Source organism: Bradyrhizobium erythrophlei (assembly GCF_900129425.1).
Classification (GTDB): Bacteria; Pseudomonadota; Alphaproteobacteria; order Rhizobiales; family Xanthobacteraceae; genus Bradyrhizobium; species Bradyrhizobium erythrophlei_C.
In genome coordinates, this window is record NZ_LT670817.1 from 5,589,201 (window position 1) to 6,050,573 (window position 461,373).

Genomic DNA, 461,373 nt, shown 5'->3' on the forward strand with positions numbered 1-461,373 from the left:
GCAGGAAGTCCGCGTCAATTTCGAAATGCGCGAACTGATCGTCGCTGGCATCGTGCGGCCGGAGGACATCCAGAGCGACAACACCATCGATTCCAGCAAGATCGCGCAGGCCCGCATCGCCTATGGCGGGCACGGCCAGATCACCGACGTGCAGCAGCCGCGTTATGGCCAGCAGGTGATGGACGTGCTGCTGCCGTTCTAGTCTTCTAAAGAGCTCCCACATCGCGTCGCGAACCTAGGCGCGACGCGATGTAATACGCGGCCTTCGCCAGCTCCCCTGGCGGAGGCCGCGACTGTTTATGCGAAGCTCAACAACTAGAGCAAGATGGTTTTAAGTTGAATCGGTGCCCTTCACCTCTCCCCAGCGGGGAGAGGTCGATTTGCGCAGCAAATCGGGTGAGGGGTGCTGCACCGACGATAGACCGTAACCCCTCACCCGGCGCTACGCGCCGACCTCTCCCTACGGGAGAGGTAAGGTTTCCAGGTCCGTGTCAGTTTGTTCAGACCCGGACTGAACTGGCGCGCAACGCCCGTATCAGTCTGCGTAGCACCATTTGATATCGCACGTTTGGGTCACGTTGGGCGGAGGCTTGCCGTAGCTGTCAAGCTCGAGCTTTTGTGGGGCCGCAATATAGGGTCGATCCCACCGACGATGGCCTTGACCAATGCGCATGCGATGCTCTGACGCAATCGCCATTTGAACCGCGGATCCCGCAATCAGCAACGCGGCGAAAATGGTGAAGGTTGCTTTTCGCACTTTAGGCTCCATCCGTGGAAGCTCTGTCGGGGCAACCTCATCTCGCTTTGTGCGTCTGGTAAAATAATGCCGGAGAATGCTGGCCACGCCGTCTTTCACTCACGACACACCAGGCCCTCGGTCGTGGCACGCACAAACCTATTCCGGAATAAAAACCTGGCTGGTGCTGCGCCTGCCGGATGGGGTCATTTGCGTCCCCTCAGCGCCCACATTGAAAGGGCCCCTATTAGCGCAATTATTGCGCCGCCAACGGCGGCAGTGGCATAGATCTCTTGCATTGGAACGTCCACTCTCCATTTCGAAAGGTGCCGCGTACCGGCACAATCCTCATGTAGATTGGCAGCTCGCCAATTCCATTAAATTCGTTTTCAGTGGTGCCTGTGAGGATGCGCGGTAGTCACCGCAGATCGCATCATTTCGTCCTTTTGGGTGACGCGTCTATCGACGCTACCTCTCCGAACAGAAGTACGTTCTCGGAATGACCCGCCAGGCGGTGTATCGATAATACGGCCGATAGGCGTAGCCGAGATAGACCGCGGGCGGCTCGCGATAATAGGCGCCGTGATAAAAGTTGTAGACCGGCGCGTCGGTGCAACGGTACGGGACCCAGCCGGCGCGGCCGACCGGGAATACGCCGATCTCGGGAGGGACATCGGGCCAACGCTCGTGAGCCCGGGCGATTTCAGGTAAAGGGAGAATCGCCGCCAAAGCGGCCGCGGTCACCAAAGCCCAGGCACTTCTCATATGCACACCTTGCAATGATTGGTTTTGCACGGCGATTGTCGACATCAAAAGCCGTCGTGTCGAGCCTCAAATGGTTCATGGTTCAAACCGCAGACACTCTGGATGCGGTAATGACGGTGGCGCGATATTGAGCTCGGCCTGATCGAGCGCCGCACCCGTGATCGCCAAAACAAACCGGCTCCCGGCCTTCCTTACACCAGGCTTACAAGCGCCTCCCCTCTGGGAGATCGGCTCTTGTTTGCCAACTTGACTCGGTTCATGGCTAGTTCTGATCTCTCGTTGAATTGATGGGGCGCCGCGCATGCGGTTGTTGATCGTTGAGGACAATCAGGAACTCGCCGAGCTTCTGGCCAAGGGCTTGCAAACGGCGGGCTACGAGGCTGACATATTGTCCACGGTTGAGGAGGCAACAAACGTCCTTCACACAACGTTCTACGCCGCTCTCATCCTCGACCTGGGATTGCCGGACGGCGATGGCCTCGCGCTGTTGCGCGAGATACGGCATCGAAACAATCCGATTCCCGTTCTGGTTCTTACCGCACGCGGCGGCCTTCATGATCGCGTCCATGGCCTGCGCAGCGGGGCGGACGACTATCTGGTGAAGCCGTTCGCGCTGGAGGAGCTGGTCGCGCGACTGGAAGCTCAATTGCGACGGCCCGGCCACCTGCTCGGGAGTTCTCTTCGCATCGCGAATCTCGAATTCGATACCGGAAACCGGCAGGCCTCCATCGACGATCAGCCCCAGCTCCTGTCGGCCCGCGAAACCGCGGTGCTGGAGCTGTTGATGCGCAGCAAAGGCCGTGTGGTTTCCAAGAAGCAGGTCGAGGATCACATCTTTGGACACTCGGGGGACGTCGCGTCCAATGCCGTCGAGGTCTACGTTCATCGTTTGCGCAAGCAGCTTTCGGAGCGAGGCGCCAAGGTCCAGGTTCATACCATTCGCGGAGTCGGATACCTCATCGCAGAGGAAAAATAGCGTGATCAGGTTCAAGTCGATCATTTCCCGCATCGTGATCCTGCATGTCGTCGCCGTTATTATTACCTCCATCTTCATGTCGCTGGCGCTGTCGTGGCTGTTGAACTATGCAACAGACAACATTCACAACAAGGCGATGGAAGAACAGGCCGTTTCAGTTGGCGAACATCTAAGCGCGAAGGCGGACGGCAGCCTCGAACTGGACCTTCCGCTCGACTTGCTCGGGCTCTATTCGCAGGCGTACGGGCGTTATTCCTATGCGGTGATCGACAATCAGGGCCGGGTGCTGTTTTCTTCCCTCAAGGATCAGACCGCCCTGTTTCCCGCGGACACAGAATCCAGCGATGTCGAGTTTTTGCAGCATAAGCGCGGCGACGCCACCGTGTCCGGCGCCAGCGTCAAAAAGACTGTCGGCGACCGCACCGTCTGGATCCAGACCGGTGAGGATCTGGCCAACCGCGACGTGCTGATCGACGATATCGTCGCCGATTTCTATAAAAATGTCGGATGGATCACGCTGCCCATCCTGCTGGTGCTGCTGATCGCGGACATTGCCATCTTCCGCCGTGCCCTGCGGCCGCTGTGGCAGGCCTCGGAGATCGCCCGCAACATCGGACCGACGCGCACCGGCCTGCGCTTGCCGACCGAAGAGATCCCACGCGAGGTGCGTCCTCTGGTGTCTGCCGTCAACCAGGCCCTGGACCGGCTTGAAGAGGGTCTCCGGATTCAGCGCGATTTCACCGCGGACGCCGCGCACGAACTGCGCACCCCCCTGAGTATCCTGAGAACGCGGCTGGATATTCTGAAAGACGAGCAAACGGGCCAGGCGCTGCGGCAGGACGTGGACGGAATGGCGCATATCATCAGTCAGCTGCTCGACATCGCGGAGCTGGATGCGTTCGTCGTCGATCCCTCCGAAAAAGCCGATCTTCGATCGGTGGCCGCCGAGGTCGCGGAGTTTGTCGCGCCGCTGGCGCTGGCGCAAGGAAAGGACGTCGCCTTGCTGGGCGCAAAAGAACCGGTCTGGGTCAAAGGCAATCCGGAGATGCTGAGCCGTGCGATCCGAAACCTTGCGGAAAATGCCATCAACCACACCGCCCCGGGAACGACCGTTGAATTCGTCGTCGAAGAGAAGGGAATGGTGAGCGTTCTCGACCACGGACCAGGCGTCGCTGAAGGCGAGCGCAAACTCATCTTTCAACGCTTCTGGCGGCGCGATCGCAGGAAGGCAGGAAGCACCGGTCTTGGGCTTTCCATCGTTCAGCGCATCGCCGAGCTGCATTCCGCGACCATCACCCTGAAAACCCGCCACCCCACCGGCGCCTGTTTCTCGCTCGAGTTCATCCCGTTGAACTCCTGAGGACCGTATCGGTGCGGATGCCGGCGGGCGGGCTTCACGACGAAGAAATCGGCCGTCGCCGCGTCCGGTGATTTGCCCGACAGGCTCACTCCGCGATATCGTGTCCAGCCCCTTTTGAAAAAATATTCTGATTTTCCGAAGACCCAAATCAGTCTATATCTTTCGCCGTCCCGTCCCACAGAGGGGCGCTTCGCGGTCGTCACGAACGCGGGGCGGGATGCGGTGGACGCTGATAGCGCTTGTGACGAAGGCGTTTGTCGGCGGACGGCGAAGACGTGTGGTCCTGATGCCTCGACGCCGGCATCAAGTTTGCAAATCTTTTGCAAGCGACGGTGACAAGAAAGCCGATCACCGGGGAGAGCACGGTATAAGCCGTAAACCATTGCGTGCGGGAATGTCGGGTGATTTCCGGTGGCTCGCTGTGAATACTCGTGTGCATACTTACTACCAATAGCGCACACGAGGCTGCGGGTGCATCGGGCGCCCGGCATTCCCCACGCCCTCTGTTTTCAGGGCGGAGATTAATTGCAAACCTCGGGCGCATCGCGCCGCGAGATCGCGAAGGTGTGTCTGAGATTGGCTGTTTGAAAATTAAATCTGCGCACGCGCGTACGCGCGTTACCTCTCCCCTTGTGGGAGAGGTCGGATCGCATCGTCAGATGCGATCCGGGTGAGGGGTTACGCTCTGACGATAGACCTGAACCCCTCACCCCAACCCTCTCCCACAAGGGGAGAGGGAGCTCACCGCCGTTGCCGGAACACTGGTGTTTCAGTCATGGATTGCTTCGCGGACACTGTCACCTGCGCGCATTCGCGCGACCCGTTGGATCGCAATGACGGCGGGAGCGATGCCGGCACAACTCACGAAAACGTCGCGCTTACATTGCCCAATCCCGCCAGTTCCATCAGCACCGTGTCCCCCGCGGTGAGCCAGATCGTCTTGACGAGACTCCCGGTCAGCACGATCTCCCCTGCCCGCAGGCTTTTGCCACGGGCGGCGAGATGATTGGCGAGCCAGGCGAGCGCGTGGTGGGGATGGCCGAGCACATCGGCGCCGGTGCCTCGGCCGACTTCGACGCCGTTGATGACGGCGCGGCCGGCGACCTCGAGCAGATCGGGCGCGGCCGATCGCGCCACGGGTTTGCCGAGCACGCAGGCGGCGGCAAAGAAATCGTCCGCGACCAATGTCGGCGCGCCGATGCTCTGCCAGTCCATGTAGCGGTCATCGACGATCTCGATTGCCGGCAGATAGGATTCGATCGCGTGGGCGACCGCATCGGCGGTGAACGGCGCCTGCGAGGGCGCGAGATCGCGGCCAAGACGCACGGCGATTTCGCATTCGACGCCGACCCGGACGAAATCGGAATGGCGCAGCGACACGCCGCTGTCGTGAACGCCCTTTGTGAAGACGCTGCCGCCGCAGGGATGCGGGATGTCGAGATAGTGCTGCATCACTGCACTGGTGCAGCCGATCTTGTAACCCACCGGCGCGCCGAAATCGGCCGCCAGCAGATCGCGCAGCGCTTCCTGAATCCGGTAGCCGTCAGCTTCGGTCCGCGGCGCGAGTTCGGCGGCCAGCGGCTTGAGCGGCGTGCGGCTGCGGCGGGCAGCGGCGATGGCTTGCGCGGCCGCGAGGGTGTCGTTCATCGGCGGCTTCCGGCGTGCGTGCAATATGGACTAAACAAAAAAATAACCGCACGCGGCGGCCAGGACCTACTCGTCGCGATAGACCTTCTCGCGTTTTTCGTGGCGCTCCTGAGCCTCCACCGACAGCGTCGCGATCGGGCGGGCTTCCAGCCGCTTCAGCGAGATCGGCTCGCCGGTCTCCTCGCAATAGCCGTAGGTGTTGTCGTCGATGCGCTGCAGCGCCGCGTCGATCTTGGAGATCAGCTTGCGCTGGCGATCGCGGGCGCGCAGTTCGATCGCGCGGTCGGTCTCGGACGATGCGCGATCGGCGAGATCGGGATGATTGACGTTCTCTTCCTGGAGCGTCTGCAGGGTGATCCGCGATTCCCGCAGGATCTCGTCCTTCCAGGCCAGCAGCTTGGCGCGGAAATAATCGCGCTGGCGATCGTTCATGAAAGGCTCTTTTTCGGAGGGTCGATAATTTTTCAACTTTTCCAAGGCCAGCCCACTTGCAGTACAAGGCGGTCGGAAAATGGTCCGTCCGCGCGCGCCTTATATAGCGGTGTCTTGTGACAGACAATATCGCCCGCCGGCGGGAAACCGGGCAGGACCGGGTTTCCCCTATGGAACCCGTGCGCCGGGTCAGCCCCGGGGGCTGCCGGGCCTAGAATTGACCGGCTTTGGCGAGCTCGACTTCGACCCGCAGCTCGATCTCGGACAATACCGCGTCCAGGCCGGGATCGCCGGAGGTGGATTTGAGGTTGGCGGCTGCGTCGCGCAGCCGACTTACCGTGGAAGCGTTCAGATTGCCGGACAACAGCCCGATCTTGAGGTCGTCGAGCACGTCGAGCGCGCCCTTGCCGCGCTGCACCGAACGCTTGCGGCGCTCGACCGGATCCTCGATGCCTTGCATGGCCAGCAGCGCATCGATATTGGCCGCCGCCTTGGGCGCCACGGCGGGGCGGACTTCGGCGCTCGGGGTCGCGTCCGGCAGCGCAAAGCCGCTCGAATTGGTTCGCCTGGTGTTAGCCGTGGGCGATCCCAGCGTGGTTCCGTTCGGTCCGTTGATGCGCATGGTCTGGTCTCGCGGTGGCTCAGGCGAAGCTTCGCCCTTCTTTGGTTAACGGGGCGTAAACAGCCCGGCAAAATCTGCCGCCGAGCGGCAGTTTCGCCGTTGCGGCAACCCGGTTCCGCGGCAGCTCTATCTCATTTTATTGAACAATATCAATTAATTAGTCCGAAAAACAGGTGTGGCACAGGGCTCGCATAGTTAATGCCGGATCGCCGTCATGGGAGTGATGCGCAGGTCCGAAGTTCAGACCTCAGCGGGGAGCAGAGGATGCCAAGCGTCTATTCGGCAAACGTGTTTCGGGTGGCCTGCGCCGCGCTGCTGGCGCTCGCGCTGCCGCTATCCGTTATGCCTGCCGGCGCGACCTCGCGAATCAAGGATCTCGCCAATATCGAAGGCGTGCGGCAGAACCAGCTGATCGGCTATGGCCTCGTCGTCGGCCTCAACGGCAGCGGCGACACGCTGAACAACATTCCCTTCACCAAGCAATCGCTGCAGGCGATGCTGGAGCGGATGGGCGTCAACATCCGCGGCGCCACCATCCGCACCGGCAACGTCGCCGCCGTGATGGTCACCGGCAATCTGCCCCCGTTCGGCACCCAGGGCACCCGGATGGACGTCACGGTGTCCTCGCTCGGCGATGCCAAAAACCTGATGGGCGGCACCCTGCTCGTCACCCCCCTGCTCGGCGCCGACGGCAACGTCTACGCGGTGGCGCAGGGCTCGATCGCGATCTCGGGTTTCCAGGCCGAAGGCGACGCCGCCAAGATCGTCCGCGGCGTGCCGACGGTCGGCCGCATCGCTAACGGCGCCATCATCGAACGCGAGATCGAGTTCGCGCTCAACCGCCTGCCCAATGTGCGGCTCGCGCTGCGCAATGCCGATTTCACCACCGCCAAGCGCATCGCCTCCGCGGTCAACGATTATCTCGGCGCCAAGTCCGCCGAGCCGATCGATCCCTCGACCGTGCAGCTTACCATCCCCCCCGAATTCAAGGGCAACGTGGTCGCCTTCCTGACCGAGATCGAACAGCTGCAGGTCGACCCGGATCTCGCAGCCAAGATCATCATCGACGAGCGCTCCGGGATCATCGTGATGGGCCGCGACGTCCGCGTCGCCACCGTCGCCGTGGCGCAGGGCAATCTCACCGTGACGATTTCCGAAAGCCCGCAGGTCAGCCAGCCCAATCCGCTGTCGCGCGGCCGGAGCGTGGTGACCCCGCGCAGCACCGTCTCGGTTAGCGAGGACGGCAAGAAACTGGCGGTCATGAAAGACGGCGTGTCGCTGCAGCAGCTGGTCGACGGCCTCAACGGGCTCGGCATCGGCCCGCGCGACCTGATCGGCATTCTGCAGGCGATCAAGGCCGCGGGCGCGATCGAAGCCGACATCGAGGTGATGTGATGCAGATCAACCTCAGCAACAGCCTGCCCCGCGGCGCGGCCGCCACAGCCAAGATTCCTTCCATCAACGGCCGGCCGGACTATCAGCTCGCCGATGCCCTGACCAAGGTCTCGCCGCAGGCGCAGGCCAAGGCCAAGGCGACGGCGACCGATTTCGAGGGGATGTTTCTCAATCAGATGTTTGCGCAGATGACCAACGGCCTCAAGGGCGACGGCCCGTTCGGCGATACCCAGGGCACCGGGGTGTGGCGCTCGATGCTGACCGAACAATATTCGAAATCCTTCGCCAAGGCCGGCGGCGTCGGAATTTCCCACGAGGTCTATCGCACGCTGATTCTGCACCAAGCCAGCCAGGCCCAGCAAGCCAACCGTTCCAATTAGATCCAGGGGAGCCCGACATGAATCAGCAACCACAGCGGCAGCAGGCCCCCACGCCGATCCCGATGGCCGCGACGCCGGCCGAAGCCCGCAAGCTCGCCGAGAACCTGATGGATGTCATGAGCGCGCTGCTCGGCGTCATCGAACGCGAAACCGAACTGGTTCGCGCCGGCAAGCTGCGCGAGGCGATGGCGTTCGAGCCGAGAAAGACGGAGCTGTCGCGCCGCTACGTCAGCGCGATCGCGCATCTGAAGGCCAGCCAGAAATATCTGTACCAGACGGCGCCGGAGCTGTTGAACACGCTGCATCGCCATCACGACGTGTTTCGCGCCATGCTGCAGATCAACCTCACGGTGCTGGCGACGGCGCACGCGGTCTCCGAAGGCATCGTGCGCGGCGTCAACGCCGAGGTTCAGCGCCGCAATATTCCCAACACCTATACCGCGGCCGGACGACGCGCGGCACCGGGACCGCGGCACCTCACGCCGCTGGCGGTCAGCCGCTCGCTCTGAGCGCGAACGCTGCGCGCCCGAAAAATAGCAACAGTTTTCATCAACTTTTCGCACCGGCTTCAACGCGGCATTCAGCGCATTCGCTAACCGAACGTTGAGAGGTGCAGGTCATAGTTGCATAGGGAAAGGGGTTGGGATTTGACTCGACGGAAGCCAGGAGGCGGCCATGAGCACGGATTTCAGCATCAGGCCGGTGGGCGCACCGGCGGCTACGCCTGTTGTGCAGCCTGTCAGCCAGGCGGCTAACAACGCAGTCGAGACCCAACTGCCCGCGAGCCAAAGCGTCACGGTTGCGGACCCGAGCGCAGGCGCCGGCAGCTATTCGCCGGTAGCAAGCGATTCCGTATCGCATCAGGCGTTTATCGATCAGGCCGCAGCCTCGATCGTCTATCAGGTCATCGATACCAAAACGGACACGGTGGTACAGCAGTATCCCGACGAGGCGATGCTGCGCCGCCGCGCCTATTTCCACACGCTCGACCTGACCAAAGGCGATCCTGCACGCTCGATCGCCACCGACCGCACGGCCTGAGGTCAGGCGCTGTTGGTGGTGCCGGCGGTCCGGATCGCGTTATGCTGTGCGGCGCGACCACATTGCGGCTGTTGGGGTGCGAGTTCCGGGCCGTTACGGCCTTCCTGACAGACCCGCAGCGATATTGGAATTGATGTCGATCAGTGACTGCAGTTTTTCGGGCTTCGGATCGGTTTGCATTTCAATGGTTCGCTGCATCACAAAAACTGCGATGTTCATGATGTTTTGGCGAACCTCAACCGGCTGGGGATTATCATTGCTTTCCGCCGCGCTCATGAAAATGGTCCAGAGCCGGCGGTTGAACAGAAGTGCTGCGTGCATCCGTTTGTCGGCGCCAGCCCAGTTGGTCTGAACTTCGACCAGTTTTCTTGCCGCCATCAGCAGCGTCTGCGCTTCGATTTCGCGAGGAGAAGAAGATTCTCGGGCGGTGCGAGCGTAGGCGTTAGCAGCATGGGACATTCATAACCTCGACGGCGGTTTTATGCGGGACGTGGGTTTCCGAATTGCCCAAGGTTTACTTCGATGCCTATAAAGTATTGGTTAGCATCGGCTCTAAAAACGGCGAGGTTTTCCTCGCCGGTTCGATCTTGTTTCTCGCGGTCGAGATCAGCGCAGCAGCTGCAACACGCTCTGCTGCGACTGGTTGGCGAGCGCCAGCGCCGAGACCGCGATCGACTGGCGGGTCGACAGCGCCTGGCTGTTGGCCGCTTCCTGGTTGGGGTCGGCGACTGTCAGGTTCGATGCGCCGGTCTGCAGCACGTTGATCAGGTTCTTGTTGAAGTCCTGACGGATTTCCACGATCGACAGGTTCGAACCAAGGCTCGATGCCTCCGTGCGCAGCGTGGTGCTGGCGCTGCTCAGCGCGGTCAACGCTTTGTTGGCCGAGTTGTTGTCGAGGAAGTCGGTGCCTGCGGTAAGCGTCGAGAGATTGAGGCCGGCGGTGTTGAAGGTGACGCCGGTAATCGCCAGCTTCGAAGCGCCGGTCTCGTCGAACGTCAGATTGAGGGTATCGCCGTTCAGCAGGTTGACGCCGTTGAAGGACGAGTCCTGCGCGGTGGTGTTGATCTGCTGCAGCACGTTGTTGTACTGGGCGACCAGGCTGGCGCGTGTGGCCAGCGAGTTCGGATCACCGACCGGAGCTGGACCCGCACCGGCCGTGAACACCGTAGCCGACCCGCCAATCGTGCCGATCGTCGACGAAGCTGCGTTGTTGGTGGTCTCGATGTTGATCTGTCCGGTCGTGCTGATGCTGGCCTGCAGGTTGTTCGCCGCCAGCGCGGTATTGAGCGCATTGAGCGTCGAGATTTGCCCGGCGCCGGTTCCGAAAGTGATGTTGGTCGCCGTGCCGCCGCCGGTAGCGGCGATCGTGAGCGTCTCGCCGGAGAGCGTGGGGTTCGTGCCGCTGGTGTTCCCCACAGCGACGCCGGTCGTGCCGGTGGCCGCGCCAGTCACGACCTCGGCGGTGGTTGTGACGTTGGAGCTCGCACCCGTTGTGCCCGAAGTGAACACCAATTTGCCGCCCGAAACCGAAGCGACGGTGGACCCGAACTGGTAGTTGGTGAGGTTGGCGACATCAGATGCGCTCAGGCTGTTAGCGTTGAGCGAAGTACCATTTGCCGTGTTGTACGCCGTAACATTTGCGGAGCTGAGCGTGATGGTCTTGGCCGTACCACCATCGACCGCGACAGAGAAGGCTATGGAGCCCGTACCCAAATTGACGGTCGTGAAGGCACCGGCGGTGACCGAACCAGCAGTGCCCGGGCCGAGCAGGTTGTTCGCCGTGGCGCCAGTGATGGCGGTCGAGGTCACATTGGACTTGGTCGTATAGCCGACCGGGCTCTGCAGCACCTGATTGGCGATCGACTGGGCGCTGGCGACCAGGCTCTGCAGCGAGGTGATGCCGGTGTTGGCGGCCTGAAGCACCTGCACGCCGTTGCCGATGCTGTCCAGCAGGTTATTGATATCGCTGGCGCGGTTGTTGAGGCCCTGCGCCGTGAAATATTCGGTGGGATTGTCGAGCGCCGTATTGACCTTGTTGCCCGTGGCGAGATCGTTTTGAGTGGTCGCGAGCAGGGCGGCGGTCGACTGCAGCGAGAGCAGGTTCTGGCGAACCGATGCCGAAAGAACAATACCGGACATGTGTCAAACCCTTCCTAGTTCATGTCCGTAGTTCTACCGAGACTCCTTTAAATTAACGTTAATGCCGGCTTAAGGGGTTTGATTAACGCTTTCCAAAGCGAAAAACGGCGGGGTTTCCCCCGCCGCTTCAATGTCGTTTTTGCCGGAGCGATCAGCGCAGGAGCTGAAGCACGCTCTGCTGCGACTGGTTGGCGAGCGCCAGCGCCGAGACCGCGATCGACTGGCGGGTCGACAGCGCCTGGCTGTTGGCCGCTTCCTGGTTGGGGTCGGCCAGCGTCAGGTTGGACGAGCCGGTCTGCAGCACGTTGATCAGGTTCTTGTTGAAGTCCTGGCGGATCTGCACGATCGACAGGTTCGAACCCAACGCGGATGCTTCCGAGCGCAGCGTGGTACTGGCGTTGCCCAACGCGGTCAACGCTTTGTTGGCCGAGTTGTTGTCGAGGAAGTCGGTGCCCGCGGTAAGCGTCGAGAGACTGAGGCCGCTGGTGTTGAAGGTAACGCCGGAAATCGCCAGCTTCGAAGCGCCGGTCTCGTCGAACGTCAGATTGAGGGTATCGCCGTTCAGCAGGTTGACGCCGTTGAAGGACGAGTCCTGCGCCGTGGTGTTGATCTGCTGCAGCACGTTGTTGTACTGGGCGACCAGGCTGGCGCGTGTGGCCTGCGAGTTCGGATCAGCGACCGCAGCTGGACCCGCACCGGCCGTGAACACCGTAGCCGACCCGCCAATCGTGCCGATCGTCGACGAAGCTGCGTTGTTGGTGGTCTCGATGTTGATCTGTCCGGTCGTGCTGATGCTGGCCTGCAGGTTGTTCGCCGCCAGCGCGGTATTGAGCGCATTGAGCGTCGAGATTTGCCCGGCGCCGGTTCCGAAAGTGATGTTGGTCGCCGTGCCGCCGCCGGTAGCGGCGATCGTGAGCGTCTCGCCGGAGAGCGTGGGGTTCGTGCCGCTGGTGTTCCCCACAGCGACGCCGGTCGTGCCGGTGGCCGCGCCAGTCACGACCTCGGCGGTGGTTGTGACGTTGGAGCTCGCACCCGTTGTGCCCGAAGTGAACACCAATTTGCCGCCTGAAACCGAAGCAATGGTGGACCCGAACTGGTAGTTGGTGAGGTTGGCGACATCAGATGCGCTCAGGCTGTTAGCGTTGAGCGAAGTACCATTTGCCGTGTTGTACGCCGTAACATTTGCGGAGCTGAGCGTGATGGTCTTGGCCGTACCACCATCGACCGCGACAGAGAAGGCTATGGAGCCCGTACCCAAATTGACGGTCGTGAAGGCACCGGCGGTGACCGAACCAGCAGTGCCCGGGCCGAGCAGGTTGTTCGCCGTGGCGCCAGTGATGGCGGTCGAGGTCACATTGGACTTGGTCGTATAGCCGACCGGGCTCTGCAGCACCTGGTTGGCGATCGACTGGGCGCTGGCGACCAGACCTTGCAGCGAGGTGATGCCGGTATTGGCGGCCTGCAGCACCTGCACGCCGTTGCCGATGCTGTCGAGCAGGTTATTGATGTCGCTGGCGCGGTTGTTGAGGCCCTGCGCGGTGAAGAAGTTGGTGGGATTGTCGAGGGCCGAGTTGACCTTGTTGCCGGTGGCGAGGTCATTCTGGGTGGTGGCAAGCAGCGAAGCAGTCGACTGCAGCGAGAGCAGGTTCTGGCGAACCGACGCAGAGAGAACAATACCGGACATTTTTCATACCTTTCTGGTGTGAAACTGGAGTGAGCCTAGTCCCAATCTTTTTTGATCGGGCGACTGGCCGACGTTGGAACCAAGTTTCTAACAAAGCATGAATCGATACCGTCCTGCCGCTTTCCTGGTCACGCCGGCGAAGCGCCAAACGGCGATTTCGTGATCGCACGGCTTGAAGACAGCGCTGATATCATTGCACATTCTCGCGGCTCCCTGTGCTGTTTACGCGGCGTTAACCGCGATAGGAAAGGATTGCGCATCGGCGATAAGGCATCAGCACGTATCGTGTGCAAACCATAGCCGGCACTCATCCGAATTCGCTGTAGCGACGGCTTGCGTGAGAAGCGGCAACGGAGAACAGCCATGGCCCTGAAAGTCGAGCTCAAGCCAAACGAACGGATCATCATCGGCGCCTGCGTGATCACCAATACGGATCAGCGCGCCCGGCTATTGATCGAAGGCGACAAGGTTCCGATTCTGCGCGAAAAGGACATCCTGACCCCGGAAACCGCCAATACGCCGGCCAAGCTGGTCTATCTGGCGGTGCAGTTGATGTATATTTCGCCGGATCCCCAGGTCAATCACGGCACCTACTTCAATCTCGTGCGCGATATCGTCACCGCCGCGCCGAGCGCGTGGCCTATCATCGAGGGCATCAACAACAATATCCTGAGTGGCGATCTCTATCGGGCCCTGAAGGAAGCCAGGAAACTCGTTGCCTACGAAAAGACCCTGCTGGATCACAACAAAGCCCGGAACAACCGCGAAGCCGGCATGGAAGAGCAGCGTTCCGCCTGAGCCCAAGCGGATCGCTTACATCGCGAGCGGCGGGGACCGCTCGACATCCAGCACGAGGCCGTCGTCGGAAGACGATCGTTGTGCGCCGAACGCCAGCACCGCGGAGATCAGGGCGTCGATATCGCAGGTGTCGGTGCGGTGATTGACGATCGCCGCGCGTATCGCGAGCTGGCCGTCGAGAACAGTCGTCGACGGCGCCGCGATCCCGGACTCCTGAATGTCGACGACAATATTGCGGTTTACCTCGTCGGCATCGGCGGAGCGATAGCGGAAGCAGACGATATTGAGCTGCACCGGCGCCAATAGCTCAAGCCGCGGCTCGGCCAGAATTCGGGCTTCCAGATATCCGGCGAGCGCACAGCTGCGCGTGATGACCGCCCCCAGCTTTTCGGTTCCGTAGGTCTTCAAGGTGAACCATGTCTTGAGCGCCCGGAAGCCGCGCGACAGATCGGGCCCGAGATCGCAAGGCCACGCCGAGCCCGCGGCAAGCCCTCTTGTCTCGCGGCGCAGATACGCCGCCGGCGCGGCAAACGTCTGGCGATGGCGGTCGCCGTCGCGAACGATCAGGAAGCCGGCGTCATAGGGGACCTGCCCCCATTTGTGAAAATCGAAGGCAATCGAATCCGCGTTTTCCAGTCCGGCGAGCCGCGGCGCGAGTACCGGCGAGAGAATCCCGAGCGCACCATAGGCACCGTCGACGTGAAACCAGAGCCCCTCTTCCCGGCACAGCGAACTCAGCTCCAGGAGATCATCGATGGCACCGATATCGACCGTGCCGGCCGACCCGACGACGAGGAAAGGCCTCAGGCCGGCGCTGCGGTCCGATGCAATCCGCTCGCGCAACGCCGCCACGTCGATGCGGTGGGATCGATCCGCCTCGATGCAGCGCAACGCATCGCTGCCGAACCCGGCGAGATCCATAGCCTGGGCGATGCAGCCATGCGCCGCCGTCGAGGTATAGGCCCGCAGTGAGGCGCCTTCGTCGCCGACGCCGGACTGCCGGACCGACGCTCCCAGCAGCGTCGTTCGCGCCACCAGCACCGCCATCAAATTCGCCATCGACGTGCCGGTGACGAAAATCCCGCTCGCCCCGCTCGGAAAACCGAACATCGAGCGCGTCCATTCGACGATCTGACGTTCAACCTCGATCGGCATGTGATCACGGCCGCCGAGATTGGCGTTCAGTCCGGCCGCCAGCATCTCCGCCAGCATGCCGACGGCGGTGCCGCCGCCATGCACCCATCCCATGAAGCCCGGATGGACGTTGCCGGTCGCATAGGGAGCGATGAAGTCGGTGAATTCCCGATAGACATCGCCGAGATCGGATGGCTGGCTTGGTAACTCAGCACGAAACCGGGCGCGGGCGTCATCCGGTATCGGTGTCCAGACCGGGCGATCCCTGATGTTGGCGACGTAGTCGAACATGTCATCGAGCATGCGATGACCCTGGGCACGAATGTCGTCCCAGTTTTTCGGATCGAGCGTCTCGCTGGATTCGGATTGCAGCGGTGCTTCGCGCAGTACGCTGGTCACGCCGCGCGCTCCCGGCCCAGTCGGGCGCGGATGTCGAGCATGTCGGCGAACGCATCGAATATCTTGCGCATCTGCGGCGGCTTGTACGGAAAGACGTCTGGCGGGTCCATGTTGTGAACAATGGCGGTATTGTCCGCCTCAAAGATCAGCAGCGATCCGCTCTTTGTTTCCGCACAGTCCACGATAAAATAATCAAGGCCGACGCGATCGGCCAGGCCGGTCAGCGCGGTCTGGTGGCGGCGCGCGAAGCCGATGTCGAACGTCCGCATGAAGGTCTCTTCTTCGAGACGCTTGGCCGCACTGTCCGACATTCCCGCGTTGAGATACCAGATGTCCCAGCGTTCGGCGATCGCCATGTGGCAGGCGTAGGGCCGACCATCGACGAACACGACACGGTACTTGCGAAACAGGCCGTCAGCGCCGGAGTAATCGACAAACCGCGAGATGAAGAATTCCTGTTCCTGCCGTTGCTCAAGATAGCGCGCCAGCGCGGCGCGGTCGTCGAGCTTGGCGAGACCTGCCCCGGCATGCGATCCGCGCGGCCTGACGATAACAGGAAAGGCAAGTTCGGCTGCGATCTCTGCGAGGGCGAGGACCGAACTCGACACGTCGGCCATCTGCTCACGTGCGATAGCGATCGTCGCCGGAATCTCGAGACCGTCGATTCCATCCAACAGGCGATGCAGCTTGTCGCGATCCATATTGCCAATGAGCTCCGGCGGATTCAGAAGCGGCCGCGGCCAGCGCGACACCGCACCGTCGATCTTGCGCAGCGCATCCCGGCAATCCTCCGAATCGGAGGCGATCACGATAGCGATGTCATGCTCGGGCAGCGGCACGGGCAATTCGACTTCCGGGATGACATACAGCGTCATCAGTTCGATCCCGGAATCCTCCAGCAAAAACTCGATCGGCGTATTGCTGCCCATGTCGGTCGCAGCCGCCAGCGCAAGAACGCGCAGCCGGGGACGCCTCACCGGACAGGGCGAACGGAACAGTTGATGGGACGCAAGCACCTCATGCTGGATCGCAAGACCCGCCTGCTTGTCACCCAATAGTTGCGCGATCAGCGACAGATCGAGCCCCTCGCCTGCCTCGGCGGTACCGTCGAGCAGTTTGGCTATCAGGTTTCGCCACATCGGGCGAAGATCCTTGCCGTCGAACGCCATTTTCGCAAGTCTGGCCATGCCGATCCGATCAGCGCAGAGTGGTTCGGTAACTGCGATCCGATCGAAATCAGGCTGCATGTAAGGGCTCCGAAGGCGAGTATTCAGGCAGCGTCCGCCGCGCTGACGGGTACGGCAAATTGCGACGAGACATCGCCGTGAAAAACCGACGGGCCGACATGATCGAGGCGGCTCTCGATATCAGCCCAGATTTCGCCGCCGATATCGGTCCAGCGTTTGCAGAAGGCAAAATCCTCGCTGAGATAAGTCCCGGTTTTTGGATCGATCATGCACTCGAACAATGCAAACCGGTTGAGACTTCCCGCGAGGGCATCGAGAGAATGTTCGCGCAAGAACTGCAGCGATGCATAGGCCGGATGCGCGCACATCTTTTCGAGAACGTGACGCCTGATCATCAGGAAACCGGTTCCGGCATAGCGCACGCGGGTAAATCCATTGACGACGACGACATGATCCGGATCCTCGATCTCCAGCACGTAATCGAGCGCGGCCGACGCCACTTGCGGCCGGTCCGACATCAGCACCCGCTTCGCCTTGTCCCAGTTGACGCGCTTGATCGGATAGACACCGGCAACCATGTCCGCGCCGCATTCGATCAGCCGGAATACCTGCTCGGGCGTAAAGCCTATATCCGCGTCCACAAAAAGGAAATGTGTCGCGGTGGGATCGTCGAGGAATATCGTCACCAGGTTGGCGCGCGCACGGGTGATCAGCGCATCGCCATCCCGCATCAGAACCTTGAGATCGATGTTGGATTTCGATTGGATGGTCCGCTGCAATTGAAAAATCGAGCTGGCGTAGATGCTGGAGACCTGACCGCCGAAGCAGGGCGTGGCCACCACAAGGTGAATTTGGTCGGTCATGAACGGCTCCGAAGCGGCGGACGCCGCCTGCACTTCTCACCAAACAGTAAATAGACGTGGTTAACGAAATCCTAACGCCGGCAGGTTCGCCACGCCTGGCGACGGCGGGCTGGTCAATTGCCGCAGTCGCTCGCCGACACGCGTAATAACGCTTTCCCAGTCGCCAAAGGCCGGTTGCCGGAACAACTCCGCCGTCGGGTACCACGGGCTGTCCCCGCGATTCCTCATCCAGCGAAAATCCGCCGCGTAGGGAAGCAGGATCAGGACTGGCTTGCCCAGCGCTGCCGCCAGATGCGCGACGGCGGTATCGACCGACACCACGACATCGAACAACGAGATGACGGCGGCGGTATCGGCGAAATCACGCAATCCGTCGCCAAGGTGGACAAGGTTCGGCAGGCCACGCAGGACTTCGCCGTCCGCGCTGCGCAGATCGCTCTGCAGGCTGAAACACTGGACCGGCGGATTCTCAAACAACGCGGCGAGACGCGCCAATGCTATCGACCGGTTACTGTCGTTTTTGTGCGACGGCTGACCGGACCAGACAAATCCGGCGCGCGGGCTTCCCGCCGGCAAACGATCTCGCCAATAGGCGACACGCTCCGCGGGCGCAGCCAGATATGGAATGGCCGCCGGGATCGTCTCTAACCGGGTTCCCGATGCGAGGGGAAGGCTGAGCAGAGGACAGTGCAAGTCGAACGCCGGAAGCGGTGCACCGGAAGCAACGACGGTAATGCCCTCGAGCTGCGACAACAGCGGCTGCAACTCCGGCTGAACCTCACAGATGACTTTCGCATCCCGGCCGGCAAGCAGCGAGGCATAGCGAATGAACTGGATCGTATCGCCAAACCCCTGCTCGGCGTGGAGCAGAATGGTTTTCCCGGAGATGGGCTGGTCTCCCAGCCACAACGGCGCCTGAAACTGGCGACGGTGTCGGACAAATGCGCCCGTCTTCCAGCGCCATTCATATTCCTTCCAGCCGGCCTCGAAATCGCCCATGGTCAGCCGCGTCATGGCGGCCTCGAAATGGGCTTCAGCAAACTCCGGCGCGGTCGCGAGCGCAGCCTCGAAGTGAGCGAGCGCTTCGACGGGCCTGTCAAGCCGGCGAAGCGCGTGACCCCGATTGGTCAGGATCTGCGGATGACCCGGCATCGCCGCAAGCGCCTTGTCGTAGCTCGCCATCGCTTCAACGGGCTGGTTCTGTCGCAGCAGCGCATTGCCCCTGTTTACGAGAGCCCCGACGTGGCCCGGCTTGCGCGTAAGCACGTCATCGAAATTCGAAAGCGCCTCGGCGACGTGGCCAAGTGCGAGACAGGCATTGCCGAGATTGTAGAGAATTTCCGGATGATCCGGCGCAAGGTGCAATGCGTTGCGGAAACTTGCAATGGCCTCGTCGTAGCGTCCGGTGGTGTGAAGCGCCAGCCCGAGATTCGACATCGCATCCGCGGAGCTGGAATTAATCCTGAGTGCTTCCGAGAGGAAGTGGAGCGCCTCGACCATGCGATGGCGCTGGAAGTTGAGCATTCCAAGCAAGTGCAATGCATCGAAGTCCCGGGGCCGGTGTTCCAGAATTCCCGTGCACAGCCGTTCCGTCTTGTCGAGATCGCCTTGCTGAAAGGAGCTGAAAGCCTGCCGCTGCAAGCGGGACAGGTTCGGCATATGCCCGGATGAATTTTTCCGCTTCGCCGACAAAGGGCAGTCTTTCCCGGGGATACACCATCTCGAAAGCAGCCGAAGCCTCGACCAGACTGGGAGAGCTGCCAGATCGATTTCGAATCAGCCAATGCCTTCCAAGTTAGCATTTTCTCCGGGCGTTCCGCTCCCGGAAGCAGACTATCCGTTAGCCGACCGGTAGATATTTGGTCAGAGTGAGCTGCGAGAGCATCGAGGTGGTCTGGTAGGACGCCTGCAGGCTGTTCTGAAGCGCCAGGATCTCACTGGCCACCTGATCGGTAGAAACGGTTTCGGTCGTGTTGACGATGTTTTGCAGCATCGATTGGGACTGGGCCTGGCGGGCTCCGGCATCCTGTATCGTCGTCTGCGCGGTTGCCATGTCCGTCTGAATATCCTGGATGGTTTGCTGCCCCGGCTGCGGCGTCAGATTTTGTGTTATCCGACTGCTCAGTGCCGAGATTTGCGCGGCCGAATTCGTTCCTGTCGGCGAGGCCGTGAACGCGGCATAAACGGCCAGCGCTTGAACCTGCGAACGAATCGCCGGTTCGTCAGCCTGTATCCCGTATTGCACGGTCACCGACTGATCGACCAGGGCGGTCGACGATGCGCGCGCCGAACTGGTCGGTCCCGGATTGCCGGTGTACCAGGACACCGTGTTCGCCGGCGTGCCGCTGACCAGCGACGTCGCAGACCCCAGCGGGGAGCCGCTGACCCGCAGCGGCGGCAGGGTCGCCGTCGCGGTGCCGCCGCTGAAACCGAGCGCCGCGAACGCGGCGGAGTTCGAACTGCTGACCGTCAGGGGCGCGCCGTCGTTGGACTGCAGCGTGACCACGCCGCCGCTGATGGTCGACGGGGTCGTGGTGCCGCTGATGGAGTCGATTTTTGTCAACAACGTCTGGACGCTGTCGGTGACGTTGAGCTCGTTGCCGGTCGCGCCGGAGGCGACGAAAGTGATGGGCGTGCCGTTGACGGTGATGGTGTCGCCAGCCGCAAAACTGCTGGCCAGCGAGTTCGTGCCCGAGACGCCGGACAACGCCGTCGCGCCGGTGACCGGAGCGGGCGGAGTAGCGTGGTTGTTGACCACGGCTCCCGTGGCTGCGCCGTCTGAACCGAAGAAATCATTTCCGGCCTCAACCGCCGACGCGGCCACCAGCGACGTATTGGCCACCGTTCCGATCGCGGTGGTCAGCGCCGCGTTCAGGTTGGCGGCGGTTGCCGTCGAGTTGGCGCCGATGGCGAAGCTTCCGGCCGGCGGCGGATTTGCGCTTGAGGCCGTCAATTGAATCGATTGGGTGGTGCCGTCGGGCAGATTGAACGTGAAGCTGACCTGATCACCCGGGTTCGGATTGGTGGCGCCAAGGTCGACCGAAATGGCCGCTGGCGAGCCGGCGGGGCCACTGACGGTCGCGCCCGTCAATGTCGACGACACCGAATTGAGCTTCAGACCGAACGGCGAGCCTGCGACGTCTTCGGCGACGTTCACCGCGGTCGGCGTCGACGGTGGCGTCGAAATAACCAATCGCCCGGTCGGCGGCGTTCCGGTACCGAGATCGGCCTGCAGGCGTTCGGCGGTCACCTGCTTCAATCCGGCCTGCGAGCTGGTTCCATTGAGGATGGTGTCGAGCGAGGCCACCGACGGCGTATTGATGGCGCTGCCCGAAAACAGATAGCGGTCGCCCGATTGGGTATTGAGAATGCCCAGCATCGAAGACAGCTGGGACATGGCGGTTTGCTGACCGATGGTCTGACCGTTGCTGCCGAGAGTTTGCGATGCGCTGTTCGCGCTCGTTTGAACCGTGGTTCCAATGTTGACCAGGGCCTGCAGCGCGGTGTTGGCAACGCCGATGTTGGTCGTGATGTTGGTCATCGTGTCGGTGAATGCGGAAATGCTGGCCAGTTGCGACCGCGCCGCGATGGCGAATCCCTCGTTGACGCCCATGCCGGCATAGGTGGTCGACTTCTCTCCGGTGGCGAGCTGCGTCGACAGGTTGGTGAGCTGGTTGTTGATGTTCAGCACCGCCTGTCCGAGGGCAGAGCTGGCATAACTTACGCTATTGATGGCCATCGGGATCGCCTTACAATTGAGCCTGCAGCAGGGTATTCATCATGCTTTGAACGACCGACATCACGTGAGCATTGGCGGCGTAGGCGTTCTGGAGCGCGATCAGGTTCGACATTTCGGTGTCGATACTGACGCCGGCAGTGGAATTGAATTTCTGCTGCAACGTGTTGACAACAACGTCCTGGCCCTGCTGCAATTGCGTCGCCGACGTGGCCGCATTGGCTTGCAGGCTGATAAATTGCTGCATGTAGCCGGTGAGCGTCCCCGTGAACGGCGCCGCGCTCGAACCGAGTCCCGTTTGCGGGGAATAGGTGGACGTCCCCGAGGTCAGCTGCGTATAGAGAAAGTTCGAACGCGTGGCGTCGCCGGGCTGTGTCGCCGGCGAGGTGCTGTACACCGTCATGTTCGATGGATTGCTGAGCAGCGCCGGATTGACCTGGATGCGCCCTGCAAGCCCGGTCATTTGCGAGCCGCTGCCGGTGATCGCGCCGGTGTACAGCGAACTGCCGTCGGTAAACAATGGCAGCTGAGCGCTGCCGCCCGCAAGCGATGAAACTGTTGCCGTGACTGAGGCCGAGTTGACGGTCGCCGTATTGGTGCCGTTGTCGACCACGCGCAGCGTCGAGCCGGAGGGATTGGAGAATTGCAGATTGGAACTGCTGCCGAGCGCCGCGGTCACTTGCGCGACGACGGATGCCATTCCGCCGGAGAAATTGACGCCGATCACCGGATTGTTGGGATTGCCCCCGGTATTCGACAACGGAAGCGCGGACGGATCATTGACCTCCACGATCGTGACATTGTGCTGGGTGCCGGTAGCAGTGTCGGTATAGGTGAAATTGAGCGTATTGCCGGGCTGCATGTTCGACAGATTGAGATCGAATCCGGCCTTCGGCGCCAGCGTGGCGGGGGCGGCAGTACCCGCGGTGGTCTGGTCCGACAGCGCGCTCGACATCGACGCCGCAAGCTGATCGACCTGCGTCTGCGCCTGGACCAGAGTCTGGTCGCGCAGTGTCAGATCGGCGGCGATCTGCCCCGAAGTGATCGTATTGTTCGCGACCATGTCAAAGGAAGCGCCATTCGGAAGTTGGATCGTGAGCGAACCAACGCCGGATTTGCTCGGATCGGTATTGTACAGCGAGTTGGCGGTCAGCGCGCCCGGCGAGCTGAACGCCATCTGGGAGGCCTGCCCGGCGGCTACCAGCTGAATCCCGGAATTCGTGAACACGCTGGTCTGGTTGGAAGCGTCGGTAACGACCCGCACATCCATCAATGTCGACAGCTGATTGATCGCGGTATCTCGTTGATCCATCAGCGTCGCGGCGGCGGGATCGGTTGGACTCAATCCCTGCAGCTGGGTATTGATCGTCGCGATCTGGGTCAGATCCGTGTTGGCCTGGCCCACAGCGGTACCGATATCCTGGTTCACGTTCGAGCGCAGCGACTGGATGCCTTGCGACGTTGTATTCAGTTGCTGCGCCAGTGATTGCGCCGCCGACAACGCCGAGACCTGAGCGGATTGGGTGCCCGAATTCGCCGACAGCCCCTGCAGCGCCGTCGTGAAATTGCTCAGCGCCGTTTCGAGGGTATTGCTGCTTCCAGGCGTCCCGTAGACGCTTTGCAGCTGGCCCAGAATATTCGACATCTGGTCGGCATAGGCGCCGCCGGAGGTTTCGGTGCGCAATTGGCTCTGGACGTACAGATCGAGCTGGCGGCTGACGCCGGTGACCTGGACGCCCGAGCCCGCGCCGCCGCTGGCCGTTTCGATCTGGTTGACGGTTTGGGTGACGTAGCCGGGCGTCTGCGCGTTCGCGACATTGCCCGACACAACCGAAAGCGCGGCCTGGTTGGCGCGCAGACCGGACATCGCAGTGGCGAGGGCTGAACTCAAACCCATCTTTATGGCCCGCCTTGAATTACGTCATACCGATTACTGCCGGCACCGATCAGCGCAGCACGGCCAGCAAACTCTGAACCATGTCGTTGGCCGTGGTGATTACCTTGGTGTTTGCCGAGTAGGCCTGCTGAGTGACGATCAGCTTGGTGAACTGGTCGGCGATGTCGGTGTTCGATCCTTCGAGCGACGAACCGCTGATGGTTCCGGAGGCGCCGGCGATGGCCGCTCCCGACTGTTCGGTCGGAGCATAGGCTTCGCCGTTGAGCGCCTGCAGGTAATTCGTACCGTTGAAGTGCGACAGCGTCACCGAGGCAAGATCGAGGTTTTGACCGTTGGAAAACGTGCCGACCACGAGGCCGTTATTGTTGATGGCAACCGACTGAAGCTGGCCGGCGGCATAACCGTTTTGCTGGATGGTGTTGATGGTCGCGGTGCCGCCGGTGCTGGCAAATTGCGTCAAACCGTTGGAGCCGAGGTTGAACGAAACGTTTCCGAGGGATTGACCGCTCACGGTCACTCCCGGGATGGTGATGGCGGTACCCGACGGACTCGACAGAGATCCATTGGAGTTGAACGTAAAGTTTTGACCAACGTTGACCCAGCCGACCTGCGTGCCGGTTGCGGTAGGATCGGTCTGATAGAAAAGATTCCAGGTGTCCTGATGCGGGCTGCCGAGCGCGGCGCTGTCGCTCTTGACCCAGCGCAGCTGCACGTTGACCGGCGTTCCCGCCGCGTTGTAGCCCGTCACCGCGCCGCCGCTGATGGATTCATTGTTAAAAGCCGTGAGGTCGTTTCCAATTACGAAGCCGGTGCCGATGCCGCCGCCGCCGGTGCGTGCTGCCGTCATGGTGGTCGGGAAGCCCAGCGCGCCGAACGCCGACGCGTTGTTACTGGCGACGCTAAGATTGGCCGCCGTGCCGGTATGCAGCGTAATCGCGCCGGTGCTTGCGTTGATGGTCGGTGCAACGCCGGTGATCGCGGCGATCTTCCCGAGGAGTGTCCCGACGGTGTCAGAGATGTCGATGTTGATAGGAGTAACGCCGACGGCAGTGGTGCCGGCCGTGGAGCCGGTGTTCACGAAGTTGATAACCTGGCCGTCCACCGTGATGGTATTGCCGGCCACAAAGCTGGACGTCAGCGAGTTGCTTGGGGCCGTCCCGGACAGCAGCGTTGCGGCTGTGATCGGGCCCGGCGTTGCAGCCTGGTTCAGGGCAGCGGAGCCGGTGACTGCGTTGTCGCCAAAAGGCGTCGCCGGCGTGCCCAACACCAGGGGATTCTGGGTGAAGTCGGCGGTGTTCAACCCTCCGTACCCGGTGATGGTGCCCGCGGCCGCGGTCGTGCTTGCCGTGGTCGCCGGCACCGTCGGAAGGTTCGCGGCATATTGAATGGAGCTGGTGGCCTGCGCGGGAACGAAGTTATTCTGGAATTGAAGCACCTGCGGAACGTTGCCGGTTGGGTTTCCGGTCTTGGAATCGACCGTGACACCCATCAGATAATATCCCGCGCCGTTGACGAGATTGCCGTTGGCATTGACCTGAAAATCGCCGGCGCGGGTATAGTCGGTGATGCCGCTGAAGACCGGCTGATTGTCCACCGTGCCGGTGGAGGCCTGCACCGAGAAGAAGCCGTCACCGTTGATCGCCATGTTGGTGGCGACGGTCGATGCGGAGACGGTGCCTGACGTCGAGATCGTCGCTTGCGCGTAGGCGGTGACGCCACCTGACACCTGCCGGCTGGGCGTGGTTGCGTCCGGAATGAGATCCTCGAAACTGGTATTGATGCCCTTGTAGCCGACGGTCGAGGCATTCGCGATGTTGCCGGAAATATTCTGCAGCGAGAAGGATTGAGCCTGCAGGCCGCCAACCGCGGTAGTCAGTGCATCGAAGATACCCATAACATTGTCTCCATTCGAGCCGGGCGGCCAGCCGGCATTGCCGTGCCATGGCCGTCATCGAAGGAGACATCGCAAGCGCTATGCCAAAATAGAAAACGCATGATATCAAACACTTGAATAGAAATGCCCCGGTCCGAAGACCGGGGCACAATTGCCGGGCGGGCAACAATTGCCGGGCCTATATAGCGTTTTTCGCGCGAAGTGGATTCCGGTTCGCGTAAAGAAAACGCGTCAAAGCAAAGCTAAACGCGCTCAGGTCGCCGACGGCGCGGCCGGATGAAACACCAGTGCGAAGCCGTCCATGCAGTAGCGGAGCCCGGTCGGCTTCGGCCCATCGTCGAAGACGTGACCGAGATGACCGCCGCAACGGCGGCAGTGGATTTCGGTCCGCACCATCCCAAAGGTGCGGTCTTCGGTCTTGCCGACGGCGTTCTCGAGCGGCTGATAAAAACTCGGCCAGCCGGTGCCGCTTTCATATTTCGTCTCCGAGGAGAACAGCGGCAGGTCACAGCCGGCGCAGGCGAAGATGCCCTTGCGATGCTCCTTGAGCAGCGGGCTCGATCCCGGGCGCTCGGTGCCTTCCTTGCGCAGGATTTCATATTGCTCCGGCGTCAGCTGTGCGCGCCACTCCGCGTCGGTCTTTTCGACCTCGAATTTCTCCGCGGCCTGGGCCGGGGAGGCTCGCAGCCACCGGAAGGCGGCCAGGCCAAGCAGGCTGGCAACGGATGCGAGCAGGATGCGACGGTCAATCATGGTGGTCTCCGTGCGAAGCGAAATCCGAATGGTTCGCTCTCAAATACGGGGCGCAAGAGGGTAAGTTACACCGAATGCGGTGGAAATTTCTCACTTTCTTGCGAGACGCCCCCACCATCGCCATCGCCCTGCTCTGTCGCAGCAGGCGGAGGGGGGCGCTGAGGACGCGGGCGGCCCGGTGGCAAAGGTCGACCCGGCGGCGGCCGCCGCGGCGGCCTGGTTCCAGCCTGGCGGTTGGCCTCGGCCAGACGCGCTTCGCGAACCCGCTCGCGGATCCGCGCTCTTTCCCGGTAACGGGCCAGCGCACCGGCGGCGGCGGAACTTCCGCGCGCCCACATCCCGATGACATACCCCGCGGCGCGGCCGGTCGGGCCCCCGGCCCAGACCAGCTCGAACGGAGAAAACAGCCGCCAGCGCTCGTCGCCCCACAGGATGCTGCGTGCAATCAGCTGCCCGGCCATCGCCGACGTGTTCAAACCCTGACGGCCAAAGCCGCTCGCGACCCACAGCCCGCGACGCAACTGGCCGATCTGCGGCATGCCGTGCACGGTCTGTCCGACGACGCCACCCCAAACCTCGGCAATCTCAGGCCTTCCCAACTGGGGAAAAATCGTGCGGATTCGGCGCGCAATGGCGGGCGCAAAACGCTCCGGCCGCGCCGCCCAGGTGGTTTCCGGACTTGCCCACATCAGGCGGTCGCCATCCACAATCCGGAAATGGTCGATGCCATCGGTGTCGGTCACCGATCCCCGAAAGGCGACGGCATCGGCCAGGCGCTCGCCGAGCGGCGCGGTCACGGCGGCGTAACGCCAAACCGGCAGCAGCGTTTCCGACAGCCGCCGCAACGGCGCGCCGAGATGGATATTGCCGGCGAGCACGATGTGCGAGGCACGCAAACGCGCCGTCGGCGTGACGATGCGCTTGCGAATGCCGGAAGCATCGATGCTGACCACCGGGGTGTCCTCGAAGATCCGTGCGCCGGCCCGTCGCGCCAGCGCCGCAAGGCCGTGGACGTATTTGCGGCCGTCGATCTGAAACGCCTTGGGATAGTAAACGCCGTGGAAGTAACGCTCGGTCTTGAGCTCGGCGCGCACGCGGTCGACCTGCCACCCCTCCACTTCGGTCCCGAAATCCTCGCCGAGCATTTGCAGCCGGCTGATGAGCTGATCGCCGACATCGACGTTGGAGACTTCCAGCGCCCCCTCGCTCAGCGCAATGCCGGGAATCAATTGTTCCGACGCGGTGGCCCGGACAAAATCGGCGCCTTGCTTCGACAGCGACCAGAGTTCGCGGGTGTCTTCGAAGCCGATGCGCGCGATCAGGTCGCCAATCGGAAGACCGTAGCCCGGCATGACCGTGCCGAGCTGATGGCCGGACGCGTTCCAGCCGACATGCCGGCCTTCGAGAACGGCGACGCTGGCTCCGAGCCGCGCCGCCTCCAGCGCCACCGTGAGGCCGGCGAGCCCGGCGCCGACGACACAGATATCCACATCCAGATCGAACGAAAGCCGCGAGCGCTCCGGTATCGCCGGGGCGTCGGGTCCGATGGCTGCGCTTGTAGAAATCTCGCTCATAGCGTTTTCTTACGGACCGATCCGGCCCTTGTCACCTTGTCTGGCAGGGCGCCTTGTACATTAATCTGCAGGCTTGAAACCAATCGAGATTGCGCCCATGCGCCGTTTGATGCTGCTGCGTCACGCCAAGACCGAGAGCCACGCGCCGTCAGGCCGCGATCAGGACCGCCGACTCGACGACCGCGGCCGAAGCGACGCCGCCGAGATCGGCGGCTGGATCGGCCGCCACCCGCCTTTTCCCGATTCCGTGCTGGTTTCGCACGCGATCCGGGCGCGCCAGACCTGGGAAATCGCTTGGGAGGCGATGAAAGACCGGGTCCCGCGGCCACAGGTCGAGCTTCTGCCGGAACTCTATGGCGCCGACCCTTCCCATCTGCTGCAAACCATACGCGAGGCATCTGCCGCCGATCCGCGGCGGCTGATGCTGGTCGGGCATAATCCCGGAATGCACGAACTGGCGCTCGCGCTTGCCGGCAGCGGCGACGCCGCCGGACGCAAGAGGCTCGCCGACAATTTGCCGACATCGGGTCTTGCCGTATTCGACTTTGAGATCGGCGACTGGGCCGACGTGGCATTCCGTCGCGGGCGGCTGGTGCTGTTTGTCAGCCCCAAGCTGTTGAAGCAAACGTCAGGCGACTGAGGCAGACCTCGATCTATGCTAAGGTGATCACGGAACCGGAGGCGCAGATGTTCAAATCCATTCTCGTCCCGCTCGATCTCTCCGATACCGATCTGGCGAAACCGGCGATTGCGACCGCGGCGACGCTGTCGCAGACCTGGGGCGGCACGGTGCGCCTTCTCAACGTGTTGCAGATGACGCCGGTGATGCTGGCGGAATATGTGCCGGCCGATTTCGACACCCAGCAGCGCCAGAGTTCCGAGGAGGCGCTCGCCATCGTGGCGCAGGAATCCGGCATCGAGGCGTCGCGTATTTCCAGCGTGGTGCGGCAGGGCGGCATCTATCACGAGATTCTCGAAGAAGCTGCGGCGATCAAGGCCGACCTGATCGTCATGACATCGCACCGGCCGGCGATGCGGACCTATTTTCTCGGCTCGAACGCCGGCCATGTGGTGCGCTACGCCAAATGCTCGGTGCTGGTGGTGCGGCATTGACGGATTGAACGGAGCTGATCCCGTGAAGAACTGGTGGCGGAAGTGGAGCTACGAAATCCCATTGGCCTTCGGTGACGCGCTTTGGGAAGTGTTGGTCGTGCAGTTCGCTGACTTTCTCGGCCGCTTGACGCTCCGCCGCGTCGTGGAATTTGTGGCGATCGCGATGCTGGCGATGGCGTTTGCGCAGACTTTTCCGATCGATCTGGCGATCCTGTTTGCCGGCGACGCGCTGATGTATCTCGAGATCGTGGTCATCATCCGGCTCGCGGCCGGAAGGGAAGTATTCCAGCAAATGCTGCGCATCGCGGCGCGGCTTGCCCGGTTTGTGCTGCGCGTAGCGACAGCCGCCATCAGTCAGCCGGTGTCGCGGATCAACCGGCTGCGTGAGCGGCGCAGCCCTGTGCGAAGAGCAAAACCCCGCATTTCCGATCGATCCGACGATGGCCTGGACGCCGGGGTCGCATGGGGCGTGCTCGCGGCCGCGTGAATGTGCCCCGGTAAACCGCAACTTAGCCGCACAACCCAGGACCGAGGATCAAGGCAGCAACGCCTCCGGCAAATGATCGAACGTGTAGGTCCGCGGCCTGTTGCGCCCGACGAAGCCGCCGATCTGCCACCCGAATAAAGCGGCAAATCCCACGAGGAACAACCCGCCCGCCCATTCTCCGGTGGCGAGCGCGCGAACCAAAAGACCGGATATCGCGACCGCGACCAGCGTCAGGAAGGCGATCGCGGCGGCATAGACCCGCGGCCCCAGGCCGCCGACCAGTGCCGCGTTGCTTCCGGCTTGTTGCATGCGCGCATGCAATTGCATGATGAAGGCGCGATAGTCCTGGTCCTGCGGCGCCATCAGGGCCGCGGTCTGCCAGCTCGTGGAAAGAACGGCGAGACGCCCGCCATCGGCATTTTCGATGTCGGCACGAAACCGGCGCGACTGCATCGACACCGGGCGATACGACAGACGGATCGCCGCGATATCCGCGTAGGGCCAAGCCCCGGATTTGCCGCCGATGCGCCACGAGAGGCCTCCGTCGGTCAATTCGAACTGATGCGCAGAGCCGATCAGCGACGCCTTGTAGGCGTAACGGACGCCCGGGCCAGCGGCATTCGGCAAATCGATCGTCACAGGCAATGGAGTGATCTCACTGGACCAAACTTGGGGGTTCGGCAATCCGCAGCCGCCCTATCGCGGCATACATGCCCACAAAAAAGCAACGGTTGCGAGCGCGCCCAAGGCGGTGCGCACGCCGTGGAGTGCGCCCCATTTGACGACGAGCGCGCGCGTTCGGGGCCCTGCTCTGTCGGGCTCTGTCGCCAGCAGCGCATCGTTGGTCGGTTTGATACCGATCAGCGTCCACGGCCACGGCGCGATCATCGCAACGGCACCGATCAGAAATCCGGGATGTGAGGTCCGCCACCACGCGATCAATCCAACGAGGCAGCCCAGCAGCGCGAGCGGTGCTTGCATCGCGGCCCCGCGCTTGTAGGAAGGCTTCCATTCGGTAAGCAGCGCGCGATCGTCCAGCAACAGCCGCGCGGGTTGCTCTGCGACATTGACGTAAAGCGCCGCGCCGGTGAAGATCGCCGCGGCGATCAATGCAAGATGTCCGAAAGCCATGGCCCGGGCCTCTTTTGAAAAACGTCGATTGAATTCGCCGTGTCGGCTTGCGCGCGCCGCCGGCTTCATCTTACAACCGGGCCATGGCCGAAACGACCTATTTTCCGCGCCGCCTGATCCTCGCCGGCGCGATGATTTCTGGAGTGCTGCTGGCACTCGCCGTGCACATGCTCGGCGTAAGCTTCGGGCTCGACCTCGGCGGCCTGTGGCGATCCGATAGCCGCGACTTCATGCCCGCGGGCGCGGCCGTGGCGTGGTGGCTGATCGCGATGGTGGGCTTCTCCGGCGGCTACTTCACCGCGACGCTGATGCATAGCGCGGTCTCGGGACAGATTCCGCAGCGGATGCGCCAGTTCCTGATCGCGGTCGGCGTGCTCGTGCTGGTCGGCGCGGGGCAAGCGGCGTCGGCGCCGAGCCCGATCCCGACGATATCGGGCGTGCTCGCGGGTCTCGCGGCGCTGGGCCTCGGCGCCGTGATGGCGTTCTGCGGCGCGCACTTTGCGCTGCGCAGGGCTTGAGCCCGCCCCGCTAGGGCCGGGCGGTGCCGCCCTCTGGCGTTGAAGCGCCGCGCCAGATCGCCGCGCCGGCGGCGAGCAGCAGGCAGGCGGAGATCACCAGCGACGCATGCGCGCCGGCCATGAAGGCGCCGGGCTGGCCGGCCAGTGAGCCGAACAGCGCGACACCCAGCACGCTGCCGGTCTGGCGGGTCGCGTTGAGCACACCGGCGGCGATGCCGGAGCGCGCCTTCTCGACGCTTCCCAGCAGCGTTGAGGTGAGCGGCGGCACCAAGAGGCCGAGACCGCCACCGATGATCGCGAGCTGCGCCCCGATGGCCCAGTAGCTGGTGCCGGGCTCGATTCCGAGCAGCGCCAGACACCCGAACGCTGACAGTGCCGCGCCGAGCGCGATCGTCGCCGGCGCGCCGATTCGTTCGGCCACACGCGCGGCGACGAGGTTGACCGGCAGTACCGCGCCCATCATCGGGAGAAACGCAAGGCCGGTCGCGAACGGCGACAGGCCGTTGATGTGCTGGAAATACAGGCTGAAGACGAAGATCAATCCGTAGAAGGCAACATTGACGAGAAGACCGACCAGCGACGTCAGGGCGAACAACCGATGCCCGAACAGCGACAACGGCAGCATCGGCTGCGGAGCGCGCCGCTCCCGCAACACGAACAGCATCGCCAGCACCGCGGAGGCAGCAAAGGCCGCAATTACGAACGGATGGCGCCAGCCGAGCGTGCCGCCTTCGATGATCGCACCGGCGAGACAGCCGAGAGCCGCGATCGCCGCGACCTGGCCCGGCAAGTCGATTTCCCGCTGCGGTGACCGCGTGGTCTCGCTGGCATAGCGCCAGCTCAGCCACAGGCCGGCGAGACCGATCGGCAGGTTGACGAGAAAGATCGAGCGCCAGCCGACCAGCGCGATGAGGGCGCCGCCAAGCAGCGGCCCGGAGATCAGCGCGAAGCTGGCGCCCGCCGCCCAGATTCCCACCGCGCGGCCACGCTGCTTCTCGTCGGGATAAGCGTGGCTGAGCAAGGCCAGCGAGTTGGGAACCAGGATCGCCGCGCCAAGCCCCTGCATGCTTCTTGCCGCGATCAGGATGGCCGCATTGGATGCCAGCGCACAGGCGACCGATGCCGCGGTGAAAATGGCGAAACCGGCCATGAAAACCTGCTTCGCACCGATGCGATCGCCCAGCGCGCCCGCCGTGAGAATGAAAGCGGCAAACGCGATCGTATAGGCGCTGACAACCCATTGCAGCTCCGCGACCCCGCCACCCAGCGAGGTGCCGATGGCATTGAGAGCGGTATTGACGATGGTGACGTCGAGCTGCACCACGCCGTAGCCGAGGCTCATGGCTGCAAGCGTCAGCGACGTCGGGAGATTCGAACCGGCCGACTTCTCTGGATGAAAATTCGGCCCGGCCGCCGGAACAGTTTGGAACTTCAGGGAAGTATTGCGCATGGGTCACCTCAATTCGAGGAACCAACGCCGGAAAAAATGTTTCTGTTCAGGCTGAACGCTTCGGCCGCGGTCGAACTATCGTTGTCAGCCTTCGCCGCGAAGGGCGCAGGCCCGCCCGGCGTCAGGCGCCCGGCGGAATGGCGCGTTTCGGCAACTGAACATTCCATGCGAGGCCGAGCAGAACCAGCAACCGCAGCAACAGATAGGTCAGATCGATTTCCCACCGGTGCCGCTGGTTCGAGGCGGAGTTCGGATCGGCGTGGTGGTTGTTGTGCCACCCTTCTCCACTGGTAATGATCGCCACCCATGCGTTGTTGCGGCTGTTGTCGTTGGTCTCGTAATTGCGGTAGCCGAACAGATGCGGAAAGGAATTTCCGCACCAGGTGACATGCCAGACCAGGACGGTTCTGATAATGACGCCCCAGAGCCATACGCTGGCGCCGAACTGCAGCGCCTCGCTGATGGTCCCTCCCAGCGATATCCTGATCAAAACGCCGGCGGCAAAATAGACCAGCGATTGAGCAAGGGTGATCCACACCACCGCGCGCTCGATCCAGCGATAGAATTTGTCGCGAACGATATCGCGCGCATAGCGGTCATACGCCACCGCGCGGTTATTAACGTCGGAATTCTCGATAAACAGCCAGCCGATATACGACCAGAACAAACTGACCAGCGGGCTGTGCGGGTCGGCCCGGTCGTCGGCGTGGTGATGGTGCAGGCGATGGGTGGCCACCCACCGGGCAGGCGTATCCTGGACACAGCAGACCGCGATCATTGCGAAGGTGTGCTCGAGCCAAAGCGGACAGCTGAAACTGCGGTGGCTGAGCAGCCGGTGATAACACAGGTTGATGCCGGCAGCGCCGAACACATAGACCCCGGTGATCGCCAGCGCGACGCCGGTCCAGCTAAAGAACCAGCGTTGAAACGCCAATAATGCGAGCACGTGATAGCTTCCGACCGCGAACGCGTAGCGCCAATTGATCCGTCTGTGACTTGCAGCGATCGGACGAGCGAGGGATTGCGTTTGATAGGTTACCACATCCGCGTCGCCGCGGCCAACTTCCTCCATCAACCTTCCCAACACTCAATGAGTGAGCCTTGTACACGGTGTTCGTCCTATCCCACATTAATTTTGCGTATGACGGGCGAAGACAACATTAATTGTTGGGATGTGCGACGCGGCGGTCGCCGACGCAAAACGTCGCGCGGGCTCGCCGCGCGACGTTTTGCCTCAATCCTGCTTCGCAAACAGAATCAGCTTGCGGCGCGAAGGTTGATCTTGCTCTCCGCCAGCGCGTTCAGCTTCTTGTCGGTTGCTTTTTCCTCGTCGAGGGTTTTCTGCAGCAGGGCGGCACAATCGTTGCGGCCAAGCTGCTTGGCCCACGCGATCAGGCTGCCATAGCGCACGATCTCGTAATGTTCGGCGGCCTGGGCGGCGTTGATCAAAGCCGCATCCAGCACCGATTTGTCCGCGACCTCACCGGCGGTCTGGTTGGCTTCCTTGATGATGCCGTCGATTGCCGGGCAATCGACCGCTTTCACTTCGGCGCCATGCATCTGGAACACCTGCTCAAGGCGCTGCACGTGGGTTTTGGTTTCATCGAGGTGGGTCAGAAAGCCTTGTTTGAGCTGCTTGTCGGTCGCCTTTTCGGCCATTTTCGGAAGTGCCTTCACGAGCTGCTGCTCGGCATAATAAATGTCCTGCAGCTGGTGCACGAACAGGTCGTCCATGGTTTTAATGTCTTTGGTAAATAGTCCCATCGCTTCGTCCTTTTGTTTTGGGGAACACAGCTGCGCGGCCCGCTCGTCGCGGCACGCCGATAATGTTCGATTGCTGGTACACCCGGCTAACGGGGAGAGTCCGTGGTTGTTCCTGTCGGCGCGAAACGTCATGATGGAACAGTGGAACATCACGCGCAGGAACGCCTGCGCCAGCGGAAATCAAGACTCGAATCTCCCCGATTCCGGCCTATGTACAATGCATGGCAGCCACCTCCCGAACGCCGAGGCTGGCGTTGTCAAGGACTGCACAGCGAGACGTTTTTGCCTTAAGGGTCTTCGCATATGGAGCGATTAGCCGCCGCCCGCCGAGCATCGGCTCGAAAAGGCCTTCAACTTGTTGCCGCCCCGCCGGGAGGACGAATGTATCGACTGCTGACCACGCTGGGGCGTGGCTTCAAGGAACGGATCGGCTGGAAAAGGCTCGGGATCGCCGCGAGCATCCTCATCATCGCCTTCGCGATCACGACGCTGGTCCGCACCCTCAAGGGCGTCGATACCGGCGTGATCCTGACTGCGCTGACGGACTTGCCGCCTGGCCACATCGCGCTCGCCGCGCTGTGCGTGGTCGGGGCATTCTGCACGCTGACCTTCTATGATTTTTTCGCGCTGCGGACGCTTGGCAAGAAACAGGTGCCCTACCGCATCGCGGCGCTGTCGAGTTTCACCAGCTACACCATCGGACACAATATCGGCGCCACCGTGTTCACCGGCGGCGCGATCCGCTTCCGGATCTATTCGGACTACGGACTGACCGCCATCGACGTCGCCAAGATCTGCTTTCTCTCCGGACTCACCTTCTGGCTCGGCAATCTGGTCGTGCTCGGGTTCGCCATGGCCTGGCACCCCTGGGCCGCGTCCGCGATGGACCTTTTGCCGCCGGCGATGAACCGGCTGATCGCGGTCGGCTGCCTCGCCGGCATCGCGGCCTATTTCAGCTGGCTCGCGATGGGCAAGGATCGCCGCGAGCTCGGGCAGAACGGCTGGAAAGTGGTGCTGCCCTCGGCGCGGCTGACGCTGCTGCAGGTCCTGATCGGCGTGGTCGATCTCGGCTTTTGCGCGATGGCGATGTATCTGCTGATGCCGGCGCAGCCGGGCATCGACTTTATTTCGCTGGCGGTGGTGTTCATCCTGGCGACACTGCTCGGCTTCGCCAGTCATGCCCCGGGCAGCCTCGGTGTGTTCGACGCCGCCATGCTGGTCGCGCTGCCCGAATTCGGCAGGGAGCAATTACTGGCCACGCTGGTGGTGTTTCGGATCCTGTATTTCATGATCCCCTTTGGCATCGCGGTTTCTATCATGGGCGGCCGCGAGCTCTGGCTCAGCGTCATGCGGCCATGGCAGGAACGCCGCAGGCTGAACGAGGCCCCGGCCCCGCCTCCTGCTCCCGCCGCGGTCCCGCAGCCGGTGAAGCGCCGGGCGCGCGGGTGAGAGCCGCGTCCGCCGGACTGCTTCTGGTTTTCGGACCGGCTCTCTTATTTCCGCCCCACCAGTAACGTCAAACGCGCCATGGTCCGAATCCACCTCCGATTGATCATCGTATCTGCCCTGCTGGCGGCGCTGCCGGGACAATGGGCGGCGGCGCAAAACGCTCCCCTGGCGACACAGGGCGTGCCGGCGGCAGCGCAGGACACGCCTGCGACGCAAAGCGCGCCTGACGCCCCGATGCAGATTTCATGGGAAGTCCGCAACCGCTTCCGGCTGTTTCGCGAAGAACGCGATTTCCTGCTCCATACCGAGAGCGCGCGAGGCCGCAGCATTCTGGAGTCAGAGCAGGCGCTGGAGCTGCAGAGCGATGGCCGCGGCTGGGCCCGCAATGCGGTGAACCGGCTCTGCATCGATCTGTCGGGTCGCATCAGCGAGCCCTGCACCCGCGACAACGTCAAGGAGAGCTACCTGACGCCGGTGGATCATCCGATCACCGTTCGCCTGACCGGCCAGGTTCCCGTCGGCGCCACCTGTGCCTGGTCGTTCGACGACGGCGATGGTCCGCAGCAATCCACCTTCGATTGCGCCGAGCCGATCAACTTGCGGGCCCGCTACGGCCGCCCCACCGTCGCCACCGTGGACGTCTCCTCCGGACCCGAGGCGCCACAGCGTGTCTCTACCGAGATCATGGTGCGTGATATTTTCATCGCCGGTCTCGGCGACAGCATCGCTTCCGGCGAAGGCAATCCGGACCGGGCGGTCGCGCTGGCGGACGAGGGGTTTTGCTTCCGCTCCTATCTAGGGACAGCGGGTGCGCAATACTACCGTCCGAGCCGCGCAGGTTATAAGGGCGGACGGGCCTGCGAGGCTCCCGACTCGCTGCAGGTATGGCAGCGCCAGAGCGCGCTTTGGTTCAATTCCCCCTGTCACCGCTCGCTGTACAGCTACCAGACCCGCACCGCGCTGGCGCTCGCCGTGCAATATCCGCACATCGCGGTGACCTATCTGCCGCTCGCATGCACCGGCGCCACCATCCCCGACGGGCTGTTCGGCACGCAGCGCGCACGGGAATGCCCGCCGACGAAATCCGCCACCTGTCAGGGTACGGTCAACGCGCAATTGGCCGAATTGCGGCTGGCGGTCGCCGCCGCGAAGAAACGTCAACCCGACCGTAATCTCGATCTGATCCTGCTGTCGATCGGCGCCAATGACATCAACTTTTCCGGGCTGGTCGCGGATGTGATCGTCGACACGCCGACCGAGCGTGTGCTGTTCAAGCGTACCGGCGTGATGGGATCGGTGGACGATTCGCGCGCCGCGCTGGCGCACGACCTGCCGCAAAGTTTTGCCAAGTTGAGAGAGGCGCTGAAGCCGCTGGTCGGCGGCGATCTGTCGCGCGTGGTGTACGTGTCCTATGCCAACCCGACCCTGGCCGCCGGCGCCCCCTGCCCCGGCGGGCGCGCAGGCTTCGATATACATCCCTCGTTCAACGCGCAGCCGCAGCGGCTCGCCGCCGTTTCCGATTATGTGCAGAGCGAATTCCTGCCGGCGCTGAAGGCCCTCGCGCTGTGCCAATCGGGCGTGCTGTGCCGCGATCCCGCCGCCGATCGCATGACCTTCGTCGACGCCCATCAGGCTGTTTTCGCCGATCACGGATTCTGCGCGCGCGCCGCGACCGATCCGGAATTCGACCGGGAGTGTTTTTCAGCCAAGGGCGAAAGCTTCAATCCCGACATCGTCACCGCGGCCAGCCAGCCGATGCTCTGTGGCCGCAGCGCCGGAGAATATCGCGCCTATCTTCCGCGCGCGCGCTGGATCCGCGACGCCAACGACAGTTACTTTGCAGCGATGACCTATCCGCAGGCGTTGCCGGCTTCCAGTCAGCCCACCGATATCCACGACGCCACCTGGGGGGTGCTTTCGGCCGTGTATGGCGGCGCGGTGCACCCCACCGCCGAAGGCCACGCCGCGATGGCGGACGCCGCATTGCCGGCCGTGGCTTCGGTGCTTCAGCTCGACGTCGCCGTACCTGAGGTAACGGCCGAGCCCGTGGCGCCGGCGGGAACGCCGCAGCAATAGCTCCGCAATAGGTCCGCTCGCCTTCCGGCGCGCATGAGCTGCTTTCCAAGCGGCGTCAACCGGGCATAGACTTCCCGGCGCGCGGTCCCATGGCCGCAGTGCAACAACAAAAAGCAAAATCGCAAAGGGAGAAACAAATGACAAAACGACTTCCGCTTTCGGGGCGGGTCGGCCGCGCCTTGCTTGCCACCGCCGCCATCTGTCTTGGCGCGCCCGCTTCTGCGCAATCGGGCGACCCCATCAAGATCGGCGTGATCGCCGAGGTGCAGTCGATCGCCGGCGCCGCGACCCCCGGCGGCGCGCAGATCGCCGCCGATGAGATCAACGCCAAGGGCGGCGTGCTCGGCCGCAAGATCGAGATCGTCACCTACGACAACAAGAGTTCGTCGGCGGATTCGGTACGCGCTTTCCAGCGCGCCGTCAGCGACGACAAGGTCAGCGCTGTCATCGCCAGCTACATCAGCGAAGTCGTGCTGGCGCTGGAGCCGTGGGCGGCGCGGCTGAAGATGCCGCTGATCACGCCCGGCGCGGCCTCCAACGAGATCACCAAGGCGATCCATAACGACTACGACAAGAACAAATACACCTTTCACGGCTATCTGACGTCGGCCGCACAGGCGCAGCTGGTTTGCGACGCCGCGAAAGACCTTCTGGTCAACGCCCTCAAATTCAAGACGGTCGCGATCATGAGCGAGGACGCGGCCTGGACCCAGCCGCTGGACGTCGGCTTCGAGGACTGCTTCCCGAAGGCCGGGCTCAAGGTCGTCGAGCACATCCGCTTTTCGCCCGACACCACCGATTTCACGCCGATCTTCAACAACATCGAGGCCAAGAAGCCGGATGCGATCGTGACCGGCATTTCGCATGTCGGCGTGCAGCCGACGGTGCAATGGAAGAACCAGCAGGTGCCGATCCCGATGTTCGGCATCAGCGCGCAGGCGCTGAGCCCGACGTTCTGGAACGACACCAACGGCGCGGCCGACGGCATCCCCTCGCTCGCGGTGGCGACGCCTGACGTAGCCGTGACACCAAAGACAAAACCGTTCGCGCAGGCCTTCAAGGCGAAATTCGGAACGCCGCCGGCCTACACCGGCTACACCGCCTATGACGAGGTCTACATCATCGCCGAGGCGATCCAGCGCGCGGGCGGCACCGACCCCGACAAGATGGTCACTGAGCTCGAGAAGACCAACTTCGAAGGCACGATCGGCCACATCCAGTTCTATGGCAGGAACGATGAATTCACCCACGGCATCAAGTCCGGCCCCGGCGCGGTGACGGGCCTCGTGTTCCAGTGGCAGAACGGCAAGCAGGTCGTGGTCTGGCCACCCGCGATCGCCGAGGGCAAATTGAAATTTCCGGATTTCGTGAAACTGTCGCAGTAGGCTCGTCGCAGACAGTGGGGAAAACCGTCATCGGACCGCGCCAAGCGCGGCCCGATGACGAAGCAGCGCCGCAAGCTGTGGTCAACTGTCCAGGAGTTCCACGGGCCGCATCTTGACCGGACCACTGGTCTCTAAGGTGCATCGTGCCATACTCGATTTGCGGCGCGTATGTGATCTCGCGTCGCTCTCCCGAACTGCACCCCGTCGAGGGCCGACGGGGCTTTTTTCGTGTGTCCGGGTAGGCCAACGTCCGCTTTGCTTCGCATAACGGACTCAGGCCGAACATCGCGCCACGTCCGAAAACCTGCACAGCAACCGAAGTCGCCGCTTCATTCGATTACCTCGTCGGCGCGGCCGAGCAGCGAGAGTGGGACGGTGAGACCGAGCGCCTTTGCGGTCTTGAGGTTTATAATCAGCTCGACCTTCGTAGATTGCACGACAGGCAGGTCGGCCGGCTTCTCGCCCTCGAGAACCTTCCCGGCGTAGATGCCGACCAGACGATAATATTCCGTTTCATCGCTTCCGTAGCCGATTACACCGCCGGCCGCGACAAACGGGCGATACTGGTAGATTGCCGGCACCGCATGGTGAAGCGATAGCATGGCAAGCCGCTCGATCCGGGTGTTGAAGAATGTATCAGGGCTGATCACGAGCGCGTCTGCTCGCAGTTGGTTCATGGTTGCAAAGACTGGATCGAAATCGCGATCGGTGCTGGCATTTAGGACATGGAGCTGCAGTCCTAGGGCGCGCGCCGCCGGCTGCAAGGCTCGCAAAAAGCCCTCAGCAATACTAGGACTGGTGGGATTGACCAGCAGAGCAATGATGGTCGCTGTGGGTATCAATTCGCGCAGCAGCTCCAACCGCTTCGGCCCCACCTTTACGTTCAAGTTCGTTATGCCGGTCAGGTTACCGCCGGGCCGGTTGAGGCTGGCGACAAGCCCAGTCTTGACCGGGTCGACCGATACCGCGAAGACGATCGGAATAGTCGCAGTCGCCGCCTTTGCCGCCAGTGCCGCAGGAGTACCGCCGCCCGCCGCAAGCACAGCCACCCCGCGGTGAACCAGTTCGGCCGCCAATGCCGGCAATCGATCATACTGGCCTTCCGCCCAGCGATATTCGATCGCCACGTTCTGGCCCTCGACATATCCTGTATCCTTCAGTCCCTGGCGGAACGCGTGCAGACGGATCGCATATCCGTCAGGCGATGCGCTGCTAAGAAACCCGATCACCGGCATCGGCGGTTGTTGCGCGTGGGCTGCGAGCGGCCACGCCAGAGCCACACCACCGAGCAACGTGATGCATTCCCGCCGTCTCATGGGCCGTTCCCCCGGGGCGAGAACGACACCCTACCACATCATTACATTGAGAGTAGCCGTGTTGTGCATCACAGCAAGAAGTCGTCACTGTACCACGGGGTTGGCCCCGGTCGCGAATGACCAATGGCGACGCCGGCTGAACATTTTGATAAGTGACCTCGTCCGGTTGAATGTGAACCAGAACAACAAATACTGACACACATTTCAGGATACCAAGGCTCGCTCAAGGAGATTGCATGAGCCCCACGGATTGGAGATTTTGGAGCGCGCTTTTTGCCGCCATGATATTCCTGAGTTATTCAGCCGCCGCTGACTGTGATACGCCGCAAGACCCCGGGGCTGCGATCATTGACTGTACCCAGAGCATCAATTCGGGGAAATGGAAAGGACGCTATCTGGCGGCTTACTACAGCAATCGAGCTGCCGCTTATCACGAACAGGGCGACCTGGACCACGCCATCGCCGACTTAAATGAGGCGATCCAGCCCGACCCCAAATTGGCCATGGCCTTCAACAATCGAGGTGCCGCTTATAACGAACAAGGCGACAACGACCGCGCTATCGCCGACTACAATGAGGCGATCCGCATCGATCCAAAATTCGCCATGGCCTTCAGCAATCGAGGTAACGCCTACAGCGACAAGGGCGACAATGACCGCGCCATCGCCGACTACAATCAGACGATCCGCCTCGATCCCAAATCCGCTATGGCCTTCGACAATCGAGGGAGCGCCTACCACGACAAGGGCGATAACGACCGCGCCATCGCCGATTACAATGAGGCGATCCGCCTCGATCCCAAATCCGCCATGGCCTTCGACAATCGAGGGAGCGCCTGCCACGACAAGGGCGACAACGACCGCGCCATCGCCGATTACAACGAGGCGATCCGGCTCGATCCCAAACACGCCATGGCCTTCCTCGGTCGAGGTATCGCCTTCAGCTACAAGGGCGACAACGACCGTGCCATCGCCGACTTCAATGAGGCGATCCGGCTCGATCCCAAATCCGCCATGGCCTTCGACAATCGAGGTAGCGCCTACCACGACAAGGGCGATAACGACCGCGCCATCGCCGATTACAATGAGGCGATCCGGCTCGATCCCGAACGCGCCAAGGCCTTCAACCATCGAGGTTACGCCTACAGCGACAAAGGCGACAACGACCGCGCCATCGCCGACTACAATGAGGCGATCCGGCTCAATCCGAATTCCTCCCTGGTCTACTTTGCTCGCGGGCGTTCCTATCTCTTTGCCGGCTCGGTCGAAAAGGCGCTGGCCGATGTCAACCAGGCAAGTGCGCATGCACCGGAAAATGCCTATCTGGCGCTGTGGGTCGATATCGTCAGTCGGCGGAACAATCTCCCGGGCCGTCTGGCGCAAACCAGTTCCCGGATCGACATGACCGTCTGGCCGGCGCCTGTCATCAGATTGTTCATGGACCAGATGACGCCTGCTGCTGTCCTTGCTGCCGCAGACGATCCGGACGCCACCAAGAAGAAGGGCCAGGTTTGCGAGGCGAATTTTTACAGTGGGGAGCTTTCGTTGACGAAGGGGTTGAAAGATGAAGCAACTCGCCTTTTCCGTCTGGCGGCAAGCGATTGCCCGCACAGTTTCAACGAGTGGGATGCCGCCAATGCTGAACTGAAGGCGCTCGGCGTCGTCCCATGAGCAAGTTTCGCTCGGCCTCCAAACTCGCGCCAACGTCCAGTTTTTTTGTTCGTCACGGATAACTCTCGACGTCTGACTTCCGAAAATGGCCCATAGCGTCGTTTTCGCCGCGTTGCGGAATTTGGTCCGCTATACCAAGCGCGCTGTCACCGTCGTAGCTACCGGCATCGTTGGTGCAATGCGGCGTAACAATCGAGGCGCGCTATGGAACAAGTGATCCGGATAACAGTTGCCCAGCGAGGAATCCGGAGTTGACCTATGGATTTAGACGCCCCGGAAGTTCGAGTTTCCCGGTGGTGTAATTTGAACCGTAGTTTTTCCCGAAATCATTGAGAGCCCCACAGATCAGGGAAGAATACGCCATGCGTGTCTTGATCCTCGCATTGTCAGTCCTGGGCATTCTCGGCATTCTCGTCAGTGCGGATGCTGCCAAAGCGGGTCCGAGCACGACCATCCGCAACCTGTCGGCATCCGTCGATCCGGAGGCCTTTACCGACGAAGCAACTCGCCAAACCGAAGATCAGATCGGACTCGACAAGGGGAAGCGTCGCGACGTGCAGCGGCGGCTGACCGCTCTCGGGTTCGACACCAAGGCCAATGGAAAGTTCAACGAGTCGACCCGCGCCGCCATCACGCGCTGGCAGGGGGCGCGCGGCTATCCCAGGACTGGCTTCCTCAACACGCTTCAGCATAACGCGCTGCTGACAGAAAGCGTCTCAACGGCGTACGCCAGTTCCAGCAGCAGCGACCAATTCGATGACGACCATGTGGCTCGTCGTCGCGGCGGGGGTGGTGCTCACCATCATCGCAGTGGTGGGGTTCGCGGTCCAGGTGGCCTGATCGGCGGCATGATGGGCGGACTGTTCGGACGCAGGTAACCCGACAAATTGTACGGGGCGTCCAATTACGGAATTGCAGTGATAGTGCATTAATTTTGCGCGCTCGCCATGCAGTTCAATTCGTGCTTCTTCTATAGCGAGTTGAGCCCGCGCGGCCCAACTGATTTGGGCGAGCCAATTACGGTGACAGTGCACTTAATTACCCTCGGCGCGGCCCAACTGATTTGCCCGTCAGGCTGTTTTCAATTACGGTGACAGTGCACTTAATTACCCTCGCAATGCGCTTTCCGGCGCTGCCGGCTTCGGCCCTCGCTTGGCGGGTTTGAGCGCGCGCCCGGTCGCGCGCTCGATGCCGGCGAGAAAGCGATCGTTGCCGAGCGGCCGTCCGATGCTCTCGGCGGCGCGCAGGCGCTCGAACAGATCCGCTTCCGGCTCACTGGCCAAGAGATCGGCGAAGCGGGGGAAGCGATCCCGGACCGGCCGCAGCGCGGTGACGCCGTCGGCCTTGCCGCGCAAATGGGCTGATGTGCTCGACCAGCGCCAATCCTGCGCCCGCGCCACCAGCCGCGCCCGCACCGGATTGAGCGAGACGTAGCGCAGCGCCGCGGCGAGATGCTCCTCGTCCATGGCGACGGCGCCGAACCGGCCCTGCCAGAAATGACCGCTGCGTTTGCGGCGCGCCTGGATCACGCCCGCATAGCGGCGATGCACCCGCGCCAGCGCGGAGCGCAGCCCGTCGGGATCGGACGGCACCAGGATCAGGTGCACGTGGTTCGGCATCAGGCACCAGGCCCACACCTCGACCCCGGCGGCGCGGCAGTTTTCGGCCAGCAGATCGCGATAAAGCGCATAGTCGTCCTCGCCGAAGAAGGTCCGCGCGCGGCCATTGCCACGCTGGGTGACATGGTGCGGATGACCGCGGATGACGACACGGGCGAGGCGACCCATACCGCATCATGCCCACGAAGGCGCGGCGGGTCAATTAAGTGCACTGTCACCGTAATTTATCCGTAATTTATCTTGGATGGCTATTCGTTAGGCCCTCACCTTCATACGATTAAACGAACCCAGAATCGTTTATTTATCCGAGCGATCTGACCGACGACGAATGGAGACTGGTCGAACCGCTGATCCCGCCGGGCAAGACTGGCGGTGGCAAGCGCACGGTGATCATGCGGGAGGTGGTGAACGGCCTCATGTACATTCTCTCGACCGGCTGTCAGTGGCGCGCGATCCCGAAGGACCTGCCGCCGAAAAGCTCGGTCCACGACTACTTCGACCTGTGGACCTATGACGGCACATTGGAACGAATCCACGATGCGCTCTATCAGCAGTGTCGAGAACAAGCCCAGCGGAAAGCCAGTCCGACTGCCGCCATCATCGATAGCCAGAGCGTGAAAAGCGCGGAAAAAGGGGGGCGTTCATTGATCCGCACGGCTACGATGCGGGCAAGAAGATCAAGGGCAAGAAGCGGCACATTCTTGTCGACACAGTAGGTTTCCTGCTCCACGCCGTCGTTCATCCGGCCGACATCCAGGATCGCGATGGCGGCGCTCTCGTCATGACGACATTGTTCGGGATGTTTCCGTTTTTGAAGAAGCTGTTCGTCGATAGCGGATATAAAGGACCGAAATTTGCCAATGCGCTTGCGAAACTTCGACCGCATATCGAGATCGAAATCGTCAAACGTTCCGATCAGGTCAGCAGCTTCGTGGTGTTGCCCAAACGCTGGATCGTCGAGCGCACCATTGCGTGGCTCAACCGCTGCCGCCGCCTGGCCAAGGATTGGGAGTGCCTCAACCGAAAGGCGTTGGCGTTCTTGCGACTCGCCTCAATCCGCTTCATGCTCAGAAAACTCTGCAATCCGGCCTGAAGTCTCCGGACAGACACTCAGCAGTTCGATGCGAGCAAGCTCATTCGCGTCGTCGTGAAGCATGCATTACCGACCAACCCGCAAGCTGTTGTCGAGCAGGTGGAGATTCTTCGCCGACCCGGCCAACAGATCGCCATCGAGCTGCATCTGTCACCGGCAACGGTCAGCCGCATCCTGCGGCGGCTCGGAATTACGGTGGGAATTACGGTGACAGTGCACTTAATCTGAGAACTCGCGCGTCAAGTTGGAGCCAATTAAGTGCACTGTCACCGTAATTGGGGTGGTGCTCACCATCACCGCAGTGGTGGGGTTCGCGGTCCAGGTGGCCTGATCGGCGGCATGATGGGCGGACTGTTCGGACGGCGGTAACCCGACAAATTGTACGGGGCGTCCAATTACGGAATTGCAGTGACGGTGCATTTGATTTTGCCCGCTCGCCATCCAGTTCAATCCGTGCTTCTTCGATAGCGAGCCCCACGCACGTCTCGACTGATTTGCCCGTCAGGCTGTTTTGCAACCGTGGTGTCAATCCGTGCCTGAAAAAATATTCTGTTTTTCCGAAATCCCAAATCACCCTATATTGACCCCGTCCTGCTCCGAGAGAGGGGCGTTGGCCATCGTCACGAACGTTGGGGCGGGATGCGGTGGACGCGGCAGCGTTAGGCATGCACGTGATGGCAGGGCGGGTGCATTTATGCATCTGTGAGCAATCAACGGCGTGCTGACGAACGGCGCTGATGCGGACAGTGAAGTCGTGTGGTCCTGACGCCTCGACGCCGGCGTCAAGTCTTGCGGAGGTGTGTTGAGCCCGACCGGGCGCACGCGCCATCTTCCGCAGGGCGACGGTGACAAGAAAGCCGATCACCGGGGAGAGCGCGAAATAAGCTGTTAAAACCATTGCGTGCGGGAATGCCGGGTGATTCCGGTGGCTCGCTGTGAATACTCGTGTGCATACTTGCTACCAATATGCGCACACGAGGCTGCGGGTGCATCGGGCATCCGGCATTCCCCACGCCCTCGAATCCGGGGGCGGCTATTCCTGCAAAAGCTCGGGCGCATTGGCGCCGCGGCATGGCAAAGCTGTGCCGGCAGGAAACGCAGCTATATGAGTTAAAGCCAATGCGCGCGCGAAACGCTCTCGGCGCATCACCTCAAAGGTTGCACCGGCACGTTCTTCTTTGCGGCCGCCGCCGGCTTGACCACCCCGACCGCCGGCTTGAGCGCCGCGGCCTGTGCCGGCAGATATTTCGCCACTACACCGGGATCGAGCGAGGCCACCGCCGTATCCGGCAGCCGGGACCAGATCTCGTCCTTTCCGAACAGGGAAATTCCGATGTAGCCGCGCATCGTGAGCGACTGGCCGTCAGGGCTCAGCGTCATCTTGGCATGGTAGATCTTGCCGTCACGGGGATCGAGAACGTTGCCGTCCTCATATTTCAGCCCCTCGCGCCTCATGTCCCGGATAAAGGAAATTCCGAGCACCGGCGCGTTCTTGCGGTCGTCGGTGCATTTCGAACAGATATCGATCACATTGGGATCTTCGCCGGGCAGCAGAAACGTCTTGGCGATGACGCCTTCGTAGATGCCGTCGTGATCGACCACGAGAACCCACACCACCGGTCTGCCGTCCTCGGTCTTCTGCCACAGGCCCGCGGCCGAGAGATCAGCTGCCTGTCCCGGAAGCACGGAGGCGACCGACATGACGAGGCCGGTCATGATCGGCAGAACCAGTCGAAGAGCAATCTGCATCGTCGTCACCTGACCAATCCGTCATCGCAATGGGCCGCAGAGTAACGCGTATTTCACAGAAGTGGATATCCATTTTGCGACCGGAATGCGCGCAAAGTTTGAACGTAAAGCGTTTTCTTGCGACAAAGCAGACTCCGCCTTGCCGGGAAAAATGCCCGGCCTGGCTGATCGTTCCAGCGCCGCCTCACGACATCGACTGCTTTCGGAGGCGGTCGGTCAGGTCAATTGACCCCGAGCTTCTTCTGCAGGCTCGAGGACGACGTCGTGTACTGGAACACCAGCCGCTTGTCCGGATAGACATAACGATGCGCCTTCTGCGCCATCAAGGCGCCTTCGTGGAAGCCGCACAGGATGAGCTTCAGCTTGCCGGGATAGGTGTTGATATCGCCGATGGCGAAAATGCCGGGCACGCTGGTTTCGAACGCCGAGGTCTCGACCGGCACCAGGTTGTTCTCCAGCGCAATGCCCCAGTTCGCGACCGGTCCCAGTTTCATGGTCAGGCCGAAGAACGGCAGCATGGTGTCGCACGCGACCTTCGAGATGGCATTGTCATTGCCTTTGACCGTGGCGCCGGAGAGCATGCCGCCCTCGCCTTCAAGTCCCGTGACCTGACCGATCTTCAGATCCAGCTTCCCGGAAGCCACCAGCCCGCGCATCTGTTCGACGCTGTGAGGTGCCGCGCGGAAATCGTCGCGCCGGTGCAGCAAGGTCACGCGCCTGGCGATCGGGTGCAGGTTGAGCGTCCAGTCCAGCGCCGAGTCGCCGCCTCCGACGATCAGCAGATCCTTGTCGCGGAACTGCTCCATCTTGCGCACGGAGTAAAATACCGAGGAGCCTTCATAGGCCTCGATACCGGGCACCGGCGGACGTTTCGGCTGGAACGAGCCGCCGCCGGCGGAAATCACGACCACCTTGCACTCGAATACCTGGCCGGCATCGGTCGTGACCCGAAAGCCGGGATCTCCGATCTTCTCGATCGATTCCACCATTTCGTTGAGATGGAAGGTCGGATTGAACGGCTTGATCTGCTCCATCAGCGCCTCGGTGAGGCCGTGGCCGGTGACGAACGGGATGCCTGGAATGTCGTAGATCGGCTTTTCCGGATAGAGCTCGGCGCACTGGCCGCCGATCTTGTCGAGAATATCGACAAGATGCGCCTTCATATCGAGCAGACCCAGTTCGAAAACGGCAAACAGTCCGCAGGGACCCGCGCCAATAATCAGCACATCGGTTTTGATCGCTTCGCTCATGTCAGTTGTTTTCCATTGAACCCGGCCGGCACTTTTGGCTGCGTCTGTCTAGCCAACACAGCCGGATGAGGAAAGCCATAAATATGGCGTCGGGCTCCCCGGCAACCCCTTGCCGGAGTTGGATAACTGGGCTGTAACGGCATGAAAATCCGGAGATCAGACTGTGAACGCCCCTGTACGCCCCGCGGCCACGCCGCGCCTGGAAGATTTTCCCTACCGGCTGACCGACAATGTGCGCTTTGCCGATCTCGACCCCAATCAGCACGTCAACAACGCGGTTTATGCGACCTATTTCGAAACCGGCCGCGTCACGCTGATGAAGGACCGCAGCTACGGACTGATGCCTCCGGGCCTGGCCTGGATCATGGTGCGGCTCGACATCCATTTCCGCGCCGAACTGCGCTGGCCGGGCACGATCGAGATGGGGCTCGGCGTATCCAAGTTCGGCCGAACCTCCGTCACCTTCGATCAGGTGGTGTTTTCGGAAGGAAAGTGCGTCGCGTCGGCGCAATCGGTGACGGTGCTGATCGACGAGACCATGCGCAAACCGACACCACTGACCGAGGAGATCATCGCGAATTTTCAGCGCTGGTTGCGGCGCGGGGCGGACGGCGCGTAACGGACGGGGTGCCCGAAGGTCATGCCCGACGAGAAAAGGCGTCTGATTCAGCGAAGCCGGATAAGGCTCTAAGCCTGCCGCTCCGGCGTCGCCACCACCAGTCCGTCAAGCTCGTCGCTCACCTTGATCTGGCACGACAGCCGCGAATTCGGCCGCACGTCAAATCCGAAATCCAGCATGTCCTCTTCCATCGGGGTGGGAGCGCCGACCTTCTCGCGCCAGGCCTCATCGACATAGACGTGGCAGGTCGCACAGGCACATGCGCCGCCGCATTCGGCTTCGATGCCCGGAATGGCGTTGCGGATCGCCGCTTCCATCACGGTCGCGCCGTTTTCGACGTCAATAGTGCGGGTTTCGCCGCTATGGTCGACAAAGTGTATTTTGGCCATGATTGCTCGTACTTGGAAAAGAGAGGTCCGGGCAGTCCTATAACGGGTCGATCCGCTTGGCGCCAGCGGTCGGGACGAAAACCTGCGGCCCTGTCTTGCGGGACGGGATTTATGGTCGGGGATCAGGACCGGCGCAGCATCGCATCGATGGCCGCGCGGGCCTGTGCAACGGCGTCATTGAGTTCGATCAGCGCCTGGCCCGGATCGTCGCCGTTCCGGATCGCGGCTTCCAGACAGTCGGCGGCATCGGCAACGCGAAATGCGCCGATCGCGCGCGCCGAACCTTTCAGCGTATGCGCCAGCGCGCCGGTGTCGGCGGACAAGGTGGCGAGGGCTCCGATCAGGCTGACCGACTGGGCCGAAAACATCGCCAGCACCTCGCGCTCGAGGCCGGCATCGCCCAGCGTCATGCGCTGGAGATGGTCGATATCGATCGGCCCGTCATCGGGAGCGAGCGGCGGCGATGGCATCCAGTCAATCCGTTCCAGGTAGGGTGGCACGACGGTAACCCTTCGGATCTCCCCGCCGCCGGTCCGGCAGCCGAGTTTTCGACAGCCAATCACGGAAATGGTTAACGGAACGTTTCGCGTACTCGCCGCAAGTTCGCCTTGTTTTAGGCGAAGAGTAGCCCCAATCCTCGCGCCCGGACGAGAATTTCGAGGGCCTGTAAGGCGTTACGGCGCCCTGCTGTTAACGATGATTAAGATTGTATTAATCGCAGCCATTTCATTCGTATCGCCTAGCCAATAGGATGTTTGCGGATGTAGCGGACAAGCGTCGCGCTTTCGCACCGCGCAGGGCATGACACCGGGTTCGAGCTTGCAGGGGCGTTCAGGCAAGATTCTCCGGGACGCGAAAAAAGTAAACGAGGGGTCAGACTGAACATGGCGAACACTCCCAAGAAGGTCAAAGACCCCACTGAAGTCGCGCTTTCTGCCATTCAGGAAGCCTTGAACATCAGCGACGACGTGCCGGTGGCTGACGACCCGCGCGATTCATTGCGCAGCGATGTGACACCGCCGAACTCGTCATCGACATCGCCCTACGACGACGCCCCATTCGATACCCGGCCGAGTGTCGATCGGCCGATCTTCGAACCGATCGACGAGCCGCGCACGATCCGCCGCGCCGCCAATGACGACCGTGAAACCATCGGGCAGATTCTGCAGGCCATTCAGAAGGGCCGGCCCGCCCGCAACGTTTATACGCTTGCCACGCTGTTCGCCGGAGTCTGGATTCTCGGCGCTGCGCTATTGACCGTCAGCTTTCTGCCTTCATTGCAGGCGGCCATTGGTCAGGGCAGCGGCGGCACCCTGGTGCTCGGCGGCCTGGCGGCTTTGTTCTTTGCCCCGGTGCTGCTGTTTTATTTTCTGGCGAGCCTTTCCTGGCGCGGCCAGGAATTGCGGATGATCGCGCAGTCGATGGCGCAGGTTGCGATCCGCTTTTCGGAACCCGAGGGCGCGGCCAGCGATTCGATGGTGACGGTCGGTCAGGCGATCCGGCGCGAAGTCGCGGCCATGGGCGACGGTGTCGAGCGCGCCATCGCGCGCGCCGGCGAACTTGAAACCCTGGTTGCCAACGAGGTCTCGGCGCTCGAACGCGCCTACAGCGACAACGAGGTGCGAATCCGCGCCTTGCTGCAGGATATTGCCCATCAGCGCGACAACCTGGTCGGACAGGCCGAGCAGGTTCGCAGCGCCATCTCCGGCGTGCAAATCGACCTTCGCCACGATATCGCGCTGATCTCGGACGCGATTGCATCGCGTGTCGACGAGGTCGCCAAGAGCATCACCGGCGCGCTGGAAGAACGCGGCGCCCACATCACCAGTGCGCTCAGCAACGCCGGCGACAATATGATCCTCGCCCTCGGCGAGCGCGGCGGCGATCTGCTCGACCGTCTCGAGGAAGCCAGCGCGGAGACCACGCGCGCGGTGCTCGACGCCAGCGAGCGCCTCACCACCAGCCTCAATTTCAAGACCGGTCACGTCCATGACGAGTTCGTCGATCTGGCCGATCGCGTCCACGAGATGCTGAACGAGCGGATCGACCGCATCACCAGCGAATTCGAGCAACGCTCCTCCACCATCGTCGACGGCATCTCCGACCGCACCGAACAGGTCCACGACTCGCTGAAGAATTCCAGCGACAGCCTGCTGCTGGAGCTCGAGCTGCGCAGCGGCGATCTGGTCAGCAAGATCGACGACGCCGGCAATCGCCTGGCGACCCAGATCCTCTCCAGCGGTGACAAGGCCAGCGATGCGCTTGATGTAACTGTGAACTCGCTGGTGGCGAAGGTCGTCAGCCAGACCGAAACCGCGCACGACTCGCTAAGCCTGCAAATGAGCGCCTTCGACGAACTGGTGAAGAACCAGGGAGGCGAGCTTGCGGAAAAATTCGCGCGCGACAGCGGCACGCTGGGTGCGCTTATTACCCGTCACATCTCGGAATTCGATCGCACCGTCAAAACCTTCGGCGGCGAGATCGTCGATCGCATGGGCCAGCGCACGCAGGACATTGCGGAAACCCTGAAGACCTACGTCGACACCTTCGATACCCGCCTGACCTCGAACGGCGGCGAGATCACCGCCTCGCTCGACCAGCGTCTGATGCAGTTCGAAACCACGCTTGGAAGCCGCGTGGCCGACCTCGATACCTCGCTCGACGGCAGGATCAAATCCTTCGACGAGTCGATCGACGGCCGCCTCAAATCGCTCGAACAGACCTTCGACACGCGGGCCGAATCGGTGAACGAATCCATCGACGGCCGCCTGAAATCGCTCGAACAGATTTTCGATACGCGGGCGCAGTCGGTCACCGAAACCATCGATAGTCGTCTCGGCACACTGTCGACGTCGCTGACCGATGGCGCCGCGCAGGCGATCCACTCGATCGACTCGCGCCTGACCCAACTTACCTCGTCGCTGACCGACGGAACCGCCCAGGCGATCCAGTCGATCGACTCGCGGCTCACCCATCTCACCATGTCACTGGCATCAGGCTCGGCCCAGGCGGTCGACGCGATCGACCGGCGCATCACCGATGTGAGCGAAACCATCGACGGCCGCAGCGCGCACCTGGCCGATACCATCACGGCCCGGTTCCAGGAAATCCATCAGGGCATCGAGGCCCGGGTCGGGGCGGTTGCCACCGATATCGACACACGTGTCGCACAGTTCGAAGACCTGCTGGGTTCGCGCGTCGAAGCCGTGGCCGGCCGCATCGAGAGCAGCGGGCGCCAGGCCAGCGACGGTCTGATGGCACGTGCCGAGGAATTGTCCCTTGGGATCAAGTCCCATGTCGAGGACGCGGAACGCTCGTTGACCAACCTTGTGGTCAACACCAGCGAGACCATCCAGACCGGCACGCGCGCCGCGCAACAGTCGCTGCTTTCGGTTTCTGCCGATGTCGGCGCGCAGCTGAAGCTTACCTCGGCGGAAGTCGAGCGCGCCCTCACCGCCGTCGGCACCGGCGCTGCGTGCTCTATCCTGACCAGCGCGCGCGATGCGCAATCGACCCTGGTATCGGCCTCCAGCGATGCCGCGACCCAGATCAAGTCGCTGTCCGCCGACGTCGAGCGCACGCTCTCGGCTGCGGGTGCGGCAACCGCGGCCTCGATTCTCTCCGGCGCGCGCGAAGTCCAAACCACACTGGTCACCGCCTCCTCGGACGCCGCCAGCCACGTCAAGTCGCTGACCGCCGATGTCGAACGGTCGTTGTCGATCGCCGGGACCTCCACCGCCGATTCGATCGTTGCCAGCGCCCGCGAGGCCCAAAACACACTGCTCACCGCATCCACGGATGCCTCCGGCCAGGTCAAGTTGCTGGCAGCCGATGTCGAACGAACGCTCTCGGCCGCCGGCAATGCCACCGCGGCGTCGATTCTGACCGGCGCGCGAGAGGCGCAGAGCATGCTGGTCACCGCATCGTCGGATGCCGCCAACCATGTCAAGTCGCTGGCCATCGACGTCGAGCGCTCGTTGTCGATCGCCGGCACTTCCACCGCCGAATCGATTACAGCGGGCGCGCGCGAGGCTCAAAGCACGCTGGTGGCCGCGTCGTCGGAGGCCGCCAACCACGTCAAGTCGCTGGCGATCGACGTCGAACGCACGCTGACAGCGGTCGGGGCGGACACCGCCGCTTCCATTCTGGGCAGCGCACGCGAAGCACAAAGCTCGCTGCACGCAACCTCCGCCGAAGCCGCCAGCCAGATCAGGGCGATCTCCACCGATATCGAGCGTTCGCTCAGTACGGTCACCGCCAACACCACGGAGAATATTGCGACCAGCGCCCAAACCGCGCAAAGCGCGTTGGTGGCCGCCTCCAACGAAGTCAGTTCCAAGGTCAAGTCGACCTCGGCCGAGGTCGAGCGCTCGGTGCTCGCCGCCAGCGGCGCTTTCGGCTCCGCCATGAGCGGCAAGACCGACGAAATCGTCACCTACGTGCAGCAGCAAACCGATCGCCTCGCACAGATGATCGACAGCAAGCGCGGATCGCTGGTCGAGGCCATCGGCGCCAAGACCAACCAGCTCACCGTAGATATCGACCGCGTTACATCCGATGCCCTGAAATCGATCGAAACCCGCGGCCAGACCTTCTCGCAATCGGTCCTGAGCAACGGCTCCGACGTCGCGCGGACGATCACTTCGGCCGGCGATCTGGCCACGGGCGCGGTGAACAAGTCGCTGAAGGACCTGGAGGCGTCCTCGCGGGCGGCCATCGACCAGTCGCGTCAGGTCTCGATCGCGGCGGTCACCGAAATGCAGGAAACCAGCAAGATTCTGCGCACCGACACGGTCGCCCTGTTCGAGCGGCTGCGCGAAGGCAATATTCTGCTGCAGGAAGTGCTGACCGGCGCGCACGATAACCTCAATTCGCTGGAGCGGGCGCTGGTTACGCGGGTCGCGGACTTCGTGTCGGCCATGAACGACGTCACCTCGCGCAACGGCATGGCGACGCAAACGCTGGAAGACCAGCTGTCCGTCTTCAATACCAAGACGTCCAGGGCGCTGGAGGATCTCGGCTCGCTGTCGAGCCAGTTCGAACATCACGGTCAGGCCCTGGTCGAGGCCGCCGCCGTGGTCGAGCAAAGCAACCGCAGCACCACCGCATCTGTCGCCGAACGCAAATCGGCACTCGAATCGCTGGTCACCACGATCGATCTGCGCACCACCGACCTCGATCAGCGGCTGTCGCGCTTCACCGGCCTGCTGGACGAATCGCTCGCGGCCGCGGAAGAGCGCGCCCGCGATATCGCACGCGTGGTGGCGGAAACCGCCGGTGCCGGTTCGGCCGCGATCAGCCGGCAGTTCGAGGCGGTTCGCGCTACGGCTCAGGAGGAACGCCGGCTGACGGCGGAATCCATGAACGAACTCTATCACCAGAGCACGCAGGAAACCGAAGCGATGTTCAAGCAGTCCGCCGACAAGTTCTCCGGCATGGTCTCCAGCATGAAGCAGATGGCCGCGGAAATGCAGCAGGAACTCGAGGCAACGCGCAACGAACTTCGCCGCGGCGTGCTGGAAATGCCGCAGGAAGCGGCCGAGAGTACCGCGCAGATGCGCAAGGTCATCGTCGATCAGATCGAGGCTTTGGCCGAACTGAACCGGATCGTCGCACGTCACGGCCGCGGGCTCGACGTGGTAACCTCCGGCCGATCGAACTCGCAGCGCGAGGAAGAGCCGATGCTGGCAACCGCCGGCGGCCGCAGCACTGAAGCCCAATCACGTTCCGCCGCCCCGCGCATGCGCGACGCCGGCAGTGCATCGACCTTGCCGCCGCCTGACCTCGGCGGGCCGGCTTCGCGCCGCACCGAAGCGCCGCCGGTTTCCCCTGCCGTCGATCAGGGCCGCGACGGATGGCTTTCCGACCTGCTGAACCGCGCCGACACCGGCACCGGCAATCGCGAGGTCCCGCGCGCCCGCCCCACCCAGCAGCCCGCCGGTGACAACCCGCTGGCTTCGTTGTCGCTCGACATCGGACGCCTGATGGATCGCAATCTCGCCATCGAGATGTGGGATCGCTATCAGCGCGGCGAGAGCAAGGCCTTCAGCAAGCGGCTCTATACGCCGGCCGGCCAGAAGGCCTTCGACGAAGTCGCCCGCAAATATCGCGCCGACCGCAACTTCAAGCAGACTGTCGACCGCTACATCACCGAATTCGAGCGATTGCTCGACGAGGTCGCGCGCGAAGAACGGGGCCCGGCGGTGCTGCGCAGCCACCTCACCTCGGAGACCGGGCTGGTCTATACCCTGCTCGCCCACGCGGCGGGACGGCTCGGCTAGTCTAAGGCTCAAGCTGATCGCACAATAATAAAAACGGAGGCAGCGATGCCTCCATTTTTATTTTGGGTGCGGCCTGAAACCGGACGCTACGGCCTCTTCCTCTCGGTCGCCGCCGTGGGCGTGGGCGCTGGCGGCGGCGCACTGCTGTTGCCCGCGCCGAACAACAGCCGCGTCGGGTTGCGGTCGAGATTGTTTACCGCGCGGCTGATATCGCCGAGCGTGCGGCGGCCATCGGTCATCAGGGCACCAGATCGCTTGTCGAAATCCTCGGCCAGTTCGCGGATCGATTTTACCGTCTGGAAGAGTTCACCGCCCTCCTTGCCGCCGGCCAGCGCATTGAGGCCGAGCATGAGGTTGTCGGCCTTGCCCATCACGCCGTCGACCTTGAGCATGACGTTGTCGATCTTCTCGGAATTGCGCGCCAGCGACGCGGTGAAGGTTTCCAGGTTATGCAGCGAGTTCTTCACCGCCTCCTGATTGTCGGAGACCACCTTGTTGATGTTCTGCAGCGTGCCCCGGATTGCCTCGGTGACGTCCTGCAGCGCGTTCGGATCGGCGGTCAGCACCGGGATGCCATCCTCGTCGAGGGGAACGCTCGGCGCGGACTCCTCGCCGCCCTTCAGAGAGATCGCCGCGACCCCGGTCAGTCCCTGAAATTCCAGCCCGACCAGCGTGTCCTTGCGGATCGGGGCATTGTTCTCGATCATGGCCAGTGCGACAACTCGACGCGGGTTATCCAGCTTAACCGAGACCACCTCTCCCACCCGAATGCCGTTGAAGTTCACGCTACCGCCGTTACGCAGGCCGGATGCCGGACCTTCGAACACGATCCGGAGCGGGCTGCGCGCCTTGGTGGTGTGCAGGCTCTGGAACCAGAGAACGAACCCGAACGCCGCGGCTATCACCGCCAGCGTGAATGATCCGATCAGGACGAAGTTCGCCCGCGTTTCCATCAACCCAACTCCGATACCAGGCCCCGATTCAGCTTCGCTGGATCAGGATCATGCTCTAGCCCATAACTGCGCGGGCACGCTTGCCGTGGAAATAGGCCCTCAACCAGGGATGCTGCGAGGCCTGCATGTCGGCCATCGATCCCGCGGCAATGATCTTACCGTTCCCTAAAACTGCAATGCGGTCGCAAGCAGTGTAAAGACTGTCCAAATCGTGGGTTACCATGAAAACGGTCAGCCCCAAAGTGCGCTGCAAGGTGCGAACCAGTTCGTCAAAGTCGCCGGCACCGATCGGATCGAGGCCCGAGGTCGGCTCGTCGAGGAACACCAGTTCGGGATCGAGCGCCAGCGCGCGTGCCAGCGCCACGCGTTTGATCATGCCGCCGGACAGTTCCGAGGGAAAACGGTCGGCGACTTCGGGACGCAATCCCACCATGCCGAGCTTGGCGATGGTGATTTCGTCCAGCAACCGCTGCGAGACGTTGAGATATTCGCGCACCGGAAACTGGATGTTTTGCCGCACGCTGAGCGAGGAAAACAGCGCGCCCTGCTGGAACAGGATTCCCCAGCGCCGCTCGACACCGCGCCGTGCCCTGGCGTCGGCCGCGTCGAGATCGATGCCGAACACCTCGATATGCCCCGAGACCTTCGGCACGAGGCCGATGATAGTACGTGTCAGCACCGATTTGCCGGCGCCGGAAGGACCCACGAAACCCAGGATTTCGCCGCGCTTGACGTCGAGATTGAGCCCGTCGAGGACCTTGGTCGCGCCGAACTGCACCGAGATATCGCGAACCCGGATAATGGCGTCGGACGTTTCTGGCGCCATCGTCACATTCCGATCGACGCGAAAAAGATCGCGAATACGCCATCCATGACGATGACGAAGAAGATCCCCTGCACCACCGAGGACGTGGTGTGCTGTCCGAGCGATTCGGCGCTGCCCTCGACCGCCAGCCCCTCGACGCAGGCGACGATCCCGATCACTGCCGCCATCACCGGCGCCTTGATGATGCCGACGATGAAGTGATCGATCGAGATCGCGTCGCGCAGCCGAAGCAGGAATGCCTCGGGATCGACGCCGCCGTAAAGCCACGCCACCAGCCCGCCGCCCCACAGCGCCATCATGGCGCCGAGAAAGGCCAGGATCGGCAGCGCGATGATCAGCGCCAGCATCCGCGGCAATACCAGAACCTCGATCGGGTCGAATCCCATGGTACGCAGCGCGTCGATCTCCTCGCGCATTTTCATCGAACCGAGTTCGGCGGTATAGGCGCTGCCCGAGCGGCCCGCCACCATGATCGCGACCAGCAGCACGCCGATTTCGCGCAGCACCAGCACGCCGAGCATGTCGACCACGAAGATATCCGCGCCGAATCTGCGGAAATGAAAGATGCCCTGCTGGGAGATGATGCAGCCAATCAGGAACGTAATGAGCGCGACGATCGGCACCGCGCGAAAGCATACCTGTTCGAGGTGGTGCACGGTCGAGGTCAGGCGAAAGCCCGAGGGGTGAATCACCACTCTTCCGGCCGCGGCCAGCACGGCGCCGAGCATGTCGATCAGGCCGACCACCGTGGTGCCGTAGCCGGCGACGCTGCGGCCGAGCTGATCCAGTATCCCCGTCAGCGTCACCGATGTGGTGTCGAGCGCAGGGGTCGCCTTCACCCGGCGCACCTCGTCGACCAGGCTGGAATAGTTGGCCGACAGCCCAGCGATCTTGGCCTCGACGCCACCCTGGGTCAGGCTGCGGCGCAGCCGCTCGATCAGCCAGGCCCCGAATGTGTCGAGCTTGGAGACCTGCGACACATCGATGAAGATATTGGGGCGGCTTCCGGTCAGCTTTTCGGCATCGGCGACCATCCGCTCGAGATCAGGCGCATAGCGGGCGGTCCATGTACCCGCAGCGCACAGCGCAAGTCCGTTGCCCTGTGCAATCCGTTCCAATGTCGGGTCGCCGTTCACGTAGCGGCCTCCTGTGCCGATTCTCCGCGATTCGTGGAAAAGGAAGGATTCAACACGCCGCCTTTGCCTTGTAGAACATGTCCCTAACCAGCCATACTTGGTTGCGCCGGGCAAGCTTACGGTTCAGAAATTGTCAGATTTTGAAATGACTTCCAGCCAATCACAAAGGTTTGCAGCCAGAATCGAACGCTGGCCGATCGCCGGCAGCTTCACCATCAGCCGCGGCGCCAAGGTCGAAGCGGTGACCGTGGTGGCCGAAGTCAGCCGGGGCGGCCTGACCGGGCGCGGCGAATGCGTGCCCTATCCGCGCTATGGCGAGACGCCGGAAGCTACCCTGGCCGCCCTGCTGGCGATGCAAGACCCGGTGTCGCGCGGGCTCGACCGGAAAGGCCTGCAAGCGTTGATGCCTCCGGGCGCCGCCCGCAACGCGCTGGATTGCGCCCTGCTGGACCTGGAGGCCAAAACCAGCGGTCAGCGGGTCTGGAACCTGCTCGGACGTCCCGCGCCGGCGCCCTGCATCACCGCCTATACTATCTCGCTTGCGTCACCGGAGGCGATGGCGGCAGCGACCGCCAAGGCCGCGCACCGGCCGTTGCTCAAGATCAAGCTGGGCGGCGACGGCGACGGCAAACGGATCGCTGCGGTGCGCAAATCGGCGCCCGAATCCGAACTGATCGTCGATGCCAACGAGGCATGGACATCGGACAATCTTGAGCAAAACCTCGCCGCATGCGCCGAAGCCGGCGTCACCCTGGTCGAGCAGCCGCTTCCCGCCGGCCAGGATGGGGCACTGGCGCGCATCCGCCGGCCGCTTGCGGTCTGCGCCGACGAAAGCGTGCACGATCGGGCCTCGCTGGAGGGACTGCGCGAACGCTACGATGCCGTCAATATCAAGCTCGACAAGACGGGCGGACTAACCGAGGCGCTGGCGATGGCCGAGGCGGCCCATGCGCTCGGATTCGAAATCATGATCGGCTGCATGGTCGCAACTTCGTTGGCGATGGCGCCAGCGATGCTGCTGGCGCAAGCGGCGCGCTACGTCGATCTCGATGGCCCCCTGCTGCTGGCGCGCGACCGCGACGGCGGGTTGCGCTACGACGGCAGCGTGGTCTATCCGCCGGAAGCCGCGTTGTGGGGATGATCCGCGAGCCGGTGCCGCGCCAGCCACATCACCGTGCCGCCCGTCAACGCCATCGCCGCCATGACGTAATAGACGCCCTGCCCGTAACCGGCATAGATCGCGCCCGACACGATCGATGCGCTTGAGGTGACGATGCCGCTGCAGGCCGCGAGATAGCCTTGCCCGCTCGCCATCACGTGGCCGGGCACATGACGCACCAGCAATCCCATGGTGCCGAGCAAGGTCAGCCCATAGCTCAGCCCGTGCGCCAACTGGACCACCGACAGCACCGCGACCGAGGGCTCCTGTGCCGTGATCAGCCAGCGCACAACCGCACTGAGCGCGCCGATCACCACCAGCACCGCCGGGGACAGCGTAAATCGCGACGACAGCGCGAAGACCGCGATCTCGGCGAGCACCCCCAGTACCCATAGCCCGGCAATCGTCAGCCCGCTGAAGCCCGACGCCTGCCAGGTGATGGAGGCAAAGGTGTAGTAGGCGGCATGGCTGCCTTGAATAAGCGCCGACGCCACGATGATGGCGAGGAACCCGGGATCGCGCAGCAAGGCGCGCGCGCCGTGAGGCGCCGCGTGAGAGGACTTCGGATGGTCCAGCGGCTGCAGCCCGAGGCTGACGACGCTGCCGAGCCCGGCCACCGCGACAATGACCCAGATCAGATGCCGCGCCGCAATGACGTCGACCAGTAGCCCGCACACCAGCGCCCCCACGACGAACGCGGCCGAGCCCCATAGCCGCAGCGGGCCGTAACTGAGGCTATATCGCGCCACGCCCCGCAGCGCGTAGGCGTCCGTCAGCGGCACCATCGGCGTCCATATGCAGGCGGTGACGGCGTAGACCAGGAATACCAGGAGCGGCCGGTGTTGGGTGCCGACGGCCGCAAGCCCGAGCACGGTCACGAACGCCGTGACGATCAACGCCGCGCGCAGCGACTGACGCCTCTCGGCAAGCCCGGTCACCAGGGGCAGGATGGTGAACCGCGTCACGGATGGCACGGCCGTAATGATGCCGATCCACGAGGCGTCGATCCCGACCGCCTTCAGCCACACCGGGAAAAACGGCAGATGGGTGCCGCTCAATCCGAACAGCGTGCCGTAAAACAGCGCCAGCCGCGTCGCGAATCGCCGGCCGGTCCGTTGAGATGCGACGGGGATTTTTGATTCGCTTTGCATCAATTCAATTGCGATTCGCCTGATATCGTGGTGATCGTTAGCGTAAGGCGCGATGATTTGCGCGATGAGTTTGCCATGGCCGACGAAGCATTTGCTCTATCACCGATTGCCGCTCGCGCAACGCAGCCGCGCGAGGAAGACTATGATGCGATCCGCGAAGCCTTCATGGAGACTTCGCGGGGCCGCTGGTTTCTCGGCGAATATGCCAAGCGCAACCGGAATGCCGACACCCGCATGGTGCTCGACGCGGTGGCACGGATCGAGGAAACCATCGCCGCCCAGAAACCACCGCCGCCCGAACCGGGGCTCGCGGAAGCCCTGGCCGCGATCGGCAGCGCGCTCGATGAGGCCAGAGCCACCGCTGCGGCGGCGCTCGACAGCCTCGCACTGGAGGAAAGCCTGGCGCCGGTACGCAAAGGCGCCCGGGTCATCAAGGAAATCGCCTGGCGGTGGCGGGAAATCGGCGCCGATGGCCGGATCTGCGATCTGCTCGATTCACAGGTCGGCGCGATCGAGGGGGCTTGCAGAAAAATCTCATCGAGCAGTCCCAGGGATGCATTGAGCGCTGCGTTCGATCTGCTCGAACAACGGATCGCGGCGTTCGGCGACGGCGAAGGAGTTCCGCCGCGGGCTACCGAAGAAGCCGTTCGTTCACCCGCCTCCCCGATGCCATCGGTTGAAATGCTTGCCGCCGTTGTGGAGGAGGTTCGAACCGCGGCCGACGCAGACGACGCCGAAGCCGCAACCAGCAACCCGGTGATGCCGACCGAGGCTGTCGCTGCAACGACAACGACGGAGGCTGTCGACATGACCGCCGACGGCGCCGGCATCACGACTGATGCCGCCGATGCGACAGCTGAAGTGGTAAACGTGATGTCTGAGGCAGGCGACGTGACGTCTGAAGCCGTGGAGGTGGTGGCTGACTCAATGGGCGTGACGGTCGAGACAGGGGAACTGACGGCGCAAGCCGCCGATGCCGATCAGGATGCCGTGCTGGAGATGGTCGCGCTTGAAATGGCCGCGCCGGACCCCGGCGATAACGATGATATTTCCGAAATCGAAACCACCGAAATTCACGCGCGGGTATCCCCGCCTGCCAATCCCGAAATCGCAGCCCTCCCCGCTGAGCCCGTGGCCGCGCCGGCGCGGCCGCCGACGATCGAGTCATCCCTGCAACCTTCACCTCAACCGTCGGTCGAACCTTCGCTTGAACCTTCGCTTGAGCCTTCTCTCGGCTCGTCGCTTATCGCCAGCGGGATCGTGCGAAGGCCGCATGCATCGGCATCCGATCCGCTGGCGCCGATCCGGCGCCTGAGCCAGGCCGAGAAGATCGCCTTCTTCTCGTGACCTTGGGCGGGTCTAGATAGACTTCATTTCCAAAATTGATTTGATCGGCGCGAGGCCGACCAAGTCGCCCTGCTCGACCGATCTTCGCAATTTACGCGAGCGTTCGTCGGCACGCTCAGCTGCGATCTGCAACGGGACTAAAACTCTATTTAGTGGTGTTGGCGGATTGCGAACCTACATCAGTAATATTCGGTGTTCCAGTGAGAGCCCTATTATGGATTGTGATCATCCCAAAGTTAACGGTTCTGTGTTCGGCATGCATGATTGGCCTGACTCCCTGCGGGGCCAGGCGACCATGTATCGGAGACTTGCGGACGAGGCCGATGATCCCTTCGTGAAGAACGAGCTGCTTGAGCTGGCGTCGGTCTGCGAGGAGGTCGCCGATAACATCGAAAACCATCTGACAGGCGAATCCGCAGAGCCGAACATTTTCGGATCAAGTTCCAACTGAACGCGTCGAGCGGTTGCGGTCTCCCGGGCTACCCGAAACTGACTCAATTTTTCGTCAGCGCCCGACTTCGTCCCTGCGGATGACGCTCGAGCGGAATGATCACGCGATCAATTGAGCGAACAAATCCGCGTCGACATTGCCGCCCGACAGGACGATGACGACGTTCTTGCCGCGTGCATCGATGCGGCCGGCCAGAAGCGCGGCGAGACCCACCGCGCCGCCCGGTTCGACCACCAGCTTCAGCTCCCGAAACGCAAACCCGACCGCGGTCCCGACTTCCGCGTCGGACGCCGTGATGCCCTGGGCAAGCAGCCGGCTGTTGATGGCGAAAGTGATTTCACCGGGGATCGAGGCCATCAGCGCATCGCAGATGGTCCGCCCCTGAGCGTGATGCGGCTCGCGTTTTCCGGCGCGCAGCGAGCGCGCATGATCGTCGAATGCTTCCGGCTCGCCGGACATCAGAATCGCCTGCGGATAGCGCGCCTTGACCGCCGTTGCGACACCCGCGATCAGGCCGCCGCCGGAAGCCGGCGCCACCACGATATCGGGCGTCAGGCCGAGCGCTGCCATGTCCTCGGCAATCTCGCGGCCCACCGTGCCCTGGCCGGCGATCACAAACGGATCGTCATAGGGCCGCACCAGCGTGGCGCCGCGTTTGCCGGCGATGTCGCGGGCGATCGCCTCACGATCCTCGCGGTCGCGATCGTACAGCACGACTTCCGCGCCATAGGCCCTGGTGCGTTCGCGTTTGGAGAGCGGCGCATCGGCGGGCATCACGATGGTCGCCTGCATGTCGAGAATTTGCGCCGCCGCCGCCACGCCCTGGGCGTGGTTGCCGGAGGAGAACGCGACCACGCCGCCGCCGCGCGCCGCCATCGGGATCGACGACAGCTTGTTGAAGGCGCCGCGAAACTTGAACGATCCGGTCCGCTGCAGCATTTCCGGCTTGAGGAAAACCCTGGTTCCGACGCGTTCGTTGAGCACGGGCGGGGACAGCAACGGCGTTCGCACCGCGAACGGCGCCAGCACGCGCGCGGCCGCATCGATATCGGTGGAACTGACCGGCAGGGTTGCGAAGGGTTCCGTCATCCCTGACTTGTATCGCGTCACGCAATGGGCGGGCAAGGTGCTTGCGGCGGATCACGCGACGAAGCGCGGACACTCCGGCGTGAATGGCGCCAGCTCGCTCGTCGAATCGACCGCGGGAACCCCGGCTATGTTGTCGATGAAGGCGCGGGCCGAGGCCTCCCAGGTATGCCCAGCGGCAAACTCGAGGCAGGCCTGCGGCGAAATTGTCAGCGCGGACAGGCATGCCGCCCGCAGATCGTCGTTCAGCGCCCCGACCGGCGCGTTGCCGATCACATCGCGGGGACCGGTCACCGGAAAGGCGGCCACCGGCAAGCCGCTTGCCAGCGCTTCCAGCAGAACCAGGCCAAAGGTGTCGGTCTTGCTCGGAAACACGAAGACGTCGGCCGCGGCATAGGCCTCCGCCAGGGCTTCGTCCTGCCGCGCGCCGAGAAACACGGCTTGCGGATATTTCCGGGCCAAAGCCGTGCGCGCCGGTCCGTCGCCGACGATGACCTTGCTGCCGGGCAAATCGAGATCGAGAAACGCCTCGAGATTCTTTTCGACCGCCACCCGGCCGACGCACAGGAATACCGGGCGCGGCAGGCCAAGGTCGACGGCGCGGGGATGAAATTGGCCGGTGTCAACGCCGCGCGGCCATAACACAACGTTGCGAAAGCCCCGTGCGCGCAGTTCGCTTGCCAGCGCCGGCGTCGCCGCCATCACCGCCTGGCTGGCGCCGTGGAAGGCGCGCAGTGCCCGCCAGATCCATGATTCGGGAACCGGCAGGCGCGCCGAGATATATTCCGGAAAACGGGTATGAAAGCTCGTGGTGAACTGCATTCCGTGTCGGCGGCAACACCGCCGCACCGATATTCCGATCGGCCCTTCTGTTGCGATGTGAATGCTGTCCGGCCGTGCGTCCGCGATCAGCCTCGCAATTTTGGTCTGATACGGCAACGCCACGCGCAGATCGCGATAGCTCGGCATGGCGAAGGTGCGGAACGACTGCGGGGTCAGAAAGCTGACATCGACACCGAACGTCTTGGCCGCTTCCGCCATCATGGTCAGCGTCCGCACCACGCCGTTGACTTGCGGGTGCCACGCATCGGTCGCGACCAGAATACGCATCAGGCGGCACGCGCCGCGACAGGAGTAACGGGAACCGCCCGTCGCAGCGGATCGGTCCAGGTGATGATTTCAAACCGGCCGTCTTCGTGTTCGGCAAGCGCCGTGCAGCTTTCCACCCAGTCGCCGCAATTCATGTAACGGATGCCATGTTCGTCGCGGATCGTGGCGTAATGGATATGGCCACAGATCACTCCGTCGGCACCGTGACGCCTCGCCTCCGCCGCCAACGTGTGTTCGAAGGCGCCGATATAATTCACGGCGTTCTTGACCTTCAGTTTCGCCCATTGCGACAGCGACCAATAGGGCACGCCGAAGGCGCGCCGAAAGAAGTTGACGAGGCGATTCATCTGGATCGCGAAATCGTAGGCCTTGTCGCCGAGATGGGCGAGCCAGCGCGCGTTCTGCACCACGAGGTCGAAAATATCGCCGTGAATCACCAGGTAACGCCGGCCATCGACGCCGACATGAACGGTATTTTCCACGACGTCGATGCCGCCAAAATGCGTGCCGTAATAGTTCCTCAGGAACTCGTCGTGATTGCCGGGCACGTAAACGATCTTGGCGCCCTTGCGCGCCTTGCGCAGCATTTTCTGCACGAAGTCGTTGTGCGATTGCGGCCAGTACCAGTTCGACCGCAACGCCCAGCCATCGACGATATCGCCGACGAGGTAGATCGTATCGGCATCATGGCTGCGGAGAAAGTCCAGCAATCGGTCGGCTTGCGAGCCCCGGGCACCGAGGTGGACGTCGGAGATAAACAAAGTGCGAAAGCGTCGTTCGGGACACTCTTCACTCATAGCGTCAGTTCCCATGCGCGAGCAGCTAACCGATTCCCGTGACGACGTGATGACGATTCGCGCCGCCGATGGGACCACGCGAATCACGTGACCTGCTTTCGGGGGAGCGAATAGCAGCGGCCTGCGACAATCAGGCGACAGCCGGCCCAGCGGCCGGGACGGCTCGCCATCCCCAGAGCGTGACCGAAAAAGCAGCCCGGCAGTGGCGGCGAGAAAGATGCAAATTTCAGCAGTTGGGTCATTAGAAAGCACAGTTTCGCGATCTCGCGGCCTGATACGCCCGAGGTTTGCCATCAACTTCCGCCCTCTTGATCAGAGGGCGTGGGGAATGCCGGGCGCCCGATGCACCCGCAGCCTCGTGTGCGCTATTGGTAGTAAGTATGCACACGAGTATTCACAGCGAGCCATCGGAAAACACCCGACATTCCCGCACGCAATGGTTTACGGCTTATACCGTGCTCTCCCCGGTGATCGGCTTTCTTGCCACCGTCGTTACGCGGATCGCTCCGCCAACTTGACGCCAGCGTCGGGGCGTCAGGACCACACGTCTTCGCCGTCCGCTGCAAGCAACGCCCGTCAAGCGCGCCGCCGCGTCCACCGCATCCCGCCCCGCGTCCGTGACGTCGCGAGCCGCCCCTCTGAGTGAGACGGGACGCAGGAAATATACAACTGATTTGGGTCTTCTGAAAATCAGAAATATTTTTGCAAAAGGGGCTGGACACGCTGTTTGAAAAATTGCCTGTCGGGCAAATCAGTGAACAACAGCGATGCGCCATAAATTGATGGGTCACACTTCAGCGACAACCTCTCAACATGTCGTCCCGGCGAACGCCGGGACCCATACGCCGTGCCGTTGCGGTTGAAAGACGATGCTGAGACGTCTCGCTACTAAACCACCGACGGTGGTTATGGGTCCCGGCGTTCGCCGGGACGACGACGGTGCTTAGTCCTGCATCTTCGAAAAATCCGCTCCCCCCGCGCGCGTCTCGATGGATGGCTGCGAATATGTTGCGTCCATCCTTCGAGACGCTTGCTTCGCAAGCTCCTCAGGATGAGGGTTTGGCGTGCCCCGGACGCTGCGCAGCGCGAAGCGGTGCGCTGCTGATCCGGGTCTATTATGGACCCGTACCCATGGGTCCCGGCTCTGCGGAGCAGCGTGAAGAACGCTGCGCCGCGTCCGGGACACGAGACACGTTGCTTCACGCCCTCTCAGGATGAGGGTTTGGCGTGCCCCGGACGCTGCGCAGCGCGAAGCGGTGCGCTGCTGATCCGGGGTCCATGATGGACCCGTACCCGTGGGTCCCGGCTCTGCGGAGCAGCGTGAAGAACGCTGCGCCGCGTCCGGGACACGAGACACATTGCTTCACGCCCTCTCAGGATGAGGGTTTGGCGTGCCCCGGACGCAGCGCGAAGCGGTGCGCTGCTGATCCGGGGTCTATTATGGACCCGTACCCGTGTGTCCCGGACGCGGTGCAGCGTGAAGAACGCTGCACCGCGTCCGGGACACGAGGCACATTGCTTCACGCCCTCTCAGGATGAGGTCCGTACTCACTCTCCCGCAGCATCTTCCCAAGTTGCAGACATTTGTCGGCATGTCCGTGACGGCTCGCATTGAGGGTCACTTAATTTTCAAGAACCCTGACGTGCTTGGCGCCAGCGGCATGAGAGTCGCTTTGCCTGCCCTTTAATTCAACGTCAGCCTTTCGCGTTCCCCTTCGGAAATTCGAACACAAGGCACGTCGTCGTCGCATGCGCAAGCAGCCGATCCTTTGCATCGGTGATGCGCGCCTCGGCGGTAGCGACGCGGCGGCCGGCGTTGAGCACGCGGCCCTCGGTGCGGATCACGCCGCTCGTCTCGTTCATGCCGCGCACGAACGAGATCTTGAATTCCAGCGTGGAGTAGCCAGTGCCCGCGGGCAGCGTGCTCTGCACCGCGAGCCCCATCGCGGAATCCAAGAGGATCGCGGCATAGCCTCCATGCACCGAGCCGATCGGATTGTAATGGCGCAGACCCGGCACGCTGTGAATCACGACGGCCCCGGGTTCGACCGTGCAGTCGAACGGCTCGACCGTCTGCATGATCGGCGGCTCCGGCAATCGTCTCGCGAAGATCGCGCGGACAAAATCGAGCCCCGACATCGATGCCATCACGTCGACGGGTACGATGCCGTATTCGATAGCCTGCTTTCCGGATTTATCGTTCATGATCTCTCAACACACCGCGTCGTCATGCCGGACCTGATCCGGGCATTTATGATTGTTCAGAGAGGATTGCCGGGTCAAGCGCAGCATCTGGCAGCCGTTCAACAATGTCCGCTACCAAGCTCGAGACCTTAAGCCCAGAAGCCAATCCCGTCACCTGACAAAACCCATCTTGGCGGTCTTGAGTGGGGTTAACAATCGCGTGCTCAACTACCGTGAATTTTCCTTTGGGCCGAATTGCGCGTTTCGGTTCAACTTCCAGCGTGTGGCCCAACGCGGGCAAGCCTCGTACGTCGTCGCCGTCATGGCACCTTCCGATTTTGCGCAGCTATAGTAGCAAATCTTGGTTAGTCCCGAGATTTTCTCTCCAGATTTATTGCACAGCAATGGCAGCCGGTAAGGCTCTCCCGTTAGCGGCGATTGTTCCGCAAATGCTGATGACGACGCTGCAAGAACGGCTAATGCCAAAACTATCCTCATCTTGCCCCTTCGTTGTGTCGCTCGCACCGCGCGCGCGGATTGGCGGACGTACAGTTGACGCCCGCCGCCGGACCGGGAGCGGAATCAGCAATCTCGCATCTAGTGAGGCCTAATAAGTTGATCGCTGTTACCGGCTAAAAATTCCCTTTTCCCTGAATATTTTCGTCGCGAAGTTTTCCAAGGAAAAGCCGATCACATACTGTTGTTGGACTAAGACCGCGACAAAATCGATCTCTGAAGAGAGAGACAGCAACGAGGGTCTTTGCCATTGGCACTGCTCCCACGTTCGCCCCTAGGCAAGGTGCAGGAAATGGGAGCGATCCATGTCAAGAAAAACGATCTTTGGCGCTGCATTGGTTGTGTCGTCGTTGTTGCTGGCAAACGTCGGATATGCAGAGCAAGTTCCGCCAGTTCACAAAGGACCATGGCCCATACGCAACGGTCGCAACTACCAACCGACCGAGAATGAGCTGAGATCCTCGCATCTCCAGGATGTTACGCCGGATCAGGCGCGCGAGATCGACCGGTTATACAGTGAGCTCCTAGCGGCACATCCTGCAACCAAAAATGATCGAGCGGCGGAAAAGGAGATCAGCCAATGAGATCCATCTGGCAACCATCGAGGATGATCGCAATTGCAGTCGTCATCGTGTCAGGCACCGGTGCTATAGCTTTGGCTCGACCGCACCCGATCTCCGAACCCGTCTTGGGAACGGAGTGGCAATGCAGCCGCGCTGCGTTCGTCGTCACCTGCAATCACCGCTGAGACGGAGCCCCTGATCCCGATGCGGGGGTTGAACCCACTCCGCCATCGATGACGAAGCGGTGTTGGTCCATCGCGCGGGGCTTTGGCGAACTGCGCCTTATCCGGATTCTTTGTCCTCGCTTCATCGTGCAACAGGGCGGAATTGCCAATCCCGCTTGCCTCAACCCGAATGTCTCTTGTGGGTCAATCGCTCCGTATTGGCTCTTTGCCAGCCACATCCGGTCAGCCCCTATCAACGGACATCGTCAGACCGCCTCGTCATGTCGGAAAAGTGCCATGAACGGACATTGAAACCGCCTGAACGGTGCTTGGGCTAGCTGCTCGCAAACTGCGAGGTAAAGAATGTCGACGCGCGCTGCGTTCGCCTATCCAATTGAGGCTTCCCAAGAAGCCGGGCCTAAAAAGTGAAGTTGTGGCCAACAAAGCCAAATCATTGGCTTACAATCACAAGCACTGATCTTGATCCTTCGCTATACGGTCCTGTCGCTCGCGCCGGCGAACTCTGATGATCGCGAGCCGCCCCGGTCGCTTTATTAATTTGGATCAAAGATTTCAGACGATGTCCTCTGACAGCCGGATCGCATTATTTATCGATGGGGCCAATCTCTACGCTACGGCCAAGGCGCTCGGTTTCGATATCGACTACAGGCGCCTGCTCAAGGAATTTCAGAGCCGCGGAGTACTGCTGCGGGCGTCCTACTACACCGCAGTTATCGAAGATCAGGAGTCCACTGCGCCAATCACTCCTGGTCTGCCCCGACAACCGGACAAGGTGCGAGCCGGTTCGGATTTCGCATTCGGGCCAAAACCGGAAGTGAAGTCGCCCGACCAACTGTACAGAGGTACCCTAATTGGGTAGGTTTGGCACGGATACTTAGTTTTTATCCCCTCATGCCGTCCCAACTTTCCCGCATAGCTCCTCGTTGGTCGGCTGGCTCACGAATGAGGCAAGCCATGGCGCATCGGGACCCTTCATCGCCAACACCCATGCCGACGATTCTCCGGTACGGCATTGCAGTTCTGTCCGTAGCAATCGCAATCGGGTTGGGTTCCTTCCTGCAGCGACATGTCGAGATCAAGTTGACGCCGTTCCTGTTCGCAGTCGCCGCGACCGTTTGGTACGCAGGAACCGGGCCAGGTGTGCTCGCAATTGTCCTTTCAGTCCTCAGCCTTAATTACTTCTTCCTACGTCCCTTTTTTTTCTTCAGCCCAATTAGCGATGCTGATCTCGTTTATTTAACCTTTTGCACAATTTGCGCCTTGGCTGTCGGCTGGGTCAGCGACGTGCGACGACGGGCAGAGCAAGAGCTTCGTCAGGCCCGCGAGGAGCTCGAGGCCAAAGTGGTGGAACGAACCGCCAGCTTACAGCGGAGCGAGGGCTATTTGGCCGAAGCGCAGAGTCTGAGCCACACGGGCAGTTGGGTGTTGAACATTGCCGCCAGAGAGACCATCCACTGGTCGCAGGAGACCTATCGGCTGTACGGCTTCGATCCCGAAGAGGGTATACCGCCATTTGAAGCACTTCTGCAGCGCATTCATCCGGAGGATCGAGGCAGGTTCGTCGACGACTTGGAAACAGCAATCCGTGAAAGGGCGAATCACGAGATGATTTTCCGAGCCGTTCTTCCGGACGGCACCCTCAAGTACATTCTCGGAATAGGTCATCCTGTTTTCAACGCATCCGGCGATGTCGTTGAATTCGTCGCTGCCGCTATGGACATCACCGAGCGCAAGCGGGCCGAGGTGGTCGGACAACGGCTGGCGGCCATCGTAGATTCCTCTGAGGACGCCATCATCAGCAAGGACCTCAATGGCACCATCGAGAGTTGGAACGGCGCGGCCGAACGGCTCTTTGGCTATCAGGCGAGCGAAGTCATCGGCAAGTCCATCCTGATCATCGTCCCGCCGGACCGCCACGACGAAGAGCTGGGAATTCTGAAGCGCATCGGGCGCGGCGAGCTCATCAAGCACTATGAGACGGTGCGGATGCGCGAGGATGGCAGCCTGCTCGATCTCTCACTGACCGTGTCGCCGCTCAGGGACGCGGCCGGCCGGATCATCGGCGCCTCCAAGATCGCCCGCGACATCACCGAGCGCAAGCGGGCGGAAGCGGCGCTGCGGGACATGCAGATGGAGCTGGCGCACGCCAACCGCGTCGCCACCATCGGTCAGCTCTCGGCCTCGATCACCCATGAAGTGAAACAGCCTATCGCAACGGCAGTCACATACGCCCGGGCCGCTCTGCGCTTTCTGGCTCGTCGACCACCCGAACTGGAGGAGGTGCGCGAGGCGCTCGAGGCGATCGTTGAGGCGGGCCATCGAACAGGCGAAGTCGTCGACCGGATCCGCGGGCTCATCAAGAAGGCGCCGCCCCGGCAGGAGTGCTTGGACATCAACGCGGGTATCCGCGAGGTGATTGAGTTCACCCGCGGCGAATTGGTGAAGAACGGCATCTCAATTCAGGCAGACCTCGCGGACGGCTTGCCGCTCATTGAGGGCGACCGGGTACAGCTGCAACAAGTGATCCTCAATTTGATCGTGAATGCCATCGAGGCTATGAGCGGCGCCAGCGACGGGACGCGAGAGTTGCTCGTCAGCAGCCGGAAGGCTGAGCCGGGCCGCGTGCTCGTAGGGGTGCGAGATTCGGGTCCGGGACTGGCGCCGGAGACTCTCGATCACGTTTTCGACGCCTTCTACACGACGAAGCCTGGCGGTTTGGGGATGGGCCTGTCGATCTGTCGTTCGATCATCGAAGCGCATAGCGGACGATTGTGGGCGAGCGCGAACCTGCCCCGCGGCGCCAGCTTTCAATTCGCCCTACCGGCGATCGCAAACACTGCGTCGTTATGCTGCACTCGTGAGCCGTCCTAAAGAACAGGCAACCCGACCGCGAGTTCTGCTGTGGGTCAAACTGAGAAGAACTCAGCCTGAGCAAATGTCTTCCGGGTTACCCCTGAAAGCGGACATTGCTCGATGCACTCGTCATGTCTCAAAGGTGCCAAAAGCAGCCACCCACGCCGTTCCACTGAATAAGAAAGAGAGACCGCCTTGCAGCGGTCTCTCTTTATTCCAGTGGAAAATCGATTAGCAGTTGCGGCTAACTCTTCTGAACGTCGGCCGCGGCTTTGTCCGTTTCGTGCCAATACGTAGACCCGGAATGGCCGGTATCCCTCAAATGCATGTTGGCTAGCGGCGGCTCGAAGGGAGCCGCCCGCTGCCGATGCCTGGCGTCACTACCAGCCGTAACCGTAGTACTGCGGATATACATAATACGGTGAATAGGCCCAATAGGCGGGATATCCGTAGTAGTAGTAATAGGTGGGATAGCCCGAGTACGAAGAGTAGGGATAATCCCGATACGCCCGATAGCGCACGTCGGTCGTCACAGCCGGTGCCGCCGCCTTGAACGACACGCCATTGATCGGTGCAGCAGACGAATTGGCCGTGGCGGCCACTGCGAGAGGACCAGCAATTGCGAGTGCAATCGCGAGCCTGCGGACTTGGATCTTCATGGAAACTCCTATTCGTGTTAGAGGTGATTTTCTCCAGACGACGCTGGCGCGTCGCCATGCGTGCAGCCTAGGACGATCGCGATCAGCGGCTCAATTGAACGTAGGTAATCGTCGGGCATCCAAAGGGGCCCCGGAACGATACAAAGGCTTACGGCGCGCGCCCTTAAAACCGACCACTTCCGCAATGGGTCAATCGCGTCGTTTTGGCCGTCGGCAGACCACTATCGCGGTAGGGACGCGAGTTACCTCGCGCCCCCCGCACAGATCCGTACGGGCCCAATTCGGGCATACGGCTCCCACCTCGGGTGTCTAACGGCGAAGCGCCTCTCTGGCCACGGATGAAGGATTCGCGGTTTCGGGAGCCAGTCGTCGGCCAACCGCTTGGTGCGCTCCCAGGTCGTCCAGTCTTTCTGGCTCCGCTGCCGTAGCGTGCGCCGCCAGAGATTGGTGACGTGGAAGAGGAACGCGGTCAGTGTCGGACCGTTTGTCGGCACCGCGTGGTAATTGAAGTAGCCGGTGACGACCTGCTGCAACCATCTTCCCTGCTGGGGAATCGGCTGATGCATGCTCCGTCGCAGTTCCTGTTTGATGGCTTGCAGCTTTGCCCGCATGCGGTCGCGCCGGGACTTCCGTTTGATTTGGAATTTGCCCCGGCGAGTTTTACTGCAGATAAAGGTGAAGCCCAGGAAGGAGAAGGTCTCCGGTTTACCGAGCCCGCGCCGCTTGCGGTTTGCCGCCGCGAAGCGTCCAAACTTGATCAGCCGAGTCTTCTCCGAATGAAGCGACAGCGCAAACTCCTGTAACCGCTCACGCATCTCGTTCCAGAAGCGCCGGGCGTCGGTCTCGTGCTCGAAGCCGGCAATGAAGTCGTCGGCGTAGCGCACGATGATCATGTCGCCCGTAGCCTCGCGCCGTCGCCAGCGCTCAGCCCAAAGGTCGAGGACGTAGTGCAAGTAGAGGTTGGCCAGAAGCGGTGAGATTACCGATCCCTGCCCGGTCCCCTTGTCACTGACCGTCACGATCCCGTCTTCCAGGACGCCTGCCTTGAGCCATTTCTGGATCAGGCGGATGATGCGTCGGTCGCCGACGCGATGTTCCACAAACTTGATGAGCCACTCCTGGCTCACCGTGTCGAAGAACGAGCGGATGTCGGCGTCCAGTATCCAGTTCACCTTTGTGCTGGTGATCCCGACCAAGAGCGCATCCATCGCATCGTGCGTGCCGCGTCCGCGCCGGAACCCATATGAGAACCCGAGGAAATCTTCCTCGTAGATCGCGCTCAGCACCGCAGCCGTGGCCCTCTGCACAATCTTGTCCTCAAGGGCGGCGACCGCGATCGGGCGCCGCCGACCATCCGGCTTGGGTATGTAAACGCGCCGCGACGGCAGTGCCCGATACGCTCCCCGATGGACGCGGGCATGCAGGTCCTCGAGATTGCGCTCAAGGTGCTGCTCGTAGTCCCGACATGTCAGCCCATCCACCCCGCGTGCAGCATTCTCCTTGAGTTCAAAGAATGCCTCCTCGAGGTGATCGACACTGACGTGGTGGAAGAGCGCGGTGAACTTCTCCTTCTTCCTTTGCCTTGCAGTTTGCCGTATGCGTTCCAGCGCCTGGGACACGCTCACCCGGTTCTGCGCCCGGCGCGTGCTTTGCTGGCCCGCATTTCCCTTGGCCTCCGCCCTGGGCTCCGCCGGCTCCGCAGCGGATCGCTCCGCCTTGTTCGTCGGCTTCCCAGCTACTATGGCGGAGTCTGACTCCCCGCGTCCGTTCATCATCGGCTACGGCTCCTCGCCTTCCCGATGCGGACCAGTCCGGCGAATGGCCGGTGGTCAGACGTGGGGTCTCCCGGTTCCCGCGCAAGGAGCGTCCGCACATGCCAGTGTCTAAGACCACGCCGGGCCGTCTGGGCACTCGCGATATCGCGCCCATCCGTATTGCCTTCCGTCACCGGAACGACGTCGGCACCCGGGAAGAGGGTACTTTCGCGGCTCAATGGCTGGCCTGTGCATTCCCCTGTCAACGCTTCGCTGATGCCCTCACGGGCAGCCGCGCATGACTCGGGGCCGATGCGGTTCGCTACTTCTTCATCGTGATGGACTTGCACCATCTACTCCTTGCCGGTCTCCCGGCGCACTCCGGTCTTCCCCCGGGGACGGACATCGTCAGGCCGACCCGGCACGTCCGAAAAGTGCCTGCCACAAGGAGACTCATGCGCTGCAACAAACAGCATCTCTATTCGATCACGTCGCAAAAGCTCAAGGGTCAACTGATGATGGGCTCGTGCAACTTCATCGCGGATTTACATCGGGAGTTTTGGCCAGACGAGTACGCACAAGATCAATATGACTTCGCAGCGTATACAAATTGCTTGCATAGACAGTTGGCAACTGCAGATGGTTCGCGCGCTGATCAATCTGATCCAGTTTCGCATTCAAAGCGTTAGCGTCGAACTGTGGTCCTTGAGCCTCCATATCGCTATCGATCGACCTGATTTCGTCATATAGACGCCTGATCCTCAGTTGCATCGTCCAGTCGTACATCTGCGGCAGCAACTTGAACACTGGGTATAGCAACGCGGCCAACGGGATCAGTACGACAAGAGTCTTTTCGACCAATGTTGCGATCCAGAACGGAAGGTATCCTTGCAGAAATGGTTGTCCGGATTTGTAGAAACGCTGTGCTTCTCCACTCAGCGGAAGATCGATTGATTCGGCAGCAGGGAATTGTCCTGCCTTCTGGAAAATTCCAGGCTGCGAATGAATCTGGACGGCTGCATCGAGCAAAAGGTACTGCAAGGCTGAATGCAGGTCCGCGCGCACGGCAAGACTGGCCTTCGGCGCCAACAGCACGACATCCGCTGGCGGGCGGTTGGTCGACAAATCGACGACCCCGGCAGGCAGGACCAATTTATGCAGAAAAGGATAGATAGCGATTAAAGCGTCCGCGTGCAGGTAGCTATCAGCCTCGATGCCTTTGGCATTGAGGAGAGACTGGATTACGGGAGACTCCCAGCCGGTCACAATGAACGCCGCGTCGATTTCGCCGGCGATCAGTTTCTCAGCCGCAACTTGCGGTGCAAATCCCGATACTTCGCCTATAATACTATCGAGCTTGGTCCTTGATATTATTTGCAGCGCCAACGCTCGCCCGCCGCTTCCCTCGGAGCCAATCGAAAGTCGTCGGCCTCGCAACCCCTGCGCGCCCTCGCCAATCTCAGCGCGGCGGAAAAGCCATATTGGCTCGTAGAATATGGTGCCAAGCGATTCTAGTTCCGGCGATTCCTTCTTAGTTGTGGTGCCACCCTGTGTGAAACCTACGCTTACCCCCGACTTAGAATCGCGTAGCCGTCTCAGATTTTCGAGACCGCCGGTTGTCGGCTGCAGCTCGACACCTTCTCTGGCCAAGATTTCACGGTAGCGGGTACCCAATTCGTAGTTGGCGCCACCCTCGGCGCCAGTAGCCATTACTATCGTGCGTGGCGGTAACGACTCAAAGACGAAGACCCCTGCGCCGAGCAAAATCGCCACTGTCGCGGCAAACAAAAGGTAGCGCCAGAATTTCTGGACGTAATTTCCAATATTCATCGAGCGCCAATCCTCGATTGCTGTAGTGACTTCGTACCCAATCGTAAGACGCCGACAGCATAACGGAAGGCAAAACGTCAACCAGCCGCAAATCACTCCCTAATAACTTACGGCAGAAACAGCTTGATGTGGATCAACGCAAAACACAACAGTAGCCGCGCCCGGGCCCGGCCTGCATTATCGAACTGAACTGTTGGGCACTAGTCGCCGATGTCTGAAATGGGTCTTGGTTGCGTGATAACGCGCTGACGCGGGCCGGGAACGTCCACGATCCGGTCGGCGTAGTCCGACACGGCCGATCTGAGCAATTTTTTCCTGTTGGGCGATCAGGGGCCGCCTCCGAGTCGTGGCGGGGAATGCTGGGCATGGTCTGGCTCGGTATCGGCACGCAGTGGGGTCTCCACACTCACGCTCTGATCGCTGCCAGCAACGCCCTTGTACCGACGATATTCATGACCCGCGTCAGATTGTAGGCGAGTACGCTGAGCGCCATCTCGCTCGCGACCTTCGGCAGCGTCTTCATCAAGAAGTGCGTCGCGCCCATTCTCATCTTGAGCGTGCCGAAGGGATGCTCAACCGTCTCGCGCCGGCGGCGCATGGCCTGGGGATCTTGATCCAGCCGCTGCTGCACGATTTCGAGAACGTGCTCATGCTCCCATCGCGTGATGCGGCGTTCTTTGCCTGTGGTGCACTGATCCTTGATTGCGCAGGTCTTGCAGGCGTTCGTCCAGTACCGGCGCATCTTCTGCCCGTGTTCCTCATTGGCATAGTGGAATTTGAGCTTCTCGCCGGCGGGGCAACGATAGACATCCTCCTCCGGCACATAGACGAAGTCCTGCTTGCCGAAGCGGCCTTCCGACTTCGCGCCCGACGTCATCGGTTTGGGCAACGTCACGCAAATGCCTGCCTGCTCGCAGGCCAGGATCTCTTCGCCATTGAAGTAGCCGCGGTCGGCGACGGCTTCGAGTTTATCGACTTGCAGAACGGCCTTGGCTTCCCGCGCCACGTTCGCCAGTTGTGAGCGATCCGAGCCGATATTCGTCACATCGTGCGTCACGATCAGATGGTTCACGGTGTCGACCGCGACCTGCACATTGTAGCCGACGACGCCCGAGCCACGCCCACTTGTTGCCATCGAGCGGCTATCGGGATCAGTGAGCGAGATTTGGTGATCCGGCGAGGCCAACATTTGCTTCTCGTAGGCTGCGAGTTTGCCCATTTCCTCTTTCAGCTTGTCGAGCTTCTCCTTGAGCCGCGTCGTCTTGAGCACCAGCACTTCGGACGGTTCCTGCCTATCCGCCGTATCGAGCTGGGAGAGATACCGCGCCACACTCTCCTCGAGTTGCGCGCGCCGGCGATCGATCTTCCCCCGGGTAAAATTGCGATCTCGATTATTGACCGCTTTGAACTTGCTGCCGTCGATCGCGACGCTCGCCTTCGCCAACAGACCCATCTGGCGACAGAGATTGACGAAGCTCGCGCATGCCCTGCGGATCGCCGGGCCATTGTCCTTGCGGAAATCGGCAATCACCTTGTCATCGGGAACGAGCCGACCGAGTAGCCATATGACTTCCAGGTTTCGGCCGGCTTCGCGCTCAAGCCGGCGGCTCGACTGCACTCGGTTGAGATAGCCGTAGATGTAAAGCTTCAGAAGAACCGAGGGGTGGTAGGCAGGCCGGCCTGTCGCTGCAGGCTCGACGCCTTCGAAACCGAGATCGGCCAGATCGAGCCCGTCGACAAAGCAATCCACCACACGAACGCAATTGCTCTCCTCGACCCACTCATCGAGGCATTCCGGCAACAACGTCGATTGTCCGCGATCGGCACCCTCAACGAAGCGTTTCATGATTGCCCCCGGCAAATCGCCAAGCGAATCATAGCAGACAGTTCGTTTTCACGCAGCCAGGGTCAATCTCGACCAAATTGGACCGTCCGCACGATGTCCGTTCTACCCCTGATAGCGACCGAATTGCGGACATCGTTGGAGGTCCGGTTCGTGCCAAAAGCGCCGTTTTGACCGGCTGGCAATCACTTCCGCTCCACCCTCAGCAACCGACCTTCGAGAAATGCGCGAGCGAGTCCGTTCGGTGCCGGCAGGCGACATTCCATTTTGGACGCCTCGCCCCACAGCGCCGCGGGGTTAATTTTCTGCAATCTCTCGTTAGCGGCGTCCCACCGCAACATCAGCCTACGATTCTTAACCTTGCCGTTGCTGCGCCCGCTCACCATCTTTGGTGCCAATTCTTTATCGCAGGCAGGTGGTGACCATGCCGGGCACGAGCAGTTGGCAGCTCCGCGATGGCGAACAAATCATTGCTTGCAATACAAGCCTATTGGGTCATAGGCACTTTTTGATCGGAATCACCCGCGTTCGCAACGAAGCGCTTATTCTGCGAGACACACTGGACTACGTTGGTAAGCACGTCGATGCGATAGTCGCCTATGATGACGCGAGTACGGATCGAACGCTGGAGATTCTTGGCGGACACCCAAAGGTCGCTCTGGTTGTAACAAATCGGTCGTGGGAAGCGGACATCGGGGCACGCCGGATTGCCGAGGGTCGACATCGCGGACTTTTGCTGCAGACGGCGCGCGAACAGTTGCAGTTCGACTGGATATTTTGCTTCGATGCGGATGAGCGCGTTACTGGAGATCTACGCGGATTCACAGAAGGAACGCATTCTAGCGATTACGACGGCGTGCGGGTTCAACTGTTCGACGCTTATATGACCCCTGGCGATCATGCGCCCTATCAAGCCGATCGCGAACTATTGGGCTTTCGTCGTTTCTTCGGCCCGGAACGGCGAGACATTCTGATGTTGTGGCGAAACCGGTTGGAGGTCATTTTCGCGAAGCACCATGCGCGAGAGCCGGGCGGCGTAGAACGCGTGGGGACCGGTCTCTATTGCCAACACTATGGTAAGTCGCTGTCGGTCGACCATTGGGAAGAGACCTGCGAATACTACATGCGACACTTTCCGTTCGATGCCTACGGACGAAAATGGCGCGATCGCAAAGGTCGAGCAATCCACACCCAATCTGACTTCATGCGGCCCTTGTACGAGTGGGGTGACACGCTCTTCGCGAATGCGGTCAAGATGTGACTTGTCCGAAAGTCGAACTTGCCTTTCCGGCCCGTGCCAATGTGACCGCTTGGCTGAGGGGCTCACGCCGAGCATTTCGCTTCTCGTTTCTCCCGACAGCGGACATTAAGGGGACATGCCGGGAAGTCCGAGAAGGGTCAAATTCGGAAGTCCAGGCGCGCAACTGGGTCGTCCGCTTTACCTTCAAGAACAGACATCGTCAGCGTGACCACCCATGTCCGAAAACCTTAAACTCGGTCCTCGGACCGCAACATTCGTGCGACGTCCGCTTTCCCCTGCGAAAGCGAAGGTATAGCCGACGCCCCGGATTGGCAGCTTCGTGCCAATTACGCTGCGCGGACGCTATCCAGGAACTTCTCGACCTCGTCCTTAAGGTGACTGCTCACATCTGAGAGTTCCTGGGCCGATGTAAGCATCAAACCCGATGTCGTTCCGGTTTCGCGGGCATTTTTCGCGACGCGCTCGATGTTGTCAGCGACATCGAGGGTGCCGCTGGCGGCGGCCTGGACGCCCTCCGCGATGCTTTGGGTCGCAGTGCCCTGCTGCTCGACCGCGGAGGAAATCGAAGTGGTGATCCCGCTGATACGCTCGATCGTCAGCGCGATGGCCTTGATCGCACTGACGGATTCTCCTGTGGCCTGCTGCATGTTGACAATATGCGCGCTGATCTCGTCGGTCGCCTTTGCAGTCTGGCCCGCCAGGTTCTTTACCTCTTGCGCGACCACGGCAAATCCGCGACCTGCCTCGCCGGCGCGTGCGGCCTCGATGGTCGCGTTGAGCGCGAGGAGATTGGTTTGTCCCGCAATCGAGGTGATCAGCTTCACCACGTTACCGATCCGATCGCCCGCCGCCGACAACTCCCTCATTCGCTCATCAGTGGCGTCGGCTTGCTTGACCGCATCGGCGGTAACACTGTTCGACTCTTGAACCCGGCGGCTGATTTCCACGATCGACTGCGACAGCTCGTTTGAGGCGGCCGCAGCACTTCGGACATGCTCAGAGGCGCGTCTCGAGGCGTCGGCGGATTGACCCGACATCTCCGCCGTCGATTGCGCGGTCACGGAGAGCTGCTGTGCATCCTTTTCGAATTGCCCCGAAGAATTCAGCACCCGCTCGATGATTCCGCCTATCTTGGTGCGGAAATCTTCGACAAATTGATTGAGTTCCGCTTTGCGCCGATCCATCGCAAGCTTCTCGGTATTGATGCGTTCGGCCTCAAGTTGGCCGCGCTCGATGCGGTTGTTTTTGAAAACGCCGACGGTGCGGGCAATCGCGCCGATTTCGTCATGGCGATCGGCGTGCTTAAGTTCGACGTCCACCCTTCCCTCGGCGAGAACGGTCAGCGTTTCCGTCACGGACCTCAATGGCTTGGTGACGCGGCGGACAATCAGCATCGTTATCCCGAGCACCAGCAGCGCGGCGATGGCCGCGGCAATGGTCATTGCCCAGAGAGCCTGCCACAGCATGCCGTCGAGTTCGGCGGTGGGAATACCGACATAGACGATGCCGATCACCTTGCCGGCGGCTCCGAAGACCGGCTGATAGGCCGTGTAGAAACGACGCCCGAACAATATCGCCGGGCCCTTGTAGGCCTCGCCGCGGCGAAGTACGGCCTGTGCCGGATGATCAGCCGCGAGTTGCGTGTCAACCGCCCGGTCGCCATTTTCTTTCTTCAGATTCGTCGTCCGGCGAACAAACTGCTGTGACGCATCGTCGTAGACGAATAGCGTGGCGGTGCCACCGACATACGAGGTTACCCGATCCACAATCTTGTGATCGCTGAATTCCGGCATCTGCGGGATTTCTATACGCTCAACGACGCCATCTCGAATTGCGATCTTCGCGCCAGGGAAAGTCTCGCCGAATGCAAGACTGAGAGTGCGGAGATTGGCGTCGATGTCGCGCCTCGCGCGGGTGTCGAAGTCGCGCGTCAACGACCAATAGCCCGCACCCACCACGAGCGCAGTGTTCACGGCTATCAGGAGAGCTGCGCTCAGGACTGCCTTTGGCCCCAGGTTAAGTCGCAAAAAAGCGAAGCTGCTTCCCTCAACTCCGAACGCCATGGGGGTTCTCCAGAAAATCGGCTTTTATGAATGAAGACTTACTTTTGGCTTTTATTTGTAAAGACTTATCTTTAATGATTTCCTTTACCATCAGGTTAATAAGCGGTTGGTGTGTATAATCCGGAACGCCTTCGCGGCCTTGAAATTGAGTTCAAATTTTGTGGTTGCTATCGGTACGTCAACGGATTTGGCACCAAGTGCGGCAAACGCCGGTTCGTTAGAAGAAGCCGACGCTCATATCCAAGCCGGAAGTTGCCAGGCACGCGAACACGACCACGCCAAGACCGCAAATTATAGCGATCACATTCAAAGCGTAGACGTTGACGTTGGTTTGCGTTTCGGAAACGGCCGGCGTGGAAACTTCTGAGATCGCTTTCATGTCACCCTCCAAAATTAAACCCCACGAAGGGGTTTGCCGGTGCAGACTAACTTCAAAGAGTTTATGGAAAATTGCCGTGCATCGTTAATTCTTCATGCATCGTTAATTCTTTGAGAAACTGGGGCACAAGGCCGGGCATGACGGAGGACAGAGTGCGCTCGCGCGGAATATCTCACGCGAGATATTCCACGTCGGCAAAGCGAACAGGCAATAGTCGTTAAGGCGGGCGGATTTGCTACTTCTCGACTCCTGGTGCTTCAGGCTTCAGGTAGACGATCAGGCAACAGCAACACATTCCAAGTCCCACCCGTGGATATTTCAGAGCGACAATCGCGGCCGCCGCAAAAATGCATAGAGTTGCGATCGACCGAAAGCGCATAATTCTGCGCTCCTTCGGCGGGACGTCCATGACTGGATCTCGCTCAAAAAGCTCCCAAATCAAAGCCATGTACGTCGCGTTTACGAGGAAGAAGACCGCGGCATAAAAGGCAACGGGCTGCGGCGCCAGCTCACTCACGGCCATCCAGGCGGTGGAAAATGGAAGCAGCGACACAGAAAACAGATGCGCGAAATTAAACCACAGGAGACGAGGAGTGGCCTCCGTGGCGTAACGCATGAGATGATGGTGATTGGACCAGACGATGGCGATGAAGAGATAACTGACCGCATAGCTGAGCCATGTAGGCCAGAGGGAGAGCAGCGCCCTAAAGGTGGGTAGTTCAGGCGGGCGCAGATCCAAAACCAGCACCGTTATCAGGACGGCGAACACGCCGTCGGAGAATGCGCTCAGACGTTCCGGGGTCCTTCTCACATGTGGCACGGCGGTCACCCCTTTCCCACGTCGAGAACGATTCGATGTGCGGCCGAACTCAGAGGGTTCGGCTCCTCTACCATCAGGCCGACTTCACCTCGCGACGCACCGTGCCGGTCATCCACCGTGCCGGCGGCGATACGACGAACACTATAACGTCCGCTATCTCCTCCGCATCATCGAAACGGCCAATGCCGGACTGCTGGAGGAACTGCTGCTTCGCTTCTTCAAATCCAACCTTCCTGGAGGTCGCGCCCCTCGGTGAATTTGAGCGAGGGCGCGGCGCCGTTGCGAGCTGATCACTTCAGAAAATCGCGAATGCTTTCAGCGATCTCGCGGGCATGCGTTTCCAGGGCGAAGTGGCCGGCGTCGAGAAAGCGGACAATTGCACGAGGATTGTCCCGCTTGAACGCTTCGGCACCCGCCGGCACAAAGAACGGGTCGTTCTTGCCCCACACCGCCAAAAGCGGCGGCTTGTGAGTGCGGAAGTATTGCTGGAAGGACGGATACAGCACGACGTTGCTCTTGTAATCGCCGAAGAGGTCGAGCTGCACTTCGTCCGCGCCGGGACGGGCCAAATAAAAGTTGTCGAGGTTTTGACCATCCGGCGACACCAACGTTGGGTCGGGTGCGCCGTGCGTGTACTGCCAGCGGGTTGTCTCCGGCGTCAGGAAGGCACGAAGCGCCTTCCGGTTTGCCTGCGACGGGTCTTCCCAGTAGGCCTTGATCGGAGTCCAGCCTTCGCTGAGGCCTTCCTCATAGGCGTTGCCGTTCTGCGAGACGATGGCAGTGATCCGCTCGGGGTGGCGGACGGCGAGCCGGAAACCTGTCGGCGCGCCGTAGTCGAAGGCGTACACTGCGAACCGATCGAGGCCGATGACCTCGGTAAAGCGGTCGATCACGCGGGCGACGTTTTCGAACGTGTAATCGAATTTTTCTCGCGGCGGCATATCGGACTGGCCGAACCCGGGAAGATCAGGCGCAACGATATGAAATCGGTCGGCGAGGAGCGGGATCAGGTCGCGGAACATATGGCCCGCGCTCGGGAAGCCGTGCAACAGCAGCAGCTTCGGCGCATCGGCTGGCCCCGCCTCGCGATAGAAAACCTTGAAACCATCGACATCGGCCGTGCGGTACCTGACAGGCGCCATCAAACCCTCCTCTGCTTGTAACCTCACCTGAAAATCAAAACGGTTATCGTGTGAGGGAGCGACAGCCGCCGGTTGCAGCCCTGCACGGGCCTGCTTCAATTGCCGGTGATGGAGCGGATCGCGTCGCGGATCATATCGACGACCGCTCCCGGGGCGGTGACGCTGGGCGTGTGATCGACCGCATGCGCCGTGATCTTCGCCTTCATCCGCTCCGCCATGTAGCGCTGCGTTTCGGGCACGATCATGCGGTCGTCTTCGGCAACCAGAAACCAGCTTGGAACATCCTTCCAGAGCGGGCGTCCGACCGGGACAGTAATGCAGTCCAGCGAAATCGGCCGCTGGACGGCAGCGAGCACGGCTCGATCTCCTGCGGATGCGTGTGGCGCGAACGCCGTCGCGAAGGCTGCTTCGGGTAGCCAAATCAAGCCGTTGCTGTCGGGTGCCAGCTTTGGCGCCTGGGGATGGGGTTCGAGGCGATAGAACACGTCTGCGACCTTCTCGCCCTCGTCGGGAGCAAGCGCCGTCACATAAACCAGAGCCTTGACGCGTTCGGGCCGCGCCAGCGCTATCACCGCACCGGCATAGGCGTGTCCCGCCAATATGATCGGCCCTTCCGTCCGGTCCAGGCTGCGGTTGAGCGCGGCGACGTCCCCGGCGAGAGAGGTCAGCGGAAGCGGCGCCGCCGACACGTTCACAGCCTCCGCCTTCAGCGCCGTTATGACGCGGGCCCAGCTTGATCCATCCGCCCACGCGCCGTGGGCCAGTACCACGCTCACATCCTTGATCGCCATGCTGCTGCTCCTGAGATCGGGGGCGGCCTGTAACCTGCTAAACAGCTATTGACAGGTTATGGATAGCGAGCCATAACTTGTCAACGGCTGTTTAACAGGTTATGCGGTTGGAACCTGCATCGAAGGGGGCCAATCGTGCAGCACAGACTGCCTGCCATTTTTATTGCCGACTCGCTCGGCCTCGATTTCCTGAACTCCATCGCGACGCCGGTCGATACACCCATTGACTGGCTGGACAGCGGCGATGGTCTCTTGAGGTGGCTGGCTCAAGCCAAGCTTGTTCCAGCGGATATTTTGGACGAACTGAAGGCGCGAGCGATGCCAGGTGAACTGGATGAGGTTGCAGATCAGGCTCGTGCGCTGCGCGAGTGGTTCAGAGGCTTCGTTCGCAAACATATGGGCCGGCCGCTTGCGCCCAGGGCGCTTCACGAACTGGATCCTTTGAACAGGCTGCTGGCACGTGACGAAGCGTTCAGCCGGATATCCCGGAATCGTCATGGCGAAGGCAATCGCCTGGAACTGCTGGCGATGCGGCGCTGGCGATCGCCTGAGTCCCTGCTGCTGCCGATCGGCGAAGCGTTGGCGAAGTTCGCGTGTGAAGAAGATTTCGCCAATGTGAAGGCGTGCAGCGGACATGCCTGCACCCTGGTGTTCGCCGACCGTACCCGGAGGCGGGCAAGGAGATGGTGCAGCATGGCCATCTGCGGCAATCGCGCCAAACAGGCCGCGCACCGCAGCCGGCTCAAGAACAAGCACTGACGGGCTGACGAACTCCAAACAAGGCCCAACAAACAGGAGTCTCAACCATGGCCGCCCTTCCCCTGATCGTCTTCGATGTCAACGAGACGCTGCTCGATCTCCAAACGATGGAGCCGACCTTCGAGCGCATCTTCGGCGAAAAGAGCGCCATGCGGCTATGGTTCGCCGACCTCATCCTGTATTCCGCGGCCCTGACTGTGGCCGGCTGCTACGTTCCGTTTACCGATATCGGTTCGGCCGTCATGAAAATGCTGGCGGATACGCGCGGCGTCAGGATTGACGACAGCGACAAGCAAGAGCTCACGGAAAAGTTTTCCACGATGCCGCCCTACCCCGAGGTTCCAGCGGCACTGCGCAAGCTGCGCGATGCGGGTTTTCGGCTCTTCACGCTCACCGACAATCTGCTTGAAGTTCAAACCCGCCAGCTTGAACATGGCGGCATTGTCGATTTGTTTGAGCGAAGATTCAGTGCTGATGGCGTCAAGCACCATAAGCCGTCACGCGAGGCTTACGCTCATGTCGAGAAAGAGCTTGGAGTTGCGCCCTCCCAGCTCTGTCTCATCGCCTGCCACACATGGGACACCCTCGGCGCCGTCGCAGCGGGCTGGGAGGCCGCGCTGATCAAGCGCGTCGGCAACGATGTTTTGGGAGTCGGTCCTCAGCCGCAGTTCGTCGGCGATGACCTGAACGACATTGCCGATCAACTCATCGCTCGACACAAGGGACGGAGCTAGTCAGCCGGTCATGGCGCGCTGAAGGTTTCGAAGCAGATGTTGATCACGGGGCAAGTCAACGTCCGCTTGGGTCATCGCACCGGTTTGACCGCGCACCAGTCACCTCCGGTCTACCTCGACGAACAGACATTCTCGGAGTCATGAGAAATCTTTAACCAGGCGGACGATATCGGAGCAATACGCCCTGCCCCTATTTCCTTGCGGCTTCGGCACGGATATCGATAATCGTAGCAACAAATATTCGTCGTGCAGCGTCGGACCTCAGGGCCCACTGCGTCGCTTCCGCCTTATTGCAGTGAACTCAACATCGGCAGCTCGATCGCTTGCGTCCGGAGATTGCTAAAGGCTGACGTCAATAATCCCGTTCAACAACCGGCACATGAGCCGCGCTGAACCGGCCAGTGTTCTGGCCCTCGCAGCTCGTACGTCCTATTTCTTGCTTGGATCGTCCGCCGGATCGACGTAGGTAATCGCAAAAGGTCCTTCGCCGTGAACCTGAACGACAGCCTCGCTCGTTGTCCAAGCGTAATGATTCATCTTGGCGGGCGCTTCAGCAAAACCGCCTGCCCCTAGTAGTTCGCCTTTTTGCGGGTCGAGTTTATTACCCATCCCGATGTGAAAATCGCCAGAGAGAACGGTTACATATTCGGAAGTCGGGTGATTGTGAGCGGGAATCTTGTAGTCCGCAGGGAGCTTCAATCGAACGGCATACAGGCCAGTTTTGGAAGGATCCCCTGAAACGACCGCCATCTGGGCGCCCGCCGGAAAGACGTTGGGGGCCGGCCCCCACTTGATGTCAGTCGCATTGACCGGCTTCGCCATGTCCTGGGCAAAGCCCATTCCGCCGCTCACCAGAAACGTCACGAGGATTAACATCAGCTTGCGCATTGCCACCTCCTCAATTGGAAAGACTTAAGATTAGCAGATTGAGATGAAACTGTCTGCCGCCCCGTTCATTTCAATGCTGACCGGGACCCCAGGAGATTTCTATTTTTTAATTCATAAGCCGGCCGCGCTCGAGCTGGCCAGAGGAACTTCAATTCACTCCAGCAGGGCCTTAGCTTCCTCAAGATCTGGAGTATCGAGGCCCTCGGTGAACCAAGCATAATGGGGCGCAAGCAGGCTGTGGGCCTCATCAGGGCGGCCCTCAGCGCGCAGAAGTCTGCTGACGCTCATGGCGGTTCTTAGCTCAAGGAGCCGAGCACCCTGCTCTCGGGCCGTTTCAAGAGCTTGGCCCAGACACTTTTTCGCCTCGCCTCGACGGCCCGCCTTGAGAAGCAGTTCTGCTTTCAATCGATGTACCTCAGGCCTGAACCAGCAGTCGTCCGTCTGGTCGGCCGCTTCGCCTATCAGCCGTAATCCACCCTCAATCTCTCCTGCGATCAGATGGGCTTCCGCTGCTCGGGCGAGACGGTACGGTACGTGGAATTTCGACCCTGTTGCGCGCCACGCGGCCAGACCCTCGCGCATAATTGCCAGACCCTCCTCAATGTGCGCTTGCACGACGTTTGCCCATCCGCGCAACATCGTTGCGTTGGCGACTCCAACGGCGGATCCATGCTTTGTGACCATCGGGAGGACGGCGCTTACAAAGTCCTGTACTCTCTGTGGCTCGCGACGAATCTGATGCAGTTCGGCTGCAAACCACAGCGCCTGGGCAAGCGTGGGCGGGATGATCAAGATCGCGCGCAAGCCCAAGACCCTTTTGCATTTGCCGAACGGCCTCGTCGGGATAACCCATCGCCGCCGCAACGATGGCATCACTCGCGTACCCGCAGACAGCCGGGTCATGGCCCCCGAATTGGAGGGCTTGATCCCCATGTTTGTCCCGTCGGTAAATAGCAAGCCCGGACGCGATATGATTGCGTGCCGTGGCAAGGGCGCCAGTTGTTGTGAAGATCGGCCACGCTGCGTGGTGAGCCTGCAGCACAAGCGCAGAATCGCCGCTCGTCTTTGCCATGCTGAACAGCTCGTCCAACAAGCGGCTGGAAGTCAAAATATCACCGCTCGTGTAGGCGATTAGCCATGCTCCCCAGACGGTTGGAAACAGATCCGCGACCCGCTGGGCGTGACCCGCCAACTCGCGAGCCCTGGCGTATACGCGCCCAATCTCCGGGGCCGCCGAGGACGTCGTCGTCATCAACGCCGGTCCCAAAGCAATCAGCAGCTGCAATTCCTGCTCGGCGTGTGCCGCCTTGTCCGGCAGTGCTTCAAGCAGTTCCAACGCGTTCCGAAAATGCGCGACCGCCTCCTTGTTGGCCGACCGCCTTGCAGCCCTGTTCCCTGCCCGCTGCCAATAACGAATGGCCTGCGAACCCAATCCTGCCTGAGTGTAATGTCGAGCAAGAACCTCAGGTTGGGCCTCGCAAACATCCAGGAACTGCTGCTCAAGGGCGCTTGCGATGCGTTCGTGTAACTCGCATCGCTTTGCGCGGAGCAACGTCCCGTAGGCGACGTCCTGTACCAGGGCGTGCTTGAACAGGTAATTCGCATGCGGCGGCCTGCCTTGCCGAAACAGCAAACCGGCCTGAATGAGGCGGTCTAGCGCCGGCTCGAGTTCCGCCTCTGTCTCGCGCGCAACCGAAGCCAGCAAAGCGTGCGAAAACTCCCTCCCTATCGCTGCTCCGATTTGCGCCAGCTTCTTGGCCGGCCCGAGCCGGTCGAGCCGCGCCATCAACGACGCGTGCAGGCTGGCGGGGACCGCGAGAGCCATCGACGGAACAGAAGCGGTGGTTCGCCGGGCCGCGTCCTCGCTCTCCGCTTCCAACACCGCCTTCGTCATCTCCTCCACGAACAAGGGAATACCGTCGGTGCGCTCCACTATCTCCGCCGTCACATCCGCCGATAGCTGCTTGTTCTCGACAAGCCGCGCGATGATCGCGGCCGCCTCACGCTGCCCAAGCCGGTTGAGTGTTAGGGTTGTCACATGCGGCTGCCCTACCCACGGCGCTACGAACTCAGGGCGAAAAGTTACGATAAGCAGTATCTTGAGGGTCGCTATCCGATCTACCGTCCGACCGAGCACTTCCAGGCTGGTCGGATCAATCCAATGCGCATCCTCGAAAATCATCAGCACTGGATTGTGGTGCGCCAGCCCGACGACTTGCGAGATCAGCGCTTCCAGCGTTCTTTGCCTGCGTTGTTCCGGGGCAAGCTCGAGCCCGGGATATCGTCCATCGTTTCGGAGCGAAAGCATTTCCGCAAGCAAGGCAGCATCCCGGGAAGAGGTTGGCGCTTGAGCGAGCACGGAATCGAGCTTGTCGAGCTTCATTTCCGGCGTATCGTCGTGCGACAGGCCGGCAGCCCGTTCCATCTGCCCAATGATCGGATAGAGCGCACTGTCTGCATGGTGGGGGGAGCAGTAATATCGCAAGCGCGTATGGGGTTCAGCGGCCAGATGTTCCAGAACCGCGGCCGTGAGCCGCGATTTCCCGATACCTGCTTCGCCCGAGAGCAGGACGACCTGTCCCTCACCTTCCCTTGCCCTGGACCAGCGGCGAAGAAGCAATTCGGATTCTTCCTCCCGCCCGACGAGTGGAGTCAGCCCGGACGTATGCAGGGCGTCGAAGCGGCTCGCGACAGAACTCCTCCGCAGAGCGGTCCAGGCTCTCGCAGGTCCGGCAATGCCCTTGAGGTTCAGGGTCCCGAGATTCCGGAGTTCGAAGATATTGCCGAGAAGCCTTCGGGTGCTCTCCGCAATAACCACGGCATCCGACTCAGCAATAGCCTGCAAGCGGGCGGCAAGATTTGGCGTCTCGCCCACGACGGCCTGCTCCTGGGCTGCACCCGCGCCAATAAGATCTCCGACGACCACGACCCCGGTCGCGATCCCTATACGTACGTGTAAAGGCGAGCCAGCCGGCGTACGCAGCATGGGGACTGCCTGGCCCAGGGCGAGCCCGGCGCGCACCGCACGCTCGGCATCGTGCTCGTGGGCCTGCGGATACCCGAAATAGGCAAGCACCCCATCACCCATGTACTTGGCAACGAATCCTCCATTGCGTTCGACTGCGGTCGCACAACAATGGTGGTAGGCACCGATGATAGCGCGCAAGTCCTCGGGATCGAACCGGGCTGAGAGGTCTGTCGAGCCGACCAGATCACAGAACATCACCGTGAGCTGACGACGTTCGGCGGCGTCTTTGGGTTGCGCTACAGAAACCGCGGAAGGATGCGGTGTGGCTGAGGTTTCACAGCCAAGCTCACGGATGGCGCGGAGCATCTTGCGGCGATCGCCCAGCAAAACGCCCAGCTTTTCCAGATCCTGATCTGTCAGATCGGGAAGAACCGCGAGATCGATATGGTCCTCTGCGAAACGCTCCGCATACTCGGACATGCCGAGATTCTTGAGCCAGTCGGCAATCTGCTGCATGGCCTTCACCGGCAGTTTTGGAGAACTGACGGAGCGAGAGTTTATCCCGACATTCGCTGGATAGCACGCATTGATACAGAAAAACGTTCGTTTCGGCACCCGATTCAATGAGCCATGGGCAGCATCAAACGGCGCGCCTTTCTTTGCTGGTGGCCTAACACAATTGAGCAAGACATCCGATGAGAGAGAACCTGTTACCGCTACATTCTAGGAGTCCGGCGGCGCGTCTCAAAAGTGCCAACATCGGTCACTCCGGCAAGCCCGCTACTCAGTCTGCACTTAACTTTCCGGGCGGGCCGCCCGTCGGTTTAGCTCAGCGTGTCTCGCCCTCACCAACGAGATGGTCGCGAAAGAATCCAACGACGCTCGCGTCGAAGTCACAGTGAAAGGCCGTTCTGTCGAAGCCGGGCGGATCGGTGCAAAAGCGCGGCAAATTCGCTGCGAACTGCGGCGAGCACGGCGGCAGGAAAGCAAAGTGGCCGGCAGGCACGACATGAATGTCTGGCTTGCCGGGCAGGCTGTTGGCGGTGAGCGCGGAGTTTTTCGGATCCACGCCTCCGCCTCCCAATTCAGATCGCCAGATCAGCAGGGGGATTTCAACCGCCGCCAAGGCTTCCGGCGTGAACATGTAGTTCAATGCAGTGTCGGCAAGCACAGCCGCCCGGATTCGGGGCTCGTGCGGCGGGTTGGATGGAATGTCGCCGCTGCGAAACTGCTCGCAACCTAGCGATTTATTCGACTCCGTGCAGTAGGGTGCGATCCTGCGAAAATCCGGATTGCCTCCCGCCAACACCAGGCCGGTATAGGCACCGGCGGAGAAGCCGAAGAAGCCGATTTTAGCGTGATCGATAGCCGCTCGGTCTTTCCAGTCGTTCAGCATGAAATCGAGCAAGCCGATCATATCCGCCGGACGTGACGCAAGGACGGACAGGCTGTCGCGTTTCGATGAGTCGCTGCCGTTGTCGCCGGGATGGTTGATGGCGGCGACGACAAAGCCGGCCTCGGCCAGTGCTTCCACAACGTCATCGTGGCCCCCGAACCAGCCGCCGCGGCCGTGCGAGACAATGACCAGCGGCAGCTTTGTCCCCGTGACAGGACAGTCCTTTACGCCCTGAAGCGAATCGACAAATTGCACCGCAAGACTGCCGAGCGGCACTCTCCGCGGCTCTGCTGCGCATGGATACCAAATGGCGCCTGCCAGATTTGGATCGGAATCGAGAAGCTGAATGCCGGCAGCCTGCGCGCAAGAGTCCGGACAACACAGGATGATGGCATAAGCCCGATACTTCCCAAGCACCGAAGCAGCCCCCCATCCGGCAAACGCACTGGCCGTCAGTCGGTGAAACAGGACTCGCCGATTACCTTTGGCTCGTCCGCGGCAATACGATCTTGAACTCGGTGAAAAGTCCGGGCTCCGTCTCGACATCGATGCTGCCGCCATGCTGTTTGACGATGATGTCGTGGCTCATCGACAGGCCAAGTCCGGTCCCTTCGCCAGACGGCTTGGTCGTGAAGAACGGGTTGAATATCTTCTCTTTTACCTCTTCCGGGATGCCGGTCCCGTTGTCGCGAATACGGATTTCGATCCTGTCTCCGAGGTTCCTCGTCGCAGCAGAAAGCATTGGCTCGAAGCCGTCACCGACCTCCGCCTTGCGCTTTGTCGTGGCGTAGAACCCGTTCGATATGAGATTGAGTAGAACTCGCGTGATCTCTTGCGGATAGACGTCAGCCATGCCGACGGACGGATCGAGATCGCGTTGAAGGGCGATACTGAGCCCTGTTCTTTCCGCCCGGGCACCGTGATAGGCGAGGTTCATGCTCTCGTCGACGATCGCGTTGATGTCCGCCGGACGATGCTCGCCGGAACCTTCACGGGAGTGCTGCAGCATGTTTTTCACGATCGAGTCGGCGCGCTTGCCGTGCTGAACGACCTTTTCGAGGTTGCTCTTCAGCGTTTGCGCCAATTCGTCCAGTTCGCCGCGTATCTTGGTGTCGAGCGTGGCGCCCGCAAGCAGGTCGTTCATCTCTTCAACCAGTTCCGACGACAGCGCCGAGAAATTGTTGACGAAGTTGAGCGGGTTCTTGATCTCGTGGGCGATACCGGCGGTAAGCTGGCCGAGCGAGGCGAGCTTCTCCGTCTGCACCAGTCGGTCTTGCGCGGCGCGCAGTTCCTCAAGAGAGGCGGCGAGTTCTTTGGTGCGTGCCTTGGTTTCCTCAAACAACCGCACGTTCTCTACCGCGATCACCGCCTGGTCGGCAAAGGTTTGCACCAGATCGATCTGGCTTTTGGTGAAGGTGCCGGGTTCAGGCCGTGTCAGCACCAGCACGCCTTCGACTCTGTCGTCCCTGAGCATTGGAACGCCCAGCGTCGCGCGAATTCTGCTCAGGGAACCCGTGGGCATTTCCATTTCCGGGTCATCAAGAACATCGGGAATGATTTCGACCTTTCCCGATGCGATGACGCGCGAGGTGGCCGAACCGCGGCCGGCCTTTGGCGGATTCGCTGCCCAATATTGCAGGAATTCGGCTGTCGTACTGGACGCCGCCTTCAAAGGAAAGACGTCGCCTTCGCGAAGGAAGATCGACCCCCTGTTGGCATCACTCAACTTGACTGCGGACGTTATCAGGGTCTCGAGAACAGTTTGCAGATCGAAAGCCGAGCGGCTGATGACCTTGAGGACTTCTGCGGTCGCGGTCTGCTGTTCCAGCGCCTCGGAGAGATCGGCGGTCTTCGCCTTGACCTCGTCGAACAGGCGTACATTCTCGATGGCAATCACGGCCTGATCAGCAAAGGTTTCGAGAAGCTGGATGTAATGGGCGGCAAAAGAACCAGGCTCCTTGCGCGTGACGCTGATTGCACCGATAACTTTACCCTTGCTCATCAGCGGCACGATTAATTGGCTGCGAAAGCCTCGCAATCGCGCCAGTTCCCGCAGATCGGGTATTTTGGCCCATTCGATTTCAACGTCGGGAATGTGGACGATCTCGCCATTGCGGAGTTGTTCTCTCCGCGGAAGCGCGGACAACGGTCTGGGGAACGACGCTTGCAGAGCCCTATCGGCCTCGGGGTCGGTTCGCGTGAAGGCCATCAGGTGCAACGTGTCCTCGACGAGGCTGTACACCGCGGTCGACAGGGCTTCCACCAGCCGGTTCGATCTCTCCGCTATGGCGTCGAATACCGGCTGAACGTCCGACGGCGAACTGGCGATCACCTTCAGGACGTCAGCTGTTGCGGTCTGTCGCTCAAGCGCCTCTTTGGTTTCGTTGAACAATCTCGTGTTTTCGATCGCGATCAGGGCCTGGTCGCGGAACGACTCGGCCAGCGCGATTTCGTTGTCACCAAATCTACCGGCATGCGTTCCGGCGATCCCCAGCAGGCCGATGCATTCCCCCTCGCGCAGGAGTGGCAGGTAAAGCGCCGAGTTGAAGCCGAAAGTTTCGCGGATGTGGCGCTCATATTCGGGCAGTTCGACCGCCGACCAGTCCGGCAAATGCAGGTTCTTCCTGGTGACGATGGCGCGCGACGGGAAATTGGCGTCTGTGTCGATCGCAACGGGCGCAAGATCGGGGACAGGAAGAGGTCCTTCCGGCCCCGCCATTGCTACAAGCCAGTAGGTGGTGGCGTCGCAACGCAGGATGAACGCCTTGTCGCGTCGGATCAGCCGCGCCGCGGTGAGCACGATGGAGTCAAATACCGGCTGCACGTCGGTCGGCGATCGACTGATGACGCGCAGAATATCGGAAGTCGCGGTTTGCCTGGCCAACGCCTCCTTGGTCTCGCTAACGAGCCGGGCGTTCTCCCGCGCGATTCCGTCGCGCTCGGCAAGACTTGACTTGAGTTCCTGCTCAAGCTCGGCAACCCCTCGCTTGGGATCAGACTCGAGGGCATCGCGTTGCGTCGTCATTCGGCGAGGGCTTTTCTGGCTGTCTGCAGCCCGCCCTGCGCGCGTTTTTCCTCGCGGTCTATCAAACGGCTATCGCCTGCGGCATCCGCCGCCGGTCGCCGTTTCCTGCGTTTGCCGGTCAAAAAAGCCCCCCAATTTTATGAACTCAGCCCGGGCCATAGAAGCATACCCAACAGTCGCTCGGCTAGGGGTGAGAACTCGCCATAGCGCAATGGAAAGGCTAATAAAACCCATGAAAATGATGGACCGGCCCATGGCCGCGCCCAACACCGAGGCGGTCCGCTGCCGCGATCGCGGCGCTGAGCCAGGCCTTGGCGGCGCGAACCGCGGTTTCCATGTCCTCACCCTTGGCAAGCCCGGCAGCGATCGCCGAGGACAGCGAGCAACCGGTGCCGTGGGTATTTTTGGTCGCGATACGCGGCGCCGACAGCGCGACGGTACCGCTGCCACGGATGAGATAGTCGATGCTCTCACTGCCCTGCCCGTGCCCGCCCTTGATCAGCACCGCCGGACAACCCATCGCCAGCAGCCGCTTGCCCTGGCTCTCGATCGCAGCCTCGCCCACCGCGACCGGCTCGTCCAGCAAGGCGGCGGCCTCCGGCAGGTTCGGCGTGATCAGCGACGCCAGTGGAATGAGCTGGGTTCGCAAGCCTGCAACGGCGTCCGCCGCCAGCAGACGATCCCCTGACGTCGCCACCATCACCGGATCGAGCACGATATGTTGTGGCGACCAGCGCTTGAGCGCCGCGACGACGGCGTCAATGGTCGGAAGCTGCGCCAGCATGCCGATCTTGACGGCCTTGACGTCGAGATCGCCAAACACCGCATCGATTTGCGCGGTCACGAAATCGGCGGGCACATCGTGAATGCCGCTGACGCCGCTCGTGTTCTGGGCGGTCAGGGCCGTGATGACGGAAGCGCCGTAGACGCCGAGCGCGGCAAATGTCTTCAGGTCGGCCTGGATGCCGGCGCCGCCTGACGAATCCGAGCCGGCGATGGTGAGCGCTATGGGCATCGCCGTCATTCGGCCCACAGCGATTTCAGCTGTCGTGAGGAGCTCATGTCCTGTCCTAGCGCGCTGTGTTATTGCCAGCAAGTTCCCGAGCGCTATATTGAGCCCAACCTTTCGGAGACAGCAGCGATGGTTCCCTTTTTCGTCCAGTTCAAATGCAAGCTCGGGCAGTCCTATGCCGTCGCCAACGCGCTTGCCGAGGCCGAGATCGCCTCCGAAATTTATTCCACCGCGGGCGATTACGATCTGCTGGTGAAATTCTACGTCGACAACGACACCGATATCGGGCATTTCGTCAACGAAAAGGTGCAGGTCATTCCCGGCATTCAGGACACCCACACCATCATCACCTTCAAGGCGTTCGGCCCGGGTTAGGGGCGTGGACTCCCATACTTGGAAACCCTGCCACCGGGCGCGCTGGTCGTAGCGCCGCGCCGCCATCGAACCTGGAGTGCCGATCCTGCAACCCGAATTGACAGTCACCTTTGGCCGGCTGAAATCATTCATTCATGAAGCGCTGACGAAGCTCGGCTTGCCGGATTCGGACGCCCAAACGGTCGCCGCGCTGATGGCGCAAGCGGACCTGCAGGGATCGGACGGACACGGCGTGACCCGCCTGCCGCAATATGCCCGTCGCATCAAGGCGGGCGGCTTCAACGTTCGGCCGAACATCCAGGTGGTGCGCGAGCAAGCCGGCACGGCGCTCTTGAATGGCGACAACGGCATGGGCCACCTCGTCATGAAGCGCGCCGCCGAGATCGCGATCGAAAAAGCGCGCAACACCGGCATTGCATGGGTCAGCTCGCAATTCAGCAACCATGCCGGGCCGGCGTCGCTTTACGCCAGCATGCCGCTCGCCCACGACATGATCGGACTTTATTTCGCTGTCGGGAACGCCAACCATCTTCCGCCCTGGGGTGGCCTCGACATGCTGCTATCGACCAACCCGATCGCCGCCGCGATTCCGGCCGGCGACGAGAAGCCGATCGTGCTCGATATGGCGACGACGGTCGCGGCCTATGGAAAAGTGAAGACAAAGGCGCTGCGCGGCGAGACCATGCCGGAGGGCTGGATGATCGACCGGCAGGGCAAGCCCCTGACCGATCCGAAACGCGCCGACGAAGGCATGCTGCTGCCGCTGGGCGGCATGGAGGCCGGCTACAAGGGCTACGGGCTTGCGATGATCATCGGCCTGCTCGCGGGCACGCTCGGAGGTGCTGCGATGGGCAAAGAGGTGATCGATTTCAATCACGATGACAGCAGCGTCACCAACACCGGCCAGGCGATCGCGGCCATCAACATCGCCGCATTCGGCGATGTCGGCGTGTTCAAGGCGAGCGTCGATACCCTCGTGCGCGATTTTCGCAACAGCAGCCGGATGCCGGGCGTCGACCGGATTTTCGTTCCCGGCGAGCATAGCCATGCCACGCGGGCGGCGCGGACCCGCGATGGAATTCCGATCGCCGCCGCGCTGATGCGTGGGCTGGACCAGGTCGCCGACGAACTCGGAATTGCAAGACTCGCCTAGGGCGTGAACCCATAAATTCAGAGTGATTGGACGGCCGCTTCGGTGCGCATTCCGCAGTCAAGCCGGACATCGCGTGAGGCCCGAAAAACCTCAACAAGAGACCCATGCGGCAGCCAACAGCATCCTGATTCGATCCCCGCCCGGAGGTTGTTTCTACCCCATCCGAATTCCGGGGAGACGGCCGGCATCTCCCGTGAGGACTTTTCGGGATCAGCCGGCATATGCCTTGTCGAGGTCGGCGATGACGATCTTTTGCATCTTCAACATGGCCTGCATGGCGCGATCGGCCTTTTTGCGATCGGGATCGCTCAGGTAACGGCCGAGGGCCGTGGGCACAACCTGCCAGGACAGACCGAACTTGTCCTTGAGCCATCCGCATTTCGATTCCTTGCCGCCGTCGGCGATCAGTCTGTTCCAGAAGTAGTCCACCTCTTCCTGGCTCTCGACGCTGACGAAGAAGGAGATCGCCTCGTTGAACTTGTATTTTGGGCCGCCATTGAGGGCGTTGAACTTCTGCCCCGCGAGTTCGAAGGTCGCCATGAAGTCATTGACGGTTTCGACCCTGGCATCGGGAAACACCGATTCGTAGAAGGCGACAGCCTCGGGGACGTTGTTGTCGAACCAGAGGAACGGCGTGATCGAAGTCATGACGGATGTCCTTGTTGATTGGGTTCAGACGGGCGGGTATCCGTCGGCTTTGTCTCGAAGGCGGTGGCGCGGGCGAGATGGGGCGACGGATATCAGGGAAAATCGTTGGCCATCATGAACTCCGTTTGCGTGGGCTCGCTCGAAGGACGAACGGGGGGACGGGAGTCCGACAGGGTGTCTGATTTTTTTGCCGGTCGATTGGCCTGATATGGAAGAGGCCGTTTATTGGGGCGGCCCTAATCATCCCGGACGCGCTCGCCACGCCGAAATTCAGACGGTCAGACGATTCGGTCGCGAATTGGCGCACGCGCATCACGAACGGGCAAGGTTACCTGCCCGCCAGACTTGGAAGTAGCGGTCCTGGCGATGGCGCTTATTCTTAGCGGCAAAGACCCTATCTGCTTTAGCCGTATCTGTACCACGCGCGCAACTCGATCGAACGGTTATCTGACAAGATCAAGCAACATCGGCGTGTCGCGACCCGACAACAGCTTGCGGCCAACCATCTGGCCTTCATCAAGTTCGCATCAATCCGCATTTGGTCGCGTGCCAATCAGTCCGCGCCTCAGGTGGAATGCACCCCCTCGCTCCCCGGCGAAGGAATTTTGTTTCAAAATATTTCTGACATCGCCCTCGTAACACAGCGCAACGCGCCGGGGTGGCCACGAGAATATCTCGTTAAGATCATTAACCTTACGCTTGGCTCGCAAGAGCCTTGCGGCGCGCCGGCTCCTCCTGTTGGCGCTGACCGACATCGGGGCTGACCGTGGATCGCGATGTTCGATACCATCATTCTGCTTTCGGGTGCCGCCGAGCATTCCACGTTTCCGGCCGTGTTTCGCGGACACAATCCGCTGCTGTCGGTGATACCCGTCGGCACATCAGCCGAGCTTGAGGCCTTGAACCCGGATCTGCTTCGCCGGGCCCGGCTGATCGGGTTCGTTACGCCGGTCATCGTCCCCGAGACCATCCTCACCCGGCTCGGCTACGGCGCCGTCAATTTTCATCCAGGTCCGCCCGGCTACCCCGGATGGGCGCCGGCACACTTCGCGCTTTACAATCGGGAAACGGAATTCGGCGCGACGGCGCATGTCATGACCGAACAGGTGGATGCAGGTCCGATCATCGACGTCGCGCTGTTTCCTGTTCCAGCCGGGACCTCCGTGCTTGCGCTGGAGGGGATGGCTTATGCCCGTCTCGCGCAATTATTCTGGCGCATGGCCAAATCGCTCGCCACGGATCCGGAGCCGCCGCGAACGCTCTCGCTCCAATGGAGCAGCAGGAAATATTCCCGCCGCGCCTATCGGACGATGTGCGATATTCCTCTCGACATCCCGAAGGATGAACTGCAGCGCCGAATCGAGGTGTTCGGCGGCAACCATTTCGGAATGTCGCCGACGATCAATCTGCACGGCGTCGAGTTTCGCGCGGTGATGCCGCCTGGCGGGCAAACCGCCGCCTAGTCACCAGCGCCGTCCCCAGCCGCCCCTGTAACCCCAGCCTCCGTAGTACCCTCCGTAATAGGGTCCGTAGCCGTAATAGACCGGCGGTCCAACGACGTAGGCGGGTCCGGGGCCATAGCCCGGGGGCGGCCCGTACTCGTCCACTTCTTCGTCGGCGACCATCGGCCCGCGCGGTGCGCGCCGCGCCGTCGCCATCCCGAGATTCTGGGCGATGGCATAACCATCCTGGCCGTTCAGCGAGGTCTGGCACCAACCGTTGGTGCACTTGCCGACCTCGACCGTCGTTCCCTTCGGAATCAGCGTGAGAACCGGGCTGTCGGTGCCGGGTGATTTACGCAGATTGGTATCCGCCGTTATGGTAATCGGCTTGGCGCTTGCGCAAACCGCCGACAGGAACGTGAAGATTACGGCCGATGCCGCGACCCGTCCGAAACTCATGGTGTCCTCTTTTTTCCCTTCTGTAGCCTCGCCGCCCGCCGCAATCTAAGCTCAGCAGCGGCCTCGCATTCAAGACCTCGCGTCGAAAAACATCCATCGGCCGAAACACATTCACGTGCCTCGGCAACGGTCATGACGCTAGTGGTGAAAACCTGACGCTTGGTACCCTGGCGCGGCCGAGCTGGAAACGTATGAATGTGGAAATCGAACTGCCTCTACCAGGCGAGCGGCTCTGCTGATATGACATTGGGAATGTTGAAGCTCTCCTGCCTCTGCGGCCAAGTCCGCATCGAAATCCCAAAGCGACCGGACTTCATCAACGAGTGCAACTGCACGCTTTGTAGCAAGTCGGGCGCCCGCTGGGCCTATTTCCATCCGTCGGAAGTCAGCGTCGTGGGGACGACGAATGGATATAGCCGGGAAGACAAGGAAGACCCGGCTGCAGAAATCCGTTTCTGTGCAAATTGTGGTTCAACGACACATTTTATTTTGACCGCAAGCGCCGTATCAAAGTTCGGGAACAGTCAGATAGGCGTCAATGTGCGCCTTGCGGATGAGAAGGACCTCGCCGGAATAGAATTGCGCTATCCTGACGGACGAGCTTGGTCGGGCAAGGGCGCCTTCGGCTATGTGCAGGAGGCTCGGATTATTGGCTGATGAGCGGGTTCGGAATGAGCGCTTTGCGATGAGTGTCGGTCGGTCTTGAACGACCGCAATTGAGCGCGAGCGAACCTCTCGCTCTTGGGTATCAAGTGTCAGATTTTGACCACTAGCTCTCCTTCTTGCGTGGTGGCCGCGGCGGCCCTTCCACCGGCGGCAGCGATTTCACGTATTCCGCGATGGCAGCGCGGTCCTCGGGCGACAATTGCGAGATGTTTCTGAGCACGCGCGCCATCGAGCCACCGACGGTGTCGCCATCGGGCATCTGCCCGGTTTCGAGGAAATAAGCGATGTCCTTCGCGCTCCAGTCGTCGAGCCCTTTTTGCGTGATGTTCGGCACCCAGCCCTCGCCTTCCGGATTCGGTCCACCGGCGAAGCGCTGCGAACTGATGATGCCGCCAAGGAAATTTCGGGGACTGTGACACTCCGCGCAATGGCCGAGGCTGTTGACCAGATAGGCGCCGCGATTCCACGACGCGGAGCGCGCAGCGTCGGGCACGAAAGGCTTGCCGTCCATGAACAGCCATTTCCAGATCCCGATGTTGCGCCTGATATTGAACGGAAACCGCACATCATGATCGCGCCCCTTGCCGGACACCGCGGGAAGCGTTTTCAGGTAGGCGAAGAGATCGCGGACGTCTTCGATTTTGGCATGCTGGTAAGAGGTGTAGGGAAAGGCCGGGAAATAATGAAATCCGGCCGGAGAGATTCCTTGCGTCACCGCGCGGACGAATTCCGCCTCGGTCCATCGCCCGATGCCGTCGACCGGATCGGGCGAGATATTGGGCGCATAAAACGTCCCGAACGGCGACGGGATGGCAAGCCCGCCGCCGAGTCGAAAGCGATCGGGCTGGCCGGGCACGGCATGGCAGGAGGAACATCCTCCGGCGTTGAAGGTTGTCAGTCCGTTCGTGCGGTTTGGCGTATAGGCCGGCTCGGTCACCGCCGGGATAAACGAGGTCGCCGTCAGCCACCAGTACACCCCAAAGGCAGCGACGGCGGCCAGAACGGCAACAAGGAAAATTCGTCGCGGCATTCATCGATCCGTCACTGTCCAGCTCAATCTATTGGCTAGTATGGCCGCTATTTCAGCCATAAGCTGCCGCAAAATTCGAGGCGTTTGAGTCCATTCCGGGAATAAAACCGGAATCCTATTGTTTTGAAACTGGCCTTCACTTGACGCCAACAGGGAGAAAACCATGTCGAAAACCAGAACTACGCTTGCTACGCTTGCTTTGGGTGCAACCATTGCCTTCGCCGGACCCGCCTTTGCCGAGAAGATGAAAGCAACGCTGGACGGAAAAGCCGAAGTGCCTCCGAACGCCAGCGCCGCCAAGGGCAACGCCGATATCGACTATGATGCCGCCACCAAGAAGCTGAGCTGGAAGCTGACCTATTCGGGACTTTCCGGCCCCGCGACCGCTGCCCATTTCCACGGGCCGGCTGAACCCGGCAAGAACGCCGGCGTCGCCGTCGCCATTCCCAATGCCACTTCAAGTCCCGTCGAAGGCAGCGCCACCCTGACGGACGCCCAGGCCGCCGACCTGGCGGCCGGCAAGTACTATGTCAATGTCCACACCGCAGCCAATCCGGGCGGCGAAATTCGCGGTCAGGTGACGAAGTAAGCTCCGCACCCGACCAATATAAAAAGCGGGCGGACGCATCAGGCGTCCGCCCGCTTTGTTGGTCAGATTGACGTCAGCTGTTCTTGACGCGGTAGGTCTCGTGGCAGCCACCGCATTGCTTGCCGATGACGGGTAACGTCGCCTTCAGCGTATCCAGATCCTTGATCTTGCCCTTGGCGTCCGCCACGACCTTGGAGAAGCTTGCGATGTGCTCCTGGAAGCCGGGCCTGTCCTCCCAGACTTTCGGCGACGCGTAGTAATCGCCTTCCGGCTTCTTACCCTTGATACTGTCGGGAAACAGGGTTGGGAACTTCTTGACGGTGTCCTCGAACTGGGCCATCGCGGCGTCGACCGTGGCCTGATCGTAAGGCTTTTCGCCCTTGACCATCGCCGCCAGCGCGCCCGCGTTCTTTCCGTTGCCCTTCATCATGGTCTGGGTCTGCTTGACCTGATCCTGCTGCGCAGCCACCGCACCGACGCAGAGCAACAACGTCCCCACAATTACCACAGTTCGCTTCATTCGTCTGTTCCCTCGTTTTTTCATCGCTCAATCAACTCGCATCCGCGAGCTGCGTTATGGTCGTTCCAACCCCGCTGACAGCGTTTCATTCCCCCGCGGCAGGTGTCACAGCGTATGCTGGCGCTGGTGCTCGCGGATCGCGATCCAGACCCGCTCCGGGGTCGCCGGCATATCGATATGATCGATCTTGTACTCGCGCCAGAGCCCCTCGATGATCGCGTTGACTATCGCCGGACAGGAGCCGATTGCCCCCGCCTCCCCAGCGCCCTTGACGCCCAGTGGATTGGTCTTGCAGGGCACGTTATGGGTCTCGAACACGAATGGCGGACCGTCGGCCGCGCGCGGCAGCGCATAGTCCATGAACGTCGCGGTGACGAGCTGGCCGTCCCCGGGATTGTAGACCGCCTGCTCCATCAACGCCTGGCCGATCCCCTGCATCGCGCCGCCGTGAACCTGGCCGGCCAGCAGCAGCGGATTCAGCGTCACACCGAAATCGTCGACGATCACGTAATTGACGATTTTGATGATGCCGGTGGCGGGATCGATTTCGACCTCGGCAAGATGGGTGCCGTTCGGGTAGGTGCCGTCGGCGCTGGTGAAGGTCGCGCTGGCATTCAGCTTCGAGGGATCGACGCCCGGCCGCCTGGCAAGGTCGGCAAAACTGACCGAGCGATCGGTGCCGGCGATTCGCACCGTGCCGTCGCTGATCTCGAGGTCGCCGCTGCTGGTTTCCAGCGCCTCGGCGGCGATCTCCCGCAGATTCTTGCCGAGCTCGCGGGTCGCGCGCTCGACGCTGACGCCGCCCGTCGGAATCGACGCCGAGCCGCCCGTGCCGAGGCCCGTGGCGACCTGATCGGTATCGCCCTGGATGATGTGGACGCGGTCGGGCGCAAGCCCGAACTGCTCGGCGACGAGTTGCGCGTAAGCGGTCTGATGGCCCTGCCCGGTCGACTGGGTGCCGATCAGGATGGTGACGTCGCCGCTGGGATCGAGCCGGACGTTGGCGGTCTCCTCGCCCATGGTGCCGCAGATTTCGACATAGGTCGCAAGTCCGATTCCGCGCACCAGACCCTGCTTCTTCGCGGCCTTGGCGCGCCTGGGAAATTCCTTCCAGTTGGCAATTTCCATCGCCCGCTTCATATGCGCGGTGAAGTCGCCGGAATCGTAGACCTTCCCGGTCGCCGTCTTGTAAGGCATCGCCCGCGGCGTGATAAAATTCTTGCGCCGGATCGCGTCCGGCGCCATTCCGAGCTTACGCGCCGCCGCGTCGACCAGCCGCTCGACCACATAGGCAGCTTCCGGGCGTCCGGCGCCGCGATAGGCATCGACCGGCACGGTGTTGGTGAAGACGGTGCGCACGCGGCAGTGAAAGGCCTGGAAATCGTAGAGGCCGGGCAGCATGCCGGCGCCGCCGTGGGGTATGTAGGGCCCGAATGTCGACAGATACGCGCCCATGTCACTGATCAAATCGACGTCCATCGCGAGGAACTTGCCGTCCTCGGCGAGCGCCATCCGCGCCGTCGTGACATTGTCGCGCCCCTGCGCGTCGCCGATGAAATGATCGGCGCGGTCGGCGGTCCACTTGACCGTCTTGCGCAGCTTGCGCGAGGCGACCGCGATCAGAGCGTATTCGCGATAGGGAAACAGCTTGGTGCCGAAGCCGCCGCCGACATCGGGGCAGATCACCCGCATCTTTTCCAGCGGAATCTTCAGGACCATCTGGCACAGGATTTCGCGCAGGCGATGGCTGCCCTGGCTGCCGATCGTCAGGGTCAGATGATCCCGCCCAGCGTCGTATTCGCAGACCGCGGCGCGCGTTTCCATGAAGTTGGTGACGACCCGCGGGTTGACGATCGAGACTTCGGCCACCGCATGCGCTTTGGCGAACGCCGCCTCGGTGGCTTTCTTGTCGCCGATCGGCACGTCGAACAGCACGTTGCCGGGATGGTCAGGCCAGACCTGCGGCGCATCCTTCTTCACCGCATTGGCGACGCCGACCACGGCCGGCAGCGGCGTCCAGTTGACCTCGATCGCCTCGATCGCATCGCGGGCCTGATCGATCGTTTCCGCGACCACGAACGCAACGGCATCGCCGACATGACGCACCACGCCATGCGCCAGAATCGCATAGGGCGGCCCGGTGAACGGATCGACTTCCAGATTGAACAGGCACGGCAGACCGCCGAGATCCCTGACGTCCTCTCCGGTCAGGATGGCGCCGACCCCCGGCAGGCCGCGGGCGCGGGCGGCATTGATGGTGAATTGGGCGTGCGCATGCGGCGAGCGCAGCACCAGCGCATGCATCGCAGGCTGCGGTGCGTGGTCATCGGTATAGCGGCCCTTGCCGCGAATGAGCGCGTCGTCTTCCTTGCGAACGACGCTTTGACCGACGCCGAACTTGATGGGAGCCATCATATCTCCGTTTGCCCTGTTGATAGCAGCCATATTGCAGCGGATCGCCGGGCAGCGCAAACGCCTTTAGCTGCGCACCAGCGACCGCAGCCAACCCCAGCCGAACAGCAGCCATATCGATCCGACATAGACGACCGCGCCGATCGCAATCAGCACAACCAGCGTCGTCACATCGCGCAGCGTCGTGAGATGCGCGAGTTGCGCCGCAGCAAGGCGTGCGGCAAGCCACAGCGCCGCGGCCAATACGAGACCGGCCACTAAAAATCTGGCCAGGGACAGCACGAACGCGCGCTCGAATTCCAGATAACCGGCCCGCACCGCAAACCCGAGCACCAGCAAAAGATTGATCCAGGCGCCGACCGCGGTCGCCAGCGCGAGACCGACCTGTGCCAGCGGTCCCATCAGCACAACCTTCAGGAGGACGTTGGCCGAGAGCCCGGTGAGCGAAGCCTTGACGGGTGTCGCCGTGTCCTTGCGGGCGTAGAAGGTCGCGACCGCACTGCGGATCGTCACGAACGGGATGAGGCCGATCGCATAGGCCGCGAGCGTGGCGCCGGCCGCCGCGGCATCGGCTGCCGTGAATGCGCCGCGCGCGAACGTTGCGCGCATGATGACATCGGGCACGGCGAGAAAAGCTGCGACGAACGGTACCGAAAACAACAGCGTAAATTCGAAAGCGCGCCGCTGCGATGCCATCGCGCCGGCGTGATCGCCCGACGTCAGCCGGCGCGACATTTCCGGCAGCAGTACCGTGCCGATGGCGATACCGATCACACCGATCGGCAACTGATTGAGCCGGTCTGCGTAATACAGCGCCGACAGCGCGCCTGCCGGCAAAAAGGTGGCAATGATGGTATCGGCGAACACGGCCACCTGGGTGCCCATCGAGCCCAGCGTGGCGGGGCCAACCGCACGAAAGAAGGCGCGGACATCCTCATCGAGCTTGAGCGGCGCGAAGCGCGGCAACCCGCCGTGGCGGGCGAGATCACCGGCGAGCAGAAAATATTGCAGGAAGCCGGAGATCAGCACACCCCAGGCCGCGGCGTGGCCGGCGGTCGGAAAGAAGGCCGCCAGCGCCAGCGTCGCCATCATCGAGATGTTGAGAAAGATGGATGCCGCTGCTGCACTGGCAAAACGGTGCATCACGTTGAGCATGCCGCCGTAGAGCGTCACCATCGTGATCAGCAGCAGATAGGGGAAAGTGATCCGCGTGAGTTCGATCGCGAGGCGACGCTGTTCGGGATCCTGGCTGAAACCCGGGGCAAGAATGCTCATGGCCTGCGGCATGAACAGCCACGCAACGACCAGCAGGACCACTTGCGAGAGAAACAGCAGGGTAAAGATGCGATCGGCGAACAATCGCGCCGAGGTCTCGCCACCCTTGCCATGAACGTGGGCATAGGCCGGAATGAAGGCGGTGTTGAAAGCACCCTCGGCGAAAATCGCCCGAAAATTGTTCGGCAGCCGCAGCGCCACGAAAAACGCGTCCGCCACCGGCCCGGCGCCGAGAATAGCCGCCAGCATGATGTCGCGCGCAAAGCCGGTCAGCCGCGAAAGGAGCGTATAGCCGCCGACGGTGAAAATACGACCGAGCATGCGCCGCTTCTACAGCATGCGGCGGTGCTTCAAAACGACGAAATCAAGTTGAAAACGCGCCGCGCACAGCCTTGATGATGCGCTCCTGCGCCGACTCCTCGAGATAGGCATGCATCGGCAGGCTGATGACGTCGCGGGACAAGCGTTCGCTTGCCGGCAGGCCGCCGTCGGCCACCGGGAAATCCCGATAGGCGGTCTGTTGATGCATCGACTTCGGATAATAGATCGCGGTCGGAATGCCCTGCGCCTTCAGCGCCGCCGCAAAGCTGTCGCGATCACAGCCGAGAGGCAGCCGGATGGTATATTGCGCCCAGACCGAGGTGGCGCCGCCGGCGACCTGCGGCACGGTCACGACATTGCCGAGCCCTTGCGCGTAGCGCTCAGCGACCTTGTTGCGCTCAGCGATCTCGTCCTCGAAGATTTTCAGCTTCTCGATCAGGATCGCCGCCTGCATGGTGTCGAGCCGCCCGGTGAGCCCGAGCCGGACATTGTCGTATTTGTCCGAGCCCTGGCCGTGGACGCGGACGCTGCGCAGCGTCGCCGCGAGTTCGGCGTCGTCGGTGAAGATGGCTCCGCCGTCGCCAAAGCAGCCGAGCGGCTTTGCCGGAAAAAAGCTGGTCGCGGTGGCGAGGCCGAAAGCGCCGAGTCGGCGGCCCTTGTAGCTTGCGCCGAATGCCTGTGCGGCGTCATCGAGCACGAACATGCCCTCGGCCTCGGCGACCGCACCGATGGCGTCATGGTCGGCGCTTTGCCCGAACAGGTCGACCGGAATCACCGCCCGCGGCTTGAGGCCGAGCCCCTTCGCGGTGGCGATGCCGCGCTTCAGCGAAGCCGCGTCGATGTTGAACGTGGCTTCATCGACGTCGACGAACACCGGCGTCGCGCCGGTCAGCGCCACCGCCTCGCCGGTCGCACAAAATGTAAAGGACGGACAGAGCACCGCATCGCCGCGGCCGACATCTTTCGCCATCAGCACCATCAGCAGCGCGTCGGTGCCGCTCGCGCAGCTCACCACATGCTTTGCGCCGCTGAAGTCGGTGAGCGCAGCCTCGAGCTGTGCCACTTCCGGACCGTTGATGAACTGGCAATGGGCGAGCACACGGGAGACCGCCTCATCGATGGATTTGCCGAGCCTGCGGCGCTGCGCGCCGATATCGATAAAGGGCACGGGTTCTGCGGGCATGTGCTTGTTCATGGAGCCTTCTGGGATTGAGGACGACAGGGTTTAGCCGGCGACGCGGCGCGGTCCCTTGCGGGCGGCGGAGGCCGCGGCGGGCCTGGCGGGGGTTTCCAGGCAACGGATCGCAATTTCAAGGCTGGCGACACCCTCGTCGCCGGTCACCGCCGCAACCCCGCCGGTGCGCACGGCATCGAGGAACGCAATCAATTCGGCGCGCAGCGGCTCGTCATGGCCGACCGGCAGATGGCGCATCGAGTAGCTGCCGTCCGGCTGGAAGCCGAAGCACTCGGTGACCTGACGGGTGAGCAGATCGCCCATGACGTATTTGCCGCGGGTCGCGACGGTGACGTTGCGCGCCTTGAACGGCGTCAGCCAGTTGGTGTTGATGTGCGCAAGCACGCCAGAGGCGGTTCGGAACTGCAGCAGCGCGATATCCTCGCGCTCGGCGACCGCGCTGGAGAGCTGCGGCTGCACTTCCACGATGTCGGATTCCGTGAACCAGCGGATCAGATCGATGTCGTGCACGGCGAGATCGATGACCACGCCGACGTTCGACATTCGCGGCGGGAACGGTCCCACCCGCGTGATGGCGATCGAAAGGATATCTTCGCCCGATATCGCCTGCTTGATGGCGGCGACGGCCGGATTGAACCGTTCGACATGCCCCACCATCAGCGTTACGCCGGCCCGGCGGGCAGCGGCGACGATGTCCTGACCCTCCTCGACCGACGGCGCGATCGGCTTTTCAACGAGGATGTGAATGTCACGGGCGATGCAGGCCAGCGCGATCTCGTGATGAAGGTGCGTCGGCGCAGCGATGGTGACGGCATCGACGCCTTCCGCGATCAATTCGTCGAGATTCGCGAACGCGCGGCAGCCCGCCAGCTCTGTGGCGCGACTGCGATGTTCCGGCAACGGATCAACGATTCCGACCATCGTCGTGTTCGGCAACCCGCCGAACACACGGGCATGGTTGGTGCCCATGACACCAGCGCCGACGACACCGACGCGAAGCGAACGCTTGACCTCGGCTTTCACGCCCTGTGCGGATGCTTTGGAACTCATATCATCGACCTCGGTGAGCCTCGGGCCCAAATCGTCCCGGCGCTTCTCCTAGCATGCCGCCACACATGTGGCGAATGCCGAGGGGCGATCCCGGACACGTTTTGAGTCAGAAAATTACACGCTCGCGAGCCCTTCGGCTGACCGCCCCTGGAACGGCCCGCTCAGTTCAATGAATCGAAATTTCGCGCTTACGGGAAACAATACGGGGAATTCGACAAATTTTCGGCCGGGAAACCGGAGATTCGTTCTCTGCCCGCCTGGGGTCTTTTGGTTGGAAGGAAGGTCGTCGGCGAGCATGACAGCGTTTCAAGCCCCAACGCCGCTCATCGGCTAACTGCATCTCCAAACCCGCCGCCCACGATTGTCGCAGCGAGAATCCGCAAATCGCCCATAAAATTTTGACTCTGGATATACTGGCTATCCGCCTGAGCGAGCTTTTCGGGCGTCGACATGTCTATCGAAGCAAGCTGGGCAGTGCCGGTGATTCCGGGGCGGATGCTGAATACGTTGCGGGCGCGGCGCGCCGTGATCACATCGATCTGAACGGGAAGACAGGGCCGCGGGCCCACGAGACTCATGTCTCCCCGCAGCACGTTGAAAAGTTGGGGCAGTTCATCAAGCTTTGCCGATCTCAAACATCGGCCCATCGGCGTGATCCAACTTCCGGCAACCTCATGCGAGCCGGCGACAGGCGCACCGTAGGTCATGGTGCGAAACTTATAACATCGGAACGGCTTTTCGGATTTGCCGATGCGGGCCTGCACGAATAGAACGCCGCCCCGGGATGATATTAATACCAGAAGGGCAATCAACATCATGACGGGCATGAGGAAGATCAGCCCCAGAGCTGAAACAAGAACATCGAACGTTCTTTTCATTGCTAGCCGGTCGGTGATGAACCAAATCTCGGTCATCCATACAGCTGTCCGCTGACGAGATGTTTGTACCGAGCCGCCTATGCCGATCTAGCTGCCTGGTCAAGAACGGAGTGAGGTCTTCGAAACGCAAGTGCGGTTTGCCGCAAACCTTCCTTAACATCTTGACGCGGTGCCCAACCCAGGAGTTCGCGGGTCTTGGTGACGTCAACCTGCAGCGAATCGGTCAACCGGCTTGCTATTGCGCGTTGCCCGATTGCCGCGGCGGCGATGGAAAGGAATGATGCCGGAAACGGCACTACCCGCGACGGCCGCCCGAGAGCTTCGGCCATCCTCCTGAACAGATCCGTCGTCGAAATATCTTCCCCGTCGCTAACAAGGAAAACCTGTCCCGCCGCATTGGGGTGGGTGGCGGCCAGGATGATCAGGTCAACCAGATTATCGACGAAAACAAACGAGCGCTTGTTGTGAACCGAGCCAAACGGCAACGGAATTCCGCGATCGACCCAATCCATCATCGTAGCGAAATTGGCTTTCACGCCAGGCCCATAAACCAGCGGCGGACGGATGACGGTCACTTCAAGCTCGGATGCAGCGGATAGGGCGAACAGGCCTCGTTCGGCTTCGAGCTTGGATTTCGAATAGGGGTTTTGGGGGTTGGGTTTGTCTTCAGCCTTGAACCGGCGACCTGGCTCGGTCGCTTCGCCGTTCACCTTGATTGAACTGATGAACACGAACCGTTTGACGCCGGCCCGGATGGCCTGCCTTGCCAGGTTCAATGTCGCGTCGCCATCGGCGGCCGGGACGTGGGCGATCTGGTCGGCAATCGTCTCGTTCATCACGTGCGCGCGCGATGCGAGATGAAGGATCACGTCGACCCCATCAAGCGCCGCTGCCCAGTCGGTCCGGGCATCGATGTTTCCGATTCCGAAATAGCCCACGCGCCGCGCACGCGTGACCGCGCGACAGCAAATCCCTCTTTTAGCCAGTTCGGAAACTACTGCCGTCCCGATAAAGCCGCCCGCGCCCGTTACTAGGATCATTTTCCCCCGTTGCGGGAAATAGTTATCCCGCCAACATCCCGCCGATCAAACGCTGCTCTATAAAACGTTACCACCGATCATGCCCCAGAAGAGTGACCTAGCCGGTACCGGCTGGATATCTACCATGATGCAGACAACAATATTAATAAAATACTGCGCCAAATCATAGTTTCAACCCCGCGTGGCCTGGAATAAAACTACATGCACGTAATCAGAGCAAGGGGGAGTTGGCGCATCGACGACATGACCTCCGATCATGCCGCAAGGGCTGGCTGATAGCCTTCTTGCGTCACCTGCCACGCTTGGAACATCAAGACACGCCCAAAGGTTTCGCCGCCCTGTCAGATGTTCCTGCCACGCGAGCCGAATCGGCGCGGGATCGAAGAAATCATCGGCTTTCAGCTGCCTTTCGCTCAACATATCCTCTGCCCAGTCGCGCAGAGTTCCACGAAGCCAGCTGTCAATTGGGCACGCCAAAACCCATCTTCGGGCGCTCAACGAGCTCCCTCGGAACATATCGCAGGATCATCAAGGTACTGCCCCCGGCCCTCCCGATCGCTCACGAGCGCTGGTAATCGTCCTCGATGCGAATGATATCATCTTCGCCGAGGTAGCTGCCGGTCTGGACCTCGATCAGCTCCAGCAGAATCTTGCCGGGATTTTCCAGCCGGTGGACGGCGCCGATCGGGATGTAGATCGATTCGTTTTCGTGCACGATCTTGACGAGTTGGTCGACGGTGACGCGCGCGGCGCCGCGCACCACGATCCAGTGTTCGGATCGATGGTGATGTTTCTGCAGTGAGAGCCGGCTCCCCGGCTTCACCACGATCCGCTTGACCTGGTGACGCTCGCCATTGTCGACCGATTGATACGAACCCCAGGGCCGGTGCACCTTGATATGGTCTTCAGTAACCTCCGGCGCGATCGTCTTCAACTTCGCGACCAGCCGCTTCAGGCCGTTGGCATCCTTCTGACGCGACACCAGCACGGCGTCCTGGGTCGCCACCACAACGAGGTCATCGACCCCTTCCAGCGCGACCAGCGCCTTGTCGGTCGAAACATTGCAGTTGCGGGAATCCTCGAATACGGCGGCGCCCTGCGCGGCGTTGCCCAATTGGTCCTTGTCCAACAGTTCCCACACCGCGTGCCAGGAGCCGACGTCGGACCAGCCGCACGAAACAGGAATCACGGCGGCGCGCGAAGTCTTTTCCATAACCGCGTAGTCGATCGAGATGGCCTTGGCCGATCCGAATGCGCTCGCGTCCAGCGTCACAAATCCGAGATCGCGTCCAGCTTTGGTCACGGAATCGGTGACCGCCTGCACGCTCTCGGCATCGACCTTGCGGTATTCATCGAGCAAGACGGAGCCGCGAAACATGAAGTTGCCGCTGTTCCAGAGATAGCCGGCCTTAATATATTCAGCAGCCGTGCTCGGATCCGGTTTCTCGACGAACTTCGCCACGCCGCGGACCTCGCCGGAAACCACTTCGCCCGGGCAGATATAGCCGTACTCGGTGGCCGCACGCTCGGGCTTTACGCCGAAGGTCACGATGCGGCCTGCATCGGCCGCGACCAGACCCTGACGACAGGCGGCGACAAAGGCGCCGGTATCGCCGACGACGTGATCGGCGGCAAGCGCCAGAACGATCGCCCCGTCGTCGCGGATCTGCGCAAAGGCTGCGCCCGCCGCGATCGCTGGGCCGGAATCCCGCCGCATCGGCTCCAGCAGCACATCGGCCTCAAGCCCGAGTTCGGCAAGCTGTTCCAGCACCATAAAGCGATACGCCGTGTTGGTGATGACGATCGGACGCTCGAACAGTGTCGCATCCGAAACCCGCAACAGAGTATCCTGAAATGTCGAGCGCGGCCCGAACAGCGGCAAAAACTGCTTCGGACGGACCTCGCGCGAAGCCGGCCATAGCCGCGTTCCGGCGCCGCCACACATGATCAGGGGAATGATTTGCTCGCCCATTGGCTCCTCGAACTTATGGCTATCGGCTGCTCCAGGACCACTTTACCCGTCGGGTCGAGGGTGCCGCAATACCCGGTTGTCCCGCTATTGCCAGATCGGCGCCAAAACCATACCAAGGCGTGCTCCATCCAAAGTCCAAAGCGCGGTCGCGGAACCGCGTGTTTTGGCAACCTTCTCAATCTAACGCGCGGGCGAGATGCGCCGGATACTGCTTTCGACGGTAAAAATACTGATCTCCGCGGCGCTGCTTTATCTCACGCTCCGCAAGGTCAATCTCACCGAGCTTGCCTCACGCATCAACAATGTTGCGAGCCTGGGCTGGATCGTCATGGCGATTGCGGTGACGTTCCTGCAGATCTATGTCGGCGTGCTGCGATGGCGGGAGATCAGCACGGAGTGTGGCGCGCCTCTCGGGACCACGCAAGCGATGCGCTTCAATATGATTGGAGCGTTTTTCAACCAGACGCTTCCATCCTCTATCGGAGGCGACGCCGTGCGGCTTTGGCTGGTCGCGCGCGGCGGCGCCGGATGGCGCGCGGCGACCTATTCCATCTTCGTCGACCGCGCCATCGGCTTGATCGCGCTGGCCATCATCATCGTTGCGAGCCTGCCCTGGAGTTACAGCCTTATCCGCGATCCCGCCGGCCGGTCGGCGCTGCTGATCGTCGATTTCGCCGCACTCGCCGGCGGACTGGGCTTTCTCGTTCTCGGCAGGTTGCCGTGGCCCTGGTTGAAGCGCTGGTGGGGAACGCACCATCTTCACGCCTGTTCGGTGATCGCGAACCGGGTGATTTTCAGCAGGAAGCATGGGCCAGCGATTGCGGTGCTGTCGATACTTGTTCATGTTCTCGCCGTCGTCATCGCCTGGTGTGTGGTGCAGTCGATTGCAGCACCGGTGGGTTTTGGCGAGATTTTTCAGCTAGTTCCGCCGGTCATGCTGATCACGATGCTGCCGATCTCGATTGCCGGCTGGGGCGTGCGCGAAGCCACCATGGGACTGGCATTCGGTTATGCCGGGCTGATGACGAACGAGGGCGTCAACGTTTCCCTGCTGTTTGGCGCAGTCACCTTCGTGGTCGGCGCACTCGGCGGCCTGGTGTGGATTTTCAGCGCCGAAAAGGCGGCGCAGGGATCCGCACCGATCGAGGTGCGAGAATAACAGGCACTATTGCGGCGCTTTCCTGTAACTTGACGAATGTGCGGCCGCGCCGGTGATATCCCCGGCAAGGACGCTCTTTGACAGGCTGATTCGGCCTCGGTAACGTGCATCAGTCGCGAGATGCCAATGAAAATCAGCGTCATAACAGCCAGCTACAATTCCGAGGCGACGATCGGCTTCACCGTTGAATCATTCCTTCGGCAAAGCCATCCCGACAAGGAAATGCTGGTGGTTGACGGGGCATCCAGCGATTCAACGCTAAAGCTTGTCGAGTCATTCGGTTCTGAAGCGATACGGGTTTTTTCGGAGAAGGATAAAGGCGTCTACGATGCCATGAACAAGGGCTTTCACTTGTTTCAGGGCGACGCCGTGGGGTTTCTGAACTCCGACGATACGTTCCACGATTCCAGGGCGCTCGCGGACATTGCCGCCGCAATGCAGAACTCCGATATCGTGTACGGCGATCTCAATATGGTGACCGATCACCGCACCAAGCGTCTCGTCCGTTCGTGGCGAGGCGGCGCATTCAAACGCTATTCGTTTCAGCTTGGCTGGGTGCCTCCCCATCCCACATTCTACATGCGAAAGGAAGTGGCCCAAAAGGTCGGCGACTACGACTTGAGCTACATCACCACGGCGGACTACGACTATATGCTTCGAGCCCTTGCGTTGAATAATTTTCGAGTGCGCTACATTCCTCGGGTCCTCGCAGACTTTCAGATTGGCGGTATCAGCACCAGGGGCTGGCGCGTCACCGCCCGGGCAAACCTGGAGTGCTTGCGGTCACGGCGCGCGCATTTGAACGCGCCCATCATCGACGCCGCATTTTTCCTGCGTTTCCTCAGGCGGATTTTTCAAATCCGGAAATTCAGGACTGTAAGAGCGGGCCGGATGGCGTAGCCTGCTCTAATGGCATGGCTGAGCCGAATTCGGGCACCGCATCCTTCAGGACGGCCTTGATGGTGGCGCGGTCGTCTCTGGCGATGGCGTGCTCAAGCGCCGCAATCCACTTCCGCAGCGCCAGCATGGGCGGCTCGTTGGGCTTGGCCGCCATCACGCCGGCAACCCCAATCTCGATGGTCGGCTCCTCGGTCGCAAACAGGATTTCGTTCAGCCGTTCGCCCGGCCGCATTCCGGTAAAGACCACATCGATATCATGCCCCGGCTGCAAACCGGACAGCCTGATCATGCGCTCGGCCAGGTCGACGATCTTGACGGGTTGCCCCATGTTGAGCACGTAGACCGAAACGTCCGGTCGCGCCGGCGCCAGCGCGTGCGCGGCTGCCGTGATCACCAGATCGCAGGCTTCCCGGATCGTCATGAAATACCGGACCATCTCCGGGTGGGTAACCGTCACCGGTCCGCCCGCCTCGATTTGGGCCTTGAACTTGGGCACCACCGATCCGTTCGACGCCAGCACATTGCCGAATCGCACGGAGATCAGACGCATCCGCGGCTTGCCGCCGAACTGCGATGCCAGATCGTGATCGAGCGCCTGGCAATACATCTCGGCAAACCGCTTGGTCAGACCCAGCATCGAGACCGGCTCGATCGCCTTGTCGGTCGAGATCATCACCATCGCCTCGGCGCCCGCCGCCAGCGCCGCATCAGCGACATTCACCGATCCGAAAATGTTGGTCTTGACCCCTTCGCTCCAGTCGCGCTCCAGGATCGGCACATGCTTGAGGGCGGCGGCATGAAACACGATATCCGGCTTGAATTCATTCATCAGCCGCAGGATGCGCTCGCGATCGCGAATATCCGCAATCCGGCCCTCGATGAGCGCACTGGTCTCGTGCGCCGCGAGGGCTTCGGTGACGGCATAAAGCGCCGGCTCCGAATTCTCGATCACCAGCAATCGCGCGGCGCCGAATGTCGCGACACGGCTGCAAATCTCCGAACCGATCGAACCGCCACCCCCGGTGACGATTACAGCCTTGTTCTTCACCAGGCCTTCAAGACGCGCGTAGTCGATGTTTTCGCTGGGACGCAGCAGCAGGTCCTCGACGGCAACCGTCGTCAGCCGCGGCGTTTCCCCGCTCTCCAGCGACGGCAGCCGGCTGACGATCATCCCAAGCCGGCGCGCCCGCATCAGGACGGCTTCGGGGCGCGCCTCGGGGTCGAACGCCGAAGGCGTCATGACCACCCGCGCGATCGGCTTGTTGCGCCTGGCGAAATCGCCAATCACGTCCTCGATATCGTCGATTCCGCCGAGCACAGGAACATTGCGGATCAGCTGACCTTGATCCGCCGCCGACGGCGACAACAGGCCGACCGGCCAGATCCGCTTGACGGCGCCGCTTTCGATTCCACGCAAGAGGATTTCAGCATCGGCGGCGCGGCCGATGAGCAGCGTCGGTGACGCATCCTCCACCTTCGCATGATGACGAACGCGCGTGTAGCGAAAATAACGATAGGCGAAGCGCAAGGCGCTGAGAAAAAACACCTCGAGAAACCAGTAGAGGATGATGGTGATTTTGCCGAGAAAGAACGCGCCTTGAACATTCGGCGCCACCGGCGTGCCGTGAACGTTGGGCGCGACGAAAACATAATCCATTACCAGGAGCGCGACGGTCAGCACGGTGGCCACGCGCAGAATGTTCAACGCATCCGGCAACGAAATGAAACGCCATTTCGTGGTGGTCAGATGGAAAAGGTAGCAAACGACGACACTGAACGCGACGAAATAGGGCAGGATATTCAGCAGCAGCGGGACACGATCGACGAACGATTCACCTTCGAAGCGCAGATAGAAACTCGCAATCAGCGCGAGCGCCGTCGCGAGCGCGTCGTGCGCGGCGATCAGGAAGTTCCGCAATGTAAATCGTGGGAAACGCGTCATTTCGCTGACCGGTAACAAGAAATATCCAGGTGATGCCGCCGTTGCGAGGCTGCTGATAGCTCATCCCGCGCGGGCACGCCAGCCGTCATGACTTATCGGAATTTCGCGGTACCAGTCCTGCTTCACGCGAGCCTGTCTTTAACACCATTCCACCGGCGACGCCCACGCCCACGACATACATCCATCCCTCGTGGAAATCGAATATGTGAGAATTGAACAGCGAGGTGAAAATATTTTGCACGACAACGAGCAATCCGATCCAGGTCGCCAGGCCTTCGCCGCGAAACAGCTGCAAATGCAGCAGCCACATCGCGTATAGCACGACAATTCCGATCACGCCCCACTGGACCGCGATGTTCAGCGTCTGGTTGTGCGGATTACCGATAACCTCGGCGCCGGCGCCGACGTGGCCGACGGCGGCCTGCTCAAACAGCCCGCGTGTCGATCCGGTGCCGTGCCCGAAGACCGGAGCCTCAGAAAAAAACCGCAGCGATTTCTCCCAAAATTCCAGCCGAAGGCCGATCGACGTCGGGATGTTTCGCTCCTTGTACAATCGGTAATCCCTGAGGAAGGTCGTGGTCGTCCATTGCAAGTGCGGCGATGCCGTCCAGGCCAGCGCTGCCAGCACGACTACCGCGCAAAATATGACGACGTTGGTTCGCCATTTCAGATGGAGCAGCGCAAATACCGCCAGCATGATCGGCATGGTGACCAGCGCCGTTCGCGAAACAATCACGAACGCCATGTTGACGACGAAGCCGAGCGCGGTGGCGCTCAGCAACAACGCCGGAACAATTCTTCCCGCCCGCAGAAGCGTGATGATGGGATAGGCGAGCGCCACGGCACACAGCGCGAATTCCTGGCTTTGATCGATATAGTTTTTGACCGGAACGCCGTATTCGGCCCCTGACTTGAGCGCGAGGCTTGGAGCGAACGCCACGACCCAGGACATCGCCAGCAACAGAACGGAGGACACCAGGAAGGCGATGAACACCTGCATGCCGCGCGTCGAGCGCTCGAAATGATAGAATAGCGCCGGCAGCATGAGTAGTTTCACGGTCGGGCCGACGGCGTAGAGCCGTGCCCCCCATGGCGCGTCCGACCAGAGCGTTCCCGCGACCGCCAGCGCGAACAGCGCGATCGGCAGCGCACAAATCGGACGTTTCAGCGATTGCAGGAAGGCCGCGAAGTCGAGGAAAGGCAGCATCGTGACCAGCAGTGCAACCGCGAAGATCGCGACCAGCGACGTCGACCAGGGCAGCGTAAGCGCGATTAGGACAACGAAAATATCGGCCGTCGTCGCCCAGGCGGCCGGATCCCGCCACAGCCTGCCCAACAACGCTCCCACGGTCTCTCGTGCCACCGCGCTCACGCCGTGCCTCCACGTGCGCGATTAACAAGCGACGTCGTACTGAAGCCCGGCAGTACGTCGACCAGCAGCACTTTACCGCCACAGGCTTCGACGATCTCGTGGCCGACGACCTGGTCGCGGGTATAGTCCCCGCCCTTCACCAGCACGCTCGGCCTGATCTGCCCGATCAACCTGATCGGCGTGTCGTCTTCGAAGATCACGACGAGATCGACCGCCTCCAGCGCCGCCAGCACCTCCGCGCGTGCGAGTTCGTCCTGCACCGGACGGCCCTCGCCCTTTAGCCGCTTCACCGATGCGTCGCTGTTCAGGCCGACGATCAGCCGGTCGCAAGCCCCGCGCGCCGCGGTCAGGACCTTGACATGACCGGGATGCAGAATATCGAAACAGCCGTTGGTGAATCCGATCCTCAGGCCCTGCTTCCGCCAGTCCAGAAGGTGCGCGTCGAGGTCGCTGCTTGTCGCGACGATCTTCTCTTCAGCCGCGAGGAATGCATGCGGCAGAATTTTCCGCCGCAGCTCCGCCGGTGTCACAACCGCGGTGCCTTTCTTGCCGACCGCGACCGCGGCCGCCGCATTCGCCATCCGCACGGCAGTCTCCCAGTTAGCCCCCGCCGCAAGCGTCGCCGCAAGCACCGCGGCGACGGTGTCGCCGGCGCCCGAGACGTCGCGCACCCTGACCGGATGCGCCGGGACGTGGATGGCCTCCCCCTTGCGCGGCGCCAGCGTCATGCCGTGCTCGCTTTGCGTCACCAAAATAGCTTCGCAGTCGGCAAGCTGCATGGCGTCTTGTGCGGCATCGACGATACTCTCCTGGGTGTCGGCCCGGCTGCGGGTCGCCTCCGCAAACTCCTTCCGATTGGGGGTCAGCAGGGTCGCACCGCGATAGATCGCAAAATTGGCGCTCTTGGGATCGACGATGACGGGCTTGCCGAGCTTGCGCGCGGCGTCGATGACGTTGCGTATCACGCGCGCCGTCAGCACACCCTTGGCGTAGTCGGACAACAACACGATATCGGCGCGCGGCAACAGCGGCAGGATGGCGTCGATCAGCCTCTGCTCGATATCAGCGGCTGCCGGCGCGGCCAATTCCCAATCCGCGCGCAGCATATGCGTCGAGAAATGTTCGGACACGAAGCGCACCTTGCGCGTCGTCGGCCGCTCGGAATCGCAAACCAGCACGCTTTCGATCAGGCTTTCCCCTGCCAATGCGGCCTGCAGTTTCGCGCCCGCATCGTCCTCGCCGATCAGACCGACGAAGATGCAGCGCGCGCCGATCGAAGCGACGTTGCGCGCGACGTTGCCGGCGCCGCCGATATTGGTCTCGCTGCGCTGGACGGCGATCACCGGCGCCGGCGCTTCCGGCGAAATCCGGGACACCTCGCCATAGACGAATTCGTCGAGCATGAGGTCGCCGACGCAGAGCACCGTTCGGCGGGCAATCGCGTGCGACAGGGCGTCAAAATCGAACATCTGTTCTCGTCATCTGTTGCGCGGTCAGCGGAAACGGTCGGCGGAATCGAGAAATCCCCGGACGTACGTGTCGACTGCATCTTCCAGCGCCGTAAAGCCCCCGTTATATCCGGCGCGCTGCAGCCGATCGACGTCGCTCTGGGTGAAGTACTGGTAGCTGCCGCGGATCTGTTCGGGCATATCGACATACTCGATATTCGCAACCGTGCCGAGCGCCGCATAGGCCGAGAGCATCACATCCTTGAAACTGCGGGCCTTGCCGGTCCCGACGTTGAAGAGGCCGCTGACATCAGGCGTCGCCAGCAACCACATCATCACCCGCACTGCGTCGTCGACATAGATGAAATCGCGGCGCTGATCGCCGTCGGCGATCCCTTCGCGATGGGATTTGAACAGCTGCACGGCGCGGCCCGCTTTGATATCGTCGAAGCGCCGCGCCAGCACGCTCATCATCGCGCCCTTGTGATATTCATTGGGGCCGAACACATTGAAGAATTTCAGGCCGGCCCATTGCGGCGGCAGCTTTTCGCCTCGGGCGACACGCTCGGCAACCGCCATGTCGAACAGATGCTTGCTCCAGCCGTACAAGTTCATCGGCCGTAGCGCCTTCAGCGCCGATATCGAGGGGTCGTCGCGAAAGCCCTGCGCGCCATCGCCATAGGTCGAAGCCGAGGAGGCGTAAATAAACGGCGTCGCATTGGCCGTGCACCAGTCGAGCAGCCGCATCGACAGCCGGAAATTGGTCTCGATCACGAGATCGCCGTCGGTTGCGGTGGTCTCCGAAATGGCGCCGAGATGGATGACGGCATCGAGCTGCCGGCCTTTCAGCCAGTGGGACAGCTCCGCCGGCGGGACGATATCCGCGAGTTGGCGCTTGGCGAGATTGCGCCATTTGCCGTCATGACCGAGCACATCGCAAACGGCGACATCGGCGCGGCCGGCCTCGTTGAGCGCGGCCACGACGTTCGATCCGATAAAACCGGCACCCCCGGTCACCAGCAACATTGCCTATTCCTGCCCTTGATGTGGGATGCCAGCTTTGCCCCAGTCCTGCCCGGCAGGCAACTTTGGTTACCCGGCGTGGTGAAGGCGGGGAGGCCCTGTCTGGCGGCTTTACCCGGCTGCAGGGAGCGGTTACCGACAGGAAGAGCATGGACCGGCGCTAATCTCATCATATGAACACAGATTCAACACATCAAGCGGAGACCGGGGATGCGGCCGATGCACGGCCGATCCTGATCGTCCCCTATATGTGGATCGGCGACTTCGTGCGCGGCCATTCGGTCGTGCGGGTGCTCAGGCAGCGCTGGCCGAATCGGCCTGTCGACGTGCTGGTGAGCCCGCTGTGCGCGCCGCTGGTCGATTACATGCCCGGCGTCCGCTCCGGGATCGTCTGGGACCTGCCGCGAAGCCGGCTTGCGGTCGCCAGGCAATGGGGATTGGCTGCGCAACTGCGCTCCCGCGATTATGGCACCGCGCTGGTCCTGCCCCGCACCTGGAAGTCGGCGATTGCCCCTGCGCTGGCCGGTATCCCCGAACGGGTCGGCTTCGTCGGCGAGGCCAGGTTCGGGCTGATCAACCGATGGCGCTGGGGCGAGCAGGCCCTCCCCCGGTTCATTGACAAGAATGCCGCGCTGGCGTTGCCGGACGGGGCTCCGCTGCCACCGGAATGGCCGGTGCCGCAGCTTGTTGTCCCCGCCGGGGAAACCGACCGCTGGCGGCAAGCACACGGTCTGGGCGCTAATCGTGCGGTGGCGCTGGCTCCCGGCTCGGTCGGCGCCTCCAAGCGCTGGACCTATTATCCGGAAGCCGCGCGGCTTCTGGCCGAACGCGGGCTCGATGTCTGGGTGGTCGGCGGCCCCGGCGAAAAGGCTTTGGCGGCGCAAATCGTCGCCACAGGCGGGCCTCGCGTCCGCGACCTGACGGGAACCGATCTGCGCAACGGTATCCTGGCGATGGCGGCGGCCAATGTCGCAATATCCAACGATTCCGGGCTGATGCACATCGCGGCGGCGCTGGGGACGCCGACCATGGGTATTTTTGGCCCCACCAGCCCCTATCACTGGGCGCCGCTTAATGGCCTCGCGGCGACGGTTCAGACCAAAACCGTGGTGCCGTGCCAGCCCTGCCACCGCCCAGTCTGCACCATGAACGACCACCGCTGCATGCGGGACATTCCGGCATCTGACGTGGTTGATATCACGATGCGCGTGCTGGCCGAGGCCAAAGCCCGCGTCGCGGATTGACCTCGCGCGCTTGCGCAGCCGCTACGCGGTCATTACCAAAGAAGCCAACTGCAACCCTGACGGTGTGTCTTGAGCCAAGATCTTATCGCAGCCCATCTAACGCAATCGCTCGCCGCCCTCGAGCGGACGACGCAAGATGACGCGTTGCTCGCCACCGCGCGAAAGATCGCGGCCGTGATCCTCGCGGCGCTGCGCTCGGGCAACAAGCTCCTGATCGCCGGCAATGGCGGCAGCGCCGCCGACGCCCAGCATATCGCCGCGGAGATCGTCGGCCGCTACAAACAGGACCGGCCCGCCTGGACCGCGATTGCGCTGACCACCGACACCTCGGCCTTGACTTCGATCGGCAACGATTACGGTTTTGAACAGGTGTTCGCGCGCCAGGTCGAAGGACTCGGCCGGCGCGGCGACGTGCTGCTGGCGCTTTCCACCTCGGGGCGTTCGCCGAACATTCTGGCGGCGCTGCGCAGCGCCCGGGAACGCGGGCTCATCACCGTCGGCTTCACCGGCCGCAAGGGCGAAACACTCGGTGCCTTCTGCGACCATCTGTTCGTCTCGCCCAGCGACGACACGCCGATCGTCCAGCAGATTCATCTCGCCGTTGCGCACGGGATCTGCGACGAGGTCGAGCAGGCCATAATGCGCGAGACCGCGAAAAAATGAGCGGCATCGATTCCGCCCGCGGCGCGGCCCGGCCCGCCGCGTTCCTCGATCGCGACGGCGTCATCAACCACGACGACGGCTTCATGGGGACGCAGGACCGGATTCGCTGGATGCCGAATGCGGCGAAGGCGATCCGCCGCCTCAACGAGGCCGGGTATTTTGTCTTCCTCTTCACCAATCAATCCGGCGTCGCGCGCGGCTATTTCTCCGAAGACGATCTGCGGGTTCTGCATGACTGGATGCGCGCCGAACTCGCCGCTCAAGACGCCCGGGTCGACGACATCAGATATTGCCCGCATCATCCCGATGGGTCGGTCGCCGGCTATCTCGAAGACCACCATTGGCGGAAGCCGAGCCCCGGGATGATTCTCGATCTGATGTCGCACTGGCCGGTGCGGCGCGAAGGCAGTTTTGTCATTGGCGACCGGCATAGCGATATCGAGGCGGCGCAAGCCGCTGACTTGCCTGGCTTCCTGTTCGCCGGCGGCGACCTCGACGCGTTTGTGGCTGATGTCATTGCTCAAACGAGCGCGCGATAAACTTCGGCGATCGCGTTTGCTTCGGAATCGAGGCTGAATTTCGCCAACACCCGCGCCCGCGCCCGCTCACCGATTGCCGCCGCTGACGCCGGATCGCGCATCAGCGGCTCCAGGGCTGCGACAAGCGCATCGACATCGCCCGGCGGCGTCAGCGCGCCTGTCACGCCATCCTCGACCACCAGCTCGGCGGCCCCCGCGCGCGACGCCACCAATGCTGCGCCTACCGCCATAGCCTCAATCAGCGTCAATCCAAAACCTTCGTTGCGGGAAGTGAACGCGTAGATCGTCAGCCGCTGGTACCACCGCTGCACCTCCTCGATCGGAAGTTCACCTGTGATGACGATGCGCGACCCAAGACCCGCGGCCTCGATCCGCTTTTTCAGATCGTTCGCGAAGACCGACTGCTCGGGCGTGATCGCGCCGACCAACACGGCGGTGAAATCGGGATAGCGCGGCAGCAGCCGGCACATCGCATCCACGAAAACATCGCTGCCTTTTTGCGCGCGCACCCGGCCGAAGCAGCCGATCGCATGGCGGCCCGGCAATCCAGCTTCCGCGAACGCCGCCGCGCGGTCGGCCGGCGGTGCATACAGATCGGTGTCGACGCCGTGCGGAATCACCGTCGCCTCGCGCTTGAGAAACGACGCCGAAATGTCGCTGGTGGCGATGATCGCATCCATCCGGCTGATCAGCCAGCGGGTGATCCAGGTATGGTGCCGCTGCGCCGCCGAGGTGAATACCAGCTTCAGGGGCCAGCCGAGCGATTGCAACAGGACGCCGACGATCATCTCGTTGTTGCGCCGCGCGTGCCAGATCAGAGGTGAGCGGCGACGCCATAATTTCAGGAGGTCCGCGATACCGATCCGCGCGATGCCCTCGGGCGCATCGGGACCAAGCCAGGCCGCACGAAATAGCTGAGCCAGTTTCGGCGCCACCATCCGGTTGGTCGCAGTGACGCCGGAATAACGCCTGTGCAGATTGGGCACGATCAACTGCAGATGATCAGCGGAATTGTTCTCGATCGGCACATCACGCTCCGGTTTCGCGCTTTTCCTATACGCAACATTAAGCATAGTGACCAGTTCGCCTGCGCCGAAACCCACTCTTCACCGCGCCCCGGATAGCATCCGCCGGCAATTGGGAGATGGGTGAGTTCATGACCGTGCTTGTCACCGGCGGCGCCGGTTATATCGGAAGTCACATGGTTCACGCGCTGGCGGAAGCCGGCGAAAGCGTTGTGGTGATCGACAACCTGTCCACCGGCTTCTCCACGTTCCTGCCGGAAGGCGTGCCGCTGTTCATCGGCGACGCCGCGGATGAGAATCTCGTCGAAGGCGTGATATCGGCGCATGGTGTCGAGAGCATCATTCATTTTGCGGGTTCGGTGGTGGTGCCGGATTCGATGCGCGATCCGCTCGCCTATTACCGCAACAACACCATGACCACGCGCAGCCTTTTGAACGCGGCGGTGAAGTGCGGCGTCAGCCGCTTCATCTTTTCATCGACCGCGGCGGTGTACGGCAATCCGGATCAGGTACCAGTCCCCGAGAATGCGCCGACGCGGCCGCTGTCGCCTTACGGCTCCTCGAAGCTGATGACCGAAATCATGCTGCATGACGTCGCTTCCGCCCACGGCATGACCTACGTCGTGCTGCGCTACTTCAACGTCGCGGGCGCCGATCCGCTGGCGCGCATCGGACTGGCGACCGTCGGCGCGACCCATCTGCTGAAAATCGCGGTCGAGGCGGCAACCGGACAGCGCGCCAAGATCGATGTGTTCGGAACCGACTACCCGACCCCGGATGGAAGCTGCATCCGGGATTTCATTCACGTCAGCGATCTGGCGCAGGCGCATCGCGCGGCGCTGTCCTATCTGCGCAGCGGCGGGGCGTCGGTGACGCTGAATTGCGGCTACGGCCGCGGCTATTCCGTGCTGGAAACCATCGAGGCGGTGCGGCGCGTGTCCGGGCGCAATTTTGCGGTTCAATATGCCCCGCGCCGATCGGGCGATATCATGACCATGATCGCGGACACCAGCCGGATCCGCGCGACGCTGAACTGGACGCCGCAATACGATGATCTCGAAACCATCGCCGCCCACGCGCTGGCGTGGGAAGAGAAACTGTTCCGCGAGCGCCATGGCGAACTGCAGCACGCGGTATCAGCCTAAAACCTCATTCGGCGCAAGCCCTGATTTGGCTTGAAAAACCGTGATATAGCGGGCAAGGAGACGGACGTTTCGCAAGCCAACCCTGACACGCGGGCGGATGCCTGCCGAGCGCTGTCAATGGAACGCGGATGACCGAACTTCCAAGGAAAATCACTGACGATCCCTATGGCGCCGCGATCCTGATTCGCCGCCTGATCACGGAACAGGGAGCCGCCTACTGGCGCCGCTACCTGCTGGCATTCGTGCTGATGGGGGTGTCGGCCGGTGCGACCGCCGCCTCGGCCTATGTCCTCGGCCAAGTTATCAACAAGGCCTATGTCGACAAGGACGTGCGCGGCATCGCCATCCTTTCGGGGGTTACCGTCCTGATCTTCATCCTCAAGGGGGCTGCGACCTACGGTCACCAGGTGATCCTGTCGAAAATCAGCAACGCCATCCTCGCCAACAACCAGCGCAGGCTGTTCGCCAAGCTGATGAACGAAAGCGTCGCCTTTTTCTCGGAGCGCCATTCATCGGAATTTCTGGCACGCCTGACGTCAGGCGCATATTCGGTCACGCAAGTGCTGAGCCTGCTGATCAATGCGCTCGGACGCGACCTGTTGCTGCTGATCGGGCTCGTCGCCGTCATGCTGATGCAGGATCCGTACATGGCGCTGCTCGGATTCGCAGTGGCGCCGCCGGCGATGCTGGTGCTGCGCAAGCTGGTGAAGCGGATCAAGGGCCTGGCGCACAACCAGTTCACCGGCACCGCCGACATTCTCGAAACCATGCAGGAATCGCTGCAGGGTATTCGCACCGTCAAGGCGTTCACGCTCGAACAGACCATGCGGGAGCGGATCGACGCCAGTATCAGCGCGGTCGAGTATAACGCCAACAAGATGGCGCGGGTTTCCAATCGTTCGAGCCCGCTGATGGAAACGCTGGGCGGTTTCGCGGTCGCGGGCGGCCTGATGTATGGCGGCTACAGCGTGGTCGCGATGGGCGCGACGCCGGGCCAGTTCTTTTCGTTCCTGACCGCGTTCCTGATGGCCTACGAGCCGGCCAAGCGGCTGGCCCGCCTTAATATCGAATTGAACAGCAATCTGATCGGCGCGCGCAAATTGCTGGAGATCGTCGACAGCCCTTCCAGCGAACCCATCGACGACGACAAGCCGGCATTGCAGCTGACCGAGGCGCGGGTCGAATTGCGTGACGTGACCTTTGCCTACCGTCCGAACGAGCCGGTGATCAGCCGCATGAGCTTCGTCGCTGAACCCGGAAAGGTCACCGCCCTGGTCGGTCCCTCCGGCGGCGGCAAGTCGACGTTGCTGGCGCTGCTGCTGCGATTCTACGACGTCACCGACGGCGACATCCAGATCGATGGACAGTCGATTTCCACCGTGTCGCGACGGTCGCTCCGCCAGCAGACCGCCTATGTCGGCCAGGACGTCTATCTGTTCCGCGCCACCATCCGCGAGAACATCGCGTTCGGCAAGGTCGGCGCGACGGAGGCCGAGATCGTGGCCGCCGCAAAGGCGGCTTGCGCGCATGACTTCATCATGGGCTTTCCGCTCGGCTACGATACGCCGGTGGGCGAGCACGGCACGCAATTGTCCGGCGGCCAGCGTCAGCGCATCGCCGTCGCCCGGGCGCTGGTAAAGAACGCGCCGGTGATCCTGCTCGACGAAGCCACCGCGGCGCTGGATTCGGAATCCGAACAGCAGGTGCAGGAAGCGATCGAACACCTCTGCCAGAACCGCACCACCATCGTCATCGCCCATCGGCTGCACACCATCATGCATGCCGACGCGATCCTGGTGGTCGAGGGCGGCGAGATCGTCGAGCGCGGGCGGCACGACGACCTGCTGCGCCGTGGCGGCCGCTATGCCTCGTTCTTCCGGATCCAGCACCGCGACGCCGGCCCTCTCACTCTGGCGCCGATCAGCGCAACCGCGTAAAGCTGTCGCCGAGTTTTCCGCCCCTCACCCGTCGAGAGCCCGTTCATGAGCGCCACATCCTTCGTCATTCCTGCCCCTCCGCAAGCCGCGATCGCCGTCGCTGGCGACACCAAATCCTTTCCGGTTCGCCGCATCTGGTGCGTCGGGCGCAATTATCTCGAGCACATCCGCGAGATGGGCAATGACGAGCGGGCGCCGCCGTTTTTCTTCGCCAAGCACCCCGACATGCTGGAGCCGGACGGCGCCACCGTCCCCTACCCGCCGCTGACCAAGGATCTGCACCACGAGGTCGAACTGATCGTGGCGATGAAGAGCGGCGGCCTCAACATCGCGGCCGACAAGGCGCTCGACCACGTCTACGGCTACGGCGTCGGCATCGACCTCACAAGGCGCGACCTGCAGCTGGCCGCGCGCAAGAAGGAGCGGCCGTGGGAAGTCGGCAAATCGTTCGACCATTCGGCGCCCTGTGGTGCGCTGCAGCCGGCCTCGAAAATCGGCCATCCAACAAAGGGCAGGATCTGGCTGTCGGTCAACGGCACCGAACGGCAGAAGGGTGACCTCACCGAACTGATCTGGAGCGTGCCCGAGATCATCGCCAAGCTGTCGGAGCAGGTCTCGCTCGCCGCCGGCGACATCATCATGACGGGCACGCCGGCCGGCGTCGCGGCGCTCTCGCCCGGCGACAAGATCGAATGCGGGGTCGACGGCGTCGGCACCCTGAAGGTGACGATCGGCAAGCCGGAATAGCTGCCTCTCCGCTCCAGGCGGGAAAACAAAGGCTCCGGATCGCATCCGGGGCCTTTTTTTCGTCTGAACTTGCGTGGCTTCCGTGGAACTACGGACAAATTCGCAGTCCGTTAACCATGCCCACATTAAATGAGCTGGACCGCCACGACGCTTGCGCTGGAGCCGCCGATAACCACCGACTGGAACGCCATCCGCCTCGATTTACTGGGGATCGACCAGCCGATGCGAGCGACGTTGCGCGAGATACGGCCGTTTTTTGCCAAATCGCTGCCCGGCATTCTGGCGCGGTTCTACGACAAGATCCGGCAATACGATCCCGCCTCGGGGATCTTCAAGGAGGGCGCGACGCAGGAAGCCGTCCGCCTGCAGCTGCAGCATTGGGACCTGATCGGCAGCGGCGAGTTCGGGCTTGCCTATGTCAATTCGGTGGCGCGGATATGTCAGTTCAATCAGAGCGCCGGCGTCGCGCCGCAATGGTATATCGGCTGCCGCCTGATGTTCGTCGCCGAACAACTGATGAAGGCCGCCGAGTCCGAGATACAGATTCCGCGCTTCGGCAGCGCCGCGCAGGCCGCGCGCGACAAGAAGGCCGCGATGCTGAACGCGATCGCCAAGGCCAACATGCTGGACACCGAACACGTCGTCGGATTCTACTTCGGCTCCAACCGTCAGCTTCGCAAGGATGCCATTGCGGAAGCGAGCGACCGCTTCCGCGCCATCATTACCTCGCTGTCGTCGGCATCGAGCCAACTGGAAAGCACCGCACGCGCGCTGAGCGACAATGCGGGCAACACCACCCTGCTTGCCACCGTGGTCGCCAATGCCTCGGAGGACGCCTCCAACAATGTGCAGTCGGTGGCGTCGGCGACCGAAGAACTCGCCGGTTCGGTGCGCGAAATTTCCGTACAGGTCCAGGAATCCAACCGCATCGCCGCCAGCGCCGTGAAGCAGGCCGATGAAACCGACTCGCGCATCAACGCGCTGTCGCAGGCCGCCAACCGGATCGGCGACGTCATCAAGCTGATTACCTCGGTCGCGGAGCAGACCAATTTGCTGGCTCTCAATGCGACCATCGAAGCCGCCCGCGCCGGCGAAACCGGCCGCGGCTTCGCCGTGGTCGCGCAGGAGGTCAAGGCGCTCGCCGCCCAGACCGCCAAGGCCACCGACGAAATCGGCATCCAGATCGCGGGCATGCAGACCGCGACCCAGGAAGCGGTCGGCTCGATCAAGATGATCAGTTCGACCATCGGCAAGATTTCCGAGATCACCAGCGCGATATCAGCGGCGATCGGGGAACAGGGCGCCGCCACCGAGGAAATCTCGGGCAATATCCAGCGAACCGCCGACGGCACCTCGCAAGTCGCCGGCACCATCGCCGAGGTCAGTCATGGCGCCAACCAGACCGGCGCGGCCTCGAGCCAGCTATTGTCCTCGGCCAAGCAATTGTCGGATTCAACCACCAGCCTGCAGGCCGAAATCGACGGCTTTCTCAAATCGATCGCTGCGGCGGCGTAGCGCGCCGGCCGATGCGGCTGCTTCGTCGTCTGGCGAAGAACGGGCCGTTGCCAAACGCGCTTTTGCACACGCGATCTCTGTATTTCGCCGGACAGGCGGTTTCGGCCTCCAGCCTGTTCAGCGCCGCGCGTGAAGCAGCGTCCTTCCTCACCCCCGGGCCATCGCCTGCAGGCCCTTGAAGGTCAGGCGCTTGGGGTCCTTCACGCCGGCCAGATAAAACCTGCGGATGAAGGCAGCGACCGTGTCGCGGTCGCAATCCGTCAGTGCGACCACGGCATCGACGGCAATTCTCTGGGCGTCCATGGTTTCCTCGTGCTGTCAGCGGCGTCAGCCGCTTAAAGCTTAGGACTCGCCGATTAATACGGCGTTAACCGTTTCGCAAAAATGAACGATTCGCCAGATCGCGCGTATACGTGAAACAACTGATACCAGCGTTGGGGCGCAGGCCGAAGCGACCGCTCCCGGGGCCCCGGCCGTCAAGAATACCGCATCACCCCGTCATCGACCTTGCCGAAGCGCAGGCTGACGATGTCGAGCGCGTAATTCTGATAGAGCCGCCACGGCCGCTTCGAGCCCTGCTTCGGCATCTTGGCGACCGAGCGCTGCACATAGCCTGACGAGAAATTCAGCGACGGCAGTTCGGTAATGTCAGGATCGACATTATGCGGCATGCATTGCTTGTAGCCGCGCCGATCCATGTAGTTGATCAGGCGGCAGACGTATTCGCAGGTCAGGTCGCATTTCAGCGTCCACGACGCATTGGTATAGCCGAACGCGGACGCCAGGTTGGGCACGTCCGAATACATCATGCCCTTGTAGTTCAGCGTCCTCGCGAAATCGACGACTCGGCCGTCGACGCTGACCTCCATGCCGCCGAGCACCTGCAGATTGAGACCGGTGGCGGTGACGATGATATCGGCTTCGAGTTCGCTGCCGTCCTTCAGCCGGATGCCGTTCTTCGTAAATGTGTCGATCTCAGAGGTCACGACGGAAGCGCGCTTGTCCTTGATCGCCTTGAACAGATCGCCATCGGGCACAAGGCAAAGCCGCTGGTCCCAGGGATTGTAGCGCGGCGTGAAATGGGTGGCGATGTCGTAGTCCGGACCGAGCGCCATCCTGACGCCGCCGAGGATCAACTGCTTGACCCGCGCCGGCTTGCGCCTTGAGAGCTGGAAGAAATACATGCCCCACAGCACGTTGCGCCAGCGGATCAGATGATAGGCGAGTTTTGCGGGCAGCCGTGCCCGCAACTTGTTAGCGACAGGGTCCTGCGCCGGGCGCGACACCACGTAGGTCGGTGAGCGCTGCAGCATGGTGACATGACCGGCCGCCTTCGCCATCTCCGGCACCAGCGTTACGGCTGTCGCGCCCGAGCCGATCACCACCACCCGCTTGCCGGCGTAGTCGATATCGTCGGTCCATTTCTGCGGATGGATGATGCGGCCGGTAAAATCTTTCGAGCCGGAAAACTCTGGCGTGTAGCCTTCCTCGTATTTGTAATAGCCCGAGCACATGAACAGGAAATTGCAGGTGAAGCGCACGATCTCCGTGCCGCCCTCGCCCAGGTTGCGTTCGGCCTCCACGGTCCAGCGCGCATCCTGAGTCGACCACGACGCCCGCCTGACCCGGTGATGAAAGCGAATCTTCTTGTCGATGCCATTATCGGCCGCGGTCTCCCGCACATAGTTCAGAATCCGCGGGCCATCGGCGATTGCCTTCGGCTCTGTCCACGGCTTGAACGAATAGCCCAGCGTGAACATGTCGCTGTCGGAGCGGATGCCGGGATAGCGGAACAGGTCCCAGGTGCCGCCGATGCAGTCGCGGCCTTCGAGGATGGCGTAGCGCTTCCCCGGACACTTTTGCTGCAGGTGATATCCCGCGCCGATGCCGGACAACCCGGCGCCGACGATCAGCACGTCGAGATGTTCGCTTGCGGTCATCTCCATGGGCCACCCAGGTTTGCCACCGTCATGGCCGGGCCAGGTCCCGGCCATCCACGTCTTTGCTTTACATCGACTGTAAAGACGTGGATGCCCGGCACAAGGCCGGGCACGACGAAAAAAGCGCTCTGGTCCTACGTGGGCTTGACCCGCGTATCCATCTCCGATGGATTGCCGGTCGAGCCCGGCGATGATGAATGTTGGCCCTCAATACCGGTAATGGTCCGCCTTGAACGGGCCTTCCGGCTTGACGCCGATGTACTCGGCCTGATCGGGCCGCAGCGTTGTCAACTTCACGCCGATTTTGGAAAGATGCAGGCGCGCCACCTTTTCGTCGAGCGACTTCGGCAGCACGTAGACCTTCTTTTCGTACTTGCCGTCCTTGTTGTTGGCGAACAGTTCGATCTGCGCCAGCGTCTGGTTGGTGAACGAGGCCGACATCACGAAGGACGGATGGCCCATGGCGTTGCCGAGGTTCACGAGGCGACCTTCCGACAGCAGGATGATGCGGTGCTTGTCGGCGAACTCGATCTCGTCGACCTGCGGCTTGATGTTGGTCCATTTCAGGTTGCGCAGATGCGCGATCTGGATCTCGTTGTCGAAATGGCCGATGTTGCAGACGATGGCGCGGTCCTTCATCGCACGCATGTGCTCGATGGTGATGATGTCCTTGTTGCCGGTGGCGGTGACGAAGATGTCGGCGCGGGGCGCTGCCTCTTCCATGGTGACGACTTCATAGCCTTCCATTGCCGCCTGCAGCGCGCAGATCGGATCGACCTCGGACACCATGACGCGGCAGCCGGCCTGGCGCAGCGAGGCGGCCGAGCCCTTGCCGACGTCGCCGAAGCCCGCGACCATCGCGACCTTGCCGGACATCATCACGTCGGTGCCGCGGCGGATGCCGTCGACCAGCGATTCGCGGCAGCCATAGAGATTGTCGAACTTCGACTTGGTGACGCTGTCGTTGACGTTGATCGCCGGGAACAGCAGCTTGCCTTCCTTCTCCATGTTGTAGAGGCGGTGCACGCCCGTGGTCGTCTCTTCCGAGACGCCCTTGATGTTCTTCGCGATCTCGGCGAACCAGCCCTTGGGCTTTTCCTTCAGCAGCTTCTTGATCAGCGCGAAGAAGACTTCCTCTTCTTCCGATTCCGGCTTGTCGAGAAACTTGACGTCGCCGTTCTCGGCACGCAGGCCATGGTGCACCAGCATGGTGGCGTCGCCGCCGTCGTCGAGGATCAAGTTGGGCGTGCCGCCGCCATGCCAGTCGAACAGCTTTGCGGTGTAGTCCCAGTATTCGCTGAGGCTCTCGCCCTTCACCGCGAACACGGGAATGCCGGCCGCGGCGATCGCGGCGGCGGCGTGATCCTGGGTCGAATAGATGTTGCAGGAGACCCAGCGGATGTCGGCCCCCAGCGCCGCCAGCGTTTCGATCAGGACCGCGGTCTGGATCGTCATGTGCAGGGAGCCGGCGATGCGCGCGCCCTTCAGGGGCTGCGTCGGGCCGTATTCCTCGCGTGTCGCCATCAGGCCGGGCATCTCGGTCTCGGCCAGCGAGATTTCCTTGCGGCCGAATTCGGCAAGCGAGATGTCCTTGACGATATAGTCGGTGAAGGCAGGCTTCTTGGCGGTGGCGGTCATATGATGGGTTCCTGAACGGATGAATTCGGACTTATCGGTACGAAACGAAACTGGACGCTTTGTGGCGCGCTCTACTCCCTCGCCCCGCCCTTGCGGGGAGAGGGTTGGGGTCAGGGCTTTCTCAACAGGCGGACTCGCGGAGAGTCCTCCTCACCCGGCGCAAAGCGCCGACCTCTCCCCGCAAGCGGGGCGAGGTAAGCAAAAATCACACCGCGCGCTTGAGCGCGTCGGCAAGGTCGGTTTTTTCCCAAGAGAAGCCGCCGTCCTTGTCGGGCGCGCGGCCGAAATGACCGTAGGCTGCCGTACGACGATAGATTGGCCGGTTCAGCTTCAGCGAGCGGCGGATGTTGGTCGGCGTCAGCCGGAAAATCTCCGGCAGCATCTTCTCGAGCTTTTTCTCGTCGACCTTGCCGGTGCCGTGGGTATCCACCAATACCGACATCGGATCGGCGACGCCGATCGCGTAGGCGACCTGGATGGTGCAACGCTCGGCAAAGCCGGCCGCCACCACGTTCTTGGCGAGATAGCGCGCGGCATACGCCGCCGAGCGATCGACCTTGGTCGGATCCTTGCCCGAAAAGGCGCCGCCGCCATGCGGCGCGTAACCGCCATAGGTATCGACGATGATCTTGCGGCCGGTGAGGCCGCAATCGCCGTCCGGTCCGCCGACCACGAAGTTGCCGGTTGGGTTGACCAGGAAGTCGGAGGCCTTTTGCGGCATCCAGCCCTTCGGCAGCGCCGACTCGACCGCGTTCGAGATCATCTCCTTGATCAGGCCGGGTGAATATTTCTTGCCGTTGCGGCTCTTCTCGTTGTGCTGCGTCGAGACCACGACCTTGGTGCAGCCGGTCGGCTTGCCGTCGACGTATTTCACGGTCACCTGGCTCTTGGCATCGGGCTGCAGGTCGAAAAGCTGGCCGTTGCGGCGCTTGTCGGACAGCACCTTCAGAATCTTGTGGGCGAAGAAAATCGGCGCGGGCATGTAGGAGCCCTTTTCGTACACTTCGCTCTCGGTGCAGGCGTAGCCGAACATCATGCCCTGGTCGCCGGCACCTTCTTCCTCGCCGCTCTTCTTTTTCTTGGCATCGACGCCCATGGCGATGTCGGGCGACTGGCCGTGCAGCAGCACCTCGATGTCGGCGCCGTGATAGGAGAAGCCGTTCTGGTCGTAGCCGATATCCTTGACCACGCCGCGGGCGATCTCGCTGATCAATTCGCGGTCGACGACCGAAACGCCATGGATCATGCGAAACAGCTGGCCGCGGCCTTCGCCCGCGATCACGATCTTGTTGGTCGTGCACAGCGTTTCGCAGCCAAGCCTTGTATTGACCAGACTATCGTCGGCGATGCCGAGTTCGACGTCCTTCTCGATGAAGGCGTCGAGGATCGCATCGGAGATCTGGTCCGAGACCTTGTCCGGATGGCCTTCGGAAACCGACTCGCTGGTGAACAGAGAAGACGCGCGCATCAACCGACCCCTTTTTCCGCCAGACCTCGGCGGTCCCTTCGTTATGTTGTCCTGGAATGTCAGTCTCGACGACGCGAGATGACGTAGGATTCGTCGTAGAACCAGAGTCCGTTATGCTTGCGCAGAACCTCTCTGGCGGCATCGAGGGTACGGCCGTTTTGAGTCATTTCCGTCAACCGGTCGTCCTCGATCTGGGCGACATACACCGCCGCGTTCCAAGCTGCAAAGGCCGTCGAGGTTCCGATCGACCCGGTAACCTCGTTCGGCAGCGCTTCCATATCATAACGGAAGATCGAGCGGTTATCGGCATAGGCGTTAAAGTTGAGGTCGCGGGCCGCCGATCCCAGCTCGTATTTCACCGCGCGCAATAGCTCATGACGGCTCACCGCGAAAGGATTTTCTCCGGGCCAGACCGCCTGGATAATCTCAATCCCGGGGTCCTGGCCGTGGGAGTGGATTCCGATCAAACGGCCCCCCGCCCGCAATGCCCGCGCCAGGGGCGCGATGATGCGTTTGGCGCGGAAATTGACCGAGGATTTGGCCCGGTAGGGCTGGGAAGCGATAATCAGGTCGAAATTGGCCTCGGAACGGCCGGCGCGGGGGATGATCTGGTCCAGCAAAAAGCGGTGGTCTTCCCGGTACAGCACGATCGCCACCGGGCGCTCATAGACCGGCATGCCGGAGCGCGGGCTGACATTGGCGCGCCAGTTCTGCTCCAGAAACGGCCCAAGTTCGGCGATCTGGGACTCGAATTCGCCCGAAGAAGCCCCGCGCAGGGCGACTTCATGCCAGATCATGCCCGCGGCCGCAGCCGGCGAGGCCGGCGTCAGCCAGGGCGCCTCGGCGTAATACATGTTTGTCAGCACAAAAACCGTCGCCGGATGCTCGAACAGCCGGTCCGGTACCTTGTCCAGCGTCAGCCGGACATCCTCAAGGCTGAGCTCCTTGCCGGCGATATAGAGCGGCATATGGGGAAAGCGGCCATGCATCGACCGCATGACCCGGGCCAGCACGGTTCCGTCGCCGACGCCGGCGTCGAATACCCGCAGCGCGGGGGGACGGGGATGGATGCTGCCCAGTTCCAGCGCCACCCGCTCGGCGATCACCCGCTTTTCACTGCAGGTATGCACGAACAGCAGGTATTTCTGCCGATTCTCGAAAAACCGGAAATTGCCGCGGGGATCGCGCTTCTCGTGCGGGACCTCGAGGCCGCGCGGCGGCGGCACCCCGCCCGGCATGGAGGCAGCGATATAGGCCTGGATGCGGTCGAGGGTGTCGATGGTGATGCGCTTGCCCTCGCGCAGCCTGTGCACCAGCTTGCCGTCGTTGACGGCACGGCGGCCGAAAGTCGATTCCGCCATGTCGGCCTGGCGGCAGAATTCGGTGATCTGGCTCAGGATCTGGTCGTTTTTCATCGGGCCGGGATTTGGGACCAACGGGTGGGCAGCGGGGGATCGCCCGGCTGTCCTACCACCATCTGCCCACCGGAGGTAACCCCTCATGCTGAGCATTGCGCCCTCGCGCGCGCCTCGAACCATGAGCCCACCCCCTCGCCCAATCATGTGCGCAACTCCCGTTGCACCAGCGGCGACACTGCCGCCGACGCGGAGATCGACGCCTGCAACAAAATCATCGCGCAGAAAGCTTTCTCCGGCGAGCAACTTGCGACCATCCATTTCTGGCGCGCGGCCGGCTGCGACAAAAAGGGCCACTACGGCGTGGCCATATGCAGGTTTGTTTAGGCCCGCAGACATAGCAGTATGTCCATCCATTTCGCGCCTAAATTTGTTCGCAATTAAGTTTCGAAGTGTTTTGGGGTTGCTTCACCGCTTGGATTGGCCGGCGCTCACCAACATCCGCATCAGTTCGGAAATTGCGGCGGCGGCGACACTACGGACTGGGTGCACGACGACCTAAGCGAATCCAGCTCCCGATCATGCAGGGTCCGCCACCACTGGGTAAGGTCGGCGCACCAGCCATATGTCGGAAACCGTTCTTTTGAGATTGCGAAAGAGCCGGTCATGGACGAGTTTACGCTTAAACTCATCTTGCGATATTGGAGGCTGTTCGCAGTCATTGCGCTTGCCCTGTTTATCCTTGCAAGCCTGACGATCTTCACGCTTCCGCAGAACTACACCGTACGCTCCATCGTCGAGGTCGGCACACTCGTGGAACCTAAAGGCGCGAGCGGAGTGGACCGGCCAGAACCTATTGAACCGCCGGATCTAACCGCCAAACGAATTCAGGAGGTTTTTTTGCCAGATGAGATCGCGGCGCTAACCGACAGCGGCTCGCCGTCTGCCGGCGCGGCGAATTTGCAGAATATGAAAGCTGAGGTGGTTGGCCGCACAATCGTTTTTCAGGGCTCCACCAAGGCGAGCGACCAGACTGCGTACAAGAAACTGCAGCAACGGATCATCGATCGCGTGATGAGCGATCACGCAGCCATCACGCGCGCCATCCGCGAAGGGCTTAATCACAAGATCAAGTTACAACGCCAAAACCTTGATGACTTGGCCCAAGGCATCAAGGGCATCGAGGACGAAAGCAATCGACTGCAAAAGAGCGACGAAGAAGCTCGGGCAAGATTAACCGCACTGCGCGAGGAACTTACCCTAAGACAGAAGCAAACGCCCACTCCGCAAGCCGCCGGAGAAAGCACAGCCGACCAGACAGCGGACAGATTGCTTTACCTGCAGATCAACGAAAGCAGCGAACACAGAGGTAATCTCAACGCCGCCCGGACCCGCGTGCTGCTTGATGGCCTAACGACGAAATCCCTGTACGACGGGCTGGCAGAAACCCTGGCAAACAACGAACGCACCCTTAAGATGGTGAAGGACACGCATGTGATCCTTCCGCCGACAGCGATGTCCACTCCGGTGGGGCCAAGAAGGTTTTACCTGCTGACCGTTTCATTGATCGGTTCCATTCTGCTTTCCGCTGGAACAGTCTTGCTGTTCCACAGGGTTGCGCCTCTGCATAAATACTAGGTATCGGATCGCAATCCGCCTCGAGGCTCTGATTTCCGGCGAGGCAGCAACCGCTCGAGAAGCTCAGGCAGACCAGAGCCGCGAGAACAAGGCGTCAATTTTCTCCACGACCCGGTTGAACCATGACCAGCTTTTCCGACCGCACCGAGGTGGGCGCCATCGTCGCCGCCCCGCACCCAGGACCGGGACCAGCTTTCCTGATCTATTTCCACATCGCGCTCTGCTGCGTTTCGCTGGTTTACGTCTCGCATTTTTATGGGGAATTTCATATCGCGTTCGACGAAAATCATGTTTATCAGGCAGCCGCGGCTGTCGCGCTGTGTGCGTTGATCTCGCCCTTCTTTACCCTCGCGCGCTTCAGCTTCGGCTACTATGTCGGCTTCTACCTTTACACCGCTGTCGTTGGCTTCATTTGGCTCAGCTTCTTCACGCCATTCAACTACGATCAGGAAACAGCGCGTCTTTCAGCTGTTCTATCGATCGTCGCGCTGCTCGTGCCCGCCCTGATGATCAGGTCGCCGATCCGGCAAATCTACGTGATTTCCGAGCGACAGTTCGAGCGCCTTCCCATCGTGATACTTTTTCTGACTGCGGCAATAATTGCAGTGGGCGCGGGCTATAACTTTAGATTGGTCGGAATTTCCGACATCTATTCGTTCCGCAGCGATATCCACCAGCCAAAGACGGTCGAATATCTGATCGGGATTTTTTCAAGCGCGCTGCTGCCGTTCGCATTTGCCTGCTTCGTTGAGCGCCGCAACATCTGGCTCGCAAGCGTCGCGCTTGCGTTTGCCCTGCTTTTTTATCCGATAACCCTGAACAAGCTTGCCTTGTTCTTGCCAATCTGGCTTGTCGCCATCGTTCTGCTATCGAGATTTTTCGAGGCTAGAACGGCTGTTGTGCTTTCCATTTTTATACCGATGCTCATCGGGCTCATTCTGATCGACGCGGTGGGCCTCGATGCCATCATGTATTTTGGCACGGTCAATTTTCGAGCGTTCGCGATACCGGCGAGCGCGCTCGATCATTACCACCACTTTTTCTCGACCCATCCGCTGACGTATTTTTGCCAGGTGTCGTTCATGAAAGAAGTCGTCCGCTGTCCCTATAGCGACGATTTGTCAGTGGTACTGGAACGCGCCTATCGATTGGGGAACTTCAACGCTTCCCTTCTTGCCACAGAGGGCATCGCATCGCTGGGATCGCAACTGGCTCCCATATCCATACTGATATGCGGATTGATACTTGGCTTGGCAAACAGGCTTTCAGCAGGACTGCCGGATCGTTTCATTCTGTTATCCGGAGCTGCCTTTCCGCAGATCCTCCTCAATGTACCGCTCACGACAACACTGCTGTCACACGGCGCTGCTTTCCTGTTCCTGCTTTGGTACGTGATGCCACGCCAAAAGGCGGTTCCAGCGGACGTCTCGTCATGATCGAGCGCCTGATGGATCGTCGCCCGGTAACAGGCCTACCCCTCGCGACCGGATTTATTTCCCCCACACCTCCTTCGCGACATCCACCGCGAGCTTCAGTTTCGCCCACTGCTCTTCCTCGGTGAGGATGTTGCCCTCTTCGGTCGAGGCGAAGCCGCATTGCGGGGACACGGCGAGCTGATCCAGCGGCACGAATTTGGATGCTTCCTCGATCCGACGCTTGATGCCGTCCTTGCTCTCGAGTTGGCCGCTTTTCGAGGTGATGACGCCGACCACCACGATCTTGTTGCCCTTCGGCAGGTAGCGCAGCGGCTCGAAGCCGCCGGCGCGCTCGGAATCGTATTCGAGGAAATAGCCGTCGTAATTGGTGCCGGCCAGCATGGTCTCCGCCACTGGCTCGTAGCCGCCCGATGAGATCCAGGTGGAACGGAAATTGCCGCGGCAGACATGCGTGGTGATGGTCATGTCGGCCGGCCGCCCGGCGATCGCATAATTGATGATGCGGGCGTAAATTTCCTGCAGATTATCGGCGCCCTCTCCCCGCGCGCGCACCTTGGCGAGTTCGTCCTGGGAGCAGAGATAGGCCCACACCGTGTCGTCGAGCTGCAGATAGCGGCAGCCGGCGTCGTAGAACGCCTTCACCGCCTTGCGGTAGGTTTTCGCCAGATCCTCGAAGAACACCTCGATGTCGGGATAGATCTCCTTCGAGATCGACTTGCGGCCGCCGCGGAAATGCAGCACCGCCGGCGAGGGGATCGTCATCTTCGGCATCACATGCGCGATCTCGCACTGCTTTTTCAGGAACTTGAAATGCGCCAGCATCGGGTGATCGTCGGGGAAATCGAGCTTGCCGATCACGCGCACCGCGTCGTGCCGGGTCTGGATGCCCGCGAACTGGATACCCTCGTCGGGGTGAAACAGTTCGCAGCCGGTCAACCTGGCGAGAAAGTCGAAATGCCACCACGAGCGGCGGAATTCGCCGTCGGTCGCGAGCTTCAGGCCGATTGACGCCTGCTTGTGCACGACCTTTTCGATCTCCATGTCCTCGACCTTGCGCAGATCGTCGGCCGTTATCTCGCCCTTCTCGAGCCTGGCCCGCGCCTCCTTGATCTTGGGCGGCCGCAACAGGCTGCCGACCTCGTCGGCGCGGAAGGGGGCTTTTGTTCTCTGCATGGTCTTCACTCCCGAGAATTCTAATGTGCCGCGGCACCGGAGACGCCGAGAAAGCGTTCGAGTACCGCGGGATCGGCCTTCAGGGCGGCACTCGCCGCGTCGTGGACGATCGCGCCGCGCTCCAATATCACAACGCGGTCGGCCAGCCCCAGAATCTTTTGTGCATTCTGCTCGACGATGATCGAGCAGGTGCCGCCGGCGCGGGTGATGGTGCCGAGCGCCTTCAACAGTTCCTCCACGATGATCGGGGCCAGCCCCTCGGTCGGCTCATCCAGCAAGAGCACCCTTGGATTGAGCGTCAGCGCGCGGCCGATCGCCAGCATCTGCTGCTCGCCGCCGGAAAGCTGGTTGCCGAAATTGTTGCGGCGTTCCTTCAGCCGCGGAAACATCTCGTAAACCTTCGCCACGGTCCACGGACCCGGCTGCGCCACCGCGGTCATGTTTTCTTCCACCGTCAGCGAACGGAAGATGTTGCGCTCCTGCGGCACCCAGCCGATCCCCGCCCGCGCCCTTTGATCGGGGCGCATCGGCGTGATGTCCAGCCCGCCGAGGCTGATGGTCCCGCCGAAGCGGCGGGTGATTCCGACGATCGAATTGATCAGCGTGGTCTTGCCGGTGCCGTTGCGGCCGAGCAACGCCAGCACCTGGCTTTCTGCGAGCCGCAGCGACATGCCGGGCAATACCACGGCTTCGCCGTAGCCGGCGCGAAGCCCCTCGATGCGCAACAATTCAGGCATCGGCGGCCTCGCCGAGATAGACCGCCTTGACGCGGGGATCCCGCGCTACCTCGCCGGGCGGTCCTTCGACCAGGAGCGCGCCGTTGACCAGCACCGAAATGCGGTCGGCGAACGAGAACACCAGATCCATGTCGTGCTCGATCAGGAGCACGGTGACGTCGCGCGGCAGGGCTGCCACGGCCGCCAGAATGTCGTGGCGCTCGCTTTCGGGAACCCCGGCGGCCGGCTCGTCGAGCAGCAGCACGCGCGGCTTGGCGGCAATGGCGACCGCGATCTCCAGCAGGCGCTGCTTGCCGTAGGGCAACGTCGCCGTCAGTTCGTTCATGACGTCGAGCAGATGGAAGCGCGCCAGATTTTCCGCGATCTCGGCGTTGACGTCGTCGCGCGCGCCCATCCGCCGCCACCAGTCGCCGCCGCGGCCGAGACGTTCGGATACCGCCAGACCAATGGTCTCCAGCGGCGTCAGGTCGGCATAGAGCTGGTTGATCTGGAAGGTGCGCGACAGCCCGCGCAGCACGCGCGTGTGCACCGGCAAGTCCGTGATGTCGTTTCCCTCGAGCAGAATGCGCCCGGCATTGGGCTTGAGCACGCCGGTCAGGAGGTTAATGACGGTGGTCTTGCCGGCGCCGTTCGGCCCGATCAGGGCGTGGCGGGCGCCCCGCTCGACCCTGAGCGAGAGGTCGCGGGTGACCCTCAGCCCGCCGAATTGCTTTTCCAGCGCTTTTGTTTCCAGGGCGAGCGTCATGGCGCGTCGCCCTCGGGAACGGCGATGATGGTCTTTCGCCCGCCGAGTTGCCGGATGATCAGATTCGGCACCCACAGCGCCCAGCGATGCAGGCGCGCCCGGCCGACCAGCACGATCACGACCAGCACGAGGCCGATCCAGAACTGCCAGTATTGCGGCGTGAGACTGGAAAACAATTCCTGCAGCATCCGAAACACCACGGCGCCGATCAATCCGCCGTAGAGATAGCCGGTGCCGCCGATCACCAGCACCAGCATCAGGTCGGCCGAACGCTCGAACGAGAACACGTCGAGCGAGGCCAGCGCCGTGGTCTGGGTGAACAGCGCGCCTGCGATCCCTGCATAAAACGCGGCCAGCGTGTAAACCGCGACCAGGCGGCGGTTGACGGGGACGCCGATCGCCGCCGCGCGCAGCGGATTGTTGCGGATGGCGCGCAGCGACAGCCCGAACGGCGAATGCACGATCCGCCGCGCCACGAGGAACAACGCGAACAGCACCCCAAGGGAGTAGAAGAAGCCGACCTTGCCGAACATGTCGAAAGCGAACAGCCCGAGGATCGGCTGCATCTCGATGCCCTGCAGCCCGTCGGTGCCGCCGGTGATGTCCGAGAAACGCTCGGCCAGCGCTTCCAGCAATAACGCGATCCCCAGCGTCACCATCAGCCGGGTCAGGTCGGCGCCCCTGATCACCAGGAAACTGGTGAGAAAGCCGAGCACCATGGCGATCAGGCCGGCAACGACCAGCGCCACCACGGGCTCGGTGATCATGCCGTGCAAAGCGAGCAGCCCGGCGGAATAGGCGCCGACGCCGAAGAACGCCGCATGGCCGAGCGAGACGATTCCGGCGTAGCCCAGGATCAGATCGAGCGACAGCGCAAATAACGCCAGTCGCAGGACTTCCGTCATGATCAGATAACGGGAGGGGAACAGGAACCCGCAGCCAAGCACGAGAATCCAGAACGCGATCTCGCTCCAGTGCCAGCGTGCGTGCTGCCTGGCGTGGTATCCGACGTCGGCTTGCGCGGTCATGGCTGCGCTCAACGGGCAGCAGTGCGGCCGAACAGGCCGTTCGGACGCCAGATCAGGATCACGATCATGATGGTGTAGATCACGAACGGTCCCATTTTCGGCACGTAATATTTTCCGGCGACGTCGCCGATGCCGAGCAGCAGCGACGCCAAAAACGGCCCGGTGATGCTGGAGGAGCCGCCGACGGTCACGACGATCAGGAAGTAGATCATGAATTTCAGCGGAAAATACGGATCGAGCCCGAGAACCTCCGCGCTCAGGGCGCCGCCGAGACCGGCCAGACCGCAGCCGAAGGCAAAGGTGAATGCGAATACCTGCGGCACGTTGATCCCGAGCCCGCTCGCGGCGCGTGGATCGTCCACCGACGCGCGCAGCCGGCTGCCAAACCGCGTGCGCGCCAATACCAGCTGCAGCGCCGCGGTCAGCAGGCCACAGATCACGATGATCATCAGCCGGTAACGGCCGATGCCGACGCCGACGAAATCGATTTGCCCTTCGAGCACCGCCGGAAGCTTGATGAAAACCCGCGACGATCCCATGATGTAATCGACCGCCGCCACCGACATGAAGACGAGGCCGACGCTGAACAGCACCTGATCGAGGTGGCTGCGGTTGTAGAGATGCCGATAGAGCGCGCGTTCGAACACCGCGCCGATCAGGGCGCTGGCGATAAACGCCATCGGCAATGCTGCGAAGAACGGCCAGCCGGATTGATTGACCAGAACCGCGCAGACATAGCCGCCCGCCATGGCAAACGCGCCGTGGGCAAGGTTGACGAAGTTCATCAGTCCGAGCGTGACCGCGAGGCCACAGGCGAGCACGAACAGCAGCATGCCGTAGGCGACGCCGTCGAACAGGATGGTGAACAGCGAGGTCATGGTGCCGGAGAACCTGTGATGCACTCGTCATTCCGGGGCAGCGCGCAGCGCTGAACCCGGAATCTTTCGCGATAAACGTCGAGATTCCGGGTTCGCGAGCTCAGCTCGCGCCCCGGAGTGACCGGCGTCACTTCTTCGTCTTGCCGGGGTCCTTGACGGCCTCGAAGGTCGCAAATTCGACGTTGTAGAGTTCGCCGTCGACCTTCTCGACCTTGCGGATGTAGATGTTTTGGACGATGTCGCGGGTTTCCGGATCGATCGAGATCGGGCCGCGCGGGCTTTCCCACTTCATCCCCTTCATGGCTTCGACAAGCGCATCGCCACCGGTCTTGCCACCGGTCTTTTTCAGCGCCTCGTAGATGAGACGGATGCCGTCATAGCCGCTCACCGCCATGAACCCCGGGCGGCTGCCGAAGGCTTTCTTGTAGGCGGCGACAAAGTCGTGGTTCTCCGGGGACGGATGCGCGGCGGAATAGAGATGCGCGGTGACGGTGCCCAGCGCCGCGTCGCCCATGCCGTTCAGGAGATCGTCGTCCATGACGTCGCCGGGGCCGATCACCTTGATGCCCGACTTGTCGAGCCCACGCTCGGCATATTGCTTCATGAAGTTGCCGCCCTGCCCTGCGGGCACGAACACGAACATGGCGTCGGGTTTGGCATCTTTCATCCGCTGCAGGAACGGCGCGAAATCAGGGTTGGCCAGCGGTACCTTGACCTCTTCGACGATCTGGCCGCCGCCGGCAACGAAATGCTCCTTGAAGAAATTGAGCGCGTCGTTGCCGGGCGCATAGTCGGAGGTCAGCGTCGCGACCTTCTTGATACCGTTTTTGACGGCCCAGTCGCCGATGATGGTGGAGGACTGCGCCAGCGTGAAGCTGGTGCGCACGATATAGAGGGAACGCTCGGTGATGATCGAGGTGCCCGCCGCCATCACGATTTCCGGTATCTTCGCTTGCGTCGCCAGCGGTGCTGCCGCCAGCGCGGCGGGCGTAACGCCGAAGCCGGCGATGAAGCTGACTTTGTCGTTGACGATCAGTTCCTGCGCGAGACGCTTGGTGTTGTCGGGGAGTGCTGCGTCGTCCTTGAGGATGACTTCGATCTTCTTGCCGGCGACGGTGTCGCCGTTCTGCTGCATGTACAGCTTGACCGCATTGTCGATCTGCTTGCCGGTCGACGCCTGGCCGCCGGTCATCGGCAGAATCAGGCCGATCTTCACGGTCTCCTGCGCCTGGGCGGGCGCCAGCGCAACCGCGCCCGCAAGCGCAAAGCCGGCTGCGGCCTGCGACAACGTCTTAGTGCCAATGAACATGAACGCTCTCCCCTGATCGGTTTCGTGCCTCGAACCGAGTCCCCGGCCCTTACTCACCATAACCCGGATTTTTCGGTCGTGTCTTGGGGCGGGATGGCGACTCAGCGGCGGAGCATTGTCAATCGCGACGATGGGCGTGAATCGGCCGGAGTGGTGGGCTGTAAATTCATCGCCGGTCTGCTTGGCCGGCGGGCAGGTTCTTCACCCTGTAAGCTGCTTGGTATTCAGATACCCCAAATCTCCTGAATAAACCAAGTTTGCACTTTTAGGGGTAAGCTTGCTAATTCGGCGGCAAGGCGTCGCAAATACGAAAATTCGGCCGGCAAAGAGATTGCGGCATCCGGTCCAATTGGCACACAAGCAAGGTTGCGACGTTCTGAAAATGACTATCAGCACCCGCCATCTTGTCATCGCCACTGCCTTCGCGGTCCTGGCGTGTGGCCTCGGCGGCTGCGGAACCATCAACGAAAAGCTCGCAGACGGATTAGCAGATTACGTCCCCCTGTGGGCCGGTGGTTTGCCTGCCGACGCTCCGCCCCGCCCCGGCACCGCGAAATACGATGAGTTCATGCGAGAGCGGGAAAAAAAGCGCCTGGAACCTGCAGCGGCGAAGGATGAGGCGGCCAGGTCAGACTCGTCATCATTGGAACCAGTGCACTAGCGTGTGCTGACCCTTCTCAATCAACAACAATGGACCGCGAAGATCTGCTTGGCAATTGTGTGGATTGTCAGCGATGCTCTATCGTGGGGAAGCGCTTCGATGGAGCGATTCAAATTTGCACGGGAGGCAAGGGGCAGGTGGACGCAAAAACCCAGACCGAGCAAGGGAAAAGTCTGGTCATAGGTGGCACCGGCCTGGTCGGCGGCTATATCGTCGAGCACCTCCTGCGTGTCAACCAGCGGCCGTTCGTCTTGTCGAGGTCGCCGCAGGGCGGGCCGGGGGTTGATTGGTTCCGTGGAGATCTGGAGAAGCCAGAGACGCTGAATTTCCCACCGTTTGCCACCCTGTATTGTACCGCTGACGCCGTTCTCCTGGCGAACGCGCTTCCGCGGCTCTTAAATCTGTCATTGAAGCGAGTTGTCGCATTCAGCTCGACCAGCGTCATGACAAAACAGGACACGGAAGTTGCCAGCGAGCGGGCCACGATCAAGCGACTCGCCGACGCAGAGCAAAGGATCGCGGCGGAATGTGAGCAGCAGAACGTTAGCTGGACGATACTGCGCCCCACCCTGATCTACGCTGAGGGTCGCGATACCAATATCACGCCGTTGTCGCGGCTTATCCGCCGATTCGGTTTCATGCCGCTTGTCGGGCAAGCATCCGGCTTGCGGCAGCCGGTGCACGCGGAAGATCTGGCAATCGGAGCCCTCGCCGCCGCATCGAGCCGCGCCGCCGTCAACAAGATCTATTCGCTGCCGGGCGGGGAAACGCTCTCGTACCGGGAAATGATCGGCCGAATTTTTGACGCACTGCGATTGCCCAGGCGCACTATCTCCGTGCCCTCTTTTCTTTGGAGAGCCGGCTTTGTTCTGGCGAAGCCGCTTTTTCCGAGCGCAAATGTAGCGATGGGCACCCGCATGATGAAAGACATGGCATTCGATCCAGGACCTGCAATTCGGGACTTCGGCTGGAGCCCGCGGAATTTCAAACCCGTATTCGACTAGCAGCAGTTCCCGCGAACAGGTTGCCCCCGGGCTCCTCAATCCACGAACACCACGGTCTTGCGCCGTTGAGGATCACGCGGTCCTCCAGGTGATAGCGTATCGCACGCGCCAGCACGCGGCGTTCGATGTCGCGTCCCTTGCGGACGAGATCGTCGGGCGTGTCGCGATGGCTGATGCGCTCGACGTCCTGGTCGATGATCGGGCCCTCATCGAGGTCGCTGGTGACGTAATGCGCGGTGGCACCGATCAGTTTGACGCCGCGCTCGTGCGCCTGATGGTAGGGCCGCGCGCCCTTGAAGCCCGGCAGGAACGAGTGATGGATGTTGATGCAGCGCCCCGAAAGCTTCGCCGACATCTCGTCCGAGAGGATTTGCATGTAGCGCGCAAGCACGACGAGATCGGTTTTTGTCTGCCCGGCCAAATCCCAGATCGCGGTCTCCTGCTCGCGCCTGGTCTCCTTCGTCACCGGCAAATAGTGAAACGGGATGTCGCCGAAATCGAGATTGCTGTAGGTCTCGCGCGGGTGATTGGAGACGATGGCGGTCGGAATCATCTCGAGTTCGCCGGTGCGCCAGCGATACAGGAGATCGGCGAGGCAGTGATCGGATTTGGAGACCAGCAGCATCACCCGGCGGCGGGTGGCGCGGTCGCGCATCTGCCAGTCCATGCCGAAGCGCTCCGCGATCGCCGTGAACCCGGTCTGCAGCGTTGCCAGATTGACCGCCAGATCGGCGGCGTTGAAGACGACCCGCATGAAGAAGTGACCGGTCTCGACATCGTTGAACTGCTGGGCGTCGAGAATGTTCTGCCCATTATGGGCCAGGAAAGTTGAAACAGCCGAGACGATCCGGACAGGACAGCGTCAACACGTATCGATGGTCGGGCATGGAGCAGCTTGTCTATCATTCGAAAATGGCATCGCTGACCTCGAGCGAATTCAAATTGCTACTGAAGCTTCACGAAGCCGACGATCTCGACCGAGCAACGGCTGAGCGGCTGATCATACAAATCTTCGGTTCATTAATGAAATATCCCGGATTGGGTTAGCTGCCGGCCTGGCCCCCGCGGGCGGGGCCGGGTTCTGCCAGAACCAGAATCTGCCTCGCGGCCATCTCGGGCGAGAACATGCTGCGGCCGAGTTGCTTTCCCCGTTCGGCCATCGATTTGCGCAGGGCATCGTCGTCCGCCAGTTCCTCGGCCAGCCGCTTCAACTCGTTGACGAAGTAACCAACATAGACCCTCCCCACGCCGTTGTCTTCGATCAGGCGCTGGACGTCCGTCCCGGCGTTGACGCGCGCCAGCACCGGCAGACCGTACTGCATGTAGGAGACGAATTTCCCGGGAACGTTATGGGTCTTGTGATCCGGATGCAGCGCGACCAGCCCAACCTCGCATTGTGCGAGCAGGCCGGGGATTTCGGAGGGGTCGATCTCATCGAAAAACAGCACGTTGTTCAGATCCCGTGACACTCTTTCCGTCTCGAGTTTCGAGAATTCGGAGCCGCGACCCACGAGGAGGAACCCGATATCGCCGCGATGGCGCAGGCTTTGGATCAGCTCCACAAAAATTTCAATGCCTTGGGCTACGCCCATGTTGCCGATATAGACGAATATCTTGCGACCGGCCAACGAGGTGCGGGCAATCTGGATGCTGCACCCGACGTTTGGCGTCGTCGCCAGCCAGTTGTGCAGCACTTCGATCCGCCGGTGAGCGGATTTCGTCCAGCTCGGCAAGTAGGCTAGGTTCGATTCGGTTTGCACTCCGATCGTATCAGCGACCGCATACTGGAACGCGGCGACCGCCTTAAACAGGAAGTAGACCGGCCCCTTCTTGATAATGCCCAGGTCGACCGCCCATTCGGGAAAGATGTCGCGCAGGATGAGATAGGTCCGCGCCTCGGATGCCCGGCGTAACGCCCAGATCAGCGGCCCGAAGAAGATCGGCGGCGAATACCACACGATAAGGTCCCACTTCGTTGAACGAAACGGACTCCTGTGCACATTGCGCAGCATCGCGAATGGCAGCCACATTTCCGCAATCGCCCGCCGGAAGTGAGTAGCGGCACGCGTCGGCGGGGCCGCGATACGCAACACGTTAACGCCGTCGAGCTGTTCGACCTTCCAGGGTTCATCTGATGTCAGCGAAGGCACAATCACTACAGGCTGATGACCGAGCGCCGTGAATTGCTGTGCCAGATCCCGCAATTGAACCGCCGCCGAAGTCCGCAGCGGCGGATAGTCCGTCGAGATTAGGGCAATCTGCAAGCTGCGGCTCATGTCGGTGACTTCGAAGGAACGAACAACACGCGGGGCGGTTGCCCGCGACGCGAGAGGCGAACGTCAAAAGAAATTGGTGATCTGGGTCCGGATCGCGTTCACAACCACTGCCGAAGGCGAATAATCCTCTTCGAATTCGTACCTGGCGCCCCACGGCAAGCTGACCGCCAGCGTCACTGCCTCGACGATATTTTCCGCTTCCATCCCCGAAACGATCGTGGCTCCGCTCTCGAGCGTTTCCATGCGTTCGGTCGCCATGCGCAGACTCACATTGGGGACTTTGTAGAACAGACCCTCTTCGGCCGCGGTACCGGAGTCGGAGAGCACGCAGAACGCTTGCTTGAGCAGCTGGTTGAAGTCGTAAAATCCGAGGGGCGCCATGATTCGAATGTTGGGCGGCACCGCGATTCCGCTCAGCTTGCTGGTGGTGCGAGGATGCATCGGGAAGATAATTTCGCGCTTGAGCCGCTGGTTTAGTATGCCGAGCGCCTTGAAAATATTGCCGAGGTTCTCGGGATTGTCGACGTTCTCGCTGCGATGCGCCGTGACGAGAATGTAGTTCTTCGGCTCCAGCTTCAGCCGCTTCAGGATGTCGCTTTTCTCTATCTCGGGCGCGAAGGCACGCATGGCCTCAAACGTCGTGTTGCCGGTCACAATGATCTTGGACGGATGAATGCCCTCGCGCAGCAGGTTTTCACGGTGATAGCGGTTGTACGGCAGCAGGATATTGCTGATGTGATCAATCAAGATGCGATTGCGTTGCTCCGGCATGCGGCGATCCCACGCTCGAAGGCCGGCTTCCATGTGGAAAATCTTGATACCGCGATGCGCCGCTGGCAACACGCTGAGGCCGCTATAGGTGTCGCCGAGGATCAATAACGCATCCGGCTTCACCTTTTCCATCAAGGCGTCCGACTTGATAATCACGTCCGCCACCTCTGGTCCATAACCGGAAGTGTCAATATCGAGCTCATAGTCTGGCTTTCGCAGCTTCAAATCCTTGAAGAAAAAGTCACGAAGCTCGGGGGTGAAATTCTGCCCGGTATGAACCATCACGTGGTCGAAGTTCAACTCGTCGAGCTTCTTCAGCGTCGCCCACATCTTGATCATTTCCGGGCGCGTCCCGAAAATCGACATAACCTTCATTTGCGTGTTCCGTGCGTCGGTTGAATCGCGGCGTCAGGCCGGTTTATCGTTACGGTGCGGGGGGCGGAAAAATCGAGACCTTGGGCAGCGGAAGAATCATCCGCCCGCCCCTGGCCAGATAGCTTGCATTCTTTTTACGGATTTCATCAAAGAAACTCCAAGCGAAAATCAGCAGATAGTCCGGTGGATCATCACGTCCGAGGACCGAGCTTGTAAATATCTCGAAATGCGATCTCGGCGTGTAGAACGAAGCTTTCGCCGGCGCGTCGTCGATCATGTAATCCAGATGATCATGGTTGATGCCGCAATACTGGATCATGGTGTTGGCACGGCCCGAGGCGCCGTAACCGGATATTCGCTTGCCCTGCCCCCGCAGATCTCTGAGCAGTCCAATCAGTTCGTCGCGGTGTGCGGCGACAGTATCAGAGAACGCCAGGAAGGTCTCGTACCGGTCAAATCCCCGCGCTCGCTCCTCTGCCTCGAGTGCGACGACCGCGGGCGATACCGAAGCGCTGTGCTTGCTGCCTTTCTTGCACGCATAAAACCTGATCGAACCGGCATGGATCGGTATCGGCTTTATGTCGAACACCATCATGTCATACCGGGCGAGATGATTGACCGCGGACAGCAGCGAATAATAGTAAAGGTGCTCGTGATAGATCATGTCGTATTGCAGTTCGTCGATCACCTTGCCGAGGTAATGAACCTCAAAGGCAAACACGCCCTCTGGATGCAGCGCTTCGGCGACTGCCCGGGTCGTCCCCTGAATGTCCGGGATGTGCGCGTAGACGTTGTTGGCCATAATCAGGTCGACCTTGCCATGTTCGGCGACAACGGCGCGCGCGACCTCTTCCGTGAAATAATTATTGATCACCTTGACCCGGGAATCATCGATGGTGGCGACCACGTTTGAGGCAGGATCGACACCAATAACGGTCCGGATGCCCTCGTCCGCCAACGGACGCAGCAGCACGCCATCATTGCAGCCGAATTCGAGCACGGTGGCTCCGGCCGGGTCGAGAAAACGCCGCGTTACCTCGGCGGCGTATTCCCTAAAGTGGTCGCGCAGAGTGCCGATCGACGACGAGAAATAGAAGTAGTCCCGAAACATCACGTCGGCCGGAACCTTGTCGGTGACCTGCACGGCGTAACAATCCTTGCAGAAGTGCAGCCGCATCGGAAAGGTGCGCTCGGTCGCGAACTGCTCGGGCTTCAGGAACGCGCCGGCGAGGCCGACCTTGCCGAAATCCATCACCAACCCAAGCCGTTTGCTGTCGCAGAAGGCACAGACAGGCTGATTGGAACCGCTCAGGTCCATAGTATAGATTTCCTATCTCTTGCCGCTAACCGGCGGCATCCGTCGCGGATGTCCTCGTGAGGCGACTACCACAATCGCTCCGCCAGGTCGATTGTCGAAAAAGACCCTATATTTCGGCGATAGCCGCGTCCTGTCCCCGCAGGTGCCGCTGAATGAAATCAAGCTTGAGCAGCAGTTCCTTCACCCCGGCCACGCTCAAACGCTCGGTGTTATGCGACGTGTAGTCGTCGAGCGTTGATATCTGCTTTTCGCCGTCGGTAAAATACATAGCGTAATTGAGGTCCCTGTTATCAGCCGGGATACGGTAATATTGTTTCATATCCTCGACCCTCGCCATCTCCTCACGCGACACCAGGGATTCGTACAGCTTCTCACCGTGGCGGGTTCCGACGATCTGGATCGGATTGTCGGCGTTGAAAATCTCCTTGAGCGCCTGCACTAGATCGCCGATCGTCGCAGCGGGAGCCTTCTGGACGAAGATGTCGCCCTGCTTCCCGTGACCATAGGCATGCAGCACCAAGTCCACGGAGTCGTCGAGCGACATCAGGAAGCGGGTCATGTTGGGGTCGGTGATCGTGAGCGGCTTGCCGGCTTTGATCTGCGACACGAACAGCGGTATTACCGACCCTCGCGAAACCATGACGTTGCCGTAGCGCGTCGCACACAGCAGCGTTTCGGTCGATGATAGGCTGCGCGACTTCGCCACCATGACCTTTTCCATCAGCGCCTTGGTCTGCCCCATGGCGTTGATCGGATAGACCGCCTTGTCGGTGCTGAGCACGACGACCCTCTCGACACCATTGGATATCGCCGCGCTCATGACGTTCTCGGTGCCCAGAATATTGGTCCGAACCGCCTCGAGCGGGTAGAACTCGCACGACGGCACCTGCTTCAGCGCGGCGGCGTGAAATACGTAATGCGCGCCCTTCAGCGCCTGGTGGATGCTGTCATAGGCGCGGACGTCGCCAATGTAGAACTTGAGCTTGGTATTGTTGAATGCCGAGCGCATCTCCTCCTGCTTCTTCTCGTCGCGGCTGAAGATACGTATCTCGGCAACGTCGGTTGCCAGAAAACCTCTCAGGATGTGCTGCCCGAAAGATCCTGTTCCGCCCGTGATCGCTATAACTTTGTCCGTAAACATCATGTCCTCGTCGAACCAAAACGGTCGCAATACATCAAGTCGACCAGCGTCGGCCAGTCGGGCGCGACGTAGCCGGTTGCCTTCTCGAACCGGGCAGCGACGAGCGTGCGATCGGGATTTGCGCGGTCGTCCGGGATCAGTTCGATTTTCTTGCTGTAGCGGTTCGCCACCAGTCGCAGCAGATCGAACTTCGAAATCGGCGGGGTTGCCACGTGATAGACGCCGTGCAGACCAGGGCGCGGGATCACGACATCCCTGATGAGGTCAGCAAGCACAATCGTCGGAAATCCTGAGAAAATCGCCCGTGTGTAGCAGTTACATCGTCCCTGCTGCGACAAAAACCACTCTAGCAGTCCACTCTTAGATTGCAATTCGTGCCCGATAATCGAACTCCGCAACGTGATCGCATGCGGCTCGGTGACTTCGCCCAATAGCTTCGATATTCCGTAGACATCGTTCGCATCCGGAGGATCGTCCTCGGTGTAGGCGCCACGAGCCCCTGAAAAGACGCCGTCCGAACTGATCTGGATCAGGCGGGAACCGAACAGCCGACAGAAATGCGCGAGATGCCGCGGCAGCACCGAATAAACCGCGATTGATCGCATTGGATCGCCGGGGGCCGGCCGCCCGACGGCAATGCAATTCACGACCGCGTCTGGACGGACCGTAGCGAATAAACTGGCCAGAGCATCCGGTTTCTCGATATCCGCGACTACGGCAAGTTGCGCTGCCTGCTCGGGCGCGAACAGCTCGCGGGAAGATTCCCGGCGTATTGTTCCGACGACCTGAGCAGCCGGTGCTTTCGACATCGATCGAAACACCGCATTGCCAAGCAGTCCCGTTGCGCCGAGAACGAGAATCTTCACCACATTATTCGCCAAAAACGCCACTGATGGATGGAGCGGATCGTACTCCGCGCGTTCAACACTTTAGGCCGTTCCCACTGCGGACTGCGGGTTCATACTCGTCATTACCGTTGCGGTACTAAATATTGCCGGTTGCCTGATCAAGCAGGCTGCAAACGAAATTGCAAGCTTCGACAACCGTGATATTAGCGCGGCAGCGACTGATGGAAGTCACCGCACTCAGACGGTTGCCACGGGGTTGATATATTGGCCAAAATCTACACGAAACCGCCGCTTCTGGATGGCTTTGATCGGCCTGATCTTGGCAAACCTGGGGCTTGGCTGTTTTTTCGAGTTCACACCTGACTTTTCGCAGGTCATCGCCAAAAATGACATCGACCAGAGATAGGCGGGGCCTACCAGGCCCCCGTGAATTTTGGCCCAAAGACGGGATATCGCCTGCCGACCGATTCGGGCCAAGGGCCTTCATCCTCGAAGTTGATGGTGTTCGAGGACGGTCGTGCTCTTGGACCCCCGCACCACCCTGCATAAGGACATCCGAGAACAAGGTGGCGGACGATTTTCCCATTGGGGCGACACCATCATTTTTTCGACGCCCGACGGAACCGACCCCCGCACTAACGGCCGGGTCCACTCAATCAGGGCATCAACGGAGGTGAAACCGCAGCTGCAGCTTCTGCTGGCTGCCATTCTGACGCTCGCGGATATTGCGTTTCTGGTCCTGTTCCGAAAGTACGTCCTTTTTCTCTTGCGGACGCGGCGCGCACTCCTCCTTGCAGGACTGGCTGTTTCGCTCGTCCTGCTGGCGGCGCTGTCGGCGTTTGGCCTATTCGGCGCGATCGTCGTCGCGAAGAACGGCCCGCCGAAGGATGGAGCACTCGCCCTTCAAACCCTGCAGCATGCGCTGCTTGGCTGCCTGACATCGATCGGCATCTGGGCGTCGGGCGCGGGCATTACCCGGCTGATCCTGCGCGACCCGCGCAGCAGCCCGGCACAGGTCCTGATCCCAGCCTTTCCTGCCGGCGTCGTGTTGCTTGCCATGCTGCTCGTCGTCGCACTGGTCGTTCCCTGGGGCCGGTCTGTTGCATTGGCCCTGTGGTTGGCGTGCCTCATTCCCCTCCGGGGCTGGCGCCCACCCGGTCGACAGGTCGCTGCAGCCCTGACGGCGGCGCTCGGCATCGTCCCTTTCGCCATCGCTTTCGGAATATGGCTGGGTCTGCTGTGGCATGGGCCAACAGACACTCTCGCAGGATCGCCGTCGGGGGACTGACTTTCTACGCCGGAAGCAGTTCGTCGCTCGCCAGCCAACCCTATCCCAGCTTTGACCCGGGCTACGCAAATGCTGCAAGCCGCGGCTACTTCAACCTACTCTACCCCGCACTTGGAGCTGCCCTGCTCTATCTTCCGAACTTCGATCCGTTTCTATTCATCCTGGCGCGCGGCGGGACCTCCTAATTTGGAGTTGAGGCAGGATCGACACAAACTTAACGAAGTGCTGACGATGAACAGCACGGTGCTGGATGGAAGCCGCTCCCCACGTAGCGTGCCGACGAAGCGCACCTACGGTTCATTTTACGCCGTAGTAACGGCGACCAAGGTTGTCCCGCCGAACTGGCGGCTGGTCTTTCAAAATCGCCAATACGCGCTGTATGAGGTTCTGGCTAAATAAACTGAAGCAGCGAGAGCAACGCGACGATTCGGCTGTTTGCGGCCGCACTCGTCTCTATGGCATCGCCAGAGCGCACCTGTTTTGGGTTGTTCGCGGACAAATTGGGGGGTAGCCTCCGGCACCGTTTTTGGAGTTACGCAATGGTTCAGGATTTGGCGGGTGAGGCTCATTGGGACAAGCGCGACGGAACTGCGAGGCCGCGCTTGCCGTCGAAACTGAATGCTACCGTTGGAGATATGCTCGCCTTGCTTGATCCATTGTTAGTTCCGGGTAGTCGCGTTCTTGAGGTCGGATGCGCTCCCGGCAAGTTCCTGTTGTGGTTTGCTCTGGCCAGAGAGGCCAAGGCCTGTGGCGTCGAATACGCAGAGAACAGCCACAAAAAGACGGTTCAGCTCTTTGCCGACGCGAATGCTACGGCTGACATTCGCAAGGAAGATTTCATGCAGACGACCTTCGAACCTCGTTCCTTCGATCTGGTTTACAGCTTCGGCGTCATCGAGCACTTCGACGATCCCCGCCCCATGGTGAAAAAGCATTTTGAAATGCTCAAACCCGGCGGCACAGCGATCATAACAGTTCCTCACTTTGGAGCTGATTCTGGCTATGGCTGGCTTTGCCAACGGATGGACCGGGAGGCCTATGATATCCATAACGCGAACATCATGAGCGAAAACGGGATGCTCGCCCTCGCGCCGGAAGGTTCGCGGTCGCGGTCATATCGGTATGGTCGCCTCTCGCCGTGGCCGCTGCCTTGGGGCAAAATCCCTCGCCCGATCGGATTGGTGGCCTGTTACGTATTGAACGCTGTCGCTCTATTGCAGCCGTTCGAGATTAAGGCGCTGTGCCCATGGTTGGTTTTAGAAATCAAACGCCCCATTGATTAATCACCCAGCGTTTTGGCACCAACTCAAATCACCCAACGTCGCGCCGTGCAGCTGGCGCGACTAAATTCCCACTTCTGGATAGCCGCAGCGACCGCGTACCCGCGACCCCTGCAGGCGGCCATAGCAGGTGGAACCGCGCCGCAATTTGCTCGGCCAAGCGGTTTCGGATAGTGCTTTCCGATGGACTGGTGGACACCCTCAAAGACGATCAAGCCAGCGCTCATTGCCTTTGCGCTCTATTTTGCCGTGGCGGGGTATCTGAAATATACCTATGTTCCGCAGCCGGACCCATTCCCGCGCGTTTACATATCCGGGCCGTTTTATAAGCTGGGCGGCTCTTCCTATGCCGCAACGTTTCCGCCCCGGGAAAATACCGGGGCCGCCGATTCCGCTGACAACCCGACGCGATCGACATTCCAACTCTACGAAGACGAGAAGCCGATCGGCCCGGCGCACAGCCTCAATGCCGACATCGCAAATTTAGGAGGCGGCCGATATTCCCACTGGCAGACGGATAAAGGCCCAGCGCTGAACTTCTCGGCGACCGACAACAGCGATCCAAACAGTAGCGGCAAGCGCTACTCGTATCCAAAGCCACGGAGGGCCGATTGATGCAACCAAGATGGCACGCGCTTGTATTTGGCGCATTGATCTCCCTTGAGCCCGCTGCTACTCTCTAGCGCGCTCGATCTATGCGAGCTGCGTTACGGGAGTTGCACCTCGTTCCGATCGGTTTTGACGCAAGCAGATCGTTGGATTTCTATCGACCGAAAGGCTAGGTGGATAGCCCCACCACAAAGGATTGTAGAACGAAAGCGCATCGAGGCTTGAGATGGTTTGGAGTGCTTTTATTACCGCCTCACTGGCGGCCTTCGTCTTTTTCTTTTTCACGAAACGCCGATTTGATCTCCTCACCGTCGCCTATATCGGCGCAGTGTTTTATTTCTCCCCCCTCGTTTGGGGAAAGGTGCTGCAATCGTCAGACGCTTTCGACTCCACAATCCCGCCGCCAGTCTATCTGATCGCGATTGTCTATATTGTTGCACTGGCTGCGGCGGCGTTGTTGCCGCAGCGCGAAACTAAACTGCGGCCGGGGCGCGGCCTGTCGGAGTGGTATCTGATCCTCGCCGTTGCGGGGCTAGCCGGGTCTCTTGCATCATCAAGGGGCGCAATCATCGATGCCGACAAGGTGAAGGCGCTGGCGCAAATCGGCTATCTCTTCACCTGTTTTGAGATCGCGGCCAGCCTCGCCTGTGTATCTGCTGCGATCGAGCGACGCTGGTGGATATTAGCTGGCGGCGTATTGCTGCTGGCGATCGATCTTCTCATTGGCTTCCGGGTCTACGCGGTACTGACTGCGCTCAGCGTGGCGCTGGTGTTGCTGATGCAGAGTGGGCGTATCAGGCTATTCACAAAAATACCGACCTATGGCGCCGCGGCGGCGGTCCTCATTGTCGGCATGCTGTTCGTTCATACAGCTCGCTTCGCTATCTTCGATCAAATCGCGATAATTGAGAACGCGCCAAGGGTGGTTCGCACTCAGGACATGCGCAGCGATACCCTGCAATTTGAAAGAGCGGCAGAGGCAGCCATTGCGCCCATCGGCCCCGGTGAAACGCCGAAGCAGAATGAATCGACAATCTCGAAATGGCTTCAGATGCCGTTCAACATGCTGCAGCGCTCTGAACCAGTCATAATTCAGGCCACGCTAGCGGCAACTGTTCAGAGTGGCCTTTCGTGCAGCCCGTCGAACATTCTTAAGTCGCTTTATCTCCTAATCCCACCGGTCATGATAAAGCTTGTTCCAAACCCCTTCCCGCCAACCTTCTACGAGGAATATCAGCCGATCTTGTATCCTGGCATTACCTACGGCACTGGCGGCAACATCTGGGCCGAAATGCTGTGCCGATTTGGTTATGTCGGAGTCGCGATATTCGGCGCGTTGATGATCTTAGCCTTGATCGGCGCTTCAAAGCTTCTGGCCAAAGCTTCCACAACAACAATTCCACCGATCGCTTTCGGCGGCTGCATCGTAGCGTTCTACATCAACCGCAATGACCTTCAGGTCACGCTCGTGATGCTGCGGCAAGTGGCTGGCGTATTTATAATCGCGTGGTTTCTGGCGTGGCTGTCTAGACTCCCCATACGTTCACGGTCGGCGCTGCTGAATAGGTAATCCTGATAATGTCTTTCGGAGCCAACTGGAAAACGCCCGACGTGGCGCCGGAAGGGAAAAAACCGCCCACTGGTGTTTGAATATCGATTGCGCTGACCGTACCCCCGCTTACGGAGACCTGCATATTGTCTCCATTCGTGTTTTGGAAAGAAAATGGCGATCCGGAAACAGTTGGACCGAAGCGAGGGCGAGAGTAATAGGCCGCGTTCCCAGCATCGAAACAGCCCTTGGTGCGGTTATATGTCCCGGAGTCAGTCAGGTTGCCGGCGCCCGTGATATTGAATGTCGTTTCAGCGACGTTATAGGCTGTCGTCGCTGTAAACACGATGCTGTTGCATTGACCACCAATGATGCGATTGCGCGATGCGGCAGATGGTCCATTGGTTCCGAACGTAAACACCTTCCCGCAAGCAATGCCGACGAAGTTGTTATCGCTGCCGATGCAGTGGACATCCTGGCCCCGATTAGCCTCGAAATCTGTACCAACGACTATTATTTTGCTTGATCCACCGTCGATAGTGAGACCCGTGGTGCCGCATCCTTCGACGGTCCCTTCTCGAATTTGCATTCCAAGGCACCGATCTAACCAGATGCCATACGGGACGTCTTCGATAACAGGACGCAGCGTACAATAACTATTCTGAGTAAGAATAGGATTGCCGCCACCGTCGAGCACTGGCGATCCTAATTTAGTCGCGTAGAGACCATACTGCGGGGCAACGCCACCTGACCAGCACGGATGACCGCTCGAATCGAGTGTGTTAGATGAACACGAATACCGAATGCGCGAGACAACGCCAAACTCGAGACGCAGGCCCGCATAGCTGGCGGAACCGCCGCCGCATGTCAAATCCAGATCCGCGTCATGCAGAGATCGAACGACAATGACATTCTGTGCCGCACTATTGCTTTGAACGGTCAGATTTCCGATCATCTTAAACTGCCTGATGCCAAACTCCGGCAGAGCTGCCAAGCCGTCGAGCACCAACGCGTTACCCGCCCCGCGATGGGCAAGATCGGCGGTGCGATCGGCATCAAAGATCACGTCGAGGTTGACGAGACGTGGATTGGATCGGCGGGGCAGCAACCCGTGGTGAGAGCAAGGGCGTTCACCCGGATCAATCGCTCGTTATTGCTGCCGTTGAGGTTCGGACGCGCCCAGCTAAGAAGGGCGACAAGCCGATGCGGCGCGCCGGTCGTTATGCCGGCCGATTGCGAATGGAAGTGGTGCCGGATCGGACCGCTAAGTCTTTGGTCGGTTTCGTTGAGGCGGCTGTTGCGCCCAGCGCGATGATCGTGACAGACGCGGCCCGAGTTACGCGACCCTCTCCAAGCGCGGATTTGAACATCTGCCCGTGGTCGAAGCGGGCAACCCGGAAGTGGCGGAAGAATACCTGCCCATCATTCACCTTATCTTTTCTAACCTGAAAAGCTGGCTGGCGGCATGCCATCACGGCGTCAGCCCGCAGCATCTTCAAGCCTATCTGAATGAATTCACGTTCCGTTTTAACCGCCGGTTCTACCCCTTCAACGCATTCCGCTCGCTGCTCGGCATCGGCAATGAAAGCCCGACCTATGACGAGCTTTACTCCGGCTAGTGGGAACATCCTAGAATTAGCGATCAGGCATTGTATGTTCTACCACACCATCATGGTGGACCCAATTGTATTGCCGGCGATCGCGATTGGATTGGCGTAGTCCGTCGGGATCGAGCCATCACGAAAAACAGCCGGCGCCTAGATCCATGCTTGGGATCCGCGTCGAATTCAGGCGGCAACACCCTCGAAGCTGCCGCTGGGCGCTGCGGACCGGTCCAACTGCCTGCTAGGCCCGCTTGAGAAATACGAGCTCGTGGCAACCGGACCCCAACAGCCCAACAGAATCCGGGATGCGGAATGACCGCAACTCGGTAAATCCGAGCGCGGATATTCTGGAATTAAGCTCGTCGGCCGTTGCGGTTTCGTAAGGGTAGCCTCCGAGCCAGTCGTGCACATCGTGAGAGATATTCATACCGCGTGTAAGCGGGTCACGAAATACCCTCATGGGATTCCTGCCCCGCACGATCTTTGCCGCCATCATCGCGGCAACGAATAGCTGCCGCAGCACCCACTGCACGGCGGCCGGTGAATATGCGTAGATGCGCTTTTCAACTTTCCACGCAAAATCGAGGGGCGTTTTTGCGTATATCGCAATCGCCAATTGCCCGCCGGGCTTCACGAATGTCGTGGCCTTTTCGATAGCGTTCCACATATCTCCGGTGTGATGCAGCACACCCCACGAGTACACGGCGTCGAAGGTGCCCAGGTCACCGGGAGACGCGTCGAACACGGAGGCAATCCTCGTTTCCCATTTCCCACTGGGGGCATACTTCTCCAAAAGGTCATGCGTCGCGCTAACGGAATTTTCGTCAATGTCGGTTGCCAGCACCGTCGCCGCGTCGAGCGAAAGTGCGGCCAAAGAGTGCACTCCGGAGCCGCAGCCGATATCCAGAAAGGTCTTTCCCGCAAGACCCTCAGGGAACAGCTTCCTCAGTCCGGCGACCGCTGAATCAATCCGGGTCTTGTCGACCGTCTTGGCGTAGTCTTGCCAATTCGCTCCGAATTCAAAGTGAGTTCCACGTTCCTTAAGGTTCATAGTTTTGACCTACCACACCCTGAAGCGGCAATCCAAGGCCCTTCACATCCGAGGAATTGCTCCGACGCTTGTTTCGGGGATGTTGCGTCAAGCGCACAGGCGAGCCTGGGAAAGCGCACACCGATGAAAGTCGATCATTTGCTGTAAGCGCGACGCCACAGCTCGAAGACCGTCAACCCAAACAACCGTTCGGCGTTGTTCCGGCGCCCACCATGGCCATTGATCAGATCGCTCACGGCGCGCCTGTCGAAGAGACAGCCCGGATCAAGCAATACGTCTGAGAAAAAGTTCCGCCACGGGCCCGCTTTGAGCCAGGCGGGCAATGGAAGCGAAAAGCCCTGTTTGCGATCCGCATTGAATTCAGGCGGCAGCACCTTCTTGCACAAGCGCTTGAGCAGTATCTTGCGCTCGGTCGAGTTGGCCTTCAGCCTGCTCGGTACCTTTCCGAAGGCGAACTCGGCAATTCGAAAGTCCAGAAACGGAGCCCTCATTTCAAGTGACGCCAGCATGCTGGCGCGGTCGACTTTCACCAGAATGTCTCCCGGCAGATAGTTCTCGAAATCCATTCGCGTGCCACGCTGCAGCAGGTCCTGCGCTGGCGGAACACGCGCCTTCAGAATGCCTTCAGCCGGCGTCTGCCAATTCGAGCCCATAAGCGCGCGGCGCTCGCTTGCGACAAAATGGCTGGCAACCAGCGGAAGCTCGGTGTCGAAATCCACGCCGAGCGCTCTGATCCAGTTGCGTCCGCGAAAGCCAGTGGGCAGAACGAAATCGCCAGTTGCGGCCGCGAGCTTGCGGACCGGCAGCGGAACCCGCTCGAACTGCGATTCCAGCAGAAGCAGCCGTCTGTGCTGTTCATAGCCACCGAACATCTCGTCGGCGGCATCCCCGCCCAGGGCGACCGTGCAGTGTTGCCGGACCAGCCGACTGACCAGAAAGGTCGGAACCATTGACGAGTCAAATATCGGCTCGTCGTATTGCCGGGCAAGAAGGTTCAAAATGTCAGGACTGGCATCGCCAGCCTGTAGTTCGATGTGTTCGGTTCCAAAATGGTTCGCGACAAGCCGCGCAAACGCGGCCTCATCATATTTCTCATGGCCCTGAAGCCCAACCGTAAATGTCTTGACGCGCGATGAGGACCGCGCCGCCATCGCCGTCACAAGACTGGAATCGACGCCTCCGCTGAGCAAGACACCGACAGGCACGTCCGCAATCAGTTGGCGACGTACCGAGTCTGCCAGAAGCGCTTCCAGTTCCTCGACCAACGCCTCGTCGTCGTGGCTATCAACACCGGCCGGTTCAGGCATGCTCCAATAGCGCCAGGTTCTCGTCTCCCCGTTTTCGACATCGAACGTAAGCGCGTGCGCGGGCGGCAGCTTCCGGGCGCCTTGGAGTATGCAAGCTCCGCCTGGGATATAGCCCATCATCAGGAAGCAATCGAGCGCTGTCGGATCCATCGTGCGACTAAAGCCGGGATCGGCCATAAGCCCTTTCAATTCGGAGGCGAAGCGTATCTCGTCACCCGTCACCGAATAGAACAGCGGCTTTTCGCCCGCCCTGTCACGGGCGAGGAATAGAAGCTTCTTTTCGTGGTTGTAGAGCGCGATGGCAAACATGCCGTTGAGATGCGCCAGGCATTCAGTGCCCCATTCCGAGTAGGCCGCGAGAATAACCTCCGTGTCGGATTGGGTGACGAACTTATGCCCCCTTGCTTTCAGCAGATCGCGAAGGTCCAGATAGTTATAAATCTCGCCATTGAACACGATGCTGAGGCGGTTGGCTTCGTGATGCATGGGCTGATGCCCACCCGGCGACAGATCGATGATGGCGAGCCGGCGCTGGGCCAGGCCGACATTTCCATTCGCCGACCACCAGGAACCGCTGTCGTCGGGACCGCGATGCGCCATCGCCGTGCAGCCGTCGTCGAGCCACTTGCGATTTGTGAGTGGATGCCGCGAAGCAACGCCGATGATTCCGCACATCAGTTATTTCTTCCGTTCATTATCACTTCCTGGTAGACGGCATCGTAAGCATCCGCCATCGCGGCGACCGTCATCGATCTAACTCGCTCGGATGCCCGTTTTGCCCGCTGTCGGGCAGCTTCCCGGTCGCCAACGAGTTGCGCGATCGCGTTCGACAGGGCACCCACATCATCGACCGGCACCAAGAGCGCGGATGAAGCATCTGCTATCTCACGATGCGCCGGCGTATCACTGACGATTACCGGGCAGCCACCCGCCATTGCTTCCAGGGCAACGTTGGGGTTTCCTTCAAATCTTCCCATACTGATTAGGCCATCGGCAACCCCGAGCCACCTCCACCAATCTGGTTGATAGCCCAGGAGCGTGACTCGTTCAGATAACGAGGCTGCCTCAATGGCCCTCTCGAGCGCCGGCCGTTCGCTTCCCGTACCGATTATCAGGACGTGAACGCTTTGGTCGACAGGAAGATTGGCCACGGCCTGAAGAATTACGTCCACGGCCTTCTCGCGGTCGAGCCGACCGACAACCAAGATCAATGGAGTGGCGTAAGGGTCTTGCACCCCCCGGCGGACGGTTTCGCCAATTAGCTCGAAGTCGAGCGCATTATGGATCGTCGCCAGCTTGAGGGACCGGCGTCCATCCTCTTGCCAGTATCTTGCGCCGGCCCGGGAGTTGGCGACAACGGCCGCTGCATATTTTGCAAGCCAAAGCCGCAACCGGGCGAAGGAGGGCATCTCGCTACGATAGTAGCCGCCTGAGGTTCGCTCTGAAACGATCCAGGGGATATGGCCTGCGAGAGCGCCCACTCCACCGAGAATGTCCATCTGAGGCAGCCAGGTTTGTACGATGCCGGGCTTAACCGCCGTTATGACCCGCTTTATCGCAACGAACAGCCTTGGATCGACGCTGCGCACGTTGCCTAATTCATGCAGTTGCACGCCTCGCATCACCTGCAGGTGCACGCCGGTCCGTCGAACGGCCACGTGAACATCATAGCCGCGGCGCGCCTGCTCCGTGGCCAGCATAGCCAGTTGCCGCTCCGCCCCGCCGCCCTCGAGGGTCGGTATGACATGAAGAACAGTCAAGCATTGTGGTTTGACCACGGTGAGGGAGTGCACGATCATTTGCCTAGATAGACTCTCGCTCGACGGGCTGGACATAGCGGCAAAAGAATCTTGCGACCCTCAATGGCAACCGAGGCCGTGCGTCAATCGCGGGTATGGGTATCCATTTTCGGTCTAAGCACGACGATGTGACAAGCGCTTCCCAAAATACTTGATAGCCGTTCGCGCCGTTTCATCGACATTAAAGAATCAGCGAATAAATATCCGGTATAGAACAGTCCGACACCCTCGACGCGCTCGACCGTCCATCCCAATGCCCCGAACCTTCTGCGCCAAGATCGTGCCCGGAAGTGCCACCATTCGGTAAACCGACTGCCTCTTTCGCCGTGTCTGGCGGGACAAATCAAATCGAAGACCCTTGCCTTCATATTTCGCGGCGGTGAAGCTGGAAGACTATCGCCATGTGACGACGATGGTTCCGAACTTCTGCGCAAGAAGGCAAGGACCACTGTCGGCAGCATTAAATAAGAAACCGCAGTCGTCCAAAGTCGCCAGGCACAACTCGGTACGATATGGATCGCAACAGCCCCAGGTTTCATGACCCTCATCAATTCGGCGTGGAGCGCAGGCTCATCCACGACGTGCTCCATGGTATTCGAGGAGTAAATAACGTCGAATGATTGGTCGGCGAAGGGAAGGTTTACCCCATCGTAATAGGTAAAATTGTTGCAGCTGGGGTGATAATCTGACGAGCGAAGATCGACTCCAACGGAGCTGGCCGCGACTTTTGACAGTTCGCGTAACTGGGCGCCCGTTCCCGTTCCAATCTCTAAAATGTCAGCGCCGGACAACAGGCTCTCGTACCTTCGCATCAACAGGCGCAACTCGGCGACCCTGATCGCGTCAAGCTGGTCGATCGTATGGGAAAGCATCGGTCTAGCCTCGCGCAATTAGAGTTAAAGCAGGCGCTGGCTCTTGCCGCACGGCCCGCGATGGTTGTATGTTGCGCCCGGGACTGGGGCTGTTGTCAATGAAGATTATCTTTCCGGAACGCTCGCTCGGGCTGGGCGGTTGACGCACTCGCGCGCGACCCAGGCACCCATTTGATCGTTCACGCGCCTGCCGGCCAGGAACACCTGCGGATGATACCCCTCGCGTTCCGCACGATGCGTCAAATAATATGGGTCGACGCCAATGCAGTGCCCTCCCACGAGGCCCGGGGTGAACTTGAGAAAATTCCATTTGGTGCCTGCGGCGGCGAGGACATCAGATGTATCGATATCAAGCGGGCGGAAGACCAGCGCCAGTTCGTTAATGAGCGCTATATTCAGGTCGCGCTGGGTATTCTCAATGACCTTCGCGGCCTCGGCGACCCTGATCGATGGCGCCTTGTGAATTCCCGCGGTGACCACCTCGCCATACACGTCCGCTACAATTTCGAGCGTCCTTGCATCCTGGCCTGAGACAACCTTGTTGATGCTTTCCAGGCGATGCTCGAGGTCACCAGGGTTGATGCGCTCCGGACTATAGCCAACATAAATATCGACGCCGCACTTCAGACCGGATTCGCGTTCGAGGATCGGAACACAGTCTTCCTCCGTGGCGCCGGGATAGACTGTCGACTCGTAGACGACAATGTCGCCCTTTTTGAGGGCTTTTCCCACTGTGCGCGACGCCGCGAAAACGGTCGACATATCCGGTTGGTTTGCAGCATCGATCGGCGTCGGCACGGTCACGATAAAAAAATCCGCGGCGCGCAAGTCGTCGGCGTTAGCGCTGACGTTCATGTCAAGTGAGCGCAACTCGGCTTCGGTTGCCTCCAGCGTACGATCAAAATAAAGAGGGAGTTCCTCGACCCTGCTAACATCGATATCGAAGCCGACCGCGAGAGCGCCTAATTTGCCAAACGCGAGCGCCACCGGTGGGCCAACGTAGCCGAGACCTACGACCCCCACTTTTCGGCTTAAACGCCGCAATTTGGCTCCTATTGCCCGCAAATTCTAAGTCTTTTGTACTAGCGTTGAGGGTCCCGTGCGTCAATTTTAATCGGAACAAGGAAGATAGAGCTTTCGAAGTCTGTCCCACCGGTTGCCCGTAAATAATCTTTACAATCGGAGCTACCGCAGAATAAAAGCACCCACAGTAGAATTGGGCAGTAGTCGATGGTGGGCAAATCACATGGTCCCGTTAAAGACAAATACCGCCCGACGCGCCATTTGTCTTGCGATTGACGCATCCAATATACGTGTCGGAGGGGGCGTCACGCATCTCATCGAATTTTTGAGAGAGGCCGACCCGACTTCTCGCGGCTTCGAGCGAATCGTTGTCTGGGGCTGCGCCTCCACGCTCGCTCGCCTCGAGGACAGGCCCTGGCTTGAAAAACGAACCGACGCCGCGCTTGAGGCGCACCTTCTGAAGCGCATCATTTGGCAGCGCCGGGTGTTGCCGAGACATCTGCGGGAAACGAAAGCGGACCTGCTGTTGGTACCAGGCGGATCAATTGTGCCCCGGTTCCATCCGGTGGCGACGATGAGCCGCAACATGCTGCCCTTTCAGTGGCCCGAACTGAAGCGATTTGGCTTTTCCGTAACCACCCTGAAGCTGGTGCTGTTGCGGTTCAACCAGAGCTTTTCGTTCAAACGCGCGGATGGGACCATTTTTCTCACGCGATATGCCTACGACGCGGTCACGAAAACAACCGGACCGCTGGAGGGGAAAACGTCGATCATTCCCCACGGCGTCGACACGCGATTTCGCATGCCCCCTCGCCCGCAGCGAACGGCTGCCGAATTGACGATATCGGATCCATTGCGCGTTGTGTATGTTTCCACTGTCGACGAATTCAAGCATCAGTGGCATGTCGTGGAGGGAATCGGTCGCCTGCACAACGAGGGCATCCCGATCCGCCTGGATCTCTACGGCGGCGCAAGGCCCAGCACCCTGCCCCGCTTGTCGGAGGCTCTGAGCAGGGTAGACGCCCAAGGGGAGTTCATCCGCTACTGGGGCGCGGTGGACTACAAGGAAATCCACAAGTGCTATGAGGCGGCTGACATCTGCGTATTCGCGTCCAGCTGCGAGAACATGCCCAACATTTTGATCGAGAGCATGGCCGCGGGCCTGCCAATCGCCTGCTCCGATCGTGGCCCTATGCCGGAGATGCTCGGTGACGCCGGCGTATATTTCGACCCCGAGAATTCGGTAAGCATTGCCGATGCAGTGAGGCAGCTTGCTAGGAGCCCTGAATTGCGCGCTGAAAAAGCCTTGGCCGCATCAATGGCTGCCTCGAAATTCTCCTGGTCCCGTTGTGCAGGAGAGACTTTTGACTTCCTGGAAGCCATAGTGCGGGAACACCAGAAGCGTCGCGCTGAGTAAAGTTCTGCTGTCGTCAGCACACCTACCAAAGGGATTGATCACGAAATGCGGATTTTGGTGACAGGCAATGCAGGTTTCATCGGATTTCACGTTGCGGCTCACCTGCTTCAACGAGGCGACTCGGTCGTCGGAGCCGACGTAGTAAACGACTATTATTCACCCGCGATCAAAGAGTCGCGACTGACCCTGCTTGAACAGTGCGCCTTGCAGAGCTCAGGGGAATATCGCTTTCATCGAGTAAATCTCGCCGATCCCGCAGGCGTGAAAGCCTGCTTTTCGGATTGCCCCTTCGACCGCGTCATTCACCTCGCGGCGCAGGCAGGCGTGCGTTACAGCCTGGAAAATCCGGCGGCGTATGTTGAAAGCAACCTCATTGCCTTCACCAATATCCTCGAGGCCTGCCGACATTCGAACGTGAAGCATCTGACCTACGCCAGCACGAGCAGCGTCTATGGCGCCAACACCAGCATGCCGTTCAGCGAAAGTCAGGGGGTCGATCACCCCTTGCAGTTTTATGCGGCGACCAAGCGCGCCAACGAATTGATGGCGCACAGCTACAGCCATCTGTTCAGGTTGCCGACGAGCGGATTGCGCTTCTTTACGGTGTACGGACCATGGGGCCGGCCGGATATGGCTCTGTCCCTGTTTACCAAGAATATTCTCGCGGGCAAGCCAATCAAACTGTTCAACAATGGTGAACACGTGCGGGACTTCACGTATGTCGACGACATCGTTGAGGGCGTCGTCCGGGTAAGCGATGATATCGCCGGTCCCGATCCCGACTGGACCAGTGACTACCCGAACCCGGCAACCAGCAATGCGCCGTTCCGTCTGCTCAACATAGGCAACAGCTCACCGGTTCATCTCACCGAATATGTCGAGGCGATCGAGGAGGCGCTCGGCAAGAAGGCAATTAGGGAATTGCTTCCGCTGCAACCCGGAGACGTGCCGAACACCTACGCGGACGTGAGTTCCCTGATGAAAGCAGTCGCATATCGTCCGAACACCCCTGTCCGAGTGGGAGTTGCTCGCTTCGTGGAGTGGTATCGCCAATACTTTCAGGTATAGGCCGACGAATTCGGCTATCATCCCCCTCACGGCCGACGTGATATGTCAGCCAGATCAGACAAGACGCGCGTCCGACGTGAGCTGAAGTGGGTCCGGTGCTAAGAACATTGTTTCGTCATTCATTTTGGAACGCGGTGGCAACATTCAGCCACCAAGGCTCGACTTTTATCAGCAACTTTCTTGTGATTAAGCTGCTCGATCATGCGACCTATGGAAAGTACTCACTGATCAATCTGACCGCGTTCTACGCGGCAACCATCTTGCAGTTTGCCGTCGGCTCGACAGTTCCGAAATTTGTGGCTCGTTATGCAGACGATCCTGTCCGAATACGCTCGGTGGTCTGGATTGGCGGAGCATTCACGTTCGCAAGCGGACTACTGGGGTTCGGCATCCTTGCCTTGTCTTCCGGTGTCCTGGCCCGCAGTGCTTTTGTCGAGCCCTCGCTGACAAGGCCACTGATGATCGTGTCTCTCGCCGTGCCGAGCCTGATCGGCATGGTGTACCTCGGAGGATTGCTGCAGGGACTTCACGACTTTCGATCACTCGCCGCATCCTCAATTGTATCCGGCGTACTATTCATCGCAATCGTGACGGCCGGCGCCTGGACCGGTGACCTGACCAGAGCAATTTGGGCTCTGGTTGCGGGTTCAACACTGCGCAGTGTGATCCTCGGCTGCGCAACGCTAGCCGCCTTGAAAGGAAGGGCGATTGGGCGAGGTTTCTCCTGGTGCAAAGTGCCAAATGAGATAACGCGCGAAATCTTCAAATTTCAAATCCCGGCTGGTTTGGCGGGATTCGTCACGCTCCCGACGCTCTGGTTGATCCCCACGATTTTGACGCGAAACACGCAGAATTTTTCCGACGTTGCCCTGTACAGCGTCATAATCATGATCAAGACGTTGATCGTAATTCCTGCATCCGTCGTCTCTCTTGCCTTGCAACCTTCGGCGGAGCGAGCGCACGCATCGGGCCAGTTCGATCTGGCGATGCGCGTGTTCCGAACCAGTACGCTTGGGGTGTTTACCATCGCCGCGGCAGCAGCAATCTTCTTTGCAGTCTTCGCGAAGGAAGTTATGGCCGTCTTCGGACGAAGTTTTACGGTCGCGAGCTTTGAACTGCAATTGATGATGGTCGCAGCGATCGCAGAGGCGGTTGCTGTCAGTCTCTACATGAGGATTCAGGCGGCCAGCCGCATGTGGGGCTCGATCTTCGCGACACTCTTGCCTCGTGATTTGGCAATGTTGGCTATCGTCGCGGCATTTACAACCAAATACGGTCTACTGGCGGCAGTGACCGCTCATGTCGTGGGAGCGATCATAAATCTGATAGGGGTCTATTGGCTCAGCATGAAATCGATGGGCCAAGGAACAGCGTACCTGGACACCCAGCTCTCCAGCCGTCGCGAGTAGAAGCCGCTAAATACTGAGACTACCCCCAGCAGATCTCAGCAATGCTCTTCCTCAGTCCATGAACACCACGGTCTTGCGGCCGTTGAGGATGACGCGATCGTCGAGATGGTAGCGCATCGCGCGCGCCAGCACGCGACGCTCGATGCACCGGCGATCCCGTGGCGCCCGGCGACGTTGGCGAGATCGTCGTCACTTCACTCGATCCGCATCATCCCTGGATCCGGCTTGCGCTCGGCGACCTCACGGCGGCCTTGTCGGGTGCGAGCCCCTGCAAGCGTACCAACATGCGCATCAAGGGGCTGGATGGGCCGCGCCGACCGACCACCAAGGTCAAAGGCATGTTCGCGCGCCCCGAGCAGATCGCCGAGATCGGCAGGCGCCATCCCGAACTCGGACGGCTGCGTCTTGTCGTGACTCGCGCGGGCGAGAGCGACGTGAAGACGCTGAAGGCGGAAACGGCCTCGCCGACCGGGCCGCTTCACGACGAACTGGCCGCAAACCTGCGCGCGGTGACAAAACTCAGCGGCAATGTCGAGCTGGTAGGTGCCGGGACGCTGCCGAACGATGGCAAGGTGATTGCAGACGAGCGCTAGCCCTGCTTAGAATTTGCGAACGAGATCGATCACCTCGTCCGGCTGCTTCGCGGTGATCTCCGCGAACATCTGCAGCGACAGGATCCGGCTCTGATCGCGATGGGCTTTCGGAAACTGCTCGGGACGATGTCAGCCGGTCGCTTTACCGAAGTCTTGGTCAGTACAGGCGCGTCGGTGATCTCGTTCGATCTCTCCTCGGCGCTGGTGCAGCGCCTGTTCAACGAGCACAGTTTCACGCGCGTCGCGCACCTGGCAGCCGAATCGCACGTCGACCGGTCTATCCCGGATCCCGACGCCTTCTTGCAAACCAACGCCCTCGGCATGTTCATCTTGCATCTTGCAGCCATAAAGATTGCACGGCTCGACAATCTTGACCCGCGCGCCGAACTCGACGTCACGAACGCCGGCCTGATGCACCTCCGGTCGGTTCACGATGCGACACCCAGCCGGCTCAGGTCCGGCGTGAAGCGCAGCGCCACCTCCTCGCCGGTTTCGATCGATTCATAGAGCGCGGAGATCAATTCCAGGCTCTTGCGCCCTTCCAGCCCGTCCACCAGCGGATGCAACTGCAGATCGGCAAAAGGCACGGGTATCGATCGTAATCCTGTTATTTGTCCGCCAGCAGCCGGCGCGCCGGATTGCCGGCATAGGTACCAGGTTATCACCGATCCCGCCCCGATGACGACATCATCGACGATCCTGACTGGCATGATCGTGGCGTTGGAGCCGATCGAAACCCGATCGCTGCGTCGCCGATGTCGCCCTTCACGAACTGGATGCGGCGATCGGTGATCAGGGGCTCGAGGGCTGCGTTATGTTGGCCGCATACCGGCCGAGCGGCGCGCCACGCGTGTACCAGGTTCTGGCCGATAAATCCCGCGCCGCCGGTGATCAGAACACTATGCATTTGGATGTCGTTAGCTTCAGACGCCTATATGGGATAGAGCGCTACCACTTTGCCGAAAATCAGACAATAATGAACACCTGCAGCGGATGGCCCGGATACAGGCCGCGCCATGCCATCATGCGACCGATCAAGGCCTTTTCTCGATCAACGTCTGCTCGAATATCGTTCGCGGCGTAATGTACCAAAGCAGAAGGAGAAGAGCTCCGCCGTGTGTGATCAACACAGTCGATAGGGGCACATTTAGCAATACCTGGGGAAGAATGGCACCCGATATCAGAACGAAGTGAGGTGGCAACCCGGCTGACAATCGGTTGCTGAAAGCAACGACAAGCCCGCATGCGAATGCAGCAACCGGCGCGAACAGCGTGCCGATCGACGCAATTCCTTCCGTTGCGAATAGCGAGGCGTTGAAATTTCCCAGATCATACTCTCGTTTCATAATCACAGATAGCTGATCTTGATAGGGACAGTGCATGATTAGCTTCAGAACCGAGATCTGACAGAAATACGTAAGATCATGCCGGGAGAAAAAGTGATTGTAGACGTCCATCGCAATCGATGGAATCGCGATCATTCGAAAATTGATCGTATAGAAGAAGAATCCCAGCTTCCCTTTGAAAAGAAGGAGAAAAACAAGCCCTGCCGCCATCGGCCCAAATAGTGAAAGTATTACTGCGGTGCGGGCCTCGAATATCCTGGAAAGCAGCAGCGTGGCGATGAGCCATGCTGGAGTGAGGAGGGCCAACTTGCTTAGCGTGATGGGGTAGAAGATTGCGAGGAGGAGGAGAGTGGCGGCAGCCCACCAGGGCGCCTTTCGCGCGATAAAGCCGGCAAACGCGAACGGCAACAATCCGCTCGAAACAATCGTCACGAGGTAGTTTACGCCAGTCGGAGAACGCATTCTTTCTCGGAAATAATACATATCGTCCAGCGAAACGATTCGAAAATTGTAGAACGAGCCAACAGCGATCGTTGCGACAGCAAGTAAGAGAATGAGCTTCAGTGCCTGGTCAAATGTTCGTTCTGACAGAGTGTATTTTTGAACAATGGGCGATGATACAAAGAGAGCGGGAAGCAGGAATGCAATTGCCGAAGCCGCCGCCGATATCCCGGCGAGCCGGTGATCATAATTCAAGTCGGTGAAAGAGTTCAACCAGAGGTAATCGAGGATCATCGTGTAGAAATAGAATCCTACGAAATAACCAAAACTGAAGGGAGCGAACACAAAAACAGATGAAACGAAGGCGAACGCCACAACTGTTGCAATGGCGATATTCAGTCGGGCCGGATCGTAAAAGATGTGAAACTTCGGCGGAGCGAAGCCAAACAAACTACCATATCTCGTGACGAGAATGAGTGAGGCGCAGCAGACGATGATGTGGAGACAGATCAAAAGCGCTGACTTGTAGTGCGCTCGTAGTTGTAAGCCGTCAGCCATTTGGATCATCATGAGTTCTTAAATAGCCGTGAGGCGACAACTCGCAAGTCGAATGCAACAGGTACGGTCCCGTGACGTCGTGCGGCGGCCGAAGGCCCGAGACAGCACCGTAACACCGCCACATCGCATTGGGATGAGAACTGAAGGCCGTCTGCCTGAACCGCGTCACATTCGCCAGAACCGGACATTCGGCGGCGCGTGTGCACGATCTAGGAGTGCCTTGATATCCATCACAAGGCCGCCGCCGGGCTTCAGCCGTCCAGTTATGAGCGGCCATCCGCCCTGCCTGTATTCGTCGTGTCTTACCGCGAGAATGACGGCGTCGGCTGGCGGCAGATCGGTAAGGGGCGTGGGCGTGACGCCATATTCATGTTGGCACTCCGCCGGGTTGGCGAGAGGATCGGTAACGTGAACGTCCACGCCGAACGAGCGCAGCTCCGTCACAATGTCGATCACTTTGGAGTTCCGGATATCCGGCACATTTTCCTTGAACGTTAATCCAAGGATCACCACCGTCTTGCCGCTGCCACCGCTTAGCAGATTCTTGACGCACTCGCGTGCTATCCAGGCGCCCATTTGATCGTTTACGCGTCTGCCGGCAAGAATCACCTGCGGATGATACCCGGCGCGCTCCGCGCGATGGGTCAGGTAATATGGATCCACGCCAATACAATGTCCTCCAACAAGACCGGGTGTAAATTTAAGAAAATTCCACTTGGTGCCCGCTGCGGCCAGAACGTCGGACGTATCGATACCGAGCAAATTGAAAATCAGCGCCAGTTCGTTGATCAGCGCTATATTCAAGTCGCGCTGGGTATTCTCAATGACCTTTGCGGCTTCGGCCACCTTGATCGACGGCGCCCTGTGAATTCCGGCAGCAACGACAGCACCGTAAACCTGAGCCACAATTTCGAGAGTCTCTGCATCCTGCCCTGAGACAACTTTCGTAATGGTTTCAAAGCGGCGTTGTGCGTCCCCCGGATTGATACGTTCCGGGCTGTAGCCAACACGAAAATCTATTCCGTTTTTCAGTCCCGACTCGCGCTCGAGCAGCGGAACGCAGTCTTCCTCTGTTGCGCCGGGATAAACTGTCGATTCATAAACGACAATGTCACCCTTCTTCAGAGCCTTCCCAACCGTCCGCGATGCGGCAAGAACAATCGACATATCCGGTCGGTTGGTATCATCGATCGGGGTAGGAACGGTAACAATGAAGAAATCAGCCTCCCGCAAATCTGCGGGATCCGAACTCAACCGAATGTTTGCCTTGCGCAACTCATCTTCGGTGGTCTCTCGCGTGCGGTCGTGAAAGCGCTGCAATTCATCGATTCGGCCGCGATCAATATCGAAGCCGACGGCCAAGAGGCCCGCCTTCCCAAAGGCAAGTGCTACTGGCAGCCCAACATAACCAAGGCCAACAACACCGACCTTGCGACCAATCCCATTTAAATCTGCGATAATATCCAGCCAACCTTCCGGAGTTCGGTTAAGCCAAATATCGTTTCGATTTTTGAAAGTCAATCTTCAGAAGCGTCTCGGTTTGATCTTGGACAGAGATGAAACTTCCGACAGCGTCGCTGGTTCGTTGTCGCGGGATGAGGCCGCGAAGCCTAAGAAAGCTGATCCGGACCGGGACTGTGCTTCCCCCCAAGCAAATATCCTAAGCTACAAGCGACAGGGAAAGCGAAACCCGTCGTACTGCAACAGGTGCCGGCTGCCATCGGGCCGTCTCCGGGAGATCAGATGCCCTTCGATTCGTCGCTAGTCGATTGAGGTATTCTATTACTACAACCGTTAGGTATTTCGCCCGCATCGAAGAAAGTCGACTCAGAGCAGGCTGGCGGTTTGCCCACCGACGAGCCGCCGCGGCCCCGGCACCGCGAAATACCGAGTTATATGAAGGAGCGGGAAAGGAAGCGGCCCGGAACTTCCAAGCAAAGGATGACACCGGCACTCCAAACGCCTCACTGTCGGAAACTGTACATTCACCGCGCTGCACCGCTATCGGCACCCCCCTCCTACATGATGAATCCAAGATCTGCTTACCAGTTGTGCAGGTCCCGGTGCGATCGTATATATCAATGCCTGATGGAGCGATTAGAGATTTGCTACCGGGCGCGGGTGGGCGAAGTGGATGCTATAATCGGGAACGCGCAATCGAAAAGCCTGGTCATAGGTGGCACCGGACTTGTCGGCGGCTACATCGTCGAGCACCTCGTACGCCGTGGCGAGCGTCCTTCTGCGTTGTCCAGATCGGAGCAGGGCAGGCCAAGCATCGATTGGTTTCGTGGCGATCTTGAGAAGCCTGACACGTTGAATTTCCCGCCGTTTGCGACGCTCTATTGCACCGCTGACGCCATTCTCCTAGCAAACGCCCTTCCCCGGCTCCTCAACCCATCATTGCAGCGCCTCGTCGCCTTCAGTTCGACCAGCGTGATCACGAAACGGGATTCGGAAGTCCCGGCCGAATGGGAGACGATCAGAAAACTCGCCGGCGCCGAGCGAACGATCGCTGCGGCATGCGAACAGCACAATGTAGGCTGGACGATATTGCGCCCCACGCTCATCTACACCGAGGGTCGCGACACCAATATCACACCGTTGTCGCGGCTGATCCGCCGCTTCGGTTTCATGCCGCTTGTCGGGGGAGGACCGGGTTTGCGGCAACCGGTGCATGCGGAGGATCTGGCCATCGGAGCCGTCGCCGCGGCATCGAGTCCCGCCGCCGTTAACAAGATTTATTCGCTACCGGGTGGGGAAACGCTCACCTACCGCGAGATGGTTGGCCGAATATTCGACGGACTGCGGCTGCCACGGCGCACCATTTCGGCGCCCCCTTTTCTATGGAGAACCGGCTTTGTTCTAGCAAAGCCGCTTTTTCCCAGTGCGAATGTGGCGATGGGTATTCGTATGATGAAGGACATGACATTCGATTCCGCGCCTGCAGTTCGGGACTTCGGCTGGAAGCCACGGAAATTCAATCCCGTGTTCGAGTAGCCTCCCGAACCCGAACTTCGGCACCGGCCTGCCTGGCCTGTCAATCCATAAACACCACGGTCTTGCGGCCGTTGAGGATCACGCGGTCCTCCAGGTGATAGCGTATCGCACGCGCCAGCACGCGGCGTTCGATGTCGCGTCCCTTGCGGACGAGATCGTCGGGCGTGTCGCGATGGCTGATGCGCTCGACGTCCTGGTCGATGATCGGGCCCTCATCGAGGTCGCTGGTGACGTAATGCGCGGTGGCACCGATCAGTTTGACGCCGCGCTCGTGCGCCTGATGGTAGGGCCGCGCGCCCTTGAAGCCCGGCAGGAACGAGTGATGGATGTTGATGCAGCGCCCCGAAAGCTTCGCCGACATCTCGTCCGAGAGGATTTGCATGTAGCGCGCAAGCACGACGAGATCGGTTTTTGTCTGCCCGGCCAAATCCCAGATCGCGGTCTCCTGCTCGCGCCTGGTCTCCTTCGTCACCGGCAAATAGTGAAACGGGATGTCGCCGAAATCGAGATTGCTGTAGGTCTCGCGCGGGTGATTGGAGACGATGGCGGTCGGAATCATCTCGAGTTCGCCGGTGCGCCAGCGATACAGGAGATCGGCGAGGCAGTGATCGGATTTGGAGACCAGCAGCATCACCCGGCGGCGGGTGGCGCGGTCGCGCATCTGCCAGTCCATGCCGAAGCGCTCCGCGATCGCCGTGAACCCGGTCTGCAGCGTTGCCAGATTGACCGCCAGATCGGCGGCGTTGAAGACGACCCGCATGAAGAAGTGACCGGTCTCGACATCGTTGAACTGCTGGGCGTCGAGAATGTTCTGCCCATTATGGGCCAGGAACGTCGAAACAGCCGAGACGATGCCGGGGCGATCCGGACAGGACAGTGTCAACACGTATTGATGGTCGGGCATGGAGGCGCTTGTCTATCATTCGAAAAACGGATGGAACCGGGATTTTGCGGCCCTGCTCTATCACCCGTCACGCCCTTGCGCCAATCCCCGCCCCGGCGCCAGGATGAACAAACAAAAGGCGATCGGCGTTAGAGCAAGATCATGGCTGACAGACTGAACGGCTATCGGATTCTCATCCTGGAAACGCGCGAGGAAGCGCTGTTTTCCCGCCTGCTCACCGAGCAGGGCGCGGATGTGCTGCAATGCCCGATGTTCACTATCCGCGATGCCCCTGATTCCGCGCCGATCGAGGCCTGGATCCAGCGTTTCATCGAAAAGCCGTGCGACGATCTGGTGCTGATGACCGGGGAAGGCCTGCGACGCCTGATGAAGGTCGCGCGGAGGATCAATCTGGAACAGGAGTTCATCGCCGCGGTCGGCAGAGCGCGAAAGTTTGCCCGCGGGCCGAAGCCCGGCCGGGCGCTGCGCGAGATCGGACTGGAGCCGCAGGTGACGACGGAGAAGCCGACCTCCGAAGGCATCGCCGAGATGCTCGCGCGGGTCGATCTGAAAGGCCGTCGCGTCGGCCTGCAGCTTTATCCCGACAAGGATCACGGCGTCCTGATCGGCGCCATATCGTCGCAAGGCGCCGGGGTCGATACCGTGCTTCCTTACGTCTACGACGCGCAGGCGGCCGAGACCAACATCATCACCGCGATCGACGAGATGGCGCAGGGCCGCATCGACGCCATTGCGCTGACCAGTTCGGGGCAGGTCCGACGCCTGATCGAGGTGGCGCAGGCGCATCGATGTGAAGACAGGTTGCGCGAGGGGCTTAAGCGCACGCCGATCGCGTCGGTCGGGCCGGTGGTCTCGGACGAACTGAAATCACAGGGCCTGCGCGCCGACATCTATCCCGCCAGCGACGCTTTTTTCATGAAGCCGCTGATATCGGCGATGGCGGCCGCGCTCGGGAAAAACCCGCCCCGGGGCGCTGCACAGTCTTCATGACTTTGATTCGTTCAAGTACGCCTGATAGGCGAGCCTGAGCCCGTCCTCGAGCGAGGTGCGGGCGCGCCAGCCCAGTTTGGCAAGACGGCTGACGTCGAGCAATTTACGCGGCGTGCCGTCGGGCCGCGAAGTATCGAAGCTGATGTCGCCGGTATATCCGATGGTCGCGGCCACCACGCGCGCGAATTCGGCAATCGTTATGTCCTCGCCGGTACCGATGTTGATCAGCTCCGGACTAGAATAATTCTTCATCAGATGGATGCAGGCGTCCGCCATATCGTCGACATAGAGGAATTCCCGCCGCGGCATGCCGGTGCCCCAGACCGTGACGTTCGAAGCCCCGGAAAGCTTCGCTTCATGAAACCGGCGGATCAGCGCGGCGACGACGTGGCTGTATTCGGGGTGATAATTGTCGCCCGGCCCGTAGAGATTGGTCGGCATCACATTGACGAAGTCGGAGCCATACTGGCTGCGATAGGCTTCGACCATTTTAATGCCGGCGATCTTGGCGATGGCATAGGGCTCGTTGGTCGGCTCCAGCGGTCCGGTCAACATGGAGTCCTCGCGCAACGGCTGCGGCGCGAGCTTCGGGTAGATGCAGGATGAGCCGAGAAACATCAGCTTCTCGGCGCCATTGACATGCGCGGCGTGGATCGCATTGGTTGCGATGATCAAATTGTCGTAGATGAATTCGGCGCGCAGGGTGTTGTTGGCGACGATGCCGCCGACCTTTGCCGCCGCCAGAAACACGACCTGCGGGCGCATTTTCGCAAACCAGGCGAACATCGCGGCCTGATCGCGCAAATCGACCTCGCTGCGTCCCGCCGTCAGCAGCTCGACATTTTCCCGGGCGAGTCTGCGCACCAGCGCAGCCCCGACCATCCCGCGATGTCCGGCAACGAAGACCGTTTTGCCTTTCAGCTCAAACGGGGTTCTTGCCATTGGCGACCTCCCGCCGGGCAATCGCAAGGTCGCCCGCCACCATTTCCTTGACCAGTTGCGCAAAACTCGTCTTCGGCTTCCAGCCGAGCTTCTGGCGCGCCTTGCTGGCGTCGCCGACCAGCTCATCGACTTCGGTGGGGCGGAAATACACGGGATCGATGCGAACCAGCGTCTTGCCGGACTTCCTGTCGACGCCGGTTTCCTCGATGCCCTTGCCGCGCCACTCGATGCTGCGGCCGACCTCGGCGAGTGCAAGTTCGACGAATTCGCGCACCGAACGGGTCTCGCCGGTCGCCAGTACGAAATCGTCGGGCTCGTCGGCCTGCAAGATCATGTGCATGCCTTCGACATAGTCCCTGGCGTGACCCCAGTCGCGTTTCGCGCTGAGGTTTCCGAGATAAAGCGTGTCTTCGAGACCGGTCTCGATGCGGGCGATGCTGCGCGTGATCTTGCGCGTCACGAAGGTTTCGCCGCGGATCGGACTTTCATGATTGAACAGGATGCCGTTCGAGGCATACATGCCGTAGGCCTCGCGGTAGTTGACCGTGATCCAGTAGCCGTAAAGCTTGGCGACGCCATAGGGCGAGCGCGGATAGAACGGCGTGGTCTCCTTTTGCGGGACCTCCTGAACCAGACCGTAGAGTTCCGAGGTGGAGGCCTGATAGAACCGGGTCTCCTTTTCCATGCCGAGGATCCGGATCGCCTCCAATAGCCGCAGCACGCCGATCGCGTCGGCATTGGCGGTATATTCCGGGCTTTCGAAGCTGACGCCGACATGGCTCTGGGCCGCGAGGTTGTAGATCTCGGTCGGCCTGATCTGCTGCATCAGCCGGATCAGGTTGGTCGAATCCGTCATGTCGCCGTAATGCAGCAGGAACGGCACATTGCCGGCGTGGGGGTCCTCGTAGAGGTGATCGACGCGCGCGGTGTTGAATGAGGATGACCGCCGCTTGACGCCATGGACGGTGTAGCCAAGGCCGAGCAGATATTCGGCGAGATAGGCGCCGTCTTGCCCGGTAACGCCGGTGAGGAGCGCAACGCGCCGTTTCGAATCCTGAACCGCCATTTTCACTCCAAGCAGGCGTCGGCACCGCCCAAGCGCAGCTCAACGCCGACGAACCACAGACCTTGCGCGCTGGACCGGCCCGCGCCCGCTGCCGCAGACCGGGCGTGCCAACCCCTAGCATGTCCCCATTTGACCGGCCAAATCGACCGCGGACCGGCCTTCAGATCGCGGCGCAGGCCATAGCATTCGACCCCGGTGAAGTCTAATACCAAAGTCGATCGGCCCGGGGCAGTCCGGTACCTGCGACAAGTGCAGCCGTTGACGCGGTGGGGCGGGTGAAACAGGTTGACCAGCTGCGATGAACCGGGTTGATCTCGTCAATCGCCGGACAAAGAGCGCGTCAAGCGCCCCGGAACGACTGCGCCTATTCTGATCGCAAAACCGGATTCGGCCTGATCAGGCTTGCAGAATGCGCCCTGAGGGAGGGAATGCGTGGAACACGCTTTGGAGGTGCGCGGGGTGTCACTGCGCTTTGGCGGCGTGCGCGCGCTCACCGAGGTCAGTTTCGGCGTCAACCACGGCGAACTGTTCTCGATCATCGGCCCCAACGGCGCCGGCAAGACCTCGATCGTCAACTGCATCTCGGGCCGCTACCGGCCGACCGAAGGCCAGTTGTTCTATCGCGGGCAAGACATCACCTCGCTCAATCCGAACGCGCGGCCCCGGCTCGGCATCGGGCGCACCTTCCAGAACCTCGCGCTGTTTCACCATATGAGCGTGCTCGACAACATCATGGTCGGGCGGCATCACCTGCTGAAGAATAATTTCATCACGGGATCGCTGTACTGGCTGACCGGCGCGCGGCGCGAAGAACTCGAGCATCGCCGCAAGGTCGAGGAGATCATCGATTTCCTCGATCTGCAGTCGGTGCGCAAGGCCACCGCGGGCACCCTTCCCTACGGCCTGCGCAAGCGGGTCGAACTCGCCCGCGCCATGGCGCTGGAGCCGCAACTGATCCTGCTCGACGAGCCGATGGCCGGCATGAACTTCGAGGAAAAGGAGGACATGGCGCGCTACATCGTCGACCTCAACGAGGAGTTCGGCATGACGGTCATGATGATCGAGCACGACATGGGCGTGGTGATGGATATTTCCCACCGTGTCATGGTGCTGGATTTCGGCCGCAAGATCGCCGAAGGCGATCCGGCCGCGGTGCTGGCCGATCCCCATGTGAAGCGCGCCTATCTCGGTGAGGAAGACGAGGTTCTGGTCGATCCCGACGATGCGTCGGCGCCCGCGGAGAGCGCGGCATGATGGATTATGCCGGCCGGGTCGCGCAGGCCGATACCTATCCAAAACTGTTGCGCCTCAACGCCAAAGAACATGGCGGCGAGATCGCGCTGCGCGAAAAGGATCTCGGGCTCTGGCGGGGGTTCACCTGGAACGACTATCAAGCCCGGGTGCACGACTTCGCGCTCGGCATGGTCGAACTCGGCCTTGGGAGCGGCGACGTCATCGGCATCATCGGCGACAACCGGCCGGACTGGGTCTCGGCCGAAATCGCGACGCATGCGATCGGCGCCATGTCGCTCGGCCTCTATCGTGATGTGCTGGATGAAGAAGCCGCCTATCTGCTCAGCTATGGCGAAGCCAAACTGGTATTCGCCGAGGACGAAGAGCAGGTCGATAAGCTGCTGGCGCTCGCGGGTCGCGTGCCGAACCTCAGACACATCATCTATTCCGACCCGCGCGGCATGCGGAAATACGACGACCCCCGCCTGATGGAAGCCGACAAGCTCGCCGCATTAGGACGCGACCGCGCCGCCCGCGAGCCCGGTCTGTACGACAGGCTGGTCGACCTGACCTAGGGTGAAGACGTCGCGATCCTCTGCACCACCTCCGGCACCACAGCCAATCCAAAGCTGGCGATGCTCGCGGCAGGACGGGTGCTGCGGCATTGCGCGACCTACCTCGCGTTCGATCCGAAGGGACCGGACGACGAATACGTGTCGGTGCTGCCGCTGCCCTGGATCATGGAACAGGTTTATGCGCTCGGCAAAGGCTTGCTGTGCCGGATGAAGATCAACTTCGTCGAACAGCCCGATACCATGATGAACGATCTTCGCGAAATCGCGCCGACCTTCGTGCTGTTCGCACCGAGGGTCTGGGAATCGATCGCCGCCGACGTGCGCGCCGGCGTGATGGACTCCTCCCCGCTCAAACAAAGGCTCTACGAGCTCGGCATGAAGGCGGGACTGGCGGCGCTGGCGCAGGGCAAACACTCGATGATCGCGGATGCGCTGCTGTTTCGCGCCCTTCGCGACCGCCTCGGCTTTACCCGGCTGCGCTCGGCGGCGACCGGAGGCGCCGCGCTCGGTCCCGATACCTTCAAATTCTTTCAGGCGATGGGCGTGCCGTTGCGCACGCTCTACGGCCAGACCGAATTGCTCGGGGCCTATACCCTGCATCCCCTCGGGGAGGTCGATCCGGATACCACCGGCGTGCCGATGGCCGGCAACATCGAAATCCGGGTCGAAAATCCGGATATCCACGGCGTCGGCGAGATCGTGGTCCGCCACCCCAACATGTTCCTCGGCTACTACAAGAGTCCGGAAGCCTCGGCCGCCGACATGAAGGATGGCTGGATGCACTCGGGCGACGCCGGCTATTTCAACGACAACCGGCAGCTCGTGGTGATCGACCGCATCAAGGACCTTGCCGAAACCTCGCGCGGCGAACGGTTCTCGCCGCAATACATCGAGAACAAGCTGAAATTCTCGCCCTACATCGCCGAAACCGTGGTGCTGGGCGCCGGCCGCGACGCGCTCGCGGCGATGATCTGCATCCGCTTCTCGATCATCTCGAAATGGGCGGAGAAACACCGGATCTCGTTCACCACCTACACCGATCTCGCCTCGCGGCCGGAAGTCTACGCGCTGCTGCGCAAGGAGGTCGAAACCGTCAATGCCACGCTGCCGCCGGCGCAGCGCATTTCCAGGTTTCTGCTGCTGTACAAGGAGCTCGACGCCGATGACGGCGAACTGACCCGCACCCGAAAAGTCCGCCGCAGCGTCATCAACGAGAAATACGCTGACATCATCGACGCAATCTATGGCGGCAAGCGCGACATTCCCATCGATACCGTGATCCGCTTCCAGGACGGCACCACCCAGCGCATCCGCACCACGCTCGCGGTGGTGGATATCGCGCGCGATGGAGCGGTGGCGGAGGCCGCGGAATGAACCAAAATCGGCGTTTCCCACCACCGTCATGGCCGGGCTTGTCCCGGCCATCCACATCTTTTTTAGAGTCATCAAGCAAGACGTGGATGCCCGGGACTAGCCCGGGCATGACGAATGAGAGTCCGGCATCTCCGGTCGTCATGCGCGGGCTTGACCCGCGCATCCATCCTCTTCCGAAAAAGAGTTCCTTTGAAAGATGGATTGCCGGGTCAAGCCCACGGCTGTCCGGTTTAGATTTAGCATAGCTGGAGGCTCATCTGACGTTGATCTTGGCTGGTCGAGGGCGATGGATGGAGCAGGTTGTCGATGGGTCGGCGGTGCATGAGGTTGGCGCGGATCAGTCTGGTGAAGACGATCGGACTGGGAATATTCTTGTGGGCGGCTTGGGCCAGGCGCAGCAGCAAGAAGGCGATGAGCGCAACGGCGATCTGGATGCGTACGGCATTCTCGGAGGTGCCTACGAAGCGAGTGATCTTGAGGGTCTGCTTGATCCAGCGGAAGAACAGTTCGATGGCCCAGCGCCTGCGGTAGAGATCGGCGATCTCCTGGGCGCTGGCATCGAGGTCGTTCGACAAGATGCGGAGCTCGGTTCCGCTCTCGGTCACGACCCTCACCTCGCGCACCGCATCCTTGATGGGATTGCGACGGCTTCTGGCTTGGCGGGCGGGGAGATAACCGATGCGGTCGGAGAGGATGTTGCTGCCAGCCGTGACCGCCAGCTCTTCGACCAGATCGAGCGGAGTATTGGACTTGAAACGGGTGACGATCCGGCAGCCGACGGCGTCGAGTTCAGCCCACCAGGCATAATCGTAATAGCCAAGGTCGAAGACATAGGTGGCTCCCGGCTCGATCGGCATTTGCTTGGCCGCGGTGATATCGTTGACCTTGGCCGTGGTGACTGCGGCATAGATCGGGCGATCGGCGTCGGCATCGTAAATCACGTGTACTTTGGCCCCGCAGACCCCGGCCGAGAACCGAGCCCAGCCGGCGCTGCGCTCGTTCAAGCGTGCGCTCGTGGCATCGATCAAATAGGTGGTCTCGGCGAGCTTGCGCCGCAGGCTGCGATGGGCCTGCTTCATCATGATCGCCAACAGCTCGGTGAACACGGCGGCAGGCCGCTGTGCATTCGCATCCGAGAAGGTCGACCGCCGAACCGGGCCGGCGCCCACATGGTAGAGCCGCACGGCGTGGCTCGAAAGCCCCGTCACGATCTCCCGCAAGCTCGCTGCACCCGAAAACTGGCCGTAGAGCAACGCCACCAACTGGCTCTTGGTCGAAAGTCGCCGCACCCGCGCATCGGCATCATGGTCTTCCACAAGCCTGTCGAACTGATGCCACGGAACGTGCTTCAGAAGTCCATGAAATACGCTATTCTCATGCCGCATGGTGTTGATCTCCATTCGTGTTCCGGATCGCTTGCAGACGTCCAGGACCGAATAGAATCAATGCCATGCGCTTCGTCCACAAAAATTGAACCGGACAGCCGTGGGTCAAGCCCGGCAATGACGATGTGTAAAATAGGCGAACTGCCATGAACCTGCAGTTCCTGATCCAGCTCCTCGTCAACGGCCTCGTGGTCGGCACGCTCTATGGCGTGGTGGCGATGTCGTTCGTGCTGATCTACAAGGCCACGCAGGTGGTGAACTTTGCGCAAGGCGAATTGCTGTTGGTCGGCGCATGGGTCTGCTGGGCGTTGCTGACCAAATATCAGGTACCGTTCTGGGTCGGCATGCCGCTGACGCTGGTGTTCATGTTCGCCTTCGGGATCGCGATCCAGGTTGTGATCCTGCGGCCGATGATCGGCGAGCCGATCATATCGGTGATCATGGTCACCATCGGACTGTCGACGGTGTTTCAGGCTTCGCTGAAATGGATCTTCGGCGTCAACCCGCAGCCGTTCCCGCAGGTGTTCACCAGCCAGTCCGTGAATCTGCTCGGCCTGCAGATCCAGACCGTCTATGTGATGAGCCTCGTCGTGTCGGTGGCGATGATGGTGGGCATGGCCTGGTTCTTCCGGGCGTCGAAATACGGCCTCGCCATGCGCGCCACCGCCTTCAACCAGCAGGTGGCGCAGTCGCTCGGCATTTCCGTGAAAAGCGTGTTTGCGATGGCCTGGGCGATCTCGGCCACCGTCTCGGCGGTAGCGGGCGTCGTGGTCGCCGTGGTCAACGGCGTATCGTCGGGCCTGTCGGCCTATGGCATCAAGGTGTTTCCGGCGGCGATCCTCGGCGGACTCGACTCCATCGGCGGCGCGGTGCTCGGCGGCATCATCATCGGGCTATTGGAAAACATCGCGCAATACATCGACAGCGAATATCTGCACTGGGGCAATCTCTACGAAGTCGCGCCATTCTACGTGCTGATCATCATCCTGATGATCAAGCCCTACGGGCTGTTCGGCACCCAAGACATCGAGCGGGTGTAGGCAAAATGGCAGGCCCCTCTCTCATTCCTTCCGGCGACTTCCGCACAACTTACGCGGCCGACACCACGATCTTTCCGACCACCACCAGCCGCAACGCGGCGATCGCCGGTATCGTGCTGATTTGCTTTGCGCCGCTGGTGCTCAGCGCCTACTGGCTAAGCATCCTGATCCAGATCGGCATTTTTGCCATCGCAGCCCTCGGCCTGAACATTCTGGTCGGCTTTACCGGGCAGATTTCGATTGGACATGCCGCATTCTTTTTGTTGGGCGCCTTCACCTCGGCCTATATCTCGAACACGCTGCCGATCCCGGTATTCTTCGCCATTCCGCTGGCGGGCGTGGTCACCGCGCTGGTCGGCCTGATCTTCGGCGTACCGGCAGCAAGGCTGAAGGGGCTCTACCTCGTCATCGCGACGCTGGCGGCACAATACATCCTGCTCGATTTCTTCTCGCGCGCCGACTGGTTTTCTGGCGGCTCGGTGCCGGCCAGCGCCAATCCGTTCTCGATCTTCGGCTACACCTTTCGCGGCGACCGGCAATATTTCTACGTGGTGCTCGCCTATCTCGTGGTCAGCTACCTCCTGGTGACCAATTTGATGCGCACCCGCGACGGCCGCGCGCTGGTCGCGATCCGCGACCACTATCTTTCCGCGGAGATCATGGGCATCAACCTGACAAAATACCGCACGCTGTCGTTCGGGCTGGCGGCATTCTTCGCCGGCATCGCGGGCGCGCTCTATGCGCACTATCAACTGGTGGTGTCGAACGAGGGCTTCGGCATCGAACGCTCGATCATCTTCCTGGCGATGGTCATCATCGGCGGCACCGGCTCGATCATGGGCACGCTGATGGGCACCGCTTTCGTGGTGCTGCTGCCGGAATCGATGGAGTGGATCAGCGCGGGCCTCAAGGGCAGCGCCATCGACAAGGCGCTGTCGCTCAACAACAACATCACCTTCCTGCGCGAGATCGCGATCGGGTTGATCATCATCGCGTTCTTGATGTTCGAGCCGGACGGGCTCGCGCATCGCTGGCGGCAGATCAAGACTTACTGGAAGCTTTACCCGTTTTCGCATTGAGGTTGGAACGGGACCGACTACAATAGACCCCAACAAAGAAACCGGAGGAGATTGCCCATGACCATGAAATCCCTACTCGGCACCGTTTCGCTCGCGCTGCTGCTCGGCGGCGGCTCAGCGACGGCGCAGGCCCAGATCGCGATCGGCCATCTCGCGGATTATTCCGGCGGCACCTCGGACGTCGGCACGCCCTATGGGCAGGGCGTCGCGGACACTTTCGCCTGGGTCAACAAGAACGGCGGCATCGGCGGCAAGCAGCTCAATGTCGATACCAACGATTACGGCTACCAGGTGCCGCGCGCGATCGCGCTCTACAAGAAATGGTCCGGCGGCGACAAGGTCGCGGCGATCATGGGCTGGGGCACCGCGGATACCGAGGCGCTGACCGGCTTCCTGGCGCAGGACAAGATCCCGGATATTTCCGGCTCCTATGCCGCGGCGCTGACCGATCCGGAAGGCAGCAGCGGCAAGGCAAAACCCGCGCCGTACAATTTTTTCTACGGCCCGAGCTATTCGGACGCGTTGCGCGCCGAACTGACCTGGGCGGCCGAGGATTGGAAAGCCAAGGGCAAGCCGGGCAAGCCGAAATTCGTCCACATGGGCGCCAACCATCCCTATCCCAATGCGCCAAAGGCGGCCGGCGAAGCGCTCGCCACCGAACTCGGCTTCGAGGTGCTGCCGCCGCTGGTGTTCGCACTGGCGCCCGGCGACTACAGCGCGCAGTGCCTGAGCCTGAAGAGCGCCGGGGCCAACTACGCCTATCTCGGCAACACTGCGGCCTCCAACATCTCGGTCATGAAGGCCTGCAAGACCGCCGGCGTCGACGTCCAGTTCCTCAGCAACGTCTGGGGCATGGACGAGAACGCCGCCAAGGCGGCCGGAGACGCCGCCGATGGCGTGATCTTCCCGCTGCGCACGGCGGTCGGCTGGGCCGGCAACGCGCCCGGCATGAAGACGGTGATGGAAATCTCGGGGATGTCGGACCCGACCGGCAAGGTCTATCGGCCCGTGCACTATATCGCCGCTGTCTGCACCGCGCTGTACATGAAGGAAGCCCTCGACTGGGCCGCCAAGAACGGCGGCGCGACCGGCGAGAACGTCGCCAAGGGGTTCTACCAGAAGGCCAACTGGGTGCCGGCAGGCATGGAGGGCGTCTGCAATCCCTCGACCTGGACCGAGAAAGATCACCGGCCGACCATGAAGGTCGATCTCTATCGCTCGAAAATCTCGGGTCCGACCGACGGCGATCTCAATGATCTCATGGCCAAGGGCACCATCAAGCTTGAGAAGGTCAAGACGGTGGAACTGCCGCGCAAGCCGGAATGGTTTGGGTGGTGAGATGAACTACAAAGGCGTCATGGCCGGGCTTGTCCCGGCCATCCACGTCTTACTTTCCGCCAGCGAAGACGTGGATGCCCGGGACAAGCCCGGGCATGACGAACTTGACAAGTGACGAAGCCCAAATGACCGAAGCCGCCGATTTAGCCCGCGCTTCAAGCGCCGTCACCATGCCCGCCCCGCTACTGAGCGTGCGCAACATCGAAGTGGTTTATGACGACGTCATCCTGGTGCTGCGGGGCCTGAGCCTCGAGGTGCCGCAGGGTGCGATCGTGGCGCTGCTCGGTGCCAACGGCGCGGGCAAATCGACAACGCTGAAGGCGATCTCGGGACTGCTCAAGACCGAAGACGGCGAAGTCACCCGCGGCGAAATCGTCTTCAACGGCGAACGTATCAACGGAATCGATCCCGACAAGATCGTTCGGCGCGGCATCTTCCAGGTAATGGAGGGCCGCCGCATCATCTCCGACATGACGTCGCTGGAAAACCTGAAGCTCGGCGCCTTCACCCGCAGCGACAACGAGATCGGCGCTGACATCGACATGGTCTTCAACTACTTCCCGCGGCTGAAGGAGCGCACCGGCCTGGCCGGCTATCTCTCCGGCGGCGAGCAGCAGATGCTGGCGATCGGCCGCGCGCTCATGGCGCGCCCGAAGATGATCCTGATGGACGAGCCGTCGATGGGCCTGTCGCCGCTGCTGGTCAAGGAAGTGTTCGCGATCATCAGCAAGATCAACCGCGACCTCGGCGTCACCATCCTGCTGGTGGAGCAGAACGCGCGCGCCGCCCTTTCGGTCGCGAGCCACGGCTACATCATGGAGCAGGGCAAGGTGGTGCTCGACGGCAGCGCCGACGAATTGCGCGACAACGAGGACGTCAAGGAATTCTACCTCGGCGGCGCCGGCGACCAGCGCAAGAGTTTCAAGAATTTGAAGAGCTTCAAGCGACGGAAGCGATGGCTGTGAGCGCCTCTTCTCCCTCGCCCCGCTCTTGCGGGGAGAGGGTCGGGGTGAGGGGCTCTCTCAGCAGGCGGACTCGCGGAGAGTCCCCCTCACCCGAAATTCGCTCTGCGAATTTCGACCTCTCCCCGCAAGCGGGGCGAGGTAACCGAGATAAGCGAGACTGCATATGACCGACCACTACGACGCCCTTGAAACCCGCCCGCCCGCGGAACGCGAGGCGGAGCTGTTTTCGCGCTGCCGGACGTACTGCGGAAGGCGATGGCGGCGCCGGCCTATGCCGAGCGCCTCAAAGGCATCGATCCCGCCGATATCACCAGCCGGGCCGCACTGGCTGGGCTGCGGGTGCTGCGCAAGTCCGATCTCCCGGCCCTGCACAAGGCCGCCCCGCCGTTCGGTGGCCTCGTCCCGGGCCTCCCTGGTTCGTTTGGGCGGCTATTTACCTCGCCGGGCCCGATCTTCGAGCCCGAACCCGCGCATGCCGATCCCTGGCGCGGCGCGCGGGCGCTGTTCGCGGCAGGCTTCCGGCCGGGCGACGTGGTGCTGAACACCTTCAGCTATCACCTGACGCCCGGCGGCTTCATCTTCGATGCCTCCGCGCGCGCGCTCGGCTGTGCGGTCATCCCGGCCGGACCCGGCAACACCGAAGCCCAGTTCGAGCTGATCGAGGCGTATCGCCCGGCCGGCTACAGCGGCACGCCTGATTTCCTCAAAATCCTGCTCGACGCGGCCTTGAGCGCAGGACGCGACATCTCGTCGATCAAGCGCGCACTGGTATCGGGTGCCGCATTCCCGAAGTCGCTGCAGGAGGAAATAAAATCCCGCGGGGTGGAAGCCTACCAGGCGTTCGGGACCGCCGATCTCGGCCTGATCGCCTTCGAAACCCCGGCCCGCGAAGGCATGGTCGTCAACGAGGACCTGATCCTGGAAATCGTGCAGCCCGGCACCGGCGATCCCGTGGCCGAGGGCGATGTCGGCGACATCGTGGTCACCTCGCTCGACCCGCATCACCCCTGGATTCGCCTCGCGCTCGGCGACCTGACCGCCGCCCTGCCCGGCCACAGCCCCTGCGGACGCACCAACATGCGCATCAGGGGCTGGATGGGCCGCGCCGACCAGACCACCAAGGTCAAGGGCATGTTCGTGCGTCCCGAGCAGATCGCGGAGATCGGCAGGCGTCATCCCGAACTCGGGCGGCTGCGTCTCGTCGTCAGTCGCGAGGGCGAGACCGATGTAATGACGCTCAGGGCTGAATGCGCGTCCCCGGCCGGAGGCCTTGGCGGTGAAATCGCCGCGACGCTGCGCACCGTGACAAAGCTTCAAGGCGCCGTCGATCTCGTGGCGCCGGGACAACTGCCCAACGACGGCAAGGTGATATCAGACGAGCGCAAGCCGGTCTGATCTCGTGACCAAATCGCCTGCCTAAAACTGGCGAACGAGATCAATCACCTCGTCCTGCTGCTCGCGCGTGATCTCCGCGAACATCGGCAGCGACAAAATGCTGCCCTGGTCGCGATACGCATTCGGAAACTGCTCGGGAACGTGCCCAAGGCGGCTGTAGGCGGCGAGAAACGGCAGCGCGGTCGGATAGTTGATGGCGGTCTGCACGCCGTTGGCGTTCAAGTGCGCCGCGAGCGCATCGCGACGCGGGTGTTTGATCGTGTAGAGATGATAGACGTGCGTGCGATCCGCCCCGACCTGGGGAATCACGACACCTTCGATCTGATTGAGGCCGGCATCGTAAATCTTCGCGGCATCCTGGCGCGCTTTGGTCCAGTCTGGCAAATGCGGCAATTTGGCCGACAGGATCGCCGCCTGCATGCCGTCGAGCCGGCTGTTGATGCCCTCGATGCGATGCTGATGTTTTACCACGCCACCGTGTCGGGCGAGCATGGTCATGTGCTCGGCTAGTTCGCTGTCGTTGGTGACGACCGCGCCGGCATCGCCCATCGCCCCCAGATTCTTGCCCGGATAGAACGAATAGGTTGCGGCGGCGCCGAACGTGCCGATCTGCCGCCCCTTGTAGCGCGCCAGATGCGCCTGCGCGCAATCTTCAATCACCCAGAGATTGTGCCTAGCCGCGATCGCCATGATCGCGGCCATATCCGCCGGCTGCCCGTACAGATGCACCGGAATGATACCGACCGTCCGCGGCGTGATCGCCGCCTCAATCGCCGTCGGATCGATCGTAAAGGTGGCGCCGTCGGCGTCGCAGAACACGACCGTAGCGCCGGCATGCGTGATCATTGCGGACGTGCTGATCCACGAATGCGCCGTGGTGATGACTTCGTCGCCCGGCTCAACCTTCAGCGCGGCCATGGCCAGATAGAGCGCATCGGTGCCATTGGCGCATGAGACGCAATGCCCGGCATCCACCGCGCCGGCGAACTCCTGCTCGAAAGCATCGACGTAGGGTCCGCGAATGAACGCATTGTCGCGGATGACAGCGGCAATTGCGGCGTCGATCTCGCCCTTGATCTTTTGATACTGAAGCTGCAGATCCGCAAACGGTACCGACATTGATCGTCTTTCTTATTTACGCGGCGGAAGCCGGCGCGCGGGGTTTCCCGCATAGGTGCCGGCGGCGGTTATGTCAGCGGTCACAACCGCCCCTGCCCCGATCACGACATCGTCGGCGATGCGCACCGGCATGATCGTGGCATTGGAGCCGATCGAGACCCGATTGCCTATCACGGTTTCGCGCCACAGTTCCTTACGTCCGCCGGATGGGCCGCCGCTCGAGAAGGTGTCATTGATGAACATGACGCCATGGCCGACAAAGCAGTCATCGCCGACCGTCACCAGTTCGCAGATAAAGGCATGCGACTGCACGCGGGTACGCGCACCGATGCTGACGCCCTTCTGGATCTCGGTGAAAGGGCCGACAAAACAGTCATCGCCGATCCTGCAGCCGTAGAGGTTGCACGGTTCCACGATCCTGACCCGGGCGCCGAATTCGACGTCGCGCACGCCGATCTGATGCACGTCCGGCTGGTTCACGACGCCACACCGAGCCGGCTCAGCCGCGGCGTGAAGCGCAGCGCGACTTCCTGGCCGGTCTCGATCGACTCATAAAGCGCGGAGATCAGCTCGAGACTCTTGCGCCCCTCAAGACCGTCCACCAGCGCCGCGCGTTGATTGATCAGGCAGTCGATCACATGCTGATAATAGGCCTGATGGCCGAAGCCGTAGACGTTCGGCGGATTGACGGAAAATTTCTCGACCACGTCCTTGTCTGACGCAAGTTCGTTCACAAACCGCCAGTGCCTGATCTGGTTGACGGCGAAGCCCGCGATTTCAACCGTCCCCCCTGCGCCCAGGATCGAGAGCGAGCCTTCGAGGTCCGTCGGCCGCGCCGCAGTGGTCGCCTCGATAATTCCCAGCGCGCCGTTGCGGAATTTCAGCGTCGCGACCGCGGTGTCCTCGGTTTCGATTTTTGCAAGCGCGGTGATCGCGCGTGCATGAACGCTCACGACATCGCCGAAAAACCACTCCAGCATGTCGACGTGGTGGCTGGCCTGGTTGGTAAGCACGCCGCCATCATAGGCCCACGTGCCGCGCCACTCGTCCTGATCGTAATAGGCCTGGTCCCGGCACCAGCGCACGCGCACGGTACCCAGAATCAGGCGCCCGAACCGTCCGGCTTGCAGGGCTTCGCGCGCCTTGACGACTGGGACGTTGAAGCGATTCTGCTTGACGATAAACAGCTTGACGCCGGCTTCGTCACAGGCGCGGATCATGTCATCGGCGTCCTGAAGCCGCAACGCCATTGGTTTTTCGACGACGACGTGTTTTCCTGCCCTGGCACAGGCGATGACATGTTCAGGGTGCATTCCGCTCGGCGTCAGAACCGCTACCGCGTCAATGTCGTTCCGCGCCAGAAAGTCATCGATATCGTAAAGCGCGGGAACGCCGAACTTCGATGCGACGGCGTCGGCGCGCGCGCGAATCGGATCGCAGACGGCGACGAGACTGGCCCGGTCGATATGACCGCCGCCCAACAACTCGGAATGACGCTTCGCAATGCGTCCACATCCGAGCAGGCCGAATCTAATCATTGCAACTTCCTTTGCGGCGGTCGCCGGTTCGCAAGAAAATCGAAAAGGCGGTGGACGCAGGTGCAGTATAGACCCCCGTTCTATATTAATAAAAGCCACTGTAAATCAAGGCGTTTAGGGGCGCTATTCGAACTGTCCGCGATCGTTGTCCGGCCCGACAAAATTCGGCATTGCGTCTGAGCATCCCAGCTGCGCTCGCGAGGCCACGCGACGGCCTTTGACCGGCTAATTGCGGGTTGTGCGCCTTTGGCGATTAAGCTATCTCGCTGCGAGAAACGCCCGCCGCAAACGATGGCAAACGACGAATGGCCGATCATCATCCGCACGATCGAGAGCGCCTCCGACTTGGCCTGCTGATTTGTATCCACATCGTCATTTCCTGCGTATCTCTGATTTATCTTGCGGATAACAGGTTCCCGATCGCCTTCGAACCCACCACGTTTCACATCTTCTATGATCCCTCGCGATGGTACGTCGCGGTTGCCGTGGTGGCGGCCTTTGCGCTTGTCTCGCCTCTTTTCGTACTCGCAAGCTTCAGCTTCGGCTACTTTGTCGGGTTCTATTTTTACATGATGGTTCTCAGCTATCTTTGGCTGAGCTGTTTCACAAATTTGCACTACGACCATCGTTTGGCGGGGGTTTCCGCCGCAGCATCGGCTATTGCGTTTCTCTTGCCCGCCCTCTTTATCTCATCACCGATCCGGCAGGCATATGCGCTGTCGGAATCGGCGTTTGACCGGCTTTTGACGTTTATCATGTTGCTGGGTGCCGCTACGGTCGCCATTGGCGCAGCCTACAGTTTCCAATTTGCTTCTATCGACGACATGTCCGCCCTTCGGAATAAAATCGTATCCCCGACGATACTGAATTATTTGATCGGAACAACTTACAGCGCATTATTGCCGTTTGCCTTTGCGGGCTTTGCGGCACGCAAGGCCTACTGGCGAGCCGGCGCTGTCCTGCTTCTTCTGTGTTTCTTCTATCCGATTACGCTCACCAAGATCGCCCTTTTTACTCCGTTCTGGCTCATTGCAGTATTTTTGCTTTCAAAGCTCGCCGACGCCAGAAGCGCCGTCGTGCTGTCGTTGCTTGTTCCGATTGCTTCGGTGCTTTTCCTGGTCATCCTGTTTGGGGCACCCACGTCATTGCTTTTTTCCATCGTCAGTCTTCGGCTTGGGGCAATTCCATCGATTGCGATGGACGTCTACAACGACTTCTTTTCCAGGCATGAGCTCACCTACTTCTGTCAGATATCGTTCCTGAAACCAATCATGCATTGCCCTTATCAGGAACAATTGGGAATCGTGATGCTGAAGGCTTACCAGCTCGGCAATTTCAACGGTTCGCTGTTCGCTACCGAAGGCATCGCATCGGTAGGGGTGTGGTTCGCGCCTGTTACCGTGTTCATGTGCGGGCTGGTCATCGCGCTCGGCAATCGCTTGTCCGCCGGACTCCCGGCCGGCTTTGTCCTGATCTCCGGAGCGATTATTCCCCAGGCTCTGCTCAATGTGCCCCTCACTACGGTTCTGCTCACGCACGGTGCGGGACTTCTGTTCCTTTTATGGTACGTGACGCCCCGCACAATTTTCGAGCCAGGAACCGGCACGCAGAGCGCTGCCCACCAGCTCGACCCGCCAGAAACGCAGTGGAGGTGCGCAATCCGGTTTGATCCATCACATCACCGCCGCGACGATTGAACCGCACTCCGTACGACCTGTACAAAATCCGCGGCAAAGGCCGCCACCCGCTCATTGAGACTCGGCAGCAGATCGCGGGCCACTGACGGTTGCGCGGTTTGCGACACCTTCGAGAGGTGATCAGCCAGCATCCCGGGATCGTCGATGCCGAAATAGCGCGCCGTGCCGCCGGTCTGTTCGCGGTGAACATCGATGTCGGAAAGGATCAAGGGCACGCCGAACGATTTGGCCTCCTCGACGGTCGTGCTCCAGCCCTCGAAGCGAGACGGGTTGATGAGCGCCATCGAACTCCGCAACAGGGCGTACACGTGGTCCAACGGAATCATTCCGAGGTAGCGAAAATTCGTTTCGAGATCGCGATCCTTGACCTGCCTCATCAGGCCGCCGAAATAGTCTGCTTCACGGGGATCATCCGGGCTGCCTGAGGCCGCGACGACGACATCCGGCCCGCGCTTCTTCAGAAGGGTCAGCGCGTCGACCACGACCTGATGGTTCTTGTGCCGCCAGAACTGATTCGGCAGATAAAAATATTTTGGCGGCAAGCCATATTGCGCCAGGATTTCGGACGGCTTGGCGGTCAGCAGGGCAAGCGCGGGCTGCGTCGCGAACCGGACCACCGAGATGCCGTTCGTCAAACCCGGATAAAATTTCCGGCAGTCGCGCAGCGCGCTTTCGCTGCTCAGCATAATGCGCCGGCCGGACGCCACCTGGGCGCGAAAGCCAAGATCGCGACGCCACCGTGCTGCCGGCGAAAACAGCTGCGGCAGCCGGCGATGCTGAAAATCCGGAAACCACGCGATCGCCGGAAAAGGCAGACGCCAGCCGAAAAAACGGGCGTTTTCGAACACAAGATCGATGCGTTTGGCCTGAAATTCGGCCGCAGCCGAGCTGTCGACCCCAAACGCGAGCGCACGCGCAAGACCTGAATGACGACGGTCAAAGACAGCCGATCGCACGACTTCGACCGCGGGGATCTGTGAGAGAGCCGCTAGTTCGGCGGCATCGTCATCCATCCCGGCGAACACAATGGGGCTGATTTCACCGGGGCGATAGCGGCTCAGGGCATCAAAAAGGTTGAGCTGGTAGTTGTAACCGCCGGCCCAAAGGCGGCGGGGGATATTCGTGAAGGCGACCCGAAGCGGTGCACAGCCGCTCAACGGACCTGACCCTTGAACCAGTTCACATAGTCCGCAAGGCCGCGGTCGATCGGGATGCGCCAGTCGAATGGCAGGCGGCGCAAGCCGGCATCGTCGGCCAGCAGGCTGAAAGGATCTCCTGCCCTGACAACGCCGGAATAGCGCACGGCGATGGGTGAGCCCCAATTCCTGACCAGCATGCTCGCGATGCCGGCGACGCTGGTGCCACGCCCCGATCCGCCATTGATAACCCGAAACGGTTCCTGCTGCGGCAGTTCGCCGATCCTGGTCAGCAGCCGGACGACGTCACGCACGTCGGTCCAGTCGCGTATTTCGTCGCCGGTTCCGCCCAGAACCAGCGTTCGTTCGCCCTGCGCAAGCCGGGAACAGATGTCCCACAGCAATTGCTTGCGAAGATGCGGTCCGTAAACCGAGAACAATCGCGTCACGGTGCTGCGAACGCCGAAGCTCATGGCGTAGCTTCTGCACAATTGCTCCATCATTAGCTTGTGCTGACCATACGGCGACATCGGAGTCAGCACCGCATCCTCGGAGATCGGGCCGCCGTGGTCCGCGCCGTAGACCGCCGCACTTGACGCGACGATCACCGGACATTCCGGTGCAGAGCCGCGAAGCCACTCCAGCAATCGCGCCGTGCTTGCGACGGTGCGGGAGAAATCCTCGAAAGGCTGCGCGATCGACAATCCGACCGACGATCCGCCCGCAAGATGAAAAACCGTTGACGGCAATCCGTGTCCGGCCGCGAGCGCATTCAGATTGGCCGCGTCGATCTCGCCATTCAGCCAGCTCTGCAGGCCGAGACGTTGTTTTTCGAGGTCTTCAAGCGCGCCATGGCCGATGCCATGGACGGCGTAGCCGGCGTCCGCCAATTCGCGGGCCAGGTAACGACCGATGAAACCATTGGCCCCGGTGATCCAGACGGTCATGGCGCCGCCTTGTGGCCGACAAACGAGTAAAGCCTTCCCGGCCGGTTGTCGAAGCGCTCGGCGATCGAAAGCAGCGCTCGAAAAATCCGATTGGAACCAAGTGCCGCACGCCACAGCGGCCTTGCCGGTATCTTTTGCGAAACCTTGTCTATGACGGCATCGCGCAGGCTGTCGATCGTGTAGGGGAACAGATTGATCGGACTCTTGAGCGGAGACAGCACCTGCAGGGGGCCAAAACCCGCAGCTTTCAACGCGCCTATATAGCGGTCGAGAAGAAACGCATGCTCGCCGCCGTAGAGGTGATGCAGGGGATGTCCATCGAGGAATTGACCGAGGTCGGTCTCTTTGCTGATCACATGCTCACGCGCGGCGATCAGGATTCCACCCGGACGCAGCACGCGATACATCTCGGAACACGCAAGCTCGAGATCGCGGGTGTGGTGGAGGACAGCCCGGGCAAAAACAACACCGAACGCACCATCGGCAAACGGCAGACGTTCGGAAAATTCCTCGACTACGCTGATCGGCAGCGCGGCTTCCGCCGCCAGCGCACGGATCGCGCCGGCGCCGACGATGGCGCTGGGATCCGGCTCGAGCGACGTGACCTGGAATCCGTCCCGCGCGAGCGCGTAGCTCGCGATCCCGCGCCCGGCGCCGACGTCGAGCGCTTTGCCTCCCCGGCCGCGCAGCAGTTGGGAAACCGCCTGCCATTCGCCGCTGCCCCGATAGCGCTCGGCAGCCGCGACCAGCGGGTCGTCGTAAAACGCGTCAACAACGAGTTGCCGCCGCGCCGGCTGGTTGCGAAGCCAGACCACCGCGTCTTCCCAGGACAGTATTTTTGGATCCATCTCCATCCCAAGGCCTTGACCGCAATTTGCAGGCTCGCACAGGAAAGCTTGCGTCGGGTACTATTCGCTAAGCAATGAGACGCAAACAAGCAATGGCTCTCGACGACGCCGCGCGATCATTGCCCCTGCCCTGTCCACTGTGTACGTCAAAAACGACGGCGTCCTTGACACCCTCCGCGTCCGACCGTTGCCAGCCGTCCTGCGAATAGCGAAAATATTCGATTTCACAGGAGGCCGGCCCGAATGCGTCTACCAGTTGCCTCACCATCGCGTCATCAAATACCTGATACCAACCGAGGTTTCGCCGCGAACCGAAGGGAAAAGAGACGTAACATGTCCCCCCAGGCCTCAGAATCCGCCGGAATTCCCGGGCGGCGGCGAGAAAACCCGTATCATCGCGCTCGGCCCGTTGCTGATCCGAGGTGTAGAGCAGTGTATTATCGAGTCCGACATGCTCGATCGTTGAAATGCAAATCACGATATCAAATGTCTGATCGTTGAAAAACGTCTCCCTCAAGTCTCCATATACATAAGAGACGCCGTCATACCATTGGCAGTATTTCTCCGGCGCCAGGGTCATAATGGTGAGATCGCTCCCCTTCAACGGCGCTCTGTTCAGAATGAAATCGTGATTGAGGATCGATCCGGCGTCGAGTATCCGCGGCCTTGTTTTTCCTGCCTCGGACAGATGACCAAAAAGCCAAGGGTATTCGACAACCCGTTCATCTATCGCGACCCCGAATCCAGCCGGAAGGCCCGCTCCGGGCTTCACGGCGCGCTGATCGATCGCCGCCTCAATCGCCTGCCGTTTGCTTGTGTAGTAACCTGCACTCCAGGGCGGGCGTCCCCGCAGCCAATATAGCGGCAAGGCCGCTGCGTCGATAGCGGATTTGATTTTGAATGCGATTGCGCCGGTATGCATGTCGCTCTTTCCAAATCAGCGAAACGATTTCAACTCCTAAATCAGAGAAACGATTTCAACGAAACGCTGCCACTGCAACGTCTTGTTATAGAAACCGCCAACCATTTTCCTTCCTCGCGCGGCGACAAGATTTCCATCTGCTCGGTTCGATAAAATCTGACCAGCCAGATCGACTGCTTCATCCGGACTTTTGTAGGTGAACATCGTCTCGCCATTCTTCATTCCGTCAGGATAAATCCCGTCGTCGGAGAGCAGCAACGCGCCACATCCCATGGCCTCGAAACATCGCATATTGCCACGGTCATGGCCCGCCATGTCGATCGCCCCATTGAGCACAATCTTCGCGTTGCCGATCAACTGATACAGATCTCGACCAAAAACCGGCGCCCTGGCGATGTCCTTGATGGCTTTCGGACGCCGGAGATTTCGAAGCTGCGGAAGGAGCCGCCCAGGAAGGCTTTCCGCAAGCCGCGTCATCCGGGAGGCATCCAGACAATATACCACGTTCCGATCCGGGCTTAGAGCGGCGATAGATTGCAGCACTTTGACGCGGGTCGAGTGGTGCCGCGAGTAGCCGCCCACGAATAGAATATCTATCGCTCTTTCGGCGTGTCCGTAACCGTCCATCTCGGGGTCCACGGCTGGACAGAAATATCCAACCTTGCAGCCTTTGAGACGCCAGTCCTCAAGAATCGAGGGAAAGTTACAAACAACCATGCCGTAAGCCGAGAGGTCTACGCCGCCGGACGGAGCTGCACGCCAACAGATCGTCTTTTTGACACAGCCCGGAAGCCGCCGGACGAATGAACTGTCATATCGCATCGGATCGGTGTTGTAGAAAACTTCCGTGCGATGGTCTTCGATCTGCGCAAGCAGAATTTCGGCGAGGTCACTTTGGCGCATGTCGTGCTCTCGCGCCCACGCATGCTGCAATATCCTGTCATCACCGTTCGTGAAGAACGTTTCACTATCGCCATCCAATACGGGTTTTAGAAAGTGCAGGGCTCCAAATCGATCATTTAGGAGCTGTCGTCGCCTTGCCCCGAAGCTGTTGTCCTTTGCCGACAACTCGTTCAACCGGCGCAGGTACGAACTGTGAATCCCGCTGTTTTGGAACATACGCATTTGCGAACCGTCTTCTTAGAACCGCACCGTTTTGATGATCATTCGGTGCCGCCCGCGAAAATCGTGAACAGGTCAATTGAACCAAGCGCTCGTTGGCGGGATCACGATTGCCACCGGGTGGATTTACCAGACCAAGGCAACGCGATACTTGATACAAGCAAAACAGCGGCTGGCAAGCGGTAATCGTCTTATTAATGTCGCTCCCGCACTATCAGCGTAACGATGAGTACGAAAACCGCGCGACAGGCCGTTTTTTTGAATGCCCGCACCTGTAGATCAACTTGTTAGGTCAGCATCTGGCGAAGCGCGCAACGACCGCACGACCCTGGCCGGATTGCCCACCGCCAGCGAATACGGTGGTATATCACGCGTGACAACAGAGCACGCACCGATAACCGCTCCTTCGCCGATCGTAACGCCCTTTAAGATGCTTACGTTAAATCCCACCCAGGCTTTGTTGCCGACGACAACCGGCGCATGCGGGACGTGTTCCCAATCTTTTTGACCTTTATCCCAGTCACGAACGTCATGCTTGCGCTTTGCCCATTCGAGGCTGTGAGAATCGTGGTCCACGATAGTGATTCCCCACGACATAATGACATCGTCGCCGATAACGAGACTTCGGTGGCAGACGAAATCGCTACGCCCCACAAAAGTACGGCTACCGATTTGGATTATTCCGCCCCTTTCCTCAAAACTTATATCGGCATGGATGATTGAATCTTCCCCGACCAATAGCAGGTTTCCCGAGACGCGCTTCAGTCTTCGCCATGCGATGGTCGTCCCACGGCCGATCTTGGCGGAGCCCGAACGCCGGGCCTTCCATCCCAACATGGAGTCGATCAGCGTTACCAGGAAGCGCCTCAACATGTCAGAGCCTTGCCATCATCCATTTAGCATTCAGATAGGGCCAAATCCGCCCAACCGACTCCCAGTCCCATTTCTTCGCTGCGGTCAGGCGGTCGACCGTCTTACGCAGCCTCACCTCATCGACGAGTTCGGAGAAGGCCGGGACGTTCCGGTCGAGGAGAGCGGCCGCCCAACCCGAAAGCGGTCCATTCAACCATTCCGGCATCGGTGAATTGAGGCCTACCTTGCGACGTCCCATGCGGATTGACTCGGGCATCCGGCCTTCCATCGCCCGTCGCGCGAGCATCTTGGTATAGCCGTCGGATGACTTGCTCGCTTCCGGAAGCGCCATCGTATAGGTTACGAGACGCCAGTCCATAAATGGCATCCGCACTTCGACGCCGTGAGCCATCGAGACGCGATCGAAGTTGCGCAGGATGGTCGGCAGCACCGTGCTGTGAAACATTCGATAGAGGCGCCGGTTCAACGCACCCCATTCGCTCGGGAGCGCATCGCCATCGCCGACAAGGGGCAATTCCGCCGGAATGCCGCGCAGCCCGCCGCGCAAAAAATAATGCCCTTCGGCTCTGACCGTTATGGCGCGCAGTATGTCGATGCATCGCCTCGCCAACGGCGAATTGGAAGCCGCTCCCGCGAGGATATTTCTGAGACGAAATGCTCCCGATTGCCCTTCCTGAAGATAGGCTCCCATCAACTCGTCGGCGCCGTGGCCATCGAGCGAAACCAGCACCTTGGCGCGCCTGAGCTCGCGGTACAGCTGCCAGGCGGCGCTCGGCAGCGATATGTAGACATCGTCATTGTCGTCGAGGATGCGGTCGAGGTCCGTCAGCGCGTCGTTCCGGCCAATTTCCACGAATGTCGGGTCGACGTCCGCCCACGCAGCTGCTTGTTCCGCCATCGGTCGCTCATCGTTCGATGCTCCCGGAAACGTTGCGACAAAGGCGTGGCGCCAGGCGGCGCTGTCGCGCGGCCCCATCCCTGCTTTCGCGTGCGCCGCCATTTCGCAGATGACGGCGGATGAATCGAAGCCGCCGGAAAGGCAGGTTCCGATCGGCACGTCGCTGCGCATTCGCAGCGCGACCGCATCGCGGAACAATTCACCGAAGCGCTCGACCCTTTCGGCCTCGGTATCTGGAACCGATGGCAGGTGATCGAGGGTACACCACCAGCGCCGGATTTCCAGTCGGCCGCCCCGCAACCACATGCAATGCCCCGCCTGCAGCCGGCGCACCTCGCGGCAGAGCGTGCGTTCGCTGCCTTCGACCCCGAAAGCATCGAGCATCAGCCTGCGTGCCACGTCGATATCGATCGAAGGCGCAATCAGTCCGCTTTGCACCAGGGCCCGCTGTTCCGACGCAAACACGAGACGATCCGGCGACATCGCATAAAGCAGCGGCTTGATGCCGAAACGATCCCGCGCGAGAAACAACTCCCTGGTCTCGGTGTCAAATATCGCCAGCGCCCACATTCCGTTGAAGCGCGTCAGCATCCCTTCCTGCCACGTTCGCCACGCCGCAAGGATCACCTCGGTATCCGATTGGGTCCGGAAGTTCGCACCCAGTGCTTCCAGTTCGCGGCGAAGTTCGAGGAAGTTGTAGATCTCACCGTTGAAGACGATCGCGTAACGGCCATCGCTCGACAGCATGGGCTGGTAACCGCCCGGGCCGGGATCGATGATGGCCAGCCGCCGGTGACCGAGAGCTACGTTGCGTTCCGCACTGAACCAGTGTCCGGCACCGTCCGGGCCGCGATGAGCCACCAGGGCGGTCAGACGTTCAATTTCAGCCGGCTCCACGGCCTGGCCGCTGACGTTGACGATGCCCGCAATTCCACACATGACTAAACGACTTTCCCGGGCAAGAAACGGCTGGCGATCGCACGCATATCCCGCCAGCACGTCTCGCCGTAGGGCCCAATTCCTGAAACAGCGACAACAACGACGAAGATGATGCCCGCCGCCGCCCCATAGGAGGCCCCGACCAGCCACCAGTGCGGCGCCTGGTCGAATAATCGTTCCCCCACGAGATAGCGCAAGGAGGTCGCCGTGATGATACCCGTTCCCAGCGGCAGCAAGACAAAGTGGCCAACCCGAGGCCACATGCCTGGCATGCCGAAGCTCTGCCGCAGCAAGGACATGGTGATGACGATCTGCGCAATCATGCCGAGACAGGCGCTCCAACCCGCCGCCTGCCATCCGAAGTGAGGCAGCACCACGGCGCTTGTAGCCAGCGTAACGACAGCCGTCGTCAGCGCGATCAAGGCGGTGGAGCGTGACCGACCTTGGGCCAGTAGATAGTATGCGAAGACATTGGAGGCACACCCCAGCATTCCGGCGGCGGCCAGCACGACCAGCAACCCCTGGGTCGCGATGGCAACGTCTCTTCCAGTCCAGACCTGAAGCAGAGGCCCTGCGATGGGGATCAGCGCGCCCAGGGCAGTAGCCGCCAGGACATTCAGCACCCAGGACGAGCGAAACAGCAGGTCGGCCATTCGATCGCTCGATTCCTTTTGCAGGGAACTAAAAAACGGAAACAGGATTTCGCCGATCTTCAAAATGCCGATATACATGGCCTCTTCGAGACGCTGGGCGATGGTGTAATATCCCACGAATTGGGGCGCCAGAAACGCTCCAAGCAGATATCGATCTGCCTGGCCCGCGATCACGCCACTACCCTGCGCGGCGAATTGCCATGCTCCCACATTGAAAAGCCCGCCCAGCGGCCCGCGATGCAGCGCGGGGCCCGCCATCCACTCGCCCGCTACCCGGCGCGAGATTGCGCATGAAACCAGCAGCCCCCCGGCAAAACCGAGGGCCTGACAGCCAAGAAAGGTCGAAGCCTGTGGCCAGCGCGGGACCAGCACCAGCATCGACGACGTCGAGATGACCGCGATCGCCATGCTGATCGAGGCCAGCCGCGGATAGTCCTGTCGCGCGGTGAAAAGCGCCAGAAACACCCCAGAGATGCATTGGCATAACCAGCCGCCCGCGCCGAGCAGAAAGGCAAGGCCCAGATCATTGGCGACCGCGCCCTCGAGATGAAACACATGACGGGCAAGCGGTGGACCGGCCAGCGACAACGTCGCCGCGATCGGAACTCCCGCAGCGCCCGCCAGCAGCAGAGCGGTCGCAAAGAAACGACGCGCTTCAGCCTTCTCGCCTGGCGCCAGCCGGCAAGCCAACTCCCGGGTCGTCGATAGTGCGAGGGAGTTGCCGAACGCCAGTGCGGGCGCAACGCACGCCGTCACCAGACCGGCGACGCCGAAAGCGCTAGCTCCCAGCCGAAACAGGACGAATGGAAGAACGAGCAGGTTCAGTCCCACGCTGATGAGAAAGGCGCTCGCATTCCAAGCCGAGTTTCCCAGCAAATGAGAACCAGTTTTTCCAGCTGCCATTTCAGCGATCAAATCGCATCGTTGTCTGACCCGTTCAACTAACAGCCTGGAAAGCGGCACCGTGCCGCCGGATCGGCCGCGCCGTGCAGGACCGGATTATAAGGCGTTCCCGGACCAATACCAATCGGCCTTCGCGCGCGCGGCCCAGCGAAACGGCGACACCGTTCCCAAGGCGCCTCGGCCTGGTTCGCCTTCGCCAGATACCGGACCTTGCTGGAAAAACCCGTCTTCGCCAACACTCGGGCCAAAGCTCTATTGTGCCGCGGCGGCTCAGACAAGAGGCTCGATTTTGGAGGCGGAATTTCGTAGACACGACAGGTTGCCGGCCAGGGCACATCTTAACCTTCCACAGGATCCGTCGGCGATTGTTTGCGCGCGCAGCCTCATGCGACGTCACCCCGCGAGACCGTCCGGTCCGGCTGGCGGGCTATGCTTTGCGCAAGGCCCCCGTGTCGACGGTTCTCGACCCGATCGAACTTTCGGCCATCCTGCTGGAATGCTCGGGGCAGCGCTGCCTCATCATCAGCTTCGATCTCATGATCGTGGGATCCGAGCTTCAGAATATCATTCTGAACAAACTCGAGCCACTGGAGTTCAAGCCCCGCGAAATCCTGCTGCTGGCCTCGCACACGCACTACGCACCTGCGACCGACCAGGCTTGCGCGCGCCTGGGGATACCGGAGGTCGAATTCGTCAACGACGTGGCGAATGCCGCGGAAAATCTCGTACGCCAAATTCAACGACAGCAGCCCTTCGAGGTCAGCCTGGATGTTTTTCAGGGCAGCCTCAATCACTCCATCAACCGGCGCAGGTATTGGCCGTTTCCGACCGTCGGACGAACCTACGGGTTCAGGTTGAGAAGCGTCAGCTTAGCACCGAACCCGTCGGGTCCACGGGACGAGCAGGCGACCATTGCCCTGTTGCGGAAATCCAGTGACGGGGGCGTGCTCGGCGCGATCTGGCACTATACCTGTCACCCAACCGCTGTCGTTCCGGACAGCGTCATCAGCTCCGACTATCCCGGCGCCGTGCGCCGCGTGCTGCGCGAGCGCTTTGGTCAAATTCCCTGCGTTTTTGCGCAGGGATTTTGTGGCGATATCAGGCCAAATGTAGCCGTTTCTGCGCCCAGGACCGGGATGCGCGAGCGCATTCGCAAGGTCTTGCGTACGATCGTGTCGGGTCCGATGTTTGCATCGCCCTCGGCGGAGGACTGCGCGGGCTGGAGTCAAAGTCTGGCCTCCCGTATAGGCGACATCGCACAAGGCGGTCCTGCCAGGACGTTCTCGCCGACACAGCTTCACACCGGGTCGGCCGCAATACCTCTCAGCGACTTCTTTGAGGGCTCCATGCCCGACAAGATGCTGGCGGCCCAGATCGTCAGAATTGGAGAGGAACTCGAAATCGTGTCGCTATCGGCCGAGGCAACCGTGGGATGGGAGCCCATTCTCGATGAGGTTGTTCCGGTCGACTCGGGGCGAATTCGTCTTTATGCGGGATATTTGGGCGCCTTGTTCGGCTATCTCCCCACAGCGGCGCAGGTACCGGAAGGCGGCTATGAGGTCGCGGGCTTTCAGGCTCTGTTCGGTCTGTCTGGCGACTTCAAATCCGATCGAATTGACCCTGCTGTCGCCGGATGCGTCAAAAGCGCATTTGAGGATCTGCAGCGCGAAAAAACGCGCGTGATGGACCCGGGCGTCCTCGCCGGTGCAATGACGGGACGGCAGGACATCAGATGACCGACGCGCCGCTCGCGAGCCGCAGCTTCAGCCCGGACGATCAAATCGCCTTCGCCCGGCTCTCTTCCGACTGGAATCCGATGCATCTGGATCAGGCGTTCGCACGGCGCACCCAGTTCGGCGCGCCGGTGGTGCACGGCATTCATACGCTCGCCTGGGCAGCCAATACGCTGCTGGCGCGCTTTCCCCTGAAGATTGCAACCATCCGCGCCAGATTTCCGCAGCCACTCTATCTCGACGAACGCGCGACCATCAGCATTCGCGCGCGGACGGATGCGCGAATCGAATTCGAGGTCGTTGCCGCCAACACGGTGGTTGCACATGCCAAGCTGTCGACGGTGCCTGGAAAATCCGTGGCCGAAAACGCGCGGCTGGCAGCGTCGAAAACCGTCCAACCTGCACAGCCCGCCGATCTTCGATTTGAGCAACTGGCCGATCGTGCCGGCGCGGTTACGATCGGCGATGACGACGCCAAATCGCTGTTCCCGGCGCTGACCGAGTCGATCGGCCTTCCCGCCGTGAAAGCGCTGCTGGCGACCTCGCAAATCGTGGGTATGGCGTGCCCGGGACTTCACTCGCTGTTTGCCGGTCTCGAGGTGAGTTGCGACCCGCAAGGCGATCGCGAGGGCTTTCTCGCCTATGCCGTCCGCAAGGTCGACGCGCGATTTCGGTCGCTGCAGATCGACGTGTCGGGCTCCGGCATCGCGGGCCGGCTCGATGCGTTTGCCCGCCCGGCACCGCCGTCCCAGGCCGCCATGGTTGAAATTTCTCCGCGGGTCGCCGGAGCTCCGTTTGCCGGCCAGAGATCGCTCATCGTCGGCGGCTCGCGCGGTCTTGGCGAGGTAACAGCGAAAATCGTCGCGGCCGGCGGCGGCCATGCCGTTATCACGTACCACGAAAGCCCGCATGATGCCGAGCGGGTCGCAACCGAAATTGTCGGCGCCGGCGGCCGATGCGAAATCCTGCGCTACGACGCCGCCTCGCCGGCGAACGAGCAGCTGCACAAACTCGGCGCGATCGACTGCTGCTACTACTTCGCGACTCCGAAGATATTCCAGCGCAAGTCGGGCTTGTACGAGCCGGAGAAGCTGCGCACGTTCCTGAGCTTCTATGCGGACGGCTTCTTTGACCTTTGCACCGCGCTGGCTGACGGCACGGCCGGAAAATTGGTCGTGTTTTATCCGTCGACCGTCGCGATCGATGAGGCCGCCAGCACGACGGCAGAATACGCCATGGCGAAGACGGCCGGGGAAATCCTGGCGAAGTACGTCAACGAATTCATGCCCGGCCTCCACGTGATATGCCGCCGCCTGCCCCGAATCCTGACCGATCAAACCGCCACGGTCGGCGTTGCCAGCGCCGACAACGCGTTGGACGTGATGCTGCCTATTGTATATGACGTGCAGCAGATGGCCCGGCCCGATCCGGCACCGCGCGGCTGACAACCTCCGACCCGACGTATCTGCTCCGAAACACATTGCGCTTCCATTATGTCTCGTGTCGTCCGCAGCACCATCAAGCGCCTTGCCCAAAAGCTTGTGGGACAAAGCGACGTGCGCGGCTTCGCGCGCAAACAACAACTGTGGCTTTCGAAAAAAATCTATCGGCGCCCGGTTTCGATCGCAGAGTTCCGTCAGCAATTGATCGATCTTGGAGTGACGCCTGGAAGGACGCTCTGGGTGCAGTCGTCATGGAACGAGTTCTATAACGTCCCTCTTCGCCCCAGCGAAATGATCGAGCTGATGCGCGATCTGCTCGGCCCCGGCGGAACGCTGGCCATGCCGGCGTTTCCGATCGATGCGAATCCCGACAAGCTCTTTCTCGTCGACAGGGCACCGGTTTACACAGGCTTGCTGTGCGAAGTCTTTCGCCGCACCCCGGACGTTCGCCGAAGCATACATCTCAGCTCGTCGGTATGCGCGGTGGGCCCCAACGCAGATTTTCTGGTGAAAGACCACCATCACACCCTCATGCCTTGGGGGCAGGATACGCCGTTCTGCCGCCTTGGCGAGATGGACGCGCGAATGCTTGGAATCGGCGCCGGCTTCAATTTCATGACGCCCCTGCATGCCGCGGAATGTTTGCTTTTCGATGAGGTCCCGTTCTTTCGGCAGGTGTTTGACGGCACCATCAAATATCGCTGGAAAACAGCCAGCGGCGAGACCGGCGAGCACGAATACAGGCGACGGACGGGCGATATCAGGCCCCAGCGGCTGCGCCGCCATTTTGGCCCGGATATCTGCGTCGACGCGAAAATATCGAACTTGAGGATACTGGCCGCCGACGCCAGGCCGTTTATCGAGCGGGCCGTCACGCTTGGTCGCAACGGCATTACGATGTATATCCAGCCGGTTCCAAGGCCGGAGCTTTTTGTCTCTTCGAAGGGATCGACGACCTGATGGCGCACGCGCCCGAAAAACTGACTTCATTTGGCGCCATCCTTGCCAGGGTTCAGGATGTTTTCCGCGCCGAGCTCGACGATGAAGAACTGGTGATTGGGCCAGACACCAGCCAGCGAAATCTCAAGACCTGGGACAGCCTGGCGCATATCCGGCTGGTGAGCGGCATCGAGAACGAATTTGATTTTCAATTCAATCTCACCGAGATCGAGCAAATCATGTCGGTACGGCAGTTCGTTCAACTGATTGAGGAACGCTCCCGGTGAGTGCCCCGGTGTCGACGAACCACGCTGCGAGGATACCTTTGCAAGCCCTGCCCTGGCTTCCGCGCCCCGCCGGAAAGATCCGGGACCGGATCGCATCACTGCCGGCCGAGCCTCTGGAGGCGCTGCTGTTTTTGCAGTCGCTGGCGCAGGCCGCCTGGGGCGAAGCCGATCTTCGTCTTCTCGGCCGCAAAATCAGTGCGATTCTGAAATCGGCGCCGGCGAATTTTGCCGCCGAAACCCGGAAGCATGGCCTGGCGCAGGTCCGGATACTGATACTGTCGGCCAGCACGGCCTCACATATCTCTGACGCCCTGATCGGTACTGCCATCCGGTTCAAATTTCTGCTCGACGTCACAGTCGCCGAATACGAAGAGCCGGAGCCCTGGCTCGAACGAAACAGCCGCGAACTGAAGGAAAACCCGCCGGACTTCGTACTCGTGGCTTCCGACAGCCGCATGCTGAAGCTTGCATCTCCGCTCGGCGATGAGACCCAGGCCGCGCAAACCGTCGAGGCGGCGATCGCCCGGATTTCGCGAATCGCCGAAGTGGCGGGCGTGGCGACGGGGCGTCCCGTCATTTTGCAGACCCTCGCGGACGATCCTGATGCCATTCAGTTCAACATGGACCTCGGCCTGCCGGGCAGCCCGCGCTTTCTGACTCATGAATTCAACCGGCGCCTGGTGCAGCAGGCGCGACAGGATTCGCGGCTTGTGCTTGATGTCAACGCGCTCGCTGGCCTGGTCGGACAATCCGCATGGTCGGCCGGACGCTATTGGTACGCCGCGAAATATCCATTCGCGACCGGCATGATCCCGCTCTACGCCGACAACGTCATGCGAATTCTCGCGGCACAGATGGGACGTTCGCGCCGCGTCCTGGTTCTGGATCTCGACAATACGATGTGGGGCGGCATCGTGGGCGACGACGGCATCGAAGGTCTCGCACTCGGCAACGGCAGCGCACTGGGCGAAGCCCATGCGGCGCTGCAGCGGATGGCGCTATCCCTGAAAGAGCGCGGAATCATTCTGTGTGTTTCGTCGAAGAACGATGAGGCGATCGCGCTCGACGCGTTCCGCAACCACCCCGAGATGATCCTGAAGGAAGACGACATCGTTGCCTTCCGGGTCAACTGGGATGACAAGGCGGCCAACATCAAGGCCATCGCCGACGCGATTGACCTCGGTCTCGACGCCTTCGTGTTCCTTGATGACAACCCGGCTGAACGCAAACGCGTTCGCGATGCGCTGCCGTCGGTTGCCGTTCCGGAATTGCCGGAAGACCCGAGCGACTGGCTGCCGGTATTTCAGGCGGCGAGATATTTCGAGCAAGCCGGCTTTTCAAAGGAAGACCGGCTCCGCGCCGGTTTCTATAAAGCCAACGCGCTGCGTGCCGCTCAAATGGAGCGGATCGGCGATCACGACGATTATCTGCGCTCGCTCGGGATGACGCTGTCGATCGCGCCTTTCGACAACGCGGGCCGCAAGCGAATCACCCAGCTGATCTCGAAATCAAACCAGTTCAACTTGACGACTCGCCGCTACAGCGAGGCTGAAATCGCGGCGATGCAATCTAACGCCGATATTTTTACATTGCAGGCACGCCTCGAAGACATCTTCGGCGACAATGGAATGATCTCGGCCGTCATTTGCCGTCAGGCCGGCCGGCGTTGGGAAGTTGATACCTGGATCATGTCTTGCCGCGTTCTTGGCAGACGTGTGGAAGAAGCCATTCTTCAGCACCTGGTCGAGCAGGCGCGCTCGAGGGGGATAACCGAGATCGTTGGACGCTATATTCCAACCGCCAAAAACGGCCTGGTTCGCGACCATTTCAGCAGGCTTGGTTTCGTCCAAACGGACTCTCAAGATGGCGAAACGACCTGGCAGCTTGCCGTAGGCAGTTATGCTGACAAAGATCTGCCGCTGAGAACCGATCCGCAGCGAGAACTGAAACTTGCTTCGGCGGGCGGATCCTAGAGAGACCCGCCAGCGCGGCGATTGATCCGGTTCTAGACATGTGTGAACCCCTCAAGTTCAGCCGGAATCGCGAGACGATGCGCCTCGCTCATCAGCCTTGGGCCGCGGATGATGCTGAACGCCGCTGCGGAAGGTAGGCCGAGGTGCGGCCAATGTTTCCTGCCACAGCTTCTCGGCGGCCTCTAGCGGGGCGATCTGAACATTCCCCCACCAGGCAATTTCATTGCCATGGTGATGCAGCTGCCGATGATGATCGCGACACAACGGTACCGTGAATTCATCGCTGACCTTGCGGCCGAGCGCCCTGGGTTCTGCGAATTTTACGTGATGGGCATCGCAAGGCGTGCGTTGGCAAACTAGGCAGGGCTGCTCTGCGACAAATCTCAGATGCGCCTTGTTTCGCTTTTGCGCGGTCTTGAGCAACGGCGTGACCTGATCATCGAGCCGCCCCGGCAGCGGCCCGACCGCGGCCTGATAGGCCGTTTCAACCATGCGGGCATCCTCGGCCGTGAGAGTGTTCTTAGTTGGCAGACGCCGGTGGGCCCATAGCGCCAGATCGTCGGCGCCATTGAGCTCTTTGATTTCGGCAACTAGCTGATCGCGCAGCACGGCCGAAGGCTCAGCTGATAGCACCGGCTTTGGCTGTCGCGGTTTGTGGATGGATCCGTTCGATTTGCGGGGAATTGGCCGGTTTTGGTGTGGATCCTCAGGCGGTTGAACCGTAGGGGATGGCTCGACCAGGAGGTCCGGCGCATCGAGATCGTCGTCGCCGGCAATCCCCACCAGCGCGAACAGCGCATAACGCCGCGCATAGGTCAGGGCCGCCCCCATCCGATGTGGGTTCGCGGTTTCGGTGATTGGGCAGACCGGCCAGTCCGACGAGATCCACTCTCCGGAGGCGTGGGCAAGCAGCGTCGTCAGCTGGATCTGGCCAGTGGCATGGTCGATGGCCGTGGTCTGGACCGTCGCGATCTCGTGCTCCCCTAGGCTCTTGCGCACGATCTCAAGGCCGCTGGCGAGCGAGGCATAGCGGAAGGTCCGGCTCTCTTCGCGGGGAAATGGCGAACGGATGGTGGCGATCACGTTCTTTTCCGGATTTAAGAGCTCACCCTGGGCCTTGGCCAAGGCTGCGGCGATAGCGCCGATGGTGTCACTGGAGCGGTGCATCGGCGGCCTCCAGGAGCTCAAAACTGATCGCGCCGGATTTGGAGCGCTTGGCCCGCAGACCGTGCCCCGTGGCCTCCCTGGCGTCTTCCGGCACCAGTTTTTTCAGATCGGCCTTGGCGCCCTCGTGCTCCTGATGGGCTGACCGGGAGCGGCGGTAGGTAGCGGCAAATTCCGCCCAGGAATTGGAGGCGCTCATATCAACCATCCGGACCGCTTCCAGCCGCGGCCGTGGCGCCTCGACCCCGAACAGCCGGGGCGTCTCGCCATCCTGGACGCAGCGCCAGAACTTCTTCTCTGCGGTGAGCAACAGGTGCTGGTACAGCGGGTCGGCATGGACAGTGAGTTCCACCCACTTCCCTCCCCCCGTGATGATCGACAGCACGGCCGACCGGGCATCGGAGACCCACATGTTGTGCTGGAGCTGCGCCATATGCTTTTCGGCCGCAGCTTCTTCCGAGAACGTCCAGGGCAGCATGAATTTGGCTTCGAACACCGCGCCGCCGGGATCGACGAGGCCGTCCAGGGTGGCTGCCATCCATTTGTGAATGGGATGGTGCAACCGCCGCTGCACGTCCTTTACGGCATGTCCGGTGTTGCGCTCGTACCAGCGCCGGTTGAGGTCTTCGGTGACGGTGCCGAGCTGAACAATGAGGACGTCGGTTAGATCTTCCGGCTCGACCTCCCCTCGCTTTTCCCGCCAAAGGCGGACGAGATCGGCTTCATCATTGCCCATGATGATTCGGGCATCAGAGCCACCGATGAACGATCGGCGCTGCATGTCTGTTTCTCCCGATGATTTCGTACTATGCATCTCTCAACTTCCTTTTGATTATTATACCCCATATGGGGTAAAATAACCCATATGGGGTAAATGTCAAATGAAACCTGCCCCACTTTCGAGTGCTCAGATCAGAGCGGCTCGCGCCCTGCTAAGGTGGAGTGCAGCGGATCTCGCCCGGGAAGCGGCTTTGGGTGCCAATACCATTCGCAGAGCTGAAGTTGCCGAGGGGCAAACTTCACTAACGACTGCCAATGAACTGGCTGTTCGCCGCGCTTTCGAGAAGGCCGGCGTCGATTTCATCGACGAAAACGGCGGGGGCGCCGGGGTGCGGTTACAAAAACCAAGCAAAGCCAAACCGAAAAAGAGTTGACTGAACTCACCTTTCGGGACGCTGATCGTAACTAACGCCCAGCACCGTGCTGCCGTACAAACGGCAGTCGATCGCCGCCTACTTCTGTGTCGTATCTTCTGAGCGGCACCGGCCGGATCGAGAGCGAGAGACGGCTTAGGACACGGCCGCGAGGCTAGTTGAAGCTACTTATTCTTCGCAGTTTTGATCGAAACGATCTTACTAATCGCGCGATCTCGCCGCCCCGCCGCCCGCTTTTCGTAAGGGATGGTTTTGGCAAGCTCGGAGAGGGCGCGCCCGACCGCATCAATGAACCGCGGTCCTTCTTCCTCATTGCCGCCGGGCAGAGGCGCGCGCTCGAGCATTGCGGCCTGCATTCTCTTGACCCTCTCCAGTTCAATATGAGCATCCGCTGCTCGGTCTGCCAGGGCGAGGATTTCGGCATCGGTATCATCTCCCGCGAATTGACACGACAGATCCTTGAATTGCACCTCAGATCGCACTGACATGGGCACCGAAAGACCATGACGGTAAGAATTCTTGCTGGATCGCTTCTTTCCCGAATCCGATTCCGGCCCGTTGCTCTTCCGCGCGTTGCGTTGATTGGCTGCAATCTGCCGCTCGCTTGCCATGCTCAGTTTACCGGAACGTTGGCGATGGAAGGCGCTTCGTCTGCGGCCAGCACGCGATCGGAGTTCCGCCGCACATGAGCTGCAAGGCTTTTCCGATACTTAGCTAATGAGCGAAGAGCTTTGTCTCGACCTTCCTGCGCTGCCTTCAACATCCGATCTGCATTTTCGAGATCTTTTGCGACCATCGTGTAGGCTTCGGCTTCGATTGCGGATTCGTCAAATCCGGCTTCCTCTAGCAGCGATAATACGCGGCGCCTGCCCTCTGGGTCATTTAACCACTCGTGCGCAAGAATTTCTGATGCCTTTCGGTCTTCGAGATGCAACTTCCCATTCATGGAGAGCGGGCCCGGAAATTTGACCCGGTTCAGAATCCGCTCCAGTGCCTTGGTCAACGCGTTGTCGAGGATTCCAGTCTTGACGCGCCGATATCGCATGGTGTCCCAAGTGTAGAAAGCCGCCTCCTGCACCCATATCCGCTCGAGGAAATCGATCGGTCCGATATCTTGGCTGATAGCAGCTAGTATCTTAACCGCATCGGCTTTCGACTCGGTCCGCAGAACCTTAAATTCGGAAAGAAGATCGCGAGCTTCGCGAGTTTTGTTTGCCATGAATATTCCCCTCATACACGTTGCATCACGACGAGGTGCCGTGACTAAGAAACCCGCTCGGATGAACGGGAAAATCGTGTGGGGGACAATTCTCAAGTAAGCGGGCAAAGGCTAATATTCGGTAAACGCAGGACGTAAAATTTCCGGGGCAGTTCGGTCGATAAAGTCCGCGCAATAACGGCATGCAATTGGTTACGCCCGGCGAATGGTTGCCTGGGATCTTGTCACGCTGCAGAACTATGGTCCTATCGATTGGTGACTTGGTTGGTGGAAAATTTCTGTTCGAGCCGTCCTTAAAGTAAGACGCGGACCCGGAAATGCACACGCAATTTTAGGGTGCCAGGATTTTCGATTTCAATTTCGAAGTAGAACGTTGTGAGCCAGGGGCAGTCTCACAAAAATAGGTGTTTAAATACCGGAGCCTGCGTGCGTTTCTGCAGAACGAACCCAAATTTATTGCCTTTTAGCAATGGCTTAGATCTCGGGGGCGTCCGCGCCATCCACAATCGAATGATGTTGGGGATAGTCCAAAAGCGCTAAGCAGTGATGCGTTCAAAAGCATGACAAGCTCCCTGCTTCCGGCGATGGTGTCGGCCCCCAACGCGACGCGCCCCAAGCCACACCGGAGTCCCCTGAATGCCCTTCCCGCCTGCCTCGCAAGCCCTCTCCCGCTTCACCGTGCTCGATCTCACCCGCGTCCGCTCCGGGCCGACCTGCGTGCGGCAGCTCGCGGACTGGGGCGCCAATGTCGTCAAGATCGACGCCCTGGTGGAGGACGCCGCCGGCGAGCAGCCGGGTGGTCCGCGCCGGGGCCCCGATTTTCAGAATTTGCACCGCAACAAACGCGCGATGGCGCTCAACCTCAAAGACCCCGGAGGCCTTGAGGTGTTCCGGCGTCTGGTGGAGAAGGCCGACGTGGTGGTCGAAAATTTCCGTCCCGATGTGAAGACCAAGCTCGGCATCGACTATGCGAGCGTTCGCAAGATCAATCCGCGAATCGTCTATGGCAGCATCTCCGGCTTCGGCCAGGACGGCCCCTATCACAAGCGCCCAGGCTTCGACCAGATCGCGCAGGGGATGGGCGGGCTGATGTCGATCACCGGCGCGCCGGGCCAGGGTCCGATGCGGGTCGGCATCCCCGTCGCCGACCTCACGGCCGGGCTGTTCTGCGCCATCGGCATCCTCACGGCGCTCTTGGAGCGCGACGTCTCCGGCGAGGGCCAGTGGGTGCAGACCTCGCTGCTGCAGGCGCAGATCTTCATGCTGGATTTCCAGGCCGCGCGCTGGCTGATGGAAAAGGACGTTGCGAAACAAGCCGGCAACAACCATCCGACCAGCATCCCGACCGGCGTGTTCAAGACTTCCGACGGCTATATCAATATCGCCACCACGGGTGGACGGATCTGGGAACGCTGCGCGCAGGCGATCGGCGCGCCTGAGCTTGTGACCAACCCCGATTACGCCACCGCCCCGGCGCGCTCCAAAAACCGCGACGCGCTCAACGCCGATATCGGCAAATTCACCGAGAAGAAACCCACCGAGACCTGGGTGAAGGAACTCAACGCCGCCGGCGTGCCCTGCGGCCCGATCTATTCGATCGACCAGATGTTCGAGGACGATCAGGTCAGGCATCTCGGCATCGCCCAAGATGTGCCGAACGCCGAGAATCGCCACATCCGCCTGGTCGGCCAGCCGGTCACGCTGTCGCGTACGCCGAGCAAAATGGCGGCGCGGCCGCCGGAGTTCGGCGAGCAGACCGAAGAAGTGCTGGCCGAGTTCGGATTTACCGCGGACGAAATCGGGGCGCTGCGGCGCGACAAGGTGGTGTGACCGCAGCAAGCCTTCTTCTTGCTCTGCTGCGATCCGCCGACTTGCTCAAACAAAAGCCCGGCACCAGGCCGGGCTCAGGTTTCTTCTGACGTGAAGGTGAAACTCAGTACTTCGCGAGCGCCGGACCGTTGAACAGATAGTTGACGCCGACGCGCAGAATATTGTCGGTGAAATGCGACGAATAGGACAACCCGCCGGTGGTGCGGACAGGCACCAGAATTCCGGTGAGCGCAATCGGACCAGCGCTGACGGAGCCGAGGTCCATGTAGAGATATTCAAGCTTCGCCGTCCAGTTTCCGCCGATCCGCCCTTCGACGCCACCGCCCGCAGTCCAGCCCGCCCGAGTGGATGAAGTGCCCGGGAGTACCACGGTTAACGGAACGAATCCGCCGGTGGCGGTGCCACCCGTCTGCACCTCGCCGTAGGCCAGACCGCCGGTTCCATACAAGAGCACGGTCGGAGACACGAGAATTCCGGCGCGGCCCCTCACGGTGCCGAACCAGTTCAGCTTCTGGGTTAGGTTCGAAGTGATGTTGGTGCCGTCGTCATCGCAGGCCACGCAGTTGAAGAACGAGGATCCGCGCTCGCCGCTTCCCTGGATGTCCGCCTCGAGACCGAACAGCCAATTCGAGGCTTGCCAGTTGTAGCCGACCTGGCCTCCGCCGATGACGCCATTGACGTCATTGCGGGACGTAGAACTAAACAATGGCACACCGCTGCTAAATCTCGAGATTGCCTCTGAATTGCTTGAGCTGCCCCAGCTGTAGCCAACATTGACGCCGAGATAAAATCCGCTCCAGTTGAAAGCGGGCTCTACGAAAACAGGAGCCTTGGTATAGACCCGTGCCGGCAGGTCGGCGGCAAGGGCGCTCGTGGTAACCAGCGAAGCAATTCCCAATATTCCAAATAAAATCTTCTTCATGACGTGCCCCATATGACTTGCCCCATGAACGAATTGACGGAGGTATTGGGTTGCAATCTAGGCAACCTGGACGAGCGTGTCTGTCCCATTTGGGCAACATTGCGCAACAATCGCGCCCCAGGGTTTTCCCCAACCAAAAGCTAACGCCTTGGTTGCACAAGGTAATTTTCGAAAGCCATCGGCTCCGGCAGCAAACGAGATCAGCCCACAACCTTCGCCGGCCGCCACAGCCTGGCCAGCCCGCCAAACGCCCGGTCGATCAGCGGCCAGAACAATAGCGCGATCGCCAAGGTTGTGATCGAGCCGACCAGACCGTTCGACCAGAACACCATCATGTCGCCGCCGGAGCCGATCATCGACAGCCGGAACGCGTCTTCGGCGCGGCTGCCGAGCACCAGCGCCAGCGTGAACGGCGCCAAGGGAATGTTGATCTTCTTGAAGACATATCCGACCACGCCGAACCCCAGCATCAGCCAGATATCGAACATCGCGTTCTGGATCGCATAGGCGCCGATCGCGCAGGACACCACGATCATCGGCGCCACGGCGGCGAAGGGCACCCGCAGGATCGAGGCAAAGATCGGCACCGTCGTCAGCACCAGCACCAGGCCAACCACGTTGCCGAGATACATCGAGGCGATCAGGCCCCAGACGAAATCCTTGTGCTCGACGAACAATAGCGGACCGGGATTGAGGCCCCACACCATCAGCCCGCCGAGCAGGATCGCCGCGGTGCCAGAGCCGGGAATGCCGAGCGCCAGCATCGGCAGCAGCGCCGCGGTGCCGGAGGCGTGGGCCGCAGTTTCCGGGGCAAACACCCCCTCGATGCGGCCCTTGCCAAAACTCTCGGGATCCTTGGAAAAACGCTTGGCGAGATTGTAGCCCATGAACGAGGCGGCGATCGCGCCGCCCGGGGTAATGCCGAGCCAGCAGCCGATAAATGATGAGCGCACCAGCGTTACCCAGTATTTCGGCAGGTCTTTCCAGACGCCCAGCACCACGCGCAGGCTGATCTTGGCCGCATGGCCGCGCAGCGCCAGACGCTCCTCCATCGTCAGCAGGATTTCGCTGATGCCGAACAACCCGATCACCGCAACCAGGAAATTGATGCCGCGCAACAGGTCGTCGGAGCCGAAGGTCATGCGTAGCTGGCCGGAAACCGTGTCCATGCCGACGCCGGCCAGCAGCAGGCCGAGCGACATCGAGATCAGGGTCTTGTGCTTCTCCTCGCGGCCGAGGCCGACGAACGAGCAGAACGTCAGGAGATAGACCGCGAAGAATTCCGGCGGCCCGAATTTGAGCGCGAACGACGAGATCAGCGGCGCCAGGAAGGTGATCAGGAGCACCGCGACCAGCGAGCCGATGAAGGACGACGTGAAGGCTGCGGTCAGCGCTTCCGCCGCCCTGCCCTGCTGCGCCATCGGATAGCCGTCGAAGGTGGTCGCCACCGACCACGCTTCACCGGGGATGTTGAACAGGATCGAGGTGATGGCGCCGCCGAACAGCGCGCCCCAATAGATGCACGACAGCATCACGATGGCCGAGGTCGGGTCCATGGTGAACGTCAGCGGCAGCAGGATGGCGACCCCGTTCGGGCCGCCGAGCCCCGGCAGCACGCCGACGAAGATGCCGAGCACCAGCCCGACCATCATTAGGGCGAGGATTTTCCACGTCATCAGCACGGCGAAGCCGTGCAGCAGCAGACCGAAGGCTTCCATTAATACACCGTCCCAATTCTTTCGTCATTGCGAGGAGCAGACGGGTCGCGCGAAATGTGCGCCCGATGACAGGCTCCGCGACGAAGCAATCCATTCTTGTCTTGTGTCGCGATGGATTGCTTCGCGGAGTTTATCATCGGGCGGCGCTTCGCGCCGACCCGTTGGCTCGCAATGACGGCTTGTGGCATGGCGAACTAGTACCCGAAGGCCGCTTCGAGCGGTCCCTTCGGCATGATGACGTCGAAAGCGATGTCGAAGGTCACGAACATCGCAGCGGTGAAAATGAAGGCCGTGAGCAGCGATTTCCACAGCGCGATGCGCCCGACCAATCGCATGAAGCCCGCGATCAGCAAAAAGCTGGCGACATAGAGCCCGAGATATTGCGTGGCGAGGCAGAACAGCAGCGTCGGAACGAACACCGCCATGACCCGGCGAAGCTGCGCCCGGGTGACGAAGGTCTCCGAAGCCTCCTTGCGCGACCGGAAGGCGGCGACGATCCCGTACAGGCTGGCGCCGGCGAGGATCACCGACAAATAAAACGGGAAATAGCCGGCCTGCGGTCCGGTCGAATCCCAGCCGATGCCGGTGCGCCAGTTGTCGTAGCCGAGCACCGCCGCCAGCGCCACCAGCAGCAGCGAAACCGTGATGTCGACGACACGGGCGTTGGTGATCGCCGGCGAGTCGGCCACCGGCGCGGTCGGATCTTCGACGACAATCTCAATTTCGGAATTGGACATTGCGCATTTCGTTGTGATTTCGGACGCTGTTTGGTTCAGCGGTTGCAAAAACGATCGTCATCATCCGCCACCGAATCCCGCCTTCAGCGAGCCGGGTGACGAACTCCGGCGGATGATCCGGTATCCCCTATCACCAGTTACTGTGATCGCGAAAGCCCGGAGCACTGGATGCCCCGCCTTGGCCTGTCATCGGGCTCGCCGAAGGCGAGACCTGTTGGCGGGGCACGGCGCCAGTGCGTGCCTACTTCGCGACAAACCCCGCTTCCGTCATCAGCGACTTGTTGAGCGCGTCGTCTTCTTCGAGGAATTGCAGCATGTCCTTGCCGGTGAGGAAGATCGGCTTCAGCGCCTGCTTCTCCATGTAGTCCTTGTACTCGGCGGTTTGCGTCACCTTCTGGAACAGATCGACGTAAAATGCCTGCTGTTCCGGCGTCACCTTGCCCGGCAGGAACATGGCGCGCAGCATCAGATATTGGACGTCGAGACCCTCTTCCTTGCAGGTCGGGATATCGTTCCACGACTGCGTATCGGTCACCTTGGTCTTGTAGGCGATCCGCTCCTTGTCGAACACGCAGAGCGCGCGAACCTGGCCGGCGCGCCAGACCTCGAGATTTTCACTGGGATTGTTGGTATTGGCTTCGGTGTGATTGCCGACCAGTTGGGTCGCCGCTTCGCCGCCGGACTTGTAGGGCAGATAGGCGAATTTCGCGCCGGTCTTCTGCTCGACGAACACCGTGAGTACGTTATCCTCGCGCTTTGATCCGGTGCCGCCCATCTTGAAAGGCGAACTGGCTGATTTCGCGGCCTCGATGAATTCCTTCACGCTCTTCGGCCCGGCGACATTGTCCCACAGCACGAACTGGTCCAGCGCGACCACCGCCACCGGCGTCAACTCGCGCCAGTTGAACGGAATTTTCGCAGACAGCGGCAGCATGTAGATCAGCGAATAGGCAATCAGCACCCTGTTCGGATCGCCTTCGCTGGATTTCATGTACATCAGCGCCTCGGCGCCGGACGCGCCGCCCTTGAGCGACACCACCATCGGCTGTTTCATCAGGTTGTTTTTCTGAATCGCGGCCTGCATCATCCGCGCCATCTGGTCGGAGGCGCCCCCGGCCCCCGCCGCGACCACGATTTCAACCGGCTTGGTCGGCTCCCAGCCGGCGATCGCAGGCGCGCTCGCCAGCATCGCCGCTAATGCGGCCATGCCTTTCATGATATTTCGCACGTGTTTCTTCCCCATATCGTAAAGCCCGGCGATGCCAAGCATGTTTTGTTGCCGGCATTGTGCGGTCTAATGAAGACGAGTTCAAGTCGGTCCGCACCTTCCCGACTATGACTTTCGCATGAGATCGCAGGCGGTTAATCGCGAGCCCGGGCTGGAGTGCTTGATTCCTTCCGTCTGGCCGTCATTGCGAGCCAACGGGCCGGCGCGAGGCGTTGCGCGATGACAGGCTCCGCGAAGCAATCCATTGAGCAACGAAAAGAGAGAGCGGATTGATTCATCGCGGAGGCTGTCATCGGGCGCGCATTCGCGCGCAATGACGAACACCCTTTCGCGTTCCCGCAGCGCGACGCGCCCGAGGTTTGCTTGAATTTTCCGCCCTGAAAAGATGAGGGCGTGGGGAATGCCAGGCGCCCGATGCACCCGCAGCCTCGTGTGCGCATTGGTAGTAGGTATGCACACGAGTATTCACAGCGAGCCACCGGAATCCCCTGTGCCTACCGCAAATCAAGCCCGAACATATTGGTGGTGCAGTCCACCGAGGATCGCACGGCACAGAATGCGTCCAGCTGCCTCGACAGCACGTGATATCGGCGCGTCTTTGTTCAACGATAAGTGAGTGCGCGTGCCATTATAGTAGTCCATGTCGGACAGCAGCACATGGCGCAGGTGGCGTTCGCCGAACACCACGATATGATCGAGGCATTCCCTGCGGATCGAACCGATCAACCGTTCTGCGTATTCGTTTTGCCAGGGTGAACGCGGAGACGTCGGGCGGTCTCGAATGCCGATCGGTCGAACGCGGCGGATAAATATTTCTCCGTATGCGCCATCGCGATCCCGGATCAGGTATCGAGGGATTTGCTCCCAGCCGCAAGCCTCGGTGAGCTGATTGGCGATCCATTCGGCCGTTGGATGTGCAGTAACTCCGACCCACAGCAGTTGCCGCCGGCCATGCCCGATGATCGGCAAGCCATAGAGCAGCCGAAACGAGATCGTCGGCACCACGAACAGGTCCATCGCGGCAATCCCATCAGCATGGTTACGAAGGAACGTCCTCCATCCCTGCGAGGGAGGAACCCTCCTCCGCACCATATATTTGGCCGCCCTGGTCTGGCCGACATCGATGCCAAGCTTGAGAAGCTCGCCATGGATCCTCGGTGCTCCCCACAACTGATTGGCGCCGCTCACCTGGCGGATAAGCTGGCGTATTTCTACCGTCACGGCCGGTCGTCCGCAGCGGCGCTTCGATTTCCAGCGCCAATACGATCTAAATCCCGCACGGTGCCAACGGATTACGGTCTCCGGTCGGACGATTGCAAGTGCGCCATACATCTTGGGCAACAGTCGGCAGACGCCTCCCAATATCAACCTGTCAATCGAAACAAATCGAAGCCTCCTAGGATTAGCGCGTCGCAGCACATTGATTTGCTGCCTTAGCACGAGAATCTCTGCCTCAAGCGCCACCCGCGACGGCAACAGGTCGCTGGCAATCGCAAAGATCAATCGACATAAATCTAGCATCCGGTGCCGCATCGCGCGATTCTCAGTCAACTGCCAGCACGATTGAATTTACGACAGGGACACCTGTGCCAACGCACGATTGTCTCGGGCCGGATGATTGTGAGAACCTGCAGGATTGACGGAAACCAGCGATACAGCTGGATAAAGAACCAGCGATCATTATTGGTAAGCCGGACGCGACCAGGCAGCCTATGCCTCACGACATTCAACTGATGTTGAAGCACCGCGTTCTCAGCTTCAAGCCGCAACTTCGACTTGAATGGCGAGGCCAGGACGGCCAGAACGAAACATAGCAGCCCGATCATTCCGCCAGCTTAAGCGATTCCATCACGGCTTCAACTCAGATAAGGTTTTCGGTACACACAGCCACCACCGGAGTAGTTACCCAGTTCGAACCCCAGAATGGTCCCGTGTTCCCCGAGCTTTGCCCGCAGCATCATATTGTCGGAGCGTGACATCGTCGATTTCCCTTCCTGCTTGTCCTTAAAAATGTAACCAAAAACAGCGCTGTCTTTGGCCTTCATAACTATGGGCCCAGAGCCTTCACTTCTTGTTCCGTAATCCTTTGCTCGCGGAGAGCCGACTCGCTCGCTCAACATTTCCGCATCGCGGCCGGCGCGCCGCCTTGATGCTCAGATAACCCTTCCGCTTGCGCCCGTGCTGTATGTGGCCGTACCGCGCCTGGGTGCGATCCGTGCAATGGCCGGCGGCGGCTGCTACTTCTTCACCCCCGCCGAAGGTCGCCTTCAGGTCTGATATCAACTGGTGCCGCAGAACATAGGGCGTGATAACAATGTCCCGATTTCAGGCAGCGCCTTGCCCCCAAATTTCGCCATCGCCTTGCGTACCGCGTTCTTCGATTCGCTACTGACGACAATGCTGCCGCCCGATGAATTGCAGCGCTTCGCCAGATATTCCGCGGGGCCACCCAGGATGGTCGGATCTACGCAGATCTCGGTGAGCTCGGTACCGTAGAGCCCGGCGTGGCTCTTGACGGGAGCAAAGGTGATCGACAAGCACCTGGCGGAGCGCCACTCGACCAGCACTCCGGGCGACCATCCAATCGGACGCTGGCCCGCCATCAGTTCTTCGGGGCGAACCGGCACGATCAGATGGACCGCCAGCTCATCGAGATATTCCCACTCCTTAGCAACTGCCGCATCCCACAGGTGGGTGTCCCAGTCGTCGGGCAGGTACTGCAGCACACACTTCTTGCTGTTCTGGCCGCGCTCCCGCCCCGCATTTGCCGACCTGTGCCAGCGGGACGGCGGCCGGTCCCAGGGCAGCACGTTATCCGGCACGGGCGGCTCCAGGAGGAACATGAACTCCAGCCGCTGGACAACATCGAGCAACAGCTCCGCCCACCGCTGCTCGGCGTCGCGATCACCTTGCTCGCGCGCGGACAAGCAGTTCCCAATCAGGCCCGTCAGAAACAGCCGTCCACCGAAATGCAGCGCCGTACGGCGGTGATTGTAGGTATCAAGGGCGATGCGGTCCTGAAGGGGATCGAGATGCCCCGATTTCCACATCCGCTTGAATTCCTTCAGGTACGCCAGCGTCGTCTCGGACAGGGGGTCGATATGTCGGCCGTTGCCTTTGGCTTCGGCATAGACGTCGCGGATATCGTCCTTTTGAACCTTTCGGGTCTTTGTAGCTAAAATCTCCCGATAGACGCCTGCGCACAACGGGTAGTTAGGCCGCGACGAGGGTTTGCTGGAAGAGGACGGGGGTCAGACTTGGAAGGTCTCTCAGTAGGCCGCTCGCGAAGCGCGCTTCCCCATAGCGCCGTAGCGAGCGAGCGGCCGCGCGGTCATCCGGGCTGGCGCTGGCGATTCAACCGCCGCACTTGAGCCAAGAGCAACTGTTCCAACGCGACCGGCCTATTTTCCGGGTCGTCTTCCGGCCGGCAATGGCCGAGGCGCCGCCTCTCCACGAAGCGGCATCTTAAAAAATTCAGATATCTCTGAATCAAGAGCGATCGCCAGCTTTTCGAGAACCGCGACGGTCGGATTTTCCCTGCCCCGTTCAAGCCGGCTGACATACGTCCGATCAATACCGGCGTCGACGGCCAGCGCCTCCTGAGACAACCGGCGGCCAACGCGCAGCCGTCGGATATTTCGAGCTACCACGGCTTGCGCTTTCATGGACGCAAGCGACCATTCGTGGGCCTATTAAACCACGGACAATAGTGCTACAATTGATTTTGTTCACATACTCTTTGTCGAAGAACACAGATGACGGCGCTGCCGAGCAAGTCCACCCCGTTTTGCCCCGTGGTCATCAAGGACTCCCCCGCATGCCACAGCGAAAAATTCGAATCCTTCCCATTTCGGATCTCCACCTGGAGCGGCGCAAGCTGAAGGAAATCCCGGCGTTCGACCAATCCTTCGACCTGCTGGTCTCTGCCGGCGACCATTGCGAGGGACAGCCAGAGAAGGCCGTTCAAAGCGTGGTCGCTCTCGCGCGAGGAAGACCCTCAATCATGGTTCGCGGTAATCATGATGTGTACAGGTTAGGTCCAGAGGATCGCCGCACCATTTCCGATTTCGATCGGCTCTTCCGCGACGAGGCCGAGCGTCAGAATGCGCGGGCTCATCAAGATATAGTCACCGTATTGAGTGCAGACGATCCGGTCTGCGAACTTGGGCAGGTCCGCTTTATCGGAGTTACGCTTTGGACGGATTGGGCGCAGTCCGGCCGCTGGATCGCTGATCAGGAAATTCCTCAGTCCCAGGAACGGGCCGCTGCCATGGCCCGCTCTCTTGCCGGGCATTTTCGCAGCGGAGCGCGCGAGTATCGAGCCATCAGAACAGAGAGGGGCCCATGGACGCCCTACGACGCCGTTGCAGAGCATGCTCGTGAACGAGCGATACTGCTTGATGAACTCGTGCGCGGCCACGACGGGCCGACTGTAGTCGTCACACACCACCCTCCACTGGCGCATTGCGCTGACGTCTATCGCGGGCGAGGAATCCCGTGGTGGGCGCCGGCCTTCTACAGTTCAGAACTACTCCCCCTTTTGCCTGAGAAGATTCGCCCTGACCTATGGGTTTTTGGTCATGTGCATGCGGCATTCGACGTTCAGTGCGGCCGCACGCGTGCAATCGCCAACCCAGTCGAAGGCGGTCAATTTAACCCCCGCTTGGTCATCGAGTTGGAATTGGTTCGCGAACCAGACTGACTTCAAAGGTCAAGCGACAAGGCCAGTACATCTGGGTCGCGCGAGGTGGAAGTAATGACGAGTACGGGGCAGGATTGGCGGGTCAAGTTGATGCAGGCCCATCCCCGCCTGTTCGGGATTCCGTTCGGGAGACCGGACGCTGCGCAGGGCTATCCCAACTGCGATGAAGGCTGGCGAGATCTCCTGGAGCGGTGCTGCGTCAGGATCGAGACCGCCCTGGCCGAGGGCGGTACCCTCAGAGTCGTGCAGATCAAGGAAAAGTTCGGGGCGCTCCGCTTCTATTGGAGCGGCCGCCTGCCCGACGCGGCCAAGGCCAAGGTCGACGAGGCAATCGCCTTGGCGGCCGCCCGTTCGGCCTGCACCTGCGAAATCTGCGGAGCGGAAGGCCGCCTCTACACCCGCAACGGCTGGCTCGCGACCGCGTGCCCCGAACACGCCAATGGCGAACTCAAGCCTATCAGGCCGGGATTCGAGAACATCCACATCGTCCGGACCTTCGGCGCCGGCCGGTTTCCGATCGTGTCGTGCCGCCGATACATCCGCGAGACCAATTGCTTCGTCGACGTCGATCCGAAGTCGCTCGGAATCGAGGAGTAGCGGCATGGCGAGTATCATGCGTGATTGGCGGTTCGATCTGATCGAGGCCTACCCGGACCTCTTTCACCCGCTGCCGGACAATACGGGGGTAGCTGAGGCCTCTCCGGAATGCGGCGCGGGATGGCAGGACCTGCTGGAGCGCGCGTGCGCCCGGATCCGGGCGGCGGTGCAAGCTGACGGCGGCACCTTTAAGTTCACTCAGATCAAGGAGAAGTACGCGACGGCCAGACTGTACTGGGAAGGCGCGCTCTCTCCCGAAGCGGACGCCCGGGTCGAAGAAATCATCGACCTGGCCGAGGCCCGCAGCGCCTGCACATGCGAGGTCTGCGGCGCGGAAGGCCGCCTGCACCGCGCCGGCGGCTGGCTGATGACGCGTTGCGCGACGCACGGCCAGGGCCATCCCGTCCCCGAAAAGCCCGGCTGGGAGAACGTCACCATTTCGCATGTAATCGCCCGCGGCACCAAGGCCGTCATTGTCAAACGCCGACGCTACATCCGGGAGACGGACAGTTTCGTCGAAGTCGATTCTTTGATCATCGGCGAAGGAGGATAGTGCCATGGCCAAGTTTCGCTGCCGCACGTGCGGCAAGGAAGGCACCTTCGTCTACGACCCGGAGCGCTGCACGTGTCCGATCTGCCATTCGATCGACGTGCAGTTTGCGATCGGCATCGAGGAATTGCCGGACGACGATCCCCTTATCGAGGCGATGAAGCGTCGGGCCGAGCAAGACGGCGAGAAGAATGATGACTGACGAAGTGCTGCTCTGGATCCTTTCCGATCTGCATCTCGAATTGACCCGCGGCTGGGATCTGCCGTCCGGGGATGCGCGCCCGCGTTTCCACATATTGGTCGTCGCCGGCGACCTCATTCCGCGGATGGAGCGCGGGGTGAAGTGGCTGCTTGAGCGCGTGCCGGACCGGCCCGTCATCTACATCGCCGGCAATCATGAGGGCTACGGCTGCGACATCGACCGCACCATTGAAAAGGCGAAGGAGGCCGCCGCGGGCTCGAAGGTGTTCGTCCTGCAGAATGAGGCGATCCGACTTGGTAACGTCACCTTCGCGGGCGCGACCCTATGGACCAACTTTGCGCTGTTCGGCGACCAGCGCCGCGCGATGGCGGTGGCGGCCGACAGGATGAATGACTTCCGCAAGATCCGGCTCAGCCGGTACCAGGACCGCTTCCGGCCGCGGCACGCGCTTGCTCGCCACATGGAGTCGCGCGCGTTCTTGGAGGCCGAGATGCGCAAGCCCAGGGGCGGCCCCCTGGTGGTGGTCACCCATCACGCGCCGCATCCGGGCCGCTCCTTCCCTCGGTATCGGAGCGAGCGGTTGTCCGATGAGGAGATTCTGACCGCGGCCTATCGCAGCGATTTGACCTCGCTGATGTGGCCCGCTCCGATCGAAGGCAGGCGCAATTCGCTGCGGCCGGCCGATCTCTGGATTTTCGGGCACACCCACGAGTCCGAAGATGTCACGATTGGCTGCACGCGCGTGGACTCGAACGCTAAGGGCTATGGTCCGTGGAAGGTTGGCGGGACCTGGGACAACGCGCGTTTCGATCCGAACTTCGTCATCGAGATCTGAGGGGAGGCAAGTCGATCCACAAGATCCATCCGCATCGCAAGTAGGCTTAGGAGGAGAAACGAATGCTGCGCGTCACCGTTGAAATTTGGCCAGGCGGAGACAAGACGCGCGCCCATGCGGTCGCGATCGCAAACGTCGCTAACCTCAGCGACCTCGCGGAGGTGAGCGACTACGCGGTGAGCGTCTCCGAGGGGTACAATCCCGTTACCAACGTTCCACCCTGGTCGCAGCGCGGGCATGTCTTTCAGCACGATCGCAAAACATCGGTGTGGGCGCTCGTCGCAAAGGTCGCAATCTGGGCAGCAGAAGAAGCCGGGAAAACCAGGCGATGATCCCTCGAGAGACGGCGTCCATCCATTAAAATCGTCCAGCAGACTGCCCATAGGTCGGTCATGGAGAGGCTCATTCTGCCGGATTGGTGCCCTTTCAGCTTATGCCCTGCCAATTTGGCTCTAGCCCGAATTGCTGGGGACTATGAACGCCCCCGCAAAGACTCGTGTATCGTGATGTGATACCAATCGGATATTCCAAACTAGGGGTCCGAAGTGGAACCGCGGTTGCAGACCTTGACGGCACTCAGCAGATTTTCCGTCAGAGCGTAGATCGCGATAACACGCGATCTACATCGCCCCTGCGGCAGGCACGTCGGCTTTAAGCGGATTCATTGCCGACCTACGGCGGATGAAGGCGAGTTCGGCCGTCGTCGCCCCTATTCTATCATGCGGCCCTGGCGACCTTCTCCGACCCTGCCTGCTCCATGGCGCCATGTAGAGATCGAGCATGCTTTCGCGCTCGTCGCGCTCTTCCTGATCCTGCTTTCGGAGCTTGATGATCTCCTTAAGAATCTTCACGTCGAACCCGCCGCCCTTGGCCTCCGCGAACACTTCCTTCTTCTGCTCGCTCAATTCGAGCATTTCAGTGTCCAGATTTTCGATCCATTCGACGAACGCGCGAATTTTGCCGCCGGGAATGGTGACGTCAGACATGGTGCCTCCTTCAAAAATGGAAATGCGAAAATGCCCGCAAACAAATAACCAATGTGTTAACCGCGCGAGCCGACCCAAAAGGCGGTTAACGGTGGTCCGGCATGCGTCATCTTCGGCCCGTATTCCTGCGACCAGCTCATTAGTTAGACGCCCCCGGACGCCGTTCAGCCGTCACAGAGATCGTGGATTACCGGTCGTAGGCCGTCGGGCGTGATGTCGAGCGTCGCGAGCGTGATCGGCAACCTAAAACGCCGCCGGCCCGCGCTTCCGGGATTCAAATAAAGCACGCCGCCGACCGCATCGATCTTCGGCGCATGGGAATGTCCGGAGATGACGGCGTCGATGCCGCGCGTAACGGGATCGATTCGCAAGGTCTTGAGATCGTGCAGGACGAAGATGGATCGCCCGGCGAGTCGCACAAGTTCGGTATCGGAATATTCGTTGGCCCAATCGCCGGTATCCACATTGCCCCGGATCGCGGTGACTGGCGCGATCCGTCGAAGCGCGGCGATGATGTCGGGATTCCCGATATCGCCGCCGTGGACGATGTGATCGACGCCGGACAGGTGGCGTTCGGCCTCCGGTCTCAGCAGGCCGTGTGTATCGGAGATGACGCCGATCCTGAACGTCTCCGCAATGTGTTGGAGTGGCTGACCAGCGCCTGGCACCGCAGCTGCAGCGCACGGGGCACATACATGCCGGGATAGGTGCGGAAGAATTGGACGCTGCCACGGGTGTGTGTACCGAAAACTTAAGCTCGGGCGTAGCGGTGGTGAAGTCCGCCAAGGATGGCGCGTGAACTGATCACACCGGTTCGCTGAACCGGGCGAGAGACTGGTGCATCCTTGTTCAAGGATCGATGAGTTCTGACGCGGTTGTAATAGTCCGCATAAGATCGCAGGATTCGGCGCAAATGCATCTCGCCCAAGGCAATGACGTGGTCCGCACATTCACGCCGGATCGATCCGATCAGCCGTTCGGCAAAGCCGTTCTGCCAGGGCGAGGCTGGTGCGGTAGGCTTGTCCCGGATGCCCATGGCGCGCAATCTGCGCGTGACGACGCTGCCATAGATCCGGTCGCGATCACGGATGAGGTAGTGCGGAGCCTCATCCCAAGGAAACGCCTCCGTTATCTGACGCGCAACCCATTCGGCCGTGGGATTTGGAGTGACGTTGATCCAGGCGAGGTCTCTGCGGCCGAGCCGGACGATGACGAAGGCATAGAGCAGGTCGAAAACCGATAGTTGGAACAACGAACAGGTCGATGGCGGCAAGGTCCGGCGCGTGGTTGCGCAAGAAGGTTCGCCATCCCTGGCCGGGCGGCCCCCGCCGTTTGACCATGTACTTGGCGACGCTCGACTGCGCGACCTCAAACCCGAGCTTGAGCAGTTCGCCGTGGATGCGTGGCGCGCCCCAAAGCGGATTCTCCATGCTCATCCGCCGGATCAGCGCGCGCAGCTCGGTGTCGATCTGCGGTCGCCCTCCCAATGGGCGCGACTTCCAACGCCAATAGCCGCGAAAGCCGGCCCGATGCCAACGCACGAGCGTCTCGGGCCGGATGATCCTGAGGACCTGCAGGATTGGTGGAAACCAGCGATACAGCTGGATAAGGAACCAGCGATCATGGTTCGTAAGCCGGACGCGACCATGCTGCCTGCGGTTCAAGACAATCAATTGATGTCGAAGCACCGCGTTCTCAGCTTCAAGCCGCACCTTCGACTTGAATGGCGAGGCCAGGACGGCCAGAGCGAAACTGAGCAGCCCGATCATTCCGCCAACTTAGGCGATTCTGTCACGGCATCAACTCGGATGAGGTTTTCGGTACACACAGCTGGATGGTTTTCTACTCATTCGGTCATGAACGCTCGTGCTCCGTTGGCGCGCCCCCTCAATCGAACACTTGCTTCGATTCGGGACCGAGCGGACTCAGGCGCAAACCGGCGCGAAGTCGTTGGTAGGGAAATTTCGAAGAATCGGCGAGATGCCCACCCGGGGCTATTGCGATCAAAATGTCTTCCGCAAGCGCCTGAAAATCCCCCCGAAAATGAACAGTGCTTTTCAAGGCCAGAATCTTCTGCTCCATCGGCTCGACGCCAAGATGGCGGAAAGGTGCTTGATCGAGCGCTTGCATGCGTTTCGACGTCACTGCGACTTTCACGCTACCGACTTGAAGCAGCGCCACCGGGCCAAGATCGATATCACGGTTGCCAGACACAGGACCTGTCGTCCGGATTTTTCCATCACCAAGCTCCTTGACCTCGAACGTCCCGCGGAACGGCACGACGTCTTCGGGGCCGCTGCGCCCGCCGAGATCTATCGTGATGTTTGCGCCTTTGCCCGCGCTATGCGCAGCCTTCACCGCTTGCTCATCGCATAGATAGCCCAAAGCCGCCCCCTCTGCGCCACCTTCGACCAAGGCGAACAGCAGACCTGTCGTATCGGCGGTGCCCCCTGCCCCCGGATTGTCCTGGGTGTCAGCGATGATCACGGGCCGATCGGCCCTGCTTGCAATCGCCTTGGCGCGCGCAACCGCTTCGGCCGGCGAAAGCACCGGGATCGCAAATTCACTTTCCTTCAGCGCAATGAAACGCGCGACTTCGTCAGCCGCGCAATCGGCGAGCTCTTGGGTCACCGCATGAACGACCACCGATGGGCCACAATAAAATATGTCCGATGGCGGAAAGCCAGCCAGATATGAGACGGTTAAAACATCGTAGCGCTCAAGCGACTGGGTAAGGTCGATGATGCCACGCGACGGTTGAACCATGCTGCTCTGACTGTGCAGGGGGATGAGGAACGGCACCTTCCTCAACGCCCGTCCCGGCGTTCGTCCATACTTGAGGAGATGCTGCATCGTGCGCGCCGCGCGGACGCCGGTCTCTTGCCTGTCCACGTGGGGATAGGTCAGATACGCCGACACGGCATCCGTATAGTCAGTCATTTCTGGCGTGACATTGGCATGGTAGTCGAGGCTGATCGTGATCGGCATGTCTTGTCCTACACAGGCCCGGATCCGCCTGAGCAATTCGCCTTCACCGTCTTCGAAGTCCTCGGTTACCATGGCGCCATGCAGATCGAGATAGATCGCATCGACGGGCATCTGCTGCGAAAGCTCCGCGATCAGTTCCGCGGAGATGCGCTCGAAAGCATCTCTGGTTACCATTCCGCCGGCTCCGCCGCTCGTCCATAGCAGCGGGACGATGTCGTGATCTTTAGCCATGATTTGCAAGAAACCCGACAGCGCGAATGAGATTCCGCTGAGCCATTTCAGAACGTCACCGCGCCGGACCAATGGCGGTCGATCACGATGACTGCAGAAGTAAGCGAAATCGGTTGGCGTCTTAACGAAGGTATTAGTTTCGTGATGAAATCCGCCGACCGCAATACGCGCCATAGCCAAGTCTCCGTTCTCTGATTTATGCAACGGTTCCGATTTCGCTCAGCCGCACACACGCGGCCATATGCTCGTCGCTCACGAAAGCCAGAGCTGGCCTTGCCTCCGCGCATTTCGAAACCGCAAATGCGCAACGCGTCTGGAAGACGCAGCCGGTTCTTTCTGTCGTCGCAGACGGCGGGTCTCCTGGCAGCGCCGGCGCATCGTGCAGCGACCCCGGCTCCAGCTTCGGCACCGCGGCCAAAAGCGCCCGCGTGTACGGATGCTGCGGCCGCACGAAGATTTCCTCGGTCGGCCCCATCTCGACAATGCGGCCGAGGTACATGATGGCCACCCGTTCGCACATGCGCTTCACCACCGATAAATCGTGGCTGACGAACAAGTAAGTGAGTCCGAGCCGTTTGCGAAGACCGTCAAGCACGCCCAGTACCGTTGCCTGAACTGAAAGATCGAGTCCCGAGGTGGGCTCGTCCAGAATGACAATATGCGGGCTCAGTACGAGAATGCGCGCGAGCCCCACCCGGCGCTGCTGTCCGCCGGAAAGCTCATGCGGATAACGACTCCGGAAGCTCGAATCGAGCCCGACCGCCTCCAGCATTTCACCAACGCGTCGCCGCCGCTCGCCTCGATCGGTCACGTCATGGATGCGCAGCGCTTCATCGAGCGCGTGTCCGATGCTCCACCACGGATCGAGCGCCGCGCCGGGATCCTGATGCACGTACTGGATCGTGGCTCGCGCAGCCCGCGCCTCCCGAACTGACAGGCCCGACACCACCTGTCCGTCCAGCCGGACCGTTCCCGACGTCTCGCGGACCAGTCCAAGGATCGTCTTGGCAAGCGTGGTTTTTCCGCAGCCGGATTCACCGACGAGGCCAAGCGCCTGTCCGGCCTTGAGCGACAGACTCACGCCGTCGACCCCCCGCACCACCGGCCGGGGCTTTCCAAGCAGCCGCTTGCCGCCTCCGTACAGGGTGACAACGTCCTCGATTTCAAGCAACGCTCGCGCGTCCGTCATGCCGCGGCCTCCTCACCATACAGGACGCATTGAACATCCTGTTTGCCGGGGTGTTCGGTGCGCGGAGGAAGCGTGACGCTGCATTCGGCACGCGCGCTCGGGCAGCGCGGATGAAACCGGCATCCCGGCGGTGGACATAGCGGCGAGGACACCGCGCCGGGAATCCCGGCCAGCGCGGCCCCGCGGTCGGGATGACAGGCGAGCAGCATCCGGGTGTACGGATGCAGCGGTGCGGCAAGTATTTGCGATACCGACCCCGACTCGACCGTCTGGCCCGCATACATCACCGTCACCGTATCGCAGAGCTGAGCGACCACGCCGAAGTCGTGCGTCACAAATAGCATGGAAAGCCCCCGTTCCTCGGTCAGCCCGCGCAACAATTTGAGAATCTGCATTTGCGTCGTTACGTCGAGCGCGGTGGTCGGTTCGTCGGCGAGGACGATGGCGGGCGATGATGCGAGTGCGGCAGCGATCAGGAGCCTCTGGCGCTGACCTCCGGAGAATTGATGCGGATAGCGATCGAGCGCGCGCTCGGGATCCGGGAGCTGCACGGATTTCAGCAATGAGATGATATTGGCCTTGTCGCCATCATGCCCCCCGGAGCCGGGTTTCGACCGTGACGTTTCGAGCAGTTGCGTGCCGACCCGGAAGACCGGGTTGAATGCCTGGTAAGGATCCTGCGGAATGAATCCGATCTGACCGCCGCGAACCTCGCTCTGGAGTGTCACCGCCGGCAGCGAGAGCAGATCGCGTTCGCCCAGCAGGATCTTGCCATCGGTGGCACGCCCCCGCGTGGGCAGGATGCCGAGGATTGCGCGCATCAGTGTCGACTTCCCGCAACCGGACTCTCCCACCACGCCATGAATGGAGCCCGGCATCAGCGCCAGATTCGCCCGGTCAAGAATCCTCGCCTCCCCCTCATCGGTGCCGACCGACACCGAGAGGTTACGAACTTCGAGCAGGGGCGCCGCCGTGTTTTGCATCATCGCGAACGCCTCAGCCGGGGATCGACGAGATCGCGCAATCCGTCGCCGAAAAGATTGAACCCGAGAACCGTGATCAAAATGCCGAGACCTGGAAACGTCACTGCCCACCATGATTGCGGCAGATATTCCCGTCCTTCCGCAATAGCCAAACCCCAATCGGGACTCGGCTGTGTGGCACCGATACCGAGGAAACCCAGAACAGCCGTCGTCATGATCGTAAAACCCATGCCGATGGTTGCCCGCACAATCACGGCCGAGGCGACGTTCGGCAGCACGTGCACGAAAAGGATGCGGGAGGTCGAAGCGCCCAATCCCCGTTGTGCTTCAATGAATAGCGCACTTCGCAGACGCCGGACTTCGCCGTAGACGGTACGACAGAAGAACGGCCAGTAGGTCAGCGCCAGCGCCGCCATGGCGCTCTCCAGTCCGCGTCCCATGAGTTGCGCGACGGCAAGTGCGAGGATGAGCTGCGGCACGGCCAGGAACACGTCCGTCAAACGCATCAGCAGCTGGCTTCCCCAGCCATCGGAATAGCCCGCATAAAGTCCGGCAGGCACGCCGATGCCGATGGCGAGCGCAACAACCGTCAGCGCCACTTCCAACGCACCGTGCGTGCCCATGATCACGCGCGCGAACACGTCGCGCCCGAGGCTGTCGGTTCCGAACCAGAACTCCGCGGACGGCGGCTTCAGGCGCGAGATCAGATCGCCGTCATAGACCATGTCGAGATTAGGCACGATCAACTGCGAAAAGATCGCAACCAGGCAGACGGTCACGATAATGAGGAGTCCCAGAACCGCGGGTACGTCTCGCAGGAACTTCCTTAGGATCAGCATCTCGGACGCTTCCCTAGAGCTTTTCAACCACGCGAGGATCGAGCCAGGCATGCACGACGTCGACAAGGATGTTGACGATGGAATAAATCAGGCCGACGACCAAAGTCACCGCAAGAACCGCCTTGTAGTCCGAAGTCAGGATCGCGTTCACCGCATATGAACCGACTCCGGGCCAGTCGAAAATCGACTCCACGGCCACCGCGCTGGAAATCAACCCACCGAACAGCAGTCCGATCTGGGTCGTCGCTCCCACCACGGAATTGCGCAGAACGTAAACCCAGATGATGCGACGCCGGGTATATCCGGCGGCCTCGGCATAGTGGACGAATTCCTTCTGCATGGTTTCAAGCACGCCCGCGCGCGTGAACCGTGAGATCGATGCCAGCCCGCCCAGCGACAGCGTGAGCGCCGGCATCAGAATGTGGGTGCACGCTTGACCGAACAAATCGAATCGCAGCGTCAGCAGACTATCGATCAGATAGAGACCCGTGAGGTGAGTGGGAGGCGGCAGCCCGACCGGAAAGCGCCCGCGCAGCGGCAGCCAGTCGAGTTCCATGGAGAAGATTGTCTGCAGGATGATCGCGAACCAGAACGACGCGATCGCTAGTCCCGCCACGGTGACCACGCGCATGGCGTGGTCGAACAACGAGTTGTGCCAGACTGCCGCCATCGTCCCGAGGGGAATGCCGACGCAGGCCGCGAAGATCAATGAAACGAACGTCAGCTCGATCGTCGCAGGAAGGCGTTCGGCGATATCCCGGACGACAGGCCGATTGGAGATGATCGAGTTGCCGAGGTCACCGCTTCCGGCCTGCCCGACATAAATGACGAACTGCTTCCAGAGGGGTTCGTCGAAGCCATAGGCCTTCCGCACAGCAGCGATTTGAGCGGGCGTCGCATTTTCACCCGCGAGTGCCGCCGAGGGATCGTTCGGCAGCACGCGCAGCATGATAAATGTGAGTACAAGCAGTCCAAAGAGCGCCGGTATGGTCAATAGCAGGCGATGCAGGACGAAACGGATCATGGTTTCCCTTGAGCGCGCCTTCTGGCTCGCATCAACTCGTCAGCGACATGATGCGGAAATCCGCGCCCGATCCGATCGGCGTGAACCGGAAGCCGCGCAAACGGTTACTCAGACCGCGCAACTCGATCGCATTGTAGATCCAGATGTCGGCCGCATCCGCCACGACGAGGCGGGAAGCCTCTTCATAGAGCGCCCGCCGCTTGCTCTGATCGTCGAGACGCCGCGCCTCGCGGAGCAGAGTGTCGACCTTTTCGTTCTTGTACCAGCACGAGGCTTTCCAGGTACCGTGAAACTGGCTGTCGTACATCTGACCTATCCAGTTCTCCGGATCGATGAAATAGGACGAAACCCAATGCACCCACATATCGGGTGTAGTTTCAACTTTTGCCGTCGACGAAACGATTTGAGGCCAAAGGTTCGCAACTATCCTGAGATTTACGCCGACCTTGCGCAATCCTTGCTGAAGAATTTGCGCGGCCTGTGTGGTCTGGGCGAGATGCTGCTGAATGTGGATCTCGATTTCCCGGTCAACTGGCGCGCCTTCCGCCTTGGCTTTCGCAAGAAACTCTCTTGCGGTGTCGAGATTGAAGTCGTAGGGCGGCAAATCTTTTGGCGAGCCCCACAGATTGACCGGGATCGGGCCGGCGTTTCGAACAGCGTAGCCTTTCAGCACGCCATCGATAAAACCCTTGTAGTTGAACGCATGGCTCATCGCGAGGCGGAAATTCAGGTTATCGAACGGCGCCTTCTTGTTGTTCATGCGCAGCACCATGACACGCATGGATTGGTCTTTCGAAACAGTCGCGGTCTTCGACGCCAGCACGCGCTCAACCTGGTCGGGCGGCAGGTAGCTGTCGGTGCAGTCGACGTCACCCTTTATCAGCGCGTTGACGCGGGTCGTGGTCTCCAGAATGTTGCGCCGGCGCACGATCTCAATGGGCGACTTGTTATGGCCCCACCCCATGAAATGATCATGGTTGCGCTTCAGGTCGATCTGCTGCACTGGCTGATAGGTGGTGGGATCGAGGATATAAGATCCGGAACCGGCCGAGTTCGATGTGAGCCAGGCTTGTCCCCAGTCGTTATCCTTGGCCTTCGGCTCGATCACGCGGCGGTTGAGGATGGCCACCAGCGGCGTCGCCGCCAGGAACGGCGCATAAGGCCGCTTTAGCTTGAATACCACTGTGGTCGGATCGGGCGCCGTGATGCCGTTCGGGTCGAGGACGGTGAGGAATGCCGCGGCAGGTCCCTTCTTGACGTTTAGGAGACGATGGAAGGTCCAGACCACGTCCTCGGAGGTCAGCGGGCTGCCGTCGTGGAATTTGACCCCCTCGTGCAGCTTGAACGTTACGATCAGTCCGTCGTCGCTGACGGTGTGCCCGGTCGCGAGCCAGGGCACGAGCTTGGGCGGATTGTCCTGATTAACGTATAGCGTATCGTAAACGTTGATTATGTAGCCCTGCATTGGCACATCCGACAACGCGTGCGGATCGAGACTGCCGGGAAGGTCGTCGGCCCAAACGAGTTCATCGGGCCTGTGCTGAGCCAGCGCAACGCGGGCACCGACCAAGGCCGCCGTCACGGTCGCGCCGGTCCCCATCAAGAACGTTCTACGCTTCATCAGAGTCCTCCATCTGCCGTAGTCGCGCGGGACGACAGCAATCACGCGAGATAAGCCTTGTCAGGCGGAGACGGCCATGCCGTGCGGGAATGCGAAAGATTGAGATCGAGCAGGGTTTCCGTGGTTTTCAGCGCGGCAAGCACCGGACTGACGACTGGCACCGACAGCCGGTCCGACAATTCGCGTTCGACACCCATGAACGCCATGCTCATGCAGCCCATCACCAGAACGTCGGCACCGTCGTCGATGCAGCGGCGCCCCGTCTCGATGATCCGATCCCAGGCCGCATTCTCGCCATGGGTCAGATCGACGACGGAGACACCGACGCCGCGAATGCTCGCGAGCCGCTGCGTGAGACCTTGTCCCCTGAGTCGCGGCAGCGCGCGCTTGGCACCGCTGTCGAGCGGCGACAGGATCGAATAGCTTTCGCCGAGTTGCATGGCCAACGCTATTGCCGACTGCCCCGGGCCGACCACCGGCATCTTGACCGTCTCGCGTATGGCATCCAGTGCCGGATCCGAGAAGCAGCCGATGATACCGGCACTCGCGCCCTCGGCTTCAGCCTTCTGCATTCCACGCAGCAGATGCGGAGCCACCGTGACCACATCCCGCTCACTCTCGATCGAGGGATAGCCGGACGGCACGCTCTGCACCTTGATCTCGGTATTATCGGCGGCGTGGCGCTGGAGATAGTCCTGCCGCCGCAGGATCTCGGCCTGACCCAGTGTTTTTTCCATTGGCGAGACGAGCTGGTAAACAATGCGGCGACGGCTTGCCATGGACATACCCTGCTATTTCAGTTGCGCGAGCGCATCATCGATAATGGCCGTAGAGTCCTGAAGCGCATCGGCGACGCGATTGCGGGCACGCACCAGCTTCGTCTCGAGCATCCAGCGCTGCTCGCCGTCGGCAAGTCCGGACAACTCGCCGAGATCATACAGGCACGGAATCATCGTCGTTTGCGGCGTGTAGCCATATGGATCATGCCCATAGGTGCCAATAGCGGTCGACTGCAGCGGCACAAGGATACGCGACAGGCGCTTGATTGCTCCGTTCAACAGCACCGCGGCCTGCTCGGAGCCACGACCGCTCTTGAAACGCTCGGCCTCGGCGGCTGCAGCCTTGTCGATACTCGCGGCAGCGGCCGCAAATTTGTGTGCGCTTGCCTGCGCCCCATCGAGACCCACGGACCGTCCCGGCTCCATGAATTCCTCGAGCCGCGCGATGACCTGCTCGGCAACCGGCGTAAAGCGGAACGGCAGCACCGGCGCGGTCGTGAGCTCCCAGAGATATGCAGCGTACATACGAATATGTTCCTGCATCAGCGCCCAGTCCATCTTGTCAAGCCGGTTCTCGATCGAATGGTGCCACCAGCCGAGCGTCGCATTGGCGGTTGCTTTCAACTCGGCGTCGGTAAAAGCACCCTGCCCGGCGAACATCGGAATGCCGAGTCCGAAGAAGCTCGAGTCTCCCGACTTCACCGAACGCTTCCACTTGATCTTCTTGCTCAGAAGCCGCGTTTCGATTTCGGTATGAAACGTTTTGAGCTCGGCGTTCGAATGGGTCGCCCATTCCGTAGTGCCGATGAAAGCAGGCTGATCGATCTGCAGATAAGCTACGCAGTGGTTACGCAGGTCGTCCCAATTTCGATCGGCGTACCACGCGGACCCCGCCATGGTGCCGGTCTCATGCGCCGTCCAGAAACCAAAGGTCAGGCCGCGCCGGAGTTTGTCGCGATGCTTCATGAACACGCGCGCCAATTCCATCTTGCACGCGTTGCCCGCAGCATTGTCGGTCGCAGCTTCGCCTGGCCAGCTGTCCTGATGGCCGCCGACCAGCACGAAGTCGTCTTTTTCGAGCGAAGTCGAAGCAGGCGGCATTCTTGCGATCGTGATCTGCACGGGACGCCAGCCGTTCACGACATGGGTGCGGAACCAGACGCTGACGGGGCCCTTCTTCGCCATCTCGCGCAGCTTCAGTCCCACTGTGCGCGCAATTCCGATGCAGGGAATGGTGGGCATCTCGGTTTTGGCGTTTTCCGGGGTCGGATTTCCCCACACCGGCTTCACCGAACCGAACGGTACCGCTTCGTTTTCAGGCTGCCCCCAGTTCATCATGACGGCTCCGATGGCGCCTTTCATACCGGCGATCCGCTGCTTTTCGTGACGCGCAGGTGAATAGGACAACTCAGTCAGAATGATTTTGCCGCGGGCATCCTTGCCGGCGTAGTCGGAGAATGCGCCGCCGCCGACGTCGATGATCTCAGCCCGAATGCCATCGTCGGTTGTTTTCAGGCTGTGCCCCAGCGTGTTGGCCTGAATGGAAATCTCCGATGGAGCCTCGACCCGAAACTCCGCATGCTCTGGAAATGATACGATCGCCGGGAGCTCATGAATGACGGTGTCGGCGAGTCCGTTTTCCTTCATGGCATCGCGGCTGTACTCGGCCATCCGCTTGCCATTGGCGCTGCCCGCGGCGCGATGCGGTATTTCACGAACAATCTTTTCGATGTGATGGCGGATCCGGTCCGCTGATACTTCATTCAAAATAGCCGGATCGGACATTATTCCTCCAGTTTTCCCGGGTTTTACGCATTTTCAGTCTTCCTGTACGATAAACTGCTGTATGACAACATGTCAAATGACAGGGACGAGAGCGGCCATGACCAATGTTCTACGACTAACGGAGCATCCCCCGCTCCGCCGCGATCAGGCCTTTGAGCGACTGCGGGACGCGATAATCACCGGACATTTCTCACCCGGCGCGCGCTTGATCGAACGCGAGCTGTGCGAGGCCATGGGGGTCAGCCGGACATCCATTCGCGAGGTCCTTAGGCGCCTCGAGGCGGAACGACTGATCGAGGTCGAACCGCGGCGTGGCCCCATCGTCGCGCGGCTCAGTCCCAAGCAGGTCAAGGAAATCTACGAAGTTCGCGCGCTGCTCGAAGCGGCTGTGGTGCGCCGCTTCGCGCTTGAGGCGAGCGCTGAAGACATCGCCGAGCTGCGCCGCATCTATGACAGGTTGAGCATCGTACGTGAACAGGAAGACGTCGCGGCGATCGTCAGCACCACGCGGCGGTTCAGCGAGCACATGATGGGAATCGTCAATCACGAACTGATCAACGACATCCATCAAAAGCTCATCGCGCGGATCAGCGTCTCGCGCGTCTTTGCGATTTCTCTTCCTGGCCGGCTCCAGCAAAGCGCGCGCGAACTCGCCGTGGTCATGGACGCCATTGAACGACGAGATGCCGAAGGTGCGGCACAAAGCCTTATGATCTATGTACGCAACGCCGGAGACGCCGCCCTCAAGCACCTTGAGGCCACCTCGATCGTCAATGAATAACGTTCGGGGGGTAGCGGCCTCATGGCGGCATATACTCTTTGAACTTGTGAGAGCTGATCCCGCTGGAAAACGACGAACTCGTTGGGGAAAACGCAATGAAAGCCGTTTACTACGTCGACTACGGAGCCGCAAAGGACGTTCTCAGGGTTGGCGAATTGCCGACACCCGAGCCACAGGCCGGCGAGGTTTTAGTGCGAATGCGCTTCTCCGGAGTTAACCCTTCGGACTGCAAGCGGCGCCAAGGAGTACGAGACAGGCCAGGATATCCCCTCATCATCCCTCACAATGACGGCGCAGGAGTGGTTGAGAAGACCGGTCCCGGCGTTGATCCCAACCGTGTCGGTGAACGTGTTTGGATATGGAGCGGTCAACGGCACCGCGCACACGGTACGGGAGCCGAGTACATCGCGATCGCCAGCGCCAACGCGGTCAAACTCCCCGACAATGTCACGCTCGAACAAGGCGCCTGCCTCGGGGTGCCTGGTATGACTGCGTATGGATCGTTATTTGCCGACGGCGACATCAAGGGCCTTCGCGTACTCGTCACTGGCGGCGCAGGCGCCGTTGGACATTACGCAATCCAGCTGGCGAAGCTTGCCGGCGCAAGCCTAGTCCTCACCACAGTGAGCGGCGCGGCGAAGGCCGAGCACGCCAAAGGCGCCGGCGCCGATTTCATCTTGAACTATAAGACCGAAGACATCGCGTCCCGTGTGCTGGAACTGACGTCGGGAAATGGGGTGGACCGGATTTCAGAAGTGGACTTGGGCGTCAATTTGGCAACCACTATCCAGGTGATGGCCAACAACGCTTCAATCGGCGCCTATGGCTCCGAAGGGGAATATGAGCCGAGGTTTCCACTTCTTGCTTTCATCTTCAAGGATGTGAATATCAGATTTGTTCAATGCAGCCTGATGCCTCTATCTTTGCGTGAAGAAGGAACAAAGCGAATAACCCAGTGGTGCAGCGAGGGAAAGATGGTGCATGCCATTGGCCGCGTCTTCTCCCTAGACAAGGTAGCCGAAGCGCACGAGGCCGTGGAAACTGGATCGGTGATCGGAAACGTTCTGCTTGAGATTTGAAATCAGGTATCTCTGGCATTTTTGGCTGCACGACGTGTGACTCGATTTGTGCTGGGGACACGCCGGGGACGCAAATGTTCTTGGGCTGCCGATGCAAACTGGGGACCCGCGCGAGATGGGGCCGCTCCAACAACCTGTCCCTGTCGGAAACTCAATCTTGCTGGCAACTGCCATCGAATCGGGCGATGCTCCTGCCTTATGCGAGAGGTCTGTAGCCTAATTTGGTTGGCGTTGGTCGGAGCGTTCCGGTCGCGGGTCTCGCTTGAGGCTGAAAACACGATTTTGCGTCATCAGCTTAACGTGTTGCGGCGGAAATCGCCGAAACGGCCGACGTTCGGGATGCTGGACCGTCTGGTATTCGCCGGCTTGTATCGTTTGGCTCCGAAGGTGCTCGGCGCCTTGGCGATCGTGAAGCCGGAGACCGTGATTAAATGGCACCGAGCTGGCTTCCGATTATATTGGCGCTGCAAATCGAAAGCGCGGGGCGGCAGGCCAACAGTTCCGGTGGAGATGCGCAAGCTTATCCGCGAGATGAGCATTGCCAATCCGCTGTGGGGAGCGCCTCGGATCCATGGAGAGTTGCTTAAGCTCGGCGTCGATATCCGACACACCAGCGTGGCCAAGTACATGGTCAGGCGACGAGATCCGCCGTCCCAAGGCTGGAGGACATTCCTCCGCAATCACGCTGATGGGATCGCTGCGATGGACATGTTCGTAGTGCCGACAATCTCCTTTCGTTTGCTCTACGGTTTATTGATCATGGGGCATGGCCGGCGGCAGATCGTATGGCTCGGCGTCACAGCGCATCCGACCGCAGAATGGATTGCAAATCAGATTACGGAAGCTTTCGGCTGGGAAAAAGCTCCCCGCTATCTGATCCGCGATCGCGATCGGGCCTATGGCAATGTCTTCATCTGACGCCTTCGATCGATGGGCATTCGCGACCAACCAACGTCACCACGCTCCCCGTGGCACAATGGATGTGCCGAACGACTGATCGGTTCGATCCGACGGGAATGCCTTGACCACGTCGTCGTGCTCGGAGAGCGGCACCTCCGTCATATACTATTGTCTTACCTCAAATATTATAATGAGGTACGCACGCATCTATCCTTGGAGAAGGACGCGCCGATCTCGCGCGCTGTGGAACGGGCCGGACGCATTCTTTGTCGCCCAGTTCTTGGAGGGCTCCACCACCAATATGTCCGGATTTGATTTACGACAGGGACAGGCAGCCTTCCCTGTGAAGTCGTCAGGTCAGCCTCCAGATTGTTATTTTCGAGGCCTGCTCAGCGTTTACTCAAGTTACAGCCCGCACACTCGCGGAGTCACTAAATGACCCTTTCCACCGGAGGCTTCAGACAGGTCGTCGCCTTCCCGCCTGCTCCGATTGCTACCGGCTGGAGCGACCCTTGCCGGGAGGGACTTGCACCCTCTCAAGAACCGTGCCTTTCCACGGCACACGAGCTGCTGGTCGGCGAGAAAAGATCGGGAAATAGCAACTTGTACCCCAGCGCCTTAATCTCTTTCACGTAAGCTAGGAAGTTCAGCCGGATCGCTTCCGGATGCAGCGGAATGTTGCGCTGAGACTGGGCGTTCTTGATCCGCCTCCCTTCATTCTTGGCGATGTGCAGATAGGGAATCTCGCCGTTGTCGAAGATCACATCATCGACCATCGCACCACAGAGTTCCTCGCGGCGGCAGCCCGTGTAATAGATGAGGATCGGCACGAAATAGAGCGCGCAGTGGAAGATTTGTTGAGCGCCAATCGCGCCTGGCTCTTCAAGCGCGTCCCAACTCGCGCAATTGTTGAACGGAGCCGTCCGGTAGATCGCCATGGCGCGATCGATGGGCAGCTTGGGCCTTTCGTCGCGATCGCGGATATCCTTGTCACTCTTGGTGCGTTGCCCGCGTGCGCCTGGCGCAACGAATTCAGATCGTGGACGTCCCGGTCCTGAATCATAAACTTGACGAAAAGGTTCGAGATGCTCCTCGCCTGCCGCTGGGTCTTTTGGTCCCAGCGACCGTTTTGGCATTCAGCTTGATGAGTTCTTCGGCAAATTTTGAGAAGTCCGCGATCGGAGCGGCTTCCGGCTTTGGCGCGAGATCGGCCGTCGGGGGATCGCGATCGCGATCCTCGCGATCCACCGCAACCGATGAAACCTGCAGCCGTGGATCGCTCCTCGAAAGGAGGATGCGATCCACGAAGTCGCCATCCTCGACGCGCTGCCCTCCATAACGGCGGTCGATTTCGGCGAGTGCAAGCTTCAGTCCGCGGAAATAAGTTCCCTGCGCCACGTCGATGTTCGCCGCGGTCGGCGTGGCAGCTACTCCTTCGATCAGTTGGCGGAGGACGTGGTGCTTCGTCGGCACAAGTTCGTTGATCCGCAGCATGGCCAGATGATCCTGCACCGCCTCGACATCGGCTTCCGAGAGCCCGTCGGAGGCCATGCGGAGGCGGTCCTCCGGCCGTACGGCGGCGGCGGCGCCCTGGGCGTCGAGCAGGCTGTAGGTCCAGAGTGCCCGCTTGTCGGCCGAGCGCGCCAGACCCGGATCGAAGCCGGCCGCGTTCTTGGCTACGAGCGCCACCCGCTCCAGCTTGGTCAGATGCCGCTCCACGACAGCACCGAGCATTGTCTCGATTTGAGACCGTGACAGATGCAGGTCGGTGTTCTCGGCAAGCATCGCGGCGTCTTCCAGAGTGGCGTCGAGTTGGGCCGCCAGCCGACGCGCCAGTACCGGGCTCGTCGTTCTCAGGCTCATAAAAACATGCCGGCGCTTGAGAACCTTGGCAAGGGCGCGGGGCGTCCGACGCCGCCAATAGTAGGTCGCCTCGCGGCGAAAGATGTGGACAGCCATTGAAACGCACATCCCGTGCAGCAGGAATGTGTCGCAGAGCTGTGCATCAGCTCCCCAGCTAGGCCGGTTTCGTCAGCAATTTCTGGGTAAGAGGAGCTTCTGGCTGGGGCGGGAGGATACTGAGCCAGACCAAGGCCATGCTTATGCGTCTGAAATACCTCGGAAAATCCGAGCGACGCTCGGTGTTGTGTAGCAGCCCGGTGCGGCATACGCAACGTCGCGCTTGCTCCCGCGCGAGCGAACTGGAAACGTAACTTCCATCATCGCAAGACGCGCCGACGCATACAACACCGGCTTCACGACATCGGGCACGCGCCGTTTTGGCATGTCGCGGTCACGCGGGGCTTTCGGGCTCCGGCGGGCTCGCCGGCGGACGGCGCAACGGCAGGCCGCGGAAGAGCGTGGTCATGGCCGGCCTCACCACGCCCTGTTCAACCGGCTCGCCCTCACGGGTCGTCCTGGTCTCGAGTGCATACGGTTGAACCGCATCTTGCCCCTCGTCGACGCGAAGGGGGTCTGCAGCGCTTTCATGCGAAGGCGCGGGGGGATCTCCGGCATCGATCATCGGCTGCGGCGTAACCCTGTTTTTGAAGACGAGGTGCAGTCGCGCCAATTCCGCGCTCCCGACGCTGCCGGTCCAGCCGGCGGCCCGGCCGTTCCAGTGCAGCCCGCTCGCCTCGAGTATGGCGCGCCTTTCGGCGGTGGTGTTGCGGCTTAGTTTAACGAAAGTCTTGATGTTATCGTCTCGCTGACGATCGACAGCTTCCTCCGTCGCCGCGCTATCATCATCGTCATGCTCGACTTCATTCAACATCATCAAGCGGGCGAGCAGTTGCGAAACGGGCACTTGCGAAAGATCCAACCGGCCGACAGTCTCGCTCGCGACCTCCAGGATGCCCGTCCTGCGCGCCGCTTCCAGAGCTACGATCCTCGCCTTGATTCGGGCGCTCTGGTCGCGCAGCACAGCAAGTTCGACATCGATCCGTTCGAGTTGCTTGATGCGGTTGCGGTGTGGTGTGGTCATGTGGGTCCCTCCATCGACTGGTACGAAACCATGAACGATGGAAAGTTGAAACGGGCTTCTTCGGCGGTACGGTTCTGGCTCTCAACCTGGCCGGCGGCGCTCAATATACAAAATGGAAAATAGAGATCACGGATGGCGATCACGTTTGCGCGATTGATGTCGATGAGACTGACGCTGCTGTCTGGAGCGGCAAGGCCGCTTGCCTACACCGCACGCACCGCGATCTACGATCCACACCTCGACACCCTGTTTGATTATTCGCACCTTGATGGCGACTACGCATGTGGCGACATCATTGTGCCCGAGGGGCATCCACTCGCTTTCAAAAAGCTCAGCGTTTTTGCCGCCAGCCTCGACGCCGCTGAATGGTCGAAAGTCAGAACCGCGCTGGAGGAGAGAGAACGGCTGCCTCAGGTCGGGCTATCGCTCGTCGTCGCGCTTCCTCCAGATGACGAGCTGTGGCTGCACGAAGCCGCCGAGCTGATGCAGAGAATCGTCACCGCCCCCCCGAGATCGAACGAAGTCGCGATCCACTGGGCGATCCACGAGGCCATCATCAATCGTCACGGACACGCCTGGTATGCGCTTCGGACGTTCGACGCAGAGGGCAATGCGGGACACAAGCTCCGCGACTTCATGGTCCACCACCGATCCACCGCCGCCGGTGCCGACATCGTCGAGGGTGTGGACTGGCCTTCGCTGACCTGGGAAGTTCAGCAGACGCTTTTCGAGGAGCTCGGCCTCGATCTCGTGGTCGATCCGATCGCGCCGGTCCCCGGCAAGCATTCCTCGCCTGTAGTGTACGTGAACGGAACGATCCACAACGAACGGTCAAGGGAGCGAGTGGCCCGCGCGCGCGAAAGGGCCCATGCGGCGAATGTGGAAGCCATCCGGAAAAGTCCGGCACGGCTCGTCGAAACGCTGCTCCGGGGTCGATCGACCCTTCGCACTCTGGAGCTCGAACGGCTTTGCGCCCGATTCTTCGACCATCCCGCGGACAGGGCCGCCAATGTCGAGCGCATCCTGATGGACGACGACGTCGTGACGCTCGCGGACAACGGCGCGGAAAAGCCCCGCTATCTGACGACGCGGCGAATCCATGCCCTGACGACGCAGGCTGCGGAACTTATCGACAATTCGAGCGAGGATCAGATCACGACAATCACCGCTGCGGATCGCGTTTCCCTCGTCTGTCGGATCGCGGAGCGTTATCATGCCAGCAATCATCCTGGCGGACCGCTGATCCTCGGCCACGCGCTCTCCGATTGCCAGGATATTGCGGTCGCACTCGCCACCGATGCACCCGCCTTCGGCACCATCGACATGGCGGTGACCGGGTCCGATGATTTGCTCGGGATCGGTCGCGAGCGGGACCTTGCCCTTCGTCCGGGACGGCTGGTCATCGTCCCCCGCTGCGACCGGATCGACGATCAGCGCCTGGCCCGCCTGTTGCTGGAAGCGAACAAACGCAAAGTTCAACTTATCCTCGGTCATGACCAGAGCAGCGCACATGGGGTGGTCGATCGTCACCTCGCCGTCTATGCGTCGGATCGGATGGGAGCAACATCTGAGCGGTACGGCCGAAATGACATCGAACGCCTGCTCAGGGCTGGTTTGGTCCGCCTGGCAGTCGAAGCAATGGTCGATTGCGGGCTCCTGTCGTTCGGTGAATTCCGTGACCGCGGCGCCGACGATCCTTCGCAGTTCGTGACGTGCCAGGACCGGCGCCGCATCAACGCGTTGGCCGAAACGATCCAAAGAGAGCGCGTGCGCGCAAAAGCTCTCGAGCCGCCGGAGCAGCTAACGACCCTGCGTGGAACGCTCGGTTTGTCGGTCGGCGAATGGATCGTGACCACGCAAGCCTGCGAGGACCCTTTGCTCGCGGCCGGCCAGTTCGCACCGATCGTCGCCATCGATCGGACGAACAGCACGATCAGGATCATGCATGACGGAAAGATCAAGCGGATTGATCTCGAGGCGTTCGCGGCAATCAGATCGGCCGCCACGATCACGATCAGGGAGGCTTGCGGCCTCCCCGCGGATATGAGGCTCGCCGTCGAACTCACCGATCACCGGCGCACCTGGGCCGCCCTGCTGCTCGTCGCCAGGCGACATGAGCAGGCGCAGTTGTACGTCGATCCGGCATTGGCCCGGTCGACCGAGGAACTGATCGACATCGCGCGTCGATCCCTGCCGGGAGCTCTACCGCATCAGCGTGTTATGAAACCCGATCCTGACGCTGAAATCAGCAAGTTCTTGCCGCCGATCGAAGCCGAAGACCCGTTCGAGCCGGAGCGCTTCCCTGAGCCGCGCGCCGCGGTGCCTCCGCCGCCTCGACCGATCCACCTCGAAGAGAGGGTGCGCGGCACGATCGCCTCCAATGTCCACGCAAGCGAAGGCTATCGTCTGCTCTACCACCATGTCGGCCCCCATAACCTCAATCGCGGTCCGAACGCCGCGCGCATCCTTGGCCTGTGCACCAGCGATCTGACCGTCGCCCTCATACGTTTCCTCGCAAAGCTCGAACCCCAGCGAAATCGTGGTGAATTCGACTACTACGACATGCCTCCGGAGCTGCCTGAACACGATCCGGCCCGATGGACCTTGATCGAGATCCAGAATGCGAAATACGACCTGCAAACAATGGCAATCGCCGGATCGAACTGGGGGTTTCGGCCACCGCTCCGCCCGGCGCCGGGAGCCAAATTGGAGTTGTGAACGGATGCCTGTCCGCGCCACGGGAGCACGACCGACCACGCCCCGTTCTTATCCAGAATGTTCAACTGACCGGGTCACATGCGCCGTCTAATGGACGCACGTGTGCTGTATTGCTCGCTGCCAGGCAAGTCACCGGAAGTCTCAGCGAAAAAATCAAAGATCAGGGAGGTCGAGCAGCCGCGCTTTAGATTAAGGTCTCGTGTGTGTGTGTACCTAAAACTTAAAGACGGGCGTAGTGGTGATGAAGTCCGCTCAGGATGGCGCGTGAACTGATCACACCGGTTCGCTGAACCGGGCGAGAAACCGGCGCATCTTTATCCAAGGCCAAGTGTGTCCGCGTCTCATCATAGTAGCGAGCATAAGATTTCAGAATCCGGCGCAGATGTGCCTCGCCCAGGACAATGACGTGGTCCACACATTCACGCCGGATCGATCCGATCAGCCGTTCGACGAAGCCATTCTGCCCAGGCGAGGCTGGTGCGGTAGGCTTGTCCCGGATCCCCATGGCGCGCAATCGGCGCGTCACGAGGCTGCCATAGATCCGATCGCGATCACGGATCATGTAACCCGGAGCACCGTCCCAAGGAAAAGCCTCGGTGATCTGGCGTGCGATCCACTCCGCCGTCGGATTGGTTGTGACGTTGATCCAGACGAGTTCTCTGTGATCAATCCGTACAATCACGAAGCCATACAGCAGATTAAAGCCAATGGTCGGGACCACGAACACATCCATGGCGGCAATGTCCGGAGCGTGGTTTCGCAGAAAGATCCGCCATCCCTGACTTGGAGATCCTCGTCGCTTGACCATGTACTTGGCGACAGTTGATTGAGCGACGCTGAATCCAAGCTTGAGCAGTTCGCCATGGATGCGTGGCGCACCCCAAAGCTGGTTCTCCATGCTCATCCGCCGGATCAGCGCGCGCAATTCCATCTCAATTCGCGGGCGCCCTCCCCGCGAGCTCGATTTCCAACGCCAGTAGCGACGAAAGCCAGCCCGATGCCACCGCACCAGCGTCTCAGGCTGAACGATCGTTACGACCTTCAAAATCGATGGAAACCATCGATACATCTGGACGAGGAACCAGCGGTCGTTGTTGGTAGGCTGAGCTCGGTCCCTCACCCTGCGCCGCAAGACGATCAGCTGATGTCGGAGCACCGCATTCTCCGCTTCAAGCCGCAACTTCGACTTGAATGGCGAGGCCAGGACGGCCAGAACGAAACAGAACAGCCCGATCATTCGGCCAGTTTAGGCGATTCCATCACGTCATTAACTCGGATAACGCTTTCGGTACACACAGGGTCGCTCGGCGGCTCTAGGTCCTGCGCAGAGCTCTTGCAATCCGGCAGTTTGCCGCTATTTATACGGCATGTTGCCGCCACTCAAGGAGGCCCCTGTGTCGATAGTCGAAATTGTCGCAAGAAAACTCGGTGGACGCTCGGTCCTTGGTGGAATCGTTCGCTCCCAGGCAGAACTTGCGCTGGCGGTTCGAAAACGACTTCCTTTGACCGCACTACAAGGACTGTCGAAGGCTGGACTTAGCGACCAAGAAATCGAACAGTTCGTCATTCCCCAGCGCACACGCCGTCATCGCGCCGAGAAAAAACAACCGCTCACCGTCGAAGAATCTGACCGGGCTGTCCGACTTCTGCGCGTGCAGACACTCGCCGAAGAAACCTTTGAGGATGCCGTTAAGGCAAATGCGTGGCTTCGCCGGCCATTGGCAGAACTTCACGGCGAGCCGCCGCTGGCGGTGGCACAGACCGAGGCCGGTGCGCGCGTTGTCGAGACCATTCTGGGCAAGATCGCGTGGGGCGCCGCCGCCTGATGCTGCTTTGGCGCTTGTCAGGGGTGGCACATGCAAGGGCATTCGATGGTGGCTACGGCCTTCTTTTTGATGGGCGCTGGAATACGGTGGGACACCCCATCACGTACTGCAGCACGTCTCCTGCCCTTTGCGTTCTGGAGAAGCTGGTCCATATCGAGGACCCAACGCTTCTGCCGGCTCTGATGATGGTGCGTTACGACGTGCCCGACGATCTTGCCGTTGAGCCCTTTGCCTTGAATGATCTGCCCGCTGATTGGCGTCGGCAGGAAGGCTGGACACAGCAGCGGGGCGATCAGTGGCACGAGACATTGTCGACGCCCTTGCTACGCGTTCCTTCCGCCATCGTTCCTGTCGATCAGTCCCCCGACGTGAATATTCTGATCAACCACAATCACAACGCGGCGCCGCGCATCTCCCTCGTCTCGGTAGAACCGTTTGTTCTCGATCCGCGCCTGTTCTAGGCGGACAGGTTTTGTGGGCTTTTTGCGTGTGCCCCGGGTTTCGTCGGGCTAGGGGACGTACTTTGCCCCGAAACTATCGGATTTCACTGCATGGGCGGGATTCAGATCGTGCGATTCCAATCACTTACAAGGGCGCTAGGGGACGTACTTTGGTCGGCGCCGCAAACGCACCCCAAAAGGGCTGCTTGCAGCGCCGACCAAAGTACGTCCCCTAATAGTTCGCCCGCTACTTTCGTAGGGGGTGAGTGAAAAGCAAAATGGCTCGACGCGAACAGTCAGCGGCGAGCCATTTTGATTCAGCTACGGTCGCGCCGCGGATTGAAAAGAGGTGGAGGTTATGAGCATCCATTCTGCCTTACCACTGCGTACCTTCGACCTACACCAGGTCTGCTACGAGGGCGCTCTCGAGCGCTGCTGCTTGGTGGTTGGCAGGCTGCGACCGGATACTCGGCCGTCGCGACGTTGAGCAGCACGTTGCGCCGATTTTGGCCGGTCTAATATCGGTAGTGCCGGGATTTTATTCGGCGCGGCCGATCACTACGCTGCTGTATCCTTATCTGTTGGGGCAAGCCGACGAAAGTGCCCGACAGCGTTTGTCGGGTTCTTGATCACTACCGAGTTCCGTTGAGGGTCGATCGCACCGGTTTGACCCTCTGACGCACACCCAAGGGACATGAATAAAGAAGGGCTCGCGGAGAACTCAAGGTTCGCTGCGAGCCCTTCTGATTTTAACTTCCAGCTGGGCAGCCTAGTCGACGTGCTGACCTGACGCCTCGGAACGCGATTTCAAGAACACTGCATCCCATTGCTTGGCTCGGTCTCATTTTTGGGGATCAGATTCCGAATCTCCGCGAGGGATTCCAACGCAATTTCGCAGGATTTGTCGATGAATTCCTCACCCCGCGGAGTTGAGTTAATCAGCTTTCTCATTTCCGATTGATACTGGTCCTTCGCAAGATTCAACCGGTTCAGAGCAGACGACACGACATGATCGGTGATTGCCGGACATTGTGCAATCTCGCCTAGGGCCGAACGATCATACAAGTAGATCGCGGCAAGATCGAACGTGTCGCGCGCCGTGTATATCGATGCTCGATAGACCAATTTTTTGGTCGCGATTTCTGCAGACCGCTCTGCAGCAATGGAGCGGTCGCCAAATTTCATCTGATACGTTGGATTGTCGATATACGATGGGGCGTTCAGAAAATCGATCTCACCAACGTCGCGCAGGATGAGTTTCAGGTACTTGCCCGGCCATTGCCACGTATCGCAAAGCGACTTCGTCACCTGGTTAATATTGGGCGCGAGGTTCTTCAAGACGGTGCTTGAATCCAAGAAAATATCGACGTCGTAGCTGATCCGATGACCCAGGATCTGCGCCAAGGCAGTGCCGCCACCGAACGTCCACGATCCGGGCCCGCCCTCCAAACTATCGAGTGCGATCAGCGCTTTCTGCATGAGATCTTCCCAACTCGAAGGAAGCCATCTCCCTGATCCATCTTTCATTCTCGGACTCCGTGACCTGCCAGGTGTCGATTGCCTTCAATAGATCGTCGAACGACACGAAATGATCAACGATGAGACTGTGAATGACGGAAATATCGACCTCATCGAACAACGCTTGCACGTACACGCGCCATTTTCGCTCGAGAATTTCTCCTTTCAGACATGCCAGCAAAGTGCCTTCGTCGATGCGGAACGGCATCGGCGTGTTGATCGTGGTCACGGCTGCAGTCAGGTTCTCGAACGCACTCTTCGACATCCTCGCAATATGGTGCCATTCGGAGAAAGCCTCAACCGCCGCCCCCGTTTCAGCGTTAACTCGTGGCGCAGCGGACCGAATAAGTCCTTGATAACATTGTCTTATGTTTGCCTGTCAAGATGACGCCGGCGGCCGCTTGCCCCTTAGGGCGAACGGTCCTTTCCGATTTCGTGCGGGCGGTTTGAATTAGGGGATGTACTTTGCCCGGCAATCGCCCGATTTCGCCAGTCCGCCCGATTTCGCAGAGTCCCGTTCGGGAGGACATATGGATCACTCACCTGGCGTGTAGACGGGTTCGTCAGCCAGTGCAGGTTCGGGCTCTAAAGCGCGACGCATCAGTTCGTCGTCGTCGATCGCTTCTTCCTTCCACTGGTGGAGCAACCGCTCCATATCCTCGCTGACCGACTGCCCTTCCATGATCGTGGAGGCAATCGAAAAGCGAACTGCCTCGCTCCGGCTTGGCGGAGGAAGCGGCTGCCTGCTGGTTGCTCCGTTGCTCATGTTACCCTCCGTGTGACTATGCACAATATAGTGCCCATATTGGCAAGGAGGAAGGTCATAGATCGTACTTGGCGGCCTCGTCTGGTGTCCGAACCCCAGCAGCCTGTGCCTCGGATACATGTGATTGGGCATAAGTTCTTAGACTGGAAATGTATTCGTCTAAGTTCTGTTTTTGCGCTGCGGTCTGTGCAGACACCGAACCAAAAGACCTTCAGCTGCCCCCTCTTCGATATTTCACACGCGGCCGGTCGCTGCTACGGGGCCGAATTAGATATTAGAGCGGTGGTGTCGAAGGATGAAGGCGCGTATCGAGCGCGAACGCTTCCTGAAGGTGCTGCTGGTACGCGCCTTTGGCTCTGATCGGGTCGAAGATCAGATTCCAGCTGTGATTAGACACCACACTTGGGATCACGACGAATTTGTGCTTGGCCAAGAGCGCATCACCGAACGCCTGCTGGCCCGCGCCTGGGATTCCCGGTCGCAGCCAATTGGCGTTTGGAACGTCGGCAGCGCGAACGATTTGAACGTCGGACACGTCGGCGATATGAAGCGCGGTCAGAACGTGCGGCAGAGTGTCGAGCGCTTTGAAGCCTTTGTGAACCGCCACTTCGAGGATCGCGGTCGCTGGATCAAGCGCGCAATACACGACGCGAACGCCTTTGCTGTTCCACCGGCCGCCGACCTGGAATGCGCCTTCGCCACTATCCCAGGTCGACGCAAAGCGCGCCTGATCGAGGCGCCAAGCGATGAGCTTGCCGCCTCCCAATGGCTCTACAGAAGGCGTCATGCATAGACGCCATATGCGAGGCGTGTGAGGTACTGTTCAACGAGCTCGATGCCCGCCGGAGTGGCAAGCAGGTCGATCGGGCGGCGCTGGTCAAGACCGATGGCCGGACGCTCGAGCCACTGCTCTGCCTCTTCCTGCGAACCGAACACGTCCGTGGACTTGGCCAGGATTTCGGCAAACTTCCAGGTCCGCCCACTTTGCTCCTGGCTGAGCGGCTTGTCCGGGGCGTCCTTGCGTCGCTGAAAGGTACGAAGGCTCATTCCGAAGGCTTTTTCCAGCGAGTCCGTTTGAATGAAGAGGAGGTGACTGACGAAGTGGGTCAGCGCGGAGCCCGGCAGTCCGTCCAGCAGCAGTTCGTGGGCGTCGAGGGTGCTTGTGATGCGGCGCGACAGGATGCGCGGCCCGCCGAGCAAATCGGCCACCTTCTGCAGATCATTGCCTAGCCCCTTTGGAGCCGGTTTCTCGGCTGCAGCAGTCATAGTAGCCCTCGCGTCATGTGTCGCTTAATATGTGTCACATGTCGCAATTAATCAAGCGTAGCCCTCTCTGGAACCCGGGCGTACTTGGTTGCGACGCTGCAGGAAGCACCAACGTCACCGTGGTCGACGAGGAGTCGAAACGTTCGATCGCGGACTACGTCGCCGGCAAGAACGACGTCGCCATCATCTGCATCCAGACGGATCCTCCCGACAAAGACCAACTCGGTGTGAAGCGACCTACAGACGAAGCGGAACATCGGACTGCCCGACGAGAAAGAGTCTTGGGCGATCGTATCCGAGGTCAATATCGACGCATTCAGAAGCGAACGTCACTGCGGACGGGGCTATCGAGGGCGCTGAGGCAAGCTGGGTGCCCACTCCGTGGGCCGGGTATCGGATGACCCTTCGCGCCGCCGGATCTCGTCTTTCCCTCGATCATTGGCTTGAAGCGTATCCGGGATACGCCTATATCTGGTCCTATGAGCCAAAAAGAACGGACAAATCGATACAAGGCAATGGGGGCAGGCACAGGATTGGTGCGCGTCGAAGTTTTGGTCCCGCCGGAAGGGCGGACCGTCATCTTGGAGGAGGCTCGGAAGTTGCGCGCGAAAGCCCGAGGGAAAGAAGAATTATCGCCAGAGGCTATGGCTCTTCACGACGAAGCTCTTGTGCGGTTTAAGACCCAATGTTTTTGGAATTCCAATCCGTCGAAAACGCGAGATGGCCTAGAGGCGGTTTGTCAGCAGCTCCGGACTTACGGAGACATGAGCGCATGGCGTCTTGCTGCCAAGATCCGGGGAGTTCTGAGCAATGCCAATTGATGATTTTCAGAAAAAAGTCATCAAGACGATCATGCCTCTACGATCGCCGGGAAGTTGTGCCTGTCGTAAATCAAATCCGGACATATTGATGATGCAACCCGCCCAGTACAGGTCGACAATTGATATACCCTGCCCTCTCAACAGCGCGCGGTACTGGCGCATCCTTCTCCATGGATAGATGCGTTCGCATCTCGTTATAATATTTCATGTACGAGAGCAGCAGGTGACGGAGGTGGCGTTCGCTGAATACAATGACGTGGTCAACGCATTCCCGTCGGATCGAACCGATCAGCCTTTCAGCATATCCATTTTGCCAAGGGGAGCGCGGCGACGTTGGTCGGTCGCGAATGCCTATCGATCGGAGCCTGCGGATAAAGACCTCACCATAGGCCCCGTCTCGGTCACGAATGAGATAGCGGGGAGCCTGTTCCCAACCGCATGCTTGCGTGACCTGGTTTGCGATCCATTCTGCAGTTGGATGCGCTGTGACGCCAAACCACAGAATATGTCGCCGGCGGTGCCCCATGATCAGCAATCCATAGAGCAGGCGAAACGAGATTGTCGGCACGACGAACATATCGATCGCAGCGATCCCATCAGCGTGATTGCGGATAAAGGTTCTCCACCCTTGGGACGGCGGGTGTCTTCGCCTGACCATGCATTTGGCGACGCTGGTCTGGCCGATCTCGATGCCGAGCTTGAGCAACTCGCCATGGATCCGAGGCGCTCCCCACAGCGGATTGGCAATGCTCATCTCGCGGATCAGCCGTCGTATTTCGACCGCAACCGTCGGTCGGCCGGAACGAGGTCGTGATTTCCAGCGCCAGTACGATCTGAACCCGGCACGATGCCAACGGACGACAGTCTCCGGCTTCACAATCGTCAGCGCATTGAGGGTACTTGGCGCCAAACGAGACAGCCCAACAAAGATCAGGCGATCCATGGCACTGAAAGTCAGTCTCTTTGGCAGGTGCCGTCGCTGGATGTTAAGCTGATGACGAAGGACCACGATCTCAGCTCCCAACGAGGCCCGCGACTGGAACAATAGGACCAGCACCGACCAGACCAGGTTGCAAGCTTCTCTCATAAGCCAGAAGCATTGCGCGATTCGGCCTCACTTGCCAGCCGGATTAGTTTCCGACAGGGACCACCCGCGACCGCAACAGGTCGCTGGTAATCGCAAAGATCAATCGACATAAATCTAGCATCCGGTGCCAGCATCGCGCGATTCTCAGTTAACTGCCAGCACGATTGAATTTACGACAGGGACAGTGGGCAACTCGGCGTCCGTGGCGGGAGCGAAGGCGCAAGAGCGTTTGATATTGCAGGTTTGTGGCTCGCGCTGAGGGCGGATAGCATGACGTGCGGCCGCTCGGGGCAACGTCACTGCCGCTTCTCGCCTCTCCGGCATGGCGGCGCCAGCAGAGGCGCTGATCAGCCGCGTTGGCCGCTGCAGGCTGCAATCCCGCGGGGCTGCAGACGCGCCAACTCGACTTGAAAGGTCGAACGGCGCCGATCGCGGCCTATGTAATCGGTCGTCATTCAGCCCGTCTTGCGGCCTAGGGCGCGCGAGTATTCGGGTGTTCTTGAACCCAACTCCGACGGAGAAGATTCATGGTGAGTCAGCAGACCGGGAGTTTCGGATCATGGATCTCCCCCATCACAGCCGACGCGGCCGTGGCCGAAACCGGGTCACTCTCGGAGCCGCGGATTGACGGCGACAATATCTACTGGATCGAGGGGAGACCCCTCGAGAAGGGCCGCAACGTCGTGGTGGCCAGAGCCGCCGACGGCACGATCAGAGACATTACGCCGTCCCCCTTCAACGTGAGATCGCAGGTCTATAGTTACGGTGGGGGCGCCTATGCCGTCAGCAACAACGTCGTGTATTTCGTCAATTTCGGCGACAATCAAATCTACCAACAGGTCGCGGGCGGCGCGCCGACGAAAATCACGTCTAGTGCGAAAAGCTTGTTTGCAGATATTTGCGTCGACGCCGCACGAAATCGACTGATCGCAATAAGGGAGGAGCATCCGAACGGCAACGTCATCAAAGCGATCCATACGCTGGTCGCCATCGACATCGCGACGGGCCGCGAAGCAACGCTCGATAGCGGATGTGACTTCTACTCGTCGCCGACGCTCAACGCGGATGGGTCAAGACTTGCGTGGCTGAGCTGGCAACATCCAAACATGCCGTGGACTTCCACTTGTCTGAATGCAGCAGGTCTCGATCAGGCGGGCACGCTGACAGACCAACAGATCGTCCAAGGCGGTTCCGAATCGTTATTTCAACCCCAATGGTCGCCAGACGGGAGGCTTTACTTCATTTCCGACCGCACGGATTTCTGGAACCTATACCGTTGGAACGCCTCCGGCGTGGAGCGGGTCCTAGCTCGAGACGCGGAATTCGGGGTCCCTCAGTGGCAACTCGGTCTTTCAACCTACGCGTTTACGTCACCAGACATTCTGATCTACTCGTTTGTCCAAAACGGTACATGGCACCTGGGCTGGTTAGAAATACCGACACTGATCGCTCACGACTATCCGATGGAATTTTCCTCCTTGTCGGGTGTGCATGCGTCGGCAACAACCGTAGTGCTGCGTTGTGCCACAATGACCTCGCCGCCGGCAATCGCGACCGTCGATGTGAACACGGGAGCGGTTTCGCCGATCAAGCTTTTGGTTCCATCAGACAGCTTGCAAAAAATCCAAAACTACTTTTCGACGCCGCAACCGATCGAATTTCCGACTAGCAACGGCGACATGGCCCACGCCTTTTATTATCGTCCGTACAATCCGGACTGGCAGGCGCCAGCTTCGGAAAGACCTCCCTTGCTCGTGAAGAGCCATGGCGGGCCGACCACCGCGACCGATTCGGCGCTCAATTTTTCGGTACAATTCTGGACCAGTCGGGGATTCGGTGTTCTTGACGTGAATTATCGCGGAAGCACCGGGTATGGAAGGAAATACCGGGAAAGGCTTTACGGTCAGTGGGGTGTTATTGACGTCGTGGATTGCATTTCGGGCGCGAAATTCCTTGCGGCTCGTGGCGATGTCGACGGCGGAAGGTTGGCGGTCACGGGCGGCAGCGCTGGCGGCTATACGACGTTGTGCGGGCTCACTTTTCATACCGAATTTGCTGTCGGTGCGAGCTACTACGGAATCAGTGATCTGGTCGCACTCGCCACCGAGACTCATAAATTCGAGCTGCATTACACCGACTGGCTTATCGAGCCGTTTAGGCCGAACAGCGCACTTTACTACGACCGTTCGCCGATCAATTTCACCGATAGGCTGTCCGCTCCAGTGATATTCCTCCACGGTAAGGACGATCAGGTCGTGCCGATCGATCAGGCTCAAAGGATGTATTCGGCGCTTCAACGCCGAAATATCCCGACCTGTCTGCTTATATTCCAGGACGAGAAGCACGGATTTCGTCAGTCGGCGCATCTTCGCCAGGCGCTTGAAGCGGAGCTTCTGTTCTATTCCATGAACCTGACACGGGCTCCGCTTACATCGTGATGTCACGGCAGAGCACTCGAGCATTCGGCGCGATACCGGCCACACTACCCCCTGGTGGCACCTTCGTCCTTGGCGGCCGAAGTCCGCTGTTCTGGTGATGTCGCGTTCTGGCACTTAACAGACGTCGGTGTTTCGCGAATGTCCGCTTCGCGCCAAAAGCGGCCGTTCGATGGACGCTTCCTCATTTTTGAAGGCGGGGGCTTGGCCATGGGGGCCGGGGGTTAATTTGTGAGACCGTAGAGAGAAGCCTTCCCCAACGCGGCTACGACATGCGGCCGATCGTAGTCGCGTGACATAACAGCGAGGCGAGCTATGGAAACGTGATCTTTACGCAGAAGTATCGACGCGCATTGTTGCAGAGCTAGAAGCCGGCGCCGCCCCTTGGGTTAAGCCATGGTTGGCAACGGCCGGCATGAACACGCCATGCAACGCCGTGACCAATCGGCCTTACTCAGGATGCAACGTCTTGTTGTTGTGGATGGCACAGACGGCCGGCTATCGCACGCCTCGCTTTCTGACATTCAAACAGGCTTTGGAGCTTGGCGGCAACGTGCGCAAGGGCGAGCACGGCACGAAGGTGGATTTCGTGAAGCAACACCAGGTTCACGATAAGGGATCGGACGATAACTCTGCAATGCGCTTAGTCCCGATGATGCGTGAGTATGCGGTTTTCAATGTCGACCAATGTGAAAAATCGTGCCGATACCGAGTTGCCGCGCGAGATGGACGAATTGGTCTTGGCGACTCGAGGCGGCGGTGTTGCCGTTGATGCCCGAAGCCAAGGCGCCAGCTGCCTGAGCCTCTGTTACGCTGGCGCAATAGTGACATCTGTTTCGCAGGAGATCGACGCCACGAAGGTTTTGAGGTCGTAGCATTTTGGGCATTCGAAAGTCTGCGAATCGAAACCCGCTCTTTCAGGCTCGATGATCTGCAATGACATCATTGCTCCGCATTTGGGGCATTGGGGACTATTGATCCGATCTGTTAACATTTCGTGCTTCCATTGGCTGCGCATACTTGACGTTTGGTCTCTGTCGAGGCGCGCCAACCATTGGAATTGCTTTGCGCAAATGCTGTGTTTGGAAAGTGACGTATGTTTGCGCAGCGATCACGAACGAGTCAAAATGAAATTTGAGCAATCTTTGCCACGCGCCGGAACTGAATCGCCTGCCCGAGGTTTGGAGTGATCCTGTAACCTACGGAGATATTCTGATGCGATCCAAACTTGCAATCACTGCGCTTGTCGCAACGTCGCTCTTCGGCTCAACGCTTATTGCCTCTGCTCAGAGCCAACCCGCGCCTGGCGCGTCCAGTGAAGGAAACGTCGGTCCCGGCGCTACCTCAGGCAAGAAAACGAAACATGAAAAAGGCATGACCACGGGTTCGAGCACGCGCCGCGGTACTAACGAAGGCGACGCGACGAATCCATCGGGTCAAGGCAACGTTGATCCCGACAGCATGGCCACTCCGAAAAGCGGCCAAAAGTATTGACACTCTTTCGAGGGGTGCATGTACCTTCGAGAGCAGAGGCCCCGGAGCAATCCGGGGCCTTACTTTTATGGATGCGAGTTCGCATCGTCCGAACAGTCGCCCGGTCTTCCGCCTTGCCTGATGCAGGCGCGGAACAACCACGGCTCAACATACGAACCTTCCCATAGCCGCAGCCATTCGCGCCTTCTTGGCTTCGATGATGCTGGCCGTGCAGGGATTTGAATGGGAACGCAAACGCGCAGATCAAAAAAGAAACCGTGTTCAAGACCGCCGGGCGTGAACGGCGCCCTCACCTCTCATCGTCACTCTAGGAAGCGGCCCGAGCGCGACGATTTCCGGACAACACACGTCGGGCTCCCCAACCAAACCGCGACTACAAGCCTTCGGAACGGCCGAATCAAATCTATGCGAACTTCGTGGCAGAAAACGCACCAACCGGCGGACTCACCTCTCGTCGTCTGGATGATGCCAAGCCCTCAAGGCGCGCCAGCGCGCTCGGAACATCTGAACAAAACGTGAGGCTTGCCGCACCTTGTGATCGAGCTTCCCGTTACCATGATCGTGAGGGGGCCCAACTTGGGAGACCCAATATGCGAAAGTTGATCACGACGATGGCGTTGCTGGCCTTGGTCGACACTTCCGTGGCGATTGCGCAAACGGCTGGTTCGCGAAACCCCGCCGCACATCGATCGACGAATTCGGGGCAGCAATTGCTCCCGGGTGACGCACCGGTCGGCCACCGCCAGCCGCGCGCCGATCAAGTGCCCTCGGAGAAAAACCCGATGGATGATCCGAACGATTCAATCAACCGAGAGAACGCGCAGCTCGACCGCATGAGCAAGGGCATTTGCCGCGGTTGCTAACAACTGGCTTCTCACCTCTCCTCGTCCGGGCGAGTCTACTTGAACATCGTCGTGACCGCCTGCCAGAACGATAGGCCTTCCTGGTGTTGATGCTCAGCGGTTGGCGCCGGCTGAATGGCGCCCACCGGATCGATCAAACCCGCTTCCAATCGCGCATGCTTCTCCAGGTCGAGCCTCTCGGCCTCCCGGCGATCCGACTCATACTTGTCGAGACAGGGGTGAGATTGGCTTTCTGAGCCATTGCTTACCCTCCCCTTTTTCCGTGAACAGAAGCCAAACGGGTCCCAGGTTGAGTTCGTTCCGTGGCGCTCCCAAAAAGAAAAGGCCTTGAGCTTACCTCTTCTCGTTCGGATGCATCCAGACGTAAGGCGTGATTGCCGTAGCTGGATTTGACGACCTCAAAGCACAACGCCGCACGAGGGCGTTGAACCGGCACGTTGAGCGCGTGTTCGATCCGTTGCGCAAAGACGCGCATTGGGGACGCCGGAAGCTGGCGATGGATCGATGACGAATTGGGAAATAAAAAGCCGCTCGGGCATGACTCCGTGCGGCCTCATACGCGACTGCCGGTTTCCCAGTTCCGTCGCTGCCATCATAAACCGGCGCGCGGCGCGAAGGTTCCGCCGTCGCGAGAAAAACCCGCCGGGCGTGAACCGCCGCCATCACCCCTCATCGTCCGCGCGGGCGCAGGTTGTGGCAGAGTTCCACACTGGAAAACGGGCGGTTCCCTGCGCATATTTGCGGAATGTTCGAAACCCGACCTAACACCCTGACTAACGAAGAATTTAGCGCCCTGCAGCAAATTGGCGATGCGCGGGAGAGCCGTACTATTCCCACTCAAATTCGGGAACGGCTATTGTCTATGGGCTACGCTACGGACGACTTTCGAGGCCTTATCATCACCGACGAAGGCATGTTGCGGATTATGACCGGCAAATGACAGACAAGCACCCGGCGTGAACTAGCGCCCTCACCTCTCATCGTCGGGATGTCCAGGTGGTGCCGATACCGGGGTGCCTGCGCAAGCGCGACGGCGCGGTAGTGGTTGGTGATGGCTCGCGCGCGCAGTGGAAATTGAAAGAGGCCCCCAACGGCGGCCTTACTCCGGCTTGTGACTGATACGGGTGACGAGACGTGCGCCGCACCAAAGCTCAATCGCGGGACCTTCGAAAAGCCCGCTGGCTTGTTCGATAGCTTCGCCGTCGTCTCGGCAAACGAAGCCCCGGTATCCAACAAAACGATCCTTAGGTACGAAATAGACCCGATATTCTGGCATGGTGCCGCTCCCTTGTATTAGTCGGGAGCGCAACACTCTCAGTCACCGATAAAAGCCGAAGGCGGCGCGGTGATGGGGCAGTGAATTCCATTTATGTTCGGTAGTCGATTAAATTCAAAAGGGACCACTTCACTTTTTCAAAAGGGACCAATCCCCTTATCCGAATGATGGAAAAGGGCCAGTTACCCGCGATTTTCATGGGCAACGACGGACCGGCTCGGACACATTAAACGCTGCCCTCACCTCTCCTCGTCCGGATGGCGATTGCCTGCCGGCTTAGGCCGCGCTTCAATGGCACATGCCGTCGGGGCGCCGGGGCAACACGCTACTGGCTGATTGGAAACGCAGGAAGCATCGAGGGGAGTATTCGCATGAGAGTTATCTGCGCCGCGGCTATGATCGCGATGCTGGCCGGGCCGGCCTACGCCCAATGCAAAACCCCCAAGACCCTTGAGGAAATGATGGACGCAAAGACACCCGAGCAGATCGAAAAGGAACAGGCCGCCGACAGGGCCTACAAGGATTCGCTGAAAAAGATTCCAGACGCCAAAACCCCTGCTGACCCGTGGGGCAACGCGCGCAGCACTGACAAAGACTCCCGCGAAAAAGTCACCGGCTAAAATCGGTAACACGGCAAATTAGAGATCGCCCACGATGGCAACCCGGCGCGGCTGGAAACGGCCGTTCGACGAACCGACCCCGCCCCCAAGGTGCGTGCGAGCCGCGTTATAGTAGGTCGCGTGAGATCGCAGCAGATGGCGAAGATGCCGCTCGCTGAACACGACAACGTGGTCAAGACATTCCCGACGGATCGAACCGATCGCCCTTTCACAGTACCCGTTCTGCCACGGCGATCGCGGCGCGGTTGGCCTATCCCGAATGTCCATCGCCCGAAGGCGGCGGATGAAGACGTCACCGTAGACGGCGTCGCGGTCACGAATGATGTATCGCGGTGCTGCGTTCCAACCATAGGCCTCGGTGAGCTGGCGCGAAATCCATTCAGCCGTCGGGTGCGCAGTCACTCCCAGCCACAGGATTTGGCGGCGATCGTGTTGCAGTATCAGCAACCCGTAGAGCAGTCGGAATGAGATTGTCGGAACCACGAATAGGTCCATCGACGCGATGCCGTCGGCGTGATTATCAAGGAACGTCTTCCACCCTTGGGACGGCGGTCGCCTTCCCCTCGCCATATACTTTGCAACGGTGGTTTGTCCGACATCGATGCCGAGCTTGAGAAGCTCGCCGTGAATCCGTGGTGCGCCCCATAATGGGTTGGCGAGACTTATCTCGCGAATGAGCTGACGGATCTCCAGCGGGGTCGTTGGACGGCCGCTGCGCGGTCTTGATTTCCAGCGCCAATACGCTCTGAAGCCGGCACGATGCCAGCGGATCACGGTCTCCGGCCTGACGATCTTCAAAGCGTCCAGCACGCCAGGTGCCAGCCGATACAACCCGGCAAATACCAGATGGTCGATGCTGGTGAAGGTTAGTCGCTGCGGCGATTTACGCCGCAGCACCTTGAGTTGATGACGAAGCGTCAAGATCTCTGCTTGCAGCGACGCTCGCGACCGGAACAATCCGATCAGCGCCAACCAAATCAGGCTAAAAGCATCTCTCATGAATCAAGAACATCACCCGATTCGACTGCGCTTACTAGCCGGATTGAGTTTCCGACAAGGACGGGTTTCCACATGTCGTCAGCGCCCAACCCGCAATCGGACGCGGACCAGCTAGAGGCGGCAGCGGATCAAGCTATCGCGGCCTGCGGCGGTGATGCTCGCGAGGCTGTCAAGGCGCTCATCGGCGCCAACCATTTTCTGGAGACTGAGCTGGAGAAACTAAAGGCGGCGGCCTCGATGGGCTATGCGCGAGGAAAGCTGGTTGAGGAAGCTAAGACGCTACCGCGTGACCGGAAGGATTGGTATGATTGAGATATCCCGACGATCATGGAAACGGTTGACCAATGAATCAAAAAAGACCCCGCCGAAGCGGAACTTCTTTTGCAAGCTTTTCCGAAGGTACGGGTTGAGTGACTATTGCCTGAAGGAGTTGGTCGAAGCGGCGCTTGGTGTCGGAGGCTTTTTGTCATTGTCACCTCATACAGGCTCAAGGCGAAGCTTTCCAGCTTCGTCTACCCACAACTCACAATGCAATACAGCGCTCCCAGTATCCGTCGATTCCACTGCGAAGGACACCTGTGTGTACCGAAAATTCGATTCGGCGTAGACGCAGCAAGCGGACGGCGTAAGCTCGCATCCTGATGACCGATCTGTTCAGGCTGATACTCGTTATCCTGGCTTCGCGCTTCAAGGCGAGAGCAACGCTGGAAGCGGAAAACCTGGTCCTGCGGCAACCGGTCAATGTGCTTCGCCGGCGAAACGCCGAAGCGACAGCACCTCAACAATACGGATCGTTTTCTATTTGTTTGGCTCTATCGCTGGTTTCCGTCCGTCCTTGAGGTGGTTGCGATCGTCAGGCCGGAGACCATCATTCGCTGGCACCGTGCTGGGTTTCGGACGTATTGGCGCTGGCGATCCCGCAACCGTGTTGGCAGACCGAAGGTCTCGGCTGAGCTGCGCACGCTCATTGGCGAGATGAGCCGTGCGAACACACTTTGGGGCGCGCCGCGTATTCATGGTGAGTTGCTAGGGCGGCGGCTTGCGATGTCGGTGCAACCAACTTAACGCGCAGCCATCCGCAGCGCGGACCACGCATGCGCGGAGCGCGGAGCACGCCGCAGATGTGTCGGGTATGACGCGACAACGCCGAGCGAAATGGCTGTAAGCGGCCATGAATGAGTCGTCGAGGCGCCTCCAACTGGCCCGACAATACCGCCAGTCAAAATATGTTCTTGAACATATCCTTCGTCCATCACAGCTCTACAGCGGCGGCGGAGCATGGATTTGATTTTCGCAATTCAGGCGAACGATCGTGAATTTTTTGTCAGCCGAATGGACGCCGTCGCGTCCCAAAAGGAGTGCCTCCAATGTTACGCAAGACCATGATCGTCTTAGCTAAGGCTGCCGCTCTCACCAGCGGACTGACTGTCGAAGCGTTTGCGCATGGCGATGCAGAGGGCATGCGTGGTCCGCGCTGCGGATGGCTGCGCGTTAAGTTGGTTGCACCGACATCGCAAGCCGCCGCCCTGTTCTATGGGCGGCTGTTCGAGGTGGGACAAATATGAACCTGCATCGAGTATCTTTGGTTGACAGCCCAGCAAGTAATCCGCCGCCTTCGGGGGTTGGCCACCCGCCGGGCCAGCCCGGTGGTTCGGTAAAGCTGAAAACCCCGAGCCTCCTGCCCGGCTCCGACGGCGAGCACGCGCTGCAGGCGGAATATGCCTCCGAGGATCGGGCCAATACCTTTTATGCCCGGCAGGTCCTGAATTTTCTCGCCCCGCGAATGCGGGAATTCATCTCCCGGCAGGAGTTCATGTTCGTCGGCACCGCCGATCGTCACGGCGAATGCGATTGCAGCCCGAGATTCGGCGAGCCCGGCTTCATCCATGTGCTGGGGAACAAGCATCTCCTCTACCCTGAATACCGCGGCAACGGCGTATTTGCCAGTCTGGGGAACATTTCGGAAAATCCGCACATCGCCCTGCTGATCCTCGACTTCTATCGAGATTCCGTCGGCTTGCATGTCAATGGCAAGGCGCGCATCGCGCAGAGCGACGAGCTCGCAGCCTTTGCCGACAAGCTGCCCGAGGATGTGCTGGCCGAGTTGGCGAAGGACGGCAAGAGACGGCCGAATGGGTGGGTGATGGTCGAGGTCGAGGAGGCCTACATCCAATGCTCCAAGCATATCCCGCTGCTAAAAAAGCTGGAGCGACCGATCGATTGGGGAACCGACAGCGTCGCCGCGAAGAAGGGGGATTATTTCCAGCTGAAAGACATCCCGCTCTATGACCGGATCGGTGGCGACCAGGCGATGAACATCGCCGTCGATCTGTTCCACCGCAAGCTCCTCGAGGACGACCTCGTCGGGCGATTCTTCGATGATGTCGATATGGCGGCTCAGCGGCTCAAGCAGAAATCCTTTCTCGCCATGGCCTTTGGCGGACCGTACCAGTACAGCGGCGTCGAGCTGGTCAGCAAAATGGGGCTGGAGGCGCGGCATTTCGACCGGGTATCCGCGATCCTCAAGGAAAGTCTGGAAGAGCTGAAGATCGGCGCCGCGGAGATCGAAGAGGTGATGCAGGTCATCGAGACCACGCGCGAAGCCATCCTGAACCTCTTAGATCGCCAGTGCTGGCGGTGAGGAGCGCGCCATGACCATACGGGATGGCGATGGGAATGCAGGATCGGACCCACCGGAACCGGCATTTTGGGGACAGCTATTCGCCGGCCTGCCGGCGCCGGTCATCGTCGCGGACGGTCCCGGCGGATCGTCGACACCGCAATCCGAAACTCTCATACGTCGCCGCAAAACTTGGGTCGATCGGCTGTTCGCGGGCGAGGAATCATATGCCAACTCGCCCGACAAGATCGTCATCCTGCAGAACGGCGTCGAGATCGAGGATGTGCCGATCGATCCGCTGGGCAGCTGGACCGTCGTCGGACGACATCCCGGGGCCCATATACAACTCGAGGCCTACAAGCTCGGCCTGTTTCACGCCGCCTTCCACAAGAAGGACGGCAGGTTCTATCTCCGGGCGATCGATCTTGAATGCGGGACGCTTCTCGATCGAAAAAAGATCAAGGCGGGCGTGCCGGTTCCGCTACGGGATGGGTCCCTGGTCGACATCCCGGGCTATCAACTGCGTATCCGCCTTGCCGATTCTCCGGCCACCGCGGGGGAGGAGATCGTCGAGGCCGAGAAATTGGCGGAAATTCCCTCCTATTTCTATGTCCCGCCCCCGCCCCCTTCCAGCCCGGTGCTGACGAATCTCATCGAGGATCGCGCCGCCATCGCGCTCTGGTCGGGCGGCGTCACGAGCTTGAAGGTGGCGGACATCATCGAGGAAACCGCCGACGCCACGACCTTTCGGCTCGTCGGCGAAAAGCCGCTCCTGTTCTCCTATCGACCGGGTCAGTTCGTGACCCTCCTTCTAACCATCGATGGCGAATATATCGAGCGGTCCTACAGCATCTCATCGAGCCCCTCCCGGCCGCATGTTCTCGAATTGACTGTGAAACGCGTACCCGGCGGTCGTGTGTCGAACTGGCTGTGCGACCATGTCATGCTGGGGGAGCGGCTGACCATCAAGGGGCCGGCCGGAAAATTCAGCTGCTTCGATTGTCCGGCGTCAAAGATGCTGTTCATCGGCGCCGGCAGCGGGATCACGCCGATGATGTCGATGAGCCGCTGGATCGTCGACACAACCACCGATGTGGATGTGAAATTCCTGGTCTCGTTCAAATCGCCTGCGGACATCATTTTCCGCAAGGAGCTCGAGCTCATCTCGGCCCGGCATGCCTGTTTCCGCGTTGCCGTCACCCTGACCTCCGCTTGGCCCGGGCGAAGCGAATCCTGGACCGGCCTCACCGGGCGGTTCGACAAGTCGATGATCCATGCGCTGGTCCCCGACCTCGATCAGCGGCACGTCTTCCTGTGCGGGCCGGAGCCCTTCGCCGCGGAGGTAAGGAGGATCCTCCAGGAGCTCGGCTTTGATCAGGCCAAGCTTCACAGTGAGAGTTTCGGATCCAGCCGGGTCGCGGGGGGAGGCAAGCGTGTGCCGAAGCCGCTGGCGCTGTCGGAGCCGCGGCACCGTGTCCACTTCATCAAGAGCGACAGGACGGTCGAGACGGACGAGACAGTGACCCTCCTGGAACTGGCGGAAGCCCACGGAATCGAGATGGATTACGCCTGCCGGACCGGCAGTTGCGCAGAATGCGAGGTGAGCTTCACCGGAACGCTTTCCGAGAAACCGGAGTTTGAAAAGGACCGCCGGCGCAAGGAGAACGGAATCGCGTTTGCCTGCTGCAGCGTCGCCCTCTCCGATCTCGAGGTGGAAGCGTGAAAGACGGCGCGCGGCCATACCGGGACCTGGGGCTCGGTCGGCGGCGGCGCGGTCAGCTACATTGGTCGCTTGGGGCTCTCTTTCTTTTCTTGGATGCGACGGATCTCCAGATCGTCCAGCGGAGCAAACATTAATGCGGGACCACAAGGTTGAACAGCTTGGGATAGCGACCGTCGGCTTTTTTTGGTGCTTCCTGATGTGGTTCTCCACGGCTGCGTTCAGCCCGAGCATCGCGGCGACGTATCACCTCACGATCAAGGACCTTGGCCTGCTCGCCAGTTCGGCCATCTGGATGGTGCCGGTCGGGCGCATCGTCGCCGGCTGGGCGTCCGATCGATTTGGCGCTCCGCGGACGTTCGCCGCGATCCTTGCCGGCTGCGGACTGGTTTCGATCGCGTCGGCCTTCACCTCCAGCTACGAGCTGCTTTTCGCCGAGCGAGTGGTCGTCGCCATTGCCGGCGTCTCCTTCGTCGTCGGCGTCCAGCACGTGGCGCAATGGTTCGACGCCCACGAGATCGGCACCGCCGAGGGACTTTACGCTGGCACCGGCAATGTCGGCGCCGGCGTCGGCGCATTGTTGCTGCCGCGTATCTTCGGCACCGACTATCGGAGCGCATTTCTTTGGCTGGGCATGATCGCTCTCGTCGTCGCCGCCTGGTATCTGTGGCGCGGTAGCGCCGCCAAGACCATGGAGCGGCGCGACGCGGTGCGGCGCGGCGGCGACCTGCGCGGAATGGTGTTCGTGTGGACCCGCTATATCGCCATCGCTTTGATGCTGGCCTATGCGATGTCGTTCGGCCTGGAAATCGCGTTGAACGCCTGGCTGCCGGGTTATTTCGCCCGCGGCTTTCACGATGAGATTCTTGCGCTCGGCTTCACCGGCGTTGCCGGCATTCAGATCGCGGCCGGCACGTTCGCGGCCGTGGTATCGTTCAACGCGTCTTTGTTCCGGCCGTTCGCCGGCTTCATGTCCGACCTCTTCCAGCGCAAGGGTTGGACGCCGTTGCCTTTCATTGCCAAAGAACTGCCCTACGCGCCGCGCCTGCATTGGCTGGGAATCGCGCTCATCCTGATCATGCTGTCGATGATCGGGCTGACCGTTGCGGGGCTTTACGGCTTCCTGCCCTCGTCGATCGCGGTGCTGGTGGCGCTCGGCATCTTTGTATCTTTCGGCACCGGCGGCACTTTCGCCCTGGTTCCGCTGCTCTTTCCGGACCGCCCCGGTATTGCCGCCGGCTTCATCGGCGGGATCTCAACCGTCGGCGGCATCGCCTATCCGCTGATCTTTGCCAGCGTCAAGGCCCACGTAGGATATCTGTACGTCGCGCTCTACATGTTCGCGCCGTTCATCCTGTTCTACTTCTGGGCAGCGCGTTACGAGCGGCACCCGCAGGAGCATGGTCTGCTTGACCGCGCTCTGGCCGGCCAACGCTCCTAAGCTCTGCACCGAAGCCGTCGTGAAACTCTCCAGGAGATGCAATGAACAACGTTGATATTCGTGTCGCGCCGCACGAGCCTTGGTACAAATACGGCGTCGCCGTCCTGCTGTTCGAGATAGCCGTCGCCATCGCGGTCAGCGGCTACTCGCTGTATATGACCTTTAACGGCCTCGGCGGCTTTCCTGGAAAGCATTAGCGCCCGACGGACTACGAATCGAATCCAAGCGCCGCCGTCGCACCGGGCGCAGCGCGTGCTCTTCGGTCGCACTCTCCGCGAACAGCTCCGCTAGGTGTGGAACGATGATACGAGAGAACGAGCTTCAAGTTAACGTCGCGTCTATGCCAAGCAAATCGTGCATGCCGCGCGTGCGAGCGATCCTCGCCTTGAGAAAGTGCTGGCCGAGCTCCCGCGGAGAGGACTTTCTGAGCGCAGGGCCGTGGCAATTGATGCGCTTTCCTGGCGGCTACCAAATAACCCCCAATGACGACGCGATCTATCTTTATCAAGATGTGCCGGTCGCCATAATGTCTGAGAAGGGACTCAACAATGGCCAGCCCTCATTCCTGACGTCTCTTATGTCTCTTGGGGAGTTGCAGGACGGCGTGAGCGCGGTGCACATCGGCACTGGAACTGGATACTACACTGCTGTGATGAGTAACTTAGCGGGTCAAAACGGGCGGGTCGTGGGGATTGAGTTTGAACCTGAATTAGCGTCGCGCGCACGAGCCAATCTCGCTCAATTTTCCAATATAGATGCCGCGACAAAGACGAGCTCGAGCAGGCGATCCGTGGCGTGGCGGGCTACACCGATGTCGGCCGCGGCCGGGACGGGAAGATGGTTCGGCGCCTGCGAGAGCGAGGCGTCATCCGTCGGCCGGAAGACCTCGGCATCGATCCGCTCGATGCGGACAGGAGTTTGTTCGCGGCGCGTTCTATCAAGGATCTCATCCGATGGTCCGGTGGCCTCTATTCGCCGTCCTCCAAATTCCGCAACTGGTGAGAAGGAAGCTGCGATGGAAACCCTGAGCTATCGCCACAAGGCGCAAGAGCGCGTTTCTGGCTCCAAATCATTGGCCATCATCGGCGTCGTCGCCTCCGGAAATCTGGAAGTCCTGGTTGAGCGGGTGTTGCCCGATACGGAATGCCAGGTCGACATCAACACCGCGGCTGAAGGCTTCGGTGCGGTGTGGGAAGCGGTCGTTGCCGACTTCGTCGAGCGTCGCTCACCCGGCGGCTTGAGGCTCTCCGTCAACGATGGGGGTGCGCGTCCAGATACGGTCGCCCTGCGCCTGGCACAGGCCGTCTGCCTGATCGAGGAGGAAGATCGATGAACGCTCGAAAATTGGAGGCGCCGGATGTGTCGCGCGTCGCAAACAGCAAGACCGTGAGCTGGTACGAGGCATCGGCATGTCTCAAACGTGCCAAGAGCGGTCATTCAACGATGGTGTCAGCGCGCAACCGAAAAGGTTCCAGAATGTTCAGCCTGATGGCCTTGGCAGTTTTGAGATTCATAACAAGTTCTTTCGTCAGGCAGATCGCCGTGCTTGTGCTACTAAAGGCGCGCGTCAGCATCATAGGCATCCTGAATGAACATTCCGTTCCTCTTCTGCGCGTTTATCACGACTGTGAGCGCGGTTATTAGCCTCGGATTTTCTGTTGCAGCGGCCTTCAACACTGGGAACGAAGTCCGCAACACGGCGCTATACACCTGTGCGCGAAGTGTAGCCTTGGTAATAGTAAGTGCGGTCCCATTTCTGACCGGCTCAACTCCATGGCTATTGGCGATCGCTTGCAGCATGATCATCGTTCAGTTCTGTGACGCAGCAATAGGAGTGGTAATTAAGGATCGGATGAAGACCTTCGGTCCCGCCGGAACCGCGCTCCTGAATCTTGCAGCAGTAATCTGGTTGCTGAGCTAACTTTGCTCATGAGCGTCCCTGTGTGTGCCGAAAACTTAAGCTCGGACGTAGTGGTGGTGAAGTCCGCCAAGGACTGCCTGTGATTTGATGCTTCCGATGCGCTCAACCGGACGAGAAACCGGTGCATCTTTATCCAATGACCGATGGGTTCTAATGTTGTTGTAGTAGGCGGAGTAAGATTTCAGAATTCGGCGCAGATGCGCCTCGCCCAGGACAATGACGTGGTCCACACATTCACGCGGGATCGATCCGATCAGCCGTTCGACAAAAGCATTCTGCCAGGGCGACGCTGGTGTAATGGGCCTATCCCGGATACCCATGGCGCGCAATCGGCGCATGACGACGCTGCCATAGATCCGGTCGCGATCGCGGATCAGGTAGCCCGGCGCTTCATTCCACGGGAATGCTTCTGTGATCTGGCGCGCAACCCATTCGGCCGTGGGATTTGGAGTGACGTTGATCCAGACGAGGTCTCTGCGGCCGAGCCGGACGATGACGAAGGCATAGAGCAGGTCGAAACCGATAGTTGGAACAACGAACAGGTCGATGGCGGCAATGTCCGCCGCGTGGTTACGCAAGAAGGTTGGCCATCCCTGGCTGGGTGGCCCCCGTCGTTTGACCATGTACTTGGCGACGCTCGACTGCACGACTTCAAACCCGAGCTTGAGCAGTTCGCCGTGGATACGTGGCGCGCCCCAAAGGGGATTCTCAATGCTCATCCGCCGGATCAACGCGCGTAGCTCCGTGTCGATCTGCGGTCGCCCTCCCAATAGGCGCGACGTCCAACGCCAGTAGCAGCGAAAACCGGCCCTGTGCCACCGCACGAGCGTCTCGGGCCGGATGATTGTGAGAACCTGCAGGATTGACGGAAACCAGCGATACAGCTGGATCAGGAACCAGCGATCGTGGTTCGTAAGCCGGACGCGACCATGCCGCCTGCGCCTCAAGACAATCAATTGATGTCGAAGCACCGCGTTCTCAGCTTCAAGCCGCAGCTTCGATTTGAATGGCGAGGCCAGGGCGGCCAGAGCGAAATAGAAGAGCCCGATCATTCCGCCAGCTTAGGCGATTCCGGGGCGTCATCAACTCGGATAAGGTTTTCGGTACACATAGCCATCGCAAAAATCTCGGCCGCCGTTCGCGGATTGTGAAACGTAAGGATCGAGATTGCCGTTCCGAGTCTGATGCGTGTCGTCCGTTGGGCAATCGCGCAGACCAAAGCGGTGGGATTCGGAACTACGCCATAGGGATGAAAATGGTGCTCCGCGGAAAAGAACGCGGCATATCCCAGTTCTTCTCCAAGGACGGCTTGATCGATCACTTGCTTGTAGAGCTGGGGGACGGTGCGGGCGCCATCGGGATAATGGTCCTGGACGGAAAACAGCGAGAGCTTCAAGGCGGCCTCCCAGATTTATGAATTACGTAATAGAGTATGTGTCGTTAGTCGCATGCTCTAAAACCATGATCCGGGTGGTGAAGGTACGGACAAAAGCGTCGAAACGAATTTGCCAGCACTGCATGAGCCGCGCAGGAGGGCAATGTCTTCCAGTGTCAGGCCAAAGCTTAAAAGCTGCTCGTTATTGATTTTGCTGAGCCAGCGCCGTATGCGTTGCCTCGCCGGATCATCTTGGGCCTGAACGAGTCTTCGCACCAGGCTCGACCGGGCTTTTCGCTGGCTCGCGATCAGGCTGTTCGGCAGGAACTGACTTGCCTGGCTCTCTGAGTTTTCCGGCCGCCCGTCAGTTTGTGATCGGTCCGAACTAATTTGTTCGTGCTGCTCCATCTGGAGAGGCTTGGTATGCGAATTGCCGAGTTGATCCGTTGGACGAGACATATCGAACCTCCATTAGCGTTCGTTTGACCATTGGCGTGCATTGCCTGGTCGCACCACCGCACACGTCCGGCTTTCGAGGCTCAGCAAGCTCCGAGAATATTGCAGCGCGATTGCCGTACCGGATTAACGCGTTACGTCTGTAACGAGAGATGCTCGCGACTGGCGTCGCAGACGTCATTCTTGAAGAGCGTCCGAAGTTGGCACGTTTGCGACATGCGAACTGCATCGAGCGGTGTCCGCTTTCGGGGGTAACCCGGAGTGCGCCGGGAGACCGGCAAGGAGTAGATGGTGCAAGTCCATCACGATGAAGAAGTAGCGAACCGCATCGGCCCCGAGTCATGCGCGGCTGCCCGTGAGGGCATCAGCGAAGCGTTGACAGGGGAATGCACAGGCCAGCCATTGAGCCGCGAAAGTACCCTCTTCCCGGGTGCCGACGTCGTTCCGGTGACGGAAGGCAATACGGATGGGCGCGATATCGCGAGTGCCCAGACGGCCCGGCGTGGTCTTAGACACTGGCATGTGCGGACGCTCCTTGCGCGGGAACCGGGAGACCCCACGTCTGACCACCGGCCATTCGCCGGACTGGTCCGCATCGAGAAGGCGAGGAGCCGTAGCCGATGATGAACGGACGCGGGGAGTCAGACTCCGCCATAGTAGCTGGGAAGCCGACGAACAAGGCGGAGCGATCCGCTGCGGAGCCGGCGGAGCCCAGGGCGGAGGCCAAGGGAAATGCGGGCCAGCAAAGCACGCGCCGGGCGCAGAACCGGGTGAGCGTGTCCCAGGCGCTGGAACGCATACGGCAAACTGCAAGGCAAAGGAAGAAGGAGAAGTTCACCGCGCTCTTCCACCACGTCAGTGTCGATCACCTCGAGGAGGCATTCTTTGAACTCAAGGAGAATGCTGCACGCGGGTGGATGGGCTGACATGTCGGGACTACGAGCAGCACCTTGAGCGCAATCTCGAGGACCTGCATGCCCGCCTCCATCGGGGAGCGTATCGGGCACTGCCGTCGCGGCGCGTTTACATACCCAAGCCGGATGGTCGGCAGCGCCCGATCGCGGTCGCCGCTGTGTGTGCCGAAAATTAGATTCTGCAATATTGATGGTGAAGGCCGCCAAGGACAGGTCGTGAGACGACGGCGCCGAGGCGCTCAATCGCGCGATGGAGAGGGGCGTCCTTGTTCAGAGATCAATGGGTCCTTGACACATTATAATAGGCGGCATATCCGCGTAGGGTCCGGCGCAGGTGCGCTTCGCCAAACACGATCATGTGGTCGAGACATTCACGGCGGATCGAGCCGATGAGTCTCTCAACGTAAGCATTTTGCCAGGGCGATCGGGGTGCGATCGGATGGTCCCGAATGCCCATTGCACGGATCGCTGCAAGAAGACTGGACCATACGAGGTGTCTCGATCCCGAATGAGATATCGCGGCGCGTGGTCCCACGGGAACGCCTCGGTGACTTGGCGCGAGATCCACTCCGCGGTTGGGTTTGCCGTCACGCCACAACAGAATTTCGAATGCGATCGTCGGCAGGACAAAGAGGTCGATCGCCGCGATGCCGTCGACGTGATTGCTGAGAAACGTCCGCCAGCCCTGAGACGGTGGCCGCGAGTGGCGGCACATGTACCGAGCGACCGTCGACTGGGCGACCTCGAAGCCGAGCTTATGGGCGGCTGTTCGAGATTGCGCCGGCGGTCAAACCCTTGTTACCGACGGCGAGATTCGTCGGCAATGGTCACGTCGAGGGTGAAGAGCTCAAGGACGGCGGCGTGCTTGCGGCCGACACGGTCGTTGTTGCGGTCGGCATCAAGCCGAACGCCGAAGTCGCCGCTCACGCCGGTATCGCGGTCAATCGCGGCATCGTCGTCGACGATCATCTCGTCACCAGCACATCCGATGTTTTCGCAATCGGTGAATGCGCCGAGCATCGCGGCGTCTGCTACGGTCTGGTGGAGCCCGCCAACGAGCAGGCGCGCGCGCTGGCCGAGCGCCTCGCCAGCCGCGATGCACGCAGCCATCCGCAGCGCGGACCACGCATGCGCGGAGCGCGGAGCACGCCGCAGATGTGTCGGGTATGACGCGACAACGCCGAGCGAAATGGCTGTAAGCGGCCATGAATGAGTCGTCGAGGCGCCTCCAACTGGCCCGACAATACCGCCAGTCAAAATATGTTCTTGAACATATCCTTCGTCCATCACAGCTCTACAGCGGCGGCGGAGCATGGATTTGATTTTCGCAATCCAGGCGAACGATCGTGAATTTTTTGTCAGCCGAATGGACGCCGTCGCGTCCCAAAAGGAGTGCCTCCAATGTTACGCAAGACCATGATCGTCTTAGCTAAGGCTGCCGCTCTCACCAGCGGACTGACTGTCGAAGCGTATGCGCATGGCGATGCAGAGGGCATGCGTGGTCCGCGCTGCGGATGGCTGCGCGTTAAGTTGGTTGCACCGACATCGCAAGCCGCCGCCCTGTTCTATGGGCGGCTGTTCGAGATTGCGCCGGCGGTCAAACCCTTGTTACGCGGCGATATGACGGAACAAGGCTGCAAGCTGATGGCGACGCTGGGCGTTGTGGTCAACAGTCTGGACAATCTCGAGGCCGTGTTGCCGGCGGCGAGCGCTCTTGCCAAGCGACACGTCGACTATGGTGTGAAGGCAGCCGATTACACGCCCGTTGGCGCGGCGCTGCTGTGGACGCTGGAGCAGAATTTAGGATTGCGATGAGCGAACCGCTCGTCATCGTTGGCAACGGCATGGCGGCTGCCTGCTTGTGCGAAGAGCTCGCCCACCGTGCGCTCGGCCGTTATGCCGTCGCGGTGATTGGTGAAGAGCCGCGGCTTGCCTATAATCGCGTGCTGCTTTCGTCGGTGCTGGCTGGCGAATTGCGCGCGAGCGACATTTCACTGAAGCCGGCGGCCTGGTGGAGAGATCGGGGCATCACCTTGTGCTACGGCGTCGGCGTGACGGCGGCGGATATTGCCGCACGCACCGTGACGCTGTCCGACGGCAAAGCGTTGCGGTTCGCCAAGCTCGTATTCGCCACCGGCTCGCGGCCGATCTGCTTGCGCATCGCCGGCGCCGATCTGCCCGGCGTGCTCACATTCCGCGACATGAGCGACGTCGCGACGATGTCGCGGGCTGCCTGCCGGAGTGCGCCCATTGTCGTGATCGGCGGCGGGCTCCTGGGCATTGAGGCGGCTTACGGTCTCGCCAAAGCCGGCGCATCGGTGACACTGGTTCATCTCATGGATCGCTTGATGGAGCGCCAGCTCGACGCACGCGCCGCGTTGCTGCTCAAGCGTGCGGTCGAGGCGAAAGGAATCCGGGTGCTGCTGGACGTCGCGACGGCGAGATTCGTCGGCAATGGTCACGTCGAGGGTGTAGAGCTCAAGGACGGCGGCGTGCTTGCGGCCGACACGGTCGTTGTTGCGGTCGGCATCAAGCCGAACGCCGAAGTCGCCGCTCACGCCGGTATCGCGGTCAATCGCGGCATCGTCGTCGACGATCATCTCGTCACCAGCACATCCGATGTTTTCGCAATCGGTGAATGCGCCGAGCATCGCGGCGTCTGCTACGGTCTGGTGGAGCCCGCCAACGAGCAGGCGCGCGCGCTGGCCGAGCGCCTCGCCAGCCGCGATGCACGCTATCTCGGCAGCGTGAACGCCACCAATCTCAAGGTCTCCGGCGTTCATGTGTTCTCCGCCGGCGATTTTCTCGGCGCGCCCGGCACCGAGTCGGTCGTGCTCAGCGATCAGGGTCTCGGCACCTACCGAAAGCTGGTGATTGCCGGCGGCCGCGTCGTCGGCGCCGTGCTCTACGGCGACACGACCGACTCGTTTTGGTATCTCGATCGCATTCGTTCCGGCGCCGCGATCGATTCCATCCGCGAGGATCTCATTTTCGGTCGAGCATTGGGCAAGCGGCCTAGAGCGGCCGGCGGCCGCGCGACGAAACAGCTGAGTCGAACAGGAAATGGCGGCAGGTCGACGAGCGTCGTGAGCCGGTCATGAACACTTTGTCGCCGCATCCTCTCGCCGTGCGCACCACCTGTCCATATTGCGGCGTCGGCTGCGGCATCCTCGCAGCCGTGGACCGGCAAGGCGATGCGACTATTTCCGGCGATCCCGCGCATCCGGCCAATTTCGGGCGGCTGTGCTCGAAAGGCTCGGCGCTCGGCGAAACGCTTTCGCTCGACCAGCGCTTGCTCCATCCCATGTTTCGTCAAGCTGACGGTTCTCTTGCACGTACCGATTGGGACACCGCACTGGCAAAGGTCGCAAACGGACTGCGCACGATCGTCGATCGCGACGGGCCGAACGCGATTGCGTTCTATCTTTCCGGCCAGTTGCTCACCGAGGATTACTATGTCGCCAACAAGCTGATGAAAGGCTTTCTCGGCTCGTCCAACGTCGACACCAATTCGCGGCTGTGCATGGCCTCTTCCGTTGCCGGTCATCGCCGCGCCTTCGGCGCCGACGTGGTGCCCGGCATTTACCGTGATCTCGACGAGGCCGATCTGATCGTGCTCGTCGGCTCCAATGCGGCGTGGTGCCATCCGGTACTCTATCAGCGGATGATTGCCGCGAAAAACGAGCGCGGCGCCAGATTGGTCGTTATCGATCCGCGGCGCACCGCGACGGCGGACGCGGCGGATCTGTTCTTGCCGATCGCATCCGGAATGGATACCGCGCTTTTTTGCGGGCTGCTTACCTACCTCGCCGATACGCGCGCCCTCAACGACAGCTATATAGCGGAATATACGTGCGGCTTCGCCGATGCGCTTGCGCGCGCCCGCGAGATCGCCGGCGACGCGGCGGCGGCCGCCAGGGCGAGCGGGCTCGATCTCGGTGAGGTTGCCCGCTTCTTTGAGCTGTTTGCGCGAACCGAGCGCGTCGTCACCTGCTACTCGCAAGGGGTCAATCAATCCGCGCAAGGCACCGACAAGGTGAATGCGATCATCAATGTTCACCTCGCCACCGGGCGCATCGGCCGGCCGGGCATGGGACCGTTCTCGCTGACCGGCCAGCCCAACGCCATGGGCGGCCGCGAAGTCGGCGGGCTTGCCAATCAACTCGCCGCCCATATGGGCTTTTCGCCCAGCGAAACCGATCGCGTCCGCCGCTTCTGGAACGCGCCGCGGATGGCGGCGAGCGAAGGCCTCAAGGCCGTCGACATGTTCGAAGCGATCGAACGCGGAACGATCAAGGCGCTCTGGGTCATGGCGACAAATCCGGCCGTGTCGCTGCCGCGCGCGGGCGCCTTTCGCGTGGCGCTGAAAAAGCTCGAATTGTTCATCGTGTCCGAGACCACGCTCCACACCGACACCGTCGAGGCGGGCGCGCATGTGCTCTTGCCTGCGGCCGCCTGGGGCGAGAAAGACGGCACCGTCACCAATTCGGAGCGGCGTATTTCGCGCCAGCGAGCGTTCCTGCCGCGCCCCGGCGAGGCGCAGCCCGATTGGTGGATCGTCAACGAAGTGGCCCAGCGCCTCGGCTTCGAAAGCGCGTTTGCCTACCGCAAGCCGGCCGATGTTTTTCGCGAGCATGCGGCGCTGTCGGCGTTCGAGAATGCTGGTCGGCGCGACTTCGACTTGGGTGGTCTCGCGACGCTCGCCGACGATGACTATGACCGGCTCGACGCGGTGATGTGGCCCGTGAAAGCCGGAGTCGAACCAGGCGAAGCGCGCTTCTTCAGCGCCGGAGCGTTTTTCACGAGCGATCGGCGTGGCCGCTTCATTGCACCGGAACATCCGAGGGTGCGTGCGGCGACGAGCGACGCTTTTCCGCTGCGCCTCAACACCGGGCGCCTGCGCGATCAGTGGCACACGATGACGCGCAGCGGAAAGAGTCCGCGGCTGGGCGCACATTCACCCGAACCGATGGTCGATATTCACCCCGATGATGCGAGTAGGACGGGCATCACCGATGGCGGTTTCACCAAGGTCACGACGCCCCATGGCAGCGCCGTGTTTCGGGTTTGCGTTTGTTCGGGTCAGCAACGCGGATCGATTTTCGCGCCGATTCACTGGAGCTATTCGACGGCGGCCGATGCGTGCGTCGGCGCGCTGGCGATGGCGGAAAACGATCCGTTTTCCGGCCAGCCCGAGCTCAAGGCCACGCCAGCGCGCGTCGAACCTCTTGAGTTTGCCTATCGCGGCTTTGCGCTCACGCGCGACTTGATCGCGCTCCCCGACGGAACGTGGTTCGCGCGCGTCGCCGTTGCCGGGGGTCACGGACTTCTGTTCGCGACCAACGAATTGCCCGCCCGATGGCACGGTCTGGCCGAAAAGCTGATATGTGGCGACCCGGAGCGTGCGGAATATATCGATCTGCCGCGTGGCATCGTGCGCATCGCCGCGTTGCGCGCCGGCAGGATCGAGGCCTGCATTTTCTCCGGGCCGTCACAAAATCCGCCGCGATGGGAGGTCGTGCGCGCGCTGTTCAATTCGGGAATTTTGGCCGAGCGCGACCGGCGTCTTCTTCTTTCCGGCCAAAGCGCCGAGGGCGTTGCCGAGACCGGGCCGATCGTCTGCGCCTGTTATAGTGTCGGACTTGAAGCCATCCGCCGCGCTGTGGCTGAAGAGGGTGCCGCAAACGTCGCCGATATCGGGCGAACGCTTCGCGCCGGCACCAATTGCGGCTCCTGCGTTCCGGAATTGCAGGGAATTATCAAGCGGACCGCGTCCGCGGTCGGCTCGCGAACCGCCAGCTAGGCTGATAGCGTCAAGCTTGCGGTCCTGGCGGGCGCTTCAGGGCGTACCTCACGCCAACGGCGCGAAGACCTTTTGGACCTCGCTCGGGCGTGAATGCAATGCATGCGGTCACCCAGGCCGGCGAAGCGTGGGATTACCCGCAGCCGTCCGACAACGTTACCCCGACGACATGCGCTGGATGCGTAAAGAAGTACGCCATCAGAAGTACGGCTACGATCCGCGGTCGCCGGATTGGGTAGGGTTGGCGCTCGCCAAGCATCTCGGGCTTGATCCCCGAGCCGACCAGAAGAAGCTCAACGCCATACTACGGGCATGGTATGCCAACGGGTACTAGCAGCGGAAATCCAAAGACAGGGGTGCGCCCCGAGCGGAAATACGTGGTTCCCCAAATTGGAACGATGATCCCGATGCCGCCTGATTCCACCGCGTCAGTCGCGATGCGCGAGCGTGCGCTTAAAACTCATACAGAATAAATGGCTCTGAGACGGTCATGGCTTCGTTTTGCTGCCGCGCGCCTGCGCCTGCGTGGCGACCGTTTACCGGGGCCTGATCGTGGCGGAGAGCCGCGGTCCACTTTCCGCATCATGCCCTATTTGCTGCCGCTATTTGTGCTGATGTTGCGAATGACCGGGCTTTTGGGGCTGCGCATTCGGCGTCGGATTTTGCGGCTGAGGATTTTGCGAGTTCGACGGGGCATCTGCCGCCGGCGCTCGGCTCGGTGCGGCCGGCATGATCACGCGCGCGCCGTCGCGCAAGCGGTCTGTGCCGTCGACCACAACCCGCTCACCGACCGACACGCCGGAATTGACCGCTGCCATTGGGCCATCGGTCGGGCCGATATTGACAGGTCGGACCGACACCCTGTTGTCGGCCTTGATGACGTAGACGTAACTTCCCGGTGCGCCGCGCTGGATGGCGGCGGTCGGCACCGTGACGACATTATGCAGCGTCTTCACCAGAAGCTGCGCGTTGACGAATTGATTCGGAAACAGCGCATTGTCAGCATTGTCGAACTGCGCTCGCACTTTCACGGTACCGGTGGTGGTATCGATCTGGTTGTCATCGCTGCCACCCGGCCGGTTGCGAGCATCTTGACGTCGGCGCGGTCGCAGGCGAACACTTCAAGGGGAGTGCTGGCCTTCAGCTGCGGCAGGACGTTCGGCGCGGCCACTGTCCGAGCGACAGCGCGATGCCCATTGCGGCTTCGCGTATTTCGTCGGCGAGCCCGCGATCCTCGATCGAGCGCGCCAACACCATACCGCCAACGCATAGCGTTGCAATCGCGCGAGCCCGGGATCGGGCCGCCTGTCCATTACGCTGCATTGCCTGCTCAAAAATATCGATCATAACCCTGAGCACGGTTTCAAATGCTTGCCGAACACGGTGCTCCTCGCGCAAAAAGTCGGTCGGAAAAGCGATCAGGGGGCAGGTTCCGTCGATATCCTCGAAATGCTCGCGCGAAAGATAGTCGCGGACGAATTGAGCCGCGCTGTCAAAAGCACGCGGATCGATGCTGACTCCGTCGCTGCTTAAAAGCTGCTTTTCATTCAAAATTTGGGTGACCGCTTGGGCGTAAAGATCACCCTTGCTCTCAAAATAACTATAGAAACTTCCCCGGGTGAGCCCGGCATCAGCCATAACGTCGTCGATTGACACGGTATTGAACCCACGGCGGTTGAAGAGTCGCCCTGCGCTCCGAACAATTTTCTGTTTGGTTAGGCGGCGGTGCTCGGCAGGATACGACATCGAACCTCTCTCTGGCGACAAGCTAGTGTTTCGATCCTGAAAGCCACATTCAAACAGTAGGATTGCTTCGGAGCGTTTTTATAAAACTGCGGTACCGTTGCAACGGTTCCAAGCAAAACTCAAATAACGCCACCGCCACGAGTCAACGCCATCGTTGGCACAGCCAGGCCAACAGATGCAACGGCCAATAACGCGATCGCTGTCTTACGCAATATGATCATCCTCCTTGAGGAACTATCGCTCCCAACCTCGACACGCATCGCAGCGTGGCAGTCGCTCCAGAGAAACGCAACTGGCTTCGACATCACTGTTGCTCAACTCCGCGCGAGAGACGCCCGATTAAATTTAAATTCAGAAAACGCGCTGCGCGCGTAGCGATGTTCAGGCGATTCCACTGTTGCAGATGTAACTTGATCCTGGCATTTCGTAACAAAAAAAGCTACCCAGCTGCGCCACCGACGTGACTTCGATCTCGCGCTCATCCGTTCTGCCGCCGGAGTATTTGCAAGCATTGTCGAACGAGCAATGTGCAGGCGGTCTTCCTGCTTGTAGACGGCATGTTCCTCCAGGAGAGGAAACGCATCGCCCAACTCGCTGCGAGTGCGCAGCTGGCAGCCGTCTATGGCTTTCGCGAACATGTCGATGCTGGCGGTCTAATCAGCTATGGCGTCAATCTCGCTGATAACCTTTGTCGCGCGACTACCTACGTCGTGAAGATCCTCAAAGGTGCCAAGCCGGGTGACCTGGCAGTCGAATTTCCGAACAAACTTGAGTTGATCATCAATCTCAAGACTTCGAAGGCACTCGGGGGTCGACCTTTCGCCGATACTTGCCAACGTCCGCTTTGCGCCAACAGCGGCCATTCGCAAATCAGATGGAGGTGATGTCTGCTTTTCACCCAGAAGCGGACATCGCTCACCCGCTGAGCCACGTCAGCTTTGTGCCATCAGCTGACCTGCTCAATCACCTCGTCGGCGACAGCCCTGATCAGACGCGGCTCCTCATGTTTTCGGTAGCCGACTGAATCCGATGGCGGTGACCAGCATCGGCTTCATCAACGAGTACGTCGCCCACCCTGCATCCAAGTCGCGGACCATTTTCGCCTATTGATGACGAGACCATTTCCTCCCCTTTTACCCTCTTCACAATCCCAGGGAGGATAGAAACGGCTAATGCGCTGGCGCCATCTTTCTCTGCATCCCCGGTGTCGTGGCGGGCGGCTTCATCGCGGCGGCCTGCGCGGGGAGATATTTGGCAACGATGGCGGGATCGACTTGGGCGATGGCGCTATCGGGCAGGCGGGTCCAGGTCTCGTCGCGGCCGAGCAGCGAGATGCCGATATAGCCGCGCAGCGTCAAGGTCTGCCCATCCGGGCTCAAGGTCATCTTGGCGCTGTAGATCTTGCCGTCGCGGGGATCGAGCACGTTGCCGTTCTCATATTTCAGACCATTGCGCTTCATGTCGCGGACGAAGGAGATACCGAGCCAGGGCGCGTTCTTGCGGTCGTCGGTGCACTCCGAACAGATCCGCGGGCCTGTACTGCCCGGCTTGGGGAACAGTTTCGCCATCAAGCCTTCGAAGACGCCGTTGTGATCGACGACCACCACGTAAAGTCGGGGCTCGCCGTTCTCGATCTTCTGCCACAGGCCCGCCGCGGAGGGCTCGGCCGCAGCAGGCCAAGCAGCGGCCGCCCAGAGGGTAAGGCCCACGATCAGCGACAACAATCGCCGAAGTCCGAAAGACAAATTCCGCATCGTTGTCACCTCGACCAATCCGTCGAATTCGATGACCGCCTTCAATTGCTGAAAACTACGGCCATTTTGCGAAGCGGAGAGCCACTCGCGGAGAGTCTGCTCTACCCCGATGAACGGACATCGTCAGACCGGGCCGACTGGTCCGTTTCGTGCCAGGAGCGGAAGTGCCAGCGAAGATGCCACCCCGACGCTGATGATCGAAAGCCGCTATTTGACACCAGACCCGATGACGCACATGTCCCAGAATCCATAGCTCGAAGTCGTTCCCTATTAACCTCGCCCGAACCGGGATTTTGCCGCAGTGCGGGCCATTGGCGTTAAGCGCAATCCCCCCTCGTTCAGGCCGTTGCTTTTGCACGCGCGTTTCGCCGGATCACCTGCGGCGGCTGTCCGAAGTTGCGCAGGAAGGCGCGGCGCATGCGGTCGCGATCGGCAAAACCGGTTTGCCTGGCGACGACGTCGATCGAATGGCGGCTCTGCTCCATCATCAGCCGGGCGGCCTCGACTCGGAGGTACTCGACCGCCTTGGCCGGCGATTGGCCGGTCTCGGCACGGAACGCGCGGCTGAACTGGCGCGGACTGAGATGCGCCGCTTCGGCGAGATGTGCAACCGTCAGCGGCATATCGAGATTACGCTTCGCATATGCCAGTGCGCTCTGGATACGGTCTGATTTGGGTTCCAGCGTCAGAAGTGCGGAAAACTGCGACTGGCCACCTGCTCGCCGGTGATAGATCACGAGCTTCCGGGCCACGGCCCGGGCCACGTCCGCGCCGAGATCCTTTTCGATCATAGCCAGCGCGAGATCGATACCCGCGGTCATCCCGGCCGAGGTCCACACCGCACCGTCGATGATGAAGATGTGGTCTTCCTCCACCTTCACTTTTGGGAACCGAGCCTGCAATTCGCGCGCACGGTTCCAGTGCGTGGTCGCGCGTCTGCCGTCGAGCAGACCTGCTTCGGCCAGGACGAATGCGCCTATGCAGGTCGAGGCGACCCGCCGGTGTCGCGCCAAAGCCTGGTGCAGAAATTTGATCACGCCCGGCGTCAATGATCCGACCACGGCGCTGCCGCCGACAATCAGTGTGTCGAAATTCGTATTGTCGAACGGCTCCGTCGCGACGCTGACGCCGATCGAACTGCGGATGGATCCCCCGGTCTCGGACAGCAGACGCACATCGTAGACCGGCTCACCCGTCTCCTTGTTCGCGAATTCGAAGACAGAGACTGCGGCGAAGCTCATCACCTGAAAGCCGGGCAAGACAAGGAAACGGATGTCCCGCATGAGGCGTCTCCAAATGGTGTCCTAAAACGCCGCTTTTATGACATTTGAGATATGCCGCCACAAGCCTAGCCTGCGAAAAGTGAGCGCAACTAAAGGCGCCCGGAGCTAGATTGCGGGACATGAGCGCCACCGAAAGCACACGGAGGTAGCTATGCCCCTCACAATTAGGGTCAACGGCGTCGATCGGACGGTCGATGTTGACAGTGACACCCCTCTCTTGTGGGTGTTGCGCGACGTGCTCGGCATGACCGGTACGAAGTTCGGATGCGGCATGGCGCTTTGCGGCGCCTGCACGGTGCATGTTGACGGCGCTCCCACCCGTTCCTGTGTCACACCGATCGACAGCATCAGCACCTCCGAGATCACGACGATCGAGGCCATCGGCGCGACAGCGGCGGGCGCCGAGATCCAGAAGGCCTGGCTCGACCGGGAGGTCGTTCAATGCGGCTACTGCCAGTCGGGCCAGATCATGTCAGCTTCGGCGCTCCTTGCGAGCAATCCACATCCGACGGATTCCGATATCGACGACGCGATGTCCGGCAACATCTGTCGCTGTGGGACCTATGTCCGCATTCGGGAAGCGATCAAGCATGCCGCGCAATCGAGCGGACAGGGAGGCTGACAATGAGTCTCGATCGCCTCACCGCCAAAGCCACCGGCTCAGTTCGATCGCCAGCGAACGGTGTTTCCCGGCGCAGGTTCCTGCAGGCCGGAGCGGCCGCGGGCGGAGGCCTGATGCTGAGCCTGAGCCTGCCGTTTGCAGACGGCGTTGCCGAAGCGGCCGACGCCGAAGGCTTTGCGCCTAATGCCTTCGTCCGCATCGGAGGCGACGGGCAGATTGTCCTGACCATGCCCTATGTCGAGATGGGCCAGGGCACCTATACGTCGATCCCTATGCTGATCGCCGAAGAGCTGGAGGTGGATCTGAAACAGGTGCGCCTCGAACATGCTCCGCCGAACGAAAAGCTCTACGCCAACCCCTTGTTAGGAGTGCAGGCAACAGGCAACTCGAACGCGATACGCGGCGCGTGGAAGCCGCTGCGTGAAGCCGGCGCCACCGCCAGAACCATGCTCGTATCGGCGGCTGCAAAGCGCTGGAATGTTGATCCGGCGTCCTGCCGCGCGCAAAGCGGCGAAGTGCTTCACGCGCCGACGGGCAGAACCATCAAATATGGCGAACTTGCCGCCGACGCCGCCCGCATGCCTGTCCCCGACACCGTGGTGCTCAAGCGGCCGGAGGATTTCAAGCTCATCGGCACCCCGGCCAAGCGTCTGGATACTCCGGCGAAGGTCAACGGAACGGCCGTCTATGGCATCGACGTTCGGCCACCGGGCGTGAAGATCGCGACCCTTGCGCAATCGCCCGTCTTCGGCGGCCGTGTGAAGAGTGTCGATGATGCGGCGGCCAAGGCCGTCAAGGGCGTGCGTCAGATCGTAAGGCTCGACGACGCGGTCGCCGTTGTGGCCGACCATATGGGGGCGGCGAAGAAGGGGCTGGCGGCCCTGGTGATTGAATGGGACGACGGGCCGCACGCCAAGCTCAGCACGCAAGTGGTCGCGCGCGAGCTCGAAAAGGCGACGCTCAATCCGGGCGCGGTCGCGCAGACGATCGGCAATATCGATAAGGCCATGGCGAATGCCGTCGCCAAGGTCGAAGCGATCTACCAGGTTCCGTTCCTCGCGCACGCGACCATGGAGCCGATGAACTGCACAATCCATGTTCGCAAGGACGGCTGCGAAGTTTGGGTCGGCAACCAGGCCCTCGCGCGAGTCCAGGCCGCTGCCGCAAAGACCACCGGACTGCCGTTGGACAAGGTCGTTGTTCACAATCACCTCATCGGCGGCGGCTTCGGTCGCAGGCTCGAGAGTGACGGCGTCACCCGCGCTGTTCAGATCGCGCAGCATGTCGATGGCCCAGTCAAGGTCGTGTGGACCCGCGAGGAAGATATCCAGCACGACATGTACCGGCCCTATTTCTTCGACCGGCTATCCGCCGGTCTCGATGAGAAAGGAATGCCGGTCGCCTGGAGTAATCGCTTCGCCGGCTCCTCGATCATCGCGAGATGGCTTCCTCCGGGATTCAACAACGGCCTCGATCCCGATACGACCGAAGGCGCGATCGATCTGGTCTATGACCTCCCGAACATGCACGTCGAGTATCTGCGGGTGGAGCCTCCGGGCATTCCGACGGCCTTCTGGCGCAGCGTCGGGCCGTCGCACAATGTCTTCGTGACCGAGAGTTTCATGGACGAACTTGCGGCAGCGGCGAAACAAGACGCGGTCGCCTATCGGCTGGCCCTCCTCGACAAGACGCCTCGCGCCAAGGCTGTCCTCGCGCTTGCCGCGGAAAAGGCCGGCTGGGGACAGCCCTTGCCTGAGAGGGTCGGCCGTGGCGTCTCCATCCAGTTCGCCTTCTCGACCTACATGGCGCAGATCGCCGAGGTCGAAGTGTCGAGGGACGGAGCGGCTCGTGTCCGGCGCGTCGTCTGCGCGGTCGATTGCGGCGCCGTCGTCAATCCCGATACCGTGCGCGCGCAGATCCAGAGCGCGATCATGTTCGGCACAACGGCGGCGCTCTATGGCGAGATCACCCTCAAAGACGGCCGTGTTGAGCAAACCAACTTCGACACCTACCAAATCCTGCGCATAAACGAGGCGCCGGCCATCGAGGTCCACATCGTCCAGAGCCGGGAGCCGCCGGGCGGGATGGGCGAGGCCGGGACGTCGGCCATCGTTCCCGCAGTGGCCAATGCGATCTTTGCCGCAACTGGCAAGCGCTTACGAAAGCTGCCCGTCGACGCCACCGCGTTGAAGCAGCCAGTGTGAACAAAGCACCATACATACCGGGACTAGGAAGTGAAGCCGACGTCTGCTGTGGGTCCAAAAACGGAAGTGACCGCGCTGGAACGGCATGTCCGTTCTGCCCTCCATAACAGACATCGCCAGACCAGCCGGTCTGGTCCGTTTCGTGCCAAGAGGCGACATCGCAGGCTTCGTCGGCGCGGTATGCGGTCCCGGAGGTGGAACGTCCGCATAGCTAAAGGCTTCGCCGCGGTGTCGTCCAACCCGCCGGTCCTCAAACATCCGGACGGCTTGCAGGTCCTGCCCGGACTTCACGGATAAGATCGATGAAGGCGCGCAACCCCACGCGCACATGCCGACGGCTAGGATAATAGAGACGGAAGCCCGCAGATGACGGCGTCCAGTCCTCCAATACCCGCACCAGACGCCCCGCCCTGATGTCGGCGGCAACGAACCAATCCGCCAGATAGGCGAGGCCCGCACCCGCTAACGCCGCCTCGAGCCTCAGCATCGGATCGCCGATCGTAAGTGAGCCCGGGACGTCAATCGTGAGCGCTTCCCCCCGTCGCTCGAATTCCCAGCGATAGATGGCGCCGCTCGGCCACCGAGCGCGAATGCAGCGATGGGCTGTGAGATCTCCGGGCGTGCGCGGTCGCGGCATCTGACGGAAATAGGCCGGCGATCCGACGACGGCAGAACGCAATTCACGGCCGAGGGGCACGGTGATCATGTCTCCGGGAATGGCATCACCACTACGAATACCGGCGTCAAACCCCTCGGCGACGATATCGATCTGGCGGCTCTCGATGACGAGATCGACCTTCATCTCCGGATAGCGGCGAAGATATTCGAGGACGATCGGCACGAGGATCTGCCGTGCGCCGCCGACGGCGCTGTTGATACGCAGCGTTCCCGTCGGCGTGCTGCGAAGGCTATTCACAGTCTCCATCGCGCTGCGGATATCAGAGAGCGCTGGGGCAATTTTACCGACGAACTGCTCGCCCGCTTCCGAGAGGGATACGCTCCTGGTGGTCCGGTTGAATAGCCGGACGCCCAGGCGCGCTTCCAGGCCGGCCACGGCATTGCTGAGCGCCGTCGATGACATCCCGAGTTCTGTCGCTGCGGCGCTGAAGCTACCTCGTCGGGCGACGGCGACCACCTGTGCCTATCGGAAATCAAATCCGGATATATTCGTGATGCAATCCGCCGAGGACTGGACGGCAAAGAATACGCCCTGCCCTCTTTACGGTGCGCGATAGGGGCGCATCCTTGTCCAAGGCCAAGTGCGTGCGCGTCTCATTATAGTAGCGAGCGTAAGATTTCAGAAGCCGGCGCAGATGTGCCTCGCCTAAGACAATGATGTGGTCCAAACACTCACGCCGGATCGATCCGATCAACCGTTCGGCAAAGCCGTTCTGCCAGGGTGAGGCCGGTGCAAAAGGTTTGTCCCGGATGCCCATGGCACGCAGTCGGCGTCTGACGACCGCACCGTAGATGCGATGACGGTCCCGGATCATGTAGCGCGGAGCCTCGTTCCAGGGGAATGCCTCCGTGATTTGACGCGCGACCCATTCGGCGGTTGGATGTGCCGTGACGTTGATCCAGATGAGCTCTCTGCGGCCGAGCCGGACGATGACGAAAGCATAGAGCAGGTCGAAACCGATGGTCGGAACAACTAATAGGTCCATGGCGGCAGTGTCCGGCGCGTGGTTATGCAAGAAGGTCCGCCATCCCTGGCTGGGTGGCCCTCGCCGTTTGACCATGTACTTGGCAACACTCGACTGCGCGACCTCAAACCCAAGATTGAGCAGTTCGCCGTGGATGCGTGGCGCACCCCAAAGCTGGTTCTCCGTGCTCATCTGCCGGATCAGCGCGCGCAGCTCCGTGTCGATCTGCGGTCGCCCTCCCTGTGGGCGCGACTTCCAACGCCAGTAGCAGCGAAAGCCGGCCCGATGCCACCGCACCAACGTCTCAGGTTCGACAATTGTAGCGAGCTTCAGGATCGATGGAAACCATCGATACATCTGGACGAGGAACCAGCGGTCGTTGTTGGTAGGCTGAGCTCGACCCCTCACCCTACGCCGCAAGACGATCAGCTGATGTCGGAGCACAGCATTCTCCGCCTCAAGCCGCAACTTCGACTTGAATGGCGAGGCTAGGACGGCCAGAGCGAAACTGAGCAGCCCGATCATTCCGCCAACTTAGGCGATTCCGTCACGGCATCAACTCGGATGAGGTTTTCGGTACACACAGGCCGCATAAATGCGATAGCGAGCAAGCCCGAGCAAAGCAGCAGCACGAAGCTGGCTGCGATTACCGCGATAAAGACATCCGACATGGTACACCTTCCGCTCTCCGGAACGCTGCGCCCTCCTCGAACAAAACGACATCTCACGTCGCACAGTCAAAAAGGATTTCGCGCGGTACCGAAAATCGGAATCTGACTGACTTTAGAGCAACAATGACCAATCATCCGGACGATGAAAGCGGCGCCGGGAACAGGGTGGTTCCCCTTGGGTCGCCGGCGACCCAGGCGGTCTGCATGCCGCAATTGGTGAGAAACCCGGACGTCCTAAACTGCGAATTTCAGCCAAGAAGAAGGAAGAGTAACAAAAGGAACAATCCGATTCCGCAAGCAATGATGTTGGTTTGGACCGTTTCGTAGCCGACATTCCGTCCTGTCGCGCGGGAAAGAAAATTCAAAATAGTATCCATTCTGCGACCTCCAATGCCCGTTGCACACCGGCGCTTGGTAGATCAACCCTCGCTCGGCGTAAGTGAAGCAGTTCACAAAAGGTGCCGTCGAATGACCGTGGCCGAGCTGAGATGAGAGCGCTCGCCAACTCCCGTAAGGCTAGGCGTGAAGACTTCATGGCCGGCACCTTGGAGGGCCTTACGTATCCGCTTCCAACACCAGCTTCCATGCCAACCGCCGTGTATAAGCACGTAAGTGACCCTGTTAATTCCCTTGGGTTGTGTTTTACTTCTCGTAGTGATTTCCATGATTGATACCCTCTTGGACTTCGCGATCGCTTACAGTAAGGCGGCGCTAATATCACTGCTTGTCGTAAACCGTTATCAGTACCGTGGGGCAGTACTCTGGCTTGCCCCAGCGGCGGTCATGGTTATATCGTCCGCGGACGATGTCTCTAACCTGTGCTCATTCCGCAAGGCTTCTGCGGCACGCTCGCCGATGATGATGCAGGGAGCCATGGTATTGCCGGTGGTCACGCGCGGCATGATCGAGCCGTCTGCGATGCGAAGGTTTTCGATTCCATAGACCTTAAGTTGGCCGTCTACGACCGACATCGAATCGCGCCCCATTTTCGCGGTACACGTCTGATGGTGGTAAGTGGAGGCCGCATCCCGAATGAAGTCTTCTAGTGCAGCTCCTCTCAGGTTGCCAGGCATGACTTCGCGTTTTGTAAAGGGTCGAAGCGCGGCCGAATTGCCAATCTCGCGACAAAGTTCCACGCACGCTACTGCGGCCTTCAGGTCGTCCGGGTGTGAGAGCGTATTGGCCTCGATCTGTACAGGGTCGTCAGGGTTGGGTCCCGTCAAGCGGATCTGACCTCGGCTGTTCGGGCGTACGAGACCTCCGAATAATGACCAAGAAGCCGGCGATGGATTGAACTTGGCGCCAGTCTCGGCACTGCAGATGGGTACTTCAGCCTGGCAGGCCTGCAAATCCGGAGTGTCAAGACCAAGATTGCTCTTCCAAAAGAACGTTGCCTCGCCTCCATTGTTGCGAGGAGCGAGCGGTTGCTGATACTCCCAGACACAACCAACACCAAAATGATCCTGAAAGTTCTGTCCGACGCCTGGAAGATGCTGGATGACCGGTAAGCCGAGGCGTCGTAGCTCAGCCTCATCGCCAATGCCAGAAAGCATCAACACCTTCGGCGTGTGAATCGCGCCCAACGACAGAACAACCTCGAGTCCAGCCGTAATGCGTTGGATTTTTCCTTCAAAAGCGATCTCCACACCGGTGGTTCGCTTTCCCTCTAAGGTAAGCTTGGTGACCAATGCGTGGGTGAGCACAGTCAGGTTTGGCCGGTCCATGTAGGGGAAGGCGTAAGCACGAAAGACCGATAGGCGCTTCCCATCGCGTACACGCAAATCGGTGACAGACGCTCCGCCATCGCCTTCCATCAGATGGCCATTGTTGCTATCAAAGGCCGGCATCCCAATGGAACGCGCTCCTTCCACCATGGCCGGAGCGATTGGATTCGGATCAGGCGCGGGCTGCACGAAAACCAACCCGCCGGTCCCGCGGCGCGTGGGATCTGGTGCGCCCCGCCAGTCTTCAATCCGACGATAGATATTGAGTACGGACTCATAGTTCCATGCCGTGTCGCCGGACTCGGATGCGAAGAAATCCCAATCGTTCTTATGTCCGCGTGCCCAAGCCATCACATTGATGCTCGATCCTCCGCCGAGCACCTTGCCCATACTTAGCGGCATGGAACGTCCGTTGAGGTGTGGATTGGGTTGAGCCACAAACTTCCAATCGCGCTCGCTCCCGAGGTTTTCAAACCAGCGAGCCGCTTCTGTCACGCTTGGCACATCGTCGGTGTCGCCTGCTTCGAGCAAGAGCACGCTAACGTCTGGATTCTCTGCCAGGTGGCGCGCCACCACCGAGCCAGAGGAGCCTGACCCACAGACGATGAAGTCGTAATGCGATTTTAGATTGGACCTGCGCCTCCGCTGGTTCTCACGAACGCGCTCCGCAAAATCTACCGCTGATTGTCTTTCACTATTCGAGCTCATCTCAGTTCTCCTGGGCCTGCCATGGCTTGTTCGCCTTGGCGATCTCAGTAAACTGCATGTCGAATAAGGAGTTGTGCGAGTATCTGCTCCTCTGGTCGGAATCTTGCTGAATCCTTGATGCCGGAGACAGGAATCCAACGGATCAGCGTTCATCTGGCGGAGTGCCATGAAGGAGACAATGACGAGAGTTCGAGTGAGCCGCGCGCGAGTCTGTCAGAATTGCCGCCGCACCTGACAATGCTTGTCGAAGGCTGTGGCAGAGGTTTCAATCAGGCGGCCACCTCCCACTTGCACGGGTGACAGAGAGATGCGGATGCAAAGAGCGAGCTACGAACGGCGGCCGATGTAGGGCCAACTATGAATTCACGCACAATTTCGCCGCAGACCCGGGTGAGCGTGGCGTATTTTGAGAGCAGGTTTACCGCACGTCGCTTCGCGGCCCAGAAATTCTTGGCGATATTCTGTCGGACTAGCTCCACACACGCGACGGAAGATCTGCGCAAAATGCTGTTGGGTTTTGAAGCCGCAGGCCACGGCTACATCCATTACTCGCGCATCGGCGGAGCGCAACATCTCTTTGGCACGCTCTACCCTCTGACGTAAGAGAAATTGATGCGGCGTCTCGCCGGTTGACTTGCGAAACATCCGCGAGAAATGAGCTGTGCTCAACTCCACTGATTGCGCCATCTCGCAAAGGGTCAAATCGTCGTCCATCTTCGCGTCTACGAACTCTTTGATCCTGCGCAAACGACCGGAACCTAGCCCGCCTCGGTACGTCTGCACGGAACGGTGCCGCACTGCATAGCCGTTGACCAGCGCCACGGCGAGCGCTTGCTCGACGGAATCTAGAAATAGCCGCCCACTCGGAAAGCCCGCAACTCTCTCCGCATTCACGGCCGCGGCCAGCGCACCGACTCGTGCGTCAACCAGGCTTTCCACTCTGCGCAATTCCACGTCGCCCCTTGTTCCATCACAGGCTGCCGCTAGGGCGGCGTCCGAGATGCCGACGGACAAATACAAATAGTGCAAGTCATTGGTTCGAACCCATGTCTCAAAATGACGAGGGACCAGGCACATTTCGCCCGCGCCAAAAATAAGTCTCATCATCTCAGAACGGCGCAAACCAACTTCAGCGGAACCAGTCCGCAACGCCATGATGAGAACCGGCTGATCTTGCACCCACATGCGCGGCTCTGTGACAGACTCAGGTACGTTGAGTTCAACCCTCATCACACTCCTCGCTTCGTTTGATGCTTGTTCTCTAAACGGAGGCGACTTGACCCTGCCTCGATTCCAAGCACATCAGACTCATGCAGATTTCAGGCTGCGTTCGAAGTCTGCGGGTGATCGATAGCCAATCGCCAAGTGCAAACGTTTTTCATTGTAGAAGCCTTCGATCCCAATCTACAACTCAAGCTTATTCCCAGAACTGTTCAACGCGCCCTGATCAATCTGGCGATTGAGGACGCAATCGCGGGGGAAGAGTCGACGCCTTGACAGTCCGGCCGAGGCAGCAGCCGAAAGCGCATCACCCCTTCAACCCTCGCTCCCGCTGAGAGAGCTCCTGCTCGCCACGGGCGGCTCGACGCAGTGCGACGTGATCCAGCTTGTGAGCGGCCGTAATGGGCAGTTGCTCGACCACCCGCACCTCGCTCGGGCATTTGTAGCTGACCAGCCGGCCCGCGCAGTACCGCGAGATCTCGGTAGGGTCGACCGTCTCGCCCGTTCGAGGGACGACGAAGGCGACCAGGCGCTCGCCGCCGGTACGCGCGTCCGGCACGCCGACGACGCCGGCCATGGCGACACTGCGGTGAGTGTGGATCAGCTCCTCCACCTCGCGCGGGAAGACGTTGAAGCCGCTGACGAACACCACGTCCTTCTTGCGGTCGGTGATGAACACGAAGCCGTCCCCGTCGACATGGCCGATATCGCCCGTGTAGATGAAGCCGTCGCGGATGGTCTGCGCGGTTTCCTCCGGTCGATTGCGGTATCCCGTCATCATGTGCGGGCCGCGAACCCGCAACTCGCCCTTCTCGCCCGGCGGCAGCACGCGCAGCCCAGTCTCCAGGTCGACGACCTGCACGTCGCTGCCGGGTATGGGCTTCCCGACCGAGCCCGGCCGAACGCCCGACTGGGCGGTTGCGGCGCTGATAGGAGCCATTTCCGACATACCGTAGCCCTCATAGATCTCGAGCCCCGTAGCGTGCCGCCAGCGTTCCATGAGCTCGACCGGGAACGGTGCGCCGCCGGCGGGGCACATCCGGAGGGCCGAAAGATCGGCGCTGCCCAGGTTGCGGGCCGCCAGCAACCCGGCATAAATCGCCGGCGGGCCGCCGCCGAAGAAGGTCACGCGGTGGCGCACAAGCAGCTCGACGACGAGCTCCGGCTGGAAGCGCTCCGGGATCACGATCTCGCCGCGGACAGACAGCGGAACGAGCACGCCCGTCGCGAAGCCGTAGATGTGGGTAAATGGCGCGATCGGGAGGAAAACTTCGCCCTGGCCGCGCATCGGCCAGGCGTGCTCGATGCAATGCACTCCGGTCGCCAGACGACCATGCGTGTGCTCGACGATCTTGGGAAGTCCGGTGGTGCCGCCGCTGAACAACAGGGCGGCGGAGTCGGACGGCGTGGCGGCCCGCAGGCCGAGCGCTGCCCCGGCCTCGGCGACCAGCTCCGGGACCATAACATCGTCCCCCGGGCAGACAACGCTGGGGATGCCCAGATCGCCGGCGAGGCCGGTCACCATGTCCCGCATCGCCGGGGCGCAGATAACGGCGCGCGCCGTGGCCTCCCGCAGCAGCGGCGCGAGCTGCGCGGCCGGATATTGGGGATTGAGCAAGGCGGGGATCGCAAGCGCCTTCAGCGCGGCGAAGTAGGCGATGGGGAATTCAAGGGAGTTTGGCAGGAGCAGCGCCACTACGTCGCCCGGCTCGACTAGCCGGGCGAGGCGCCGGGCCAGAGCCTCCACCGCGCGCCCCAACTCGCGATATGTCAGCACGGCATCGAGCCGGCGCAGTGCAACCTTGTCGGGCGCCGCCGCGACCGCATGGTCGAACAGGGTGCTGAGCGTCGCGACAGGCGCCTCTTGCTGATCGGCGCCGGGCAGCGAAAAATCATGCTTCATCGTCCGGTCTCCCACGTTTACCGCCGTTTCGCGGCATCTGCCGCCGCCGCGTCGGGCGACGTCACCTTGGCAGCCCGCTTCGCCACGAACTCCGCAAGTCGCGCCGCGGCCTCCGGACCGGTCATGGAGAGCGTGGCCATCAGGCTCTCGACGAACAGCCCGTCCGACTCGCTCATGTCCTGGATGCGCGGCAGCGCGTGCAGCACGCCGAGAACGGTAAGCGGAGCCATCGCCGCCACCTTTGCCGCCAGCTCCTCGGCCTTGGACTTCGCCTGCCCGTCCGGCACTAGGTATTGCACCAGCCCGGCGCGCTCGGCCGCCGCGGCGTCGAGCACGCGGCCGGTGAGCATCATGTCCGCCATCCGCGAAGCGCCGAGCAGCCGCGCGAGGTGGACCGAGGCACCGCCGCCCACATAGATGCCGCGCGTGCCCTCCGGCAACGCGAAGAATGCCGTCTCGTCGGCGACGCGGATGTGGCAGGCGGCGGCCAGTTCGAGCCCGCCGCCGATCGTCGCGCTGTGCAGCGCGGCGATCGCGGGAACGCGACCTTGGCGCAGCGCGCCAAACGCCGCGTGCCATGCACGGGAGTGGTAGAACACCTCGACCGGCTCCCGAGCGCCCTGCTCGGCCAGATCGAGACCGGCAGAGAAGCACGGGCCATGGCCGAAAATGACCAGCGCGCGAGCCTCGTCCTGAGCCCGGCGCACCGCTGCCTCGAACGCGGCCAGCAGCGCATCGTCGATAGCGTTGCGCTTGTGCGGCCGATCGAGCCCGAGCCAGGCGACGCCGTCGCGCAACTCGTAGGTGACGTCGCCGTCCGCAGCCATCGTCATCGAAACTTCTCCTTGGCGTTTACGGCAGTCGATCGCCGCCGGCCTTGAGCTGCAAAAGGGCCAGCAGCAACTGGTCCCGCCGACCGGCGACGCGGCCGGGATCGACGCCGCCCAGTTCCTCGGCCACGCCCCAACCGCTGCATTGAGCTTTCCGTTGAGCGTCACGCTGCCCAAATCGCGCCACCAGCCTTCGAGCGGCGGCCCCAGATGCTCCAGCACATGGGCGATGCCGCCGGCGCCGCCGGACAGATGCATGTTGAGGAACGGACCGAGCAGCGCCCAACGGAGGCCGGGGCCGTGAGCGATCGCCGTGTCGACATCCTCAGCGGATGATTTTCGACGCCCGTCTCGACGTCCCGTTCGACGCAGCTAGTTAGAACCCACGCGCCAACCAACTGTTCTCTCAGAGACTTTCCGCTCATCTCAAACGGCTTCCGTCATTTCTTCCCGGCGGCAGTTTCGCGCTAGGTAGGTGACCATCTCGGCACACGGCGTTGTTTTGCGCATGGTCGCGTCACGCCATCATTTCAATACGGAAAAACGCGTTTCAATCGTAACATCACGCCCCGTTGACCCTGTTGGTACAGGTGGGTCGGACACATAGAGCTGCGGTCGAATCCCATAAAGAATTCAGACTGCTGACCGCGCGACCATTATTGGTTTCGAATAGTTGCTTTTATGCGCCAGCCAACCGCGGATCGCCCGGTTCAACGGAGAGGAAATGATTCTCGATCAGTACATTCCCGTCTGTTCGTTCAGGAACTGGTGCTTCGATCAAGGTGAAGTTGATTACCCGCGGAATGCCGATCGGACACGTCGCTAAGACGATCTATCGGTTCATTGTGGTCCAGCGAGATCAAGAGATTGAAAGGTTCGCACTGTAGTCCCGTATGGCCACAAAATTAAATCTAAAAGAAAGTCGGGTAGTTATCTCATCCCAACGAAGCCTCACCTAGTTGTTCTCCAAAGTTGCGAATGGCCGCTTTGCGCCACAAGCGGTCGGTCGCGAGCATTCGGGATAAAGTCATACGCTCGCGATGGAGCGACGCGGAGGGCGGGATGGCGGAGGATCCCGTATGCCTGTACGTCATGTCGACCGATGTCAACGACCCTGGAACAAGGGGTTGCTCATCGGCCAGAAGAAACCTCTTGAGCCCAAGCACGTATGGTCTATTCGGGTTCGCCTAGAAATCGCGCGATCAATGCGTGACCTTGCGATCTTCAACCTTGCAATTGACAGTAAACTTCGCGCCTGCGACTTGATTAAACTGCGACTGGACGACATTTGCTCGGGAACAATTGTGCGGCGTCGAGCGACTATCGTTCAAAAGAAGACAAGTCGACCAGTCCAGTTCGAGATTTCGGAGCAGTCGAGGAATTCAGTTGAAGCGTGGCTACCAATGCTGCGGACCACGGGTTCGCGATATCTCTTCCCGAGTCGACTTCATGCAAGTCCTCATATATCAACCCGCCAATATGCCCGGCTGGTGCATCGCTGGGTTAAAAGCATCGGCTTAGAGTCGGCGTCTTATGGCACGCACTCGATGCGGTGTACGAAGGCTGCCCAGATTTATCGCAAGACCGGTAACTTGCGCGCCGTGCAACTTCTCCTCGGTCATACCAAGTTAGAAAGTACCGTCCGATATCTCGGGGTCGAGGTGGATGACGCTTTGAATATGGCCGAGCAGATAGAGCTCTAATCGTCGACCATCGGTATCCATGCCGCTCTCGCGCCAAGAGCGGTCCTTCCAGCGGCTTAACCTATTTCTTTGTCGTCGTGACACATGGCCAGACCCAAATCGCCATCTGGAATGGCGAAAGAATTTTTACGCGATGCTGTCGGAAAGGAGCGGTGCGAAACGTCCTTGGGACAGCTGAACTGCCGGAACCCTTGAAACGGAGCTCATATGAACATGACTGACAAGTGCGTGGACGGGTTCATTATCCCCGTTCCTGCCAAGAACATCGAGGCCTACAGGCAATTCTCCGCGAAAGCGGGCGCGATCTGGAAAGAGCATGGCGCTCTCGAATACATAGAATGCGTCGCCGACGATGTGAAACCAGGCAAGGTCACATCGTTTCCTCAAGCGGTGAAGCTCGAGGCTGATGAAGTCGTGGTGCTCTCATGGATTGTCTACCAGTCGCGAGAGGATCGCGATCGCGTCAATGCCGCCGTCATGAGCGACTCACGCCTGGAAATGGATTCGCAGGCAATGCCGTTCGACGGCAAGCGGATGTTTTGGGGCGGGTTCAAGGTCCTCCTTGCAATGTGAGAACTGTGGACAAGACGGCGTCGCGTCGGCTCGCGGCGGCGATTTTTACCTGAAGGCCGCTTTGCGCCAGAAGCGGTCGGTCCACAACCGCTCATTATGCGCTCGGCTATTGCGGAACCGGGGTTTCGCGTTCCACCTATTTCGGCCGGAAGATCGCGCTCAAGATCCTCGGCGATGCCGAAGGCAACACCGCGTTCGACGATATGCTACTGCCTGGCCATCCATTACACATGTTCGCCAAGGCAGCCGCGCCATTGGTCGAGGGGTGGTACCGCCTGCGCGACGTCGGGAACTTTTGAACTATTGCCACCGATTTGGCCAACGATCTGGTCTGGCACGGCATGCCGATTGCAAGTATCGTTCGATGGAGCGCGATCATGCCGAACGGCGACCAAGCAACGTGAGGCGGTCAATGACATCGATGGTCGGCACGATCGGGGCGATCATGCGATTTCCCGTCAAGTCGCTGCTGGGAGAAACCCTGAATGAATGCGCGATAACACTGGAAGGTCTCGAAGGCGACCGCACGCACGCTTTGGTCGATGCATTGACCGGGAAAATCGCCAGCGCGAAGCAACCCAACCTGTGGCGTCACTTGCTCGCGTACGCCGCCAGCACCGCCACCTCGGCGCCATTGTCGATCGTGATTTCGGATGCTGAAGGAAACCAAATTCCGCACGGGGATCCCGATTTCGGCGAGAAATTATCGAAATTGCTGGGTCGAGAGGTCAGGTTGATCGATGTTCGGCCCGCGGGGATTGAACTCAATCGTGCAAGGCCGGATGAAGTCATGACCCAGGGGCTGGACGCGACCGTGACCCAGGATGTGCTCGCTATAGCGGGGGCTGCGCCGATAGGCGGATTTTTCGATTTTGCTCCTCTGCATCTGATGACCACGGCTTCGCTCGATGTGATCCGCGCCGCCGCGCCGGATGCATCGATCGAGGCGGACAGATATCGGCCCAATCTCGTGATCGAGACCCTGCCCTCGATGGCTTTTGCAGAAAACCATTGGATCGGTCGCCAAATCCGCATCGGCGATTCCGTCAGAATTGAAGTGATCGCTCCCACGCCGCGCTGCGCGGTGCCGATGCTCGTCCATGGAAGCTTGCCATACAGTCGCGAGGCTGTTGCCGGGGTGAATAAACTGAATCAGGTCGAATTTCCGATGCTCGGGCCTGGAACCTTCCCGTGCCTTGGCGCCTACGCAACCGTGTTGGCCACGGGTCCGGTGCGCTGTGGCGATCAGGTGGTGCTGGACTAAATTTGCTGCGTGGGCAACCCAACGCTCCGACCGTGGACCAGAAGAACGGCCCTCTAGTTTAAACGCCCACTATGTTGGCCGATTAGCGGACCTAGCTGATCCGCGTACGTCCGCATTGCGCCAGAAGCAGTCGGTCGCGAGTACCTTCTAGGGAGAGCCAGAATGCTCACGCGGTATAAAGTCACACGTTCGCGATAGAGCGACGCGGAGGGCGGGATGGCGGAGGATCCCTTATGCCTGCACGTCCTGTCGACCGATGCCAACGACCTTGGAACAAAGGGTTGCTCATCGGTCAGAAGAAACCTCTCGAACCGAAGCACGTATGGTCCATTCGAGTTCGCCTGGAAATCGCGCGGTCAAGGCGTGATCTTGCGATCTTTAACCTAGCAATCGACAGTAAACTTCGCGCCTGCGACCTGGTCAAACTGCGACTGGACAACATTTACTCGGGAACAAATGTCCGGCGTCGAGCGACAATCGTACAAAAGAAGACAGGTCGGCCGGTCCAGTTTGAGCTCACGGAGCAGTCGAGAAGTTCAGTTGAAGCCTGGCTGCCAATGCTCCGGGCTACCGGTTCCCGATATCTCTTCCCAAGTCGACTTCATGCCAGCCCTCACATATCAACCCGCCAATATGCTCGGCTGGTGCATCGCTGGGTTGAAAGCATCGCCTTAGAGCCGGCCTTTTATGGCACACACTCGATGCGGCGTACGAAGGCCGCCCAGATTTATCGTAAGACCGGCAACCTGCGAGCAGTGCAACTCCTCCTCGGCCATACGAAGCTGGAGAGCACCGTCCGATATCTCGGGATTGAGGTAGATGACGCTCTAAATATAGCCGAGCAGATCGAACTCTAATCGTCGACCACGGTGGTCGCTTACGCGCCAACAGCGGACATGACGCCTAGCGGCCTTCGCAATCTAAATTCCTGTTCGCCGTCGGTCCAATTCAATCAACGCGAGTGTCGGTTCATTGACTGGTTGTGATCACAATACGCGCATATTGCAGGCGGCGTGACCATGTCGGTTGGCTTCACTAAGTCTCGCGTTGCGGCCTGCATACTCGCGCCGAGGGCAGCATCGAAACGGACCGATAATGCGTAGCTGCCTTGCTTCCATGAGTGCTATCGCGCCAATTCCAACAGCCGACGACAGTCCGCTGGCAGCCGCCGTTCATTGAGGTTGGTCACGCAGAGCAGCAGTCCCTGCTGCCGGGGAGGCTGCCCGTACCACGGCGACAGGGGAGCCGGCGCCAGGCCGAACTGTAGGGCGCGCGAAGCGATGTCCACGTCGGACGCAGATTCGGGAAGCAAGATCGCCACCGCCAGACCGGCGGTTGCTTGCAACTTTATCGAGTCTGATGCCACCTCTCCCAGACAACGAAGCAGGGCCTCCCGTCGAGCGGCGTAAAGCTGCTTCATGCGGCGCAGATGGCGAATGTAATGCCCTTCCCGCAGGAATTCCGCCACGGCGCGCTGCACGGCCGCAGCCGGCGCCGGCGCCAAGCAAGCAGCGAGCTCAGCGAACCGACGACTCAGTTCCGGCGGTACGACCATGAAACCCAGGCGCAGCGCCGGGCTGATCGTTTTGCTGAAACTGCCGATGTGCAGCACCCGTCCTCCAGGATCGAGAGATGCAAGAGCCGGAGCCGCCCGTCCTTTCAGCTGCAGTTCGCTCAGGTAATCGTCCTCGATGATCCAGGCATCGTTGCGCCGAGCCCAGGCGAGCAGTGCAAGCCGCCGCGGCAGCGACATCGTCATCCCGAGCGGCGCCTGCTGGCCTGGTGTCACAACTGCCAATTTCGCTCCAGCGGCGGTCTGGACACCATCGGCAACATCTAGTCCTTCCGCATCGACCGGGACAGCTGTCACAGCCATGCCAGCCAGGCCGAGTGCGGTGCGTGTGAGCGGAAAGCCTGGATCCTCAATCCAAGCTCCCATCCTTCCAAGCTGAAGCCCTCGGATCGCCAGACCGAGCGCACCGGAGAATCCGCCGGTTACGAGCACCTGAGCAGGACTGCACCGAAGGCCGCGGGCCAGCCCTAAGTAAGCCGCGACCTCCTTTCGCAGCTCCGGATCGCCACGCGGATCCGGGTACGTCACCGGCGCCGCCGCAGCCCGCCGGGTCTCACGAGTCAGGATGCGTGACCACAGCTTGAACGGGAAGGCGTCTTGAGCGGGCACGCCCATCTGAAATGCCAGCGGCGCGCTTCCGAATTCGTAGAAGAGATCCGGCAGGAGTGGGGCTTCCGGCGACCGGTTAGGCGTTGAGGATAGGGGCTGCCGCTCGGCCACACGAGTTCCTGCCGGCCCGAGACCAATCGCGAACTCCTCCGCGATGAGACGTTCGTAGGCTACACGCACGGTGCCGCGGGAGACGCCGAGCTGAGCGGCCAGATCCTGCCAAGAGGGTAACCGCGCACCCGAGACGAGCCGCCCGTTCTCGATGCCCTCTCGGATCGCCGAATAAATCTGGGCAGCGAGCGGGATCCTTCTGGCACGATCGAGTTGGATGGGGAGATCAGCCATCGCGAGATGGTACAGCCAAAATGGGCAATCTTGGTACTGTTTTAAGAACAGGCGCAACGCATCTATTCGCCAACACCAGCGACCGGAGCGATCCCGATCCGGAGCCCCGGTCAATGCAGACAGCGCAGATCGCAGACACGGAGACAGGAGTTCGACAATGGCTGACATTTTGTGGATAGCCGGCGCGTCCACGCTCCCGAATGACAGGCGCCAACCTGGACTGACCAAACACTCGATGAGTCCAATGACGTCGACATCCAAGGTTGCCATCAACACATCGAGATCGGATCGAGACAATGAAAAGCGCTGTTCCACTTCCGCTTTCGGAAGTTACCCATGGCCCCTGGCATGAGATGTCGAACAGGCTTTTCAACGCTGCAACGTTTCCAGCAAAGAGACAAATGACCGAGGAGAAAATTACCATGAAGGCAATCGTGGTAACGGACCAGGCTGCGGGAACGGCCGGGATGAAGCTGGTGGAGCGGCCCGAGCCGCAGGCGGCGATGAACGACGTCGTCGTTCAGGTTCATGCGTCGGGATTCACCTGGGATGAGCTGACGTGGCCATCGACCTGGACCGATCGCCTCGGCCGTGATCGGACGCCGGTGATTCCCGGGCAAGAGCTGGCCGGAGTGGTCACCGCCCTCGGCTACGGCACGACGGGTTTGTCCGTGGGACAGCGGGTGTTCGGACTCACGGACTCGTATCGCGGCGGCACCCTGGCGGAGTACGTGGCGATCGAGGCACGCAACCTCGCGCCGCTGCCGGGCGACGTCGACTTCACGGTGGGCGCGAGCGTGGCGATGCCGGGCCTGACTGCGTGGCAGGGACTGTTCGAGCACGGCCGCCTTCAGGCGGGGCAGAGCGTCCTCGTGCACGGCTCGGCCGGCGCAGTCGGGTCGATGGTAACCCAGCTCGCACGTGAAGCCGGCGGCTACGTCATCGGCACCGGACGCGCCGCTCACCGTCAGAAGGCGCTCGACTTCGGCGCGCAGGAGTTCGTCGACCTCGAGAACGACGCCCTGGAAGACGTCGGCGGAGTCGATCTGGCTTTCGATGTCTTCGGCGGCGACATCGCGAAGCGGTCCGCGGGCCTGATTCGAGCCAGAGGAACGCTGGTGACCATCGCCGGCCCGACCGAGGCAAGGCCCGCCAACGGCTTGGTGGTAGACTTCGTTGTCGTGTCCGATCGCGCCCAACTGAGTGAGATCGTCCGGCGCGTGCGTGACGGACGGTTGCGGACGAACATCGGCAACGTCTCGACCCTCGACGATGCCGTCGCCGCCTTCAACCCGACCAAGCGGATCAAGGGGAAGACGATCATCCGCGTTCGTCCGTGAGCGACACGCGCCCATCGATGCACGCAGCCGGCCGGAGCTGTCCAGATTGGCCGGCCGCGAACGGGCTTTTTAACGCTGGAACATATTCAGCAAAGAGACAAATGACCGAGGAGAAAATTATCATGAAGGCAATCGTGGTAACGGACCAGGCGGCGGGAACGGCCGGGATGAAGCTGGTGGAGCGGCCCGAGCCGCAGGCAGCGATAAACGACGTCGTCGTTCAGGTTCATGCGTCGGGGTTCGTCCCGACTGAGCTGGCGTGGCCCTCGACCTGGACCGATCGCCTCGACCGTGATCGAACACCGTCGATCCCTGGGCACGAGCTGGCCGGAGTGGTCACCGCCCTTGGCTACGGCACGACGGGGCTGTCGGTGGGACAGCGGGTGTTCGGCCTCACGGACTGGTATCGCGACGGCACCCTGGCGGAGTATGTGGCCATCGAGGCACGCAACCTCGCGCCGCTGCCGGGCGACGTCGACTTCACGGTGGGCGCGAGCCTGCCGATCTCGGACCTGACTGCGTGGCAGGGACTGTTCGAGCACGGCCGCCTTCAGGCGGGGCAGAGCGTCCTCGTGCACGGTGCGGCCGGCGCAGTCGGGTCGATGGTGACGCAACTCGCACGAGAGGCCGGCGCCTACGTCATCGGCACCGGACGTGCCGCCGACCGACAGAAGACGCTCGACTTCGGCGCGCAAGAGTTCGTCGACCTCGACAACGACGCCCTGGAAGACGTCGGCAGAGTCGATCTGGTGTTCGATGTCATCGGCGGCGACATCGGAAAGCGGTCCGCGGGGCTGATTCGAGCCGGAGGAACACTGGTGTCCATCGTCGGACCGGCCGAGGCGCGGCCCGCCGATGGCCTCGCGGTCGACTTCGTTGTCGAGTCCGATCGTGCCCAACTGAGTGAGATCGTCCAGCGGGTGCGGGACGGACGACTGCGGACGAACATCGGCAACGTCTCGGCCCTCGACGATGCCGTCGCCACCTTCAACGCGACCGAGCGACGCGCGGGGAAGACGGTCATCCGCGTTCGTCCGTGAGCGACGCACAAGCGCCTGGTGGCCGGACTGCCCGAGGAAGACCCGCGCCGCCGTCGCCGACCGCATTGCGCACGCTCGAGCGCGAGAGAGAAATACCGGGAGTGTCGCAAGGACCCGCTCGATCAATCAAACATGTAGGAGTCACCGATGTCGTTTCGCTTCATCACCAAGTCTATCCACGCCTACCTAATCGATTATCCCGTCGCGATCGTCTTGATCGCAGCGCCGTCCGCGCTGAAGCTCGGCCAGAGCGGACCGGTCGCAATGTGGCTTTCGGTTGCTGTCGGTGTCGCGGCGCTACTTTTGGCTGCCCTGACCGACCATCCCACCGGGCTCGTCCGCATCATTCCCTACTGGCTGCACCTGTGGGTCGATCGCCGTCGGGGTAGTGTTTGTCATCGCCCCATTTGCCCTCAAATTCTTCGGGCTCGACGCCTGGTACTACTGGGTTCTCGCTGCCGCTGTCCTGCTCACGACGTCAGTCTTTAACGCGCCTGAGCAGCCAGTCGCGATGCGTTTGGGATTGGACAGGCGCACAGCGGGCTGAAGGCGGCGACGGCCTCGTCGAGGGTCGTTCGTCGAGTAACGCCGAGAGCAACCATTTCAACCAACACGAACAGGAGCCCCCTAATGTCCGACAGCTTTCCACTCCCAACTAAACCCGAAGGCGTTATCCCGTCTCTGCTCAAGCGATTTAACTCCGGAAAGATCGAGGCAATGATGGCCTTGTACGCCCCGGAGGCGGTATTCGTCGCGAACGACGGGCGAACAATCACTGATCGCGCCGAGTTCACGGCCATACTGGAGCACGATATCAAGCTCGGCCTGCCGCTGAAGGCAAATGTGCGCCATGTGTTCGTCGGCGGCGACACCGCCCAGATTGTGGTGGACTGGTCAATTGACGGAACAGGTCCTGACGGCAAGGTCGTGCACATGCACGGCACAGCGAGCGACATCATGCGGCGCGGCGCGGATGGGTTCTGGCGGTACATTATCGACAATAATCAAGGCACGGCGGTGCGACATCCCGGCTCCTGAGGGATTAGGTCGTGAGCAGCGCGTCCCTGATCCTGACCGACCGCAGCCTGGCGCTCTCCGAGCCTAAGGCCGTCGGCGCGCAGGACAGCACAAAGGTGCTCGCCGCGTCGAGCCTAGGCAGCTGCCTCGTGTTCGTCAGCAGCGCCGTCGTCACGGTCGCGCTCGCGGCGATTGGCCGAGAGATGCGCCTGTCGCCGCTCGACTTGCTGCCGCTCGCGGCCCTGACCTTGGTCGCCGGCGCTCTGGGTGACCGCTTCGGACAGAAGCGGATCTTCCTCGCGGGGATCGCTCTCTATGGCCTGGGCGCGACCGCGATTGGTTTCGCGCCGAGTTTCGCCCCACTCATCGTCGGCCGGTTCCTGCAAGGCTTGGGCGAAGCCTTGATCCTGCCCAACGGCCTTTCCGTGCTCGGGCAGGCCTTTCCCGCCGACAAGAAAGCCCGTGCGGTCGGCATCTGGTCCGGCGCCGCGGCTGTCGCCAGCGGCGTCGCGCCCGCGATCGCCGGCGCGATCCTCGATTACGGGTCCTGGCGGACGACCTTTCTGATGCTCCTGCCCGTAGTCGCCGGCGCGCTGGCCGTCGGCACCGTGTGGATACCCAAAGACTCCCCGACGAGCCACGCCCGGGTCGACGTCGGTGGCGCGGTCTTTTCGACAGTCGGGCTCGGCGGGCTGGGTGCGGGGCTGACCAGCCTGACCAACGGTTCCGGTCTGAACCTTTGGGTGCTCGTCACCCTGATCGTCGGTCTGGGCGGCTTAGCCTGCCTCATCGTGACCGAACGGCGATTAGGCGACAACGCCATGCTGCCCCCGTCCCTCTTCGCCTCGCGGTCGGTCGTCGGCGCGAACCTGTTCACCGCGCTCCTCTACGGAGCGTTCACGATCATGCTAACCTTGATCCCGTTCGTGATGATCCGGGGCGCGCACCTGCCGACGCTGGTGGCGGGCCTGGCCTTCATTCCCCTGCAAGTGCTGATTACGGTCGTCTCGCCGCTCGCCGGCATGCTCTGCCGCCGGTTCGGCCGGCGCTTGCCATTGTTCGCCGGCGGCGCCGTCGTCGCCTTGGGATGCGCCATGACGCTCCGTGTCGGTTCGAACGCGACCTATTGGGCGGACATCTTCCCCCCCATCCTGTTGCTGTCGCTGGGCATGAGCCTGGCGATCGCACCGTTGACGACCCTCGTCCTCACCTCCGTCGAGTCCGATCGCGCCGGAACAGCGTCTGGTGTCAACAGCGCGGTCTCACGCGCCGGGTCCCTCTTCGCCATCGCCCTGCTGGGCGGCGTCCTGCAGCAGGGCGGTCCTCAGCTGTTCTCAGGATTCCACATGGCGATGGCTGTCGCCGCGGTCGCGTGCGTTCTCGCCACGCTCGCGGTGTTCATTATCGAGCCGGGGCCCCACGTCGACTTCATCCCGCGAGACTGACCCGTTCGGTGTCCGTAATCAGCAGGCCGGCAAGGCCGGGAGGAAACAATGAAGAACGAAGACCAACCTATAGGCAGAAGGAGAAAGCCCATGAAGATCCGAACCATCATCGCCGCCACCTGCGCCGCCCTCGCCTTCTCGATGGCCGGCCCCATCTACGCCCATGATAGCGAAGCGCAAACCGTCACGAAGAACTTCGAGACGGCCATTCCCAATATCCCTGGCAAGTCGCTGATCGCCGTGGAAGTCGATTACGCGCCCGGCGCGGCCTCCGTGCCCCACACCCACGCGAAGTCGGCTTTCATCTATGCCTATGTGATTTCGGGCGCTATCGAGTCGAAGGTGAATGACGGCGAGACGCGCATCTATCGGGCAGGCGAGAGCTGGTCCGAACCGCCGGGCGCTATCCATTCGATCAGCCGCAACGCGAGCAAGACCGAGCCGGCAAAGCTGCTCGCTGTGTTCGTCCTCGACACCAATGACGACCCTCTGACCACGCCCATCAAATAAACCTTCAGACGTTGTCATCCGGACCGCGGGAGGTATGTTAGCGGAGCCCGGAAGGACCGCTTCGGGTCAAACTCGGAAGTGGAGAGCCATTCGCGGCGAGTCCGCACTACCCCGATGAACGGACATCGTGAGACCGGGCCGACAGGTCCGTTTCGTGCCACTTCCAGAAATTCCAGAAGTTGGAACCGGATGAACACAAATAACGGTCTCTCCCTGGCCCATCCGCGACAAAACGGTGTTCGTCCCCTCGACCTCGAGAACACAGCCGTGCCGCCTCCATTCTTCGATTAGCCGGTCGGCGTTCATGATCCCCTCGCGTCACCAAGAAGTGAGATGCCTAGAGTCATTAGCTTCCAGCCCACGGATGTGCGGCCTTGCTGGTGGCGGTTCAACGCTTTGACAATCCGGCCGAGGCAGCAGCGAAAGCGCATCACCCCTTCAACCCTCGCTCGCGCTGAATGACTTTCATGGCTGGTCGGAGGCAGTCTGTGAAAAGTGCGAAACGAAGCGCCAGAGGTGCGGAACTTTGTGGTAGGCGAGCGTCATAGCAGTGTTCATGCTGGCCCTTGCGGACGAACGAGCGACCCACTGCATGGATGAAGCCAATTCCGGCGATTGCATAGCTGACCACATCAGCAATCACGGCAGTACCTCACGACCTGCTCAATCTGCGACCGCTGAGGAATGCCGATATCCCGCAATGTCCGGTCATCGAGTTTCGCCAAGGCAGCGACGGCCTTTTTGATCTCGCGCTCCCGGCGCCCATGCTCGGCGAGCAGCGTCCGAAGACTGCCCGCAGACCCAGTTAACGAAGGAGTTCGCTGATAGGCGACCAACGAAGGCGACGAAGAGGATTGGCGTTTTGGCAACATAAGATTCTCCCTGAACAGGCGCGGAGCTTTGACCACTGGCAGTTACGGGATCATCACTGGCGTGGACAATACGGTTACGGCCGTAATTTCGCGGCGCCACATTCTCATCATTTTTAGAATGGCTCGACTGGCAGCGCGAACACATAGCCAATGCGCAAAACTTAGCCGGAGGGAATCGAAACTCAAATTCACCAGCAAGGTGAGGCCAAACAGGTTGAAGTCCGTGGACGCTCGCGATCAACGGGATCGGCAGCAATTCCATAAAACGAAGATATTCGACGCCGTTCAAGCGCCGGTTTCACTGGCTAGATCGACTCTCCCCTGCTCCGCGTGCATATCGAAAATATCGAGATCGGCGCCAGCCGAGAAGTGCCGAAGGCCGCTGCGCAGGATGGTCGCGCGGCTACCGGCGTCTCGCGGCAAGTGAGGGGTCACATCGATTCACACAAAACCCACTTCGCATGTCGTGATCACCGCGAGTGATTTCTTCACTTTTCCTTGGGCGGTTGGATCGAAATGGCGAGGCGTTGGAGTAGGTCGGACGAAGCACCTGTACCGTGCGGCTCGGTCGAAGTGAGCGTTCTTGGAAGCATGCAATCGGTAAGCAGCCGTCCGTCAAGGTGATCGATTTCATGTTGAAAGATGCGTGCCGGCCATCCTTTGAGGGACCAGGTTTTCCGCTGGCCATTCGGCTGAAATCCTTCGACCTGGATCGCCCAGTAGCGGTAAACATCCGCCTTAAAACCGGGAATGCTGAGACACCCCTCTGTCTCGATCACCATCTCCGGGGAAGTCGCGTACCAAATCGGATTGATGACTGCCTCAAACGGGAACGGATATCGATTCCGAGCCTTTTGCTGTTCGGGAGTCAGATGGCTCATCCGATCTTCAGTGTCTTCGACGACGAACAGACGTAATGGCACCGCAATTTGCGGCGCCGCGAGGCCTACGCCTTTTCCCGCGAGCGTGGCACGCATGACGTCGATCAGTTCGTGAAGCGCGGGTGTCCCTAACAGTTCTTGCGGTACACTCCGCGTGCCGTTACGGAGCGCCGGATGGCCGACTTTGACTATCTCGACAGGGGTCGCAGGAACATCAAAGCTCATTGGCGATCCCAAAAGAGTGCGTGCGGTCTACGTACATAGGATTAGCCGAGTGGTGTGCCCACCGTTTAGTTGCCATCGAGCAATCCGATCCTTTCTCTTTCACGTAAGCGCTGGCGGGCTCGCTGGGCGCGTATCACTGCGATTGTAGGACCTCAAGTGCGGTGGGCGATCTTCAGCATCTCTGCGGCGCGCTCGCCAATGATAACGCATGGCGCCATGGTGTTGCCGGTTGTGATGCGCGGCATAATTGAACCGTCAGCGATACGAAGATTATCGATTCCGTGGACCTTGAGAGAGCCGTCCACCACCGACATCGCATCCTGTCCCATCTTAGCAGTACATGTCTGATGCCAATAGCTGCTTGCTGCGTCACGGATGAAGTTCTCGAGTGCGGCGCCTTTGAGAATGCCTGGCATCACCTCCCGCTTGACGAACGGGCTCAGTGGAGCAGAGTTGCCGACTTCGCGGCAAAGCTCGACGCACGCTATCGCCGCCTTCATATCATCCGGGTGCGCCAATGTGTTGGCCTCGATCTCGATCGGGGACTGAGGATTGGCACCCGTCAGGCGGATGCGGCCCCGGCTCTTTGGCCGCACGACGCCTGCAAGCAATGACCAGGAACCCGGCGGTGGACTAAATTGGGCTGCTGTCTCTGCACTGCAGAACGGCACCTCACCCTGGCAGGTTTGCAGATCCGGGGTATCGAGATCAGGATCGCTCTTCCAGAAGTACGTCGCTTCACACATGTTGTTGCGTGGAGGGAGTGCCTGGGGATACTCCCAAACACACCCAAAACCGACATGGTCCTGAAAGTTTTCGCCAACGCCTGGAAGGTGCTGCACGCAAGGTATTCCCAGCCGCTTCAGTTCGGTTTGGTCACCGATTCCCGACAACATCAGCACCTTTGGCGTGTGGATCGCGCCCAACGATAATACCACCTCCACTCCGGCAGCGATGCGTTGAACCTTTCCATCATGAACGATCTCGACGCCGCTGGCTCGCTTGCCGCTCATGACAAGTCGAGTGACCAGTGCCTGGCAGAGCACCGTCAGGTTCGGCCGGTCCATGCAGGGAAAAGCATAGGAACGGAATACGGATTGCCGCATTCCGTCGCGGACTCGCAAGTCGATGATAGAGGCACCGCCATCACCTTCCATCATCAGCCCGTTCTGGCTTTGGAAGGTCGGAATGCCAACCGAGCGTGCGCCTTCGACCATGGCAGGGGCCACCGGGTTCGGGTCCGGCGCGGGCTGAACAAAAACCGGTCCTCCGGTCCCGCGACATCTTGGGTCCGGCACGCCGTGCCAATCTTCGATGCGGCGATAGATGTTCAGTACCGATTGGTAGCTCCATGCGGCGTCCCGAGCCTCGGCCGCGAAGAAATCCCAGTCGTTCTTGTGCCCGCGCGCCCAGGCCATGAGGTTGATGCTGGATCCACCGCCAAGTATCTTGCCCATATTCAGCGGAATGGAGCGCCCATTAAGGTGTGGGTTCGGCTGGCCCATAAAAGCCCAGTCATGTTCGCCGCCAATGTTCAGAGGCCATTGGCCGGCTTCCTTGATGCTTGGCATATCGTCGCTGCCGCCGGCCTCCAGCAGGAGGACGCTGACCTCCGCGTTCTCGGCCAATCGGCGCGCCACCACTGAACCAGATGAGCCAGATCCGCAAACTATGAAGTCATAGTGCAGCTTGAGTTCAGCCGTGAGCTTTTTTTGGTTGGCACGTACCCGTTCGGCAAATCCTGCCGTCTGAGTGTCCCGCTCGGGATCAGTTTCAAACCTGGCACTGCTCATTATATCCGCCTTTTACGATTGCTCATGGAAGTAAGATGTCCTTGCTCGCGCAGGCTATTTGCACCAGAACCGTCTCCATCAGGCTGTCGCTCATCGCGCTTTCCTCCGTCGCGGAGTCCTGATCGCAAGCGTCCGACGGTCATCGCTCAGCCGAGGTCGCCGCCTGCCACGGGCAGGTAACGCCAGTGGTGTAGGAGGCCTCGTCCGAGGCCAGGAATAGGATTGCCGCCGCCTGCTCCGCGGTCGTGCCGAAGCGTTTCATCGGGCTGGAGGAGAGGGCCTGATCTACGATCTGCTGGTACCAGACCTTCTGCGGGGCGGGGTTGCGCTGAATGCGCCGCGGCGGTGCCTCCGTCGCGCCGGGGGCGACGCCGCAGACGCGGACGCCGTGCTCCGCGTATTCGAAGGCGAGGCAGGCGGTGATGGCGTTCACGCCGCCCTTAGCCGCCGCGTAGGGAGCGCGGTTCACCCCCCGCGTCGCCACGGACGAGATGTTTACGATAACGCCGCCGCCCTCCTTCAGCATCACCGGCAGCACGGCCCGGCAGCACCAGAGCGTCGGGAAGAGCGAGCGGCGGATCTCTGCCTCGATCTGCGCTTCCTCAAATTGGGCAAAGGGCTTGGCCCAGATCGTGCCACCGACGTTATTCACCAGGATTTCGATGCGGCCGAAGCGCGCCCGCGCCCGTTCCGCCGCCGCCGTTGCGCCGGCGAAGCCTTCCAGGTCTGCGATGACGGTCAGCGCCTCGGCTCTCGCCTCTTGCCGCACCTCCTCGACGAGGTCGGAGCGGTCCACGAGGATAACGCGAGCCCCTTCCCGCGCAAGTTGCAATGCGACCTCACGGCCGATGCCCTGCGCCGCCCCGGTCACTACGGCAGTCTTGCCGACGAAGCGGTCCGGATAGGGCGTCATCGCGGCCTCACACCACGTGCCGGTGGATTTCGTCGATAGCGGTCACCGCGCCGCTCGGAGAGACCTTCTCTTAGTAGAAATCCTTCTAAGGGCACATCACTTTGTGATCGGCCCGAACTCATTTGTCCGTCATGCACCATCTGGAGCGGCTTCGTATGCGGATTGTCGATTTGATCGATTGGATGGGACATACCGACTCTCTCCATTAGCTCTCGTTTCGGACTCACGTGATCCGATCCATCCCTCTATCCTGCTTTGATATTGTGTCCTGCAAACCTAGATCGGCCCAGCATCGGCGTCATTGGTTGTCGGCGCCCTTTCGCTCGTACGGCCGCGCACTGCGCGTTGCGCCCGAGAGTTCGTTGGAGGTAGCGTCGCAAGGCTCATCGGCTTGACCTACGCCAGGGTCATGAGCTCAAGCCTCACCATCACACCATTGCGTGGCACGCCCCATCGGAGCGAATAGGCAACTTCAATTCGTGCGTCTAATTGGTGCGACTGCTGCTGTACGATTTGCTTATGCTGGCTTGTCCGGTGCGAATTGCTGCCTCAGACATCGTGAGCCTATGTCGCACTTTCAGCGGTGCTGATACGCCCGGGCTCGGCATGATTTCCCGAATGGGAGCCTGGGGTATGACCGAAGCGACGGCGAAATTTTCGAATGAAATTAGTGTAGTCGCCAAAGCCGCTGGCGTAGGCGATCTCGCTGATGGGCTGGCTTGTTTTCAGAAACGACCGGCGTTCTAACAGACGCGCGGCGTGATCCAGACGAACCGACTGTATGAAATAACTGCAGGTGGAGTTTCTGGTCGTAAAAAGCTTCTGAAGGTAGCGTAGCGAGATTCCCGCCTTGACCGCCACGTCGCAAGGACCGAAATCCGGATCGGCAAAGTGATCCTTGATCATATCGCAGATACGCGCGAACAGCTTGTCTGTGTGAAGAGAGGAACCTTCTGGATCGGGCGGCGCGAATAATGCGCCCAATAAATCGTAGAATGCGAGACGCATGTAGGCGTTAGCCGAAACGGACATTGATTGCTGGTCTTCAACGCCATCCTGAAGGAGTTGACGGAGCGGTCGCGCTGCGGCCGCTCCGCTACGTCGAGAAAGGCACCGCGGTTCCGAGCCCAGATGAGACACCAGGGACCGGCGCGGCAGTTGCAAAGACCGCCACCACTGGTCGCCCTCCTTCTCAGATACGTATGTCACGGGCCGCGCCGCGTCGACCAGAGCGACATCACCGACTGTAAGTTCCACAGTCCGGTCGTTCTGGATGACGACTGACCGGTCATCTGAAAGATCGCGTAGTAGTGATCCCTAGCATCAACACGGATGTCCTGGCGCGTGCGCTCGAGGCGATGAGCATTGGAACTAAGCTCCACTGCTTTCAATCCGCAAATGCTTCGGGCACGCGCTCTGCCAAAGAAGATCTTGGGTTCGATCCCACCCGGCGTGTACCGGCCACAGATCGAGCGGACCACATCTCGCCACGCTTCGTAATCCAAGTTTGGGGTGCTGAGAAAATCGCCGCTTGAATGCATCATCGCCTCTATCAAGTGCGCTCAAACTCAGAGCACCTTCTCGGGATGAGAACTCGGGGTAAGGAGTTTTTCTTCCATACCGGCGGCGCCGAGATGAGCTCTTCCCATGTGGCAGGACATATTCACGATGACACCGATTTAACCGCACTTTTGAATCACGATTGATCACGCCTCTGAGACTTTACAGTACGGGTCTGAGGCAATGGATCTCAATCGCAATGCCTATCGGTTTGAGCGGACACAGCTGGATGTTCGCTTCGTTGGCGTGGATCATGAGTAGGAACGAGCCAGCTTTCCAAAATGACCTGCGGCTTTTTCCGACTCACTAAACTACTTCTGAACAAAGAATTCACCCGGTGCGGACGGACTCGAGGTCATTAGCCCGGTGCGCATCTGTACAGGCAGAAAGGGCGCGATCGTCTCATGACGTTTATCTAGGTTGCGATACGCTCCGATCGTCTCGACGATAGTTGCGAGCATCGCCGCCCACTTAACAGACTGACCGACACTTCGGAGAAAACAAGCCATGACATCAAGCATCATTGAACGTCTCGACACAGCATTGGTCGAGGAGTCGGCCGATGGTTTGTTTCGTTGTAATCGTGCGATATTTACCGATGTCGGGTTCTTTGAGTTGGAGACGAAGCACCTGTTTGAGGGAAACTGGGTGTATCTCGCGCACGAGAGTCAGATTGCGAACAAGAATGACTACTTCACGACCTGGATGGGACGACAGCCCACCTTTATCACCCGCAGCAAGGACAACGAACTTAACGCCTTCATCAATGCCTGCAGTCACCGTGGCGCAATGCTTTGCCGTTACAAGCGCGGCAGCAAGTCGACATTCACCGGCCCGTTCCATGGTTGGACATTCAGCAATTCCGGAAAGTTGCTGAAGGTGAAGGATCCTGACGGCGCCGGTTATCCCGAGCAATTCCACAATAAAGGCTCGCACGATTTGAAGAAGGTAGCGAGGTTCGAGGCCTATCGCGGCTTCCTGTTCGGAAGCCTCAACCAGCATGTGAGGCCATTGGCCGAACATCTCGGCGAGGCTACGAAGATCATCGACCTGATGGTCGACCAGGCCCCCGACGGACTCGAAGTTTTGCGCAGTTCGTCCAGCTACATCTACGACGGCAATTGGAAGCTGCAGGCTGAAAACGGTGCCGACGGCTACCATGTGTCGTCGGTGCATTGGAACTACATTGCCACGACGAGCCGCCGCAATGCGGAATCGGATGACGTCAAGGCGACCGATCTCAGCAAGATGAAGGGTGGTTACTATTCGTTCGAAAACGGGCACATGGTCGTTTGGTCCAGGTTTGCCGACCCAACGACTAGGCCCGCCTACGCGCACCTCGACCAACTCACGGCAAAGCATGGCCGCGCCAAGGCTCAATGGATGGTCGAGAACCTGCGCAATCTCTGCCTCTATCCAAATCTCTATCTGATGGACAGATGAGTTCGCAGCTGCGCGTGACCCGCCCGCTGGCAGTGGATAAGACCGAGGTGACGATCTACTGCATCGCGCCGAAGAATGAGCCGGCAGAGGAGCGGGCGCGCCGCATTCGCCAATACGAAGATTTTTTCAATGCCAGCGGCATGGCGACGCCCGACGATCTAGAGGAATTCCGCGCCTGTCAGCAGGCATACATGGGTAAGGTGATGCGCTGGAATGACTTGTCGCGCGGCGCAACGCACTGGATCGAGGGGGCCGATGAGGAGGCGCAGGCGATCGACTTACGTCCGCTGAGAAGTGGAGTAAAGATCGAGGACGAAGGCCTTTTCCTTGTTCAGCACGGCTATTGGTCCGACGCGCTGCGCGCGGCCGTGATCAAGGGAGATGGCGCATGAGCACGATCCCCTTGTCCGGGGTCGAAGCGTTTCTCTATGCCGAGGCCCGCGCCCTCGACGATCGGGACTGGGACACGTGGCTGGCCTTCTACGCGCCCGACGCGAGCTTCTGGATGCCGGCCTGGGACGACAACGACAGACTTGTCGAAGACCCTCATGCGGAGATTTCCCTGATCTACTATGTTCGTCGCAGCGGCCTCGAAGATCGCGTCTTCCGCATCAAGACCGAACGGTCGAGCGCCAGCACCCCCGAGCCGCGGACGTCGCACAATATTTCAAATGTCGAAATCCTCTCCCAGGACGACAGCAAAATCGACCTCCGCTTCAACTGGCTGACGCTCAGCTATCGTTACAAAATCGTCGACACCTATTTCGGAGTTTCCTTCTACACCCTCGAAATTACAGGTGAACGCCCTCTGATCAAAGCCAAAAAGGTGGTTCTGAAGAACGACTACATCCACCACGTCATCGACATCTATCACATCTGATGATGGCAGGCAGGCGTGCTACACAAGATTGCTCTCAATTTTGAAGATGGAATCACTAAGTTCATCGATGCAGCCGAAAGCGAAAGCATCGCCGACGCCGCTTATCGCCAGGGCATTAATGTGCCGCTCGACTGCACCAACGGCGTTTGCGGCACTTGCAAGGCTTTTTGTCAATCGGGTGCGTTCAACCCTGGATCTTACATCGAGGATGCGTTGAGCGATTCCGAAGCGGCCGAAGGCTATGTCCTTTGTTGCCAGGCGAAGGCGAAGAGCGACATGGTGATCGACGTCCTGGCCTCCTCCGGTGCGTGCAAAGTGAAACCCAAGAACACGATGGCCGAGATCGTCAAGGTCGAGGCCTTGTCGGCCCACCGCATAAGGCTGTCGGCCAAGCCGCTAGATGGTGTGCTTCCGATGTTCTTGCCGGGACAATATGTGAATGTCACCGCTTCGAACGAGACTGTGACGCGGCCCTATTCGCTCACCTCTGCGCCGGGCGCCGACGTGGCGACCTTCATGATCCGCAACGTGCCGGGCGGCAAGATGAGCGCCTACCTCGAGGCGAAGGCCAAGGCCGGTGACAGGCTCCTTCTCAACGGCCCGTTCGGTAGTTTCTACCTTCGTGCGCCGCGACGGTCGATCCTGTTCCTTGCCGGAGGGACCGGCGTCGGGCCGATCTTGTCGATGCTCGAGCATCTGGCCGCGCGGGGTGCTAACGATCAGCCCGTGCAACTCGTTTACGGCGCGCGCGATGACGCCGATCTGGTCGAGGTCGAACGGATCGAGGCGCTCGCAGCGCGTATCCCTAAGTTCGCCTATCACACCACCTGTTCGGGCCCTGGAAGCCGGCATCCGCTGACTGGCCATGTCACAGATCATTTTGCCGACGGTGCGCTTAACGGCGACGTGGACGTATATCTGTGCGGGCCGCCCGAGATGGTCGAGAGCGGGCGCCAGCATGTCGCGAAGCTCGGCATATCGTCCGCAAACGTCCATTTCGAAAAATTCGTTCCTGCGAGCGAGGTCTTGGCAGTGTGACGTCAGGCCCATCGCCGGTATGAGACCTCTAACCCTCCCTGGTGCGGAGACATGCCTACGGAGATCGAGGCCCGCGGCGGTCCTTGGAGAAGACCGACGGTTACGTTTTGAAGAAGGCCAACGTGATCAATGAGCGGCGTCGCATGATTATGAAAGTTCTTCTTTCCGCGTTGTTCGCGGCCGCTGTAATAATCCCTGCGGCACTTGCTGATGAACAAGAGGATGCCTACGCCGCCGTCGAACGTTGGTCAGCGGCATTCAACTCTGGCGACGTCGAACAGATAGTTCGCATGTATACGGATGATGCGCTGGTACTCGGTACTCTTAGCCCCGGCATGATTTCAAAGCCCGATGATCTTCGTGCTTATTTCAAGGCGGCGGTAGCCCTGGCGGAATTGTCCGGAATTTCCACGGACAAGCGCATCCTTGGCTATCAGCCGTACTGGCAGCGCTTGGCCACGAACCTTCGCGCCAGCAACATTGAAGCCGGTCGCGAAGCGTTGAGGGTCGCCATTGGACTGTCGACCGACAGCACCGTACGGCAGCATTTGCGGCTCCGCCTGCACACCACCAGCTCCGGTCAAATCTGACAGCCGCATGCTTGACGCAGGCGGGATTTGGAGGGGCTTCCTGTTGCGCAAAAGGCCGGGCCCCTGGGACTGGCAGCCTTGAACAGGCCATTAGCCGAGCCGCGTTCGTGCGATGAACGGAAGCAATACGAGCGAGATCAGGAGCAGCATAACCGACATCGCCGCCACGCTCGGGTCGGTATAGGACAGCATGTGCTGCATCAGGCGCAGCGGCAGGGTATCATTGCGGGTGATGAACAGCGACAGCGAGATGTTATCCATTGACAGCAGGAATGCGGCGATTGCGCCGGCAATCACCCCCGGGCGGATGTGCGGGAGCGTAATCCGGAAGAAGGTTCGGGCCGGCCCGACGCCGAGGTTGAGCGATGCGCGCTCGAGCGACCGGTCGAAATTGGCGAGCGAAGCCAGCACCATCGCGATAACGTAGGGAATCCCGAGCACGGCGTGGCCCAGGGTGGCGGCAACCAGGCCGACATTGAGGCCGAGCATGGGAAGTGAGAACAGCATCCCAAGGCCGAGCACGATCGCGGGCAGCGCGATCGGGAGCATCAGAAACGTCTGTATCAGTGTGCGCCCCGCGAAGCGATGATGGTTGATGGCAATGGCGGCGGCGCTGCCGGCAACCGCCGACAACACGGTGCTCGCGACCGCAATGATGACGCTCTTGCAAAGGCCATCCATCAACAGGTCCGAGTGCAGCACCGAGGCGAACCAGCGCAGGCTCATTTGGGCCGGCGGGAAATCCGGCCGTTCCCCGTTATTGAACGCAACCGCCGCCGCGACGGCGATAGGAAGCAGCAGGAACACCACCACTGCCGCCGCGTAAAGGCGGAGCGCCGTGCCGTTGCGTTGGGTGTCGTCCGGTTGACTCATAGGGTCAGGGCCCACGGCGCCAGGCGCTTTAGCAGGAGATTGGCGGCAATGAGGAACGATGCGACGAGGCCAAGCACCACGGTAGCCATCGCTCCGGCCAGCGCCCAACTGCTGTTGGTGATGGCTTCGTAGTAGATGGCCGGCGCGATCAACTGGAATTTGGTCGATCCCATCAGCGCCGGCATCGCGTAGTCGCTCAGGACGCCGGCGAAAACGAGCTGGCCGCCGGCGACCATGCCGGGCACCGACATCGGCAATGTGACGCGAAGAAACGTCCGCGCGCCTGACGCTCCGAGATTGCCCGACGCCTTCAAGAGATTGCCGTCGATCTTCTGCAACGCCGTGATCAATGGGATGATCATCAGCGGCAGGTAGCGGTGAATCATGCCGACCATCATGCCTTCGGCTTCGAACAGCATGCGCAGCGGCGCATCGATCAGGCCAAGCCGCAGCAGAAGGTGGTTGATCAGGCCGCTATCCGCCAGGATGATGGTCCAGCCGAAGGCCCGCATGATGACGCTGACGTAAAGCGGAACGTAGACGCACCACAGCAGCAGGTTTCGCGCCGAGTCGGATGTTCTCACCACGAACTGCGCGAAGGGAAAGGCCACCAGCAGCGACACGACCGTCGAGATGGCCGCGACCAGCAAGGTGTTGGACAAAACCTTGACGTAATACGGGTCGGTCAGGACTTTCAGGTAGTTCGCGGTAGTGAAGGCCGGCACCGTCAGGCCCTGGGGATCATCGAAGTAGACGCTGTTGCGGACGACGATAGCGAGCGGCAGCAGGAAAAACGGTAGCAGCAGCGCGCCGGCGGGAAACAGCCAGATCCAGGGAGCGTAGGCGCTGCGTTGCATGAGCGTCAGTCCACGCGGGCGAGCCGACAGCAGGCCGGATCGAATTCGACGTACACCGGACGGCCGGCGGTAGCCTCAATCTGGCCGCGCCCGTTGACCGGGCGGTCGACGACGATCTGCTGGCCCCCGCATGTCAGCACGATCCGCTCCTGCGCGCCCAGGAAGGTGGAAAGCGCGACTGTTGCCGGCCGGCCGATATGGACGGCGCTCGGCCGTTCGCCGATCGAGATGTCTTCGGCGCGGATATAAACCAGCACATCGCCCGGTTGGTCGATCCCGCGCGGGAGTTCGGGTGCATCGAATTCCAGTCCGTCGCCGAGGCGGAGCCGTGGCTTGCCGCCCGGCGCCGTCTGTAGGGTGGCATTCATCGTGTTGATCGAGCCGAGAAAACGCATGACATAGCTGTCGGATGGCCTCTCGTACATCATCCGCGGCGTATCGATCTGGGCAATTCGTCCGCCCTGCATGACGGCAATCCGGTCCGCCAGCGAGAACGCCTCGCGCTGATCGTGCGTGACGAGAATCGTGGTAACTTTGAGCCTGCGTAGCAGCAGAGACAATTCCACCTGCATGTCCTCGCGCAGGTTCCGGTCGAGAGCGCTGAACGCCTCGTCGAGCAACAGGACGTCCGGCTGCACCGCCAGCGCGCGCGCGATGGCCACGCGCTGGCGCTGGCCGCCGCTGAGCTGGGACGGATAGCGCTCGCCAAGCCCGTCGAGCTTGAGCAAGGCCAGCATGTCATTGACGCGTGCGACGCGCGTGGCAGGATCGAGGCCGCGGGCTTCGATTCCATAAGCGATGTTGCGGGCTACCGTCAGGTGCGGAAATAATGCGTAGTGCTGAAACACCATCGCGGTGTTGCGACGGTGCGGTGGAACTCCGTTCAAGACCCGCCCACGCAGACGGATGGTGCCTGTGTCCGGTACCTCGAAGCCGGCAATCAGATTGAGTAGCGTCGACTTGCCACAGCCGCTCGGGCCAAGCAGGGCAACGATTTCGCCGCGGTTGATGGCGAGGTTGCAGCGCTCGATCGCCACCACGCCATCAAAGAACCGGCCGACATCGACCAGCTCAAGTTCAGCCACGGTTGTGGCATCATGGGTGGGCGGCGCGCCACGCGCGGCGCCGGACATCTCAGCTCTGGACTTCACGGGTGTAGCGGTCCAGCCACTCTCGCTGCTTCGATGCGGCGTATTCCTCGTCCTGGAAGAACAGTTGCGCCGGATCGAGCGACACCAGTTTCTTCAGCTCGGGCGCGAGCGTGAGATCGGTGCGGGACGGGGTGCCGTACAACGCCCCGACTAATTGTTCCTGCACCGGCTTCGTCAGCGTCAGGTTAATGTATTTCCTGGCGAGTTCGACGTTCTTCGAGCCGCGCGTGATGCAGAGGTCGTAAGGAATGGCCGCGATACCTTCCTTCGGCGTGGTCTTGACGATATTCGGGGACACCTTGGACTGATTTGCGATCCGGATACCGAATTGCGGCGCGATCGAGATATCGCCGCGGTCGATAAGCTGCGTCGGCTGGATGCTGTCCGGATAAAAGGTCCGCACGCTCGGCTTGAGCGCCTTGAGCCGGGCGAAGGCCTCATTGACCGCGGCATCGGACTGGTCCTTGCCACCCACCGCGCGGACGATGCAGGAGATGAACGCGAAGGTCGCGCCGCCATTGGCTGCCGACGGCAGCGCCGTTTTGCCGTTGAATTCGGGCTTCCACAGATCGAGCCACGACGTCACCGGTTCCTTGACCTGGTTGGTGTCGATCATCATGTCGAATGTGTCGGAAATCATCGCCACACCCCAGCCGGCAGCTGGGATGGCCTGGGGAATCAGGGCTTTGGCTTCGGGAAAATCCGCGGCGCTGACCTTCTCCAACAATCCGGCATTGAGCGCGCGCAATCCGAACGAGCGCGACACCATCGCGACGTCAAAGGGCGGATTGCCACGCTGGGTCTGCAGCTTGGCTATGACGGAGGGAGAAACTTCAACGTCATATTCGACGCGCCCGAAACCCATCTGGGTAAACGGTTTGCCCACGATATCGTTGAGGGCCTGGTACGGCCCTCCGAAATGGGTGGAGCGGATCAAGGCTTCCTGCGCCCGGAGCTCTAAAACTGCAACGACCGGAGTGAAGATGGCCGCGCCGGCTGCGCTGCCGGCGGCCGACAGCAATTTGCGGCGAGTCATATCCGTCATGTCGATCTCCTGAAGAACATGCGTCCGAGCCGGCGTCGAATTAGTTCGATAGCGAATAGTTTGATACTAAACAATGTGACCCCGCAAACCGTTGTTGTCAACAGTTCGTGCCGCACGGCAATTGCTGCGGGTTGATTTAGCGGCTATTGCGGATGGGCATCGGTCGAATTTGCGGCAATGGGCAGAAGCAGTGATCAAGCGCAAGGCGAACAAGCGGACTGCGAAGTTCAGAGATAGCAAGGCGGACGCGTCGCGCCGCGTCCCGGCGAAAGCCGATCCGCAGGCAGATCCTGTCGAGACCATCCTGACTCAATGGCAACGCGAACGGCCGGATCTCGACCCGGCGCCGATGCAGCTGTTCGGTCTGGTGGCGCGGGCGCAGTTCCTTTCGACCGTGTATTTCAACGAACTGCTCGAGCAATGGAACCTGTCGCGGGGCAGCTTCGACGTGTTGGCTGCCCTTCGCCGCTCCGGGCCACCCTTTACCCTCACGCCGAAGCAACTCTCGGACTCGTTGATGTTGAGCGGCGCGGGCATGACCAGCCGGCTGGATCGCCTCGAGTCGCTTCGATTGATCGTCCGGTTGCCCGAGCCGACCGACCGCCGCAGCCTAAAAATCCAGCTGACGCCGCGGGGCGTACGCATGATCGATGAGGTGGTCCCCGCCATTGTCGACGCGCAGTGGAAGATCGCCGCGACGCTGGGCCCGGAAAAGACAGCCTCTCTAACCAAGTCCATGCGCCAGTTGACCGACGCGCTGACGAAACCCCGCGATCGCTGAGATCGCGGGTTCGGCGGGAAAAATAGGAATTGACAGCAGCAGCGCAAAATACTTAATCTCGATATAGTTCGCTATCGAATTATTCGATTGAGAACGAATTAGCGCGATCGTCCGCGGTCGGGATTTCCGTCGATCGTCAGGTTCTTATACGTAGTGGGAACCCGCTGCGGCGGACCCATCGCGGGCCGCGCAGCCGTCGCGAGTCGAGATGATCCGAGAATGAATCACGCATGATTGTCGACATCCATGCCCATTATGTTTCACCCGATCTGATCGCGGAGGCGCGCAACAACGGCGCGGCCTATGGTGTGAGCGTCGACACTGTCGACGGCGGCCTGGATCGGCTGACGTTCCTGCACAGCGGGGCGGCATTGCGGCCCTTTCTCGGCGAGTTGTGCGATCTCCCGGGCCGCCTTCCCTATCTCGACGGGTTGGATGTGGACCACCAGGCGGTGTCGGCCTGGACCGACATGAGCGGCGACGATCTGTCGCCGGAGCAAGGTGCGCGCTGGGCACGGCTGCAGAATGAAACGCTTGCGGCCGACACCGGGGCACCAGGCGGCCGATTTGAGGCCATGGGCACTCTTCCGATGCAGACCGTCGAAGGTGCGATCAACGAGCTTGACCACATCGTCAAGCGACTGGGCATGCGATCGATCGAGATGGGCACGCATGCGAATGGCCGCGAGCTCGATCACCCGGATTTCCGGCGGCTGTGGAAGCGTCTTGCCGAACTGGACGTGTTCGTGTTGCTCCATCCGCCGTTCAAGCCGGTCGGTCTCGATCGGGTCGGCGACTATTTCCTCAACAACCTGATATCCTATCCGGTCGACACCACGATCGCGGCGGCCCGTCTAGTTTTCAGTGGCATCATGGCGGAACTGCCGGAGCTGAAAATTTGCCTGGCTCATGGCGGCGGCTTCCTTCCCTATCAGATCGGACGGTTTGACCGCGGTTTCGCCGCGCATCCCGCGTGCAAGAAGACGATCACCCGACCGCCGCTCGATTTTCTCCGCTCGTTCTATTTCGACACGCTGACGCATAATACCGCCGCGCTCGATTACCTGTGCGCGACGGTCGGCGCGGATCGGCTGGTTTATGGCAGCGACTATCCTTTTGAAATGCTCGACGAGAGCGGACCGTCGCGAGTTCGGGCGATGAAGGAGATGTCCAATTCCGATCTGGCAGCAATCCTTGGTTCGACGTCACGACGGCTTCTCGGAGAGGTCTCGGCGCGACGGTCGAAACAGGCCTGAAACCTCGATCGGGCGGGACGAATTCACTGTGATCGGGCGGCTGCGGTAGTCGGGATAGCGCGATGGACAGAACGACGAGAATAGCGGTGGTCGGCGCGGGCCTCGGCGGCATGACCGCCGCCGGCCTGCTGCAGGCGGCGGGCTTTACCGTAAGCGTCTATGAGCAGGCGGCAGCGTTTTCGCGCATTGGCGCCGGGATCCATTTCAGCTCGAACGTCATGCTGGTGATGCGCCGGCTTGGAATCGAGCAGGCGTTGTCCGCTATCGGGCTGCATCCCGACGCCTTTGTCAGCCGCAAGTGGGACACCGGCGAGATCCTGTTCGAATTGCCGCTCGATGCCGGCCGCGAAGCGCATTATGGCGCGGCCTATATCAACGTGCATCGCGGCGACCTCCATGCGGTGATGGAAACCGCGCTCACCCGCGGTTCATTGCAGTTCAACAAGCGGCTGCGCGCGCTGGATGATACAGGCGATGTTATCCGGCTCGAATTCGAGGATGGAACGCAGGCCGAAGCCGATCTCGTCGTCGGCGCCGACGGCGTCAACTCGAAGGTGCGCGAATTCGTCCTCGGTCCCGGCCGGCCGCAATACACCGGCCAGATCGCGCATCGCGCGGTTTTCCCGTCAGCTCTCCTGAATGGATTGCCGATCCGGGCTTGCACCAAATGGTGGGGCGAAGGGAACCATATCCTCGTCTATTACATGACCCAGACCCGCGAAGAGGTCTATCTCGTCAGTAGCGCGCCGCAGGCCGAGTGGAGCGAGATGACGTCGTTCGTGCCGTGCGATCGCGACGAATTTCTCTCGGTGTTCGACGGCTATCACCCGGAATTGCGCCAAGTGATCGAGGCCGCGCCTGAGGTGACGAAATGGCCGGTATTTGCCCGCGAGCGGATCCCATGCTGGCACAAGAATCGGATCGTGCTGCTTGGCGATGCCTGCCATGCCATGAAGCCCTATATGGCCGCGGGCGCCGCGATGGCGATCGAGGACGCGGCCGTACTGGCGCGCTGCATCGGCGAGATCGGTCGCCGGGGGCCCGCTGAAAGCTTCGCCTGGTACGAGGCCAACCGCATGCCGCGTGTCAATAAAGTGCAGGATATCTCCTCGCAGAACATCTGGCTGCGCCAGCCTGTCGATCCGGACTGGCTGTTCAAATACGACGCTTGCCAGATTCCACTGGTTGCGCCCGCTGCTGCCGCACCCGCACCGTAAACCAAACGTTTTCCAGGAGGCACGATCCATGGACGCATTCATCTGCACGACCTGCGGGACACAATTTGCTCCATCGAACAAACCTCCGGCGCAGTGCGCCATTTGTGAGGAGGAGCGGCAATTCGTCCTGCCGACCGGACAGGCTTGGACCACACTGGGGCGGCTGCGCAAGATCCATATGGCGACGTTCCGCGACGACGGCGGCCTTATCGGTATCGGGATGTCGCCGAATTTCGGCATCGCGCAGCGCGCCTTGTTGGTGCGGGCCGCCGCCGGCAATGTATTGTGGGACTGCATCAGCCTGATCGACCCGACCATGGTCGACATCATCATTGGGCTGGGCGGATTGAAGGCGATCGCCATTTCACATCCCCACTATTATACGACCTGCGTGGAATGGAGCCGCGCGTTCGGAGACATTCCGGTCTACCTTCATAAAGCGGATTCCGAATGGATCATGCGTTCCGATCCCTGCATCCAGCTCTGGGACGGCGAGAGCAAGGAGATTGCTTCGGGCATGACGCTGATTCGCACCGGCGGCCATTATGAAGGCGGCGCCGTGATGCATTGGGCGCAAGGCGCCGGCGGCAAGGGAGCCATCCTGAGCGGAGATCTGCTGCAGGTGGTGGCAGACCGCAAGTTCCTCGGCTTCATGCGCAGCTATCCCAATTTTATCCCGCTCGGCGAGAAGGCCATTCGTGCGATCGCGGCGACCGTCGCGCCCTACCAATACGATGCGATCTATGGCGCGTTCTGGGACCGTGTGATCCCACAGCATGCCGGGATGGCGATGGATAAGTCCGTCGAACGCCATATCGAATGGCTTCAACGCGATGCGCTGTAAAAAGGCCTAGCCATGAAGATCGACGCTCCGGAGGTCATGAGCGAGGTTTTGGCGGCTTTCGATCGCTATGAACGCGCTTTGACCAACAACGACGTAACGTTACTGAAGGAGCTGTTCTGGGACAGTCCGACCACCATCCGTTATGGCGAGGCGGAGAACCTTTACGGCGCGGATCAAATCCACGCATTTCGGGCGGCGCGGCCGTCTGGTCCTCGTCCACGGGATTTGCTCTCGGTGCGCATCACGACATTCGGGCAGGATTTCGCAGTCGCGAATGCTGAATTCCGCAATCGGAGCGAAAGCCGGCTGGGGCGGCAGAGTCAGACTTGGACCAGGATCGCGGGCGCGTGGCGCATCGTTTCCGCGCATGTATCCTACATGGACGCGTAGCCGCGAGCGGTTGGTTTTCGCTTGGACCAGATTGCCGAGTTCTTGGAATGCTTGGTGGCGCACCAAGGCTCGAACCTGGGACCCGATGAGCTGTAAATCTTCTCGTTTTATGAACCTGCGAACGGCCGCTTTACGCCAAAAGCCGTCGCTCACAAATAGCACGACTCGGGTCTGCCGACGGCAGGTCACTGCGATAACGGCAACACCACGCGAGAGCACAAGTTCTGCCCATGTCAGTTTCCGGTAAGGTGAACTCTACTTTGCGCAATCACAGTTTCGTCGCACTCGCGCTTTAGCTAATGCGAACCATTGCTTAGCTTTTGATTTGAATCGGTCGACGGCGATAGTGGGACTTCGAAGCGGACGACGGCTTTCGTAAGCCGGCGCTTGGCGCTCAACTAAGGCAGCCGAGCGATGGAACCGCGGAGTAAAGCGACAACGAAAGCCTTGATGCCTGGAACATCGCTCGGGCTGGTGACGCCTCCGCCGATGCCCAACCCGGACCAGTCGTGCACAGGTGAGAGTTTGGTCGGGTGGAGAATGTCCGACGAGCAAAGTGCACGTAACCGCTGCCGCGCGAGCTACGAGATCGGCGGCGGAGGTGTTGCGATGCGACAACGTCTTCGTTGCGCGGACGCCAGCTACAATTTCGACCTACAAGGCACTGGGGCTTCCAAGGCACTGGGGCTTCTCATCTCGGAGGGGTCGCGGACACTGGAGCGAAACCACCAACAAGATCGGTGAACTAGCCAGTGGAGCAGCTTAAAGACGCTGTGTCCCAGCGCGCGGAGGGTTTATGTTCGACTTGACCCGAGCCATGATCGGAAATTCGTTGAGGAAAACGTTCGTTCCGTTCGATACGGACGTGCGCGCACCACGGTACTACGGCAATGCGTAAGGCCGCTCCGCCAAATGTCGCGCCCGGCTATGGCCGAGATACCCCTTACCCGATCGATTACGATCCGGCCGAAGTCCGTGGCTGGAACTGGAGGGGCGGCCCGCTGCGCCCATTACTCGTCGCTTTTCTCGCACTGGTGCTCATCGGCATCGTGCTTTTGGGCATCGAAAGAGAAGCCGCTGAAATCGACTTTCAATTGTTGGTTACAGCGCTGCGGGCCACACCTGCAGCGAGCCTTGCCGCAGCACTTGCTGCAACGGCGCTCAGCTATCTCGCCCTTATCGGTTACGACGTCTCCGCATTACGCTATGCACGCGCGCATGCGCCGTTGAGGACGATTCTGCTCGCCTCCTTCAGCGGCTTCGCCATCGGAAATGCCGTTGGCCTGGGTGCCTTCTCAGGCGGGGCCGTACGTTATCGACTCTATACAGCTGCAGGGCTCTCGCCGGGCCAAATTGCGCGCGTGGTCTTGTTCCTTTCAATCGCCTTTGGAGTAGGGCTCGGTACCATCGCTGCTCTAAGCATGATCCTGCAGGCCAGCGAGGTGAGCCGCTTGCTCGGCGTCTCACCCCAGCCACTGCGTGCGATCGCGGCAATCATTCTGACCATAGCCAGCGGATTTCTGATCTTTTGTGCACTGCGCCGAACGCCCTGGCGACGGGGCGCGATCGACATCGATGCGCCGGGCGCAATGCTGGTGCTGATCCAGGTTCTTCTCACGGCGATCGACGTGCTCGCCGCCGCGGCCACGCTTTGGGTGCTGCTGCCCTCACTGGGAATTAGCTTTTTCGCCTTTGCCGCTATTTATTGCGCAGCGCTTGCGCTGGGCGTACTGAGTCACATTCCCGGTGGGCTTGGTGTATTCGAAGTCGCAATCCTTTACGCGGTTGGAAGCAGCGCGCCAGCGGACGCCGTGGCGGCAGCCTTGGTGACCTATCGCGGCATATACTTCCTGCTCCCGCTGCTACTCTCGACCCTCCTCCTCACCAACTTCGAACTGCGGAACTCGCTCGGCACGGCAACGGGCCAGCGGATCGGTCGTGCAGCAAGCGACCTTGCACCCCTCTTTCTCGCCGCAACCACCTTTACCGTCGGCACGATCCTTGTGGTTTCGGGCGCCATGCCGGCCTTCGTCGATCGGCTTCAAATCCTCCACATTGCCGTTCCGCTCTGGGCGGTCGAGATATCTCATTTCCTTGCCAGCGTCGCCGGTCTCTTCCTGTTATTCGCCGCGCCTGGCCTATATCGCCGGCTCGATGGCGCTTGGTGGCTGGCTCTGTCCATGACGCTGCTCGGCATCCCCTTTTCTTTGATCAAGGGCCTAGCTGTCGTCGCGCCCAGCGTATTGGCCATCCTTCTAATCGGGCTGGTCACTGCGCGCGGCCAATTCTCGCGCCGGACATCGCTGCTTTCCCAACCGATGTCTTTGGGCTGGCTTATCGCCACCGGCTGCGTCATTGCAGCTATGGTCTGGATTCTCTTCTTTGCGTTCCGAAATGTTGAATATGCTCGTGAGCTATGGTGGCAATTCGAATTCGATGCCGCAGGGCCGCGTGCGTTGCGTGCGGTACTTGGCGTCGCGTTGCTCGGCTTAGGGGTCGGTGTCTCGCAGCTGCTCCGCCCCGCCGGTGCGCGCCCCGGCCCGCCGAACGCCGAGGAAATCGATCGGGCGAGGCGCATCGCTGTCCGACAGCCGCGCCCCGACGCCCTGCTCGCGCTCATGGGCGACAAGAGCTTCCTCTTCTCGGATTCGGGCCTCGGCTTTCTGATGTTTGCGACGCGCGGACGAACCTGGGCGGCGCTGGGCGACCCAGTCGGCCCTCCGGCGGAATGGCCGGACCTCATGTGGCGTTTCATCGAACTTGCCGACAGCCATGGTGGTCGAGCCGCCTTCTATCAGATACCGGCATCGAGCTTGCCGCTCTATCTCGACGCCGGCCTCAAAATCCTGAAGCTCGGCGAAGAGGCGCGTGTTTCCCTGCCCTCCTTCACCCTCGAAGGCTCCGTTCGGGCCGATCTCCGCTATGCCTTGAAGCGTGGCGAGCGCGACCAGCTTCAATTCGAGATGATCCCGCCCGAGTGTGTGGCCTCCATCATGAACGAGATCGGCGAGGTCTCGAATGCTTGGCTGAGCAAGCATGCCTCGGGAGGTGAGAAGCGCTTTTCGGTCGCCGCCTTCCAGCGCGAGTACGTGCTCGCGCAGCCGGTCGCGTTGCTACGGCAGAACGGCGAAGCGATAGCATTCGCCACTGTTATGACGACTGATTTCAGAGACGAGGTGACCCTCGGCTTGATGCGACTTAAGCCCGGCCCGACATCACGCTTCGCGATGGAGTATCTCTTTGTTCGTCTCATCCAGCATTTTCGCGAACAAGGCTACAACACATTCAGCCTCGGCACGTTGCCGCTCTCTGGCTTTTCTGCGCATCGCCTAGCGCCGAGCTGGCATCGTTTGGCTCGTGTGATCTGGTCGCTCGGACGCCGTTACTATAATTTTCAAGGCCTGCGCACTTTCAAGGCAAAATTCCACCCGGCGTGGGAACCGCGCTATCTCGCCGCCTCGGGATGGTTCGGCCCCTATCTTGCACTCATCGATATTGCTGCGCTGATCGGAGGGGGGGTGCGGGCTACCATCCGTCGCCCTACCGTGAACAATCGGCGCATTCGCAACGTCGCCGCGGCCCTCCTTGCGATCACTACCACCGCTACGCTCATACCTTGCCGACCGGCGTGGGCAATTGAAACTGGAAATCTCGGCGATGTGCGTCAGATCAATCCTGTCGGCGCGATGCGCGGCCTTGTCGTGTTGTTCTCAGATGCTCGCGGCTGGAGCTCGGTATCGGATGATACGGCCGCAGCACTCGCGCGCGATGGCGCATTGGTCGTGGGCGTGGATCTGCCCACATATCTACAACGGCTGGACACCCTTACGGGCGAAAGGTGTCATGGCGTGGTGGGCGACATTGAGTCGGTCAGTCGACAGATCCAGCGTGAGCGCGGCAGCACTTCATATCGGACGCCGATTGTGGCCGGCATCGGCGAGGGTGGTGCGCTGGCGGCAATCATTCTCGCACAGGCGCCCGCCGCGACTATCGCCGGTGCGGTGAGCTACGACCCGACCATCTCTGTGCGCTCCCGCATCCCTCTATGCTCGACCTCAGCCACTTCGGCGGAGCCGGAGGCTGGCTTCGCGTATGGACCGTGGCCGTCGCTCCCCGGCTTCTGGATAGTCGGGTTTCCTGCCGGTCGCGATACTCCCGGGCGTCAGCGCATCGCCGCGTTGAAGGCAGCTGGAACGCCAGTCAACGTTTCGAACGCTGCTGGCGGCGCCGCAGAAACACTCGCGGCGCTGTTGCACCCGTTCCTCGTGCCGGGCGCGATCGCGCCCACGGCGGGTATTGCCAACCTTCCTCTTGTCGAACTGCCTGCGGAGCCTCGCGGACCTCTCCTGGCGATCGTTCTCTCCGGCGACGGCGGTTGGCGCGATGTCGACAGAGCCATCGCGCAGAAGCTGCAGTCAGACGGCGTATCTGTTGTCGGCTGGGACAGCTTGCGCTACTTCTGGAGTAAGAAATCGCCAGAGCAGACGGCTCGCGACCTCGGTGCCGTGATCGATACGTACACATCACGTTGGGGTGCGTCCAAGATTGCGCTCATCGGCTATTCCTTCGGTGCCGACGTTCTACCCTTCGCCTATGATCATCTGTCGCCTGAGGCAAAGGTTCGCGTCGTTCAGCTGTCACTCCTGGGATTCGCCCCGGCGGCCAATTTCGAAATCACTGTCTCCGGCTGGCTTGGCGCGGCCCCTGACAAGGACGCGCGGCCAACCGAACCAGCGCTCGTGCCGATCGACCCGACGATGGTTCAATGTTTCTACGGCGCCAACGAAGACGACAGCGCATGCCCGCTCCTCACGGGAAAGGCAGAGGTCATTCGCGTCCCTGGCGGCCACCATTTTGACCATGATTATGGCGCGCTGGCCCGACGCATTCTCGACGGATTTCGTCGGCGCGGCGGCTAGGCCGCACAGGAGTGGGGACCTGGTGGAACCTGCATCGCGCCAGGTCCGAAAAGTGCCGATTGCGTTACAAAAGTCTTTTTGCATGCATCACTGATGATTTTTTGCATCACTGATGATGATGATGTCCCCGACATGAAATTCATCGGCCCTGGCCACGATGTTCATTCCTCCGAACCTTACGCACAAGTGATTATGTTGGACCAGTATCTGGGGCTCGGAAGCTTCCATGCGGGGCTTCCCGGTTTCCCATGCCTGCTTTCACACTGGGCCAAGTTCCCACCTTATTGGTCCGAGCCCTTCAAGCCCGGCAAACGGATCGCTCGAATTCATCACTCGGCGCGCCATACGCAAGATGCTTTCCCTGAAGACGCGTCTCAAATTGAGCAATATCGGTGGGGCCTGCCTCAGATGATAGTGGCGTTGAGGACGGACGTTCCTGTCGGGCGGCCTGGAAGATCCGCAATATACAGAGGCGGGACAAGCAAACATCAAGAATTTCTCGTGCGCAGCGTCCTATCTTTAGCATTTAGGCGGTCAATATTTTAAACCGCGAAACTGCGGCCCACCAGCGTCGAACGGATCCAGTTGTGGTGAAACCCCACGGACCAAGATGAGGTAATTTCCAAGTTGCGAGTTCACAGATTTACGTGTGAACGGCCGCTTTGCGCCAACAGCGGCCCTCGGCCTGGGCGCCACTCAAATAGGCTATTCGTCCTTTCGTGTTTCCGCCGGACGAACTCACTTCGAAGCTGATCAGTCGCGATCGAGAGATGGTGAGGCTCCGCAATCATCCCCCCTTGTATCTTTGCGAAGGTGTCGATATCGGGGACTACAAAATGCGAATCCGCATCCGTCGTGCGGCGAGTCCTGATGTCCGGCCGCTACCACGGTCAGCCGATGCAAGCCCATTTTCCGTTGTCGATCGAGCCGCAGCACTTCGACCGTTGGCTGTCATTGTTCGAGCAGACCACGACCGACGTCTGCTCGCCGCAGCGGCCGTCTTCCTGCAGAAGGCCCGACGGATTGCCGACAGTTTCGAGATCGCCATGGCCACCCAACGCGGCCAGATCGCGAGGCCGCGGCATTCGGGGCCGCCGTGAGCTAAATCAAGGCCGCTGCCTGCCGGCCGGCTACAAAGGCCGACCATGTGGCTGCCCATTCACACCGCGCCTTTTGATGCTGAGATCGAGCTTGCCGTGATCGACCGCGGCGGTCCACACGTGCTCGTATTTCAATGCCGTCAGGCACTGCAGGGATTGACCAAGGCGGAAACCGGCGAGAAACTCGCCGTCCATCCCATTGGCAGCCGTGGGTGCGATGGCAATCGCTGGACCGGGCGACTATGGTGAGCCCGCTCAATGAGATCGCAACGGAAATGGTATGACCGGCTCCCAGTCCAGATTGTTGAACGTCGGCGCCCGCGTCTGCTGGCGCGACGACAACAACGACTTGGGCACCGTCACTGAAAAGGACTGGGCCGGGGTCACCGTCAAATGGGACAATCGGAGCCAGCAAACCGTCTTGCACAATGACATGGCTTGCGTCGGCGTTGTATCGAAGAAATGACCGCCGTGAAGAAGCTGAAATCCAAAGACGCGTCGACGGAAGTCAAATGCTCCGCCTGTGACGGCACCGGATTCCAGGCGGTCGCGCAGCCCGCCCAGCCCGGACGCAAGATCTACCCGCCACGCTGCAAGCGCTGTTTGGGCAAAGGCCGAATAAAGTCGGCCTAGACGGCTGCGGAGGCTGAACGGCAGGCCCGTCCTCTTTCGCCGGTGGATCTGGAATACCTGCAAACATGGGCTCCGCCCGTAGTGCTTGTCGACGCCTTCATGGTGTTCGCTCCCTGATATTTTGGCTTATCCAAAGCTCCTTTCCGAGCCCAATTTCTCACAAATCTTAGTCGAAAGAGACCAGGTCGAGCCAGATCGGATCCTTGGCACCCCCTCAGATCGGTCTTGGTTAAGCAAAACTTAAAGTATTCTTCGTTGAGGAACTCGTGTGGATTGGAATACGGTAAAAAAAGAGTTAATCTACAATTACAGCGAGTGTAATTTAGATAGTTTGCAATGAACCTCTCACGACGGAACTTTATGCAGGGGGCCCTCCTGGGAGGTGCCGCGTTGAGCGTAGTCGGCATGACTCAAAGCCGGCGTCCGATACCGCCGTTTCCGCAGATAGCCGATGTTTCAGGCCTGGCGCCGCCCTCAGCAGCCTTGAATTCGCAATCTTTGGCTCTTGGCAAACTCTTTCCCTCCCTGGCAGATCCCGACGCCACGGAGGGCCCTTTCATCGTCAACACGCTTTCCTGCAAAGACTCTTTTGCCGGTTACATTCGTCGGGGCGAACCCGGAAACTCCGTTTTCCTGAGCCATGCCGACGCCCGCGCCACCATTCCCTGGGCACCCATATTTGTGCGGCAAAACAACCTTTTGCAGTTGCCATCGTCTGTGACCCGGCAAATCGACTGCTCTGAAGTTTTGGTGATGAATGAGAGCAGTGCGCACTATCCCGTCTTTGGCAACAAGGCGCGTAAATACGAATTCCTGCTTCCGAACCTGAAGTGGTCCGGCGCTCAGCGTCTAGGGACAATGGGCGCGGTTTCCAGCAATCATGCGCTGCAGTTTGCCCTGGCCAATCGCGTGGCTGATTTGACCGGCGACGGACAGCCGCTGAATTGTGCCCTGGACCTGGTGCTTTTTGAGGTCCCGGGAGCCGCCACGGACATGGCGCGGCTGGCGATTTTGCGGAGCCTGGTTCAGCACATTGCCATAGCCAGTAACGACGTCGAATTGGTGGGCGAGGCTGGCTATGAATATGCGAAGCACTGGCTTCATCCGGATACGGATTCGCTCGTTCCGCCGGGCGGCTCGAACGAAGTGAGCGTTTTGGGACATATGAATGCGATCGCCGAGTTGGCTCAGTTGCTCGACGCCGCTCAGGCGTGGAAAGCGCCGCCAGATGTGATTTTTGTCGCCATGGGCAGCGGTTCGACGGTTTTGGGCCTGCTCTTGGGCGTCCATCTGATGGGATGGAACACCAAGGTGGTGGGGGTAGCCGATCAGGACAAGTCCTATCTAACGCGATGGTTGCTCAACCGGCAGCCCTCCGTGCCCTTTGTGGAGGGGAATGTTGCCCAACTCGCGCGCAGCACGGTGGAATGGCTGCAAAAGATCCGCTTCCCGGGTATTTCGCCAGACGTCCTTCGCGTGATGCAACAGGAGACTTTCGTACCGGACTCCACCAGCTGGGAGCCTGGCTACGGCTTGATCGAACCTGCCGACGGTGAACGGGCGAATGAGTTGAAAGAGGCGGGGCTCACCCTTGATCCAGTGTTTACTTTAAAAGCCTGGCGATCGTTGCTCACCATGTCTCAAACGGGGGCGCTGAAAAATAAAAAGGTCCTATTTTGGAATACCTACAACAGCTTTGACTACATGCCGCCTCTTCAATCCAGTTTGGGATAGCCGATGCGTAGTTACAAACCATTGACTTTCTATATGGCGGCCGTCCTATTTTTGTCGTTGGCGTATTTTGTATCGCCTATTTCGAGAGAGGCCGTTTGGCAGCTGTTTCCGGCCTTTGAATCTATGGCCCACGCGAATCCACTCTTCACCGCGCTGACGTTTTTGGTCACATCCACCCTCCTTGCATTTCTGGCCTTTCCCTCCATGCCAATGATTTGCATGGCGGCAGGTTTTTACATGGGTGAATTTGAAGGAGGTGCCACTGTGCTGCTCGGCAGCGCCCTTGGCGGTTTGAGCGCGTTTTTATTTTATCGGAAGCACATTCAACGTCCCAGCGCTCCAATAAATCAACAATCCGCCGTGAAGGTTTGGCTGACCTTGCTCGGATTGCGCCTCTCGCCGCTCGTGCCCGCGCCAGTCGTGAATTTCTTTGCCGCGGTCTTTGATGTCTCGCCCCTTCAGTACCTAACGACGAGTTTGCTGGGCAGTGCGCCACTCATCCTGTTTTATGCGCAAATAGGACAGCAAGGGCACCACTTCTTGTCCGGTGAAACTCCGCATTGGCGGCAATTTTCAGGATACTTGATCATATTAACCTTAAGCACGCTGTTGAGCGCGATGGGCCCCTGGAAGTCGGCGTTGAAAGAACTCAAGCAGCTGAAAGGCTCGTCCGGATCAAATACACTTTCGCTATACTCAGCATCCGGTCTCTAATTTTTTACCCTTAAACAGGCTTTTGCCGGAATTGGCTTCCAATTCATTGTGTTCCGCTATCCTTTCTTAAGTTCAGATCTGTAGGTTGCAGGCGCTACTGCTGACATAAAGTGAAGTGCGCCTCCATGTTATCGAAGCGTTTCGTCCTTGGGTCGCTCAGCGGCGCCATGGCCTTTCTGTTCGTGACCTCAAGCTGGGCAGCTGATCTTGCAGAGATCAAGCAGCGCGGCGAAATCCGCCATATCGGCATCCGCTACGCCAATTTCGTCACCGGCGCGGGCGACGGTTTAGACGTCGAACTGATGCAGGGTTTCGCCAAGCGAATTGGCGTGTCGTACAAGCTTGTCTATTCCGATTTTTATTCGGTGATCCGCGACTTGCTCGGCAAGGATGTACTGCGCAAAAACGGCGAAATCACACTGACAGGTGACTATCCAATCAAAGGCGATGTGATTTCGACCGGCTTCACGGTGCTGCCGTGGCGTGAGGCTATCCTTCTATATTCCGAGCCGACTCTTCCGTCCCAGGTTCTGTTAGTGGCACCAGCCGAGTCTGATCTTCAACCGATCATGGACAGCGCCGATCTCGCGGCGGATATCGCCAAGACACGGAAGGCCATCGGATCCAGGAGCGTGCTCGTCATGGAGCGCACCTGCCTGGATCCGACCAATTACGGCTTGGTCAATGTCGGTATTGACTTGAAGGCTTACAACAAGAGCGCCAACCTGAATGAGATGGTTCCGGCCATGCTCAACAAGGAAGCCGAACTGACACTGCTTGACGTACCGGACGCCATTCTCGATCTGCGCAAATGGGCGGGCAGGATCAAGGTTTTGGGGCCGATCTCCGACCGGCAGACGTTGGCAACCGCCTTTCCGAAGGACGCGCCAGCTTTGCGCGATGAGTTCAACGCCTACCTGAGCGACATCAAGGCCTCCGGCGTCTATGACCGGCTCGTGGACAAATACTATCCGGGCATTCGCCGGTTTTTCCCCGAATTTTTCGCGAAGACGAATTGATGCAGTCTTGGCTGATCAGTTTTGGTCGATCCCTGGCTCCGCGTTGGCTCTTGATAGCAGCCGTGGCCTTTCTGCTGTCGATGTTCTTCCTGATTGGAAATCTCTATTCGTCGCAAGTCGAACTACGGCAAAACGCCGATGCGCGTCTGATATCAATCGGTGAAACACGTGCCGCCGAGATCGGCGATTTTTTGATCGAACGCCGGCAAGCCGCCGCGCGGCTCGCCGGCAGCGAGGACATTTCCAATTATTTCAGCAATCTCGATCTGGGAATGTCGGTCAAATATGGCCTCTTCGCCAATCTGGCCGCGATCGAGCGCCGCTTTCAGGCGGCTATGGACGAGGAGAAATATCAGGGCCAACCCGCCTATCTGCGGTTGGCTTTCTTCGACCGCAACGGCGTGGTGCAAGTTGACATCGGCGCGTCCGCCGCGCCAACTCCTTCGCCGACGAACCTGGCCGAGCCGAGCATTCAGATCGATGAGAAGCGCCGCCTAATTGTGGCCGGCGCGGCGGTGTTGCAGAAGGGCAAGATGAGGGGAACGGTGGAGACCGTGAGCAGCCTCAATCTGCTTGCATCACTGGTGTCTGCCACCGATCTCGGACAGCCGCGCGAATTCCTACTTGGAGATGACGGCGAGGTGCTGCTCCCGATCAAGCGGGAGCACTCAGCCATTGTCACCCAAGGCCGCGAGCTGGCCGCGCTTCCGTCTGGCCGCATACAAGCTCTGTCAAATGTCGAGGCGCCCGAACTGAAGGGATATCTCGCCCTGCGCTCGCCGGTCGGAGGCACGCGGCTTTCCATCCTGCGGCTGGCGAGCGAGGATGAACTTTACGGCCATACGCTTTCGCCCCTCTCCGTGTTTTATATTGGCCTCTTCGCTATCGTTCTATTCGTGTTGGCCATCGGCTTCGAACGAATGCGTCAGAATGCAGCGCGGCTGCAAAACAAATTCGTCGAATCCAATCGCCATAGAGCGGAGCTGGCCGAACATAACCTCGCACTCTCGCAAGAGATCGAGCGTCGCGAAGCCATTGAAACCGATCTGCAGCGGCAGAGCGCGGCGCTGGACAAGACTAATGCTGAACTGCGCATAGCCGCCGCGGCCTTCAATGCTCAGGAAGGCATGATCGTCACCGATACCAAAGGCGTGATCCTGAGTGCCAACCGCGCCTTCGTCAGCTTGACCGGTTATACGATGGAAGAATTGGTCGGACAAACGGCGAGTCTGTTCCGGTCCCGTCGCCGCGATGCCGAGTTCTACCAGAGCATGTGGAACTCCGTTCATAGTACCGGCGGCTGGCAAGGCGATATGAGTCTCAGGACAAAGAGCGGAGAACATTGCGCACGCTGGCTGACCATATCCGCCGTGAAAAACGAGGCCAGCGAAGTCACCAACTACATCGGCTCCTATTATGATATTTCCAAACTCAAACACGCCGAGGAAAAGATCCGGGAATTGGCCTTTTTCGACCAGCTCACGGGCTTGCCGAACCGCGTCCTGCTGATCGACCGCGTACGCCAGGCGTTCAATGCCAATACCCGCAACAAATCCTTCGGCGCCCTGCTCTTCATCGATCTCGACAATTTCAAGACGCTGAACGACTCACTTGGTCACGACATGGGCGATCTGCTGCTGAAAAAGGCGGCTCAGCGTATCTCCAGTTGTGTCAGGGCGGATGACACGGTTGCCCGCTTTGGCGGCGATGAATTTGTCGTTCTTCTCGCCAATCTCGGTACGCAGAAAGCAAAAACCGCTGCTTTGCAGGCCGAGGCGATAGGAGAAAAGATTCTCGCCGCCTTCACTGAGAGCTTTCGCCTCGACCCGTATGAATATCCCTGTACACCCAGCGTCGGCGTGACTTTGTTTTCGCCCGATGACCGAAATGTTGACGAATTGCTAAAGAGGGCCGATCTGGCGATGTATGATGCAAAGACCGCGGGCCGAAATGGCCTCCGGTTCTTCGACCCTGTCATGCAGACTATGATTTCGGCGCGCGCTGCCCTTGAGACCGATCTGCGAGAAGATCTTAAAAAGGAAAGGCTCCTGCTGCATTACCAGCCGCAGGTAGATCACGAAGGAAGGCTGCTGGGGGCGGAGGCGCTGGCGCGCTGGCCGCATGCGCAGAAAGGCATGGTTTCTCCGAGCGAATTTATTCCCGTCGCGGAAAGCACAGGTCTCATTCTCCCGCTCGGCGCCTTGATGCTGAAAATCGCCTGCCGTCAACTGGCCTGCTGGTCGGCCGATCCGGCAACCGAACGCCTGACTGTCGCGATCAATGTCAGCGCCCTGCAGATGCGTCAGAAGAATTTTGTCGAACAGGTCAGCGCGATCATCGAGCAAACCGGCGCCAATCCCCATCGCCTCAAAATCGAACTCACGGAAAGCACGTTGGTCAGCAACGTCGACGACGTGATCGCCAAGATGGACAAATTGAAAGCAATCGGCATCGGCTTTAGCCTCGACGACTTCGGAACCGGTTATTCATCCCTCTCATACCTGAAGCGTCTGCCGCTCGATCAGCTCAAGATTGATCGCAGCTTCGTCAAAGATGTTCTGGTCGATCCTAACGACGCCGCCATAGCCCAGATGATAATCGCGCTTAGCAAGAGCCTTGGCCTTTCCGTCATAGCCGAAGGCGTCGAAACGGAAGAGCAATATGCCTTCCTGGCGCGCCACGGACAGCTCAATTACCAAGGCTATTTGTTCGGCCGCCCCCTGCCGCCGGAGGATTTCGAGAGACTCGCCCGAGCTTTCTCGCCGCGTCGCGGTCCGAGGCAGGAACGCGCCTCCGTCGATCGGACGTTCGCATAAAGCGTCTTTGGAAGAACTTCACGGTATGTTTGATCTCTTGTCGTTATTCACCGCCTTTATTTCTTTCAAGTAGCAATTTGCTATTCGCGACCGGTCGCTCGCAGCCGATCCGCATTCCAAGTCCGCATTCGCCCGAAAGCCGACCTGATTTCAATGCCGTAGCCAGTCGCACATGGTGTTCGACCTCTTCAACCCAAGAGTATAGTCATCTTCTTTTACCGGCGTAAGTAACAGTGGCGGTTCTGTTTGACAGAAAAACGGGAGTAACGGGTCATGGGTGACCGAGAAAATATCCTAAGTGCGCTCCGCGAGAAGCCGCTTAAAGTTTACGAGATCATGAGACGCGCCAATGTCATGAATGAGGAATCTTGCCAATCGCTCCTGTTAAAAATGCGAGGCGAAGGTTCGGTGAAGTTCGATATTCACAAAGGGCGATGGCTCATCGGATAGCCGTGGTCAATTCTGTCTGTGGGCAGACAGGAAGGCTTCTTGCGCCCACGCTGACTCTTGAAACCGGGCTTGGCCGCGGTGAACGGCATCATGTACGATTCGTGGCGTATACTTGGCGTCGCTCGCTTCCGAGATCCGGCCCTGGCCGCTGCGACGACGAGGGACGATGTTCTCGCCGCGCGTCGCGTGTTCGCCGTGAAGGCGCTCGGACGTCCGGGCGAGGCGGAGATTGGGGAATATCTCGATCCGTGGACCGACCCCAGGGTCGCTCGATCCTGGCTGACGCTCGCGGGCGTGGCGGAAAACCGCTATACTCAGGAGATGCTGCCGGGCCCTGGTCCAATCCAGGAGGCCGAAGCTCTTGGTGTGGGGCGAGGATGCCCCATTTCAGACGGTCGACTATGCCGAACGCTACGCGCGGGAGATCCCGGAAACAGTGCTGGTTCGGATCAAGTCGGCCGGCCACATTCCGATGAAGAGTGACCCGAAAGCGGGAGCTGGAGCTCTGGCCAAGTTCTTTGTCGCCGAACGCTAACGGAGGGTACCGATGAACGTTGCAATCCTCGACGACTACCAGAACGTCGCGCTGCGGCTCGCCGACTGGTCGGGCGTCCGGCGTCACGCCGAGATCACCGTGTTCAACGACCACGTTGCCGACACCTCGGCAGTGGTCGAGCGTTTGCGGCCGTTCGACGCGGTATGCGTCATGCGCGAACGCACGCCGCTCAGTAGGGAGATACTGCAGCAGCTACCGAACCTCAAGCTAATAGCTTCGACAGGACCCCGAAACGCATCTATCGAGACCCAGACCGCGGCCGATCTCGGCATCGCGGTCACCGCGACGGGTTACGATTCCACTCCTACCATCGAGTTCACTTGGTCGCTGATCCTAGCGAGCATGCGGTGCATCGACCGGGAGGCCGCCTCGCTGAGGGTCGGCGGATGGCAGAGAGACCTCGGTTCAAACCTGCGAGGCAAAAGCCTTGGGGTCGTCGGGCTGGGCAATATCGGAAGAGAGGTCGCGCGCATCGGTCTCGCCTTCGGGATGAAGGTGATCGCCTGGAGCCAGAACCTAACCGAGGCGAAGGCGAGCGCTACCGGCGCCACTCTCGTAGACAAGCAGACACTGTTCCGCGAGGCGGATGTTGTCACGGTCCATCTCGTCCTGAGCGGCCGTACCAGAGGCCTGATCGGGGCACCCGAGTTCGCCCTGATGAAGCCGAACGCCAGGTTCGTGAATACATCACGGGGTCCAATCGTCGATGAGGCGGCCCTGATCGAGGCGCTGCAGGCGCGCAGGATCGCAGGCGCAGCGGTCGATGTATTCGACGTGGAGCCGTTGCCTCCCGATCACCCCTTCCGGAAGCTGGACAACGTCCTCGCGACGCCTCACATCGGCTACGTCACCGAGGACCTCTATCGCACTTTCTATACAGATGCTGCGGTCAATATTGCCACTTGGCTCGAAGCCAACTCGGCGGTCTCCTAGCAGCGCGCTGCAACGGCTCGGCAAAGGCGGTTCGGAATTGACCATCTCCAAAGCGAGCGCAAATCTGCTTACGCCACGCCATCAGGGCTGGTCAGCGAATGTCCGCTGTCTCCCAGAGACAGCCAAAGAGCGCACATGCTGTGATGTCCTAATTGGGTGCGCGCCGTGACAAGGCGGCGCTTTCCAGTGGGTGCGAACCCCTGTGCCTGTCGTAAATCAAATCCGGACATATTCGTGGTGTAGCCCGCCGAGAATTTTGCGACAAAGAATGTGCCCGGCGCGATCGACGGCGCGCGAGACCGGTGCATCTTTCTCCAGGGATAGATGCGTGCGGGCCCCATTGTAATATTTCATGTACGACAGCAGTAGGTGACGGAGGTGGCGCTCGCTGAACACAACGACGTGGTCAAGGCATTCCCTGCGGATCGAACCGATCAGCCGTTCAGCATATCCATTTTGCCAAGGGGAGCGCGGCGATGTCGGTCGGTCGCGAATGCCCATTGATCGAAGCCTTCGGATGAAGACCTCACCATAGGCCCCGTCCCGGTCACGAATGAGATAGCGGGGAGCCAGCTCCCAGCCGCAGGCTTCCGTGATCTGATTTGCGATCCAATCTGCGGTCGGATGCGCTGTGACGCCAAACCATAAGATCTGCCGTCGACCATGCCCGACAATCACCAAGCCGTAGAGCAGACGAAAGGAGATCGTCGGCACGACGAACAGATCCATCGCGGCGATGCCGTCGGCATGATTGCGAAGGAACGTCCTCCAACCTTGGGATGGCGGGTCTCTTCGCTTGGCCATGTACTTGGCCGCGCTGGTCTGTCCGATCTCGATGCCGAGCTTGAGGAGTTCTCCATGGATCCGCGGCGCTCCCCACAGAGGATTGGCAATGCTCATCTCGCGGATAAGCTTGCGTATCTCAGGCGCTACAGTTGGTCGGCCCCCACGGCGCCGCGATTTCCACCGCCAGGACGATCTGAACCCGGCGCGGTGCCATTTAATCACGGTCTCCGGCTTGACAATCGCCAGCGCATCGCGAACGCCCGGGCGAAGCCGATGGAGGCAAACAAAAATCAAGCGGTCGATGGCGCTAAAGGTTTGTTCTTAGGAGCGGTTCGCCGCAGAACGTTTATCTGCTGCCGCAACGTCAGAATTTCAGCCTTGAGCGCTGCCCGCGACCGAAACAGATCTGCGACCATCTAGACAACGAGTCTGACAAGATTTCTCATCCCGTGACAGCATCGCCCGATTCTCGATTAACTGCTAGTCAGATTGAGTTTGCGACAGGGACAGGCCGCTTTGCGCCACAAGCGGCCACTCGACGACTGCTAAACCTTTCTGTCTTGGCTGAGCAGTCGCGACTAAATCCATTTTTTAGCTCTCTTGATCAGTCAGTGAGCCCCAACCAACGGCATCTCAAGTCCGTGACAATCGCACGCGGACGTGAGACCTGAAGCGCGAGGTAGCGCTGGCGAATGTAACCGTTAACTTTCAGATCCGCGATAGTCGCGGTCGCGAGAATGCGGCCATAACAAAGGACGAATATCAACGGCGCAATTTTGAAGATCCATGTCGCGCTCGACCACTGTGATCTTCTCCCGCTCCCAGAGTTCATGGACCTTGTCGGTCATCCGCCAACTACCCATGCCGGCAGTGGACTCGTCGAGCACCAGCGCCAGCGTGATCGAGCAGTTTCTGGTCGCCGTGCGACGGGGTCGCCGCGATCCCGTCACGCTTGCTGGTCGGCCCCAGTATCTCCATGGCGTATTCGGCGCGATCACAGGGCACCAAGAAAGTTCCAACCCGCTATTGCGACTTCGTCCCTGCTATGCTTCGAGTAGGCGCGTGAGGAGCCAGTAGCTGCCGAGCAGACTGATAAGCAGAGAAAGAGCGTAGACCAGCGACGCGGTCCTCACCGGCTTCGCCCGGTCGGTGGCCATGAGCCGATCCAGGACGATGAGCGCCGGAACCACAATCGACACGATTGCCACTTGGCCGACCTCGACTCCGATGTTGAAGGCGGCAAGCGCAGGGACGACCGCGTTCGCCGGCAATCCAAACTCCCGAAGGGCGCTGGCAAAGCCAAAGCCATGAATGAGCCCGAATGCAAAAGTCACCCGCCAGCGGCTGTCGATGTCGCGCGAGAAGAAGTTCTCCATAGCAACGAAAACGATCGACGCGGCGATCGCAGGCTCCACGACGGCGCCGGGAAGGACAATGATGTTCAGGGCAGCAAGTGAGAGTGTGATCGAATGGGCAATCGTAAACGCTGTAACGATCTTGATCACCGGAACAAACCGCCGCGCCCACAGCACGACACCGACCAGGAAAGCGATGTGGTCGTAGCCCAGGAAGATGTGCTCGATGCCGGTGACGAGGTAGCGCTGCATTGTCGACAAGAGCAACGGCGCGGGCGCGGAGAGCGTTACCGTCGTATTACTGGCGTCGAGCAGCGCTTGCGGCACGTTCGCCCCCTCGCCGATCAATACGATCTGGCGGGCGCTGGGGTCGATTGCGGTCAGCACCGTCGAACGGTAAACGATGTCGCCCCTGACGTTGCGGCACGAAAAGGCGTTGCGGTAAATAACGCCGTCGCCGTCGGGTACCAGCGCCGCGGCGCCAGCCACGCATGCCTTGCCGTCGAGACCGGTCACCGCGACATGCGCATTTACATAGGCAAGAATTGGTGCTGCGGAGGCAGCGACCAGCGTCGGATCAACCGAGTCCCGCTGCGCATCGAAAACGTTCGTGCCGGCAAGCCGATCGGCGTCGCTGCCCTTGAGCGCCACCTCGACGCTGACGGTACGATCCCCGCCCAACGTGACGCGCGCCGTCGAGAGTTTGACCTGATGAGCATGCGCTGACACGCCGAAGCCGAGGGTGATCCCGGCGAGCAGGACCACGCGCAGGGACCTCACCAGCCTGCTCCCACGGCCTTGAGAAGCTCGGTCAGGCGCCTGACCTCGAACTCCGCGACTGTCACGACCACACCATCCGAGGCGAGACGCGCATAACGATCGAGGCTCTCGGCCGCTGCGCCGAATTCGAGCCGGGCCAGCGGCGTCGAGCTGTCACGTGCGTAGAACAGCACTATCAGCGTCGGCAATGTGAGCCCGTATCGAGCCAGGTGCGCCGTATCGACAGGCCCGACGCGCGTTTCGACTACGGCTGCGTCGAATGCACGGAGCGCGGTTTCGATGGTGCCCGCTTGCGCGGGATCGGCGACATGTACGTTGTTGCCAGCCGTATGGGCGTGCTCGCCGGTATGCCTGAACCAATTTCCGGAGGCGTCCCGTTCGAAACGGGTGAGTTTTCCCGCAAACACGATCTCGATCGCCCACACCTGCGCCATCGAAACCGGGAGCAGCAGGCTCGTTCCGCGGCTTGCGACGGCAGATTCGGCCTGCCCCCGCAGCCGGCGCGCCATGTCGAGTACCACCCGCCATTCCACGCCCACATGGCGGGCCGTGAGATAAACCGTTGGAGCACCGCCCAGCCTGACATATTGCGACGTGCCGGCCGGGTTTAGGGTGCCGAAGTTCACCGTCGCCGCCACGCCGTCCCGGGTTTCGAGCACGGCAACATTGGCCGGCGGATCGAGCCCGAATTCAGCGAAGCTCCCGGCAGTGAGCTCGCTGGCAGGAATCTCGCGCGCCGCCTCGCTTACATTCACAAGCCGAAGCGCAGCATCGAGATGCGACGCAAGCTCGGCCGGCACGGCGCCTTGCATTCCGTCGATCGACCACCCGCCTGGCTGGCGATGAAGCGCGACGCTGTCTGCACCTGAGCGCACCTCGACACGGTAGATTTTAGCCGGCGCGATTGTAAGGAGGCCCTTGGAAGAGAATGACACCTTGCTGCGCAGCTCCGGCCATTGGCCGGTGGCCGTGAGCGCAACGAGAAGCGCCACCAGCAGAGTGGCCGCGATCGGTGTCTTCCATCGAACGGCACCGCGCTTGGCCACTACCCTCTTCAACGCCGTCTCCACCACATCACCGCTCCGCAGAATACAGTGGTCAGGGGCAACAGCACCTCCAGCACTATGAAGGTATCGCGCATCTGTTGGCTGGTGAGCACGATTTCCGGGAGGTTGTAGGTCTGCGGCGCGACGTTCGGCGTAGCCTCATCCTCAGCAAGCCAGCGCACCATCGCGACCGACAGCTCGCCATTTGAAACATACGGGAAATATTCGTTGGTGGCGAATTTGCTGGTGCCGGCGATCACCAGGCGAAAGCGCTTGTCCGGCGGCGCTCCCGGCCAAGCTCCTTCGAGCGCAACGACGAGGGCCTGAGCACCACGGTCGACCTCAGGAGCCGCTTGTCCATCCGTCGCAGCTGTCAATCCGCCCGCGGCGGAGGGCGGCCTTCGATAGCTATCCTGGCTGCTCGCAGCAAGCACACTGGTGTTTACGCCGTCTGGCGGCCGACCGACGTGGATCGGCCTCACCTGCGGAAACACCGTAAGCGCGAGACGCTTCGTGATCGGATGCGGCGCGTAATATGGAACAGCCACCTTGTCCGGATCGGTGCGGAAATGGTTCACTGGATCGATGACGATGGCCGGTTCGGTCGATAGTCCGACCGCACCGAGTAGGCGGATTTCGAAATCAGGGTCGAGCGAAGACAGGGGATCGATCAACAACAGGAGGCGACCGCCGCCTTCCAGATATTTGACCAACAGGTCTGCCTCCCCGGGCGCAAATGCGGTGCGTGGACCTATCACGGCAACGACTGTGCAATCAGACGGAAGCGAGTTCGTGGTTGTCGTGATGATCTCGCGCATATCGAAGCCGATCTCGTTTAGCGCAAGCTGGAACCGATCGAGTTGCTCCGGCTCGGCAACGAGGACGTCTCCGGCGCCCGGCGTGTCGTGGCCCTTCAGCGTCTCGAGGTGACTGTAGTGAAAATGGGCTGGCGTCGGACGAAATGTTTCACCGTGCCCGGTGATGAAGCAGATCGTTTCGGGGCGTTCCCGCAGGACGCGCACTACCGCGTAGCCCAAACGAGCGGGATCCGTAAGGTTTTCGACCAGCACCTTGCGCTCACCCGCTTGCAGCATTGCGGTGTTGTAGGAATGCACGCCGTTATCGCGCGCCAGCCCCGGCTCCTTGTCGAGATCGATGGGGTGAAACGCCAAAAACGGTTGGTTTCGCGCTGCGATCGTGATCAGGTCCCGGACGGCAAGTGCGTTCGCATCCCCCGCATTATAGAAGTAGGTCAATGACAGCGGCGCATGCAGATGATCGATAGCGTCAGTAAGCTGTGTTGGAGGCGTATTGCGTCCTTCTCGGCTCACATCGAAATGCACGTCGTGCCGGTACAACGCCACGTTGGCGGCAATCACGGCGGCTACCGCGGCGGACGCGATAAGCGCGCTGGCCACCCAGGTTGACAAGCGCGCCCCGCTGCCACGCAGTGGAAGGCGGATCGCGAGCACGAACAGCGTTAGCAGCGTCAGCGACCAGGCCACGAATAGCAGACCGTTCGAAATTTCGTGGGCAAAGCCGGCAAAACCGAGCACGCCGAACCCAAGTGCGGCTACGACCAGCACGGCAACAGCAATGTCAGATCGGCCGAAGCGCGGCATGTGTGACTTTCTCTACCGTCGCGCGAGCGCCCGGACGGCTAGTAGCAGCATCAACAGCGTAGTGCTGAGGAAGAAGCCTACGTCGGACAGGTAGATCGAGCCCACAGCGAATGGCCGAAAATGCACCGAGAGCGAAAGATTGACTACCAGCGTGTCCGCCGGGCTCGGCAACAGCCAGCCGAAATTGTCGATGATCCAGAGCAGCAGGAAGACACTGAGCGATACCAACGCTGCGATCACCTGATTGGTGGTAAGCGCCGAGGCCAGGAGTCCCGTACCGACCAGCGCCGAACCGAACAGAAGCAAACCAAAATAACCGCTGTAGATCGGGCCAAAATCTGGATCACCGAAGAATGCCAGCGCCGCCGCGTAGCAGCCCGATAGCAACAGCATCACGACGATCAGGCTCATACTGGCGACGAATTTCGCCAACACGATCGCGATCTCGGAGACCGGCGACGTGAGCAGCACCTCTAGGGTCCGCAGCTTACGTTCCTCGGCCAAAAGCCGCATGGTAATCAAGGGCGTCGTCAGCATGAACAGCACGAACATCTGGAAAAAGACATGCACCATGCTGGGCTGATGGCTGAGAAACAAGGTAAGCGTGAAGCTGTAGCCCATGATGAGAAGGAAAGCTGTCATCACCACATAGGCAATGGGGGAGGAAAACAGCGCCGTCTCTTCCTTGAACAACAAAATCGCGAAGCTCCTCATGCTGCCGCCCTCGCCGGTCGCCGTGTGAGTTCAAGAAAAACGTATTCGAGATCCGGGCGGCGCTCCGTCACTTCGGAAACGGCTATTCCGGCCGCGACTAGCGCGACCACGATATCGGCGGCAACGGACGGCCGGCGTTCGGCATCGATCAGATAATGCCCCGGTTCCGCACCGCTGTCGGGGTTGACGGCGATACTGTGCACTCCAGCGACGGCCGTGACGGCGCCGCGGACAGCTTCCTCCGAAGCGGCTGCCGAAACCCGCAGCAACAGGCGCCCCTCCGCGTCCTTCATCGCATCGTTGGTTAAAAGGGCGCCGTCTAGAAGGATCATCACCCGCGACGCGATCTTTTCGATCTCGGGAAGGATATGCGACGCAAGCACCACGGTATGCCGGCCGGCCAGCGACCGAATCAGATCGCGAACGGCGATCACCTGATGCGGATCGAGCCCGCTGGTCGGTTCGTCCAGCACCAGAACTTTGGGATCGCCCAACAGAGCCTGCGCGATCGAGACGCGCTGGCGGAAGCCGCGGGACAGCTTGCCCGTCAGCAGCGTCATCACGGGCGTCAGATCGAGCCGCTCCGCAGCCGCGTCCACGGCGCTTTTCGCCGCAGCGCTGCGCAATCCTTTGATGTTGGCCATGAAGCGCAGGAATTCGGCGACCGTCATGTGGTCGTACAGCGGCGCATCCTCGGGCACATAGCTTAGCGTGCGGCGGACCGCGAGAGAATCGGCAACGACGTCATGGCCGGCTACTTCGATGTTGCCGGAAGTGGGCACGAGATAGCCCGTGAGCATTCGAAAGATCGTGCTCTTGCCCGAACCGTTGGGTCCGAGCAGGCCGACGATTTCGCCCTGCTCGATAGCAAAAGAAACGTCGGTCACGGCGCGGCGCGGCCCGTACCACTTGGTTACATGCTGTGCCAGCACAACGGGAGACATCAAGACTCACAAAAAGCCACGGCCGGAAACAATCGCGCGGGCCTTGGAACTCCCGGGCCCGAAGCCCGGGATTCCGCCCCGATCGCAGCAATCAACTTTGCTGTGCGATCATTCGTAATATTCAGGAGAGTGCTTGTGTGCTTTGAAGGTGTCGGGGTCATGCGCGTAGATGATGTCGGCTCCCTCGACGTCACGGACTCGCTTTACCCAGGCGTACGCGTCGAGCATGCCGACCGGATCATAGACGCTACCGACGCTCGGCAAGATGTTCTTGTCCAGATTCTCCTGGAGATAGACAGCGTCACTGGTGAGCACCACGGTGCCGGTCTTGGGCAAGCGCACTACCATGATCTGGCTCCCCGGCGTGTGCGACACGGTTCGATGGATGTAGATGCTATTGTCGCCGAACAGATCCAGGTCGCCGTCGAGCTCGATGGACTTGTACTTGCTGGGCATGCCGCCACCCACGCTATTCCGCAGCATGGAAAAATCATCGCTGATGAAGAACGTCGCATAGCCCGGCGCCGGCCAGAACGCGTTCCTGATCTCGTCGCGCTGGAATACGAATGTCGAGTCGAGGAACTTGCCGATGTTGCCGGCATGATCGACATGGAAGTGACCGAGGACGACATACTTGATGTCGGAAGGCTTGACGTTGATCTTGCTGAGTTGGGCGTCAATGGCGATATCCGGCGAGCGGCCCGGATCGAGCGCCTTCACGAAGGGTCCCCAGTAGTCGGGGTCGGTGATGATCTTGTCGTTATTGCCGCAATCGAACAGCACGTCCCCTTTGGGATGCCGAATTAAAAAGAAGCCGACGGGAATTTGCACTTTGCCGCTCGCGCCGTTCTGAATAATGGATTTATCGAGATTCAGCGCTCCTGAGCTGAATACATACAGCTTCATTTCCTTCGGAGGCTCCGCCGCTATCGCACCGGCGGACATAAAACAGAGTCCTGCGGCCAGCGAGCCAATGACCTTCGAGCAATTCACCCGCATGTCGTCCTCCCTGTTTGGATGCAATTTTTTAGCGGACCGCCGCAGACTTAGCACAAATTCGGGCGACTGTGCAGGTCCGAGTGTCAGCCCCCGACAAAAACTGAGCATGGCTGATAGAGCGTTGTCCCTTGCTGCGCTGCGGCTGCCCACTTGAATAGGCCACGCGGGCATTACACCGCATGGTCTTTGCGCTACTGGCGCCATGGCGGCCTTTCTCGCGAGCCTCTTGGGACACGTCCATGGCGGTCTCCACTACGTCCTGGTCGGGGCAATGTACCTCGTCTCCCGCATCTCGGGGTCCAAGGCGGCCGACCCTTGGACCCCGTCCTATTTCCGGAAATGAAGAAGCGTGGAGCCAAGCCCCGCGATCTCGGTCGCGTTGCAGATCGGTACTGTCATTGTCGCAGGCGTGCCGTGGATCTCCCCGGGGCCAGCGCGTTGGCCGATCCTGTAAAGTCTCCCAGACAGGCTCTTGGAGCCGCTTCTGCACGTCAATGAGCCGAACTCAAGGATCGCTTCGGGCCGTCTGCTATGACCCAACAAAAAACTGCTACATTGCAAGATAGCGGCGCCGGATATCTGCATTCGCGGCAAGGCCAGCCGTATCCTGGCGGTGCACCACTTTTCCTTTATCGATGACGAGTGCTTCCTCAGCAATCCGCAAGCAGAAATGCATATTCTGCTCGGCAAGCAGGATAGTGGCGCCGCTCGCTCCGAGGTCCCGCAGTACTCTGCCAATGGTGGCGACCACGATCGGGGCCAGCCCTTCGCTCGGTTCGTCGAGCAGCAGGACCAGTGGATTGCCCATCAAGGCACGGGCAATGACCAGGAGTTGTTGCTCGCCGCCGGAGAGGCGGCCCGCTTCGCGCGACCGTAGTTTTTCGAGCAGCGGGAAGGTCTCCCAGACACGTGGCAAGGTCCAGTCTCCCCGTCCGTCGGGACCCTTCTTTGCCGCGATCAGGAGATTGTCCTCCACGCTGTGCTCGGGAAACACCTGGCGGTCCTCAGGCACGTAGGCGAGGCCGAGCCGGGCACGCGCATGCGGCGGCGCGTGGGTGATGTCGCGGCCGGCGAAGAAGATGCGGCCGCGCTTGGCCGGCACGATTCCCGCAAGCGTCTTCATGGTCGTGCTCTTGCCCGCGCCGTTACGCCCGAGCAGCGCCAGCGTGCACCTTTCCTGAAGGGCGAGATCGACATCGAACAGGATCTGGCTCGCGCCGTAGAAGGCGCTCAACCCTTCGGCGCGCAGCAGGTCCGTCATGCTGTGTCCTCCGTGCCGAGATAGGCTTCGATCACAGCCTTGTTGTTCCGGATCTCGTCCGGTGTGCCTTCGGCCAGGACGCGGCCGTAACACAGCACGCGGATCGTATTCGCTACCTGGAAGACGATATCCATGTCGTGCTCGATGAAGACCAGCGTGAGCTTGCGCCGTTCCCACAGATCACGCACGCGTTCGATCATGCGCCAGCGCTCGTCAGGACCCATGCCGGCCGTCGGCTCGTCGAGCAGAAGCACCCTGGGTTCGAGCGCAAGAGCGATGGCGATATCGAGCAGCTTCTGGTCGCCGTGGGAGAGGATCGCGGCCTCCAGATTCGGGACCTGCGTCAGGCCCACCAGTTCCATCACCTCTTCGGCTCGCTCTCGCACACCGCGCGGCGGAAAGCGGCGGGAGAGATTGCCCCACTGGCCGATATGGGCGGTAACGGCGGCCATCAGGTTCTCCATCACCGTCATGGTCGGAAAGCAGCTTGCCACCTGAAAGGCCCGCGCGATGCCCCGGTGCATCCGTTCGCTCCTGGAGAGACGAATGATGTCCTGACCGTCGAGCAGCACCTCACCGGAATCGGGCCGGAACGCGCCGCTGATCAGGTTGAAGAAGGTGCTTTTACCAGCGCCGTTCGGACCGATCACTGCCGAAAGCGACCCCGACGGAAAATCAAGCGACACATCGTCGATTGCCCGCAGGCCACCGAACGCCTTGGTGAGATTTCTGGTCTCGAGCTTCATCGCGGGCGTCCGCGCCAGGCCAGTCTGAGAAAATCGAGCACACCGCGGCGCAGCCCGAGCGCGGAGGCCAGGATCACGATCCCCAGAACCAATCCCTGATATTCGGTGATGCGTGTCACCACATCGTTCAACGCGAGCAGGATCATCGCGCCCAAGACGGGTCCGAGGAAGCTGTTGATGCCGCCCAGCATGACGGCAAAGATCGCCTGTCCCGAATTCGGCCAATCGGCGAGTTCGGGATAGGCGCCCGAGACGAACAGCGCAGCCAGCACGCCGCCTAACCCTGCGAAGGCGCCGGCAATCGTAAAGGCCCAGAGGCGGGCTCGCCAAAGAACGATACCTAGGAAGCTGGCGCGGTTCTCGTTGTCGCGGATCATGCGCAGCGTCTGGCCGAATGGGCTCGCCGAGATGTGGCGCAACGCCAGCACGCCGAGCACCGCCACGATCGCGCAGAATTGGTACATATGAAGCTGCGAGGCGAGCTCGAAGCCGAAGATCTCACGGCGCGGGATGCCGCCGCGCAAGCCCTGGTCGCCGCCGGTGAGGCTCTGCCAGGAGATGATGACGCTGTAGAACAGCATCTGTACCGCGAGCGTGATGAAGGCGAAGTAATCCGCGCTGAGGCGTACGCAGATTGCACCGACGCAGAACGCGGCAAAGGTCGTCAGCAGCACCGCAAGCACGGCGGCGACGGGCAGCGAGAGATCCGTCATCTGCATCGTCAATGCGAAGGCGTAGGCGCCGAGGCCGTAGAACATGCCGTGGCCGAACGAGACCATGCCGGTGTTTCCGACCAGCAGGTTGAGCGAGGTCGCAAACAGCGCCATGGCGCTCAAGCGGATGACGAAATCCTCGAAGGCGGGGCTGCGATGGAACAGCGGGATCGCCAGCACGACGATCAGGGCGGCGGCGCCGATCGCCATTTCGCGCAGCGCGAGGCGGCTCCTCATGCCCGGCGGCCGAACAGGCCCTGCGGACGCAGGAGCAGGATGGCGATCATCAGGATATAGATCAGGCCATCGGTGAACTTGGGAAAACCGATCGTGCCGAAGCCGCGGACCATGCCAATCAGCAGCGCCGAGACCAGCGCTCCCGCGATCGAGCCCATGCCTCCGATCACCGTGACGATGAAGCTCTCGATCAGAATCGAGAAGCCCATGCCGGGCGACAGCGAGCGAACGGGCGCCGCGAGTCCGCCCGCCAGTCCCGCCAGCCCGCCGCCGATGGCAAAGACGATCGCGAAAAGCAGCGTCGTGTTGACGCCCAGCGCCGAAACCATCTGGGGATTGATTGCGGCGGCGCGCACCGTCTTGCCGAACCGTGTCATCGAAAGGCCGAGGCCAAGCACGATCGCGATCAGCGCTGCGATCCCGATCAGCACGGCGTAAAAGGGCGGCACCACACCGCCCACGATGAAAAGCGGCGGCACCTGGAAGGCTGCCGGCATCCCCATGGCGTGGAACTCGGGCCCCCAAACGATCTTCACGAGGTCGTCGAAGATCAACACCACGGCGTAACAGATCAGGAGCTGCATCAGCACGTTGGAGCCGTAGACGCGACTGATCAAAGCGCGTTCGAACAGCACACCGAACAGCGCCATCGCAAGCGCTCCCGACAGCACCGCAAGCGTGTAGCTGTCGGTTGCGCCGAGCGTGGAATAGGCGACGTAGCCGCCCAGCATGTAGAAGGTGCCGTGGGCGAAGTCCACGACCTTCAATACGCCGAAGATCAGGGTCAGGCCCGCAGCGACAAGGAACAGCAACATTCCCACGATCAGCCCGCTGGTGGTCTGGGTGACCACGCAGGCGGGCGTCGTGAGGCAAGCGCCGAGCGCGCTGAGGTCCATCTCAGATGTACTTCTGCTGCTTCTTCCACTCCGTCTCGAGCTCGAGGATCTTGCCCCAGTCGGCGGCCTTCACATCGACGATGAACGGTTCCTTTGGCGTGGTCTGGCCCCAGCCTATGGCATAGCCGATCGTCGTATGGTCCTCGCGCATAGTGATCGTGCCGTCGGCGCCGAACGGCGTGTTGATCTTCATTCCCGTGAGGGCCGCGGCCAGGGCCTTGCCGTCGAGCGAGTTGGCCTTCTTGATGGCTTGCTCGTAGAACTGCATCGCCACCGCGTTTTGCCACGACCAGTTGGTCGGCCGCTCGTTCCACTTCTTTAGGTAGGCCTGGCCCCATTCCTTGTTGGCAGGCGTATCCGGGAAGGTCTCGAGGTAACGCGTCGCCGACTGAATGCCGGCCGGCAGATTCTTGATGGCGGCCAGCACGGGATAATCGACGTTGGGCGTCGCCACCGTCATCTGCGAGAACAGCGCATAGACGTTTCCCTGGTTCACGAAGGCCGAGAGGTCGCCGGCATAGAGCAGCGTAAACAGAGCCTGCGGCCTGGCCTGAATCAGCTTGGTGATGACTTCGGTGAAGTCCGGCTGGCCGAGCTTGGGCCAGGCATCGGTGACGATCTCGACGTCTGGCTTGAACTGCTTGAAAAACTGAAGGTATTGCGCGGTGGTGTCACGACCGTAGGCGTAGTCCGGCGAGCAGGTCGCCCATTTGTTGAGCTTCTTAGTGTTCGCGAATTCGGCGAGATAGATGCTGCCGGCCACGGCGTCGTGCACGCCCTGGCGCGCGACGCGGAAGGCTGTGGGCGCGCGGATATTAGGATCGGCGGTCAGCGACGAGGTCTCACTGTTGGTGTGGATGCAAGCGATGCCGAGGTCGCGCACGACTTCCTGGACCGCAAAGGAGGCGGACGAGGCCTCGGCGTCGACCAAGAGCTCACAGCCCGTGGTGTTCACGAGCTCGCGCGCTATGCGGGCGGCCTCCTGGGGCTGGCCCTTTGAATCGCGGAAGACGAATTCGATCTGCCGGCCGAGAAAGCCGCCGGCGGCGTTGATGCGATCCTGCTCCATCATCAGTGAGTTGCGCGAGGAGGTGCCGAGTAGCGCAATCGGCCCTGACAGAATGCTTTGCATTCCGATGCGCAACGTGTTTGCCTGTGCCCTGGCCACCCAAGGGGCGGCGAGCAGAGAAGCCGCACCACCAGCCAACACTGTGCGACGCGCAATAAGCCCGCTCATTGAACGGCACCTCCCCTAACCTGTTATCGCGGCTCGGTTTTGAGACAACCGGCCATTTTTGTTAAGGCTGCCAACTCTAGATCGGCAATGGCGCTCTGATCAAGCTGCCATTTTTCGGCTCGCACCTGGGCTGGCGGGCCCGGCCGGTTAAGGAATTTTATCACAGGCCCGCCTCCGGTCACCGCCTCGCGGCGGTATTGGCATGACGGCTTCTATCTCGGGATAGAGACAGGTAAGCGAGCGAGCGACGCAGAAGATTTCAGCGTCCCCGCTTTCCACTGGTGAGATCAAGCCCCATGTCGAACTGGTCGCTGCGTTGCCAGTAGCTGTCGGCGTTTTCCTCATTGAGGATGTCGATCTGGGCATCGGTGGTCGCACCCCGCATCGACATCAGGGACAATACCGGCGTGATTTTGAGTCCGCCAATGACCTCCTCGTCCCCCAGAAGCAATGACTGGTCGTGCAGCATGATCCTCTGCGGGCGGAAAAACAGCTCGGCCGCGCGCGGGGCGTACGGATCGTCGCAATCGTCGAGTGCGTTTCACAAGATGACCTGAACGAGTTGGTTGACGAACAGCGGCGGCAAATTGATGGATACGGAACTGCAAGATAGGCGGCTTCCAGCGTCGGATTCCGCAGCAACAAGTCGCGGAACGCCAACACGAACTGCCAGTTCTCCCGCGCATCGGCATCGGCAATCGCGGCAACCTCGTCAGCACCGACCGGCCGGCGAGGGTCGGCGAGCAGTTCCCGGTGCAACCTGCGTTCGAACGCGCAGGCGTCTTCGGGCGGCATCAGCTCGGGACGCGCGAAATAGGCTTTCAGAAATTCATCCGTAACCACCAACCCGCCGCTCGCATTGCGATTAAGCAGATGATGGCCGCAGGAAATCAAGAAGTCCTTCATCGGTGCCGCGGTTCCTGACTCATATTCTCAAGATTGAGATTGCTGTCGGGCTCAACGTCATCCTCGATTTCCATGAACGAGAACGCCTTGCCGTGGCCGGTCCCTTCCCGCAGCTTCAATCTACGGAAAGATTCCCGGACTTCGCCATCGGTCGCCGTGCGGTGGACCGCAATCAGACTGCCGACCGGATGCGTGCAGAGCTGTTCCGCAAAGGCGACTTCCTCTTCTGCCGCCATGCGTGCGATTGCAAGATCCGGCGCGCCGAACCGCTCGACCAATTGCGCGGCAAGGAGTTCAACCAAAGCACGGCGATCGGCCACCGTCGCGTGGACGATCTGTGCAAGCGTCGACCAGCCCCAGGCTCGCACGCCGAGAAAGCCGCTGCGGAACGCCGACCGGTCCTTGCCGGTCAGCCCGACGGGATCCCGGTTGCAGAAACGGAACGCGCCCGACACGGCCCAGTCGCCGGGTTCCGCCGCTACGTCGAACACGAACGTGTCGGATGGATCAAGGGCGATGGTGCGCAAGAGCTTCACAGGCGCGGTCCTCCGAGTTTCGGATCGAGCCACGACGGCGTGGCCAAGGCCTTGAGCAGATCGCGCCGCTTGGTTTTGTCAGTGCCGATCCGGTGCGTGACGAGATCGCCGTTCTCGTCGATCCGGCGGCTGACTTGCCCTTCACGCGAAAGCCTCGCCAGGAATTCGTGCGCCACGCTGCCAAATCCGTCAACCTGCCAGGCGTCGATGGCCAACATCAGATGCCGCGCAAAGCTTTCCGTCACCTGCACGGCGCCTGCCTCGCCGACCCCTCCTGCTCCAGCGCGGAGGAGAGCGGATGAACAGCCGGCTCCTTGTCGACCATGAGACGGTCCGGATCATGGCGCCGAATACCAGCCACGGCGGCGGCTCGTCCTCGTTCGCAAGCGCAGGCCAGCCGAGCCGGCCGCCGCCGACGAGGCCGCCATCGATGCGGATCGTGTCCGGCCAATCGATCGCCACCTCCTTGTTCGGCGGCGCATAGGCGCGCAGGGCGTCGGTCAGCGCCACCATCCCGGCATAGAAGGCGCGGCGCGCGGTGCGCAATGGCTCGTCCGGTTCGAGCACAACCGCAAACTCCGCGAGATCAAACCGTCCGACATAGACCAGCGTACCGGCGCCCCTCTCTGCGGCGACCTCGAGCGCGTGGGTGAAGGCGTCACGGCTCTCGCGCAGCCTCACCAGGGTAAACGGCGGAGGCAGTTCGATGGGTTCCGATATGAAGGCACGCGTGCGCATGGTCGGTGACAGCGGGCGCTCCGGGTTCCTTTTCTTCTCCAGTACATAATTATACGAGGCGGACCGCCGGCGCGAGTCCGCTCGCTGCCGTTCCGCGCTTCTTTACCGGAGGGTTAGTCAAAGCATGGCAGATCCCCCCAAAACGATCCTGAGGTGCTCTTGCGAGGATACGATGCGCCTCGATGCGGCCGCCGTTAAACGCGGATGCTGCAACAGCGAGATCGCAACTTTCCGTCAACTTTGCCGGGCCGAGATCGATCAGTTTCGCATCGCCGCGAAGGAGGAGGGATCACTCACCGTCGGCTGCACCCAGGAGGCGCCGCTGTTCTCGGACGAGGCAGGCGAGCGCCCCGAGCGGATCGATTTCGTCAACCTGCGCGAGACGGCAGGCTGGTCCACGGAAGGGGTCCAGGCGGGACCGAAAATGGCTGCCCTCCTCGCCGTCGCGGCCGAGCTCGCGCCTGGTTTTCCGCTCGTGAATCTAACGAGCGAAGGCGTGATCCTGATCTATGGTCGAGACGAGAGTGCGGTCGAAGCCGGGAGAATGCTGGCCGATCATCTTGATGTCACCGTCATTATCGCTGGGGCGGCGCAGATCGCGCCGCCGGCCGTCACATCCTTCCCAATCGTCAAAGGAACGATCCGCAACGCCAAGGGCCATTTCGGGGCCTTCGAGCTTACGATCGACGACTACGCGGCGCCCCGCCCCTCCTCGCGCGACGCCTTCATTTTTGAAGCGCCTCGTAATGGCGCGACCTCGCGCTGCGATCTCGTGCTTGACCTCTCTGGCGGCCCGCCGCTGTTTTCCGTGCATGATCTACGCGACGGCTATCTGCGCGCCGATCCGCGGGATCCTTCGGCGATGCTGCGGGCCGTACTCAAAGCGCGCGATCTCGTCGGAACCTTCGACAAGCCGAAATACATCAATTTCACCGCGGAGCTCTGCGCCCATTCGCGCTCAAACATCACCGGCCGCCACCGCTTTCTCGACCTTTGCCCGACCGGCGCGATTACGCCGGATGGCGACCACGTCAAGATCAGCGCGGAAATCTGCGCCGGATGCGGCCAGTGCGCGGCGGCGTGTCCGACCGGTGCGGCCTCCTAAGCCGTGCCACCTGCCGACGCTCTGTTGCATAAGCTTCGTGCCATGCTGCTCACTTATGATCAGGCAGGCGGCTCCAAGCCCATCGTCCTGTTCCATAACGGCCAACACGGCACGGCGCTGATCGATGCGCTCGCCCGCCATGGCACCGGCCTGCCGGCCAATGTGCTGCCGCTTGCCGTCAACGAGGACGGATTGGAAACCATCGTCGCGGCATTCGCCTACGGCGCGGCGAGCGTACGCTTCCTTCTGCGCGCCAAACCCTTGCACGACATTGCCGGCCTTTCGCAGACCGTCGCAATGGCCGAAGCCATTCTTTCCGGCCTCGGATTTTCGGGGCGCCGTGTTGCCACGATCGAAACGGACGATCCGGATTCGCTCGGCGAGGCGCTGCGCGGAATTAAACCCGCCGCAACCGTCAAACCGCCTGCAACTTTCAGAACCGTCGGCAAAGCGGCGCGACCTGCTTCGTTTCGCCTTGAGCGAACTGCACCGCCTGGCACCAGCACCGACCGATGTGATTTCGCTGCCCGAGGGCGCGCCAGTTGGCACGATCAGCGTCAATCTGGACGGATGCACGCTGTGCCTGTCCTGCGTATCGGTGTGTCCCACGGGCGCGCTTCTCGACGATCCCGAACGTCCGGCGCTCAAGTTTGTTGAAGACGCCTGCGTCCAGTGCGGGCTGTGCATGAGCACCTGCCCGGAAAAGGTCATCACGCTGAAGCCGCAGATCGACTTCACCGCCGCTACGGCACGCACGAAGATCATCAAGGAAGAAGAGCCTGCGCTTTGCATCCGCTGCAGCAAGTCGTTCGGTGTCAAAAGCACGATCGACAAGATCGCGGCGAAGCTCGAGGGCGGCACTGGATGTTTCCGGCAAACAACAAGCGGATCGACGCCATCAGGATGTGCACCGACTGCCGCGTCATTACGATGAGCGAACAGCAGTTCGACCCCTTCGCCGGCGTTCCCGAGCGCGGCACCGCGCACGACCGACGACTATTTGCGCGAGCGCGAGCAGGAGTCCAAGAACTGACTATTTGGTCGTCGCGCGTGCGAGAAAATCGGTGAGTGCCTTACGGCCTTCCGGCGACCCGATGCGCTGCTCCGGCATCTTGGTGCCGGGCGTATAGGCGTTCGGACCGACCTCGAACAATTTTGCGACGGTCTCCGGCGTCCATACGATGGACATGCTTTTCAGCGCATCGGAAAAGCGATAGCCGGGCAGCGACGCGATCCTGCGACCGAACAATCCAGCAAGGGTCGGACCTGCGCGCGCATTGTCCTTCTCCGACAGCGTATGGCAGGCAACACAGGCCCTGAATATTTCCGCGCCGTGGTCCCCTGCAAAGGCTGCGAGCGGATCGGCCGGCGTGCCTCTCAGCGAGGATCCAATCGGGTCACCCGTCAGTGCATTCCAGCGTCGGATCGCACCGTCTGCGCCGCCCGTCAGCACGGCCGCGTTATCGGGCAAGAATGCCACGGACCAGACCGGAAAACCCGGACCGCCGAGCGTTCGCAGCACGCTTCGCGCCGTGCGATCGATGACCGCTATGGCGCCGCCTATGCCCGCGGCTGCGATCAACGACCCGTCTGGAGACATCGCCAGCGCGACGATGGGCGCCGGGCCGGCTTGGATCTCGCCGGTCTCCATGGCCCCCGCGGTCAGAAAGCGTACTTTTCCATCGGCACCGCCCGCCGCGATTTCTCCGTCAGGCGCGATCGCCACCGCGTTGAGCGGCGATGTCAGTGTGATGACGTCCGGCGGTCCCTCCGGCAGCGGCCAGATCCTGAGCGTAAGGTCATACCCGATGCTGACAAGCGATTTTCCGTCCGGCATGAAGGCAACGCCATTGACGTTTTGCGAATGGCCTTCCAATACGCGTTGCGCACTGGAACCGAGCGGCCAAAGCCGCACGGTTCGATCCCAAGATGCAGATGCGAGCATCGAGCCGTCGGGCGAGACGGCAAGTCCTACAATCGGGGCACGGTGACCTTCGAAAACCTGATCGGGCTGCTGCCGGCCCGCCGTCCAGACGGCAATCCTCGCATCGGCGCCAGCGGTCGCCACGCGTCCGTCCTTCAGGAAGGCGACCGCGTTCACCGCATCCGAGTGGAAGCGAAGAACCTGCTCCGCGGATTCGGTAGCAAGCGACCATCGGATGGCGGAAGTGTCGAAACTGCCGGACAGGACATGCTTGCCATCGGCCGAAATGGCGATCGCCCGGACTGGCCCGCCATGGCCGGAGAGTTGAGCCCAGGCAGCCTCGACGCCCAGCGACAGCGCGGCTGCAATTGAGCAGAGGTAGAGGCGCCAATTCATTGCTTATCCGTCGATGTCGTACTGGCGGCTATCGCGCAAACCGCGATTGTGCCTCAAATTTCTTTAGCCGGTAGAGGGCATCATGGGCGAAGTTAAACGAGCGTGCGCGACACTACTCTTGAGGTCTCACCACCGTTTTGATTGATCCCTCGGCACGGCTTGCATGCCCGGCGGACTTTGCCCACCTGAGGAGGTGTCGGTCGGCCGGTCCAGCCCTGCGGTTGCAACTCACCCTTGGCTTTGGGCGACTTTCGACCACTCGTTGAATTGAGCGAACTCCCCTTCGTTTGGTCTGTCTGCGTCTCCGCCAACCCACAGGGATAAAGCTAAACGCATCGTCACTGCCATTAGCTGCACGGGGCTTCAGATGCTTCAAATTGTCCGCCCTCAAACGAAGCAGGCTCCTGTTAAAGTTCCATGTTGCACTGCGAGGGCTGGCTTTTCACCCGGTTTGCTGAACGGAGTTCTCTGGCTGCGTACCGCTAATCTTGAACCGCAGCCGGCCGGCACCTATCGTGCACTTCCTTCGTCAGAAGGACAACGAGATGCAAATACGATCCAAAGCGTATGAGCACTTCATCTCGATTTGCCGGTCGTTCCACGATCGAGTCTCGCCGCACGATCAGAGTGTCCCAGCCCAGACCTCCTCCTCACTCGTCTTCACGACGGTCGTGCTGGCGCTTCTTTTGACGATCCTGGAGATTGATCTGCACCGAACTGAACTGCATTTGGTCGGTCTCATGAATGAAACGGACGCCATCAATTTTAATTTCATGGGTCCGTAAATCTTTTTGAGCCGATCGCTCTCGTCTAATCGTGCCGGTTCACTCGGCGGCCGCTAGTTCAGCGCGGCGGCGCTCTTGTTCGAACAAATAACCACGGCAAGATCGCTTCAATATCATGCGAAAAAGGCTCATTGGTCACCGCGATCTGCGCGCCGAGAAAGCGCGCTCCAGATCCAAGAGATCGTTCGGGATCTTTCGGATCGAAAAGATGAGCGAAGAAGGGATTTGCGGGATCGTCAAGGACGATCATCGCCGGCAACAAGTCGATCGGAATGTCTGAAACACCGGCGACGATTTAATATGTTTTCGGACGGACGACTAAGAGGTCGTCAGCCTTGGACCAGGCGCCAAGGCTGCCCTGGACCACGCTCCATTATGGAGCCGCGCGTCCCGAACGGCTCCGGCGTCACGCCGCGCACCCAGAGCTCGATGCGGTCGGCTACGAGCTGAACGAAGATGGAGGTCTCGTCATCAGCGCCGGCGGGAAAGAATTGGTTCCAGGCCGGCTGCCAGCGCGCTCGCAGCAGTCCCCGGTCAGCGATGACGACACCGCGCCCGATCAGGGTGACATAGCAGTCATCGGCGTCATGTTGATAGACCACGCTCAGCCGGCCGGTACGGCCGATCTCCAGCGCCTTGCGGGAACCGCGGCGGGTGAGGAATAGGATGCCGAAGGGATCTTCGCTCGCCAGCGATTTTTGCGGACCCATCGGTCGCGCGTTGACGCTGCCGTCCTCGGCGACCGTCATCGCCCAGCAATAGCGCGCCTTTTCCATGGTCGCCGCTGCCGCCGCCAGCAGCCGTTCGACTGACGCAGATCCAGCCTCCATCGCCGCCGTGCTCGTCATGCCGCACCTCCAGTGAATGAGGAAGGCACTCTGACGCATGGCGCGCTGCTTCGTCTACACGACGTGCTCCGGGGCCCATGTCTCAGTTGGGTCAAACTGCCACATGGCGCAGAGACCGCGTCATGTCCGTTCTTGCACTGATAAAGGACTCGGTTTCTACTATGCGCGGCTGGTCATACCTTCCCGCCGCTAAGGAACAACTCCTTGCCCCGCCTAACCGACCAAGGCTTGCAGAGAATAAACGATCTGGCTCAGCATTACGGAGTCAGTGCCGACGCGGTGATGACGTTGTTGCAGGCCCTCCTGAACAGCAAAGGCACGATGGCGCAGTTTGACCATCGGGAATTGGGTGGTGCCGGGCAGTGGATGCCGGGTGGCATGACGATGGTCGGCGATATGTTCAATCACGGCCTCAAGGCGAAGGTCGACGGCTTGTGTTCCGAGCTGTCACAAATCTTGGCTATGCAACCCTTCGTGCCATTCCCCGCGGGCTTTCAGTCACAGTCGCAGAGGGAGGGTGGCGGCCAACAGGAGGGCGGCCACAACGTCTTAGATAGAGGTTCGGTCAGCCTATTCGTACCAGAGAGACCCGGCCGAGCGTCGGGTCATTGGTGGCCAGCGGAACTAGGGTTCCCCAACGGGACTGGCGCGCAGAACCAAGTCCGCTATGCCTATTTCAACCAAAAGCGTCGATTAGCAGTAGAGCTGAATGGACACGTGGCCGTCTACGACACGCTAGATCACCTGTTTGTACCTAAAACTTAAACACGGGCGTAGTGGTGATGAAGTCCGCCCAGGATGGCGCGTGAACTGATCACACCGGTTCGCTGAACCGGGCGAGAAACCGGCGCATCTTTATCCAAGGCCAAGTGTGTCCGCGTCTCATTATAGTAGCGAGCATAAGATTTCAGAATCCGGCGCAGATGTGCCTCGCCCAGGACAATGACGTGGTCCACACATTCACGCCGGATCGATCCGATCAGCCGTTCGACGAAGCTATTCTGCCAAGGCGAGGCTGGTGCGGTAGGCTTGTCCCGGATCCCCATGGCGCGCAATCGGTGCGTCACGAGGCTGCCATAGATCCGATCGCGATCACGGATCATGTAACCCGGAGCACCGTCCCAAGGAAAAGCCTCGGTGATCTGGCGTGCGATCCACTCCGCCGTCGGATTGGTTGTGACGTTGATCCAGACGAGTTCTCTGTGATCAATCCGTACAATCACGAAGCCATACAGCAGTTTAAAGCCAATGGTCGGGACCACGAACACATCCATGGCGGCAATGTCCGGAGCGTGGTTTCGCAGAAAGATCCGCCATCCCTGACTTGGAGATCCACGTCGCTTGACCATGTACTTGGCGACAGTTGATTGAGCGACGCTGAATCCAAGCTTGAGCAGTTCGCCATGGATGCGTGGCGCACCCCAAAGCTGGTTCTCCATGCTCATCCGCCGGATCAGCGCGCGCAATTCCATCTCAATGCGCGGGCGCCCTCCCCGCGAGTTCGATTTCCAACGCCAGTAGCGACGAAAGCCAGCCCGATGCCACCGCACCAACGTCTCAGGCTGAACGATCGTTACGACCTTCAAAATCGATGGAAACCATCGATACATCTGGACGAGGAACCAGCGGTCGTTGTTGGTAGGCTGAGTTCGACCCCTCACCCTGCGCCGCAAGACGATCAGCTGATGTCGGAGCACCGCATTCTCCGCTTCAAGCCGCAACTTCGACTTGAATGGCGAGGCCAGGACGGCCAGAACGAAACAGAACAGCCCGATCATTCGGCCAGTTTAGGCGATTCCATCACGTCATCAACTCGGATAAAGTTTTCGGTACACACTGCCGCCTCAGCCGCGCCGTGCCGCTTTGATCGCGGCGAGGTCGATTTTCTTCATGTCCATCATGGCATCGAATGCGCGCTTAGCTTCATCGCCGCCGGCCGCCAGCGCCTCTGTCAGCACGCGCGGCGTAATTTGCCAGGAGACGCCCCACTTGTCCTTGCACCAGCCGCACGCACTCTCCTGGCCTCCATTGCCGACAATGGCGTTCCAGTTGCGGTCGGTCTCTTGCTGATCATCGGTGGCGATCTGAAACGAGAAAGCTTCGTTATGCTTGAACGCGGGACCGCCGTTGAGGCCGATACAGGGGACGCCGGCGACCGTGAATTCCACCGTCAGCACGTCGCCCTCCTTGCCGGATGGGTAGTCGCCGGGTGCACGGTGGGCGACACCCACTGCGCTGTTGGGAAAGGTTTCGGCGTAGAAGCGGGCAGCCGCCTCTGCATCCTTATCGTACCACAGGCAAATCGTGTTTTTGGCCATTGCGTGTCCTTTCGCTCTGCTTACGCGCCGTCTGCCGGAAGCCTTGCGTCTTTTCCGGCATTCTTGCGCATCAATGAAATCTGGATGTGCCTATAAAGTGTAGCGACGCGGTCCATAGTGAACAAAGAGGATGACCATGACACCTCGAAGGGCAACGTTCCACCATACGGCCGCCGCAGCTCCTTGAACGACAGCGCAAACACCGGCGACGCCCGAACTCGCATGGAATACGATGCAGGTGATGACGATGGCCCGCAACGCCGCGGCATCGCTTATCTTGACAGCCAGAAAACACAGCGTAGCGAGGGCGAGTTCCGATGCTCCCAGCAGGTAGCAGAGGAAAAAGGCCGACCGCGGAAGTTCGATTCCGGCGACGCCGGGAACCAGCTCTGGCCACAGGAAGAGAACGACGCCGGCAGCGAGCATTGCTACCGCATTGATTATGAGCAGCCGTTGCAAGTTCATCGCGGCCTCGTTTTCCCTGCGCTTGCTTGTTGTTCTTCACAACACGGAGTCTTCGGGACTGCGGCCCGTAGCGGACGGCAGGGCAGCATCGCGGAGCATCTGACCTGGATGGACTTCATCGTCCTTGACGAACTCGGCTACCTTCCATTCGCCAAACGCTTCGTATGCGTAGATCCTCCAGAGCGTGATCAGATGAGGTTAGATTGAGCCAGGACGCAGCGGAAACTTTTATCGACGGCTACCAGTCGTCGTCGTAGATCCAGTCCCTTGGGATTCGAGGCCGCGCTCTCACGTATGGGGCCTGATGCGTCCGCTCGGGCTTGCGCACGCTCGGAGTCGGCTGCGTCGGAGGCGGTGACGTCTTGGGCGGGTTCTGCTCGGAAACCTTCGCGAGCACGCGTTTTATCTCTTCCTGGCTCGCCTTGAGCTCCCCAATGGCTTTTGAATTGTCGCTGGCTATCTGTTGCTGGTTCGCCTTGAGCTGTTCGATGTTTCGCTCCACATTCGCAAGATCGCGCGCCATCGCTTGCAGCAGCTGTGTATCGGCAAGTGCTGCGGTAGCTGTCGGCGCGGCGTCTTGCGGTGCGGTCTGAGCCAAGGGCGTTGCTTGCGGTGGGGTCTGAGCCAACGGCGTGGCTTGCGGTGCGGCCTGAGCCAACGGCGCTGCTTGCGGTGCGGTCTGAGCCAACGGCGTTGCTTGCGGTGATGCTGCCTCAGCCACTTGAACGATAGGTGGAGCGGGCTGCGCGGGAAGCGGCGGATTTTGCGGCGGCAATAATCGAGTTGAAACGAGCTGCGGCGCCCAGCGGGCGACAACCAGCTTGGCCCGGTTGCCATAGGACGACTGCAAAACCAGGGCAGCGACAACGATGCACGCCGCCAGCGCCAACCCGACGAGGGCCCGGAGCGCCGGCCTTCCGGGCGGTGGTTGCGGGCCAGGTCCGGCCGAAGGTGGGCGCGCGGCATCGCGGTCCATTTTTGCAAGCCGTTCACTCAAACGCGCGAGCTCTTCATCCGCGCGCGCGATCTGTTCGTGGACGTGCGCGAGTTGTTCATCGGCGCGCGCGATCAGGGCATCGTGGGGCTCAATTGGTTTTGGAGTGGATGTGGAGTTCATTGGCGTCTCTCTTTTCCGTCCAATGTCATCCGATGGTGACGGTCGACTATCCGTCGGATCGACCAGCCGCCAGCGCTCCGTTCAGTCTTGTCCAAAGAATGGCCGTATGATGGAGAGAATGGCCATATGATGGAAGGATATGGGATCGCATGGCGACAGCGTCCCGGAGTCCGGCGGCCACTGCGGTGCAGCCGAGCGGCGCGGCGGCTCTCCTCTCTGGTCGGAAGACCGGCAGGTCCCGGTCGGGTCAGACTCGGGAAACGTCGACGTTTCAATATTGCGTCCGCTTTCCTCCGTTCACCATCACCAGTTCCGCGTGGGTATTCGTTAACCAGAAGATTCTTCAGCGGGCAGTGATCGAATTGCACGAACGATCTTCACTCAACTTTAAATCGGTCATTCTAAAGCAACAATCGTTTGCATCTGGCCATGCCGACCAAAGCATGCGGAGCCCGCAGGAGGCTCGCTTCGATCGTGAAGGGGCTCATCTATGGACGCGCTGCAGGTTTGGGGCGACTCCAAGTTTGATAGAGGGCCAGACGCGATCAGGTCTTACTTCCAAAGATCAGGAATCTATATCTTCCTGATTTCATTTGCGTGTGTGTATTACCTTTCGAACGCGTCGCTCCTGCTTGCCCACTATGATCTGGGATGGCACCTGGCTGCCGGAGACCTGATCAGAAGCAGCGGCCATATTCCTTTTCAGGATCCATGGTCATTTACCCTTGGAGACAGGCAATGGTACAATCTCTCCTGGCTTTGGGACGTGATTGCCAGTGTATTATTTCAATATACGAAATTTAGCGGCCTCGTATTATTTGTAGTCGCCTGTGGCGCAGTCATCGTCGGATATCTTGCCTCCGCCTGCCTGAGGAGCGGAGCCTCCGCAGCTGCAGTCGGTCTTTCCGTTTTCTCCGCGTGTTTGCTTTACCCCTCTTTCGCGACGCCCCCGAATATTTATCTCGCCGCTTCGCCAAACACTTCCACGATGTTGTTCTGCGTCATTTTCTACGCAGAATGTCTGAAAAGAACGAGATGTTTCCTGCTGCCTGCGATCATGGTCCTTTGGGCTAATCTGCATGGCGGCTTTTTGCTTGGTTTTCTCATTGGCGGCATTTTTTGCGGCGCGGCTTTGCTCAGACGGGATTGGGTACATTTCAAGATCTACAGTTTCGCGGGAGTCGGCTGCTTCATTGCGATATTCATCAATCCTCTGGGCTGGCATATCTACGACGGCCTGTCGTCCACATTGGGCCACTTTGTGCAGGCGAACATCACCGAGTGGCAGTCTTATTATGCAAACATGACCCTGCCGGGGAGCATTCCCGGCATCCTGTATGCTTTGATATTTATCGCGCTTGAACTGCGCTACAGAGGCTCTCGTCCCATTCCCCTGGAGTCACGGCTGCTCTCCTGGCTCTTCTTGTTTTTGGGACTTTATCAATTCAGATACATGTCTTTCTTTTTTATCTTCTCAACGGTTCCAATGGCCCTTCACATTGACCGGCTGCTGCCTAAAGCGCTGAATAATTTTGAAGTCCAAAGATCGTTGCTGGCCGCCGGCGTCATTGGAATGTGCGCCCTGCCGTTGACCTTTATGCAAACAGAACCGGCTCTCGAACTTCCGGAAATGATTTCAGAGCAGGATGCGCTCTATCTTCAAACACACTTTTCGCATGCGCGGCTTCTGAACCACTGGAACGTCGGAGGACTTTTGATTTTCCGAACCCACGGCACCGTACCTGTGTTCGTCGATGGTCGGGCAGCTACCGCTTATCCGGATGCTTTACTGCGTGACTATTTCAAGCTGGTCGACGATGAGTTTGACGAGACCGCCTGGGACACGGTGCTCGAGAAATACCAGATCGATGCGGTGCTTTGGGTAAAGGCGCATGAAGCGTTAAGGCGGTTTCTCGTGGATAAGAGAGGCTGGAAGGAGGAATACGCAGGATTGTATGAGACCATTTACGTCAAGCCATGACGGCCCACGTCCAGCCGGCTCCCAATTAGCGGACATTCAGCCCCCGTCGGCATGTCTCAAATGTGCCAAGGCCGGCTCATGCACCGCAGCAGATGGCATCTCTAGACTAATGCTTCATCCTTCGAGCGGCATCGCTTGGCGATGCTCTTCACTCCCCTCCCTCCACGCGCCCTTGCGCGTGGTGGGGAGGGGTCGGGGGTGGGGGGTAGTGCGGCAATCACCCATGCAGCCGTTCCGGCCGATAGACCCCCCACCCCCGACCCCTCCCCGCCGCTTTGCGGGGGAGGGGAGAAGAAAAGTGTGCTGGCCCACGTGAGATGGAAAGCGCTCTAGTCTAGACTAGTCGATGACCTCGTCGGCGGCGACGACCAGCGATTGCGGTACGGTGAGGCCAAGCGCCTTGGCGGTCTTGAGATTGATAATCAATTCGTAGCTGGTCGGTGCCTGTACCGGAAGCTCGGCCGGCTTTTCGCCTCGCAGAATGCGATCGACGTAGGACGCCGCACGCTTGAACAGACTGGGCAAGTCCGGACCATAAGATATCAGGCCGTCGTTGAAGCGATGCGGGTAGACTGCCGGCAAGCCGCATTTGGCAGCGAGCGCGATGATCTGCACATGATTGGCTTCGTTAAAGGTGTCCGGCATCATCATCAGGCCTCCGCCGGGCTCGCGCGCGAATTCAGCGACGGCAGCGTCGATCTCTGCAGAATTATGAACGGGGGCGGCGACAAGCTTCACCGGGATTGTGGGCGCCAGCGCATCCAGCGTGCGCAAAAACCCGGTAGGGACGGTTGCCAGGTTATAAATATATACGACCCGCCGCACAGACGGCGCGATCCTCGTAAGCAGTTCTATCCACTTGCCGACCATCGAAAATTCCAGATTTTGAAAGCCGGTGACATTGCCTCCGGGGTGCGGAAAGCTCTGCACGAAGCCGCTGCCCACGGGATCGACGACCCACCCGAACACGATCGGAATGGTGTGCGTCTCCCTCAGGAGCGCGGCCACGACGGGAGTGGAGCGAGCGACAATGACGTCACACTGCGCGCCAACCAGGGCTTTCGCGGACGCCTGGATACGATTGGGTTCACCGCCGGGCCAGGAATATTCCATTTGCAGGTTACGGCCCTCGATCCATCCCAACTCCTGAAGTCCCTGCTTGAGGCCCTTCACTTCGGATTGACCTTCAGGGTCATCAGGATCAAGCGCCATCAATACGCCGATCCGCCGCACCCGTTCCGGCTGCTGCGCCCGCGCCGCGAGCGGCCACGCGATTGCCGCACCACTGAGAAGCGTGATGAACATGCGCCGTTGCATGTGGGGGCCCCTGAGAAGACGCCTTTGCAATGAACCTAGCATTTTCCGTCCGGGCTACGAGCGAGAATTGCAAGGAGTCCACGGCAGAAGCCAATCAGGCCCAATATCGCAGATGGGTCAATCGTGTCGTGATGACCGCACGCCCGTTACTTGCCGTCTACCGCGTTGCGATAACCGGACATTCTCAGCGCGTGTGGGCCTTTCCCGAATGGGGTAGAGCCGACATGCACGCCCGCTTTGAAACGAGAGAGACCGGCCAAGGCGGCCTCTCCGGTGATTGTTCTTTGGAAATGAGTTTGTTTTTTCAGGCCGGGGACGCGAGCGGCTTGCCTTTCTCCACGACATAGGTACTGACGATTACGGTCTTCGTGTCGCCATTCTTGGCGCCGGCATGCGGTGTTGCGACCGGCACCTGGAAGCCGTCGCCCGCCTTCACCATGCGCGTCGGCTGTCCCTCGATCGGCAGTTCGATACCGCCGGAAACGACGTAGCCCGATTCGATTCCCGGGTGCGTATGCCGTGCCACCAAGGTGCCCGGATCGATGGTGACTTCGGCGACGATCGTCACGTAGCCGGGCATCGGCCCGTCCATCTGCGACAGCATCTTTCGCGTGAAGCCGATCGGAGCGGGTGGTGGCGTCCCTTGCGCCGACACTTCGGTCGCGACGAACTCGGCAAGCCCACACAGCGCACAGGATGCAAGCCCGGCAAATCCACGTCTTGTCAGCATGATCGTTTCCTCCTGCTGGATCCGGATCGTTCACGTCCGGATTGAATGGGGGCGGATAGTATGCCTTTCGAAATGGCGTGCAAGTCGGGAGGGTCGGCCTGGACGAGGGTCGATTTTGGATCGGAAAATCTTCCGCGCCATTGCCACGTTCACCGGCATCATTTGCGCGTCGCCGAAGCGGCCGCTGGCGCGTGGAGATCGCAGCGCGGAAAAAGCCAACGGCGCCGGTTCGTATCGGAAGCCGCGCCGTCGGCCGAAACTTGATCGTTGTGACCCGACTAGACGATCAGGATGTCGTGCGGGTGGAGCGTCAACCTCACCGATCATAATCCTGAGGTCGTTGTCGCGTCAACATGCACGCACTGCAATCGAGCGCATGCTGGACTCGCAGGATCAAAGGGGATTCTCGCGAAATAATTTTGAACCTAAATACAAATCCGGCGACTAAACTTTCTCCCAGGAGCGAACGGATATCGGGGGCGTGCCGGCGCGGAGTTCGAGCGCCGGAATCTATTTGCCCTTCCAGTTCGGCGTGCGCTTGTTGAGGAAGGCATCCATTCCCTCGCGGAAATCCTCGCTCATGTACGCGCGAAGGATCAGATCCTCGCCCTCGTCGCGCGACAATGTCCGGCGGATCCGGCGCACCGCCTCTTTTGTCACCTCGAGCGTGATCGGCGCATGGCTGGCCAAGAGCTTCGCGGTTTCGTCGGCGCGGCGCTGCAGCGTCTCGACGTCAGGCACCACTTCGTTGAGCAGCCCCAGCGCAAGCGCTTCGGGCGCTTCAACCAGCCGCGCCTTGAAAATCAGGTCCTTGGTCCGCGCCGGCCCGATCAGCGAGACCAGCCTGGAGATGTTGGACATCGACAGGCAATTACCGAGCGTGCGCGCGATCGGAAAGCCGATCCGGGTCGCCGCGGTGCCGATCCGGATATCGCAGCAGGCGGCGATGCCCGCGCCGCCGCCGGTGCAGGCCCCGGCGATGGCCGCGATGGTCGGCACCCTCACCTGTTCCAGCCCTCCCAGCACGCGGTCGATCCGAGCCTCATAGTCGAGCGCGTCCTGCGCGGTCTTGAAGGCACGGAATTGCGAGATGTCGGTGCCGGATGCGAACGCCTTGTCGCCAGTGCCGGTGAGGATCATCGCCTTGATCGAGTGGTCGGCGTTGACGGTCTCGCAGATCGCGGCCATCTGCTCGTACATCGCAAAGGTCAGCGCGTTGCGCGCCTGCGGACGGTTGAAAGTCAGCCGGGCAATGCCGTCCTCGACAATATAAATCAGGTCTTCAGTCGCTTGTACGGGAGCGTTCATCGCGCACTCTTTCTGTTGTTGCGGTCGAAGTTGATCAGGCGACGGCGGCCTTCGGCATCGGTACCACGTCGCGGCCCTTGAGGACTTCCATGGCGGCCAGCACGCCGCCGCTGCGATGCGGCACCTTGGCGAGGTCGAGACCCATCTCGATGCCCGACAGCGTGCCCATCAGCATCAGGTCGTTGAAATGGCCGATGTGGCCGATACGGAATGCCTTGCCCTTGAGCTTGCCGAGACCGGTGCCCAGCGACATGTCGAAGTTTTCCAGAATCACCTTGCGGAGCGCGTCAGCATCGTGCCCGTCCGGCACCATGACCGCGGTCAGCGCCGGCGAATAGCTGTGCGGGTCGAGGCAGACCAATTCCATATTCCACGCCTTGACCGCCGCGCGGGCCGCCGCGCCATGGCGCTTGTGTCGCGCGAACACATTATCGAGCCCCTCTTCCTCGAGCATCGCAATGGCTTCCCTCAGCGCAAACAACAGGTTGATGGCGGGCGTGTAGGGAAAGGTGCCCAGCTTGTTGATCTCGATCATGTCCTGCCAGTCCCAGTAGGACCGCATCGAGGTGTTGGCCCTCGAGGCCGCGAGCGCCTTTTCCGAGATCGCGTTGAAGCTGAGGCCCGGCGGCAGCATCATGCCCTTTTGCGAACCGCCCACGGATACATCGATGCCCCAGGCATCGTGTTCGAATTCGAGCGAGGCGAGCCCGGAGATGGTATCGACCATCAACAACGCCGGGTGGTTGGTGCGATTGAGGGCTTTGCGAACTTCGAGCGGATGCGTGACGCAACTGGTCGAGGTCTCGTTATGCACCACCAGGACGGCCTTGATCTTGTGCGCACGATCGGCGGCAAGCCTTGCCTCGATCTGCGCGACATCGGCGCCCCGCCGCCAGTCGGTCGGCAGGAATTCGACATCGAGCTTGAATTTCTCGGCGATGCCCCGCCACAGCACCGCGAACTGGCCGGTTTCGGCCAACAGCACCTTGTCGCCGGCCGACAGCGTATTGACGATCGCGGCTTCCCAGGCGCCGCTCCCCGACGCCGGATAGATGATGACCGGCTGTTTGGTTCGGAAAATGCGCTGGCAGCCCGCCAGCACGGCATGACCGAGTTCGGCGAATTCGGGGCCGCGATGATCCATGGTCGGCATATCCATGGCCCGCAGCACCCGGTCGGGCACATTCGTCGGTCCTGGAATCTGAAGAAAATGCCTTCCAGTATGCAGGGTCATCTGGCGTCCTTCCCGGGGGGTATCGTGGCTCGGCAGCGCTCGAATATCACTATTCGGCGGGCTTGTCCCCTGCCCGGCGGTCGCCGTCAATGCCCAAGGAGATAGGCACTGTTTTGCAGGGCCGGAACCCCGGATGCGCAAGGCGCGGGAAGGCTATCGTTTGCGCCCCTTTTCGATGTTGATTTCCGTATCGAAGCAAGTCGGCTCGCGATAACCGCGGGACACCGCGACAAGATTCGGGTCATTGTCCCTCAGCGCCTGAAACACCGGTTCCGTCGCACGCCACAGCGGCATGTGACCGCGCAGCGCGCCATCGTGATGGGCCGGCATGAACACGTCCGGTTTATAGAGGTTGGCGTGCTCGACCGCCTGCTGCTCGGTTGGAACGTTCAGGATGTCGGCGGAGAGCCCGACGATCGCGAGGTCGACGCCCCCGAGCTTTTGCATCGCCGCCTTCTCGTAATCGGTCACGTGGCCGCCGCTGTCGCGGTACATAATTCGAAATCCGTCGTCGAGCGTGATCAGGTAGGCGATCGTTCCCTCCGTCACCACCCGCGGGTCGAAGGTCCCGCGCGCCCGTATCGCCTTTTCTTCAGCCTCCTCGTCGGGGCCCGCCTTGGTCAGGAGAGAATTGTAGGCGCCTTCCAGGACCTGGGTGACATGCTTATCCGGTTGCCCGTGAAGCGCCAGAATGGGCTGAACGGTAAAACCCTCGAAGTTCAGCACCTCACCGCCCTTGCCGGTCACGGTCTTGATCTGCGATTCCGGTACCGATTCCGATTTCAGGACATCCGTCGTCAGCGCCGCTCCCACCAGCGTGGCGCCGGTCCTGATTCCGACCGAGGCGGCGTCCGACATATGATCGTAATGGCCGTGTCCGATGATGATCGCATCGGCTTTCTTGACGTCGGCCGCGGAAAATCCCAGGGGCGGATAATCCTTGCCGCGATCGAAATAGGCATCGAGCAAGATGATCTTGCCCTTGTAGGTAAGCTCGTAATTGGAGAAACCGGTCCAGCGCACGGCCAGGGTATGAGGGTTCTGCGGACCGGGTCCGCCCGTCGAGGTCAGCCGGTCGCTGGTGCAGGCGGGGTCGCGCGGCTGCGCCATGAATTCGCTCGACGCGATCGCCGCATTTTTATCCGAGCGCGGATCGGAGAACGGCTGGGCGCGCGCGCCGCCGAGCGAACACAACGCCAGCGCGGCGAAAGCCACGCTTGAATATCTGACCATGGGGTCTCCATTGCGGTGAGATCAACGTGGCTGGCGGGACTCGCCGCCTTCATTCCGCGGCGACCGGTCGCCCCGCCGGGAGGGCGCTTCCCTCGTCAAATGGGATTTCCGGATGCATCAGAAATGCGCTGAAACCTCCGATCAGCAAAAGTCCCATCGACATCAGGAACGGCAAATACCAGTTGCCGGTCACGTCGATCACATAGCCGGCCACCAGCGGCGAGACAATCGCCGCCAGCGCGGAGCCGGTATTCATCAGGCCCGCGGCGGTGCCGGAATATTTCGGGGCGATATCCATGGGCACCGACCACATCGGACCGATGGTGATCTCGGCGAAGAAGAAGCCGCCGGACAGGCAGATGGCGACCACCGTGATGTCGCGGGTGAACAGGATCGGAAACAGCGAGAGCAACGCGCCGGCAAAACCCGCCACCGTGACACTCAGCCGCGCGAAGCGGACATTGCCGGTGCGCTTGAAGATGCGGTCCGAAAAGACCCCGCCCAGGCTGTCGCCGATCACACCGGCAAAGAACACGCCCGAGGCGAACAGCGCCGAATTCTTGATGTCCAGATGATAGCTGTTCTTGAAGAACAGCGGCAGCCAGTTCAGGTACAGCCACAGCGTCCAGCCGTAGCAGAAATAGGTCAGCGTCACCGGCCACATCCGGCGCAGCAGCGGGCCCCAAGGCACCTGGGGCCGCGTATTCGCCGGGCGCGGCGGCAGTGTCGCCAGTTCGGCCTCGGTGATCCCGGGATGATCCTTGGGCTCGTTGCGGAAATACCAGGCCCAGACCACACCCCATATCAGGCTGACCAGCCCGAGCGCGATGAACGAGCCGCGCCAGGTCAGCCAGGCCATCAGGATTGCGATCAATGGCGGCGTGGCGGCATTGCCGAGCCGCGCGAAGGCGTGGGTGAGCCCCTGGGCAAAGCCGCGCTTGCTGGCGGGCGTCCAGTATTGCATGGCGCGCGTGGCGGTCGGGAAGGTCGCGCCTTCGCCGAAGCCGAGCGCGACGCGGGCGATGAACAGCGTCGACAGGCTGGTGACGAAGCCGGTCATGATGGTCGAGGCGGCCCAGATCAGGCCGCACCAGAATAGCGTTTTGCGCGGGCCGAAGCGGTCGCCGACCCAGCCGCCGATCACCTGGAACAGCAGATAGGGATAGGCGAATGCCGAGAACACCAAACCGAGCTGCGTGTTGCTGAGGTGGAGTTCCTTCTGGATCTCGCTCGCCGCGGTGCCGATGTTGACCCGGTCGATATAGGTGATGAAGTACATGATGCACAGCATCGCCAGCACGACATGGGTGGGCTTGAACCGAAGCCGCATTTTCTAACTCCCGAACTCGCTTTTATTGATTTTGCGGCGGCGCCGGCTGACCTGCACCGATCGCGCGGAATTGCGTTCCGCGCGGGCTAGGTCTTGACCACCTTCAGGTGTCCCGAAGAATTCGACTCGGTTCGCTGGTCCAGCAACTGCATCGCCGCGTCGACACCGCCGGCCCGATGCGGCACACCGGCGGCGGAGAGCCCCATCTCCACGCCGGACAAGGCTCCCATCAGGGTAAGCTCGTTGCACTCGCCGAGATGGCCGATGCGAAACACCTTGCCCGCCAGCTGGCTCAGGCCGGAGCCGAGCGACATGTTGTAATTGTCGAGCACGGTCTTGCGGAACTTGTCGGCATCGTGCCCCGGCGGCATCAGCACCGCCGTCAGCACCGGCGAATATTCGGCCGGCTCGAGACACAGCACTTCAAGGCCCCAATGCGTGACCGCGGCACGGGTGGCCGCCGCGAGGCGCTTGTGACGGGCGAACACGTTATCGAGCCCCTCCTCCAGCAGCATCGCGATGGCTTCGCGGAGGCCGTAGAGCAGGTTCGTGGCCGGCGTGTAGGGGAAGAAGCCGTTCGCATTGGGCTTGAGCATCTCTTCCCAGTCCCAGTACGACCGCGGCATTTTGTTGGTCTTGGCGGCGGCGCGGGCCTTCTCGGAGATGGCATTGAAGCCGAGACCCGGCGGCAGCATGAATCCCTTTTGCGAACAGCTGACGGTGACGTCGACCTTCCACTCGTCGTGCCGGAAATCGACCGAGCCGAGCGAGGAGATCGTATCCACCAGCAGCAGCGCGGGGTGACCGACCTTGTCCAGCGCGGCGCGGATGTCGCCGACCCGGCTGGTGACGCCGGTGGAAGTCTCGTTGTGCACCACCATGACCGCCTTGATGGTGTGCTTCGAATCCTGAGCCAGCTTCGCCTCGATCGCCGCGGGGTCGGCGCCGTGGCGCCAATCGCCCGGCATGAAATCCACCTCGATGCCCCAGCGCGCGGCCATCTGCCGCCACAGCGTGGCGAAGTGGCCGGTCTCGACCATCAGGACCTTGTCGCCCGGCGACAGCGTATTGACGATCGTCGCTTCCCAGGCGCCGGTGCCCGACGAGGGAAAGATGATGACCGGGCCTGAGGTCTTGAAGATTTTCTGGGAGCCTTCGAACACCGTCTTGGCGAGCTCGGCGAATGCCGAACTGCGGTGGTCGATGACCGGCATGTCCATGGCGCGGAGCACGCGATCCGGGACCGGGCTGGGGCCGGGAATTTGCAGAAAATGGCGTCCCTGGTGCTGCGTCATGGCTTCCTCGCTTGGATTTGGTTGCGGCCATATTGCATTCATTTCAGCTCGCTTCAACCAACAAATTGTTTACAGTTTTTGATCGACGGCCACCCCTCAAAGGCATATGTTGGGGCCCATGAAGCCCCTGATTCCCAGTGACGCCACTTCGACAGCCGTCGCGGCCGGACCGGCTCCCGACCGGGAAGACCAGTCGCTGCATGACGAGATCCTGACCCGATTGCGGGACCACATCGTCGAAGGCAACATTCCGGACGGCGGCCGCGTTCCCGAACGCCAGCTTTGCGAGATGCTGGGAATCTCGCGCACGCCGTTGCGTGAAGCGCTGAAAGTACTGGCGGCCGAGGGATTGGTCGAACTGTTGCCCAACCGCGGCGCCCGCGTACGGCAACTGAGCGAGCACGACCTCGGCGAACTGTTCGACGTCATGGGCGGGCTCGAAGGGCTCGCCGGGCGGCTCGCCTGCGAAAACATCACCGACGCCGAAATCGCCGAGATCGAGCGGCTGCATTACGAGATGTACGGTTTCTATCTGCACCGCGACATGCACGGCTATTTCCGCGTCAACCAGCTGATCCACCAGAAGATCGTCGAAGCCTCGCGCAACGCCACGCTGCTCGCCACCTACGCCAACTTCGCCGGACGGATTCGCCGGGTGCGCTATTCCGCCAATTTCGCCCGCAAGCGCGAGCGCTGGGGCGAGGCGATGCGCGAACACGAGACCATCCTGGACGCGCTGCGCCGCCGCGCCGGCAACGAACTGAGCGACATCCTGTTCGTTCATTTGCGGAACAAGCGGACCGCGGCGGTTGAACATTTGCGGGTCGCGGGGCCGACCGAGGCCGAGCCGGCCTGACGCAATTTTGAATTCAAAACACGAACAGCGTCAAGATCAATTGAATCTCCTGTCCGATCCAATTTCAAGTGTGCGGTGCTGCCTGGTAGCGGGGATGGGATGTCCAACAAGGCCTTGATGACGCTTGAAGAGCGGCTGGCGCGCGAGACCTCCGGGGAGGTGCTGTTCGATTCGTTCAGCCGCGGCCGCTATGCCACCGACGCATCCTTCTACCAGATCATGCCGGCCGGCGTGGTGGTGCCCCGCAGTATCGACGAGGCCTTGCGGGCGCTGGCGATCTGCCGCGATGCGGGGCGGATCGTCACGCCGCGCGGCGGCGGCACGTCGCAATGCGGCCAGACCGTCAATGACGGCATCGTCATCGATTTCTCCAAACACCTGAACCGGCTGGTCAGGCTCGACGTCGACAACCGCACCTGCGTGGTCGAACCGGGAATCGTGCTCGACGACCTCAACCGCCAACTGAAAAAACACGGCCTGTGGTTTCCGGTCGATGTGTCCACCGCCTCGCGCGCCACCATCGGCGGCATGGCCGGCAACAATTCCTGCGGCGGCCGCTCGCTGCGCTACGGCACCATGCGCGACAACACGCTGTCGATGGACGCAGCCCTTGCCGACGGCACCCTGCTGCATTTCGGCGAGGTGCCGCGCGATCTCGCGGCGGTGAATCTTGGCCACACCGGACTTGATCTTTTTCGCGACATGCTCGATCTCGGTGAACGCGAGGCCGCCGAGATCGCCGAGAAATTTCCGCAGGTGCAGCGCCGCGTCGGCGGCTACAATCTCGATGCGCTGGTGCCGCGCAATGCCGCAAACAACATGGCGCATCTGCTGGTCGGCTCCGAAGGCACGCTCGCCTTCACCACACAGGTCGAGCTGAAGCTGTGGCCGGTAATCCGCAACAAGGTGCTGGGCGTCTGCCACTTCGGCAGCTTCTACGAGGCGATGGATGCCGCGCAGCATCTGGTCAAGCTACGCCCGATCGCGGTGGAGCTGGTCGACCGCACCATGCTGTCGCTTGGCCGCGAAATCGCGATGTTCAAGCCGATCATCGGCACCGCCGTGCGCGGTGATCCCGATGCGGTCCTGATCGTCGAGTTTGCCGAGGAAGACCAGGCCGAGAACTTGCAGCGCCTGAAGCAGCTTGGCGAGTTGATGGGGGATCTCGGCTTTGGCTGGAACCATCCGCAGCGCAAATGGGGCGGCGTGGTCGAGATCACGGAGCCGGGCTTGCAGACCGGCATTGCCGAGTTTCGCGCCGCCGGCCTCAACGTGATGATGTCGATGAAGCAGGAGGGCAAGCCGGTCTCGTTCGTCGAGGACTGCGCGGTGCCGCTGCCGCATCTTGCCGATTACACCGAGCGGCTCAACGGCATCTTTGCCAAACACGGCACCCGCGGCACCATGTATGCGCACGCCTCGGAGGGCTGCCTGCATGTGCGCCCCGTGCTCAACCTGAAACTCGAAAAGGACGTCAAGGCGATGCGCGCCATCGCCGAAGAAACCTTTGCGATGGTCAGGGAATACAAGGGCTCGCATTCCGGCGAGCACGGCGACGGCATCGTGCGATCGGAATTCCATGAGACCATGTTCGGCCCGCGCATCATCGCCGATTTCAGGGAGGTCAAGGAGCGCTTCGATCCGCGCCACGTGCTCAATCCCGGCAAGATCGTCGACGCGCCCCGTATGGACGACCGCGCGCTGTTTCGCTATCCGCCGGATTACCGCGTCGGCGAATTCAAGACGGCGCTCGACTGGTCGGCCTATCCCGGCGCCGGCGGCGGTTTCCAGGGCGCGGTCGAGATGTGCAACAACAATGGCGCCTGCCGCAAGCTCGAAGGCGGTGTGATGTGCCCGTCCTATCGCGCCACCCGCGATGAAAAGGATGTCACGCGCGGACGGGCCAATACGCTGCGGCTGGCGATTTCCGGCCAGCTCGGACCGGACGCGCTGGCGTCGGATGAAATGGCGGACACGCTAAAACTCTGCGTCTCCTGCAAGGCCTGCCGCCACGAATGTCCGACCGGCGTCGACATGGCCAAGATGAAGATCGAGGTTTTGGCGGCGCGCGCAGCGAAACAAGGGCTTTCGCTGAGGGATCGGCTGGTGGGCTATCTTCCGCGCTACGCGGCGCTGGCGTCGCACCTCGCCCCGCTCGCCAATTGGCGCAACAACAGCCCGCTGCTGCGCAGGCTGTTCGAGAGATTTGCCGGCATCAGCGCGCAGCGGGCGCTGCCGGCGTGGCGGCGCGATGTGTTCAAATCCGACGCGGAGGCAACAGGCCCGGCCGATGGCCGCGAAGTCGTGCTGTTCGCCGACACTTTCAACCGCGCCTACGAGCGGGAAAATCTCGACGACGCGGTGCGCGTGCTGGTTGCGGGCGGATACCGCGTCCATATTCCGAGACCCGCCGATGGCAGCAGGCCGTTATGCTGCGGGCGGACCTTTCTCTCGGCGGGCCTGGTCGACAACGCTCGCGCCGAGCTCGATCGGCTGGTCGCGACCTATGCGCCGTTCGCGCTGCGCGGCGTCCCCATCGTCGGACTGGAGCCGAGCTGCCTGCTGACACTGCGCGACGAGCTGCTTTCGCTGCGCGCCGACGACGTTGCAAACAGCATCAGCGCGCACGCGCTGTTGTTCGAGGAGTTTCTGGTTCGCGAGGCCGAGGCCGGCCGCCTGCAATTGGCCCTCGGTCCGCTGGATCGGAAAGCGTTGGTGCACGGGCACTGCCATCAAAAATCATTCGGCGCCTTTAAACCCGTCGAGCAGATACTCCGGCTGGTTCCCAAATTGAACGTCGAGACCATCGAGTCCAGTTGTTGCGGGATGGCCGGCGCGTTCGGTTACGGCGCCGACACCTATCAGGCTTCGATCGCCATGGCGGAGCTCTCGCTGCTCCCGGTCGTACGCCGCGCGGACGAGACGACGCTTGTTGTCGCCGACGGCACCTCGTGCCGGCATCAAATCAAGGACGGCGCTGACCGCAGCGCCGTTCATGTCGCCCGCGTGCTGGCGATGAGCCTCGACAGCGCACAATCCAGCGCTTATCCCTCCTCCATCGCAAAGGAACCGATCCATGGCTGAACTGACCCTCGACGTCGCCCGCAAAATTCTCGATGCCGCACTTGCCAAGGCGGTCGAGAAGAAGCTGAAGCCCCTCGTCATTACCGTTCTCGACGTGCGCGGCTGCGTCAAAGCGAGCGCCGCGCAGGACGGCACCAGCCTGATGCGCGGCGAGATCGCCCATGGCAAGGCTTACGGCGCCCTGGCGATGGGCATGGGATCGCGGGCGCTGTTCCAGCGCGCGCAGGAGCAGGCTTATTTTGTCAGTGCGGCAAATACGCTGGCGCAAGGCCGCCTGGTGCCGGTGCCCGGCGGCGTGCTGATCCAGGACGGCGGCGTGTTGCTCGGCGCCGTCGGCGTCAGCGGAGACACCTCGGACAATGACGAGATCTGCGCGATTGCCGGCATCGAGGCGGCGGGGTTGAAGGCGAATCCCGGGTAGCTGACATCGCCCGCCACGCCACTGGTGTCGTCCCTGCGAACGCAGGGACCCCGGCGTGAGCGCAAAGCGCTCATCGCGGCGCCGTGGCCTCTCGTTAGAGCGGGATGGAGAGACCTTCAGCACGACGGAAGCCGGTGATTATGGGTCCCTGCTTTCGCACTAGGGCATGCACAGATCTGGTGCGACGGATTGACTCGGGGGCTGGTTAGGGGGATTCCAGAATCGGGAATTCGTGTGATTTCTATTGCGACATTTCGGCTTTGGCAGAGGTGTCGAGGGCGAGTTCTCCAATGTGACAAACAGCTATGCCGGCAAGGGCGTGGTGCGGTATTCCTTTTAGCTTCGCGAGTTCCGCTTGCGTGAAGGTTTTCGGACCCAAGTCTATTGGCCGAACAAGCCTATTGGCCGAACAGGCCGGCTTTCGGCAATGGCTTCTGTCCTTTGCCCGACCGCAATGGTGCATCCGCGCGCGTTTCGAGCTTCTCGCGCAAACTCGGCGGCTTGTAGAAATGAAGTAGGCCCTGACCGATTTCGTCAACGCGGGTTATTGACCTCGGCAATGTCCGCCGTTCGCATCCAGGAATAATCATCTGCATTCCGGCCGAGGTGCGTTCGACGTCAGACATGTTGCGGCTCCGAGTTAGTCACCAGGGGACAAGATTCGCACATCGTCCGGCGCCTACCTATGCGGCCCAGCGCAATCCCCAGAAAAAAGTCGGGCGAGCGACGAGCGGGAGGTGGCGCCCTCGCCATTCACCACCACTCAGGTGGGGCTCGGGGTCTGCCTTTCGCGCAAGAACGGTCGACAAGGACGCTATTTCCGAACATGGCACTTTCGGACCTTGCGCCGAACTCGCCATGTCCGCTCATCCCAGCCGGACATCTCTGCGTTCGCTACGTATGTCAGCAACGGGCCGGCATCGGAATTCCCCAAATCAGTGGCGAACGGCTTCCCAACTGACCGACATCGCAGCGAACGGTATCGCCGATCCGCCTAATTTGAATATTCCCAGAAATCGTCTGGAATAGCGCTTCCCATGGCAGCCCGCATGGCATCCCGAAAAAGCTTCGCTGCGGGCATTGGACGAAAAGCTATTGTGCGGTCGACAATAAGTCCCTCGTCGTTTTCTTCGATAAGATCGAAACTTTCCAGCTCGTGCCCCTGAATTATTCCCTTCCATCTCAGTAAGGTTCTTCGGTCGTCCAGCTTCCACTCACCCGTATAGGCGCCTTCTCGTAGCGTGGTCGAGGTCGCGAAAATCTTTGCAACTACCGCACGACCTTCTGCGGTCCGTATCAACACAGGACTGTGAAAAACAACATTTGGAGCGAGAAGCTTTTCGTAGTCAGCTACGGTAGCGTGGCCTGACTCGCGCAGTTTTCGAATCGCATGCATGGTGGATGGCTCCTTGGATGGGCTGAGACCTGTGCCTGCTTCTCGGTGATCTTTGCTGCGTTTCTCCGTCAACTCGCGCCTTGTTTAGTGCCCTTGAGGGACATGATAGCAGTTCAAATAAGCGTCGTTAAGAGGCTGGCCAGATCGCGAAGATAACTGGCATCAGTCGCCAGACCATCTATCGGATCAAGGACGATCCAGTTGCGGCGGAGGCGGTGCTGTCGAGCTGGGCCGGATGACGCACCTTCTCTAAATCGACTCGAGGAGTTTCAACTCGAAGTGGTTGAGTTGCGGTTTCGGCACACATCCATCTTTTTTATTTTGTGAACGAAATCTTCATTTGTCTGCCAGTCGGCCGAAAGTCTAGATGTCGATCTCATAGGCGCCGATTGGGTTTCAAATAAAAAGAATGCAGAAACGTAAGTGGACAGACGTGCGAAGTGCTCGAATACGCTCCGCGCAGGAACGAAGGCTTTGCACAACGGAGGAGGCGGAATCGACAGGCCAAATTCGTCGCTCGCGTGCTGCCTTGTTAGGTCTCCATCGAGATGACTTTGTGCCGCTCGGCCGTACGTCTCCGATCAGCGGTGTCAGTCTCGCCAAAGGTTTGTTGCTGCTTGCATCGACGGCGTTGTCGGGCACGCTTGGCGCTGACGCGGCTCATGCGGCGTGCACGACAAATTTCTGCTGGAACGCGCCGACGGGAATTTGGTCGGGCGGCACCAATTGGACGGCCGGTGGGCCGCCGGCGAGCGGAAATACGGTCACGATCAACAATGGCGGGACCGCCACCGTTGACAGCACGAACGCCCAATCATCGAACGCGACAATCGATGGCAATAGCACCGTTGTGGTATCGTCAGGCGGTAGCTGGACCGACAACGGCAACTCGCCCGGCTTCGCCCAGCGAGGTGGCGCTATCACCATCGGCGAGACCAACACGGGCACGCTAACGATTGACAATGGCGGCACGGTCAACACGACCGGCAATCGTGCAGGCAGTGTGTTGGTTGGCGACCAGGCCGGCAGCAGCGGCATGATCACCCTTGGCAACGGCGGCTCCGGCACGGCGAGCCTGATCAACAGCGGCCCGGTCGGTTACCCCGGCAATTTCTACGTCGGTTACGGCGGCGACGGTACGGTGAACGTCAATGCCAACAGCATGATCAGCGGCTTCGATGGCATGACGCTCGGCGTCCTCGCCGGCAGCAGCGGCACGGTGACTGTGAACGCGGGTTCGCTCACCGGCGGCGGTAATATGGTCATCGGCGATCAGGGCTCGGGGACGTTGACCATCGAAAACGGCGGTACGGTCACTGGCACGGCCGGCCTGCTTGGTGTTCAGACCGGTTCCAACGGCAGCAGCGTGACCGTGACCGGGGCCGGTTCGTCCTGGACCCTTAGCGGTGGTCTCGAAATCGGCATCAACGCCAATGCGGCGCTGACGATCGCCAACGGGGGCGCCGTGAATCTTGGGTCGTCGCAGCAAATCTATCTCGGAAACGGAAACGGAAACGGGAGCGGCAGCGGCACTCTCACGGTCAACGGGGGGACGTTGAGCGCCAGTGGGGGCGAAATCTTTGTCGGAAGCAATGGAAGCGGCTCCAGTTCGCTGCTGATCGAGAATGGCGGTGTCGTCACCACGACCGGCTTCGCGGCGATCGGACTCTTAGGTGGCGCGGGGACAACGTCAGCCGGGAGCGTCACAGTGACCGGGCCGGGTTCGAGTTGGAATATTGGTAGCGGATTCCTGGAGATTGAAAATCTTGGAACGGTCACCGGCCTGACGGTCGAGAATGGTGCAAGCCTGACCAGCGGCGAGACGCTGATTGGCGGCTTTATCGCGAGTGCCGGCAACAATGCGATGGTCGTGACGGGCTCCGGAACCACGTGGCAATCCGGCGCAATACTCTTGGGAAGCGTTCCCAATGCAGGTCCCGGCAGTGGCACCGGAACGCTCGCGGTCACGAGCGGCGCTCACGTCTCGGCCAGCGGCAACGTGGATATCGGCTACAGTCCCGACGGCGGCAGCGGGGTCAAAGACTCGATCACCGTTGACGGCGGCGGTTCGAAGCTGACCACGACAAGCAATGTTCGCGTTGGCTACTACGGAACGGGCGCGCTCACCGTCTCAAATGGCGCCCTCGTCAGCGATATCGAAGGCGATATCGGCTACAGTTCCACCAACGCTGCGGCAGCCGGCGCCATATTCAGCGGCGCGACGACTCCAACGAATAGCATCGGTTCGGTGCTGGTCACGGGCGCCGGATCGATGTGGACGAACACCACCCTGATCGTTGGCGACAATGCGACGGTGGCGTCATTCCCGGGGACTGGCACAGGCACTTCGACCGGCACGCTGACAATTTCGGACGGCGGCGAAGTCAGCAGCACCAATGCGATCATCGTTGGCGCCAATGCCGGCGCAACGGGCACCATCAATGTCGGCGCCGCCGTTGGCCAAAGCCCCGTTGCGCCCGGAACGATTTCGGCTCCGGCCATCCAATTCGGCGCCGGTGGCGGAACGATCGTATTCAATCACAGCAGCACCGATTACGTGTTCGGCACCTCGATCCAAGGCGCTGGCTCCGTCGAGGTCGATAGCGGCACGACCGTGCTCACGGCGACGAATACTTATACGGGTGCCACCAACATCAATGGCGGAACACTCAATGTCGCGGGGGCAATCACAGGTTCGTCCGGCGTCACGGTGAACGCAGGCGGCACGCTGGACGGCACGGGCAGCGTCGGCGCCACCACCATCAACAATGGTGGAACCTTCATGCCGGGCAACGGCACTCCGGGTTCGTCGATGACGATCAGCGGGAGTCTCGCATTGTCCTCGGGCGCGTTTTATCTGGTGCAGATCAACCCGTCGACATCGTCGTTCGCTAACGTGACCGGCACCGCAACGCTCGGCGGGGCCACCGTGAACGCTGTCTACGCCAATGGCAGTTATGTGGCGAAGCAATACACCATCCTCACCGCCGGCAGCGTCAGCGGCACGTTCAATCCTGCGGTGGTCAATACCAATCTGCCGTCCAACTTCCACACCACGCTGAGCTACGACGCCCATGATGCCTATCTCAATCTGGCGCTGAATTTCGGGATACCGGGGGGCCTCAACGGCAACGAGCAGAATGTCGGCAACGCGCTGACCAATTTTTTCAATGCGACCGGCGGCATTCCGATCGTATTCGGTGCGCTGACGCCGGCGGCCCTGACGCAGGCTTCCGGCGAGATCGCGACCGGGTCGCAGCAGACCACCTTCGATGCGATGAACATGTTCATGGGCGTGATGACCGACCCGTTCATCGACGGCCGCGGCGATCTCGTGCCGGCGGGATCATCGACGGGCACATCGGCCTATGCCGCACAGGACAACCCGCGCTCCGGGGCGGCGCGAGACGCCAATGCGATGTTCACCAAGGCGCCTGTGATGGCCGATCCGTTCGCGCAGCGCTGGAGCGTGTGGAGCGCGGGCTACGGCGGCTCGCAGACCACCGATGGCAATGCGGCGGTCGGATCGAACGCCACGACGAGCGCCATCTATGGCACCGCGGTCGGCGCCGACTATCGCCTCTCGCCGTTTACGCTCGCAGGCTTTGCGCTGGCCGGTGGCGGCACCAATTTCAGCGTCAACGGATCAGGAACTGGACGCTCCGACCTGTTCCAGGCCGGTGCCTTCATTCGCCACACCGTCGGTGCGGCCTATTTCTCCGGCGCGCTCGCTTACGGCTGGCAGGACATCACCACCGACCGCACCGTGACCATCGCGGGCGTCGATCAGTTGCGCGCGGAGTTCAACGCCAACGCGTTCTCGGGCCGCGTCGAAGGCGGCTATCGCTTCGTCAGCCCGTGGATGGGCGGCATCGGCATCACGCCTTACGCCGCCGGACAGTTCACCACCTTCGATCTGCCCGCCTACGCCGAGCAGGCGATAACCGGCGCCAACACCTTTGCGCTCGCCTACGGCGCAAAGAGCGTCACCGATCCGCGCAGCGAGCTCGGCATTCGCACCGACAAATCCTTCGCGATGCCGGACGGCATCCTCACCTTGCGCGGTGGCGTGGCATGGACGCACGATTTCAACCCCGACCGCAGTATCGGGGCGACGTTCCAGACGCTGCCGGGCGCATCCTTCGTCGTCAACGGCGCCGCGCAAGCAAGCGACTCCGCGCTCGTCACCGCCTCCGCCGAGAAGAAATGGCTGAACGGCTGGTCCGCCGCCGCCACCTTCGAAGGCGAGTTCTCCAATGTGACAAACAGCTATGCCGGCAAGGGCGTGGTGCGGTATTCCTTTTAACTTCGCGAGCTCCGCTTGCTTCGCGGCGCCTTAGCATCGAGCGGCGCGTCGTCGCGCCGACCCGTTGGCTCGCAATGACCAAAAATTACGCCACGACTCAAACGTCATTCGTTTGATGGTCACTTCCCCGGCCATGACGGTTTGCGCTTCTCGCCGAACGCCTTGAGGCCCTCTTTTGCGTCCTCGGTCAGCGCCAGCAAGGCGATCTGGCTTTCGGTGTAGGCGATGCTTTCGTCGAACGACATCGAGGCGATGGCGCGCATGGCGTATTTGCCGCGCCGGATCGCGGTCGGCGACTTGTCGGCGATGCGGCCGATCAGCCAGTCGAGCTTGGCGTCGAGTTCGGCAGCCGGCACCACATAGTTGAGAAGTCCGGCCGTTTGCGCGGTCCGCGCGTCGAACGGCTCCCCGGTCAGCGCCCACTCGTTGACGAGGCGCCGCGGCGCGATCGATTGCAGCAGGCTCATCACCTGCATCGGGAACACGCCGACCTTCACCTCGGGCAATCCGAATATCACGTGGTCGGCCGCGACCGCCAGGTCGGTCATGCACAACAGCCCCATGCCGCCGGCCATGCAGACGCCGCCTACCCGCGCGATCGAAGGCTTGGTGGCGTTCTGCGACAGCCGCAGCAGATCGGCGTAATCGACATTCGGTCTCGAAAAATCCGTCGCGAAGGCGGCGCCGCTGTTCTGCAGATCGGCGCCGGCGCAAAACGCCTTGTCACCCGCGCCGGTCAGGACGATGACCCGAACGTCCCTATCGTCATGGGCGTCGCGATAGCCTTTTGCGAGGCCGGCGATCACCTCGCCGTTGAGCGCGTTGCGCTTCTCCGGCCGGTTGATGGTGATCCAGAATGCCTGCCCGCGCTTTTCAAGCACCACGCTGTTGTTGTCGGTCATTGCCTGCCTCGTCTGCTGCCGGCGGACATTAGAGCAAGATGGTTTCAAGTTGAATCGGTGCCCTTCACCTCTCCCCAGCGGGGAGAGGTCGATTTGCCAACGGGTCGGCGCGAAGCGCCGCCCGATGATAAACTCCGCAAATCGGGTGAGGGGGTGCTGCACCAACGATAGACCGCAACCCCTCACCCGGCGCTACGCGCCGACCTCTCCCTATGGGAGAGGTAAAGCTTCCGCTGCAGCTCAATCTAACTTCATATCGCTTTAGCGGCACGATGGTGGCCCGCTGCAAGCTCGATTTAAGGCTTCGGAAACGCCAAGGGCGCGACGGCTTTCCTGACCCAGACCTTGTTGTCATGGAATGGGGCGCCGCCGACCGGCGCGACCGCCTCGGCCCCGGTGAGCATGTTGATGCCGCGGCCGCCGATATGGGCCTTGTTCGGGTGTACCGATTCCGCGATCAGCACGCCGCGGCGCACGCCGTCGAACAGCCTCGCAGCCAGGGTCGTCTCGCCCCTGACATTGCCGAGCGTGACGGCGTCGCCGTCGGCGATCCCGAGCGTCGCGGCATCGTCAGGATGGATCATCACGCTGGGCGCGCCTTCGCGCGCCTGCGACGACGGCGTTTCGTTGAAGCTGGTATTGAGGAAACTGCGCGACGGGCTGGTGGCGAGCCGGAACGGATGCGCCTCATCCGCCTCTTCGATCGCGGTCCAGTGATCGGGCAGTGTCGGCATCTGCTCCCATGCGCCCATCATGCCGGCGTTGCCAAGCGGCACATGCGCCCAGTCGGCCTTGAAGTGAAATTTGCCGTCGGCATGGGCGAAGCCGTCGAGATAGTGCGAGGTACGGAAATCCGGCTGGAGGTCGCGCCACAGATCGGTTTCCAGCGCCTCGATGCCGCCATGACCGCTTTTCTTCAGCGTGGTGTTGATCAGTTCGCGTGGCGACATCTCGAAGCCGGGATGCACCGCCTTGAGGCGTCGGGCGAGACCCCGCAGCACCTCGTGGTTGGAGCGGCATTCGCCGGGCGGTTCGATCAGCTTGGCGCCGACCGAAATGTGCTGGTGGCCGCCGCCATAATAGAGGTCGTCGTGCTCCATGAACATCGTCGCCGGCAGAACAAGGTCCGCCATCTGGGCGGTCTCGGTCATAAACTGCTCGTGCACCACCGTGAACAGGTCTTCGCGCGCGAACCCCTGACGCACCAGCGCCTGTTCGGGAGCCACCGTCATCGGGTTGGTGTTCTGAATCAGCATCGCCTTGACCGGAGGTCCGCCCTTCAGCGCCGCCGCGTCGCCGGTCAGAATCCGGCCGATCTTCGACTGGTCGAGCACCCGCGTCGCATGATCGATGGCATCATGGCCCTCGATGACGGATTCGTTGAACTTCCAGATCGCGTAATTGTTGAAAAACGCGCCGCCGCCCTCGTACTGCCAGGCGCCGGTCACGGCGGGGATGCACAGCGCCGCATGCATCTGCGCCGCACCGTTCCGGCTGCGGGTGAAGCCATAGCCGAGCCGGAAGAACGACCGCTTGGTCTGCCCGACCGCGCGGGCGAATGCCTCGATCTCCTGCACCGGCACGCCGCAAATCGATGAAGCCCATTCCGGCGTGCGGGTCGCAAGATGCGCCTCGAGCTCACCGGGACAATCGGTATAGCGCGCGAGATAGTCGCGGTCGGCATAGCCTTCGCGAAACAGCACGTGCATGACCCCACAGGCGAAAGCGCCGTCGGTGCCGGGCCGCAGGATGATCTTGATATCGGCCTGCTTCATGGTGTCGTTGTTGTAAATATCGATGGCGGCGATCTTCGCGCCCCGTTCCTTGCGGGCGCGCATCGCGTGCGTCATCACGTTGACCTGGGTATTCACGGGATTGGTGCCCCAGATCACCACCAGATCGGAGACTCCCATCTCGCGCGGATCGACGCCGGCGACCTTGCCGGTGCCGGCGGCAAACCCGACCCGGGCGATGGTGGAACAGATCGTGCCGTAGAAGCGGGAATATTTCTTCAGATGGGTAAGGCGATTGATGCCGTTCTTCATCACCAGACCCATGGTGCCGGCGTAGTAGTAAGGCCACACCGACTCGGCGCCGAACTCGCGCTCGGCCTGATCGAACCGCGCCGCGATCTCGTCCAGCGCGTCATCCCACGAGATCCGTCCGAACTTGCCTGATCCCTTCGGCCCGATCCGGAACTGCGGATACATCAGCCGGTCCGGATGGTGAATGCGCTCGGCATAGCGCGCGACCTTGGCGCAGACCACGCCCGCGGTATAGGTCTGCAGCTTGGAACCGCGCACGCGGCCGATGGTGGAATTATCGATCACCTCGATATCCAGCGCACAGGCCGACGGACAATCGTGCGGACAGGTGGAATGCCGGATGTCGATCTTGGCCTGCTGGTTCATGCGCGTATGGGTACCATCAAAAGCCCCGGCAGCCGAGCGCATTTATCCGGCAATGCCTGCACAAAAACAACGGCACCCCATGCATCATGCGCCGAGATAGGCGCCGCCATTGGCGTGGATGGCCTGACCGTTGATATAGCGCGCCGCCGGGCCGCACAGGAACCGGACCATGGCCGCGACGTCCTCCGGCTTGCCGCGCTCGTCGGTGATGGTCTGATGGGTCAGGTGGTGCGCGGGTTCCGGCTTGTCCTTCGGGCGCGGCGTGCCGATCAGCCCCGGCACCACGCAATTGACGGTGATGCCGTCATCGGCCAGATCGTGGGCCAGCGCGCGGGTGAAGCCGATAATTCCGGCCTTCGCGGTCACGACATGGGCGCGATCCCTCGCACCGGTATGCGCGCTCAGGCCACCGATGTTGACGATGGTTCCCGTCCCGCTTTTCCGCAACGCCGCCAGGCAGGCTTTTGTGCAATGAAACGCGCCGTCGAGAGTGACATCAAGGATTTCGCGCCACTCGGCGTAATCCATCTCGGCGAACGGCTTTTCCCGCCGCAGCGCGGCATTGTTGACGAGGATGTCGAGGCGTCCAAACTGCTCCACCGCCGCGTCGACCATCGCCTGAACTGCTGCGGCATCGGCGACGTCGCCGATATGGACCAGCGCCTTGCCGCCCAGCGCCTCGACCGCGCGCGCCACGGCGTCGGCCTCGGCGCGTTTGCTGCGCGCATTGACCACGACGGACGCCCCGCCCTCCGCCAGCGCCAGCGCAATCGCGCGGCCGATGTTGCGGCCGGCACCGGTGACGATGGCGACTTTGCCGGTGAGTTCAGTGGTGGTCATTTCGTCCTCTCCCCGTCATGCCCGGCCTTGTGCCGGGCATCCACGTCTTCCCTTTGCCGCAAGACGTGGATGGCCGGGACAAGCCCGGCCATGACGGCAGCTAACTTCGCAACGCGCTCAGGTCGATCTTCCCATTGTACAATCCGGCCATCAGCTTCAAGGCGGCCTCGCCGTGCGCCGTGGTCCAGCCGCCATGCTCCGCGTTGAGCATAAACTTGTCGACAACGTCTTGCCGCGTCAGCGGCTCCTGCGCGCCGCCGCGCATGTAGGGCTGCCGCTCCTCGATCACGCTGCCGTCTTTCATGGTCGCCCTGAGGTGACCGGTATAGTTGGCCGGATAGGGATTATCAGGATCGATCACGAACTTCACTTTTGCCGCCAGCGCGAGCACGCGGGGATCGCGGATCGCTCCTTCCGTGAATGCGCCGAGCCCGACCCCGCCATGGACAAAACCGGCCGCCAGCAGGTACGGCGTGGCGAACTTGGCGGAATAACCGTTGCGCGGGCGTTGCTTGTCGGCCAGCGGCTCCCACAGCCGGTGCACGGTGCCCTCGGCCACCTCGCAGACGATCTCCTCGATGTTGTCAGCCTTGACGCCGCGCGCCGCCAGCCGCCTCGCGCAATCGATGTAAGGCTGCGCCATCGTCCCGCACGGATAGGGCTTGAACGCCAGCGTATCCGTTACCCAGCGCGAGCCGAAATCGCCAGTCAGGGCATCGTAGTCGCCTTTGGTGGTGTGGGCGAAACCATGGAACAACCCATGCACGCCTTCGAACACCGTGCGCGGGCCGACAAACCCTCCCCGCGCCAGCAGTGCGGCCCGAATGCCCGATTGCGCCGCCCAGCCCGCATGCAGCCGCTTGGTCCAGGCACCCTCGGCGAGATATTCGATGATGCCGCCCGCCATGCTGCCGGCGATCCCGAGCGCGTCCACAATCTGTCTGGCGTTGAGGCCGAGCGCGGCACCGACGCCCGCGGCCGCCCCCATGGCGCCGAAGATCGCGGTCGGGTGAAAGCCCGCCTTGTGGACGGCTTTTGGGACCACGAGGCTCAATCGGCAAAGCACTTCGGTGCCAACGGCGATGCCGATCAGCGCCATCCGGCCATCGGGATTGTGCCGCTCGCAGGCGGCCAGAACCGCCGGCACGATCACGGCGCCGGCATGCACCGGACCGCCCTCGAACGTATCGTCGAAATCCTCGCCATGCGCCGCGGTGCCGTTGACGAAGGCCGCACCCGAGGCGGTGAGCGTGCGCGCGTAGCCGACCGCCGTGCAGGGACCGTCATCGTCCCAGCCTGCCAGCGCGCTTGCGACATAGTCTTGGTTGCGCGCGGTGACGCACAACCCCACGACATCGATCAGCAGGTCCTCGCATTTGCGCGTGGTCGCAGCCGGCAGCGTGCCCGGCTTCAGCGCGACGATTTTGCCGGCGAGCGTTTCGGCGACCGAAGTCGTTGGCAGTTCGGATGTCATGATTGCCGCCGGCGTATCAAACGTGAAAGATCTTGGTGTAGCGCGCCTTGATCGCGTCGCCCTGTTTTTCCACCGCCGCGGCGTCATCCTTCATGGTCTTGATATCCTTGAACGGCGTGCGCCCAGGCTTCTCCTGGGTTTGCGGATGCACCGAGCGCAGGCCGCCGACATCGATGATGAGCTGCTGGGCCTCGCGGCTGAAGCAGAACGACTGAAACAGTTTTGCCGCGTTCGGATTGGGCGAGCCCTTGAAGATCCCGTTCGGGCCGATGATCAGCGGCGATCCTTCGCTGGCATAAACCGGCTCGACCGGGCGTCCGGCTTCCTTCATTTGGAAAATATTGTACTCGTTGCCGTCGGCCATGACCGCCCGCTCTCCGAGATCGAGCTTCTTCGGCGGGTCGGCCGATGATTGCACCTGCATGATGTTCTGCTTGGCGAGCTGCTCGAACCAGGTCCAGCCGAGATCGCGCTGCATCTGATAGGTCGCGGTCATGATGGTGCCGCTGTAGCCGGGATGGGCCTTGACGATCTTGCCCTTCCATTTGGGATCCAGCAGATCGGCGAAACTCTTTGGCGCTTCCTCCGCTTTCACCAGACCAGTGTTGTAGGCGATGATGCTGAGCCAGACCCGCCAGCTCGCAAACTGGCCGTCAACATCCCGGTGCTCGGGCGGATAAAACTTCGCGACATCCTCGGGCACGTAGGGCGCCAGTATGCCGTCGCGTTTCCAGACGATGAAATGCGCAGCATCCGACGAGTTCACCACGTCGACCGCGTGGATGTTGCTGGAATATTCCTGGCCGATGCGCTGGAACACGCGCTCCGCGCCGGTGCGTTCGACCCGCACCGCGATCCCGGGATATTTCGTCTCGAATGCCTTGGCCAGTTTCTCCGCGACCGGCAAATCGGTCGAGGTGTAATGGATAACCTGGCCTTCCTTCTTCGCCGCCTCGATCAGCGCGGGGGTGACCGGCTCAGGCGGCGGAGCATCCGCCAAGACACGGGTCGAGAACGCCGCACCCGCCAGCAATACACTTGATCCCTTGAGCACGTCGCGGCGCGATAATCGCTTTTTCATTGGCCCTCTATCCGCTTGTTCCGGCGAAAACGGTACACCGCAAGTTATCTTTTATTCTTACAGCACGCACCGAGTCTTTCGTCGACAGCTCATTGCCATTGCCGCTAGACTTGACAGTGAGATAATGGCCGACCACCAGTCCGGCGCAGAACAAGATCGGGATTCGGGAGACGAAAATGACGGGCCCAAGGTTCGCCCTCGCAGTGGCGGCCACTCTTCTTGCGACGCCAGTTCTTGCGACGCAAGGCTTCGCACAGGATTATCCGACCAAGCCGGTCAGGATTGTGGTTCCCTTCGGCGCCGGAGGCCCCGCCGACGTGACGGCGCGCCTGCTCGGCAACATCCTGCAGGACAAGTTCGGCCAGCCCTTCGTGATCGAGAACCGAACCGGCGCAGGCGGCGTGATCGGCACGGTCGAGGCGGTCAAATCGCCGCCCGACGGCTACACGCTGTTGATGATGTCGAATACCCAGACCGCGAATGAATCGCTGATGCCGCAGCGCAAATACGAGTTGATGCGCGATCTGGTGCCGATCGCGCCGGTCAATTACTCCGACCTCGTCATCGTCGTGCATCCGTCGGTGCCGGCCAAGACGCTGGCCGAGTTCATCGCGCTCGCCAAATCACAGCCGGGAAAACTGAACTACGCTTCCTCCGGCCAGGGCACGCCCTATCACATGGCCGGCGAGCTGTTCAAATCCATGGCCGGTATCGATATCGTGCACGTGCCTTACCGCAACAGCGGTGAAGCACGCAGCGGCGTGATCGGCGGACAGGTGCAGATGATGATCGACGCCGTGACCACGATGGCGCCCAATGTCGGTGAAGGCCAGGTGCGGGCGCTCGCCACCACCGGCAAGACGCGTTCCAGTGTGCTGCCCAATGTGCCGACGGCCTCCGAGGCCGGCGTTCCCGGCTACGAGGCGACCATCTGGCTCGGACTGATGGCGCCCGCCGGAACGCCCAGGCCGATCATCGACAAGCTGAACGCGGCCGTCAACGAGGCGGTCAAGCGGCCCGAGATCGTCAAGCTCTGGGCCGAACAGGGCGCGGTTCCGATGTCGATGACCCCAGAGGAGTTCGACAAATATCTGCGCGGCGATATTGTGAAATGGGCCAATGTCGTCAAGCAATTCGCCGATAAGCCGCAATAAGGTCCGAGCCCTCGATGCCGAGCATTCGTTTTCGCCTCAATGGCGTCGAGACCGATGTCGACGCCGATCCCGATTCATCGCTGCTCGCGATCCTGCGCGGGCAGCTCGGCATGACCGGGCCGCATTTCGGCTGCGGCGCCAATGAATGCGGCGCCTGCAACGTCATGATCGGCGACCGCGCGGTGGCTTCCTGCGACACGCCCCTGTGGTCGGTGGCGGACAAGGACGTCACCACCATCGAAGGGCTGGGCAGCGCCGAAGATCCGCACCCGCTGCAGCGCGCCTTTATCGCCGAACAGGCCCTGCAGTGTGGCTATTGCGTCTCCGGCATCCTGATCAGCGCCGCCGCGCTGTTGATGCAAAACCCCAATCCTGCCAGCGCAGACGTGAAGGCCGCGCTCGACCGCAACCTCTGCCGTTGCGGGTCGCATAACCGCATGGTGCGGGCGGTGCTGCGCGCGGCGGCCGAGATGGCTGCCCGATGACGGAGACCGCGCCCTCCCCGCCGAAATTGCCGGTCAGCCTCGCCGCCAACCCGGTGCTGTCGTCATGGATTCGATTTTCGCCCGAAGGACAGGTGATAGTCTCGCCGGGCAAGGTGGAGATCGGGCAAGGCATCGTGACGGCGCTGGCCCAGATCGCCGCCGACGAACTCGATGTCGATATCGGCCGCGTGCGGATGGTTCGCGCCTCCACCGCGGGCAGCCCCAATGAGGGCGTCACCTCGGGCAGTCTTTCGGTGCAGCAGTCCGGACGCGCGATCCGTTACGCCTGCGCCGAGATCCGGCAGATCTTTCTCAAGCTCGCCTCCGATCGCCTAGGCGTCGGGACCGATGCGCTCGACATCAGCGACGGCACCATCTCCGGTCCCGGCAATGTGCAGACCAGCTACTGGGAACTCGCCGGCGATGTTGATCTGGATCGCGAGGCGACGCCGGGCGCCGTGCCAAAGAAATCGACGCAGCGTGCGTTGGCCGGCAATTCGGTTCAGCGGCTGGATATTCCCGACAAGGTTTTCGCGCACCCCCGTTTCATTCATGATTCCGCGCTGCCGGGGATGCTGTATGGCCGCGTACTGCGATCGGAAATATCGGGCGCAAAACTCACCGATCTAAAGCAGGATGCCGCCCGCGCCGTCGCCGGCCTGGTCGCGATCGTGCGCGACGGCAATTTCGCCGGCGTGGTCAGCGAGACCGAGGACGGCGCCGAGGCCGCGCTGAAGGCTTTGCGAAAGGGCGCGGCATGGTCGGCGGGCGAAACGCTGCCGGATGAAGACGGGCTGGCGGAGTGGCTGAAAGCCCAGCCGGCTGAATCGACCGTCATCGACAGGAAGACGGCGGTGAGATCGGGTGAAAAGCACCGCACGATCCGGCGGCAATACACCCGCCCCTATCTCGCACACGGGTCGATCGCCCCGTCCTGCGCCATGGCTCAATGGACCGGAGATCATGTCCACGTCTGGACCCACAGCCAGGGGGTCTATTTTCTCCGCGCCGATCTCGCCATCGTGCTCAAATTGCCGCTCGAGCACATCACGGTCGAGCACATGGAGGGCGCCGGCTGCTACGGACATAACGCCGCCGACGATGTCGCGCTCGACGCCGTCCTGCTGGCGAAAGCGGCTGGCCGCCGGCCGGTCCGCGTGCAATGGTCGCGCGAAGACGAGATGTCGCATGCGCCGTTCGGGGCGGCGATGGCGATCGAGATCGAGGCTGACCTCGATGCGCAGGGCGAGATCGTCGACTGGCGCCACAGCATCTGGGGCAATGGTCACACCGCGCGGCCGGGGCGCGCGGCGCAGCCGGCGCTGCTGGCGGCGACCGAACTGGCTGCTCCCTTCCCGCGCTACATCTCCACCAATCCGGCGCAGGCCGGTGGCGGCGGCGCCGATCGCAATTCGATCCCGCTGTACGATTTCCCGTCCTGGCAGATCGAATGCCATCGCCTGCTGACCATGCCGATACGCACCTCCGCGCTGCGCACGCTCGGCGCGCAGGGCAATGTGTTTGCGATTGAATCCTTTCTCGACGAACTGGCCGCCGAGCGCGGCGAAGATCCGGTCGAATTCCGGCTGCGCCATTTGTCGGACCCGCGGGCACAGGATGTGATTCGCGCCGTCGCAAAGCGCGCGAACTGGAAGCCAAGCAAACGCGACGGCGCCGGTTACGGCCTCGGCTTTACGCGATACAAGAACACAGGCGCCTATTGTGCCGTCATCGCCGAGATCGAGGGCGCGGACGATATCAGCGTCAAGCGGTTGACGATTGCGGTCGATGTCGGCGAAGCCATCAATCCGGACGGCGTGATCAATCAGATCGAGGGCGGCGCGATCCAGGCCACCAGTTGGGTATTGAAAGAGCGCGTCCGCTTCGACAAGGAACGCATCACCAGCAACACATGGGCTGATTATCCGATCCTTCGCTTCAGCGAGGTGCCGGAGGTTGAGGTCGAACTGATCCAGCGGCCGGACATGGATCCCGTAGGCGCCGGCGAGGCCGCGCATGGCCCGGTCACGGCGGCCATCGCCAACGCCGTGTTCGATGCGCTCGGGGTGCGCGTCCGCAATCTCCCGATCACGCGCGACCGCCTGATCGAGGCAATGGAGTTGACGTCATGACCGCAATGAACATCCTCAGCGGCGGCGCGGCCCAGGGCCTGGTCGGCAGTCTCGCGCCGCAATTCAAGGCGCTGACCGGGCTCGGCATCGAAGGCGAGTTCGGCGCGGTTGGCGCCATGGCCGAAAAACTGCGTAAGGGCGTGCCGGCCGACATGGTGATCCTGACGGCGGCATTGATTGCTGCGCTGGCGCGCGAGCATCTCGTCGCAGCCGCGTCGATCGCCGACATCGGAGTGGTCGAGACCGCGGTTGCCGTCCGCGCCGGCGATCCGCTGGCCACGGTCAAGGACGCGGCAAGCTTGCGCGATGCGTTGCTCGCCGCCGACGCCATCTTCGTTCCCGATACCAAGGCGTCGACCGCCGGCATTCACGTTGCCAAGGTTCTGCAGCAACTGGGTATCGTGGACGAGGTGGCCGCCCGACTCAAAATCTATCCAAATGGCGCGACCGCAATGCGCCATCTGGCGGCATCCGACGCCGTGAGGCCGATCGGCTGCACGCAGTCGACCGAGATCATCAGTACCAACGGCGTGAAGCTATCGGGATCGCTGCCGTCGGGATGCGAACTTTCAACGGTCTATACGGCGGCGGTGACCACGAAGGCCGCCAATGCCAAGCAAGCGCAAGCCTTGATCGATCTGTTGATCGCCGCCGATCAGCACGGGCTGCGCGAGCGCGCGGGCTTTCTCCGCGGCGAAAAATAGCAGCGGCTAATCAATTGTTGCTATGCTGGGAGCCTAGCGTGACAAACGACAGAAATAATCTGCAAGACGAAGAGCTCGAAGCCATTCGGCAGCGTTGCGAAAATGCAGCGCCTGGACCGTGGAGGTCCTTCGTCGAAGGTCGAGACCATTCGAGCCACGGTCCAGCCGCCATCGAGGACAACATCAGGAAATTCCGCGACATCGTCGACAATTATCGCAAGGGATGATGCGCTGGCGGATATCCGGCAGACGACCGATAAAAAAACGCTCGGGAGGATCTGATGAAGCGCCGCGATTTTATGAAGTTGGGCGCCGGCTTCGGGATGACGGGGTTGGCAGCAACCCTGGCACCGCGATCGCCGGCGCGCGCGCAAACGAAGTCGGTTTTCAAGGCCTCCGACGTTCAGCCCGCCGGCTATCCGACCGTGCTGGCGACGGAGAATCTGGGCAAGAAGCTTGAGGCCGCCACCAGCGGACGCCTCTCGGTCCAGATGTTTCCGTCGATGCAACTGGGCGGCGAGAAGGAGACCATCGAACAGACGCAGATCGGCGCGATCCAGCTGTTGCGCGTCAGCGTGGGATCGATGGGCCCTATCGTCGACGACATCAACGTCGTCAATATGCCGTTCCTGTTCCGGAACACGGCGCACGCCGAAAAGATGATGGATGGGCCGATCGGACAGGAACTGCTCGACAAGATTACCGCCAATCCCAATGCGGGACTGGTCGCGCTGTGCTGGATGGATGCCGGCGCGCGCAGCCTCTACAATACCAAGCGGCCGATCAAATCGATCGAGGACATCAAGGGCCTCAAGTTTCGCGTCATCGGCAATCCGATTTTCATCGACATGATGAACGCCCTTGGCGGCAATGGGGTCGCGATGGGCTATGATCAGGTCTTCAGCGCGCTGCAAACCGGCGTCATCGACGGCGCCGAGAACAATCCGCCGAGCTATGTCTTCAGCAATCATTATACCGCGGCCAAGTATCTCTCGCTGACCGAGCACCTGATCATCCCCGAAGTGCTGGTGTTTTCGAAGAAAGCCTGGGCCGCCCTTTCGGCCGACGATCAGACCCTGCTGAAAAAATTTGCCCGCGAGGCGCAATTGGAAGAACGCGATCTCTGGAACAAGTACGAGCAGCAGGCGATGGACAAGGCAAAGGCCGCGGGCTGCCAGATCGTTGAAATCGCCGACAAGAAGCCGTTCCAGGACGCGGTCAAGCCGGTGTGGGACAAATACGGCCCGAAATATCAGGACATGATCAAACGCATCCAGGCCATCGAATAAAAGCCTTCACGCACGATCCATTTGCGGCGCGCTCACGGGAACGCCAACGGTTGGTCGGAAATCAGGACCCCCCACAATGGCCGGATTATTTCGACGGACAATGGATCGCCTCTACCTTCTGTGCGTCATCATTGGCTGCACCGCGCTGGTGCTGATCTCCGCGATCATTCCCTGGGCGGTGTTCACCCGCTACGTGCTCAACAGCGCGGCATCATGGCCTGAACCGCTGGCGGTACTCCTGACCATCGTGCTGACCTTCATCGGCGCTGCCGCCGCCTATCGGCTCAACCTGCACATGAATGTCTCGTACTTCGCGGACCAGCTGCCGCCCCGATTCCGCACCCTGCTCGACCTCGTCGTTCAGCTGCTGATGGCGCTGATCGCGAGTTTCATGATCGTCTGGGGCGGCCGGCTGGTCGACGTGACCTGGCACAATACCATCGCGGATTTTCCGTTCCTGTCGGTCGGCGTCACCTATTTGCCGATCCCGGTCGGCGGCGCGTTCCTGCTGCTGTTCATTATCGAGCGCATTTTTCTCGGCGCACCGCCGGACCGGTTATCTCAAGACCTCGAAGTCGCGCCGTTCGACTGAGCCCGGAGAAAAGCACCTCGTGGACATTTTCATTCTTCTTGCGACCATGCTGGTTTGCTTCGTCATCGGCATGCCCATCGCCTACTCACTCGCTTTGGCGGCGATCGCAGGCGCATGGTCGATCGGCATTCCCCTGGAAGCGGTGATGCTGAAAATTTCCGACGGCGTCAGCAAGGTGGCGATGCTGACGATTCCGTTTTTCGTGCTGGCGGGCGCCATCATGGCCGAAGGCGGCATGGCGCGCCGGCTGGTGGCGTTCGCCGATGTTCTGGTCGGATTCACCCGGCTGCGCGGCGGCCTCTCGATCGTCAACGTGCTGGCGACGACATTCCTGAGCGGCATTTCCGGCTCCGCCGTCGCCGATACATCCGCGATCGGCTCGGTGATGATCCCGCAGATGGAAAAGGCCGGCTATCCTCGGGTGTTCGCGACCAATCTGACCATCACCTCTTCGGTGCAGGCGCTGCTGGTGCCGCCGAGCCACAACGCGGTGCTGTACTCACTGGCCACCGGGGGCACGATTTCGATCAGCGCCCTGTTCATGGCCGGCGTCTTTCCCGGCCTGCTGCTCGGTTTCTCGCTGATCATCCTCTGCCTGGTCATCGCCTACCGCGACAAGCATCCCCATGGCCAGACCGCGCCGGCGAAGGATGCGCTCAAGATCACGATCGATGCTGCCTGGGGGCTGGTGACGCTGGTCATCATTCTCGGCGGCATTCTCGGCGGGATATTCACCGCCATCGAGGCCGGCGCCGTTGCCTGCATCTGGGCGTTCTTCGTGACGATGTTCATCTACCGGGACTATCGCTGGCGCGACCTGCCGATCCTTTTGCACCGTACGCTGCGCACCGTCGCGATGGTGCTGACGCTGATCGCATGCGCCTCGAGCGTCGGTTACGTGATGGCGCTAACGCAAATGCCGGCGAAGATGACGGCGTTCTTCCTGTCGATATCGAGCAACAAATACGTCATTCTGTTCCTGATCAATATTCTGCTGCTGGTGCTCGGCACGCTCGTCGACATGGCGCCGTCGATTTTGATCGCGACGCCGATCCTGCTGCCGGTGATGCAGAATTTCGGCGTCGATCCGGTTCACTTCGGCATGATCATGCTGCTCAACCTCGGCATCGGACTGTGCCATCCGCCGGTCGGATCGATCCTGTTCGTCGGATGCGCGGTCGGCAAGGTCTCTATCGAGCAGGTGATGCGGAAGATCTGGCCGTTCTACGCCGTGATGTTTCTGGTGCTGATGCTGGTGACTTATTTTCCGGAAGTCTCGCTCTGGCTGCCACGGCACGTATTGCGGTGAACTCCAGGCGCGTCCGAGGCGGCGCTGTCGTTCAAGGTGCAGCCGATACCAGTCAGCGTTCCCGATGCCGCGAAAATCGAAACAAGCATCACGTCATTTGCGCGCGAACCGGGCGCCCCCTGGGACACGCCGGGAAAGCCGTCCGGGCCGTATCAACCTCGCGTCCGGCATAAACCGCGATCGGTCAATTGATTTTGGCGGTCCGGCTTTCGCCGGCGGGCTGCGCCAGCTGAGTCGGGGCCACCTGCGGCGCTATATCGGTCCCGGAAAACTCGGCCTGTACCGCCTCCGATATCCAGACGGATGCGGCCGGCTGAAAAACCACCAGGCCGATCAGCGCCAGTACGAGAAGTACGGGGACCGCAAAAAATCCGACGCTCCAGCTCTGATGAATACGGTTATTGTTTTTGCCCACTCTATCGATCGTGCCGTGCATGGACGTCTCTCCATCGTGCGAAGTGCCCCCACAGTGGCTTAGCTCAAGGGGCTGCACGCGCGTGTGAGTTGCTTCACATTCGCCGCGATAAAACATTCGCGAATTTTGTCTGGATCAATCGGAATGGTTGTGTCCGCGCCAATCCCGCGCGGCTGTCTGGAGGCGCCCGCGGGGGTAAAAGCGTGATGAGATGAGGTTAGATTGAGCTAGGACGCAGCGGAAACTTTACCTCTCCCGTAGGGAGAGGTCGGCGCGTAGCGCCGGGTGGGGGTTACGGTCTATCGTTGGGGCAGCCCCCCTCACCCGATTTGCTGCGCAAATCGACCTCTCCCCGCTGGGGAGAGGTGAAGCACACCGATTCAAATTAAAACCATCTTGCGCTATTCGCCTTCGTTTCCGCCCGCTTCGACCAGCGCCCGGAGCGCTTCGGTATTGAGCACGACGATGGCCCCGTGCTCGAGGCGAACCCAGTTGCGGGCCGCCCAAATCCGCAGCTGCTTGTTGATGCTCTCCCGCGTCATCCCGACCATCTCGCTGATTTCCTGCTGGGTAACGGCGATGGTCCGGCCTCCGGGCGCGGGCTTATGTTTGTCGGTCAGACGAATGAGCGCGCTGGCGAGCCGCCCCGGCAGATTCTGGAGAATGACCTCCTCAACCTGGTCACTGGTCCACCGCAGCCGCGTGCAAAGCAGCTCGATGAACTTCATGGCCAGCTCCGGCTGGCTTCGCACGAAGGGAATAAACTCGCGACGGTCGATGATGAATATTTCGCAATTGGTGTTGGCGGTAGCGTCGGCAGTCCGCGCCCGCCCATCGAGCACCGCGACTTCACCGAAAATCTCGCCGGCGCTGATCAGATTCAAGATTGCGCTGCGGCCCTCGGCGGACGAGATGCTGATCTTCACCGTGCCGCTAAGCACCGCAAACAGGCTGTTGCCGGGATCTCCCTTGGAAAAAATCGCGGCTCCCCGCTTCAGCGTGGAGTGCTTGGCATAACGGCAGAGCTGGTCGAGCGCGCCGGCATCAAGATCGCAGAAAATCGGATGGTTGCGCAGGACCGATAGCGTACTGCTCGCAACAGACCGAGGTTGAGCTTTTAGGTCCTGGGGCACGCCGGTCACGACCATCTGGTGATTTTGCCCATCATCGGCGGATCGTGCTAAATGCTGGGCCAGCCGAGGGCCATCATCCGCCGCCGTATCTCGCAGTTATACGCCCGCATCATGAACACGGCAAGAAAGAGCCGAATTACCGCCATATCCTTCAATCCGCTGCACGCGAGGGGTGCGAATGATCGGGCGGCAATTTTAGATGTATACCGCACCACGTCCGCCGAAACAGCCCCCGCCCACCTGCCGGCTCAGTCGCTGGCGAGGCCCATTTCTTTAATCACGCGGGCATATTTGGCGAGCTGATCCCGCGTCATGGCACGCAGTTCCTCGGCCGAGCTGCCGCGCACCGCGAAACCCAGATCCTCGAGCTTGCGCCGAACCTCCGGATCCGCCAGCGCCTTCAGCACTTCGGCATTCAGCCTTGCGGTGATGTCCTTCGGCGTTCCCGCCGGCGCCAGGATCGCAAACCAGGAATTGAAGAAGAACCCGGGCAGACCGGACTCCGAAACCGTGGGCACGTCGGGGAATTGCGGCAACCTCTTCTCTGTGGTCACCCCGATCAGCCGGAGCTGGCCGCCGCGCACCAGTGCCGCGACGGTCCCGAGGCCCTGAAAGGCGACCGGAATCTGGCCGGAGGCGACGTCGGTCGCCGCCTGCGTGGCGCCCTTGTAGGGCACATGGGTCAGCGATATCCCGGCTTGGGAGGCGAACATCGCCATCGCCAGATGCTGCGGGCTGCCCGGGCCACCGGAGCCGTAGTTGATCTTTCCGGGCGCGGCCTTTGCTGCGGCGATCAGGTCCGCCGCGGTCTTGTAGGGGGACTGGTTGTTGGCGATCAGCCCCCATTCCACGGTGGCGACCAGCGATACCGGCTCGAAATCCTTCAAAATGTCCCAGGGCATTTTCGAATGCAGGCTGGGCACCATGGTCATGACGCTGTCGTTGAAACCGCCGATCGTGTAGCCGTCCGGCTCGGCCCGCGCGACCTGCTCGGCACCGATCAGCCCCGAAGCCCCGGGCTGGTTGATGATGACGATCTGCTGGCCCATGTCGTCGCCCATCTTCTGGGTTACGATCCTGGCTGCGACGTCAACGGCGCTCGCCGCCGCCAGCGGCACGATCATCCGGATCGGCCGCTCCGGATAGGCCCCCTGCGCGAGCGCGCTGGAGCTTGCGAGGAGCGCGAGCGCGGGGACCAGCGAGTGAAGCAGCCGCATACCAGATTTCTCCCTTTTTAACTGGATGACGTACCAATGGACGGCCGCAATCCTGCCGAGAATGATTGCCCTGTCGCTTCCGGCTTGGCAATGTGCAGGAGAAGAAATGAAGAACGGGCCGGCGCCTCAATCGACCGGCCATGGGAAACGCCGGCTATGCCATCGAGGGAGAACGAATGACCACCCGTAGAAATTTTTTGAGAGGCGCGGCCGCGACCGGTATCGCCTTTTGCAGTTGCGGCATGCTGAATGCGGCACGGGCGCAACCGAAGTCGCCGCGCCTGCCGGTCAAGGTTGGCGGCAAGCGCGTCCTGACCGTGGATGCCCACGCGCATTGCTATTTCCATGAAGCCATCAATCTGATGGGCGCCGACGCCGACAAGGTGCTGCCGCCGGTCAAGGGCGCCCCGGAGCACTTCATCGTCATCGAGAAGCGTCTCAAGGAAATGGACGCGATGGCCATCGACATGGAGGTGCTGTCGATCAATCCGTTCTGGTACGGCAGGGATCGCGACACCGCGGGCCAGATCGTCAAGGTCCAGAACGAGAAACTGGCCGAGCTTTGCGCCTCGCGGCCGGACCGCTTCGCGGCGTTCGCCTCGCTAAGCCTGCAATTTCCGGACCTCGCGGTGCAGCAGCTCGAAACCGCGGTCAAGAAGCAGGGCCTGCGCGGGGCCGCCATCGGCGCCACCGTGCTGGGCGAGGATTTCTCCGATCCCAAATTCCATCCGGTCTGGGCCAAGGCCGAAGAACTCGGCGCCGTGCTGTTCATTCACCCCCAAAGCACGCCGGAGCTCGCCAAGCGCTTCAAGGGCAATGGCTGGCTGTCGAATACGATCGGCAATCCGCTCGACACCACGATCGCCCTGCAGCACCTGATCTTCGAAGGGACCCTCGATCGCTTTCCCGGCCTGAAAATCCTCGCGGCGCATGGCGGCGGCTATCTCGGCTCTTATGCGGCGCGGGACGACCACGCCTGCTTCGTGTCGCCGCAGAACTGCAATCCGAACATCACGCTGAAAAAGAAGCCCTCGGAATATCTCAACCAGCTCCATTTCGACGCCATGGTGTTCACGCCGGAGGGGCTTCGACACCTGGTGGCGCAGGTCGGCGCCAGCCAGATCGTGCTCGGCACCGACCACCCGATCCCCTGGGAAGAGCATCCGGTCGACCGGGTCTTCGCGACCACCACGCTCTCGGACAAGCAGAAGATGGCCATTCTCGGCGGCAACGCGGCCCGCCTGTTCGGGATCAAGGAAGCCTGATTTCGATACCAGGCTGGCCGGTCAGAAGCCTCGGCGCGTTGGAGAATACGCGTCGGCCGTCAGCCGCTCAGGCCGCGTTTGAAAGTCACTGGCATTGTATCGCGGGAGATGATGACTCTCCCGCCGCGACGTATTTGATGGAGGTCAAGGGCTCGCCGGCCCTCCGGCATATCGGTATGCTGTTCGCCATACCGGTTACGTGCGGAGTAACAGATGCGCGCCATGGTATTGCCGGCTCCCGGGGCACCTCTCCAGATGCAGGAGCGCGCCGATCCCCTCCCCGGCGGTGGAGAAATTCGCGTCAAGGTGAGCGCGTGCGGGGTCTGCCGGACCGATCTTCACGTCGTCGACGCGGAGCTTCCCGGCATCAAATACCCCATTATTCCCGGCCACGAGATCGTCGGCCGCGTCGACCTCATCGGCACTAACGTCAGCACCCACCGCATCGGCGACCGGGTCGGGATCCCCTGGCTCGGCTACACCTGCGGCGTCTGCCGTTTCTGCAGGGAGGGCATGGAGAACCTCTGCGACAATCCGCTGTTCACGGGGTACACGCGGGACGGCGGTTTCGCCACCCACACCATTGCCGACGCGCGTTATGCTTTTCCGCTCGGCGAAGGTGGTGACGACGTTTCGATCGCACCGCTGTTGTGCGCCGGCCTGATCGGCTGGCGGTCGCTGGTGATGGCGGGCGGCGCCGGCCGGCTCGGAATCTACGGCTTCGGCGCAGCCGGGCACATCGTCGCCCAGATCGCGCGCTGGCAGGGCCGCTCCGTTTACGCCTTCACGCGATCCGGCGACGTCGCGGCACAGGGTTTTGCCCGCCGGTTAGGAGCGGTATGGGCCGGCGCGTCGGACCAGCGGCCTGACGTCGCGCTCGATGCTGCCATCATCTACGCCCCGGCCGGGGAACTGGTCCCGGCGGCGCTGCGCGCGGTACGCAAGGGCGGCACGGTAGTGTGTGCGGGAATCCATATGAGCGACATTCCGAGCTTTCCTTACGATATTCTTTGGGAAGAACGGCAGCTAGTGTCGGTGGCCAACCTCACGCGCCGCGACGGACTGGATTTCCTCAAGATTGCCCCGCAGGCCGGAATCCGGACCCAGACCACGGCGTTCCCGCTGGCCGAGGCCAACGACGTCCTGACAAAGCTGCGGACCGGACAGATCCTGGGTGCCGCCGTGCTCAAACCCCAGGCCGGCAGCGCATGACCGATTCAACGGCCGCCGATACCCGCACCCAGGAAAGCGTCTTTGCATTTCTCGCGGACCCGGCAATACATCCTGAGGTTCATCGGATCGATACGCATGCAGCGACGGTTTTTCTCGAAGGCGACCGCGCGCTGAAGATCAAGCGCGCCGTCCGTTTCCCGTACCTCGATTATTCGACGCTCGAGAAGCGGAAAGCCGCCTGCGATGAAGAGATCAGAATAAACCGCCCATTCGCGCCGCAGATCTATCATCGCGTCGTCCCGATCACGCGGAATGCCGACGGATCGCTTGAGATCGACGGAAAGGGTACGCCGGTCGAATTCGCGATCGAAATGACCCGCTTCGATGAGCGCCGGACCATCGATCATCTGGCGGAAGCCGGCCCGCTGGATCCCGAACTCGTCGATGCCGTGGCGGATGCGATCGCAGCCTCGCACCTCAACGCGCCGCCGGCGCCCGCCGAAGCCTGGATCGCGTCGATCCTGTCCATCATCGAGGGCAATACCACCGCGTTCCGAACCGCAGCCTGCTTCTCCACGAATGAGGTCGATGACCTCGACGAAGCATCCCGGTCGGCGTTATCAAGAGTTCGAGAGTTGCTGGAACGGCGCGGGCGGCAGGGATGCGTGCGGCGCTGCCATGGCGATCTGCATCTGGCGAACATCGTCCTGATTGATCACAGGCCGGTGTTGTTCGATGCGATCGAGTTCGATCCTGAGATCGCGTCGATCGATGTGCTCTACGACCTTGCATTCGCCATGATGGATTGCATCCGCTATGACCGGCACGCGGCTGCGTGCGCGCTTCTCAACAGATATTTGAGCGCGACACCCAGCGAAAATCTCGACGCACTCGCCGCCCTTCCTCTGTTCCTGTCGCTGCGCGCCGCCATCCGCGCCAATGTGATGCTGGCCCGTCAGGGGCGGAACTCCGGCGACACGACGGATGCGATGCAATCGGCGCGGGCGTATTTCGAGATTGCGCGCCTCGCAATCCATCCTCCAGCGCCGGCGCTGGTCGCGATCGGCGGGTTGTCCGGAACCGGGAAATCCATTCTGGCGCGCAGCCTCGCGCCCGCCGTCATGCCGTTGCCGGGAGCGGTGGTGCTGCGCACGGACGTGCTGCGAAAGCAACACTTTCAGGTCCGTGAGACGGACCGGCTTCCCGCAAGCGCATATCAGCCGGAGATCACGGAACAGATTTACGAAATCCTCCTGCAGCGCGCGTCGCGGATCCTTTCCCAGGGCCATTCCGTCGTCGTCGATGCGGTGTTTGCCCGGGAATCGGAGCGAGCCGCGATCCGCGACGCCGCGCGCAAATTGGATATCCGCTTTGTCGGCCTGTTCCTCGAGGCGGACCTCGCCACCCGGCTGAGCCGCGTCGGTCGCCGCGCGGGCGATGCATCCGACGCGACGCCCGAAATCGCCGGGCTGCAAGAGAAATATGAGATCGGTGCAGTCGATTGGACGGTCATCGATGCCTCCGGCACACCTGAGCAAACCCTGATACAATCCCAACGCTGGATCAATCCCGATGAGCCGGCTCGACGGCTCCAATAGCGCAAGATAGCATGGCGCCATCCCCACCATCAAAAAGCAACGCAGTCCTTCGGGCCGGACGAATGCGAATAGATCCAACAATGGCGTGCGACACCGCGTTTCGCGTGATAGCGCGCCGCTGCCTGTCGGAGTTGACCGCAAATCACGAGGCGACCTGCAAAGGCGACCCCGCGGCGCTGTATCAGATGCGCGTCGCGCTGACGCGCTTGCGCACGGCCATCTTGTTCTTCTCGCCGATGGTTGCGGACTCCCAGCGAACGCAAATAAGGCAGGAGCTGAAGTGGCTGAACGGCCATCTTGGCGCGGTGCGGGATCTGGACGTCGCGATCGCGCAGCTGAAAGCCGCTGACAAACGCCGGCCGCGAGCTGTACCTTATTATCGTTCCTGGAACGGGAAACGGGCGGACGCCCAGCGGCTTTTGGCGAGGGCACTTCGGTCAGCCAGGTATCGGCGGCTGGTCAAAAACCTATCCGGTTGGATCGACCACGGACCCTGGTCCATCGAGGCGGGAACGCAGCTGGCCAGGGAGCGGGCTTCTCCGATCGTCATCTACAGCGCGCGCAAGCTGACGCGGTGGCAGGAGAAACTTCTGAAGAAGCGCCGCAAGCTTCCGAAGATGAGCACCAGGAAGCGTCATCGGCTGCGTCTGTTGAACAAGAAGCTATCCTATTCGATCGAATTCTTCGAAGGGCTGTTTCCGGACAAAGGATTTGCAAAGCAGCAGGCGGCGCTGAAGTACCTGCGCAGGGCGAAGCGATCGCTCGGACAGTTGAACGACGACGCCAACAGCCAATCTCTGGCGGCCGCGCTGCAGCGAGAGGGTATCGAGGCGCCCTTGAAAATTCTCACCCGAAAACGGGAAAAACGCCTGATACGAACCACGACGGCGGCTTACGAGAAACTGGCGGCGCTGAAACCGCTCCGGGCCTGACTGCCCCGCTCATTGACCTTGCGTCCAACTCGCCGAAAGACGGCGGGCCGGCGAAGGCAATCCCTACAGCAACTTCCCGTCCGGCCCAAAGAACGGATGCGGCCCGTCGAAATCGCCGATCGGGACCTGATGCGTGACGACGCTGCCGAAGCGCTCGCCGGGAAACCAGCTATGCAGATGAAACGCCGGCGGCTCGACCTTGAACGATGGCTCGCGCAATTGCGCCAGGTCGAGGTCGACGGCGTGATTTGGCGCTGGGCAGATCGTCGAGGGGACGCCGGCGAACATCGCGAGCGTCGCGCGATGCACGTGACCACAGGCGATCAGCTGCACACGTGGATGACGCTTCACGACCGTGGCCAATTCGCCGGCGTTGAGCAGGTTCTGACGGTCCATGTGCCAGATGCCGGTTGTGAACGGCGGGTGGTGCAGAAACACCAGCGCGGGTCGGTCCGGCGAGGACGCAAGCGTGGCGTCCAGCCATTGCAGGGTGGCCGCGTCGAGTTCGCCATGCGGCTTACCGGCGACGCTCGAATCCAGCAGCACCAGATCGAGGCCGCCCACTGCAACCCGTTGATTGAGCGACTCCGATGCAAAGGCATAGTCAGCGTCCGGAAATGCCGCGCGCATCAACTCGCGCGAATCGTGATTGCCGGGAATGCCGACAAAGGGCAGCTCAAGCCGCGCCAGCAGGCGCTTGAGATGCTCATATTCCTCAGCCATCGGCGTATCCGCAAGATCGCCCGAGATCACCACGAGGTCAGGCCTCGGCCTGAATGCGTTCAAGGCCGCCACGCAACGCTCCAGCGCGCTTGCCGTATTGACCCTTCCGTAGGCGAGCGAGCCCGGCGGCTTGATATGCAGATCGGAAATCTGCGCGATCAGAACGGGTTTTGGCGGCATCGGCGTCCTTCAATGTTCCGGTGGCAACAGCCTGACGGCGTCAGGCGCGATAAGCAGTCCGATCCGTTCGCCGGCCTGGGCCTTGATGGTGTTCGGCGCGTCGACGGTGAGAAATTTGCCGGATGCGCCGCTGACGATCATGCGTTGCCGGTCGCCGATGAAACTGACGCTGTCGATGATCCCACACAGCGGGGCGCCATCGGCCTCGACGACGCGGATGGTTTCGGGGCGGATCATGGCGACCGCAGCCGGCAGGTTCATGTCGCCGCCGATCGGCTGCCGCCCGCCCGGCAATACCAGATGGCCGTTCTCGAGCGGCGATTCGATGATGTTCGCGGCCCCAATGAATTCGGCGACGAAGCGATTCTTCGGCGTGAAATAGATCTCGCGCGGCGTGCCGATCTGGGCAATCGCGCCTTTTTGCATGACCACGATGCGGTCGCCGAGCTCCATGGCCTCCGATTGATCATGCGTCACATAGATCGTGGTGATGCCGAGCGCGCGCAGCAGACGGTTGAGTTCGCCGCGCAGCCGGTCGCGCAACGCGGCGTCGAGCGCGGTCAGGGGCTCGTCGAGCAGCAGGATGCCGGGCCGGATCGCCACCGCACGCGCCAGCGCGACGCGCTGGCGCTGGCCACCGGAGAGCTGGTCGACGCGGCGGTTCTCCAGCCCCGTGATATTGGTCAGCACCACCAGTTCGGCAATGCGCGCCGCGCGCGCCTGCCTCGCCATGCCGCGGATTTTCAGGCCGTAGCCGATATTGTCCGCCACGGTCATGTTCGGAAACAGCGCGTAGGACTGAAACACCATGCCGACATTGCGCTGCTCGATCGGCACCGAGGTCATATCGTTGCCGTCGAACAGCACCCGGCCGCCAGCGTCTGGCAATTCCAGCCCGGCGATGATGCGCAGCATGGTGGTCTTGCCGCAGCCGGAGGGGCCGAGCAGCACCAGCGTTTCGCCGCGCGCGATGTCGAGCGTGGCGGGCTCCAGCGCGCGGGTACCGTCGGCAAAGGTCTTGCCGCAGGCCTCGATGCGCACCGAGGCGCCATGTCCCAAGGTGACGCTCATCCTCGCTGCTCCCGGTCGGCAAACATCTGCATCGCAATCAGCAGCGGAATGATCATGACAAAGAAAATCAGTGTATAGGCCGAGGCCACCTCCAGCCGCATCGACGCGTAGGCGTCGGCCAGCCCAATGGGCAGCGTCTTGGTCAAGGGCGTGTGCAGCATCCAGGTCAGGTTGAACTCTCCCAGCGACAGCGTGACCACCATCAGGCTGCCGGCCAGAATCCCCGGCACCGCGTTGGGCACGATGACGTCGCGAAACCGCCGCCATGGCGACGCGCCCAGCGACGCCGCGCCTTCGTCGAGCGTCCTGATGTCGACGGTTGCGAACACCGCCATCACGGATCGCACCATGAACGGCATGGTGAAGACGACATGGCCGGTGAGGATGAAGAGCCATGAGCGGCGAAAACCGCCGAACCCCTGATAGGTGAACAGCAGCGCCAGCGCGATCGCGAGCCCGGGAATGGCGAGCGGCAAAGTGATGATTTCCTCGACAATGCGCGAGAGCCGCCCGCCCCTGATGTGCAAGGCATAGGCCGAGGGAACGCCGGCGAGCAGCGTGACGGCGAGCGTCGCGAATGCGATCACGAACGACAGCAGGATGGTGCCGGCATAGAGATCCCAAACCTGGAAGACCCATTGCAGGGTCACGCCCGAGGAAATCCCGCGAAAGTAGTTCACCGTGACCCCGGCGGAAATCGACAGGATCGCGGGCACCACCAGAAAGGCGGCAACGAACAGTGTGAACAGAAGCTGGCTGGTGAAGATCAGGCGGTCGCGCATGGTCCTATCCGGCCGCGGCGACGGTGCTGCCGCTGAACGAGCGGGCCAGCGCCAGGATGGCCCAGGCGATGACGCCCAATCCGACCGACAGCGCGGCGGATGTGGCGAAATTCGCCGCCAGCGTGAACTCGGTATAGATCAGCATCGGCAGCACATCGATATTGGTCGCCAGCGTGAACGCCGTGCCGAATGCGCCCATCGCGGTCGCAAACGCAATGGCGCCTGACGCCACGAAGGCTGGCCCCAGCGCCGGCAGCACGACATCGCGTTGCACCGCCCAGGGACCTGCGCCAAGCGAACGCGCGGCCTCTTCGAGGCCAACGTCGAGTTTCTGCACCGCCGCCATGATGGTGAGAATGACGCGCGGGATCGAAAAATAGAGATAGCCGAGGAAAAGCCCCCAGATCGAATAGGCGAACACTAGCTTCTCGCCGAATATGCGGTTGGTGAGATCGCCGATCAGGCCCTGGCGTCCGGCGAGCAGGATGATCAGGAAGCCGACGACCACGCCGGGAAACGCCAGCGGAAAGGTCAGCATCGCGATCAGCACGGCGCGGCCGGGAAAGCGATGGCGCTGCAGGAACATGCCCGCGACCGTGGCGACGGCGAGCGTGACGATCGTGGTCGCGGTCGCCAGCAGCACGGTGTTGATCAGGGTCGCGCGGTAGCGCGGCTCGGTCACTATCGCCAGATATCCGGCCAGCCCTTGCGGCCCTTCAGCGCCGGTCACCACCAGCCGCGCCATCGGCAGCAGGAAGAACGCCGTGGTAATGACGGCGAGCGGTAACAGACACAGCCAGACGAACGATTTATGCGGCATGAAGGAAATGGCGTCTTGAACGCATCTTCCAGTTCGGGTGGCTTCATCCTTCGAGACGGCGCTTCGCGCCTCCTCAGGATGAGGTCTTGGATCCTCATGGTGAGGAGTGCGGCAACGCCGCACGTCTCGAACCATGAGGCCGCGGATACGCGCCCACGATTCGACCGAACCGGAATGACGCCCTAGTGTGGGGCGCCATACTGCCTCAGCGGACCTCGGCGAGATAGCGGTCCACAAAACCTTTTTGCACGCTTTCCATCTGACCCCAGTCGACGGCCTTGGCGCGGGCATAGTCGCTGTCGGGCAGGAATTTCGCTTTCACCGCCTCTGGCAATTCGATCGGGCGCGCCGGGCGCAAGTAGGCGTTGGTCCAGATCGCCTGGCCCTTGTCGGACAGGAGATAGTCGATCACCTTCTTGGCCTTTTCCTTGTCGGGCGCATTCTTGACGAGGCCGACGACGTAGGGAAACACCACCGATCCCTCGCACGGGATCACGAATTCGAAGTTGCCCTTCTCCTGGTACTTCGCGCGGTAGGCGTTGAAGTCATAATCCAGCAGGATCGGCATCTCGCCGGAAACCACGCGGGCATAGGACGTCTGCTTGGGGACGATCGGGTCGTTCTTCCGCAGCTCCTTGAAGAAGCTGATCGCCGGGTCGAAATTCGATGCGGAGCCGCCAAGCGCCAGGTTGATCGCAACCGCCCCGACATAGCCGACGGCGGCCGACGTCGGATCGAGATAGCCGACCATGCCCTTGTAATCCGACTTCAGCAGATCCTTCCAGCAGGCCGGCACCGGCTTGCCGCCGAGCGCATCCTTGTTCACGAACAGGCCGAGCGTGCCGGAATGAATCGTGGTCCAGTAGCCGTCAGCGTCCTTCAATCCCGCGGGCACCTGATCCCAATTGACGGGCTTGTACGGCTCCAGCGCCCCTTCCGCCTTTGCCTTCATGCCGAAGGTGACGCCGAAATAGCCGATGTCGCCAACCGGATTGCTTTTCTCGGCGAGGATTTGCGCCAGCGCCTGACCGGAGTTCTTGTTGTCGTGGGGAATGTCGTAGTTGAGATCGGCCTTGATCGCCTTGAGCATGGAGGCCCAGTCCGCCCATTCCGGCGGGCAGTTGTAGCAGATGACGTCAGCCGCCTTGGCGGAGTGCCACGGCGCCAGAAGCGACAGCGCCAGCAAGGTCAGAGCAAAACGGACGGTCTTCATGAAATTAGCTCCGATTTCAAAAGGAAGGGCGCTCCAGAACCAGGACATCAACACTGACCGGCGACCAAGTATAGGCCGCGTATGAACGATTTGCGACGACAGGCTTTTGCCGTGCAGCAAAACTGTGGAGGGTCGGTCCCTCGCCTGCGGGCCGGTTGGTCGACCGCAGCGCACCGGCGATGGCTGGGTTGCAATCATTGCTCCAACGCCCGCCTTGCGGCACAACCGGCCTTGCAGCTAACCTTCGGCTTCGTCGATCAGGCCGCGTTTTCGAAAAAGGCCCCGTCTTAAAGGAGAAACGCCATGACCCCTCCCGTCAGCTCTCCCGCGATTAAAGCCGTCAAATCGGTCCGCGAGCAGGTCAGCGCCGAGGAATGGCAAACCCGCGTCGATCTCGCCGCCTGCTACCGCCTCACCGCGATGTACGGCATGACCGAGATGATCGCCAACCACATCTCATGCCGCGTGCCCGGTTCGCACGATCACTTCCTGATCAACCCTTACGGCATGCTGTACGAGGAAATCGACGCATCCTGCCTGATCAAGGTCGACCTCGACGGCAACGTGCTGTTCAACGCCTCGGACTATGGCGTGAACGCGGCCGGCTTCGTGATCCACAGCGCCATCCATATGGCGCGGCATGATGTCGATTGCGTCGCGCATACCCACACCCCGGCCGGCATGGCAGTCTCGGCGATGGAATGCGGGCTGCTGCCGCTGGCGCAGACCTCGATGCGGTTTCTTCACATCGCCTATCATGACTTCGAAGGTATCGCCGACGATATCGACGAGCGCGAGCGGCTGGTCAGAGACCTCGGCGATCACGAGGCGATGGTCCTGCGCAACCACGGACTGCTCGTGGTCGGACGGACCATCCCTGCGACCTTCAACCTGCTCTATCGGATGGAGCGCGCCTGCGAGGTGCAGGTGATGGCGCTGTCCTGCAATACCAAGCTGGTCTATCCGCCGCAGGACGTTCTGGAGAAAACCTTCGACAAGGTGAAGCCGCGCGCGAACCTGCCCAATCGCAACGGCGAACTGGCCTGGCCGGCGCTGCTTCGCAAGCTTGACCGGGTCGATACGTCGTACCGCAATTAGGGCTGTACCGGGCTACCTGACGGGCCGTTTGCCTTGCGGGTGCCATACCTCCTTGGTACTAAAGTCGGATGGCAGACCGGACATCGGTCGGGGAAACCGGCTTGAACCCTTTACCTCGTTGTATTCGTGTCATGGCAGTGCTCCCCGCGATCATGATCGCCGGTTGCGCGGATTCGCGCATGACAGCGACCAATGACGGCGTCGGCGCACAGGCGTCAGGCGAGAGTGCCCCGGCACGGCGATCCACTCCCTATCAGACCGGTTACGGCCTCACCAGCGACGGACCGACCACTGACTTATACACGGAGCTATTCCGCCCCAATGCACGCGATGACGGGAGTGCGGCCGCACCTGTCTCGGCCGGAGCGGTCCAGCAGGGTCAGCCCGGGGCCGCCTCCAGCGTAGCCCAGCAGGAACCAGCCAAACCGCAGGCCCCGCCGGCATATCCCACGGCTTACGGCATCCCAAGCAACGGGCCGACCACCGATCTGTACACAGAGTTGTTTGGACCCAGAAGCCACGAATAGCCGGCTGGTTCGCTCGCGATAGTTGGCCGGGTCAGCCGGGCCTCAACCGAGGCATGACAAGGTCATTCAGCGCGGCACCACCGCCGTCGCTTCGATCTCGACCCTTGCGGCCTTTTCAACCAGACGCACGACCTGAACCAGCGCCATCGCGGGATAATGCGCACCGAAGATCTCGCGATAGACTTGGCCCAGTGTCTTCAGGTTCGCCAGATATTCTTCCATGTCGACGACATACCAGGTGAGACGGACGAGGTGTTCGGGCCGCGCGCCGCCCTCGGCCAGAATGGCAGAGATATTGCTCAGGGTCTGCCGGACCTGCGCGACGAAGTCGGCCGGCAGATGACCTTGCGCGTTCCAGCCGATCACCCCGCCGGTCACCACCAGACGGCCGTCGGCCGCCATGCCGTTGGCGTAACCCTTCGGCGCCGGCCAACCGCTCGGTTGCAATATCTGCGGCCCTGAGGCCGACGCATCGTCCTTCGTCACCGGCAGCACGGCAAGCGTGGGCCCTTTCGACGTGCTCACTAGCCGTTCTCCTTCACATTCATTCCGCGGCCACGCCTGCCGGCGTCGAGGGCGCGCCGGCCTGGGCCATCTGCCGCAACGCAAACCGCTTCAGTTTGCCGGTCTCCGTCTTCGGCAGTTGCGTGACGAACTCGATCGCCCGCGGATATTTGTAAGGCGCGATCTCGCGCTTGACATGGTCCTGCAAAGCCGTCGTCAGCGCGGCATCGGCTGTTACGCCGGGCATCAGGACCACATAGGCCTTGACGATCATGCCGCGCGCCTCGTCGGGCGCGCCGACGACGCCGCATTCGGCGACGGCCGGATGGCTCAGCAAGGCCGCCTCGACCTCGGGACCTGCGATATTGTAGCCGGACGAGATGATCATGTCGTCGGAGCGGGCAACGAAAGACAAACGGCCGTTCGCGTCACCGACGAACGTATCGCCGGTTAGATTCCAGCCGTCACGCACATAATTCGCCTGCCGCGAATCCGCGAGATAACGGCAGCCTGTCGGCCCGCGAACCGCGAGCTTGCCGACGGTGCCCGGCGGCAACTCGTTCATGTCGTCGTCGACGACCTTGGCCATGTAACCGGAAACCGGGTGCCCGGTCGTTCCGGCCGCCGCGTCGCCCAGCCGGTTCGTCACGAAGATATGCAGCAATTCCGTGCTGCCGATCCCGTCGAGAATCGTCTTGCCGGTCTTGCGGGTCCAGGCTTCGAAAACCGGCGCCGGCAGGGTTTCGCCTGCCGAAACCGCAAGACGCAGCGACGACAGATCGGCGCCCTGGTCCATCGCGGTCATCATCGCCCGATACGCGGTCGGCGAGGTAAAGCATATCGTGGCCTTGTAGGTTTCGATGATCTTGACCATCTCGGCGGGTGCCGCGTTTTCCAACAGCGTCGCGGTAGCGCCGAACCGCAACGGAAAGATCGCAAGACCGCCGAGCCCGAACGTAAAGGCCAGCGGCGGTGACCCTACGAAGACATCGTCCGGAGTGACGTTGAGTACTTCCCTGGCATAGCCATCCGCGACGATCATGAGATCGCGATGAAAATGCATCGTCGCCTTTGGTTCGCCCGTGGTGCCCGAGGTAAATCCCAGCAACGCGACATCATCGCGGCCGGTCTTGACGGCATCGAACCGAACCGGCTTGTTCAGCGCCACCCGATCGAGTTCGGCGTCGTGATTTGAGGTTCCGTCAAAATTCACGACCTGCTTGAGAAACCGGCTGGTCTTCGCGCAGGCGACCAGTTCGTCCGCGATGCGGCTGTCGGTCAGCGCAAGCGCGATCTCGGCCTTGTCGACAATTTTGGTCAGTTCGCCGGCCCGAAGCATCGGCATGGTGTTGACGACGACGGCGCCGGCTTTCGTTGCCGCCAGCCATGCCGCGACCAGGGCCGGATTGTTGCCCGAGCGTATCAGCACCCGGTTGCCGGGCTTCACGCCGTAATTCTCGACCAGGGCATGCGCCAGCCGGTTCGACCAGTCCGCCAGTTCCTTGTAGGTGCGCTGCCGACCGTTGCCGATCAGCGCGATTCGATCGCCGAACCCCTTCTCGACCAGACGGTCGGTCAGTTCGACCGCGGCGTTGAGGTATTCCGGATATTGAAACTCCGGGCGGTCGAGCAGCAATTCCGGCCATTGGTGGAACGGCGGAAGATTTCGCCGCGCAAAATCGTCAACGTGACCCGACGGGCCAAGACTTTCAACTCGAGGGCTGGGAATTCCACCTGACATTTCCATCGCCCCTCGCTTTCGGGATGAAGGCTCGATCCAAAAACATTTTATACTTAAAGTAATTTGGCGCAAGTCCCCAGGTCCGGCCGATCCGGCGCTTTTTATGGAGGCCGGCGCACCTCAGCGCCCCGCCAGTTCGCGCAGCCGCGACACCATCGGCGACTCCGGATCGGCCAGCGGCGCGATAGCGGTGAAATGATTGGCGTCGGGAACTATGCCGAACCGGGTCGCAAGACCGGCCTCGCCCCAGCGATCGACGATGGTTCTGCTTTGCCGATGATATTCCGAGCTTTCTTTCGCGCCGACCACCGCATCGAGCGCTCCGCGCGACGGCGCGTTCCAGAACAATGGGCTGACGGTCCTCGCGGTGACCTGGTCGAGACGCAGTGCCTTGTTGATCGACGTTTCAACCAGTGGCCCCAGATCGAACAGACCTGAAATGGCGTAGGCCGCGACGACGAGGTCGACGGGCAGCGAAGCATCGAATTGAGGCCAGTCGGTCGCCAGCAGGCAGGCGGCGAGATGCCCGCCCGCGGAATGGCCACTGACGACGAGCGGCCGGCCCAACCGCGCCAGTTCGCGCGTCGCGCTCCGCATCTGCGCGATAATGTCATCGACGGTAACATCGGGACAAAGGTCGTAACAGGGAATGGCAACGCCGATCCCGTGGGCATTCAGCCCGCCGGCGAGATGGCTGAAAAAAGAGCTATCCAGCGCCTGCCAGTAACCGCCATGAATGAAAACGACAATCGGACCTTTGTCATCGGCGGGAAACAAATCGATGCTGTGGCGCGCGCCCGGGCCGTAAGGAATCGAGCGCGGGGCATGCCGCTCGCGATAGGCGGCCGCGTCGCGTGCCCAACCGGCGATCAGCGACGGGTTTTCGGGAACCCGCGCCCGGTTGTTGTACTCGACTTCATAGTCGACGCCGGCGCTCAAGATCTACAATGCTCGTGCTTGTGCGGATTTTTGCGCCGAGGCCTTGGTCTTGGCCAACAGGCGCATCAATTCGCGAACATCCTTCGGGGCCAGATCCGAGAATATGTCGGCGATCCAGTTCTCGTGCTCCGCCGCCATCTTGCGAAACTCGGCGCGGCCGATTTTCGTCAGCCGGATCACCTGGACCCGCCGGTCGGTATCGGAGGTGCGCCGGTCGAGATGGCCGGATTCGACCAGCCGCTCGACCAGCCCGGTCACGTTGCCGTTGGAGACCATCATCCGCTTCGAAACATCCGACAGCGTCATGCCCTCCGGGACCTTGTCGAGTTGGGCCATCAGATCGAAGCGCGGCAGCGTGACATCAAACCGTTCGCGCAGCCGGCTGCGCACCTCGCCTTCGATCAGGGTCGTACAGGTGAGCAGGCGGAGCCATAGTCTAAGCTCGTTGCCGTGATCCTCGGGGAGTTCGACGGCCTTGGTCTCGGAATCAAGGATCATGATGCGATCATACCTGCCTGGAGCCCTCACGGCAGCGCGGACAATAGCGCTGCCGACCTCGCGCGTGTCGGGTTTCGACGCGTTATTTTGACCTTCAAATAAATCGGGATGTGCCGCAAGTCAAAACGCCGATGGCGGCGGATTGCGCCGGTTTGCGAATTTCTTTAGGTTTCAAACAATTGGGGCGTGGCTTGCCTGTTTTAGTCCTGTGACGGCTGCGCCTTCGGCGGCTTTGCTTGCGGCGACAGCCGGCATGGGAATAAGCTTCTTGGGGCTCGGATTTGGGTTGGCGTGGATTTCGGCCGCGCGTAGGGCCGCCGATCGGGGGGAACAGTCATGAAACAGCAATTGAGGTTGGCCGGGCTGGCAGTTGCGTTGATTGTCGCCGCTCATGCGGCCGCCGCCCAGGAAAAAATCAAGATCGGCGTGATCGTGACCTTGTCCGGACCGGCGGCGGTGCTCGGCCAGCAGGCCCGCGATGGCTTCGCGCTCGCGGTCAGGGATCTCGGCGGCAAGATGGCCGGCCGCGATGTTGAACTCGTGGTGGTCGACGACGAACTCAAGCCGGACGCCGCCGTCACTAAGGTCAAGGGCCTGCTCGAGCGCGACAAGGTCGACTTCGTGGTCGGGCCGATCTTCTCCAACATCCTGCAGGCGATCCACAAGCCGGTGGTGGACTCCAAAACTTTCCTGGTCAGCCCGAACGCCGGACCGTCGAGCTACGCCGGCAAGAGCTGCAGCCCGTTTTTCTATGTGACCTCCTATCAGAACGATCAGGTCCACGAGATCCTCGGTAAGGTCGCCCAGGATCGCGGCTACAAGCGCGTCTACATCCTGGTGCCGAACTATCAGGCCGGCAAGGATTCCGCCGCCGGGTTCAAGCTCGACTACAAGGGTGAAGTCGTCGAAGAGACCTACATTCCCCTGAGCACGCTGGATTTCCAGGTTGAACTCTCCAAGATCGCGTCGCTGAAACCGGATGCCGTGTTCACCTTCATGCCCGGCGGCATGGGCGTCGGCCTCGTGAAGCAATACAAGCAGGCCGGCCTCGCCGATCAAATTCCGGTCCTGTCGGCGTTCACGGTCGATGAATCGACGCTGCCGGCGCAGCAGGATGCGGCGGTCGGCATGTTCGGCGGCGCGAACTGGGCGCCCAATCTCGACAATCCACAGAACAAGAAGTTCGTCGCAAGCTACGAGGCTGCCTACAACGGCGTGCCCGGCACCTATGCCATGCAGGGTTACGATGCGGCCATCCTGATCGACAGCGCGGCCAAGGCGGTCAAGGGCGATCTTTCGAACAAGGAAGCCGTGGCGGCCGCCTTGAAGAAGGCCGACTTCACTTCGCTGCGCGGCGGTTTCAAATTCAACACCAACGGCTATCCGATTCAGGACTTTTATCTCACCAAGGTCGCAAAGCGTCCCGACGGCAAATTCCAGACCGAGATCGTCGAGAAGGTGTTCGATAATTACGGCGACCGTTACGCAAAAGACTGCATGGGCAATTAATGCGCGGTCGCTCGAATCACGGCCGTATCTCACGTGGCCTCATGGTTCGAGACGCGCGAAGAGGCGCTCCTCACCATGAGGGATCCTGAGGAGCATCGCCAAGCGATGCGTCTCGAAGGATGAAGGAAGCCGAATTGCATCAGACAGGGAGGGAAGGAACAAAATGAAAAACGAGATCACCGGCATCACCCGGGCAAACGAGGGCATGCAGGGAATTTCCTGGAATATCCTCGGCCAGACCTATGTGCCGAAAAGCTGTACCGACCATTCCTTCTCCTGGCATGCGACGCTGCCGCCGGGCACCTTCGTGCCGCCGCATATCCATCCGGATCAGGATGAATATCTCTACATGCTCGAAGGCAAACTCGATTTCATGCTGGGCGGCGGCGAGGCCCAGGCGACGCCGGGCGACCTGATACGTCTCGGCATGGGCGTCCCCCACGGCATCTTCAACAAATCCGACCAGACCGCCAAGGTGCTGTTCTGGGTGTCGCCGACCCAGAGACTGTACGATCTGTTCTGGGGCCTTCACAACATGAGGGAACAGAGGCCCGAGGATGTCGTGGCGATGGCTGCGGAATACAACGTTCATTTCCTGCCGCCGCCGCCGGGGGCTTGACCAACAGCCCGCAGGCGGATTGGAACCGACGTGTCCGCCGTAGCTGCTACGGCGAAGGCGGAAGGCGTAATCCGCCGCTCCAGGCCGAGCCGCGTGCTGATTTGCCCGACGGGCTTGCTTGCCGATTTCGTGTCCAGCCCCTTTTGAAAAAATATTTCTGATTTTCAGAAGACCCAAATCAGTTGTATATTTCCTGCGTCCCGTCCCACTCAGAGGGGCGGCTCGCGACGTCACGGACGCGGGGCGGGATGCGGTGGACGCGGCGGCGCGCTTGACGGGCGTTGCTTGCAGCGGACGGCGAAGACGTGTGGTCCTGACACCCCGACGCTGGTGTCAAGTTGGCGGGCAACCGCTGATGACGGTGGCAAGAAAGCCGATCACCGGGGAGAGCACGGTATAAGCCGTAAACCATTGCGTGCGGGAATGTCGGGTGATTTCCGATGGCTCGCTGTGAATACTCGTGTGCATACTTGCTACCATAGCGCACACGAGGCTGCGGGTGCATCGGGCGCCCGGCATTCCCCACGCCCTCTGTTCAAAAGGGCGGATCTTTTTGATAAACCTCGGGCGCATCGCGCCGCGAGATCGCGAAGGTGTGTCATACCGTCATTGCGAGCGCAGCGAAGCAATCCATGCCGCAACACAAAGAAAGAGTGGATTGCTTCGCTTCGCTCGCAATGACGGTCTCAGAATCTCGCGCATTCAGCTGTTTGAGAATTGCAACTGATATGACCGTGCCAAAGCCGGGCGCCCTTTACCTCTCCCCTTGTGGGAGAGGTCGGATCGCATCGTCAGATGCGATCCGGGTGAGGGGTTACGGACTATCGATAGATCGCAACCCCTCACCCCAACCCTCTCCCACAAGGGGAGAGGGAGCTCACCGCCGTTTCCGAAACATCGATGATCAATTCTGCGAGCGATTGGCCTTCGTAGCCCGCTTGCAGCGCTTACCTCCGCACCGCCGCAAGCCCCGGCACCGCCGCGAAGCCGGCTTTGCTGGCATAGCCGCGCACGATCGCCTCGCGCTGGGAATAGCTCAGCACGTTCTCGACATTGTCGAAGCCGTCGGGCGCGAGTTGCTCGACCGCGTCGATCACGCCTTCCGGGCCGCCCCGCCGGTTCGAGCGCACGATCTCCGCCGTCATCGGCAATCGCTTCTGTTCATAGACCACCAGCGCCTGCCGCGGATGCTCGGAGCGCGCCAGCGCGTCGGCAAGACATCGTGCATCGAGAATGGCCTGCGACGCGCCGTTCGATCCCACCGGATACATCGGGTGCGCGGCGTCGCCGAGCAGCGTGACGCGGCCGCTGGACCAATAAGGAAGCGGATCGCGGTCGCAGGTCGGATATTCATAGAATTCGGGCGTCGCCGAAATCAGGCTGGGCACGTCGACATGGGGCACCGAAAACCGCGCCACATGCGGCATCAGTTCCTCGCGCTTGCCGGGCCGCGACCAGTCCTCACGACGGGGCGGCGCCGCGTTGCCGTCACCGACTTTTACCAAGACCGCCCAATTGGTCAGGCGGCTGGCCGGACTAGACCCTTCCGCGATCGGGTAGACCACGACCTTGGCATGCAGGCCGCCGGCGACGATCATCGAACGGCCGCTCAGGAACGCCGGCCAATCGCGCGCGCCGCGCCACAGCATCAGCCCGTTCCAGCACGGCGGCCCTTCGTCCGGAAACAGCGTCTCGCGCACCCGCGAATGAATGCCGTCGGCGCCGATCAAAATATCGCCGTGCGCAGTCCTGGTGTGGCTGCCTGCGCGATCGAAGAAATAGGCGGTGACGCCGCCCTCGTCCTGGGTGAAGGCGCCGAGCCTGCAGCCGGTGTGGATCGCATCCGGCCCCAGCCGCTCCTCGACAGCGCGGTGAATGACGCTCTGCAGCCGGCCGCGATGAATCGAAAATTGCGGCACGTCATGACCGGCGTCGATGCCGCGGCATTCGCGCCACACTTCCTGGCCATGGCGATTGAGATAGTAAAGCACGTCGGTGCGAACAGCGACGTCGTCGAGCTTTTGCAGCAGGCCGAGGCCGGCGAGTTCGCGGATCGCATGCGGCAGCGTATTGATGCCGACGCCGAGTTCGCGGATGGTATCAGACTGCTCGAACAGTTCACAGCCGATGCCGCGAGCGCGCAGCATCAGCGCCGTGGTCAGGCCTCCGATACCTCCTCCGACGATAATCGCCTTCATCGTCCGACTCCACGCAATACCCTAACGCAACGGCCTTTAACGTCGCACAGCGCCTCACTCGGCCGCAAGCGGCTTTGTCGCCTCGGCTTTGAGCTCAGCCCGGGTCTTGGGTTTGGCCTTGATTTTCAGATCGTCGAAATCCTGCCGGTCGCGCACGCTGTTGCGGAAAATCTGCTCCTTGCCCGGCAGATATTGCGGCGGGCAGGAAATCTCCGCGCCGTACCAGGCCGCGGCCTTCAGCGTAAACGACGGATCGACCAGATGCGGACGGCCGAGCGCCACCAGATCGGCGCGGCCGGCGGCGAGAATGGTGTTGACCTGGTCCGCCGTGGTGATGTTGCCGACGCACATGGTCGCGACCCGCGCTTCGTTGCGGACCTGCTCGGAGAACGGCGTCTGGAACATTCGGCCATAGATCGGTTGGGCATCGCGCACGGTCTGGCCGGTAGAGACATCGACCAGATCGACGCCGGCCTCGGCGAAGGCGCGCGCGATCTCGACGGCGTCGTCGCCAGTAATGCCGCCATCGGTCCAGTCGGTGGCGGAGATGCGCACCGACATCGGCTTGTGCGCCGGCCACACCGCCCGCAACGCCTCGAACACCTCGATCGGAAAGCGCAGCCGACCCTCGAGCGAGCCGCCATAGGAGTCCGTCCGCTGGTTGGTCAGCGGCGAAATGAAACTCGCGAGCAGATAGCCGTGGGCGGCGTGCAGCTCCAGCATGTCGAAGCCGCAAGCCTCGCCGCGCACCGCTGCCTGGACGAACGCCGCCTTGACCGCATCCATCGCGGCGCGGTCCATCTCGCGCGGCACCTGGCTGTCTGGAAAATACGGAATCGGCGATGCCGACACGACGTCCCAGCCGCCGTCCTCCAATGGACGGTCCATGCCGTCCCACATCAGTTTGGTGGCGCCCTTGCGGCCGGCATGGCCGATCTGCAGGCATATTTTCGCCGCCGAATTGGCGTGCACGAAATCGACAATGCGGCGCCACGCGGCCTCCTGCTCGTCGTTCCACAGCCCTGTGCAACCGGGCGTGATGCGGGCGTCACGGCTGACACAGGTCATTTCGGTAAACATCAGGCCGGCGCCGCCGATGGCGCGCGAGCCGTAATGCACCAGGTGGAAATCGCCGGGCACGCCTTCCTTGGCCGAATACATGCACATCGGCGAGACGACCGCGCGGTTAGCGACCGTCATCTCGCGCAATTTCAACGGCTGGAACATCGGCGCGACGGGCTTCACGACATCGACGTCGAAACCTTGGCTGCGGACCTGCTTCGCAAAGGCCTTGTCGACCTCGGCGACGAAGTCCGGTGCCCGCAGCGTCAGATTGTCGTAGGTGATCGCCTTGGCGCGGGTCATGACGCCGAACGCAAACTGCACGGGATCGAAGTCCCAGAAGCGGTCGACATGCTCGAACCAGACCAGCGAGACGTCGGCGGCGTGCTGGGTCTTCTCGACCTCCTCGCGCCGCCCCTCCTCGTATTGCTGCAAGGCGGCCTTGACCGTCGGCGCGCGCTGCATGGCGTCCGCCAACGCAATCGCGTCCTCCATGGCGAGCTTGGTGCCGGAGCCGATCGAGAAATGCGCGGTCGCCTTGGCATCGCCCAGCAGCACCATGTTGTCCTTGACCCAGCGCTTGCTGCGGATCATCGGAAAATTGCGCCACATCGAGCGATTTGTGAGGAGTTGATGACCTTCGAGGAACCAGCCGAAAATGCCGGCCATACGATCGGCGGACTGCTTCTCGCTCAGGCCCTCGAGCCCGGCGCGCTTGAACGTCGCGGGGTCGGTTTCGAAGATCCAGGTCGAGCGCCCGGCTTCGTATTGATAGGCGTGGGCGATGAACGGGCCCCACTCGGTCTCCTGAAAAATGAAGGTGAAGGCGTCGAGCGGTTTGGTCGACCCCATCCAGGCGAATATGTTGGACCGCAGGTCCACCTCGGGCTGGAAATGCTCGATATATTTGTCGCGGAAACGGCTGTTGATGCCGTCGGCCAGCACCACCAGGTCGGCATCGGCAAAGCGCGCCTCGTCCTCGATGTCGGTCTCGAACAGCAGGGTGACGCCGAGTTCGCGCGCGCGCTCCTGCAGGATCAACAGCAGGCTGCGACGCGCGCAACCGCAGAATCCGTTGCCGCCGACGCGGTGCACCGTGCCGCGGAAGTGCACGGCAATATCGTCCCAGTAGGCGAACTCCTGGGTGATGCGGCGGTAGCTCGGCGCATCGTATTTTTCGAAATTGTCCAGCGTGGCGTCGGAAAACACCACGCCGAAGCCGAAGGTGTCGTCGGCGCGGTTGCGTTCGTAGACTGTGATCTGGGCCTGCGGCCGCTGCTTTTTCAGCAGTATCGCGGCGTAGAGACCAGCGGGTCCGCCACCGATGATCGCGAACTTCATGGAAAGCCTCCGGCGCTTCTATCCGATCATCCTATTATTTTAAGCCTAAAGCATTTTCCCGGCAAGCCCGGACCAACCTCAATTACCCTGAAATGCCGGCTTGACCTTGTTCGAAAACGCCTCGAATGCGCGGGCAAAATCCGCGGTCGTCATGCACAGTGCCTGGGCGATCGCCTCGGCCTCGATCGCCTCCTCCACCGACATCGCCCATTCCATCGCCAGCATCCGCTTGGTCATGGTATTGGCGAAGGTCGGCCCTTCGGTAACCTGCCTGGCGAGAAGCTGCGCCTGCGACAATACGTGTTCCGGCGCGACGATACGGCTGAAGAATCCCCAGCGCTCGCCCTCCTCCGCGGTCATGAAGCGGCCGGTATAGAGCAGCTCCGACGCCCGGGATTGGCCGATGATGCGCGGCAGGATCGCGCAGGCGCCCATGTCGCAGCCGGCAAGTCCGACCTTGTTGAACAGGAATGCGACCTTGGCGCCGGCAGCCGCCAGCCGCATGTCGGACGCCATGGCGATGATCGCGCCGGCGCCGGCGCAGATGCCCTCGACGGCTGCTATGATCGGCTGCGGACAGGCCCGCATCGCCTTGACGAGATCGCCTGTCATGCGGGTGAAGGCTGTGAGGCCCTTGGTATCCATCTGCACCAGCGGGCCGATGATTTCGAACACATCGCCGCCCGAAGAAAAATTGCCGCCGGCGCCGGATATCACGACAGTCTTGACTTCATCGTCCATCGCGCAGGCCCGAAAGAAATCCGTCAGTTCCCGATAGCTCTCGAATGTCAGCGGATTTTTTCGCTCGGGGCGATTCAACGTCACCGTCGCCACGCCATCCACCACGGCCAAAAGAAAATGCCTGGGCGAATAGTCCGCCAATGGCAGCGTAACGGGATTGGCTGGTGTGCTCATGGGATCTCCCTGGAAGTCTCGTTCGTTGTTGTTCGGTTTAAGCGCAATACCCGCACTTCAAACCTCTCCACCAGCAACCGCGATAGCCTGTCCGGTGATGGAGCCTGCTCCCTCGCCGCACAGCCAAAGCACGGTATCGGCGACTTCCGCGGGCGTCACAAGACGGCCCTGCGGATTATGCTTCGCGAGTTCGGCGACGGCCTGCTCATGGCTGCGACCGGTTCTTTTCATGATGGTGTCGATGCTGCCGGTCAGAAGGTCAGTATCGGTGAAGCCGGGACACACGGCATTGACCGTTACACGCGTGCCTGCCAGTTCCAGCGCCAGCGAGCGCACCAGCCCGACCACTGCATGTTTTGCCGCGCTATAGGCGCTGACATAGGCATAGCCTTTGAGACCGGCGGTCGATGCAACCGCGACAATCCGGCCGTAAGGGCGATCCTTCATCGCGGGCAACACCGCCTGTGCGGCATAGACCACGCCCATGAAGTTGACATCCATCATTCGCCGAAACAGCGCCGCATCGGACCTTGCGAACGGCGCGGATTCCGCGGCGCCGGCGTTCGCAATCAGGATGTCGATCGGCTGCCGCGCCGCAGCTTCCGTAACCGCAGCGTTGATAGCCGCCTGATCCGCGACATCGGCAACGCTTGCGAAGTGCGCGGCGCCGGCAGCAACCGCGTCATCGAGCGCAGCGCGATTGCGGCCGAGCACGGTGACGGTTACTCCCGCACGGGCAAGCGTGGAGGCGATCTCGCGGCCGATGCCCCGCCCGCCGCCGGTGACGAGCGCATGCAGGGAATGCGGCAATCCGGACATGCGCGGGCCTCCCGGGTGAACTCATCAACGCAGAGGACTTGCGTATATTTTAGACTTCAAGCTTTTGCAAGAAACGTCGATGATGCCTGCTTGACAGATGAAGCGCCGCGGGTAGCGTCGACCGGACGGTCAGGAGGATGAGCATCATGGCAGCGCTCGAAAAAGGCATCACCCGGAATGGAACGGGATATTCCGGCAAGACCTGGAATATCCTTGGCCAGGTGTATTTCCCGAAGGCGGTGACGGACTCCACCTTTGCATTTGAAACCAACAGCGATCCGGGCCAGTTTGTCCCGGTTCATGTTCATCCGACCCAGGAGGAATTCATCCTGGTGCAGGACGGCATGCTGGATCTGAAACTTGATGGTGTTTGGGCGCAGGCCAAGGCCGGCGATCTGGTTAGGCTGCCGCGCGGCATTCCACACGGCTATTTCAACAAGTCGGACAAGCCGGCGCGAGCGTTGTTCTGGGTGTCGCCGACGCAAAAGCTCGAAGCGCTGTTCAATCAGCTTCACAATCTGACTGATGTCGCCGAGATTGTTCGCATCTCTGCCGAACACGAAGTGAACTTCCTGCCGCCCGAGGCCAATGACTGATCGGAAGGGCAAGCCGCGCTCGACGGCCCGCAACTGCTTTAAGCATAAAATATTGCTTTTCATCCATCGGGGTCCTGTTAGCATCGGCAGCCCTCACAAGACAGGAGATCCGGCGTGCCCGGTTCCGCACCATTGACGACGAAGGATGGCCGTTTCGGCTATGAGGCCGCCGGCGATCCAGCTTCGCAGCCGCTGCTGTTCCTGCACGGAATCGGGGGCGCGGCGCGGGCATGGCGTGGCCAACTGGATTTTTTCAGGGATCGCTATCGCACCATCGCCTGGGATATGCCGGGCTATGGCGGCTCCGCGCCGCTGCCGGACGTCAGCATCGCCGCCCTCGCCGGCGCATTGCAGGATTTCCTGCAAGCCGTCGGCGCGACGAATCCCGTCATCGTCGGCCATTCGATCGGCGGCATGATCGTTCAGCAATGGCTGGCAAAGAACCCGCGCACTGCCGGCGCCGTCGTCCTCGCCCAGACCAGCCCCGCATTCGGCAAACCCGACGGCGACTGGCAGAAATCCTTTATCGACGCGCGGCTGGGCCCGCTCGATCGCGGCGAGACGCTGGTCACGCTGGCGCCGTCGTTGGTCAACGAATTGGTGGGCGACGATCCCGACGCGAGCGGCATGGATCTCGCCCGCGACTGCATGGCCGCCGTTCCCGGGGCGACCTATCGCGCCACCATGCTGGCGCTGATGGGGTTTGATCTGCGCAGCGCGCTCAAGGCGATCGCCGTGCCGACGCTGGTGCTGTCTGGCTCGAAGGACAATAATGCGCCGGCGCCGATGATGGCGAAAATGGCGAGCTATATTCCATCCGCGACATACGTTGAACTCGAAGGTGTCGGCCACCTCGCCAACCTGGAACGCCCCTTGGCTTTCAATGCCGCGCTGGATCAATTCCTGAAGGCGAATGTAACTGCAACACAAGTGACGGCATGATGACGGTGCAAACCAGCAAGAGCGTAACGGCGGTCGACAAGATCGATGCGCCGATCTTCGACCCCCGGGCGTTCCGGCTGAACGACGAACAGGCGGCGATCATTGCGACCGCGCGCGAACTCGGCCAGACCGTGTTTGCAGGCCGTGCCGCGGCCTATGATCGTGAAGCGAAATTCCCGAGCGAAAATTACGGCGATCTGCATCGCGCCGGCCTGCTCGGCATCGCCATTCCCAGGAAGCACGGCGGCCTCGGCGCCGACTACCAGACGTATGCCCTGGCGGCGGCCGAGATCGGCCGCTATTGCGGGGCGACCGCGCTGACCTGGAACATGCACGTCTGCTCGACGCTGTGGTCCGGGCCGCTGGCCGACGATCTCGACATGGACGCGGCCACCCGCGCCGAACATGAACGCCGGCGTGCCTTGCATTACAGGCGCATCATCGACGACGGCGCGGTCTATTCGCAGCCGTTCTCGGAAGGCGGCGCGGCGGCGGCCGGTGGCGTTGCATTCGGTACCGAGGCCAAGCCGGTCAAGGGCGGCTGGATTGTCAACGGCAAGAAGATTTTTGCTTCGCTTTCGGGCCACGCCGATTATTACGGCGTGCTCTGCACCGAGATCGCGGAAGGCGAAAAGGCCTCCCGCCGCAACACGCTCTACCTCGCACTGCCTGCCAAGGCCGACGGCGTATCCGTGGTCGGTGACTGGGATCCACTGGGCATGCGCGGCACTGTCTCGCGCACACTGTTGTTCAAGGACGTGTTCGTGCCGGAGGATGCGGCGCTGATGCCGCGCGGCGTCTATTTCCAGGCGGCGATGCGCTGGCCGCATATGTTCCTGACGCTGTCGCCGACCTATATGGGCCTTGCGCAGGGCGCGTACGATTTCACCGTGCGCTATCTGCGCGGCGAGATGCCGGGCACGCCGCCGGTCAAGCGCCGAATGTATCCGACCAAGCAGATCGCGGTGGCGCAGATGCAGATCAAGCTGGAGCAGATCAAGGCGATCTGGTTTCAGGCCGTTACCGAAGCCCGTGCCAATCCATCGAAAGAGCAGGTTCTCCGCGCCTATGCTGCGCAATATTCGACGATGGAGGGCGCCAACGAGATCGCGACGCTGGCGATCCGCACCTGCGGCGGCCAGGCGATGCTGAAATCGCTGCCGCTGGAGCGGATCTATCGCGACAGCCGCTGCGGGTCGCTGATGCTGCCGTGGACCGCCGAACTCTGTCTCGACCGCATCGGCCGCGAAGCGCTGTACGAGACCGGCGAGTCGGACGACTAGTTCGAAAATGGACCTTTCCGATCTCATCGAACGGAACGCGGCGTTCACGCCCGGCAAGCCCGCGATCATATTCGAGGGCGAGTCCCTGAGTTACGCGGCGTTCACCGGACGCATCGAGCGCGCCGCGCAGGCGCTCAGGGCCGAATTTGGCGTCGGCCGTGGCGACCGCGTCGCGATCCTCAGCCTGAACCGGCCAGACTATCTCGTGTTGCTTTATGCCTGCGCACGGCTCGGCGCCATGCTGGTGCCGCTGAACTGGCGGCTCGCGGTCGCCGAACAGCTATTCATCCTGTCGGACGCTGCGGCAAAAGTGCTGGTGCTCGAACAGGCCTTTGCGGAGATTTTGCCGACGCTGGAAAAAACCCTGCCCGGTACAAGCATTGTCGGGCTTGATTTTGTACCCCGACCCGGAATCGCGTTCGACGCACTGTTGACGCGCGCGCTCGGCGACGGCCGCAATCCGCTTGCCGATCTCGCCTGTCCGTTGCTGATCGTCTACACCTCAGGCACCACGGGGCGGCCCAAGGGCGCGGTGCTGCGGCAAGAGGCGTTACTGTGGAATGGCGTGATGAGCCAGCACATGCATGATCTCACCTCCGATGACCATGTGCTCACGGTCCTGCCTTTCTTCCATGTCGGCGGCCTCAACATCCAGACCACACCGGCCCTGCACGAAGGCGCGACCGTGACCATCCATCCGCGGTTCACGCCGGACGCAACGCTATCCACCATCGCGCGCGGGCGCCCGACCTTGACGGTGCTGGTTCCCGCCGCCATTAAAGCGGTGACGGACCATCCCGACTGGTTCTCCACCGATTTGTCCTCGCTGAAAGCGGTCTCGACCGGATCGACGATCGTGCCGCCGCATCTGATCGAGCGCTTCGTCGCACGCGGGGTGCCGGTGCTTCAGGTCTATGGCTCGACCGAAACCTGCCCGGTCGCGGTTTATACTCGCCTCGGCGGCGATCTTTCGCGCGTCGGTTCGACCGGCCTCTGCGGCCTCTGCTGCGAGGCAAAAGTGATCGATGATTCCGGCGTCGAGCTGCCGCCGAACACGCCGGGCGAAATCGCAGTGCGCGGTCCCAACGTATTCTCCGAGTATTGGGGCAACAAGGAAGCAACAAGGGAAGCCCTGCACGACGGCTGGTATCGCACTGGCGATATCGGGGTCCGCGACGCCGAAGGCTATTTCTGGGTACACGACCGCAAGAAGAACCTGATTATCTCCGGTGGCGAAAATATCTATCCGGCGGAAATCGAACGCGTGCTGCTGGAGCATCCCGATGTCAGGGAGTGCGCCGTGATCGGCAGGCCAGACCCGAGATGGGATGAGGTGCCGGTGGCCTATGTGATTCCGCGCACAGATTGTTTAGTCGAGGCAGAAGCTCTGAGGATGCATGTGCTGACGCAGCTTGCCCGCTTCAAGGTGCCGCGCGATATCGTTTTCGTCGACGATCTGCCGCGCACGGCATTGGGCAAGGTTCAGCATTTCATGCTGCGGCAGCTTGGCGAACCTGCGCCTTCTCAAGGAGATGTAAATTGAAGATCGCGGTGCTCGGCGGCGGTAATGGCTCATTCGCGGCCGCAGGCGATTTAGCACTGCAAGGCCACGACGTCAGGCTGTGGCGGCGCAACGCGGCTGAGGTGGCGAAACATCGCGCGGCGGGCTCGCGCATCGTTCTCAAGGACGCCAATGGCCGGCACGACGTGCAACTGGCGCTGGTGACGGCCGACATCGCGGAAGCCGTCCGCGACGTAGAGCTTATCCTGTGCCCTGCCCCGGCCTTTGCGCAGCCCGATATCGCCCGTCAGCTCGCGCCGCATTTGACCGATGGGCAGGTGATATTCCTGCCGCCGGCCACCTTCGGCTCGATGATCTTTGCCAAGGCGGCGCATGACGCCGGCAATCATGCCGCAGTGAGCTTTGCGGAGACCGGCACCCTGCCATGGCTGACGCGCAAACACGGACCATTCGAAGTTGCCATCACCATCCGCGCCAAACGGCTGCCGGTCGGCGTCTTTCCGCTTGATACCGCCGACCACGCGCTCGACGTGATCGGACGTGCATTTCCGGGCGTGATCGAGCCCTGCGGCGATGCGCTGTCGGGAGCTCTGATGAATGCCGGGCCGATCATCCATCCGCCTTTGATCGTGATGAATGCCGGCCCGATCGAGCATTTCGAGCGCTGGGACATTCACAAGGAAGGCACGCAGGCTTCGATCCGCCGGGTCACCGACGCACTCGATGCCGAACGCATCGCGGTACGCGAAGGTTTGGGCTTTGGCAGCCCGCATTTTCCGCTGGCGCATCATTACGCCACCGAAGGCGAGCAATGGATGTATGGCCGCGGCTCGCATGATCGCCTGACCGATTCCGGGGACTGGCGCGAGCGGATCGTCCTTACAGAGCATCGCTACATGCGGGAAGACTTACGGCTTGGCCTGTCGTTGTTGGTTTCGGTTGCTGAACTCGCCGGAGTTGCGACGCCGCTGGCAAAAGCCTTTCTGGCGATCGGCGGAACGATCTGCGGTGAAGATTTCATGAAAGAGGGGCGAACGCTGGCAAGTCTCGGTCTTGGTGGTCTCGACCGCGATAGACTGCAAAGCCTGTTGGGCGAAGGTCTTCACCCATGACCGCGCGCCCCATGATCGCCTGTCTTGGCGCCGGTCGCATGGGCCGCGGCATTGCGGTGGCATTCGCCTATGCCGGCCACGCCGTCATCATGATCGACGTCAAGACACGCGCCGCGGAACAATTTGCAACCCTTCAAGCCGAGGCACTCGGTGAAGTCAGCAAAACGCTGGCAAGCCTGGCGCGGTTCGGATTGCTGGCGGAGAACGACGCCGAAGCCGTCATCGCGCGCGTTTCCGTGGTGCCAACGCAGAATATGGCTGCCGCGCTGGCCGCCGCCGACATCGTGTTCGAAGGCGTGCCGGAGGTGGTCGAGCTCAAGCGCGAGGTGCTGGCGGCGGCCTCAAAATGCGTCGGGCCTGACATCATCATCGCCTCGACCACATCGACAATTCTGGTCGACGATCTCTCAGGGTCAGTCGAACATCCCCAGCGCTTTCTCAACGTACACTGGCTTAATCCCGCCTATCTGATCCCGCTCGTCGAGATATCGCCGGGGGCGGCGACCGATCCTGATGTCATCGCGCGGGTGAAAGCCCTGCTCGAGGGCATCGGCAAGATGCCGGTGGTGTGCGCCGCCACACCCGGCTTCATCGTGCCGCGGATCCAGGCGCTGGCCATGAACGAGGCGGCGCGGATGGTGGAAGAAGGCGTCGCCAGCGCCGAGGATATCGACAAGGCAATCCGGTATGGCTTCGGTTTCCGCTATGCGGTGCTGGGTCTCCTGGAATTCATCGACTGGGGCGGTGGCGATATTCTCTATTACGCGAGCCGCTATCTCGAGGGCGCGCTTGGCAGCGACCGCTATCGTGCGCCCGAGGTGATTTCACGCAACATGCGCGATGGCCGCATCGGCCTGCGCACCGGCGCCGGCTTCCTCGATTATTCCGGCCTCGACATCGATGCCTACCGCGAACAGCGCCTCGCGGCGCTGGTCGATCTGCTCAGGCATTTCGGGCTGGCACGACCGCCGGTGCTCGATGGGGATTAGATGATTTGGGTGCGCCACAAGCTCCGTGTCACCTCTCCCCTTGTGGGAGAGGTCGGATTGCATCGCCAGATGCAATTCGGGTGAGGGGTCACTTTTTGTCGATAGACCGGAACCCCTCACCCCAACCCTCTCCCACAAGGGGAGAGGGAGCTCACCGCCGTTGACGCGACCACCTTCGATCCAAATATCAGGCTACCCAAACACGTCCTGCAGCACGCCGTCGCGGACCACGGCGACGCCGTCGAGTTCGATCGTCGTACCCATCACGGGAAGATCGAAATGCCCCGATGTGTAGCGTCCGGCGAATTCGTTGGCACCGGTGGAAAACAGAAAGTTGCCGGCGACCGCGCGCAGTTCGGTGCCGTTGGTGTCACGCTGGTCGTACATCGCCAGCGCCTCGTAGCGCGCGCCCGGATTCATGCCGAACCCGACATGCGATACCGCATAGGCTTCGCGGTCGCCCCACGCCGCGAGATAAGCGCGCATCATCATCGCGTCCGCGCCCTCGCCTTGGAGATCCGTGACGTAATCGTCCTTTAGCGTCATCCGGACCGGCGAGGTCAGATAGCGCTTGAAGGTGAGATTGATATCGCCGGCCGCCATCACCAGCGTGCCGTTGACCGTGCCGCTCCTGGGAAAGCTGACGACGATGCCGCCGGGCCAATGCGCCAGCGTCCCCGGTCTGTCGGTCCAGCCCCAGACGCCGACCGTCGAAGCGCCGACCATGTCGACGTCGAGCTCGGTCCCTGCCTTGGAAGTCACGTGCATCCGCTTGGTTCCGCGCAACATTTTTGCCGCGGCCCGCACGCGCTTTTCCAGTGCAGTATCGGGCACCATGCGCTCCAGCGCTTCGGGGTGTTCGTTGGAAATCACCAGAATGCGCGCGCCGGCTTTGAGGATTTCCGGCGTCTCCACCGCGTGCATCAGCCCCTCGATAGTGCAGTCGACGACGAAGCCGGCCTGCTGCAGCGCGGTGATTACAGGCCCAAGCCGCTGGATCGCTTCGCTGGCGCCGGTGGAGCGGATCGGCACGACCTGCCGGTTGCGCGGTGTCGGCACGATAATGTGAAACGGCTTTGCGCCCATCCGTAACAGCGCCAGTTCGGCGAGGTGAACATTGAGCGCGCGCGACTGCGTCTCCGAAAGAATGGCGGCGGTATCGCCGGATTTGACCGCGCAGCGCTCGAAAATCTCGCAGAACGCGTCGATCCATTTCGCTTCGATGCGATCTGCTAGCATAGTTCAGCTCCGCTTCAATCGTTGCATCAGACTTCCGGAAAGCCACGCAGCAGATAGGACCGCACCGCCTGCAGCAGGCCGTTGAGAATCAGCCCCAGCAGCGAAATCGTGATCAACGGAACGAACATGTCGACGGCCTGAAAGGTCCGCGCCGCCGTCACCAGGAGGTGGCCGAGACCATCGGTCGAGGTGATCATTTCGGCAAGAAACACCACGATGCACGAGATCACAAGTCCGATGCGGCAGCCGGTCAGGATCGAGGGAACCGCAGCCGGCAGCACCACCTTGAACGGGATTTGACGGCGCGGCGTGCCCGCCGCCATCGCCGACCAGATCAGCTTCTGCTCGACCATCGACGCGCCGTAATAGGTCGAAAGCAGAATCGGAAACAACGCATCCGCGGCAACCAGCGTGATCTTGGATTCATGGCCGAATCCAAGCAGCAACAACAGTGCCGGATACAGCGCGACCTTGGGCAACGGCGCCAACACCCGCACGATCGGACGTACCACGGCGTTGACGCCAGGACTGGCCGCCGCGGCGAGGCCGATCGAGACGCCGAAAATCACCGCGATCGAAAACCCCGCGAACAGGCGAAACAGCGTGGCGGCGATCTCTTGCTGAAACCCGCCGGTGGTGAGTTGCTGCGCCAGACGCATGAACACCAGACCGGGCGGCGGCAGCAGCGTCGCCGGGGCATAGCCGAACGACACAATCGCCTGCCACAACGCGACCGATAACGCGATCGGCACGATCCCAAGCAGAACATCTGATGTAACGGCGCGTGGGTTCATGCAAAGCTCAAAGGAATATCGAAGCCCGGCTCGGACCATCTTACAAGCTTGCCGCGCAGCTTTTCGAAGGCGGCGTCAAGACCGATACCCATGGCGCCGATGATGATGATCATCGCGTATACGGCGTCGTACTGTCCCATGTCGAGCGCATTGAACAGGATATTGCCGGCGCCGGACTGTCGCGCGATCATTTCGCTGGTGACCATGGTAATCAGCGCCAGCACAAGCCCGGTGCGGCAGCCCGTGAGGATTTCCGGCAACGCCGCCGGCAATACGATCCGCATCATGCGCTGCGTCGCCGACAGGCCCATGGCGGCGCCCGACCACAGCATCTTCTCCTCCACCGCCTTCGCGCCCTGAAAGCTGTGATAGATCACGGGAAGGCTGACGCCGAGAAAGATCACCAGCGTTTTCGCGAGGTCGCCGACGCCAAGCCAGAGCATGATGATCGGCATCAGCGCCGCCTTTGGCACCGGATAGATCACCATCAGCAACGGATTGAAAAACGACGCCACGCCGCGGCTGCGGCCCATCATCAATCCCAGCGGAATGGAAACTGCGACCGCGAGGCTGAAGCCGATCGCCATGCGTCGGAGCGATGCCAGGATGTTGATCAAGGATTCCTTGTCGCCGAGGATGGAAGGGATAGCACGGATCGCATCCAGCGCGGTGGGAAAGCTGTCGGTATTGAGGATCAGCGCCCCAATCTGCCAGATGCCGAGCAGGCCGAGGCAGGCCAGCAGCGGTGCCGAGCGCGAGACAAGGGCGCGCATCGAAATCATGGGCGCAACTCGTCTTCACTGGTGTCATCGATCATGCGCTCGATATCGACGACGTATTTCTGGTAATGGGGATCGAGCAGAAGCTCCGCCCGGCGGCGCGGCCGCGGCAGATCGATATCGACGATCTCTTTGATGCGGCCCGGCGAACGCGTCATCACCACGACCTTGTCCGACAGGAACACCGCCTCTTCCACCGAATGAGTAACGAACAGCACCGTCTTGCGGTCGCGTTCCCAGATATTGAGCAGGTCGTTCTGCAGCCGCGTGCGCGTATGTGCATCCAGCGCACCGAACGGCTCATCCATCAGCAGCACCGCGGGGTGATACGCCAGCGTGCGCGCCAGCGCGACGCGCTGCTTCATGCCGCCGGACAATTCCTTGGGGTAAAAATTCTCAAAGCCCTTGAGGCCGACCATCTCGATCAGCGCGCGGCTTTGCGCCTCAGCCTCGGCGTGCTTGACGCCCTGCTGGCGCGGGCCATACATCACATTGCCAAGCACGCTCTTCCAGGGAAACAGCGCGAACTCCTGAAACACCGGCCCGCGATCAGGACCGGGACCGGTGATCGCCTTGCCCTTCATCCTGGCGACGCCTTCGGTCGGGCTGACGAAGCCGCCGACGATATAAAGCAATGTCGATTTTCCGCAGCCGGACGGGCCGAGAATGGAGACGAAGGCGCCATTCTCGATTGTCAGTGAAATCTCGGACAACGCCAGATGGTTTTGGCGTCCGGAAGTTTGAAAAACCTGCGAGACCCGATCGATCTCGATCATGGCGGTCGCCTGCCTGCGCGCCGAGGCGGATTCCGGAGCGGTATCCGGCCGCGATGGCACCACTTTCATTCCAGCTTTTCTTCCTGGCATAGTTCCGTCAGGCACAGATGGCTTCTCGATTTTCCCGGATTAAATCGAGCATAGCAGGAAACATGCCGGGATTGGCGATGCTGTTTTGGGCTGACAGCCTCATAACGGTTGATCGAACCAGGGCCATTCCGCCGCACCGTCATGGGTGACGGCACCGCCGGGCGCCTGCCCGACCAGACGCGCGTATTTAGCCAGCGCCCCTGCCCGATGCCGCGGCGGTCGCTGCCTCCACGCCTGCCGCCGCTTCGCGAACTCATTGTCGTCAATGAGGAGATCGAGGCGGCGCGCGCCGGCGTCGATCCGGATACGGTCGCCTTCACGCACCAGCGCCAGCGGCCCGCCGACGAAGGATTCCGGCGAGACGTAGCCGATGCACATCCCGCGGGTGGCGCCGGAGAAGCGTCCGTCGGTGATGAGCGCGACCTTCTCGCCCATGCCCTGCCCGTAAATCAGCGCGGTGACGCCCAGCATCTCGCGCATGCCGGGGCCGCCGACGGGGCCCTCATTGCGAATGACGAGAACCTCGCCGGCAGCGTATTTGCGATTGCGCACCGCATCGACGCACGCTTCCTCGTCTTCGAACACGCGCGCGCTTCCTTCGAATACCAGGTTTTTGAGGCCGGCCACCTTGATGACTGCGCCATCAGGACAAAGATTGCCCTTCAAAACCGCCACGCCGCCGTCCGGCATGATCGGCGTGTTCGTGCTGAAGATAACCTCGCCATCGGGCGCATTGGCGCCGCCGTATTCCTCGGCAATGGTCCGGCCGGTTATGCTCAGGCAATTGCCGTCGATGTGACCGCTTTCGACCAGCGCGCGGATCACAACGGCAGTGCCGCCGATATCGTAAACATCCTTGGCAGTATATTTTCCGCCCGGCCGCAAATTGCCGATCAAGGGCGTTCGCGCAAAAATTTCGCCGACGTCGTCGATGGTGAAGGATATGCCGGCTTCGTTGGCAAGCGCCGGGAGATGAAGCGCGGCGTTGGTAGACCCACCGGTCGCTGCGACAATGGCCGCGCCGTTTTCCAGCGATTTTCGGGTCACGATTTCACGCGGCAACGGGCCGCTCCGCTGCAGCATCTGCATCACCAGCCGCCCTGCCCGGCGCGCAACTTGGGCGCGTTCGGCATAGGCGCCGGGGATCATCGACACGTTGGGCATGGTCAGCCCCATCGCCTCGGAAACCATCGCCATGGTATTGGCGGTGAACTGCCCGGCGCAGGCGCCGATCGTCGGCAGGCAGGCCCGCTCGATGCCCGCAAGCGTCGCCTCGTCGATTTCGCCGGTCATGAAGCCACCGACGGCCTCGTAGGAATCCAGCACGGTGAGAGTTTTTCCCTCGAACCGTCCGGGTAGCGCGCTGCCGCCATAGATGAAGATCGACGGCACGTTGCAGCGGATCATCCCCATCATCACGCCGGGAAGCGTCTTGTCGCATCCGCCAAAACCGATCAGCGCGTCGTAGGCGAGGCCATGGACCACGGCTTCGATTGAATCCGCAATCAACTCGCGCGAGAGAAGCGAGAATTTCATGCCTTCGTGATTCATGCTGATGCCGTCGGACACCGAGATCGTGGTGAATTCCCGCGGCGTGCCGCCAGCTTCCGCAATTCCGGCCTTGGCGGCATCGACCTGGAAATCATGGGTCATGTTGCAGGGCGTCTGCTCGCCCTTCATGCTGACGACCCCGATCATCGGCTTGGCAAGCGCGTCGTCGTCGAGGCCCATCGCCCGCATGAAGGCGCGGTGGGGCGCACGATCGAGGCCGTCGGTCGTCACGCGGGATCGCCACTTCTTCATGCGTACAAATCTCTCTCCAGGTCGTCCCGGCGAACGCCGGGATCCATAACCCCCGGGCGCTAGTTGCGACAGAAGCCTCCGCCACAGTGCCAAAATGATGGGCCTCGGCCCATGGATCCCGGCTTGCGCCGGAACGACCGGTGGACAAGTGCTCCTACTGCAGCGGCGCGACGATAGTCGGATGCTTGAACTGCGCGACGTCCATCTTCGGCAGCATTCCGGTCGCGGTGTAGATGTCGAGCATCTTCTGGATGGCGTCGAAATTCGGCGCAGCGCCGGGATCCCTGCCGAAATCGTTGTCCTTCAGCAGATAGGTATCCAGCACCGGTATCGGCGCCTTCAGTACTTCGGAGACGACCTTGAGCGTTTCCTCACGATTGGCCAGCGCCTTTTTCATGCCGGAGGTAATGTCACGCACATAGGCTCGTACCAGGTCCGGATTTTTGTCGACGAAATCGGCGCGGCAGGCCTCGAGGATGTGAACGATGTTCGGCATTTCCTCGGACAGAGAAAACAGCTTGCGGGTGCCGCCCTTGGCCTCAGCCCGTGCTGCGAAAGGCTGGTTCATATTCACGGCATCGACGCGGCCCTGGCGCAGCGCGTCCTCGGAGACAGCAAAGCCGACCTCGACCAGCTTGATGTCTTTCTCGGGGTCGACGCCGTTCTTTTTCAGCAGCATCGCGAACGGGCCATAGGTGCCGCCGCCGATCACGGAGATGCCGACGGTCTTGCCTTTGAGATCGGCGATGGTCTTGATCGGCGAATCGTCCTTGACCGCCCAATAGACCGAGAAACCGCCGGGCTTTTCATAGACGTGCTGGGCCACGATGTAGGCCTTCAGGTTTCCGCCTACCACGCCGTTCGCCAGCGACAGCGGCGCCTGGGTCGCGCAGTCCAGCGCGCCCGCGGCCAGCGCCTGTGTCATTGGCGCGGTGCCCTGGAATTGCGTCCATTCGATATTGTAGGCCTTGCCGATATCTGGAAATTCCGCCGGCCGGCGCATCATCCAGTATTTCGATTCCTCAGCCGGAATAGTCCAGCCGACGTGGATCGTCTGTTGCGCATACGAGGAGTTCACACTGGCCAGTACTGAAACCAACGCCCCCGCCGCCAAAATCCATTTCGATGGTATCCGTATCATGCCCACTCCACTTTTCCGGTGCCGGCAGGTGCCAGCGCAAAATTGCTTGCGCTAAACCTTTCATGGTTCAAACATTCAGGCAAGCCACCGGCACTTGCCTGTAATCGCCCGGCGAGGCGGCGATCTGTGGTAAAGCGGCGCTGCCGGACAAGCTCTCGACGGCGGCTAAGAAGGGAAAAATGGTAATGGCGGCGGCTGGCGGCGTGGACGGACGAAACGCGGAAAAACTCGGCTATCTCGGGCTCGGAATGATGGGATTTCCCATGACGCGGCGCCTCCTGAATGCCGGCCACGACGTCACGGTCTGGAATCGGTCTTCCGGCAAAGCCGCCGCGCTGGCCGAGGCGGGTGCGAAGGCCGCAAGTTCTCCGCACGAGGTTGCCGCCGCCGCCAACATCATCTTCATGTGCCTGACCGATGCGGCCGCCGTGGAGGCCGTGGTATTCGGCCCCGACGGCCTGGCGATGGCCCCTGGCGTCGGAAAACTCGTGGTCGACTTTTCGTCGATCCACCCCGATGCGGCCCGCTCGATTGCCGCGCGGCTGAAGGCAAAAAATGGCATGGGATGGACCGATGCACCGGTTTCCGGCGGCACCATGGGCGCCGAACAAGGCACGCTCGCGGTCATGGCCGGCGGCGACGCCGCCGATATCGAGAGGGTGCGGCCCTACGTCCTGGCGATGGCGCGGAGGCTTACGCATATGGGTCCGATCGGCGCGGGCCAGACCACAAAACTCTGCAATCAGGTGATCGTCGGCTGCGCCATGGCGGTACTGGCGGAAGCAACGCGGCTGGCGGTCAATGCCGGGATCGACGCCAAGCGGCTGCCGGAGGCGCTGGCCGGCGGTTTCGCCGATTCGATTCCCTTGCAATTGTTCGTGCCGCGCATGGTGCAGGGCATTCACGCGCCGCCGCTCGGCCATATCGCCACGATGCTGAAGGACCTCGACACGGTGATCGACGTCGCCCGCGACACATCGAGCCCGGTGCCGATGTCGGCGCTGGCCGCGCAATTGTTCAGACTGGCCAAATCGGCACGTGGCGCTGATGCCGACGCTCTGGAAATCTATAAGCTCTCAGCCGCCCAGATTGGATGAGGCAGCCGATAAACGGAGATTTTCACTGGTCAACGTTTTGCGGTAAGGTTTTCAGCTCAGGAGGATCCGCCCAATGTACGAACCATCAGGCGTTAAAACATCGCCCCAAATTCCTGTCCCCGAACGGATGAAAGCCTGGGTTCTAGGCGACCCTGACCAGCTTTTGCTACGCGACAAGCCGACGCCCGTTCCGGGGCGCGCCGAAGTCCTGGTCCGCATCGACGCCGTGGCGATCTGCGCGACCGACCTCGAGGTCATCCACAGCGGCTCGCCGGCGAGCATTCTGGGCGGCCTGCCCTTCAACAAGAATTTCACGCCCGGCCATGAATATATGGGAACGGTTGCAGCACTCGGACCCGGCGTCGACGAGTTCGAGATTGGCGAACGAATCAGCGTGGAAATCCACGCCGGCTGCGGCCAGTGCAAGCGCTGCCGCCAGGGCATGTACACCTCGTGCCTCAACTATGGGGACGCCGACAAGGCGCATCGCGCCAACGGTTTCACCACCGATGGCGGTTTCGCCGAATACGCGATCAACCACATCAACACGCTGGCACGGGTACCCGACACGATGAGCGATGCGGAAGCGACCCTCGTTGTCACCGCCGGGACCGCCATGTACGGCCTGACCGAATTGGGCGGGCTGGTTGCTGGCGAAAGCGTTGTCGTGATCGGACCGGGACCGATCGGGCTGCTCGCGGTAGCCGTTGCAAAAGCGCTGGGCGCAAGCCCGGTCATTCTCACGGGCACGCGCAACGGTCGCCTCGCCATCGGCAAGGAGCTCGGCGCGGATCGCGTCATCAACATCGCCCAGGAAAATGCGGTCGACGTCGTCAAGCAGCTCACCGGCGGGATCGGCGCGGATTATGTGATCGAGTGCGCCGGCACCGAGGCCACCATCAATCAGGCCATTCATATGGCCAATCGCGGCGGGAAGATCTGTCTGGCGGCATTCCCTCACGAGCCGGTGACGACCGATCTCGCTCATCTCGTGAAGAACAATATTTACGCCTACGGCATTCGTGGCGAAGGCCGCAGCGCCACGCGCCGTGCGATGGCGCTGATGGCGGAAAAGCGGTTCGACGCGACGAAGATTCATACCCACACTTTCCCGCTCGCCGATCTGCCCACCGCGCTACGGTACGCCCGGGATCGGGTCGAGGACGCCATCAAGGTGGTGGTCACCACCCGGCAGGCGGGAATACAGGCCAATGCGGCAGCGGAGTAGCAGCGGCTTGCTCTATTTCAGCGTGATCTGAAAGCTCATGGTTCCGCTGATCGAAAAGCCTTCCAGCTGGACCTGGCCGAACTGCCTGCTGATGTTGCTGTTGAGCGATTCCAGCCGGCAATCCTTGGCGAGGTTTTGTCGCAATAAATCGCATAAAGCCGGTCTGTGGAAGTCAAATGAAGCGTTTCAGGAACGGTTAACCGACCCGGCGTCCCGCCAATCGAACGCGGCACCTGGATCACACCGACCGTAACGGAGTGCGCCGAAACCCTCAGCGGGCCATCATGCGATCCCGCCGAGATAGAGCCGCTTGACGATGTCGTTGCCTCTCAATTCGTCGACCGAATCGGCCGCGACAACGATCTCACCATGGACGATGATGTAACCACGATCAGCGATCCGGATCGCCTGATTGAAGTTTTGCTCCGCCATCAGCACCGTCAGGCCGAGATGCTGATTGAGCTCGCCTATCTTGGCGATGGTCTGCGACACCAGGAGCGGCGACAGGCCTACCGAAGGCTCGTCGATCAACAAGAGGCGCGGCGACGACATCAGCGCGCGCGCGATGGCCAGCATCTGTTGCTGTCCGCCTGACATGGTGCCGGCGAGTTGGCCCTGTAACCCCTTGAGGGCCGGAAATGTCTCGAAGGCGAGCGCCATGTTGCGATCGATGTTGCGCCGGGCGGCCTTGCGGAAGGCGCCGAGCATCAGATTTTCCAACACCGTCAGCTTGGGAAACAGCCGTCGCCCCTCGGGAACCAGCGCCACGCCGAGATCGACGATCGCCTCAGTCGACAGTCTGGTCAAATCGTGCGCCTTGCCGTCGATCGTTAGTGACACGCTTCCGCGCTGTGGCCGAACCAGGCCCGCGACACACTTCATCAACGTGCTCTTGCCGTTGCCGTTGGTGCCAAGCAACGCGACGGTTTCGCCAGCCTCGACATGGAGCGTGACACCGCGCAGCGCCTTGACGGCGCCATAGCCCGCATCGAGGTCATTGACGGCAAGGCTAAGTGCCAAGGTAGGCCTCCTGCACGCGCTGGTTAGCCATGACTTCGGACGGCGTGCCGATCGCGATGATCCTTCCGGCGTCGAGACACATCATGCGCTGCGAAAAACGCATCACCGCCTGCATGATGTGCTCAATCATGATGATGGTGATGTCCTGATCCGCAAGGCTCATCAGGAGATCAAGCACCTCGTCGACTTCCGAGCTGGAAAGGCCGGCCATGGCCTCGTCGGAAATCAGGAATTTCGGGTGCGTCGCCATCGCGCGGGCGAGTTCCATCTTGCGCAATTCCACCTGGCTGAGCTTCGTGGCCGACACGTCGGCCTTTGACGCGAGGCCCATCCGCGTCAGGATCGACATCATGGTGTCGCGTCGTTGCGCAGCCGAGACGTGTTCATCGGTGACCGCCGCGAAGTCGAGCGCCACCATGAGGTTTTCGGCGACCGTCATGCTTTTGAACGGCCGCGGAATCTGGAAGCTGCGCGCAATGCCGCGGCGCGTGCGCAAATGCGGCGGCAACCGCGTGATGTCCTCGTCACGGAACACCACGGTGCCGGCCTCGGTACGGAACGCGCCGGAAATACAGTTGATCAGCGTTGTCTTTCCCGAGCCGTTCGGGCCGATCAGGCCGAAGCGCTCTCCCGGGCGAATGTCGACACTGACATTGTCGAGCGCGGTGAAGCCGCCGAAACGTTTGGTAAGCGCTGATATCCGCAGCAAGGGCGCCTCGGTTTCGTCGGGCATCATCCTGCACCCTCCTTGCGGTTGCGGCGAACCCTTCGGATCAGGCCGATGATGCCCTCTGGCGCCACCACCACGAACAACACCAACATCACGCCGAGCACCAGCACGTTCACTTCCGATGAGATGGTAACGGTCAGCAATTGTTGCGTCGCGCCCAGCAGGATCGCGCCGACGACCGGGCCCGCCCAATGCGCCGTCCCGCCGATCAGCGACATCGCGAGCACCGTGACGGAGTAATTGAGATTGAACGCGGACGAGGGGTCCGCGTATTGCAGGTACATCGCGGCGGGGGCGCCGGCCGCGCACATCAGCGCCCCGGAGATGACGCACGCCAGCAGCTTTAGCCGTAAGGTCGGCACGCCCGTGCATTCCGCAGCGAGTTCGTCGTCCTTGAGCGCCTGCAAGCCGCGACCCATCCATGAATTCTGAATGTAGCGCGAGATCGCAATCGCCAGCACCACCAGCAACGCCTGAACGACAAACAGCATCTGCACATAACTGTGGAAGGGGGCCATCACCGGCGGCCGCTGCATCTGAATGCCGGCTGCGCCGCCGACGAAACGCCAATTCGTCACCGTCGTCTCGATGATGATCGTCAGCGCAATCGTCGCGATCGAGAAGAAGATGCCCTGCATGCGCAAGGTCAGGAGGCCCAGGGCGAAGCCGAGGAATGCGCCGATGGCTGCCGCGACCGCAATCTGCACGGCGAGTGGCGCACCGGCCGCCTTGAACAGAAACACGGCCGTGTAGACCCCAATGCCGAAAAAGGCGCTGGTGCCGAAATTCACGTAGCCGGCGTAGCCACCAAGGATGCTCCATGCAACGGCAAGTACGATGAATTGCAGGATCACGTAGCAGGCAAAGAACGGATATTCGTTACCGATCACCTGCGTCATCACCAGGGTGGCGACGAGGAAGAGGGTCGCTCCGATCCAGAAAAGGAGACTGTTACGACTCATGATCGCCTGCCGAACAGACCCTGCGGCCGGATGGCGAGTATGCCGAGCAGCATCGCGAACGAAATGGCTGGCGCCCAGGAGGCGCCAAACAAAGTCAGGACGATCGTTTCGGCGACGCCAAGGATGATGGCGGCGACCAGCGTGCCGCTCATGCTGCCAAGCCCGGCCATGACCACGACGCAGAATGTCCGCCCGATATAGGAGCGGTCGAGGGTCGGATCGACGGGAGCGACGATGATAAGCAGCGCACCGGCAATCCCGAGCACGGCCGTTGCAATGCCGAACGCCCATTGCTTGATCCGGACCGGGTTGGCGCCCATCAGCCGCAGCGCCTCCTGGTCCTGCGCGACCGCGCGGATCGCGCGCCCCATGAATGTTCGCGACAGGTACAGCGTCAGCAAGATCGTCAGCGCAGCCGCCACCGCGAACGCGACCAGCAGCCGGAACGGAATCCTCATATCGCCGATCTGCCAGGACTTGCCTATATAGGACGCTGTAACCGAGCGTTGGTCCACACCGAATTGCAGGATGAGCAGCACTTCGATGATGAAAGCGATGCCGAAGAAGAACGCGATGCCGCGCACGCCGGCATCGCTGCCGCGTTTTTCGAAGGTCTCGTAATAAAGCCGGTAAGCGACAAGACCGAACACGAAGAGCAGCGGCGTAATCAACAGCCCTGCCAGCAGCGGATCGATATCAAACTGGTCGTTGAGAAAAAACACCCCGTATGACGCCATTACCAGAAAGGCCGGATGGGCGACGTGGGGAACGTCGAGCAGGCCGAAGGAAAGCGACAATCCAAGGCTTACCGCGGCATAGAAGCAGCCGAGCAGCACACCGATCACCACCGCATCGAGCAGCAGGTCAAATGAAAACAATTGAGGTCCCCCTTGACCCTTTCTTGAGCCGCCGCTTCCCCGGTTCGCACACGTCCGACAATTCTATCCGCAAGGCTTGCCCATCCCACGCCTTGGGGCGCAGGTGCGGCTGAATCATGATCAGCCGCACCGTGATCCAGAGAAACGTGAGATCTACTTCCGGGCAACCTCAAAGGGACTGACGAGATCGCCAGATTTCCATTTCGCCGGAAACAGGATCACTTGCTTGCCCGGGCTGCGGAACTGCTCCATGTTTTTGTCCACGATACCGCGGAACTGGGCTTGCAGCGTCGCGGTTTCCTTGCGCTCACCGTCTGCCGAAAACGCGATCGGGCCAACGATGGTCTTGTGTTCGTTCTCGCGCAGATATTTTGCGATGCTCTTCTGGTCAAGCGACCCCGTCGCCTTGATGGCCTGCTCGACGAGTTGACCGCTGGCGTAACCGAATGGCGCAAGATAATAGCCCAGCGGATCGACCTTGGCTTCCACGGCCCGTTTCGCGTAGGTCTCGAAGAACGCCTTGGTCCCGTCGAAATACATGCTCTGTTCCGGCAGCCATGAGTTGTAATTGACGACGCCGTTGAGCAGCGAGCCAAGGTTTTCCATGACCGCGCCGAATTGCAGGCCGACCATGCCACCGCCGAAAATCTTGACGTTGTCGCCAACCCCGATCTCATTCACGGCGCGCAAGATGCCGGCCGAATCCGGCGGATAGGACGCGACATAGACGATGTCAGGCTTGGAGGCCTTGAGTGCGCGGATGATGCTGGAGAATTCCACCGTGTTTGGCGGATAGGACTGATCGAAGAGGATCGGCATGTTGAGCCTCTTTGCGACGTCCCGCGCGGTCAGTGCCAGATTCTGGGCGAATTCCTGGTCTGCTGCGAGAAGCGCCATGTTCTTGCCACCGGCCTGCTGACCGAGTTCGAGGAACGATGCCGCCCAGCTGTCCGGCGGTCCCCACGGGGCGTTGTTGAACCACATGTCGTGGCCGACCTTGCTGTTCACCTGAAACGAGAAATTGCCGATCAACACCATACCGCGCTGCTTGACGAGCGGCATGATCGGCGCCGTTGGCACGGTTGCGTAGGGCGCGAACAGGAGATCGACCTTGTCGACGTCCAGCAGCTTCGAGTAGATCGCCGGAGTTTCTGAGGCGCTCGATTTGTCGTCATAGACGACAAGTTCGACCTTGCGGCCGAGCAGGCCACCCCTGGCGTTGACATCGTCCCGCCAGATCTCGATGCCAAGCAGCGAAGCCTTGCCGCCGCCCGCGAGACCGCCGGTTAGAGCCATGCTCATGCCGATTTTGATCGGCGACTGTTGAGCGCCAACGCCTGAGGTCAGCCCAAGCGTGGTGACGGCGATCGTTCCGCCGAGAAATGTCCTGCGTTTCATTGAATTCTCCCGTTATCTCTCTTTTTTTTGATCGCATATTGGATGAACAAAGCGGACATCACAACATACTTCCTCCCCTTGAATATATTACTTTGGTCTTGTCGGCGGCTTCCTCGTTCAGATTCGCCCCAGCGCCGTCAGGATAACCTGCGGCGTCAACGGAATCTCGGCAATTATCGCCCCGAACGGTTTCAGCGCATCATTTACCGCATTGGCGACGGCTGCGGCCGCGGCCGCCGTGCCGGCCTCGCCGGCGCCCTTCGCCCCCAATTCCGTCTCTGACGTTGGCGATACGACATGCCCGACATCAATATCGGGCATCTCGCCGGACATCGGAACCAGATAATCGGCCATGTTGGCGTTGGTCAGTTGGCCGCGCTCATCGTAGATGCACTTTTCGAACAGCGCCGCGCCGAGCCCCTGCACCACCCCACCTCGGATTTGCTCGTCGACCAGCTGCGGATTGATGATCGTGCCGCAGTCCTCGACTACCCAATGCCGGAGCAGCTTAACGAAGCCGGTGTCGGTATCGACCTCGAGCCAGGAGGCCTGAACGCCGTTGGTGAAGGCGAACGGATATTCGCGGGGCACGAAGTGCCGCGTCGCCATCAGTTCCGGCTGAATGCCCGGCGGCAGCGTGTCGGGGCGGAAATAGACGATTCGCGCCAGCTCCCGCAGTTCGATTCGCGGCGACCCGTCACCGGCATTCACGATCGCATTGTCAACGATGTCGAGTTCGGCAGGCGCGGATTGCAGGATCGCCGCCGCGACATCCAGAATATTCCTGCGCAGAATCTTTGCCGCCTGCAGTGCCGCCTCGCCGCCGATTCCGGCGCCGCGCGAGGCCCAGGTGCCTCCGCCATAGGGGGTATTGTCGGTATCGCCCAGAATGACCCGCACACGCGCCATCGAGACCCCCAGCACGCTGCCGACGATCTGCGCCGTGAGGGATTCCGAGCCCTGCCCCTGTTCGGTAATGCTGGTCTGGCAGATCACCGACCCGGTGGCGTCCAGCCGCACCGCGACCCCATCCTGCGACGAGATCCGGGCGCCGCCGACCCCGTAAAATGCCGCACTCGGATTGGTGACTTCGATGAAACTGGCAATGCCGATGCCGCGATGAATGTTCCGTTTGCGCAACGCCGCCTGTTCGGCGCGCAGCGTGTCGTAATCCATCATCTCCATAAGCTTATCCATCGCACCGTGATGCGACAGTTTTTCGAACCTCAGGCCCGAGGCTGAGGCGCAAGGGTAGCCATCATCGGCAATCAGGTTACGGCGGCGGATTTCCACCGGATCCATCCCGATCTTCAACGCCGCCAGATCGACCAGGCCTTCCGTTACCGAGCACGCGATCGGATGGCCGACGGCGCGATACTGGCACATGACGTTCTTGTTCTGGAACACGACGCGGGCCCGCGCGCGATAGTTTTTGGTCGCGTAGGGGCCGCCGACGAGATTGACGACCTGGTTGGCTTCGATGGCGCTTGTGCGCGGATACATCGAAAAAGGGCCGATGCCGGTGAGATCGTCGATCTCGAACGCCGTGATGGTCCCGTCGCGCTTGACGCCGATCCGCCCCTTGCAGCGATGATCGCGGGCGTGAATGTCGGTGTTGAAGCTTTCGACCCGGTCGGCGACGAATTTGATGGGCCGCCGCAACAGCTTCGACAGGGCATAGACGGCCATTTCGTCGGCATAGATGTGGACCTTGATACCGAAGGAGCCACCGACGTCCTTGCAGACCACCCGAACCTGTGAATCCTCAAGCCCGAGATGGAGTGCCGCGATATTCTGCACCATGTGCGGCGCCTGCGTGCCCTGGTAGATCGTCAGCCGCGCCTCGGCGGCGTTCCAGTCGGCTACCACAGCACGCGGCTCCAGCGTTACGCCGGTAGGCCGGCCAAAGATGAAGTCGGCCTCCGCCACCGCATCGGAGGAAGCAAACGCGGCGTCGACCGCTCCCGCATCGAGACTACGCTCGAAAGCGAGGTTGTCGCCCAGCGCGGGATGAATGACCGGGGTTTCCGGATCAAGTGCGGTGCGCATGTCCGTCACCGCATCCAGCTCTTCGTATTCGACCGCGACCAACTCCGCCGCGTCCTCTGCCGCGGCGCGGCTTGTCGCGACAATGGCGGCGACGGCTTCGCCCTGCCAGCAAGCCCGATCAATCGCGATCGCGTGCTGCGGCGCGGATTTGAGGCCCTTCAGGTGCGATAGCACGCCGACCCACGGCGTAATCACGGCCGCGAGTTGCTCGCCGGTCACGATGGCGATGACGCCCGGCATCCGCTTCGCCGCGGCGGCATCGATGCCAATGATTTTCGCATGGGCGTGGGGCGAACGCAGGAACGCCACGTGCGCCATGCGCGGCAATTCCATATCGCTGACGTAGAGCCCGCGCCCCTGCATCAATCGCTCAAGGTTCGGCCGCGGAACCACTTTGCCGATATAGGAGTTCGGCCGATCGAGCACCGAGAGGATTTCGGGATTTGCCGATGCGACGGTCATGGCACGCGCCCCATGCGCGCCCGCGCGGTGATCTCGACCGCATCGACAATGGCCTGGTAGCCGGTGCAGCGGCAGTAATTGCCGGAAAGATGCTCGCGTATCCGCTCACGATCCGGCTCAACCTGTTGTTTCAACAAATCCTGCGCGGCCATCAACATTCCCGGCGTGCAATAGCCGCACTGCAACGCATTGCGGTCGCGAAAGGCGGCCTGCAGATCGGCGACCTCGCCGCTATCGGACAATCCCTCGATGGTTTCGACCGATGCGCCGTGCGTCTGTACCGCCAGCATCAGGCAGGAACGAACAATCACACCATTCAGCCGCACCGTGCAGGCGCCGCAAACCCCATGCTCGCAACCGACATGCGTCCCCGTGAGATGCAGCTGCTCGCGCAGGAAATCCGCCAGGTTGAGCCGCGGCAGAACAGCCGCTTCAACGCGCTCTCCGTTGACCTCAAGCGAGATTGGTATGGCGGCCGTCACGCAGTTCCCCCGGCGGCGAGATCCGGCCGGCCTAGAAGCGCGCCGACGCAACGCGCCAGCAGCACTTTCGCCAGATGCCGGCGCATGTTCGAAGAGGCCTGCTGATCGTCCTGGGGATCGAGCTCTTGACCTAATGCGGTCGAGGCCTGCGTTAACAACTCGGGCGTGATGGTGGTCTTGACCAATCTTGCGGCGGCCTTAGCTAAGACCGGCCTATCGCCGACGGCGAAAAAGACAAGCCGAAGATCGCCAAAAGCTTCGCCTTCCACGATCGCCTGTGCCGCCAGGCCGGCAATGGCGTAGTCGCCGTGCCGCCGCGCGAATTCGTGGAAGAAGTGCACGGCATTTTTTTTCACGACCGGCAGTTCCACAGCAACCAATAATTCGTGAGCCGACAGGTCGGTCTCGTAAATTCCCTTGAAGAAATCCCCAGCCGCAATGCGTCGTTCGCCGGTCTGACCGCGCACGATAATTGTCGCGTTCAACGCCACCATGCACGCCGGCAACTCGGACGCGGGGTCGGCATGCGCGAGGCTGCCGCCGAGGGTTCCCCGGTTGCGGATCGCCGGATGCGCGACATGGGCAATCGCTTCCGTCAGCAATGGCGCGTGCGCGGCGATTTCGGATGAGTTCGCGAGGTCAACGTGCCGGGTCAGCGCGCCGATAGTAAGAACTCCGCCACTCACCGCGATACCCCGCAGCTCGGATATCTCACCGATATCGACGATCAGTTCCGGAGAGATCAGGCGCAGATTCATCGCGGGCATCAGGCTCTGACCGCCCGAAAGCACCTTGGCCTTGTCCCCGTGCGCGACGAGCAATTCCAACGCGTTCCCAACGCTGGTTGCGCGAGCGTAGCTGAAAGCCGAGGCTTTCATCGATGTGACCTCCCCGACCGGATTTGACGTATTTTTTACGAGGATTAGACGGCGGCAACCACCAAAGGTCAAGTTTGTTTATCGAACGATTATTTCGGGGAGATTCGACTTTCGGACTTGTGATATCGTCTTGAACGACGCACCGTTTGGCGCTCGATAAATCGGCCCACGGAGGACACGCGATGAATCTGGGTTTCTTTACGATGCCGATCCATCCACTCGACAAGGATTGGCGGCGGTCCCTGAACGAAGACCGGGAAGCCTTCCTGCTCGCCGACGAACTGGGGCTTACCGAAGCCTATGTCGGCGAACACGTCACCGACAAGGCCGAGAACATTACTTCCTGCATCGCGTTCCTCGCCTGGGTCGCAGCCGCTACCAAGCAGATCAAGCTCGGAACCGGCACGATCAACATGCCGAACACCCATCCCGCCACGATCGCGGCCAGCATGGCGATGCTCGATCACATGCTCGACGGACGTTTGATTTTCGGGATCAGCCCCGGCGGACTGCTGTCGGACGCGGAACTGTTCGGCAATCTGGACGCCAACCGCAACGAGATGTTTCTTGAATCGATCAATCAGGTTCTGGATATCTGGGCTGGCGAACCGCCTTACAATTTCGAAGGAAAATACTGGAACATCTCGACGCAAAAAACCCTGATCAAGGACATCGGCCAGGGATTCATTGCGCGGCCTTTGCAGCGGCCCCATCCGCCGATCGTCGTGACCGCCGTCGCGCCGTTCTCGAAGGGTGTCACCGAGGCTGCAGCGCGCGGCTGGGATCCGATTTCGGCCAATTTCCTGATGCCGGCCTGGGTGAAAAGCCACTGGCCGAAATATGTCGAGGGCTGCGAGCGCGGCGGCCGTCCCGCCAATCCCGGAAACTGGCGCGTCGCCAAGAGCCTGTTTGTGGCCAAGGACGCCGCGACGGCGAAGGCCTACGCAACCGATCCGGACGGCCCTTACGTCTATTACTATCGTTCGCTGTTCACCAAATTGAAGAAGAATGGCCGCATCGAGTTGTTCAAGACGCGCCGCGACCAGCCGGACGATGAAGTGACGCTGGAAATGATTTGCGACAAGCTGATCATCTATGGAACGCCGGACAGCGTTGCAGATCAGTTGCTGGCTTTCCAGGACGAGGTCGGCAAATTCGGCACGCTGTTATATGCCGGCAAAGATTGGAAGGATCGTGAGCTTGGACGGCAGTCCATGATTCTGATGGCCGAAAAGGTCATGCCCCGCGTCAGCGCAGGTACCTCCAAACAGTCCAACGCCGCGGAATAGTCCGCAAGCCCATTTCCGAAAGGCGCGCCGTGGTTCTTTCCGATCGCATCCCCTATCAAGCGCAGGTCGACCGCCCGAAACTCAGATTGCCCGGAGGCAAGAAGCTTGCGGTATGGGTCATCCTCAACGTCGAGGAGTGGCGGATCGAGAATGCGATGCCACGAACCGTGCTGAGCCCACCGATGGGACAGCCGCTGTTGCCGGATGTGCCGAATTGGTCCTGGCACGAATACGGAATGCGCGCCGGCTTCTGGCGCCAGTTCAAGGCGCTTACCGACCGCAACATGCCGGTGACCCTGGCCTTGAATGCCAACGTGTGCAATTCCTACCCTCGCGTCGCTTCGGCCGCGCTAGAAGCCGGCTTCGAGTTCATGGGCCACGGCTTCATGCAAGGCCCGATGCACAGGCTGGACAACCAGGCGGATGCGATCAGGCGGGCCGTCGAAACCATCGCCAAATTCACCGGCAAACAGCCGAGGTCGTGGGAAAGCCCTGGTCTGACTGAAACTGACGAAACCCTCGATCTCCTGCGCCTTAACGGCATCGAATACGTGGCCGATTGGGTGATCGACGATCTTCCGCAGGATATCGCGACGCCTCACGGCACCATTACAACGATTCCCTACTCGGTCGAGACCAACGACATCGTCGTCCACGCGCTGCAGCATCTGCCTTCCGAGCAGTTTCTGAAACGCTGCACCGACCAGTTCGATCGATTGTACCTTGAGGGCGCAACCAACGCCCGGATCATGGCGATATCGATTCATCCTTACATCACCGGCGTCCCGCATCGGATCAAATATCTGGAAGCGTTGCTCGACTATGTCATCGGCCACGACAGCGTTGCGCTGATGACGGCGAGCGAGATCGGCGACTGGTATCGAACTGAAATGTCGAAATCATAATCGGAAGGCGGAAGCCGCGCATGATCAAAGCCGCCGTGGTCGGTCTGGGATGGTGGGGGAAAACCATCCTCAAGAACCTTTTGAACAGCACTGTCATCGCGCCCGTATTGGCTGTCGATCCCCTCAATCAGGCGCGCGCTTCGGCATCGGCACTCGGTATCGGGACGGCGTCCCGGTTTGAGGATGCGCTGGCGAATTCCAAGGTCGAGGCCGTTATCCTGTGCACGCCGCAGGAGCATCATGCGCAGCAGATTGCCGCGGCGGCGCGGTCGAAGCGTCACGTGTTCTGCGAAAAGCCCTTGTGTACGACGGCGGCCGACGCGGAAGCCGCGATCGCTGCCGTCAGGAAAGCGGGTGTTCAGCTCGGCATCGGGCACGAACGCCGGTTTGAACCCGCCGTCATCGAAATGCGGAAGCGATTTGCTTCAGGCGAATTCGGCAATCCGTTGCTACTGGAAGGCAATTTCAGCCAGGACAAATTCCTGAAATTGCCGAGCGACAATTGGCGATTGTCGAATACGCTAAATCCGGTTGGTCCGCTTTCGGCCACCGGCATTCACATGGTGGATCTTTCGATTGCGCTGCTCGGCCGGCCAACAAGCGTCTGGGCCCGGCTGGCGCGATTGGGCAGCGATTTCGAGAACGGCGATACGCTGTCGATCACGATCGGCTTTGAAAACGGCGCGACCGCCATGCTGGGCGCCGTGCTGGCAACACCCTTCATGGGACGGCTCGCGCTGCTCGGATCGAAAGGCTGGATGGAAATCCGCGACCGCAGCCACCCCGAGAATTCGACCGGATGGGATGTGACCTGCGTGCACCGGGACCAGCCGCCCGCGACGACCTTCTATCCACCTCATCCGGCGGTGCGCGACAATCTCGAGGCGTTTGGCCGCGCCGCGCTCGGCCAGGCGCCCTACCCGGTCGCCTTTGATGAAATGCTGGCGAACGTCCGAAGCTTCGAGGCGATCCAGAGATCGGTAAAGAGCGGAGCGATCGAGATCATCTGAGGCCGCTTATCCAACCGCCTTTACCGGCGGCCGCCGGGCACTCTCTTCGGCTCCAAAAACTCGCTCGAAACCCGCCAGGAAAGCATCCAGCGCGTCGCGGATCATCTGTTCCTTGTCCTCCAGCACAGGGGATTCGTAGATGTACTTGCGAACTCCGTAATAGAAGATTCCGCTGTGAAACACCCAGGCCATCTCAAGCTCGGAAGCGGTCGGCCTGGTTTGCGGCGGCAGCCCCGCTTCATGGCGGCACTCCCTGATGATGCGCGACAGAATCTTGTCCCGCACCACGCCGACATACCACCGATTGATATCGAGCCCCTTCAAACCCGAGTAGAGATAGATACGAAGCCATTTGCGGGTGAAGATCACCTTGGTGTACGCGTTATAGAATTCCTGCAGCCGATCTCGGATCGGCCGGGAGCGGTCAGCCAGCAGCTTCTCCCAGCCGGTGTCGAGCGGTTCGAGATAAACCGTGCGATACACCTCCTTGATCAGATCGTCCTTGCTTGGAAAATAGCGGTACAGCAACGGCTGGGTGACGCCGAGCCGCCGCGCCAAATCGCGTGTCCCGCCGCCAAATCCTTCTTCCGAGAAAAATTCAGTCGCCTTGGCGACGAACTCCTTGCGGCGGTTGTCGGGCGACAGCCGCTTCTGCTTGACGCGCACACGCTTGGGCGATGCTTTCTTGTTCATGGCTTGGGCGTCACTGAAACGTCGTCGGCACCGAGGAACCGGCCGTAACCGCCGCGTGCAAAAAGCAACGGCTCCCGCCGGTTGTACGAATAGGCTTCGACCGCTCCCAGGAAAATGACGTGGTCGCCGCCATAATATCGGTTGGCGGCGCGGCATTGAAAACTGGCAACGCTGTCGGCGAGAACAGGCACGTTGCCCAAGCCCGGCGTCCATTCGACGCCGGCGAATTTTTCTTCCGAGGATTTTGCAAATTTGGTCGCAAGCGCCTGCTGCGACGCGCCGAGGACGTTGACCGCAAAATGACTGGCGTTCTGGAAAACGTTCAGTGCCTGCGAAAACATCCCCAAACTCCACAGCACAAGCGGCGGGTTCAGCGATACCGAGGCGAACGAATTGCAAGTCAGCCCATAAGGCTTTCCGTCAGCCCCGGTGGCCGTGATGATGGTGACACCCGTGGCGTAAGTACCCAGCGCATTGCGAAAATCCCGCGGGTCGATCGGCGAATGATCGCTGGCCAGCTCGTTGGCAGGATCAGGCTGGGTCGGATGCTTTGGCGCCTCAGTCATCCGGCGGCCTCAGAGTGTCAGGTTTTCGGATGGCAGGCCAAGCGCGACACGCCCGTAATTGGTGCCCGCTGCATCGAAATTGAACGCGATGTGCGAATTGATCGCGTGGGCGTCACGAAACTGCCGCTGCAACACGCCGGATGTGAACAATCCCCGCGCGCCACTGGCCGAGAACAACAGCGACACGGCTTCCGTGCATAGATTGACGGAATAAGCTCCGTCGCGCCGCGATCTGGTCTTCTCGGTTATATCCGGCACATGGCCGCGCCTTGCGTCGGCCATCGCGCCGATGCATGTCGAACGCATGATCAGACGGGCCGCATCGATTTTCGCGGAAGCCTCGGCAATCTTGATCTGCGTACTTTGGAGGTCACCGATCTTGGCGCGGTTGTAGGTCGATGCACGATGCCGCGCGATATCGACATAGTCGTCCAGACAGGCCTGCGCATTGCCCAGGGCAACGCCGGAAAGCACATAAGGAAACAACGAGAACACCGGCAGCGCATAAAGCGGATTCGGATTGACGGCGCTTCCCGGTGTCGGGCCGCCGTCGAGATCGCTCACCGCAAGCGTCATCGCCTCGGCAACAAAGGCGTCCTTTACTTCGACGTCGTTCGACCCCGTTCCCCTCAATCCCGTCGCGTTCCAGGTGTCGAGGATTTTGTAGTCGCATTTGTTGAGCAAAAAGATGCGGTATTCGATCCCATCAGCTTCGTCATCGGACGAAACAACGCTGGCCAGCATATTCCATTCACTGGAATCCACCCCCGACGAGAAGGGCCAACTGCCTCGCAGCACATATCCACCGTCGACTTTCCGGGCGCGGCCAGCTGGAAAAATGAACGAGGACGCAATCAGGGCATTGACGTCCTTGTTCCAGACCAGATCCTGAGCGCGCTTGTCAAACATGCCCAGCATCCAGTGGTGGCTGGCGAGATTAGCAAAATTCCAGGCAACCGAGGCGTCCGCCTGCCCGATCACGTCGGCGCAGTCGACCAGCGCGACATAATCGAGTTCGTAGCCACCAACTCGCTTCGGCTGCACGATCCTGAACAGACCGGCGTCATGCAGATCGCGTTCGGTCTCCGGCGGCAGACGCCGCAACTCCTCAGTCCGCGCAGCGCGTTCGCGCAGTTGTGGAATGAGAGCTTTGGCGCGATCAATCATGGCGGCATATGCGCGCTCGTTCGCATCCTGTCCCGTCGGGCTTGGGCTTGTTTTCCGGCCATTACCTGCCATTTCGCACCGTCCTCGCTATCTCGCCCCTCGTGCGGTCTTGAGATGCGGCCGATCGAGATACAGGGAGGCAGCCAATCCCTCCTCGTTTTGTTCGGCAAACTCGGTCAGCAGCTTCATTTCGGGAATGCGTGCGCGATCCAGCGTCTCGACATCCGGCCAGTCGATCTCGATCAGATTACCCGCAGGGTCGCGCAAATACATCTGAACACAGCCATCCGGAAGCTCGTTCACCGGGTTACGAAATGCGGTTGAGTCGAGCGCGCCCATCGCCTTCGCGGCATCGTAGGCGGCGTGGAAATCGTCCACATCCACCGCAAAGTGCTGGTAGACCGGAACCTGATCTTCCAGTTCGAAGATGTGCAATTGCAGATCGCCGCAGCGGAGATATTTGGTCTTGAAGCCGAAATTGTAGCTGGGGATGGTCTGCATGCCCAACACGGTCTCGTAGAATTTCACCGACTCTGCGAGATTCTTCGTGCCGATCGACAGGTGATTGAAGCCGGTAACCTTCATCCTCGCCTCCCTAGAAGCAATATGCGTCGCGTTGTCACGAACCTGCTTGACCAGCCGATACCGCTTGATGATTGTTTATCGCCTGATCACTAACTATTAAGGCGCGGGTGGCGTTGGCCGTCAATCGAATTAAATGGACAGGAGCGAACTCTCATGGACAGGACCGTTGGAATCGTCGGACTTGGCATTATGGGAGGCGCGATTGCCCGCAATCTCGTTGATCGCGGATGGCGCGTGGTCGGTTTCGATACGGATGCCACACGACGAACCGAACTGGCGGGCGCCAACGTCACCATCGCCGGTGACGTGGGTCAGGTCGCGCGCGAAGCGCCGATCATCATGACCAGCCTCCCCAATCCCGCGGCGGTCGAGGATGTCGCGCAGGCGATCGCCTATTCCGGCCAACCGCCGCGGATTGTGGTCGAACTCTCTACGCTTACCCTCGCTGACAAGCTTCGCTTCGAGGATATTCTGAAGAAGGCAGGCCATATTGCGCTGGACTGCCCCCTGAGCGGAACTGGCGCGCAGGCCAAGAACCGGGATCTCGTGGTCTATGCCAGCGGCGACAGCGCTTCTATCGCCCGGTGTGCAGAGCTGTTTTCCGACTTTGCCAAGCAAAGCGCCGATCTCGGGGCCTTCGGTAACGGCAGCCGGATGAAATTCGTCGCCAACCATCTGGTAGCGATCCACAACGTCGCCACTGCGGAGGCCATGATCCTGGCGGAACGCGCCGGGCTCGATCCGAAACTGGTCGTCGATATGGTGGGCCCCGGCGCCGGCGGTTCACGAATGTTTCAGATGCGCGCGCCGATGATGGTCGAAGGCGTCTATGAGCCGGCGACCATGAAAGTGTCGACCTGGAAGAAGGATATGGCGATCATTGCCGAATTCGCCGATGACGTTGGCTGCGCAACGCCGCTCTTTACGCTGACCCAGCCGGTCTACACCGAAGCGATGGCGATGGGTCTGGGCGATCAGGACACAGCGGCAGTCTTTGAGGTGTTGAAGAAAACCATCGTCGCACCCCCAAAATCCGGCGCTCGGAATCGGAAGTAGCGGTCTTCATTGCAATTTGCCTGACTGCGGGATGATGACGGTGAGGAAATTGGAGGGCGCGGTCGCCATACCGCACTGCATCAAAGCAGCAGGGATTTAAAGCCGATCCAACCATCGGGGACTGCCAAATAGTCAGCGTGCCAAGTCGATGGCGTGGTTATCACTTGATCATTTATGACTTCCGTCCGATAAATCGCTCAATCAAATAAGAACAAGAATTCAGTGTGGGGCTTCGGGGAGGATCCAATGTCGATATCACGACGACAATTTGTCTCAAGCGTTGCCGGCGCGGGTATCGCCACCATGGCGGCACCGAATCTCGTCTTTGCCCAGAACAGTGGACCGGTCCGTGTCGGCTTACTGGCGGCCAAAACCGGACCGCTGGCCTCCGGCGGCATCGATATGGAACTTGCCTTGGCGATGTTCCTGAAGGAGCGTGACAACACGCTCGCGGGCCGCAAGGTCGAATTGATCGTCGCGGACACGGCGGGCGTTCCCGCCACCGCGCGCACCAAAGCTCAGGAACTGGTCGAAAAGAACAATATCCATTGCATCATCGGGCCGCTCGCGGCCTTCGAGGCGCTGGCGATCGCCGACTATCTCACCGAAAAGGAAATACCCACCCTGGGCGTCGCAGCCGCGGAGGACATGACGCAGCGGCATCCGAGCCCCTGGTTCGTCCGCCTGACCTCAACGTCGGCGCAATGCGCCTATCCGCTCGCCGATTATTCCGCCAAGGAATTGAAGTACAAGAAGATCGTTACGATCGCCGACGACTTTGCCTATGGCCATGAAATGTGCGCCGGCTTCCAGCGCGTGTTCGAGGACAATGGCGGCAAGATCGTTCAAAAGATCTTCACGCCTCTGGCGACACCCGACTACGGCAGCTATGTCGCCCAGGTGAAGAGCGCGGATGCGATCTTCCTAGGCACCGCCGGCTCGAACGGCTTCCGCTTCCTTCGGCAATTCATCGAATATGGTCTGAAGGACAAGATGGCCGTGATCGGCGGCATGACCGCGCTCGATGAATCCGTGCTTCGCAATATGGGTGACGAGGCGCTGGGGATTTTGACTACCAGTTGGTATTCCGCCGAACTGGACAACCCGCTCAACAAGGTCTTCGCGCCGGCATTCCGAAAGCAGTTCAAATATGATCCCGGCTATTATGCCGCAGGCACCTATGTTTCGGGCGAAGTCCTCGAGGCCGCGCTGAAGACCACGAAAGGCAACGCGGAGGACAAGAAAGCGCTGATGACGGCGATCCGCGGCAGCAATGCCGAGACGGTGCGCGGTCTCGTCAAGTTCGACGAATTCGGCAATGCCACCGGTGACGTCTATATCCGCAAGGTAACGAGAAAAGACGGACGGCTGGTTAACTCCGTCATCAAGACGTATCCGGATGTCAGCCAGTTCTGGACCTACGACAAGACGGCATTTCTGAAGAATCCGGTCTACTCGCGTGATTATCCGCCGGCAAAAAACCTAGAGTAATACTTCTGCCTTCGTAACAGGCCGACGAACACGCAACTCTCCGGGCTAGATCGGCAGACGATGCAGTTTTGGATCATCCAGGGTCTCAACAGCCTCTCGCTTGGCGGTCTGTTGTTTCTGCTCTCGTCGGGATTTTCGCTGATCTTCGGCCTGATGCGGCTGGCGAACCTGACGCACGGTGCCTTCTTCATGCTGGGCACCTATTTCGGGGCAACGGCGCTGCGCTCCTACAGCGGTTTGAATATCTGGGTGACGGCGCTGGGCGCCGGAATTGCCGTCGCGGCGATCGGCGGCCTTTTCGAGCGACTGGTGCTGACCAGATTGCAGACCAACCCGCTCGGGCAGGTGCTGGTGACGCTCGGCATGTCCTTCATCATTTCCGATGCGTGCCTGATGCTGTGGGGCGGCGATTCGATTCCAGTGCCGACGCCGCAAAGCCTGCAGGCGCCGACCCGGGTGTTTGGATTCGTGTTTCCGACCTATCGGCTGGTATTGGTGGGATGCGCCATTGGTGCGGCGATCGGACTGTATTTCCTGATGGAGCAGACGCGGCTGGGAGCGATGATCCGCGCCGGCGTCGATGACCGGCAGATGGCGCGCGCAGTCGGAATCCCCGTTTCGAATCTGTTTACGATCGTGTTTTGTCTGGGCGCGGGCATCGCCGGCGCCGGGGGCGTGCTGGGCGGACCGATCCTGTCCGCTTATCCCGGACTTGATGGCGACATGCTGCCGCTGGCGCTGATTGTCGTCATCCTGGGAGGCATCGGAAGCCTGCTCGGAGCCTTCATCGGCAGCTTCATCATCGGGTTCATTTACACGTTCGGCACCGCGCTGTTTCCGGAGTTGGCCTACATCATCCTGTTTTTGCCGATGATTTTCGTCATCGCGTTCCGGCCGCATGGCTTGTTTGGGCGCGCCGGCAGATGAAGTGGATCGGTGCGATCGTGCCTGGTGTATTGCTTGTTCTGCTGCCGGCCTTCGCAGGCGATTTCTATGTCAATCTGGCGAGCCAGATCCTGATCGCTTCGATCTTCGCACTCAGCCTGAATCTGCTGGTCGGCTATGGCGCGATGACGTCGCTTGGACATGCGTCGTATCTGGGTGTCGCCGCCTATATTTCGGCGCTGCTGACGAGCCGATACGGATTCGGACATGGTCCAGCCTCGCTGCTGTCAATCGCGGGCACAACCGCGATGGCGGGCTGCTTCGGCGTCATCGCGCTCCGCGCTACGGGCCTGGGCTTTCTCATGATCACACTGGCCTTGTCGCAAGTTCTGTGGGGACTCGCCTACCGCATGTCGGGTGTGACCAACGGCGATAATGGAATCGCCGGGTTGACCCGGCCAATGCCGTTCGGAATCTCGCTCGACAGCGCCGCATCGTTCTATTGGTTCGCGCTGGTTGTCGCGTCGATCGCCTTCCTGATGATGACCGTTTTCGTGTCGTCCTCGTTCGGATCGTCCTTGAAGGGGGTCCGCGACCAGCCGCGCCGGATGGCTGCGCTGGGCTTCAATCCCTGGATGATCCGGTGGATCACGTTCACCTATGCCGGCTTCTGGGGCGGCGTATCCGGATTGCTCTACGTCTATTACAATAAATATATCCATCCGACTTCGCTTTCCACCACCAGCTCGGCAGAGGCACTCCTCGGCGTCATTGCCGGCGGCTCGGGAACCCTTGGCGGCCCGGTGGTCGGTGCCGCGCTGGTGTTGCTGTTGAAGAATTACGCCTCGGCCTATATCGAACGCTGGAACATGCTGTTGGGCCTGGTGTTCCTGTTCATCGTTCTGGTAATGCCGACCGGAATTGTGCCTGGCCTCGGCAAATTGCTGCGCAGGGGAACGCGATGACCCCGACCCCACCCGACTATGCACTGGAGGCCATCGATCTAAAGAAAGCGTTCGGCGGCCTTGTCGTAACGCAGAGCGTATCTCTCGCAATACGGCCGGGCGAACGCCGCCTGATCATCGGTCCGAATGGCGCCGGCAAGACCACCCTGTTCAATCAGATCAGCGGCGACATGCGGCCGAATTCGGGACAGATCAAGTTGTTCGGCACGGATGTTACGCGGTTCGCGCCCTACCAACGCGCCCATTTTGGACTATCGCGAACTTACCAGATCATTACGCTGTTCACTGGCGATACGCTCGAACACAATGTGACGCTCGGCCTGCTCGGCTTGCGGCCTTCGCGCTGGCAGATGTGGCGGCCGTTGTCGTTTTACGGCGATCTCGCAACCGAAGCGTGCCGGATCCTAGACGCAGTCGGACTGTTGCACCTGGCCGCTTATCCGGTGTCCGAAATTGCCTATGGCGAAAAGCGCCGCGTGGAGCTTGCCATGGCGCTTGCGCAAAAGCCGCGGGTACTACTGCTTGACGAGCCCCTGGCCGGTCTTTCCAACTCCGAGCGGTCCCAGGTGAAGTCGCTGATCGCGTCGATCCCGCGGGAGACCACGGTCATCATGATCGAACATGATATGGATACCGCACTTGACCTGGCAGAAACCGTGACATTGCTGAACTACGGCCGTGTTATCGTCGATGGCGAGCGTGACGCTGTGATCGCGGACGAGCGAACGCGTGAGGTATATCTTGGCGTCTGACGCACTTAGTTTGACAAATGTGCACGCATTTTATGGCGACAGCCATATCTTGCACGGCGTCAGCTTCGCATTGCAGCCTGGCGGCGTGCTGGCACTGCTGGGACGCAACGGCGCGGGAAAGACCACCTGCATCTCGACCATTATCGGTTTTCTGAAACCCCGGGACGGAGAAATCCGGCTGTTTGGAGAGGCAATCGAGGGGCTCAGCCCGGAACGTATCTCGCACCTCGGCATCGGCCTCGTACCTCAAGGCCGTCGCATCTTTCCGTCTCTGACCGTTCGGGAAAACCTCATCGTGGCGCAGCAGCGCGAGAGCTCCGCCGCCAAACCATGGAACATCGAGCGGATCTACACTATGTTTCCGCGACTACGCGAGCGCCATGCGCAATTTGCGGGCACACTATCGGGCGGCGAACTGCAGATGCTGGCCATCGGGCGCGCCCTGATGGGCAATCCACGGGTGCTCCTGCTCGACGAGCCATCGGAAGGGCTTGCGCCGCTGTTGGTGGCGGAGGTCGGCCGCACCATCCGGCGCCTGAAAGAGGAAGGACAGTCCATCGTTCTGGTCGAACAAAATCTTCAGCTGGCGCTCGAGGTGGCCGATCAGGCGGTCATCCTTAACACCGGACGCTGCGTGTTCGCCGGGAATGCCGGCGACATTCAAAATAACGAGGAGTTGATTGCGCAGAATCTCGGCGTCTTTCATGCTCATTAGATGAACAAGCTGAGAAAGCCCATCTTCCTTCGAAGCTTAGCGGACTACAAATGCTTATCGATCCACACCAGAGTTGAGGTCTGACCATGAAAATCGGCGTATGCGGAACTGGACGTATGGGATCATCGATCGCGCAGCGGTTGATGTCGGCAGGGCACGAAGTCGGTGTCTGGAATCGCAACCCGGCGAAGACAAAACCCCTTACCGATGCAGGCGCCAAGCTGTTTGCCTCGCCCGCGGAACTCGTGGAAGGTCGCGACGTCACCGTTGTGATGCTGCTGAATGACGCGGCCACCGAGGCGGTCTACCGCGGGCCGAACGGCGTCCTGAAATCGAAGCTGGCCGGCAAGCTCGTGATCGACATGAGCACGGTGCGTCCGGACACGATGAAATCGAACGGTTCTGAGGTGTTGCAGCGAGGCGCAGCGTTCGTCGAATGTCCGGTCGGCGGAAGCACCGGTCCAGCCAAGGAAGGCAAGCTATTCGGCCTCGTCGGC

413 protein-coding genes and 25 pseudogenes (2 of these 438 running past the window's edge) are annotated in these 461,373 nt (G+C 61.0%); 190 read left to right on the top strand and 248 right to left on the bottom strand.

All coding sequences use genetic code 11. The features are described from left to right. Positions 1 to 202, top strand: partial view of a flagellar basal body L-ring protein FlgH gene (flgH, locus tag B5527_RS26885; RefSeq protein ID WP_079604226.1) — the 3' end only. It extends 551 nt beyond the left edge of the window; only the last 202 of its 753 coding nucleotides appear in the window; the start codon falls outside the window, past its left edge; it ends in the stop codon at positions 200 to 202. A 333-nt stretch (positions 203 to 535) separates the two neighbouring features. Here flgH and B5527_RS26890 read toward each other — a convergent pair whose 3' ends face one another. Both B5527_RS26890 and B5527_RS26895 read right to left on the bottom strand, forming a co-directional pair. Next, positions 536 to 757, bottom strand: coding sequence for a hypothetical protein (locus tag B5527_RS26890; protein WP_154072546.1), 222 nt, complete (start codon positions 755 to 757; stop codon positions 536 to 538). Positions 758 to 1,204: 447 nt separating this feature from the next. After that, positions 1,205 to 1,546 (bottom strand): hypothetical protein, encoded by a 342-nt coding sequence (locus B5527_RS26895; RefSeq protein WP_245332260.1) that lies wholly within the window; start codon positions 1,544 to 1,546, stop codon positions 1,205 to 1,207. Positions 1,547 to 1,802: 256 nt separating this feature from the next. Between B5527_RS26895 and B5527_RS26900 the strand changes: the two genes are divergently transcribed. Together B5527_RS26900 and B5527_RS26905 are read left to right on the top strand one after the other, a co-directional pair. Then, positions 1,803 to 2,477 carry a response regulator transcription factor gene (locus B5527_RS26900; protein WP_079604228.1) on the top strand — a complete coding sequence of 225 codons (675 nt, stop codon included), beginning with the start codon at positions 1,803 to 1,805 and terminating at the stop codon, positions 2,475 to 2,477. 34 nt (positions 2,478 to 2,511) lie between these two features. After that, positions 2,512 to 3,837, top strand: a complete 1,326-nt coding sequence (locus tag B5527_RS26905; protein WP_245332261.1) for a sensor histidine kinase — start codon at positions 2,512 to 2,514, stop codon at positions 3,835 to 3,837. Between the two features lie 861 nt (positions 3,838 to 4,698). Here the strand turns inward: B5527_RS26905 and B5527_RS26910 are convergent. The 3 genes from B5527_RS26910 to B5527_RS26920 form a co-directional block, all read right to left on the bottom strand. Next, complete coding sequence (locus B5527_RS26910; RefSeq protein ID WP_079604230.1) at positions 4,699 to 5,484, bottom strand: 2-keto-4-pentenoate hydratase; 786 nt, start codon at positions 5,482 to 5,484, stop codon at positions 4,699 to 4,701. Positions 5,485 to 5,550: 66 nt separating this feature from the next. Continuing rightward, a complete protein-coding gene (dksA, locus tag B5527_RS26915) occupies positions 5,551 to 5,916 on the bottom strand; it encodes an RNA polymerase-binding protein DksA (protein ID WP_154072547.1) in 366 nt (121 codons plus the stop codon). Between the two features lie 211 nt (positions 5,917 to 6,127). Further along, complete coding sequence (locus B5527_RS26920) at positions 6,128 to 6,538, bottom strand: flagellar assembly protein FliX (RefSeq protein ID WP_079604232.1); 411 nt, start codon at positions 6,536 to 6,538, stop codon at positions 6,128 to 6,130. Between the two features lie 264 nt (positions 6,539 to 6,802). Here B5527_RS26920 and B5527_RS26925 point away from each other — a divergent pair, with 264 nt between their 5' ends. The 4 genes from B5527_RS26925 to B5527_RS26940 all read left to right on the top strand — a co-directional run bounded on the left by B5527_RS26925 (position 6,803) and on the right by B5527_RS26940 (position 9,354). Continuing rightward, positions 6,803 to 7,933 carry a flagellar basal body P-ring protein FlgI gene (locus B5527_RS26925; protein ID WP_079604233.1) on the top strand — a complete coding sequence of 377 codons (1,131 nt, stop codon included), beginning with the start codon at positions 6,803 to 6,805 and terminating at the stop codon, positions 7,931 to 7,933. After that, the gene (gene flgJ / locus B5527_RS26930; protein ID WP_079604234.1) at positions 7,933 to 8,313 is read left to right on the top strand and encodes a flagellar assembly peptidoglycan hydrolase FlgJ; all 381 of its coding nucleotides are present in this window, start codon (positions 7,933 to 7,935) and stop codon (positions 8,311 to 8,313) included. The genes B5527_RS26925 and flgJ overlap by 1 nt, the downstream gene beginning before the upstream one ends. 17 nt (positions 8,314 to 8,330) lie before the next feature. After that, entirely contained in the window at positions 8,331 to 8,822 is a 492-nt protein-coding gene (locus B5527_RS26935) for a hypothetical protein (RefSeq protein ID WP_079604235.1), read from the top strand. Positions 8,823 to 8,988: 166 nt separating this feature from the next. Next, positions 8,989 to 9,354 carry a hypothetical protein gene (locus B5527_RS26940; RefSeq protein ID WP_079604236.1) on the top strand — a complete coding sequence of 122 codons (366 nt, stop codon included), beginning with the start codon at positions 8,989 to 8,991 and terminating at the stop codon, positions 9,352 to 9,354. A 93-nt stretch (positions 9,355 to 9,447) separates the two neighbouring features. Here the strand turns inward: B5527_RS26940 and flaF are convergent, their stop codons facing one another. The 3 genes from flaF to B5527_RS26955 form a co-directional block, all read right to left on the bottom strand. Further along, positions 9,448 to 9,813, bottom strand: coding sequence for a flagellar biosynthesis regulator FlaF (flaF, locus tag B5527_RS26945; protein WP_079604237.1), 366 nt, complete (start codon positions 9,811 to 9,813; stop codon positions 9,448 to 9,450). A 147-nt stretch (positions 9,814 to 9,960) separates the two neighbouring features. Next, the gene (locus B5527_RS26950; protein ID WP_079604238.1) at positions 9,961 to 11,493 is read right to left on the bottom strand and encodes a flagellin; all 1,533 of its coding nucleotides are present in this window, start codon (positions 11,491 to 11,493) and stop codon (positions 9,961 to 9,963) included. A gap of 151 nt (positions 11,494 to 11,644) precedes the next feature. After that, the gene (locus B5527_RS26955) at positions 11,645 to 13,177 is read right to left on the bottom strand and encodes a flagellin (RefSeq protein WP_079604239.1); all 1,533 of its coding nucleotides are present in this window, start codon (positions 13,175 to 13,177) and stop codon (positions 11,645 to 11,647) included. Between the two features lie 363 nt (positions 13,178 to 13,540). On the opposite strand from B5527_RS26955, the gene flbT reads away from it, so the two are divergent. Continuing rightward, positions 13,541 to 13,975, top strand: coding sequence for a flagellar biosynthesis repressor FlbT (gene flbT, locus B5527_RS26960; RefSeq protein WP_079604240.1), 435 nt, complete (start codon positions 13,541 to 13,543; stop codon positions 13,973 to 13,975). A gap of 15 nt (positions 13,976 to 13,990) precedes the next feature. On the opposite strand, the gene B5527_RS26965 is transcribed toward flbT, so the two are convergent. The 4 genes from B5527_RS26965 to B5527_RS26980 form a co-directional block, all read right to left on the bottom strand. Further along, positions 13,991 to 15,508 (bottom strand): pyridoxal phosphate-dependent decarboxylase family protein, encoded by a 1,518-nt coding sequence (locus B5527_RS26965; RefSeq protein ID WP_245332262.1) that lies wholly within the window; start codon positions 15,506 to 15,508, stop codon positions 13,991 to 13,993. Then, positions 15,505 to 16,695: an ATP-grasp domain-containing protein gene (locus tag B5527_RS26970; protein WP_079607532.1), complete on the bottom strand. Its 1,191-nt coding sequence runs from the start codon at positions 16,693 to 16,695 to the stop codon at positions 15,505 to 15,507. The genes B5527_RS26965 and B5527_RS26970 overlap by 4 nt, the downstream gene beginning before the upstream one ends. Positions 16,696 to 16,778: 83 nt before the next feature. Continuing rightward, the gene (locus B5527_RS26975) at positions 16,779 to 17,558 is read right to left on the bottom strand and encodes a hypothetical protein (protein WP_079607533.1); all 780 of its coding nucleotides are present in this window, start codon (positions 17,556 to 17,558) and stop codon (positions 16,779 to 16,781) included. A 60-nt stretch (positions 17,559 to 17,618) separates the two neighbouring features. After that, entirely contained in the window at positions 17,619 to 19,082 is a 1,464-nt protein-coding gene (locus tag B5527_RS26980) for a tetratricopeptide repeat protein (RefSeq protein ID WP_425305107.1), read from the bottom strand. Between B5527_RS26980 and B5527_RS45490 the strand changes: the two genes are divergently transcribed. Further along, the gene (locus B5527_RS45490) at positions 19,041 to 19,229 is read left to right on the top strand and encodes a hypothetical protein (protein ID WP_172842676.1); all 189 of its coding nucleotides are present in this window, start codon (positions 19,041 to 19,043) and stop codon (positions 19,227 to 19,229) included. The genes B5527_RS26980 and B5527_RS45490 overlap by 42 nt on opposite strands. 169 nt (positions 19,230 to 19,398) lie before the next feature. Here the strand turns inward: B5527_RS45490 and B5527_RS26985 are convergent, their stop codons facing one another. The 5 genes from B5527_RS26985 to B5527_RS27005 form a co-directional block, all read right to left on the bottom strand. Continuing rightward, positions 19,399 to 21,297, bottom strand: a complete 1,899-nt coding sequence (locus B5527_RS26985) for a flagellar protein (protein WP_079604242.1) — start codon at positions 21,295 to 21,297, stop codon at positions 19,399 to 19,401. Positions 21,298 to 21,307: 10 nt separating this feature from the next. Beyond that, positions 21,308 to 23,191 (bottom strand): flagellar hook-associated protein FlgK, encoded by a 1,884-nt coding sequence (gene flgK / locus B5527_RS26990; protein WP_079604243.1) that lies wholly within the window; start codon positions 23,189 to 23,191, stop codon positions 21,308 to 21,310. Positions 23,192 to 23,240: 49 nt separating this feature from the next. Then, positions 23,241 to 25,085 carry a flagellar hook-basal body complex protein gene (locus B5527_RS26995; RefSeq protein WP_079604244.1) on the bottom strand — a complete coding sequence of 615 codons (1,845 nt, stop codon included), beginning with the start codon at positions 25,083 to 25,085 and terminating at the stop codon, positions 23,241 to 23,243. 252 nt (positions 25,086 to 25,337) lie between these two features. Beyond that, a complete protein-coding gene (gene msrB, locus B5527_RS27000) occupies positions 25,338 to 25,838 on the bottom strand; it encodes a peptide-methionine (R)-S-oxide reductase MsrB (RefSeq protein ID WP_079604245.1) in 501 nt (166 codons plus the stop codon). Positions 25,839 to 25,903: 65 nt separating this feature from the next. Then, complete coding sequence (locus B5527_RS27005; protein WP_079604246.1) at positions 25,904 to 27,412, bottom strand: NAD(P)/FAD-dependent oxidoreductase; 1,509 nt, start codon at positions 27,410 to 27,412, stop codon at positions 25,904 to 25,906. Between the two features lie 97 nt (positions 27,413 to 27,509). Between B5527_RS27005 and B5527_RS27010 the strand changes: the two genes are divergently transcribed. The 3 genes from B5527_RS27010 to B5527_RS27020 are packed head-to-tail and all read left to right on the top strand — an operon-like array spanning position 27,510 to position 29,012. Then, the gene (locus B5527_RS27010; protein ID WP_079604247.1) at positions 27,510 to 28,052 is read left to right on the top strand and encodes a SixA phosphatase family protein; all 543 of its coding nucleotides are present in this window, start codon (positions 27,510 to 27,512) and stop codon (positions 28,050 to 28,052) included. Between the two features lie 47 nt (positions 28,053 to 28,099). Continuing rightward, complete coding sequence (locus B5527_RS27015) at positions 28,100 to 28,525, top strand: universal stress protein (RefSeq protein ID WP_079607534.1); 426 nt, start codon at positions 28,100 to 28,102, stop codon at positions 28,523 to 28,525. Between the two features lie 22 nt (positions 28,526 to 28,547). Continuing rightward, positions 28,548 to 29,012: a hypothetical protein gene (locus B5527_RS27020; protein WP_079604248.1), complete on the top strand. Its 465-nt coding sequence runs from the start codon at positions 28,548 to 28,550 to the stop codon at positions 29,010 to 29,012. Between the two features lie 48 nt (positions 29,013 to 29,060). Here B5527_RS27020 and B5527_RS27025 read toward each other — a convergent pair whose 3' ends face one another. Together B5527_RS27025 and B5527_RS27030 are read right to left on the bottom strand one after the other, a co-directional pair. Further along, positions 29,061 to 29,657 carry a hypothetical protein gene (locus B5527_RS27025; RefSeq protein WP_245332263.1) on the bottom strand — a complete coding sequence of 199 codons (597 nt, stop codon included), beginning with the start codon at positions 29,655 to 29,657 and terminating at the stop codon, positions 29,061 to 29,063. Positions 29,658 to 29,708: 51 nt separating this feature from the next. Then, the gene (locus B5527_RS27030) at positions 29,709 to 30,143 is read right to left on the bottom strand and encodes a DUF1772 domain-containing protein (protein WP_079607536.1); all 435 of its coding nucleotides are present in this window, start codon (positions 30,141 to 30,143) and stop codon (positions 29,709 to 29,711) included. Between the two features lie 83 nt (positions 30,144 to 30,226). On the opposite strand from B5527_RS27030, the gene B5527_RS27035 reads away from it, so the two are divergent. Continuing rightward, positions 30,227 to 30,661 (top strand): hypothetical protein, encoded by a 435-nt coding sequence (locus tag B5527_RS27035; protein ID WP_079604249.1) that lies wholly within the window; start codon positions 30,227 to 30,229, stop codon positions 30,659 to 30,661. A 10-nt stretch (positions 30,662 to 30,671) separates the two neighbouring features. On the opposite strand, the gene B5527_RS27040 is transcribed toward B5527_RS27035, so the two are convergent. The 3 genes from B5527_RS27040 to B5527_RS27050 form a co-directional block, all read right to left on the bottom strand. After that, positions 30,672 to 32,111, bottom strand: coding sequence for an MFS transporter (locus B5527_RS27040; RefSeq protein WP_079604250.1), 1,440 nt, complete (start codon positions 32,109 to 32,111; stop codon positions 30,672 to 30,674). A 121-nt stretch (positions 32,112 to 32,232) separates the two neighbouring features. After that, positions 32,233 to 33,183, bottom strand: coding sequence for an acyl-CoA desaturase (locus B5527_RS27045; protein ID WP_079604251.1), 951 nt, complete (start codon positions 33,181 to 33,183; stop codon positions 32,233 to 32,235). A gap of 185 nt (positions 33,184 to 33,368) precedes the next feature. Next, positions 33,369 to 33,875, bottom strand: coding sequence for a ferritin-like domain-containing protein (locus B5527_RS27050; RefSeq protein WP_079604252.1), 507 nt, complete (start codon positions 33,873 to 33,875; stop codon positions 33,369 to 33,371). A gap of 381 nt (positions 33,876 to 34,256) precedes the next feature. Here B5527_RS27050 and B5527_RS27055 point away from each other — a divergent pair, with 381 nt between their 5' ends. The 3 genes from B5527_RS27055 (at position 34,257) to B5527_RS27065 (ending at position 38,785) form a co-directional block, all read left to right on the top strand. Further along, on the top strand, positions 34,257 to 35,324 hold the full coding sequence (locus B5527_RS27055; protein WP_079604253.1) for a lysylphosphatidylglycerol synthase transmembrane domain-containing protein: 1,068 nt from the start codon (positions 34,257 to 34,259) through the stop codon (positions 35,322 to 35,324). A 234-nt stretch (positions 35,325 to 35,558) separates the two neighbouring features. Further along, positions 35,559 to 37,400, top strand: a complete 1,842-nt coding sequence (locus B5527_RS27060) for a hypothetical protein (protein WP_425305108.1) — start codon at positions 35,559 to 35,561, stop codon at positions 37,398 to 37,400. Positions 37,401 to 37,537: 137 nt separating this feature from the next. Further along, the gene (locus B5527_RS27065) at positions 37,538 to 38,785 is read left to right on the top strand and encodes an ABC transporter substrate-binding protein (RefSeq protein ID WP_079604255.1); all 1,248 of its coding nucleotides are present in this window, start codon (positions 37,538 to 37,540) and stop codon (positions 38,783 to 38,785) included. A 329-nt stretch (positions 38,786 to 39,114) separates the two neighbouring features. Here B5527_RS27065 and B5527_RS27070 read toward each other — a convergent pair whose 3' ends face one another. Then, positions 39,115 to 40,101, bottom strand: coding sequence for an ABC transporter substrate-binding protein (locus B5527_RS27070; RefSeq protein WP_079604256.1), 987 nt, complete (start codon positions 40,099 to 40,101; stop codon positions 39,115 to 39,117). A 236-nt stretch (positions 40,102 to 40,337) separates the two neighbouring features. Here B5527_RS27070 and B5527_RS27075 point away from each other — a divergent pair, with 236 nt between their 5' ends. Then, positions 40,338 to 41,771, top strand: coding sequence for a tetratricopeptide repeat protein (locus tag B5527_RS27075; protein WP_079604257.1), 1,434 nt, complete (start codon positions 40,338 to 40,340; stop codon positions 41,769 to 41,771). A gap of 362 nt (positions 41,772 to 42,133) precedes the next feature. After that, positions 42,134 to 42,649 carry a peptidoglycan-binding domain-containing protein gene (locus B5527_RS27080; protein ID WP_079604258.1) on the top strand — a complete coding sequence of 172 codons (516 nt, stop codon included), beginning with the start codon at positions 42,134 to 42,136 and terminating at the stop codon, positions 42,647 to 42,649. 228 nt (positions 42,650 to 42,877) lie between these two features. On the opposite strand, the gene B5527_RS27085 is transcribed toward B5527_RS27080, so the two are convergent. Further along, positions 42,878 to 43,558, bottom strand: a complete 681-nt coding sequence (locus B5527_RS27085; protein WP_079604259.1) for a transposase — start codon at positions 43,556 to 43,558, stop codon at positions 42,878 to 42,880. A 131-nt stretch (positions 43,559 to 43,689) separates the two neighbouring features. Here B5527_RS27085 and B5527_RS27090 point away from each other — a divergent pair. Then, positions 43,690 to 44,483, top strand: a protein-coding gene (locus B5527_RS27090) for an IS5 family transposase (protein ID WP_154072548.1) whose coding sequence is annotated in 2 segments (ribosomal slippage) — positions 43,690 to 44,032 and positions 44,032 to 44,483 — 795 coding nt in all. Because the reading frame shifts where the segments join, the coding sequence is not laid out codon by codon here. Between the two features lie 78 nt (positions 44,484 to 44,561). Further along, positions 44,562 to 44,675 (top strand): annotated as a pseudogene (locus B5527_RS46615) (IS481 family transposase); the annotation flags it as partial. Between the two features lie 954 nt (positions 44,676 to 45,629). Here B5527_RS46615 and B5527_RS27095 read toward each other — a convergent pair. After that, the gene (locus B5527_RS27095) at positions 45,630 to 46,232 is read right to left on the bottom strand and encodes a DUF2147 domain-containing protein (RefSeq protein WP_154072549.1); all 603 of its coding nucleotides are present in this window, start codon (positions 46,230 to 46,232) and stop codon (positions 45,630 to 45,632) included. A 221-nt stretch (positions 46,233 to 46,453) separates the two neighbouring features. Next, positions 46,454 to 47,482 (bottom strand): NAD(P)/FAD-dependent oxidoreductase, encoded by a 1,029-nt coding sequence (locus B5527_RS27100; protein WP_079604261.1) that lies wholly within the window; start codon positions 47,480 to 47,482, stop codon positions 46,454 to 46,456. 163 nt (positions 47,483 to 47,645) lie between these two features. Between B5527_RS27100 and B5527_RS27105 the strand changes: the two genes are divergently transcribed. Beyond that, positions 47,646 to 48,101 carry an acyl-CoA thioesterase gene (locus B5527_RS27105; protein ID WP_079604262.1) on the top strand — a complete coding sequence of 152 codons (456 nt, stop codon included), beginning with the start codon at positions 47,646 to 47,648 and terminating at the stop codon, positions 48,099 to 48,101. Positions 48,102 to 48,169: 68 nt separating this feature from the next. Here B5527_RS27105 and B5527_RS27110 read toward each other — a convergent pair whose 3' ends face one another. Then, positions 48,170 to 48,490 carry a 2Fe-2S iron-sulfur cluster-binding protein gene (locus tag B5527_RS27110; RefSeq protein WP_079604263.1) on the bottom strand — a complete coding sequence of 107 codons (321 nt, stop codon included), beginning with the start codon at positions 48,488 to 48,490 and terminating at the stop codon, positions 48,170 to 48,172. 122 nt (positions 48,491 to 48,612) lie between these two features. Then, a complete protein-coding gene (locus B5527_RS27115; protein WP_079604264.1) occupies positions 48,613 to 48,960 on the bottom strand; it encodes an Hpt domain-containing protein in 348 nt (115 codons plus the stop codon). A 414-nt stretch (positions 48,961 to 49,374) separates the two neighbouring features. Between B5527_RS27115 and B5527_RS27120 the strand changes: the two genes are divergently transcribed. Next, positions 49,375 to 54,771 (top strand): hypothetical protein, encoded by a 5,397-nt coding sequence (locus B5527_RS27120; RefSeq protein ID WP_079604265.1) that lies wholly within the window; start codon positions 49,375 to 49,377, stop codon positions 54,769 to 54,771. A gap of 86 nt (positions 54,772 to 54,857) precedes the next feature. Here the strand turns inward: B5527_RS27120 and B5527_RS27125 are convergent, their stop codons facing one another. Genes B5527_RS27125 through B5527_RS27135 form a run of 3 tightly spaced genes read right to left on the bottom strand, consistent with a single transcriptional unit; the run spans position 54,858 to position 57,686 of the window. Further along, the gene (locus tag B5527_RS27125; protein ID WP_079604266.1) at positions 54,858 to 55,724 is read right to left on the bottom strand and encodes an MlaD family protein; all 867 of its coding nucleotides are present in this window, start codon (positions 55,722 to 55,724) and stop codon (positions 54,858 to 54,860) included. Positions 55,725 to 55,779: 55 nt separating this feature from the next. Continuing rightward, positions 55,780 to 56,550 (bottom strand): ABC transporter ATP-binding protein, encoded by a 771-nt coding sequence (locus B5527_RS27130; RefSeq protein WP_079604267.1) that lies wholly within the window; start codon positions 56,548 to 56,550, stop codon positions 55,780 to 55,782. A 2-nt stretch (positions 56,551 to 56,552) separates the two neighbouring features. Beyond that, the gene (locus B5527_RS27135) at positions 56,553 to 57,686 is read right to left on the bottom strand and encodes an ABC transporter permease (protein WP_079604268.1); all 1,134 of its coding nucleotides are present in this window, start codon (positions 57,684 to 57,686) and stop codon (positions 56,553 to 56,555) included. Between the two features lie 145 nt (positions 57,687 to 57,831). Here B5527_RS27135 and dgcA point away from each other — a divergent pair, with 145 nt between their 5' ends. After that, on the top strand, positions 57,832 to 58,827 hold the full coding sequence (dgcA, locus tag B5527_RS27140) for an N-acetyl-D-Glu racemase DgcA (protein WP_079607537.1): 996 nt from the start codon (positions 57,832 to 57,834) through the stop codon (positions 58,825 to 58,827). On the opposite strand, the gene B5527_RS27145 is transcribed toward dgcA, so the two are convergent. Next, positions 58,797 to 59,996: an MFS transporter gene (locus tag B5527_RS27145; protein ID WP_079604269.1), complete on the bottom strand. Its 1,200-nt coding sequence runs from the start codon at positions 59,994 to 59,996 to the stop codon at positions 58,797 to 58,799. The two genes, dgcA and B5527_RS27145, sit on opposite strands and share 31 nt — an antisense overlap. A gap of 75 nt (positions 59,997 to 60,071) precedes the next feature. On the opposite strand from B5527_RS27145, the gene B5527_RS27150 reads away from it, so the two are divergent. Together B5527_RS27150 and B5527_RS27155 are read left to right on the top strand one after the other, a co-directional pair. Continuing rightward, positions 60,072 to 61,343 (top strand): hypothetical protein, encoded by a 1,272-nt coding sequence (locus B5527_RS27150; RefSeq protein WP_079607538.1) that lies wholly within the window; start codon positions 60,072 to 60,074, stop codon positions 61,341 to 61,343. A gap of 295 nt (positions 61,344 to 61,638) precedes the next feature. Further along, positions 61,639 to 61,794, top strand: a complete 156-nt coding sequence (locus tag B5527_RS27155) for a hypothetical protein (protein WP_154072551.1) — start codon at positions 61,639 to 61,641, stop codon at positions 61,792 to 61,794. 99 nt (positions 61,795 to 61,893) lie between these two features. On the opposite strand, the gene B5527_RS27160 is transcribed toward B5527_RS27155, so the two are convergent. The 4 genes from B5527_RS27160 to B5527_RS27175 all read right to left on the bottom strand — a co-directional run bounded on the left by B5527_RS27160 (position 61,894) and on the right by B5527_RS27175 (position 66,992). Beyond that, complete coding sequence (locus B5527_RS27160) at positions 61,894 to 62,883, bottom strand: threonine/serine dehydratase (RefSeq protein ID WP_079604271.1); 990 nt, start codon at positions 62,881 to 62,883, stop codon at positions 61,894 to 61,896. A gap of 51 nt (positions 62,884 to 62,934) precedes the next feature. After that, positions 62,935 to 63,990, bottom strand: coding sequence for a glycosyltransferase family 4 protein (locus tag B5527_RS27165; protein ID WP_079604272.1), 1,056 nt, complete (start codon positions 63,988 to 63,990; stop codon positions 62,935 to 62,937). After that, positions 63,990 to 64,787 carry a UDP-2,3-diacylglucosamine diphosphatase gene (locus B5527_RS27170; RefSeq protein WP_425305029.1) on the bottom strand — a complete coding sequence of 266 codons (798 nt, stop codon included), beginning with the start codon at positions 64,785 to 64,787 and terminating at the stop codon, positions 63,990 to 63,992. The genes B5527_RS27165 and B5527_RS27170 overlap by 1 nt, the downstream gene beginning before the upstream one ends. A gap of 1,695 nt (positions 64,788 to 66,482) precedes the next feature. After that, positions 66,483 to 66,992, bottom strand: coding sequence for a PaaI family thioesterase (locus B5527_RS27175; protein ID WP_079604274.1), 510 nt, complete (start codon positions 66,990 to 66,992; stop codon positions 66,483 to 66,485). A gap of 800 nt (positions 66,993 to 67,792) precedes the next feature. On the opposite strand from B5527_RS27175, the gene B5527_RS44540 reads away from it, so the two are divergent. The 3 genes and pseudogenes from B5527_RS44540 (at position 67,793) to B5527_RS27190 (ending at position 71,106) form a co-directional block, all read left to right on the top strand. After that, the gene (locus B5527_RS44540) at positions 67,793 to 68,071 is read left to right on the top strand and encodes a hypothetical protein (protein ID WP_154072553.1); all 279 of its coding nucleotides are present in this window, start codon (positions 67,793 to 67,795) and stop codon (positions 68,069 to 68,071) included. A gap of 723 nt (positions 68,072 to 68,794) precedes the next feature. Next, positions 68,795 to 68,962: pseudogene (locus tag B5527_RS27185) on the top strand (NYN domain-containing protein); the annotation flags it as partial. A gap of 227 nt (positions 68,963 to 69,189) precedes the next feature. Beyond that, positions 69,190 to 71,106, top strand: a complete 1,917-nt coding sequence (locus B5527_RS27190; RefSeq protein WP_172842677.1) for a PAS domain S-box protein — start codon at positions 69,190 to 69,192, stop codon at positions 71,104 to 71,106. Between the two features lie 362 nt (positions 71,107 to 71,468). Here the strand turns inward: B5527_RS27190 and B5527_RS27195 are convergent, their stop codons facing one another. From B5527_RS27195 to B5527_RS27215, 4 genes are all read right to left on the bottom strand, one after another. Beyond that, positions 71,469 to 71,747 carry a hypothetical protein gene (locus B5527_RS27195; RefSeq protein ID WP_079604278.1) on the bottom strand — a complete coding sequence of 93 codons (279 nt, stop codon included), beginning with the start codon at positions 71,745 to 71,747 and terminating at the stop codon, positions 71,469 to 71,471. A 242-nt stretch (positions 71,748 to 71,989) separates the two neighbouring features. Then, positions 71,990 to 73,522 (bottom strand): group II intron reverse transcriptase/maturase, encoded by a 1,533-nt coding sequence (gene ltrA / locus B5527_RS27200; protein WP_172842678.1) that lies wholly within the window; start codon positions 73,520 to 73,522, stop codon positions 71,990 to 71,992. Positions 73,523 to 74,035: 513 nt separating this feature from the next. Next, positions 74,036 to 75,331, bottom strand: a complete 1,296-nt coding sequence (locus B5527_RS27210) for a TAXI family TRAP transporter solute-binding subunit (RefSeq protein WP_079604279.1) — start codon at positions 75,329 to 75,331, stop codon at positions 74,036 to 74,038. A gap of 406 nt (positions 75,332 to 75,737) precedes the next feature. After that, positions 75,738 to 77,177, bottom strand: coding sequence for an IS1182 family transposase (locus B5527_RS27215; protein ID WP_079600895.1), 1,440 nt, complete (start codon positions 77,175 to 77,177; stop codon positions 75,738 to 75,740). A 421-nt stretch (positions 77,178 to 77,598) separates the two neighbouring features. Between B5527_RS27215 and B5527_RS27225 the strand changes: the two genes are divergently transcribed. Continuing rightward, complete coding sequence (locus B5527_RS27225; protein WP_079607540.1) at positions 77,599 to 78,435, top strand: glycosyltransferase family 2 protein; 837 nt, start codon at positions 77,599 to 77,601, stop codon at positions 78,433 to 78,435. A 326-nt stretch (positions 78,436 to 78,761) separates the two neighbouring features. On the opposite strand, the gene B5527_RS27230 is transcribed toward B5527_RS27225, so the two are convergent. The 5 genes from B5527_RS27230 to B5527_RS27245 all read right to left on the bottom strand — a co-directional run bounded on the left by B5527_RS27230 (position 78,762) and on the right by B5527_RS27245 (position 83,630). After that, positions 78,762 to 80,498, bottom strand: coding sequence for a methyl-accepting chemotaxis protein (locus tag B5527_RS27230; RefSeq protein ID WP_079604281.1), 1,737 nt, complete (start codon positions 80,496 to 80,498; stop codon positions 78,762 to 78,764). A 217-nt stretch (positions 80,499 to 80,715) separates the two neighbouring features. Then, on the bottom strand, positions 80,716 to 80,877 hold the full coding sequence (locus B5527_RS44545; protein WP_154072555.1) for a hypothetical protein: 162 nt from the start codon (positions 80,875 to 80,877) through the stop codon (positions 80,716 to 80,718). A gap of 235 nt (positions 80,878 to 81,112) precedes the next feature. Next, a complete protein-coding gene (locus tag B5527_RS27235; protein ID WP_245332265.1) occupies positions 81,113 to 81,706 on the bottom strand; it encodes a TMEM175 family protein in 594 nt (197 codons plus the stop codon). A 281-nt stretch (positions 81,707 to 81,987) separates the two neighbouring features. Continuing rightward, positions 81,988 to 82,839 carry an alpha/beta fold hydrolase gene (locus B5527_RS27240; protein ID WP_079604282.1) on the bottom strand — a complete coding sequence of 284 codons (852 nt, stop codon included), beginning with the start codon at positions 82,837 to 82,839 and terminating at the stop codon, positions 81,988 to 81,990. Positions 82,840 to 82,934: 95 nt separating this feature from the next. Next, the gene (locus tag B5527_RS27245) at positions 82,935 to 83,630 is read right to left on the bottom strand and encodes an alpha/beta fold hydrolase (protein WP_079604283.1); all 696 of its coding nucleotides are present in this window, start codon (positions 83,628 to 83,630) and stop codon (positions 82,935 to 82,937) included. Between the two features lie 135 nt (positions 83,631 to 83,765). Here B5527_RS27245 and B5527_RS27250 point away from each other — a divergent pair, with 135 nt between their 5' ends. Beyond that, positions 83,766 to 84,389, top strand: a complete 624-nt coding sequence (locus tag B5527_RS27250) for a CGNR zinc finger domain-containing protein (protein WP_425305030.1) — start codon at positions 83,766 to 83,768, stop codon at positions 84,387 to 84,389. A gap of 47 nt (positions 84,390 to 84,436) precedes the next feature. Then, positions 84,437 to 85,123: a haloacid dehalogenase type II gene (locus tag B5527_RS27255; protein ID WP_079604284.1), complete on the top strand. Its 687-nt coding sequence runs from the start codon at positions 84,437 to 84,439 to the stop codon at positions 85,121 to 85,123. 429 nt (positions 85,124 to 85,552) lie between these two features. On the opposite strand, the gene B5527_RS27260 is transcribed toward B5527_RS27255, so the two are convergent. From B5527_RS27260 to thiD, 6 genes are all read right to left on the bottom strand, one after another. Further along, complete coding sequence (locus B5527_RS27260) at positions 85,553 to 86,011, bottom strand: cupin domain-containing protein (protein WP_079604285.1); 459 nt, start codon at positions 86,009 to 86,011, stop codon at positions 85,553 to 85,555. 153 nt (positions 86,012 to 86,164) lie between these two features. Next, complete coding sequence (locus B5527_RS27265; protein WP_154072556.1) at positions 86,165 to 86,593, bottom strand: hypothetical protein; 429 nt, start codon at positions 86,591 to 86,593, stop codon at positions 86,165 to 86,167. 16 nt (positions 86,594 to 86,609) lie between these two features. After that, positions 86,610 to 89,495, bottom strand: coding sequence for an ATP-binding protein (locus B5527_RS27270; protein WP_079604287.1), 2,886 nt, complete (start codon positions 89,493 to 89,495; stop codon positions 86,610 to 86,612). Between the two features lie 313 nt (positions 89,496 to 89,808). After that, positions 89,809 to 90,936 (bottom strand): alpha/beta hydrolase family protein, encoded by a 1,128-nt coding sequence (locus B5527_RS47415; protein WP_338065034.1) that lies wholly within the window; start codon positions 90,934 to 90,936, stop codon positions 89,809 to 89,811. After that, positions 90,854 to 93,400 (bottom strand): GAF domain-containing sensor histidine kinase, encoded by a 2,547-nt coding sequence (locus B5527_RS27280; protein ID WP_079604289.1) that lies wholly within the window; start codon positions 93,398 to 93,400, stop codon positions 90,854 to 90,856. Before B5527_RS27280 ends, B5527_RS47415 begins: the two co-directional genes overlap by 83 nt. Before the next feature lie 220 nt (positions 93,401 to 93,620). Continuing rightward, positions 93,621 to 94,424, bottom strand: coding sequence for a bifunctional hydroxymethylpyrimidine kinase/phosphomethylpyrimidine kinase (gene thiD / locus B5527_RS27285; RefSeq protein WP_079604290.1), 804 nt, complete (start codon positions 94,422 to 94,424; stop codon positions 93,621 to 93,623). A gap of 117 nt (positions 94,425 to 94,541) precedes the next feature. Here thiD and B5527_RS27290 point away from each other — a divergent pair, with 117 nt between their 5' ends. Next, positions 94,542 to 94,787: an Lrp/AsnC ligand binding domain-containing protein gene (locus B5527_RS27290; protein ID WP_027541873.1), complete on the top strand. Its 246-nt coding sequence runs from the start codon at positions 94,542 to 94,544 to the stop codon at positions 94,785 to 94,787. 76 nt (positions 94,788 to 94,863) lie between these two features. Beyond that, positions 94,864 to 95,940 (top strand): Ldh family oxidoreductase, encoded by a 1,077-nt coding sequence (locus tag B5527_RS27295; protein WP_245332267.1) that lies wholly within the window; start codon positions 94,864 to 94,866, stop codon positions 95,938 to 95,940. Positions 95,941 to 96,150: 210 nt separating this feature from the next. Here the strand turns inward: B5527_RS27295 and B5527_RS27300 are convergent, their stop codons facing one another. Then, the gene (locus B5527_RS27300) at positions 96,151 to 96,588 is read right to left on the bottom strand and encodes a VOC family protein (protein ID WP_079604291.1); all 438 of its coding nucleotides are present in this window, start codon (positions 96,586 to 96,588) and stop codon (positions 96,151 to 96,153) included. A 390-nt stretch (positions 96,589 to 96,978) separates the two neighbouring features. Here B5527_RS27300 and B5527_RS46625 point away from each other — a divergent pair. Beyond that, a pseudogene (locus B5527_RS46625) lies at positions 96,979 to 97,154 on the top strand (IS5/IS1182 family transposase); the annotation flags it as partial. Between the two features lie 210 nt (positions 97,155 to 97,364). Beyond that, entirely contained in the window at positions 97,365 to 98,051 is a 687-nt protein-coding gene (locus B5527_RS27305) for a formyltransferase family protein (protein WP_079604292.1), read from the top strand. Here the strand turns inward: B5527_RS27305 and B5527_RS27310 are convergent, their stop codons facing one another. Further along, positions 98,052 to 98,489 (bottom strand): SH3 domain-containing protein, encoded by a 438-nt coding sequence (locus B5527_RS27310; RefSeq protein ID WP_079604293.1) that lies wholly within the window; start codon positions 98,487 to 98,489, stop codon positions 98,052 to 98,054. 195 nt (positions 98,490 to 98,684) lie between these two features. Here B5527_RS27310 and B5527_RS27315 point away from each other — a divergent pair, with 195 nt between their 5' ends. Then, positions 98,685 to 99,146, top strand: coding sequence for a GFA family protein (locus B5527_RS27315; protein WP_245332268.1), 462 nt, complete (start codon positions 98,685 to 98,687; stop codon positions 99,144 to 99,146). 112 nt (positions 99,147 to 99,258) lie between these two features. Here the strand turns inward: B5527_RS27315 and B5527_RS27320 are convergent, their stop codons facing one another. After that, the gene (locus tag B5527_RS27320; RefSeq protein WP_079604294.1) at positions 99,259 to 100,185 is read right to left on the bottom strand and encodes a c-type cytochrome; all 927 of its coding nucleotides are present in this window, start codon (positions 100,183 to 100,185) and stop codon (positions 99,259 to 99,261) included. 163 nt (positions 100,186 to 100,348) lie between these two features. On the opposite strand from B5527_RS27320, the gene B5527_RS27325 reads away from it, so the two are divergent. Beyond that, positions 100,349 to 100,774: a CHRD domain-containing protein gene (locus B5527_RS27325; RefSeq protein ID WP_079604295.1), complete on the top strand. Its 426-nt coding sequence runs from the start codon at positions 100,349 to 100,351 to the stop codon at positions 100,772 to 100,774. Between the two features lie 73 nt (positions 100,775 to 100,847). Here the strand turns inward: B5527_RS27325 and B5527_RS27330 are convergent, their stop codons facing one another. From B5527_RS27330 to B5527_RS27365, 9 genes are all read right to left on the bottom strand, one after another. After that, positions 100,848 to 101,294 carry a c-type cytochrome gene (locus B5527_RS27330; RefSeq protein ID WP_079604296.1) on the bottom strand — a complete coding sequence of 149 codons (447 nt, stop codon included), beginning with the start codon at positions 101,292 to 101,294 and terminating at the stop codon, positions 100,848 to 100,850. A gap of 105 nt (positions 101,295 to 101,399) precedes the next feature. Then, entirely contained in the window at positions 101,400 to 103,709 is a 2,310-nt protein-coding gene (locus tag B5527_RS27335) for a xanthine dehydrogenase family protein molybdopterin-binding subunit (RefSeq protein WP_079607545.1), read from the bottom strand. A gap of 63 nt (positions 103,710 to 103,772) precedes the next feature. After that, complete coding sequence (murJ, locus tag B5527_RS27340; protein ID WP_079604297.1) at positions 103,773 to 105,302, bottom strand: murein biosynthesis integral membrane protein MurJ; 1,530 nt, start codon at positions 105,300 to 105,302, stop codon at positions 103,773 to 103,775. Between the two features lie 43 nt (positions 105,303 to 105,345). Beyond that, positions 105,346 to 106,497 (bottom strand): DegT/DnrJ/EryC1/StrS family aminotransferase, encoded by a 1,152-nt coding sequence (locus tag B5527_RS27345; RefSeq protein ID WP_079604298.1) that lies wholly within the window; start codon positions 106,495 to 106,497, stop codon positions 105,346 to 105,348. Between the two features lie 30 nt (positions 106,498 to 106,527). After that, entirely contained in the window at positions 106,528 to 107,547 is a 1,020-nt protein-coding gene (locus B5527_RS27350) for a Gfo/Idh/MocA family protein (RefSeq protein WP_079604299.1), read from the bottom strand. A 323-nt stretch (positions 107,548 to 107,870) separates the two neighbouring features. Next, positions 107,871 to 108,461, bottom strand: coding sequence for a sugar transferase (locus tag B5527_RS27355; protein WP_245332269.1), 591 nt, complete (start codon positions 108,459 to 108,461; stop codon positions 107,871 to 107,873). 41 nt (positions 108,462 to 108,502) lie between these two features. Then, positions 108,503 to 109,465: a UDP-glucose 4-epimerase family protein gene (locus B5527_RS27360; RefSeq protein ID WP_079604300.1), complete on the bottom strand. Its 963-nt coding sequence runs from the start codon at positions 109,463 to 109,465 to the stop codon at positions 108,503 to 108,505. 171 nt (positions 109,466 to 109,636) lie between these two features. Then, a complete protein-coding gene (locus B5527_RS46630; RefSeq protein WP_338065037.1) occupies positions 109,637 to 109,981 on the bottom strand; it encodes an asparagine synthase-related protein in 345 nt (114 codons plus the stop codon). 43 nt (positions 109,982 to 110,024) lie between these two features. Beyond that, positions 110,025 to 111,437, bottom strand: coding sequence for a mannose-1-phosphate guanylyltransferase/mannose-6-phosphate isomerase (locus B5527_RS27365; protein ID WP_079604301.1), 1,413 nt, complete (start codon positions 111,435 to 111,437; stop codon positions 110,025 to 110,027). A gap of 196 nt (positions 111,438 to 111,633) precedes the next feature. Here B5527_RS27365 and B5527_RS27370 point away from each other — a divergent pair, with 196 nt between their 5' ends. Both B5527_RS27370 and B5527_RS27375 read left to right on the top strand, forming a co-directional pair. Next, entirely contained in the window at positions 111,634 to 112,596 is a 963-nt protein-coding gene (locus B5527_RS27370) for a lysylphosphatidylglycerol synthase transmembrane domain-containing protein (protein ID WP_079604302.1), read from the top strand. A gap of 126 nt (positions 112,597 to 112,722) precedes the next feature. Beyond that, positions 112,723 to 113,496, top strand: coding sequence for a glycosyltransferase (locus tag B5527_RS27375; protein WP_172842679.1), 774 nt, complete (start codon positions 112,723 to 112,725; stop codon positions 113,494 to 113,496). Here the strand turns inward: B5527_RS27375 and B5527_RS27380 are convergent. The 4 genes from B5527_RS27380 to rfaD all read right to left on the bottom strand — a co-directional run bounded on the left by B5527_RS27380 (position 113,465) and on the right by rfaD (position 119,284). Beyond that, positions 113,465 to 115,438: an SDR family NAD(P)-dependent oxidoreductase gene (locus B5527_RS27380; RefSeq protein WP_079604304.1), complete on the bottom strand. Its 1,974-nt coding sequence runs from the start codon at positions 115,436 to 115,438 to the stop codon at positions 113,465 to 113,467. The genes B5527_RS27375 and B5527_RS27380 overlap by 32 nt on opposite strands. 85 nt (positions 115,439 to 115,523) lie before the next feature. After that, entirely contained in the window at positions 115,524 to 116,810 is a 1,287-nt protein-coding gene (locus B5527_RS27385; protein ID WP_079604305.1) for an O-antigen ligase family protein, read from the bottom strand. Further along, positions 116,807 to 118,279 carry a D-glycero-beta-D-manno-heptose-7-phosphate kinase gene (gene rfaE1 / locus B5527_RS27390; RefSeq protein WP_079604306.1) on the bottom strand — a complete coding sequence of 491 codons (1,473 nt, stop codon included), beginning with the start codon at positions 118,277 to 118,279 and terminating at the stop codon, positions 116,807 to 116,809. Before rfaE1 ends, B5527_RS27385 begins: the two co-directional genes overlap by 4 nt. Positions 118,280 to 118,303: 24 nt before the next feature. Continuing rightward, positions 118,304 to 119,284, bottom strand: a complete 981-nt coding sequence (gene rfaD / locus B5527_RS27395) for an ADP-glyceromanno-heptose 6-epimerase (RefSeq protein WP_079604307.1) — start codon at positions 119,282 to 119,284, stop codon at positions 118,304 to 118,306. 170 nt (positions 119,285 to 119,454) lie between these two features. On the opposite strand from rfaD, the gene waaF reads away from it, so the two are divergent. From waaF to B5527_RS27410, 3 genes are all read left to right on the top strand, one after another. Continuing rightward, the gene (gene waaF, locus B5527_RS27400; RefSeq protein ID WP_079604308.1) at positions 119,455 to 120,525 is read left to right on the top strand and encodes a lipopolysaccharide heptosyltransferase II; all 1,071 of its coding nucleotides are present in this window, start codon (positions 119,455 to 119,457) and stop codon (positions 120,523 to 120,525) included. A gap of 69 nt (positions 120,526 to 120,594) precedes the next feature. Next, positions 120,595 to 121,188 carry a D-sedoheptulose 7-phosphate isomerase gene (locus tag B5527_RS27405; protein WP_079604309.1) on the top strand — a complete coding sequence of 198 codons (594 nt, stop codon included), beginning with the start codon at positions 120,595 to 120,597 and terminating at the stop codon, positions 121,186 to 121,188. Next, positions 121,185 to 121,727, top strand: coding sequence for an HAD family hydrolase (locus B5527_RS27410; RefSeq protein WP_079604310.1), 543 nt, complete (start codon positions 121,185 to 121,187; stop codon positions 121,725 to 121,727). The genes B5527_RS27405 and B5527_RS27410 overlap by 4 nt, the downstream gene beginning before the upstream one ends. Here the strand turns inward: B5527_RS27410 and B5527_RS27415 are convergent. After that, positions 121,709 to 122,755: a glycosyltransferase family 4 protein gene (locus B5527_RS27415; RefSeq protein WP_245332271.1), complete on the bottom strand. Its 1,047-nt coding sequence runs from the start codon at positions 122,753 to 122,755 to the stop codon at positions 121,709 to 121,711. The genes B5527_RS27410 and B5527_RS27415 overlap by 19 nt on opposite strands. A 128-nt stretch (positions 122,756 to 122,883) precedes the next feature. On the opposite strand from B5527_RS27415, the gene galE reads away from it, so the two are divergent. The 4 genes from galE (at position 122,884) to B5527_RS27435 (ending at position 128,096) form a co-directional block, all read left to right on the top strand. After that, on the top strand, positions 122,884 to 123,897 hold the full coding sequence (gene galE / locus B5527_RS27420) for a UDP-glucose 4-epimerase GalE (protein WP_079607548.1): 1,014 nt from the start codon (positions 122,884 to 122,886) through the stop codon (positions 123,895 to 123,897). A gap of 128 nt (positions 123,898 to 124,025) precedes the next feature. Continuing rightward, entirely contained in the window at positions 124,026 to 125,834 is a 1,809-nt protein-coding gene (locus tag B5527_RS27425; protein ID WP_079604311.1) for an ABC transporter ATP-binding protein, read from the top strand. A 45-nt stretch (positions 125,835 to 125,879) separates the two neighbouring features. After that, positions 125,880 to 126,581 carry a fumarylacetoacetate hydrolase family protein gene (locus tag B5527_RS27430; protein ID WP_079604312.1) on the top strand — a complete coding sequence of 234 codons (702 nt, stop codon included), beginning with the start codon at positions 125,880 to 125,882 and terminating at the stop codon, positions 126,579 to 126,581. A gap of 129 nt (positions 126,582 to 126,710) precedes the next feature. After that, positions 126,711 to 128,096, top strand: coding sequence for a globin-coupled sensor protein (locus tag B5527_RS27435; RefSeq protein ID WP_079604313.1), 1,386 nt, complete (start codon positions 126,711 to 126,713; stop codon positions 128,094 to 128,096). Between the two features lie 147 nt (positions 128,097 to 128,243). On the opposite strand, the gene B5527_RS45500 is transcribed toward B5527_RS27435, so the two are convergent. The 5 genes from B5527_RS45500 to B5527_RS27455 all read right to left on the bottom strand — a co-directional run bounded on the left by B5527_RS45500 (position 128,244) and on the right by B5527_RS27455 (position 134,557). Next, entirely contained in the window at positions 128,244 to 128,399 is a 156-nt protein-coding gene (locus B5527_RS45500) for a hypothetical protein (RefSeq protein WP_172842680.1), read from the bottom strand. A gap of 173 nt (positions 128,400 to 128,572) precedes the next feature. Then, positions 128,573 to 130,036, bottom strand: a complete 1,464-nt coding sequence (locus tag B5527_RS27440; protein WP_079607549.1) for a flavin-containing monooxygenase — start codon at positions 130,034 to 130,036, stop codon at positions 128,573 to 128,575. A gap of 207 nt (positions 130,037 to 130,243) precedes the next feature. Further along, entirely contained in the window at positions 130,244 to 131,674 is a 1,431-nt protein-coding gene (ahcY, locus tag B5527_RS27445) for an adenosylhomocysteinase (protein ID WP_079604314.1), read from the bottom strand. Positions 131,675 to 131,879: 205 nt separating this feature from the next. Beyond that, positions 131,880 to 133,142, bottom strand: a complete 1,263-nt coding sequence (gene metK, locus B5527_RS27450) for a methionine adenosyltransferase (RefSeq protein WP_079604315.1) — start codon at positions 133,140 to 133,142, stop codon at positions 131,880 to 131,882. 59 nt (positions 133,143 to 133,201) lie between these two features. Continuing rightward, the gene (locus B5527_RS27455) at positions 133,202 to 134,557 is read right to left on the bottom strand and encodes a hypothetical protein (protein WP_079604316.1); all 1,356 of its coding nucleotides are present in this window, start codon (positions 134,555 to 134,557) and stop codon (positions 133,202 to 133,204) included. 606 nt (positions 134,558 to 135,163) lie between these two features. On the opposite strand from B5527_RS27455, the gene B5527_RS27465 reads away from it, so the two are divergent. Both B5527_RS27465 and B5527_RS27470 read left to right on the top strand, forming a co-directional pair. Then, positions 135,164 to 136,135, top strand: coding sequence for a hypothetical protein (locus B5527_RS27465; RefSeq protein ID WP_079604318.1), 972 nt, complete (start codon positions 135,164 to 135,166; stop codon positions 136,133 to 136,135). A gap of 122 nt (positions 136,136 to 136,257) precedes the next feature. After that, the gene (locus tag B5527_RS27470; protein WP_079604319.1) at positions 136,258 to 137,571 is read left to right on the top strand and encodes a hypothetical protein; all 1,314 of its coding nucleotides are present in this window, start codon (positions 136,258 to 136,260) and stop codon (positions 137,569 to 137,571) included. Positions 137,572 to 137,625: 54 nt separating this feature from the next. Here B5527_RS27470 and B5527_RS27475 read toward each other — a convergent pair whose 3' ends face one another. From B5527_RS27475 to B5527_RS27500, 6 genes are all read right to left on the bottom strand, one after another. Continuing rightward, the gene (locus tag B5527_RS27475) at positions 137,626 to 138,744 is read right to left on the bottom strand and encodes a cobalamin-independent methionine synthase II family protein (RefSeq protein WP_079604320.1); all 1,119 of its coding nucleotides are present in this window, start codon (positions 138,742 to 138,744) and stop codon (positions 137,626 to 137,628) included. 20 nt (positions 138,745 to 138,764) lie between these two features. Then, positions 138,765 to 139,481, bottom strand: coding sequence for an ABC transporter ATP-binding protein (locus tag B5527_RS27480; protein WP_079604321.1), 717 nt, complete (start codon positions 139,479 to 139,481; stop codon positions 138,765 to 138,767). Next, complete coding sequence (locus B5527_RS27485; protein WP_079604322.1) at positions 139,474 to 140,226, bottom strand: ABC transporter ATP-binding protein; 753 nt, start codon at positions 140,224 to 140,226, stop codon at positions 139,474 to 139,476. Before B5527_RS27485 ends, B5527_RS27480 begins: the two co-directional genes overlap by 8 nt. Next, complete coding sequence (locus tag B5527_RS27490; protein ID WP_079604323.1) at positions 140,223 to 141,254, bottom strand: branched-chain amino acid ABC transporter permease; 1,032 nt, start codon at positions 141,252 to 141,254, stop codon at positions 140,223 to 140,225. Before B5527_RS27490 ends, B5527_RS27485 begins: the two co-directional genes overlap by 4 nt. 8 nt (positions 141,255 to 141,262) lie before the next feature. Continuing rightward, on the bottom strand, positions 141,263 to 142,132 hold the full coding sequence (locus tag B5527_RS27495; protein ID WP_079604324.1) for a branched-chain amino acid ABC transporter permease: 870 nt from the start codon (positions 142,130 to 142,132) through the stop codon (positions 141,263 to 141,265). Positions 142,133 to 142,259: 127 nt separating this feature from the next. After that, a complete protein-coding gene (locus tag B5527_RS27500; protein ID WP_079604325.1) occupies positions 142,260 to 143,441 on the bottom strand; it encodes an ABC transporter substrate-binding protein in 1,182 nt (393 codons plus the stop codon). 382 nt (positions 143,442 to 143,823) lie between these two features. Here B5527_RS27500 and B5527_RS27505 point away from each other — a divergent pair, with 382 nt between their 5' ends. Together B5527_RS27505 and B5527_RS27510 are read left to right on the top strand one after the other, a co-directional pair. Next, positions 143,824 to 144,102: a hypothetical protein gene (locus tag B5527_RS27505; RefSeq protein ID WP_079607550.1), complete on the top strand. Its 279-nt coding sequence runs from the start codon at positions 143,824 to 143,826 to the stop codon at positions 144,100 to 144,102. A 29-nt stretch (positions 144,103 to 144,131) separates the two neighbouring features. Then, positions 144,132 to 145,106: an NAD-dependent epimerase/dehydratase family protein gene (locus B5527_RS27510; RefSeq protein WP_245332272.1), complete on the top strand. Its 975-nt coding sequence runs from the start codon at positions 144,132 to 144,134 to the stop codon at positions 145,104 to 145,106. A gap of 35 nt (positions 145,107 to 145,141) precedes the next feature. Here B5527_RS27510 and purU (B5527_RS27515) read toward each other — a convergent pair. Next, a pseudogene (purU, locus tag B5527_RS27515) lies at positions 145,142 to 145,993 on the bottom strand (formyltetrahydrofolate deformylase). Here purU (B5527_RS27515) and B5527_RS44555 point away from each other — a divergent pair. Next, positions 145,992 to 146,153 (top strand): hypothetical protein, encoded by a 162-nt coding sequence (locus B5527_RS44555; protein ID WP_154072558.1) that lies wholly within the window; start codon positions 145,992 to 145,994, stop codon positions 146,151 to 146,153. The pseudogene purU (B5527_RS27515) and the gene B5527_RS44555 overlap by 2 nt on opposite strands. Here B5527_RS44555 and B5527_RS27520 read toward each other — a convergent pair. From B5527_RS27520 to B5527_RS27540, 5 genes are all read right to left on the bottom strand, one after another. Continuing rightward, on the bottom strand, positions 146,150 to 147,382 hold the full coding sequence (locus B5527_RS27520) for a glycosyltransferase family 4 protein (protein ID WP_197689215.1): 1,233 nt from the start codon (positions 147,380 to 147,382) through the stop codon (positions 146,150 to 146,152). The two genes, B5527_RS44555 and B5527_RS27520, sit on opposite strands and share 4 nt — an antisense overlap. A gap of 63 nt (positions 147,383 to 147,445) precedes the next feature. Then, on the bottom strand, positions 147,446 to 148,528 hold the full coding sequence (gene wecB / locus B5527_RS27525; protein ID WP_079604327.1) for a non-hydrolyzing UDP-N-acetylglucosamine 2-epimerase: 1,083 nt from the start codon (positions 148,526 to 148,528) through the stop codon (positions 147,446 to 147,448). A 49-nt stretch (positions 148,529 to 148,577) separates the two neighbouring features. Further along, the gene (locus B5527_RS27530) at positions 148,578 to 149,846 is read right to left on the bottom strand and encodes a class I SAM-dependent methyltransferase (RefSeq protein ID WP_079604328.1); all 1,269 of its coding nucleotides are present in this window, start codon (positions 149,844 to 149,846) and stop codon (positions 148,578 to 148,580) included. Positions 149,847 to 149,952: 106 nt separating this feature from the next. Further along, complete coding sequence (locus B5527_RS27535; protein WP_079607552.1) at positions 149,953 to 150,987, bottom strand: polysaccharide biosynthesis protein; 1,035 nt, start codon at positions 150,985 to 150,987, stop codon at positions 149,953 to 149,955. Next, complete coding sequence (locus B5527_RS27540) at positions 150,987 to 151,853, bottom strand: dTDP-4-dehydrorhamnose reductase family protein (RefSeq protein ID WP_079607553.1); 867 nt, start codon at positions 151,851 to 151,853, stop codon at positions 150,987 to 150,989. The genes B5527_RS27535 and B5527_RS27540 overlap by 1 nt, the downstream gene beginning before the upstream one ends. Positions 151,854 to 152,358: 505 nt before the next feature. On the opposite strand from B5527_RS27540, the gene B5527_RS27545 reads away from it, so the two are divergent. From B5527_RS27545 to B5527_RS27560, 5 genes are all read left to right on the top strand, one after another. Next, the gene (locus B5527_RS27545) at positions 152,359 to 153,123 is read left to right on the top strand and encodes a hypothetical protein (protein ID WP_154072559.1); all 765 of its coding nucleotides are present in this window, start codon (positions 152,359 to 152,361) and stop codon (positions 153,121 to 153,123) included. Positions 153,124 to 153,192: 69 nt separating this feature from the next. Further along, positions 153,193 to 153,522: a hypothetical protein gene (locus B5527_RS44560; RefSeq protein ID WP_154072560.1), complete on the top strand. Its 330-nt coding sequence runs from the start codon at positions 153,193 to 153,195 to the stop codon at positions 153,520 to 153,522. Positions 153,523 to 153,662: 140 nt separating this feature from the next. After that, the gene (locus B5527_RS27550) at positions 153,663 to 154,406 is read left to right on the top strand and encodes a class I SAM-dependent methyltransferase (protein ID WP_172842681.1); all 744 of its coding nucleotides are present in this window, start codon (positions 153,663 to 153,665) and stop codon (positions 154,404 to 154,406) included. A gap of 180 nt (positions 154,407 to 154,586) precedes the next feature. After that, a complete protein-coding gene (locus B5527_RS27555; protein WP_079604331.1) occupies positions 154,587 to 155,018 on the top strand; it encodes a hypothetical protein in 432 nt (143 codons plus the stop codon). Positions 155,019 to 155,238: 220 nt separating this feature from the next. Next, on the top strand, positions 155,239 to 156,582 hold the full coding sequence (locus B5527_RS27560) for a hypothetical protein (RefSeq protein ID WP_079604332.1): 1,344 nt from the start codon (positions 155,239 to 155,241) through the stop codon (positions 156,580 to 156,582). Here the strand turns inward: B5527_RS27560 and B5527_RS44565 are convergent. Next, positions 156,539 to 157,627 (bottom strand): hypothetical protein, encoded by a 1,089-nt coding sequence (locus B5527_RS44565; protein WP_154072561.1) that lies wholly within the window; start codon positions 157,625 to 157,627, stop codon positions 156,539 to 156,541. The two genes, B5527_RS27560 and B5527_RS44565, sit on opposite strands and share 44 nt — an antisense overlap. Here B5527_RS44565 and B5527_RS46635 point away from each other — a divergent pair. Beyond that, positions 157,574 to 158,180, top strand: a pseudogene (locus B5527_RS46635) (IS1595 family transposase); the annotation flags it as partial. The gene B5527_RS44565 and the pseudogene B5527_RS46635 overlap by 54 nt on opposite strands. Before the next feature lie 226 nt (positions 158,181 to 158,406). On the opposite strand, the gene B5527_RS27575 reads toward B5527_RS46635, so the two are convergent. From B5527_RS27575 to B5527_RS27595, 5 genes and pseudogenes are all read right to left on the bottom strand, one after another. After that, complete coding sequence (locus B5527_RS27575; RefSeq protein WP_079604335.1) at positions 158,407 to 159,216, bottom strand: class I SAM-dependent methyltransferase; 810 nt, start codon at positions 159,214 to 159,216, stop codon at positions 158,407 to 158,409. A gap of 134 nt (positions 159,217 to 159,350) precedes the next feature. Then, positions 159,351 to 161,198, bottom strand: a complete 1,848-nt coding sequence (asnB, locus tag B5527_RS27580) for an asparagine synthase (glutamine-hydrolyzing) (protein ID WP_079604336.1) — start codon at positions 161,196 to 161,198, stop codon at positions 159,351 to 159,353. After that, entirely contained in the window at positions 161,198 to 162,316 is a 1,119-nt protein-coding gene (locus tag B5527_RS27585) for a glycosyltransferase (protein WP_210199304.1), read from the bottom strand. Before B5527_RS27585 ends, asnB (B5527_RS27580) begins: the two co-directional genes overlap by 1 nt. Before the next feature lie 89 nt (positions 162,317 to 162,405). Continuing rightward, the gene (locus tag B5527_RS27590) at positions 162,406 to 163,194 is read right to left on the bottom strand and encodes a class I SAM-dependent methyltransferase (RefSeq protein ID WP_079604338.1); all 789 of its coding nucleotides are present in this window, start codon (positions 163,192 to 163,194) and stop codon (positions 162,406 to 162,408) included. Between the two features lie 141 nt (positions 163,195 to 163,335). Beyond that, positions 163,336 to 164,250 (bottom strand): annotated as a pseudogene (locus tag B5527_RS27595) (nucleotide sugar dehydrogenase); the annotation flags it as partial. Positions 164,251 to 164,440: 190 nt separating this feature from the next. Here B5527_RS27595 and B5527_RS27600 point away from each other — a divergent pair. The 3 genes from B5527_RS27600 to B5527_RS27610 all read left to right on the top strand — a co-directional run bounded on the left by B5527_RS27600 (position 164,441) and on the right by B5527_RS27610 (position 168,111). Then, entirely contained in the window at positions 164,441 to 165,634 is a 1,194-nt protein-coding gene (locus B5527_RS27600) for a glycosyltransferase family 4 protein (protein ID WP_079604340.1), read from the top strand. Positions 165,635 to 165,679: 45 nt separating this feature from the next. Next, entirely contained in the window at positions 165,680 to 166,702 is a 1,023-nt protein-coding gene (locus B5527_RS27605; RefSeq protein WP_079604341.1) for an NAD-dependent epimerase, read from the top strand. A 95-nt stretch (positions 166,703 to 166,797) separates the two neighbouring features. Then, positions 166,798 to 168,111 carry an oligosaccharide flippase family protein gene (locus tag B5527_RS27610; protein ID WP_276329280.1) on the top strand — a complete coding sequence of 438 codons (1,314 nt, stop codon included), beginning with the start codon at positions 166,798 to 166,800 and terminating at the stop codon, positions 168,109 to 168,111. Positions 168,112 to 168,162: 51 nt separating this feature from the next. Here the strand turns inward: B5527_RS27610 and purU (B5527_RS44570) are convergent. Beyond that, positions 168,163 to 168,270 (bottom strand): annotated as a pseudogene (gene purU, locus B5527_RS44570) (formyltetrahydrofolate deformylase); the annotation flags it as partial. On the opposite strand from purU (B5527_RS44570), the pseudogene B5527_RS27615 reads away from it, so the two are divergent. After that, positions 168,258 to 168,704, top strand: a pseudogene (locus tag B5527_RS27615) (phenylacetate--CoA ligase family protein); the annotation flags it as partial. The pseudogenes purU (B5527_RS44570) and B5527_RS27615 overlap by 13 nt on opposite strands. A 126-nt stretch (positions 168,705 to 168,830) precedes the next feature. Further along, a pseudogene (locus B5527_RS47820) lies at positions 168,831 to 169,007 on the top strand (GDP-mannose 4,6-dehydratase); the annotation flags it as partial. A gap of 125 nt (positions 169,008 to 169,132) precedes the next feature. Here the strand turns inward: B5527_RS47820 and B5527_RS47825 are convergent. The 4 genes from B5527_RS47825 to B5527_RS27635 all read right to left on the bottom strand — a co-directional run bounded on the left by B5527_RS47825 (position 169,133) and on the right by B5527_RS27635 (position 172,489). Beyond that, complete coding sequence (locus B5527_RS47825) at positions 169,133 to 169,291, bottom strand: hypothetical protein (protein ID WP_172842428.1); 159 nt, start codon at positions 169,289 to 169,291, stop codon at positions 169,133 to 169,135. A 74-nt stretch (positions 169,292 to 169,365) separates the two neighbouring features. Then, the gene (locus tag B5527_RS46645) at positions 169,366 to 169,611 is read right to left on the bottom strand and encodes an NAD-dependent epimerase/dehydratase family protein (RefSeq protein ID WP_079604344.1); all 246 of its coding nucleotides are present in this window, start codon (positions 169,609 to 169,611) and stop codon (positions 169,366 to 169,368) included. Positions 169,612 to 169,738: 127 nt separating this feature from the next. Beyond that, on the bottom strand, positions 169,739 to 171,049 hold the full coding sequence (locus tag B5527_RS27630) for a hypothetical protein (RefSeq protein WP_245332275.1): 1,311 nt from the start codon (positions 171,047 to 171,049) through the stop codon (positions 169,739 to 169,741). 165 nt (positions 171,050 to 171,214) lie between these two features. Next, positions 171,215 to 172,489, bottom strand: a complete 1,275-nt coding sequence (locus B5527_RS27635) for a nucleotide sugar dehydrogenase (RefSeq protein WP_079607554.1) — start codon at positions 172,487 to 172,489, stop codon at positions 171,215 to 171,217. 648 nt (positions 172,490 to 173,137) lie between these two features. On the opposite strand from B5527_RS27635, the gene B5527_RS27640 reads away from it, so the two are divergent. After that, positions 173,138 to 174,046, top strand: a complete 909-nt coding sequence (locus B5527_RS27640; protein ID WP_338065038.1) for an NAD-dependent epimerase/dehydratase family protein — start codon at positions 173,138 to 173,140, stop codon at positions 174,044 to 174,046. Positions 174,047 to 174,086: 40 nt separating this feature from the next. On the opposite strand, the gene purU (B5527_RS27645) is transcribed toward B5527_RS27640, so the two are convergent. Beyond that, positions 174,087 to 174,950: a formyltetrahydrofolate deformylase gene (purU, locus tag B5527_RS27645; RefSeq protein ID WP_079604346.1), complete on the bottom strand. Its 864-nt coding sequence runs from the start codon at positions 174,948 to 174,950 to the stop codon at positions 174,087 to 174,089. A gap of 141 nt (positions 174,951 to 175,091) precedes the next feature. Between purU (B5527_RS27645) and B5527_RS27650 the strand changes: the two genes are divergently transcribed. Further along, on the top strand, positions 175,092 to 175,940 hold the full coding sequence (locus B5527_RS27650; RefSeq protein ID WP_079604347.1) for a uroporphyrinogen-III synthase: 849 nt from the start codon (positions 175,092 to 175,094) through the stop codon (positions 175,938 to 175,940). Here B5527_RS27650 and fcl read toward each other — a convergent pair. Continuing rightward, positions 175,935 to 176,882 (bottom strand): GDP-L-fucose synthase, encoded by a 948-nt coding sequence (gene fcl, locus B5527_RS27655; RefSeq protein ID WP_079604348.1) that lies wholly within the window; start codon positions 176,880 to 176,882, stop codon positions 175,935 to 175,937. The two genes, B5527_RS27650 and fcl, sit on opposite strands and share 6 nt — an antisense overlap. Then, the gene (gene gmd / locus B5527_RS27660; RefSeq protein ID WP_079604349.1) at positions 176,863 to 177,948 is read right to left on the bottom strand and encodes a GDP-mannose 4,6-dehydratase; all 1,086 of its coding nucleotides are present in this window, start codon (positions 177,946 to 177,948) and stop codon (positions 176,863 to 176,865) included. Before gmd ends, fcl begins: the two co-directional genes overlap by 20 nt. Positions 177,949 to 178,380: 432 nt before the next feature. On the opposite strand from gmd, the gene B5527_RS27670 reads away from it, so the two are divergent. Then, positions 178,381 to 179,202, top strand: coding sequence for an ABC transporter ATP-binding protein (locus B5527_RS27670; protein WP_079604351.1), 822 nt, complete (start codon positions 178,381 to 178,383; stop codon positions 179,200 to 179,202). Beyond that, a pseudogene (locus B5527_RS27675) lies at positions 179,199 to 181,130 on the top strand (long-chain fatty acid--CoA ligase). The gene B5527_RS27670 and the pseudogene B5527_RS27675 overlap by 4 nt, the downstream one beginning before the upstream one ends. A 236-nt stretch (positions 181,131 to 181,366) precedes the next feature. Here the strand turns inward: B5527_RS27675 and B5527_RS27680 are convergent. Continuing rightward, complete coding sequence (locus B5527_RS27680; protein ID WP_079607136.1) at positions 181,367 to 182,515, bottom strand: IS4 family transposase; 1,149 nt, start codon at positions 182,513 to 182,515, stop codon at positions 181,367 to 181,369. Positions 182,516 to 182,661: 146 nt separating this feature from the next. On the opposite strand from B5527_RS27680, the gene B5527_RS27685 reads away from it, so the two are divergent. From B5527_RS27685 to B5527_RS27705, 5 genes and pseudogenes are all read left to right on the top strand, one after another. Next, a complete protein-coding gene (locus tag B5527_RS27685) occupies positions 182,662 to 183,555 on the top strand; it encodes a branched-chain amino acid ABC transporter permease (RefSeq protein ID WP_079604352.1) in 894 nt (297 codons plus the stop codon). 5 nt (positions 183,556 to 183,560) lie between these two features. Further along, positions 183,561 to 184,634 carry a branched-chain amino acid ABC transporter permease gene (locus B5527_RS27690; protein WP_079604353.1) on the top strand — a complete coding sequence of 358 codons (1,074 nt, stop codon included), beginning with the start codon at positions 183,561 to 183,563 and terminating at the stop codon, positions 184,632 to 184,634. Between the two features lie 57 nt (positions 184,635 to 184,691). Then, positions 184,692 to 185,972 (top strand): ABC transporter substrate-binding protein, encoded by a 1,281-nt coding sequence (locus B5527_RS27695; protein WP_079604354.1) that lies wholly within the window; start codon positions 184,692 to 184,694, stop codon positions 185,970 to 185,972. Positions 185,973 to 186,097: 125 nt separating this feature from the next. Then, a complete protein-coding gene (locus tag B5527_RS27700) occupies positions 186,098 to 186,937 on the top strand; it encodes an ABC transporter ATP-binding protein (RefSeq protein ID WP_079604355.1) in 840 nt (279 codons plus the stop codon). Positions 186,938 to 187,100: 163 nt separating this feature from the next. Continuing rightward, positions 187,101 to 188,332: pseudogene (locus B5527_RS27705) on the top strand (phenylacetate--CoA ligase family protein). A gap of 21 nt (positions 188,333 to 188,353) precedes the next feature. On the opposite strand, the gene B5527_RS27710 reads toward B5527_RS27705, so the two are convergent. From B5527_RS27710 to B5527_RS27720, 3 genes are read right to left on the bottom strand one after another with little or no spacing between them, the layout of a single operon-like run. Next, positions 188,354 to 189,451 carry a DegT/DnrJ/EryC1/StrS family aminotransferase gene (locus B5527_RS27710; RefSeq protein WP_079604356.1) on the bottom strand — a complete coding sequence of 366 codons (1,098 nt, stop codon included), beginning with the start codon at positions 189,449 to 189,451 and terminating at the stop codon, positions 188,354 to 188,356. Positions 189,452 to 189,463: 12 nt separating this feature from the next. Beyond that, a complete protein-coding gene (locus tag B5527_RS27715; protein ID WP_079604357.1) occupies positions 189,464 to 189,931 on the bottom strand; it encodes an acyltransferase in 468 nt (155 codons plus the stop codon). After that, on the bottom strand, positions 189,928 to 190,989 hold the full coding sequence (locus B5527_RS27720; protein ID WP_079604358.1) for a Gfo/Idh/MocA family protein: 1,062 nt from the start codon (positions 190,987 to 190,989) through the stop codon (positions 189,928 to 189,930). Before B5527_RS27720 ends, B5527_RS27715 begins: the two co-directional genes overlap by 4 nt. Positions 190,990 to 191,294: 305 nt before the next feature. Here B5527_RS27720 and B5527_RS27725 point away from each other — a divergent pair, with 305 nt between their 5' ends. Then, entirely contained in the window at positions 191,295 to 192,686 is a 1,392-nt protein-coding gene (locus B5527_RS27725; RefSeq protein ID WP_197689216.1) for a hypothetical protein, read from the top strand. Here the strand turns inward: B5527_RS27725 and B5527_RS27730 are convergent. The 8 genes from B5527_RS27730 to B5527_RS27765 form a co-directional block, all read right to left on the bottom strand. Further along, positions 192,668 to 193,843 carry a glycosyltransferase family 4 protein gene (locus tag B5527_RS27730; protein ID WP_079604359.1) on the bottom strand — a complete coding sequence of 392 codons (1,176 nt, stop codon included), beginning with the start codon at positions 193,841 to 193,843 and terminating at the stop codon, positions 192,668 to 192,670. The two genes, B5527_RS27725 and B5527_RS27730, sit on opposite strands and share 19 nt — an antisense overlap. Beyond that, on the bottom strand, positions 193,840 to 194,769 hold the full coding sequence (locus B5527_RS27735; RefSeq protein WP_079604360.1) for an NAD-dependent epimerase/dehydratase family protein: 930 nt from the start codon (positions 194,767 to 194,769) through the stop codon (positions 193,840 to 193,842). The genes B5527_RS27730 and B5527_RS27735 overlap by 4 nt, the downstream gene beginning before the upstream one ends. Continuing rightward, entirely contained in the window at positions 194,766 to 195,617 is an 852-nt protein-coding gene (locus B5527_RS27740; RefSeq protein ID WP_197689217.1) for a class I SAM-dependent methyltransferase, read from the bottom strand. Before B5527_RS27740 ends, B5527_RS27735 begins: the two co-directional genes overlap by 4 nt. A 67-nt stretch (positions 195,618 to 195,684) precedes the next feature. Beyond that, positions 195,685 to 196,539 carry a class I SAM-dependent methyltransferase gene (locus B5527_RS27745; RefSeq protein ID WP_079604362.1) on the bottom strand — a complete coding sequence of 285 codons (855 nt, stop codon included), beginning with the start codon at positions 196,537 to 196,539 and terminating at the stop codon, positions 195,685 to 195,687. Between the two features lie 36 nt (positions 196,540 to 196,575). Beyond that, on the bottom strand, positions 196,576 to 197,664 hold the full coding sequence (locus tag B5527_RS27750; RefSeq protein ID WP_079604363.1) for a glycosyltransferase: 1,089 nt from the start codon (positions 197,662 to 197,664) through the stop codon (positions 196,576 to 196,578). 276 nt (positions 197,665 to 197,940) lie between these two features. Further along, positions 197,941 to 198,534: an acyltransferase gene (locus B5527_RS47180; RefSeq protein ID WP_079604364.1), complete on the bottom strand. Its 594-nt coding sequence runs from the start codon at positions 198,532 to 198,534 to the stop codon at positions 197,941 to 197,943. Between the two features lies 1 nt (position 198,535). Then, a complete protein-coding gene (gene asnB / locus B5527_RS27760; RefSeq protein WP_079604365.1) occupies positions 198,536 to 200,371 on the bottom strand; it encodes an asparagine synthase (glutamine-hydrolyzing) in 1,836 nt (611 codons plus the stop codon). Positions 200,372 to 200,373: 2 nt separating this feature from the next. Further along, a complete protein-coding gene (locus B5527_RS27765) occupies positions 200,374 to 201,927 on the bottom strand; it encodes a lipopolysaccharide biosynthesis protein (protein WP_154072563.1) in 1,554 nt (517 codons plus the stop codon). 365 nt (positions 201,928 to 202,292) lie between these two features. On the opposite strand from B5527_RS27765, the gene B5527_RS27770 reads away from it, so the two are divergent. Genes B5527_RS27770 through B5527_RS27790 form a run of 5 tightly spaced genes read left to right on the top strand, consistent with a single transcriptional unit; the run spans position 202,293 to position 208,301 of the window. After that, positions 202,293 to 203,663, top strand: coding sequence for a hypothetical protein (locus B5527_RS27770; protein ID WP_079604366.1), 1,371 nt, complete (start codon positions 202,293 to 202,295; stop codon positions 203,661 to 203,663). Further along, the gene (locus B5527_RS27775; RefSeq protein ID WP_079604367.1) at positions 203,660 to 205,105 is read left to right on the top strand and encodes a MaoC/PaaZ C-terminal domain-containing protein; all 1,446 of its coding nucleotides are present in this window, start codon (positions 203,660 to 203,662) and stop codon (positions 205,103 to 205,105) included. Before B5527_RS27770 ends, B5527_RS27775 begins: the two co-directional genes overlap by 4 nt. A 48-nt stretch (positions 205,106 to 205,153) precedes the next feature. Beyond that, positions 205,154 to 206,062, top strand: a complete 909-nt coding sequence (locus B5527_RS27780; RefSeq protein ID WP_079604368.1) for an AAC(3) family N-acetyltransferase — start codon at positions 205,154 to 205,156, stop codon at positions 206,060 to 206,062. Then, the gene (locus tag B5527_RS27785; RefSeq protein ID WP_079604369.1) at positions 206,062 to 206,328 is read left to right on the top strand and encodes an acyl carrier protein; all 267 of its coding nucleotides are present in this window, start codon (positions 206,062 to 206,064) and stop codon (positions 206,326 to 206,328) included. The genes B5527_RS27780 and B5527_RS27785 overlap by 1 nt, the downstream gene beginning before the upstream one ends. 38 nt (positions 206,329 to 206,366) lie before the next feature. Continuing rightward, entirely contained in the window at positions 206,367 to 208,301 is a 1,935-nt protein-coding gene (locus B5527_RS27790) for an HAD-IIIC family phosphatase (protein WP_154072564.1), read from the top strand. A 57-nt stretch (positions 208,302 to 208,358) separates the two neighbouring features. On the opposite strand, the gene B5527_RS27795 is transcribed toward B5527_RS27790, so the two are convergent. Then, the gene (locus tag B5527_RS27795; RefSeq protein WP_079604371.1) at positions 208,359 to 209,468 is read right to left on the bottom strand and encodes an ERF family protein; all 1,110 of its coding nucleotides are present in this window, start codon (positions 209,466 to 209,468) and stop codon (positions 208,359 to 208,361) included. Beyond that, positions 209,452 to 210,246: a YqaJ viral recombinase family protein gene (locus B5527_RS27800; RefSeq protein ID WP_245332276.1), complete on the bottom strand. Its 795-nt coding sequence runs from the start codon at positions 210,244 to 210,246 to the stop codon at positions 209,452 to 209,454. The genes B5527_RS27795 and B5527_RS27800 overlap by 17 nt, the downstream gene beginning before the upstream one ends. A 190-nt stretch (positions 210,247 to 210,436) precedes the next feature. On the opposite strand from B5527_RS27800, the gene B5527_RS27805 reads away from it, so the two are divergent. Beyond that, entirely contained in the window at positions 210,437 to 210,619 is a 183-nt protein-coding gene (locus B5527_RS27805) for a hypothetical protein (protein WP_338065039.1), read from the top strand. 164 nt (positions 210,620 to 210,783) lie between these two features. On the opposite strand, the gene B5527_RS27810 is transcribed toward B5527_RS27805, so the two are convergent. Together B5527_RS27810 and B5527_RS27815 are read right to left on the bottom strand one after the other, a co-directional pair. Continuing rightward, a complete protein-coding gene (locus tag B5527_RS27810) occupies positions 210,784 to 211,230 on the bottom strand; it encodes a hypothetical protein (protein WP_079604374.1) in 447 nt (148 codons plus the stop codon). Between the two features lie 2 nt (positions 211,231 to 211,232). Then, positions 211,233 to 211,838 (bottom strand): hypothetical protein, encoded by a 606-nt coding sequence (locus tag B5527_RS27815; RefSeq protein ID WP_154072565.1) that lies wholly within the window; start codon positions 211,836 to 211,838, stop codon positions 211,233 to 211,235. A 636-nt stretch (positions 211,839 to 212,474) separates the two neighbouring features. On the opposite strand from B5527_RS27815, the gene B5527_RS27820 reads away from it, so the two are divergent. After that, positions 212,475 to 213,668: a CaiB/BaiF CoA transferase family protein gene (locus B5527_RS27820; protein ID WP_079604376.1), complete on the top strand. Its 1,194-nt coding sequence runs from the start codon at positions 212,475 to 212,477 to the stop codon at positions 213,666 to 213,668. A gap of 103 nt (positions 213,669 to 213,771) precedes the next feature. Here the strand turns inward: B5527_RS27820 and B5527_RS27825 are convergent, their stop codons facing one another. From B5527_RS27825 to B5527_RS27865, 8 genes are all read right to left on the bottom strand, one after another. After that, the gene (locus B5527_RS27825) at positions 213,772 to 214,590 is read right to left on the bottom strand and encodes an outer membrane protein (protein WP_079604377.1); all 819 of its coding nucleotides are present in this window, start codon (positions 214,588 to 214,590) and stop codon (positions 213,772 to 213,774) included. Positions 214,591 to 214,790: 200 nt separating this feature from the next. Next, complete coding sequence (locus tag B5527_RS27830) at positions 214,791 to 216,308, bottom strand: tripartite tricarboxylate transporter permease (RefSeq protein ID WP_079604378.1); 1,518 nt, start codon at positions 216,306 to 216,308, stop codon at positions 214,791 to 214,793. Between the two features lie 194 nt (positions 216,309 to 216,502). Beyond that, positions 216,503 to 217,045, bottom strand: a complete 543-nt coding sequence (locus B5527_RS27835; protein WP_079604379.1) for a tripartite tricarboxylate transporter TctB family protein — start codon at positions 217,043 to 217,045, stop codon at positions 216,503 to 216,505. Between the two features lie 241 nt (positions 217,046 to 217,286). Next, positions 217,287 to 218,261, bottom strand: a complete 975-nt coding sequence (locus tag B5527_RS27840; RefSeq protein WP_154072915.1) for a tripartite tricarboxylate transporter substrate binding protein — start codon at positions 218,259 to 218,261, stop codon at positions 217,287 to 217,289. A 516-nt stretch (positions 218,262 to 218,777) separates the two neighbouring features. Then, positions 218,778 to 219,776 carry an integrase core domain-containing protein gene (locus tag B5527_RS46655; RefSeq protein ID WP_245332277.1) on the bottom strand — a complete coding sequence of 333 codons (999 nt, stop codon included), beginning with the start codon at positions 219,774 to 219,776 and terminating at the stop codon, positions 218,778 to 218,780. A 353-nt stretch (positions 219,777 to 220,129) separates the two neighbouring features. Next, positions 220,130 to 220,318, bottom strand: coding sequence for a hypothetical protein (locus B5527_RS27855; RefSeq protein ID WP_079604382.1), 189 nt, complete (start codon positions 220,316 to 220,318; stop codon positions 220,130 to 220,132). A gap of 234 nt (positions 220,319 to 220,552) precedes the next feature. Continuing rightward, complete coding sequence (locus tag B5527_RS27860; RefSeq protein ID WP_079604383.1) at positions 220,553 to 221,479, bottom strand: hypothetical protein; 927 nt, start codon at positions 221,477 to 221,479, stop codon at positions 220,553 to 220,555. A 195-nt stretch (positions 221,480 to 221,674) separates the two neighbouring features. Beyond that, positions 221,675 to 221,938: a helix-turn-helix domain-containing protein gene (locus B5527_RS27865; RefSeq protein WP_079604384.1), complete on the bottom strand. Its 264-nt coding sequence runs from the start codon at positions 221,936 to 221,938 to the stop codon at positions 221,675 to 221,677. Positions 221,939 to 222,090: 152 nt separating this feature from the next. Between B5527_RS27865 and B5527_RS27870 the strand changes: the two genes are divergently transcribed. The 6 genes from B5527_RS27870 to B5527_RS27895 all read left to right on the top strand — a co-directional run bounded on the left by B5527_RS27870 (position 222,091) and on the right by B5527_RS27895 (position 225,491). Beyond that, positions 222,091 to 222,975 (top strand): metallophosphoesterase family protein, encoded by an 885-nt coding sequence (locus tag B5527_RS27870; RefSeq protein WP_079604385.1) that lies wholly within the window; start codon positions 222,091 to 222,093, stop codon positions 222,973 to 222,975. A 54-nt stretch (positions 222,976 to 223,029) separates the two neighbouring features. Continuing rightward, positions 223,030 to 223,572, top strand: a complete 543-nt coding sequence (locus tag B5527_RS27875; RefSeq protein WP_079604386.1) for a hypothetical protein — start codon at positions 223,030 to 223,032, stop codon at positions 223,570 to 223,572. Positions 223,573 to 223,576: 4 nt separating this feature from the next. Beyond that, positions 223,577 to 224,125 carry a hypothetical protein gene (locus tag B5527_RS27880; protein ID WP_079604387.1) on the top strand — a complete coding sequence of 183 codons (549 nt, stop codon included), beginning with the start codon at positions 223,577 to 223,579 and terminating at the stop codon, positions 224,123 to 224,125. A 4-nt stretch (positions 224,126 to 224,129) separates the two neighbouring features. Beyond that, the gene (locus tag B5527_RS27885) at positions 224,130 to 224,324 is read left to right on the top strand and encodes a hypothetical protein (RefSeq protein WP_079604388.1); all 195 of its coding nucleotides are present in this window, start codon (positions 224,130 to 224,132) and stop codon (positions 224,322 to 224,324) included. Next, positions 224,317 to 225,159: a metallophosphoesterase gene (locus tag B5527_RS27890; protein WP_245332278.1), complete on the top strand. Its 843-nt coding sequence runs from the start codon at positions 224,317 to 224,319 to the stop codon at positions 225,157 to 225,159. Before B5527_RS27885 ends, B5527_RS27890 begins: the two co-directional genes overlap by 8 nt. Before the next feature lie 62 nt (positions 225,160 to 225,221). Then, entirely contained in the window at positions 225,222 to 225,491 is a 270-nt protein-coding gene (locus B5527_RS27895; protein ID WP_079604389.1) for a hypothetical protein, read from the top strand. A 385-nt stretch (positions 225,492 to 225,876) separates the two neighbouring features. Here the strand turns inward: B5527_RS27895 and B5527_RS46660 are convergent. From B5527_RS46660 to B5527_RS27950, 12 genes and pseudogenes are all read right to left on the bottom strand, one after another. Then, positions 225,877 to 226,145, bottom strand: a pseudogene (locus B5527_RS46660) (DUF2312 domain-containing protein). 164 nt (positions 226,146 to 226,309) lie between these two features. Next, on the bottom strand, positions 226,310 to 226,813 hold the full coding sequence (locus B5527_RS27905) for a metallophosphoesterase family protein (protein ID WP_245332279.1): 504 nt from the start codon (positions 226,811 to 226,813) through the stop codon (positions 226,310 to 226,312). A gap of 83 nt (positions 226,814 to 226,896) precedes the next feature. Further along, positions 226,897 to 227,181 (bottom strand): integrase core domain-containing protein, encoded by a 285-nt coding sequence (locus B5527_RS47830; protein ID WP_197689218.1) that lies wholly within the window; start codon positions 227,179 to 227,181, stop codon positions 226,897 to 226,899. Between the two features lie 70 nt (positions 227,182 to 227,251). After that, positions 227,252 to 227,914, bottom strand: a complete 663-nt coding sequence (locus tag B5527_RS44580) for a hypothetical protein (protein ID WP_197689219.1) — start codon at positions 227,912 to 227,914, stop codon at positions 227,252 to 227,254. 118 nt (positions 227,915 to 228,032) lie between these two features. Then, positions 228,033 to 229,538, bottom strand: a complete 1,506-nt coding sequence (locus tag B5527_RS27915; protein WP_079604391.1) for a M81 family metallopeptidase — start codon at positions 229,536 to 229,538, stop codon at positions 228,033 to 228,035. A 22-nt stretch (positions 229,539 to 229,560) separates the two neighbouring features. Further along, a complete protein-coding gene (locus B5527_RS27920; protein ID WP_079604392.1) occupies positions 229,561 to 230,553 on the bottom strand; it encodes an oligopeptide/dipeptide ABC transporter ATP-binding protein in 993 nt (330 codons plus the stop codon). Next, positions 230,550 to 231,539: an ABC transporter ATP-binding protein gene (locus B5527_RS27925; RefSeq protein WP_172842685.1), complete on the bottom strand. Its 990-nt coding sequence runs from the start codon at positions 231,537 to 231,539 to the stop codon at positions 230,550 to 230,552. The genes B5527_RS27920 and B5527_RS27925 overlap by 4 nt, the downstream gene beginning before the upstream one ends. Next, positions 231,536 to 232,375: an ABC transporter permease gene (locus B5527_RS27930; protein WP_172842686.1), complete on the bottom strand. Its 840-nt coding sequence runs from the start codon at positions 232,373 to 232,375 to the stop codon at positions 231,536 to 231,538. The genes B5527_RS27925 and B5527_RS27930 overlap by 4 nt, the downstream gene beginning before the upstream one ends. A 13-nt stretch (positions 232,376 to 232,388) precedes the next feature. Further along, entirely contained in the window at positions 232,389 to 233,399 is a 1,011-nt protein-coding gene (locus B5527_RS27935) for an ABC transporter permease (protein ID WP_079604395.1), read from the bottom strand. A gap of 31 nt (positions 233,400 to 233,430) precedes the next feature. Then, positions 233,431 to 235,020, bottom strand: coding sequence for an ABC transporter substrate-binding protein (locus tag B5527_RS27940; RefSeq protein WP_154072566.1), 1,590 nt, complete (start codon positions 235,018 to 235,020; stop codon positions 233,431 to 233,433). 41 nt (positions 235,021 to 235,061) lie between these two features. Beyond that, complete coding sequence (locus B5527_RS27945; RefSeq protein WP_172842687.1) at positions 235,062 to 235,799, bottom strand: aspartate/glutamate racemase family protein; 738 nt, start codon at positions 235,797 to 235,799, stop codon at positions 235,062 to 235,064. Between the two features lie 12 nt (positions 235,800 to 235,811). After that, positions 235,812 to 237,584, bottom strand: a complete 1,773-nt coding sequence (locus B5527_RS27950; protein ID WP_079604398.1) for a M28 family peptidase — start codon at positions 237,582 to 237,584, stop codon at positions 235,812 to 235,814. Between the two features lie 97 nt (positions 237,585 to 237,681). On the opposite strand from B5527_RS27950, the gene B5527_RS27955 reads away from it, so the two are divergent. The 4 genes from B5527_RS27955 (at position 237,682) to B5527_RS47835 (ending at position 240,659) form a co-directional block, all read left to right on the top strand. Further along, positions 237,682 to 238,365, top strand: coding sequence for a GntR family transcriptional regulator (locus tag B5527_RS27955; protein WP_172842688.1), 684 nt, complete (start codon positions 237,682 to 237,684; stop codon positions 238,363 to 238,365). Between the two features lie 95 nt (positions 238,366 to 238,460). Next, entirely contained in the window at positions 238,461 to 239,444 is a 984-nt protein-coding gene (locus tag B5527_RS27960; RefSeq protein WP_079604400.1) for an NADPH:quinone reductase, read from the top strand. Between the two features lie 339 nt (positions 239,445 to 239,783). Further along, on the top strand, positions 239,784 to 240,362 hold the full coding sequence (locus tag B5527_RS45815; RefSeq protein ID WP_197689220.1) for a hypothetical protein: 579 nt from the start codon (positions 239,784 to 239,786) through the stop codon (positions 240,360 to 240,362). Between the two features lie 12 nt (positions 240,363 to 240,374). Beyond that, positions 240,375 to 240,659, top strand: coding sequence for an integrase core domain-containing protein (locus B5527_RS47835; RefSeq protein ID WP_197689221.1), 285 nt, complete (start codon positions 240,375 to 240,377; stop codon positions 240,657 to 240,659). 221 nt (positions 240,660 to 240,880) lie between these two features. Here the strand turns inward: B5527_RS47835 and B5527_RS27975 are convergent, their stop codons facing one another. The 3 genes from B5527_RS27975 to B5527_RS27985 form a co-directional block, all read right to left on the bottom strand. Beyond that, positions 240,881 to 241,282 (bottom strand): hypothetical protein, encoded by a 402-nt coding sequence (locus tag B5527_RS27975; RefSeq protein WP_079604401.1) that lies wholly within the window; start codon positions 241,280 to 241,282, stop codon positions 240,881 to 240,883. Between the two features lie 121 nt (positions 241,283 to 241,403). After that, positions 241,404 to 242,303 carry a DUF6538 domain-containing protein gene (locus B5527_RS27980; protein ID WP_079604402.1) on the bottom strand — a complete coding sequence of 300 codons (900 nt, stop codon included), beginning with the start codon at positions 242,301 to 242,303 and terminating at the stop codon, positions 241,404 to 241,406. Positions 242,304 to 242,637: 334 nt separating this feature from the next. Continuing rightward, a complete protein-coding gene (locus B5527_RS27985; protein WP_079604403.1) occupies positions 242,638 to 243,327 on the bottom strand; it encodes a hypothetical protein in 690 nt (229 codons plus the stop codon). A 132-nt stretch (positions 243,328 to 243,459) separates the two neighbouring features. On the opposite strand from B5527_RS27985, the gene B5527_RS27990 reads away from it, so the two are divergent. Next, positions 243,460 to 246,045: a MobA/MobL family protein gene (locus tag B5527_RS27990; RefSeq protein WP_079604404.1), complete on the top strand. Its 2,586-nt coding sequence runs from the start codon at positions 243,460 to 243,462 to the stop codon at positions 246,043 to 246,045. Positions 246,046 to 246,265: 220 nt separating this feature from the next. On the opposite strand, the gene B5527_RS46665 is transcribed toward B5527_RS27990, so the two are convergent. Next, positions 246,266 to 247,282 (bottom strand): integrase core domain-containing protein, encoded by a 1,017-nt coding sequence (locus tag B5527_RS46665; protein ID WP_245332280.1) that lies wholly within the window; start codon positions 247,280 to 247,282, stop codon positions 246,266 to 246,268. Between the two features lie 157 nt (positions 247,283 to 247,439). Between B5527_RS46665 and parS (B5527_RS28000) the strand changes: the two genes are divergently transcribed. Both parS (B5527_RS28000) and B5527_RS28005 read left to right on the top strand, forming a co-directional pair. Next, positions 247,440 to 247,871, top strand: coding sequence for a type II RES/Xre toxin-antitoxin system antitoxin (gene parS / locus B5527_RS28000; protein ID WP_245332281.1), 432 nt, complete (start codon positions 247,440 to 247,442; stop codon positions 247,869 to 247,871). After that, a complete protein-coding gene (locus B5527_RS28005; protein ID WP_079607560.1) occupies positions 247,871 to 248,332 on the top strand; it encodes an RES family NAD+ phosphorylase in 462 nt (153 codons plus the stop codon). The genes parS (B5527_RS28000) and B5527_RS28005 overlap by 1 nt, the downstream gene beginning before the upstream one ends. A gap of 786 nt (positions 248,333 to 249,118) precedes the next feature. Here B5527_RS28005 and B5527_RS28010 read toward each other — a convergent pair. The 6 genes from B5527_RS28010 to B5527_RS46670 all read right to left on the bottom strand — a co-directional run bounded on the left by B5527_RS28010 (position 249,119) and on the right by B5527_RS46670 (position 253,625). After that, a complete protein-coding gene (locus B5527_RS28010) occupies positions 249,119 to 249,790 on the bottom strand; it encodes a nucleotidyl transferase AbiEii/AbiGii toxin family protein (RefSeq protein WP_079604406.1) in 672 nt (223 codons plus the stop codon). Further along, the gene (locus B5527_RS45510) at positions 249,762 to 250,058 is read right to left on the bottom strand and encodes a hypothetical protein (RefSeq protein WP_172842689.1); all 297 of its coding nucleotides are present in this window, start codon (positions 250,056 to 250,058) and stop codon (positions 249,762 to 249,764) included. Before B5527_RS45510 ends, B5527_RS28010 begins: the two co-directional genes overlap by 29 nt. Before the next feature lie 306 nt (positions 250,059 to 250,364). Then, on the bottom strand, positions 250,365 to 250,595 hold the full coding sequence (locus tag B5527_RS44585; RefSeq protein ID WP_154071982.1) for an antitoxin VbhA family protein: 231 nt from the start codon (positions 250,593 to 250,595) through the stop codon (positions 250,365 to 250,367). Between the two features lie 274 nt (positions 250,596 to 250,869). Continuing rightward, positions 250,870 to 251,382, bottom strand: coding sequence for an RES family NAD+ phosphorylase (locus tag B5527_RS28020; RefSeq protein ID WP_079604408.1), 513 nt, complete (start codon positions 251,380 to 251,382; stop codon positions 250,870 to 250,872). Beyond that, positions 251,379 to 251,861, bottom strand: coding sequence for a type II RES/Xre toxin-antitoxin system antitoxin (gene parS, locus B5527_RS28025; RefSeq protein ID WP_079604409.1), 483 nt, complete (start codon positions 251,859 to 251,861; stop codon positions 251,379 to 251,381). The genes B5527_RS28020 and parS (B5527_RS28025) overlap by 4 nt, the downstream gene beginning before the upstream one ends. A gap of 891 nt (positions 251,862 to 252,752) precedes the next feature. Next, complete coding sequence (locus tag B5527_RS46670) at positions 252,753 to 253,625, bottom strand: integrase core domain-containing protein (RefSeq protein WP_245332282.1); 873 nt, start codon at positions 253,623 to 253,625, stop codon at positions 252,753 to 252,755. Between the two features lie 671 nt (positions 253,626 to 254,296). Between B5527_RS46670 and B5527_RS28045 the strand changes: the two genes are divergently transcribed. The 6 genes and pseudogenes from B5527_RS28045 (at position 254,297) to B5527_RS28070 (ending at position 260,457) form a co-directional block, all read left to right on the top strand. Then, positions 254,297 to 256,207: a S9 family peptidase gene (locus B5527_RS28045; protein WP_079604413.1), complete on the top strand. Its 1,911-nt coding sequence runs from the start codon at positions 254,297 to 254,299 to the stop codon at positions 256,205 to 256,207. 334 nt (positions 256,208 to 256,541) lie between these two features. Then, positions 256,542 to 256,976 (top strand): annotated as a pseudogene (locus tag B5527_RS28050) (ArdC-like ssDNA-binding domain-containing protein); the annotation flags it as partial. Positions 256,977 to 257,419: 443 nt separating this feature from the next. Then, the gene (locus B5527_RS44590; RefSeq protein ID WP_154072569.1) at positions 257,420 to 257,698 is read left to right on the top strand and encodes a hypothetical protein; all 279 of its coding nucleotides are present in this window, start codon (positions 257,420 to 257,422) and stop codon (positions 257,696 to 257,698) included. 590 nt (positions 257,699 to 258,288) lie between these two features. Beyond that, positions 258,289 to 258,561, top strand: a complete 273-nt coding sequence (locus B5527_RS28055; RefSeq protein ID WP_079604415.1) for a hypothetical protein — start codon at positions 258,289 to 258,291, stop codon at positions 258,559 to 258,561. A gap of 745 nt (positions 258,562 to 259,306) precedes the next feature. Next, the gene (locus B5527_RS28060; protein WP_079604416.1) at positions 259,307 to 259,501 is read left to right on the top strand and encodes a hypothetical protein; all 195 of its coding nucleotides are present in this window, start codon (positions 259,307 to 259,309) and stop codon (positions 259,499 to 259,501) included. Positions 259,502 to 260,208: 707 nt separating this feature from the next. Continuing rightward, positions 260,209 to 260,457: a hypothetical protein gene (locus tag B5527_RS28070; protein ID WP_245332283.1), complete on the top strand. Its 249-nt coding sequence runs from the start codon at positions 260,209 to 260,211 to the stop codon at positions 260,455 to 260,457. 18 nt (positions 260,458 to 260,475) lie between these two features. On the opposite strand, the gene B5527_RS46675 is transcribed toward B5527_RS28070, so the two are convergent. After that, positions 260,476 to 261,378, bottom strand: a complete 903-nt coding sequence (locus B5527_RS46675; RefSeq protein WP_245332284.1) for an integrase core domain-containing protein — start codon at positions 261,376 to 261,378, stop codon at positions 260,476 to 260,478. A 150-nt stretch (positions 261,379 to 261,528) separates the two neighbouring features. On the opposite strand from B5527_RS46675, the gene B5527_RS28080 reads away from it, so the two are divergent. The 11 genes and pseudogenes from B5527_RS28080 (at position 261,529) to B5527_RS44605 (ending at position 268,881) form a co-directional block, all read left to right on the top strand. Then, entirely contained in the window at positions 261,529 to 261,768 is a 240-nt protein-coding gene (locus B5527_RS28080) for a hypothetical protein (RefSeq protein ID WP_079604419.1), read from the top strand. A gap of 329 nt (positions 261,769 to 262,097) precedes the next feature. Then, positions 262,098 to 262,295 carry a hypothetical protein gene (locus B5527_RS44595; protein ID WP_154072570.1) on the top strand — a complete coding sequence of 66 codons (198 nt, stop codon included), beginning with the start codon at positions 262,098 to 262,100 and terminating at the stop codon, positions 262,293 to 262,295. 528 nt (positions 262,296 to 262,823) lie between these two features. Further along, positions 262,824 to 263,021, top strand: a complete 198-nt coding sequence (locus B5527_RS28085) for a hypothetical protein (protein WP_079604420.1) — start codon at positions 262,824 to 262,826, stop codon at positions 263,019 to 263,021. Next, positions 263,018 to 264,097 carry a pyridoxamine 5'-phosphate oxidase family protein gene (locus B5527_RS28090; RefSeq protein ID WP_079604421.1) on the top strand — a complete coding sequence of 360 codons (1,080 nt, stop codon included), beginning with the start codon at positions 263,018 to 263,020 and terminating at the stop codon, positions 264,095 to 264,097. Before B5527_RS28085 ends, B5527_RS28090 begins: the two co-directional genes overlap by 4 nt. A gap of 10 nt (positions 264,098 to 264,107) precedes the next feature. Continuing rightward, complete coding sequence (locus B5527_RS28095; RefSeq protein ID WP_079604422.1) at positions 264,108 to 265,799, top strand: FAD-binding oxidoreductase; 1,692 nt, start codon at positions 264,108 to 264,110, stop codon at positions 265,797 to 265,799. Between the two features lie 133 nt (positions 265,800 to 265,932). After that, entirely contained in the window at positions 265,933 to 267,237 is a 1,305-nt protein-coding gene (locus B5527_RS28100) for an MFS transporter (protein WP_079604423.1), read from the top strand. Between the two features lie 41 nt (positions 267,238 to 267,278). After that, positions 267,279 to 267,434, top strand: a complete 156-nt coding sequence (locus B5527_RS44600; protein ID WP_154072571.1) for a hypothetical protein — start codon at positions 267,279 to 267,281, stop codon at positions 267,432 to 267,434. 251 nt (positions 267,435 to 267,685) lie between these two features. Continuing rightward, positions 267,686 to 267,970 (top strand): annotated as a pseudogene (locus B5527_RS47840) (protein-L-isoaspartate O-methyltransferase family protein); the annotation flags it as partial. Between the two features lie 23 nt (positions 267,971 to 267,993). Beyond that, positions 267,994 to 268,239 (top strand): annotated as a pseudogene (locus tag B5527_RS28110) (malonate decarboxylase subunit alpha); the annotation flags it as partial. Between the two features lie 13 nt (positions 268,240 to 268,252). Beyond that, positions 268,253 to 268,570 (top strand): malonate decarboxylase acyl carrier protein, encoded by a 318-nt coding sequence (gene mdcC, locus B5527_RS28115; RefSeq protein WP_079607561.1) that lies wholly within the window; start codon positions 268,253 to 268,255, stop codon positions 268,568 to 268,570. Beyond that, positions 268,567 to 268,881, top strand: coding sequence for a hypothetical protein (locus B5527_RS44605; RefSeq protein WP_154072572.1), 315 nt, complete (start codon positions 268,567 to 268,569; stop codon positions 268,879 to 268,881). Before mdcC ends, B5527_RS44605 begins: the two co-directional genes overlap by 4 nt. 312 nt (positions 268,882 to 269,193) lie before the next feature. On the opposite strand, the gene B5527_RS46680 is transcribed toward B5527_RS44605, so the two are convergent. Genes B5527_RS46680 through B5527_RS44610 form a run of 3 tightly spaced genes read right to left on the bottom strand, consistent with a single transcriptional unit; the run spans position 269,194 to position 270,992 of the window. Then, positions 269,194 to 270,210, bottom strand: coding sequence for an integrase core domain-containing protein (locus B5527_RS46680; protein ID WP_154072573.1), 1,017 nt, complete (start codon positions 270,208 to 270,210; stop codon positions 269,194 to 269,196). After that, complete coding sequence (locus B5527_RS28130) at positions 270,207 to 270,554, bottom strand: LLM class flavin-dependent oxidoreductase (protein WP_154072574.1); 348 nt, start codon at positions 270,552 to 270,554, stop codon at positions 270,207 to 270,209. Before B5527_RS28130 ends, B5527_RS46680 begins: the two co-directional genes overlap by 4 nt. Positions 270,555 to 270,611: 57 nt before the next feature. Further along, a complete protein-coding gene (locus B5527_RS44610; protein ID WP_154072575.1) occupies positions 270,612 to 270,992 on the bottom strand; it encodes a hypothetical protein in 381 nt (126 codons plus the stop codon). Between the two features lie 617 nt (positions 270,993 to 271,609). On the opposite strand from B5527_RS44610, the gene B5527_RS28140 reads away from it, so the two are divergent. Continuing rightward, entirely contained in the window at positions 271,610 to 271,915 is a 306-nt protein-coding gene (locus tag B5527_RS28140) for a hypothetical protein (RefSeq protein ID WP_079604425.1), read from the top strand. A gap of 265 nt (positions 271,916 to 272,180) precedes the next feature. Here B5527_RS28140 and B5527_RS47845 read toward each other — a convergent pair whose 3' ends face one another. Then, on the bottom strand, positions 272,181 to 272,618 hold the full coding sequence (locus B5527_RS47845) for an integrase core domain-containing protein (protein WP_425305032.1): 438 nt from the start codon (positions 272,616 to 272,618) through the stop codon (positions 272,181 to 272,183). Positions 272,619 to 272,707: 89 nt separating this feature from the next. On the opposite strand from B5527_RS47845, the pseudogene B5527_RS46685 reads away from it, so the two are divergent. The 5 genes and pseudogenes from B5527_RS46685 to B5527_RS44615 form a co-directional block, all read left to right on the top strand. Then, positions 272,708 to 273,004, top strand: a pseudogene (locus tag B5527_RS46685) (FAD-dependent oxidoreductase); the annotation flags it as partial. 393 nt (positions 273,005 to 273,397) lie between these two features. Then, a pseudogene (locus tag B5527_RS28155) lies at positions 273,398 to 273,709 on the top strand (globin domain-containing protein); the annotation flags it as partial. 5 nt (positions 273,710 to 273,714) lie between these two features. Then, a complete protein-coding gene (locus B5527_RS28160; protein ID WP_079604426.1) occupies positions 273,715 to 275,004 on the top strand; it encodes an NAD(P)/FAD-dependent oxidoreductase in 1,290 nt (429 codons plus the stop codon). Then, on the top strand, positions 275,001 to 277,706 hold the full coding sequence (locus tag B5527_RS28165; protein ID WP_079604427.1) for a nitrate reductase: 2,706 nt from the start codon (positions 275,001 to 275,003) through the stop codon (positions 277,704 to 277,706). Before B5527_RS28160 ends, B5527_RS28165 begins: the two co-directional genes overlap by 4 nt. Before the next feature lie 178 nt (positions 277,707 to 277,884). Next, a complete protein-coding gene (locus B5527_RS44615; RefSeq protein ID WP_154072576.1) occupies positions 277,885 to 278,040 on the top strand; it encodes a hypothetical protein in 156 nt (51 codons plus the stop codon). A gap of 268 nt (positions 278,041 to 278,308) precedes the next feature. On the opposite strand, the gene B5527_RS46690 is transcribed toward B5527_RS44615, so the two are convergent. Then, complete coding sequence (locus B5527_RS46690; RefSeq protein WP_425305109.1) at positions 278,309 to 278,818, bottom strand: efflux RND transporter periplasmic adaptor subunit; 510 nt, start codon at positions 278,816 to 278,818, stop codon at positions 278,309 to 278,311. 28 nt (positions 278,819 to 278,846) lie between these two features. Further along, the gene (locus tag B5527_RS46695; RefSeq protein ID WP_079604428.1) at positions 278,847 to 279,452 is read right to left on the bottom strand and encodes a TetR/AcrR family transcriptional regulator; all 606 of its coding nucleotides are present in this window, start codon (positions 279,450 to 279,452) and stop codon (positions 278,847 to 278,849) included. A 527-nt stretch (positions 279,453 to 279,979) separates the two neighbouring features. On the opposite strand from B5527_RS46695, the gene B5527_RS28180 reads away from it, so the two are divergent. Next, positions 279,980 to 280,336 (top strand): ABC transporter substrate binding protein, encoded by a 357-nt coding sequence (locus B5527_RS28180; RefSeq protein WP_079604429.1) that lies wholly within the window; start codon positions 279,980 to 279,982, stop codon positions 280,334 to 280,336. 285 nt (positions 280,337 to 280,621) lie between these two features. Here the strand turns inward: B5527_RS28180 and B5527_RS28185 are convergent, their stop codons facing one another. After that, positions 280,622 to 281,206: a DUF2147 domain-containing protein gene (locus B5527_RS28185; RefSeq protein WP_079607566.1), complete on the bottom strand. Its 585-nt coding sequence runs from the start codon at positions 281,204 to 281,206 to the stop codon at positions 280,622 to 280,624. A gap of 338 nt (positions 281,207 to 281,544) precedes the next feature. Further along, positions 281,545 to 282,489, bottom strand: coding sequence for a GlxA family transcriptional regulator (locus B5527_RS28190; protein WP_079604430.1), 945 nt, complete (start codon positions 282,487 to 282,489; stop codon positions 281,545 to 281,547). A gap of 151 nt (positions 282,490 to 282,640) precedes the next feature. On the opposite strand from B5527_RS28190, the gene B5527_RS28195 reads away from it, so the two are divergent. Both B5527_RS28195 and B5527_RS28200 read left to right on the top strand, forming a co-directional pair. Then, the gene (locus tag B5527_RS28195) at positions 282,641 to 283,111 is read left to right on the top strand and encodes a (2Fe-2S)-binding protein (protein WP_079604431.1); all 471 of its coding nucleotides are present in this window, start codon (positions 282,641 to 282,643) and stop codon (positions 283,109 to 283,111) included. A 2-nt stretch (positions 283,112 to 283,113) separates the two neighbouring features. After that, positions 283,114 to 285,315, top strand: a complete 2,202-nt coding sequence (locus B5527_RS28200; protein WP_079604432.1) for a xanthine dehydrogenase family protein molybdopterin-binding subunit — start codon at positions 283,114 to 283,116, stop codon at positions 285,313 to 285,315. A gap of 250 nt (positions 285,316 to 285,565) precedes the next feature. Here B5527_RS28200 and B5527_RS28205 read toward each other — a convergent pair whose 3' ends face one another. The 9 genes from B5527_RS28205 to B5527_RS47850 form a co-directional block, all read right to left on the bottom strand. Continuing rightward, positions 285,566 to 286,450, bottom strand: a complete 885-nt coding sequence (locus B5527_RS28205) for a LysR family transcriptional regulator (RefSeq protein ID WP_245332286.1) — start codon at positions 286,448 to 286,450, stop codon at positions 285,566 to 285,568. A 16-nt stretch (positions 286,451 to 286,466) separates the two neighbouring features. Further along, positions 286,467 to 287,483: an integrase core domain-containing protein gene (locus B5527_RS46700; RefSeq protein ID WP_245332287.1), complete on the bottom strand. Its 1,017-nt coding sequence runs from the start codon at positions 287,481 to 287,483 to the stop codon at positions 286,467 to 286,469. After that, positions 287,480 to 287,629 (bottom strand): hypothetical protein, encoded by a 150-nt coding sequence (locus tag B5527_RS44620; protein ID WP_154072577.1) that lies wholly within the window; start codon positions 287,627 to 287,629, stop codon positions 287,480 to 287,482. The genes B5527_RS46700 and B5527_RS44620 overlap by 4 nt, the downstream gene beginning before the upstream one ends. A gap of 449 nt (positions 287,630 to 288,078) precedes the next feature. Next, a complete protein-coding gene (locus B5527_RS47420; RefSeq protein WP_338065040.1) occupies positions 288,079 to 288,294 on the bottom strand; it encodes an alpha/beta fold hydrolase in 216 nt (71 codons plus the stop codon). Between the two features lie 75 nt (positions 288,295 to 288,369). Then, entirely contained in the window at positions 288,370 to 290,061 is a 1,692-nt protein-coding gene (locus B5527_RS28220; RefSeq protein WP_079604433.1) for a GMC family oxidoreductase, read from the bottom strand. A 363-nt stretch (positions 290,062 to 290,424) separates the two neighbouring features. Continuing rightward, positions 290,425 to 291,291 (bottom strand): AraC family transcriptional regulator, encoded by an 867-nt coding sequence (locus B5527_RS28225; RefSeq protein WP_079604434.1) that lies wholly within the window; start codon positions 291,289 to 291,291, stop codon positions 290,425 to 290,427. Between the two features lie 298 nt (positions 291,292 to 291,589). Beyond that, positions 291,590 to 293,185, bottom strand: coding sequence for a class I adenylate-forming enzyme family protein (locus B5527_RS28230; protein ID WP_079604435.1), 1,596 nt, complete (start codon positions 293,183 to 293,185; stop codon positions 291,590 to 291,592). Positions 293,186 to 293,202: 17 nt separating this feature from the next. Beyond that, on the bottom strand, positions 293,203 to 294,273 hold the full coding sequence (locus B5527_RS28235) for a crotonase/enoyl-CoA hydratase family protein (RefSeq protein WP_338065041.1): 1,071 nt from the start codon (positions 294,271 to 294,273) through the stop codon (positions 293,203 to 293,205). Positions 294,274 to 294,694: 421 nt separating this feature from the next. Further along, positions 294,695 to 294,847 (bottom strand): hypothetical protein, encoded by a 153-nt coding sequence (locus tag B5527_RS47850; RefSeq protein WP_154072917.1) that lies wholly within the window; start codon positions 294,845 to 294,847, stop codon positions 294,695 to 294,697. A gap of 247 nt (positions 294,848 to 295,094) precedes the next feature. On the opposite strand from B5527_RS47850, the gene B5527_RS28240 reads away from it, so the two are divergent. From B5527_RS28240 to B5527_RS28255, 4 genes are all read left to right on the top strand, one after another. Continuing rightward, a complete protein-coding gene (locus B5527_RS28240; protein ID WP_079604436.1) occupies positions 295,095 to 295,718 on the top strand; it encodes a tyrosine-type recombinase/integrase in 624 nt (207 codons plus the stop codon). Between the two features lie 207 nt (positions 295,719 to 295,925). Continuing rightward, the gene (locus B5527_RS28245; protein ID WP_245332288.1) at positions 295,926 to 296,291 is read left to right on the top strand and encodes a DUF1428 domain-containing protein; all 366 of its coding nucleotides are present in this window, start codon (positions 295,926 to 295,928) and stop codon (positions 296,289 to 296,291) included. A gap of 421 nt (positions 296,292 to 296,712) precedes the next feature. After that, a complete protein-coding gene (locus B5527_RS28250) occupies positions 296,713 to 297,555 on the top strand; it encodes an MOSC domain-containing protein (protein WP_079607569.1) in 843 nt (280 codons plus the stop codon). Between the two features lie 233 nt (positions 297,556 to 297,788). After that, the gene (locus B5527_RS28255) at positions 297,789 to 298,412 is read left to right on the top strand and encodes a tyrosine-type recombinase/integrase (RefSeq protein ID WP_079604437.1); all 624 of its coding nucleotides are present in this window, start codon (positions 297,789 to 297,791) and stop codon (positions 298,410 to 298,412) included. Between the two features lie 266 nt (positions 298,413 to 298,678). On the opposite strand, the gene B5527_RS28260 is transcribed toward B5527_RS28255, so the two are convergent. Further along, the gene (locus B5527_RS28260) at positions 298,679 to 300,082 is read right to left on the bottom strand and encodes a PLP-dependent aminotransferase family protein (protein ID WP_079607570.1); all 1,404 of its coding nucleotides are present in this window, start codon (positions 300,080 to 300,082) and stop codon (positions 298,679 to 298,681) included. Between the two features lie 422 nt (positions 300,083 to 300,504). Between B5527_RS28260 and B5527_RS28265 the strand changes: the two genes are divergently transcribed. From B5527_RS28265 to B5527_RS28290, 6 genes are all read left to right on the top strand, one after another. Continuing rightward, entirely contained in the window at positions 300,505 to 301,422 is a 918-nt protein-coding gene (locus B5527_RS28265) for an NADP-dependent oxidoreductase (RefSeq protein ID WP_079607571.1), read from the top strand. Between the two features lie 122 nt (positions 301,423 to 301,544). Further along, entirely contained in the window at positions 301,545 to 302,462 is a 918-nt protein-coding gene (locus tag B5527_RS28270; RefSeq protein WP_079607572.1) for an NADP-dependent oxidoreductase, read from the top strand. Between the two features lie 147 nt (positions 302,463 to 302,609). Beyond that, positions 302,610 to 302,951: a hypothetical protein gene (locus B5527_RS28275; protein ID WP_245332289.1), complete on the top strand. Its 342-nt coding sequence runs from the start codon at positions 302,610 to 302,612 to the stop codon at positions 302,949 to 302,951. A 141-nt stretch (positions 302,952 to 303,092) separates the two neighbouring features. Then, complete coding sequence (locus B5527_RS28280) at positions 303,093 to 303,500, top strand: YybH family protein (protein WP_079604438.1); 408 nt, start codon at positions 303,093 to 303,095, stop codon at positions 303,498 to 303,500. 11 nt (positions 303,501 to 303,511) lie between these two features. Further along, on the top strand, positions 303,512 to 304,924 hold the full coding sequence (locus B5527_RS28285) for an MFS transporter (RefSeq protein ID WP_079604439.1): 1,413 nt from the start codon (positions 303,512 to 303,514) through the stop codon (positions 304,922 to 304,924). Between the two features lie 90 nt (positions 304,925 to 305,014). Then, entirely contained in the window at positions 305,015 to 305,434 is a 420-nt protein-coding gene (locus tag B5527_RS28290) for a cupin domain-containing protein (protein WP_079604440.1), read from the top strand. Positions 305,435 to 306,066: 632 nt separating this feature from the next. On the opposite strand, the gene B5527_RS47855 is transcribed toward B5527_RS28290, so the two are convergent. The 7 genes and pseudogenes from B5527_RS47855 to B5527_RS44630 all read right to left on the bottom strand — a co-directional run bounded on the left by B5527_RS47855 (position 306,067) and on the right by B5527_RS44630 (position 311,662). Next, positions 306,067 to 306,159, bottom strand: coding sequence for a hypothetical protein (locus B5527_RS47855; protein ID WP_425305110.1), 93 nt, complete (start codon positions 306,157 to 306,159; stop codon positions 306,067 to 306,069). Next, a complete protein-coding gene (locus tag B5527_RS46705) occupies positions 306,143 to 306,595 on the bottom strand; it encodes a hypothetical protein (RefSeq protein WP_245332290.1) in 453 nt (150 codons plus the stop codon). Before B5527_RS46705 ends, B5527_RS47855 begins: the two co-directional genes overlap by 17 nt. Before the next feature lie 199 nt (positions 306,596 to 306,794). Further along, positions 306,795 to 307,412, bottom strand: coding sequence for a peptide deformylase (locus tag B5527_RS28300; RefSeq protein ID WP_079604442.1), 618 nt, complete (start codon positions 307,410 to 307,412; stop codon positions 306,795 to 306,797). A 152-nt stretch (positions 307,413 to 307,564) separates the two neighbouring features. Continuing rightward, positions 307,565 to 309,205 (bottom strand): GMC family oxidoreductase, encoded by a 1,641-nt coding sequence (locus B5527_RS28305; RefSeq protein ID WP_079604443.1) that lies wholly within the window; start codon positions 309,203 to 309,205, stop codon positions 307,565 to 307,567. A 146-nt stretch (positions 309,206 to 309,351) separates the two neighbouring features. Next, positions 309,352 to 310,118: pseudogene (locus B5527_RS28310) on the bottom strand (1,6-dihydroxycyclohexa-2,4-diene-1-carboxylate dehydrogenase). A gap of 564 nt (positions 310,119 to 310,682) precedes the next feature. Beyond that, positions 310,683 to 311,150, bottom strand: coding sequence for a helix-turn-helix domain-containing protein (locus B5527_RS28315; protein WP_154072579.1), 468 nt, complete (start codon positions 311,148 to 311,150; stop codon positions 310,683 to 310,685). A gap of 173 nt (positions 311,151 to 311,323) precedes the next feature. Continuing rightward, positions 311,324 to 311,662: a hypothetical protein gene (locus B5527_RS44630; protein ID WP_154072580.1), complete on the bottom strand. Its 339-nt coding sequence runs from the start codon at positions 311,660 to 311,662 to the stop codon at positions 311,324 to 311,326. A 523-nt stretch (positions 311,663 to 312,185) separates the two neighbouring features. Between B5527_RS44630 and B5527_RS28325 the strand changes: the two are divergent. The 4 genes and pseudogenes from B5527_RS28325 to B5527_RS28340 all read left to right on the top strand — a co-directional run bounded on the left by B5527_RS28325 (position 312,186) and on the right by B5527_RS28340 (position 315,629). Beyond that, positions 312,186 to 313,513: pseudogene (locus tag B5527_RS28325) on the top strand (Rieske 2Fe-2S domain-containing protein). Further along, entirely contained in the window at positions 313,510 to 314,001 is a 492-nt protein-coding gene (gene benB, locus B5527_RS28330) for a benzoate 1,2-dioxygenase small subunit (protein ID WP_079604446.1), read from the top strand. The pseudogene B5527_RS28325 and the gene benB overlap by 4 nt, the downstream one beginning before the upstream one ends. Positions 314,002 to 314,016: 15 nt before the next feature. Then, a complete protein-coding gene (gene benC, locus B5527_RS28335) occupies positions 314,017 to 315,039 on the top strand; it encodes a benzoate 1,2-dioxygenase electron transfer component BenC (protein ID WP_079604447.1) in 1,023 nt (340 codons plus the stop codon). 83 nt (positions 315,040 to 315,122) lie between these two features. Further along, positions 315,123 to 315,629, top strand: coding sequence for a nuclear transport factor 2 family protein (locus B5527_RS28340; RefSeq protein ID WP_079604448.1), 507 nt, complete (start codon positions 315,123 to 315,125; stop codon positions 315,627 to 315,629). A 90-nt stretch (positions 315,630 to 315,719) separates the two neighbouring features. Here B5527_RS28340 and B5527_RS28345 read toward each other — a convergent pair whose 3' ends face one another. Genes B5527_RS28345 through B5527_RS28360 form a run of 4 tightly spaced genes read right to left on the bottom strand, consistent with a single transcriptional unit; the run spans position 315,720 to position 319,555 of the window. Continuing rightward, the gene (locus B5527_RS28345) at positions 315,720 to 316,502 is read right to left on the bottom strand and encodes an ABC transporter permease (protein WP_079604449.1); all 783 of its coding nucleotides are present in this window, start codon (positions 316,500 to 316,502) and stop codon (positions 315,720 to 315,722) included. After that, positions 316,499 to 317,359 (bottom strand): ABC transporter permease, encoded by an 861-nt coding sequence (locus B5527_RS28350; RefSeq protein ID WP_079604450.1) that lies wholly within the window; start codon positions 317,357 to 317,359, stop codon positions 316,499 to 316,501. Before B5527_RS28350 ends, B5527_RS28345 begins: the two co-directional genes overlap by 4 nt. A 5-nt stretch (positions 317,360 to 317,364) precedes the next feature. After that, a complete protein-coding gene (locus B5527_RS28355) occupies positions 317,365 to 318,492 on the bottom strand; it encodes an ABC transporter ATP-binding protein (protein WP_079604451.1) in 1,128 nt (375 codons plus the stop codon). A gap of 1 nt (position 318,493) precedes the next feature. Next, a complete protein-coding gene (locus B5527_RS28360; RefSeq protein WP_079604452.1) occupies positions 318,494 to 319,555 on the bottom strand; it encodes an extracellular solute-binding protein in 1,062 nt (353 codons plus the stop codon). A 190-nt stretch (positions 319,556 to 319,745) separates the two neighbouring features. On the opposite strand from B5527_RS28360, the gene B5527_RS28365 reads away from it, so the two are divergent. The 6 genes from B5527_RS28365 (at position 319,746) to mprF (ending at position 328,962) form a co-directional block, all read left to right on the top strand. After that, entirely contained in the window at positions 319,746 to 320,336 is a 591-nt protein-coding gene (locus B5527_RS28365; protein WP_079604453.1) for a MarR family winged helix-turn-helix transcriptional regulator, read from the top strand. 230 nt (positions 320,337 to 320,566) lie between these two features. Further along, on the top strand, positions 320,567 to 321,592 hold the full coding sequence (locus tag B5527_RS28370) for an amidohydrolase family protein (RefSeq protein WP_079604454.1): 1,026 nt from the start codon (positions 320,567 to 320,569) through the stop codon (positions 321,590 to 321,592). A gap of 62 nt (positions 321,593 to 321,654) precedes the next feature. After that, entirely contained in the window at positions 321,655 to 322,809 is a 1,155-nt protein-coding gene (locus B5527_RS28375) for an FAD-dependent monooxygenase (RefSeq protein WP_079604455.1), read from the top strand. A 28-nt stretch (positions 322,810 to 322,837) separates the two neighbouring features. Beyond that, the gene (locus B5527_RS28380; protein WP_079604456.1) at positions 322,838 to 323,653 is read left to right on the top strand and encodes an MBL fold metallo-hydrolase; all 816 of its coding nucleotides are present in this window, start codon (positions 322,838 to 322,840) and stop codon (positions 323,651 to 323,653) included. 12 nt (positions 323,654 to 323,665) lie between these two features. Continuing rightward, entirely contained in the window at positions 323,666 to 324,043 is a 378-nt protein-coding gene (hpxZ, locus tag B5527_RS28385) for an oxalurate catabolism protein HpxZ (protein ID WP_079604457.1), read from the top strand. An 890-nt stretch (positions 324,044 to 324,933) separates the two neighbouring features. Beyond that, a complete protein-coding gene (mprF, locus tag B5527_RS28390) occupies positions 324,934 to 328,962 on the top strand; it encodes a bifunctional lysylphosphatidylglycerol flippase/synthetase MprF (protein ID WP_079604458.1) in 4,029 nt (1,342 codons plus the stop codon). An 890-nt stretch (positions 328,963 to 329,852) separates the two neighbouring features. On the opposite strand, the gene B5527_RS47860 is transcribed toward mprF, so the two are convergent. Then, complete coding sequence (locus B5527_RS47860; protein ID WP_154072581.1) at positions 329,853 to 330,047, bottom strand: hypothetical protein; 195 nt, start codon at positions 330,045 to 330,047, stop codon at positions 329,853 to 329,855. Positions 330,048 to 330,092: 45 nt separating this feature from the next. Continuing rightward, the gene (locus B5527_RS44640) at positions 330,093 to 330,257 is read right to left on the bottom strand and encodes a hypothetical protein (protein ID WP_154072582.1); all 165 of its coding nucleotides are present in this window, start codon (positions 330,255 to 330,257) and stop codon (positions 330,093 to 330,095) included. 85 nt (positions 330,258 to 330,342) lie between these two features. Between B5527_RS44640 and B5527_RS28410 the strand changes: the two genes are divergently transcribed. The 7 genes from B5527_RS28410 to B5527_RS28440 all read left to right on the top strand — a co-directional run bounded on the left by B5527_RS28410 (position 330,343) and on the right by B5527_RS28440 (position 338,917). Further along, the gene (locus tag B5527_RS28410; protein ID WP_079604461.1) at positions 330,343 to 330,528 is read left to right on the top strand and encodes a hypothetical protein; all 186 of its coding nucleotides are present in this window, start codon (positions 330,343 to 330,345) and stop codon (positions 330,526 to 330,528) included. Between the two features lie 557 nt (positions 330,529 to 331,085). Further along, positions 331,086 to 332,429: a pyridoxal-phosphate dependent enzyme gene (locus tag B5527_RS28415; protein ID WP_172842690.1), complete on the top strand. Its 1,344-nt coding sequence runs from the start codon at positions 331,086 to 331,088 to the stop codon at positions 332,427 to 332,429. A gap of 3 nt (positions 332,430 to 332,432) precedes the next feature. Beyond that, complete coding sequence (locus B5527_RS28420; RefSeq protein ID WP_079604463.1) at positions 332,433 to 333,143, top strand: TVP38/TMEM64 family protein; 711 nt, start codon at positions 332,433 to 332,435, stop codon at positions 333,141 to 333,143. A gap of 125 nt (positions 333,144 to 333,268) precedes the next feature. Next, positions 333,269 to 334,162, top strand: coding sequence for a transporter substrate-binding domain-containing protein (locus B5527_RS28425; RefSeq protein WP_079607573.1), 894 nt, complete (start codon positions 333,269 to 333,271; stop codon positions 334,160 to 334,162). A gap of 62 nt (positions 334,163 to 334,224) precedes the next feature. Then, positions 334,225 to 336,978, top strand: coding sequence for a putative bifunctional diguanylate cyclase/phosphodiesterase (locus B5527_RS28430; RefSeq protein WP_197689223.1), 2,754 nt, complete (start codon positions 334,225 to 334,227; stop codon positions 336,976 to 336,978). An 811-nt stretch (positions 336,979 to 337,789) separates the two neighbouring features. Continuing rightward, entirely contained in the window at positions 337,790 to 337,963 is a 174-nt protein-coding gene (locus B5527_RS28435; protein WP_197689224.1) for an alpha/beta fold hydrolase, read from the top strand. 12 nt (positions 337,964 to 337,975) lie between these two features. Further along, positions 337,976 to 338,917 carry a D-2-hydroxyacid dehydrogenase family protein gene (locus B5527_RS28440; protein ID WP_079604466.1) on the top strand — a complete coding sequence of 314 codons (942 nt, stop codon included), beginning with the start codon at positions 337,976 to 337,978 and terminating at the stop codon, positions 338,915 to 338,917. Positions 338,918 to 339,133: 216 nt separating this feature from the next. Here the strand turns inward: B5527_RS28440 and B5527_RS45840 are convergent, their stop codons facing one another. The 8 genes from B5527_RS45840 to B5527_RS28480 all read right to left on the bottom strand — a co-directional run bounded on the left by B5527_RS45840 (position 339,134) and on the right by B5527_RS28480 (position 347,109). Further along, entirely contained in the window at positions 339,134 to 339,646 is a 513-nt protein-coding gene (locus B5527_RS45840) for a transposase (protein ID WP_245332291.1), read from the bottom strand. Between the two features lie 758 nt (positions 339,647 to 340,404). Then, positions 340,405 to 340,551, bottom strand: a complete 147-nt coding sequence (locus B5527_RS46710) for a hypothetical protein (protein ID WP_245332292.1) — start codon at positions 340,549 to 340,551, stop codon at positions 340,405 to 340,407. 195 nt (positions 340,552 to 340,746) lie between these two features. Continuing rightward, positions 340,747 to 341,823 carry a HupE/UreJ family protein gene (locus B5527_RS28455; RefSeq protein ID WP_245332293.1) on the bottom strand — a complete coding sequence of 359 codons (1,077 nt, stop codon included), beginning with the start codon at positions 341,821 to 341,823 and terminating at the stop codon, positions 340,747 to 340,749. A gap of 11 nt (positions 341,824 to 341,834) precedes the next feature. Further along, the gene (locus B5527_RS28460) at positions 341,835 to 342,896 is read right to left on the bottom strand and encodes a DUF4340 domain-containing protein (protein WP_154072583.1); all 1,062 of its coding nucleotides are present in this window, start codon (positions 342,894 to 342,896) and stop codon (positions 341,835 to 341,837) included. Further along, the gene (locus B5527_RS28465; RefSeq protein WP_079604469.1) at positions 342,893 to 344,506 is read right to left on the bottom strand and encodes a Gldg family protein; all 1,614 of its coding nucleotides are present in this window, start codon (positions 344,504 to 344,506) and stop codon (positions 342,893 to 342,895) included. Before B5527_RS28465 ends, B5527_RS28460 begins: the two co-directional genes overlap by 4 nt. Before the next feature lie 12 nt (positions 344,507 to 344,518). Beyond that, on the bottom strand, positions 344,519 to 345,199 hold the full coding sequence (locus B5527_RS28470; RefSeq protein WP_172842691.1) for an ABC transporter permease: 681 nt from the start codon (positions 345,197 to 345,199) through the stop codon (positions 344,519 to 344,521). Positions 345,200 to 345,216: 17 nt separating this feature from the next. Next, positions 345,217 to 346,164, bottom strand: coding sequence for an ABC transporter ATP-binding protein (locus tag B5527_RS28475; protein ID WP_079604471.1), 948 nt, complete (start codon positions 346,162 to 346,164; stop codon positions 345,217 to 345,219). 108 nt (positions 346,165 to 346,272) lie between these two features. Next, entirely contained in the window at positions 346,273 to 347,109 is an 837-nt protein-coding gene (locus tag B5527_RS28480) for an N-acyl homoserine lactonase family protein (protein ID WP_172842692.1), read from the bottom strand. A 253-nt stretch (positions 347,110 to 347,362) separates the two neighbouring features. On the opposite strand from B5527_RS28480, the pseudogene B5527_RS44645 reads away from it, so the two are divergent. Further along, a pseudogene (locus B5527_RS44645) lies at positions 347,363 to 347,535 on the top strand (TRAP transporter large permease subunit); the annotation flags it as partial. A gap of 178 nt (positions 347,536 to 347,713) precedes the next feature. On the opposite strand, the gene B5527_RS28485 reads toward B5527_RS44645, so the two are convergent. The 8 genes and pseudogenes from B5527_RS28485 to B5527_RS28520 form a co-directional block, all read right to left on the bottom strand. Beyond that, positions 347,714 to 348,424 carry an ABC transporter ATP-binding protein gene (locus tag B5527_RS28485; protein WP_079604473.1) on the bottom strand — a complete coding sequence of 237 codons (711 nt, stop codon included), beginning with the start codon at positions 348,422 to 348,424 and terminating at the stop codon, positions 347,714 to 347,716. Further along, positions 348,421 to 349,170 (bottom strand): ABC transporter ATP-binding protein, encoded by a 750-nt coding sequence (locus tag B5527_RS28490; RefSeq protein ID WP_079604474.1) that lies wholly within the window; start codon positions 349,168 to 349,170, stop codon positions 348,421 to 348,423. Before B5527_RS28490 ends, B5527_RS28485 begins: the two co-directional genes overlap by 4 nt. Beyond that, a complete protein-coding gene (locus B5527_RS28495) occupies positions 349,167 to 350,120 on the bottom strand; it encodes a branched-chain amino acid ABC transporter permease (protein ID WP_079604475.1) in 954 nt (317 codons plus the stop codon). The genes B5527_RS28490 and B5527_RS28495 overlap by 4 nt, the downstream gene beginning before the upstream one ends. Beyond that, complete coding sequence (locus B5527_RS28500) at positions 350,117 to 351,016, bottom strand: branched-chain amino acid ABC transporter permease (protein WP_079604476.1); 900 nt, start codon at positions 351,014 to 351,016, stop codon at positions 350,117 to 350,119. The genes B5527_RS28495 and B5527_RS28500 overlap by 4 nt, the downstream gene beginning before the upstream one ends. A gap of 1 nt (position 351,017) precedes the next feature. After that, positions 351,018 to 352,253 (bottom strand): ABC transporter substrate-binding protein, encoded by a 1,236-nt coding sequence (locus B5527_RS28505; protein WP_079604477.1) that lies wholly within the window; start codon positions 352,251 to 352,253, stop codon positions 351,018 to 351,020. A gap of 265 nt (positions 352,254 to 352,518) precedes the next feature. Then, a pseudogene (locus B5527_RS28510) lies at positions 352,519 to 353,159 on the bottom strand (DUF6352 family protein); the annotation flags it as partial. Further along, positions 353,156 to 353,695, bottom strand: coding sequence for a DUF6505 family protein (locus tag B5527_RS28515; RefSeq protein WP_079604478.1), 540 nt, complete (start codon positions 353,693 to 353,695; stop codon positions 353,156 to 353,158). The gene B5527_RS28515 and the pseudogene B5527_RS28510, both read right to left, overlap by 4 nt. Continuing rightward, positions 353,692 to 354,433: pseudogene (locus B5527_RS28520) on the bottom strand (biotin/lipoate--protein ligase family protein). Before B5527_RS28520 ends, B5527_RS28515 begins: the two are co-directional and overlap by 4 nt. A 172-nt stretch (positions 354,434 to 354,605) precedes the next feature. Between B5527_RS28520 and B5527_RS28525 the strand changes: the two are divergent. Beyond that, positions 354,606 to 356,571, top strand: a pseudogene (locus tag B5527_RS28525) (4Fe-4S binding protein). Here the strand turns inward: B5527_RS28525 and B5527_RS28530 are convergent. Further along, entirely contained in the window at positions 356,572 to 357,858 is a 1,287-nt protein-coding gene (locus B5527_RS28530) for a c-type cytochrome (RefSeq protein ID WP_079604479.1), read from the bottom strand. It lies immediately after the preceding pseudogene. A gap of 545 nt (positions 357,859 to 358,403) precedes the next feature. Here B5527_RS28530 and B5527_RS28535 point away from each other — a divergent pair. After that, the gene (locus B5527_RS28535; protein ID WP_079607574.1) at positions 358,404 to 358,643 is read left to right on the top strand and encodes a hypothetical protein; all 240 of its coding nucleotides are present in this window, start codon (positions 358,404 to 358,406) and stop codon (positions 358,641 to 358,643) included. A gap of 58 nt (positions 358,644 to 358,701) precedes the next feature. On the opposite strand, the gene B5527_RS44650 is transcribed toward B5527_RS28535, so the two are convergent. Continuing rightward, positions 358,702 to 358,902 carry a hypothetical protein gene (locus B5527_RS44650; protein WP_154072584.1) on the bottom strand — a complete coding sequence of 67 codons (201 nt, stop codon included), beginning with the start codon at positions 358,900 to 358,902 and terminating at the stop codon, positions 358,702 to 358,704. A 70-nt stretch (positions 358,903 to 358,972) separates the two neighbouring features. Next, positions 358,973 to 359,491, bottom strand: coding sequence for a pyridoxamine 5'-phosphate oxidase family protein (locus B5527_RS28540; RefSeq protein WP_172842693.1), 519 nt, complete (start codon positions 359,489 to 359,491; stop codon positions 358,973 to 358,975). 204 nt (positions 359,492 to 359,695) lie between these two features. On the opposite strand from B5527_RS28540, the gene B5527_RS28545 reads away from it, so the two are divergent. Further along, on the top strand, positions 359,696 to 360,256 hold the full coding sequence (locus B5527_RS28545; protein ID WP_154072585.1) for an SHOCT domain-containing protein: 561 nt from the start codon (positions 359,696 to 359,698) through the stop codon (positions 360,254 to 360,256). Here B5527_RS28545 and B5527_RS46715 read toward each other — a convergent pair. Further along, positions 360,253 to 361,269 (bottom strand): integrase core domain-containing protein, encoded by a 1,017-nt coding sequence (locus tag B5527_RS46715; RefSeq protein WP_245332295.1) that lies wholly within the window; start codon positions 361,267 to 361,269, stop codon positions 360,253 to 360,255. The genes B5527_RS28545 and B5527_RS46715 overlap by 4 nt on opposite strands. 66 nt (positions 361,270 to 361,335) lie before the next feature. Next, complete coding sequence (locus B5527_RS28555; RefSeq protein ID WP_079604482.1) at positions 361,336 to 361,809, bottom strand: VOC family protein; 474 nt, start codon at positions 361,807 to 361,809, stop codon at positions 361,336 to 361,338. A 528-nt stretch (positions 361,810 to 362,337) separates the two neighbouring features. Here B5527_RS28555 and B5527_RS44655 point away from each other — a divergent pair. Then, positions 362,338 to 362,430, top strand: a pseudogene (locus tag B5527_RS44655) (IS21-like element helper ATPase IstB); the annotation flags it as partial. Positions 362,431 to 362,512: 82 nt separating this feature from the next. Here B5527_RS44655 and B5527_RS28565 read toward each other — a convergent pair. Beyond that, positions 362,513 to 363,391, bottom strand: a complete 879-nt coding sequence (locus B5527_RS28565; RefSeq protein WP_079604484.1) for a hypothetical protein — start codon at positions 363,389 to 363,391, stop codon at positions 362,513 to 362,515. A gap of 490 nt (positions 363,392 to 363,881) precedes the next feature. Between B5527_RS28565 and B5527_RS28570 the strand changes: the two genes are divergently transcribed. Beyond that, positions 363,882 to 365,372 carry a hypothetical protein gene (locus B5527_RS28570; protein ID WP_079604485.1) on the top strand — a complete coding sequence of 497 codons (1,491 nt, stop codon included), beginning with the start codon at positions 363,882 to 363,884 and terminating at the stop codon, positions 365,370 to 365,372. A 339-nt stretch (positions 365,373 to 365,711) separates the two neighbouring features. Here the strand turns inward: B5527_RS28570 and B5527_RS28575 are convergent, their stop codons facing one another. From B5527_RS28575 to B5527_RS28610, 7 genes are all read right to left on the bottom strand, one after another. Further along, a complete protein-coding gene (locus tag B5527_RS28575) occupies positions 365,712 to 366,689 on the bottom strand; it encodes an ABC transporter substrate-binding protein (protein WP_172842694.1) in 978 nt (325 codons plus the stop codon). 304 nt (positions 366,690 to 366,993) lie between these two features. Beyond that, on the bottom strand, positions 366,994 to 367,419 hold the full coding sequence (locus tag B5527_RS28580; protein ID WP_079604487.1) for a cupin domain-containing protein: 426 nt from the start codon (positions 367,417 to 367,419) through the stop codon (positions 366,994 to 366,996). A 510-nt stretch (positions 367,420 to 367,929) separates the two neighbouring features. After that, positions 367,930 to 368,727 carry an enoyl-CoA hydratase/isomerase family protein gene (locus tag B5527_RS28590; protein ID WP_079604489.1) on the bottom strand — a complete coding sequence of 266 codons (798 nt, stop codon included), beginning with the start codon at positions 368,725 to 368,727 and terminating at the stop codon, positions 367,930 to 367,932. Between the two features lie 34 nt (positions 368,728 to 368,761). Beyond that, on the bottom strand, positions 368,762 to 369,961 hold the full coding sequence (locus B5527_RS28595; RefSeq protein ID WP_079604490.1) for a pyridoxal-phosphate-dependent aminotransferase family protein: 1,200 nt from the start codon (positions 369,959 to 369,961) through the stop codon (positions 368,762 to 368,764). Between the two features lie 153 nt (positions 369,962 to 370,114). Beyond that, the gene (locus tag B5527_RS28600) at positions 370,115 to 371,194 is read right to left on the bottom strand and encodes an MBL fold metallo-hydrolase (RefSeq protein ID WP_079604491.1); all 1,080 of its coding nucleotides are present in this window, start codon (positions 371,192 to 371,194) and stop codon (positions 370,115 to 370,117) included. Between the two features lie 49 nt (positions 371,195 to 371,243). Beyond that, positions 371,244 to 372,524, bottom strand: a complete 1,281-nt coding sequence (locus B5527_RS28605) for an MFS transporter (RefSeq protein WP_079604492.1) — start codon at positions 372,522 to 372,524, stop codon at positions 371,244 to 371,246. Between the two features lie 86 nt (positions 372,525 to 372,610). Further along, positions 372,611 to 373,819, bottom strand: a complete 1,209-nt coding sequence (locus tag B5527_RS28610) for a pyridoxal-phosphate-dependent aminotransferase family protein (RefSeq protein WP_079607575.1) — start codon at positions 373,817 to 373,819, stop codon at positions 372,611 to 372,613. Between the two features lie 118 nt (positions 373,820 to 373,937). On the opposite strand from B5527_RS28610, the gene B5527_RS28615 reads away from it, so the two are divergent. The 3 genes from B5527_RS28615 to B5527_RS28625 all read left to right on the top strand — a co-directional run bounded on the left by B5527_RS28615 (position 373,938) and on the right by B5527_RS28625 (position 378,180). Continuing rightward, on the top strand, positions 373,938 to 374,675 hold the full coding sequence (locus B5527_RS28615) for a GntR family transcriptional regulator (RefSeq protein WP_079604493.1): 738 nt from the start codon (positions 373,938 to 373,940) through the stop codon (positions 374,673 to 374,675). Positions 374,676 to 374,774: 99 nt separating this feature from the next. Next, positions 374,775 to 377,759 (top strand): FAD-binding and (Fe-S)-binding domain-containing protein, encoded by a 2,985-nt coding sequence (locus B5527_RS28620; protein ID WP_079604494.1) that lies wholly within the window; start codon positions 374,775 to 374,777, stop codon positions 377,757 to 377,759. Continuing rightward, positions 377,752 to 378,180, top strand: coding sequence for a GlcG/HbpS family heme-binding protein (locus B5527_RS28625; protein WP_079604495.1), 429 nt, complete (start codon positions 377,752 to 377,754; stop codon positions 378,178 to 378,180). The genes B5527_RS28620 and B5527_RS28625 overlap by 8 nt, the downstream gene beginning before the upstream one ends. Before the next feature lie 398 nt (positions 378,181 to 378,578). On the opposite strand, the gene B5527_RS28630 is transcribed toward B5527_RS28625, so the two are convergent. Continuing rightward, positions 378,579 to 378,806, bottom strand: coding sequence for a hypothetical protein (locus B5527_RS28630; RefSeq protein WP_079604496.1), 228 nt, complete (start codon positions 378,804 to 378,806; stop codon positions 378,579 to 378,581). 368 nt (positions 378,807 to 379,174) lie between these two features. Beyond that, positions 379,175 to 379,576 (bottom strand): hypothetical protein, encoded by a 402-nt coding sequence (locus B5527_RS28635; protein WP_079604497.1) that lies wholly within the window; start codon positions 379,574 to 379,576, stop codon positions 379,175 to 379,177. 137 nt (positions 379,577 to 379,713) lie between these two features. Here B5527_RS28635 and B5527_RS28640 point away from each other — a divergent pair. Both B5527_RS28640 and B5527_RS28645 read left to right on the top strand, forming a co-directional pair. Next, positions 379,714 to 379,815: pseudogene (locus B5527_RS28640) on the top strand (helix-turn-helix domain-containing protein); the annotation flags it as partial. A 317-nt stretch (positions 379,816 to 380,132) separates the two neighbouring features. Then, a complete protein-coding gene (locus B5527_RS28645; RefSeq protein WP_172842695.1) occupies positions 380,133 to 383,882 on the top strand; it encodes an autotransporter outer membrane beta-barrel domain-containing protein in 3,750 nt (1,249 codons plus the stop codon). Between the two features lie 119 nt (positions 383,883 to 384,001). Here B5527_RS28645 and B5527_RS28650 read toward each other — a convergent pair whose 3' ends face one another. The 5 genes from B5527_RS28650 to B5527_RS28670 form a co-directional block, all read right to left on the bottom strand. Further along, positions 384,002 to 384,784: an enoyl-CoA hydratase/isomerase family protein gene (locus B5527_RS28650; protein ID WP_079604499.1), complete on the bottom strand. Its 783-nt coding sequence runs from the start codon at positions 384,782 to 384,784 to the stop codon at positions 384,002 to 384,004. Positions 384,785 to 385,080: 296 nt separating this feature from the next. After that, positions 385,081 to 387,195, bottom strand: coding sequence for a molybdopterin oxidoreductase family protein (locus tag B5527_RS28655; protein ID WP_079607577.1), 2,115 nt, complete (start codon positions 387,193 to 387,195; stop codon positions 385,081 to 385,083). Between the two features lie 84 nt (positions 387,196 to 387,279). Next, positions 387,280 to 388,035 (bottom strand): 3-oxoacyl-ACP reductase FabG, encoded by a 756-nt coding sequence (gene fabG / locus B5527_RS28660; RefSeq protein WP_079604500.1) that lies wholly within the window; start codon positions 388,033 to 388,035, stop codon positions 387,280 to 387,282. Between the two features lie 100 nt (positions 388,036 to 388,135). Continuing rightward, positions 388,136 to 389,509 (bottom strand): MmgE/PrpD family protein, encoded by a 1,374-nt coding sequence (locus B5527_RS28665; protein WP_079604501.1) that lies wholly within the window; start codon positions 389,507 to 389,509, stop codon positions 388,136 to 388,138. 16 nt (positions 389,510 to 389,525) lie between these two features. Continuing rightward, positions 389,526 to 390,590: an ABC transporter substrate-binding protein gene (locus B5527_RS28670; RefSeq protein ID WP_172842696.1), complete on the bottom strand. Its 1,065-nt coding sequence runs from the start codon at positions 390,588 to 390,590 to the stop codon at positions 389,526 to 389,528. A gap of 176 nt (positions 390,591 to 390,766) precedes the next feature. On the opposite strand from B5527_RS28670, the gene B5527_RS28675 reads away from it, so the two are divergent. From B5527_RS28675 to B5527_RS28710, 8 genes are all read left to right on the top strand, one after another. Then, positions 390,767 to 391,744 carry a tripartite tricarboxylate transporter substrate binding protein gene (locus B5527_RS28675; protein WP_079604502.1) on the top strand — a complete coding sequence of 326 codons (978 nt, stop codon included), beginning with the start codon at positions 390,767 to 390,769 and terminating at the stop codon, positions 391,742 to 391,744. 14 nt (positions 391,745 to 391,758) lie between these two features. After that, the gene (locus B5527_RS28680) at positions 391,759 to 392,229 is read left to right on the top strand and encodes a (2Fe-2S)-binding protein (protein WP_079604503.1); all 471 of its coding nucleotides are present in this window, start codon (positions 391,759 to 391,761) and stop codon (positions 392,227 to 392,229) included. Further along, positions 392,226 to 394,361: a xanthine dehydrogenase family protein molybdopterin-binding subunit gene (locus tag B5527_RS28685; RefSeq protein WP_079604504.1), complete on the top strand. Its 2,136-nt coding sequence runs from the start codon at positions 392,226 to 392,228 to the stop codon at positions 394,359 to 394,361. Before B5527_RS28680 ends, B5527_RS28685 begins: the two co-directional genes overlap by 4 nt. After that, complete coding sequence (locus B5527_RS28690; protein WP_079604505.1) at positions 394,358 to 395,065, top strand: molybdate ABC transporter substrate-binding protein; 708 nt, start codon at positions 394,358 to 394,360, stop codon at positions 395,063 to 395,065. The genes B5527_RS28685 and B5527_RS28690 overlap by 4 nt, the downstream gene beginning before the upstream one ends. A gap of 38 nt (positions 395,066 to 395,103) precedes the next feature. Beyond that, entirely contained in the window at positions 395,104 to 395,292 is a 189-nt protein-coding gene (locus tag B5527_RS28695) for a hypothetical protein (RefSeq protein ID WP_079604506.1), read from the top strand. Between the two features lie 54 nt (positions 395,293 to 395,346). Continuing rightward, positions 395,347 to 396,354 carry a TRAP transporter substrate-binding protein gene (locus B5527_RS28700; protein WP_079604507.1) on the top strand — a complete coding sequence of 336 codons (1,008 nt, stop codon included), beginning with the start codon at positions 395,347 to 395,349 and terminating at the stop codon, positions 396,352 to 396,354. A 100-nt stretch (positions 396,355 to 396,454) separates the two neighbouring features. Beyond that, on the top strand, positions 396,455 to 396,946 hold the full coding sequence (locus B5527_RS28705) for a TRAP transporter small permease (RefSeq protein WP_245332296.1): 492 nt from the start codon (positions 396,455 to 396,457) through the stop codon (positions 396,944 to 396,946). Positions 396,947 to 396,965: 19 nt separating this feature from the next. Beyond that, positions 396,966 to 398,255 (top strand): TRAP transporter large permease, encoded by a 1,290-nt coding sequence (locus B5527_RS28710; protein ID WP_079604509.1) that lies wholly within the window; start codon positions 396,966 to 396,968, stop codon positions 398,253 to 398,255. A gap of 184 nt (positions 398,256 to 398,439) precedes the next feature. Here B5527_RS28710 and B5527_RS28715 read toward each other — a convergent pair whose 3' ends face one another. From B5527_RS28715 to B5527_RS28725, 3 genes are all read right to left on the bottom strand, one after another. Then, the gene (locus B5527_RS28715) at positions 398,440 to 398,691 is read right to left on the bottom strand and encodes a hypothetical protein (protein WP_079604510.1); all 252 of its coding nucleotides are present in this window, start codon (positions 398,689 to 398,691) and stop codon (positions 398,440 to 398,442) included. Positions 398,692 to 399,071: 380 nt separating this feature from the next. Beyond that, on the bottom strand, positions 399,072 to 399,818 hold the full coding sequence (locus B5527_RS28720) for a Crp/Fnr family transcriptional regulator (protein WP_425305033.1): 747 nt from the start codon (positions 399,816 to 399,818) through the stop codon (positions 399,072 to 399,074). A gap of 233 nt (positions 399,819 to 400,051) precedes the next feature. Continuing rightward, positions 400,052 to 401,020 (bottom strand): Bug family tripartite tricarboxylate transporter substrate binding protein, encoded by a 969-nt coding sequence (locus B5527_RS28725; protein WP_079604511.1) that lies wholly within the window; start codon positions 401,018 to 401,020, stop codon positions 400,052 to 400,054. A gap of 176 nt (positions 401,021 to 401,196) precedes the next feature. On the opposite strand from B5527_RS28725, the gene B5527_RS28730 reads away from it, so the two are divergent. The 4 genes from B5527_RS28730 to B5527_RS28745 all read left to right on the top strand — a co-directional run bounded on the left by B5527_RS28730 (position 401,197) and on the right by B5527_RS28745 (position 405,988). Continuing rightward, positions 401,197 to 402,285 (top strand): amidohydrolase family protein, encoded by a 1,089-nt coding sequence (locus B5527_RS28730; RefSeq protein ID WP_079607580.1) that lies wholly within the window; start codon positions 401,197 to 401,199, stop codon positions 402,283 to 402,285. Between the two features lie 213 nt (positions 402,286 to 402,498). Continuing rightward, positions 402,499 to 403,497: a zinc-dependent alcohol dehydrogenase family protein gene (locus B5527_RS28735; protein WP_079604512.1), complete on the top strand. Its 999-nt coding sequence runs from the start codon at positions 402,499 to 402,501 to the stop codon at positions 403,495 to 403,497. Next, positions 403,494 to 405,056 (top strand): AAA family ATPase, encoded by a 1,563-nt coding sequence (locus tag B5527_RS28740; protein WP_079604513.1) that lies wholly within the window; start codon positions 403,494 to 403,496, stop codon positions 405,054 to 405,056. The genes B5527_RS28735 and B5527_RS28740 overlap by 4 nt, the downstream gene beginning before the upstream one ends. Before the next feature lie 80 nt (positions 405,057 to 405,136). Next, entirely contained in the window at positions 405,137 to 405,988 is an 852-nt protein-coding gene (locus B5527_RS28745) for a CHAD domain-containing protein (RefSeq protein ID WP_245332297.1), read from the top strand. 63 nt (positions 405,989 to 406,051) lie between these two features. Here the strand turns inward: B5527_RS28745 and B5527_RS28750 are convergent, their stop codons facing one another. The 5 genes from B5527_RS28750 to B5527_RS28770 form a co-directional block, all read right to left on the bottom strand. Next, a complete protein-coding gene (locus B5527_RS28750) occupies positions 406,052 to 406,891 on the bottom strand; it encodes a phosphodiesterase (RefSeq protein ID WP_079604515.1) in 840 nt (279 codons plus the stop codon). 9 nt (positions 406,892 to 406,900) lie between these two features. Next, positions 406,901 to 407,962, bottom strand: coding sequence for an ABC transporter ATP-binding protein (locus tag B5527_RS28755; RefSeq protein WP_079604516.1), 1,062 nt, complete (start codon positions 407,960 to 407,962; stop codon positions 406,901 to 406,903). Then, complete coding sequence (locus B5527_RS28760) at positions 407,959 to 408,744, bottom strand: ABC transporter permease (protein ID WP_079604517.1); 786 nt, start codon at positions 408,742 to 408,744, stop codon at positions 407,959 to 407,961. Before B5527_RS28760 ends, B5527_RS28755 begins: the two co-directional genes overlap by 4 nt. Positions 408,745 to 408,748: 4 nt before the next feature. Further along, complete coding sequence (locus tag B5527_RS28765; protein ID WP_079604518.1) at positions 408,749 to 409,564, bottom strand: ABC transporter permease; 816 nt, start codon at positions 409,562 to 409,564, stop codon at positions 408,749 to 408,751. 205 nt (positions 409,565 to 409,769) lie between these two features. After that, the gene (locus tag B5527_RS28770) at positions 409,770 to 410,777 is read right to left on the bottom strand and encodes an ABC transporter substrate-binding protein (protein ID WP_079604519.1); all 1,008 of its coding nucleotides are present in this window, start codon (positions 410,775 to 410,777) and stop codon (positions 409,770 to 409,772) included. Positions 410,778 to 411,080: 303 nt separating this feature from the next. Between B5527_RS28770 and B5527_RS28775 the strand changes: the two genes are divergently transcribed. Beyond that, positions 411,081 to 411,875, top strand: coding sequence for a class II aldolase/adducin family protein (locus B5527_RS28775; protein WP_079604520.1), 795 nt, complete (start codon positions 411,081 to 411,083; stop codon positions 411,873 to 411,875). Between the two features lie 179 nt (positions 411,876 to 412,054). Beyond that, a complete protein-coding gene (locus B5527_RS28780; protein ID WP_154072587.1) occupies positions 412,055 to 412,402 on the top strand; it encodes a hypothetical protein in 348 nt (115 codons plus the stop codon). 66 nt (positions 412,403 to 412,468) lie between these two features. On the opposite strand, the gene B5527_RS28785 is transcribed toward B5527_RS28780, so the two are convergent. The 4 genes from B5527_RS28785 to B5527_RS28800 all read right to left on the bottom strand — a co-directional run bounded on the left by B5527_RS28785 (position 412,469) and on the right by B5527_RS28800 (position 416,084). After that, positions 412,469 to 412,927 carry a RidA family protein gene (locus tag B5527_RS28785; protein WP_079604522.1) on the bottom strand — a complete coding sequence of 153 codons (459 nt, stop codon included), beginning with the start codon at positions 412,925 to 412,927 and terminating at the stop codon, positions 412,469 to 412,471. A gap of 19 nt (positions 412,928 to 412,946) precedes the next feature. Beyond that, entirely contained in the window at positions 412,947 to 414,653 is a 1,707-nt protein-coding gene (locus B5527_RS28790; RefSeq protein ID WP_245332298.1) for an AMP-binding protein, read from the bottom strand. Between the two features lie 114 nt (positions 414,654 to 414,767). Next, positions 414,768 to 415,586 (bottom strand): alpha/beta hydrolase, encoded by an 819-nt coding sequence (locus B5527_RS28795; RefSeq protein ID WP_245332299.1) that lies wholly within the window; start codon positions 415,584 to 415,586, stop codon positions 414,768 to 414,770. A 3-nt stretch (positions 415,587 to 415,589) separates the two neighbouring features. Beyond that, on the bottom strand, positions 415,590 to 416,084 hold the full coding sequence (locus tag B5527_RS28800) for a MarR family winged helix-turn-helix transcriptional regulator (protein WP_079604524.1): 495 nt from the start codon (positions 416,082 to 416,084) through the stop codon (positions 415,590 to 415,592). A gap of 336 nt (positions 416,085 to 416,420) precedes the next feature. On the opposite strand from B5527_RS28800, the gene B5527_RS28805 reads away from it, so the two are divergent. Continuing rightward, a complete protein-coding gene (locus B5527_RS28805) occupies positions 416,421 to 417,593 on the top strand; it encodes an ABC transporter substrate-binding protein (protein ID WP_079604525.1) in 1,173 nt (390 codons plus the stop codon). Between the two features lie 163 nt (positions 417,594 to 417,756). Then, a complete protein-coding gene (locus B5527_RS28810) occupies positions 417,757 to 418,212 on the top strand; it encodes a cupin domain-containing protein (RefSeq protein WP_079604526.1) in 456 nt (151 codons plus the stop codon). A gap of 947 nt (positions 418,213 to 419,159) precedes the next feature. On the opposite strand, the gene B5527_RS28815 is transcribed toward B5527_RS28810, so the two are convergent. The 4 genes from B5527_RS28815 to B5527_RS28830 all read right to left on the bottom strand — a co-directional run bounded on the left by B5527_RS28815 (position 419,160) and on the right by B5527_RS28830 (position 424,547). Further along, complete coding sequence (locus B5527_RS28815) at positions 419,160 to 420,410, bottom strand: flavin-dependent oxidoreductase (protein WP_079604527.1); 1,251 nt, start codon at positions 420,408 to 420,410, stop codon at positions 419,160 to 419,162. Positions 420,411 to 420,464: 54 nt separating this feature from the next. Further along, on the bottom strand, positions 420,465 to 422,813 hold the full coding sequence (locus B5527_RS28820) for a bifunctional salicylyl-CoA 5-hydroxylase/oxidoreductase (protein WP_079604528.1): 2,349 nt from the start codon (positions 422,811 to 422,813) through the stop codon (positions 420,465 to 420,467). 78 nt (positions 422,814 to 422,891) lie between these two features. Next, positions 422,892 to 423,728: an enoyl-CoA hydratase family protein gene (locus B5527_RS28825; protein ID WP_079604529.1), complete on the bottom strand. Its 837-nt coding sequence runs from the start codon at positions 423,726 to 423,728 to the stop codon at positions 422,892 to 422,894. Positions 423,729 to 423,785: 57 nt separating this feature from the next. After that, positions 423,786 to 424,547, bottom strand: coding sequence for an SDR family NAD(P)-dependent oxidoreductase (locus tag B5527_RS28830; protein ID WP_079604530.1), 762 nt, complete (start codon positions 424,545 to 424,547; stop codon positions 423,786 to 423,788). A gap of 146 nt (positions 424,548 to 424,693) precedes the next feature. On the opposite strand from B5527_RS28830, the gene B5527_RS28835 reads away from it, so the two are divergent. From B5527_RS28835 to B5527_RS28860, 6 genes are all read left to right on the top strand, one after another. Continuing rightward, positions 424,694 to 425,143, top strand: coding sequence for a cupin domain-containing protein (locus B5527_RS28835; protein ID WP_079607582.1), 450 nt, complete (start codon positions 424,694 to 424,696; stop codon positions 425,141 to 425,143). A 114-nt stretch (positions 425,144 to 425,257) separates the two neighbouring features. Then, positions 425,258 to 426,085, top strand: coding sequence for an alpha/beta fold hydrolase (locus tag B5527_RS28840; RefSeq protein WP_079604531.1), 828 nt, complete (start codon positions 425,258 to 425,260; stop codon positions 426,083 to 426,085). Further along, positions 426,085 to 427,368: an acyl-CoA dehydrogenase family protein gene (locus B5527_RS28845; protein ID WP_079607583.1), complete on the top strand. Its 1,284-nt coding sequence runs from the start codon at positions 426,085 to 426,087 to the stop codon at positions 427,366 to 427,368. Before B5527_RS28840 ends, B5527_RS28845 begins: the two co-directional genes overlap by 1 nt. Before the next feature lie 7 nt (positions 427,369 to 427,375). After that, a complete protein-coding gene (locus B5527_RS28850) occupies positions 427,376 to 428,911 on the top strand; it encodes a class I adenylate-forming enzyme family protein (protein WP_079604532.1) in 1,536 nt (511 codons plus the stop codon). Next, complete coding sequence (locus B5527_RS28855; RefSeq protein ID WP_079604533.1) at positions 428,908 to 430,002, top strand: NAD/NADP-dependent octopine/nopaline dehydrogenase family protein; 1,095 nt, start codon at positions 428,908 to 428,910, stop codon at positions 430,000 to 430,002. Before B5527_RS28850 ends, B5527_RS28855 begins: the two co-directional genes overlap by 4 nt. Beyond that, positions 429,999 to 430,991, top strand: coding sequence for a 3-hydroxybutyryl-CoA dehydrogenase (locus B5527_RS28860; protein ID WP_079604534.1), 993 nt, complete (start codon positions 429,999 to 430,001; stop codon positions 430,989 to 430,991). Before B5527_RS28855 ends, B5527_RS28860 begins: the two co-directional genes overlap by 4 nt. Positions 430,992 to 431,183: 192 nt before the next feature. Here the strand turns inward: B5527_RS28860 and B5527_RS28865 are convergent, their stop codons facing one another. The 6 genes from B5527_RS28865 to B5527_RS28890 all read right to left on the bottom strand — a co-directional run bounded on the left by B5527_RS28865 (position 431,184) and on the right by B5527_RS28890 (position 437,613). After that, on the bottom strand, positions 431,184 to 432,230 hold the full coding sequence (locus B5527_RS28865) for a peptidase M29 (RefSeq protein ID WP_079604535.1): 1,047 nt from the start codon (positions 432,228 to 432,230) through the stop codon (positions 431,184 to 431,186). 26 nt (positions 432,231 to 432,256) lie between these two features. Further along, on the bottom strand, positions 432,257 to 433,024 hold the full coding sequence (locus B5527_RS28870) for an ABC transporter permease (RefSeq protein ID WP_079604536.1): 768 nt from the start codon (positions 433,022 to 433,024) through the stop codon (positions 432,257 to 432,259). Beyond that, complete coding sequence (locus B5527_RS28875; RefSeq protein WP_079604537.1) at positions 433,021 to 433,806, bottom strand: ABC transporter permease; 786 nt, start codon at positions 433,804 to 433,806, stop codon at positions 433,021 to 433,023. Before B5527_RS28875 ends, B5527_RS28870 begins: the two co-directional genes overlap by 4 nt. Beyond that, positions 433,803 to 434,648, bottom strand: coding sequence for an ABC transporter ATP-binding protein (locus B5527_RS28880; protein WP_079604538.1), 846 nt, complete (start codon positions 434,646 to 434,648; stop codon positions 433,803 to 433,805). The genes B5527_RS28875 and B5527_RS28880 overlap by 4 nt, the downstream gene beginning before the upstream one ends. Positions 434,649 to 434,768: 120 nt before the next feature. Further along, positions 434,769 to 436,472, bottom strand: a complete 1,704-nt coding sequence (gene ilvD, locus B5527_RS28885; RefSeq protein WP_079604539.1) for a dihydroxy-acid dehydratase — start codon at positions 436,470 to 436,472, stop codon at positions 434,769 to 434,771. A 154-nt stretch (positions 436,473 to 436,626) separates the two neighbouring features. After that, a complete protein-coding gene (locus tag B5527_RS28890; protein WP_079607584.1) occupies positions 436,627 to 437,613 on the bottom strand; it encodes an ABC transporter substrate-binding protein in 987 nt (328 codons plus the stop codon). 185 nt (positions 437,614 to 437,798) lie between these two features. Here B5527_RS28890 and B5527_RS28895 point away from each other — a divergent pair, with 185 nt between their 5' ends. Together B5527_RS28895 and B5527_RS28900 are read left to right on the top strand one after the other, a co-directional pair. Next, positions 437,799 to 438,710, top strand: coding sequence for an NAD(P)-dependent oxidoreductase (locus tag B5527_RS28895; protein ID WP_079604540.1), 912 nt, complete (start codon positions 437,799 to 437,801; stop codon positions 438,708 to 438,710). Positions 438,711 to 438,783: 73 nt separating this feature from the next. Next, positions 438,784 to 439,938 carry a zinc-dependent alcohol dehydrogenase gene (locus B5527_RS28900; RefSeq protein ID WP_079604541.1) on the top strand — a complete coding sequence of 385 codons (1,155 nt, stop codon included), beginning with the start codon at positions 438,784 to 438,786 and terminating at the stop codon, positions 439,936 to 439,938. A gap of 12 nt (positions 439,939 to 439,950) precedes the next feature. Here B5527_RS28900 and B5527_RS47190 read toward each other — a convergent pair whose 3' ends face one another. The 9 genes from B5527_RS47190 to B5527_RS28940 form a co-directional block, all read right to left on the bottom strand. Then, positions 439,951 to 440,082, bottom strand: coding sequence for a hypothetical protein (locus tag B5527_RS47190; RefSeq protein WP_276329283.1), 132 nt, complete (start codon positions 440,080 to 440,082; stop codon positions 439,951 to 439,953). Between the two features lie 138 nt (positions 440,083 to 440,220). Further along, complete coding sequence (locus tag B5527_RS28905) at positions 440,221 to 440,958, bottom strand: ABC transporter ATP-binding protein (RefSeq protein ID WP_079604542.1); 738 nt, start codon at positions 440,956 to 440,958, stop codon at positions 440,221 to 440,223. Then, positions 440,948 to 441,694 carry an ABC transporter ATP-binding protein gene (locus B5527_RS28910; RefSeq protein WP_079604543.1) on the bottom strand — a complete coding sequence of 249 codons (747 nt, stop codon included), beginning with the start codon at positions 441,692 to 441,694 and terminating at the stop codon, positions 440,948 to 440,950. The genes B5527_RS28905 and B5527_RS28910 overlap by 11 nt, the downstream gene beginning before the upstream one ends. Continuing rightward, a complete protein-coding gene (locus B5527_RS28915) occupies positions 441,691 to 442,650 on the bottom strand; it encodes a branched-chain amino acid ABC transporter permease (protein ID WP_079604544.1) in 960 nt (319 codons plus the stop codon). Before B5527_RS28915 ends, B5527_RS28910 begins: the two co-directional genes overlap by 4 nt. Continuing rightward, entirely contained in the window at positions 442,647 to 443,528 is an 882-nt protein-coding gene (locus B5527_RS28920) for a branched-chain amino acid ABC transporter permease (RefSeq protein WP_079604545.1), read from the bottom strand. The genes B5527_RS28915 and B5527_RS28920 overlap by 4 nt, the downstream gene beginning before the upstream one ends. A gap of 153 nt (positions 443,529 to 443,681) precedes the next feature. Continuing rightward, on the bottom strand, positions 443,682 to 444,926 hold the full coding sequence (locus tag B5527_RS28925) for an amino acid ABC transporter substrate-binding protein (protein WP_079604546.1): 1,245 nt from the start codon (positions 444,924 to 444,926) through the stop codon (positions 443,682 to 443,684). A gap of 117 nt (positions 444,927 to 445,043) precedes the next feature. Then, positions 445,044 to 447,437: a xanthine dehydrogenase family protein molybdopterin-binding subunit gene (locus B5527_RS28930; RefSeq protein ID WP_079604547.1), complete on the bottom strand. Its 2,394-nt coding sequence runs from the start codon at positions 447,435 to 447,437 to the stop codon at positions 445,044 to 445,046. Further along, positions 447,434 to 447,919 (bottom strand): (2Fe-2S)-binding protein, encoded by a 486-nt coding sequence (locus B5527_RS28935; RefSeq protein WP_079604548.1) that lies wholly within the window; start codon positions 447,917 to 447,919, stop codon positions 447,434 to 447,436. Before B5527_RS28935 ends, B5527_RS28930 begins: the two co-directional genes overlap by 4 nt. Next, positions 447,916 to 448,797, bottom strand: coding sequence for an FAD binding domain-containing protein (locus B5527_RS28940; protein WP_079604549.1), 882 nt, complete (start codon positions 448,795 to 448,797; stop codon positions 447,916 to 447,918). The genes B5527_RS28935 and B5527_RS28940 overlap by 4 nt, the downstream gene beginning before the upstream one ends. A gap of 182 nt (positions 448,798 to 448,979) precedes the next feature. Here B5527_RS28940 and B5527_RS28945 point away from each other — a divergent pair, with 182 nt between their 5' ends. Genes B5527_RS28945 through B5527_RS28955 form a run of 3 tightly spaced genes read left to right on the top strand, consistent with a single transcriptional unit; the run spans position 448,980 to position 452,001 of the window. After that, a complete protein-coding gene (locus tag B5527_RS28945; RefSeq protein WP_079604550.1) occupies positions 448,980 to 450,086 on the top strand; it encodes an LLM class flavin-dependent oxidoreductase in 1,107 nt (368 codons plus the stop codon). 29 nt (positions 450,087 to 450,115) lie between these two features. Further along, positions 450,116 to 450,991 (top strand): polysaccharide deacetylase family protein, encoded by an 876-nt coding sequence (locus B5527_RS28950; protein ID WP_079604551.1) that lies wholly within the window; start codon positions 450,116 to 450,118, stop codon positions 450,989 to 450,991. Between the two features lie 20 nt (positions 450,992 to 451,011). Next, complete coding sequence (locus tag B5527_RS28955) at positions 451,012 to 452,001, top strand: Gfo/Idh/MocA family protein (protein WP_079604552.1); 990 nt, start codon at positions 451,012 to 451,014, stop codon at positions 451,999 to 452,001. A 6-nt stretch (positions 452,002 to 452,007) separates the two neighbouring features. Here B5527_RS28955 and B5527_RS28960 read toward each other — a convergent pair whose 3' ends face one another. From B5527_RS28960 to B5527_RS28975, 4 genes are read right to left on the bottom strand one after another with little or no spacing between them, the layout of a single operon-like run. Further along, entirely contained in the window at positions 452,008 to 452,694 is a 687-nt protein-coding gene (locus B5527_RS28960; RefSeq protein ID WP_079604553.1) for a TetR/AcrR family transcriptional regulator, read from the bottom strand. Further along, positions 452,691 to 453,260 carry a flavin reductase family protein gene (locus B5527_RS28965; protein ID WP_079604554.1) on the bottom strand — a complete coding sequence of 190 codons (570 nt, stop codon included), beginning with the start codon at positions 453,258 to 453,260 and terminating at the stop codon, positions 452,691 to 452,693. Before B5527_RS28965 ends, B5527_RS28960 begins: the two co-directional genes overlap by 4 nt. 9 nt (positions 453,261 to 453,269) lie before the next feature. After that, positions 453,270 to 454,499: an acyl-CoA dehydrogenase family protein gene (locus B5527_RS28970; protein ID WP_079604555.1), complete on the bottom strand. Its 1,230-nt coding sequence runs from the start codon at positions 454,497 to 454,499 to the stop codon at positions 453,270 to 453,272. Between the two features lie 15 nt (positions 454,500 to 454,514). Next, complete coding sequence (locus B5527_RS28975) at positions 454,515 to 455,012, bottom strand: VOC family protein (RefSeq protein WP_079604556.1); 498 nt, start codon at positions 455,010 to 455,012, stop codon at positions 454,515 to 454,517. A 123-nt stretch (positions 455,013 to 455,135) separates the two neighbouring features. On the opposite strand from B5527_RS28975, the gene B5527_RS28980 reads away from it, so the two are divergent. The 7 genes from B5527_RS28980 to B5527_RS29010 all read left to right on the top strand — a co-directional run. Beyond that, positions 455,136 to 456,068 carry an NAD(P)-dependent oxidoreductase gene (locus B5527_RS28980; protein ID WP_276329358.1) on the top strand — a complete coding sequence of 311 codons (933 nt, stop codon included), beginning with the start codon at positions 455,136 to 455,138 and terminating at the stop codon, positions 456,066 to 456,068. 246 nt (positions 456,069 to 456,314) lie between these two features. Then, positions 456,315 to 457,559 (top strand): ABC transporter substrate-binding protein, encoded by a 1,245-nt coding sequence (locus tag B5527_RS28985; protein WP_079604558.1) that lies wholly within the window; start codon positions 456,315 to 456,317, stop codon positions 457,557 to 457,559. A gap of 60 nt (positions 457,560 to 457,619) precedes the next feature. Continuing rightward, positions 457,620 to 458,486 carry a branched-chain amino acid ABC transporter permease gene (locus tag B5527_RS28990; protein WP_079604559.1) on the top strand — a complete coding sequence of 289 codons (867 nt, stop codon included), beginning with the start codon at positions 457,620 to 457,622 and terminating at the stop codon, positions 458,484 to 458,486. Then, complete coding sequence (locus B5527_RS28995) at positions 458,483 to 459,409, top strand: branched-chain amino acid ABC transporter permease (protein ID WP_079604560.1); 927 nt, start codon at positions 458,483 to 458,485, stop codon at positions 459,407 to 459,409. The genes B5527_RS28990 and B5527_RS28995 overlap by 4 nt, the downstream gene beginning before the upstream one ends. After that, positions 459,406 to 460,161, top strand: coding sequence for an ABC transporter ATP-binding protein (locus B5527_RS29000; protein ID WP_079604561.1), 756 nt, complete (start codon positions 459,406 to 459,408; stop codon positions 460,159 to 460,161). Before B5527_RS28995 ends, B5527_RS29000 begins: the two co-directional genes overlap by 4 nt. Positions 460,162 to 460,180: 19 nt before the next feature. Further along, entirely contained in the window at positions 460,181 to 460,876 is a 696-nt protein-coding gene (locus B5527_RS29005) for an ABC transporter ATP-binding protein (protein ID WP_338065134.1), read from the top strand. Positions 460,877 to 460,962: 86 nt separating this feature from the next. Continuing rightward, positions 460,963 to 461,373, top strand: the 5' end (the start) of a protein-coding gene (locus tag B5527_RS29010; RefSeq protein ID WP_079604563.1) for an NAD(P)-dependent oxidoreductase. It continues 489 nt past the right edge of the window; only the first 411 of its 900 coding nucleotides appear in the window; the start codon lies at positions 460,963 to 460,965; its stop codon lies beyond the right edge, outside the window.

Coding starts and splice junctions, on each gene's coding strand:
- B5527_RS28305 (WP_079604443.1), bottom strand. CDS start 309,205: ATGAGCAGTGCCAGGTTTGAAACTGATCCCGAGCGGGACACTCAGACG.
- B5527_RS27975 (WP_079604401.1), bottom strand. CDS start 241,282: ATGGCGATCTACCGGACGGCTCCGTTCAACAATTGCGCGAGTTGGGAC.
- B5527_RS27775 (WP_079604367.1), top strand. CDS start 203,660: ATGACCGACGCGCCGCTCGCGAGCCGCAGCTTCAGCCCGGACGATCAA.
- B5527_RS28665 (WP_079604501.1), bottom strand. CDS start 389,509: ATGACATCCGAACTGCCAACGACTTCGGTCGCCGAAACGCTCGCCGGC.
- B5527_RS27535 (WP_079607552.1), bottom strand. CDS start 150,987: ATGTTTACGGACAAAGTTATAGCGATCACGGGCGGAACAGGATCTTTC.
- B5527_RS26935 (WP_079604235.1), top strand. CDS start 8,331: ATGAATCAGCAACCACAGCGGCAGCAGGCCCCCACGCCGATCCCGATG.
- B5527_RS27470 (WP_079604319.1), top strand. CDS start 136,258: ATGACCAGCTTTTCCGACCGCACCGAGGTGGGCGCCATCGTCGCCGCC.
- B5527_RS27840 (WP_154072915.1), bottom strand. CDS start 218,261: ATGAAAGGCATGGCCGCATTAGCGGCGATGCTGGCGAGCGCGCCTGCG.
- B5527_RS28925 (WP_079604546.1), bottom strand. CDS start 444,926: ATGAAACGCAGGACATTTCTCGGCGGAACGATCGCCGTCACCACGCTT.
- B5527_RS46645 (WP_079604344.1), bottom strand. CDS start 169,611: ATGCATAGTGTTCTGATCACCGGCGGCGCGGGATTTATCGGCCAGAAC.
- B5527_RS28700 (WP_079604507.1), top strand. CDS start 395,347: ATGAAGCGCCGCGATTTTATGAAGTTGGGCGCCGGCTTCGGGATGACG.
- B5527_RS27915 (WP_079604391.1), bottom strand. CDS start 229,538: ATGGCGCGTATTGCGGTCGGCGGATTTCATCACGAAACTAATACCTTC.
- B5527_RS27950 (WP_079604398.1), bottom strand. CDS start 237,584: ATGTCCGATCCGGCTATTTTGAATGAAGTATCAGCGGACCGGATCCGC.
- B5527_RS27990 (WP_079604404.1), top strand. CDS start 243,460: ATGGCGATCACGTTTGCGCGATTGATGTCGATGAGACTGACGCTGCTG.
- B5527_RS27985 (WP_079604403.1), bottom strand. CDS start 243,327: ATGACCACACCACACCGCAACCGCATCAAGCAACTCGAACGGATCGAT.
- B5527_RS27035 (WP_079604249.1), top strand. CDS start 30,227: ATGGCCGAAACGACCTATTTTCCGCGCCGCCTGATCCTCGCCGGCGCG.
- B5527_RS27870 (WP_079604385.1), top strand. CDS start 222,091: ATGCCACAGCGAAAAATTCGAATCCTTCCCATTTCGGATCTCCACCTG.
- B5527_RS28625 (WP_079604495.1), top strand. CDS start 377,752: ATGGCTGAACTGACCCTCGACGTCGCCCGCAAAATTCTCGATGCCGCA.
- B5527_RS28090 (WP_079604421.1), top strand. CDS start 263,018: ATGAACCTGCATCGAGTATCTTTGGTTGACAGCCCAGCAAGTAATCCG.
- B5527_RS27440 (WP_079607549.1), bottom strand. CDS start 130,036: ATGACCGCAAGCGAACATCTCGACGTGCTGATCGTCGGCGCCGGGTTG.
- B5527_RS28985 (WP_079604558.1), top strand. CDS start 456,315: ATGTCGATATCACGACGACAATTTGTCTCAAGCGTTGCCGGCGCGGGT.
- B5527_RS28705 (WP_245332296.1), top strand. CDS start 396,455: ATGGATCGCCTCTACCTTCTGTGCGTCATCATTGGCTGCACCGCGCTG.
- B5527_RS27375 (WP_172842679.1), top strand. CDS start 112,723: ATGAAAATCAGCGTCATAACAGCCAGCTACAATTCCGAGGCGACGATC.
- asnB (WP_079604365.1), bottom strand. CDS start 200,371: ATGTGTGGAATTGCGGGCATCGTCAACGTCAGCGGCCAGGCCGTGGAG.
- B5527_RS27175 (WP_079604274.1), bottom strand. CDS start 66,992: ATGAACGATAAATCCGGAAAGCAGGCTATCGAATACGGCATCGTACCC.
- B5527_RS27080 (WP_079604258.1), top strand. CDS start 42,134: ATGCGTGTCTTGATCCTCGCATTGTCAGTCCTGGGCATTCTCGGCATT.
- B5527_RS27380 (WP_079604304.1), bottom strand. CDS start 115,438: ATGACGCGTTTCCCACGATTTACATTGCGGAACTTCCTGATCGCCGCG.
- B5527_RS28615 (WP_079604493.1), top strand. CDS start 373,938: ATGAAGCCCCTGATTCCCAGTGACGCCACTTCGACAGCCGTCGCGGCC.
- wecB (WP_079604327.1), bottom strand. CDS start 148,528: ATGAAGGTTATGTCGATTTTCGGGACGCGCCCGGAAATGATCAAGATG.
- B5527_RS27700 (WP_079604355.1), top strand. CDS start 186,098: ATGACCGAAGCCGCCGATTTAGCCCGCGCTTCAAGCGCCGTCACCATG.
- B5527_RS27360 (WP_079604300.1), bottom strand. CDS start 109,465: ATGATCCTAGTAACGGGCGCGGGCGGCTTTATCGGGACGGCAGTAGTT.
- B5527_RS28380 (WP_079604456.1), top strand. CDS start 322,838: ATGGACGCATTCATCTGCACGACCTGCGGGACACAATTTGCTCCATCG.
- B5527_RS27455 (WP_079604316.1), bottom strand. CDS start 134,557: ATGAAAAACGACCAGATCCTGAGCCAGATCACCGAATTCTGCCGCCAG.
- B5527_RS27830 (WP_079604378.1), bottom strand. CDS start 216,308: ATGGAAGCCTTCGGTCTGCTGCTGCACGGCTTCGCCGTGCTGATGACG.
- B5527_RS28745 (WP_245332297.1), top strand. CDS start 405,137: ATGGCGTGCGACACCGCGTTTCGCGTGATAGCGCGCCGCTGCCTGTCG.
- B5527_RS28300 (WP_079604442.1), bottom strand. CDS start 307,412: ATGAGCTTTGATGTTCCTGCGACCCCTGTCGAGATAGTCAAAGTCGGC.
- B5527_RS27885 (WP_079604388.1), top strand. CDS start 224,130: ATGGCCAAGTTTCGCTGCCGCACGTGCGGCAAGGAAGGCACCTTCGTC.
- B5527_RS27015 (WP_079607534.1), top strand. CDS start 28,100: ATGTTCAAATCCATTCTCGTCCCGCTCGATCTCTCCGATACCGATCTG.
- B5527_RS28020 (WP_079604408.1), bottom strand. CDS start 251,382: ATGACGCCTTCTGTAGAGCCATTGGGAGGCGGCAAGCTCATCGCTTGG.
- B5527_RS27300 (WP_079604291.1), bottom strand. CDS start 96,588: ATGACTTCGATCACGCCGTTCCTCTGGTTCGACAACAACGTCCCCGAG.
- B5527_RS27465 (WP_079604318.1), top strand. CDS start 135,164: ATGGACGAGTTTACGCTTAAACTCATCTTGCGATATTGGAGGCTGTTC.
- B5527_RS44630 (WP_154072580.1), bottom strand. CDS start 311,662: ATGATGCATTCAAGCGGCGATTTTCTCAGCACCCCAAACTTGGATTAC.
- B5527_RS27170 (WP_425305029.1), bottom strand. CDS start 64,787: ATGAGTGAAGAGTGTCCCGAACGACGCTTTCGCACTTTGTTTATCTCC.
- B5527_RS27680 (WP_079607136.1), bottom strand. CDS start 182,515: ATGCGGCATGAGAATAGCGTATTTCATGGACTTCTGAAGCACGTTCCG.
- B5527_RS28530 (WP_079604479.1), bottom strand. CDS start 357,858: ATGAATTGGCGCCTCTACCTCTGCTCAATTGCAGCCGCGCTGTCGCTG.
- B5527_RS44590 (WP_154072569.1), top strand. CDS start 257,420: ATGCGATCCAAACTTGCAATCACTGCGCTTGTCGCAACGTCGCTCTTC.
- B5527_RS27810 (WP_079604374.1), bottom strand. CDS start 211,230: ATGGCAAGCGAGCGGCAGATTGCAGCCAATCAACGCAACGCGCGGAAG.
- B5527_RS27960 (WP_079604400.1), top strand. CDS start 238,461: ATGAAAGCCGTTTACTACGTCGACTACGGAGCCGCAAAGGACGTTCTC.
- B5527_RS27210 (WP_079604279.1), bottom strand. CDS start 75,331: ATGAATATTGGAAATTACGTCCAGAAATTCTGGCGCTACCTTTTGTTT.
- B5527_RS27710 (WP_079604356.1), bottom strand. CDS start 189,451: ATGTCGGTACCGTTTGCGGATCTGCAGCTTCAGTATCAAAAGATCAAG.
- B5527_RS46700 (WP_245332287.1), bottom strand. CDS start 287,483: ATGATCGGGCTGCTCAGTTTCGCTCTGGCCGTCCTAGCCTCGCCATTC.
- B5527_RS27280 (WP_079604289.1), bottom strand. CDS start 93,400: ATGACGACGCAACGCGATGCCCTCGAGTCTGATCCCAAGCGAGGGGTT.
- B5527_RS27030 (WP_079607536.1), bottom strand. CDS start 30,143: ATGGCTTTCGGACATCTTGCATTGATCGCCGCGGCGATCTTCACCGGC.
- B5527_RS28850 (WP_079604532.1), top strand. CDS start 427,376: ATGGACCTTTCCGATCTCATCGAACGGAACGCGGCGTTCACGCCCGGC.
- galE (WP_079607548.1), top strand. CDS start 122,884: ATGACCGTGCTTGTCACCGGCGGCGCCGGTTATATCGGAAGTCACATG.
- B5527_RS27240 (WP_079604282.1), bottom strand. CDS start 82,839: ATGGCGCCTGTCAGGTACCGCACGGCCGATGTCGATGGTTTCAAGGTT.
- B5527_RS28895 (WP_079604540.1), top strand. CDS start 437,799: ATGGCGGCGGCTGGCGGCGTGGACGGACGAAACGCGGAAAAACTCGGC.
- B5527_RS27265 (WP_154072556.1), bottom strand. CDS start 86,593: ATGCGCGAGGGTCTGGCCGCGTGGCGCGCAACAGGGTCGAAATTCCAC.
- B5527_RS27630 (WP_245332275.1), bottom strand. CDS start 171,049: ATGGCTGACGGCTTACAACTACGAGCGCACTACAAGTCAGCGCTTTTG.
- B5527_RS44595 (WP_154072570.1), top strand. CDS start 262,098: ATGACCGATCTGTTCAGGCTGATACTCGTTATCCTGGCTTCGCGCTTC.
- B5527_RS28425 (WP_079607573.1), top strand. CDS start 333,269: ATGTTATCGAAGCGTTTCGTCCTTGGGTCGCTCAGCGGCGCCATGGCC.
- B5527_RS28630 (WP_079604496.1), bottom strand. CDS start 378,806: ATGTCTGACGTCGAACGCACCTCGGCCGGAATGCAGATGATTATTCCT.
- B5527_RS27290 (WP_027541873.1), top strand. CDS start 94,542: ATGGTTCCCTTTTTCGTCCAGTTCAAATGCAAGCTCGGGCAGTCCTAT.
- B5527_RS28370 (WP_079604454.1), top strand. CDS start 320,567: ATGATTGTCGACATCCATGCCCATTATGTTTCACCCGATCTGATCGCG.
- B5527_RS28235 (WP_338065041.1), bottom strand. CDS start 294,273: ATGCATCTGTCCGGCGGCGCCGGCGGCATCGCCCATGTGCTGGAGCAT.
- ltrA (WP_172842678.1), bottom strand. CDS start 73,522: ATGATGAACGGACGCGGGGAGTCAGACTCCGCCATAGTAGCTGGGAAG.
- B5527_RS27485 (WP_079604322.1), bottom strand. CDS start 140,226: ATGACGCTCGCCCTGGAAACAAAAGCGCTGGAAAAGCAATTCGGCGGG.
- B5527_RS28420 (WP_079604463.1), top strand. CDS start 332,433: ATGCGTAGTTACAAACCATTGACTTTCTATATGGCGGCCGTCCTATTT.
- B5527_RS28195 (WP_079604431.1), top strand. CDS start 282,641: ATGCCCCTCACAATTAGGGTCAACGGCGTCGATCGGACGGTCGATGTT.
- B5527_RS27935 (WP_079604395.1), bottom strand. CDS start 233,399: ATGATCCGTTTCGTCCTGCATCGCCTGCTATTGACCATACCGGCGCTC.
- B5527_RS28590 (WP_079604489.1), bottom strand. CDS start 368,727: ATGAACGCTCCCGTACAAGCGACTGAAGACCTGATTTATATTGTCGAG.
- B5527_RS28495 (WP_079604475.1), bottom strand. CDS start 350,120: ATGAGGAGCCGCCTCGCGCTGCGCGAAATGGCGATCGGCGCCGCCGCC.
- B5527_RS27365 (WP_079604301.1), bottom strand. CDS start 111,437: ATGGGCGAGCAAATCATTCCCCTGATCATGTGTGGCGGCGCCGGAACG.
- B5527_RS27920 (WP_079604392.1), bottom strand. CDS start 230,553: ATGACGGACGCGCGAGCGTTGCTTGAAATCGAGGACGTTGTCACCCTG.
- B5527_RS28670 (WP_172842696.1), bottom strand. CDS start 390,590: ATGAAAAAGCGATTATCGCGCCGCGACGTGCTCAAGGGATCAAGTGTA.
- B5527_RS27735 (WP_079604360.1), bottom strand. CDS start 194,769: ATGACCGTCTGGATCACCGGGGCCAATGGTTTCATCGGTCGTTACCTG.
- ahcY (WP_079604314.1), bottom strand. CDS start 131,674: ATGACCGCCACCGCCAAGAAGCCTGCCTTCACCGACTATATCGTCAAG.
- B5527_RS44620 (WP_154072577.1), bottom strand. CDS start 287,629: ATGTCGGATGTCTTTATCGCGGTAATCGCAGCCAGCTTCGTGCTGCTG.
- B5527_RS28140 (WP_079604425.1), top strand. CDS start 271,610: ATGATGAACGGACGCGGGGAGTCAGACTCCGCCATAGTAGCTGGGAAG.
- B5527_RS44580 (WP_197689219.1), bottom strand. CDS start 227,914: ATGATCGGGCTGCTCAGTTTCGCTCTGGCCGTCCTGGCCTCGCCATTC.
- B5527_RS28880 (WP_079604538.1), bottom strand. CDS start 434,648: ATGAAAGTGGTGCCATCGCGGCCGGATACCGCTCCGGAATCCGCCTCG.
- rfaE1 (WP_079604306.1), bottom strand. CDS start 118,279: ATGTTCGATTTTGACGCCCTGTCGCACGCGATTGCCCGCCGAACGGTG.
- B5527_RS44615 (WP_154072576.1), top strand. CDS start 277,885: ATGCGTAAAGAAGTACGCCATCAGAAGTACGGCTACGATCCGCGGTCG.
- B5527_RS28775 (WP_079604520.1), top strand. CDS start 411,081: ATGACCCCTCCCGTCAGCTCTCCCGCGATTAAAGCCGTCAAATCGGTC.
- B5527_RS27600 (WP_079604340.1), top strand. CDS start 164,441: ATGGTCCCGTTAAAGACAAATACCGCCCGACGCGCCATTTGTCTTGCG.
- rfaD (WP_079604307.1), bottom strand. CDS start 119,284: ATGTTGCTGGTGACCGGGGGTGCCGGTTTTATCGGATCGAACGTCGTG.
- B5527_RS46715 (WP_245332295.1), bottom strand. CDS start 361,269: ATGATCGGGCTGTTCTGTTTCGTTCTGGCCGTCCTGGCCTCGCCATTC.
- B5527_RS28605 (WP_079604492.1), bottom strand. CDS start 372,524: ATGCGGCTTCGGTTCAAGCCCACCCATGTCGTGCTGGCGATGCTGTGC.
- B5527_RS28230 (WP_079604435.1), bottom strand. CDS start 293,185: ATGAAGCATGATTTTTCGCTGCCCGGCGCCGATCAGCAAGAGGCGCCT.
- B5527_RS26900 (WP_079604228.1), top strand. CDS start 1,803: ATGCGGTTGTTGATCGTTGAGGACAATCAGGAACTCGCCGAGCTTCTG.
- B5527_RS28500 (WP_079604476.1), bottom strand. CDS start 351,016: ATGGACCTCAGCGCGCTCGGCGCTTGCCTCACGACGCCCGCCTGCGTG.
- B5527_RS44640 (WP_154072582.1), bottom strand. CDS start 330,257: ATGGACGGCGAGTTTCTCGCCGGTTTCCGCCTTGGTCAATCCCTGCAG.
- B5527_RS27800 (WP_245332276.1), bottom strand. CDS start 210,246: ATGCAGCGCCGATCGTTCATCGGTGGCTCTGATGCCCGAATCATCATG.
- B5527_RS28475 (WP_079604471.1), bottom strand. CDS start 346,164: ATGTCTCCCGTTGTGCTGGCACAGCATGTAACCAAGTGGTACGGGCCG.
- B5527_RS47830 (WP_197689218.1), bottom strand. CDS start 227,181: ATGGGCATCCGGGACAAGCCTACCGCACCAGCCTCGCCCTGGCAGAAC.
- B5527_RS28250 (WP_079607569.1), top strand. CDS start 296,713: ATGGTCGGCACGATCGGGGCGATCATGCGATTTCCCGTCAAGTCGCTG.
- fabG (WP_079604500.1), bottom strand. CDS start 388,035: ATGACCACCACTGAACTCACCGGCAAAGTCGCCATCGTCACCGGTGCC.
- B5527_RS27325 (WP_079604295.1), top strand. CDS start 100,349: ATGTCGAAAACCAGAACTACGCTTGCTACGCTTGCTTTGGGTGCAACC.
- B5527_RS28655 (WP_079607577.1), bottom strand. CDS start 387,195: ATGAACCAGCAGGCCAAGATCGACATCCGGCATTCCACCTGTCCGCAC.
- dksA (WP_154072547.1), bottom strand. CDS start 5,916: ATGAACGATCGCCAGCGCGATTATTTCCGCGCCAAGCTGCTGGCCTGG.
- B5527_RS28255 (WP_079604437.1), top strand. CDS start 297,789: ATGCCTGCACGTCCTGTCGACCGATGCCAACGACCTTGGAACAAAGGG.
- B5527_RS27740 (WP_197689217.1), bottom strand. CDS start 195,617: ATGGATCCAAAAATACTGTCCTGGGAAGACGCGGTGGTCTGGCTTCGC.
- B5527_RS27150 (WP_079607538.1), top strand. CDS start 60,072: ATGGCCGACGAAGCATTTGCTCTATCACCGATTGCCGCTCGCGCAACG.
- B5527_RS27765 (WP_154072563.1), bottom strand. CDS start 201,927: ATGGCAGCTGGAAAAACTGGTTCTCATTTGCTGGGAAACTCGGCTTGG.
- B5527_RS28085 (WP_079604420.1), top strand. CDS start 262,824: ATGTTACGCAAGACCATGATCGTCTTAGCTAAGGCTGCCGCTCTCACC.
- B5527_RS26985 (WP_079604242.1), bottom strand. CDS start 21,297: ATGGCCATCAATAGCGTAAGTTATGCCAGCTCTGCCCTCGGACAGGCG.
- B5527_RS27575 (WP_079604335.1), bottom strand. CDS start 159,216: ATGAACCTTAAGGAACGTGGAACTCACTTTGAATTCGGAGCGAATTGG.
- B5527_RS27410 (WP_079604310.1), top strand. CDS start 121,185: ATGAGCGGCATCGATTCCGCCCGCGGCGCGGCCCGGCCCGCCGCGTTC.
- B5527_RS27370 (WP_079604302.1), top strand. CDS start 111,634: ATGCGCCGGATACTGCTTTCGACGGTAAAAATACTGATCTCCGCGGCG.
- B5527_RS28410 (WP_079604461.1), top strand. CDS start 330,343: ATGACCGGCTCCCAGTCCAGATTGTTGAACGTCGGCGCCCGCGTCTGC.
- B5527_RS28990 (WP_079604559.1), top strand. CDS start 457,620: ATGCAGTTTTGGATCATCCAGGGTCTCAACAGCCTCTCGCTTGGCGGT.
- benB (WP_079604446.1), top strand. CDS start 313,510: ATGAGCACGATCCCCTTGTCCGGGGTCGAAGCGTTTCTCTATGCCGAG.
- B5527_RS27345 (WP_079604298.1), bottom strand. CDS start 106,497: ATGAACAAGCACATGCCCGCAGAACCCGTGCCCTTTATCGATATCGGC.
- msrB (WP_079604245.1), bottom strand. CDS start 25,838: ATGATTGACCGTCGCATCCTGCTCGCATCCGTTGCCAGCCTGCTTGGC.
- B5527_RS27155 (WP_154072551.1), top strand. CDS start 61,639: ATGTATCGGAGACTTGCGGACGAGGCCGATGATCCCTTCGTGAAGAAC.
- B5527_RS28185 (WP_079607566.1), bottom strand. CDS start 281,206: ATGCGGAATTTGTCTTTCGGACTTCGGCGATTGTTGTCGCTGATCGTG.
- B5527_RS26955 (WP_079604239.1), bottom strand. CDS start 13,177: ATGTCCGGTATTGTTCTCTCTGCGTCGGTTCGCCAGAACCTGCTCTCG.
- B5527_RS28955 (WP_079604552.1), top strand. CDS start 451,012: ATGATCAAAGCCGCCGTGGTCGGTCTGGGATGGTGGGGGAAAACCATC.
- B5527_RS27060 (WP_425305108.1), top strand. CDS start 35,559: ATGCAGATTTCATGGGAAGTCCGCAACCGCTTCCGGCTGTTTCGCGAA.
- B5527_RS28355 (WP_079604451.1), bottom strand. CDS start 318,492: ATGTCCGGCGCCGCGCGTGGCGCGCCGCCCACCCATGATGCCACAACC.
- B5527_RS28830 (WP_079604530.1), bottom strand. CDS start 424,547: ATGTCCGGATTGCCGCATTCCCTGCATGCGCTCGTCACCGGCGGCGGG.
- B5527_RS27355 (WP_245332269.1), bottom strand. CDS start 108,461: ATGACCGAGATTTGGTTCATCACCGACCGGCTAGCAATGAAAAGAACG.
- B5527_RS27880 (WP_079604387.1), top strand. CDS start 223,577: ATGGCGAGTATCATGCGTGATTGGCGGTTCGATCTGATCGAGGCCTAC.
- B5527_RS44540 (WP_154072553.1), top strand. CDS start 67,793: ATGTCAAGAAAAACGATCTTTGGCGCTGCATTGGTTGTGTCGTCGTTG.
- B5527_RS28245 (WP_245332288.1), top strand. CDS start 295,926: ATGAACATGACTGACAAGTGCGTGGACGGGTTCATTATCCCCGTTCCT.
- B5527_RS28220 (WP_079604433.1), bottom strand. CDS start 290,061: ATGAGCTCGAATAGTGAAAGACAATCAGCGGTAGATTTTGCGGAGCGC.
- B5527_RS28045 (WP_079604413.1), top strand. CDS start 254,297: ATGGTGAGTCAGCAGACCGGGAGTTTCGGATCATGGATCTCCCCCATC.
- B5527_RS28360 (WP_079604452.1), bottom strand. CDS start 319,555: ATGACGGATATGACTCGCCGCAAATTGCTGTCGGCCGCCGGCAGCGCA.
- B5527_RS26970 (WP_079607532.1), bottom strand. CDS start 16,695: ATGGCCAGACTTGCGAAAATGGCGTTCGACGGCAAGGATCTTCGCCCG.
- B5527_RS28265 (WP_079607571.1), top strand. CDS start 300,505: ATGAAGGCAATCGTGGTAACGGACCAGGCTGCGGGAACGGCCGGGATG.
- B5527_RS28675 (WP_079604502.1), top strand. CDS start 390,767: ATGACGGGCCCAAGGTTCGCCCTCGCAGTGGCGGCCACTCTTCTTGCG.
- B5527_RS28465 (WP_079604469.1), bottom strand. CDS start 344,506: ATGCCGCGCTTCGGCCGATCTGACATTGCTGTTGCCGTGCTGGTCGTA.
- B5527_RS28635 (WP_079604497.1), bottom strand. CDS start 379,576: ATGCATGCGATTCGAAAACTGCGCGAGTCAGGCCACGCTACCGTAGCT.
- B5527_RS27725 (WP_197689216.1), top strand. CDS start 191,295: ATGGCCGATCATCATCCGCACGATCGAGAGCGCCTCCGACTTGGCCTG.
- B5527_RS27115 (WP_079604264.1), bottom strand. CDS start 48,960: ATGCCATCGCCGCCGCTCGCTCCCGATGACGGGCCGATCGATATCGAC.
- B5527_RS47180 (WP_079604364.1), bottom strand. CDS start 198,534: ATGTTGAGGCGCTTCCTGGTAACGCTGATCGACTCCATGTTGGGATGG.
- B5527_RS28095 (WP_079604422.1), top strand. CDS start 264,108: ATGACCATACGGGATGGCGATGGGAATGCAGGATCGGACCCACCGGAA.
- B5527_RS27690 (WP_079604353.1), top strand. CDS start 183,561: ATGGCAGGCCCCTCTCTCATTCCTTCCGGCGACTTCCGCACAACTTAC.
- B5527_RS27315 (WP_245332268.1), top strand. CDS start 98,685: ATGTGGAAATCGAACTGCCTCTACCAGGCGAGCGGCTCTGCTGATATG.
- B5527_RS28915 (WP_079604544.1), bottom strand. CDS start 442,650: ATGAGTCGTAACAGTCTCCTTTTCTGGATCGGAGCGACCCTCTTCCTC.
- B5527_RS28930 (WP_079604547.1), bottom strand. CDS start 447,437: ATGACCGTCGCATCGGCAAATCCCGAAATCCTCTCGGTGCTCGATCGG.
- B5527_RS28725 (WP_079604511.1), bottom strand. CDS start 401,020: ATGCGGCTGCTTCACTCGCTGGTCCCCGCGCTCGCGCTCCTCGCAAGC.
- B5527_RS27270 (WP_079604287.1), bottom strand. CDS start 89,495: ATGCAGCAGATTGCCGACTGGCTCAAGAATCTCGGCATGTCCGAGTAT.
- B5527_RS28805 (WP_079604525.1), top strand. CDS start 416,421: ATGAAACAGCAATTGAGGTTGGCCGGGCTGGCAGTTGCGTTGATTGTC.
- B5527_RS44600 (WP_154072571.1), top strand. CDS start 267,279: ATGAACAACGTTGATATTCGTGTCGCGCCGCACGAGCCTTGGTACAAA.
- B5527_RS27070 (WP_079604256.1), bottom strand. CDS start 40,101: ATGAGACGGCGGGAATGCATCACGTTGCTCGGTGGTGTGGCTCTGGCG.
- B5527_RS27825 (WP_079604377.1), bottom strand. CDS start 214,590: ATGAAGAAGATTTTATTTGGAATATTGGGAATTGCTTCGCTGGTTACC.
- B5527_RS47415 (WP_338065034.1), bottom strand. CDS start 90,936: ATGGCGGCAGCATCGATGTCGAGACGGAGCCCGGACTTTTCACCGAGT.
- B5527_RS28225 (WP_079604434.1), bottom strand. CDS start 291,291: ATGAGGGTTGAACTCAACGTACCTGAGTCTGTCACAGAGCCGCGCATG.
- B5527_RS44605 (WP_154072572.1), top strand. CDS start 268,567: ATGAACGCTCGAAAATTGGAGGCGCCGGATGTGTCGCGCGTCGCAAAC.
- B5527_RS28825 (WP_079604529.1), bottom strand. CDS start 423,728: ATGAGCACACCAGCCAATCCCGTTACGCTGCCATTGGCGGACTATTCG.
- B5527_RS46670 (WP_245332282.1), bottom strand. CDS start 253,625: ATGGATCGCCTGATCTTTGTTGGGCTGTCTCGTTTGGCGCCAAGTACC.
- B5527_RS28010 (WP_079604406.1), bottom strand. CDS start 249,790: ATGCAGAAAGCGCTGATCGCACTCGATAGTTTGGAGGGCGGGCCCGGA.
- B5527_RS28770 (WP_079604519.1), bottom strand. CDS start 410,777: ATGAAGACCGTCCGTTTTGCTCTGACCTTGCTGGCGCTGTCGCTTCTG.
- B5527_RS28610 (WP_079607575.1), bottom strand. CDS start 373,819: ATGACGCAGCACCAGGGACGCCATTTTCTGCAAATTCCCGGCCCCAGC.
- B5527_RS27435 (WP_079604313.1), top strand. CDS start 126,711: ATGAGCTGGACCGCCACGACGCTTGCGCTGGAGCCGCCGATAACCACC.
- B5527_RS27510 (WP_245332272.1), top strand. CDS start 144,132: ATGGACCGCGAAGATCTGCTTGGCAATTGTGTGGATTGTCAGCGATGC.
- B5527_RS27095 (WP_154072549.1), bottom strand. CDS start 46,232: ATGCAGATTGCTCTTCGACTGGTTCTGCCGATCATGACCGGCCTCGTC.
- dgcA (WP_079607537.1), top strand. CDS start 57,832: ATGACTTCCAGCCAATCACAAAGGTTTGCAGCCAGAATCGAACGCTGG.
- B5527_RS46630 (WP_338065037.1), bottom strand. CDS start 109,981: ATGTTCCGAGGGAGCTCGTTGAGCGCCCGAAGATGGGTTTTGGCGTGC.
- B5527_RS27040 (WP_079604250.1), bottom strand. CDS start 32,111: ATGCGCAATACTTCCCTGAAGTTCCAAACTGTTCCGGCGGCCGGGCCG.
- B5527_RS27230 (WP_079604281.1), bottom strand. CDS start 80,498: ATGGCGTTCGGAGTTGAGGGAAGCAGCTTCGCTTTTTTGCGACTTAAC.
- B5527_RS27335 (WP_079607545.1), bottom strand. CDS start 103,709: ATGATGGCTCCCATCAAGTTCGGCGTCGGTCAAAGCGTCGTTCGCAAG.
- B5527_RS28800 (WP_079604524.1), bottom strand. CDS start 416,084: ATGATCCTTGATTCCGAGACCAAGGCCGTCGAACTCCCCGAGGATCAC.
- B5527_RS28910 (WP_079604543.1), bottom strand. CDS start 441,694: ATGATGCCCGACGAAACCGAGGCGCCCTTGCTGCGGATATCAGCGCTT.
- B5527_RS28680 (WP_079604503.1), top strand. CDS start 391,759: ATGCCGAGCATTCGTTTTCGCCTCAATGGCGTCGAGACCGATGTCGAC.
- B5527_RS28350 (WP_079604450.1), bottom strand. CDS start 317,359: ATGCAACGCAGCGCCTACGCTCCCTGGATCTGGCTGTTTCCCGCCGGC.
- B5527_RS28750 (WP_079604515.1), bottom strand. CDS start 406,891: ATGCCGCCAAAACCCGTTCTGATCGCGCAGATTTCCGATCTGCATATC.
- B5527_RS27110 (WP_079604263.1), bottom strand. CDS start 48,490: ATGGCCAAAATACACTTTGTCGACCATAGCGGCGAAACCCGCACTATT.
- B5527_RS27320 (WP_079604294.1), bottom strand. CDS start 100,185: ATGCCGCGACGAATTTTCCTTGTTGCCGTTCTGGCCGCCGTCGCTGCC.
- B5527_RS27190 (WP_172842677.1), top strand. CDS start 69,190: ATGGCGCATCGGGACCCTTCATCGCCAACACCCATGCCGACGATTCTC.
- hpxZ (WP_079604457.1), top strand. CDS start 323,666: ATGAAGATCGACGCTCCGGAGGTCATGAGCGAGGTTTTGGCGGCTTTC.
- B5527_RS27605 (WP_079604341.1), top strand. CDS start 165,680: ATGCGGATTTTGGTGACAGGCAATGCAGGTTTCATCGGATTTCACGTT.
- B5527_RS28620 (WP_079604494.1), top strand. CDS start 374,775: ATGTCCAACAAGGCCTTGATGACGCTTGAAGAGCGGCTGGCGCGCGAG.
- B5527_RS27480 (WP_079604321.1), bottom strand. CDS start 139,481: ATGCCTGAATTGTTGCGCATCGAGGGGCTTCGCGCCGGCTACGGCGAA.
- B5527_RS45500 (WP_172842680.1), bottom strand. CDS start 128,399: ATGGACGCCCAGAGAATTGCCGTCGATGCCGTGGTCGCACTGACGGAT.
- B5527_RS28760 (WP_079604517.1), bottom strand. CDS start 408,744: ATGCGCGACCGCCTGATCTTCACCAGCCAGCTTCTGTTCACACTGTTC.
- B5527_RS27520 (WP_197689215.1), bottom strand. CDS start 147,382: ATGAGCCGCAGCTTGCAGATTGCCCTAATCTCGACGGACTATCCGCCG.
- B5527_RS27120 (WP_079604265.1), top strand. CDS start 49,375: ATGGCGAACACTCCCAAGAAGGTCAAAGACCCCACTGAAGTCGCGCTT.
- flbT (WP_079604240.1), top strand. CDS start 13,541: ATGGCCCTGAAAGTCGAGCTCAAGCCAAACGAACGGATCATCATCGGC.
- B5527_RS28730 (WP_079607580.1), top strand. CDS start 401,197: ATGACCACCCGTAGAAATTTTTTGAGAGGCGCGGCCGCGACCGGTATC.
- B5527_RS44545 (WP_154072555.1), bottom strand. CDS start 80,877: ATGAAAGCGATCTCAGAAGTTTCCACGCCGGCCGTTTCCGAAACGCAA.
- B5527_RS27495 (WP_079604324.1), bottom strand. CDS start 142,132: ATGACCTCGCTGTTCACCATCCTGTTCGACGGCGTCGCCTACGGCATG.
- B5527_RS28260 (WP_079607570.1), bottom strand. CDS start 300,082: ATGGCTGATCTCCCCATCCAACTCGATCGTGCCAGAAGGATCCCGCTC.
- B5527_RS28820 (WP_079604528.1), bottom strand. CDS start 422,813: ATGAAGTTCGCGATCATCGGTGGCGGACCCGCTGGTCTCTACGCCGCG.
- B5527_RS27225 (WP_079607540.1), top strand. CDS start 77,599: ATGCCGGGCACGAGCAGTTGGCAGCTCCGCGATGGCGAACAAATCATT.
- B5527_RS28890 (WP_079607584.1), bottom strand. CDS start 437,613: ATGATACGGATACCATCGAAATGGATTTTGGCGGCGGGGGCGTTGGTT.
- B5527_RS27875 (WP_079604386.1), top strand. CDS start 223,030: ATGACGAGTACGGGGCAGGATTGGCGGGTCAAGTTGATGCAGGCCCAT.
- B5527_RS28375 (WP_079604455.1), top strand. CDS start 321,655: ATGGACAGAACGACGAGAATAGCGGTGGTCGGCGCGGGCCTCGGCGGC.
- mprF (WP_079604458.1), top strand. CDS start 324,934: ATGCGTAAGGCCGCTCCGCCAAATGTCGCGCCCGGCTATGGCCGAGAT.
- B5527_RS28280 (WP_079604438.1), top strand. CDS start 303,093: ATGTCCGACAGCTTTCCACTCCCAACTAAACCCGAAGGCGTTATCCCG.
- B5527_RS27260 (WP_079604285.1), bottom strand. CDS start 86,011: ATGCGCAAGCTGATGTTAATCCTCGTGACGTTTCTGGTGAGCGGCGGA.
- ilvD (WP_079604539.1), bottom strand. CDS start 436,472: ATGAAGAAGTGGCGATCCCGCGTGACGACCGACGGCCTCGATCGTGCG.
- B5527_RS28555 (WP_079604482.1), bottom strand. CDS start 361,809: ATGGCCAAAAACACGATTTGCCTGTGGTACGATAAGGATGCAGAGGCG.
- B5527_RS28970 (WP_079604555.1), bottom strand. CDS start 454,499: ATGGCAGGTAATGGCCGGAAAACAAGCCCAAGCCCGACGGGACAGGAT.
- purU (WP_079604346.1), bottom strand. CDS start 174,950: ATGCCCGACCATCAATACGTGTTGACACTGTCCTGTCCGGATCGCCCC.
- B5527_RS47835 (WP_197689221.1), top strand. CDS start 240,375: ATGGGCATTCGCGACCAACCAACGTCACCACGCTCCCCGTGGCACAAT.
- B5527_RS28600 (WP_079604491.1), bottom strand. CDS start 371,194: ATGGTCAGATATTCAAGCGTGGCTTTCGCCGCGCTGGCGTTGTGTTCG.
- B5527_RS44555 (WP_154072558.1), top strand. CDS start 145,992: ATGGAGCAGCTTGTCTATCATTCGAAAATGGCATCGCTGACCTCGAGC.
- B5527_RS28345 (WP_079604449.1), bottom strand. CDS start 316,502: ATGAGTCAACCGGACGACACCCAACGCAACGGCACGGCGCTCCGCCTT.
- B5527_RS28440 (WP_079604466.1), top strand. CDS start 337,976: ATGAACGTTGCAATCCTCGACGACTACCAGAACGTCGCGCTGCGGCTC.
- B5527_RS28480 (WP_172842692.1), bottom strand. CDS start 347,109: ATGTCCGCCGGTGCGATAGCGGCGGAGCCTCCGAAGGAAATGAAGCTG.
- B5527_RS27350 (WP_079604299.1), bottom strand. CDS start 107,547: ATGAGTTCCAAAGCATCCGCACAGGGCGTGAAAGCCGAGGTCAAGCGT.
- B5527_RS44585 (WP_154071982.1), bottom strand. CDS start 250,595: ATGAGCAACGGAGCAACCAGCAGGCAGCCGCTTCCTCCGCCAAGCCGG.
- B5527_RS27165 (WP_079604272.1), bottom strand. CDS start 63,990: ATGCGTATTCTGGTCGCGACCGATGCGTGGCACCCGCAAGTCAACGGC.
- B5527_RS28715 (WP_079604510.1), bottom strand. CDS start 398,691: ATGCACGGCACGATCGATAGAGTGGGCAAAAACAATAACCGTATTCAT.
- B5527_RS26940 (WP_079604236.1), top strand. CDS start 8,989: ATGAGCACGGATTTCAGCATCAGGCCGGTGGGCGCACCGGCGGCTACG.
- waaF (WP_079604308.1), top strand. CDS start 119,455: ATGAACACAGATTCAACACATCAAGCGGAGACCGGGGATGCGGCCGAT.
- B5527_RS28790 (WP_245332298.1), bottom strand. CDS start 414,653: ATGGAAATGTCAGGTGGAATTCCCAGCCCTCGAGTTGAAAGTCTTGGC.
- B5527_RS27815 (WP_154072565.1), bottom strand. CDS start 211,838: ATGGCAAACAAAACTCGCGAAGCTCGCGATCTTCTTTCCGAATTTAAG.
- B5527_RS27560 (WP_079604332.1), top strand. CDS start 155,239: ATGGTTTGGAGTGCTTTTATTACCGCCTCACTGGCGGCCTTCGTCTTT.
- B5527_RS28835 (WP_079607582.1), top strand. CDS start 424,694: ATGGCAGCGCTCGAAAAAGGCATCACCCGGAATGGAACGGGATATTCC.
- mdcC (WP_079607561.1), top strand. CDS start 268,253: ATGGAAACCCTGAGCTATCGCCACAAGGCGCAAGAGCGCGTTTCTGGC.
- flgJ (WP_079604234.1), top strand. CDS start 7,933: ATGCAGATCAACCTCAGCAACAGCCTGCCCCGCGGCGCGGCCGCCACA.
- B5527_RS27045 (WP_079604251.1), bottom strand. CDS start 33,183: ATGGAGGAAGTTGGCCGCGGCGACGCGGATGTGGTAACCTATCAAACG.
- B5527_RS46710 (WP_245332292.1), bottom strand. CDS start 340,551: ATGACCGACAAGGTCCATGAACTCTGGGAGCGGGAGAAGATCACAGTG.
- B5527_RS27955 (WP_172842688.1), top strand. CDS start 237,682: ATGACCAATGTTCTACGACTAACGGAGCATCCCCCGCTCCGCCGCGAT.
- B5527_RS28875 (WP_079604537.1), bottom strand. CDS start 433,806: ATGATTTCGATGCGCGCCCTTGTCTCGCGCTCGGCACCGCTGCTGGCC.
- B5527_RS27065 (WP_079604255.1), top strand. CDS start 37,538: ATGACAAAACGACTTCCGCTTTCGGGGCGGGTCGGCCGCGCCTTGCTT.
- gmd (WP_079604349.1), bottom strand. CDS start 177,948: ATGGCGGTTCAGGATTCGAAACGGCGCGTTGCGCTCCTCACCGGCGTT.
- B5527_RS27330 (WP_079604296.1), bottom strand. CDS start 101,294: ATGAAGCGAACTGTGGTAATTGTGGGGACGTTGTTGCTCTGCGTCGGT.
- B5527_RS27855 (WP_079604382.1), bottom strand. CDS start 220,318: ATGAAGGCCAAAGACAGCGCTGTTTTTGGTTACATTTTTAAGGACAAG.
- B5527_RS27550 (WP_172842681.1), top strand. CDS start 153,663: ATGGTTCAGGATTTGGCGGGTGAGGCTCATTGGGACAAGCGCGACGGA.
- B5527_RS28650 (WP_079604499.1), bottom strand. CDS start 384,784: ATGACCGACAACAACAGCGTGGTGCTTGAAAAGCGCGGGCAGGCATTC.
- B5527_RS27785 (WP_079604369.1), top strand. CDS start 206,062: ATGGCGCACGCGCCCGAAAAACTGACTTCATTTGGCGCCATCCTTGCC.
- B5527_RS46680 (WP_154072573.1), bottom strand. CDS start 270,210: ATGATCGGGCTCTTCTATTTCGCTCTGGCCGCCCTGGCCTCGCCATTC.
- B5527_RS28570 (WP_079604485.1), top strand. CDS start 363,882: ATGGACGCGCTGCAGGTTTGGGGCGACTCCAAGTTTGATAGAGGGCCA.
- B5527_RS28275 (WP_245332289.1), top strand. CDS start 302,610: ATGTCGTTTCGCTTCATCACCAAGTCTATCCACGCCTACCTAATCGAT.
- B5527_RS27895 (WP_079604389.1), top strand. CDS start 225,222: ATGCTGCGCGTCACCGTTGAAATTTGGCCAGGCGGAGACAAGACGCGC.
- B5527_RS28100 (WP_079604423.1), top strand. CDS start 265,933: ATGCGGGACCACAAGGTTGAACAGCTTGGGATAGCGACCGTCGGCTTT.
- B5527_RS27640 (WP_338065038.1), top strand. CDS start 173,138: ATGGAGCGATTAGAGATTTGCTACCGGGCGCGGGTGGGCGAAGTGGAT.
- B5527_RS47845 (WP_425305032.1), bottom strand. CDS start 272,618: ATGTGCCGCCACTCGCGGCCACCGTCTCAGGGCTGGCGGACGTTTCTC.
- B5527_RS28960 (WP_079604553.1), bottom strand. CDS start 452,694: ATGAACAAGAAAGCATCGCCCAAGCGTGTGCGCGTCAAGCAGAAGCGG.
- B5527_RS26950 (WP_079604238.1), bottom strand. CDS start 11,493: ATGTCCGGTATTGTTCTTTCGGCATCGGTTCGCCAGAACCTGCTCTCG.
- B5527_RS28165 (WP_079604427.1), top strand. CDS start 275,001: ATGAACACTTTGTCGCCGCATCCTCTCGCCGTGCGCACCACCTGTCCA.
- B5527_RS28845 (WP_079607583.1), top strand. CDS start 426,085: ATGACGGTGCAAACCAGCAAGAGCGTAACGGCGGTCGACAAGATCGAT.
- B5527_RS45840 (WP_245332291.1), bottom strand. CDS start 339,646: ATGGATCTGTTCGTCGTGCCGACGATCTCCTTTCGTCTGCTCTACGGC.
- B5527_RS28190 (WP_079604430.1), bottom strand. CDS start 282,489: ATGCGGGACATCCGTTTCCTTGTCTTGCCCGGCTTTCAGGTGATGAGC.
- B5527_RS28810 (WP_079604526.1), top strand. CDS start 417,757: ATGAAAAACGAGATCACCGGCATCACCCGGGCAAACGAGGGCATGCAG.
- B5527_RS27310 (WP_079604293.1), bottom strand. CDS start 98,489: ATGAGTTTCGGACGGGTCGCGGCATCGGCCGTAATCTTCACGTTCCTG.
- B5527_RS27590 (WP_079604338.1), bottom strand. CDS start 163,194: ATGCTTTCCCATACGATCGACCAGCTTGACGCGATCAGGGTCGCCGAG.
- B5527_RS27305 (WP_079604292.1), top strand. CDS start 97,365: ATGTTCGATACCATCATTCTGCTTTCGGGTGCCGCCGAGCATTCCACG.
- B5527_RS28940 (WP_079604549.1), bottom strand. CDS start 448,797: ATGAAAGCCTCGGCTTTCAGCTACGCTCGCGCAACCAGCGTTGGGAAC.
- B5527_RS28535 (WP_079607574.1), top strand. CDS start 358,404: ATGCAAATACGATCCAAAGCGTATGAGCACTTCATCTCGATTTGCCGG.
- B5527_RS26980 (WP_425305107.1), bottom strand. CDS start 19,082: ATGCTCAACTTCCAGCGCCATCGCATGGTCGAGGCGCTCCACTTCCTC.
- B5527_RS27925 (WP_172842685.1), bottom strand. CDS start 231,539: ATGATGCAAAACACGGCGGCGCCCCTGCTCGAAGTTCGTAACCTCTCG.
- B5527_RS27490 (WP_079604323.1), bottom strand. CDS start 141,254: ATGACCGCGCAAGCCGACGTCGGATACCACGCCAGGCAGCACGCACGC.
- B5527_RS28160 (WP_079604426.1), top strand. CDS start 273,715: ATGAGCGAACCGCTCGTCATCGTTGGCAACGGCATGGCGGCTGCCTGC.
- B5527_RS28485 (WP_079604473.1), bottom strand. CDS start 348,424: ATGACGGACCTGCTGCGCGCCGAAGGGTTGAGCGCCTTCTACGGCGCG.
- B5527_RS27555 (WP_079604331.1), top strand. CDS start 154,587: ATGGACTGGTGGACACCCTCAAAGACGATCAAGCCAGCGCTCATTGCC.
- B5527_RS28815 (WP_079604527.1), bottom strand. CDS start 420,410: ATGAAGGCGATTATCGTCGGAGGAGGTATCGGAGGCCTGACCACGGCG.
- B5527_RS27255 (WP_079604284.1), top strand. CDS start 84,437: ATGGCCGCCCTTCCCCTGATCGTCTTCGATGTCAACGAGACGCTGCTC.
- B5527_RS26895 (WP_245332260.1), bottom strand. CDS start 1,546: ATGTCGACAATCGCCGTGCAAAACCAATCATTGCAAGGTGTGCATATG.
- B5527_RS26920 (WP_079604232.1), bottom strand. CDS start 6,538: ATGCGCATCAACGGACCGAACGGAACCACGCTGGGATCGCCCACGGCT.
- B5527_RS27125 (WP_079604266.1), bottom strand. CDS start 55,724: ATGGAAACGCGGGCGAACTTCGTCCTGATCGGATCATTCACGCTGGCG.
- thiD (WP_079604290.1), bottom strand. CDS start 94,424: ATGACGGCGATGCCCATAGCGCTCACCATCGCCGGCTCGGATTCGTCA.
- B5527_RS27215 (WP_079600895.1), bottom strand. CDS start 77,177: ATGAAACGCTTCGTTGAGGGTGCCGATCGCGGACAATCGACGTTGTTG.
- B5527_RS29000 (WP_079604561.1), top strand. CDS start 459,406: ATGACCCCGACCCCACCCGACTATGCACTGGAGGCCATCGATCTAAAG.
- B5527_RS27820 (WP_079604376.1), top strand. CDS start 212,475: ATGCCCTTCCCGCCTGCCTCGCAAGCCCTCTCCCGCTTCACCGTGCTC.
- B5527_RS27945 (WP_172842687.1), bottom strand. CDS start 235,799: ATGGCAAGCCGTCGCCGCATTGTTTACCAGCTCGTCTCGCCAATGGAA.
- B5527_RS47420 (WP_338065040.1), bottom strand. CDS start 288,294: ATGGAAATCACTACGAGAAGTAAAACACAACCCAAGGGAATTAACAGG.
- B5527_RS27685 (WP_079604352.1), top strand. CDS start 182,662: ATGAACCTGCAGTTCCTGATCCAGCTCCTCGTCAACGGCCTCGTGGTC.
- B5527_RS27145 (WP_079604269.1), bottom strand. CDS start 59,996: ATGCAAAGCGAATCAAAAATCCCCGTCGCATCTCAACGGACCGGCCGG.
- B5527_RS28005 (WP_079607560.1), top strand. CDS start 247,871: ATGCTGCTTTGGCGCTTGTCAGGGGTGGCACATGCAAGGGCATTCGAT.
- B5527_RS44560 (WP_154072560.1), top strand. CDS start 153,193: ATGCTGCAAGCCGCGGCTACTTCAACCTACTCTACCCCGCACTTGGAG.
- B5527_RS28540 (WP_172842693.1), bottom strand. CDS start 359,491: ATGACGAGCACGGCGGCGATGGAGGCTGGATCTGCGTCAGTCGAACGG.
- B5527_RS28755 (WP_079604516.1), bottom strand. CDS start 407,962: ATGAGCGTCACCTTGGGACATGGCGCCTCGGTGCGCATCGAGGCCTGC.
- B5527_RS27195 (WP_079604278.1), bottom strand. CDS start 71,747: ATGAAGATCCAAGTCCGCAGGCTCGCGATTGCACTCGCAATTGCTGGT.
- fcl (WP_079604348.1), bottom strand. CDS start 176,882: ATGGCAAGAACCCCGTTTGAGCTGAAAGGCAAAACGGTCTTCGTTGCC.
- B5527_RS28685 (WP_079604504.1), top strand. CDS start 392,226: ATGACGGAGACCGCGCCCTCCCCGCCGAAATTGCCGGTCAGCCTCGCC.
- B5527_RS28505 (WP_079604477.1), bottom strand. CDS start 352,253: ATGAGCGGGCTTATTGCGCGTCGCACAGTGTTGGCTGGTGGTGCGGCT.
- B5527_RS27530 (WP_079604328.1), bottom strand. CDS start 149,846: ATGGACCTGAGCGGTTCCAATCAGCCTGTCTGTGCCTTCTGCGACAGC.
- B5527_RS28080 (WP_079604419.1), top strand. CDS start 261,529: ATGTCGTCAGCGCCCAACCCGCAATCGGACGCGGACCAGCTAGAGGCG.
- B5527_RS28720 (WP_425305033.1), bottom strand. CDS start 399,818: ATGGTCGTGACCGGCGTGCCCCAGGACCTAAAAGCTCAACCTCGGTCT.
- B5527_RS28870 (WP_079604536.1), bottom strand. CDS start 433,024: ATGAACCCACGCGCCGTTACATCAGATGTTCTGCTTGGGATCGTGCCG.
- B5527_RS44610 (WP_154072575.1), bottom strand. CDS start 270,992: ATGTCTCGTCCAACGGATCAACTCGGCAATTCGCATACCAAGCCTCTC.
- B5527_RS28290 (WP_079604440.1), top strand. CDS start 305,015: ATGAAGATCCGAACCATCATCGCCGCCACCTGCGCCGCCCTCGCCTTC.
- B5527_RS27425 (WP_079604311.1), top strand. CDS start 124,026: ATGACCGAACTTCCAAGGAAAATCACTGACGATCCCTATGGCGCCGCG.
- B5527_RS28740 (WP_079604513.1), top strand. CDS start 403,494: ATGACCGATTCAACGGCCGCCGATACCCGCACCCAGGAAAGCGTCTTT.
- B5527_RS46665 (WP_245332280.1), bottom strand. CDS start 247,282: ATGATCGGGCTGTTCTGTTTCGTTCTGGCCGTCCTGGCCTCGCCATTC.
- B5527_RS28315 (WP_154072579.1), bottom strand. CDS start 311,150: ATGTCCGTTTCGGCTAACGCCTACATGCGTCTCGCATTCTACGATTTA.
- B5527_RS28070 (WP_245332283.1), top strand. CDS start 260,209: ATGAGAGTTATCTGCGCCGCGGCTATGATCGCGATGCTGGCCGGGCCG.
- B5527_RS26910 (WP_079604230.1), bottom strand. CDS start 5,484: ATGAACGACACCCTCGCGGCCGCGCAAGCCATCGCCGCTGCCCGCCGC.
- B5527_RS28490 (WP_079604474.1), bottom strand. CDS start 349,170: ATGAAGCTCGAGACCAGAAATCTCACCAAGGCGTTCGGTGGCCTGCGG.
- B5527_RS28945 (WP_079604550.1), top strand. CDS start 448,980: ATGAATCTGGGTTTCTTTACGATGCCGATCCATCCACTCGACAAGGAT.
- B5527_RS28575 (WP_172842694.1), bottom strand. CDS start 366,689: ATGCAACGGCGCATGTTCATCACGCTTCTCAGTGGTGCGGCAATCGCG.
- B5527_RS28240 (WP_079604436.1), top strand. CDS start 295,095: ATGCCTGTACGTCATGTCGACCGATGTCAACGACCCTGGAACAAGGGG.
- B5527_RS28900 (WP_079604541.1), top strand. CDS start 438,784: ATGTACGAACCATCAGGCGTTAAAACATCGCCCCAAATTCCTGTCCCC.
- B5527_RS27430 (WP_079604312.1), top strand. CDS start 125,880: ATGAGCGCCACATCCTTCGTCATTCCTGCCCCTCCGCAAGCCGCGATC.
- B5527_RS28690 (WP_079604505.1), top strand. CDS start 394,358: ATGACCGCAATGAACATCCTCAGCGGCGGCGCGGCCCAGGGCCTGGTC.
- B5527_RS27055 (WP_079604253.1), top strand. CDS start 34,257: ATGTATCGACTGCTGACCACGCTGGGGCGTGGCTTCAAGGAACGGATC.
- B5527_RS27890 (WP_245332278.1), top strand. CDS start 224,317: ATGACTGACGAAGTGCTGCTCTGGATCCTTTCCGATCTGCATCTCGAA.
- B5527_RS47860 (WP_154072581.1), bottom strand. CDS start 330,047: ATGCCGCGGCCTCGCGATCTGGCCGCGTTGGGTGGCCATGGCGATCTC.
- B5527_RS28270 (WP_079607572.1), top strand. CDS start 301,545: ATGAAGGCAATCGTGGTAACGGACCAGGCGGCGGGAACGGCCGGGATG.
- B5527_RS28055 (WP_079604415.1), top strand. CDS start 258,289: ATGCGAAAGTTGATCACGACGATGGCGTTGCTGGCCTTGGTCGACACT.
- B5527_RS28200 (WP_079604432.1), top strand. CDS start 283,114: ATGAGTCTCGATCGCCTCACCGCCAAAGCCACCGGCTCAGTTCGATCG.
- B5527_RS28765 (WP_079604518.1), bottom strand. CDS start 409,564: ATGCCGCATAAATCGTTCGTCTGGCTGTGTCTGTTACCGCTCGCCGTC.
- metK (WP_079604315.1), bottom strand. CDS start 133,142: ATGCGCGCGTCTTCTCTGTTCACCAGCGAGTCGGTTTCCGAAGGCCAT.
- B5527_RS27865 (WP_079604384.1), bottom strand. CDS start 221,938: ATGAAAGCGCAAGCCGTGGTAGCTCGAAATATCCGACGGCTGCGCGTT.
- B5527_RS26995 (WP_079604244.1), bottom strand. CDS start 25,085: ATGGGTATCTTCGATGCACTGACTACCGCGGTTGGCGGCCTGCAGGCT.
- B5527_RS28780 (WP_154072587.1), top strand. CDS start 412,055: ATGACAGCGACCAATGACGGCGTCGGCGCACAGGCGTCAGGCGAGAGT.
- B5527_RS27720 (WP_079604358.1), bottom strand. CDS start 190,989: ATGATTAGATTCGGCCTGCTCGGATGTGGACGCATTGCGAAGCGTCAT.
- B5527_RS26925 (WP_079604233.1), top strand. CDS start 6,803: ATGCCAAGCGTCTATTCGGCAAACGTGTTTCGGGTGGCCTGCGCCGCG.
- B5527_RS27005 (WP_079604246.1), bottom strand. CDS start 27,412: ATGAGCGAGATTTCTACAAGCGCAGCCATCGGACCCGACGCCCCGGCG.
- B5527_RS28995 (WP_079604560.1), top strand. CDS start 458,483: ATGAAGTGGATCGGTGCGATCGTGCCTGGTGTATTGCTTGTTCTGCTG.
- B5527_RS26975 (WP_079607533.1), bottom strand. CDS start 17,558: ATGACCGACCAAATTCACCTTGTGGTGGCCACGCCCTGCTTCGGCGGT.
- B5527_RS27780 (WP_079604368.1), top strand. CDS start 205,154: ATGTCTCGTGTCGTCCGCAGCACCATCAAGCGCCTTGCCCAAAAGCTT.
- B5527_RS27245 (WP_079604283.1), bottom strand. CDS start 83,630: ATGGCGATCAAGGATGTGAGCGTGGTACTGGCCCACGGCGCGTGGGCG.
- B5527_RS27695 (WP_079604354.1), top strand. CDS start 184,692: ATGACCATGAAATCCCTACTCGGCACCGTTTCGCTCGCGCTGCTGCTC.
- B5527_RS27940 (WP_154072566.1), bottom strand. CDS start 235,020: ATGAAGCGTAGAACGTTCTTGATGGGGACCGGCGCGACCGTGACGGCG.
- asnB (WP_079604336.1), bottom strand. CDS start 161,198: ATGTGCGGAATCATCGGCGTTGCTTCGCGGCATCCACTCACAAATCGC.
- B5527_RS27795 (WP_079604371.1), bottom strand. CDS start 209,468: ATGCACCGCTCCAGTGACACCATCGGCGCTATCGCCGCAGCCTTGGCC.
- B5527_RS27505 (WP_079607550.1), top strand. CDS start 143,824: ATGACTATCAGCACCCGCCATCTTGTCATCGCCACTGCCTTCGCGGTC.
- B5527_RS27500 (WP_079604325.1), bottom strand. CDS start 143,441: ATGTTCATTGGCACTAAGACGTTGTCGCAGGCCGCAGCCGGCTTTGCG.
- B5527_RS27075 (WP_079604257.1), top strand. CDS start 40,338: ATGAGCCCCACGGATTGGAGATTTTGGAGCGCGCTTTTTGCCGCCATG.
- B5527_RS28735 (WP_079604512.1), top strand. CDS start 402,499: ATGCGCGCCATGGTATTGCCGGCTCCCGGGGCACCTCTCCAGATGCAG.
- flaF (WP_079604237.1), bottom strand. CDS start 9,813: ATGTCCCATGCTGCTAACGCCTACGCTCGCACCGCCCGAGAATCTTCT.
- B5527_RS27085 (WP_079604259.1), bottom strand. CDS start 43,558: ATGGGTCGCCTCGCCCGTGTCGTCATCCGCGGTCATCCGCACCATGTC.
- B5527_RS28580 (WP_079604487.1), bottom strand. CDS start 367,419: ATGCTGACAAGACGTGGATTTGCCGGGCTTGCATCCTGTGCGCTGTGT.
- B5527_RS27130 (WP_079604267.1), bottom strand. CDS start 56,550: ATGGCGCCAGAAACGTCCGACGCCATTATCCGGGTTCGCGATATCTCG.
- B5527_RS27100 (WP_079604261.1), bottom strand. CDS start 47,482: ATGAGCGAAGCGATCAAAACCGATGTGCTGATTATTGGCGCGGGTCCC.
- B5527_RS27160 (WP_079604271.1), bottom strand. CDS start 62,883: ATGACGGAACCCTTCGCAACCCTGCCGGTCAGTTCCACCGATATCGAT.
- B5527_RS27010 (WP_079604247.1), top strand. CDS start 27,510: ATGCGCCGTTTGATGCTGCTGCGTCACGCCAAGACCGAGAGCCACGCG.
- B5527_RS27650 (WP_079604347.1), top strand. CDS start 175,092: ATGGCTGACAGACTGAACGGCTATCGGATTCTCATCCTGGAAACGCGC.
- B5527_RS27750 (WP_079604363.1), bottom strand. CDS start 197,664: ATGCGTATGTTCCAAAACAGCGGGATTCACAGTTCGTACCTGCGCCGG.
- B5527_RS27475 (WP_079604320.1), bottom strand. CDS start 138,744: ATGCAGAGAACAAAAGCCCCCTTCCGCGCCGACGAGGTCGGCAGCCTG.
- B5527_RS45815 (WP_197689220.1), top strand. CDS start 239,784: ATGCTGGACCGTCTGGTATTCGCCGGCTTGTATCGTTTGGCTCCGAAG.
- B5527_RS28965 (WP_079604554.1), bottom strand. CDS start 453,260: ATGACTGAGGCGCCAAAGCATCCGACCCAGCCTGATCCTGCCAACGAG.
- B5527_RS28060 (WP_079604416.1), top strand. CDS start 259,307: ATGTTCGAAACCCGACCTAACACCCTGACTAACGAAGAATTTAGCGCC.
- B5527_RS28865 (WP_079604535.1), bottom strand. CDS start 432,230: ATGCTAGCAGATCGCATCGAAGCGAAATGGATCGACGCGTTCTGCGAG.
- parS (WP_079604409.1), bottom strand. CDS start 251,861: ATGACTGCTGCAGCCGAGAAACCGGCTCCAAAGGGGCTAGGCAATGAT.
- B5527_RS27050 (WP_079604252.1), bottom strand. CDS start 33,875: ATGGGACTATTTACCAAAGACATTAAAACCATGGACGACCTGTTCGTG.
- B5527_RS27745 (WP_079604362.1), bottom strand. CDS start 196,539: ATGCATACCGGCGCAATCGCATTCAAAATCAAATCCGCTATCGACGCA.
- B5527_RS28565 (WP_079604484.1), bottom strand. CDS start 363,391: ATGAACTCCACATCCACTCCAAAACCAATTGAGCCCCACGATGCCCTG.
- B5527_RS28975 (WP_079604556.1), bottom strand. CDS start 455,012: ATGAAGGTTACCGGCTTCAATCACCTGTCGATCGGCACGAAGAATCTC.
- B5527_RS28595 (WP_079604490.1), bottom strand. CDS start 369,961: ATGACCCTGCATACTGGAAGGCATTTTCTTCAGATTCCAGGACCGACG.
- B5527_RS27930 (WP_172842686.1), bottom strand. CDS start 232,375: ATGCTGATCCTAAGGAAGTTCCTGCGAGACGTACCCGCGGTTCTGGGA.
- B5527_RS46695 (WP_079604428.1), bottom strand. CDS start 279,452: ATGTCGTATCCTGCCGAGCACCGCCGCCTAACCAAACAGAAAATTGTT.
- B5527_RS27980 (WP_079604402.1), bottom strand. CDS start 242,303: ATGGCTGTCCACATCTTTCGCCGCGAGGCGACCTACTATTGGCGGCGT.
- B5527_RS27835 (WP_079604379.1), bottom strand. CDS start 217,045: ATGTCCAATTCCGAAATTGAGATTGTCGTCGAAGATCCGACCGCGCCG.
- flgK (WP_079604243.1), bottom strand. CDS start 23,191: ATGGGTTTGAGTTCAGCCCTCGCCACTGCGATGTCCGGTCTGCGCGCC.
- B5527_RS28860 (WP_079604534.1), top strand. CDS start 429,999: ATGACCGCGCGCCCCATGATCGCCTGTCTTGGCGCCGGTCGCATGGGC.
- murJ (WP_079604297.1), bottom strand. CDS start 105,302: ATGCTCGGTCGTATTTTCACCGTCGGCGGCTATACGCTCCTTTCGCGG.